This window comes from Prochlorococcus marinus XMU1405 (assembly GCF_017696275.1).
GTDB lineage: Bacteria > Cyanobacteriota > Cyanobacteriia > PCC-6307 > Cyanobiaceae > Prochlorococcus_A > Prochlorococcus_A marinus_AB.
This window is the reverse complement of the sequence record NZ_JAAORF010000003.1, coordinates 224,331-653,514: the sequence shown is the minus strand read 5'-3', so window position 1 is coordinate 653,514 and position 429,184 is coordinate 224,331. Positions and strand designations below refer to the sequence as shown.

Below are 429,184 nucleotides of genomic sequence, written 5' to 3'. Positions count from 1 at the left end.
ATTCTATGAATTAAAATTACTTAGTTTTTGAAGATTTAAGTAAGTGGAAAAATTTTATTATTTGTTGAATAAATTTATATTTTTTAAATAATGTATAAAGTATTTAACAAATTTAATTATTTTTCTTATACTTTTCAACAAATACACTTAATTTCTAATTGATTTCCACAGACAGATATTTTTTTGGATTTTAATATCCTAAGATTTTGGTTATATTTTTTAATGAAGGCTCAATATTTTTCCTAAAAACAGCATCATTGTTTTTGATGGCGCAATCAGGGTCTTTTAATCCATTTCCAGTAAGAACACAAACAATAGTTGATTCTTTCTGAATTCTATTTTTATTTTTAATCAGTCCAGCAACTGATGCTGCACTGGCAGGTTCACAAAATACTCCCTCTTTGGCAAGGATTTTATAAGCATTGACTATTTCTTCATCTGTAACTGACTGAAAGTCTCCTTTACTCTCTTTTTTTACTATTTTTGCTTTTTCTCTGTTTACAGGATTCCCAATTCTTATTGCAGTTGCAATTGTTTCTGGATCTTTAACTATAATATTTTTTACTAATGGAGCAGAACCTTCGGATTGAAAACCCATCATTATAGGTAATTTTAAATTTCTTTTTATTTTTGAATATTCTTTGAATCCCATCCAATAAGCAGTTATATTTCCTGCATTACCCATTGGAATGCAAAGCCAATCAGGAGCATGACCTAAGTCATCGACTATTTCAAAAGCTGCCGTCTTTTGTCCTTGTATTCGATATGGATTAACAGAATTAACTAGTTCTATAGGATGTTTTGAGGATAAATCTCTAACAATTTCAAGTGCTTTATCAAAGTTTCCATTAATAGATATTATCTCAGCACCATACATTAATGCTTGCGCAAGCTTTCCTTGTGCAACAAATCCTTCTGGGATTAAAACATAAGGTTTTAAACCCCCTCTCGAAGCATATGCAGCAGCAGCAGCAGAGGTGTTTCCTGTACTTGCACAAATAACGGCTTCACGTCCTTCTTCTTTTGCTTTGCTAATTGCCATAGTCATACCACGATCTTTAAAAGATCCTGTTGGATTAAGGCCATCATATTTTAAAAAAACTTTTGTTTTATTTCCAATTAAGTTACTAATTGACTCGCTTAAAATTAGTGGTGTGTTTCCTTCATTAAGGGAAATAATAGGAGTTTTCTTTGTAACTGGGAGATATTGTTTATAAGCTTCTATTAGACCTGGCCATCTTTTTTTTCTGTAATTAATACGCAGTTTATTTTTGATTTTATTTAATAACACCATGATTGTTTAATTTGTTTTGATTTTTTCTAGAGGGGAATTGGTGAAAAAGGTTAATAATTCTGAAATAGATTCTACTTTATTCATAACTTTGCTCAAAGCGCTGACATCTAAAACTACAGTTTTAGTTGGATATCCTTCAAAAAAATTTATTAGATTTATTTTTCCATTTCCTATGTTAATTCCTTGAATTACGCTTGCTCTAAGGGCTAACATGCCTGTTTTTTCATCAGTTGCTCTGGTTGGGTGGATAACAGATGAAAGTCTTGTTAAAAAAACATTTCCTATTTCAGAATATACTAGTCTACTTGCAATGGTAATAGGAACTTCAAAATCTTTATTTAAAACTGCTCTAATTTCTTTATCTGAAGACCCAGTTGCTTTTAAAATTCTTTTCAATTTTCTTGTGGATTTACCTTCTTTAGCAAAAGTTTTTAAAGAATTTATTTTAATTGTTCTAGAAAATATGCTGTAAGTAATTTTAATTTCTTCAGCAGAATGAGCTTTTGGAATATTAAAAAATATTGGGGAAATTACTAAAATAAAAAATATTTTAAATATTGAAAATTTGTTAATTTTCATTTAGATATTTGCACCAGCGGCAATCTTTACAAGTCTTACTACTCCTTTTTCAGTTATTTTTTTTGCAATTTTTATACCCATTTCTTTTGTATAGGGCTCATTTATAAGTCTTGGAACCCTTTTTAGAAAAATGTTAATCGAATATCCGGGTACTTTTTGTAAAATCTCTAAAAAGTTTCTCAATGGTTCTACATACATTATAAGGTCACTCAAGTTATTATTTTCATTAATAGTATTTAATTTTATTGATTGTGGAAGATAATTATTCAAACTTTTCAATATTTTTAGACTAAGTAAATCTATCTGATTTGTTAAACCTTCAACTATCTCATTTCTAAGAAAACCTCCATTTGGAGAAAAGAGAAGATTTATAACTTCGTCTAAAAGTTTTTCTAAATCAAGATTTGTTTGCTTTGCAGCGTTAGAAAGTAGATCTTCTAAACGGTCCCATTTAAATTTTTTATTATCAAAAAGCATTTCTTTAAGGCTTTCTCTTAATTGTGGATCAGGGTCTTCCATCAATCTTCTTGCAAAATATGGATAAGCAGCGCCTAATATTTTGAAGTTTGGATCTACGCTTAAAGCTATTCCTTCTAGTGTAAGTAATGACCTAATTATAAGTGCATAATATGGGGGTAGTCTGAAAGGGAATTTATACATAACACCAGACATATCGTCTGTAACGCTTTTAAAATCCATTTTCGAAACTCCTTCTTCAACTGCGTTAATGAAAATATCTTGAAATGCTGGAACAATGGGTTCTAGATTAACTTCCTTTGATAAAAATCCCAATTTTACGAAATCTTGAGACAATTTATCGAAGTTTTTATTTACTAAATGTACTACTGCTTGAATTAATCCTGATCTAGATTCTCTGGAAACCTCGCTCATCATTCCAAAATCTAAATAACATAATCTTCCATCTTCTAAGGCTAATAAATTACCTGGATGTGGGTCTGCATGAAAAAAACCATGCTCTAAAAGCTGTTCTAAACTGCATTGCACCCCTATATCAATCATTTCATCAGGATTGATTCCTAATTTTTTTACGTCTTCTAAATTTGTTAATTTTGTACCGTCTATCCATTCCATTGCTAAAACTCTTCTTGAAGTTATTTCTTTATAAATTTTTGGTACTGCAATCATTTTGTTATGTTTATGCATATCTCTAAATTTTTCTGCATTTGCAGCTTCATTTAGATAATCCATCTCTTCAAAAACTCTTTTGCCTAATTCATCAATTAGAGCAACTAGATCACTTCTTATTAATTTAATATTGTTTTTTAGCCAATAAGCAATATTTCTCACTATGTAAAGATCTAAGGTTATTTGTTCTCTCAAGCCTGGCCGTTGTACTTTTATTGCAACTATCTCTTCATTTTTTAATTTAGCTTTATGCACTTGACCTAAAGAAGCGGCAGAAATTGGCTCTTTGTCAATTTCTAAAAAAATCTCATCTATTTTGTGTCCTAAATCTTCTTCTATTAATTCCATAGCTTTACCGCCATCAAACCCAGGGAGTTGATCTTGTAATTCAGATAATTCTTCTAGAAGAATCCCTGGGATTATATCTGGCCTTGTTGATAAAGCTTGGCCTGCCTTAACAAATGCGGGCCCAAGTTCTACTAACAAATTTGTCAATTCTCGTGCTCTATATCTTGCTTGCTGTTCATTTTTTAATCTTCCAGTTAATTTATCCCATCCCACAGAGAAGATGTAAGCAAAAATAGGTATGAGTGTTTGCCAAAGTCTTTTTAAAAGTCTTTTAGGATTTTTTTTGTAAATTTTAGAAATTGTATCTGGATCGTAATTTAAGAGTCCAGATACCTCAATGAAATCAGTAAAATCTTCTTTCATAACTTTATATATTTAAAACCTTTATTTTTTTAAAAAAGAAGTTAATTTTTTTATATGGAAGATTTATCATGTTAGTTCAATTAAAAATAGAAAATATTGCATTAATAGAAATTATAGAAATTAATTTCGAAAAAGGTTTAAATATCATAACTGGGGATTCAGGTTCAGGAAAATCATTAATTTTGGATTCCCTAAATGCTTTATTTGGTGGAACTAATATACCTCTAAAACATTTAATACGTCTAGGAAAAGATTTTTGCGTTATTGAGGCGATATTTACTTCTTCTTTTCAAATTAATAATTGGTTAATTAGCAATGGTTTTGAAACAACTTCTTCAGAAATACAAATTAAAAGAAAATCTTATAAAAAAAATAATAAAATATTATCCAAATATAGCGTTAATGATTTACCAATTACTAGACAATCATTAGAAAAACTTGGAGGATTTTTAGTAGATTTTGCAGGTCAATCTAGCACTTTTATCTTTGATTCTTTAGATAATAGAAGACTAATTATTGATGACTTATGTTCTAAAAAATTTAGAGATACTAGCGAAAGGATTAAGAGTATATGGGGAGAAACTAAAGTTTTAAAAGGCTTAATGGATGAAAAAATAGAATTTTCTAGGAATCAAGAAGAAAAAAACTTGGCAATTAAACACATGTTGAAGAGTTTAGAAGAAGCTGATTTAAGTTCAAGTGAAGAAATTTTAGAACTAGAGTTATTAGAAAATAAACTTGTAAATAATCTTCAAATTAATAATTCAATTAAATCATCATTAGAAAATTTAAATAATTTTAGTCATGATGAACCGTCAGTAACTTCTTTTATAAATCAATCACTAAAGATTTTGAATAAAACAGCAGATTTCGATTTAAAGATTCAAAAATTTAGAGAGAAGTTATTAAATATTCATGCTGATGTTGAAGATTTAATTTTTGATTTAAAATCATATTTGCAAGAAATAGAAAATTATGAGTCTAAACTTCCAGATATACAAAAAAGATTATTCTTTTTAAAAAACTTAGAGAGAACTTTTTCATTGGATCTAACTCAATTAATTGAAAAGCGCGATCAATTAAAGACGTATTTTCAACAAAATGATCAAGGTAATGAGATTTGCAGTATTAAAGCTCAAATTGAGAATTTACAAAGTAATCTAAATTCTTTATTTGTTATTCAATCTACTGAAAGAAAAAAAACAGCTAAACAATTACAAAATTCAGTAATGTCAATTTTAAGAAATCTAGGTTTAGAAAATGCAAATTTTTCAATTCAATTTACTGAACGCAAACCTTCTGGTGATGGAATTGACGATATAAATTTTTTGTTTTCGGCTAATCCTGATCAGAAGCTTGCTCCATTATCAAATGTTATTTCTGGTGGAGAAATGTCAAGATTTTTATTAGCTATTAAATCTAGTATTTCTAAACAACCCAATACTTTCTTTTTAGATGAAATTGATAGTGGTTTAAGTGGTAAATCTCTATTTTCTTTGGTTGAGCTTATAAAAGAAATTTCTAAAAATCAACAAGTCTTATGTATTACACATCAGCCATTCCTAGCTGCTAGGGGATCAGCTCATTTCAAAGTAAATAAAAAAGTAATTAATGGAATAACTTATACTTCAATAGCAAAACTAACTACAAAAAATCAAAGAAAAAATGAACTAATAGAACTTATAGGTGGAGGTTCACGCGAAGTAAATGAATATGCTTCTAGACTTCTTGATCGCTTAGCTGCGTAAAATAGAAAAAATTCTACTATAATAACCTTTTTAAATCATAATTTAGATTTAAACATGGTTAATAAAGTTGATAGTGGTTTTGGAGAAGATAACTCAATAAATATTAGGGGAGCTCGTCAGCATAATTTAAAAAATATTGACCTTTCTCTACCTAGGAATAAATTTATAGTTTTTACAGGTGTGAGTGGAAGTGGTAAAAGTTCTCTGGCTTTTGATACTATTTTTGCCGAAGGTCAAAGAAGATATGTTGAGAGTCTTTCTGCATACGCAAGGCAATTTTTGGGTCAAGTAGATAAACCAGATGTTGACAATATTGAAGGTTTATCACCTGCTATCTCAATTGATCAAAAATCCACAAGTCATAATCCTCGATCAACAGTTGGAACAGTAACAGAAATACAAGATTATTTAAGATTATTGTTTGGTCGTGCTGGTGAGCCGCATTGTCACCACTGTGGGATTCCAATTGCGCCTCAAACAATTGATGAAATGGTTGATCAAATTCTTCTTTTACCAGAAGGAACAAGATACCAATTGTTGGCTCCTGTTGTGAGAGGTAAGAAAGGAACACATATAAAATTAATAAGCGGATTAGCTGCTGAAGGATTTGCTAGGGTAAGAATCAATGGAGAGGTAAGAGAACTTGCTGATAGTATTGAATTAGATAAAAATCAAATTCATAATATTGAGGTAGTAGTTGATAGATTAATTGCAAGAGAAGGAATACAAGAAAGATTAAATGATTCACTACAAACTTGTCTCAAAAGAGGCGATGGCTTAGCAATAGTAGAAGTTGTTCCAAAAAAAGGAGAAAATTTACCTTCTAATTTAGAGAGAGAAAAACTTTACTCAGAAAATTATGCATGTCCTGTACATGGCTCTATTGTTGAAGAACTTTCTCCTAGATTATTTTCTTTTAATAGCCCATATGGTGCCTGTCCAGATTGTCATGGGATTGGTTATTTAAAAAAATTTACTGCAGATAGAGTTATACCTGATAAAACATTGCCTGTTTATGCTGCAATAGCTCCTTGGAGTGAGAAAGATAATACTTATTACTTCTCTTTACTTTATTCTGTAGGACAAGCTTATGGTTTTGAATTAAAAACTCCTTGGAAAGATTTAAGTGATTTGCAAAAACAAGTCCTACTTTTGGGATCGGATAAACCAATATTAATTCAAGCTGATAGTCGTTTTAAAACTTCTAGTGGTTTTGAAAGACCTTTTGAAGGGATTTTACCAATATTAGAAAGGCAATTGAATGAAGCCAATGGAGAATCAGTTAAACAAAAATTAGAAAAGTATCTAGAATTAGTTCCCTGTAAGACATGTTCTGGAAAAAGATTAAGACCTGAGGCTTTGGCCGTTAAACTTGGTCCATATAACATTACTGACTTAACTTCTATAAGCGTTTCTGAAACCCTAAATCACGTAGAGCGAATCATGGGTTTAGGTAAGACAAAGAAAGAAAATATATCTTTATCAGAAAAACAAAAGCAGATAGGTGAATTGGTTTTAAAAGAGATTCGTTTACGTTTGAAGTTTTTAATTAATGTAGGTTTAGATTATTTGACTTTAGATAGACCAGCTATGACTCTGTCTGGTGGAGAGGCTCAGCGTATTAGATTGGCTACACAAATAGGTGCAGGTCTTACTGGGGTTTTATATGTATTAGATGAACCAAGTATTGGTTTGCATCAGAGAGATAATGACAGATTATTAGAAACATTAAAAAGCTTAAGAGACTTGGGAAATACTTTGGTTGTCGTTGAACATGATGAAGATACTATGAAATCCGCAGATTATTTAGTAGATATTGGTCCAGGGGCAGGTGTTTATGGTGGGGAAATTATTGCTAAGGGATCTTATCACGATGTCTTAAATTCTGAAAAGTCGTTAACTGGAGCTTATCTCAGTGGTAGGAAATCGATTCCTACTCCCAAAGAACGTAGATCATCTGTAAAAAAAAGTTTAATTTTAAATAATTGCTCTAAAAATAATTTAAAAAATATTTCTGTTGAATTTCCTTTAGGCAGATTAGTTTCTGTAACTGGCGTGAGTGGAAGTGGGAAGAGCACTTTGATAAATGAATTACTTCATCCTGCATTATGTCATTCTCTAGGATTAAAAGTCCCTTTTCCTCAAGGTGTTAAAGAGTTAAAGGGTATAAAGGCAATTGATAAAGTTATCGTTATTGATCAATCTCCAATAGGAAGAACTCCAAGATCAAATCCTGCTACATATACGGGTGCTTTTGATCCTATAAGGCAGATATTTACTGCCACAGTAGAAGCAAAAGCAAGAGGTTATCAGGCTGGTCAATTTAGTTTTAATGTGAAAGGAGGAAGATGCGAAGCTTGTAAAGGTCAGGGAGTCAATGTAATTGAAATGAATTTTTTACCTGATGTGTATGTTCAATGTGAAGTATGTAAAGGAGCTCGTTTTAATAGGGAAACTCTTCAGGTGAAATATAAAGGTTTCAATATATCTGATGTTTTAGAGATGACTGTTGAACAAGCAGCAGAAACTTTTTCTGCTATACCTCAAGCTGCTGATAGATTATCTACATTGGTTGATGTTGGCTTAGGATATGTCAAATTAGGCCAGCCAGCTCCTACATTATCTGGTGGTGAGGCTCAAAGAGTTAAGTTAGCCACGGAATTGTCAAAAAGGGCTACTGGAAAAACTTTATATTTGATAGATGAACCAACTACAGGGTTAAGTTTTTATGATGTTCATAAATTAATGGATGTGATTCAACGTTTGGTAGATAAAGGTAATTCAGTAATTGTTATTGAACATAATTTAGATGTTATTAGATGTTCAGATTGGATTATCGATTTAGGACCTGATGGAGGGGATAAAGGAGGAGAAATCATTGCAGAAGGTATTCCTGAGGATGTAGCTAAAAATCCTACAAGTCATACAGCAAAATATCTTAAAAAGGTTCTGAAATAAGAAAATCCTTGTTGTATTTCTTCTTATTTTACTTATTTCAGTAACACGAAATTCTGTTTTAAAGGGGCATAAAACTCCTCTATAACTGCTTTTTTGAAAACTTTCATATTGAAAAAATTTCAAATCATAATGCTTTCTTAATATTTCCTTAGAAAATTCAGCTTATTTGTATTAAAGGCCGTTTATCGGAGGATTTGCTGAATGAGGTTGAAATTTTTACATTTACATTTACATGGTCTTATACGTTCTAAAAATCTTGAGCTAGGCAGGGATGCAGATACAGGAGGGCAAACACAATACGTTTTAGAGTTAATTAAAAGCTTGGCTAATACTTCAGAAGTTGATCAAGTGGATTTAGTTACTCGTTTAATAAAAGACCCTAAAGTAGATGATGAATATTCTCAAGAAGAAGAATTTGTTGAACCTGGAGTTAGAATTTTAAGATTCAAATTTGGACCTAATAAATATTTAAGAAAGGAATTGCTTTGGCCTTATTTAGATCATTTAACTGAGAGATTAATTTCTTACTATAAAAAAAACAAAAAGCCTAATTTTATTCATGCTCATTATGCAGATGCTGGATATGTAGGCGTTAAACTAAGTAAATCCTTAAACGTTCCTCTTGTTTTTACAGGTCATTCTTTAGGAAGAGAAAAAAAAAGGAAATTGCTTGATACTGGTTTAAAAACTAACCAAATAGAAAAACTTTATTTTATAAGCAAAAGAATTGACGCAGAAGAAAAAGCATTGAACTCTGCAGATATTGTTGTTACAAGCACTAAACAAGAGTCAGTGTATCAATATTCACAATATTCTTCTTTTTCACCTCACAAAGCTAAAGTTATTCCTCCTGGTGTTGATCATAATAAATTTCACCATATTCACTCCACAAGCGAGACAGCCGAAATTGATAACATGATGAAACCTTTTCTAAAGGATTCTACAAAACCTCCATTTTTGACTATTTCTAGAGCTGTAAGAAGAAAAAATATTCCATCTTTGATTGAGGCATATGGAAGATCTGAAAAATTAAAAAGAAAAACTAATTTAATTTTGATTTTGGGTTGTAGAGATAGTACTTCAAAACTTGACCCTCAACAAAAAGATGTTTTCAATAATATTTTTGAAACAATTGATAAATATAATTTGTATGGAAAGGTAGCATATCCAAAGAAACATCTCCCAAGTCAGATACCTGCTTTGTATAGGTGGGCTGCTAGTAGAGGTGGTGTATTCGTAAATCCAGCTTTAACAGAGCCGTTTGGTTTAACGCTTCTTGAAGCTTCTTCATGTGGATTACCAATCATATCAACAAATGACGGAGGGCCAAAAGAAATTTGTTCAAAATGTGAGAATGGACTTCTAGTAGATGTTACTGATATTAATGAGTTGAAAGTTTTTCTTGAAAAAGGAATTTCTAATACTAATCAGTGGAAATTATGGAGTAGAAATGGAATTGAGGGTGTTAACAGGCACTTTAGTTGGAACACTCATGTACGAAATTATTTATCAATACTCACAGAAGAATTTTCAAGTTCAAATAGTTATTCTTCCTCTGAAATTAAACAAAGTTGTTTAAAAGGAAGTTCTTCACTTATAAAACCCCATTGATCAAATACTTTAGGATCAGGGTGAAGAATTAGTTGATTCTTATTAGTTTTCTTTAGTTTGAAACCTTTCTTAGATAGTTTTTTCATTAAGTTAGCAGTTTCTTCAAATCTTGATGCCATTGCATCAAGACTTGAGCAGTCACTTGTTAATCCATTATCTTTCCACGTAAAAAAACTCATAATAAATTTTCTAGAGAATGATTTTTAAAACTATACCTAAAATTACAAGTAAAATGTTGATTTTCCAAAAATTTTCAACTATTTTTTGTTCCTTAACTCCTTTAAGTTCAAAATGGTGGTGCAAAGGAGCCATTAAAAATATGCGTTTACCTCTATGAAATAACTTTTTTGTAATTTTAAAAAAACCTACTTGAATTATTACTGATAATGATTCAATAATAAATATTCCTGAGAATATCAATAAGGTAAAAACGCTATTAGTTAATAACGCTATAGAACCAAGAATTGCACCAATAGATAAAGATCCTGTGTCACCCATAAATATTTTTGCAGGATAATTATTGTATTTGAGAAATCCTAAGCATATGCCCGACATTGAATAACATAAAATACTAAAAACAAAAAGCTCTTGCTGTCCTTTCATCAATATTTCTGTTCCTAATCCAAAAAAGACAACCCCACTGCAACCAGCTGCTAATCCATCTAGCCCATCAGTTAAATTAACCGAATTACTTATGCCAACAAGTACTAAAAAAGAAATTGGCAATATAAAAATATTTACGTTTATTCCCCAAGAGTCAGATACTGTAATGAATGGATCTATTAAATTTTTTTTATAGGCTAAAAATATAAAAATTATTGAAATAATACTTTGAAGAGCAAATTTTTCTTTTGTTTTTAAACCTTTGTTCTCCTTTTTTTTAATGCTTAAATAATCATCTAAAAATCCTGTAATAAAGAAACCAAAAATAGTAAGTAATAAAAGAAATAATTTTAGAGAACCTAAATTGATGGTTATTATCAAAAGCAAAATTAAAAAAGGTATTATCATAAAAATCCCACCCATTGTTGGAGTATCACTTTTTTTAAAGTGATTAGCTGGACCTTCACTTCTAATATTTTGAAGTAAATTTAATTTTCTGATTATTTCTAGACCATTTTTTGTTGCACATAAAGAAATAAAAAAAAATGAAGTAAAGACTCCTATAAAAATAAAATTATTAAAAATATATGAAGTTACAACTAAAGCAAAAGTATTTAATATTAATAACGATTTAAAGTTAAAAGTTTTAATCTTCCCAATCATCTTCTGAAGGTTCTTCTTCAGTTTTATAATCTTCTTTTTCGCCCATAAGTGCTGAAAGTTCTTCTTCTTCTATTGTACTAATTTCTTGTGAATCTCCTTCTTTTTCAGTAACAAGTCTTCCTGAATTTTCAAGCCAAGATAGAAGATCAGGTTCATCTCTTAATGGCAATACAGGAGCTGGATCATCTCTGTGGTAGCAAGTTAAAGCAGGGTTGACCTCAGAAATATCGTCTAATCTAATTTTTAGTTTATTTGAATCCATTAATTGTTATGTTCTACATATAAGATAATACATAATAATGGGGACGAAAAACTTTGTTTGATAAAGGAAATTTAAAATACTTTTTTATTTGGCTAATTTCATTGTTGCTGTCAGGATTATTTAAACTTATAGGATACTTTAATCCCAATGTTTTAATTATTAATAATTTTCTTATCTTATTACTAGTTTTTGGTCCAGCTCTTTTAGTTACAATAATATTAGTTTTGAATAAGTTTTCAAATTCTTAATTACGGCAAAAAATAAAAATTTATGGAGAAAATTTAAATGAAGCAGACAAAAAAAGTTGTACTTGCTTATTCTGGCGGCGTTGATACTAGCGTTTGTATTCCATATCTGAAGAATGAATATGGGATTTCAGAAGTTGTTACTTTTGTGGCAGATCTTGGACAAGGCGAAGATTTAGAACTTATTAGGCAAAAAGCTTTAAATTCTGGTGCATCCCAATCAATCGTTGGCAATTTAATTGATAGTTTTGTCGAGAGATTTGCTTTTCCAGCTATTAGAGCAAACGCATTATATTTAGATAAATATCCTCTATCTACAGCTCTTGCAAGACCTTTAATTGCTGAAAATCTAGTAAATATTGCACGAGAGATTAATGCTGATGCAGTGGCTCATGGATGTACTGGTAAAGGGAATGATCAAGTTCGATTTGATTTAGCAATAAATGCTTTGGGACCTGATTTGAAAATAATTACTCCTGCAAGGGAGTGGAATATGAGTAGGGAAGAGGCAATATTGTATGGAGAAAAATTTGGTATTCCTGCACCAGTATCAAAAAAATCACCATATTCAATTGATGTGAACTTGCTTGGTAGGAGTATTGAAGCGGGTCTATTAGAAGACCCAATGCAAGAACCACCTGAAGATATATTTGCCATTACATCATCAATTAATAATTCACCTGATTTCCATCAAGATATAGAAATTGTTTTTAAAAATGGGTTTCCAGTTGCAATTAATGATGAATTTTTAACTCCAGTTGAGATTATTCAAAAAGCTAATAATCTTGCAGGTGAACATGGTTTTGGAAGAATAGATATGATTGAAGATAGAGTAGTAGGAATCAAAAGTAGAGAGATTTATGAAACACCTGGACTCTTACTTTTAATCAAAGCTCACAGAGAGTTAGAAAGTATTACATTAAACCCCAATGTTATAGATTTTAAAGGGATAGTGGAAAAAAAATGGGGCCAATTGGTTTATCAAGGTTTTTGGTTTGGACCTCTTAAAGATAGTTTAGATGCTTTTATTTCATCAACTCAAACCTCAGTTAATGGAAGAGTAAAGATTAGACTTCATAAGGGAAACGCCATAATAATTGGAAGAATGTCTGAAAATAATTCACTTTACAGAGAGGATTTGGCAACTTATAGTCGTGATGATGGCTTTAAACATTCTTTAGCAGAGGGTTTTATTTATATGTGGGGTATGTCTAATAAAATTTGGGCCGAGTTAAATTCAAAGTCAAGTGATTAATATTTAATATTATTCATTTTCTTTAGTTTCAATATTATCTTTTCCCGAAGTTGAAGTATCTGCGCTTACTTTTGATTGTTCTTCCTTAGATTCAATTTTAGTTTCTGGATTTTCTTTATCATCTGCTTTAGTTGAACTCTTCGTAGAAGGTCTTGGAGTTGGCAAGGGCCCTTCTTGTTTAACGGTCATGTATCTAATAACATCTTCACTTAGTCTCATTGCTTTTTCGATTTTGAAAATATGTTGTCCATCTCCTTGATGACTTAGTTGGACGTAAATACCTTCTCTATGTTTTGCTATTTGATAGGCTAATCTTCTTTTACCCCTCATTTGACTATCGAGGATGGTACCGCCAAATTCTTCTAAAAGCTTATTGTATTTATCAATGTGTTTAGTTACTTCATCTTCCGCAATATCTGGGCGGAGGATATACATGGTTTCGTAATAAAATTGTTGATCGTTCATAGTTTCAGACAAGGTCTTTGGCTCATATTATTAATTTATGAGCGTCTGTTCATCTTTAACGATACATCATGATGTGCAGTTCCTTGAAAATTAGCATTATTTTAAAGATGATTTTTGAGTGCATCGTTCATAATATGAAAAGGTACTTCTAAGCCATTTGTCCAAAATGATAATGATTTCAATCCCTGAGCAACAAGCATTTGCAAACCATCGATAGTCATGCATCCTTTATTGGCGCTGAATTTTAATAGATGAGTCGGAGCAGGATTATAGATTAAATCATAAACAATAGTTTTTGAGTTAAGAGATCTCCAAAAATAATCTCCATATGGCAATACATTCGACTCATTATTAGCTGTTTTCATTCCTACTGGCGTTGTATTTACAACCAAATCTGCTTCTTCAATTGAATTTTGAGCTTGATTATCGTTACTTAAGAAGCCCTGAAGTTCAATTTGATTTTCAAATTTTTTTATTAATTCATCTAGTGATGATTTGTTACGTGCTATTACTGAAATTTTTGAAAGATTTAAATTTATTAAACCTTGAATAACAGATTTTGCTGCACCCCCAGAGCCAAGAACTATTGATTTTTTCTTTGCTAAGTTTAAATTTTTTAATGGATAAATAAATCCTTCTAAATCAGTATTAGTAGCGCTCCATTCATTTTCAGAATTTAATTTCAGGGTATTAATGGCTTTCAGTTTGCTTGCAATAGGCGAAATTTCACTACATAGGTTAAATACTTTTTCTTTATGGGGAATTGTAATATTTAAACCCTTGCAATTAATTTTTTTCAAAGAATTCAGAACCAATTCTAGATCTTCATCTTTGCAAGGTATAGCAATATAAATTAAATCTAGGCCTAAATATTGGAATGCAGCATTTTGCATAATCGGTGACAATGAGTGGCTTACTGGATTGCCGATTAATGCTATAAAAGATGTCTTACTTGAAATCATGTTTAGATTTTTTTTTTAAAATAATGATCTGTTCGGGAACCACACCCCATCTTTGAGTAACAATAATGACGTCAATGACCGATTATGGAGAATAACAAATATAAAGTGTTTACCCATGGGTAAGGTTGTAGGAATTGATTTAGGAACAACTAATAGTTGTGTTGCTGTAATGGAAGGTGGTAAACCTACTGTAATAGCAAATGCTGAGGGTTTCAGAACTACTCCATCAGTTGTTGCATATACAAAAAATCAAGATCAGCTTGTTGGACAAATAGCTAAGAGACAGGCTGTAATGAACCCTGAAAATACTTTTTATTCAGCAAAACGATTTGTTGGAAGAAGAGTTGATGAAGTTAATGAAGAATCCAAAGAAGTTAGTTATTCTGTTGAAAAATCTGGTTCTAGTGTCAAATTAAAATGCCCTATTTTGGATAAGCAGTTTTCTCCTGAAGAGGTAAGCTCTCAAGTTTTAAGAAAGTTAGCAGATGATGCGGGTAAATACCTTGGTGAAAAAATTACACAAGCTGTAATTACAGTTCCAGCTTATTTTAATGATTCACAAAGACAGGCTACTAAAGATGCTGGAAAGATTGCAGGTTTAGAAGTCCTTAGAATTGTTAATGAGCCAACCGCTGCAGCTTTAGCATATGGTTTAGATAAAGAAAATGAAAAAATTCTTGTTTTTGATTTAGGGGGAGGAACATTTGATGTCTCAGTTATTGAAGCAGGAGATGGAGTAACTGAAGTTCTATCTACTTCTGGAGACACACATCTAGGTGGTGATGATTTTGATAGATGTATTGTAGATCACTTAGCTAATACTTTTAAATCAAATGAGGGAATTGATCTCAGACAAGATAAGCAAGCTTTGCAAAGATTGACTGAAGCTGCAGAAAAAGCAAAAATAGAGCTCTCAAATGCTACGCAAAGTGAGATAAATTTACCTTTTATTACAGCCACGCCTGAAGGACCAAAACATTTAGATTTGAACCTTACTAGAGCAAAGTTCGAGGAACTAGCAGCTTCTTTAATTGATAGGTGTAAGACCCCAGTTGAGAGAGCTATAAGCGATGCAAAAATTTCTACTAGTGAAATTGATGAAGTTGTTATGGTCGGAGGCTCATCCAGAATACCTGCTGTTCTAGACTTAGTTAAAAAAATAATTGGTAAAGATCCAAATCAAACCGTTAATCCTGATGAGGTAGTAGCTGTTGGAGCTGCAATACAGGGAGGAGTTTTGGCAGGAGAGGTTAAAGATATATTGTTGCTTGACGTTACTCCACTTTCTCTAGGTGTAGAGACTCTAGGCGGAGTAATGACAAAAATGATAAATCGAAATACTACAGTACCTACAAAGAAATCTGAAACATATTCAACTGCTGTAGACGGTCAAACAAATGTTGAAATACATGTTTTACAGGGTGAAAGAGAAATGGCTTCTGATAACAAAAGCTTAGGAACCTTTAGATTGGATGGAATACCGTCAGCACCAAGAGGAGTTCCGCAAATTGAAGTTACATTTGATATTGATGCAAATGGAATTCTTAGTGTTACCGCTAAAGATAAAGGAAGTGGTAAAGAGCAAAGTATTTCTATTACTGGTGCTTCTACTCTTTCTGATAATGAAGTAGAAAAAATGGTAAAAGATGCTGAATCAAATGCATCTGCTGATAAAGAAAAAAGAGAAAAAATTGATTTAAAAAATCAAGCTGAAACTCTTGTCTACCAGACAGAAAAGCAACTTGGTGAGTTAGGAGACAAAATTGATGCTGCTGCAAAGTCTAAAGTTGAAGAAAAAAGTAATGCTTTAAAAGAAGCAACTTCAAAAGAAGATTATGAATCAATGAAAAAACTTCTTGAAGAACTCCAGCAAGAACTTTATGCAGTTGGTTCATCTGTTTATCAGCAACCAGGCAATCAGCCTCCATCAACTGGTGCAGCAGGCGGTCCTGATCAGAGTGATTCAAATGAAAAAGGTGGAGATGATGTAATTGATGCAGACTTTACTGAAACAAAAGATTAGTAAAGGTAATTTTTAATTTCATCAGCAACCCATTTAGAGCAAGCGGGAGCAAGTAAAATCCCATTTTTATAAAAACCTGTACATATAATTAGTCCATCTGCAAGATTTTTCATTATTGGTGAAGGTTCACCATCTGGTCTTGACCTAATTCCGTACCACTTTTTTGAAATTTTTCCTTTCTCCAGCCAATTTGGTTTTTTATCGAGAAAATTTGTGAGTTTTTCGAATGTATTTTTTTCTGGCTTAGTACTATATTCGTCAGTTGATCCAATAATTAGCTTATTTTTTGATTTTTGAATTATATTTTTACCATTTATATTGAATTGTTTTGGCAGCGATAACAAATCAACTTGTGGATCATTAATCTCAATTTCCATAGCTTGTCCTAAAACAGGCTTTAATTTGATGTTGTGAGATCGGCTATCTATTAAATCAATCGCTTTTAGTGAATTACACAAAATAACCATGTCAGATTTGATATTTTCATTATTCCTTGTTGTAGAAATCCATTGATTGTTTGATTTTCTTATTTTTATTATTTCTCCTTGTAAATAATTTACTTTTTTATTTTTTAGATATTTATCTAATGTTTGAAGTAATGATAAAGCATTTATTCTTCCATCTTTGAAGGAGATCATTCCTTTTATATTTTTTGTTTGGAAGGCTTTATTTATATTTTTGATTAATATTGAGTCTCTTTTTAAAATTAGTAAAGTTGGATCATTATTTTCATAAACAAATTTCTCTAATTTTTTAAACTTTTCTTCATTAGTAGTTAGTTGTATTAATGGTTTTTCGATATTTAATTCAGAATTAAATTTTTGTAAGAACGTAATCCATTGTGGCCATAATTCAATACTTTGTTTCCTGAGATCCCAGCTTCTACCCCTTCTTTTTTGATACATATTACCCATTAGCAAGCCTAAAGCTGCATTGCTACTATTTTGGAGTTGAGTTGGATCTATTATCGTTACCTGGAAACCTAATTCTGATAATTCTAAGGCGTTAAATTTTCCAATAATCCCTGATCCAATAATAACTATCTTTGCTTTTTGAAAATTTTCTTTTAAGCTTTTCATTGATATATTAGAAATACTTGCTTATTTGACTAATTAGTTAAAGATTTTTTGGAACATCCATCAATTATATTCCAAATTGTTTGTCCCGATCGTCCTGGCCTTGTAAGTTTACTTACAAGTTGGATTTCAAATTACGGTGGCAACATAAAACATTCTGATCATCATACAGATCAAGATGCAGGTTTGTTTCTTAGTCGAATTGAATGGAATATTAACAATGAATCTTTTAATAGGGATGAAATTTATAAAGAATTTGAAAAAATTGCAGATGAAGTAAATGGACAATTTAACGTAAATTATTCTGATGAAATCCCAAATGTTGCGATTTTTGTAAGTAAACAAAATCATTGTTTGATTGATTTACTTTGGCGAGTAAGAAATGGAGAACTCAAAATGAAAGTTCCTTTAATAATTTCAAATCATTCTTATCTTGAAAATATTGCAAATGACTTTAATGCAAAATTTGTCCATTTTGATACCTTTAAAACTGAAAAAACTATTGTTGAAGATCAATTTTTAAATTTACTAAAAAAATATGACATTGAACTTGTTGTATTAGCCAAATATATGCAAATTTTGAGTGACTCTTTTTTAAAAAAGTTTTCTTCGATAATAAATATTCATCATTCTTTCTTACCTGCATTTAAGGGCGGGCAACCATATCATAGAGCATGGAAGAGAGGTGTTAAATTAATCGGTGCTACTGCTCACTATGTTACTGAAGATCTTGATGAAGGCCCGATAATAGAGCAATGTACAGTTAATGTAAGTCATAGGGATGAAGTTGATGATTTGATTAGAAAAGGAAGAGATATTGAAAGAATAGCTTTAGCAAGAGCAGTTAGATTACATCTAAATCATCAAGTATTTGTCTATAACAGCAAAACTGCTGTTTTTGATTGAAGATAGTTTCTTAGTCTTCTAATTCTATTTGTATTTGTCTTTCATAAATTGATTCTTCATTAAAAGCTCTTGCTATCAAGAAACTGGCAATGCAGCTGATTAACACAGGTTTCATTATTAATAAATTTTTTGTTAAAGCAAAAGCTAAAAACATTGCTGTTATTGGCGTTCGCGAACATCCTGCTACGAAAGCTCCCATTCCCGCAAAAATGTATGTACTTGGTGCATGTCCTGTAGCAATTTCCACCCAGCTCCCCATTATTAGTCCGATTGACCCTCCTAAAGTAAGCATTGGATAGAATAATCCTCCAGGAGCTCCGGATGCTGCAGCTAAACCTGTTGTGATAAATAGTACTAAAACTGCTAATAAAGCAATTCCAATACTTGTATTTTGTTCAGCTATTATTTTCTGTAATTCATCTAAATTATGAAATGTACTGGGTAAAAAAGAGTAGATACTTCCTAAAATAAGTCCACAGATACTCATTTTTAAAACAAATTTATTTTTATACCACTTTTTCCCAAGATTTTGCATTAACAAAACATATCTGCTGTACAATTCTGCAAATATCCCAATAATTATTCCTAGTAAAACTAAGTAAATAAAATCTACAGGTAAGAAAAAAACTGATGGGTCATATTCTCTTTGAATCAAAAATCCGAGGTTAAAATCAAAGCCTCCTGCTTTAGGATCTAAACCCAAGGCTTGAATAATATCAGCAGATGAATCTGCAATAAAAGTTGTAATTAATACTAATAATAAAATTACTGGTCTAGCAGAGTTTAATAACTCCTCTATTGCATAGATAAAACCTCCTAATGGAGCGCTAAATACTGCAGCTATTCCAGCACCACCACCTGCTGCTACTATTACTCTTCTGAAAGCTGTAGGAGCTTTGAGCCACTTGGCCATTTGCCAAGCTACGGATCCTCCCATTTGAACTGATGGACCCTCTGGACCCAAAGGGAATCCACTACCAATCGCAATAATTCCTGATATGAGCTTTACTAATCCTACTTTTAAATTCATTGGAACTTTTTTATGTCTTAAGAAACCCATGATTTGACTCACACCTGAACCTTTTGCAGCAGGCGCTATATTTTTGATCAAATATCCTGCAATAGCTCCTCCTAGAGCTCCAAAAATAGGTAAGACTGCAATAGATGGGAATTGGTCTAATAATGCTAATCTCCAATTATTAATAAAATAGATTCCAGTTTTAAAAGATATGCTTGTAATCGAAGCTCCTAGACCCGTTAATAAAAGCGAAAATGCAACGACTAAAGATCTTTGTTTTAATAATTTTTTGATGCTACGAGAAGAATTATTACTTGTTTTTTGAATATTATCTTTTATAAAGTTTGGCATTGTCCATGATTACTTTGTCAAGCTGAAATCGTGTATTTCATCAAATTGAAGATAGCGATAAAGTTCATCTGAATATGGATTAATTTTATTTTTAGTAATATCCTGATATTCTTCTATTTCAGGTATTTTTCCAAGCAGTGCACAAACTGCTGCCAATTCTGCACTCCCTAAAAATACTTGCGCATTCTTGCCAAGTCTATTATCAAAATTTCTTGTACTGGTAGAAAATACTACAGAACCTTCATCAACTCTAGCTTGATTTCCCATACATAAAGAACAGCCTGGCAACTCTAATCTTGCACCACAATTTTCGAATATTTTATAGTAGCCTTCAGCTTTTAGAGTTTCTTCATCCATCTTTGTTGGTGGACAAATCCATAATTTAGCTTTTAAATTTTGTACTCCTTCAAGAACTTTTGCAGCTGCCCTGTAATGACCAATATTTGTCATGCAAGAACCTATAAAAACTTCGTCAATATTTGTATTTGCAACATCAGTTATTTCTTTTACATTATCTGGATCATTAGGGCAAGCAACTATAGGTTGTGTTACTTTTGCTAAATCAATTTCAATGATTTCTTCATACTGAGCGTTTGAATCTGGTTGAATTAATGATGGCTTTTTTAACCAATTTTTCATATCATTTATTCTTCTTGAAATCGATTTTGAATCTTCATAATTGCTCTCGATCATTTTTTCTAGCAGGCAAATATTGCTTTTTAAATATTCTTCAACAGTTTCTTGGGATAAAAGTATTGTGCTACCAGCGCATGAGCGTTCTGCAGTAGCATCAGTAAGTTCAAAAGCTTGTTCAAGTTTTAGGTTTGGTAATCCCTCAATTTCCATAATTTTCCCGTTGAATATATTTTTCTTATTTTCTTTCTCAACAGTTAAGAGTCCTTTTTTAATTGCGAAGAGAGGGATTGCATTAACTAAATCTCTAAGAGTAATTCCTGGTAATAATTCTCCCTTAAATTTAACCAGCACAGACGCCGGCATATTTAATGGCATTGATCCTATTGCAGCGGCAAATGCAACAATGCCTGAGCCTCCAGGAAATGAAATGCCAAGAGGAAATCTTGTATGACTATCTCCACCTGTGCCAACAGTATCAGGGAGAAGCATTCTGTTAAGCCAGCTATGAATGATTCCGTCTCCAGGCTTAAGAGCTACTCCACCTCTTTGAGATATAAAATCAGGTAATTCTTTATGGGTAAGTAGATCTACTGGTTTAGGATATGCAGCTGTATGACAAAAACTTTGCATCACTAAATCTGCAGTAAATCCTAAACAAGCTAGTTCTTTTAATTCATCTCTAGTCATTGGCCCAGTAGTATCTTGACTACCAACTGTGGTCATAATTGGCTCACAGGTCATTCCTGGCCTAACCCCATCTAAACCGCATGCTTTGCCTACTATTTTTTGAGCTTGAGTAAATCCGGCACTACTTTCGGTTGGATTTTGTGGTCTAGTAAATATTTCACTTGGTTGATAATCTAATTTGTTTCTAATTTTGTCCGTAAGAGATCTTCCAATCATAAGATTAATTCTTCCGCCAGCTTGAATTTCATCAGTAAGAGTTGATGGATACAACTCGAATTTGCTTATTAATTCTTCAGTATTTGAATTTTTTTCAATTTTTTTAATAATGCCTTTATAGGGATATATTTTAATAACATCTCCTGTTTTCATTTGAGATACGTCAGCTTCTATAGGTAAAGCTCCTGAATCTTGTGCAGTATTGAAGAAAATTGGGGCTATTTTGCTGCCAATTATTATTCCACCTGTTTTTTTGTTGGGAACAAAAGCGATATCTTCTCCTATATGCCAAATGAGTGAATTAATAGCAGATTTTCTAGAACTCCCTGTTCCAACAACATCTCCAACATAAGCTATTGGTAAATTTTGTTTTTTTAAATTATCAAGAATCTTTAGTCCATCAGGTTTTTTAAATTCCAACATAGCTAATGCATGCATTGGAATATCCGGGCGTGTTGTTGCATGTACAGCTGGAGATAAGTCGTCTGTATTTGTCTCACCGTCAACTTTAAATACTAAACAAGTAATCTCTTTCTCCAGAACTTTTTTATTTATGAACCATTCTGCATTTGCCCAACTATTTACAACTTCTTTTGCATAAATATTATTTTGAGATAATTCATAAATTTCATTAGCCGAGTCGTAAACAAGAATAATATTTTTTAAAACTTCTGCCGCTTTTTTTGCGAGTAAACTATTTTCTCCTTTAAGTATTTCAACCAAAGAATTTACATTGTATCCTCCTATCATTGTTCCTAGTATTTCAATTGCTTTTTCGGGATTAATTGATTTGCAATATTTTTCGGAATTAACAATAGCCGTAAGCCAGCTTGCTTTTACATAAGCAGCCTCATCAACTCCTGGGGGCACTCTATTTATTAGTAAATCAAGTAAATAAGATGAATCGTAAGTACTATCTTGTTCTAATAATTTTGTAATACAATTTGTTTGTTCAGCATTTAAAGGTAAAGGAGGTATACCTTTGGCAGTTCTTTCAGCTACATGATCTGCATAATCTTTTAGCAATGTTTCCAAATTCTTCATTAGTAAGGTTTAATGCCTAATCTATTGTTATTTTTAATATTGAAAAGGAGAGTATTCATAAATGCTTTTTTAAATATTCAAACTTCTTAATTAATCAATGACGACATCATCAAATAATTCAGCTTTAGAAAAGACATCAGATTTACATGTTCTTGAAACACGTCCATTAATACCTCCAAGCAGATTACATAATGATATACCTTTAGATCACGATTCTGCTAATACAGTATCTAAAACAAGAAGATCGATACAAAATATTTTGCATCATAATGATCAGAAGCTTTTAGTAATTGTAGGTCCATGTTCAATTCATGATCTTGAGGCGGCAAAGGAATATTCAAAATATATTCAAAAATTCCGAGAAATGTATAAAGATAAATTAGAAATAATTATGAGAGTATATTTTGAAAAACCAAGAACAACTATTGGTTGGAAGGGATTAATAAATGATCCTCATCTAGATGATTCTTATGATATTAATACTGGTTTAAGAAGGGCAAGAAGTTTGCTTTCATATTTAGCAACTCGTGACATACCTTCTGCTACAGAATTACTAGATCCAATTGTTCCTCAATATATTGCCGATTTAATAAGTTGGACAGCCATAGGTGCACGGACTACAGAAAGTCAAACTCATAGAGAAATGGCATCAGGATTATCAATGCCTATAGGTTTTAAAAATGGAACGGATGGTTCTTTTACTACTGCAATTAATGCAATGCAGTCAGCTTCAAAATCCCATCACTTCTTAGGTGTAAATGAAAATGGAATGGCTTCTATAGTTAATACTACAGGAAATCCAGATGGACATATAGTTTTAAGGGGCGGTTCAAAAGGCCCAAATTTCGAAAGTGATCATGTACAAAGAATTTCAGCAGAATTGAGGCAGTGTAATCTTCCCCATAAAGTGATGATTGATTGTAGTCATGGAAATTCCAATAAAGATTTTCGAAAACAGTCGGAAGTGCTAAAAAATGTAGCTTCTCAAATTAGTAATGGTGAAAAAAATATTTTAGGAGTTATGCTTGAAAGTCATTTGGAGGAAGGAAATCAAAAACTTTTAAAAAAAGAAGATCTCCAGTTTGGCAGAAGCATTACAGATGCATGTATAGATATAGAAACAACAAAAGAATTAATCGCTATTTTATACGATTCACTTAGCTAGTTATAAAAAAATTAAAAAATAATGCTGAAGAGATTGGAACTATGAAATTATCTATTCCTAGAAGACTAAATTGTTCGAGCAAAGTTGCAATAAAAGCTATTGTAAAATAATTTAAGTTTAGACTATTTTGTTGAGAGTATCCTATTGAGCAAACTACTATCAAACTTGTTAAAAACATTGTTATAGTTCCATATAAAGATTTTTTTTGTTTAAAAAAAATCCAACTCTTTGAATTAAAGCTTTTTCCTATTAATCCAGCTAATCCATCACCAAAAGTCATTATGAAAAATCCACTAATTAGTGCATATGGATCCTTATCCCAGAAAAGATAAATCAAAATAAATAAACTTAGACAATAAAATAATGTCCCATAACTTTTTCTCTCAACATCCTCAATTGTTGGAAATAATTTATAGTTGTAATTGATGAAAACCATTAATGAAACAATTCCTGTAAAAATTAGAGCAGAGTTTTGATTAATTTTTAAAAATTGAGCAATTGGTATTAAAGGTCCTATTCCAATATGTATTATTTTTCTGACGATTTCTCTGCTATCTTCATTATATTTTTTAAAAACTATTGATATTAAAAAAATTGAAAATAAATATAATAAAATTACAGTAAATTTTATCAATTTGGTTAAGCTGCTTTTTGATGAGTTGTCATTACTCGCAGCTTTAATATTGCTTTAGCTTCTAGTTGCCTTACTCTTTCTCGTGATACATTAATTTGCCTTCCTATTTCTGCGAGTGTTAAGGGTTCTTCACCATCTAGCCCAAATCTGAGCTTCATGATTTTTTGCTCTCTTTCATTTAATTGAGAAAGCCAAGTTCCTAAATGCTCTTTTTGAATAGTTCTATCCATACCCTCCATAGGCTCTTCACAGTTTGGATCAGGTATGAGTTCACCAAGAGTACTTCTGTCTTCTTCCCCTCTTGCATGTGCATCTAGGGAGGCGCAAGGAGCACTTTGAGAAATTAAATCTTCTAAATCTTTTTGATCAATTCCCATCTCAATTGCCATTTCCAATCTTGTAGGTTGTCTGCCAAATTTATGCGATAACTCTCTAGAGACTCTTCTCATTTTGGACAGTTTTTCACTTATGTGAATAGGCAAACGGATGGTTCTAGCACTGTTATCAATTGCCCTCGTCATTCCTTGTCTAATCCACCAGTAGGCATAAGTTGAGAATTTATATCCCATTGCAGGATCAAATTTATCTACAGCTCTTTCAAGGCCAATAGCTCCTTCCTGGACAAGATCTAATAATTCAAGCCCTTGGTTTTGGTATTTTTTTGCAACCGAGACAACGAGCCTTAGATTAGCTGCCATCATTCTATCTCTTGCTCTTTTGCCAATCTTAATTTGATAAAGATTTCGTTGGGTTCTATCAGTTTCAGGAATTTGTAGTAACTTTTTCATGTTTTGAACATGATGGGCTAACTCTATTTCCTCTGCAGGAGTCAATAGAGGTACTCTTCCAATGCTACTTAAGTAATAGCCAATAGAATCTGAAGCGAGTCTGCCAGATTTTTTTTGGCTTTGTTTTGCCGTAAGACTGGATTTCGATTTGCGAGGCTTGCCCGCAGTGTTTGGTAATCTTGGCTCATCAAAATTATTATCTGAAGAGCTTTTCGCAGATTCCAGAGGGATCCCCATCACCCTGGCCTCCTAAATAATGGATTTTTTAAAAAGCTAGCACTGAAATCGAAATAAAAACTACTTTTACGTTGAAATTTTAAAGACAAAAAATTTTTTTTTAAAGCTTATTTCTTGAAATCCATTGATATGAAATGATTTTATAAAAAATAAAAAAAATTTAAAATATTAAGTATTTTTTTTAAATGTTGTAAAAATCAATATAAATTTTATTTTTCTATGAGGTCAATTTGCGAACGATTATGCGATGAATCTAATTCATTTTTCGAATATGAACCATCATCTTTCATTATCCAAGAAAAGTAATTATCTTTAATGTAAGTTTGCAAAAGCCTGTATATTTTAGATTTCAATTCATAATCCTCTATAGGAGTAACAGCTTCTATTCTTCTATCAAGATTTCTTCTCATCCAATCTGCACTCCCTATAAAAACCTGATTATCCCCATTATTACAAAACCAAAAAATTCTTGAGTGTTCAAGAAAATGGCCAATAATGCTTATAACTTTAATATTTTCACTTAAATTTTTTCTTTGGGGATATAGGCAACAAATACCTCTTATGATGAGGCTAATTTTTACACCTGATTCTGAAGCTAAATAAAGAAGTTTAATTATTTCTGGGTCTACTAAAGAGTTCATTTTTGCTACTATTTCGGCTTTTTTGCCTTCCTCTGCATTTTTAATTTCTCTCTTTATCAGAAATATAAATTTCTCTCTCATCGATGAGGGGGAAACTAATAACTTTTGATAACTTTTTTGTTTAGAAAAACCAGATAAGTAGTTAAATAGCTCAAGTAAATCAGATGCAATATCAGGATCCGTTGAAAGTAATCCTAAATCTGTATAAAACTTTGAAGTATTAGAATTATAATTTCCTGTTCCAATATGGAAATAATTCCTTAATCGTCCTTTCTCTTTTCTTACTATTAAGGCAATTTTTGTATGTGTTTTAAATCCGATGATTCCATATACAACATGAATTCCAGCTTGTTCAAGTTGTTTTGCCCATTGAATATTATTGTCTTCATCAAATCTTGCTTTTAGTTCAACAAGAGTCATTACTTCTTTCCCATTCTCTGCAGCTCTCATTAAAGCTGCAATGATAGGGGAATCTTGGGAAACTCGATATAAAGTAATTTTTATAGCCATTACAAGTGGATCATCAGCTGCTTTGTTTATAAATTCTTCAACTGAAGTTTTAAATAAGTCATAGGGATGATGAAGCAGAATATTTTTTTTTCTAAGTATCTTGAAAATAGAATTAAGGTTTTTGTTTGAAGGCAAATCTAAATGTTTTAATTCTGGGTGAGTTTTTCCAATTAGTAGATTTTCTTTTAAATCATCTCTATCAATTTTTGTAAGCTGATTTAAATCGTCTAGGCCTAATAAACTTTTGCAAAAGTATATATATTCTTTCTGTATTGAGATACTTTCAATAAGTAACTTTAGAATATTTTCTGGCATATCTGACTCCACTTCTAATCTAACTACGTCTCCACCTAATCTTCTTTTTTGCAAACTTTGTTCAACAGCTAAAAGTAGATCATCCGCTTCAAGTTCTTTTAATTCTAAATCTGCATCTCTTGTCACTCTAAAAAAAGAGTAATTTATACATTCCATTCCGTTAAATAAAGTATTTATATTATTCCCAATTAAATCTTCAACACTTATGAAATAGTAAAAACTTTCATCACTAAGTTGAGTAATTTCATTGGGAATTCGTATAAATCGAGGTATATTTTTTGTTGGTATTTTTACTCTGACAAACTGATTTTTAGAATCCTCCTCATCTTTTATTAAAGCTGCTAAATTTAGACTTAAATTACTTATAAAAGGAAATGGATGTGCCGGATCAACAACTAATGGAGTTAATAAAGGGAAAATAGATGTTGTAAAGAAGTTATTACACCAATTTCTTTGATTTTCACTTAGGTCCTTATATTTTTTTAAAATTACACCTTTTTCTTTTAATTCATTTTTTAATTCATTATTTACATAGTTTTCTTGGAGGATAGTTAACTTTTTTATTTCATTATTGATTTTTTTTAATTGCTCTTTAGGGGTAAGTCCGTCAATACTTTTTTTAGTAATTTCTGCTTCAACTTGAGCCTTTAACGAAGCTACCCTTACCATGAAAAATTCATCAAGATTATTACTAAAAATTGAACAAAATTTTACTTTATCTAGGATTTTGTACTCCTTTTCCATACCAGTTAGGAGTACTCTTTTATTGAATTCAATCCAACTTAATTCTCTATTAATAAAAACATCAACCTGGCTTTTCATTAAGATACTTTTGAATTTTGATTGCTAAAAGAATTATTGTTTTTACCCTCTGCAATAAGGTATATCATGAAAAGTAAGATAATGGAACCAGCTATAAAAGGTGATTTAGGACCAAAACTATCATAAACCCTCCCTGCCATTGCAATTCCTAAAACTCCTCCAAGACTCTGCAGACCTTGAAGGTTACTTAGAATTGAGCCTTGTTTATCAACGTCTAATTTCTTTGATATTAGTGCTCTTAACGTGGGCGTAATTAATCCTGCCCCAACAGCTAAAAATGAAACAGCTGAATAAATATTAATTGTCGCATTTTCTTTTGGAGCAGTTATTAAAAGAGCACACGCCACAAGAATAAAGCCTGATCCGATAAGTGTTAATCGCATTTCGCCAAATTGCTTTACCAGAGGCCCAATTAATCCTCCCTGAACGATAATCGCAATGATTCCTACTACAACAAGAGTTCCGCTTGATGCTTTGGTCGTCCAGTTTAAAGATTCTTGGAGGAAAAATATAAGGATATTTGTCAATCCAGTAAAAGCAATAAAGTAAATAAAGAAAGCTAATGATAATTTTTTAATCTTTTCTTCTTTGAAAACTGTAAATAGAGCTTTTAAAGGGTTTTTTAAAGCAGTTGTTGATTTATTTATTTCACTATTAGGCTTGGTTTCTGGTAAGTAAAAAAATACAAGAAGAAAATTTATTATTGGGATAATTGAGGCTATCAAAACTGGAATAATAAAATTATTATTTGTATTTCTTGCAAAAATTACAACAAAAATATTACCTAAGAAAAAACTTAAGCCAAAAGCTACACCAATAAGACCAAATGTTTTTGCTCTTTTTTCAGGGCTTGAAATATCTGCAAGAATTGTTGTTGCAGTAGCTGCAGTCCCTCCACTTAAACCGTCAATAAGTCTCGCTAAAAATAATAAAAATAACGGGATAGTGGCTATTGAATTTGACCAATTAAAAAGAACTGTAAAAGATAATATTGATATTCCTATTACTGAACCAGTAATACAAAAAAGAGTGACAGGTCTTCTTCCATATCTATCACTCATAAGTCCTATAAAAGGAGAAGCTGTAAATTGAGCTAATTGGTAAGTGCATGATAATAAACCATATGTACTTGCTTTAGAGTCAAAAAGTAAAACAAAAGAGGGTAATATGGGTAACAGTATACTTTCACTTAAACGATCATTTAGAAGAGTGATAAACGCACTAAGTAGAGTAAATTTTTTATTTGGTTTTAATAAACTTTCTTTCACAATATTTACCTTCATTGCGATTAACTTTTACTACCATACTTGTTAATGGAGATTATTGTGCCCGGCATTGTTTATTTAGTTGGAGCAGGTCCTGGTGACCCTGAGCTTTTGACTCTTAAAGCTTTACGTCTAATAAAAAACTGTGATGCATTAGTTCATGATGCTTTAATCCCGGATGAAATAACAAAAGAGGCAGGAAAAAATACAGAAATTTTCCATGTAGGCAAAAGAGCTGGGAAGTGTTCTGTACCTCAGGCTGAAACTAATGATCTTATTTTGAAATTGGCAAAAGAAGGCAAAAATGTCGTAAGGCTTAAAGGAGGAGATCCATTCGTTTTTTCTAGAGGTGGTGAAGAGGTATCGATTTTAGAAAAAAATGGAATTTCAGTTGAAATCGTTCCTGGTATTACTTCTGGGATAGCTGCCCCCACATATTTTGGTATTCCACTAACCCATAGAGATGCTGCTAGTTCCGTAACTTTCGTCACTGGACATGAGCGCGTAGATAACGAAAAAAAGACAGTGAATTGGAGAGATTTAGCTAAATCATCAGATAGTTTAGTAATTTTTATGGGTATAAAAAATATTGAATATATTGTGGAAGAATTAATTCTTGGTGGTTTAGATAAGAATACCAAATGCGCTGTGATTCAAGAAGCTACTTTAAAAAATCAAAAATGTTTGATTGAGAAATTAGATAATCTTCCAGCTAAAATCAAAGATAAAGAATTTTTAGCTCCATCAATTATCATTATTGGAAAAATTGTTGAATTTAAGGTTAATAACAATATAACTAAAGTTTCTGATGTCTACTTACCAGATATTAATAAAGTTCAACTATATAATAAATCCCAAAAATAAATTGGATCGAATTTAGGTTTAAGCTTTAAATCATTAACTTGATTAATTTGTCTGCAAGATAAGCTATTAATTGCAATTATTATGTCATCATTTTGAAAATTTGGAGGAATTAATTCTTCTTTTACAATTTTCAATTTTAAAGCTTTAGAAATCATAATCCCCTCTAAACAGCCGCTCTCTTTTCTAGGAGTAATCCATTGATTATTTCGTTTAATTAGAAGATTAAATGTACTTCCACAACAAAGTTCACCTGACGTATTCAAAAGGATAGAATCATCAAATGATTTTTCATTAGCTTCTGTCAAAACTTGTATTGCCTGATTATATGAAAATGTTTTGCATTTACTTATAAGACTGAATTCATTTATTTTTTCTGTTTGACTAATGCAAACGCTTATTGGATTAAAATTTGGTTTGATTCTATAGAACTCAAGCCATATATTATCCAAATCTTTTGTCTCTGAAGTGCTATCAATTGTTAGGGTTCGACCTTCATTAGTTCCTCGACTATAGTTTATTCTTACTGAAGCAAATTGATCATTTTTAAGCGATAACTTTCTAATTCCATCGTGAATAAGTTGTTTCAAAGTTAATTTATTTATTTTGAGATTAATATTTAAAATCTTGCTACTTTTTTCTAACCTTTTCAGATGTTCATCAAAAAGAATAGGTTTGTTTTCTTTTATCAAAATGGTCTCAAATATACCATCAGCAAATTTTAATCCTCTATTATTAGCAGCAATAAATATTCTTTCAATATCCAACCATTGATCCTTGTGCCAGCCTAATGTTTCAATCATTTGAGTGAATCAATTAACGGTAAAAGTTTCCACTTTAGTTCATTAGTTTCCTCTTCAGGATTTGAGTCAATAACTATTCCGCAACCAGCATATATATTGATTTTTTTGTCTTTAATTAAAAATGATCTTATTAGTATATTGCTGTCAAACTCTCCATTCCAGTCAAGCTTTAAAAAAGAGCCACAGTAAGGTCCACGTTCATATTCTTCTAATTCAAAAAGTCTCTGGCATGATCTTAATTTAGGTGCTCCAGTTATAGAGCCCCCAGGCCAACAAGCTTTTAGTAAATCAATCCAGTTTTTATCTTTTTTTAATTTGCCTCTGATTACTGAAGTTAGATGATGAACTTTTAAGAAACTTTCAAGCTTTAATATTTCTGGCACCATAATACTTCCTGTCTCGCAAACTTTACTTAAATCATTTCTTATTAGGTCAACAATCATAATATTTTCTGCTCTATCTTTTTCGTTCGTTATTAAATCGATAGCATTAAGTGCGTCTTGATTTAAATCCTTATCTCTGGATCTAGTTCCTTTGATTGGTCTTGATTCTACAAAATTTTTATTATCTATTTTTATAAATCTTTCTGGCGAGGTAGATAATACAGCCTCTTTATAATTATCATTATTTATTATTATTCCTCCAAAGGGAGCTCTTAATTTTCTTCTTATTTTCAAATAAATATCTAGAGGATTATAGTATTTGGAAGATTCAATTTCGCATTTAGTTGTTAGGTTTGCTTGAAATATATCCCCTAAGGAAATTAATTTTTTTAATTTTAGAATATTTTTCTGAAATTTTTCAGCCATTTCTTCCAAATTGATTTTTGAAAAATCAAAATTCAAATTTGTTTTAATAATTTCTTCTTCAATATTTTTAATATTATTGATTATGTTTTTATAATTCATCAGTTCGGATGAGTTTGTGCCTTCGATAATTATTTCTTTTTTTATTAGATTACATTTAATGATTGGATCATATGATGCAATCCATAAAGTTGCCATATTAGATTTTCGCCATGGGTTCTTGGGTTCTATGAATACTCCAGCTTCATAACTTAACCATCCGATCCAAAATCCTTTTTCAATATTTTTTAAGTTGTTAAATGGATTATTAGTTTTGTCTAAGTTATTGATATTTCTTGATTGGATTATTTTTTTAGGTTTAATTCCTATTATTGACCATTCCCCATTTTCTTTGCCATCACTGTCTAGCCAAGCTAATCCTTTATCTCCGAATTTTTTTGTTAGATGATGCGTAATCAATGCTGGATCTATCCATTTTTCTAGAATTATTTTTTTTATTTTCATTTTTTATTATTGTTATTAAGCCATTTTTCATAAGCGGTATTTCTAATTCTGCAGCTATCACACTTACCGCATGGTTTTGAATTACCCGAATAACAACTCCATGTTTTATCTAAAGGGACATGATTATCAAAAGCTAATTTAATAATTTCCTCTTTATTTAAATCTAATAGTGGTGTCCAAAGTTTTATTGGATTATTTTCTCTTCCTCTTTTATTGGCTAAATCTGCTAATTCTTGAAATTTTTTAATGTAGTCAGGTCTGCAATCTGGATAGCCAGAATAATCTAGTGCATTAACTCCTAATCCTATAAAATCAGCATCTATTGCTTCGGCATAACTTAGTGCAACGGAAATAAATATAGTATTTCTCCCAGGAACATAAGTATTAGGAATTTGATTAGTTTGTACTCCTTCTATTGGAATATTTTTTTGAGTATCAGTTAATGACGACCCTCCCCATAAAGATAAGTCAAGCTTAATTATTTTAAATTCTTCGATATCAAAGTGTTTTGCAATTATTGATGCAGAATTTAATTCTTTTTTATGGCGTTGACCATAGTCAAATGAAAGGCCAAAAATTTTAGCTTCGGATTTTTTGGCGATACCAGTAACTGTAGAAGAATCTAAACCTCCAGATAATAAAACTACTATCGATTTATTTTTAAGAGTCATATGATTTCAATTGATTTTTAAGTATTTGTGAGTTTGAAGGCTCAATTTCCAATCGGGGTTATTTTTTACGAAATCAATAGCAAGAGAGAAACCATTTGCATTGTTCCATGCTGGCTGTAAATAAAAAATTTTATCTTCTTTTTTTAAGCTATCTTCGCTTTTAGAAAGTTGATATTGTTTTAAAGTTTCATTTTTTATTTGAATAGCAAATTCAATATCTTCTATTTCATTTATAATTATTTTGATTTCATTACAGTTTTTTAAAAAATAATTTTTTGGAGGTGAGTGTCTTTTAGGAGATAAAGTAATCCAGTCATAGCTTCCTGATATCGAATTAACTCCACTTGTCTCAATATGTATCTTCATTGGCTTTTGTTCTTCTCCCATCGTCATTTTTTTTATGGCTTTGCAAAAATTATCCAAGTTATGTTGTAAAGGTTCTCCACCTGTAATAACGCAAAAAGATGCTCCTTTTTCTCTGGCAATTTTTATGCGATCTATTATTTTTTCAATTGATATAGAAGGGTGTTTTTTTTCATCCCATGAATTCTTAGTATCGCACCACGAACATCCAACTTTACATCCGGCTAATCTTATAAAAAAAGCACTTTTTCCAGCGTGATAACCTTCACCTTGTAATGAATGAAATTGTTCAACTAAGGGTAAAAAATTTGTCATTTTCATTCAAAAAAATAAAGAATATTAATTTGATTGAGTTAACTTATCTTGAGAGGCTTTTATTAATCCTCTAAATAAAGGATGAGGTTTGCCAGGTCGTGATAAAAACTCAGGATGATATTGACAGGCTAAGAAGTATGGATGATTTTCTAACTCAATTAACTCAACTAATCTGCCATCTGGTGATGTGCCACTAATTTTGTATCCAGAATCTAAAAAACTTTGTTTGTAGTAATTATTAAATTCGTATCTATGTCGATGTCTCTCATAAATAACATCCTCATCATATAAGTTTTTTCCAGTTGTATTTTTTGTCAATCTACATGGATAAACTCCAAGTCTCATTGTCCCACCTAAATCAACTACATCTTCCTGTTCTGGTAATAAATGTATCACTGGATTTGGAGTGTTTGGGTCTAGTTCTGAACTAGATGCATCTGGAAGATTAGCTACATTCCTGGCCCATTCTATAACTGCACATTGCATACCAAGGCACAAACCTAAAAAAGGAATTTTATTTTCTCTTGCGAATTTTATAGCCGAAATTTTTCCATTGACTCCTCTATTGCCAAATCCCCCGGGTACGACAATTGCATGAACTTCATTTAAGTAAGTTTCTGCTGAATTCTTTTCTATCATTTCAGCACTTACCCAATGTAAATCTAATAAAGCCTTTTGTTCAATGCATGCATGTCTTAAAGCTTCAACAACGGATAAATATGCATCTCCAAGTTCAATATATTTGCCTACAAGGGCAACTTTTATTGGATCTCCAGGATTTCTTAGGTTGTGTATTAGTTGTTCCCAATTTTTCAAATCACATTTTTTATCTTCAAGGTCTAAATACTTCAGGGTTTCTTTGCATAAACCTTCTTTTTTTAAAGAAAGAGGTACAGAATAAATACTGTCTGCGTCTAAAGCTTCAATTACAGAGTTGATACTGACACCGCAAAAACCACTCAGCTTTTTTTTAAGAGCTTCATTGATAGATTTATCACTTCGGCATACAAGTAAATCTGGCTGAATTCCAATTGATCTTAATTCTTTCACTGAATGTTGTGTTGGTTTAGTTTTTATTTCGCCAGAGGTTTTGATGTAAGGAAGTAATGTTACGTGTATGTATGCAACATCGTTCCTATTGACATCATTTTTGAATTCTCTTATTGCCTCTAAAAAAGGAAGAGATTCAATATCACCAACTGTTCCACCAATTTCAGTAATAATAATATCTGCATTACTGTTAGCGGCTACTCTATGAATCCTTTCTCTAATTTCTCCCGTTATGTGAGGTATTACTTGCACAGTTCCACCGTTATAATTACCTCTTCTTTCTTTATTAATAACTGCTTGATAAATAGATCCCGTTGTTACACTATTCAACCTAGTCATTGCTGTATCAGTAAATCTTTCGTAGTGACCTAAATCTAGATCGGTTTCAGCCCCATCTTCGGTTACAAATACTTCCCCATGTTGAAAAGGGCTCATTGTGCCTGGATCAACATTTAGATATGGATCTAGTTTTAATATTGAAACAGTATATCCTCTAGACTTTAATAATCTACCTAGGCTTGCAGCTACAATTCCTTTACCAATGCTAGAAACTACTCCTCCGGTGACAAAAACAAATTTTGACATTAAATATTTTTAATTAAGCACTGCCTCCTTATACTTTATTTAAACAAAAAACTTTTAGAACATCCATATATATTCTTATTCATCAATTGTTATTTCAATATCTAATTCTTTTAATTGTGATTTTGAGACATTTGAAGGCGCATTTGTGAGAAGACATTTTGCTTGTTGATTTTTTGGAAATGCAATTGTTTCTCTGATTGAATCTGCACCTATGATCAGCATGGTAATACGATCTAATCCAAACGCTATTCCACCATGAGGAGGAGCACCCATTTCTAAGGCTTCAATTAAAAATCCAAATTTTTCATTAATCTCTTTAGCAGTAAGTCCTACCGTTTTCAAAACCTCTCTTTGCAAGTTTGCTTCATGAATACGTAAAGAGCCACCTCCTAATTCCAAGCCATTAAGAACTAAGTCATAAGCATTTGCTATAGAGTCCTCGATTTCTTTTTGCAAGTTTTCAGGATCTTTAGATTTTATATTTTTTGGAGAACAAAAAGGATGATGTAAAGCTTCATATCTATTTTCCTCTTCATTTCTCTCAAACATCGGGAAATCAGTTACCCATAAGAAATTCCATTTACTTTTATCTATGAGATTTAAGTCTTTTGCGATGTATTGTCTCACTCTATCTAATGACTGGTTGACAATTTGTTTATCTCCAGCACCCAAGAGAATTAAGTCTCCATCTTGCGCTTCGGTGATTCTCAAAATATCAGCTATATGCTCTTCATTTAGATTATTTTTAATTGCCCCAATAGTCTCAAGCTCATCTCCTTTGACTCTTATAAAGGCCAAACCACCCGCTCCTGCATCTTGAGCTACTTGGAAGATATCACCTCCGGGTTTAATTCTTACGTTGCTAATACTCAAATTACCTCCTTTGACTGTTATGGATTTTATAGAACCTCCAGACTTAATTGCCTTGGTGAAAATATTAAAGCCAATATCACCTAATACTTCTCCTAAATCTTTTAATAACATTTGATATCTTGTATCTGGTCTATCAGTGCCGTAATTATCCATTGCTGCTTTCCATGACATTCTTGGAAAAGCATTATCAAAATCAATATTTAATACTTCTTTCCATATTTTTTTTATAAGACTTTCATTAAAAGAGATTATTTCTTCTTCACTAATAAAGCTCATTTCAATATCTAATTGCGTAAACTCTGGCTGTCTATCTGCCCTTAAGTCTTCATCACGGAAACATTTTGCAATTTGATAATACTTATCTAAGCCTCCCACCATTAAAAGTTGTTTAAATAATTGTGGGGATTGAGGTAGAGCAAAAAATTCTCCATTCGAAAGACGAGCAGGAACAAGAAAATCGCGAGCGCCTTCTGGAGTTGATTTTGTAAGTAATGGAGTCTCTACTTCTGTAAAGCCAAAACTATCAAGAAATTCTCTAGCAATTTTAATAATTTTATGTCTTGTTTTTAAATTTTCTAGTAATTTACCTCTTCTTAAATCAAGGTATCTATATTTTAATCTGAGTTCCTCTTTTGTATTTTCATAATCATGTATAGATACTGGAAAAGGTAGGTTTTTTTTAATTTGGTTGAGAATTTGCAAATCTTTAACTTTAAGCTCTAACTCTCCAGTACTTAAATTTTTATTTATTGAATCTTTTGGCCTTTCGTTAATAATTCCGCTAACCATTATTACTGTTTCATTTCTTAGAGTTTCTGCCTGTTTAAATAGATCTGCACCATCATCGGGGTTAATTGTTATTTGTAGGAATCCACTATGGTCTCTTAAATCAATAAAAATGACACCACCATGATCTCTTCTTCTATCTACCCATCCGCATAAATTAACTAATTTACCAATATCTGTATTATTGAGTTCTTCGCAAATTTTGTTTCTCATCTAAGTATGATTTATTTATCAATAACTTATAATAATTCTTTAAGGGTAAATTTAGTTAATAATTTTTTTTATAAAACGCTCTTTTTGTTATAACCCCTTTGAATTTTTTGCCTCTTATTAATATTTGAACTTCATTATTTATTAAGGCATGCGAAGTATTGATGTATGCAAAAGCTATAGCTTTTTGTTTAGTTGGAGACCAACTGCCGCTTGTTATACTCCCAATATTTTCTTCACCTTTAAGAACTGAGCAACCTTTTCTTCCTATTGCTTTACCCTCTATAGAGAGACCAACTAACTTTTTTTGAATACCTAATCTTGACTGTTCTTCAAGAAATCTCCTGCCAAAGAATTCGTGATTATTTTCTAGATGTACTAACCAGCCTAACCCTGCTTCATATGGAGAAGTTTCTTCATTTATGTCTTGACCATAAAGATGCATGCCTGCTTCAAGTCTAAGAGTATCTCTAGCTCCTAAACCACAAGGTGCAACATTTTTGGAAATCGAGAAATCCCATAAATTAATTGCTGCTTTTTTAGATAAAAGTATTTCTAGACCATTTTCCCCTGTATATCCTGTCTTTGAAAAGAAAATTTTTTCTTTAGGCGAAATATGTTCAAAAATTTTATATTCGCATCCAAAGTTAGGGATATGTGAGATCGAAGATTCAATCCATTCTTCAAATAAATCGAATGAGTTTTTTCCCTGTAGTGCTAAAAGTACTTTGTCTTTTTTAAAGTTTGTTATCGAAATTTCATATTTATTTAAATTATTTTTTATCCACTGAAAATCTTCTTCATATCTACTTGCATTAACTATTAATAATAATTCTGATATGTCATTTTCTTGTATGCCAAGGTCATAAATTATTAAGTCATCTATTATTCCTCCTTTATCATTGAGCATTACTGTATAAAGCCCTTGACCTTCAGAAAATGAATATAAATTAGTAGGAAAAAGTTTTTGAATATAATCCTTTGGATTGATTCCCTTGATAGAAATCACACCCATGTGAGAAATATCAAATAATCCTGCTGATGATCTAACTGATTCATGCTCTTTAATTAATCCTGAAAATGATATGGGCATTTCCCAACCTGCAAAATCCACTAATTTTGCATTGGCTTCAACATATTTTGAATAAAGAGGACTTTTTAGCAAATCCATGAAATATTTAGTTTGTATTTAGTATTTTTACACTGTAGTTTAGAAATTTTTTATTGCATATTTTCTAATGACAAAATTAAGCTTCTAAGTACTTTGGCTGCAACTATGCTACTTACTCCGCTTTTATCAATTTCTGGAGATAATTCCACAATGTCTGAAGCCACAATTCTAAATTCTTTTAAAGTTTTCAGTATTTCTTCAAAATCATTCCAAAAAAATCCTCCCGGTTCTGGAGTGCCCGTCCCTGCTAATAAACTGGGATCAAACCAATCTAAATCTATTGTTAAATAGATTGGAGACTTAGCGAACGGTAGAAGAGCTTGTTTTAACTCATGTGCATTTCCGCCTGGACAAAAGTTAACTAATTGTTTGTTGTTATGCATAATTTCAAATTCTTCCTTAGTCCCACTTCTAATTCCTACTTGTAAAATTTTCTTTTCTGGTAGCACTTCTAAGCATCTTTTCATAGTACAAGCATGACTATGTTCATTTCCTATATATGATTCTCTTAAATCTGCATGAGCATCAAGTTGAACCAATATCAAATCTGGATATTTTTTTACTAATGCTTCAATAGCACCTCTTGTAATAGAGTGTTCGCCTCCAAGCATAATAGGACTAAGACGTTTATTAATTAAATAATTTGTTGCTGATTTAACCGATTCAATAACCGACTTTGAGTCATTTTTATCAATTAGTATTGATCCAAAATCAACATAAATAATATCCTCTAAGTCTTTTTTTATTTTTGGACAATATGTTTCTAAACAAGAACTGACTTGTCTTATTGCTTCTGGACCAAATCTTGCTCCTGGTTTAAAGGAACATGTCCCGTCATAATTAACTCCAAATATACCAATTGAGCAATTCTCGGGACTTCTTTTTGCTCCCATATAAATTGCATTTTCGTTATCAAATAAATTTTTTGTCATCTTATTAATCTAGTTCTTTTACAATTTTATTTGGCATCATTTTGAATGCTGCATTTTGAAAATTTAAATTCCAAATTTCACATCCTTTTTCTATTTTTAGGACTTCATCACAATTTTGCTTTGATAAATTTAGATCTTCTGAAGAAGCGAATGTCCAACTCCAAATCCCGCTTGGATATATAGGCACAAAGGAATACATAGTTTTAGAAACTTTAAATATATTTTTTAGGGTTTTCAAAATATTTATGTGAATATTTTTAAAGGATTCAGGAGATTCACTTTGCGTTGCTAATATCCCCTTTGGTGTAAGTATTCTTTTACATTCTTTATAAAAAGAATCTGAAAATAATAAATTTGAGAATTCTGAGGGATCTGAACAATCTATAAAAATAACGTCGTAAAAATTATCTCTTGTTTTTTTTACCCATTTAACACCATCATCAACATGTATTTCTAATCTTTTATCATTCCATGCTTCGCCTCCAATTTCTTTTAAAAATTTTTTAGATATTTTGATTACCTCCTCGTCAATTTCTACTAGATCAATTTTCGATATTTGAGAATATTTAACGCATTCTCTTGCTGTACCGCCGTCTCCTCCACCAATAATTAGTACATTAGATTTTTCGTCAATGCTACTTAATGCTGGATGCACAAGACACTCATGATAATATTTCTCGTCTTTTAGTGATGTCATCCAACAACCATCAAGCATTAAAGCTCTTCCATAGTATTCATTTTCAATAACAATAATTTCTTGATATTGTGATTTTTGTTTAATTAAAACATCTCCATTTAGACCGAATCTTGAGCCTTTATGATATTCATCTATCCATGTTGAAATATTAGTCATTTGCTTTTTAAGAATTTTTTCTTTTAAGTTTTCGCTTGGCTATTTGCCAAAGCCGTTGAAAGTCTTTAGGATTTTGTTTTTTTATATTATCGCCTGCATGATGTTCAATGATTGAAAACCTGTCTAAAAATTTTTTATTAGTTTTTTGTAGAGCTGATTCAGGATTGATTTTTAAAAAGTTTGAGAGATTCAGAAGGGTAAAGTAAATATCCCCAAATTCATTTTTTATTTCTGAATCATTATTGCTTTTAATTGCTTCCTTTAATTCATTAATCTCTTCTTCTAACTTTTCAAAAATCTGATCGGTACTCTCCCATTTAAAACCATATTCTTTAACAACATTTGTGATTTTATCTGTTCCAACCATTGGTGGTAAATTTTTGATTGTCATATTTAAATTTTTACTTATTGATGATTCCATATGAGGTGTTTCTTTTTCTGAATTTTTAATGTTTTCCCAGATTTGTTGCGATTTTTCAAGAGATACTTTTTCTTTTTTTTTAAAAATATATGGATGTCTATTAATAATTTTCTTGTTTAGATTTTTTATAACATCATTTAGTTCAAATTCTTTTTTTTCGTAACCGATTTCAGCATGAAGCATTACTTGTAATAAAAGATCTCCTAACTCTTCACATATGTTATCCGCCTTTTTTTCATATATCGCATCTATAAATTCATTACTTTCTTCATGTAAAAATGGGATCAACGATTTATGAGACTGTATTTTCTGCCAAGGGCATCCCCAAGTTTTATCTTTTAATGATTTGATATTAGATATTAAAATTTTAAAGTTTTCTAAAGTCTCTAAATCGGAATTTTTTTGTAAGTTATATCTATCGTTTGAGGACATAGGATATATTTTATTTATTTAATTTTGCCTCAATCATGAAATATTTAAATACTTAGTATAAATATTTCAACTTCATCTATTAGAATGGTTTATTATAAGGGCGATTAGCTCAGCGGTAGAGCGCCTGCCTTACAAGCAGGATGTCCCTGGTTCGAACCCTGGATCGCCCATTTATTATTTTTCTAATGACTGAGATCGTCAATCTTTCAATCAGTCAAAGCGCTGCTTCAGAACTATCTAGGCAAGCTTCTTTTGGAGGTTCTCCAGGAGAAATGTCGATTGATTTGATAGAGGATAAAAATTGTTCCGAAGGATGGATGCATATTAAATTAAGGCCGGGTACATGTAATGGATCCCCTATTTCAAGAACTGAAGGAGTAACTTTATACGCGGATGTAAAAAAGTTTAATTTACTTAAAGATTTAAAATTAGATTATTACGGTGATTTGAGTGGTGGTGGATTTCTTATTTCAACACCAAAAAATGCAAAACGTTGTTCTTGCGGTTCTGGCTTCAAACTTTTGTAGAATGTATGTTTATTTTTTTGCAAACTAATATTATTTTCATTAATTGGCTGCTCTCAAGATAAAATAAACAAAAAGTTTATTGAAATAAAATTTGGACATGACAGAGATGAATGATCAATTATCTTTAGAGAATTATTCACCTTTTGAAGTAGAGAAAAAGTGGCAAGAAAAATGGGAAAGTCTAAAGGCGTTTAGTCCTAATCCTGAGGATGATGGGGAGCCTTTTTGTGTTGTTATTCCGCCACCAAATGTAACTGGGTCTTTGCATATGGGGCATGCATTTAATACGGCTTTAATAGATGTTGTAGTACGTTTTCAAAGACTTTTAGGTAAGAATGTTTTGTGCTTACCAGGAACTGATCATGCTTCAATAGCTGTTCAAACTATTCTTGAAAAACAATTAAAAAGTGAAGGCAAAACAAGCGAGGATATTGGAAGAGATGAATTTCTTAAAAGAGCATGGAATTGGAAAGAACAAAGTGGTGGAAGAATAGTTTCTCAATTAAAAAGGATAGGATATTCAGTTGACTGGACTAGAGAAAGATTTACTCTAGATCAAAAATTAAATGAAGCAGTTATTGAGGCTTTTAATATTCTCTATAAAAAGAATTTAATTTATAGAGGCGAATATTTGGTTAATTGGTGTCCTGAATCTCAATCTGCCGTAAGTGATCTTGAAGTTGAAATGCAAGAAGTAAATGGTCATTTATGGCATTTTAAATACCCTTTAATTTCTGAAAGTGGTGAACAGTTAGATAAGTACTTAGAAGTTGCAACAACAAGACCAGAAACTCTATTGGGTGATACTGCTGTGGCAGTTAATCCTGATGATGATAGATATAAAGAATTTATTGGTGTCAATGTAAAAGTCCCTTTCGTTGATAGAGAAATACCTATTATCGCTGATTCACATGTTGATAAAGATTTTGGTACGGGTTGTGTAAAGGTTACTCCAGCCCATGATCCAAATGATTTTGCAATAGGAAAAAGGCATAATTTAAAACAGATTAATGTAATGAACAAAGATGGAACTTTAAATATTAATGCAGGTATTTTTCAAAATTTAGATAGATATGAGGCTAGAAAGAAAATTATTAAAGAATTGGATAATTTAGGTCTTTTGACAAAGATAGAGGATTATAAACATACTGTTCCTTTTTCTGATAGAGGTAAGGTTCCAATTGAACCTTTATTATCAACACAATGGTTTTTGAAAATGGATGATATATCACAAGGATGTCTTAATGAAATTGGTTCTAAAAAACCATCTTTTATTCCTCCACGCTGGGAGAAAGTTTATAAGGATTGGTTGGAGAATATTAATGATTGGTGTATTAGTCGTCAATTGTGGTGGGGACACCAAATACCAGCATGGTATGTTTTAGATGAAAATCAAGACTCAATAGAACAAAATACTCCATATATCGTTGCAAGAAATGAACAAGATGCCTTAATCGAAGCTAATAAAAAATTTGGATTAAATATTAAATTGGTTCGTGATAAGGATGTTTTGGATACATGGTTTTCAAGTGGTTTATGGCCTTTCTCAACCCTTGGTTGGCCAAATACAAATGATCCGGATTTTAAAAAATGGTATCCAAATAATGTTCTTGTTACTGGTTTCGATATTATTTTCTTCTGGGTGGCAAGAATGACAATGATGGGGAATACTTTTACAAATAATATTCCTTTTAAGGATGTTTATATTCATGGTCTAGTTCGAGATGAAAATAATAAAAAAATGAGTAAAAGTTCAGGTAATGGTATTGATCCAATACTATTAATTGATAAATATGGTTCTGATGCTCTACGATTTGCTTTAATTCGAGAAGTTGCAGGCGCTGGACAAGATATCCGGCTTGACTTTGATAGGAAAAAAGATACGTCTTCAACTGTTGAAGCTTCAAGAAATTTTGCGAATAAATTATGGAATGCAACTAAATTTGTGTTAATTAATAAAACTTCTAATAATAATTATTCGCTTAATGAGAGTGATGAAACTTCTTTAGAGTTATGTGATAAGTGGATTTTATCGAAATTGAATCAAGTAAATATAAAAGTCGCTGCTTTGTTGAAAGAATATAAATTGGGAGAATCTGCGAAACTTCTATATGAATTTACGTGGAATGATTTTTGTGACTGGTATGTAGAATTTGCTAAACAAAGGTTTAATAATAAAGAGACTAATAATAGACAAATATCTGAAAAGGTTTTAATAAAAGTGCTCAATGATATTTTGGTGATGATTCATCCTTTTATGCCGCACATTACTGAAGAACTTTGGCATGTACTTCAACTTAAATCAGATAAAGAATTATTATCTCTTCAAAAATGGCCAACCCAAGAAAATAAATTTGTTGATAATAAGCTTGATAATTCCTTTCAACAACTCTTTGAAATTATTCGATTGATTAGAAATTTGAGAGCTGAATTAGGCCTCAAGCCATCAGAAAAAGTTCCTGTTTACTTGATTTCAGATAATGATGAATTGATTGATTTTCTAAAAATTTTAGTTGATGATATTCAAACCTTAACTAAATCTTCTGAAGTATTTATTTTTAAACCTAATGCTGTTGATAAAAAAGAGTTTGCTAAATCTTTTTCTGGGATAATTAGTGATTTAGAGGTTTACTTACCTTTTCAGGATTTTGTAAATATGGATGCATTAAAGGAAAGGTTAAACAAGGATTTAAAAAAGGTGACTATTGAGTTAGATAATTTAAATAAGAGATTATCTAACAAAAATTTCGTGGATAAGGCTCCAAAAGATATTGTTGATGAATGTAGATTTAAATTAAATGAGGGTTCGGTACAAATGGAGAGAATTACTAAAAAACTCGAACTTTTGAATTGAGAATGAACATATTTCTTGAAAATATTTATAATTTATCTTTTTTTTTTAATACTGGAATTGGGATATTTTCGTTTGTTTGTATTTATATTTTAATTGTTTTATTAATACTCCCAGCTTCTTGGTTATCTTTATTATCAGGTTTTTTATATGGCTCATATTTAGGATCAATTATCGTTTTTTTCTCCGCTTCCTTAGGAGCATCATTTGCTTTTTTTGTATCAAAAAGTTTTTTTGCAAAAAAGCTAAAAAATCTTTTTAGTCGTTATCCAAAATTAAGTGTTATGGAAAAAGTAGTTGAAAAAGGCGGACTTAAATTAATTTTTTTAGCAAGATTATCTCCGATATTTCCCTTCAGTATTCTTAATTATTTTTATGGTTTGAATAATGTTAAATTTCGAGATTTCGCTATTGGTCTTCTTGGAATAATTCCAGGAACTTTTCTTTATTGCTCAATAGGTAGTTTGGCAAAAAATATTCAGGAGCTAAAAAATGTCCAATCACCAAATAACTTATATATGACTATCATTGGAATTATTTCAACTTTTTTAGTTGTATATTTCTCAGCTAAATATTCCAGGGAATATTTTGAAAAATCCTAAGAATTTACTCTTTAATATTCCAATCTCTAATAGATGCTATTAAGATAAACCACAAAAGCCTAAATTTACCTAGTAGAGTTTTGTTGGCTTCTAATTCGATATATTTTGCTTGTCCACAAGGTGTTTTTATGAAGTTGAAAACTGTTTTCTTCGTCATAATTCTCTCTAAAAGTCCTGATAATTATTCTTACATTTTATAGCTAAGATTTTTAGTTTTTTTACTTAAAAACTACATTTTTCATTGACTACTTTTTAAATATAATTTTTTAAAATTTAGACTTTTTCTCCAGCTTTAAATCCTCTAAAGCATTTGAATCTCGGAAACCTCAGACTAAAAGCCACCCCATCCTTGGATTTAGTTTTAGCATCAGCTCTGATTTCTACAAGTTGACCAATAAGTTGATTCCGTTTTGACCAATATTCTTCACGTTGGATATCACTAAATCCGCTTCCACAACTAAGACTGTATTCATGCCCATCATCTTCACCTTCTACTAGTACAGCTCCTAGTCTACCTTTATTACGACCTGTCCCTTCCTCAACAGATACAACTTTTAAGGTGACTTCAATGAAAGGTTTTGCTTTTAACCAACTGTGTGTTCTTTTACATTCATATATTGCATCAGGATCTTTAATCATTACCCCTTCATATCCACCCTCTACAGCAGATTTATTTAGCTCTACAAATCTTTTCTGTCCTTCAATGGTATCTAGATCTACATTTTCCCAGTCAAGTGTTTTTATATGTCTAAGAAGTAAAGAATGTTTTGCTACCCATTCTTTTACTAATAAACTTCTTGCTGTTTGACTAGTGTTCCATCGCCCTTTTTGGAAGTCTTCAAGGGGACATAAATCAAATAGATGTAGAACTGCGTCTTTTGTTTGTTTGCCATCTTTTCTATGTACCTGTTTCATTAAATCTTGAAAGTTAGCGCTCATCACTTCACCATCGAGTACTAAGTCATAAGGTGCTGGATCTTCTTTTAAGGCGTTTTCTATTTCTGAAATAATATGACCAAAATTATGGAATTGTTTCCCATTACGAGAAAACATTTCTACTTTATTTTGTCTAATAATAGTTAAGACGCGTACACCATCTAATTTGATTTCAATTTGCTTTTTCCCTATCATTTTTTTTTCATGATTTGCACTGTCATGAGCTAAAGGACAAGAAAAAATAGGAATAGTATATTTGGGAAATTTTTTTGCTATCTTGTTGATTGTTTTTTCAGATACACCACATCTAAGATCTTTAATTAAAACTCGTCTATAAAATCCATTCCACTCTTCTTTTGTTGCAGATTCCATAGCCGTAAGAATTGCATCGCGAGCAGCGTGACCAGTAAGTTCTCTTTGAATAAGCTTATTGGCTAATTTTCTAAAATCTTCCCATAAAAAATTTTGACTTTTTTCAGTCTCTTTCTCAGGGACAATTTTTACACCAAAAGTTACTAATGGATCAAGTGCCATACGTATACCCTCAAAAAAATCATCTAGACCATCTTCCATTGCTTCTGAAATGATTTTTTCTTTATCTAATCTACTTGGGTGTAATTCTAATTGATGTATTATTTCTTCTTTAAACAATTTTTTGCCTCACAAGAAATTATTAATTAACTTTAGCTATTCTGTCTATTTTCCAATCATTGTCAGTTTTTGCAAAAGTAAAATCTAATGGGAGTTCATCTTGTTTGTCTTCTGATTTTAGATTCAAAGTTATTATGATTTGATCTTCTTGGACTCTAGGTCTTCCTGATTTTAAATTTCTATATTTATTGAGGTTTAAACTAGCTAAAAATTTAAGAAAATCTTGTCGTTTTACATGCGTTTTATAAGTTTTTGTAGTCAAACCATAAGCTGCATCAATTCTGCCAGCAGCTATTTGATCGAAAAACTTTCTTACTAATGGATTAATTCCTCTGGCGCTTATAACTAATTTGACTGCATTAAAAGTCCAAAAAGAAACTAGTACAGCTCCACCAACTAATAATGCTTTAATTCCGATATCTTTAACTAGTGTTGCATCCATGTTGATTTGAGTTTTTTATTACTTTAAGAAAAGAAATCGTTTTTGATGGCTTTTTTTGTCAAAATAATACTAATTTTAATCCATAATGCCTGTAATTCCTCTTTTACCCTTATTTCATAGATTTAATAGCCAATATTTTGAAAATTCTTTAACGGTTAATAATCACCCTTTAGTAAAAGTTAGATGGAGTGATAATAGATTAAAAACTACTGCTGGTTTTTATAAAAGAAAACGCATTAATGGTTTTATAGATTCTGAAATTATCTTATCGAAACCTATTTTGAGTAAATTATCTACTAGTGAAATAAACAGTACTTTATGTCATGAAATGATTCATGCATGGGTAGATAGGATATTAAAAAAAAATGAGATACATGGTCCAAATTTCTTAGAAAAGATGAATGAAATTAATGAGAAAGAGAAGAATTTTCAAATTTCTGTGAGGCACTCATTTCCTATTGAAAGGAGAGAATTAAAGTACATAGGAACTTGTCAAAATTGTGGTGAGAAATTTTTCTACAGGAAAAGGATAAAGAATATTGCTTGTAAAAAATGTTGTGTCAATTTCTTTAATGGATCATGGAATAAAAACTGTTTAATTTTGTTTGATTAAAAATATAAGATGTGTTTTTGTTTCTATATTTGGAATTATTTATTTTTTTAATGTAATTTATATTTTAAAAAGCAAAATAATTTATGGATTCAAAGAGAATTAGAAATCTTAGAAATAGTTTTGATAAAAATATTGTTGATAAACAGGTTGATAAAATTTTCGAAACTGGAAGGCAATTTGTTGATGGAGTATCTGGTGCTAGACCAGGAAAAAGAAGGAACTCAGATTTTCAAGGAATAACAAGTAAGAGTGTGAAAAAAGTAGGAAGATGGGTATCTGAAAAAGTGGATTTATTTTTTGATGAAGATAATGATGATTGGAATGATGAGAATTTTTATGATGATAACAGCGATATTAAGACATTTTCTAGAGAATCAAATTCTTATGAATCAGCTAAACAGTACTCAAAAAGACCTTTAGAAGCAATATCTTTAAGGCAACCAAAAAATATAGATACAACTGAGCAAAAAAAATTACCTTATGTGAGAGAGAGTAAGGACGAAGATTGGCCAGATGAGATGGATTTCAAAGTTGAAAGATGGCAAAGAGATTCAGAAAAAGAGAATAATACTTCGAGAGTTCAATCAAACCAACAAGTTCAATCAAAATCAAGAAATCTTCCCAGATCAAGAAGAAGAAGAGTATAGTTTCGTAAATTCTTTAATTCCTGAATAGCCTAATAAACTTTCTAAATGTGGATTGAATACTTCTCTAATAACTGTTAAGGGCTTTTTGTCTCGAAAAAATCTATAATTTCTTGACCAGAATGGACCTTTAAAACAAAATTGATCCTCTAACCAATTTGAATTAACAAGTGAAATTCGGTCAACTTCTCTAAACAATTCTGATCTGTCTTGCGTCAAATTCTTCCAAATTGGTTCTTCTTTGGCTTTTAAATTTTCATTCACTTGTTCTTCATTCCACCAACTTTCAGCCCATGCTAGGTTTTTATTATTGTTTTTAATCCATACTTGTCTTCTAATTAAAGGTCCATTTAATTGATTTAATTCTTTAGGACCTTCTTCAATGAATAGAGGATCAACTCGCATTGAAATTAACTTAATTTTTGTCTCTTGATTAGTTAAAAGCTGTAAATGTCTAGTTGGACTTCCATCCCCAAGCAACATTAATTTCCATGGACCAGATATTTTTGGGAGTGAATTTTTCACTAAAAAAGAGGAGGCTTTTTCTTCCCATAAAATATTTGGTGATTTAAAAAGTTTATTATTCAGTGCTCAGAAGGAATCCTTTTAAGATGATAACTTTTTTTCGATAAAAATATTTGCCTTTTCTTTTTTAATTTCTCTTATTTTTAGCCAAACAAGTAATGCAGTTAAATCAGCTTTGCTTACTCCAGGAATTTTTGAGGCATCACCAAAATTTTTTGGCTTTATCTTATTCAAATTTTCTCTAGCTTCTAAAGATAATGTCTCTATCTTTTCATAATTTATTTCTTGAGGCAGAGATTTACATCTTTGACGATTTATTTGTTCTATGTTGTTTTTTTGTCTTTTAAGGTAACCCTCGTATTTAATATCTATTTCAACACCTTCTTGTATTGAAGGACCTAGATTTTTTTTATTCAAATTATATTTAATTAGATCTGAATAATGAAAATTTGGTCTTTTTAAGAGTTCTTTCAAAGTTGTTGAGCCTTTGATTTTTGATCCCGTTTCTAATTCTATTTTTTTTGATATTTCATCGGTATTTTTTAAACGAGTATTATTTAATCTTAATTTCTCTTCCTCGAGGAATTTCATTTTTTCTTGATAGACCGACCATCTTTTCTCATTAATTAGTCCTATTTGATAACCTAATGGCGTTAATCTCCTATCCGCATTATCTCCTCTAAGAGTTAACCTATATTCACTCCTACTAGTGAGAACTCTATATGGTTCTTTGAGATCTTTGGTAATTAAATCATTGATCATTGTTCCAATATAACTGCTTTCTCTAGTGAAGATTATTGGGTCTTTTTTGTTTAATTTTCTTGTCGCATTGACTCCTGCAACTAACCCTTGTGCTGCTGCTTCTTCATAACCAGTAGTCCCATTAATTTGTCCTGCGCTAAATAAATATTCAATTTCTTTCGTTTCGAGAGATGTTTGGAGCTGTGTTGCAGGAATATAGTCGTACTCCACAGCATATGCTGGTCGCAACATTTTACATTCACTTAATCCAGGTAAGGTTCTTAAAAGTTCTAATTGAATATTTTCGGGTAAACCTGTTGAAAATCCTTGTACATATATTTCAGGGGTATTAATTCCTTCTGGTTCTAAGAAAATTTGATGTGATTCTTTATCGGCAAATTTAACGATTTTATCTTCAATAGAGGGACAATATCTTGGACCTTTACTATCAATAAAACCGCCGTAAATGGGAGTTAAATGTAAATTATCTCTAATGAGTTGATGTGTTTTAGAAGTAGTTCTAGTGATATGACAACTAACTTGGGGCATATTATTTTTTATATCTGGGTCAAACGAAAAATATTTATCAGCTGCAGTACTAGGTTGAATATCTAATTCATCAAAAATGATACTTTTTTTGTCAACTCTTGCTGGAGTTCCTGTTTTTAAACGTTCTGTTTTAATACCAATTTCGTGCAAGTTTTGAGTGAGACCTTGTGCTGCTTGTTCGCCCGACCTACCTGCTGACATAGATTTATTCCCTATCCATATTTTGCCTTCTAAGAACGTACCAGCTGTGATGATAACTGATTTCGCTGAATAGTAACTACCAAAGAATGTTTTTACACCCTGTATTCTTTTTTTTATGATTTTTTTTGAGTTCAATCCAATTTGTTCAGTTTTTGCAATATCCAGTTCAGTAATCATTGCTTCTTTTAAAGATAAATTATCTGTATTTTGTAGTATTTCAATCATTCTTTTTGAGTATTCTCTTTTATCTGTCTGAGCTCTTAACGCCCATACAGCTGGGCCTCTACTTGCATTTAATATTCTTTTTTGAATAGCTGTCTCATCGGCTAATTTACCAATAATTCCACCTAATGCATCAACTTCATGAACCAACTGACTTTTTGCTGGGCCTCCAACCGCAGGGTTACAGGGTTGCCAGGCAATTCTATCTAGATTAATTGTAAATAAGGCAGTAGAAAAACCTAATTTTGCTGTTGTTATAGCGGCTTCGCATCCTGCATGTCCTCCTCCAATAACGATGATGTCAAAAGATTCATTTGTTGATTGATGATCTTGCATTTTAGGATCGATTTAGTTAGCTAAATTCCTAAATCTCGTAAATTGAGGTTCAAATAATAATTTAACAGTTCCTACGGGTCCATTTCTATGTTTAGTGACAATGATTTCTGTAATTCCTCTATCTTCAGTCTCCGGATTATAGTATTCATCTCTGTAAATCATTAATACTAAATCTGCGTCTTGTTCAATAGATCCTGATTCTCTTAGATCGCTTAACATTGGTCTTTTATTTGTTCTAGACTCAACCCCTCTACTTAGCTGAGATAAAGCTACTACTGGTACTTTTAATTCTCTGGCCATGCTTTTAAGACCTCTTGTTATTCGTGAAAGTTCTTGCACTCTATTATCAGGGGTTGATCCTTCCATTAACTGCAGATAATCAATCACAATTAATCCAAGTTCTTTTTTTTGTTCAGCTATTAATCTTCTGCACAGAGATCTCATCTCTAGAACACTTAAGTTAGGCTTATCATCTATAAATATTGGTAATTGACCTAATGAATTGATACCTTCTCCGAGTAATGGCCATTCATCTTGCTGTAATCTTCCTGTTCTTAGCCTGCCACTTTCGATTCCCACTTCCATAGAGAGCAGTCTATATGTCAACTGTTCTTTACTCATTTCAAGGCTAAATACACACACAGGTAAATCTTGAGATTGTGCAACATTTTTAGCTAGATTAAGAACCATTGAAGTTTTCCCCATTGAAGGTCTTCCAGCAACAATTATTAAATCACTTCTTTGAAAACCTTGAGTCATCGCATCAAGATCGTAGAAATTTACAGGAATTCCAGCTACTGAAGTACCTAATGATCTTGACTCTATTTCATTGAAAGTACTTGTAAGGATTTCAGCTGCTTGAGTCAGACCTTTTGAAGGTTTTTCTTGACTGATTTCAAATATTTTTTGCTCTGCTTTATCTAGAACTTCATTAGTATCTTGAGTTTGATCAAAACCTAGTTGAACCACTTCATTTCCAGATCTAATAAGTTGCCTTCTCATGAATTTGTCGTTAATTAAATTAGCAACTTGTTCTATGGAAGCTGTAGAGGAAACATTTTCAACGAGTTCTACCAGTTTGCTGTTTCCTCCAATTTTTTCTAATGATCCATTATCTGCTAACCAAGCACTCATTGATGTTAAATCAGTTGGTTTTCCCTGGGTATGCAACATTAATGCTGTTCTATAAATCTCTTGATGGGCATTTATATAAAAAGCTTCAGGTTTAATTAAGTCTGCAATTCTTCCGATCGCGTCTGGATCAAGAAGTATTCCACCAAGAACTGCTTCCTCTGCTTGAACGTTTTGAGGAGGAACTAATCCAGCATTTTCACTATTAAAATCCTTTTTAAAATTTTTATTTTGCCCATTATTTGGAAAAGGTACGGAAACCATATCTTTAATTGCTTAGATATATACTCTGGCTACTTTTCAAAATAATGCAACAAATTGATTAACTTGTTACTTCAATATTTACTTCTGCATTTACTTCTGGATGTAATTTTATTTTTGCAGTAAAGGAACCTAAATTATGGATATCAGGAACAGTAATGTTTCTTCTATCAATTTCTTTTTTAGTAGCCGCTTCTATCGCTTCGGCAACATCACCATTCGTAACCGTTCCAAAAAGGACACCATCTTCTCCAACCTGTTTTTTGATAGTGAACCTACCTATTGTAGATAATGCAGTTTGGAAATCTAAAGCTTCTTGCTTTAATTTATCAGCAGCGATTTTTTCTTTTTCTTTCTTCCTCTCAATTTGTTTAAGGACTGCTGGTGTTACATTCATTGCCTTCCCATAAGGTAACAGAAAATTTCTTGCGTATCCTGGTGCTACATCAACTAGATCTCCTTCTTTACCTAGTGATGCGATTGATTCAGTTAATGCGACTTGTACTCTTTTAGACATGAAAATATTGAACAATATAGTTAATAATAAGACCTAGAGGGTAACTTTACTTTTTTTGCAAAACCAAATTTTGCAAGAATCTTAATATGTTCCCATGTTATGTCTATCTGACCTTTAAATAATCCTTGTTTTGCCGAATTAGGAAATGCATGATGATTATTATGCCAACCTTCTCCAAAAGTTAATGCAGCAACCCATGCATTGTTTTTAGATGAATCACCACTTTCAAATGGTGCTTTACCCCAACAATGCGTTGCGGAGTTGACTAGCCAAGTCACGTGATAAACAACCACAAGCCTCAATGGAATTCCCCAAAGGACTAGAGCCCATCCTCCAACTCCTAATTTTTGACCTATTGCGTACAATGAAAGTCCAATAGGAATTTGTAAGAATAAAAAATATTTATTTAGAAATCTATAGTATGGATCCTTGATTAAATCTGCACTTAGTTTTGGAACAGCTTTTAGTGCTTCTACGTCTTTAAACATCCAACCCATATGACTCCACCAAAACCCCTTTTTACTATTGTGATGATCTACTTCGGTATCTGAAAAAGAGTGGTGATGCCTATGTAAACCTACCCAATCTATTGGGCCATGCTGGCAACTTATGGCTCCACAGGTAGCAAAAAATCTTTCTAACCATTTTGGCACAATGAACGATCTGTGTGATAGCAATCTGTGATATCCAAGGGTGACTCCTAAACAAGCAGTTACCCAGTAAAAAAATAATAATGAAGTGACTGCAGGGAGACTCCAAAATTTTGGTTGTAAAGCTACAAGAGAAAGAATATGAATTGCAACCATAAAAACTATTGTTCCCCACGTTTTATGTAGTCTTGGAGGATATCTTTTTGAATGACTGGAAGGTTCCAGTAATTTTTCTGAGAGTTCTATAACTTTTTCAGCTGGAACAGGTTTTTTTAATTTTGCTGTTTCTTGGAAAATTACTGAATTCATGATATTGAAATACTATTTTCAAAATTACCGATATGTAATATTATCATACTATACTATTGATAAGTTTAATTATCTGTGAGTCTCGGATATCGCGATAAATTATCTAGAGGTCGAAGGGCTATGGCTCATTTGATACACCTCTGGCATGAAAGAAATGGATGGTCTCACAGAGTATTGCCATTACTTTCTGAAGTTCTTGATTTAGGTAAAGTTCATAATTCGCAAATTTCTAATCTTAGGAATGGTAAGTTATCTTCGCCAGGTCCTGAAGTTTTTCTTGCTTTAGCTCAAGTTAATACGATTCTTGATCAAGGTATTGAAAAAATCAGGGATCGTTTTGAAAGTGATTACCCAGAGTTATGGAAATCTTTGGAAGAGTCTGCATTACCCCTAAAAAATGATTCTGGTAATCCATTGTCGGCCGGGGAGTTATTCGAGATATTTTCAGGATTAAAACCTCTACCTTCATCTTTTGACTGGTACATAGAAGATGAAGAAGCTTCTGCTTTAAGTGATGCTCTTTCAGTGCATTTTTGTCAGAATAAGGCTTGGAGATCATGTAAAATGCAGGTAATGGAAGCCTATGCTGTCAATAAATCTGCCCGTAGAGAACGTTTTGCTGAGGTAATTGCAGGAATTAGAGATTATACGGCAGAAGAATTAGATGGAGAACTTCTTGATTTATATGAGGCTTCAAAAACACTTTCTTATTTTCAGGGTAGGGGACCTAATGCTTTCCTCGCAGAATTAAGAAATTTAGCTTCTGAAAAATAAGATGAATTTTCATAATAAATGACTCTTGACAATAACTTAAAATTGGCTGAAAAAGCTATTCTTTCTGTTGAAGAGAGTTTAAGTAAAGTTTTCCAAGAAAGGTCCAATCAGGTTTTCCAGAAATTAGAAAATATTTTGACAATTTTTAAGGAAGAAAAAGTTTCTACTAGTCATTTCAATCAATCTTCTGGTAGTGGTCATGATGATATATCTAGAGAAAAAATTGATGCGGTATTTGCAAGATTGTTTCTTGCTGAAAAGGCTGCTGTGAGGATGCAATTTGTAAGTGGAACGCATGCAATAAGTTCTGTCTTATTTGGAATTCTTCGACCTGGAGATGTAATGTTATCTCTTACAGGACAACCATATGACACTTTAGAAGAAGTCATAGGAATAAGGGGAGGAGGAAAAGGCTCACTTAAAGATTTTGACATTGAATACAAGCAAATAAATATCTGCGAGAATTTTGATTCTTTTGAAGAAAAAATTGTTCATTCTTTTGAAGAAAATTCATGCAAATTAGTATTCATACAAAAAAGTTGTGGATATAGCTGGAGAAAATCTCTTACGAATCATCAGATAGAGAAAATTTGTAGTCTTATTCATTCTCTTGATCCTAATTGTATATGTTTTGTTGATAATTGTTATGGGGAGCTTGTTGAAGATAGTGAACCAATTTCTAAAGGTGCAAATATAATTGCTGGATCATTGATTAAAAATTTGGGGGGAACAATCGTTCCTACTGGTGGGTACGTTGCAGGAGATGCAGAGCTGGTTGAAATGGCATGTTCTAGATTAACTTCACCAGGCATTGGCTCTTCTGCAGGAATAAATTTTGGACTAGGAAGATTAATTTTGCAGGGTTTGTTTTTAGCACCACAAATTGTTCACGAATCACTAAAAGGTGCTGATATGATTGCAGCAGTCTTTAAAAATTTGGGATTTAAGGTTTTACCAGAGCCAGCAAGTTATAGATCTGATCTTATTCAGTCAGTAAGATTGAATAATCCTGATTTGGTACAAAAAGTTTGTCAATCTTTTCAAAATTCTTCACCAGTAGATTCTTTTCTGAATGTTGTTCCATCATCAATGGACGGATATGATTCAAAATTATTAATGGCAGGAGGTACATTTATTGAAGGTAGTACGAGTGAATTTTCTGCTGATGCTCCTTTAAGAGATCCCTATAACATTTATGTTCAAGGTGGTTCTCACATAGCTCATATCAAAATTGCTTTAATTCAACTATTATCTGAATTATTAGAGGCAAAATTAATTACAAAAGATTCTCTAATTTCTTTATCAACCTAATTATGTCTTACCAATTTCCAGATAACCTTAATTATGCTGATACGCATGAATATGTATTAGAAGAAAACGGATTTTTAAAAATTGGAGTTAGTGAATTTGCTGTTGATCAATTGGGGGATATTGTTTTTGTTGAATTAGCTGATCAAGGTTCAACTTTAGAGAAAGGTGATACATTTGGAACAATAGAATCTGTTAAGGCTGTTGAGGAAGTTTACCTGCCTTTTTCAGGAGAAATAGTATCTGTAAATGAAAGTGTTATTGATAACCCAGAGCTTTTACAGAATGATCCGATTGGAGAAGGATGGTTGATTGTTATTAAACCCGAATCCAAAGTATCATTTGATAATTTGATGACCTCAGAGGTATATAAATCAAAGGTCATGCCAATTTAAAGCAAAATCTTTATCAATAGGCTAAGCTGTTGAAAAAATTGGATATGAAATCCACCGTTAATTCAGATTTATTTATTAATAGACACCTTGGTCTGAGTGATTTGGATGAGCAGACAATGCTCTTCAAGCTTGGTTTCAATAATATTGATCAATTTATAGATCAAGTTGTTCCTGAGGATATTCAGTTAAAAGATAATTCTTCTGAAATATTACCCAGTGGATGTTCGGAAATTGAGGCTTTAAACGAATTAGATGAGATTGCTAATAAAAACATTAAAATGAGATCTCTAATAGGACTTGGTTATTACGATAATCACATGCCTAAAGTAATCCAAAGGCATGTTCTTGAAAACCCCAGGTGGTATACGTCTTATACTCCATACCAAGCAGAAATTGCTCAAGGAAGACTAGAAGCTCTTTTTAATTTCCAGACTATTGTTTGTGAACTGACAGGATTCCCTGTTGCTAATGCTTCTTTGTTAGATGAAGCCACTGCTGCTGCAGAAGCTATGGCTATGAGTTTTTCCGCAAGAAAAAATAAATCTTCGAAAGTTTACTTAGTAGAGTCAAATGTTTTTGATCATACTTTTAATGTTTTACAAACCAGGGCAAAACCTTTGGGAATATCCTTAAAACGCTTTACTCCAAGCAACCTTCCTAATAATGAGGATGTTTTCGGAATTTTGTTGCAATTACCCGGCAAAAATGGGGAATTATTTGATCCAACATTTTTAATATCTCAAGCACATAGATCAGAAATTATTGTAACTGCATGTATTGATCCACTTGCACAAGTTTTAATTAAACCAATCTCTGAATTTGGTGTGGATGTTGCAGTAGGTAGTATGCAAAGATTCGGAGTTCCAATGGGTTTTGGTGGGCCTCATGCCGCATTTTTTGCATGTAGCGAAAAATATAAAAGGCTTATCCCGGGAAGAATAGTTGGTCAAACTCTCTCTAAAAATGGAGAAAAGTCTTTGAGACTAGCATTACAAACAAGAGAGCAACATATTAGAAGGGAGAAGGCTACTAGTAATATATGTACTGCTCAATCTTTGTTAGCCATAATTTCTTCTTTTTATGCTATTTATCATGGACCTAATGGTTTAACGGAAATTGCTAAGAGAATAGTTCAGTTGAGAATCAATTTAGAATCATGTTTGGCTAATCTAGGTTTTTATGTATCTGATGGGATTAGATTTGATAGTGTAGATGTTTATTCTGAGCATGCCCAAAATATTCATAATGAAGCTTTAAAAAATGGATTTAACCTAAGAATTTTGCCTTTGGGATCAACTATTGAAAATTCCACTGGTTTTGGAATCTCTTTAGATGAGCTGAGTAATGAAAAAGAAATCCAAAACATCTTAAGTTTCATAGCAAGTGCTGTACAAAAAAAAGACGATTTAGAGAATATAAAATTTGATAAGGGATTTCAGCTTGAAAGTATTGGTTTGAGATCTGGTAAATGGATGCAGCAAGATATTTTCACAAATTATCAAAGTGAAACTGAATTAATGAGATATATATTCCGTCTTGCTGAAAAAGATTTTTCTTTGGTTGATGGAATGATGCCATTGGGAAGCTGTACCATGAAGTTAAATTCTTCAGCCGAGTTAAATCCTGTCTCCTGGGCTAATTTATCTTCGATTCATCCTTTTTCTCCACTAGATCAAACTAAAGGCTATTCAAAAATAATATCTGACCTAGAAAAATGGATAAGTGATATTGTTGGTTTAAAATCAGTTTCTTTTCAACCAAATGCAGGATCTCAAGGCGAGTTTGCAGGTTTATTGGCAATAAATTCTTATTTTGAATCAAAAGGCGAACTTTCAAGAAAAAAATGTTTAATTCCTAAAAGTGCTCATGGAACAAATCCTGCTAGTGCAGTTATGGCAGGTTTTGATGTTTTAACTGTTGAATGTGATAACGAAGGAAATATTGATTTTCAAGATTTGTCGATCAAGGTCAAGAAATTTGATAACCAAATAGGGGCTCTTATGTTGACGTATCCCTCTACTCATGGAGTTTTTGAATTACAAATTAGAAAGATATGTGACTTAATTCACTCCGTTGGAGGATTTGTTTATTTAGATGGGGCAAATTTGAACGCTCAGGTTGGATTATGCAAACCGGGGAATTATGGTGTTGATGTTTGTCATTTGAATTTACATAAAACATTCTGCATTCCACATGGAGGAGGAGGTCCAGGAGTTGGTCCAGTTGCTGCATCAGATACTTTAAGTCCATTTCTTCCTACTCATTCTCTTATGGATAATAATTTATCTAATAGTTCTAATTTCGTATCATCTGCAAAGCATGGCAGTGCAAGTATTCTTCCAATAAGTTGGATGTACATAAAAATGGCTGGTCTAAGTGGTTTAAGGAAAGCAACTGCACATGCAATTTTATCTGCAAATTATATTGCGCATTCTTTAAAGCATAAATTCAAGATTCTTTATAAAGGAAAAAATAATTTTGTCGCACATGAATGTATTTTAGATTTTAGAGATTTAAAATCCAAAACTGGTTTGAGTGTAAATGATTTAGCTAAACGATTAATTGATTATAGTTTTCATGCCCCAACTATAAGTTGGCCTGTTCCAGAGACCATAATGATAGAGCCTACTGAAAGTGAAAGTTTGGTTGAATTGGATAGATTTTGTGAGGCTATGTTATTGATTGGAGAAGAAATCAGCGAAATAGAAAAAAATATTGAATTAAAGAATAATAATGTAATAAGTAACGCTCCCCATACGCTGAAAGAGTTAATTGCTGATAATTGGCATTATCCTTATTCAAAAGAAAAAGCTTCTTTTCCTTATAAAACCTCAACATCTATTAAGTTTTGGTCTTCAGTTTCTAGGATCAATAATGCATATGGCGATCGCAATTTAATTTGTTCTTGTAATGTAAATCAAGATGAGACTTTAGAAGAAAAAAAATGTGCTTAAAGGACTAGCGTCCTTGAATTTACTTAGTTATTATCAGTGAGAATAAAAATTTAATATTTTCTTATAGAATTTTTTTAAATTTTTTTATTACAATAATTGGGCATCAAATTTTTGGGGTATTTGAAGCTATGACCAAAGATTCTAAATCTGGTAATGTTAAGCACCTGCCAGTTAAAAACATCGACTTACCAAATTTTGTCAATAAATTTTCAGTTGATAACTCAAACATATTTTCCATTGAGGGAACCAATGTTATAAGAGTTCCTTTTGGTAAAAAATTTTCAAAGAAAAAAAGGCCTGAAAAGAATCAAAATATCGCTACTCTTATACTTCCTTTAAGTTCGTATAGTAGTCCTACGCCTCCACACGTAGCATAATTAAGATTTAGCTTAATCTATTTTTTTTAGAGTATCTGCATAATAATTTTGTAGTTGTAACGTTGCTTGATTCCAATCCCATTTTTCTGCTTCGTTTCGTGCTTCTTTTCTCATAACTTCTCTTTTATCTTCATTCTCTAAAATTTTTTTTGTTGCTTCAATCAAACTTTGTATCCCATTATCTTTTTCATCTGGATCATATAAACAACCATTAATCCCATCGCTAATTATATCTGGAATCCCCCCCTTGTTGGCTCCGATAACTGGACATCCTGCGGCCATTGCTTCTAGTAAAACTAAACCAAGTGTTTCTGTACTAGAGGGAAATAAAAATATATCTCCAGAGGCATAGGCGCTAGCAAGTTCATCACCAGATAAATATCCTATGAAATTAGTCTTGGTATTTTCGAAGATTTTTTCAAGCTGGTTTCTGTACGGTCCGTCACCTACAAGTGCTAGACAAGCATTAGGGATACTTTCTAAGACTGGTTTAATTCTCTCAATTTGTTTTTCTGCTGATAATCTTCCAACATAAATCAATAAATAATTAGCATCTTTATATTTTCCAAATAACTTATCTCTCATTTTCTCACTTCTTAAATCTGGTCTGAAACTGTAAGTATCTACTCCTCTTTGCCAAAGAGCAGTCCTTTGAATACCTTTATCTTTTAATTCATTGACCATAGCGGTGGATGTACATAAATTTAACAAGGCTTGATTATGAGCTGCTTTAAGTAATTCCCACAAAAGTGGCTCTAGCATACCCATACCGTAATGTTCCAGATATTTCGGAAGATGAGTATGGTAGCTAGCAATTAAAGGAATATTATTAGTTTTCGCCAACCATATGCCACCTAAGCCAAGTACAGCTGGATTAACAACATGTATCAAATCTGGGTTAAATTTTTCTAACTTATCTGAGACTGCTGGACCTGGTAAACCAAGCTTCAACTCTGGGTATAAGGGTAATGGCATTGCAGCAACTCCCACTACAGTTGCTCCCATATATGATTCTGGACACCCCTCTGGACAAAAAATTATAACTTCATCACCATTTTTTATTAAAAATTCAATTGTTTTAGTCAGTCTTGTGACTATGCCGTCAACTTTAGGTAAAAAAGTTTCAGTAAACAATGCAATTTTCACTTTCTTAAGGTAACTATTTCAAAAATTTTAATTAGTCTTTATAGCCTCAGCTTGTTTTTTTGTCCAGGATGAAACACAAGGTATGCGATTAAGATCACATCTATTGGAGTATTTTTTAGCAACTTCAACAACTTCTTCTAATAAGCCATTATCAAGAGTAGTTGGGTTTAATCCTAATTCTATAAAGCATTTATTATCAACAATTAGATCATTTTCTACTGCTTCATTCCTTGGATTTGGTAAATAATTGATATCAGCTCCAGTTAGAGAAGCAACTTTTTTAGCTAGTTCTCCAACTTGATGACTCTCAGTCATTTGATTAAAGATTTTGACTCTTTCTCCAGATTTTGGAGGATTTTCAAGAGCAAGTTGTACGCATTTTACAGAGTCTTTTATATGTATAAATGCTCTTGTTTGCCCTCCTGTCCCATGAACACTTAATGGATATCCAATTGCAGCTTGCATTAGAAATCTGTTTAAAACAGTTCCATAATCTCCGTCATAGTCAAATCGGTTTGTCAATCTAGGATCTTTTAAAGTTGCGTCTGTATTTGTTCCCCAAACAATGCCTTGATGTAGATCAGTGATCCTTACAAGATCATTTTTGTTGTAGTAAAGAAATAATAATTGATCTAAAGTTTTAGTCATATGGTAGACACTACCTGGGCTTGCAGGGTGTAATATTTCTTCTTCAAAGCGGCTTCCATCAGGTTGTGGAACTTCAACTTTTAGATAACCTTCTGGAATTGTTGCACCTCTATGTGATCCATATCCGTAGACTCCCATTGTTCCTAAATGAACAACATGAATATCTAAATTACTCTCTACTATCGCAGCAAGTAGGTTGTGGGTGCCATTAACGTTATTATCTACTGTATATCTTTTGGTAAAACTCGATTTCATCGAGTATGGTGCTGCTCTTTGTTCTGCAAAATGGATCACGGAATCTGGTTTTTCATCAATGAGCAAATTGAGTAATTTTTGATATTGTTTAGAGATATCCATGTTTAGAAATCTCATAGGCTTGCCTCCAGTCTCTTCCCATGCAGAAAGTCGTTCTGTTATAGAAGAAATTGGAGTTAAAGATTCTACCTCGAGATCAATATCAATTTTTCTACGACTTAAATTGTCGACAATAATTACATCATGATTTTGCTCTGCTAAATTCACCGCACAAGGCCAACCGCAAAAACCATCTCCACCCAGAACAATAACTTTCACTCAGAACTCCAGAATTAAAAGATTCATAATATATTTATTAAATTACTACAGCGTGCTTCCACTTTGCGAAAAAACATTGTAAATAGTTTCAAATCTTCTTTCTTAATACGATAAATAAAAGAAAATAATAAATTTTTACTTTCTTTTTAAACTTTTCTCAATTTAGAGAATTAGATAGATATATTTTTTTCCGGCGAACTTGCTACTGCAAAGTCTTGTTTTTTAATTCTTCCTGCCAGAAAAGCTTGCCTGCCAGCTTTCACACTATAATTTATCGCTTGGGCCATTAGAGGAGGATTTGCAGCTTGTGCTATTGCACTATTAATTAAGACACCATCAGCTCCAATTTCCATAGCTTGAGAAGCTTCACTAGGCACACCTATTCCTGCGTCAATTATTACTGGCACTTTTGCATTTTCAATAATAATCCTTATATTTGATAAATTTAACAAACCTTGCCCTGAGCCTATGGGAGAGCCCAATGGCATTAAAGTTGCACAACCTATTTCTTCTAGTCTTTTTGCAAGAATAGGATCTGCATTTATATAAGGTAGTACAGCGAAACCCTTTTTTATTAAAATTTCGGCTGCTTTAAGAGTTTCTATTGGATCTGGTAGCAAATACTTTTTGTCAGGAATAACTTCTAACTTCACAAAATTATTTTCTTCTTGACCAGATAATTTTGCAAGTTCTCTACCTAAAATTGCTATTCTGACTGCCTCATCAGAATTAACACAACCAGCTGTATTAGGAAGCATCCAGTATTTTTCCCAGTTGATCTTTTCGAGTAAATTTTCTCCCGTCTGATCATTTTTAATTCTTCTAACAGCGACGGTTATAATTTCCGTTTCAGAATTTGACAAACTTTCCACCATATCTTGAGTAGATTTGTATTTGCCAGTACCAACCATTAATCTACTGGAAAATTGTTTTCCACCAATTAGTAAAGAAGAATAATTTTCCATATTTAGAATCCCTTATCTTTAATACCTTTATAAGGTTCATAACTGTTTCTTTTTTCTAACTCCTTACTTTTTTTAATTGCTGTTTTGTTTTTTGGATCTATCACTAAAACCTTTTGATAAGTTTCATATGCCAAGTCGTACTCAAGTAAACGCTGTTGTGCTGATGCGAGGTTATTTAGGGCTATAGGATATTCTGGAAGTGATTTTATTGCAGATTTATAGTGTTTAATTGCTTTCTTAAATTCATTTTGAGCAGCGTAAGAAAATCCTAAAGCATTATTTATTATCGCTTTGGCTTCATCAGGTTCATTTTCATAATTTTCAATTGCTTTTAAAAAAGTTTTAGTAGCTTCAGAATATAATCTTTTTTTTATCTGAATAGACCCAAATTCATACAATTCTGTAGCTTGAGTGAGAGAATCTAAACCTTTCTGCTCAAATTTTACTAAATTTAATTCTTCACTTCTTGTTTTTAGAAATTGTCTAAATACAAAAATAGAAATTATTATTAATACAACAAAAAGAATTATTAAATAAGATTGAAAGGAAGATATTTCCATTATTTATGATTACCTTTCTAGATTATATTCTTTTTTCTACTTACTAACGGAAGAAACAATTTTTTCAAAACACTTAGGATCGTTTAAGGCTAATTGAGCAAGCATTTTTCTGTTGATAATAATTTCTGCATTTTTCATCCCATTTATTAACTTGCTATAGTTTGTTCCATTTATCCTCGCAGATGCGTTAATTCTAGAGATCCAAAGTCTTCTAAAATCTCTTTTTCTTCTTCTTCTATCCCTATAAGCATTACAAAGAGCTTTCATTACTCTTTGGTTTGCGGTTCTGAAAAGATTTTTGTTGCCGCCTCTAAAACCTTTTGCAAGATTTAAGATTTTGTTTCTTCTTTTTCTGGCTATGTTGCCTCTTTTTACCCGTGCCATGAATATCTATAAAAATTGGTTAAAGATTTATGCGTATGGAATCATTAATCTTACATTATCAGCATCTCTTTCATCAACTACGGCTTTTGTTGATAGATGTCTTTTTAATTTTGAGCTTTTATGATCAAGTAAATGATTGTGGAAAGCTCTTCTTCTCATGAATTTACCCGTCGCAGTAGCTTTAAATCTTTTGGCAGCTGATTTACGAGTTTTTAGTTTAGACATTTAAGTCAAATGTGTTTAATTAGGATAATCTAAACCTTTATACGCATTGGTGCAAATTAAAGTTTTTAATTGATAAGGAAAGTTCTAATTTATGAAACTTAAATTTGCCTTTTTAAACTTATTTTTAGGCTGTATTTCTCTTTTAATAATAAACACTAAATTTATTTCAAATGCAAAAGGGGAAGAATTGCTAAAGGTTGAACTCCATAATGAAATTAAAAAAGGAAAATTTTTAATTGGTTTAAAGCAATATTTAGGCGGGGAGAATGATAGTTTTTCGGAGAAAAAAAATATAAACTTTACAACTAATAAAGGTTTTTTAAACTTGATATCGTCCAACGGTATTAAACATAAATCAAAACAGATAAATATCACTTGGGCGGATATTCCCGTTAAAAATCCAAAAACAATTGAAAGATTTGTTTTTGGTCCTTTTGCTAGCTATGAATCGGCAAAAAAACAATCAGAGAAACTAAGAGATAAAGGATTTGAGACGACTGTTGCCTACCCTAAAAATTGGGAAGTATGGATTCCATTTCAAGATGATCTGCCAGAGTTTGAATTAAAAAATAAGATTTTCAGAAAAATAAAAAATTTTCAAATTACTCCTGTTCTTAGAAATGACTACACTGATATGAAACTTGAAGGTCCAATATATATTTATTCTGAAGAGAAAATAAAAATAAATGGTGTTAATTTTGGCAAAAATTTTTATTTAATAAAGGATTTATATGGAACTTGGACATTAGTTCAAAAAATTGAATTTGATGACTATTTGGCAGGTGTTTTGCCATATGAAATTGGACCGAATTCTCCTTTAGAAGCACTCAAGGCTCAAGCAGTTATTGCAAGAACTTGGGGCATATTTAATTCTGATAGATTTAATATGGATAAATATCATTTATGTATAAGCACTCAATGCCAAGTTTATAAGCCTTCTGAAATTTCATATAAAAACGTACAAAAAGCCATAGACGAAACTTCAAATTTAATTCTCACTCATGAAAATCAACCAATAAATGCTTTTTACCATGGTTCTAATGGTGGAGTATCTGCTACTGCAGGAGAGTCTTGGCAAATTCAAGATTATTCTTATTTCAATTCAATCATTGATGGTTCTGAATCATTAAATAAAATTTTTGAACTTCCAATGACAAATGAATCTTATTTAAATAATTTTTTAGATTTTGATAAAGAAAAGTTTTATGGGAGTAATCATTCTCTTTTTCGATGGAATAAGAAAATTTCTAATCTTGAAATTAAAGAAAAGTTAATTAAAAACAAACTTATAAATATTAATGAAGATGTTTTGGAATTAAATCCTATTGAACGTGGGTCTAGTGGCAGAGTGACAAAATTGGAAATACAAACTGACAAGGGTAATAAACCTATTGTTCTTGTTAAAGATGATATTCGACGGGTATTAAATTTTATACCTAGTAATTTGTTTACTATTAATAAATTAAATGATGATTTATGGCTTTTGAGAGGAGGAGGCTTCGGTCATGGTGTAGGTTTATCTCAGTCAGGAGCAATTGAAATGGCTAAATTAGGATTCTCTTATGAACAAATATTGAATCATTACTATCGAAATGCAAAACTAAAAAAATTTGAGATATTGTCTCAATGGAAGTTAAGTAATTAACAATTTACTTTTATGAGTAAGGGTTTTTATAAAAATCGAAGATTGAAGTCGTTTATATTTCTTAGTGCTTGTTTTTTAGTAGCTTTTATTCCTCATGCTAACAATATCGAAAATTTCTTTTACATAATATTGACTCTTTCTTTTGTGATTGTTTTTTACGGTTTAATAGTTATTTCTAAAAATTTCAAAAGGAACAACGTTTTAAATACTGTAAGCAGAAGAATTAGCAATAAAGAGTTACCTGTGCTTGATATTTTAGTCGCAGCTAGAGATGAAGAGAATGTCATATCAAGATTAGTTGAAAGATTATTTAGTTTAGATTATCCAACAAATAAATTAAATATTTACATAATCGATGATGGTAGTTCTGATAAGACGCCTTTAATTTTAGATCGATTATCTAGACAATATGACAAGCTAAAAGTCATAAGTCGTTCTCCAAATGCAGGAGGAGGAAAGTCAGGAGCTTTGAATTATGCCTTGAAATTTACCCATGGTGAATGGTTATTAGTTTTGGATGCTGATGCTGAATTAAAACAAGATTCTTTGATAAGGTTATTTAGTTTTGTAGAAGAGGGGGATTGGTCTGCAGTTCAACTAAGAAAATCAGTAACAAATGTAAGTAAGAATTTTTTAACTTCCTGTCAGTCAATGGAGATGGCTATGGATGCAATCTTTCAATATGGAAGATTATCAGTTGCTGGAGTTTCCGAATTAAGGGGAAATGGTCAATTAATTAAGAAAGAAACATTATTAGCATGTGGTTCTTTTAATGAAGATACAGTTACAGATGATCTTGATTTGAGTTTAAGATTATTATTATCAAAATCTAGAATTGGAATCTTATGGGATCCTCCAGTCATGGAGGAGGCAGTTGTAAATTTAAATGCTTTATTAGCGCAAAGGCAAAGATGGGCAGAGGGGGGGTTGCAAAGATTCTTCGATTATGGAGATCAATTATTTACTAATAAAATTGATTATTTGCAGAAATTTGATTTAACTTACTTTTTCATCTTGCAATATGCATTACCAATCATTTCTATTTTTGATTTAGTTTTCAGTATTGCTTTTTTAGATTCACCAATTTACTGGCCTATTTCACTTACAGCTTTTATGTTATCTGGAATCGCTTTTTGGTACGGTTCTTCTTGTAAAAGTGAAGTACCTGTATTGCAAAAAAGTAATTTTTGGATGGTATTTGTATCGGTTTTTTATTTATCACATTGGTTTTTAGTAATCCCTTGGGTAACTATAAAGATGTCTATTTTCCCCAAAAAGATACTCTGGCGAAAGACTCTTCATACTGGAGTTTAATCTATTCATCAAGGTCTATAATTTCTCCATTAAAAAAATTTGCTAAGTTTTTTGAACTATCATCATAAGTTTCCTCGTTAGATATTTTTGTTGACGAATTAGTTTTTGGTTCTATTTTTTTTATTGGCCGGAAATTATTTCCTTCATTTTGGGTTATTTCTGGAGTTTTTGTTGGGTTACTTTTATTTAATTGTTTGGTTGAAAAATTAAGTATTATTCCATCTCCAAATATCTTTTTTAAAGTATTTTCAATTATAACTTTTCTGCTTTTTATCATACTTTCCCAGTTTGGTGATAATGCAATTGTGATTTTCTCCGAATCAAAACTTTCAAGTTCGGCTTGTTGTGAAAGTAACATTCTTGTTGATGGTAACTCTACTTTAGAAAGAATTAATTCCCATTTATCTTTTAAATTTGATCCAGAATTATTTTGGTTATTTTCAGAAATATTTTCAATACTTTCTTTTTCAAGAACTTCAAATTTTTCTAATTTTTCGTCTTTTTTTTCGATTAGTTCCTTGTGATTTATCTCTTCTTGGATAATTGGTTTTGGAATCTCATCTGAAATATTTTTTTTATTAATTGGAATGTTTTTTCTACTTTCATGCTTCTCCTCAGTCGTATTATTTTCACTTTCTTTTTTATTTTCAAAACTATTTATATCTTGACTATTCATAAGTCCAGTTAAATGTATTTCAAACCAAAGCCTTGGATTATCACTTGATTTGATTTGATATTCAATATTTCTAAGATTATTATGCCAATTAATTATTGTTGATTTATTTATTGTTTTTGAGATTTTATCTAACTCATCTCGAAATTCATCAGACGTATAGTAAAGATCTGAATATTTATTATTAGTAGTGTGTAATAGTAGATCTCTTGTTATATTCAATAATCCGATAATTATTTGAAGAGGTTCGTTTCCGGCATCATATAATTTGTTGCAAGTATCAATTAATGACTCTGGATTATTCTCAACCAATGATTTAATCAGATTTGTTAATTCGCTTTCTGATACCTCTCCTAGGAGGTTTTGGATATTATTAATTGTTATCCCTTCTGGTAAAAGATTCAATTGTTCAAGGAGGCTTTGTGCATCTCTCATACCTCCATTAGACCTTTTTGCAATCATTTTTAACGCCTGAACTTCGTACTTAATGGATTCTTTTTCGGCGATTTCTGATAAATGTTGAAAAATATCACTAGGGCTTATTCTTCTAAAATCAAACTTTTGGCATCTACTTTTTATTGTATTTAATACTCTCTCAGGATTTGTCGTCGCAAGTATAAATACAACTCTTGAGGGCGGTTCTTCAATAGTTTTTAGTAAAGCATTTGAAGCTGCCGTTGAAAGCATATGACATTCATCAATTACATAGACTTTCCATCTCGCTTGAGTTGGTGCAAATCTCGCTCTTTCTATAATTTCTCTTATATTTTCTACTCCTGTATTTGATGCTGCATCAATCTCGATAATATCTAGAGCGCTCCCATCTGTAATTTGTCGACATAAGTCACATTTGCAACAAGGAGTTATCGTAGGTTGGTCGAATGCCTGACAATTTAGAGATTTTGCAAATATTCTTGCACTTGATGTTTTTCCAGTGCCTCTTGGACCATTAAAAAGATACGCAGGAGCAATTTTTTTTGTTAATAGAGCTTGTTTGAGTGTAATGGATATAAATTTTTGCCCAACCAGTTCGTTTAAGTTGTTTGGTCTATATTTTTGATGAAAAGGCTTATGTATATTTGGCATTTATTTTTCATTAATTACAAAAATTAGGGATTCAATTAAAAAAATTAAACTCTAATTTTATGCAGACTCTTTAATGATTCTTGTTGATCCTGAAGGTAGTTTAACAATTTTAGATGAGAATAAATTATCTACCATTTTTTTCGTAATTGTGAATTCTTTTATATTTTCTTCAGAAGGCAAAGTGTACATTATGTCTAGCATTAGCTCTTCAATTATTGATCTTAATGCTCTTGCACCTGTTTTTCTTTTGTATGCTTCATTTGCTATCGCTTCAACAGAATCAGGCTCAAATGATAATTCAACATTATCCATACTTAGCAAAGTTTTGAATTGCTTTACTAATGCATCTCTTGGTTGAGTCAAAATAGATTCTAAAGTTTCTTTAGTAAGACGATCTAATACAGCACAAACCGGAATTCTTCCAATAAATTCTGGAATTAGGCCATATTTCACTAAGTCATCTAATTCTAAATTTTTCAGGGAATCTCTTGGGTCTACTATTTTTTTTGTATCAACTTTGTTTTGATCCGAATTGGTGGTAAATCCTATAGAGTGTTTACCCATACGCTTTTGAACTATATCCTCTAAACCTATAAATGCCCCCCCACAAATAAATAGTATTTGACTCGTATCAATTTGGATGCAGTCATGATAAGGATGTTTTCTTCCGCCTTGAGGTGGCACATTAGCAATTGTTCCTTCAAGCATTTTTAATAATGCTTGTTGTACTCCTTCACCAGAGACATCTCTAGTAATTGAAGGATTTTCGCTTTTTCTTGCAATTTTATCTATTTCATCAATATAAATAATTCCTTTTTGCGCCAGTTCTACATTCATTTCTGATTTCTGTAGAAGTCTTAAAAGTATGTTTTCAACATCCTCCCCTACATATCCAGCTTCTGTCAAAGTCGTTGCATCAGCTACTGCAAAAGGAACATCGAGAAACTCTGCTAAAGTTTGCGCTAATAGAGTTTTTCCACTCCCCGTAGGACCGATGAGTAAAATATTTGATTTTTGTAATTTAGTTGCTTGTGAATCTGTTGAATTGTTATTTTTACTATCTTCCTTAACTTTCCAAGCTAATCGCTTGTAATGATTGTATACGGCTACTGATAATATTTTTTTTGCAGATTCTTGTCCAACAACTTGATTATCTAGAAAACTTTTAATTTCTAACGGCTTAGGAATTGAGGTTAATTCTAAAGGAACAGATTTTTTTGAATTATCAGTTGGTAATTTCTTTTTTACTTGCGGAGAGTTGTTTGTGTTCGCTTGATTATCAAGTAGTTCTTCATCTAGGATTTCATTACATAGATCTATGCACTCATCACATATATAAACCCCAGGACCAGCTATAAGCTTTCTTACTTGGTCTTGTGATTTCCCGCAAAATGAACATTTAAGATGGGCGTCGAATTTAGCCATCGATTATAAGTTTTTAAAGTGAAAGGTGTTTAATATTCCTTATTCACTAGGATTGCTTATAAATATCGATTCGTCATCATATTCTTAAAAAATCAGTATTCCTTGTCACTTTTTGATAACTTTATCAATTAATCCATATTCGACTGCTTCTGAGGGAGATAAAAAGTAATCTCTTTCTGTGTCTTCATTAATTTTTTCTAAAGGTTGACCAGTATGTTCCGCTAAAAGCGAATTTAATGTTTTCTTGAGAAAAAGTATTTCTTTAGCTTGTATTTCAATCTCTACTGCTTGACCTTGTGCACCTCCCAGAGGTTGATGAATCATAATCCTAGAATTAGGTAAAGCCAATCTTTTACCCTTGGCTCCTCCAGACAGTAGAAATGCCCCCATACTTGCCGCAACTCCAAAGCATATTGTCACTACATCAGGGGATATTTGTTGCATAGTATCGTATATGGCCATTCCTGCAGTTACTGAGCCTCCAGGAGAGTTAATATAAATTTGTATGTCTTTTTCGGGATCTTCCGCTTCAAGAAACAATAATTGCGCAACAAGTGAGTCAGATACTTGATCATTAATTCCAGTACCTAAAAAAATTATTCTCTCCCTCAATAGTCTCGAATATATATCAAAAGCTCTTTCTCCTCTTCCCGATTGTTCTATAACGGTAGGAACAGCAGCAATAGTTTTATTATTACTTTCGTAAGAACTTATTGAGCTTTGGATCAAATGTTTTTTTTCTGAGTTCACAAATTAGTTTTCGTCTTATAAGTAATTTAAGGGGTTTTTGTTTAATTAGTAGGAAATTTCATAAATTATTTTTTTTCTTTTTTATTTTGAGTTTTTGAAGTTTTTGTAGTTTTTGAAGTTTTTGTGGCTTTTGTTGCTTTGGAGGTTTTGGTAGTATTAGAAGTTTTTGTAGTTTTTTCTTTTACTTCAGAGTTTTCTTCAAGCCAAATTATTAATTTTTCTTTGAGTAGATCGTTAGTTACTACTTCTGTTAGTCTTTTAATATCTATTTGTTTTGAAGATTGAGAGATTGCATCTTCATAATCTTTCATTTTTAAATCAATTTCATCTTTCTCGACTTTTATGTTTTCTGTTTCAGCTAATGCTTTTAAAGCTAAATTTCTTTGAACATTTTTTTCAGCTTGAGGCCTCGTGGACTCTGCTAATGATTTAACTAATTCCGGAGTGAAAGTAGATTTTACATCAAGACCTTGTTGAGCAAATCTTTGAGCGGTTTGTTCAATATTATTCCTTACTTCTATATCAATCATAGATTTTGGAATTTCAGCAACCAATTCGTTTGTTAATGCATCTAATAAAGCTTCAATTTTGATATCTTTTTGAGTTTTTTCAAAATTATCTTTAAGTTGCTTTTCAATATCTTTCTTTAACTCTTTTAATGATTCTTTGTTGCCAGACTGTTTCGCAAAATCGTCATTAAGTTCAGGCAATTCTTTTTCCTTAAGATCCTTGAGATTTACTTCAAAAATTGCTTCTTTGCCTCTTGAATCCTCATGAGAATAATCATCAGGAAATTTAAGGTTAAGTGTTTTAGTATCACCAATTTTCATTTTTACGATTCCCTCAACGAAACCGGGAATCATTTTGTTCTTTTCTAACTCAAGATCCATTGATTCACTTGTTCCACCATCAATCTCTTTACCAGAATCTTTATATTTTCCTTTGAAACTAACTACGGCAATATCTCCTAATTTTGCTGCTCTATTGGTAACTGGAATAATGTTTGCAAACTGATTTCTAGATTTTTCTAGCGCTTCATCTATTGACTTAGGATCAAACTTTGTCTTTGATATTTCAACACTTAGTCCTTTGGATTTTTTAAGTTTTAATTCTGGGGCAACATCAGTTTGAAGAGTAACCTTAAGTGATTTTTCAGGACTAAACTTTGCAAGTAAAGATTCAAATCCATCTACCAATTCTGGCTCACTTAGTGGCTCTATAGATTTTATTTTTAACGCTTCTTGCCATGATTTATCAATAATTTTTTCCAGAGCAGAAGCATGTAATTGTGTTATGCCAATTCTTTGGATTAAGACTTGTTTAGGAATCTTACCAAGTCTAAATCCCGGAATTTTAGCCGAACGACTGATAGAACTGATTGTTTCATTTACACACGTTTTGCATGTCTCTGATGGTATTTCTAATTCGAATGAAATTCTACTTTGAGGCAGAGGAGTTGTTTTGACTATTAGTGCATCTTTAGCCATGTTTTTCTAAGTTATTACTATGAACCGAATCTTAATTATTTCACATTATGTGATTTCCTTGAAAGTTAATTTTTTGATAAAGTAAAAAAAATAGTCAATCTATTTATAAAAATCATTTTAAAGTGTGAGACAATCTCCGTATTTGCCTAATAGGCCATTAAAAGTTGCTGTTTTAGGTTCTTCAGGTGCTGTGGGATCTGAATTGCTAAAAATTCTTGAACAACGTGATTTCCCAATATCAGAATTGGTCTTGCTTTCATCAGAACGGTCAGAAGGAAAAAAAATTATTTGGAAAGATGAAGAATTAGTTACAAAAAAAACAACTAAGGAAGAATTTAAGAATCTTGATTTAGTTTTGGCTTCAGCTGGCGGAAGTATTTCAAAAAAATGGTTGTCTACCATTACTGATCAAAATGCTTTACTGATAGATAATTCAAGTGCTTTCAGATTAGATAAGAACGTTCCTCTTATAGTCCCTGAAGTTAATGCTAGTGACGTACTTAATCATGATGGGGTAATAGCGAACCCAAACTGCACTACCATTTTGTTGACATTAGTTTTAGCTCCATTAAACAAACTTTCGACTATTCAAAGAGTTATTGTCTCAACATATCAATCTGTTAGTGGTGCAGGCCAACTGGCGATGGAGGAACTAAAACTTTTAACTGAACAATATCTTCAAGGAAATCCTCAAAAAAGTGAAGTTTTACCATACTCCCTTGCTTTTAATTTGTTTTTACATAATTCCCCTATGCTTTCAAATAATTACTGCGAAGAAGAGATGAAAATGGTTAATGAGACAAGGAAAATATTAAATATTGCTGATTTAAAGCTCTCTGCTACATGTGTTCGAGTTCCAGTACTGAGAGCACATTCTGAATCGATCAATATTGAATTTGCCGATGTAGTTGAGCCTAAAGATGCTCTTGAAGAATTAAAAAAATCTCCTGGAATTGAAGTTATTGAGGATTACAAAAGTAATAGATTTCCTATGCCAAATGATGTTATGGGAAGAGATAATGTTGCTGTTGGCAGGCTAAGAACTGATATAAGTCAGCCTCATGGATTAGAATTATGGTTATGTGGAGATCAAATAAGAAAAGGAGCAGCTCTGAATGCTGTTCAAATAGCTGAGTTATTAATTCCAAAAAAATGATTACAGACAAAACTGAGTGTAATAATCCACTATTTGGAAGAATATTGACTGCAATGGTTACCCCATTCACTGAGAATGGAGATGTAGATTATGAACTAGCTATAAAACTTTCAAATTATCTTTATGAGAACGGTTCCGATGGAATTGTGTTGTGCGGTACTACTGGAGAATCTCCGACTCTTTCATGGGCGGAACAGCATGATTTATTTACTGCGGTAAAAGGATCTTTGGATGCAAGCTGTAAAGTAATAGTTGGCACTGGTAGCAATTGTACAAGCGAAGCTGTGGAAGCTACAAAAAAAGCTTACGACTCTGGTGCCGACGGTGCTTTGGTCGTTGTTCCTTATTATAATAAGCCGCCTCAAGAAGGTCTTTATAAACATTTCAGTTCTATTGCTAAATCTGCAGAGGATTTGCCTCTTATGCTCTACAACATTCCAGGCAGGACTGGATGCAATTTATTACCTGATACTGTGAAGAAACTTATGGATTTCTCAAATATTCTCAGTATTAAAGCTGCAAGCGGTAGAATAGAAGAAGTGACAGAATTAAGAGCTATTTGTGGCTCCGAACTCTCTGTATATAGTGGCGATGATTCATTGTTGCTTCCAATGTTATCTGTAGGTGCTGTAGGAGTAGTAAGTGTTGCAAGTCATTTAGTTGGATTGCAATTGAAAGAGATGATTCATTCTTTTCAAAGTGGAGAGGTTTCCAATGCTCTTGCTATTCATGAAAAACTTCAGCCTCTTTTCAAAGCACTCTTTATGACTACTAATCCAATCCCAATTAAGGCTGCTTTGGAGCTATCGGGATGGGATGTAGGTAATCCTAGAAGTCCTTTGTCACCTTTAACCAATGACATGAAAAAGCAACTATCTTTTATCCTGAATTCCTTATAATTGGAATTATATTTAACTTGATAATTAAATTTAAATAAACCTTATTTGATTACAAGCAGGCCTTCATAAATTTCAAAATTATGCAATCAATTACAAATTCAACTGTAAACAGATCTACTCATGATTCATCTAGATCTAAAAGTAATACGCCAGCTCTACGTGTAATACCTCTTGGAGGACTACATGAAATAGGAAAAAACACTTGCGTTTTTGAATATGGTGATGAATTAATGCTTGTTGATGCTGGCTTAGCTTTCCCATCTGATGGTATGCATGGCGTAAACGTTGTTATGCCTGATACAACTTTTTTAAAAGAAAATCAAAGAAGAATAAAAGGAATGATTGTCACTCACGGGCATGAAGATCACATTGGAGGTATTTCTCATCATCTAAAGCATTTTAATATTCCCATTATTTATGGCCCAAGACTAGCAATGTCAATGCTTAGAGGAAAAATGGAGGAAGCAGGGGTATCTGATAGAACAACTATACAAACAGTAAATCCTAGAGATGTTGTAAAAGTAGGGCAACATTTTTCTGTTGAATTTATTCGAAATACACATTCTATTTGCGATAGCTTTTCTTTAGCAGTTACAACACCTGTTGGCACAATTATTTTCACGGGAGATTTTAAGTTTGATCATATGCCAGTAGATGGAGAGCAATTTGATATTGAAAGAATGGTGCATTACGGAGAGAAGGGTGTTTTATGCATGTTCAGTGATTCTACTAATGCCGAAGTTCCAGGTTTTTGTCCTTCTGAGAAGACTATCTATCCCTCTTTAGAAAAACATATTGCAGAGGCAAAAGAACGAGTTATCCTTACCACTTTTGCTAGTTCTGTTCATAGAGTGACAATGATCTTAGAATTGGCCATGAAACATGGAAGAAAGGTCGGTTTGTTAGGTAGATCGATGATAAATGTTATTGCTAAGGCAAGAGATATTGGTTATATGAAATGCCCAGATGATTTGTTTGTTCCTATCAAGCAAATTAGAGATTTACCAGATAGGGAGACTTTATTATTAATGACGGGTAGTCAAGGAGAACCCCTAGCAGCGTTAAGCAGAATCTCTCGTGGTGAACATCAGCATGTTCGTCTTAAGACTACTGATACTGTAATATTTTCAGCCAGCCCAATTCCTGGGAATACTATTTCTGTTGTTAATACAATTGATAGATTAATGAAACTCGGAGCAAAGGTTGTTTATGGAAAAGGTGAGAATATTCATGTTTCTGGTCATGGTTTTCAAGAAGATCAAAAGTTAATGTTGGCACTCGCAAAACCTAAGTTTTTTGTCCCTGTTCATGGAGAACATAGAATGCTTGTTTGTCATGGGAAGAGTGCACAAACTATGGGGGTTCCAAAGGATAATATCTTAATTATTGAAAATGGAGATGTAGTTGAGTTAACACCTAATTCTATTCAAAAGGGTGATCCTGTAAAAGCTGGTGTTGAACTGCTTGATAACTCACGAAATGGGATAGTAGATGCTCGAGTACTAAAGGAAAGGCAACAATTAGCTGGTGATGGTGTAGTAACTGTTTTAGCTCCTATTAGTACAGATGGGAAGATGGTTGCGCCTCCTAGAGTTAATTTAAGAGGAGTTGTTACTACTGCAGAGCCAAGAAAAATGTCTATGTGGACAGAACGAGAAATAAGCTGGGTCTTAGAAAATAGATGGAAACAATTATCCAGACAAACTGGGCCGAATAATTTTGAGGTAGATTGGATTGGTGTACAAAGAGAAATAGAAAATGGTTTATCGAGAAGAATGAGAAGAGAATTACAAGTTGAACCACTTATTTTGTGTTTAGTTCAACCTGCTCCAAGTGGAACTCGTGCTTATATCCCAAAGATTACCGAAGAGCAAAATTTCTCCAATAGAAATAGAAATAATAATTTCCATAAGAAATCAAATAATAATCATCCTAATAGTTCAAATAATCAACAAAATTCCCAAAAAAGTCCAAAAGTTTCACAGAATCCATCAGCTGAGACTGCTACAGAAGATTCATTTGAAGGTAGAACCAGAAGAAGAAGATCTGCTGTAACATCTTAACTTTTTTCAAAATTTATATAGTTTTTATCCCAAACAATTTTTAAAAACTCTTGCAGATTAATTTGACCTTTATTTTTTTCATAAATTGAAGTTGCTAATTTTGTCAGATTTTTAGAACTACATTGTTTTGCAGATATTTCTTTTAAAAATCTATTTAAAATTGTGCACCTCGCTTCAATACACATACCATTTAGGAGATTCCTATCTATACCTTTAACATCTTTACAATATAAATAAGCTAGTTCACTAAGATCATTACGTTCATTATTGTATTTGCTCATTTTTTGGGAAAAATTATTTATCCTTTCAGAACAACCTGGATAAATGACTTCTAAAGTAGGAATAATTTTTTTTCTTACTAAATTTCTTTTTAATTTAAGATCTGAATTTGTAGGATCTTCCCAGATTGGGATCTTCATATCATTGCAAAATTGTTTTGTATCTTCCCTACTAAAAATTAATATTGGTCTTATTAAATAAATTTGATTTTCTATTAATCTTTTACTCTCAATATTACTCAGACCTGCAAAATTGCTTCCTCTTGATAAATTCAGGATAAATGTTTCTGCATTATCACTACTCGTGTGACCAGTTAACAAATAAATATTATGTTTTTCCTGGTTTTTATTTAATAAAGTTTTGGCTCTTTCACATAATTTTTTATATCTCCATTCTCGTGCTTTTTCTTCTGAAGAAATATTTACTTTATTTGCTTGATCAAAAGAGAATGAAATATTTCTATCTTCGCAATAATCTTTTAATTCAAGAGCATATAGTGATGATTTTTTGTGCCACTGATGATCACCATGCCAAACACTAATAGACCAATTATGTAGTTTTTTTAGGTCATTAATTAGGGTTAATAAGGCCATTGAGTCTTGACCCCCCGAAACACTTAATAAAATATTGGATCCTTTGGGAATTAATATTTTTTTGTTAAGAATCTCCTTATGAAGCTGATGATGCCATGATGACCAATTTTTCTGACTTAATTTTTTATCAGTCATTTTGTGTTGCTCAGATAATATTTTTTAAAAAATGCACTGTTTTACTAAAACAATGTCACAATCGGGTAATAAATTCATTAAGTAAATGAGTCTGATTAATCTTTTGCCACAAAAAATCAAAGAAGAGTTAAGAAGCAAATCTTTACTCAAAGTTATTTCAGGATTGAATAATTTCGATGTTCAGTCTGTGAAAATAATTGTTGAGGCTGCTTCATTAGGAGGTGCAGATCTTGTCGATATTGCTTGTAAACCTGAACTCGTTGATTTAGCACTAAAGAATTCAACACTACCCGTTTGTGTCAGTTCAGTAGTGCCTCGATCTTTTCAAGATTGTGTAAAAGCAGGAGCATCATTAATTGAGATAGGAAATTACGATACTTTTTATGAAAAAGGCATTCATTTTTCAGATAAAAAAGTTTTAAACATTACAAAAGAGACGAGGGATTTATTGCCTAATTTTCCTTTATCAGTAACTGTTCCTCATACTATGCCTATTGATAAACAGGTTGATCTTGCTGTAAAGCTAGTCGAAGAAGGCGTTGATATTATTCAAACAGAAGGTGGTACCAGTTCTACTCCTTACTCTCCAGGAATTCAAGGTTTTTTTGAAAAATCAGTACCAACTCTTGCAGCTACCTATGCTATCCATCAAGAATTTAAGAAACAATCTCTGAATATACCAATCATGAGTGCCTCTGGATTAAGCCAAGTAACTTGTCCACTAGCAATATCCTCTGGAGCCTCAGCAGTTGGCGTTGGATCTGTGATTAATAAATTAAATGATTTAATATCAATGATTGCGGTTGTTAGGGGCTTAAAAGAATCTTTGAAAAATTCAATAATTGGAGAAAAAATTTCTTAGTATAGCAACATCCTTTAGCTACTAGCTTGATGAACAACTATAAGCTTCAAGCTCCTTACGAACCAAATGGAGATCAACCAGAAGCTATTAAAAAATTAGTTAAAGGCGTAAATAATGGTAAACAGTTTCAGACTCTTTTAGGAGCTACTGGAACTGGTAAAACATTTACCATTGCCAATGTAATTCAACAAACAGGAAGACCAGCACTTGTTTTAGCCCATAACAAAACGTTGGCTGCACAACTATGTAATGAATTAAGGGAATTTTTTCCAAAAAATGCTGTTGAGTACTTCATTTCTTACTACGATTATTATCAACCTGAAGCTTATGTACCTGTAAGTGATACTTACATAGCCAAAACTGCTTCAATTAATGAAGAAATAGATATGCTTAGGCATTCTGCAACACGCTCATTATTTGAAAGAAAAGATGTAATTGTTGTAGCCTCAATAAGTTGTATTTATGGTCTTGGTATACCGAGTGAGTATTTAAAAGCTGCAGTTAAATTTGAAGTGGGAAAATCAATAAATCTACGTTCTTCTTTGAGGTCTCTTGTTGAAAATCAATATACTAGAAATGATATTGAAATTACTAGAGGTAGATTCAGAATTAAAGGCGATGTTTTAGAAATCGGTCCAGCTTATGAGGATAGATTAATTAGAATCGAATTATTTGGTGATGAGGTCGAAGCTATTAGATATGTTGACCCTACTACAGGTGAAATACTTGAAAGTTTGGAACAAGTTAGCGTTTACCCAGCGAAGCATTTTGTGACCCCAAAAGAAAGACTTGAGAGTGCAATAAGTGCAATTAGAAGTGAATTAAAAATTCAACTAGATAAATTTACATACGAAGGAAAATTATTAGAGGCTCAACGACTAGAACAACGCACAAAATATGATTTAGAAATGCTCAAAGAGGTTGGTTATTGTAATGGAGTTGAGAATTATGCCCGTCATTTATCAGGTAGGGAAGAAGGTTCACCGCCAGAATGCTTAATAGATTACTTTCCCAAAGATTGGTTGTTGGTAGTTGATGAGAGTCATGTAACGTGTCCTCAACTTCATGCCATGTACAACGGTGATCAATCTAGAAAAAAAGTTTTAATAGATCATGGTTTTAGATTGCCCAGTGCTGCAGATAATAGACCTTTAAAATGTGAAGAGTTTTGGGAAAAATCAAAACAGACATTATTTATAAGTGCAACTCCGGGTCAATGGGAATTAGATAAATGTGATGGTGAATTTATTGAGCAAGTTATAAGACCAACCGGGGTATTAGATCCTGTAATTGATGTAAGACCTAGTGAGGGCCAAATAGAAGATCTATTATCTGAAATAAGAATTAGAGCTGAAAAGAAGCAACGAGTGCTTGTCACAACACTTACCAAGAGAATGGCTGAAGATCTAACTGATTATTTATCTGAAAATAAAGTAAGAGTTAGATATTTGCATTCCGAAATCCATTCAATTGAAAGAATTGAAATTATTCAAGACCTCAGAATTGGCGAATATGATGTTTTGGTAGGAGTTAATTTATTAAGAGAGGGACTAGATCTTCCTGAAGTATCCTTAGTTGCCATTTTAGATGCTGATAAAGAAGGTTTTCTCAGAGCTGAAAGGTCATTGATTCAAACAATAGGAAGAGCTGCAAGACATGTTGAAGGTGTTGCCTTGCTCTATGCAGATAATTTCACAGATTCAATGAAAAGAGCAATATCTGAAACTGAAAGAAGAAGAACTATTCAAAAAAAATATAACCAAGTCAATGGTATTACCCCAAAACCTGCAGGCAAAAAAATAGAAAATTCAATATTATCTTTTCTAGAACTTTCCAGAAAATTAGATGCTGGTGGTTTATCTAAAGATTTAATAAATATAGTCAATAACAAAACTGACGCAATTCTCGGTTCCAGTGATAATCAATGTTTGCTCGAAGAATTGCCTGACTTAATAGAAAAGTTAGAAATTAAAATGAAAGATGCTGCAAAAGAGTTAAATTTTGAAGAAGCAGCAAATTTGAGGGATAGAATCAAAAAATTAAGACAAAAATTGGCAAGAAATAATTAAAAAGAACTTATTTTTCTAATTCGAAATGATTATGAATCGCATTAACTGCTTTGTCACAATCTTTTTCTAAAACAATACATGAAGTCCTGATTTCACTAGTGGCAATCATTTCAATATTGATATTTTGGTCAGCCAATGCTCTAAATATTTTTCCAGCCGTTCCAACCTTAAATGCCATTCCCGCTCCTACAGTGCTTACTTTGGCTATAGCAGGGCCATCTTCAATGTATGATCCGGGTAATTTTTTTGTTAAGGCCTCAAAAACTAAGTTAGCTTTTTCTCTATCTTGTTTATTCATTGTAAGACTAATATCCTTAGTTTTTAAAGAGGAAATTCTTTCAGACTGAACGATAGTATCGATAAGTAAATTATTTTCAGCTAATGCTAAACATATCGATGCTGCTACACCTGGACGATCAGGCAGTTTTCGAAAACTTACTTGAACTTGGTTTTTATCTAATGCAATTCCTCTTACTTCAGGTTGATCTTGTTTTTTATTGATTGGATTAACAAATATTTGTGTATCGGATAACTTAAATTTCTCAGCAACAAATCTAATAGCTTTTGGTATATTATTGATTTCAATTACACAGCTGACTTTAATTTCACTAGTAGCTATTAACCTGACATTTATATTTGCTTGAGATAAAGTATCAAATAAATCAGCTGAAACACTAGGTCTGCCCATAATGCCTGCTCCTTGAATACTTAATTTAGTCATGTTTGTTTTTAAGTTATATTCTCCTCCTAATTGACTTGTTATAAATTCACATTGTTCTGCAGTCTTTTTAACTTCTAATTCACTAACAGTAAATGTAATATCGTTTTTATTTCCATCATTTGTCGCTTGTATTATTAAATCTACACTAATACTTGCTTCTGAAAGTTTTTCAAATATTTGTGCAGCAATCCCAGGCCTATCAGGAATATTTGTGAGACTGAATACTGCTTGGTTTTCTAATACCTCAAGACTATTTACTGTTTTTGTTAATTCTAAGCTTCCTCTTTTTAGCGGGAGAGGTTGGATTTGACTTTCTAGGAGAGTCCCACTTGAGTCACTTTGGCTTGATTTGACACACAATTTAATTCCATAATTGCGAGCAATTTCTACTGCTCTTGGATGCAGAACTGACGCACCGACACTTGCAAGTTCAAGCATTTCCTCGCAGCTAATTTCATCTAAGAGTTTTGCATTAGGAACAATTCTTGGATCAGTAGTAAGAACCCCTGGAACGTCTGTATAAATTTCGCACGTCTCAGCTCCTAAAGCTGTTGATAAAGCTACTGCCGAAGTATCTGAACCACCTCTACCCAAAGTTGTAATTTCCATTGAACCCGTATGGCTTAATGTTGTTCCTTGAAATCCAGCCACTACAACTACAAAACCCTGATTTATATAATTTTGGATCCTTTCTGTTTTAATATCCAGAATTCTCGCTTTCCCATGAATTGATTCAGTAATAATTCCAACCTGGCTACCGGTCATTGAAATTGCAGGTATTCCGTATTCGTTTAATGCCATTGAGAGAAGAGCTATGGTTACTTGCTCTCCAGTTGAGAGAAGCATATCCAATTCTCTTCTATTAGGATTTTTACTAATTGATTCCGCTAAACAATTTAAATCATCTGTAGTTTGCCCCATTGCAGAGACAACTACTACAATTTCATTTCCTGCTTCTTTACTTTGACAGATGCTACTTGCAATATTTTTAATTTTATTAATATCACCTACAGATGTGCCGCCAAATTTTTTTACTAGTAAAGCCATATTTAAATCATAATGTAAATTCTTAAACTTATAATTTGGTTAACTTAAATTAATTAATTTCTCTGTAAAAACATTTATAGGATTATTACCTTGTTTTAGTAATGATTCAATATCTAGCAAGTTACTCATTAAATTAATTAAATATTCTTGAGATACATTTTTGACTTTTCTTCGAATAAAAAAAATCCGTTTTGGATTAGAAATGCCTGCAAGATTACAAATCTTTTCTGCATTATCGTTACCTGAATTAATTGCTAATTTTATAATGGTATGAATTCTTATTTGACTAATTAAACCTGCATTTAGTCTTAAAGCAGGTTCTCCTTTCTGTAAAGAATAATTTATTTCTATGAGACTTTCATTAATATTTTTTTGTAAGAGAAGATCAATGATTTTGAAAATATTGGATTGATGATCACTAAATATTTTTTTTACATCAATACTTTGAAGAAAAAGTTGTGAATTCGAATCACTTGATACTGCAGAAAGGTATGTTTTTGCTTTGGCTAATTCATTTATTAGTTTAAAACTATCATTACCAACTGAATCAATTATTAATTCAGCTGCATTTTTTTCAATTTTGATATTCATTTCATTTGCTGTATCTTCTAAAAATCTTTTTTGTCCTTCATAGTCCCAGATTTCTGGTAAAGAAAATGACTTTTCTTGAGCTAAATTATTTTTGATAAGTTTTTGTAAAAATTTAGTACTCTTTAGTCTTGAGTCTGGTTTTTTTGTATTTTGTAAAATGAAATAAGTATTTTGAGGTATATTGTCATGAATTTTTTCAAATTTAGTTCTTAGATCCTCATTTTTGGCAGTAAAAATTGGATTATTTTTCAATGTAACTATTCTGTATCCCTCTCCAAAAGGAGGTGTAAGAACTTCATCAAGAGCTTGATTGACTTGCTCATCATCATCTCCATTTAAATTTGTTACGTTTATTTCTTTCCATTCTTTGGATACTTTCTTATCAATTAATTTTTGAATAAATGTATTTTGCGCATTTAAATCATTACCCCATAATATTTGTATTGGCATAATAGCTCAATAAAAACCTTATATTAACTATGATTACTTCTAACACAATTTAAATTTAATGGTAATAGATCATCCAATTTTTTTGGAAAGCATGAGATTCATAAGATCTCATTTATTAGCCAATGATCTAAATTATTTGGAAAAAAAAGTGTTAGAGAGATTAGTCCATACTTCAGGAGATTTTTCAGTTCAAAATCTTGTAAATTTTAGTGAAGGTGCTTGCGAAAAAGGGCTTCAGGCACTTAAAAATGGTGCTCCGATTTTAACTGATACTGATATGGCAGCAGCAGCAATAAAAACCATGGCAGAAAATACCACTAGGAATAAAGTATTCTCCGCTAGAATGTGGTCTGGAAAAAATAATCATACAAACTTAACTAAAACTGCATATGGCTTAAGTGAAGGTTGGAAGGAGTTATCCGCTATGAATTCTGGAAGCAAATCACCTATTGTAGTTATTGGCAGTTCGCCTACAGCGTTAACTTATTTAATTGATATTTTAGAGAAAGCAAAAAATTTACCTAGTTTAATTATCGGAATGCCTGTTGGATTTATTGGAGTAGAGAAAAGCAAAAAAAAACTAATTTCAACCGACCTTCCTAGAATTGTTTTGAATTCAACTAGAGGAGGTGCTGCCATGGCAGCTGCAGCGGTTAACGCCTTATTGAGGGAAACTATTTAAAAAGTATTTATTTTATAAAAATGTCAAAAATCTACTTAATATCATAATTTAATTTATTATTTTTTTCTAAAGAATTTAAAACTGATTTTGCTTTTTCTATAACTTCTTTTGGGACTCCTGCTAATTTAGCTGCTTCTATGCCATAGCTTTTGTTTGAGCCCCCTTTAACAATCCTGTGGCTAAAAATTAGCTGATCTTTATTTTGTTCTACTAAAACTTGAAAATTTTGTATATTCTTATTTGAATTTTTTAAATAATTAAGCTCATGATAGTGCGTAGCAAAAATAGTATTACATTGTATTTTTTTTGCAAGATATTCACTTACTGACCAAGCTATTGAAAGTCCATCAAAAGTAGATGTTCCTCTGCCTATCTCATCAAGTAAGACTAGTGAGCTAGAAGTTGCCTGATTTAGAATTGATGCAGTTTCAGACATTTCTACCATAAATGTTGATTGTCCAGATGATTGATCATCAACTGCCCCAATTCTTGTGAAAATCCTATCTGCAATCTTGATTTCAGCATTATTAGCAGGAACAAAGCTACCAATTTGTGTGAGAATTTGTATTAAACCAAGTTGTCTTATAAAGCAACTTTTTCCGCTTGCATTGGGACCGGTTAATATAATTAATTTTTGATTCTTCTCAAAAGAGATATCGTTTGCTACAAACTTTTTATCACTTAACAATTGCTCTACAATTGGATTTCTTCCTGCGATAATTTTTGTACTATTTTTTGTCATTGAATCATTTATTGGTATTAATAAAGGTTTTATAAAATTGTTTTCTACTGAAGTAATTGATAAACCAAGCAGTGCATCAAGAGATGCGATGGATTTTGCGATTGATCTTATTTGTTTTGTTTTTTCAGCAACTATATTTCTTAATTCGCAGAAAATTTCATATTCTTTTGATGAAGCTCTACTTTTTATTTGGAAAATCTTATTTTCTTTATTTTTAATTTCTGAAGTGATATACCTTTCTTCATTAGTAAGTGTTTGCCTTTTGATCCAATGTTGTGGAGCTAAATTCACTTTTGACTTATTTATAGAAATGTAATAACCAAAATTTTTATGAAATTGAATTTTTAGGTTTGAAATTTTGCTAATTTTCCTTTCTTTTAATTCCTCTTTATTTAGCCACTCAGAGTAATCATCCATTAAATTGCGTAAACCATCTAATATATTGTCAACACCATCGTGGATCATGCCTCCTTCACTAATATTTAGAGGAGGATTTTCTATTAGTTTAAAACTTATAGTATCAGCTAATTCTAAGAGTCCTACATCAATATTTTTTAATTGATCAGTCCAATCTGGGAGATCATATTTAAATAATTCAATTATGGATTTTAGTATAGGCAATTTTTTTAAACCTTCAGCTATTGCAATTAAGTCTCTGGGACTTGCATGACCTGCACAAGCTCTACCTGCAAGTCTTTCTAAATCCCCCATTGCTCTAAGTAAATTTTGGGTATCCGTACGTAATTTTTTAGATTCAATAAAGTTTGTAATTATATTTTGTCTTTTATAAATTTCATTTACGTTTAATAGTGGTGAATCTATCCACCTTCTTAAACATCTTGCACCCATGCAAGTATATGTTCTGTCAATACTCCATAGTAGCGAACCTACATAATTGTTTTCTCGTTGTGTATTTTTGATTTCTAAGTTTTTTTGAGTTTGATAATCAATAATTAATTTGTCGTGACCATATTGGATTTGTGGAAAGTCTAATGAGATTTTTAAAGAAGAATCTTTATCTAAATTTGAAGGATTAATTTTTTCTAAATAATTTAATAAACCTCCAAGTGATCTAGTTGCATTGTTTAAATTTTTAAGTCCTATTCCCTCTAGGTTTGCAATTTGGAAATAATTTTTTATTAAATAATTTGCTTCATTAATTCCAAAATTAGTCTCTTGAGAAACAGTATATGTAATTTGACTATTTGCTTTAATTAATAAATTTCTTACAGCATTGCTTCCTACAATGATTTCTGAAGAATCTAATTTAATAATTTCATCAAGTAGTTTTGACAGAGATTGGCCTTCTAAAGTTATTAATTCTCCTGTGCTTACATCAGCTTTTGATATACCCCATTCATAAGATTCATCTGAGTTTTCTTCTGATAAGTAAATAGCAGTAATCCAATTATTTTTCTTTGCTATCAACATCCCCTCTTCAATTACAGTTCCAGGAGTAATTATTCTTGTTATTCCTCTTTTAATTGGAGTCCCATAATTCCCAGAACTTTTTTCTAATTGATCGCATATAACCACAGAATAATTTTTTTTAATTAAATCAGCACAGTATCTCTCCATTGCATGATGGGGAACCCCTGCCATAGGGATCTTACCAATCTCTTTACCAGCATCTTTACTAGTAAGCGTTATTTCTAAAAGATTAGATATTAATACGGCGTCCTCAAAAAAACATTCAAAAAAATCTCCTAATCTATAAAGTAATAACCTATCTTTATTTTCTTCTTTTAAAGTTACATAATGCTTCATTACAGGAGTTAATTTCAGTTTTGAAACTGTTTTATAGCTATAAGATTCTTCATTGACATAAACATTTTTGTTATTTGAAATTAAATCAGTCTTGAATTTATTTATTAAATTAGTTGAATTTTTTCTTTGTCTAGGTCTTTTTTGCGATTCTTTTTTTAAATCTTCCAAAGATAAATCTTCTGGAATTTTTGTTATTTCTTTTTGCTCATTTTTATCATTACCAATCGCAAATAAATTCTTTTGAATTATCGTATCCTCTTGCATACTTTTTTAATTCCTAAATAGATATTAGATAGAAATTTTTTTTTTGCATTTTAAAGTGGCTAAAGTATGTAAATTTTCTCTAAAAATTCTCATTTTCATGAGATTATAGTATTTATAATGTTTGAAACTTAAGACTGAATTATGCAGGCTGTTAACTTTTTTTTCGTAAATGCTCTATTATTTGCTTCTTTGATTGCGGTAGTTGGAGTACCCGTTTTATATGTGACTCAACCTTCTACTGAGGAAGGACAGCGAGAAAGTAGGAGAAAAATTTATTCTATTGCTGCTGTTTGGGTCGTTTTAGTTTTTGTGACAGGGATAGTTTCTTCATTAGTTTGAACTTAATACCTTTTCGTGAGAGTCTATTAATATATAGAAGTAAAATTTAATGGCTATTTTTGAGGGTTCTTTTACCAATGCGTCTACTTTAAAAGTTGGTATTGTAATAGCAAGATTCAATGATTTAATTACAAATAAAATTCTATCTGGCTGTCTTGATTGTTTAAAAAGACATGGTTTAGATACTTCTGAATTAAGCAATCAAGTAGATATTGCTTGGGTTCCTGGTTCATTCGAATTACCAATCGCAGCTAAAACCCTCACGAAAAAAAAGAGTTATGACGTTGTAATTGCTCTTGGGGCTGTGATCCGTGGTGAAACTTCCCACTATGATGTAGTTATATCTGAGGCGAGCAAAGGTATTGCACAAGTTTCAAATGAAAATAATGTTCCAATTATTTTTGGAGTTTTAACTACTGATACTATGCAGCAGGCTCTAGAAAGAGCAGGAATTAAAAATAATCTTGGTTGGAATTATGCTTTACAAGCAATTGAGATGGGATCCTTAATTAAAAATTTAAATTAATTGAGAAAATTTAATTATTTCTATCATTGATCCCTTCTTTGAGATAAAATAAGAAAGCTATGCGGATGTAGCTCAGTGGTAGAGCATCTCCTTGCCAAGGAGAATGTCGAGAGTTCGAATCTCTTCATCCGCTTTTAATGTTTATCTTTTAGGATATTCCTAATATAAATTTTGTAATGACAAGAGTAATTTCTATTGAGGATTTAAAGGGATTATTTAATAAACCTTATGGTAAAGATGCTCCCACAAAAAAAAAATGGGCTGAATTTTATAATGTGAATGTTATTTTTATAGACCCAACTCAGGAAACAGAGGGCTTAGATTCTTATGTTAAAGCTCAAGAAAAGCTAGTTAAAAGGTGTGATGATGTTTTTTTAGAAACTCATGCAATTTCCATAACTGGGGATTGTGGATTCGTTGAATGGACAATGGGTTTAAAAATTATGGGTAAAGAATTTATTTATCCTGGAACTACTCGTTTATTATTTGGTGAAAATGGATTAATCAAAGAGCACAGAGATTACTTTGATTTTTGCGGCCCAACTTTTGGACCAGTCCCTATTTTAGGAACTTTTATAAGATGGCTTTATAGTAAATTCGTATCTTGATTTTGTTTTTTTAGGAAACAAAGTGTTTTATATTTCACGAATCAATAAATTTTGAGAAGTAACTTCTTTAAAATCGAATTGAGAGTAAAACAATTTTTTATTTGTTGTCATTAAATATAATTTTTTTGTATTTTTAATTTTTTTTGAAGATAAAAGATTTTTAACAATTATTGTGCCAAAACCTTTGCCTTGGTGATTTTGATCTATGACAATATCCCAAAGCACTCCGCGGTAAATCCCATCGGTTAAAGCTCTACCAAAACCAACTATTTCCTTACCAACCCAAAGACTTATTACGACATCACTGTTAGCAAGACATTTTTTTAGATCATTAATTGTTCTATTTTTTGCCCAGAAAGTATTGGTATCTAGTAATTTTTGTAGCTTAATTAGTCCATTTGTTGGTTTAAGATTAGGACCTAATCCAAAAAACCTTAACCCTAAGGCACCTTTGGCATGTTTGATTAGAGATATTTCTTGCATTAATTAAAAAGATTTTTGAAAAGAGATGTCAGCTAGTTAATTTTTGTGACTTCAATCTAAATACCTTAATCGATCGTTTCTATAAAATAAAGTGATAATAGTTTTCTTCATTCTGTTGTAACGCACTAATTTATAATGATTGTAATAAGATAAATTTTTTAAGGACTTTGACTTATGCTAAAACTTTTGTTGGGAGATCCAAATACACGAAAGTTAAAGCGCTATCAACCAATAGTGGAAGAGATAAATTTTTTAGAAGAAGAAATTTCTCAATTGACTGATGATGAGCTTAGAAAAGAAACTCAGAATCTTAAATCAAATATTTCAGCAGAATTAGATTTTAAAAAACAAAAAGAACTCCTAGAAGAATTTCTTCCTAAAGCCTTTGCAATTGTAAGAGAAGCAAGTAAACGTGTTCTTGATATGAGACATTTTGATGTTCAGTTAATAGGCGGGATGGTTTTAAATGAGTGTCAAATTGCTGAGATGAAGACTGGAGAGGGAAAAACTCTTGTCGCAACATTACCTTGTTTTCTAAATGCTCTTACGGGAAAAGGTGTTCATGTTGTCACTGTAAATGATTATTTAGCTAGAAGGGACGCAGAATGGATGGGCCAAGTTCATCGTTTTTTAGGTTTATCTGTTGGTTTGATTCAGCAAGATATGAATCCAGTTGAGAGAAAGAAAAATTATGATTGTGATATAACTTATGCAACAAATTCAGAATTAGGATTTGATTATTTAAGAGATAATATGGCTACCGATATTAGTGAGGTAGTTCAAAGAAAATTTAATTACTGCGTAATTGATGAGGTTGATTCAATATTAATTGATGAAGCAAGAACGCCTCTAATCATTTCTGGCCAAGTTGAAAGACCACAAGAAAAATATCAAAAAGCTGCAGAATTATCTCTGGCATTAGTCAAAGCAAAAGAATTAAGTAAAGATGGTATTGATCCAGAAGGTGATTATGAAGTTGATGAAAAACAGAGAAGTTGTATATTAACTGATCAGGGTTTTGCAAAGTGTGAAGAGTATTTGGGAGTTAATGACTTATATAATCCTCAAGATCCTTGGGCGCACTATATAACTAACGCTTTAAAAGCAAAAGAATTATTTATTAAAGATGTGAATTATATTATTAAGAACGATGAGGCTGTAATAGTGGATGAATTTACTGGTAGGGTAATGCCAGGAAGACGTTGGAGTGATGGACAGCATCAGGCAATAGAAGCGAAAGAGAGACTTAAAATTCAGCCTGAGACTCAAACATTAGCATCCATAACTTATCAGAATTTTTTCCTTTTATATCCTGGTTTAGCAGGAATGACTGGAACTGCAAAAACAGAGGAGGTTGAATTTGAAAAAACTTATAAATTAGAATCAACAGTTATACCTACAAATCAAATAAGAAAGAGACAAGATTGGTCTGATCAGGTATTTAAGACAGAGATTGGTAAATGGAAAGCCGTTGCTAATGAAACTGCACAAATTCATAGAGATGGTAGACCTGTTTTAATTGGTACAACAAGTGTTGAAAAAAGTGAATTATTAAGCTCACTTTTATCTGCAGAAAAAATCTCACATAATTTGTTAAACGCTAAGCCAGAGAACGTTGAACGTGAGGCAGAAATTGTTGCTCAGGCAGGAAGAGCAGGTGCTGTGACTATTGCGACTAATATGGCTGGAAGGGGAACAGATATTATTCTTGGCGGTAATAGTGACTATATGGCAAGGCTTAAATTAAAAGAAATTTTAATTCCTTTGTTAGTCAAGCCAGATAATGAGCATAAGCCACCAATACCTAAACAAAGAAATTCAAAATCCAAGGGTGGTTTTTCTAAAAAAGCTGGTTCAAATTTGAAAAAGAACATTTCAAATTCTTCAACAAGTCTTTTCCCATGCAAACTTGATGAAGCAATTGAAAAGAAACTCTCTCTTTTATCTGATGAACTGGTTAAAAATTGGGGAGATAGACAACTTACTGTCTTGCAGCTTGATGACAGGATAGCTACAGCTGCAGAAAAAGCACCAACTGATGATGACTTGATAAAGCTTTTGAGAGAATCTTTGTCTGATGTAAAAAAAGAATATGAGAAAGTTTTGATTCATGAAGAAGAAAAAGTTAGAGAGGCTGGTGGTTTACATGTCATTGGTACTGAGAGACATGAATCGCGAAGAGTGGATAATCAACTTAGAGGAAGAGCAGGAAGACAAGGAGATCTTGGAAGTACAAGATTCTTTTTATCTTTAGAAGATAATTTATTAAGGATTTTTGGAGGTGATAGAGTAGCAAATCTAATGAATGCTTTTAGGGTTGATGAAGATATGCCTATTGAGTCAGGAATGCTTACTAGGTCTCTAGAAAGTGCTCAAAAGAAAGTTGAAACCTACTATTACGATATTAGAAAACAAGTTTTTGAATACGACGAGGTAATGAACAATCAAAGAAAAGCAGTTTATAGCGAAAGACTAAGAGTATTGAAAGGAATTGATTTAAAAAGTCAAGTAATAGGATATGGAGAAAGGACAATGATTGAAATTGTAGATGCTTATATTAATCCTGATCTTCCTCCTGAAGAATGGAATATTGATCAATTAATTTCTAAAGTCAAAGAATTTATATATTTATTAAATGATCTTAAATCTGATGACATTAATTTACTTTCAATAGAAGAATTAAAAAACTATCTTCAAGAGCAGTTGCGAATAGCCTATGATTTAAAGGAATCACAAATAGAAAAGATTCGTCCAGGATTAATGAGAGAAGCTGAAAGATTTTTCATTTTGCAGCAAATTGATAATTTATGGCGAGAACATCTTCAATCCATGGATTCTTTAAGAGAGTCAGTTGGTCTAAGAGGTTATGGTCAAAAAGATCCTTTAATTGAATATAAAAACGAAGGATATGATATGTTTCTCGAAATGATGACAAATATGAGACGAAATGTTATTTATTCAATGTTTATGTTTCAACCTAAAATTGGTGAGGATGATAAAAAATAAATCATTATTTAATCATCTCCAAGAAATTCTATTATTTCTTTGTCCTTAAGATTTTGAGCATTACCGAGTTTAGAAATATCAATTGATTCAGAATTGTTTAGACATTGTAGAGCTTTCTGTAATTTAAGAATTTCATTTTCCAGTGAGTCTATTCTGTCCATTAAATTTTTAATCACATTAGCTTCTGCGTCTGGCAAGGCAGAGTGAGCCAATGGATTTACTTTCACGCCACTTTGATGTACGACTCTGCCAGGAACTCCAACCACAGTACTATTTCCCTCTACATTACGGACAACAACTGAACCAGCTCCAATACGAGTATTAGATCCTACTGTAATGGATCCAAGAACTTTTGCACCTGCTCCAACTACAACATTTTCCATTAATGTTGGGTGTCTTTTCCCATGACTTTTACCAGTACCTCCTAATGTTACTCCTTGATAAAGTAGACAATTATTGCCTATCTCAGCTGTTTCACCAATTACTACTCCCATCCCATGATCTATGAAAACCCGTTTACCAATTTTGGCGCCAGGATGGATTTCAATGCCTGTAACTAATCTGTTGAGATGACTTAATAAGCGTGGTATGAGAGGAATCCTTAATTGCCATAATTTATGCGTAAACCTATGCATTACTATTGATTGAAAGCCTGGGTAGCAAAGAAAAATTTCTAATATTCCTCTGGCAGCAGGATCCCTTTCTTTAATAATTTCTATATCTGATTTAAAAGTTCTAAACATTATGGTCTAATTAATAACTCCTATTTCCTTTTTTAATTGATTTATTGTTTCAATACTCAAATAATTTTTAGAGCATATTATTTGAGGTAATCGCATAAGTTGCGACCGATTTCTCAATAACGTAGTTTCTACAACGGATAAACTAGGCCCATCGCAAACTATATGGTTGGAGGCCTTTAAAAGAGATAGTAATCTACTGTTATTATCTGAGATTGCGGTCATCAGCATTAATTCACTACCTCGCATGCTGTGTATGATAACTTCTGCCGCCCTTAGTAAGCCAGGACTAATACTTACAATACCAACACAATTTCCGGCATCTAATTCTTTAAGAATTTTCAATTCTTTTTGAAAGTCACTCAAGTCAACTGCAATTGCTCTTACCCCATGTTGTTTAGCTACTTTTTCTAAAGGTTGTAAAAAATATCTGCTTGTCACAATAGTTCCGTTATTAGAATTACTTAAAACTTTTTCTAACTCTTCCATAGGAACAACTTCTACAGGTACATTAATTTTAGGAGAGAGGTCTTCTGCTATTAGCATAGAGGCGCCAATATCTTCTCTAGGAGTACTGACTATTATTCTCGCTCCACATTTAATACGCCAATCAATTTCTTTGGTTACTATTTCTCTCGTTTCTTGTAAGGTAAAGCCAAGATTTATGAAATTATCAATAGCCTTTTTTGCTTCTTGATCAGGTGGTGAACTTATTTTATCTTTCGAGTAAACTGATTTTTTGAAGTTTTTTTTAGTGAGATTATCTCTAACATAAATACCTGATCCAGCTATTGCTTCTACAACTCCATCTATTTCAAGTTGTCTGTAAACTTTGCTTATAGTATTTCGATGAAGTCCAGTCTGCATTGCAAGTTGTCTAGTACTAGGCAATCTGTGACCAGGCGGATAATGCCTTGCAGCAATTGCAAAGCAAATTTGATTATATAGTTGAGTAGATGCTGGGATATCACTTTCTTGTTGAATATGGAATCTCACTTTGCAAAATCCTGACTAGTTAATTTTTATCTATAGTGACACTTTAACATTTGGCATAGATTTTCGATAAAAATTATCATTCTGCATCTTTTTTAATAAGAGGAGTTTTTCTAGGGCTTAAAAACATAATCATGTTTCTCCCTTCTCTTTTTGGCTTTTGTTGAACCTCTGATAACTCTTCTAAGTCATTAGACATTTTTAATAGGAGTGTTTCAGCTAAATTCGAGTGTTGTATTTCTCGACCCCTAAAAATTACAGTGCATTTCACCTTATCCCCTGATTTTAAAAATTTAGTAGCTTGTCCTATTCGTACGTCATAATCATGTGTGTCAATTTTGTACCTCATTTTTACTTCTTTAACTTCAGTTTGATGAGATTTTTTTCTTGCTTCTTTTGCTTTTTTTTCTTGCTCAAATTTGTATTTTCCATAATCCATTATTCTACAAACAGGAGGATTCGCTTTTTCGCTGACCAAAACTAAATCAAGTTCTCTTTGAGAGGCTATTTCTAATGCTTTAAGTCTATCTATGACACCTAATTGTTTACCATCTGAATCAACCACTCTCAATTGAGTGTATTTTATTCTTTCATTAATATTTGGAAGCTCTCTTACAGGAGTGCGTCGGTCAAAGCGTGGGCGTGGTGGCATTCAGTTTGTAAAGATTGATTGGATGATGAACAAAATCTATTTTTATAAAGTCAGCCTAAAAAAGACTCTATTTTAATTATTGCATCTTTTAGCAGGTTTTTGTTATTAAGCCAAATGGGATTATTTTTATTACGAAACCATGTTTTTTGTCTTTTGGCAAACTGGATCGTTTTTGTAGCTGTTAATTCAATCGCCTTATCGATATTTGAATGGTTATTTAAGACATCTCTCGCTTCACGGTAACCAATAGTTTCTAATATTGGTAAATCCGATCCATATTGAGAAATAATGTTTTTCGTTTCCTCGACAATTCCAGAAAGAAACATATTTTTTGTTCTTTCTAGAATTCTATCTTTTAAATTATCTCTATCTAATCCAAGCTCTAATATTCTCCAGTCAGGTGGAGTTTGAACTTTTTGATTTGAAAAAGGCTTACCTGTTACGTAAAAAACTTCTAAAGCTCTTATTGTTCTAACTTGATCAGCAAAATTGATTTTTTTGGTTAAAGTTGGATCACATTTTTGTAAAAGCTCCCAACATTTTTTCTGACCAAGTTCTTCTAATTGTCTTCTCAAATAATTTTGCGGAGGTACATCTGGTAGAAAAAAACCCTTTGTTATGGAATTAATGTATAGACCACTTCCTCCAACAAGAAAGGGTATTTTGTTTAGTTTTATTTCTCTTTTTATTGATTTTTGAGCAATTGCTTGAAATTGTTTTGCGTTAATTGGATTAATAGGCTCCTCAATATCTATTAAAAAATGCTTTATTTGTTTTTGTTGATTCTTAGAAGGCTTGGCAGTTCCAATATCCATAAATTTATAAATTTGTCTTGAATCGATATTATGTATACGAGTTTTAAAATATTTTGCAATTTCAATAGCTAATTCTGTCTTACCACTGGCTGTGGGTCCTATTAAAAGTATTACGTGAGGTGGATTAGAAGACATATTAATTTATGAAGAAAAATCTATTGGCTATATAATAAAGTGGTTAAATTTTTCATATACTTCGAGCCTTTCTCTTATTGCGGTGGTAAGTTTAATGAAAGAACTTTTAAAAATAATATTTTAAAAATAATATTTTAAAAGTTTATCGTTTTTTTTTTATATTAAATGAGTGAGGACAAAAGATCTAATAAAATCTCAAATGACTACGGTGCGGAACAGATTCAGGTTTTAGAAGGTTTAGAACCAGTTCGTAAACGCCCAGGTATGTATATAGGGTCTACAGGTCCTAAAGGTTTGCATCATTTGGTATATGAAGTTGTTGATAACTCGGTTGATGAAGCACTTGCAGGACATTGTGATCATATTGAAGTAGTTCTTAGAGCAGACGGATCAGCTTCAATTGCTGATAATGGAAGAGGTATCCCAACAGATATTCATCCAAGAACAGGGAAAAGTGCCTTAGAAACTGTGCTGACTGTTCTTCACGCAGGAGGAAAATTCGGAAGTGGTGGCTATAAAGTTTCCGGTGGTTTACATGGAGTAGGAATATCTGTAGTTAATGCTTTAAGTGAATGGGTTAATGTAACTGTTTATAGGGAAGGGAGTGAGTTTAATCAAAGATTTGAAAAAGGTGCATCAAAGGGTGAATTGCAAACTAAAAAGCAGTCTTCAAAACCTTTTAAAAAAGGGACCACAATTTGTTTTAAACCCGATAAAACGATTTTTTCTGGAGGAATCGAGTTTGAATATGCTCTTCTTTCGTCCAGATTAAGAGAATTAGCTTATCTAAATGGTGGTGTAAAAATTGTATTTAGAGATGAGAGAAATCAATTTTCAGATGGTTCGTTCAAAGAAGAAATTTACTTATATCAAGGAGGAATCAAAGAATATGTTCAATATATGAATTCAGAAAAGGAGTCAATTCATCCTGAGATAATTTATGTTGATTCACAGAAAGAAAACGTTTATGTAGAAGCAGCTTTACAATGGTGTTCAGATGTATTTTCAGATAATATTTTAGGATTTGCGAATAATATCAGAACTATTGATGGGGGTACCCATATTGAAGGATTAAAGACAGTTTTAACTAGAACTTTTAATAATTTGGCTAAAAAGAGGGGTAAAAGAAAAGATATTGAAAAAAATTTAGCTGGCGAAAATATTAGAGAGGGGTTAACTGTGGTTTTATCAGTTAAAGTTCCTGATCCAGAATTTGAAGGACAAACAAAAACTAAATTAGGTAATACCGAAGTAAGAGGAATTGTTGATTCTCTTATTGGCGAAGCTCTTACAAAATTTATGGAATTCAATCCTGGAATTTTGGACTTGATTCTTGAAAAAGCAATTCAATCTTTTAATGCAGCAGAAGCTGCAAGAAGGGCTAGAGAATTAGTCAGAAGAAAAAGTGTTCTTGAAAGTTCAACCTTGCCAGGAAAATTAGCTGATTGCAGTTCTAGAGATCCCTCAGAATCAGAAATATATATTGTTGAGGGCGATTCTGCTGGAGGCTCAGCAAAACAAGGCAGAGATCGAAATTTTCAGGCTATTTTGCCTCTTAGGGGTAAGATTCTGAATATCGAAAAAACTGATGATACTAAAATTTACAAAAATACAGAAATTCAATCATTAATAACAGCTTTAGGATTAGGAATTAAAGGTGAAGAGTTTGATGTTAGTTCCTTAAGATATCACAGAGTAGTAATTATGACTGATGCTGATGTTGATGGAGCTCATATTAGAACTTTATTATTAACATTTTTCTATAGATATCAAAGAGAGCTTGTCGAAAAAGGTTATATATATATAGCTTGTCCTCCTCTTTATAAAGTAGAGAGAGGTAAAAATCATAAGTATTGTTATAACGAGAATCAATTAAAGGATACTGTTTTAGGTTTTGGAGAAAATGCAAATTACAATATCCAGAGATTCAAGGGATTAGGTGAGATGATGCCAAAACAATTATGGGATACAACTATGAATCCCGAAACTAGGATGATGAAAAGAGTTGAAATTGAAGATGCACTTGAAGCTGACAGAATTTTTAACATATTAATGGGAGATAAAGTTGCACCTAGAAGAGAATTTATTGAAACTCACAGTAGTAAATTAGATATGGCAACTTTAGATATATGATTAATAATTTTCTCAAGAATTTCTGCTTAATTATTTTCGCACTAATTGCTCCAATAACTTTACCTGCTGGTGGGATTCAGAAAACATTAGATCAAAATAAGTTTTTCAGTAATATAAACGAAATTATATTGACTTCTAATACTTCTCTTTATTCTTTCCCTGAAATTAATTCTAGAGAATTATTAATTATTGATATTGGTACAACTTTATCAGTTTTACGTAATTGGAAAGTTAGCGAAAGTGAAATTTGGGTTAGGGTAGAGTTGGCTTCTAATAAATTATTAGATGATCCTAATAAGATTACAAAAGGCTGGATAAAAATGTAAATTTTGGATATTTCCTCAACAATTATTGTTTTATTTGGGAGTGCTTTTGGATTAATACTAAGGATGTTGATACAAAATAATTTAAAAATTAATACAGGATTTAATATTCAAAATACTTCAATAGTTAATTTCATTTCATCCTTTTTATTGGGAATTCTAGTAGCATTAAATTTTATCAATAATAAAATTTTATTTTTATTTTATACCAGTTTTTTAGGATGTTTTAGTACATTTTCTGCTTTTATATATCAACTATTTCTTTTATTACAAAAGAGAAAATTTATCCGTTTATTTTTTCACTATCTAGAAGTATTATTAATCTCATTTGTATGTTTTTATTTGGGTTATTATTTAATGCATATTATTAAATGAAAATAAAAAGTTTTAGTGGTATTCTTTTTGCCTGTTATATTGGTACATTTTTAAGGGCATTTATAAATAATAGTTTAGTTGTTTCAATCTTTGGATCATTTTTTTTTGGTTTTGTCATTGCAAAAAGATTAAGTTACTCGAGAGAAAAAATTATGTTAAACGGTTTCTTTTCGTCCTTTACATCTTTTAGTGGATTTATATATTTTTTGTACAAAATATTTAATCAAGGAGATTGGATAAAATTTATAATTTCTTTTAATTCAATTATTATCATAAATCTATTTACAATGTATTTTGGGTTTTGGATAAGTAGAAAAATTACTTAAATTTCTTATAATGGTGTTGTTACTTTGACAAGGGATTATATTTATGAATGAAAATAATCTTGAAGCGGTTACATCCTTATCTTCTGACTTAAGTATTAGAGAAAATATTATTATTCAACTTGAAGAATTGCTTGTTGCAGGAAATTATGATGAAGCAAAGTTACTTTTAGAACCTTCACAACCTGTTGATATTGCAGATGCTATTGGAAGCCTTCCTTTAATATTGCAGGCATTAGCATTTCGGTTGTTAAAGAAAAATGAGGCAATTGAGGTGTACGAATATTTAGATCCAATAGTTCAACAAACATTATTAGACAGACTACGTTCAGGAGAAGTTTTAGAAATCGTTGAGAAAATGTCTCCCGATGATAGAGTTCAACTCTTTGACGAATTACCTGCAAAAGTTGTACGAAAATTTTTGTCTGCTCTTAGTCCTGGTGAAAGGAAAGTTACAGCTGAATTACTTGGATATGAACCTGAAACTGCAGGCCGATTAATGACAACTGAATTCATAGATCTTAAAGAGATGCAAACAGCATCTGAGGCTCTTTCTCTAGTCAGAAAAAGAGCTCCATTTACAGAAACAATTTATAGTTTATACGTAACTGATAAAGAAAGACATTTAACGGGTATTCTTTCTTTGAGAGACCTCGTAACTGCTGATCCTTCTAAGCCAATTGGAGATGTTATGACAAAAGATGTAGTTAATATTTCCACGAATACAAATCAAGAAGAGGTCGCTAGAGCAATACAAAGATATGATTTTTTAGCTCTCCCAGTAGTTGATAAAGAAAAAAGACTTGTCGGGATAGTTACTGTAGATGATTTAATTGATGTTATAGAGCAAGAAGCAACAAGAGATATTTATGCCGCTGGGGCAGTTCAATCTGGAGATGAAGATGATTATTTTCAAAGTAGTTTATTTACGATAACTCGAAGAAGAATTCTGTGGTTGTTAATTCTGGTTTTGGCGAATGGTTTGACAACGAGAGTGATAGCGATGAATGATCAAATATTAAAAGAAATAGTTTTGTTGGCTGCATTTATTCCGTTGCTCATAGGAACTGGGGGGAATGTTGGCGCTCAAAGCTCAACAGTTGTTATTAGAGGTTTAAGTACTCAAAAATTGAAATCTCTTGGTGCTATTAAGGCAGTAGTTAAGGAAGCAATAACTGGGGCGCTTTTAGGAGTTTTGATGATGCTGGTAGTATTTCCTTTCGCATGGTGGCAAGGCGAAGGTCCTTTAATAGCCTCTGCGGTAGGAATAAGTTTAATATCCATAACTACCTTAGCTGCAACAACGGGAGCTATTCTTCCTTTGTTGTTTGACAGAATGAGATTGGACCCTGCTTTAATGTCATCTCCTTTTATAACAACTGTCACGGATATTGCAGGAGTATTTATTTATCTAAGTACAGCAAAATGGTTGTTAAGCTTTTCTTTAATATAAACACTAGGTATTTATTCTCATTTTTGTAAATTTGTGGATTTTTTTGTTTAACTTTACATTTCTTAATGGTATTGTTTACAAAACAATAAAAATCTTTCATGTCTTCTGAAACTTTGAGTGAAAATAAATTGGCGTCAATATCAAGTTTAAAAGCTAGTAATGATGTTGATCTTGTAAGATCTTATTTAAGGGACATAGGTAGAGTTCCGCTTTTATCCCACGAGCAAGAAATTACTCTTGGCAGGCAGGTCCAAGAATATATGCAAGTTGAGAGAGCAGAATTAGAAATTATTGAATTAACAGGCGATAAGCCAAGTATTGAGGAATTATCAAATAAATTAAGTTTATCTACTTCAATTATAAAAAAAAGACAAAGAGCTGGACAGAGGGCTAAAGAGAGAATGGTTGCAGCTAATTTAAGGTTGGTAGTAAGTGTTGCAAAAAAATATACTAAAAGAAACATGGAATTATTAGATTTAATTCAAGAGGGAACAATAGGATTAGTTAGAGGAGTTGAAAAGTTTGACCCTGCTAGAGGCTATAAATTTTCAACTTATGCATATTGGTGGATTAGACAAGGTATTACTAGAGCAATAGCTGAAAAAAGTAGGGCAATAAGGCTACCAATTCACATAACTGAAATGTTGAACAAATTAAAAAAAGGTCAAAGAGAGTTAAGTCAAGAAATGTCTAGAACCCCAACAGTAAGTGAACTTGCAAAATACGTAGAGCTTCCCGAAGAAGATGTTAAAGATTTGATGTGCAAAGCTGGACAGCCAGTGAGTTTAGAAACAAAAGTTGGCGATGGTGAAGATACTGTTTTATTAGATTTACTTGCAGGCGGAGAGGATTTGCCTGATGAACAAATAGAGATGGATTGTATGAGGGGCGATCTCCATTCTCTTTTGCATCAATTACCAGATCTGCAATGTAGAGTATTAAGAATGAGATACGGTATGGATGGTGATGAGCCAATGTCTCTTACAGGTATCGGGAGGGTATTAGGAATAAGTAGGGATCGAGTGAGAAATCTAGAGCGAGATGGATTAAGAGGTTTGAGAAGACTTAGTGATAACGTTGAAGCTTATTTTGTTTCCTGAAGAAAGTCACATATTAACTTATTCGTTTCTTCAGGTTCTTCATCGTGAGGACAATGTCCAGCACCTTTAACTATATCTAATCTCTTAATATTATTGAATTTTTTTTTCCATTCTATTGCTTCATTTAATGATTCCCAAGGATCTTTTTCTCCCCAAATTAATTGAATTGGGGTACCGATCTTATCAAATAGATCTGTAGCAAGATAGTCATCAAATAAGTTAATAAAGCCACGAAATGCCTCCTTAGAGTTTTTCCTCTTAGACGGTTTATATAAAATTTCTATTAGTTCTTCATCTATATTTTTTCCTGAAGGGTAAGCTTGTTCAAGTATTTTCTTTATAACTTTTGGATTGGCAGCTCTATTAAATAGAGTATTACTAATTATTCTTTGTCTTACCAACGTTTTTAATAAGGGCCTAAGTAAATTCATCAAAATATCATTTTTTTTCAAGCGTTTATCATCCATAGTTCTTTGTGCACAATCAATCAAAATGACACCTTTACAATTATCTTTGAGGATTTCAGCAGCTTTCAATGCAATAACACCACCAATTGAATTCCCTACCAAGTAAACAGGAGATTTTATTACCTCTGTACAAAATGTTGATATTTGATCACCCCATAAGTCAAATGAATATTTAATTGAGTTTTCTCTATCAGGTTCGTAATTTAATAAAGCACTAGGCTGACTGCTTTGCCCAAATCCTAATAAGTCTATTGCGTAGCAGTTAGAAAATTTACCGAGAAAATCTTGATTATGTCTCCAGTGGTTTTTTGATGCCCCAAATCCGTGAACTAATAATATTTTAATATTTTTTTCAGAAGCAGATTCTTTTGATAAAGACCAAGAAATTTCCCAATTCTTCCACTTCCAAGTTTCGGATTTATTTAAAGACACTATGAATACGCTTTTAATTAAACTTTAATTCAAAAAAAAATTATTCGTTTTTAATAAATTATTCTTAGGTAAGAAAATGCGTTCATTTTATGAAAAAGAAAAAGGTCATATGTGTTGGAGAGGCTTTAATTGACAGAATCAGAAATAAGTCAAATCAAGGATTTACAGATTTTTTGGGTGGTGCGCCGGCTAATGTTGCTTGTGCATTAAGAAAATTAAAAATAGATTCGATATTTATAGGAAGTTTGGGAAGTGATGATTATGGAAAAAAATTGATTATGCAATTTAATGAATTGGACGTTAATTTAGATTTCTTGCAAATAGATAATGATTCATCTACTCGCGTGGTTAATGTCGATAGAGATCAATTTGGAGATCGTTTTTTTTCAGGCTTTGAGAAACGTTCTCATTCATGCTTTGCAGACGAAATTCTAAGCAAGAAATTAATCCAACAAGAAATTCTAAATTTGGAGAAATCTTTTCTAGAAACAAAATATTTGGTTACAGGAACGATATTATTATCATCTTCAATATCAGCAGAGACTATTTTTTTCCTTCTTGAACAGGCTAAAAAATTTGATGTCAAAATAGTTATTGATTTGAATTGGAGAGAGGTGTTTTGGGATCATTCAAGTCTTTCATCAGAAACTAGTAAAGCCGCGAGAGTTGATTTAATCAAGAAATTTTTAAATCATGCAAATGTTTTAAAACTTGCTAAGGAAGAAGCAACTTTGTTTTTTGAAAATGAAAATCCCTTGCTAATTTCTCAACAATTATCTAATAAACCAGATGTAATAATAACTGATGGGAAAAATCCCGTTAGATGGTATGTCAATGGATTGCAGGGAAGTACTGATACTCCTACTTCACAAAAAATTGTTGATACAACTGGCGCAGGCGATGCTTTTCTAGCTGGCTTAATTTCAAAATTAATTTCTTCAGGCTATCCTTCCAATGAACTAGAGATAGAAGATTGCATCAAGTTCGCAAGTGTTTGTGGATTATTAACTTGTCTTGGTGAAGGCGCTATCGAGCAACAGCCATATTATGAGAAGGTTAATAAATTTTTGGGATCTCTTATTTCGTAATGTCTTCCATAATTTTTTGCGTAACTAATTTCTATTTTCCAGAAATTATCAATAACTGGTTCTATTAATTCTGGCCATTCAATAACTAAAATTGCTTGTCTTTGTATTGCCTCTTCTTCTTCTGAAATAAAAACTTCTTTTGCTGAAGAAAAATTTTTTAATCTGTATAAATCTAGGTGTATTAGTGGAATTTTTCCGGAGTTATAGTGATGCGATAAAGCAAATGTAGGGCTTGTAATGTCCTCAGATATTGATAAGCCTCTTGCAATTCCTTGTACAAATGAAGTTTTCCCAGCCCCTATTGGACCCTTTAATAAAACTATTGATTGGGGATTTAATTTTTGTGAGAGTTTTTTCCCTAAATTTAAAGTTTCTTTTAAATTTTCAACAAACACAAAATTGCATAAAAATCATTTATAGTTTAATAGAAAAAGTATTTACTAGATATGGTTATTGCAAACTCAGTTAAAACCTCCACACCAAATTACGTAATTGCTGATATTGCCTTATCAGATTTTGGTCGTAAAGAAATTAAAATTGCAGAAACTGAAATGCCTGGATTAATGGCACTTAGAGATAAATATCAATCTGAAAAGCCACTTAAAGGTGCAAAAATAGCTGGAAGTCTTCATATGACTATTCAGACAGCAGTATTAATAGAAACTCTTGTTGCTCTTGGTGCAGAAGTGAAATGGGCTTCATGTAATATTTTTTCAACTCAAGATCATGCGGCTGCAGCAATAGCAGATCAAGGAATTTCTGTTTACGCAAAAAAAGGTGAGACTCTTGATGAATATTGGCAATATACCCACTATATACTCGATTGGGGTTCAGACTCTCCAAATATGATCCTTGATGATGGGGGAGATGCAACTGGCTTATTGATACTCGGAAGTAAAGCAGAAAAAGATTTATCAGTTTTAAATAATCCCAGTAATGAAGAAGAAATTGCTTTATTCAATTCTATTAAGTCTAAGTTGGAAACCGATAGTGACTTCTATTCTAGAATTAAGGGTAATATTGTTGGTGTTACTGAAGAAACTACAACAGGAGTTGCAAGACTTTATCAACTTCAAAAACAAAATGCTTTACCTTTCCCTGCTATCAACGTTAATGATTCAGTAACTAAGAGCAAATTTGATAATTTATATGGCTGCCGAGAATCTCTAGTTGACAGCATAAAGCGTGCTACTGATGTGATGATTGCTGGGAAAGTTGCTTTAGTAATGGGTTTTGGAGATGTAGGTAAAGGTTCAGCACAGTCTCTAAGAGGACTTGGTGCAATTGTAAAAGTTGCTGAAGTTGATCCAATTTGTGCTCTTCAAGCGGCAATGGAAGGTTTTAGCGTTGTTACATTAGACGATGTTGTGGAAGATATAGATATATTTGTTACAGCAACTGGGAATTATCAGGTAATAACAAATGAAAATCTTGTCAAGATGAAAGATGAGGCCATAGTCTGCAATATTGGGCATTTCGATAATGAAATTGATGTGGCTTCATTGAAAGATTATCCATGGGAAAATATTAAGCCGCAGGTTGATCACATAACTTTACCGAGTGGCAATAAAATAATTCTTTTAGCCGAGGGAAGATTAGTTAACTTAGGTTGTGCAACTGGACATCCAAGTTTTGTTATGAGTAACTCTTTTACTAATCAAGTATTAGCTCAAATTGAACTTTTCAATAAGTCTGAAAAATATGCAAAAGAGGTTTATGTTTTACCAAAACATTTGGATGAGATGGTAGCTAGATTACATCTTGATAAAATTGGTGCAAAATTAACAAAATTAACTAAGGAACAAGCTGATTATATTAATGTCTCTGTTGAAGGACCTTATAAACCAGAGCTTTATAGATACTAAGGTTGACTTTAATTTTTGTGAATTTTCTTAATTCAATTCCGGACTATATTAGTTTGGCTGTTGAAAAGAATTCCACAATTGCATACCTTACTATTTGTTTGGCTATGTTTTTAGAAAATATAATACCTCCAATTCCTTCGGAAATAATCATGCCATTAGGAGGATTTTTCGTTTATCAACAAAAATTAAATTTCTATATTTTAGTTTTTTGGGGATTACTTGGAACAATTTTAGGATCATTGCCTTGGTATTACTTAGGAAGATTAGTAAATGAAAAAAGACTTTCAAATTTTCTAGATAAAAAAGGAAAATATCTTGGTATTTCTTCTAATGATTTAAGTAAAAGTAAAAGGTGGTTTGATAAATACGGTGTTTCTTTAGTTTTTTGGGGCCGATTAGTACCAGGTATAAGAACTTTAATTTCAGTTCCCGCAGGCGTAGAACTTATGCCATTAAGAAAATTTTTGATTTGGACTACATTTGGGAGCTTGTTATGGGTAGCACTTCTTACTTATGCAGGTTTTTTATTTGGTGAAAATTATTTAATCATTGAAACTTACTTAGATCAAATCAAATATGTTGTAAAGCCTATTTTAATTTTAATTTTCTTTTCTTTTTTTATAAGAATACTTATTAGATTTTTAAAAAAAAATAGAGCTTAAAATGGGATTTCACTAGAGTTACTACTATTAGAATATTGGTTATTATCTGACTCTTTTCGGGAGCTTAATAAGTTTAATCTATCAACTCTAACAACTGGTTTATATCTATCCTCTCCAGTATTTTTATCTTTCCAACTATCAATTTTAAAGCTTCCTGTAATTCCAATTAAAGATCCTTTTTTAACGTAATCTGCCGCTATTTGTGCTTGCTTGCCCCATATTTCTAAATTAAACCAGTCAGGCTCCTCATCTCTACTTCTTCTGTTCACTGCAAGAGTGAAATTAGCTACGATACTTCCAGATTCAAAATATCTGACATCGGGTTCTCTACCGGCTCTGCCAACCAGATTAATAGTATTAATTTCCATAATTTTTTTATTTTTATACTACTCATATTTTTAGGTTCTGCTCAAAGTTTTGCGTGCTATTCATAACTAAACGAGAGAATTGTGAAAGCTTAACAAAAAATAGATATATTATTTATAAAAAAGAATTCCTATTGTGATTTTTAACAGATTTAAATTTTCTAGAGACATTGGCATAGATTTAGGGACGGCCAACACCCTAATACACGTATCAGGTAAAGGTGTTGTTTTACAAGAACCTTCTGTAGTAGCTATGGATTTAGAGGAAGGGATTCCATTGGCTGTTGGTAAAGAAGCAAAGTTAATGCTTGGAAGAACACCTGGCAATATTAGAGCCGTAAGACCGCTTAGAGATGGTGTTATTGCAGATTTTGATGCTGCGGAGCAAATGATAAAAACATTTATTCAAAAATGTAATGAAGGAAAGGGGATAGTTGCTCCAAGAATAGTTATTGGTATTCCAAGTGGAGTGACCAGTGTCGAGCGAAGAGCAGTAAGAGAAGCTGGATTAGCAGGAGCTAGAGAAGTCCACTTAATAGATGAACCTGTGGCAGCAGCAATAGGTGCATCATTACCAGTAACTGAGCCAATTGGAACTATGATTGTTGATATTGGTGGTGGTACTACCGAGGTAGCAGTATTAAGCTTGGGTGGAACTGTTTTAAGTGAATCTGTTCGAATAGCTGGTGATGAAATAAATGAATCAATTGCCTTATATCTTAAAAAAGTTCATAATTTAGTTGTTGGAGAGAGAACTGCAGAAGATATTAAGATAAAGATTGGTTCTGCATTTCCTGATGATGAATTTGATAAAACTACTTTAGAGGTGAGGGGTTTACATCTTTTATCTGGTCTACCTAGGTCAGTAACGTTGACCTCAGGAGAAATTAGAGAAGCTATGGCTGAAACTCTAAGCAAAATAATTGAAGCTGTAAAAAGAACTTTAGAGCGAACTCCTCCTGAACTTGCTGCAGATATTGTTGATAGGGGGATTATGCTTGCTGGAGGTGGAGCTTTAGTTAGAGGCATTAATGATTTATTGAGCGATGAAACGGGAATTTTTACTCATGTAGCAGAAAATCCATTGCTTTGTGTAGTTAATGGATGTGGGGAGGTTTTAGATGATTTTAAAAAACTTAAAAGAGTTGTTGATACTCCAGACTTTATAAGGAACGCGATAAGAGATTAATAATTATGTTAGATATCCGACGAATTTCTTCTAGTCGTTGGTGGCATAAAAAGAAAATTTGGATATTCTTTGGAATTTTTTTATTTTTAGCTTTCGTAAGGATTTCCAAAGGATCTTTATATAAAGATTTTTTTTACTTTATTTCCAAGCCTTTTTGGCCTGGTCAATTTCAAAAAGAAATAATTCTAAAGAGCATTGATCAAGAATCTACAATAAAATTGAATCTTTTTAAAAAGGATAATATAAGATTGCGGGAAATTTTATCTCTTCAACAATCATCCAATAAAGACAATATTTCAGCAGCAGTGATTTCCAGAAAAACAGGAGGTTGGTGGAGACAAATAATTTTAAACAAAGGTTCAAAAGATGGAGTGGAAATTGGTAGTACTGTTACTGGCCCAGGTGGATTATTAGGAAGAGTAAATAATACGTCTTTTTTTACTTCTTCGGTAACATTATTAACTTCTCCAGAAAGTAAATTAGGTGTATGGATAGATAGAAGTCAAATTAATGGGCTACTAGTTGGTTCAGGAGATGATCATCCTAGCCTTATACTGTATTCGAAAGATGCTGATATTCAAATAGGAGATTTTGTATCATCTTCTCCTGCTAGTTCTTTATTACCTCCAAATATTCCTATTGGGATTGTCCAATCTATAGATGACATATCTCGATCAAGAAAAACGGCAAAGATTTCACTTTTGGCAAATCCTCATTTAATTGATTGGGTGCAAATTTTAAAAGTAAAAATTTAATGAAGAAATTTTTTACAAAAAATTTATCGATAATAAGCTTTATTTTTATCCCAATTATTTTTTTGTGGCACCCTAATTGGCTTGGATTTTTAGGCGTTCAGCCATATTGGCCGTTATTTTGGTTATTGCCTTGGTCAATGCTTAATGGATCTATTAATGGATTAGTATTTGGTTTATTTATAGGTCTAATTTTAGATTCTTTAACTTTAGATAATAATTTTTCTCAAATACCAGGCTTAATTTTTTGTGGATTTTTGTTTGGGAGAATTAAATTACATAGTGATATGTTGGTGGGACATTTTAGGTATGGTTTAATTTGTATTTTTGGAAGTTTTTTTTGTGGGACTCTTAATCTCTCACAAATTTTGTTAAGAAATTTTTCAGATAGTAATTCTTTAATGTTTATTCCCGGTGTTAAAAATATCTTGGCTGAAGTCTTTTTGACAGGTTTGTTTGCTCCCTTTATTTGCTCCCAACTTTTAAGAATGTTTAAATTTTCAAGAAGAAAATTCTATTGATAAATGCCGTTAAGAAGTTAAAAGTGCTTTTAAGAAGTTATATCTTCAATTTATTTAAAATTTTTGTGAATACCAGAAATATCTCTTTGAGGGTTCTTAATGTTATATTTTTAATTGTTAGAATAAATTTCAATGCAATAATATTTGCTTTGAAATATCTGGAAATTTTTTTTAACTATGTCAAAAGCAAGAATTTTAGTTGTAGATGATGAACCAGCAGTATTGAAGGTATTAGTTACAAGACTTCAACTAGCAGGATATCAAGTTTATTCAGCAACTAATGGTGAAGAAGCTCTTGAATCTTTCCACAGAGATTCACCAGACTTGATAGTTCTTGATGTGATGCTCCCAAAAATGGATGGATTTGCAGTGTGCCGAAGAATTAGGGCTGAATCAGTAGTACCAATTATTTTTTTAACCGCACTAGAGGCAATCTCAGAGAGAGTTGCTGGTTTAGATTTAGGGGCTGATGATTACTTGTCTAAACCATTTAGCCCAAAGGAGTTAGAAGCAAGAATAGCTACTATTTTGAGAAGAATGGGACCTACAGTATCAGTTACAGAAACTAAAGAGGTTCCATCAGGCAAAGGGGTTATGAAATTTGGAACTTTAGTTGTAGATACTAATAGAAGACAAGTCTCCCGTGCAGGAGAAAGAATCAGTTTAACTTATACTGAATTTAGTCTTCTAGAATTATTATTTGACGAGCCTGGTAAAGTTGTTCCTCGAGCGGAAATTTTAGAGCAGTTATGGGGTTACCCTCCTAGGAGAGCTGCAGATTTGAGAGTTGTAGATGTATATGTTGCTAGACTAAGAGGTAAATTGGAGCCGGATCCAAGAAATCCAGAATTAATATTAACTGTTCGAGGTATAGGTTATGCATCTCAGAGAGTAGGTGAAACAGCAACTTCTTTGGCAAGTTGAACCTTAGTCTGATAATTTAATTAAATAAAACAAACATATAAAAATAAATTTTGTCTGAAATCAGAGAAGCGCGCTTACAAAAAGCTAATTTATTAATTCAGAAAGGATTTGCTTCTTACGCAGAAAATTTTAGAATTTCTCATACTTCACAATTTCTTGTTCAAAAGTTTGGTTTTCTAGAAAATGGTGAAGAAGAAGATTTCCGTGTCACTATTGCCGGTAGAGTTTTAGCAAAAAGAGTTATGGGTAAAATAGCTTTTTTTACAATAAGTGATCAAGAAGGTCAGATTCAGCTCTATTTAGATCAAAGGATTATTAATTTAAATTTAGAAAAAGAAAAATTGCTTACTTTTGAAGATATCAAGGAAATAGTAGATATTGGTGATTGGATCGGAGTTTCTGGAACTATTAAAAAAACTAATAAAGGTGAGCTTTCAATAAAAGTAGAAAAATGGGAAATGTTATCCAAATCACTAAAGCCTTTGCCAGACAAATGGCATGGTTTGACTGATATTGAAAAAAGATATAGACAACGTTATTTAGATTTAATAGTAAATCCCCAATCTAAAAATGTCTTTAAAACAAGAGCGAAATGTATAAGTTTTATAAGAAAATGGCTAGATAATAGAAATTTTTTAGAGATAGAGACCCCAATCCTTCAATCTGAAGCTGGTGGTGCTGAAGCAAGACCTTTTATTACTCATCACAATACACTCGATATACCACTTTATCTAAGAATAGCTACAGAATTGCATCTAAAAAGAATGGTTGTTGGAGGATTTGAGAAAGTTTATGAATTGGGAAGAATCTTCCGTAATGAGGGGATAAGTACGAAGCATAATCCTGAATTTACTTCAGTTGAAATTTATCAAGCGTTTTCTAATTATGTCGATATGATGGATTTAACAGAAGAATTGATTAAAGACATAGTATCTGATGCATGTGGCTCATTAATCATAAATTATCAAAATCAGGAAATTGATTTTTCCAAACCTTGGTCCAGAATATCGATGAAAGATATAGTCAAGAAATATACAAGTATTGATTTTGATTCTTTCAGTGGAGACTTTCAAGCAGCAAAACAAGCTGTTAAAAATATAAATGTTGAATTTTCTAATAAAGTCAATTCTATTGGAAGACTTTTAAATGAAGTCTTCGAGCAAAAAGTTGAGCCACAACTTATAGAGCCTACTTTTGTTATAGATTATCCTATTGAAATTTCTCCGTTAGCCAGGCCTCATCTTGATAATAAAGGGATGGTTCAGAGATTCGAATTATTCATTGTTGGCAGAGAGCTAGCAAATGCTTTCAGTGAGTTAATAGATCCAGTAGATCAAAGAGAAAGATTGCAATTACAACAATCTCTCAGAGATGAAGGAGATTTTGAAGCTCACTGTATAGATGAAGATTTTTTGAATGCTCTGGAGATTGGTATGCCTCCTACTGGCGGATTAGGTATAGGCATTGATAGGCTCATAATGTTAATTACTAATAGTTCATCAATAAGAGATGTAATTCCTTTCCCATTGTTAAAACCAGAAATAACTTCGAATAAAAATCAAAAATTACCCTTGAATGAAGTAAAATAGATTAATTGATCCAATACGAAATTTTTTTAAATGAGTGGTGAACGTGTTGGTTTCCGTTTCAAACACGCGGATGCAATAGTAAAAAGAAATCCTCAAGGCCGATCTAGGAGAGGATGGGTTATTGAACCAGTAGAGCAAACTACAAGTAGAGGTACAAAAATGCCTGCGTATAAAATTCGCTGGAGAGATAGTGAGCGTCCAGAAACTGTCCTACAACATATGTTAATCGCAGATCCAGATCCTTCTCCTCCTCCAAATTCAGTAAGTTTGGATTCATAGTTAAAAGAAGTTTGAAATATACTAATTTATCTTTTTAATGCAGAGTTGATTTCCCTATTTATACTTTTTTGTTTTTCAGTTTGTCTTTTGTCGTGCAATTTTTTCCCTTTACCTACTCCAATATTTACTTTTATCCATGAGCCTTTTAAATAAAGAGATAATGGAACAATAGTCATTCCTTTTTTTTCAGTGTTAGATTTTAGTTTTATTATTTCTTTTTTATTTAGTAGTAACTTTCTATTTCTTAATGGATCATGGTTAAAATAAGATCCCACATTTTTATGTGGTGAAATGTGAACATTTAATAATAAAATCTCACCATCTCTGAATGAGCAGTATCCATCTCTAAGATTTGCTTTCCCGTCTCTAATTGACTTTACTTCAGTCCCTAAAAGTTCAATTCCAGCTTCAATTGTCTCTGCTATTTCATACTGAAATTTTGCATATCTATTTTCCGCTAAACGTTTAAAAATAGTTTCTTTTTTGTTATTGATTTGATTTTTTTTTGAATTTTTTGCCATTTTAGTAAAAAAATCTTTCTACTCAGAACAATTCCAATTAACCTTTCATTATGGCAATAATTTCCTCTAATGTAGGCGATAATGACTTTGCTCCTGGTAAAACAGAGCTCAGGCTTGTTGATTCAAAAATTATTCCAGAAGAAAAAATAAAAAATAATATAAATTTAGCTCGACCTGTTAATTTAAAAGAATTTATTGGTCAAGATCATCTTAAGTCTTCTTTAAGAATAGCTATAGATGCTTCAATCTATAGAAAAGAACCTTTGGAGCATATTCTCTTGTATGGACCGCCTGGTTTAGGTAAGACTACCCTAGCATTGTTGATAGCTCATGAAATGAATACAAAATGCAAGATAGCTACTGCTCCAGCATTTGAAAGACCTAGAGACATAGTAGGGCTACTTCTTGGTTTAAAAGAGGGTGAAGTTTTATTTATCGATGAGATACATCGCTTGAATAGGTTAACTGAAGAGTTGTTATATTCTGCAATGGAGGATTTTAGACTAGATTTAACTATGGGAGCTAATAGAGGAGCACGTTGCAGAACTATTAATCTTCCCAAGTTTACTCTGATTGGTGCGACAACTAAATTAGCCTCAATTAGTGCCCCGTTAAGAGATAGATTTGGATTATCTCAGAAACTTGAATTTTATACATATGATGAATTAAAAAAAATAATTGTTAATTACTCCCGATTAATAAACCTGAATATAGATGATGCAGCATCTATTAATTTAGCAAAAATATCTCGAGGGACTCCAAGAATTGCTTTGAGATTTTTAAGAAGAGTTAGAGATTATGCTCAAGTTGTAAAAAAAACGAATTTTATCTCAGTGAATTTAATAAAAAAAGTTTTAAATTCTTATCAAATAGATGAAAAAGGATTGGATTCTCTCGATAGAAAATATTTATCTTTTTTAAATCAAAACAATAGTATTCCAACTGGTCTCGATACAATTGCAGCCGGATTGGGTGATGATTCCTCAATGTTAGAATTTGTAGTTGAACCATATTTAATTCAAATTGGTTTCCTTACGAGAACTCCTAGAGGAAGATTGCTTACTGCTTTAGGGAAAAATTACATTGATTCAAAAAATGATAACTTTTAGAAAATTGAAAGTTTGTTTTGTATTGTTTTTAGTTTTTGTCAATATTTTTTATATTGCTCCATGCTATTCAATATCTTTGAGGAAGGATTTGTTTAAGAATGCATTAGATTTAAGTTCAGGCGGAAAATTTAATCTCGCGTTGCAAGAATGGAATCAATATCTAGAATCTTATCCTGATGATGCGGCAGGTTTGAGTAATAGAGGAAATGTAAGACTTGTTATAGGAGATTTAGAGGGATCAATAGATGACCAGAATAAGGCAATAAGTTTAAATCCTAGTGAAATAGATCCTTACATTAATAGAGGTATAGCAGAGGAAGCATTAGGTCTATGGTCGCAAGCTAAGAAAGATTATTTGTTTGTTATTTCGCAAGATAGTAAAAATTTCTCTGCACTATATAATTTGGCTAATGTTGAAGGCTCTACTTCTCAATGGGAACTAGCTAGAGATTTATTTTCAAAAGCTGCTTTGTATAATCCTGGATTTGCTATGGCAAGATCGAGTTTGGCTCTAGCAAATTACCAGTTGGGAAATATTGATGAATCTGAAAAAGAATTAAAAAAATTAATTAGACGTTATCCAACTTTTGCAGATTCTAGGGCAGCTTTAACAGCTTTGAATTGGTCAAAGGGCGAGTATGGTCAAGCAGAGAGTTATTGGATAGCAGTATCTGAAATAGATCCTAGGTATAGTGATGAAGAATGGTTAATAAAAGTAAGAAGATGGCCTCCAAAGCCAACTAAAGATTTAATGAATTTTATCAATTTAAAGAAAGTAGATGAATAGAGATCAGTTTTTTAAAAAAATTGATTCGTTTAATAGTGAATTAATTAATTTAAGAAGACACATACATGCACACCCGGAATTAAGTGGACTTGAAAATCAAACCGCGATTTTGATAAGTGGTTATTTAAAAAATATTGGTTGGAATGTTACTGAATCTATAGGTAGAACTGGTGTTATAGCAGATTTTGGCCCCCCAGAGAAGGGCATTATAGGCTTAAGAGTAGATATGGATGCTTTACCGATATTCGAGGAAACTAAATTAAGTTTTTCTTCAAAAGTGGATGGTGTTATGCATGCTTGTGGTCATGATTTACATATATCTATTGGTTTGGGGGTAGCAAAAATTTTGAAGGATTTAAAACTTAATTGTGGAATTAGGATCATTTTTCAGCCTGCTGAAGAAATTGCTAGTGGAGCCAGATGGATGATAAATGATGGTGCAACTAATGGTTTAAATTATATTTTGGGAGTCCATGTCTATCCTGATTTATCTGTAGGTACCATTGGGATTAAAGAGGGAAGCTTAACCGCGGCAGCTGGCGAACTTAAAGTAGAGATTAAAGGAAAATCAGGCCATGGTGCTCGACCTCATGAAGGGGTTGATGCTATTTGGGTGGCCTCTAAAGTTATCTCTGGAATTCAAGAATTAATAACAAGGAAGTTAGATCCTTTAGATCCTGTTGTAATAACTTTTGGCAAAATTAATGGTGGAAATGCTTTCAATGTTCTTGCAGAAAAAGTTAATTTAATTGGAACAGTTAGATGCACAAATCTTAAATTATTTAAGAATATTGGTAATTGGCTCAATGAAAATATATGTTCTTTAGCTAATAGTTGTGGAGCTGATGCAAAAATAATTTTTAGAGAAATTACTCCACCAGTAAATAATAATTCTGAAATTAATAGAGTCCTCAGAGATGCGGGAATTAAGGTTTTGGGTCAAAAAAACGTTATCGAATTACAAAAACCATCTTTAGGCGCTGAAGATTTCGCTGAGTTTTTGAATGAGGTTCCTGGAGCTATGTTTAGACTAGGCGTTTCTAGTTCAAATGGATGTGCCCCTCTGCACAGTTCCAAATTTGATCCAGATGAAAGAGCTATTGCTATTGGAATTAAAGTAATAACAGAGTCCATAGTAAAATTAAATAATGAAATAATTAATACATAAGATAAATGAAAATTAGTAAAGGATTGATACTATCTTTTGTTGCTCCTGTAATGATCCTTATATCCGTTATTGGCCTAATATTCAGGGAAAATTCAAAGAAAATTTTTTATTTGCCTATTGGTTTAATGGGGATCTCAATAATTTTTGAGAAAGGTATAAGAAGAAAGTTAGATAGGAAGAATATTTTAAAAAAAATAAAGACTTATCAAAAAGTTAAATAAAATTTTTATTTATTTTTACGTAATATGTGATGACTATTTTTTAGAAAAGAGCTATGAATAAATAAATACTAGGGGTGCTAAGAAATTTAACTTAGCTGAGATCATACCCTTTGAACCTGAATCATTAATCCTGATACAGGGAAGTGGAAATTTGATCGAACTTTAGTTAGAACACTTTTAAAAATTTTATAAATTTATGAGAAGTTCATGGATCAAGCCTCGCATTGGAGGGGAAAATGTTACACAGATGAATTTTGCCAGGAACGGACATATCACTGAAGAAATGGATTTTGTCGCAAAAAAAGAAAATCTTCCGGCTTCTTTAATAATGGAGGAAGTGGCAAGAGGAAGATTAATCATTCCAGCTAATATTAATCATTTGAATCTTGAACCAATGTCAATAGGTATTGCCTCTAGATGCAAAGTTAATGCAAATATTGGTGCTTCCCCTAATGCAAGTGATATTAACGAAGAAGTCGAGAAGCTCAAGCTAGCTGTTAAATACGGTGCTGATACTGTTATGGATCTTTCTACTGGAGGAGTAAATTTAGATGAAGTGAGGAAAGCTATTATTAATGAATCTCCTGTTCCGATAGGTACAGTCCCTGTATACCAAGCTTTAGAAAGTGTACATGGTTCAATAGATAGATTAACTGAAGATGATTTTCTTCATATTATTGACAAACATTGCAAGCAGGGTGTCGATTATCAAACTATTCATGCAGGATTATTAATAGAACATCTACCAAAAGTTAAAGGAAGAATTACTGGGATTGTAAGTAGAGGGGGAGGCATCTTAGCTCAATGGATGTTACATCATTTTAAGCAAAATCCACTGTATACAAGGTTTGATGATATTTGTGAGATCTTTAAAAAATATGATTGTACTTTTTCTTTAGGAGATTCACTTAGACCTGGTTGTTTACATGATGCTTCTGATGATGCTCAGCTAGCTGAATTGAAGACCCTAGGCGAGCTTACTCGAAGAGCATGGGAGCATAATGTTCAAGTAATGGTTGAGGGTCCTGGTCATGTACCTATGGACCAAATTGAATTTAATGTGAGAAAGCAAATGGAGGAGTGTTCAGAAGCACCCTTCTATGTGCTTGGCCCATTAGTAACGGATATATCTCCTGGTTACGATCATATATCAAGTGCTATTGGAGCAGCGATGGCAGGTTGGTACGGGACATCTATGTTGTGTTATGTAACCCCCAAAGAACATCTTGGCCTCCCAAATGCAGAAGATGTAAGAGAAGGATTAATCGCTTATAAAATAGCTGCTCATGCTGCTGACATTGCGAGACATCGAGCTGGAGCTCGTGATAGAGATGATGAACTTAGTCATGCAAGATATAATTTTGATTGGAATAAACAATTCGAACTTTCATTAGATCCAGAAAGAGCAAAGCAATACCATGATGAGACATTACCAGAAGAAATATTTAAAAAGGCCGAGTTTTGCTCTATGTGTGGACCGAAACATTGCCCAATGAATTCAAAAATTTCTGATGAATCTCTTGATCAACTTCAAGATAAGCTTAAGGAATGTAATACTTCAGTTTAGTTATCAATATACTTATAGAATTTCTTTCGTCTTATTAACAACGTTTTCAACTGTAAATCCAAAATTTTTCATACATTCTCCACCTGGTGCTGATGCACCAAATCTATCCATAGTAATACAAATCCCTTCAAAACCTGTATATTTGTGCCAACCAAATGAATGTGCAGCTTCTACTACAACTCTCTTGGTTACATTACTAGGTAAAACACTTTCTTTGTAAGATTCTTCTTGTTCTTCGAAAAGTTCTACGCAAGGCATAGAGACAACTCTAGTTTTTTTACCTAAGTTTGAGATCTCTTTACTTGCTTCAATGCAAAGATTTAGTTCACTTCCAGTCCCAATAAATATTAAATCGGGTGTTCCTTCGCAATCAGAAACTATATATCCTCCTAATGCCACTTTTTCTATCGAGGTATTTTCTTGATTAGGCATACCTTGTCTACTTAAACAAAGGGCAGAAGGTCTTTTTCGATTTTCGATAGCAAGCTTATAAGCTCCACTGGTCTCATTCCCATCTCCTGGTCTAAAAACTAGCATATTAGGCATGGCACGAAGAGAAGGGATAGTTTCAATAGGTTGATGAGTTGGACCATCTTCTCCTACACCAATTGAATCATGAGTTAGTACATAGATAACTCCTAATTCGCTAAGTGCTGAGAGCCTCATGGAACCTCTCATATAATCGGCGAAAACAAGGAAGGTTCCCCCATAAGGAATAAGACCGCTATTGTGGTATGCGATACCATTAAGTACTGCTGCCATGGCATGTTCTCGTACGCCAAAATGTAAATATCTTTTTTCAGGGCTATGAGACTGGAATGATCCAGTTTCTCCTTTGATATCTGTGTAGTTAGAATGAGTTAAATCTGCTGATCCACCAATTAATTCAGGCAAGTTAGGGCCAAGAGCACCTAAACATATTTGCGAATGCTTTCTGGTGGCTAAACCTTTATCATCAGGCGTATAAGAGGGTAGATCTGAGTCCCAACTCTCAGGTAATTGGCCCTTTAACATTCTGCTTAACTCTGATCCTTCAGAGGGATATTTTTTTTGATATTCTTCAAATCTAGAATTCCAATCTCTCTCTAAGTTTTCGCCTTTGTTTATTGATTGTCTAAAATGCTTGTACACTTCATCTGGTATTTCAAAGGGAGGATATTCCCAATTCAAAAACTCTCTTGTTAATATTGCTTCCTCTTCTCCAACTGCTGCCCCATGTATTCCAGCTGTATCTGATTTATTAGGAGAACCATACCCGATGGTCGTAGAAATTTTGATTATTGAGGGCTTGTCAGTAATCAATTTTGCTTTTTCAATAGCTTCAGTGATTCCTTTAATATCATGATTTCCATCTTCAACATGTTGAACATGCCATCCATAAGCTTCATATCTTTTTAAAACGTCTTCGGTGAAGGAAACATCAGTTCTCCCATCAATTGTAATTTGATTATCGTCATAAAGAGCAATTAATTTTCCAAGCTTAAGATGGCCAGCTAATGAACAAGCCTCTGATGCGATACCTTCTTGATTGCAACCGTCACCCATAATGACGTATGTATAATGATCCACGATATTGCAATCAGGCTTATTAAATTTAGCTGCTAAGTGAGTTTCAGCTATTGCTAAACCAACTGCATTAGAAATTCCTGCTCCTAGAGGCCCTGCTGTAACTTCAACTCCTTCAGTTTCAAATGTTTCTGGATGACCTGGAGTTTTGGATCCCCATTGTCTAAATTCTTTAATATCTTCTATTGAAACTGATTTATATCCTGTCAGATGAAGCAAAGAATATAACAACATACAGCCATGACCAGCTGACAATACAAAACGATCTCTGTTAAACCATTTTGGATTGTTTGGATTGTGATTGAGTATGTTTTGCCATAGTGCATAACCCATAGGAGCACATCCCATTGGTAAACCAGGATGGCCACTATTAGATTTATTTACTGCATCTACAGCAAGCATTCTTATACTATTTACACAAAGTGATTCTAATGAAACAGATGCAGCGACCATTGTTTTTAAATTAGGTAAGTTGGAAATACAGAATTGGTTGTCATCAATTCATTTTGCTGAAAGCAAGGCAAACATTATGACCACCAAAGCCGAAGGAATTAGAAAGAGCGACTCCTAATTGAGCTTCTCTTGCATTATTTGGTACATAATCAAGATCGCAATCAGGATCTGGATTGACGTAGTTAATTGTAGGAGGGATAAAATTATGTGTCAAAGAAAGTATACAAGCTACAGCTTCTATACCTCCTGAACCTCCTAAGAGATGACCAGTCATCGACTTAGTAGAGCTTACAGGAATAAGGTAAGATCTGTCTTTAAATATTGATTTAATTGCAGAAGTTTCATTTTTGTCATTGGCTGATGTACTCGTTCCATGAGCATTTATGTAATCAACTTTTTCAAGGCTGAGAGAGGCGTCTTCAATTGCTAGTTTTATAGCTTCAGCTCCTCCAACGCCGCCTGGAGATGGAGCAGTAATGTGATGAGCATCACATGTTGTGCCATATCCAATTATTTCTGCATAAATTCTTGCATTTCTTTTTTGTGCATTTTCTAAAGTTTCTAAAACAAGAATTCCAGATCCCTCTCCTATAACAAAGCCATCTCTTTCTGCATCAAAAGGTCTGCTAGCAGTTTGGGGACTTTCATTTCTAAAAGAAAGAGCTTTGGCACTAGCAAAACCAGCTACGCCGAGAGGAGTAATACTTGCTTCAGCTCCTCCACAGATCATTGCATCTGCCTTTCCAAGTTGAAGTAATCTAAAAGAATCACCAATTGCATTTGAACCGGCAGCACAGGCGGTTGAAACAGAGGAACTTGGTCCTTTTGCACCCAAAGCAATAGCAGCTAATCCAGTTGCCATGTTTGGAATCATCATTGGGACTGTAAATGGACTTACTCTTCTAGGTCCTTTATTACTGAGCATTTGAGCTTGACTTTCCATAGTTAGTAAGCCTCCAACACCTGAGCCAATAATTACTCCAATTCTTGATGAATTAGATTCAGTAATTTCAAGTCCAGAATCACTAAAGGCTTGCTTTGCAGCAATAACTCCAAACTGGGAAAAACGATCCCATCTTTTGGATTCTTTAGCTTCAATAAAATTTTCAGATTGAAGATTTTTAACTTCTGCTGCAAATTTGCAAGGATGGTGTTCGGGATTAAAGAGAGTAATATCTGAAACCCCATTAGTACCTTTTTGAAGACTGACTAAATATTCATCAATGTTATTACCAATTGGAGTTACGGCTCCAATACCTGTAATAACTACTCGATGGAAATTTGGCATCCTTTACTAACCTTTTTTTTCTTCGATGAATTTTACTGCATCGCCAACAGTTGCGATTCCTTCAGCTGCTTCATCAGGTATTTCAATATCAAATGCTTCTTCAAGAGCCATGACTAATTCAACGGTATCAAGAGAATCAGCACCCAAATCATTTTGGAAATTTGAATCTGATTTGACTTCTCCTGCTTCAACACTTAATTGTTCTGAAACAATAGAACAAACTTTTTCTAGGATTTCTTGTGACATAGTTTATGGAAATTACTAATTATCTATATGATTTTATGCCCTAGAGTTAACAAGAGTGAAGCATATCTTAATTTTTTTAATTTCTTTGTAAGACAATAGTATTATAAAACGAGGTTCAAAAGACAATTTTTACATGTCACACGCAGTTAAAATTTATGACACTTGCATTGGATGTACCCAATGCGTAAGGGCTTGCCCACTTGATGTTTTAGAGATGGTTCCATGGGATGGCTGTAAAGCTGGCCAAATTGCCTCATCTCCAAGAACTGAAGATTGCGTAGGTTGCAAAAGATGCGAAACGGCATGTCCGACAGACTTCTTAAGTATTCGCGTTTATTTAGGAGATGAAACTTCTAGGAGCATGGGTTTAGCATATTAACTGATATAGTGCAGTTTTAAGAGAGTCCATGTTTTAAAAATACTTATTTTTTTTCAAATATAATTGAAAAAAAATCATCGTATGTGTGGAATAGTTGCTGTAACTGGTTATAAAAAAGCTTTACCATTATTAATTAATGGCTTAGAAAAACTCGAATATAGAGGATATGATTCAGCAGGTATTGCAATAATCAATTCTGAAACTAATTCTATTACTTGTAACAAAGCAGAGGGAAAACTTAAGAACTTAATAAATAATCTTAACGATGATAATATTCCAGGAACTGTGGGTATAGGTCATACTAGATGGGCAACTCATGGAAAACCTGAGGTTAAAAATGCCCATCCTCATATCGATAGTTCAGGAACAATAGCGGTTGTTCAAAATGGGATTATTGAAAATTTCCAAGACTTAAAAAATAAATTAGAAAAAGAGGGTATTATTTTCAATTCTGATACGGATACAGAGGTAATTCCTCATCTAATTAAAAGAGAATTAAATACTTTAAGTAAACTTAACCTTGAGAATAATGGCTCAACATTATTAGTTGCTGTGAGAAATGTAATATCTGACTTAGAAGGGTCTTATGCCCTAGCCGTTTTATGGTCTGATGCTCCAACATCTCTGGTAGTTGCAAGAAGACAAGCACCTTTGATTATTGGTTTGGGAGAAGGAGAATTTATTTGTGCAAGTGATACTCCAGCTATTGCAAATTTTACAAATATTATTTTACCTATGGAGGATGAAGAAATAGCTTTGTTGACTCCCCTTGGAATAGAAATATATGACACAAACAATGAGAGACAATATCGAAATCCAGTTTCTCTAAAAGTCTCAGAACAAATAATGGATAAGAAGAAATTTAAACATTACATGTTGAAAGAGATATATGATCAGCCACAGACTGCAAAAAACTGGTTGGAAAATTACTTAATTCAAAAATTAGAAGATGGCCAATATCAAATTAATTATCCTTTTGATACAAAGTTTTTTGAATCAATTGAAAGAATTGAAATTATTGCTTGTGGTACAAGCAAACATGCTGCAATGGTGGGTAGCTATTTGTTAGAACAATTTTCAGGTATCCCCACAAACGTCTTTTATGCAAGTGAATTTCGATATTCACCACCTCCACTACTCCCAAACACATTAACTATTGGAGTCACTCAGTCTGGAGAAACTGCTGATACAATTGCAGCTATCGATATGGAAATTAAAAGAAGGTCTTCGATTGAAGATAAAAATTTTAAGCCTAACCTTATTGCAATAACAAATAGAAAAGAGAGCTCCATAGGAAGGCAGGTTCAAAATATAATTGATATTTCTGCAGGGATAGAAGTGGGAGTTGCAGCAACAAAAACTTTTTTTGCTCAATTACTTTCTTTTTATGGATTAGCGATAAAATTTGCAGAAATTAAAGCTAGTCAAAGCTCAGATGAAATCAATAAATTAATAACTGAACTTATAAAATTGCCTCCATTAATAGAGGATCTTTTAGAGCAACATAATGAATCTTCAGAAAAGCTAGCCCATGATTTTTTCAATATTAAAGATGTTATCTTTTTAGGAAGAGGTATAAATTATCCTATTGCTCTTGAAGGCGCTTTAAAACTCAAAGAAATTAGTTACATACATGCAGCTGGATATCCAGCTGGTGAAATGAAACATGGTCCAATCGCTTTGTTAGATAAAAAAGTGCCTGTAATTTCTATTGCCTCACCCGGTGAAGTCTTTGATAAAGTTATTAGTAATGCCCAAGAAGCAAAAGCTAGAGATTCTTATTTAATTGGAATTGCTCCTGAATGTAATGGAACTGAAATTTTTGATTATTTAATGAAAGTTCCTGCCTCTAATGAATGGATTTCACCTTTACTTAACATAATACCTTTGCAATTATTGAGTTACCATATTGCAGCTCATAGAGGACTTGACGTGGATCAACCAAGAAACTTAGCTAAAAGTGTAACTGTGGAATGATTAGTTTCTTAAAAATTTTTTTAAATTTAAAGCTCTAAAAGTCCATTTGGAGGATTGATGATTAGAAAATTATTTTTTATATCAACTAAAGGTACTATCTCCTTTACGAATGGTATTAGAACTTGTTTTTGATTTTTCAATAATTCAATAACGAGTAAATTATTTTTTTCATTTTCTAAATTAATAACTTTCCCAATTATTTTTAATTCATCATTTTCTAAAATTTTGACCTCCAGATCTATAAGTTCCAATAAATGGAATTCTTCTTTTTTTAGTCTAGGTAGTTTATTAGTTTTTACAAGAATTTTAAATTTCTTAAGTTCCTCTGCATGATTTCTAGTATTTACTCCTTGGAGCTTAACAATAAAAGTTTCTTTACCAGGCTGTTTGAAACCAGATATAAGTCCTATTTTTACAGGAGGTTCATTTTCTTTTTGCAACCATCTTATTCCTGGTTTTGAAAATCTTTCTTCAAAATCGCTTAAGGATTTAACCTTTACCTGTCCATTAATTCCATGACATGATGTTATAAATCCAACAATCAACCATTCATTTTCCATTTATTATATATTGTATTAGAAAGAGTATTTTATGGAATTGTCTACTAAACCAATACTCCCCGGTTCTTTTGTTGTTGTGAAAGACATTAACTCTATATACAGAGGATATAAAGGGTTTGTGCAAAGAGTTACAAAAAAAAAAGCAGCTGTTCTCTTTGAAGGAGGTAACTGGGATAAACTCATAACTTTTCAGCTAACTAATTTAGAAATAGTATAAAAATTAGATTTTACCTATAGAAATAAATTTTTCTATCAAAACTCTAGCTGCATTTGTTTCTGCTTGTTTATGCGACTTGCCATATGCAGATGATTCTTTAAATCCTTCGATAAATATATCGCAAGAAAACCTTTTGGAGTCTCCATTTTTCTTTGAAACTTCGATTATTTTATAAACTGGTAAATTAAAACCTTTACTTTGACACCACTCTTGCAATACTGTCTTAGATTTGAATTTATATGGAGCTTTTAAAAATATTTCTGAATCTTCCTCCCAAATATCATCTAACCAAAGATTTATTTCCTGAATTGAATTAAAGCACTTGTAAACGGCACCAATTAAAGCTTCTGTAGCTTCACTAATAATTGTACATTTTGAATTTTCGTCATTAAGAGCTTTTGGTCCTTTAATTATTAATTTCTCTATATCAATTTTTTCTCCTAATTTAGTTAACCATTCATCACTAACAATTTGTGCTCTTAGCTCTGATCTTTCTCCGACACTCAATTGAGGATATTTTTTTTCAATAAAATTCGAAGCAGCTAATCTGAGTACTGCATCTCCGAAAAATTCTAGTTTTTCGTAATTTATTATTTTGTCTGCTGAGGAATGGATAAATGCTTGATTAAAATCTTGAATCACTGAAATATTTTGTGTTTTAATTAGATGAGAAAATCTTTTTGATTTAACATTTAAAGACTCTAAAAAAGTAGTTATTTGATTTAATCTCTTTGCATTAATTATATTTGTCATCTGATAAAAGTAATCACAATAATTAAAAAGCAGGTCATAAGCCGGGTTCTGTTCATCTTAATTAAGATGGGCAATCATCTATCTAGGACTAGAATTACTTCACAGTCTCAAGCGGCACTTAAAAGTAGATTTTTTAATGGTCATAAATCCACTAAGCCTTGCTCCCAGCCGGGGTTTACCTAGCCAACACTTCTCAATGTTGCTGGTGCGCTCTTACCGCACCCTTGCACCCTTGCCATACAAAAAGTATTAGGCGGTATGTTTCTGTGGCACTATCCTCACGGTTACCCGCACTGGGAATTACCCAGCAAGCCTGACCATGTGGGAGCCCGGACTTTCCTCAAGAAAGTTTTATTTTGGAAACAAAATAAAACTTTCTTGCGATTGCCTCTCCTGCTTTCATTTAGCATAATGCTTAATACGCCAAAAATCATCTATTGGGGCTGTAGCTCAGCAGGATAGAGCAACGGTTTCCTAAACCGTAGGTCGTGGGTTCGACTCCCGCCAGTCCCGTAAAAGTAAAAAACTATATGTAGTATGTGTGCAAATATGCTACTCTCTAGCTAGCGTATAGTTAGTAATAAATCTTTTATGGCTAAGTTGCATGATATGCGTTTAAAACTCTTAATTCAACAAGAGCATGAACGCATTTCTAAATCCCAACCTAATGATTTGGATCTGTCAATAGTTCAAGCAAGATGCCTTTGCTGGCTTGCTTTATTAGCGGAAGCTCATGAAGATCAAGCAAATGACGCTGAAAAAAGAGGAGATGCTGAGCAAGCAATGGGATGGTTCGCAGATTCTATGAGGCTGAGAGATGTCATAAATTTGGTTACAAGTATTGAGATACCTTTGCCAGACAGTCCAGATTCACTTGATGAAAATGACGAATTATTGGATGGTCCTACAATTTTGCCCAAATAGTGAGATGATATAAAAAGAGTTTTATTTTCTTTTGGCTGAAGAACCATGTCAATGCTCTGATTGTCAGAGATTTTACAAAGAGCATGATCGTCTCATCAGAGAATTCCCTACTTTTAAGCAGCAACAAGAATTAAATTGGGCATCTATTCAATCGTTCAGAACTCTTTGTACTAAGGTTACTGATGAGTTGCAGAGAGAATTATCTGAAAGAGAATCTAATGAAAATATCACTCCTGATGTAAAGCATATTTCTGATATAGAAATTTCTGAAGCTTTAGAGGAGCTTGAAAGTGTTAATGCTTATTTATATTCTATTGAAGCATTAATGGAAAGGATATTTGATACAAAAATTTCAAAAAATTTTGAATCAAAATTTAAAGAGGTTGCAAACGAATTAGCTCCAGACCCATTAAATATGGATCGATTAATTTTGAATAGATTATTTCATCAAACTCCAGATTCACCAGATAAGAAAAATTTTAATTAGTTAATTCTTCGACGTCGCAAGTAATTTCAACTGGCATTGGAGAAACTTTCCAAATAGATTTACAATACTCTCTGATAGATCTATCTGAGGAAAAATAACCTGATCTGGCTGTATTTAATAATGCCATTTTATTCCAGGATTTTTTATTATTCCAGCATTTACTGACCACATCCTGTTTATTTAAGTAGTCTTCAAAGTCAGCCATAACAAAAAATGGGTCATGTCCAGTCAAACTATTTAATAAAGGTTTAAATAATTCTTTATCTCCATTGCTAAAGTGCCCAATTTCAATTAGGCGTATAACCTCTTTAAGCTCAGGAGATTGTTCAATAAAAGTTTTGGGAGAGTAATTATTATTTTTTAAATCCATAATTTCGCTTTCAGTCTTACCAAAAAGAAAGAAATTCTCTTTTTTCACAAGATCTCTTAATTCCACATTAGCCCCATCTAAGGTTCCAATCGTTAATGCTCCATTCATGGCAAACTTCATATTTCCAGTTCCAGAAGCTTCTTTCCCAGCAGTTGAAATTTGTTCTGAGAGATCCGTTGCTGGATATACTATTTCACCAAGTTTAACGTTATAGTCTGGTAGAAAAACAACTCTTAATAAACCATCCATATCTGGATCAGAATTTACTACATCAGCAATACCATTAATAAATCTAATCATGAGCTTTGCCATAAAGTAACCTGGTGCAGCTTTACCTCCGAATATTATTGTTCTTGGAACTTCGTACTTGTTAGTACCATTTTTGATTCTTAAATATTGAGCAATAATTTGTAAGGCATTTAAATGTTGTCTTTTATATTGATGAATTCTTTTTACCTGAACATCAAATAAACTTGATGGATCTACAAGTATGCCAGTTTTTGAATGGATAAAACTAGATAATTTTCTTTTACCATTTAGTTTAGTTTCCTCAAATTTTTGTAAAAAATTGTCGTCGTCTTTTTTTTCTTCTAACTTCTTGAGAAGTTCCATATTTGTTATCCAATTTGGACCAACTTCTTCTTCTAGAAGATTAGATAATGATGGATTAGATAGGGCAACCCATCTCCTTGGAGTAACTCCATTAGTAACATTTGTAAATTTTTCAGGCCATAGAGCTGCGAATTCAGGAAGAAGTTGTCTTTTGATTAGATCCGAGTGAAGAGCTGCAACTCCATTAATATGATGGGCTCCAATTGTAGCTAAATGAGCCATCCGAACTGATTTCGAGCCTTCTTCATCAATTATTGATAATTTTTGAAGAATCTTGTCATCTCCAGGATAACGGAGCCTTAATTGTTGAAGAAATCTCCAATTGATTTCATAAATAATTTCAAGATGGCGGGGAAGAAGATCATTAAATAAACCTAAATCCCATTTCTCTAAAGCTTCTGGAAGTAATGTGTGATTGGTATAAGCAACTGAAGAGGTTGTTATGTTCCAAGCTTTATCCCAACCTATTTGATATTGGTCAATAAGAAGTCTCATTAATTCCGCAACTGCAATAGCAGGATGCGTATCATTTAATTGAACTGTCCAGTGTTTGGGGAATTCTGTTATTGGTATTGATCTTTTTTCAAGGCTTCTCAACATATCCTGTAGAGAACAACTTACAAAAAAGTGTTGTTGTTTAAGTCTTAATCTTCTACCTTCGTCAGTTCCATCATTTGGATATAGAACTTTTGAGAGAGTTTCAGATGCAACTTTTTCTTCAACTGCACCATAATAATCACCAATATTGAATGCATAAAAGTCAAAACTTTCTGTTGCATCAGCTCTCCATAATCTCAATCTGTCACATGTATTGACTCTATATCCTAAAACTGGAACATCATGAGGTACTCCAATAGCATGTTCTGAAGGGATCCATCTTGATCTGTAATTTCCTTTATCATCCCTATAACTCTCAGTTCTACCTCCAAAACCAACGAAACATGATTCGTCCGGTTGTGGAAGTTCCCATGGCCATCCACCTTTTAACCATTTATCAGTTACTTCAACTTGCCAGCCGTCTCTAATTAACTGATTAAATATACCAAATTCATATCGAATACCATAACCAACTGCTGGAACTTGAAGAGATGCTAATGATTCCATATAACAAGCTGCAAGTCTGCCAAGTCCACCATTACCTAATCCAGGCTCCTCTTCAACTTCAAGAATTGTTGACAATGATTCAATCCCAAATCTTTTTAAAGCATCTTCTGCCTCATGAGTTATTCCAAGATTGAGAAGATTGTTACTTAATTGAGGACCTATTAAAAATTCTGCTGATAAGTATGCGACTGTTTTTTGAGGCTTTTTTCTTATAACTTCTTGGCTGGCTAAATATCTTGTCATTAGCCTATCTTTTACTGCATAACTTAAAGCCATGTACAGGTCGTGCGGACTTGCGGAAGTAGCTAACTTTCCTAGAGTATAAAAAAGATGGGCTGTCATTCCTTGGAAAACAGCATCAGAATCCATTCCAGCTTTCTCAGGATCTAAGTAACAGCCTGGGGTAGGCAAACGTAGATCGAAGGGTTTGTTGGTGTTCATTGGATTAGCCATATATTAGACAATAGCCATTTTTTTAAAAATTTCTTTGTTGTAACTTCAGATCCACACTTGTTGAGTATTTTTGCTTTTTTCTTACATATTTCTTAAAGTGGGCCCTCAATAAACTATCTTCCAATTAGGTAGTTTATTTTTTACATTTAAATGTACTCTTTACTTGCTGAATTAAGTGCACATGATTTAGAAGTTGCTGAAACGTTGATAGGAGTTATAAGGTTTCTATTAATATTTTTAGCTGCAAGAGCATTAGCAGAAGTATTAGTAAGACTAAGTTTGCCAACGATAGTAGGTGAGCTCCTTGCAGGGGTTGTAATAGGGGCTTCAGGATTCCATTTGTTGATACCGCCTTCAGCTGGAACAGAATTAAATGAAGGACTTGTAAATGTTATTAGTTCTTTAGCGTCAATCCCCCCAGAAGCTGTACCTGATGTTTATTTCGAAAGTTTTCCATCCCTGCAAGCAGTAGCAACTCTGGGATTATATGCTCTTTTATTTTTAACAGGACTAGAAAGTGAATTAGAGGAATTAGTAGCTGTCGGAGCTCAGGCTTTCACTGTTGCTATGGCTGGTGTAATTTTACCGTTTGCCTTTGGAACTCTTGGATTAATGTTTATTTTCCAAGTAGATCTAATTCCAGCAGTTTTTGCAGGAGCATCTATGACGGCAACAAGTATAGGAATTACTGCAAGTGTTTTTGGTGAGTTGGGTTACTTAAAAACTAGAGAAGGACAGATTGTTATTGGTGCAGCAGTGTTAGACGATATCTTAGGAATTGTTATTCTGGCAGTTGTAGTCGCCCTTGCTGCCGGAGGCACTTTAGAAATTGCTCCCATCGTTAAATTAGTTGCAGCAGCTGTAGTATTCGTTATTGCTGCTATTGCACTAAGTAGAACAGCTGCTCCAGGTTTTGATTGGTTATTAGATAGATTAAAGGCTCCTGGAGCCGTAGTGGTAGCTTCTTTTGTAATACTTGTATTGTGTTGTTTCGTAGCAACAGCCATTGGATTGGAAGCAGCTTTAGGTGCTTTTGCAGCTGGATTAATTCTAAGTAGTTCTAAAAATAATCATGCAATTCAACAATCCGTTTTACCTTTAGTATCCTTATTCGCAACCATTTTCTTTGTACTAGTTGGAGCGGGAATGGATTTATCAGTTATCAATCCACTTGATCCAACTAGTCGTTCAGCTCTTGTAGTTGCAGGATTTTTGTTAGTTGTCGCAATTATTGGAAAAATTGCAGCAGGATGGGTATTTTCAAGTGATAAACCTACAAATAGATTAGTAGTAGGTTTGGGTATGATGCCTAGAGGAGAGGTTGGTTTGATTTTCCTTGGATTAGGAACAAGTGCTAAGTTGTTAACTCCTTCTCTTGAAGCAGCTATTTTATTAATGGTTATTGGAACTACATTTCTTGCACCTGTTCTTTTGAGAATTGTCCTAAAAGATAAGCCACCAAATGATGGCAATAAAATTTCAGATGATGTTGCAGCCGATCCTGTGGGTCTTCTTTAGGAAATAAGTTTATTAGAATTAAAAAACAAAAGATTTTCAATAAATGGAAAAATCAGCTCTGATAGATGGTGATGTAAATTATGACTGGAATTTTTTAAATTACCCAATACATATTGTCTCTGCTAAGCCTGAACAAACAGCAAAAGAATACGCAATTTTATTAATTCATGGTTTCGGTGCTTCTACGGATCATTGGAGATTTAATATCCCTGTTTTGAGTACGAAATACGAAGTTCATGCTATGGATTTACTTGGTTTTGGAAAAAGTCCTAAGCCTCAAGACGTTGAATACTCAGGATCTTTATGGAAAGATCAGGTTGTCGCTTATGTAAAAGAGAAAATAAAAAAACCTACAATTGTTGTTGGAAATTCATTAGGTGGTTATGCTGCATTAGCAGCTGGTGCAGAATTAAATGAGTTAAACGCAGGAGTGATCTTACTTAATGCTGCTGGATATTTTAGTGAAGAAAAAACTATCAAAAAGAATATGTTGCAAACTTCAATCGAAACAGTTGCCGGCATATTTTTGAAAAATATTGTTCTTCAACGTTTGATTTTTGAGAATATGAGAAATCCAAAAAATATTAAAAAAACTTTAAATCAAGTTTATGTTGATAAAAAAAATGTTGATGATTTTTTAGTTGAGTCAATAAGGAAGCCTTCTCTAGATTTTGGGGCTTTTAATGTTTTTAGAAGTGTATTTAACCCATCAGGGCCTCAGGGATTGCCGTTGGATAAGCTATTCTCAAAACTAAATGCACCATTGCTACTTCTTTGGGGAGGGAAAGATCCATGGATGAACACTCCAAAAAAAAGAAATCTATATAAAAAATTTACACCAAAGAATACAAAAGAAATTATTCTTGATGCAGGACATTGCCCTCATGATGAAATACCTGAATTAGTTAATCAGCATATTTTGGATTGGGTTGATTCTCTTTAAGTAATAATCGTGAAACTTGAATCATCTAATAAGGACCAAGGAATTTTTGTCTTTCAATTAGATAAATATAATTACATTAAATTTTGTCCTAACAGAGGAGGCGTTATTACAAATTGGGTTTCGGATGGTAATGAAATACTTTATTTCGATGAAAAAAGATTTATGGACAAGACAAAAAGTATTAGGGGAGGCATTCCAATCTTGTTTCCAATTTGTGGAAATCTTAATACCTCTAGTTCAGTATTTGGAAATGGTTATTTGCAATTACCACAACATGGTTTCGCTAGGGATTCGCAATGGCAATACTCCTTCAATGAAAATGAAAAATTTTTATGCTTATTATTAAATGCATCAAAAAAAACCAAAAAATATTATCCTTTCGATTTCGAACTAAAAATAGAAGTTACTTTAAAAATTAACTCTTTAGAATTTGAAATTACAATCCATAATAAAACAGACTTTGCTATGCCTATAAATTTCGGTTTGCATCCTTATTTTAACGTTTCAGATTTCAAAAATTTAGAGTTTGTTGATAATCCACTTAATTGTCAGGATCAAGAAAGAAATACTATAAGTAATACTTTGGATGAATTAAACAAAATTAATTCAGGAGTTGATCTACTTATGTATACTTCCGGTAAAAGCTCTTTTCGAGATAAAATTTTTAAAAGAGAGGTAACTTTAAATCATCCATATCCTTTTGATTTAGGCGTTATTTGGAGTGATCCCCCAAGAAGAATGATATGTCTCGAACCTTGGACTAGTCCACGAAATTCTTTTGTTGACGGATTTAGAAACATTATGATTCCTTCAAATGATAGTAAAAGGTTTAATGCCTCAATACAAATAAAATCTTTTAAGTAATTTTGCAATACTTATGAAATTTGTCGTAATAGATGATGATCCCACAGGCTCTCAAACTGTTCACGATTGCTTATTACTGCTTAAGTGGGACTGCTCAACTTTAGTCAAAGGTTTTGAATCTAAATCTAATTTATTTTTTATTTTGGCTAATACAAGGTCACTATCGGAAAATGATGCGAAATTAACAATAAAAGAAATTTGCAAAAATCTTAAGACTGTAATTAGTTCTCAAGCCTATGAAGAAGAAATTATTTTTATAAGTAGAGGAGACTCTACTCTTCGAGGACATAACTATTTAGAGCCAATTGCTCTAAATAGTTGCTTAGGTCCTTTTGATGCTACTTTTCATATTCCAGCTTTCATAGAGGGTAAAAGATTAACAATTAATGGATCTCATTTTGTTGATAAAACTCCTATAAGTCAAACAATTTTTGCAAAAGATAAAATTTTTGGATATGAGACAAGTAATGTCAAGAATCTTTTATTTCAGCAGAGTAAATCCCAAATAAATTTTGAAGATATTCAAAATCTTTTTTTGTCAGATATTGAAATGCTAAATGATGAAGAAAATAATATTGTTTTTAAAAAAATAAACAACTTGAAGAATAATAAACATGTAATTGTAGATGTAGAAAATTATTCTCAACTAAAAAAATTTTCTTTAGTAATTAAAAAATTAATTAAACAAAAAAAATTCCTTTTTCGAACTGCAGCAAGTTTTGTAAGTTCAATTTCTGATAAAAAAAGTTTCTCTCAGAGTGAAATATTTTTCTCTAATTTAAGAATAAGAAATAAAGAAAAGAGTTTTCTTCCAGGACTGATAATTGTTGGATCTTATGTAGAACTTTCAACAATACAATTGAATAATTTGTTAGAGATAACTAATTGCAATCCAGTTGAATTAGATGTTTTTGAATTCTTTAAAATTTATTCATCAGATAATAATCAGAAGCGAAGGAATTTATTTAAAAATAAATTTTTAAAAGAAATTAGATTTTCTTTTGAGAAAGGAAAAACTCCTGTTTTGTTTACTTCAAGACAATTTATGTCTTTAGATTCTTCTGAACTATTTAATTTTTATAATTTACTCGCTTGTTTTATTGCTGAATTAGTCGCAGATTTGAAGTATGAAATAGGATATTTGATTTCAAAAGGTGGAATAACAACAAATTTGATTCTTAGTAATGGACTTAATGCAGATTATGTTTATCTTGAAGGACAGATTTTAACGGGCATTTCAGTGGTGACTTGCAACCTAAAAAATGGCGAAAAACTTCCTGTTGTTACACATCCTGGAAACATTGGCACTAAAGATTCACTGGTGAATATTTGGAAGGTTTTTGAAAATAAAACTAATTTCTAAAATTAGAAATTTGAGATAATTTCTTCAGCAAAACTACTGCAAGACAAAGGTTCTACTTTAGGTTCCATTAAGCGTGCTAGATCATAGGTGACTTTTTTTTGCTCTATTGCCTTGCTTAAACCATCTGTAATTAGGTTAGCTGCTTCATCCCAACCAAAATATTCAAGCATCATTACACCACTAAGAATTACTGAGCCTGGATTAATCTTATTTAAGCCTGCATGTTTTGGCGCAGTACCGTGCGTAGCTTCGAAAATTGCTGCATTATCCCCAATATTTGCACCAGGAGCCATACCTAGGCCTCCAACAATTGCTGCAGCTGCATCAGAAACATAGTCTCCGTTGAGGTTTAAGGTTGCAAGAATTGAATATTCTTGAGGTCTAGTTTGAATTTGTTGAAATATACTATCAGCTATCCGATCATCAACAAGAATAAGTTCTCTCCATTTTCCGTCTCCATGCGAATTTGAAATTGATGCAATTACTTCTTTAATTTCTTCGCAAATGAATGCTTTTTTGTTATTTGTAAGCTTGTCAAAACCTGGTTCGATTTTTCGGGCATTATTTTCAATTGTAATTTCTGGATTTTTATGAATATTATCTAAAATCCAGCTTTCTCTTTCTGTAATGCAATCTCCTCTAAATTCATTGACTGCTAATTCATAACCCCAATCTCTAAATGCACCTTCGGTATATTTCATAATATTCCCTTTATGTACAAGAGTCACATGCCTTTTATCTCCTGATAATCTTTTAGCATGTTCAATGGCCTTTCTAATATGCCTTTGGCTTCCAGATTTACTTACTGGTTTTATTCCAATTCCTGATCCGTTTGGTATGGATCTATTTTTTAAATTTTTACTATTTGGTATTACAACATTATTTAAGTGATTAATTAATTCAAGACAATTATTATCCTCGGCTTCCCATTCAATTCCCATGTAGATATCTTCAGTATTTTCTCTATAAACAATAACGTCCAGATTTTGGGGATTTTTGTGAGGGCTTGGAGTCCCTGAATAATATCTGCATGGTCTAACACAACTATATAAATCAAAGATTTGTCTTAATGCAACATTAAGAGATCTAATACCTCCGCCGATGGGAGTCGTTAAAGGACCTTTGATAGCTACGCCAAAGTGTCTGATTGCCTCAATAGTATCTTGAGGGAGATAGTTATATGTTCCATAAAGTTCACAAGCTTCATCTCCTGCATAGACTTTAAACCAATTAATTTTTCTTTCATCTCCATAGCTTTTTTTAATCGCTGAATCAAGAACGATTTGAGTAGCAGGCCAAATATCAACTCCAGTACCATCACCCCTAATAAAAGGGACAATTGGATTATTAGGAACATTAGGTTTACCTTGATTAAAAGTTATTATCTCGCCTTCACTAGGTAAAGTTAATTTTTCAAATTTTGGCATAGCATTGAATTAATAAAAGATAACTCTTTGAAGCTCATAAGTATTTTAATTTGCGATGAGTTATTTTCTTTAAAACCTAGAAATTTATTAGTCAAATGTGAATAGAGAATACTTTATTGATCAGCATTTCAACATCTTTATTAAAAGAAAAAGTAGTTAATAAGCAAGTTAAAGCAAATTATGTCATTTTCAAAAAAATACTCAGCTTTTTATGAATGCGAGTTCAAATGCAAGTAATGTTGAGATAGCTAATAAAATTGCTTCTACTGCAGCTTTATTTCGGAAATATTTTCCAGATGCAAGCGTAAACTTTACTCCCTGGGACAATTCAAATGAATCTATGCAAGATACTATTGATTTTGCGTTTCATTTTCCTGGTTGGAGTCCTCTTATTGAATGTAGAGCAATACTCTTACAGTTAAGAATTGAAAATGATAGTAATGACAGAGTCCCGAAATTGTTGGGAATAATAATGCGAGGTATGATTGTTCCCTCCGAGAGATGGAGAGTGGCTACCGTCGGTGATTGGGAAATGACTGGCACTCATCTACCGCAAAAGGAACAAAAAGATAATCTGTTTTTGGTTTGTAAAGAACTTTATAAGCTATTCTCTACAACATCTGCTGGTAACAAAAATTAGCTGTTTTATGTATTTTTCTTGTAGATTAAACACAGAAACAAAAATAATTCAAAATATATGGCAGTTGCTCTTGCAGGACAATTAAGAGAAGGGACAAAAAAATCCCACACTATGGCAGAAAATACTGGCTTTGTGGCTTGTTTTTTAAAAGGAGTTGTTGAAAAAAAATCTTATAGAAAATTAATTAGTGATTTATATTTTGTTTATGAAGCCATGGAAGAGGAAATTGAAAGACTGGTCAATGAGGAACATCCCGTCATAAAACCTATAGGTTTTAAATCATTATTCAGGAAAGAAACTCTTGTAAATGATCTTAAATTTTATTTTGGTGAAAACTGGAAGAATGAAATTAATATTTCGCACTCAGCAAAAGAATATGTTGAAAGAATCCGAGAGGTCGCAAAAAATTCACCAGAGCTCTTAGTTGGTCATCACTATACGCGCTATATAGGAGATTTATCTGGGGGGCAAATCTTGAAAAGGATCGCTAAAAAAGCATTAAATTTGCAGGGAAATGATGGTTTAAATTTTTATGAGTTTGAATTAATTGCTGATGAAAAGAAATTTAAGGAAGAATATTCCCTTACTTTGAATCAACTTCCAATAAATCAAAAGACGGCTGATCAAATTATTGATGAAGCTAATCAAGCGTTTACTTACAATATGAAAATGTTTAAGGAGCTTGAAGGTAACTTGATTGCTGTTTTAGGCAAGATTGTATTCAATTACATTACAAAAAAAGTTAGGAAAGGAAGTACCGAGACCTAATGTTTATGTTTGATTCATTAGTTGATTTCCTTAAAACCAATATTGATCAATTAAATGGACATGAAGTACAAATATCTAGTGAATTCAAAGAACATCATAACGAAGACTCAAAATATATTATTAAAAATTGGCTTTTTTCATCTCCCGAATATAGAAAGTGGCGAATAACAAGATTAGATGGTGGCAAAAAACTGCAAGTGTTTAATACTGTCGCATATCCTAATTTTGAAAGTGAATGTCCTATTTTAGGAGCTGATATTTTATGGTTTGGAACTTCTCAAAAGTTATTAGCAATACTTGATTATCAACCTTTAATTCAAGAAAGCAAATATCTTGAAAAATATTGTTCAAGTTTAGGTATTATTAAGGAAAAATATTCTGCATTTGATAATAATAAAATGAAGAATATATATGATTCAAAAAAGTATTTTTCCCCATGGGTGATTATATGTAGAGGAAATAAATTAAATCTTGATAGAGATTTAAATAATATATTCCATTCATTTGTAAATAATTATTTGAACATTTATAAATCGAATCATGTTAATCAATTTTTAAATGCAGAAGAAATAAAGATTAATCAAATTAAATATGATAAGTACAGTTTTGAAAAAGACCCTGCAGATAAATTGTTTAAATCTTTTTTTGGAGAAAAATGGACAAAAAAATTTATCAATAAATTTCTATTTACATTAAATAATGAGATTATTCATTGAATGTTAATAGAAGATACTATTTTTTATAGGCCAGATTGGAGATGGCATAATTTCTTAAAATATTTAACAAATAATTTAAGTAAATATAACTGTTTAGAAAAAAAAATACCCTCGGAATATTCTTATAAAGATTCAACTTATGGTTCAAAAAAATCAAAAAAAAATGTGAATCTATCTACTTGGGGTGTAACGCATAAAAAAAGAATTCAATTCGCAAGGGCAGTTTGTATAAATAGTCCAAATTATTCTGTTTTAAATTTTTTAATTATTCCTAATACTATTTATAACGTCCCATTTTTTGGAGTAGATTTTGTTTCTCTACCTAATAGTTATTTAATAGTGTTAGATTTTCAGCCTTCATTAAAAATACAAAATCAATACAATAATGAGTTATTAGAAAAACTTATAAAACTCAAAAATCATTGTCATTCATCACTCCCATTAGCTGAAAAAATGTCTGCGGATGTAGCTAGATTTTTTTCTCCAGGAGTAATATGGTCAAAATTACCAAAAGAAGAAAGAAGTGATTTTTTAATTACTAATCAGCTTTATAACTCATTTAAGGAATATCTTGATTTGTATTTGGAAATTCTTTTCGAAAGCAAAGAAGTCAATATTGAACTGCAAAAAGAATTAATAAACGGTCAAAATAATTATTTGGATTATAGAAGAGATAACGATCCAGCAAGGCCAATGTTGTCGAGTTTGTTTGGTAAAGAATTTACTGAATCTTTAATTGAAGAAGTTTTATTTACTACTTAAAAGTCTTATAATCAACTGGAATTTGAAATCATATGAATAAAATTTCTGTTCTTTTTGTATGTTTGGGAAATATTTGCAGGTCTCCTGCAGCAGAAGCTATCTTTATACGACTACTTGAAAAGAAGGGATTAACCGATGCCTTTATTGTTGATTCTGCTGGAACTGGGAGTTGGCATATTGGGAAAAAAGCTGACTCTAGGATGAGAATTGCGGCAGAAAGAAGAGATATAAATATCTTAAGCAAGGCTCGTCAAATTACTAGCAAAGATTTTGACGAATTTAACTATATTCTTGCGATGGACGATTCAAATTTTAAAAATATTCAAGATCTTAAAAATAGAACAGCTTCAACTGGTTTTGCAGCAATAAAAAAAATACAAGATTTTAGATCAGTTTTTAATGAGCAAGAAGTTCCTGATCCATATTTTGGAGGTGATGAGGGCTTTGATTATGTCCTTGATATTCTAGAAGACTCTGTAAAAGGTTTTTTGGAAAGTATTTCTTAAATTTATTTGATCTCAGTCTCTTTAGGAATCTTGTCATTGTAAAGGTCAATAATTTTATCCACTACCTCATAAATTGTATATCCGTCGGTAATAATTTCTATTGCATCATTCGCCTTAATTAGAGGCGAAATTTCCCTATTGGAATCTTCAAAATCTCTTTTCTTTATAAGTTCTTTTAATGTATGAAGGTCTATTTCTTGTGAGTCTTTACTATTTTTATCAGATTTTCTTCTTTTTGCTCTTTCATCGATGCTAGCAGTTAAAAATATTTTAAGTTCTGCATGAGGAAAAACAGTAGTTCCTATATCTCTTCCCTCAGCTACAAGTCCGCCTGATTCTCCAATTTTTCTTTGTTCTTCTACTAAGAATTCTCTTACTTCTTTTATTGAGGAAATTTTAGAAACGATGGAACTTATCTTTTGCGATCTAATTTCTTCAGTAACACAGTAGTTATTAACATAAACATCCTGATGTGAATTTGTATTCGACTTGAAAACTATAGATATACCTTTAAGAATATTCTGTAAATTTTTTTCTTTTTTATAGTTAATACTTTCTTTTATCATAAGCCAACTCAATGCCCTATACATTGCGCCAGTATCTAAATATAAAAGTTTAAGTTTCTTCGCTATTAACTTTGTTACAGTACTTTTACCTGAACCTGCAGGACCATCAATTGCAATAATCGGCCTTCTTTTCATTAGAAAAACGTGATCAATTAATCTTGTCTCTCCACATCTTATCGCACCAGCCAATAACGAAATATTATCCTCAAGTCTTGCTTTTTGGAGTGTATAAGGGTGTAAATGTTCTAAATATTCAATTGAAATTTTTTTTGCTGATAGCTTCTTAATTATTTGGTTTAAATGGATCTTTTTATCTTGTTGAAAATTTTTTTTTGCTTCTAATAACTCACTTGAAAAAAACTTAATCAATTTTCTTTCTTTTTTTGATAAATGTACATTACGTGAACTTAAAGGAATTCCATCAAAATCTCTTTGTGTAGGAATGGATTTAATAGTAACATTTAATTTCATTCTAAGAACAAGATTTTTTAAAATTAAAAGTTGTTGCCAATCTTTTTCTCCTAAGTAAAGATTTTTTGGCTTGATGAGATTAAGTAATCTATAAACTACTGTACAAACGCCATCAAAATGTCCAATTCGATTTAATCCACATAATGCAGAAGATAATTCTTTTGGAGCTTTTAGGAATTTAATATTTTTATTATTCGGTGGATATATATCTTCATTACTTGGGATGAAGATAGCATCTGCGCCATTTGAAAAGGAGATTTTTATATCATTATCAACTGTTTTAGGGTAATTCTCTAAATCTAACTTGTTATCAAATTGAAGTGGATTAATAAAAATACTTACTAAATTAACATTAGAATTGTCATTTTTTGCTGTTGATATAAGTTTAATATGACCATCATGAAGATTACCCATTGTTGGAATGAAGTTAATTTCACTATTTATATTTCTCCTCCAATTTTTTATTTCTTCAGTTTTCCTAATGATTACTTTCTTCACTTTGTTTTTAAAAAATAAATCTATTTGATAAATAATTACTGGACAAAAACAATCTTAGGAGGAATATCTATATAGGGAAAGTCTATCATTTTTATTTCATGGATTACAAAACATCAGGTGTTGATATAGAAGCTGGGCGAGAATTTGTTTCCGAAATTAAACAGGCAGTTGAAGGAACTCATACATCTAATGTGATTGAGGGTATTGGCGGGTTCGGAGGTTTGTTTAGAATTCCTATCGATAGTTTTAAAAAACCGGTTCTTGTTTCAGGGACTGATGGTGTTGGAACAAAATTAGAATTAGCACAAAGTAAAAACTTTCATTTTGAGGTTGGTATTGATTTAGTTGCTATGTGCATGAACGATATCATTACTAGTGGTGCAAAACCTTTATTTTTTCTGGATTATATTGCTACCGGTAAGCTTGATAAGAAACAATTATTGAGGGTTGTTCAGGGAATTTCACATGGATGCGGAGAAAATAACTGTTCATTACTCGGAGGAGAAACTGCTGAAATGCCTGGATTTTATTCAAAAAATAAGTATGATCTTGCAGGATTTTGTGTTGGAATAGTTGATGAGGATAAGCTTATTAATGGTAAAAAAGTCTCTGAAAATGACTTAATAATTGCTTTAAAAAGTAATGGAGTTCATAGTAACGGCTTTAGTTTAGTAAGAAAAATTATTCAAAACAATAATCAAATAGATAAAGAATTTGAAAAAGTTTCTCACTTAAATTTTTATGATGAGTTATTGAAACCTACAAAAATTTACAATAATGTGATTAACCAAATGTTATCTGAAGATATAGAAATTAAAGCAATGTCTCATATCACTGGAGGAGGAATTCCAGAAAATTTACCAAGATGTATTCCTTCTGATTTTATTCCTTATATCGATACCAGTTCATGGCAAATACCTACTTTATTTAAATTCCTTCAAGAGAAAGGATCTATTCCCGAAAAAGATTTTTGGAATACTTTCAATCTTGGAGTGGGATTTTGTTTAATTATTGATAAACAATTTAAGGAAGCGATATTAAGTATCTGTAAAGATCATGATATAGATAGTTGGGAAATTGGAAAGATAGTTAGAAAAACTGATTCAACAATTAGTAAATTTTTGCCAGAAATTTTAACTTAAATTTTTTTACCTTTTTTAAAGGAGTTTTAAAAAATTATTTTTTATACCCAAATGAAAAAGTTAGGTGTAATATAATAAAATTACCGCCGAATTATATCGGAAGTTTAAGTATTAAGATTTAACCTTTATTCAATGCCCTTTGCAAATAATCAAAGAATTACACGTAGACGTAGTTCAGCTGGTCCTACACCTCCAAAAAGACCAATAGGTAATAATTCCGAATCAATTGGTAGACAGGCTCAAGGCCCAAGGCCAACTTTCTTGACACTAAGAGATCATGGGAAAGTTTTTGTCGCTGATTTACCTAATTTGTCCGATGGTCAATTAGCGCATATTAGTAAAGAAGCTAATGAAGTTTTAAATAGTTTGGAAAAAAGACTTAGTGATCTTGAAAATGAACCTAATGTTAGTAATCCGGAAACCGATACGCTGATAAAAGCTTCTACCAAACGAGATGTCACACTGAGGTTTATTAAATCAATAGAAGAAGAACAAGAACATAGAAAGAATAATCCTGCTTTACGAGATGCTGCATCTGAATCGTTACCTAGAACTTTTCTGGAGGTTGCAAGACATAGATTGCCTGGAGCAACTTTTGATTCACTACTTCGAGAGGCTCTTGAAGCTTGTGCAGTTGATGAAAGTACTGAAGAAAATCAAGTTATTGAAGAGCCTAAAGAAACTGTCAAAATTATGGATATACCTTCTTCCAACACTAATGCTTCACTTGTTGTTAGTATCGATTCAAGTGATGATTCCAAGAATGACTCTATTTGATTCAACACAAGAGTTAATAAGTATTAAAGGCCAAAATAATTCAAAAATTAACCTTACTTCAGAGAAAGATCCCATTTTATGTAATCATTGCAAAAGGACTGCATCAAATGGTGTTAGATGTTTAGGAATGTGTGTAGCAGATAATGATTACTAGAATAATTCAAATTCTAATATCAATAATTTGATGAAAATAATTAATAAATTAACTAAATTTTATTTATTAATGGATATCAGGTATTATTTAAAAAAATAAAGAAAAGATTATTGTTCTTTATATCAATAAGTAATTGAAAGTTTATACCCTTTATTTGAAATTGAAGTTCTTAGAAAAATTTCATAATTAAATGCTTAAAAATTAAATAAGGCAGCATCCTGATTCGAATTGGGGTATTAATGCTAGAAAACGAGAATATAACAAGAGTTTAAGCGATAAAAATTAACAACTTACCGCCCACTTACCGCCCAGTCTGAAAGATTTGAAATACGAAAATCGCTACAAAAAACTTTTGTTCTTGGAACGCTTTTCAGCGAAATTATTTACTAATTTGAAAAAGGCGGCACCCAGATTCGAAGTGGGTTAATAATCCCAAAAACTCTGTAATATTAGGGATCTTGAGGTGTAAGGATGGTATGTTACCATCCGCTTACCATCCAAGAAAAATATAAAAATATTAACTACGTAAGAACAAATAGTGACATTTTGAATCTGAAGGATGGTGAGTTTAGTAATCAAAAAAGGAAGAACTTTATAATTAATTAATGAGTTGGATTTAGTAAATTATGCAAGTTTTCCTAGAAAAATATTTTTTTATGAAAAGGTTGATTGCATTTTTTCTATTGTTATCACCAATAAAAGTTAATGCTAATGATCTTTTGTCCATACGAGAAGATTTAGATTTGGGAAAAAATCCTGTAGTAATTATTTGGGGGCATGGGCAATCAAATGTACGTAGATCGGAAAAATGTTCTGCTGACTTTAACAAAATACCAAAAACTTTAAAATATTTAGAAAAAGAAATTGATGCACATTTTATTTTTATGTGCTCTAAATCTATAGATAACGATTACCGGCGAGGATCATACATATATAAAAGAGTGAGACAGTTAAAAAAACTTCTTACTGAAATAAATGAAATAGGAGTACATCCTAATAATATTTTTATAAGTGGGTTTTCTGCTGGAGGATGGACTGCTTTACATATGTTTAGAGAAAATGAAAAATTATTTAACAGTGCGATTGTTTTCGCCCCTGCATTTGCAGGACCAAGATATGAAATAAGAAAATATCCGAAGTGGAGAAAAGTAGTAAGACCTGCGCATATAAAAAAAATTACAAAAGCAAAGGTTATAGATGCTTTGGTTTTTGCATACGAAGATGATAGTCATAATCGCCCAGAGGAATTAAAATTTTTAACAGAAATTTATCCAAAAAATGTAAATATAGTCGGATATAATTGTAAAAATGGTCATTTAACTCATATAAATGATTGCAAATCTAGTGAAACAGAAATTCTTATTTTAAATTATATTAACCAACAGATTAATGCAAAAAATTACCATCTTTAATTAATAAAATCATCATAATGAAATTTCTGAATATTTTTCAAAAGGCGACAAACCTTGATATTTCAATAAACCTATAATAGTTTTTGAGTTTTAGTTATATTTTGTATCGGAAATCCATCTTATTCAATAATAAATTTTGAGTGTCAATAAGATAACTGCGATAATGTAAAGAAGGCATAATTTGTTTAAGGAAAAACAACTCCACTCACCATCCACTTACCATCCCACTTTTTAAAGTATTAGATGAATAACAAATATTCAAAACTTAAGGTATTGGAAGGGTTTATAGGGAATTGTGTAGACAAAATAAAGAAGGCGGCACCCAGATTCGAACTGGGGATAAAGGATTTGCAATCCTCTGCCTTACCACTTGGCCATGCCGCCGAAAAAGATTCGATTGAGTCTTTTTATGATCTTAACAGTAAGGTGTCTCATTCTCTATTATTTATATGCAATGGTCATGGAGAAGACGTAATCGCATCGGAGATAATAAAAAGATTACTAAAAAAAATAAAAAATAAAAATATTGAAGTTTTGCCGTTAGTAGGAAATGGAGATGTATTTAATTCCATAAAATCAAAGAATTTTCATAAAATAGGATATTTAAAAGAGCTGCCTAGTGGAGGTTTTAGTAATCAAAGTCTGAAGGGATTTGTGCTTGATTTTTTAGCAGGATTTTTAATCGATAATTTAAGAAATTTTCTACTTGTAAAACAGAAGTCAAAACATAACTGCAAAATTATCGCAGTAGGCGATTTCTTGCCATTACTCTACGCTTGGAGTTCAGAATGCGACTTTAGTTTTATTGGAACCCCAAAAAGTGATCATACTTGGAGTAGTGGGCCAGGTTGGGATTTAAGTGATTTTTATCATCAGTTGAAAGGTTCTGAATGGGATCCATGGGAAATGTTTTTAATGAAATCTCCAAGATGTAAAAATTTAATTATGAGAGATAAAATTACAGCTAATAATTTGTATAAAAAAAATATTGATGCAAAATACTTGGGCAATCCAATGATGGATTTTGTCAATGTAACAAACGATAAGATATCAAATATTATTTCTTTTAAAAGGATTATTTTATTAGTTGGAAGTAGATACCCTGAAGCTCTTAAAAATCTTGATAATTTTCTAAATTGTTTGCAAGATTTTGATTTATCAAAGGATTTATTAATACTTTTGCCTTTGAGTATTAATGCGAATGTGATTCAAATTCAAAATTATTTAAATAAATATGGTTTTATAAAACAGAGTAAAGTTAAATTTCTTATTGATGAAGATTCAGTATGGAAAAAGAAAGATCAATATGTAGTGATTGGAAAAGGTAAATTCAATTCATGGGCCAATATGGCAGAAGTTGGTTTGTCTAATGCAGGAACTGCTACAGAGCAAATTGCTGGCCTTGGAATTCCATCTCTTTCTCTACCGGGACCTGGACCACAATTTACAAAATCATTTGCAAAAAGGCAATCAAGATTATTGGGAGGTAGTGTTTTAGTTTGCAAGAACAGAAAAATTCTTTTGAAACGTTTAAGTTTACTTTTAAAAGGAAAAGTTGATAGGTTAGAACAAGCAAAAATTGGAAAAAAAAGAATGGGGGAATCCGGAGCAAGTAAGAAAATCGTAGATGCCATAAACCTTCATTTGTTATCTTAGTAAATGGCACTAGCTTATTAATTATTAATTCTTTTATGTATCCAATAAATGATCGGCAATATCTAAAAATTTGTGCAGAGATTGCAAAACTTATGAGTATAAGCTTATCTTCTGCTAAAAAGAAAGTAGAAATTCAAATTGCAAAAGAAGGCTCGAAAACTATTCAAGAAAAAATAAAAGTTGCGCAAAACGTCTTAAAAATTTGTGAAAAAAATGATGGAGATAAATTAAGTTCTTCAAGAATACTTGATAAGCTTATGGAAACTCTTGATGGTGAAGATAATTTTTTAACTGAAGATTGATTCTCAATGTTCAAATATATTTGAGAATTTTAGTATGTCTAAATCAGCATGAACAGAAACTGTTTCGAAACATTTTTGAGCTAATTCATATCTATTCTCTCTTTCTAAGATAACTTTTAATTTATGCATTGCTTCAATTAAATATCTAACATCATTTGCTGCATAATCTAATTGGTCATTTGTTAAATCTTCGTTTCTACCCCAATCACTACTTTGCGAGCTTTTGTCGAGTTCTATACCTAATAATTCATATATCAAATCTTTTAAACCGTGTTTATTTGTATATGTTCTGGCTAACTTACTGGCAATTTTTGTACAAAAAATATTTTTTGTATTAATTTCAAGATTGCATTTTAGAGCTGCTACATCAAATCTTGCATAGTGAAAAATTTTGGTAATTTTTTCATCTTCAAGAAGTGCTTTTAGATGAGGTGAAGAAGAGGTATTAAGTTCGATTTTTATACATGATGTTCTATTAAATTCATTACATATTTGTACTAAACAAAGTCTATCTCTTCCATGAATTAACCCCATTGCTTCAGTGTCAATAGCTAGGTAAGATGATTTTTTATAAAGATTGTATAGATCTTCTGTTAAATCGCTATAAAGAAAATCAATGTTTTTATTTTCAATAGTCATTTTTAATAAGTATTTAAAATAATTTAAGATCTTAGAATATTACTTAAGATTTTATTTAATTAAGAATTTTTATCTAATAAGGTTATTTTACAGAATAAATCTAAGAAAATTATAATATGATGTAATTTTAATTTTTATTCTCTAGTTATTAGAGAAAATTTATTTAATGTCCTATTCCTTAAATTCAACATTATTACTGACAATTCTTTTGGCCATAGGATTATTCTTCTTTCTTAGGGCTTCTAGTAAAGATAGAACAACCATCGTTGAGATTTCATCTTCTTTACAGCCAGTTAAGGTTTTAAATGATTTATGTCAATGGCTTAATTTGAGGGGATGGAAGCAAACGGGAGGAGATTTTGAACAAAGAATTTTAATTTTTAAGGGGCAAGTTGTTTCAAGTAAGTTTTTAGCAATTTTTTTAGGTTTTCTTGGCGGTTTTGGTTCTTGTGCTTTGGGATTAGTGATAATTCAAATTTATCCTGAATTAAGTTGGTGGCCTATTCTTTTAGGATTAGTTGGTGGCCCTTTGGCTGGTATTGTTTATTTTCAGAAATCAGCAAGAGAGGAGAAATTTGAATTAAGGTTGATCAACGAAAATGAAAATGATTCAACTCTTATGAGGTTAAGAGCGCATAGGGATGAATTAATCTCTTTAGAAAATGAACTTGGAGAAAAACTTCAATTGAAAAGTGACGGTTCTTTATTTAAAACACCTATCTAAGATACTTGAAAAAGTTATTTGATAATTTAATCAAAGATATTATTCTCTAAACAGAATTTCTCTAATTCTTTATCATTAAACCAATCTTGGGGTTTTGTAAAAATTGATGTAAGAAATTCCTCTCGAGAACCCTTTTTAGCTTTATATCCATATTCCCATCTAGCTAAAGGTGGTAAGGACATTAATATAGATTCAGTTCTGCCGTTTGTTTGTAGTCCAAAAATTGTCCCTCTATCCCAAACTAAATTGAATTCGACATATCTACCCCTTCGATATAGCTGGAATTCTCTCTCTTTCGATGAATATGTTTGAGAAGCTCTTTTCTCAATAATTGGCAAATATGAAGGGAGGAATGCCTGCCCACAGTTTTCCGCTAAAGAAAATAAATTATCCCAATTTAAATTAGATTTGCTAATACTTTGAGAAGCTTTTGATGCCTCTCCATTTTGATTATTCCCTCTATAAATATTGCCTGAACCATCTTGATAATCATAAAAAATGCCTCCTATGCCTCTAGATTCATTTCTATGCTTCAAGAAGAAATATTCGTCACACCATGGTTTGAAAACTTTATGCAAATTTTTATCAACTTTCTCACAAGCTTTTTTATGCTCGTTATGAAAATTCCTTACATCAGAAAGATAAGGATAAAAAGGAGTTAAGTCTGCACCTCCTCCAAACCACCAAACAGGTCCGGCTTCGAAATATCGATAATTAAGATGAACTGTAGGAATATAGGGATTTTTAGGATGCAACACCATAGAAGTTCCCGTAGCAAACCATTCATGACCTTTTGCTTCGGGCCTTTGAGAGATAATAGATTGCGGTAATTCTTTTCCATGTACTTCCGAGAAATTTACTCCTGCTTGCTCAAAAATAGAACCATTTTTCAATACTCTTGATCTTCCACCACCACCTTCGTCTCTTAGCCAGGATTCTTCTGTAAATTTCCCTTTGCCATCTATATTCTCAAGCCCTGAACAAATTTTGTCTTGTAGTGTTAATAAGAGATTTTTAGTTTTTTCTCTCGAGTTTTTAGGAGGTTCTCTGAACATGTATTTAGTAAATCTTGAAGAAAAAATTTTTTGGTTAATTATAAGTTTCCCTTTATAATTTCTCTTAGGGGGTCCTTATTGCCTATTATTTGATAGTTCGACATAGTTCTTAATCTTTTAAACAGTCGACTACCTCGTCAAAATATTTAAAAATTTAATGACCACAATAGAAGATGCGAATTTTGCTTTACAAAAAGTTCTAGATGCTGGATCACAGAAAAATGTAATTGAATTAGCTTGGATTAAAAACGTAAGAGTAACTATACCGAGAGTAATCGTAACACTATCCTTACCATCATTTGCAAATTCTCAGAGAGATAGAATTGTACAAGAGGTAAAAAAAGTACTACTGGATTTTGAAGATATTGATGATGTTCAAATAGAGATAGATAATAATCCTTCTAAAACAGAATCTAAAACTCAAAGTAATGCTCCTGAGTTGCAGAAGATTGATGGAATTCGACACGTCATAGCTGTTAGTAGTGGTAAAGGTGGAGTTGGAAAAAGTACCATTGCAGTTAATCTCGCTTGTTCTCTAGCTAAATTAGGCTTAAAAACTGGTTTGCTGGATGCGGATATATATGGACCTAATACTCCCTCAATGATGGGGGTTGCCGAACAGAATCCAAAGGTTACAGAAGGTAGTGGCAGTGATCAAAGGTTAATACCAATAAATAAATATGGAATTTCATTGGTATCAATGGGTTTCCTCATAGAAGAAGGTCAGCCAGTTATATGGAGAGGACCAATGCTTAATAGTATTATCCGACAATTTTTGTACCAAGTTGAGTGGAATAATCTTGATTTTTTGGTTATTGACTTGCCTCCAGGAACAGGAGATGCTCAAATATCCCTTTCTCAATCTGTTCCTATTTCTGGAGCTATTGTTGTCACTACTCCTCAACAAGTATCTTTGCAAGATGCAAGGAGGGGATTAGCAATGTTTAAACAACTCGGAGTGCGTTTACTTGGAATTGTAGAAAATATGTCAGTATTTATTCCGCCAGATATGCCAAATAAAAAATATGAAATTTTTGGTAAAGGTGGCGGACAAACATTAGCTCAAGAAAATGATTTACCATTATTAGCTCAAATTCCTATTGAAATTCCTCTCGTTGATGAAAGTAATAGAGGTGTACCAATCTCAATAAGCCAGCCTAATAAAGAGAGTTCTATTGCGTTTAGTAATTTAGCTCAGTTAATTAAGAATCAATTTGTTTTTAGATAATTGATGTTTAGGAGAATTTATTTATTAAATAAGAGAGGATTTTTACCAAAAAAAGACAACTTTAATAAAGGTTTTTTATTTTCTCCATTACTTATAATTCCTCTATTTTTAGTTATTATTTCTGGTTTTTTAATAAAAAGTATTCAGGGTGATTTTTTAGTTTCTAATTATTCAGAACATATACTGACTGGTTTATTGGGTTATTTTTTAGCATTTTTTATTTCTTATATACCGTTAGAGAGACTTAGAAATTATATGGTTCCATTTTATTTATGTACTTTAATATCCTTATTACTAATTTATTTTTTTGGGATATCGGTTTCTGGAGCTCAAAGATGGTTAAACTTGGGCATCTTTTCTTTTCAGCCTTCAGAAGTAGCTAAGCTAAGTACTGTATTAACTCTTGCTTTAATACTCGAAAAAAAATTAATTTTAACAATAAGAGATTTATTTTTGCCCTTATTAGTAGTAGTTATTCCTTGGTTATTAATTTTCTTTCAGCCAGACTTAGGTACCTCTTTAGTTTTACTTGTTTTGACAGGTGTGATGCTTTATTGGTCGCAAATGCCCATAGAGTGGATTTTAATATTAGTGTTTTGTCTTGTCACCTCTACATTATATTTAACCTTACCAACTCTTCTTATTTTCTGGATTCCATTTATAGGATATCTTGCTTATAGATCTTCAAAAAAGAAAATTATTTTTTCTGCTATCTCTATTTCGTTCCATTTATTAGTGGCTAAATTGACACCAATTTTTTGGCAATATGGCTTAAAAGAATATCAAAAAGATAGATTACTTTTATTTTTAGATCCAAATAGAGATCCATTAGGTGGTGGATATCATTTGATACAGAGTCAAATTGCAATTGGTTCTGGAGGATTATTTGGGACTGGTTTGCTACAAGGTAAGCTGACTAATTTGCAATTTATACCAGAACAACATACTGATTTTATTTTCAGTGCTCTAGGCGAAGAATTGGGTTTTGTGGGGTGCATAATAGTGTTATTTTTGTTCTTTTTTTTGATTAAAAAACTTATTAATACTGCAACAATTGCTAGGACTAACTTTGAATCTCTGATTGTTATTGGAATAGCATCAACTTTTTTATTCCAAATAATTATTAACTTATTTATGACTATTGGTTTAGGACCAGTTACTGGAATTCCTCTTCCTTTTATGAGCTATGGTCGAACGTCATTGGTAACTAATTTTATATCTGTTGGATTTGTTCTATCTATTTTGAAACGTTCTAGATCTCTAAGAAGTTAATGAAAACAAAAATAACTATAAAAAAAATTCAAGACCTTTTGATTAAAGGAGTCCAAACTATATATGTGGATGATGATACATCCATAAGAATGTGGTGGGCATCTTTAGAGGTTATTCAAAAAGATTTTTTACATCAGAATTATAAACGGGGGGGGATTTGGGTCGCCTCTCCTTTGCCAGCTTTTAATGATAAGAAATCTTTAAATCAACTTCATGGATGGCTTTGGTCTCCAGAGGGGTTCCCATACTTTCAAAATGAGAATGCAGGTTTTTTACCCGTAAATAATTCAGACAAGATAAAAAAAGATTTTGATTTAGTTAGCAATTATAAAGTCTTAAATCTTAGTCAAGAAGATGGTTATGAACCTTTTTTGATGATAATCACTCCAAATTTTCAATGCATATTATCAATTGTTGGAGAAAAAGATAAGAAAATTCTATTAATGAAGTGTGATGAAGAAAGCCTTAAACTTTCAATTGAATTAATGCATGCAAAATTAAATCAAGAAAATTATGAGGAAGGAGTGAGATTTCGTAATGCAATCAATAATTTAGGTAACCTTAATATTAATGATCAATTTGAACGATTATTTTGGCCAAGATTATCGGCCAAATTAGCAAGTATTGTACCGTACCATAATATACAGAATTCTGTAAAAAACGATGAAAAAAATGTGCAAATAACAGAAGCAAAATTATTACGTGCAATATCTCATGAGGTAAGAACGCCTTTGGCAACAATAAGAACCCTCATAAGTTCTACTTTAAAAAAATATAAGATGGACCCATCAATGAAAAATCGTTTAATTCAAATAGATAATGAATGTAATGAACAAATTGATAGGTTTGGTTTAATCTTTAATGCAGCAGAATTAGTGAGTAATGAAGTTCCTTCATTAAATAATTTGGCAAAAATTAATTTAGCCGAAATTTTTAAAAAGCTTGCTCCTTTATGGAATAAACAATTAAATCGGCGCGGGATTTCTTTAAAGATTGATATCCCCAATCAACTGCCGCAAATTTTGAGTGATTCTGAAAAATTGGAATTAATGTTAAGTGGATTAATTGATAAAAATACTAGGGGATTAAAAGAAGGTAGTACATTAATTTTAGAATTAAGACCAGCTGGTCAAAAACTTAAACTTCAATTGAAAATACAAAAATTAGAAAGTAACCAAAAAGAAATTCTAAAAAAAGATAATGGTTCTGATATTGGCCCTGTGTTAAATTGGAACCCTCAAACAGGTAGTTTACAACTTAGTCAAAATGCTACTCAAAAGTTATTAGCTAGTTTAGGAGGGCATGTCACAAAGAGGCGTGATACAGGTTTGACAGTATTTTTTCCGATTTCAGATTCAAAATAAAATGATAAACAAGTTTTCCATATATTAATTAATGTAGAAAATTTCATATAAATTTAGAATTTTGCAAAATATGAATGCTAATTTCTTATTATAAATAACTTAAAATCAAGGATGACTGAAACTTTAGTTGGTCAATTTCCAAAGCATATAGGAAGTACTGGGGGTTTATTAAACTCAGCAGAAACCGAAGAAAAATATGCGATTGTATGGAAAAGTTCAAAGGAACAAGCATTTGAATTGCCCACCGGTGGAGCGGCTATTATGCACGAAGGTGATAATTTAATGTACTTTGCAAGAAAAGAACAATGCCTTGCACTAGGTACACAATTAAGAGGCTTCAAGCCAAGAATTGAAGATTTTAAAATCTATCGAATATTCCCAGGTGGTGATATTGAATTTTTACACCCAAAAGATGGTGTTTTCTCTGAAAAAGTAAATGAAGGTAGAGAGAAAGTAGGTCATAATCCTAGAAGAATAGGAGAAAATCCCAATCCAGCTGGTTTGAAATTTACAACTAAGAATACTTTTGATTAACGTCCTTAAAGTTGATATAAAAAAAGAAAATAATTATAATTTGGGTTGACATTAATAATATGATCAGCTCACAGAAAGATAGTTTTTTAAAGGCTTACAAAGAAGGTAAAAATTTCATACCTATCACTCAAACTTGGCCAGCAGATTTAGAGACTCCGTTGTCGACTTGGTTAAAATTAACCTCAAAAGATTCCCATGGTGTTTTTCTTGAATCTGTTGAAGGTGGGGAAAGTTTAGGTAGGTGGAGTATTGTTGCTACTAAACCTCTTTGGGAAGCTGTTTGTAATGGACAAGAAATAGTTAAAACTTGGAATAATGGCAAAACTGAAACATATAATGGTGATCCTTTTGATATTTTAAGAAGTTGGACAAAGGAATATAAATCAACCATGCTTGATGACTTACCATCAATTGGACAGTTATATGGCTCCTGGGGTTATGAATTAATAAATCGAATAGAACCAAGCGTTCCAATAAATGAAATACCAGAAAACAATATCCCTTATGGTTCTTGGATGTTTTTTGATCAGTTAGTTGTTTTTGATCAAATAAAAAGATGTATTACTGCAGTAGTTTATGCAGATACAACTTCTTCAAAAGAGTCCTCTGTTGAAGAGTTGTATCTAAACTCAATTTTTAAAATTCAGAAAACTAGAAATTTAATGAGAGTTCCTCTAAAAGAAAATGAGTTTTTAGATTGGCATGAAAATGAGGATTTGAATCTAGATCTAGAAAGTAATTGGAAGAAAAAAGATTTTGAGGATGCAGTTCTCTCTGCAAAAGAATATATAAGAAAGGGAGATATCTTCCAAATAGTTATAAGTCAAAGATTCAAAACTCAAGTTAATAATGATCCCTTTGATTTATATAGAAGTTTGAGGATGGTTAATCCATCTCCATATATGTCATTTTTTGATTTTGGTTCATGGTATCTGATTGGTTCAAGTCCTGAAGTAATGGTTAAGGCAGAAAAAAATAAAAATGGTCAGATTGTTGCTAGCTTAAGACCAATTGCTGGCACAAGACCTAGAGGTATTGATAATCAACAAGACTTGGAATTAGAAAAGGATTTATTAAAAGATCCAAAAGAGATAGCTGAGCATGTAATGCTAATTGATCTTGGGAGAAATGATCTTGGGAGAGTTTGTGAAATTGGTACTGTGAAGGTAAAGGATTTAATGGTTATTGAGAGATATTCACATGTTATGCATATAGTTAGTGAAGTTGAGGGGGTCTTACAACATAATGCTGATGTTTGGGATTTGCTAAAAGCATCTTTTCCCGCTGGGACAGTAACTGGTGCGCCAAAAATAAGAGCTATGCAATTGATTAAGCACTTTGAAAAAGATCCTAGAGGACCTTATGCTGGTGTCTACGGATCTATTGATATCAATGGTGCACTAAATACAGCAATTACGATAAGAACTATGATAGTTAAACCCTCAAGAGATGGGAAATATGATGTTTCAGTGCAAGCAGGAGCTGGAATAGTTGCTGATTCTTTTCCTGAAAATGAATATCGAGAGACGATAAATAAAGCAAAGGGGATACTAAAAGCATTAGCCTGTTTGGATAAATAAATGAGCCAAAATAATCTTTATAAGGGTTTTGAGGTGGAACTTTTCACAGGTTCTTTAAATTCTCATATTGGTGTTTCTGCTGAAATTGAGAAAAAATTTCCTGATTTTGTAAAAGAGCCAGATAATAGAAACGTTGAATACATAACAACACCTGAAAAAGACTACGATTTTTTATATGAGAAATTAATAACTCCAAGAAAAAAGTTAAGACGATGGCTCAACAAAAAAAAGTTAACAATCATTCCTTCATCCACTCTTTGTTTTAAACACGATATTCAATTTCAAAGATCTGATATTGATAATGTTTATCACCAATTCATACAAGAAAATTATGGAACCTCTATCGCAACTTCAAGTGTACATATAAACATAGGAATAGATGATTTAGATAAGCTATTTGCGGCTGTTAGGCTGATAAGATCTGAGGCTCCATTATATCTATCCCTAAGTGCTAGTTCTCCTTTTTTAAATAATAGAATTACGGAGAATCATTCTCAGAGATGGATGCAGTTTCCAAAAACACCAAGTAAGGTGCCTTTTTTTATAAATCATAATTCTTATATCAATTGGATAGAGGAAAATATAGCTAATAAAAATATGCAGAATATCCGTCATTTTTGGTCTTCAATCAGACCAAATGGTCCCCAAAGACCTTTAATTCTTGATCGTTTGGAATTAAGAATTTGTGATTTTGTTTATGATATTAACTTGCTTTTAGGGATAACTGCCATGATAGAACTAAGGATTTTAAATCTTTTTGAAAATATAAATACTTTAGATCCATTGAATGCCAGTTTTTTTTCTATTGATAAATTATCAGAAATATGTGATCAAAATGAAACTAATGCTGCTAAAGATAGTTTGAATTCAGAATTAATTCACTGGAAGGATGGCAAAAAAATTGTTTGTAGAGATTGGATTCAAAACTTATTATCAGATTTGTCATCCACAGCAGAAAATTTTGGTATGAAACATCTTTTGAAGCCTATCTATAAAGTCCTCGAAGAAGGTAATCAATCTATGAAATGGATAAATCAATATGAAAAAGGTCTTTCTATTGAACAAATAATGAAAATTTCTATCGAAGATATGATTAGGAGTGAAGGCGAGAATGTTTAATTATTTAAATAAACATTTGATCTTAACATTTTCACTTGTGACATAATGTTTATATGGAATCTTTTCGACAGATAAAAAATAATAACTTGGATCTGATAAATAACAATGATCCACTTGATAAAAATCGTCTTTTAATAGAAGATCTATGGGAATCTGTACTCAGAGAGGAATGTCCAGATGATCAGGCAGAGAGATTGATACAGCTTAAAGAATTAAGTTATTCAAAACAAATTGATGGTGATAGTTCAAAAACTTTTAAAAATGAAATAGTTGATATTGTTAATTCTATGGATTTAGCAGAATCCATTGCAGCAGCAAGGGCGTTTTCATTGTATTTTCAACTAGTTAATATTTTGGAACAAAGAGTTGAGGAAGATAGATATATTCAGAGCTTTACCAATAAGGATGTTCAAAAATCGCCCGACAATCTTGATCCTTTTGCTCCAGCATTGGCTAGGCAAAATGCTCCAGTTACTTTCAGAGAATTATTTTATAGGCTGAGGAAATTAAATGTACCACCAGGGAAATTAGAAGAGTTGTTGCAGGAAATGGATATTCGTTTAGTTTTTACTGCGCATCCGACTGAGATAGTAAGACATACGATTCGACATAAGCAAACGAGAGTAGCAAATTTGTTAAAAAAAATACAGATTGAGCAATTTCTAACAAAAGAAGAAAAAAACTCTCTAAAAACCCAATTAAAAGAGGAAGTAAGACTTTGGTGGAGAACAGATGAATTGCATCAATTTAAACCATCAGTTTTAGACGAAGTAGATTATGCCTTGCATTATTTTCAGCAAGTTTTATTTAATGCGATGCCTCAATTAAGGGGCAGGATCACCGAAGCACTAACCGAAAATTATCCAGATGTCCAATTGCCCTCTGAATCTTTTTGTAACTTCGGTTCTTGGGTAGGCTCCGATAGGGACGGTAATCCATCGGTTACTCCCGAGATAACATGGAGAACTGCTTGTTATCAAAGGCAGTTGATGTTGGAAAGATATATTATTGCGACATCTAATCTTAGAGATCAATTAAGTGTCTCGATGCAATGGAGTCAAGTCAGTTCTTCTCTATTAGAGTCACTCGAAACGGACAGGGTTAAGTTCCCTGAAATCTATGAAGCAAGGGCTACAAGGTATAGATCAGAACCTTACAGGTTGAAATTAAGTTATATTTTAGAAAAATTAAGATTAACACAAGAAAGAAATAATTTATTAGCTGATAATGGGTGGAAATTTGACTTAGAGGGAGAAATTGATAACAAAAATCACGATAAAGTTGAAAACTTATGTTATAAGTCTGTGAATGAATTTACTTATGATCTCGAATTAATAAAAAATAGCCTGATAAGTACTGATTTAACTTGCGAGTCTGTAAACAATCTACTTACTCAGGTTCATATTTTTGGATTTTCTTTAGCAAGTTTAGATATTCGTCAAGAAAGTACAAGGCATAGTGATGCAATTCAAGAGCTTACAAATTATTTGGATTTATCTGTGTCATATGACCAAATGTCTGAGGAAGAGAAAATTAAATGGCTTGTAGAAGAGTTAAATACAAAAAGGCCTTTAATTCCTGCTGGTGTGAACTGGACAAAAACCACAGAAGAAACTTTTTCAGTTTTTAAAATGGTTAAGAGATTGCAGCATGAATTTGGAAGTCGTATTTGTCATTCTTATGTAATTTCAATGAGTCATAGTGCATCTGATTTGCTTGAAGTTCTCTTATTGGCAAAAGAAATGGGACTTCTGGATCAAAATTCACAAAAGTCAAAATTATTAGTTGTACCTCTTTTCGAAACTGTTGAAGATCTTAAAAGAGCACCAGAAGTAATGGAAAAGTTGTTCAAATTAGATTTTTATAGATCATTATTGCCAAAAGTTGGAGAATCGTTTAAACCTCTTCAAGAATTAATGCTTGGCTATTCTGACAGCAATAAAGATTCAGGGTTTGTTTCTAGTAATTGGGAAATTCATAGAGCTCAAATTGCGCTTCAAAATCTTGCAAGTAGAAATAATCTATTACTTAGACTTTTTCATGGAAGAGGTGGTTCTGTAGGGCGAGGCGGAGGGCCAGCTTATCAAGCAATATTGGCTCAACCTAGCGGTACTTTAAAAGGACGCATTAAAATAACAGAACAAGGTGAAGTTTTAGCTTCTAAATATAGTCTTCCTGAACTGGCTTTATACAATCTTGAGACTGTTACTACAGCTGTTATACAAAATAGTTTGGTAAATAATAGACTTGACGCTACTCCAGAATGGAATCAATTAATGTCTAGGCTCGCAGAAACATCGAGGTCTCATTACAGAAAATTAGTGCATGAGAATCCTGATTTGTTAAATTTCTTTCAAGAGGTTACGCCAATCGAAGAAATCAGTAAATTACAGATATCTAGTAGGCCTGCGAGAAGAAAAAAAGGTGCAAAAGATTTGTCAAGTTTAAGAGCTATTCCATGGGTATTTGGTTGGACGCAAAGTAGATTTCTTCTGCCAAGTTGGTTTGGAGTTGGCACTGCATTATCATCAGAATTAAATTCAGACCCACAACAAATTGAATTATTAAGAGTTTTGCATCAAAGATGGCCATTTTTTAGGATGCTTATATCTAAGGTAGAAATGACATTGTCTAAGGTGGATTTGGAAGTTGCTAAGTATTATGTTGATACTCTTGGCAGTAAAGAAAATAAAGAATCTTTTGATATTATTTTTGAAGTAATTTCTAAAGAATACAATCTTACAAAATCTTTAATACTTGAAATTACTGGTAAAAATAACCTTCTCGAATCTGATAGAGACTTAAAATCATCCGTAAGCTTGAGAAACAAGACAATCATCCCTTTGGGATTTTTACAGGTTTCACTTTTAAGAAGACTTAGAGACCAAACAAGACAACCCCCAATTAGCGAATTTATTATTGATAAAGATGAATCTAGAAGAGCCTACAGTAGAAGTGAATTATTAAGGGGGGCACTTTTAACTATTAATGGGATAGCAGCTGGCATGAGAAATACAGGTTGATAATTGCAATATTTTTCTAAAAAAAAACTTGTTCTTCCAGAAGGTTATTTTGTTAACTCTTCGAAAATCCCATTAGCTAAAGAAGTTAACAAACTATTAGCGAATTGTGGTTGTGAGACATTTCCAATAAAACCTCTTTCTGAGGCTATTCAGAAAAGTAATTTCTTTTTTACCATACAGAGTGAATTAAAAAATAAATTATATGCCTTTGTAAGGGTTACTTCCGACAGGGGCTTGAATGCTAACTTATGGAATTTATGTGCATTGCCAGGGAATAATCAGCAACTTTATTATTCAATATTGCTTCAATTAACTCTTGAGAAAATAAATAGAGAAATGCCAGGTTGCAGTATTTCTGTACAGGCTCCAGTCTCTTCATTTTCAAGTTTAGAGGAAAATGGATTCATATTAGATCCAAATGGAATAAGAGTAATGGGATACAAACTTTAAAATTATTTTACGAGCATGGAGGGATTTGAACCCCCGACTTTCAGAACCGGAATCTGATGCTCTATCCAACTGAGCTACATGCCCTTTATTTTTTCAATTTCTTATAAGAAATTCTAAATATTTTAAACTTAGCTAATTTAATTAATGAATGCATAAAAAACATTTTTTTAAATAAATTAAAAATTCAAAATTTTCGGAACCATAAAAGTTTTGAAATTGATTTAAAAGAGCAAAGAGCAATTGTTCTTGGCTGTAACGGTATTGGCAAGTCAAATTTACTTGAATCGGTTGAATTTTTAAGTCAATTAAAATCTAATAGAGCATTGAGCGATAAAGATTTAATAGAGAACGACAGTGATATGGCTGTAGTAATAGGACAGATAAATTTTAAAGACGATTTAAAGTTAAATTTATTCCGAAAAGGTCCTAAAAGAGTTTACGTTAATGAATCAATCTTGAAAAAACAGAGTGAAATAAAAAATTATATTCGGAGTGTTTGTTTCTGTTCTAATGATATAGATATTGTAAGGAGTGAACCAAGTTATCGAAGAATATGGATTGATAAAGTCGTATCCCAGCTTGAACCAGTATATATAGACTTGATAAGTAGATTTAACAGGCTTTTAAAGCAAAGAAGTCATTTTTGGCGTTCGGAAAGTTTTTTTAAAACCCAATCCTCAGATGTTGTAGAAAGCTTTGATATTCAAATGTCAATAATCAGTACAAGAATTTTTAGGCGCAGAAGAAGGGCATTATTAAAAATAAAACCATATGTTGAATATTGGCATAATCATTTAAGTAAATCTAAAGAGCAAATAGACATTAATTATCTTTCAGGAATACAAAATATAAGTCCAGAAGAAGAAAAAGAAGAAGTTATTAGTAAAAAAATAGCAGAACAACTCTTAAATCAGCGTTCAACAGAAGAATTGACTGGTAAATGTAATTTTGGCCCGCATCGTGATGATTTTGAGTTTTTAATCAATAATGTTTCAGTTAGAAAATTTGGTTCATCAGGCCAGCAAAGGACTTTTATTTTGGCTTTAAAGATGGCTGAACTAGATTTATTAACTAAAACATTTAATGTCCCTCCAATACTTATATTGGATGATGTTTTGGCAGAATTAGATTTAACCAGGCAAAATTTGTTATTAAATTCTGTTGGCAAAGATAGTCAATGTTTTATAAGTGCGACACATTTAGATAAATTTAATCAGTCTTTTCTAGGATCGTCACAAATAATTCAATTATAATTTCAGAAGGGACTAATTTTTAGCTAATCTAAAACTCATATAAATTTCTTATATGGAAATCTACAAAAAAAGTCAAATTTTAAATTCGTTGAGTGATGAGCAAGAATTAAGTCATCTAAGTAAACACCTTTTGTTGGAACTTTATAGGTGCGATGGTGAAAAATTAAATGACGAATCCTTTTTGCGATGTATTTTAAACAGAGCTGCTAAACTGGCAAATGCAACAGTTCTGAATTTGATAAGTAATAAATTCGAGCCTCAAGGGGTTACGGCAATTGCCTTACTGGCAGAATCTCATATTTCAATACATACTTGGCCTGAATCTAATTATTCTGCAGTCGATATTTTTACATGTGGTCAAAAGATGATGCCTGAACTTGCTAGTCAATATTTAATTAAATCTTTGATGGCTAAAGAACATTCTTTGCGTGTCATTGAGCGAAATCCTCCTTCAGCAGTACCTGATCAGATAAGAACGGCTGTTTAATACAATATTTACCTATTTAATTTTCCGCTTATTAGTCCTTCAAGATCTAAGCTTGTGCAATTAAATCCTAAATTAGAAAAATATTGAACTAACTCACAAAAATTATATTTATTAAAAAAATGCTTTAATTCATCTTGGGGAATTTCTATTCTTGCAGTTGAGCCTTGGCATCGAACTCTAACCTCCGATAAGCCACCTTTTTTAAGGTATTCTTCTGCTTTCTCAACCATTTTTAACCGCTCACTAGTTATTTCATGACCATAAGGAAATCTTGATGATAAGCAAGGTTGAGCAGGTTTGTCCCACCAAGGAAACCCTAATGCTTTTGATACATCTCTAATGTCTTGTTTTGAGAATTTAAATTTAGCAAGGGGAGATATAACTCCTGCTTGTTTTGAGGCTTGTATACCTGGTCTGTAATCTTTAAGATCATCAAGATTGACTCCATCTAAAACAATCTTGTAATTAAGTTTTTTAGAGAGATAGGTTGTGTGTTTGTGAAGCTCTTTTTTGCATGCAAAGCACCTATCCTTAGGATTTTCACTGTAATTTGATTGGTCTAATTCTGAAGTTTTAATTTCTAAATGCTTCACTCCAATCCACTTTGCTTGATTTCTTGCTTCTTCGCGAAGAGTATTGGCTAATGCAGGAGAAATACCAGTTATTGCGATTGCTTTGCTACCTAATTGCTCGAATGCTAGTGAGGCCACTAATGTACTGTCCACTCCTCCGGAATAAGCAATACAAACACTTTCAAGATTCTTAATGTATTTTCTAATTTTATAAAGCTTTTGATTTTGTTCATCAGAGAGAATTTCTAGTTGATTGAACATGTTAATTACTTTAAAATTCAAAGTACATATAAATAGGTTGAATTTATTATTAAATCTTTAATAATATTCTTATTTATATATTAGATTAAAACTATTAATTTTGTTCAATTGGCGAATACGAGTAGAAATAGAGGAATTGGAATTGTTACTGCTAGTGACAGTCAAGAGAGATCTAAAGGTCAATTACATATTTATGATGGAGAGGGTAAGGGGAAAAGTCAGGCTGCTTTGGGAGTAGTTCTGAGAACTATAGGATTAGGAATATGCGAAAAAAGACAGTCAAGAGTTTTACTTCTAAGATTTTTAAAGGGTCCTGAGAGGGCATATGACGAGGATTCAGCAATAGAGGCTTTGCAAAGAGGCTTTCCACATTTAATTGACCATGTTAGGACAGGAAGATCTGAATTCTTTACGGCTGACCAAGTGACAAAGTTTGATGTTGGTGAGGCTGAAAGAGGTTGGAATATTGCTAAAGGAGCAATTGCTAGTTCTCTTTATTCTGTAGTTGTACTAGATGAGTTAAACCCAGTTCTTGATTTAGGAATGCTTGATATCAATGAAGTAGTTGACTCTCTTCAAAATCGTCCAGATGGATTAGAAATAATTATTACCGGCAGGGCAGCCCCTTCTTCTTTGGTAAGAATATCTCAACTCCATTCAGAAATGAGACCACGTTTGACAGGAGACTTATCGACGCTAAGCAGACAAAGTATTTCTAGTGGTGGAATTGAGATTTATACAGGTGAAGGAAAGGGTAAATCCACAAGTGCACTTGGTAAGGCTCTTCAAGCTATCGGTAAAGGAATATCTCAAGACAAAAGTCATAGAGTTTTAATACTACAGTGGTTAAAAGGTGGGAATGGTTATACCGAAGATGCTGCCATAGAAGCTTTGAGAGAAAGTTACCCCCATTTAGTAGATCATTTGCGTTCAGGCAGAGATGCCATCGTATGGAGAGGTCAGCAACAACCAATTGATTATGTTGAGGCTGAAAGGGCATGGGAAATTGCTAAAGCCGCTATTTTGTCTGGTTTGTATAAAACAATCATTTTAGATGAATTGAATCCAACTGTTGATTTAGAACTGCTACCTGTGGAATCAATACATCAAACGCTCTTAAAAAAACCAGTAGACACAGAAGTTATTATTACTGGGAGGTGTAAAAATGAACCTTCATACTTTGAACTTGCTGATGTCTACTCTGAAATGGTTTGTCATAAGCATTATGCAAATGTTGGAGTTGATTTGAAAAGAGGCGTAGATTACTAAATATTCTTAAAAATTATTAATTGCACAATATTTTTTTTACCTTTTCAATGCCGCCTTCAATTGATCTTGACTGAATTTTAAATCGAGACAAGATTCTTGAAGCTTTTTCAGAACGTTTCCCCGATTTACAAATAGTGAAAACCTCTTTACTTAAACTTTCTTTTTGAATAAATTTTAAGTCAGATTCTTGGTTCAAATGACTTAAGGGAATTGATATAGATCCCTCTATTGCAGAAATAGAAAATTCTTCATTTTCTCTTACATCAATTAAAAGAATTTTGTTTGGTTTTGCTTTGTATAAACTATTAAAGTCATTAGCATCAATAGTAGCGATTTCATTATTATTCTCACAATATTCATCGCTATTATAAAAGCTCTCAAACTGAGACAGATTTTTTATTCGTTTATTTAACTGATCACTGTTTAGATGTAATTTTTTCATATTCATATTCAATAGATCAAAAATTAAAATCTTCCCATCTAAAATTTCACCTTTTTTCAAAATTATTTTGATAATTTCATTAACCTGAAGAATTCCTATTAAACCTGTTGAAACACCTACAACCCCGTATTCTGCACAACTAGGGACAGCATTTTTTGAAGGTGATTCTGGAAGTAAGTCTCTTAAATTTGGACTATTTTCATATAAATTAAAAACACTCACTTGCCCTTCAAAGCCTTGTACACTTCCAAAGACTAGGGGTTTATTTAATATCAGGCATGAATCGTTTATTAAATATCTTGTGCCAAAGTTATCCGAGCAATCACAAATAACATCAAACTCCTTAATTATTTCAATAGCATTTTTAGGATTAATTCTCTCTGAAAAGGTTAATATTTCACAATTAGGATTGGATTTTTTTATTCTTTCCCTAGCAGAATCAATTTTAAGATCGCCAATAGTACTTGTTTCATGAATTATCTGTCTCTGGAGATTAGACTTTTCAACTTGATCGTTATCAACTATTCCAATTCTCCCAATTCCTGTTGCGGCAAGATATAGCAAAACGGAAGACCCAAGCCCGCCTGCTCCGATGCATAGTACTGAACTGTTTTTAAGATCTAGTTGACCTCTATAACCTATCTCTTTTAGGCTTAGATGTTTTTGATATCTTTCTTCTTCATCAGAGCTTAAGAAATTAAATTTGATATCTTTGGACATATCGATCTTTAATTTTTAGGAGCTAAACTATGAAAACATAATAATTAAAATAAAAATTTTAGCCTTTTAAATTTTTCTTATTACTGTGATTTATTAATGTTTTTGTTAGAACTAGATGATAATGTGAAGTTTTTATAAATCAATTTAAAGTTTAAATATCTGAAGAAACTTTATATACCAAAGCCTTTTAAAAAATACAAAATGTTTCGGTTCGGAATTTTGCACAACAAAAAGGTAGTCAACAGACGTTTTTTCCGATACTGTCTGGTTCATATATTAAGTTTACTGAATTCATGAGTGATAACACTCCAGAGTCAAACCAAGACTCCGGCTCCGATACAAGCTCAGAAACCAAAAGCTTTTCAGAGAAGTACTCTGATGTTATGGGAAAAGTCAACGAAACCCTTGGTAATGTTGATTGGACTCAAATGGGTAAGTATGGCAAGGCGGCAGGCATAATTGCTGTTGTCGTAATAGCTCAGATAATAATTAAAGTTGTCATTGACACGATAAACTTTTTCCCAATTCTCCCTGGTTTACTAGAACTATTAGGCGTAATTGTTGTTGGTCAATGGAGCTGGCAAAATCTTCGTACCAGTGAAAATCGTGAAGCTGTTTTAGATAAGGTGCAAAATCTTAAAAAAACATATTTAGGTTAGTTTAAGATTACATATTGAGTATTTCTTTTACGTAATCTTTAACTTGTTTTATATATGCTCCTCCAAACATATTGGCATGATTCAATATGTGATAAAAATTATAAATAATAATTCTTTTTTCAAATCCAGTTTTTTTAGGAAAAATTCTATGATATTCTTCATAAAATTCTTGTCTAAAACCTCCAAATAGTTTTGTCATAGCTATATCTACTTCATTATCTGCCCACCAAGATGACGGGTCAAATATAACTCCCCTCCCACTTTTGTCCATTCCTGCATTTCCTGACCACAAATCACCGTGAACAAGAGCATTTATTGGTTTATGATTCAGCAATTCTGATTTAATTTTTTCTTTGACTTTATTTATAATTTCTTTATCTAAAATTGTCGATTTAAGATTTAATAATTGCGGTATTATTCTTAATTTTAAAAAACAATCAATCCAATTATCTTCCCATCCTTTCTTCTGATCTGTCATTCCGATAAAACCCTCAACTGGATACCCAAACATTTTTGGATTAGATTCAGATGATTTTAAGTGCATTTCACCTAAACCTATTCCAAGTTTTTTTTGGTCAAAGTTATCCATATCTATCCATTCAATTAGAAGAATCTCTACATTTTTAATACTTTTATATGCAATAACTTCAGGAATAACTAAGTTTTCTTGATTAATATACTTCCTCAAATTTTGGAGACAATATTTTTCAAATTCAAGAAACTTTTTGTTTCTAATGTTTTTTTTAAGGAATACCTTTTTGTTTGAGAATTCTATTTGCCAGGCACTATGAATATCACCACCATGCACTTGTTCAATACTTTTTGGATAGGTTTCACCTAATTCATCACAAATTTCGTTAACTTCAATGGGAGATAATTTTTGCATTTTCAATGAGAAAGTCCGAAGTAGTTGTTGTTGGCGCAGGTATAGCAGGACTAACTTCTGCAGCGATTTTATCAAAACAAGGGTTATCAGTGAATTTAATCGAATCTCATACTCAATCAGGAGGATGTGCCGGTACTTTTAAAAGAAAGAATTATATTTTTGATGTTGGTGCTACTCAAGTTGCGGGTTTAGAGAAAGGAGGTATACATTCAAGAATTTTTAATTTTTTAAATATTCCATCTCCTGAAGCCACAATTTTAGATCCAGCTTGCATTGTTGATTTAAATGATGGAGGTCAGCCTATACCAATTTGGTATGAAAAAAGTAAATGGATTGCTGAACAAGAAATGCAGTTTCCAGGGAGTAGTAAATTTTGGAAACTTTGTACTCTTATTCATCAAAGTAATTGGATATTTGCTAATAATAATCCTGTATTACCAACAAGTAATTTTTGGGATTTTTCTCAACTTCTTAAAGCCCTAGTACCGTCAAATCTTGTCACAGGTGTTTTACTTAAATCTAGTATTTTTGATTTATTACGGATATGTGGATTATCCAAGAATGAGCGCTTGATAAAATTCTTAAATCTTCAACTAAAACTTTATTCTCAAGAGGATGTTCATAATACAGCTGCATTATATGGATCTACAGTTCTTCAGATGTGTCAGCAGCCGCATGGTCTGTGGCATCTTAAAAAATCTATGCAGTCTTTAAGTGAAGCATTAGAAAGTTCATTGAGTAAAACTGGAGCTAATATAATTTTTGGACAAAAAGTTAATTCTATAAATTTTGATGACGTAAATATGTGTTGGAAAGTATCTGCTAATTCGAAAAAAAAATCTTTTATTTACCAAGCAAAAGATTTAATTTATACTGCGCCTCCACAATCTTTGCTCAAGCATTTGAAAGATCCTTTAAAAAGAAAAAAAAACTATCAAAATCGACTTAATAATTTGCCTGATCCAAGTGGAGCTGTAGTTTTTTATTCAGCATTAAAAAAAGAACATATTAAAAAAACTTTCTCAAATCATTATCAATTTGTCTCGAAAGAATTTACTTCGTTATTTGTATCAATTAGTGATGATGGTGATGGAAGAGCTCCAAAAGGTGAGGTTACATTAATTGCGAGTATTTTTACCAATACTAAAGATTGGTTTGATCTTGATAAACAAACTTACTTAAAGAAGAAAAATGATTTCATGAAAAAATTATCGCTTGAATTGGAAAGTCAATTTGATATTAATCCTGAAAATTGGTTACATAGGGAATTAGCAACTCCATTGGGATTTGAAAAGTGGACAAATAGACCTAATGGAATAGTAGGCGGACTTGGTCAAAATCCAGATATTTTTGGTTTATTTGGATTACCAAGTAGGACTCCTTTTAAAGGTTTATGGCTATGTGGAGATTCGATTTATCCAGGAGAGGGGACTGCAGGTGTTAGTCAGTCTGCATTAATGGTTTCAAGGCAAATTTTAGCTTCCAAAGGTATAGATAATTTTAGTTTATAAAATTTTTTCTTATTTCTTTTGCTTCAGCAAGTTTTTTAGATAGTAACTCCCAATTTTTTTCTTTAATAAGAGATTCCAGTATATTCAGCTTATTTTTAAAATTATTTATGGCATTTAAAACATTAATCTGATTATTAATAGCTAAATCTAAGCCTAGTTTTTCATTGCCTCCGCCAACTCTCGAAGTGTCAGCAAATCCTGTAGCAGCTAATTTTTGCGTGAGATCTAATAAAGATTGATTATTTTTTGTTTGCGCAGTTTCTATTAGGGCAGAAGCTAAAAATATAGGCAAGTGAGAAATTAGAGATACTGCTTCATCATGATCTTTTGGTGAAGCTTGGCAAATTTCACAATCCATTGATTTTATGAGCTCGGAAATAGTTCTGACTGAATTTAAATCACTATTTTGTGTTGGGGTAATAATCCATTTTGCATTTTTAAAAAGACCTTCAAAACCTGAATCAACCCCTTTTTTTTCTGTTCCTGCCATTGGATGAGATCCAATAAATAGAGGATGTAAATTTTCCCATTTATTTACAATTGGTTCTTTTACAGAACCTACATCAGTTATTATTGTTTCCTTAGGTATTGATGCTACTAATTGTTGAGACGGACTAATCAAATCTTTGATAGGCAATGCCAAAATTATTAACTCACATTTTTTTAATAAGCTCAGATCACAGCTAACAAAATTTGCAAGTTTTTTATCCTTAGCTTTTTTTTCATTAAATTCATTATTTGCTATTCCATAAATTGTATGATTTAGACTTTGGAGTTTTAATCCTAAAGAACCGCCAATTAAACCTAATCCTACTATTCCAATTTTCATAGATTGATTAATTCAAGACCCTTCTATATTGATACCAATTTTTTGTATATTAGGTTAATAAATTTTGTATGTATTTGAAATTAAATTAATTATAAATGCTTGAAATTTTAAGTCATCAATATTTGAAAAATTTTTTGAGAGATAAAATTGATTGTTGGGAACACATATATTCTTTTGGGAGAATAATTTCCAAATGTGTTGAAAATGATTCTACATATCTAATTAATTCAGAAATTTTCTCTAGCTATGATTGGTTACCTCCAATTTTGATTTCTTTATTTTTAAAAGAAGAGGATTCAACTTTTATTTTATCTAAAGAAAAAATTCAATTTATAAGCCAATTTCAGATTGATTCATTGAGAAATCTGGGTTTTAATTTTATTTTGAAAAATGATCAAATTATTTTTGCAAATCATCATATTCGCTTGATAACAATCCAAAATTTACTTAATGATCCCGATTCTCGTAAACTTAGAAACCATCGAATAGTTTATTCTGGAATTGAGGATATAAAACAGGATTTAAAAAATCATTTTAGGATTTCTTTACTTAAAAAGGATTGGACAAAAAATTCTAATGAATTTGAATTAATCAATCAAAAATTTATAAAAGTATATGACTCATTGAAGAAAAAGTTCTTCATGAGAAAGGTCTTAGGAAATAGTTATATCAATTTAAATGAAAAAGAAATTAGTTTTTTTTCAAACTTTTTTCATGAAAATTCTTCATTTTCTGAAAAATTTTTAATGGTTAACAAAGCATTATCTAAAGGTTGGGCGTGCTGGGTAAAGTTAAATGATAAAAATTTAGATTGGACTTTGTATTTGCAGCCAATAGATGAACTTTCACACATTAAGGAATTTTTTTCAAATAATAAATTTGTTTTTTTATCAGCATTAAGAAAAGATAATTTTTTCCAAATGTACTTTAAAAAAAACAGTTTAGATATTGACTTGGTTATTAATTTTAAAAGTAATTTTGAAGAGAAAAAGATTTCATTATATATACCCTCTAAACAACTGCTTCCTAATGATCCTCTTTTTACTAATTCAATCTTGGATAAATGCAAAAAGTTAATACTTTTTAGAAAGGGTTTAACTTTAGTTTTGTCTGATGATATTGATTTAAAAACTAACATTGCTACAGAATTAGCTTCTAAGTACGGTAAGAGGGTATTCCTAGAAACAATTCCCTCTGGTAAAAATGAAATTCTTTGCTCTAGTTTTGACTGGTGGATTATGAATTCTTATTTAATTCAAATTCCAGAACAAATTATCATTCCTTTACTTCCTATTCCGAATATGTCAGAACCTATTAATGCAATTACAGTTTCGCATAAAAAGAAGCTTTCTCAAGATTGGTTTAGAGACTTCTTTCTTCCTCAAGCAAGAATTAAACTTGAAAGATCTATTTCTCCTTTAAGAAGAAATTCAGGTAAGTTAATAATCTTAGATGGAAGAGCAAATAAAAGAAATTGGGCAAGATTACTTTTGCAAAACATTCAACCCTCAAAAAAAATTAACTATATGCTACCTTTTGATTAGGTTATGATTTTGTAAATAACTAAAGAAATATGGGAGAAGCAAAAAGACGTAAAACACTTGGTTTACCTCCAAAAAAAAATAATACTAAAACTAAAATTGATGAGTCTCCAAGATTATTTGAATGGCTTCCCTTTACAATCAATCAAAGAGATAACCTAATTAAATTAAGTATTAAAGCCAGTTGGTTTGGAATCGGAGGGTTAGTTATCTTATGGATTGTAGTGAGATTTATAGGCCCTGCTGCTGGGTGGTGGACTTTAGCTGATTCTTTATAAATCTAAGCTACTGTTTTTATATCATTAACAGCGATTGTATTAGCAGGATTGCTATTTAATGCTTTCATTGAATTAGAACTGACTTCAGTTCCTTCTGTTAATTTCGCTTTAACCATAGATTCTACTTTATTTCTGATTTCTAAGTTTTGATCAAGCCAAATTATTGTATTATCTCTTCCTTGTCCAATATTTTCACCTTCATAACTATACCAAGCACCTCTCCTTATTATGATATTAGTCTCTTCTGCTAAATCTAATAAACATCCTGTTGTACTAATACCTTTTCCGAAGAGAATATCAAACTCTGCAATTCTAAATGGTGGCGCAACTTTGTTTTTTGCTACTTTCACTTTTGCTCTTATGCCATATTCTTCAGTACCTCTTTTAAGAGTTTGAATTCTTCTGATATCAAGTCTCACTGAGGCATAAAATTTTAATGCATTACCTCCTGTGGTTGTTTCTGGATTGCCGTATGTAACGCCAATTTTTAGGCGTAATTGATTCAGGAATATTACCGTACATCCTGATTTACCAATATTTCCTGTTATTTTTCTCATTGCTTGGCTCATTAGCCTTGCTTGGCTTCCAATTACGTGATCTCCCATCTCTCCTTCTATCTCAGCTCGTGGGGTTAGTGCTGCGACCGAGTCAACAACTACAAGATCTACTGCACTTGATCTTATAAGCTGGTCAACTATTTCCAGAGCCATTTCACCTGTATCTGGTTGTGAAACTAATAAATTTTCAACATCAACTCCTAAAGAGGCTGCATAAACTGGATCGAGTGCATGCTCAGCATCTACAAATGCTGCTACTCCTCCATTCTTTTGGACTTCCGCAATCGCGTGCAGCGTTAATGTAGTTTTTCCTGAACTTTCTGGTCCGTAAACTTCTACTACTCTGCCTTTTGGATAGCCTCCTCCTAATGCTAAATCTAAGGTGAGCGCTCCAGTAGATATTGTTTCTACTTTCATTCTTGAGGCGTCACCAAGTCTCATTATTGATCCTCGTCCAAAATTTCTTTCTATTTGACCTAAGACAAGACTTAATGCCTTGTCTTTTTCTTTTGATTCAGTTTTTTTCTTTTCTTCAAGGGTCATTGTTTGATTTATCGGTTAAAGTTCTTGTAATTATTCTAAATTTGGAAATTTTTATTTAAACCAAACTTCATAAATACAAACTATAGTACATCTGTACTCTAACTTATTATCTTTAAATTGCAACTAATTCCTCAAGGTCACTTAATTTTAATAATTTGATTTCATTACTTAAAGAATACTTATCTGATCCTTTCAAATATCCCCAATCAGCTAGGAAGCATGGAATGTGAGAAGTTTCTGAATTTTGTTTAATATCTATTAGAGTTTTTTTTCTATCTTCTATAAAGCCTAAAATTTCATAAGTTTTTGCAAGTTTCTCAGCTATTTTCACTTTTGATCCGGATTCATAACCAAAAATAAATTCTGGAAAAATATTAAATTGTTTAAGAATTTTTTCTGCAAATATTTTACCTTTAGTTGTTATAACTCCAGTTTTTATTTCTCTTTTCCTTAATTCTTTCATAAAAATAATAATTTCAAAAAAAGGATTATGTAAATCTACCCATGATTTAAAATCTTTATCAATTTGGTACTTGCGCGAGTGATCTAACATTTTTTGTAAATCTTCGGCAATCCAGGAATTTTCACTTAATATCCTCTGGCAATTTTGATGATAATTATTAATGAAATCATCTTTATTATCAATTTTTAAAGGATTTTCTGTTTTTATAATTTCGTGAACAATTAGAATCATTTCCCAACCATATTTAACCCATGGCCTTATTTCTTTGAAAGAATTTGGTACTCTTTTATAAAGTTTTTGATCAACAGAGATGCACGGTGAATTTAAATATTTTTCACAGGCCAATAAGGAACTATGCCAATATTCTTGCATTCCATCTACTATTACTCCATCGAAATCAAATAGAAATATTTTTTGAGAAGACACCTATTGAATATTAGAACTGGGCCGCTAGGATTCGAACCTAGGAATGTCGAGACCAAAACCCGATGCCTTACCACTTGGCGACGGCCCATTGATTTTTTATTTTAATACATGAAAAGATTTTTTTCTATCCAAAAAATACAAAGTTTTTATAAACATGGTGCTAGTTTTGAAAAATAAAAATATTATTTGAATGAGCTCGATTTCCATGGCTCTAGAAATTTCTTAGCTTTTTTGATCGCTAAAGCCATTCTCTCAGGATACTCATAAAGTTTTTTGTTATTTTTGTGAGCAAATTCAATAAAGGGCTGCATAATTTTTCTTGCAGCACTTCCAAATGCTATTCCGTCTGGGAGATTGTTTGAATTCAAAAATTCGTGAGTTTTTTCATTGGTTCCTCCTGCTAATTGAATTAATCCAGGTGGAAGATCTGAACCGATTTTTTCAAACAACTTAACAGCATCTCTACTTGTTGAAGGAGCAAGATCTCCAGACATTGGCCTTCCATCTAGCTGCCAAATAAGGGGAATATCAAGTTTTTTAAGAATTTCATATCTTTCCCAAAGAGCTTTCAAAAGATCTTCGGGCTCTTGTGATTGTTTGAAAGATTGATTTAATCCACAACTGATAGATATCTTGTCTAATTTCTTTTCTGAACTTTTAAGAATACTGACAACTTTTGCAAAAGAATCTAGACGATTTATTTCTGTATGAATTTCTACTGCATTAGGTTTTATTTTCTGAAGTGTTGATCCTAAATCATCTTTTGACAAATTATATTCATATTCACTAATTAGATTTAGGGGACAGCTACTCAAACATCTTCCACATCCAAAACATTTACTCTTTTTGATCCCAGAATTATCAATTGCAAAGGTGGGACATACTTTTTCACATGGTCTTGGACACTTAGGGGGACATTTCAATGGATCGAATTTTGCTTTACGAAAGTGGATATCATTTCCATCACTAATGCTTATCATTAATCCAGGGGAGTTTTTAAAGACTTTTTTTGCCCACTCGATTCCTTTTTTGGCTGCGTGGACTATAGATTCTTCTGCAGCAACATCTATGTAGTCGACACCAGCAGCAGTATAAATTGCACATAAATCTTCTATGGCAACAATATCTTCATTACTGGCACCACAAATTAATTTAATCCATTTATCTTTTTTATTCTTAGTTGTAATCAAACAATTTAACTTTCAAATTCATCTAAAATATAATTACTTAACGGCTTCCATTCAAGTTTTCTTGAACCCCCCATTTCGACAACTATCGTTAGTTTATTATCGTTAGTGCAAATCTCTATTAAGCTCTCTAATTCAGATTGAGAAAGAACTTGACCTTCCAATAACCAAAGTAATTTATTTTTATCATTTTCATTAAATAACTCAGAAGCTTGAGGGATAACTTGTTGAACTTCCCCGAGTGCTCCATTTCTTCCTACGCTTTGATGACCAAGGTGCGGTGGCCTAACGCCATGCAATTTGAGCAAGAAGACTTCTGGATCTCCAAGCCCTCTTGCTGAGGTTATAAAAGTTTTAAAGCCCTTGGCCCTCATTCTCCTCAAAAGACGAGTCTCATAACCACCTTCAAGAGGAGCAAAGATTGCAAGACATTTGTTAGTTTTTAAATCGTTATGAAACTTTTTCCCTGTGAGAAGTAATGGCATAAAAATTTCCTTTATGTCTATTTTATTTTATTTTATGGTACTTGATGATGTACAATTGTAACTCAGTGAATTTTTAAGCTCGCAAGCTAGCCGAGCCTCTGTAAAATTTCACATTTTTTAGCGTTTCGTTAAAAAACACAGGTGGGTTTATCCCAAGAGAAACTATCTAGATTATCAGATAAGTCTCAACCTTATTAATTGTTTTTTATTAACTACACCCTAATAATTGAAGGGTTTAGATAATTTAAAAATCATTATGAGCTAGCCTAATTTAGTCTTATGTCTATAGGAATTTTAGGAAAGAAATTGGGCATGTCCCAACTTTTCGACGAGAAAGGTAATTCGGTGCCAGTTACTCTTATTGAGGCTGGTCCTTGCCGTATTACTCAATTGAAAACAAACGCTTTGGATGGTTATACTGCCGTTCAAATAGGTTATGGCTTGTCCAAAGATAAGCATATAAGTAAGCCTGAAAAAGGACATTTGTTGAAATCAGGTAAAGAACTTTTAAAGCATTTGAAAGAATATAGGGTTGAAGAAACTTCATCTTATGAAATCGGAAATCAAATAACTGTAAAAAACTTTGAAGTTGGTCAAAAAGTTGATATCAGTGGCAAATCTATGGGAAGAGGTTTTGCTGGTTACCAGAAAAGACATGGTTTTAGCAGAGGTCCTATGAGTCATGGTTCAAAAAATCATAGAGCACCTGGATCTACAGGAGCAGGAACAACTCCAGGTAGAATTTATCCTGGAAAAAGAATGGCAGGAAGATATGGAGGAAAACAGATTACAACTAAAGGTTTGTTAGTGCTAAAAGTTGATGATCAGAAAAATTTGCTTGTAGTAAAGGGTTCTGTCCCAGGCAAGCCAGGCTCAATAATAAACATTAAGCCAAATAATGTTGTAGGCAAAAAAGGAGGTGAAAAATCATGACAACACTTGAAACTCTTAAGTGGGATGGTAAAAAATCTGGCAAAGTTTCTCTTGATTTAGCAGTTGCTAAAGAAACTTCTTCGGCAGACTTAATACATAGAGCAGTCCTTAGGCAGCTAGCAAATAAAAGACAGGGGACAGCATCAACTTTGACAAGATCTGAAGTGCGTGGGGGTGGTAGAAAGCCATATAAACAGAAAGGTACAGGAAGAGCCCGTCAAGGATCAATAAGGACACCCTTAAGACCTGGTGGCGGAATTATTTTTGGACCGAAGCCACGTTCTTACAATCTTGATATGAATCGTAAGGAACGTAGGTTAGCTCTTAGAACTGCACTTATGTCTAGAGTATCTGATATGAAGGCCGTTGAAGATTTTGGATCTACTTTAAAGCAGCCTAAAACAAGTGATATCATCAATGGCCTTGCTCGATTAGGTATACAAAAAACTGAAAAAGTTTTGGTTATTCTTGATAGTCCGTCCGATGTTATAAAAAAATCCATCAACAATATTGAAAAAGTAAAATTAATTGCCGCCGATCAATTAAATGTATTTGATATTCTCAATGCTAATAAATTGGTCATTGGGCAATCAGCGATAGATAAAATTCAGGAGGTTTATGCATCATGAGTAAATTATTCGATTCTCGTTTAGCCGATGTAATAAGAAAGCCAGTTATTACTGAGAAAGCAACAAATGCGCTGGATCTTAACCAATATACTTTTGAAGTAGATCATAGAGCGGCAAAACCACAAATAAAGGCAGCTGTTGAAGCCTTATTCAGTGTTAAAGTCATAGGAGTTAACACTATGAATCCACCAAGAAGAACAAGAAGAGTCGGGAAATTTTCCGGTAAACGTTCTCAGGTCAAGAAGGCAATTGTGCGTCTTGCTGAAGGAGACAAAATCCAACTATTTCCAGAATCTTAAGGAGTTTTAATCATGGCAATCCGTAAATTTAAACCTTATACACCTGGTACTAGGCAGAGAGTAGTTACTGACTTTAGTGAAATAACAAGTGCTAAACCCGAAAGATCACTAATTGTTTCAAAACATAGAGTTAAAGGCAGGAATAATCGTGGAGTTATCACTTGTCGTCATCGTGGAGGTGGTCACAAAAGGCAATATAGATTAGTAGATTTCAGAAGAGATAAAAGAGACATCAACGCTAAAGTTGCAGCTATACACTACGATCCTCATAGAAATGCAAGGCTGGCACTTTTATTCTACGAAGATGGGGAAAAAAGATATATTATCGCTCCAGCAGGAGTAAAAGTCGGACAAAATGTCATATCTGGAGACAGTGTTCCAATTGAAGATGGTAATGCAATGCCACTTTCTGTTATGCCATTAGGATCTAGTGTTCATTGTGTTGAGTTATATGCAGGTAGGGGTGCTCAGATGGTTAGATCCGCAGGAGCTAGTGCTCAAGTTATGGCAAAAGAGGGAGATTATGTTGCTTTAAAACTTCCATCGACCGAGGTAAGACTTGTAAGAAAAGAATGCTACGCAACTCTTGGTGAAGTTGGTAATTCTGAAATAAGAAACACTAGCTTAGGTAAAGCAGGAAGAAGAAGATGGCTTGGAAGAAGGCCTCAAGTAAGAGGTAGTGTAATGAACCCATGTGATCATCCACATGGAGGAGGAGAGGGAAAAGCCCCAATTGGTAGAGCAGGACCAGTTACTCCATGGGGTAAACCAGCTCTTGGATTAAAGACACGTAAAAAGAACAAACCAAGTAATAAATTAGTTGTTCGAAGACGCCGTCGCGTTTCTAAGAGGAGTAGAGGAGGAAGAGACTCTTGATTACTTCATTTATTATTTCAATTTCTATTACATAATCATGGGACGTTCACTAAAAAAAGGACCTTTTATAGCAGACAGCCTGCTCAAGAAGGTAGAAAAACAAAATGCTGATAATGACAAGTCTGTTATCAAAACTTGGTCAAGATCCTCTACGATTTTACCTTTAATGATTGGTCACACAATCGCCGTACATAACGGCAAGACTCACATACCAGTATTTATTACTGAACAAATGATTGGTCATAAACTTGGTGAATTTGCTCCTACACGCACTTACCGAGGTCATATAAGAGATAAGAAAGGAGCAAAATCATGACAAAAACACCTGAAACAACAAAAACAGCAATTGCTCATGGGAATTACGTTCGCGGATCAGCCTCTAAAGTGAGAAGAGTTTTGGATCAGATAAGGGGCAGGTCTTACAGAGATGCATTGATTATGTTGGAGTTTATGCCTTACAGATCTACAGACCCCATCACCAAAGTTCTAAGATCTGCGGTTGCCAATGCAGAACATAACCTTGGAATGGATCCATCCACCTTAGTTATTTCCTCAGCATGGGCTAATAGTGGTCCAGTAATGAAAAGGTATAGGCCCAGAGCTCAAGGTCGAGCTTTTTCAATTAAAAAACAGACTTGCCACATCAGTATTTCTGTTGAATCTGCTCCTACTCAAACTAATGCGGAGGTACAAAACTAATGGGACATAAAATACATCCTTCTGGACTAAGATTAGGAATTACACAAGAGCATCGCTCTAAGTGGTTTGCTACTTCTAAAACATATCCAATTCTTCTTCAAGAAGATTTTAAAATTCGTACTTTCATTCAAAAAAAATATGGGGCAGCAGGAATTAGCGATGTTTTAATAGCTAGAAAAGCTGACCAACTGGAACTTGAATTAAAAACAGCAAGACCAGGAGTTATAGTTGGAAGACAAGGAAGTGGGATTGAAGAATTAAGATCTGGTATTCAAAAAACTATAGGGGATAGAACAAGGCAAGTTAGAATAAACGTTGTAGAAGTTGAACGCGTAGATGCTGATGCTTTTTTACTAGCAGAATATATTGCGCAACAACTTGAAAAAAGAGTCGCCTTTAGAAGAACTATAAGGATGGCCTTACAAAGGGCTCAAAGGGCTGGAGTTTTAGGTCTTAAAATTCAAGTAGGGGGAAGGTTGAATGGTGCTGAAATAGCTAGAACTGAATGGACTAGAGAAGGTAGAGTTCCATTACATACATTGAGAGCTGAAATTGATTATGCAACACGTGAAGCTAATACAACTTACGGTGTTCTAGGTATTAAAGTTTGGGTTTTCAAAGGTGAAGTTCTACCTAAAGAAGAACAAACTATCCCTGTGGGTGCGAGCCCTAAGAGGAAAGCTAGTAGAAGACCTCAGCAATTTGAGGATCGTTCAAATGAGAATTCATAGGAGGTATAAAAATGCTTAGTCCAAAACGTACTAAATTCCGTAAACAACATAGAGGCAGAATGAGGGGTGTAGCCTCAAAAGGTAATACTATTGCATTCGGTCAATTTGCTCTCCAAGCTCAAGACTGTGGCTGGGTAACTGCACGTCAGATTGAAGCAAGCAGAAGAGCTATGACCAGATATATCAAACGTGGTGGTCAAATCTGGATCAGAATATTTCCTGATAAACCCGTAACCATGAGACCTGCCGAAACCAGAATGGGCTCTGGTAAAGGTAATCCAGAGTTTTGGGTCGCAGTTGTAAAACCTGGAAGAATACTTTTTGAAATGGGTGGTGAGGATATCACTGAGGAAATTGCAAAGGAAGCTATGCGTCTGGCTCAATACAAACTTCCTGTAAAAACTAAATTTATCTCCATTGATAAAAATCTAGAAAATTTCTCCCAAGAAAATACAAAAAATAGTAAAAAATCTGAAGAGGAGGTTAAACAATGAAAAACACAGAGTCTCTAAAAGAATTTAAAAAATTAAATTCTGATCAAATTACCGAAAAGATTGACCAATTGCGAAAAGATCTTTTTGATTTGAGATTCAAGCAAGCTACAAGACAGCTAAATGAAACTCATAAATTTAAAATTATCAAGAAACAAGTTGCGCAATTACTAACTCTTAGTAAGAGTCAATCTGCTTCTAAAACTACTTCTGATTAATTATTAGTTATGGCACTTAAAGAAAGAATTGGTACTGTTGTCAGCGACAAAATGGATAAAACAGTTGTTGTTGCTGTTATTAATAGATATCCACACCCCACTTATAAAAAAATTGTAAGTAGAACTACGAGATATAAGGCGCATGATCCAGAAAATACATGTGTTTTAGGCGATCGAGTTAAAATAAGAGAAACTAGACCGCTTAGCGCTCATAAAAGATGGGCAATTGAAGAGATTCTGAATAAAACAAGCCAGGCTAAGGAGGTTAAAAAATGATTCAACAAGAAACCTATTTAACAGTTGCTGATAATAGCGGAGCGAAAAGACTCCAATGTATTAGGGTCTTAGGTTCTAATAGAAGATACGCACATGTTGGGGATGTAATTGTAGCAACTGTTAAAGATGCTCTTCCGAATATGGGAGTTAAGAAATCTGAAGTTGTGAAAGCCGTCATCGTTAGAACAAAAGCAACATTAAGAAGAAATACTGGTAATTCAATCAGATTTGATGATAATGCTGCTGTTTTGATTAATGAGGATAAGAATCCAAAAGGTACTAGAGTTTTTGGTCCTGTAGCCAGAGAACTGCGGGATAAAAATTATACAAAAATTGTTTCTCTTGCTCCGGAGGTTATTTAAATGTTGGATTCATTAAAACAAAAGAATTTCCAAAGAATAAAAATGAGAATCAAAACTGGAGATTTAGTAAAAGTAATTAACGGCAAGGAAAAGGGCAAAACTGGAGAGGTTTTAAAAACTATCCCTCTTGAAAATAGAGTGGTTGTAAAGGGAATTAACCTTAGGACTAAACATGTAAAACCAACTCAGGAAGGGGAAACTGGAAGAATACTTACAGAGGAGGCATCTTTACATGCATCAAATGTAATGTTCTTCTCAAAGGAAAAAAATCTTACAAGTAAGATTGAATATTTTATTGATAAAGAGGGAGTTAAGAAAAGAAGACTGAAAAAAACTGGTGAAGTAATTGATTAATTTTTCATCAGAAACCAGATTTAAACTTTTTCTAATTTATCAATTCTGACAAAGACCAGAATTAACAAAAAATTATGACTCTAAAAAATCGCTACAAAGAATCAATTAGACCAAAACTTTTAAAAGAACTTGGTCTTAAAAATATTCATCAAGTACCTAAAGTTGTCAAAGTCAACGTTAACAGAGGTCTTGGTGAGGCAGCTTCAAATTCAAAAGCTTTAGAGGCTTCCTTGAATGAAATGGCAACAATTACAGGGCAAAAGGCACTAGTAACTAGGGCCAAAAAAGCTATCGCGGGTTTTAAAATTCGTGAGGGTATGCCAATTGGTTGTACTGTAACTTTGAGAGGTGACAGGATGTATTCCTTTTTAGAGAGATTTATAAATCTAGCTTTACCAAGAATAAGAGACTTTAGAGGAGTTAATCCAAAAAGTTTTGATGGGAGAGGGAATTACACCCTTGGAGTGAAAGAGCAATTAATTTTTCCTGAAATCTCTTTTGATAAAATAGATTCAATAAGAGGTATGGATATAACTATTGTCACTAGTGCGAGATCAGATCAAGAGGGTAAAGCTCTCTTGCAAGAGTTAGGAATGCCTTTTAGTAAGAATTAAATTAAAACCATGTCAAATCACGATCCTATTTCAGATATGCTTACTCGAATTAGAAATGCGAGTCAAAAAAAGCATACAACCACATCAATCCCAAGTTCAAAAATGTCCCTAAGTATTGCAAAAGTGCTTCAAAAAGAGGGTTTCATTTCTGACATTAATGAAGAAGGTGAAGGCTATAAGTCACAAATAATACTTGGTCTGAAATATAGTGGCAAGAATAAATTCCCTACTATTCGATCCATGCAAAGAGTTAGTAAACCTGGTTTGAGAATTTATAAAAATACTAGAGCTTTACCAAAAGTACTAGGAGGTCTCGGAGTTGCTATTATATCTACTTCCAAAGGTGTTATGAGTGATCGTGATGCTAGGAAGCAAGGTATAGGTGGTGAAGTACTTTGCTATGTTTATTAAGGAGGATTAATCATGTCAAGAATTGGAAAAACACCAGTACTAATACCAGATAAAGTATCTGTTGATTTTGATGGATTAATAGTTACAGTTAAAGGTCCTAAGGGTGAGTTAAAACGTAAGATGCCAGAAGGTGTTAGTTTTGATAAAAAAGATAATACTGTTGTCGTAAGTCCCACTACTACCAAAATATTCTCAAGACAAAGACATGGTTTATGTAGAGCTTTAATTGCAAATATGGTTGAAGGGGTTAGTCAAGGGTTTTCAAAAAAACTTGAAATTGTAGGCGTTGGATCGAGAGCACAAGTAAAAGGTAAAAATCTAGTTGTTAGTGCAGGATACAGTCATCCTATAGAAATGATCCCCCCTGATGGTATAACATACAAGGTTGAGAGTAATACAAACGTTACTGTATCTGGAATTGATAAGGAAATTGTTGGTAATGAAGCAGCAAAAATCAGATCAATTAGGCCTCCAGAACCATATAAAGGTAAAGGAATTAAATATCATGATGAGAGAATTCTCAGAAAAGCTGGTAAATCTGGCAAAAAATAATTCCAATTAAAAAAATGACCAAACTTTCCAGGAAATTACAAACTCAAAAAAGACATAGAAGATTAAGAAGATTCTTAATTGGAGATGCAACTCGTCCAAGATTGTCTGTTTTTCGCTCTAATAACCATATTTATGCTCAGGTTATAGATGATAGCGCTCAAACAACTATTTGCTCAGCTTCAACTGTTGATAAAGAATTAAGAGAAAAATCTGAGAAATTACCCTCTGATTGTAATTCATCTTCCATTGTTGGAAAATTATTAGCAAAGAGAGCGATAAAAAAAGGTATTAAGCAAGTAATTTTTGACCGTGGAGGTAATTTATATCACGGTAGAGTAAAGGCACTTGCAGATGCTGCTCGTGAAGCTGGCCTAGAATTCTAACTCTTATTTTTTTTACTATGACTGACACTCCTACAAAACAAGAAATTCAATCCAAGAACGATAATGTTCCTGGAGCTACGCCCGTAGAACAAAAAAAGAATAATCGTAATGATCGAAAAAGAAACAGAAGAGGTGATTCAAAAAATCTAGAGAGAGATTCTGATTGGCAAGAAAGAGTCGTTCAAATAAGACGTGTTTCTAAAACTGTTAAAGGTGGAAAAAAAATGAGTTTTAGAGCAATTGTTGTTGTAGGTAATGAGAAAGGTCAAGTTGGAGTTGGAGTTGGTAAGGCGGGAGATGTCATTGGTGCGGTGAGAAAGGGGGTTTCAGATGGTAAAAAGAACCTTGTTAGGGTTCCCTTAACTCCAAACAATTCAATACCAACTTTATCTAAAGGTAGAGATGGTGCTGCTAATGTACTTATTAGACCAGCTGCTCCTGGTACAGGTGTAATTGCTGGTGGTTCAATTAGAACGGTTTTAGAATTAGCGGGCATAAAAAATGTCTTAGCTAAGAGATTAGGTAGTAAAACCCCTTTAAATAATGCAAGAGCTGCTATGGTAGCTCTTGCTCAATTAAGAACACACAAATCTGCCTCAAGGGAGAGAGGAATCTCACTTGAACAGCTCTACTCTTGAAAATTATGACTTCAACACTAAATACACTTAAATCAAACACTGGTTCGAGGAAGAAAAAATTAAGAAAGGGTAGAGGTATTGCGGCTGGACAAGGTGCATCATGTGGTTTTGGGATGAGAGGACAAAAGTCTCGTTCTGGAAGACCGACACGTCCAGGTTTTGAAGGTGGACAAATGCCTTTGTATAGAAGAGTTCCAAAATTAAAACATTTTGAAATTATTAATCAAAAGAACTTTTCCACAATAAATTTAAATAAATTAACTGATTTTAAGGATAACGATATAGTTAACTTAGATTCATTGGTTAAGAAAGGATTGATCTTTAAGCCAAAATTTCCTTTAAAAATTCTTGGTAATGGAGAAGTTAATGTAAAGTTGAAGGTTCAGGCTCATGCATTCACAAAAGTTGCTAAACAAAAAATTGAGGATGCAGGCGGATCTTGCGAACTTATAAATAATAAATAAATTTAATAAAAATTTAGTTAAACTTCAAAATGTTCGTTAAAAAAAGTAGAAATCCTAGCGCTTCTGAAATACTTTCTCAATTATTTTTAAATAAGGAACTAAGGAGTAGAGTATTAACAACTTTGGGTCTTCTACTTTTAGTAAGACTCGGTATCTATATACCTATGCCTGGTATTGATAGAGTTGCGTTTAAAAGTTTTATTGATCAAGGTGGTCAATTAATAGGCTTTTTAGATATTTTTACTGGTGGGGGTATTTCAACCCTAGGGATTTTCGCATTGGGTATACTTCCCTTTATCAATGCATCAATTATTATTCAACTTCTTACAGCTTCATTGCCTATTCTTGAAGATTTACAAAAAAATGAGGGGGAAGCTGGCAGAAGAAAAATTGCTCAAATAACAAGATATGTTTCCTTGGGATGGGGGTTTTTGCAGAGTATAATATTTTCTTTAATTCTTAGACAATATTCTATTCCTGGGATAAGTGAAACTACATTTGTTTTGCAAACCTCTATCGCCTTAGTTACAGGCTCAATGTTAGTTATGTGGTTTAGCGAAATTATTACCGAGAAAGGGATAGGTCAAGGAGCTTCACTGGTTATTTTTTTGAATATTGTCTCGACTTTACCAAAAGCTTTAAGTTCAACCATTGAAAAAGCTCAAACAGGTGATAGAGGAGATGTTTTAGGTATAGCAGTTCTACTCGGAGTATTTTTACTAACAATTGTTGGAATTATTTTTGTCCAAGAGGGAGCAAGGCGCATTCCTATTGTGAGTGCAAAAAGACAAATAGGAAGTTCAACATTACTACCTGCAAGACAAAGTTATTTACCCTTAAAATTGAATGCAGGAGGAGTAATGCCTATCATATTTGCGTCTGCTTTAATTTTTTTACCTATAACTATTGCAAATGTAACGGGTAATCCAGTCTTAATTAAATTAGCGAGTAGTTTGAATCCCGGATCTTCTAATCCATGGCCTTATGCTCTTACATTCTTTTCCTTAATTTTGGGATTCTCTTATTTTTATGCATCTCTTACAATTAACCCAATTGATGTAGCTTCAAATTTAAAGAAAGGTGGAGTAGCGATACCAGGAGTTAGACCAGGAACTAACACAGCAACTTACTTATCAGGTATCCAAAATAGGCTAACGTTATTAGGAGGATTATTTCTGGGTTCAGTAGCTATAATTCCCGCTGCAGTAGAAAGAGCAACAAATGTGCAGACTTTTCAAGGCTTAGGCGCAACTTCATTACTTATTCTTGTAGGTGTTGCTATTGATACTGCTAAGCAAATTCAAACATATGTTATTTCTCAAAGGTATGAGGGACTAATTAATAATTAATGAAAAAACATCTACTATTTTTAGGAGCTCCTGGAGCGGGGAAAGGGACTCAAGCGAAATTATTAAGTCAAACAAATTCTTATTTACACCTTTCTACTGGTGAATTATTAAGAAAAGAAATCGAAATTAATTCTACCCTTGGTATTGAAGTAAAAGATATTATGAATCGAGGGGAACTTGTCAGTGATGAACTTGTATTAAAGATAGTAAGACAAAATTTAGTCAAGGATAATAGTGGTTGGATTCTAGATGGTTACCCAAGAAATTTATCTCAAGTAAATTCATTGAATGAAGTTTTGAATGAAATAAATCAACCTTTGGAATTAGTTTTTTATTTAGATATTCCAGAAGAAGTACTAATTAAGCGTTTGCTTTTAAGAGGCAGAAAAGATGATACGGAAGAGACAATTAGAACAAGAGTTGACATTTATAAAAAAACTACAGAACCATTAATTCAATATTTTAAGGATCTCTCACTGTTAGAATATATTGATGCTGATAGAGATTTAAATACCATTTACTCTGATATCAAACAAAAAATGGCTTGATGATGATGTAGAATATAGTATTAACGTTTAATTAGAAAACCTTATGAAGGTCAGATCTTCAGTCAAAAAAATCAGTCCTGACGATCAGATCGTGAGGAGAAGAGGTAAAATCTATGTTATTAACAAGAAAAGACCTCGCAATAAACAACGTCAGGGTTAAATTTAAACCCTTTTATTCAAACTTTTACTTACTCAAAACACGTGGCAAGGATAGCAGGAATTGACATACCTCGCGAAAAGCGAGTTGAAATTGCACTTACGTACGTCTATGGAATTGGTCTGACTAGATCAAAGCTTATTTTGGCTAATACGGGTGTAAACCCTGATATTCGTGTCAAAGATCTTTCAGATTCAGATGTGCAAAAACTTAGAGTTGCTACAGAAGATTTTACTTTAGAAGGAGATTTGAGAAGAAAAGAGGGAATGGCCTTAAAACGTCTACAGGATATTGGGTGTGTTCGAGGTAGAAGGCATAGAATGAGTCTTCCAGTAAGAGGCCAAAGAACTAGAACTAATGCCAGAACAAGACGTGGTTCAAGAAAAACAGTTGCTGGAAGAAAAAAATAATTATTTAAATATATTTACAAATTCCAGTATTATTAAATCAAAACATTATGCCAGCTACAGCAAAAAAAACAGGTTCTAAAAAATCTAAACGTAATGTCCCTAATGGTGTGGTGCATATTCAAAGCACATTTAATAACACTATCGTCTCAATTACTGATACTTCGGGCCATGTTATTTCTTGGTCCTCTGCAGGAGCTAGTGGATTTAAAGGCGCTAGGAAAGGCACGCCATTTGCCGCGCAAACAGCTGCTGAAGCTGCAGCGAGGAGAGCGCTTGACCAAGGAATGAGGCAAATAGAAGTATTAGTTAGAGGTCCTGGTTCAGGTAGGGAAACGGCCATAAGAGCTTTACAAGTGGCCGGTTTGGAAATAACTCTAATAAGAGATGTAACTCCTTTACCTCATAATGGATGTAGAAGACCTAAACGAAGACGCGTTTAGTTCTTAACCATTCGTTAACCTCACAAAACTTTTAACCCTATTTTTTCCGTGTTGCAATACCAGATTGACAGAATCGACCATCAAGTAGCTGATGATCGCTCCCAAACAGGAACTTTTTTAATTGGCCCCTTAGAAAGGGGACAAGCTACAACTTTGGGTAATTCTCTTAGGCGAGTCCTTATGGGAGGACTTGAGGGAAGTGCAGTGACTGCAGTGAGAATAGCAGGAATTAACCACGAATACGCAACTATTCCTGGAGTTAGAGAAGATGTTTTAGATATACTTCTCAATTGTAAGCAACTATCAATTAATAGTTCTAATCCAGATCTCGAAATCGGCAGGTTAGTAGCTAATGGTCCAATGGAGGTGAAGGCGAATGATATTCAATTCTCCTCTCAAGTTGAAATTGTTGATGGCGAAAAACCTATTGCGACTATCCAGGAGGGTCATAATTTAGAGTTGGAAATCCATGTTGAAAGAGGTGTTGGATATAGACCCGTTGATCGTAAGAATGATGAAACAACAGCTATTGATTTACTTCAAATAGATGCAGTATTTATGCCAGTTAAGAGAGTGAATTTTTCAATTGACGAAACCGCCGTAGCAGAAGGTGGAACTGGTAGAGAAAGATTAAAGATGGAAGTAGTAACAGATGGTTCAACAAGTCCTGATGATGCTATTGCTGAAGCTGCAAATCAGTTAATAGAACTCTTTCAGCCTCTTGCTACTGTCACAATGGTTGAGGAAATCCCTGAGGAACCTGAACCATCTCCTGAAGCTCAAATTCCTCTCGAGGAACTAAACTTGTCCGTTAGAGCATATAATTGTTTGAAACGGGCGCAAGTTAACTCAGTTTCAGATTTAATGGGCTTCAGCTATGAAGATCTTCTTGAAATTAAGAACTTTGGCTCTAAATCTGCAGATGAGGTTATTGAAGCTCTCGAGCGCATAGGCATTTCTATCCCACAAAGCAGAACATCTGTTTAACAATTTTTAAGATTATGAGACACCAACTTAGAATTCCATTACTAAGTAAACCTGCTGACCAGAGGAAAGCACTTCTAAGAGGTTTAACTACACAATTAATTAGGGAAGGTAGGGTAACAACAACAAAAGCTAGGGCAAAAGCTTTAAGAAATGAAGCTGAAAGAATGATTTCACTCGCCAAAGATGGAAGTTTGGCTTCTAGGAGAAGGGCTATTGGATATATTTATGATAAAAAATTAGTTCATTCATTATTTGAAAAAGCAAAGGAAAGATATGGGGACAGAAATGGTGGTTATACTCGCATAGTAAGAACTGTATCTAGAAAAGGTGATAACGCTCAGATGGCCATAATCGAGCTTGTTTAAGTTAGAAAATAAAAGGGCTTTAACAAAAAAAATCTTTTGAAAAGGGTAGCTTTATTAGTCCAATACGATGGGTCTCATTATTCAGGTTGGCAAAAACAAAAAAATGCAACTACTGTTCAAGAAATTTTAGATAGAGCTCTCGTAAAGATTACAAATCACAAAGTAAAGACTTTTGCAGCAGGAAGGACTGATGCTGGGGTTCATGCATCAGGCCAAGTAGTACACTTTGATGCTGATTGTGTTATTCCAGGAAATAATTATTCGGATCTCTTAAATAGTATTTTACCCTCAACAATTAGGATCTTGGAATCAGTTGAGGTTAAAGATAGTTGGCATGCATGCTATTCAGCAATGTATAGACATTATCGATATGTCATTAATAATAGTAAATTCCCTAATTTGTTCATCAATAATTGGTCATGGCATAGATATCAAAAAGTATTGGATGAAGTTTTAATGTTAAGTGCATCCAAAACAATGGAAGGAGAACATGATTTTTTTGCTTTTCAGAAAAGTGGTAGTAATAGAAAAAACTCTATTACAAAAATAAAAAATATTGATATAACAAGAGTAGAGGATTTAATTTTAATTGATATTAAAGCTACCGGTTTTTTATATGGAATGGTGCGTTTAATTATTGGTCAACTTGTTTTAGTTGGAGAAAAAAAATTATCGCCAGAAATTTTTACTGATAGATGGGTAAACAAAAAGAAAAATGATGTTAAAGAATCTGCTCCAGCTAAGGGGTTATGTTTTGTAAATGCTGTTTATGAAAAAAATGTTTTTAAAAATATTAATAACAATGATTTTTTCCCTGTATTCTTAATTAAGGGTTTTTCTTGAGTGAAGTTCAATTTAGCTAATTTTTTGTGAAATGAATTAAAACTGTTGTTGAATATTCCTCTAATAAGGTAGAATTTAGAACTAACTTTAAATTTATTTGCATAAATTTGGTAAATGAATAAAACAATTACTCCATCTTTAGAAACCATTGAAAGAAATTGGTTTTTAGTTGACGCAAAAGATAAGACACTTGGGAGACTTGCTACAGAAATTGCAACTGTATTGAGAGGTAAGAATAAACCAACATTTACACCTCATCTAGATACAGGAGATTTTGTAATTGTAGTAAATGCCGAAAAAGTTGAGGTAACAGGAAAAAAAGCATCGCAAAAGTTGTATAGGAGACATTCTGGAAGACCAGGAGGAATGAAAACTGAAAAATTTGAGTCTCTACAAGAAAGAATTCCTGAAAGAATCATCGAGCAAGCTGTTAAGGGTATGCTGCCACATAACTCTTTAGGAAGACAGCAATTTAAAAAACTAAAAGTTTATAAAGGTGCTGATCATCCTCATGCTGCTCAGAATCCTGTATCATTAAATAGTTAATTTATCAAAATGAATAGTCAAATAAAAAACAAAGCTGTGTATTGGGGAACTGGAAGAAGAAAAACTTCAGTAGCCAGAGTTCGCTTGATTCCAGGAAATGGACTAATAAAAATTAATGGTCGTTCTGGTGATGATTATTTAAACTTTAATCCTCTGCACTTAAATTCAATAAAAGCACCTTTGCAAACACTAGGCCTTGAGAATTCTTATGATATTCTTGTAAATGTATTTGGTGGTGGATTGACAGGTCAAGCAGATGCTATCAAGCAAGGAGCAGCAAGAGCACTTTGCGAATTATCTCCTGACAATAGGAAACCGCTAAAAACTGAAGGTCATCTCAGTAGAGATCCTAGAGCGAAGGAACGAAGAAAATATGGTCTTAAAAAAGCAAGAAAAGCTCCTCAATTCTCTAAACGTTAAAGGAATTTAAATCATGCCAAAATCAGAAATACACCCAAAATGGTATCCAGATGCAAAAGTTATTTGTAATGGAGAAGTTGTAATGACGACTGGCTCCACGCAGCCGGAATTACATGTTGATGTATGGAGTGGTAATCATCCTTTCTTTACTGGAACACAAAAGATTCTTGATACAGAAGGTAGGGTTGATAGGTTTATGAAAAAATATGGAATGGGTTCAGCTAATTCGGCTACATCAGAAGAGCAAAAAGAAGAAAAAGATTCTAAAAAATAGAATTTTCAAAAATTAAGCATAATTTCAATTGGAATACTCAACATTAATTGCAAGGTTGAAAACTGCTTCAGAAAGTTTTGAAAATTTGGAAGTGCAGCTTGCAGATCCTGATATCGCTAATGATCCAAAAAAATTAGAATCAATTGCAAGAGAAAGGTCAAAGTTGGAACCTTTAGTGATTGATTTTAATAAGTTGCTTGATACTGATAAAGAAATCGAAGATTCAAAAAATCTTCTCAGAGAGAATAGAAATGATAAAGAAATGGAATCTTTGATTAATGAGGAGTTAATAACTCTAGAGGAATGTAAGAATGAACTGATTCAAAAAACCACAATCGCCTTATTACCAAAAGATCCAAGAGATGAGAGAAGTGTAATGTTAGAAATCAGAGCCGGTGCAGGAGGTAACGAGGCTTGTATCTGGGCGGGTGATTTAGCAAGAATGTATGAGAGGTATGGACAAAAAATTGGATGGTCTGTAAAACCTGTTAGTGCTTCCGAATCAGACATGGGAGGATTCAAGGAGTTAGTTATATCCGTTAAGGGAGATTCTGTTTATAGTCAACTTAAATTTGAGGCTGGTGTGCATAGAGTTCAAAGGGTTCCAGCTACTGAATCTCAAGGTAGAGTGCACACCTCTACTGCCACAGTGGCCGTGATGCCTGAGGCTGATCCCGTTGAAGTTAAGATTGATCCAACTGATCTAGAGGTTGGTACGGCAAGATCAGGAGGTGCAGGGGGACAAAATGTTAATAAGGTAGAGACAGCTATTGATCTTCTTCATAAGCCTACAGGAATAAGAGTTTTTTGTACTCAAGAGAGATCACAATTGCAAAATCGCGAACGAGCGATGGAAATTTTAAGAGCTAAATTATACGAAATTCAATTAAAAGAAGCTAATGCAAAAGAAAGATCTCAAAGGCTTTCCCAGGTTGGAACAGGTGATAGGAGTGAAAAAATTAGAACTTATAATTTTAAAGATAATAGGACAACTGATCATAGATTAGGTTCCAATTTTTCATTAGAACCAATTCTTGCTGGTCAATTGGATGAAGTGATTGATGCATGCATAGCACAAGAACAAAAAAGAATGATGGAGGATTTTAATAATGGTGTAAATTAAGATTTTATTTTTATTAGATTGCAATTCCTATTACGTATTTACTCCATTCTTTATGTCTGCCAGAGTCAATTTGTCTTGTGGCCTCAAAATTGAGATTACTAAGTGGACGATAAGGCTTGCGTTTTAAAGGCATATTTGCCTCTTCTGGGGTTCGGTTACCTTTTAGTACATTGCATCTGAGACATGCTGTAGTAACATTTTCCCAGTTATCTGTCCCACCTCTACTTCTCGGTAAAACATGATCTATTGATAGGTCACTACCTCTATGGTTACAGTACTGGCAAGCATTATTATCTCTTAGAAGAATATTTTTTCTTGTTAAAGAAACCTCTCTAAAAGGGACCTTCACGTAGTAACGAAGTCTTATAACTGTCGGCAATTTTCTGCCACAATGAATTGAATATGATTGATCTTCCTCTAAGCTTTCTGCCTTACCTTTGATCATCAAAATGACAGCTCTTCGCCAAGAAGTGATGTTTAAAGGTTCATAAGATGCATTTAAAACTAGAGTCTGGCCCATGCCAAAATTCAATTTACATGTCATGCTAACTGTATATTTCAATAAGCGCATATAATTGTGCAACGTTAATGCAAATTCGGCAAACTAATCAGGAATTTAATTTTGATAAATATTCAATTTTTAAACAAAATATAGATCCAAAACAAAGGGCATGGATAGAAGTTAAAGGCAAAGCATTAGAGGCAAATGTAAGGCAATTAAGAACAAAACTAAGTAAAAATTGTCAATTTATGGCGGTTGTCAAAGCTGATGGATATGGACATGATGCAAAAGTAGTATCTGACTACGCTATTAGAGGCGGAGCTTCGGAATTAGGCGTTGCAACTTTAAAAGAAGGGATTAAGTTACGTTCTTTTGGAGTTAAAAAACCAATTCTTATTCTGGGAAATCTATATACAAAAAGAGATTTAATAATATCCTTCAAAAATGATCTTATGCCAACTATAAGTAGTATAAGAGAGTGTTTAGTTTGCAATAATATTGGGAAGCACTTTGGGTTGAAATTCGCTTTACATCTTAAGGTTGATACTGGAATGTCAAGATTAGGATTTGAATCTAATAAATTTGTTCAGCAATTTGAAAAAATAAAATCTTTTGAGAACATTTCGATAGAAGGAATATATAGTCATTTATCGTCTGCAGATGCAGATAACGCACTATATTCCGATAGTATTACACAATTACAAAGACTAAAGTTTAATGAATTATTAAAGCAAATTAATCTTGATAGAAGTAATGAAATTAAGATTCATTTGGCTAATTCTGCGGGAATGCTTCTTAGCAAAGATTTTCATTTTCACATGGTACGCGTTGGGCTTTCTATGTACGGATACAGTCCTCTAACAAAAATAGATAAAAATTTATTACTTAGGCCAGCTTTATCTTTGAAGGTCAAAGTAGCTTTTATAAGAACTATTGATAAAGGTGTAGGTGTAAGTTATGGAGGCAAATTTGTAAGTCATAGAAAAACTAGGTTAGCTGTATTAAGTATTGGTTATGCAGATGGTGTACCAAGAAATTTGTCAGGCAAGATTAACGTAATCCATAATAATAAATTTTATCCTCAAGTTGGATCTATAACTATGGACCAAATGATGGTAGACATAACAGATTCTAATGAAATTAAAGTTGGTAGTACCATGGTATTACTTGGATCTGATGGAGATAAAACAATTTCTCCTCTTGAATGGGCAAGAAAATCTAATACTATCCCATGGGAAATTCTTTGCTCTTTTAAAAATAGATTACCGAAAGTTCAAGTAGATTAGACATTTCGATTAAATAAAAAATTTTGAATGTTTGCATAAAAATTGATAATGTATAAGAACTGGAGAGGTGGCTGAGTGGTTGAAAGCGGCTCCCTGCTAAGGAGTTACAGGAGGCAACTTTTGTCGAGGGTTCGAATCCCTCCCTCTCCGTGTATTTTCGTGTCAGGAAGCGTCATATAGTTTCAGAATTTAGGTATTGGAAGGTTAGTCTATAATTTAAGGAATCAAGTATATTCATATTGTGCCTTGAGGTGTCTAAGAGTTAGGGGATGAAATAAGGGATGAAATGAAATATTTTTCAGAAAAAACAGTGTCATCCCTTCCTATACCTACTCTCTTAGATTTATTCGATTTACTCCCTCTTAGTATTAATTCTGTTTGTGGAATTTTATAAGAATTTTCTTAAGATTCAGATTTATCGATACAACTAAAAATATCATAATTTCAGGTACTTGCAGGTTTGCATAAGTTCAATATTCCGCCAACCAAGTGTTGGGTAAATTGGTTGGTAAAATCAAGGTTAATAATTTAAAATCTCCCTCATAATTTAATGAGTTCTAATATTTAACAACCAAAGACTATCTTTTTGTTAATGTCAGAGCTGTTGCTCTATTTTGAAGAACGGTTAGAAGATTTACAGAGAAAATCGACAAGATCTCTTCATAGTCCTAAATCGTATCTTTTAAATTTGAAGGCATTTCTCGATATGGTTATAGACATTTGGTATTTATGAAACTTCGTAAAAAGTACTTGTTAGTAACTTTGATTATTAAGATTGTCTTCATGGGATTATTTGTTTCCTTTATTAGGGTGCATTTATTGCACTTTTCAAATACATGATTTTCTAGAAAGTATGTTTCGTAAAACCCCAAATTATTTATTAAAGGGAGTTGCTATTTCTTTAGGATTTACTTTCGCATTTGCATTACTAGAAATTTTTGCTAGATTTTTGCCCGCATCTGATATTTTTTCTCAAAAATTACCACTTAGGTGTAAGTCTCCTCTTGCATCTTTTTCAGAAGTCGATCAAGATTGTCTTTTCCAGGCAAATGCTAAGTATCAGGGTATTTATACAAAGGGGAAATTCCCACCCTTTCCAATTAAAACTTTTAAGAGAGCAAACGATATTGGACAATACACAGATGTAGACTTCAGAGAAGTTGTAGGAAACAGATCAAACATAATCCCGATCGTTTCGATTGGGGACTCATACGTTCAAGCATTGCAGGTTCGAAATGCAGAAACATATCATGGACGTCTTAATAATTACGTTAGCGAAAACAAAAAGATTATAAAATCAACTGCTATTGGTACTGCAGGCAATCCTTTAAGTCAGTATCTAATTTCAAAAATGTTCGCTCATAATCATATTACAAATCCCGAATCTATATATATTTTCTCTATTATTTCTAACGATTTTGATGAATCTATTCTTGGAAAATCGAAGGTTCAGTATGGTGGACGATTTAAACTAAAACCTGATTACGGTCTTGATGAAATTGTTTTCATAAATCGTTATTCCTCAATTAAAGTGAAGATTAGAAAATTAATACTAAAATATTCTGCTCTTTCAAGATATTTGGCAAGTAATCTCAACATATCAACATTGGCATATACCTACCCATTTTGTATGCTTGCTGATTTTCCATGCGAGCAAATTAAAAATTTCAATGCAAACATTATAGATTCAGGCGAATCTGGAGATACCAGTAGATTTGAATATTCTTACAAAGCATCAGATATATTCTTGTCTGAAGTAGAAAAAATACGAAATACACCTCTTACAAGAAGGAATACAATTTTTGTAGTTGATGCAGATAGAAGTTCTATTTATAGTAAAAATATGCTTGAGAGTGAATATTTTAAGAAGCAACGTAATTATTTTATAAAAAAAGCAATGGATTATGGTTTTACTGTTATTGACATGAAATCAGTTTTTGCCGAGCACTATAAAATTAATAATCAAAGGTTTGAATTTTCAAATGATGGTCACTGGAACTCATTAGGTCACAAGATTATTACTGATGAAATCGCCAAAAACCTTAATCTTAAAATGAAATCTAAAAAGTAACCTATCGAATGATTTAGCGAGCCTTCATCAATAAAAATTCCTTAAAGATTCGGATTAGTTTAATATGAAGTCAACAAACTTGTAGTTAATTTGGTGGATAAATTACCTTCATCTGGGCTCACCTTAGTTCGTATTAGTTCATCTGGGTTTTTTAAGAGTTCCCTTTCTAGTGATTACCTCTCCTTACTTAATTAAGAAATATTTTTTAAGTTATATTTTTTTAAAATAGGTCAAAATTAACGTATTTTAGATCATTAATAGAATTTAAAATTAAGTCAGCACCTGCATCTTGTAGATTTTTTTCGTATGTATTACGTTCTTTTAATCGAGACTTTGAATGTAAATGAGGAGGTGCTATTCCAAAACTGATGAATTTCTGAGATGGGATTTCTTTTTTAGCGTTTACAACTGTATTTATATCTGCAATAGTATCTCCTACATATCCAATGGGAATATTTGATGAGCCAAGTTTATTTCCAAGAATTTGTTTCGATAAGTTAATAAAACCTTTAGGATCAGGCTTATCCGGCGCATCTCCCATAGCAATTAATGGAGGTGATTTTAGTCCAAGTCTTTTTTCTAAAACAAATTTTGCAGAGGCAGACTCTGCACCACTTACAAAACCCCAAATTATTCCATGGCTTTTTAATAAATCAAAAAACTTTTTATCAACTAATAACTCCTCATTTGTTATGAATCCAGACCAATATTTGCTATCTTTGCTTGGATCTCCTCCAAAGTAAAATTCTTCAAAACATTTAATTATTTCCTCTCTTGGAGGTATTTCAAGGTTTAAGTTCCCTTTTTTTTTAAATCTTTTTATAAATTCTAAACTTAAATCCCAGTCATTATTCCAGACCCCTTCATTTTTGGCATTATCAATATCAATATAACTAGGCTCCCATCCGGAAAACTTATAAACTGTTTTTTTTAGTGCAAGTCTGTAACTATGCTCTACGCTGCGTATTACACCATCAATGTCAAATAAAATTAATCCAATATTTTTCAATGAATTTTTTTTAGCCCTTTATAAAAGATTAATATTCTTATTAAAAAAAAGCAAAGAAAAAAAATTCTATGGATAATTTATTTATTGTCTAAATTTATTTTGTAAATATCCTCTAGGGGTAATAAATATTTCGTCTCTTAATGTGGTTTGAGAATTCCCAATAATTATTATCGATAACATATCTATTTCTTGAATAGGGATATTGTTTAAAGTAAAAAATCTTTTCGATTGATTTTCTCTACCTACTTGTCTAGCTATTAAAACGGGCGTATTATCTGGCCTAGATTTTAAACATTGATCAATTACACTTTTTAGCTGCCAATTTCTTTCAATCGATTGAGGATTAAATAAAGCTATAACGAAGTCACCAAGAAGAGCTCCTTTAATTCTTTTTTCTATTAACGACCATGGAGTTAACTTATCACTTAAACTTATTGAACAAAAGTCATTCATTAATGGTGCTCCACTTAGAGCAGCCGCTAATTGTAAACTACTTATACCAGGATGTACTTCAAAGTAAGGTCTATCTTCTTTTTTGATTTTTTGAATTAACTCCAAAAGTAAACCAGCCATTCCATAGAATCCAGATTCACCTGACGAAATTAAAGCTACTTTTATTCCTTCTTCAGCCAGTTTAATTGCTTTAATGCATCTTTCCTTTTCCTGAGTAAGTTTACTTTCAACTAAAACTTGGTCACTCATTTTTAAAGGCTTAATCAAATCTAAATACATCTTGTATCCAATCCACACAGTACATCTTGAAAGTGCTTTTTTTGCATCATTGGTTAGGAAGGAGATATCACCAGGCCCACTTCCAATAATATGTATTTCGCCATGGGTTGGATTATATTGATTTTTTGATTCTGCTACAGCGATAGTTACTGCACCAGATTGATTTTTAAAAATTCTTTTTTCTTCCAGCAATTTTGATCCTTCTCCTGCTGCCAGTAAGCAAGAAGCTTCCGCTACAGAAGGGGTGCCAATTGCCATTTCTACAATAATGGAAGGATTTGGAATAATTATTTTTGAAAGATCTTCTTTAGAAAAAAACTTGCATATCAGGTTTTTTTCTTGAACAAGTTCTAAAATTCCTTTCTCATCTTTTTTAATATCAACAGTTGCAAATCCTGCAATTGAATGCTGGGATAAATTTCTTGACTCCAATAAATTATTTAAAGAATTTGCTATGAATTCTTTGCTGGTATTTCTCTCACAACCAATTCCAATCCATAATACGGGCGGGTGCCAAGTTATTTTATGATTGTCGAAGATACTCACATGAAAAGTTGCATCCAGTTTTTCAGTTTCTGTTTTTTTAATTTGATTAATAATCTCCCCGGATTCTGAGGTTTTCCATAAGCTATTACCAGATAATTGTTTGCAAAATATTTTTTCGTTCTTAGCTTGTTTAATTACTAGTTTTGACCAATCTTTTGTTTTGCCAGATCTTTTCCAACCCCATTGATTCCCAAATGCATCAAGATTTAAGAAGCTTTGATCATTGGAATTATTAGTTTCTATTATTTCGCCACCAAGTAAACTAGCAATTTGACATGCAATATTTTGCGCATTTGACTGATGTAAGCCAATTAAAGGAACTATCTTGGAACATTTGTTATCTATAACGATTACACCTGGATCTTGATCTTTACAGGTTAAAAAAGAATTTATTATGCGTATTGATGCAGCAATTGAGCCTACAAAAATTATTAAATCTATCTCGGGCCATTTTTTATGTAAGATTTCTCTTGGTTTTTGTACTTGAATAAGTTCACTTTCCTTGCCATCATCTTTAGAAGAACTTGCTACATATATGTCTTTGACAAATTCCGTTTTTTTAAGTCTTTTTAAAATTTCTTTTGAATTATTAGATAGACCTATAGCAATTCCTTTCAAATCAGAAACTATTGATAGTAACGTTGAAATTATATCCTGTCGCTGGAATTAAAAAATTTTCTTTGAAATATAAAAAAAAATTTAAGAAATTTATATAAAATTTGAGTAAAAATACTTACAATTTAGTCATAGACTAGAATTTAACAAAATATTCATATAGTAACAATCATTAGAACATTTGTTACGTTAATGCATAACGAAAGAATCTTTGCCTTATTATTTTTGAAACGAATATCTAAAGTTCCGAGGGATTCGTTTTCTTGAACATTATCATTAAAAGTAAGTTCAAGATCCGATCAATCGGCTTTAATGTCAATTATTTTCGAGGTGCTAGATGACCATCAGCCCACCAGAAAGTGGAGAAAAAAACAAAAAAGTTTTGGAGGATCCTGTTAAGGCTGACCCAAGACCTATTGATTTTGCCAAATTAGATAAGCCAGGTTTCTGGTCAAGTAAATTATCTAAAGGTCCAAAAACTACTACTTGGATCTGGAATTTGCATGCTGACGCACATGATTTTGATGTGCATACAGGCGATGCTGAAGAAGCAACAAGAAAAATCTTTTCAGCTCATTTTGGACATCTTGCAGTCATTTTTATATGGATGAGTGCTGCCTTTTTCCATGGAGCAAGATTTTCTAATTATTCAGGTTGGTTAGCTGATCCAACTCATGTCAAACCAGGAGCTCAGCAAGTATGGGCAATTGTTGGTCAAGAAATGCTTAATGCTGATCTTGGTGCTAACTACAACGGTATTCAAATCAGTTCTGGAATATTCCATATGTGGCGAGCATGGGGAATTACTAATGAAAGTGAACTTATGGCATTAGCAATAGGTGCTGTAGTAATGGCTGCACTTATGCTTCATGCCGGAATTTTTCATTATCACAAAGCAGCTCCAAAAATGGAGTGGTTCCAGGATATTGAGTCTATGCTTAACCACCATATAGCTGGTTTAGTAGGACTAGGATCTTTAGCATGGGCTGGACATTGTATCCATATCGGAGCCCCTACTGCAGCACTCTTAGACGCAATTGATGCAGGCTCTCCTTTAGTACTCAATGGTAAAGAAATAGCAACAATTGCAGATATGCCTATGCCGCATCAACTCTGTGATCCACAAATCATTGGTCAGATATTTCCAGGATTAGCTAGTGGTACAGGTAATTTCTTTAGTTTAAACTGGTTAGCTTTCTCAGATTTCCTTACCTTCAAAGGTGGACTTAACCCTGTTACAGGAAGTTTATGGATGACTGATGTTTCACACCATCACTTAGCATTTGGTGTAATAGCAATCATTGGTGGTCATATGTACAGAACCAATTACGGTATTGGTCATAGTATGAAAGAAATATTAGATTCACAGCAAGGAGACCCAATATTATTTCCTGCTCCAAAAGGTCATCAAGGTCTTTTTGAGTTCATGGCAGAAAGTAGACACGCTCAGCTTGCAGTAAACTTAGCAATGCTTGGATCAATAAGCATACTTGTATCTCATCATATGTATGCGATGCCTCCATATCCATATATAGCTACTGACTACATGACAGTTCTTGGATTATTTACTCATCACATGTGGATAGGTGGATTATTCATAGTAGGTGCAGGCGCCCATGCTGGAATTGCAATGGTTAGAGATTATGATCCAGCAAAACATATTGATAACGTATTAGACAGAATCCTAAAAGCAAGAGATGCCTTAATCAGTCACTTGAACTGGGTATGTATGTGGTTAGGATTTCATAGCTTTGGACTCTACATTCATAACGACACTATGAGGGCTTTGGGTAGACCTCAAGATATGTTTAGTGATTCTGCAATCCAACTTCAGCCAATTTTTGCTCAATGGGTACAGAGTATTCAAGCATCTGCTGTTGGAACTTCTCTTTTAGCAGGTACTGCAGAAGCATTACCGCACAAAGCTTTAAGTGAAGTTTTTAATGGAAGTTTAGTAGAAGTGGGCGGAAAGGTTGCTATATCTCCAATTCCATTAGGCACAGCTGATTTAATGATTCATCATATTCATGCTTTCCAAATACACGTAACTGTTTTGATACTTCTCAAAGGAGTACTTTATGCAAGAAGTTCAAGGTTGATCCCTGATAAAGCTTCTTTAGGATTTAGATTCCCTTGTGATGGCCCGGGAAGAGGTGGTACATGTCAAGTTTCTTCATGGGACCACGTGTTCTTAGCCCTTTTCTGGATGTATAACTGTTTATCAATAGTAATTTTCCACTTCTCTTGGAAAATGCAGAGTGATGTTTGGGGACTGACTGGTGGTAACTTCGCACAAAGTTCCATTACTATCAATGGTTGGTTAAGAGACTTCCTTTGGGCGCAAGCTTCTCAAGTATTAACAAGTTATGGCCAATCTATAAGCATGTACGGTTTGATGTTCTTAGGAGCTCACTTCATATGGGCATTTAGTTTAATGTTCCTCTTTAGTGGAAGGGGATATTGGCAAGAATTATTCGAATCAATTGTTTGGGCACATAACAAACTTAAAGTTGCTCCAACCATTCAACCAAGAGCTTTATCTATCACCCAGGGTAGAGCAGTAGGTGTAACACACTTCCTTGTCGGCGGTATTGCTACCACATGGGCCTTCTTCCATGCTCGCCTTTTCGGGCTGGGCTAATTACCTGAACTTCACCTTTTTAATACAATGGCAACAAAATTTCCATCATTTAACCAGGGTCTAGCTCAGGACCCTACAACCCGACGAATATGGTACGGAATAGCTACCGCTCACGACTTTGAAAGTCATGATGGTATGACCGAAGAAAAGCTTTATCAGAAGCTTTTCTCTACACATTTTGGTCATCTCGCTATAATCGCCCTCTGGGTAGCTGGTAACTTATTTCATATTGCTTGGCAAGGCAACTTCGAGCAATTTGTACTTGATCCAACTCATGTTCGTCCTATTGCTCATGCTATTTGGGATCCTCATTTTGGATCTGGTATCACAGAAGCAATGACACAAGCAGGAGCTAGTGGTCCAGTAAACATAGCTTACTCAGGTCTCTACCATTGGTGGTACACAATTGGAATGAGAACTAATGAGCAACTCTTCCAAGCTTCAATATTCATGAGTATTTTGGCTTGTTGGACTCTGTTCGCAGGTTGGTTACACTTACAGCCAAAATTCAGACCCTCTCTAGCTTGGTTTAAAAATGCCGAGTCAAGATTAAATCATCATCTAGCTGTCTTATTTGGTTTTAGTAGTATCGCTTGGACAGGTCATTTGGTTCATGTTGCTATACCTGAATCAAGAGGACAGCATGTAGGTTGGGATAACTGGTTAACAGTGCTTCCACACCCTGCAGGTTTAGCTCCTTTCTTTACTTTAAATTGGGGAGCTTACGCTCAAAATCCTGATTCTTTAGATCAAGTATTTGGAACAGCTGAAGGAGCTGGAACAGCAATATTTACTTTCTTAGGTGGTCTTCATCCTCAAAGTGAGGCATTATGGCTTACTGATATTGCTCATCACCATATTGCGATTGGAACAGTTTTTGTAATTGCTGGTCACATGTATAGAAATACTTTTGGTATTGGACATAGCCTTAAAGAAATTACAGAAGCTCATAATACAAGACACCCTAATGACCCTCATAAAGGTAGTTTCGGAATTAACCACGATGGAATATATGAAACCGTAAATAACTCATTACATTTCCAACTTGGACTAGCATTAGCATCACTTGGTGTAGCAACTTCTCTAGTGGCGCAACATATGGGTGCACTTCCTTCTTATGCTTTCATTGCAAGAGACTACACTACACAATCTGCTTTATACAGTCATCATCAGTACATAGCAATGTTCTTGATGGTTGGTGCTTTTGCACATGGTGCTATTTTCTTTGTTAGAGATTACGATCCAGAATTAAATAAAGATAATGTACTAGCAAGAGTGCTTGGAACAAAGGAAGCTTTGATAAGTCACCTTAGTTGGGTAACAATGTTGCTTGGATTCCATACTCTTGGAATTTATGTTCATAACGATGTTGTTGTCGCTTTTGGTAATCCTGAAAAGCAAATTCTAATCGAGCCAGTATTTGCTCAATTTGTTCAAGCTGCTCAAGGTAAGATGATGTACGGCTTTAACGCTTTATTATCCGATCCTACAAGTTCAGCAACTCTCGCAGCTAATTCATTACCAGGTAATCATTACTGGATGGATCTTATCAATAGACAAGATGCATTAAGTGCTTTCTTACCTATCGGCCCAGCAGATTTCTTAGTTCACCATGCTATCGCTTTAGGTCTTCATACAACTGCATTAATCCTTATCAAAGGTGCACTTGATGCTAGAGGAACAAAATTAATTCCTGATAAAAAAGATTTAGGTTATGCTTTCCCTTGCGATGGACCCGGACGCGGAGGTACTTGTGATAGTTCATCTTGGGACGCTATGTACTTAGCTATGTTCTGGGCATTAAATTTACTAGCATGGGTAACTTTCTACTGGCATTGGAAACACCTAGCAATTTGGCAGGGTAACGTAGCACAATTTAACGAATCAGGTACTTACCTAATGGGTTGGTTCAGAGATTATCTCTGGTTAAACTCTGCTCAACTTATTAATGGATATAATCCATTTGGAGTAAATTCTCTATCTCCTTGGGCTTGGATGTTCCTATTCGGTCACTTAGTTTGGGCTACTGGTTTCATGTTCCTAATATCATGGCGTGGTTACTGGCAAGAGTTAATTGAAACATTAGTTTGGGCACATCAGCGTACTCCAATTGCTAACCTTGTTGGCTGGAGAGATAAGCCAGTTGCACTTTCAATTGTTCAAGCTAGATTAGTTGGACTAGCACATTTCACGATTGGAAACATACTTACATTTGGGGCATTTGTTATCGCATCTACTTCAGGTAAGTTTGGTTAAATTTCCCTTAAATAATTTAAATCACCACATTTGTGGTGATTTTTTTTGTTTAATTTTAGTGTTCTAAATTAAGTTAAAATTGTTTAATTATTATTAAATATAAATGCCAGATATAAAACAATTAATTTCTATTATCGTCCCCGTTTTCAATGAAAGCGAGAGTATTGGTCTTTTATTGGATGAAGTTATAAATGTGATGTCTTCTAATAAATTTAATTTTGAATTGATTGTTGTAAATGATGGTTCTAAAGATAATACTCATGAAGTATTAAAGCAACTAACTCTCAAAATTAAGGAATTGTCAGTAATTTCCCTTCGCAAAAATTATGGTCAAACTGCAGCAATGTCAGCTGGCTTTGATAATTCTAAGGGCGATATTGTTATTACTTTGGATGGTGATTTACAGAATGATCCAAATGATATTCCTTTATTAATTTCAGAAATTAATAATGGTTATGATTTGGTTTGTGGTTGGAGGTTTGATAGAAAAGATAAATTAATTAATAGAAAGATACCATCAAAAATAGCGAATAAGTTAATAGCTCACGTAACAGGTTTGAAGTTGCATGACTATGGTTGCTCATTAAAAGCTTTTAAGAAAGAAATAATAGAAGATATAAAGTTATATGGGGAACTTCACAGGTTTTTGCCCGTTTTAGCAAATATTGAAGGTGCAAGAATCAAAGAAATTAAAGTAAATCATAGGAGCAGGCAATATGGATCTAGTAAATATGGAATTGATAGAACTTTTAGAGTTTTAATGGATTTACTAACTGTTTGGTTTATGACTAAATTTTTAACAAGACCGATGTATGGATTTGGTTTTGTTGGAATTATAAGTATTTTCTTTAGCCTTGCGATAAGTTCTTATTTGATAGTTTTAAAAATAATGGGTGAGGATATTGGAAATCGTCCGTTGCTGATGTTTGCATTAATATTAGGAATTGCTGGAGTTCAATTATTTAGCTTTGGATTATTGAGCGAACTTTTAATTAGGACATATCATGAAAGTCAAAGTCGTCCAATTTACAGAATTAGATCAATAAACAGTGCTAAGCAAAATTGAATGTTTACTTGAACTGTCTTATTAATAAAGCTGAAATTTCAACGACTTCAGGAGAAATATCTTTTAAGCCTTTTCGTAAAATTGGTAATGTTGATTTATCAGCCAATTCTTCCGCAATTTTTAATGCCTTTAACTTATTTTCTGTATCACCCTGAAAAAGACTAATCATTTTATTTCTTTGAGAATTTTTATAAAATACTGAGTACTTTTTTTCTTCGTGATTGTATAAATAACTATTTTTTTTAGATAGAAATTTATTATTACTTTTTTTATTTTTCTTTAATTTAATAGTATTTAAATTGCGTTGATTTATTAACTTTTTAAAGCTTCTTTTTTTAAAAACTAGAAGTAATATTCCTATAAAAATAATAAGTAAAATTGCGAAAAAATTTAACATGTAAAAAGTTAATAATTTTTATATCATCCAGTAATAAAATTAACATTATTTCGCTGATAAATACTAAAGTGTTTAAAGATGTTTAAAGAACTATGCCATCTGATTTACCAAGTCTTTTACCCTCAATTTTTGTTCCATTAATTGGTATAGCAATGCCTGCTGTTTTTATCGTATTGATTGGAAGATTAATTACAGCAACTGAATAAATTATCAAACACTAAACTATTAAAAAAATGAGCGACTTTCAAAAATCATTCTCTGAATCAACAAGTTCTATTAAGTTTGATGAGAAATACATAGATACTTCTGTACAACCAAATGATATTGGCGTAGCAGAACAATGGGCAGTAAAAACAGTTGCTGATCCTTGTGTCGGTAATTTAGCTACTCCAGTTAATAGTGGTTATTTTACAAAAGCCTTCATAAATAATTTACCTTTTTACAGAGAAGGTATTTCCCCAAATTTTAGAGGTTTAGAAACTGGAGCAGCTTTTGGATATCTTCTATACGGACCTTTTACCATGACTGGCCCATTAAGAAATTCTGAATTTGCTCTAACAGCTGGACTTCTCGCTACTATTGGAGCTGTTCATATTTTGACAGCACTTTTTGTTCTATACAATGCACCTGGTAAAGCACCTAATGTTCAACCTCCAGATGCGACTGTTAATAATCCGCCAAAGGACTTATTTACAAGAGCTGGTTGGGCTGATTTTACAAGTGGATTTTGGTTAGGAGGATGTGGAGGAGCTGTTTTTGCTTGGTTACTTGTTGGGACATTACACTTAGATACCATAATGCCAATCATTAAAAATATTTGGACTGCTGGTTAATTTCTAAATAAAAGAATAAGTAATAATTTAATTTAAAATTTTAGGGTGAGCTTTATAAATTAACGTATAGTGCGGTCCCATCTATAATTTCTAACTACTCTTCCTGCGGAAATAAGTTTAGATTCATAATGCAATGAGATTCTATCATTAGACTTCTTTAGGGTATCTAATCCTATTCCATTTCTGCCAAAATCTTTTCCAGAGCTATGGTAATAAAATCCGTCTCCTTTGTAGATTCCAATATGATCACATTTTTTTTCATTTCCAAAAAATAAAAGATCGCCAGGTCGTATAGCCGCATACGATTCTTTGTAATAAAAAAGGTGCTTACAAAAACTTTTTATTTGAAAAGAGTCTCGAGGTATATAAATTTGATGCTTTAAAAAAGCAGTCTGAATTAATCCAGAACAATCAAAATTCGGTCCTAATGTACCTCCCCAAAGATATTCATTATTTAACTCAGATTGATCCTTGATCCATTTTAAAATTGAGTTAACTTTATCTTTTATAAAGAAATATTCATTTTCTAAACTCTTATTTTTTTTGAATTCGTATTTCTCAATAATTAATCCATCTAAATTTATCCAACACACGTAACCATCTTCATATAGTTGAACTAGTATTCTTGAAAATTTATGGTTGTTTTGAATAATATTTGGATAAATAAGCCTAAAAATTCTATTTTTAAATATTTCAGTAACTAATTTATCTTCTGTTTCATTTTGATATCCCGAAATATTAACTTTTAATTTCCACCAAATAGTTTTTGAAAAATTAGTTTGTTTAAATAGTGAGATAGGATTTTTATCATTTTCCATACAATGTCCTTTTACTATTTAAGTGAAGAGATGGGTCTAGCCTTAAATGATATTTTAGGGAGAGTATGCTCTTATAATAAAGATTATTCAAGTGAAGATATTGCCATAACTTGGATTAATTATAAAAGTGTAAATAAAGGTGTATTTAAAGGTTTTGGTACTGGCATAAATAATAAAAAAATGGTTTACCCTGCCAGCATAGTCAAGTTGGTTTATGGTCTTGCTACATATTATTGGATTAAAAAAGGAAATTTATTATTATCGGATGAAATTATTTATGCTGTAAGGAAAATGTTATCTTTCTCAAGTAATAATGCAACAAGCTTCTTAATTGATTTACTTACTGGAACAACAAGTGGACCTTGCATTGAGGGCGAATCCTGGGAAAATTGGAAATATCAAAGAAGTATAATAAACGATTGGCTACATGATTTACATTGGGAGGAATTGAGTGGTTTAAATTGCTGTCAAAAGACCTGGGATGATGGACCATTTGGTCGTGAAAAAGAATTTTATGGAAATAATAATAAAAATAGAAATGCCATGAATTCTGATTCGGCTGCAAGGGTTTTGGAGGAAATTATGATTCATATTGATTATCAAAAAAATGATTTAAATTTGCGAAGTTTTTTAAAAAGAAATTTAGATAAAGTTGTTCTTAAAAACGATTCTCTTAATCAAATAGATGGTTTTTTGGGTGCAGGCTTACCAGAAAGTATTAATCTTTGGAGTAAAGCAGGCTTAATGTCAGAAGTTAGACATGATTCTGCTTGGTGGACTAATAGTCAATCTCTACACACTTTATTAGTTGTTTTTTGTGATGGTGAAAAATATTCTAAAGATTCTTCTTTCTTACCATTAATATCAAAAGAAGTATATGAATTTAATAAAAAATATACTTTTAGGGACTAAATTGAATCTTCTAAGAAATTAGAATCTAATATGTCAGTATATGCTTCATAAGGCAACATCATTATTTCTTCAAACTCTAAATCATTCATAATCCATTCTCTATATTCAGCTAATAAACTTTTTCTATCTTCATTATCTAATTCATAAATACGCAACGCTGTATCTTTAAAATTTTCTTTAATTAAATTTTCAATTTCTTTCCTCTTCATTTTATGTTTGTTCTCCTTCCAAAATTACTCTTCTTATTGTTGACAACGCAATTCCTGTTTGTGATCTGATTGATCGATAAGAATATCCTTCATTACGCAATCTGATTACTAAAGATTCTTTTAGAGGACTTATTTTGGGCCTTCCTCCCAAATTATTTCCAGATAATTTTCTGCGTAATAGTTGTTCTTTTTTTCTTTCACCTAAACTTTTGTCTTCTAAATTATCTAATTCATATAAAATCTTAAAAATTGAAGAATTTGCATTAGAAGATTCATTAGCAGCAAAAAAACCAGTCAAAGTTCGCAATTGAATATCCTTATTAATAAGTTTATTTATTGTTATCAAACATTCTTTTTTATTTTTAAATGCTCGATCAAGCTGAGTTATTATTAATTGATCGCCTTTTGATAAGGAATTTATAGCTTTATTGAGTTGGGGTTTGATTTCTTCATCTAAACTTATAAATTCAGAGAACACTAAACTGCAACCTTCTTCCTTCAAAATTTTTATTTGTTCTTCTAAATATTCATATTCGTTATTAGTAGCTCTAGCATAACCTATTGCTTTAGAGTTTTTACTTTTTTCCGATAATAAAATACGTTTTCTTTTAAATTTAAAAGTCAATGTTTTATTACATATATTTTTTACTGTATCAAAAAATAATTAAAAAAACACTTTTTAGTACAAAATAGTCTTGCTGGTAAAAACTTCAGTACTGTATCTTTAAGATTAGTATGTTCTGATATCTGTATTAAAAATTATGTTATGAAATCTGATTCAATTTTAGTTAATGAAACAAAAACGTTGTGTGACGAGTAAATTTAATTAAGATTTTCTAAATTGCAGAAGGATTAGTTGAATTCATTTATTTACTTCTTTTGAATGAGCTTTGTATTTGAAATTATAAATAGTTAATTCACCTTGTTTTTAGTAAAATAAAATTAAAGGTCAAGAAGATTTAATGTGACTAATAATCCTAATAGTTTAATTTCAAAACCTGAATGGTTAAGGGTCAAAGCTCCACAAGTTGAGCGAATTGGTAATACTGCAAATTTATTAAATGATTTAAATCTCAATACCGTATGTCAAGAAGCAAGCTGTCCAAATATCGGCGAATGTTTTGCTAGTGGAACTGCAACTTTCCTCATAATGGGTCCTGGTTGCACTAGGGCATGTCCATATTGCGATATTGATTTTGATAGATCTAAGAGAGACTTAGACCCTACTGAACCATATCGTTTAGCCGAAGCTGTTTTTAGAATGAAGCTTAAGCATGTTGTAATCACATCAGTTAATAGAGACGATCTTGAGGATGGTGGCGCATCTCAATTTTTTCAATGTGTTCATCAAATAAGAGAAAAATCTCCCGAAACTACTATTGAGCTTCTAATACCTGATCTTTGTGGTAACTGGAAAGCGCTTGAAAAAGTTCTTGATTCAAATCCAAACGTTTTAAACCACAATATTGAGACTGTGTCTTCGCTATATAAAAAAGTAAGACCTCAAGGCAAATATGAAAGAACTCTTGAGTTGCTTAAAAGAACCAGAGACTATTCTCCCAAAATTTATACAAAGTCAGGCTTCATGCTTGGTTTAGGGGAAAAAGACGACGAGGTCTTAAGTTTGCTTAAGGATTTAAAAAGTAATTTCGTTGATATTGTTACTATTGGCCAATATTTATCTCCTGGCCCTAATCATTTACCTGTTAAAAGATTTGTAAGTCCTACAAAATTTAACTATTTTAAAGCATTAGGGGAAAAAGATTTAAACTTCATGCAAGTAGTTAGTTCTCCTTTAACTCGTAGTAGCTATCATGCTGAAGAGATTCAAAAACTTATGAAAAAGTATCCAAGATAGTTATATTCATTTATTTGGATCTACCCACTCATTTAATTTCCATTCAACTAGATCATTTTTAATCATTGGATCATTCTTAATTATTTTTAGTGCATTTCTATAATTATTCATCTCAAGAATAAGTAATCCGCCGTCACCTGGCCTATTTAACTCATCTACCAAAAAGCCACTTTTTATATTAATTCCCTCTTTTTTTAATTTTTTTACCCAATCAATATGTTCGTTAATTATTTTTCGTTTTAAATCATTATTAATTAAGTATTCTTTTTTTATAATTTCAGTTTTTACAAAGAAAGGCATTTACATTTTTTTTATACCTATCATCTCTTCTTCGCTTGGGGGAACAATCAATTTGAAAGTACTCTTAAAATGAGACCAATTTTCAATTATTTTGGCAGCCTTTAAGCTATTTGTTTTTGCTTGATATTCTCTAATAATTTCCAATAAGATTTTTTCCTGCTTTGATGAAGTTATTTCATGAATGCTTACTATTTCTTTATTTACTTTATTATTTAAATCATTATTTTCATCGATTATGAAAGCTATTCCACCAGTCATGCCCGCACCAATATTCCTTCCTGTGGAACCTAGAATAACAACTTTCCCACCAGTCATGTATTCACAACAATGATCACCTGCTCCTTCTGTTACCGCTGTAGCACCACTATTTCTAACCGCAAATCTTTCTCCCGATTTTCCTAATGCAAATAATTTTCCACCTGTTGCTCCATAAAGACAAGTATTACCTAGGATGACTTGTTCGGAAGAGATTTCATTTATTTTTGGTGGAATTATTGTGAGTGTTCCTCCATTCATTCCTTTACAAACATAATCATTAGCTTCTCCGATTAATTGGACATTCATTCCCTTCAATAAAAAGGCACCAAAGCTTTGTCCTGCATATCCTTTGAAATTTAAGTTGAGTTCGCCATTGAAGCCAGTATTGCCGTGAAGTTCTGCGATTTCGCCTGATATTTTCGCACAAACACTTCTATCTGTATTTTTTATCTCAATTTCTTTGGTTAATATTGCGTGATTTTTAATTGAATCTATAAATTTAGTATCAGACAAAAACTCGTCTTCTAATACAGAACCATTACTATGGGCAGTTTTTAAGTGTTTTAACCATGATCTATCAGGGGTTGAGTGTTTATTTACTAAAGAAGAAAGATCAATATTAGAAGTTTTTGGAAGATCGATATTTCTTGCAGAAAGAAATTCTTGATTACCAATCAGTTCTTCCATATTAGAGACACCGATACTACTCATTATCTGTCTTACTTCTTCAGCAATATACAAGAAAAAATTTACGACATTTTCTGGAATACCTTTAAATCTTTTTCTTAATTCTTCTTTTTGAGTGGCAACTCCAACAGGACACTTGTTTGTATGACAAACCCGAGCCATTATGCATCCTTCAGCAATCATCGCTACAGAACCAAAACCGTATTCTTCAGCACCTAGTAAAGCTGCAATAACTACGTCCCAGCCTGTTTTAAGACCTCCATCAGTTCTCAAAATTACTCTTTCGCGTAAGTTATTCTCTAAGAGAGATTTATGAACTTCAGCAACACCAAGTTCCCATGGTAAACCTGCATGTTTTATAGAACTCAGGGGTGACGCACCTGTACCTCCGTCATGACCTGATATTTGAATTACATCTGCATTAGCTTTGCTTACTCCAGCGGCAATAGTGCCTATACCAATTTCAGAAACAAGTTTAACGCTTACTTTCGCTTTTGGATGAACTTGGTGTAAGTCGTGGATAAGTTGAGCTAAATCTTCAATTGAATAAATATCATGATGCGGGGGAGGAGATATCAAAGCTACTCCAGGTTTACTATTTCTTAGTTTTGCAATGTAAGAATCAACTTTTGGACCAGGTAATTGTCCACCCTCTCCGGGTTTTGCACCTTGAGCCATTTTAATTTCGAGTTGTTTACCACTTCTTAGATATTCAGGTGTAACTCCAAATCTTCCTGATGCTATTTGTTTAATAGCGGAGCATGCGGTGTCTCCATTCTTTAAGCCTTTAATAAATGGCAATGTCGCTGACTGAGTATTTTCATCGATATCATTTAAAATATTAAAACGAGCTGGATCTTCTCCCCCTTCTCCACTATTACTTTTTCCACCAATTCTATTCATTGCAACTGCTAAAACTTCATGCGCTTCTCTGGATAAAGCACCTAAACTCATTCCTCCAGTACAGAACCTTTTGCAAATTGATTCAACACTTTCAACTTCCTCTAATGGAATACTTTTTCTTTTTGAATTAATTGTTAGTAAATCTCTAAGAGATGTTGTAGGTCTATTACTAATAAGTTTTTTGTAAGTTTCAAAATGATCGTATCCTGGCCCTTGTTTTACAGCTGCATGTAAAACTTTGGACATCTCTGGGTTATTGGAATGATATTCTCCATTATTTCTAAATTGTACAAATCCTAAAAATTCTAATTTCTTTAAATCGATCTCTGGATAGGCTTTCGTATGTATTGAAAGTGTTTCATTAGTTAATTCTTTTAATGTTATGCCAGCGATACGACTTGTTGTACCATCAAAAGCAATTCTTATTAAGTCAGATCCAAGGCCTACAGCTTCAAAAATTTGTGCACCATGGTAACTAGATAAAAGTGAGATGCCTATTTTTGAGAGAATTTTTCTTAGACCGTCTTCTAGAGCTTTTTTAATATTTTCTTGAACATCAACTATTGATAATGGATTTATTTTTTTGCTATCAATCAGTTTTTGTATTTTTGGATGTTTTAACCAGTGTCTACCTGCTTCGAAGGTCAACCAAGGGCAAACTGCACTTGCTCCATATCCAATTAAACAAGCTAAGTGATGTGTGCTCCAACATTGACCGGTCTCAATTATTAGAGAAGCTTTTAGCCTGATTTCTTTTTTAAGAAGATAATGATGAATTGCTCCAACAGCAAGTAAAGGAGGTATGAAAGTCTTTTTAGGATTAATTCCCTTATCAGAAATGATAATTAAAGAGCAACCTTCTTTTATAGAAAGCTCACTCTGTTTACAGATTATTTTTAATTGGTTCTCTAAGCCTTGAATACCTTCCTCTAAATCAAACAAACTTGAAATTGTCTGAGATTTAATTTTTGATTTTTTGATGGAAATGAGTTCTTCTTCATTTAGAATCGGACTTTGTAAATGAATAAAAGGTTTAGCATCTTTAATTTCAAATGGTGTGCATCTTTCTCCTAGATGCATCTCTAAACTCATTACAAGTTTTTCTCTCAGAGGGTCAATAGGAGGATTTGTAACTTGCGCAAATCTTTGCTTGAAATAGTCATATAAAATATGTGGCTTTGAAGAAAGCACTGCTAACGGGATATCGTCGCCCATGCAATAGGTAGGCTCTTTAGCTAATGAAGCCATTGAATCCAAGATAAGATCATTATCTTCAGCTGAAAAACCATACGCAGTTTGTTGTTGTAATAACTCAAGGTCTTTTAGTTTGCAGTCCTTAAACCATTCACTATGCTCAATTTTTATAGTTCTATTAATTAGGAGATTTTTATAATCATGTCTTTGCGCCGCTTCAGATTTTACCTCCCAATTTCTGAGAATTCTATTTTGATGCAAATCAACTGCCAACATTTGACCTGGTCCTAATCGACCTTTTTCTATCACTCTTTCATCTTCAAGATCTACTACTCCTGTTTCGGAACCCATTATTACAAAACCATCATTTGTGATTGAATATCTTGCTGGTCTAAGACCATTTCTATCAAGCGTTGCTCCTACAAAATTTCCATCTGCAAATACAAGGAGAGCAGGTCCATCCCAAGCTTCTTGTAGGCTTGCAGAATACTCATAAAATGACTTAATGTCTTCCCTTTTCTCAAGTTCTGGTTGATCTCTAAAAGCTTCAGGAACAAGTTTTAATAATGAATCAGTTATTGGTTGGCCTGAGCGAATATTAATTTCAAGGGTTGCATCAAGATTTGATGAATCACTTTTATTTACATCTACAATAGGCTTGATTTCATGAGACAATTCTCCCCAAAAATCATCTATATGTTTTTCTGAAGCTTTAGCCCAGTTGATATTACCTAATAGAGTATTTATTTCCCCATTATGCCCTAGAAATCTCATAGGTTGAGCTAGTGGCCATTTTGGGAGAGTATTGGTACTAAATCTACGATGATAAACAGAAAATGAAACTTTAAAACTTTCTTCTTTTAGATCTTGATAAAACTCAGATAATATTTCAGAACGAACCATGCCTTTATAAACAACCGTTTTAGAACTTAGTGAGGCAAAATAAAATTCACAATCCCCAACATGGTTTTTGAAAGTTGCTCTTATTTTTTTCTCAATTCTTTTTCTTAATTGAAATAAGAGCCTCTCAATATCCTGGTGTTCTTTTTTATCTATATATAAAATCCACTGACATATGAATGGAGCATTTGCTTTAGCTAAAGGACCTAATATTTTATTATTAACAGGTACTGTTCTCCAAGATGTTTTGTTGACTCTTAATTGTTCTGCTTCTTCATCACATATTGATTTACATACTTCAATTTTCTCTTTTTTATTAGGCATGAAAACCATGCCTAAACCTCTATGCAATTCTTGAGGAATTTTTAGATTCATTTCATCTTCAATGTATTCCCATGGAATTGAACATAAGATGCCAGCTCCATCTCCTGAATCACTATCTCCTCCACAACCCCCTCTATGCTCCATGCAGTTAAGGCCTTTCAGGGATTGTTTTAAGATCCAGTTGCTTTCTATTCCTTTGATATTTGCTATGAAACCAACTCCACACGCATCTTTCTCACCAATTATTCCATTTGGGGAATAACTATCTTGATATGGTCCATCGATTCTTTTGATACTCTCTCCCATAGATTATTTAATTCTATTTAGTTATTTATGTATTTCTATTATAAAAATAAATATGAAAATAAATCTAAAAATAATGAATATTTACCAAAGAATTTTAATTTGACAAATTTTAAAAAAAATATAATAAAAAACTTTTGGTTGGTGCTCGTAAAAGGTTATGATAGTGAAATGTTTATTTTTATCTAAATATAATAGATGCCCACCATCTCACAATTAATAGGTTCAGAAAGAAAACGTCTGACAAGGAAAACAAAATCTCCTGCATTAAAAGCTTGCCCTGAGAGAAGAGGGGTTTGTACCAGAGTCTATACATCAACACCTAAAAAGCCTAATTCAGCCTTGAGAAAAGTTGCAAGAGTGAGATTAACTTCAGGTTTCGAAGTAACGGCTTACATCCCTGGGATTGGACATAATTTGCAAGAACACTCTGTAGTGCTGCTTAGGGGGGGAAGAGTTAAGGATTTGCCAGGAGTTAGATATCATATAATAAGAGGAACTTTAGATACGGCTGGAGTCAAAGATAGACGTCAATCCAGATCTAAGTATGGAGCAAAAGCTCCAAAAGATTAATTTGTAAACATCACTTTCTAAAAAAATGTCACGTCGTAATGCAGCAGTAAAAAGACCAGTTCTTCCAGATCCTCAATTTAATAGTCGTCTTGCTTCAATGATGATTTCTCGATTGATGAAGCATGGTAAAAAATCTACAGCTCAAAGGATATTGTCTGATGCTTTTTCCTTAATAAGTGAGAGAACAGGTGGCAATGCAGTCGAATTATTTGAAACAGCTGTTAAAAATGCTACTCCCCTTGTTGAAGTAAGAGCTAGAAGAGTTGGTGGTGCCACATATCAAGTACCTATGGAAGTACGCCAAGAGAGGGGTACAGCTATGGCATTAAGATGGCTTGTTACATTCTCACGTGCCAGGAATGGAAAAAGTATGTCTCAAAAACTTGCTGGTGAATTGATGGATGCAGCAAATGAAACTGGAAGTGCAGTTAAAAAAAGAGAAGACACTCATAAAATGGCTGAAGCTAATAAAGCTTTTGCTCATTACAGATATTAATTTCATCAAAAAGGTACTTAAGTAGTTTATTATTAATGAAGTTTGCTTTTAGGGTGAACTATACTTATCAAAAATTATTTTATTTGGAGCTTTAAAATTGGCACGCGACTTTCCCCTAGAACGAGTAAGGAACATAGGTATAGCCGCTCATATTGATGCAGGGAAGACTACAACTACTGAAAGAATTTTGTTTTATTCAGGTGTTGTTCACAAGATAGGAGAAGTACATGATGGTGCTGCTGTAACAGATTGGATGGCTCAAGAACGAGAAAGAGGAATAACTATTACTGCTGCAGCAATATCTACAAGTTGGCAAGATCACAGAATTAATATTATTGATACTCCTGGACACGTTGACTTTACTATTGAAGTTGAAAGATCAATGCGAGTCTTGGACGGAGTTATAGCTGTGTTTTGCGCAGTTGGGGGAGTTCAGCCTCAATCCGAAACAGTTTGGCGTCAAGCAGATAGATATTCTGTTCCGAGGATGGTTTTTGTTAATAAAATGGACAGGACTGGTGCAGATTTTTTAAAAGTTAATAAACAAATTAAAGATCGTCTAAAGGCAAATGCACTCCCAATTCAGCTACCTATAGGAGCTGAGGGTGATCTTACAGGCATTATTGATTTAGTCGCTAACAAAGCATATCTCTACAAAAATGATTTAGGTACTGATATTGAAGAAGCACCAATTCCATCTGAAATGAAGGAAGAAGCTTCTGAGTGGAGATTAAAGTTGATGGAAAGCGTCGCAGAAAATGATGAAGAGTTAATTGAAATTTTCCTTGAAACAGGAGAATTGTCCGAAGAACAACTCAAAAAAGGTATTAGGGAAGGTGTTTTAAAACATGGATTAGTTCCTGTTTTGTGTGGTTCAGCTTTTAAGAATAAAGGAGTCCAACTTGTACTAGACGCTGTAGTTGATTACTTGCCTGCTCCAGTTGACGTAAAACCAATACAAGGTGTTTTACCAAGTGGCAAAGAAGATGTTAGACCTTCAGATGATAATGCTCCTTTTAGTGCATTAGCATTCAAAGTGATGTCAGATCCCTATGGGAAATTAACTTTTGTAAGAATGTATTCAGGTGTTCTCTCTAAGGGAAGTTACGTAATGAATTCTACTAAGGATGCTAAAGAGAGAATTTCTAGATTAGTGATTCTTAAGGCCGATGAAAGAGAGGAGGTTGACGAATTAAGGGCTGGGGATTTAGGAGCTGTATTAGGTCTTAAGAACACAACAACTGGTGATACTTTATGTAACACAGAAGATCCAATAGTTTTGGAGACATTGTTTATCCCTGAACCAGTTATTTCGGTAGCTGTTGAGCCAAAAACAAAAGGCGATATGGAAAAATTATCCAAAGCTTTAACTGCTTTGTCTGAAGAGGATCCAACCTTTAGAGTAAGTACAGATCCAGAGACAAATCAAACTGTTATTGCAGGTATGGGTGAGTTGCACTTAGAAATCCTTGTTGACAGAATGTTAAGGGAATTTAAAGTTGAAGCGAATATAGGCGCTCCTCAAGTTTCATATAGAGAGACTATTAGGTCCAGTTCTAAAGGTGAAGGTAAATACGCAAGACAGACTGGAGGAAAAGGTCAATATGGTCATGTAATCATTGAAATGGAACCTGCTGAAGTTGGTAAAGGTTTTGAATTTGTAAATAAAATCGTTGGAGGAGCTGTACCAAAAGAGTATATAGGTCCTGCATCAAATGGAATGAAAGAAACTTGTGAATCAGGTGTACTTGCCGGTTATCCACTCATTGATGTAAAAGTAACACTAGTCGATGGTTCATTCCACGATGTAGACTCATCTGAAATGGCCTTCAAAATTGCAGGTTCCATGGCTTTTAAAGACGGGGTTAAAAAATGCAATCCTGTCCTTTTAGAGCCTATGATGAAAGTTGAGGTCGAAAGTCCTGATGACTTCCTTGGATCTGTAATTGGTGATCTCTCTTCTAGAAGAGGTCAAGTAGAAGGACAATCTGTTGATGATGGATTGTCTAAGGTACAGGCCAAAGTGCCCTTAGCCGAAATGTTCGGCTATGCCACTCAACTCCGATCAATGACTCAAGGTCGGGGTATATTTTCAATGGAGTTCGCAAATTATGAGGAAGTTCCTCGTAATGTTGCTGAAGCTATCATTTCCAAGAATCAGGGCAACTCCTGATCTCTAAACTAAAACACTCTTAAACCCTCGATTCTTTAATTCAAAATGGCTCGCGAGAAGTTCGAAAGGAACAAACCACATGTCAACATAGGTACTATTGGCCATGTTGATCATGGAAAAACAACACTTACTGCTGCTATTACAAACGTATTAGCTAAAAAAGGTCAAGCTCAAGCTCAAGACTATGGAGACATTGATGGTGCTCCTGAAGAAAGAGAGCGTGGTATTACAATTAATACAGCTCATGTTGAATATGAAACTGAAGGCAGACATTATGCTCATGTTGATTGCCCAGGACATGCTGATTATGTTAAAAACATGATCACAGGGGCCGCCCAGATGGACGGAGCTATTCTAGTTTGCGCAGCTACAGATGGTCCTATGGCTCAAACAAAAGAGCATATTCTTTTAGCTAAACAAGTTGGAGTTCCTGCTCTTGTTGTTGCTCTCAATAAGTGCGATATGGTCGACGATGAGGAAATTATTGAACTTGTCGAAATGGAAATTAGAGAACTTTTAGATAGTTATGACTTCCCTGGAGATGACATTCCTATAGTTCAAGTTTCAGGTTTAAAAGCTCTCGAAGGTGATTCTACTTGGGAATCAAAGATTGAAGAATTAATGAAAGCAGTTGATGCTAGCATTCCTGAACCTGAAAGAGAAGTTGACAAACCATTCTTAATGGCAGTTGAAGACGTTTTCTCGATTACTGGTAGAGGAACTGTTGCTACTGGAAGAATTGAGAGAGGTAAAGTTAAGGTTGGAGAAGAAGTAGAAATAGTTGGAATAAGAGATACAAGAGTAACTACTGTTACTGGAGTCGAAATGTTCCGAAAACTTCTTGATGAAGGTATGGCTGGCGATAATGTTGGTTTACTTTTACGTGGTGTCCAGAAAGAAGATATTGAGAGAGGAATGGTTCTTGTTAAGAAAGGATCTATTACCCCTCATACTCAATTTGAAGGAGAAGTTTATGTTCTTAAAAAAGAAGAGGGCGGAAGACATACTCCTTTCTTTGCAGGATATAGACCTCAGTTCTACATCAGAACAACTGATGTGACAGGTCAAATAACCGCATTTACCTCTGATGATGGCTCTAATGTTGAAATGGTTATGCCAGGAGACAGAATTAAGATGACTGGGGAATTAATTTGTCCAGTAGCTATTGAACAAGGTATGCGATTCGCAATCCGTGAAGGTGGACGTACTATCGGTGCTGGAGTTGTTTCTAAAATACTCAAGTAATATATTTGAATTTTAAAAATTTAACCTCAATCATCTAATATAGATACATGGACAAGGGTCATTTAATAAATGACCCTTCAATAGAAGTTATTTGAAATTATGACTGCATCAATAGCACAACAAAAAATAAGAATAAGACTCAAAGCATTTGATAGGAGAATGCTTGATCTGTCTTGTGACAAAATAATCCAAACTGCTGATACTACTTCTGCCTCAGCAATAGGTCCAATACCTCTACCTACAAAAAGGAAAATTTATTGTGTCCTTAGATCACCACATGTCGATAAAGATTCTAGAGAGCATTTTGAAACAAGAACACATCGAAGAATCATCGATATCTATAGTCCCTCTGCAAAAACTATTGATGCTTTAATGAAGCTAGATCTCCCTAGTGGTGTAGATATAGAAGTTAAACTTTAATTAATCCCGAAACCGCCCTAAATTGATTAGTATAAAAACATTTAAATGAGGTTTAGATGGGAGAACTCTCAGTAAGGGAACTACCTTTATTTCCTTTGCCGGAAGTGGTCCTTTTTCCTCAAGAAGTATTGCCTTTACATATTTTTGAGTCGAGATATAGGATTATGCTCCAATCTGTTCTTGAAAGTGATTCTAGGTTTGGAGTCATTAAGTGGGACCCAACTACAAAAACTATGGCTAACGTGGGATGTTGCGCGCAAATTATAAAACATCAAACTGCAGAAGATGGGAGAAGTAATATTATCACTCTCGGACAACAAAGATTTCAAGTCTTAGAAATTACACGTTCGACGCCGTTTTGCTCCGCGATGGTTAGTTGGATTAATGATGATAATATTGATGACTTACAAAAAATAGATTCACTAAAAGATTCAGTAAAAGAAGCTCTTAGTGACGTTATTACTTTAACAAGTAAATTAACTAATACTAAGAAAAATCTACCTGATAAATTACCTGACAACCCAATGGAATTATCATTTTGGATAGGAGCTCATTTGGGCGGTCCTGTTGCGGAAGAACAGCAAAGACTTCTTGAGGAAAGAAATACTTTTACTCGTTTGCAAAGGGAATATGAAATGCTGGATCATACAAGAAAACAACTTGCAGCAAGAACCGCATTGAAAGAAAGTTTCCCTGATATAAAAGAAAATTAAATGATTGAGTTATTATTCCCTTTTTTTTTACTAGTTTTATTCTTTCTGGTCCTATTTATTATCTGGAGAATTAATGCTAGAAAATATATTTCTTCCAGTACAGTAGCTTCCGCATATGATGCTTGGACGCAGGATAAATTACTTGAGAGATTGTGGGGAGAACATATACATTTGGGTTTTTATCCTTCAGGGAAAAAAAATATTGATTTTAGAAAAGCTAAAGCTCAGTTTGTTCATGAATTAGTCAAATGGAGTGGTTTGGATAAATTGCCAAAAGGATCCAGAATACTCGATGTAGGTTGTGGTATAGGGGGAAGTTCTAGGATTCTTTCAGAATATTATGGGTTTAATGTTACAGGCATTACAATTAGTCCGGCTCAAGTTAAAAGAGCAAGAGAACTTACTCCTTTTGGACTTAATTGCAACTTCCAAGTTATGGATGCATTGGATTTATCATTTGAAGATGGATCATTTGATGCGGTCTGGAGTGTTGAGGCAGGAGCTCATATGAATGACAAAACTAAGTTTGCAGATGAAATGCTTAGAATTTTGAGACCTGGAGGATATTTGGCATTGGCTGATTGGAACTCAAGAGATCTAAAGGCATATCCCCCATCATTTTTGGAGAAGTTAGTCCTTAAACAATTACTTGAACAGTGGGTACACCCCAATTTTATAAGCATTAACCAATTCAGTAATATTCTTAGAATTAATAAAAATAGTGCTGGAAGAGTTATTTCTGAGAATTGGAACTCTTATACGAATCCTTCTTGGTACGACTCAATTTATGAAGGCATTCGAAGACCCTTAGCAATTTTGTCACTTGGCCCATTTGCGATAGTAAAGTCGATTAGAGAGATTCCAACGATATTACTAATGAATTGGGCATTTAGAAAAGGTTTAATGGAGTTTGGAGTTTATAAATGTAGGGGATAAATTAATCTAGTTCAACATTTTCAGAAAAATAATTTCCAAAATCTACGAAGTTTTTGCATAATGGCTTTAAATTATTTTTTAAATCGACTAAATTTTTTATATTATTTTGATTATTTATTTCTAAATCAATATAAATTATGTATTCGCCTAACTCTCGTTTTGATGGTCTAGATTCAATTTTACTCATATTAAATCCAAAATCTGCAATATAATTTAAAGCTTCTAGTAAAGCGCCAGGTTTATTTGAGATTAATGAAAAAGCAAAACTTGCAATATTAGCTGGACTAAAATTTGATTCTTTGCTCAAAATGACAAATCTAGTACAGTTTCCTGGGACATCATTAATAGGAAAGGCTAATTCTTTAAGTCCTTCAATTTGAATTAATGATTTTGAGCCGATAGCTGCTCTAAATTTACTTCCTTTTACCATATTGACAGCTTCTGATGTTGAATTTGTTGGAAGAGGAATTGCATTTGGGAGATTTTCAGATAACCATTCAGAACATTGAGCTAATGCTTGAGGGTGAGATAATACTTCTGAAATCATTGAAAGTTCTCCATCGCTAATTAACGCATGTTTAATAGGTAAAACAATTGCTTTATTGATAAATATTTCAGGAAATTTCCAGAGGGCATCTAAAGTGGCTGTGACTCCGCCTTCTACAGAATTTTCAATAGGTACTACTGCAGCATCACAATTGTTGTAGGCAATTGATTTAATGACCGAATGTAACCCATTACATGGTACAAATATAGGTGTCTGAAAATTGGCAAGCTTTGATAATATATGAGCTGCTTTTTCTGCATATGTCCCTTTAGGACCTAAATATGCAACTTGTTTGCGCATGATTGATTGTAAGAAAAAAAGAGATCAAATAAGCATTGGAGGGTTATAGAAAATGCTATTATCTTTTGATGCTAAACAGAAATTAAAGCTTTCTGTAACACGAAATAAAAAATATCTTTCTCAATATCTTTTGGAAGAAGAAAGAGTTGTTGGAGCAATGCTAGACTCCAAAAAATTAGTACCTGAGGGAGAAGGTAGATACAAGTATACAGTAACAAGTTTTAAGGTTTTCCAACTAGATATTAACCCTGTTGTCTCAATTGCGGTAGAGAATAGAGATGGAATTTTAAGAATGAGTGCCCTTGATAGTAAATTGGATGGTTTGGGAATTGTAGATGACTTTAATCTTATTTTGAAAGCGAATTTGGAAGCAACCGATGTTGGTTTAGAAGGCGAGGCACTTCTTGGGGTATCTGTAAGCCAACCCCCTCTACTGAAGCTGGTACCAAAGAAAATTTTGGAATCTACTGGTCATTCGGTATTAAATGGAATTCTATTGGGTATAAAGTCAAGGGTTCAACAGCAACTCGTAAAAGACTTTTTAGATTGGTGTGAATTAAATAAGATTTGATTTTTTTAAAAAACTTTTCCTATGAAGTTTAGTTATTCCATTTTTTTTGATTAATGAAAGATGCTCTCTAGTTCCATAACCTTTATTTTTAAATAACAAGTATCCTGAGTATTTTTTTTCTAACCTCTCCATTAGATTGTCGCGAGAAACTTTGGCAACTATGCTTGCTGCAGCTATTGAGATAAACTTTGAGTCTCCAGAAACTATGTTTTTCTGAATTCCGTTCCATGGCCTTAATAGTAAGGGGCCATCAATTATTAATTCAGATGGCTTTTCTTTTAATTTTTTTAGAGCTCTTATCATTGAAAGTTCTGTCGCAACTCTGATACCTAACTTATCTATTTCTCTGGCCGAAGATTGCCCAATTCCATAATCTGAAGAGAGAAATAAAATTTTTGGTAAAAGTAATTTTCTTTTTTTGGGAGTTAGTTTTTTACTATCTGTTACTCCAAGTTGTTTTAAAGTAAATTTATTTTTCTCAGTTAATACGACTGCTGCTGCAAACACTGGACCAAAAATTGCTCCCCTTCCAACTTCATCTATTCCAACTTCGGATACTTTATTCAATGCTTGCTGAAGATCTTCTTCTTTTTTTTCTTGTATTGTTTAGCTCATCTGCAAGTTCAGTTTTATCCTTTTTGTCTGTAAATACAACTTCATTATTTTCATTAGTTTTATCTGCTGATTTATCTTTAGAATTTGCATTTGCTTCAACTTTAATTTGAATCTTTTCTTCTTCAGTTTTTGATATTTTTTTAATTTGTTTTTTTGTTTTTTTATTATTTAAGGGTTTTTCTTTTTCCTTATTACTTTCTTCTAAACGCACAAAATTATTGCTGGTGAGATATTCTTTACCTAACTTAATAAGGGGATTAATACCTAATTGACTGAAAACAACTTTTTCTTCATTAGTAAGATCAACTGTTATTATATTTTTTTCTTTTGAATTTGATTGATTCAAATTATCATTATCATTTTCTTTTTCTTTTTTATTAGAAGAATTATCTTTACTTAGGTCTTTGGAGTTAATTAATTCCTTGTCGATTATTTTTTCTTGCTCATAAGTTGATTGAGAAATATCTTTATCTAAAGATTTTAGATTGTTTGATTGATTAGATTTATTTTCAACATTTTTAATTTTTAAGTTAGCAATTTCGTAATTTAATATATTTTCTACGTGCCCTGTTCCATCGCATTTAGAACATTTTTTACCGAATAATTCATATATATTTTGACCCTGTCTTTTTCTGGTTAACTCTACTAATCCTAATTCAGTAAGCTGAGCTATTTGAGGCCTAGCAGAATCATCTTTTATTGCTGAGGTAAAATGCTCAAGTAACTGAAATTGATCTCTTCTAGATTCCATATCGATAAAATCTACTACTATAACTCCACCAATATTTCTTAATTTCATTTGCCTTGAGATTTCAACTGCTGCTTCGCAGTTTGTCCACAAAACGGTTTGTCTTGAGTTTGCGGATCTTGTAAATGATCCAGAGTTTACATCGATTACTGTTAAAGCTTCAGTTGGTTCGATAATAATATAACCTCCAGAAGGAAGATCTACTCTAGGTTGTAGAGCTTTTTGAATTGTTTTCTTAATTTCGTACTTTTCGAAAATATGTTGGTTTAAACTATTATCGTGAAATTCAATATTTATATCAGATTCATAATTTATTAAAAAATCTTTTGCCCTTGCAACTGAAAATTTACTATCGATAATTATACTTTTAGTTGATTCTTTAATATGATCTCTCAAGATCTTAAGAGAGAAATCTTCATCTCTTTTTACTAAATATGGCGGATTAGAGGCCTCAGAAACTTTTAGTGTATTTTCCCATTGTTGAATTAAATGTTCTAAATCTTCAATTAGAAGTTCTTCTTTTATTTTTTCAGCCTCTGTTCTAAATAATAATCCTGTACTAGGTGGTTTTATTAAAACGCCAAGAGCTTTCAAACGGCTTCGTTCAGTTTCTGTATTAATTTTTCTTGAAATATTTACTCCTTGGCCATATGGCTGTAGTATCAAATATTTTCCTGGGATTGATATACTTCCGGTTAGTCTGGGACCTTTAGATCCTGTGGGTTCCTTTATTACCTGTACTAAAACTTTTTGTTTTGGTTCTAGTAATTCAGTTATTCCAAATGTCCCTTTTTTAATTCTTAGTGGACCTAAATCTGAAACATGGATGAATCCATTTTTCTCACTTTCACCAATATTTATAAAAGCGGCATCAATGCCAGGAAGAACATTTTCAACTGTTCCTAAAAAAATATCGCCAATTTGATATTGACCTTGTGCGACGATTAATTCATCAACTCGATCATCTGTGAGTAGTGCTGCTATTCGAGCCTGCTCAGCGATGATAATTTGCTGAGACATATAGTTGATTCTGAATGATTTGGATTTTGAAAATCGTCTAGATTAGAGAATTAGATTTTATCTTTTAATAAAGCAATTTTTTTTAGCTATTATTGTTTACTTTTTTTAAATTAACAAAGTTAATAGTGATTGAATTCTGCTATTTATAAAGATTTAAACGATTTTCAAACTAATTGAAATTGAATTCACAGCTATGATCATCTCTTAAATTAACCATAACTAGAATAATATTAACATCTAATCACCACTAAAGCACGTTGATACATTATTCTAATATTGGTGAAATTTTTTATCTAAAGTGGTTCAAGTAAACGAAAATTATTTAAAACTCAAAGCAGGCTATTTATTCCCTGAAATTGCTAAAAGGGTAAAAATATATTCTCAATCAAATAAGAGTGCTGAAATTATTAAGCTTGGCATAGGAGATGTTACAGAACCATTACCAAGAGCATGTATAGAAGCTATGGGTAAAGCTTTAGATGACATGGCAACAATAAACGGTTTCAGAGGTTATGGACCAGAACAAGGTTATTCTTGGCTGAGAGAAAAAATATCTGAGCATGATTTTATTTCTCGAGGCTGTCAAATTTCACCCGAAGAAATCTTTGTTTCAGATGGTTCTAAATGCGATAGTAGCAATATTTTAGATATTCTTGGCAAAGATAATTCAATTGCTGTAACTGATCCGGTTTACCCTGTTTATGTAGATAGTAACGTTATGACAGGTAGAACTGGAGAAGCTCTCGAAAATGGTACTTATCAAGGTTTAACATATCTGGCAATAAACGAGAGGAACAATTTTTTGCCAAAACTACCTGAAAAAAAAGTGGATATTTTATATCTTTGTTTTCCAAATAATCCAACTGGAGCAACTATTACAAAAAATGAATTGAAAAAGTGGGTTGACTATGCCCTCCAAAATAAATCTCTGATACTTTTTGATGCAGCTTATGAAGCCTTTATCCAAGATAATGATATTCCACATTCAATATATGAGATTGAGGGGGCAAAGGATTGTGCTATTGAATTTAGATCTTTTTCAAAGAATGCAGGATTCACTGGAGTTAGATGTGCTTTTACAGTAATACCTAAGGATCTAAAAGGTTTGAGTTCAACAAATGAAGAAATAGAGTTATGGCCTCTTTGGAATAGACGACAATCTACAAAGTTCAATGGAGTAAGTTATGTGGTTCAGAAAGGTGCAGAGGCTGTTTATTCTCCTGAAGGGAAAAAACAGGTGAAAGGTTTAATTGATTTTTATATGGAAAATGCAAAAATTATGAAAAATAAACTTCAGAATTCAGGATATAAAGTTTATGGTGGGGACAATGCTCCTTATATCTGGATTAAAGTTCCAGATCAAATGACATCTTGGGACTTTTTTGATTTCCTTCTCCAAAAAGTTAGTGTAGTAGGAACACCTGGGAGCGGATTTGGATTAGCAGGAGAGGGTTATTTTCGATTGTCAGCATTTAACTCACGATCAAACGTTCTTGATGCAATGGAAAGAATAATTAATATATAATTACTAGTACAATTTAAACTCTAATAAATTTAATGCTATCTATAAAGTTAGAACAAAGTGCAAATAATAATTCAGCAGTGATTGAAAAAAAACCTGCTGAATTAAAAAATAAATCTCCAAAATATAAGGTTTTGCTTCATAATGACCCAGTAAATTCTATGGAATATGTCACTATTTCACTACGAGAGGTTGTTCCGCAATTAAGTGAACAAGATGCTATAGCAATAATGCTTGAAGCACACAATACGGGCGTGGGTCTAGTAATTGTTTGTGATTTAGAGCCAGCAGAATTTTACTCAGAATCATTAAAATCTAAAGGAATTTCTAGTTCAATTGAGAAAGAGGATTAATAACGGTTGAATTTGTTATTTAGAGTGAGCTAATTTCCTTTGTGATAAAGGACGCACTTTTAGGGATTCCTTTAAGGAAGACTTTCCATATTCTCTTTCAAGAATGTCAATAACTGTTTTGCCAAATTCGTCTTCTAGATTATCAAAAGCTTCTAAGCAAACCTGACCAAGCTTTTTTCCAAGTGACCCTGGATTCCAGAGAAGTTTTCTCGCTGTCCAGGGCATCATGCTCATTGGATTATAATTTGGCTTCAAAATTTTATTCTCCAAAGCGTATTTCTCAAGAAGAGTGTGAGGTTGCAAACCTATAAAGAATATAGCTGGATCAACTAAGCCTTTACCAAAAATATTTTCTAATTCTCTATGGTAAGCAATTGTTTGTCTTATGGTGCTGGGCGTTTCATCAAAAACATTAAATGAATAATTAACTGAAACATGATTCTTGAAACCGGATTTGACTAACATTCTGCAATTATTTAATACAGTTTCAAGGTCATAAGCTAATCTCATTTTTCTAACAAGTTCTTGAGATCCCGAGGTGATACCTATTTCAAAATAGCTCATACCTGTATCAACCATTAGCTGAGCTAGCTCAGCATCAATATTATCTGCTCTGATGTATGCAGCCCAATTAATATCGTCCCAGCCTTGGTCCTTAATTGCTTGCAAAAGTGTTTTTGCATCTTCAATATGTTTTTTGGCTGGAATAAATTGTGCATCTGTGAACCAAAATCCCCTTACTCCAAGATCATATAATTGCTTCATTTCTTTGATTACTTCCTTAACAGGATTAACGCGAACCTGCTTCCCCTCCACAACTGTGTAAACACAGAAACAACAATTATGAGGACAACCTCTTTTTGTTTGTACCCCTACGTAATAATCGCCACCTTCTATATACCAATCGAATTCAGGCCATATTGATTTAATGTATTTATAGTTGCAGGCTGTTTTTACAGTTCCTGAAGGTTGTTCATGTATTAATTTGTTCCGAGGTGTTTGTCCAGCAATATAACATCTTTCATCTTCTATTGAATCTCCTCTAATTATTTTTTCTATGAGATTTTCTCCCTCTCCAACTGAAATTACAGTTCCTTTTGGGAGTAGATTCCCCAATTGTTCATAGAAGACACTAACAGCCCCACCTCCTAAAATTACTTTTACATTTTTATTGTATTTTTGTGCTCTTTTTAGTCCCATCTTGACTAAAGAAGTATTTCTATATATTTCTCCATAATGAGATGCAATTAATTTTAATCCTCCCCAGGAACCTCTAATTTTTTTAAAGATATTTTTTGAGTAGAAAACTTCAAAAGAGTTTTGTAGGGGATTTCCACTTCTACCATCAACAGGTGCATAAATTTGTATATCTCTCCATGAAAAAATGATTAGATGTGGTCTAAATTGATCAATTTTTCTAGCTAAATATTTGGAAACTTTATTAGATGGAATTATTGCTAAATCAATGAATTGCTGCTCTAAAACTGGAAAACATTTATGAATATGGTCTGCTAAATAAATAGGACCTATTGGAAATATTGGATTACATGGCAATCTTACAGTTAATATTTTTCCATAGTGCTTTCTTTGGTAATTTTTTTTATTTAATTTTTCGAACTTCAAATTAAAATTCATGTTATGAAATTTAATGAATTTATTTCTTTTAAGAATCTAACTACTTTATTACTAATTTGGAGAAATTAAAAATCCTAAGAAAATACTTGTGAAAATTTTATTTAATTCACATATCAGAAATCATATAAATCCAGCATACTTTTAGAAGTTTTAATCCATCTATCCATCTAGATATATTTGGTGCTCCAGATTTTCTAGCGTAATATCTAACAGGATAATTTAGTATTTTAATGTTATTTTTCGCAGCTTCAAATATTATTGTAAAGTCTCCAAATGGGTCAGACTTGGAATCCCAACTTCCGTTTTGTTTCATAAGTTTAAAGAATTTTCTTGAAAAAACTTTTGTTCCACAGAGTGAATCTGATACAGGCTTATTTATTAGTATTGATAGAAAAATTGCGAAGAGTCTATTTCCTATATAATTTGCCCATCTCATCGCATCTTTTTCCATTGGAAAAGTTGTGCGGGCGCAATTGATAAGGATATTTTTATTTTTGGTTGATTCCATAATTGCTGCAATACTGTCATCAATATCTACTGTAAAATCACTATCAATTATGGCGAGAGTTTCACCTGAAGAAATATTAAATCCCTCCACGACTGCATTTTTCTTCCCTTTAGAAGTTTGTTTTAAAAGAGATATCTTGAAGAAATTTGAGAAATTTTCTTTTAATTCATTCAAAATTTCATATGTATTATCATTGCTATTGCCTTCAACGAATATAATTTCTAAATTATTCCGAATGTTTTTGAATTTATTTAAAGCATTAATTAAAAGTTCTTTATTACCAGCTTCATTTCTTGCAGGAATTACTATTGATATTAAATGTTCAGAATTATTTTCACTATATTTATAAAAAACTATTTCGAGTTCATAGGCGAGTTGTTTGATGATTGGTATTTTCCGAAAAATATTTTTAATAGATTTTGGAATTACCTTAGTGGGCATAGGAGTTAGTTTTTTTGCTTTCCATCTAATTGATCTGTAGTTATAAATTTCTGCTAGAGATTCGATATCGCATAAAGTTATTCTTGCTTTGCTAGTAGTTTCTCTAAAAATTCTTGAATCTAATTTTAGCCATCTAGTGATTGGCTCCCAAGTATTACCACGAACTTTAATTGAAATAAATTCGTTATTGTCTTTGAATAATTGATGAAGTTTATTATTAGTTAAGTTCCAACTATTAACAGATCTCATTATTGAAGATTATTATCGACACTTATTATAAATGGATTTTTTACTTTTTTAATATTAATTTCCATGGATTTAAAATATCATTTTCGTATATCACTTCATAAGAATCATCATTATTTTTTATTGCTTTAAGGTCAGTTGTCCATGCTAATTCAGATTTTTTTAATTGATTAATACTTTCTAATCCCATACCTAATTTAGGTGTTGCTAAAGAAATCCTGATGATTTTTGATTGGGATCGAGAATCGTTGATTCCTTTTTTATCAACCATGATCGTTTGATTTTTTACTAAATCAAGGGATGAAACATATTCCATTTTCTCTCTTAGTTCTCTAGATCTATCAGTGAATAAACCTGATTGCAAAATAAATGAAGTGAATAAGTAAGGCCCAATTATGAGAGTTATTAATATTTCTTTGTACGAATTTTTATGTCTTATTAACGACCAAGCAAACCCGAAAGATAATAATCCAAGCATTATAAATGTGTTTTCCTTTGTATTAAGATTAATTGAATCTTTAAAGAAAAAATAATATGTGAAAGTAAGAGCAAATATAAATAATGGAATTATTTTTGAAGTCATAAATATAAAAAACCGACTATATCTATAAGAATTGAATAAAAATTTTATTCCTACATAAGTATTTAATGAAAAAATAGATGAGATTTGTAGAGCATAGTAGGGTGTTTTTGTAGAGAAAATGCTAAGGACCGCCACTAAAATCAAGGGGAAAAAAGCAAGTATATATTTATTCTCCTTACTTTGAGAAATGTTATATGTTATGCCAATAATTGTGAAAAAACTCCATGGCAGAAATGTTAAAGGTATATTCCAGAAATAATAATAGAAAGGATTTGTGAAAGTATTTTTACTTGATAGAAAGTTAAACTTTTCGAATAAGTAAAAAATAATATTTTTGTCTAAATAAGGGTTGATAGAAAAAGTCCACAATAAAAAAGGAATGAATCCAATAAGTAGTCCCAACCAAAAGAATTTGACGAATAAAAAATTTTTTTTAAAAAAAATATATGGTATGAGTGATAATAACGGTACAAAAACTAAAAAAGTTTTCATAATAAAAGCTAAACCAATCCAAATTCCAAAAAGCAGAATATAGAATTTGTTATTTTTACTTTTTATTTTGACTAAAGCTAATACTCCAATAGTTACTAAACATGAATAAATAATATCTTGAGTGGCTAAGTGTGAGTAGTCAAACCATAGATATGTTGTAGCAAGGATTAGTGGAGATATAATTGCATATTTTTTATTAAATAATTCTTCATGTAATTTATAAGTTGTAAATAGCATTAATATTGAAGCAACTGTTGTTGGTAGATATGCAGAAAAAATATTTCTTCCAAATAACTCTTGTGACTTTGCTATTAAAAACTGTAATCCTATTGTTCTATCTAAAACATATTCATCCCACCAAAGAGGAATTGTCCAGTTACCTTTTTCTAATATCCATCTAGCTTGTAGTGCATAATAACCTTCATCAAAGGCAATATAACTTCTTTTGCCAAAATAAAATATAAGAGGAATAAAAACAAATACTTTAAAAAGATATCTAAATTTTAAAATTTTATTAACCATTTTAATTTGCTTTTTAAGTGCCGATAATTGGAATTGAACCAATGACCTACTGTTTACGAGACAGTTGCTCTACCTCTGAGCTATACCGGCCAAATTAAATATTGAATTTTTCATATAGACTTAATTTTATAATTGAAAGAATTTATGTCAAAAATAGATCCTGAATTGAAAAAGAAATTGTTAAAGGAATCCCAATCTCCTTTCAAGGGATTAAGAAGAATATTGTGGATAGCTTTTAGCGGCTCTGCATTTTTGGGGCTTATTATAATGCTTTCCAGAATTGCAAGCGGAACCGAATTACAGCAAAATAACCTTCTTATACAGTTGGGTGCTTGTGTTATTTTTCCGACTTTATTAATCTTTGATAGAAATAAAGATTAATGAGTTAGATGTTTAATTATTGTGATAATGTCCTCTTTTTGGTGACAAATTTGAATGCTTCGATTATATCTCCTTCAATCCATGTAGAGAATTTATCACAGCCAACTCCACATTCAAATCCTGTATTTACTTCTTTTACATCATCTTTAGCTCTTTTTAGAGAATCTAAATTACCCTCAAATATTACTTTCTCTGATCTAATAACTCTCAGAGAACAATTCCTTTGTAATTTGCCAGTTTGTATATAACAGCCCGCAATAGCTCCTTTACCGACTGCGAAAGTTGCTCTAACTTCGGCTCTTCCTAATGATTCTTCTACAAGGTCGGGTTCAAGGAGACCTTCCATAGCTAATTGAATGTCTTCTAAGAGTTTATAAATTACTTCATATTCTCTTATATCAACGTCATTAGCATCAGCTGCTCTTTTTGCGCCAGATGCTAATGAGGTGTTGAACCCAATGATTACTGAACCGGAGGCAGCAGCAAGATCTATGTCTGTCTCAGTAATTTCTCCAGGTGCAGAAAGTAGAACTCTTACTTGAACTTCATTTTTTGGTAATTGTTCTAGAGATCCCAATATCGCTTCAACACTACCTTGAACATCTGCCTTAAGAATTAAGTTTAATTCTTTCAATTCTCCATCATTTGCTTTAGTAGACAAAGAGGATAAGCTAACTCTCCTAGAAGCCATTTGCTGAGCCAATTTTGTTGCTCTGGCATCTGTAGCTCTGTCTCCGACTATTGCTCGAGCAGCTTTTTCATCAGCATAGACTTCAAATTCATCACCTGCTGTTGGTACCTCACTAAAGCCTAATGCTTCCACTGGGCATGATGGTGCTGCTTCTTTGATTCTATTGCCATGTTCATCAACCATCGCCCTAATTTTCCCAAGGACTGAGCCTGCAGCCAAAACATCCCCGGATTTTAATGTACCGTTTTGTACTAACAAAGTTGCTACAGGTCCTTTGGCTTTATCCAAGTGAGCTTCTATAACTGTACCTTTTGCCGATCTTTCAGGATTAGCTTGCAAATCTTCAACTTCTGAAACTAATAAAATCATCTCAAGCAATTTATCAATATTTTGTTTTTTGATGGCACTTACTGGAACCATCACAGTATCTCCTCCCCAATCTTCAGCAATTAAATCTTTTTCGGAAAGTTCTTGCTTGACTCTTTCAGGAGATGCCCCTTCTTTATCAATTTTATTTATTGCAACAACAATTGGTACTTTTGCAGCTCTTGCATGACTAATGGCCTCGAGAGTTTGAGGTCTGCAACCATCATCAGCGGCTACTACAAGAACAGCAACATCAGTAACCTTTGTGCCTCGTGCTCGCATTGCTGTAAAGGCTTCGTGACCAGGGGTATCTAGGAAAGTTAATTTTTTCTTTTTTGATTCATGTTCAAATTCAACTTGATAAGCTCCAATATGTTGTGTAATACCTCCTGCTTCTCCCGAAGCAACTCTTGATTCTCTGATGGAATCTAAAAGACTTGTTTTCCCATGATCAACATGACCCATTACTGTAATAACAGGTGGCCTTTTTATAAGATTATCAATATCATCTGATTCAATCATATCTACTGTTTTTTCAGCAGCTTCTTGGATATCATCTTGCAAAACAGGAACTCCAAATTCTTCTGCTACTGTTTCGATAGTTGCTAAGTCTAGAGATTGGGTTACGGTTGCTGTTATTCCTTTAAAGAAAAGAGATTTAATTATTTCAGAACTTTCAAGACTTAATTTATCAGCTAATTCTTGCACTGTTAAATTTTCTTCTGGAACTATTATCATCTCAGGTCTTACTCGTTTGGCCTCTTTTGCAGCCTTAAGTTCCATAGCTCTTCTTTTCTGCCTTTGCCTAGTTGTTTCTTTTTTCTTTTTCTTAAATTGTTTTATATTTTTTTGAGATTTAGTTTCATCAGATTTTTCTTTTTTGGGACGCGCTAAACTAGCTGATAAAATTGAAATTTTTTCACCTGAATATCCACTGGTCTCAGATGTTAATGAATCATCATTTTCTCCGATAATATGTACTTTCTGTCTTTGTTTCTGATTATTTTTACTTCTTAAAGCTTCTAATTTTGCACTGTCATCCCAATCTGTCCTCCCTGGTTTTTTTGAACTATTTGAAAATGTTCTATTTGGCGTTTTTTTGGAACCTGGGGCCGTATTTAAACGGCTATTGGGAGCTTTAACCTTTTGTTTTGGTGTTTCAATATTTTGTTTTTCATTATTTTTTATTGCAGGGTTGTCTTTCTCAGGTTTATTAGTTTTTTGTAGTTGCAAAAGTTCATTAGGCGATACTGGTTTCCTAATTCCTGCAGATTTCGGACCATTGAATTTAGAACCAGGCCTGTTGGATATACCATTTCTGTTGGGTGCACCAGGTCGATTAGGATTGACTTGTCTATTAACTGATCCTGCTCTGCCTTGATCTGATGGTTTGTTTCTGAAGCCAGGTCTGTTGGATATGCCAGGTCTGCTGGGTGCACCAGGTCTGCTGGGTGCACCAGGTCGATTAGGATTGACTTGCCTATTAACTGAACCTGTTCTGCTTTGATCTGATGGTTTGTTTCTGAAGCCAGGCCTGTTGGGTATGCCAGGTCTGTTGGGTATGCCAGGTCTGTTGGGAACACCAGAACTGTTTGATGCATTTTGTTTAAAAGAAAAGTTTTGATTGTTATTTTGCTTATTAAGATCGTCTCTTCTTATCGGAGCTCCTACCAATTCAGGGGGATTAATCTTATTATTAAAATTTTTTGTTTGAGTTTTGTTCGCATTTTGAGAAGGGTTGCTTGATATTTTTCTTTTGTCCCCTGAATTAGTTATGTTTTTAGGAGATTCAATAGATTTATGGTTATTATTTATGTTCTTAGGCTTTGCAATTAATTGAATAGTTGGTCTCGCAGGACTTTTGATAGGTGGGATTGTGTTTTTTTGGAAAGCTTTCGTATCCTGGTTGAATTTTTGTGAAGGTTGACTCTTTTTTGAATTTGAATTTGAGAGGTTTGCTTGAGATTGTGAACTATTTACGATAGTCGGTTTATTAATATTTGTAGATTTATTTGTATTTATTTTTTGACTATCAGGTTTATTAAGAGGTTTTATCAATTGTGGCTTTTTGTTTGAATTATCTTTGAAAGGTTTACCTTTTACAGAATGGATATTAGGAGATTTTTCTCCTATATTTTGTTTGACATTGTCTTTTTTAATTGAAGGTTTATTAACGGAAAGTATTTTTTTATCTGAATTATTTTTTTTATAAATAAGATTTTTTATTTTTTTTGCATCCTCTGCACTAATAGAACTGCTATGGCTTTTGACTGAAATTGAAAGTTTTTGAGCGGCATCTAAAATATCTTTATTGTCCAGATTTAAATCTCTGGAAAGTTCGTAAATTCTAATTTTTTCGCTGATAGTCATTTAATCTGTTTTGTACTCTTTTTAAGTTAGAAGAGGATTCAATTTAATTATATTCCCTTATTGGGATAGAAATTGTAGCTTGTAATTTCTTTTTCAAAATATCAACAAATTCAGGTTCTAAAAATGTTTTTAAAGCTTTCTGAAGCTTTTTTTTAATTTTGGAATCTGAGTAGCATTTTTTTGACTTGCAAATGTAAGCTGATCGACCCATTCCCTCATGAAACATAATGCCTTTCTTATGATCTTTGGTAATCTTTATAAGATTTTTCCTGTCATATGATTTTCTACAGGAAATGCATATACGCAAAACGGGTTTTTTTTGGATCAATTTTTTCACTCCTCTTTAGCGGATATTTCGCTATCTTGAACCGTCTCTAATTGATCATTATCTAAAAATTCTTCTTGGTATTGTTCTTCTTCATATTCTTGATCATCTTCAGGAAGAGGGTAAAGCTCTCTTAATCTTGCATCTTCTGCAGCACGCTCAGCTTGTTCTGCTTCTAATCTTAATTCTGCTTCTCGTTGGAGATTCTCTTCATCTTCTCTTTGAACGATTAATTCAGAAACTGCAGCATCTTCAGCTTCCTGATCATATTCATGTGAGTTTTTAACATCAATCTTCCAACCAGTTAATCTTGCAGCAAGTCTTACATTTTGACCTTCTCTACCGATTGCGAGACTTAATTGATCAGGAGGAACTAATACGTGCGCATGTTGCCCTTCAGGGTCAACTAATCTTACTAGATCGACTTTCGCAGGACTTAAAGAATTTAAAATATATTGAATTGGATCAGATGACCATTTAATAACATCAATTTTTTCTCCTCTTAATTCATTAACTACTTGTTGAATTCTTGCTCCTCGAGCTCCAATACAAGCACCTACAGGATCTACTTCTTGTTCAACACTATCAACAGCTACTTTTGTTCTTGGTCCAACGGCTCTTGAAGGAGGGTTGGCTTCTCTAGAGACTGCAACAATTTTTACTGTACCTTCCTGAATTTCTGGCACTTCATTTTCAAATAAATAAACTACTAAACCAGCATTTGCTCTACTTACAAAAAGTTGTGGACCTTTTCTGGCTACTTCGCTAACTTCTTTCAAAAATACTTTGAAAGTTGCATTTGCTCTGTAATTATCATTTGGTAATTGATCTCTCTTGGGAAGTTCTGCCTCCACTTCAGGTCTACCAATACCGGAACTAACTCCCATAATGACCGATTGTCTTTCAAATCTTATAACTCTTGCAGTTAAGACAGGATCTTCTAAATCTGCAAATTCTTCTTGGATCATTTTTCTTTGTTGATCTCTTAATTTTTGGGCTAAAACTTGCTTTGTTGTTGAGGCAGCCATTCGCCCAAAATCTTCTTTTTCCGGAGTAACGTCTAAAACTACTGTGTCACCTATTTGAGCATCATCAGCGACTTGTTGAACTTCTAATAGAGATATTTGATGATCTTCACTCTCCACATCTTCAACAATTACCTTACTAGACAATATCCTGTAACCCTCTTCGTCTAAATCGAGTCCAACATCAAAATTACTAAAATATTCTTCATCAAATGGATCTTGATTAACTCCAATATAAAAAGTTCGTCTATATTTTTCATATCCTTTTAAAAGAGCTTCGCGTAATGCTGCTTCCACGATATTAGGAGGTAACTTTTTTTCCTCACTAATGTCTTCAATGAGATTGTTTAAACCTGGGAGAATAACTAATGCCATCTATGATGGGAAAATTGAATAATGGGTGAAAATAATTAATCTTTTAATGTACAAAGACTAATCTTTAGTACTTCATCAAAAGGGATTTTATTAATCTTACCTTTTATGTTAATGGCTAAGTAATCTTTAGACTTTTCATAAAGTAAACCATTCAGAAATTTAATTTTTGAATTCTTCTGGTTTAGCTCAACATTAACTGGAAAACCCTTAAAAGTTTTGAAGTCTCTTTCTGAGGTTAATTCATCACTGACCCCTTGACTACTAATTTCTAACACATATGAACAATTTAAAAGATTTGAATTTTCTATTTCTTCAGATGCTGGGGTATTAAATAGCGCACAATCATCGAGTGAAATATCATCACCATTTGTTTTACTAATGATGATTTTAACAACAATTGGATTTTGATTGGTTTGTATATTTAAATTGCAGATTTCGAAATTCCATTGATTCGCAACTTTTTTTAATAGAGTTTCTAATTTACTTCTATTTTCTTTGTTCAAATTTAATTCAAAAACTTTATTTAAAATAATTCTCACATATATGAAGAGTTTTTTCTAAAAAAATTTAAAAATTTGTATTTTATGGATGTAAACAAAAAAACAACAATAATATATTTCTTCAATTAGATTTACTTTATAAATTCAAAAAAATATTAAATACATGAATTCTCTCAAGATTAAATTTATTAATTTAATCCAATTATTCATTATTATTTGTTTTTGTTTATTTAATTTCACTCAAAAAGCTGAAGTTTTAGCTTTGACCTCTTCAGAAAGTCACAATTTTGTATCATCTGCAGTAAAAAATGTTGGACCAGCAGTTGTTAAAATTGATACTGAGCGATTGGTTGAGAGGCAACAATTTGATCCCACTTTACTAGACCCTTTATTGAGGGATTTACTTGGTGAGCAAGGAATTTCTCCAGAGAGAGAGAGAGGTCAAGGCTCTGGAGTAATTATTAATCAAGATGGTTTGGTTCTTACAAATGCTCATGTTGTTGAAAGAGTAGATGATGTTTCGGTAACATTGGCGGATGGTACAGTCTGTGATGGGCAAGTCTTAGGAACTGATGCAATAACAGATTTAGCTTTAGTAAAAATTGATAAATCTACTTATTCTAACTTTGCCCCTCTAGGTAATTCTGAAGATCTTGAAGTTGGAGATTGGGCAATCGCACTAGGTACTCCATATGGTTTAGAAAAAACAGTTACCTTAGGAATCGTAAGTAGCCTTCATAGGGATATTAATAGTCTTGGTTTTTCAGATAAAAGGCTTGATCTTATTCAGACTGATGCTGCAATAAATCCAGGAAATTCAGGCGGACCACTGATTAATTCAAATGGGGAGGTAGTAGGTATAAATACTTTAGTTAGAAGTGGCCCAGGAGCTGGTCTGGGCTTCGCTATCCCAATTAATTTAGCTAAAAGTGTTTCTGACCAGTTGCTTAAAAATGGTGAAGTTATTCATCCATATTTAGGCGTCCAATTGATTTCTTTGAATCCTAGAATTGCGAAAGAACATAATCAAGATCCTAATTCGCTTGTACAACTACCTGAAAGAAATGGAGCTTTAATTCAATCAGTTATTCCTAATAGTCCTGCTGAAAAAGCTGGTTTAAGAAGAGGTGATCTGGTAATAGCAGCCGAAAATATCTCTATAAAAGAACCAAAAGCTTTACTAGATGAAGTAGAGAAAGCTGAAATAGGTAAAGTATTTCTATTAAATGTTTTAAGAGATAATAAAGAGATAAAGATTAACATCAAACCAGAACCTCTCCCAGGTTTGACATAAATCACTGATTGAAATTTAATAATCTATAAACCTTAAGAAAAAGATTTTGGATTCTCAAACGCAAATGAAACAAATAGTTGCTGATGCAGCAATTAATGAAATAAAGAGTGACATGGTTATCGGATTAGGATCTGGATCTACAGCTGCCCTAATGATAAAAAGTCTTGCTAATGAAATTCGTTCTGGGAAACTTAAAAATATAAAAGGTGTAGCAACTTCCTTTCAATCCGAAGTTTTGGCTCTCGAACTAGATATTCCGCTTATTGATTTAGCTTCTGTTTCTCAAATCGATTTAGCTATTGATGGGGCAGATGAAGTTGATCCAGGATTTCAATTAATAAAAGGGGGAGGTGCATGCCATGTTCGAGAAAAATTAGTAGCATCTAAAGCTAATCATTTATTGATTGTCGTTGACGAAACTAAACTCGTACAAAACTTAAATCAATCCTTCCCTTTACCTGTTGAGGTCCTTCCAAATGCTTGGAAGCAAGTTCAGGAAGTTATTTCAAAAATGAATGGCAATTCCAAGTTAAGAATGGCTACTAAAAAAGCTGGCCCGGTTGTTACTGACCAAGGAAATCTAGTTCTAGATGTATTGTTTAATGATGGTATTAAGAATCCAAGAGACATCGAAATAAGTATTAATAATATTCCAGGAGTACTAGAAAACGGTTTATTCGTTGATCTTACAGACAAAGTATTGGTTGGCAAAATTGAAAACAGTATTCCAGTTGTTTATTCTCCCTCAAAAGTTGGCTAATCTTCAAATCTTATTTGTACAGAGTTAGCATGACTATGTAAGCCCTCACTTTTAGCAAGATTAATAATATCTATACTGTTAACTTTTAAACTTTTTTCATTAAATTCTATTATTGAAGTGTTTTTCATAAAAGTTTCAACTCCTAGAGAACCGCTAAATCTAGAATTTCCTGATGTAGGTAATGTATGATTTGGTCCAGCAAGATAATCTCCAACAGCTTCAGGCGTCCATTTTCCTAAAAATATTGCTCCTGCATTATCTATACCTCCAAGAATTTTTTTTGAATCTAAAGCTATAATTTCTAAATGTTCTGGAGCAAAGTTATTGCTTAATTCAATACATGATTCATGATTTTCGCAAATAACTATTAGTCCCCAATTGTTTATTGATTGCACGCAAATTTCTTTTCTTGGATGATCATCTAATCTTTTATAAATTTCTTCTAAAACTTCTTTTGCCTGACGCGTTGATGTGGTCAAAAGTATTGAAGAAGCTAAAGGATCATGTTCTGCTTGTGCAAGTAAATCGGATGCAATATGTTTACTGTGAGCTGTTTCATCTGCAATGATTAATATTTCACTTGGGCCAGCTAAGGAATCAATTCCAGTAGAGCCATAAATTTGTTTTTTTGCGGTAGTTACATATATGTTTCCTGGGCCTGAAATAACATCAACTTTATCGATTTGATTTGTTCCAAATGCCAAAGCACCTATTGCTTGAGCTCCTCCAATTCTAAAAACTTTATTGATTCCCGATAAATAAGCTGCAGCTAAAACAGTTTTGTTTATTTTCCCTTCTGAATTCCCAGGAGATACCATTGAAATCTCTTGTACTCCTGCAACTTTTGCAGGTATTGCATTCATTAAAACAGTACTAGGATACGCAGCTCTACCTCCTGGAATATAAATACCTGCATGTTTTACAGGCGTCCATCTCCTTTGGACAATGTCACCATGCTCTCCTTTGATGGTGAAAGATGAAGGTATTTCTTGTTCATGGAATTTTTTAATTCTTCTATGTGCTACTTCAAGAGATTGTTTTAAATTACTTTCAATTGTATCCCATGCATGTTTCAACTCACTCTTGCTAACTTGCATAGGGTTAGGGTTGAAACCATCAAATTTTTCTGTATATTTTTCTACGGCTAAATCACCATAAGTTTTTACCTCTTGAAGAATTTCTTCGACAATTGCATTTATCTTATAATTACACTCTGAATTAGTTCTATTAGAAATCCTTTTTAATTCTTGGATAGCCTCTTTTTTATCATTTACAATCTTCATTTTCTTAATTTATATAAATCAAAGGGCGCATCTCATTTTTATAACCTATTTAAATTATATATGATTGATTAGTAGCCGAATTATTTGTTATGATAAGTATCTTATATTTACATAACCTCTGTGGCCAATAACAAATCAGCAAAAAAGAGAATAGAGATTGCCGAAAGAAATCGCCTTATCAATAAATCATATAAGTCTACAGTAAGGACTTTGACTAAAAAAACTTTAGAAAATTGCCAAAAATACAAAAAAGATCCCACTGAGGATAATAAAAATTTAGTGAAAATAAGTCTTAATAACGTTTTTAGTTTAATTGATAAAGCAGTTAAAAAAAATGTTCTTCACAAGAATAATGGGGCTAATAAGAAATCAAAAATCAACAATTTTGTAAAAACTACTTTCACCGCTAAATAAAAATACTGATCAAAGTTATGAGCGATATTGAACTCATAGACTCTCACTGTCATTTAATATTCGAAAATTTTGAGAAAGATCTTGAAGATGTAATCCAAAGATTGCGCTCAAGAGGTGTAAAAAAACTAGTTCATGCATGTTGTGAATTAAAAGAAATTCCTAAGTTAAAAAAATTATCCCATGAGTTTAATGAAATTTTTTATTCAGTGGGTTTGCATCCGTTAGAGGCCGAAAAATGGGAAATAAATTCTAAATCTTTTTTAAGAACCTCCGCTAAAAAAGATAGGAGAGTTGTAGCGATTGGGGAATTAGGTTTAGATTTTTTTAAAAGTGAAAATAAAACTCAGCAAATTAATGCTCTTATTCCACAAATGGAGTTGGCTTATGAACTTGAATTGCCTGTAATTATCCATTGCAGAGATGCTGCAAATGAAATGATCGAGATTTGTAATGAACTTTATGAAAAAGGTAAATGCCCTAGAGGCGTGCTTCATTGCTGGACAGGAACTCCAAAAGAAATGAAGCAATTCTTGGATCTTGGTTTTTATATAAGTTTTAGTGGAATAGTGACTTTTCCAAAAGCACATGAAATTCATGAGTGTGCCAAAATAGTTCCTCCCGATAAATACTTAATTGAAACTGACTCACCCTTTTTAGCTCCTGTCCCCCATAGAGGGAAAAGGAATGAACCTGCATTTGTTGAAAATGTTGCAAATTTCATCGCAGATTTGAGGTCTACGGAATTAGTTAATATTGCAAAAGAGTCATCCAAAAATGCTGAAGATTTGTTTAAATTTGACTTGTTAAGTTGACATAAAAACTGCTACAATTAGAAATTACTGGAAATTTTCTTAATTTTTTAGTTTTAACTTATTCAACTAATGCTTTTACGGCCAAGAAGCTCAATTTTATTGTTAAAAATTGATTTTTTGTTGGAATCGAGATTTAATTATTGATTTCAAGTTAAATGGCAAGTTAAACGACTAAATATTGAGTAGATTTTAAGTAAATAGTTAATCTCACATAACGGCGGGTTTTCTTGGATGAGCAGTAGCGCTTTACAGGTAGCAAAAACAGCTACTTATCTACCAGATTTAGTTGAAGTACAAAGAGCAAGCTTTAAATGGTTTTTGGAAAAGGGTCTAATAGAGGAGTTACAAAATTTTTCTCCCATTTCTGATTACACAGGTAAATTAGAATTACATTTTATTGGTGAAGAATACAAGTTAAAAAGACCAAGACATGATGTTGAGGAAGCAAAAAGAAGAGATGCAACATTTGCTTCTCAAATGTATGTAACTTGCAGGTTAATTAATAAAGAGACAGGCGAAATAAAAGAACAAGAGGTATTTATAGGAGAGTTACCATTAATGACTGAAAGAGGAACTTTCATCATAAATGGTGCTGAAAGGGTAATTGTTAATCAAATTGTTAGAAGTCCAGGAGTATACTTCAAAGATGAACAAGATAAAAATGGTCGAAGAACTTATAATGCTAGTGTTATTCCTAATAGGGGTGCATGGTTAAAATTTGAGACTGACAAAAATAATTTACTTTTCGTAAGAGTTGATAAAACAAGAAAAATTAATGCTCATGTTCTTATGAGAGCGATGGGTCTTTCTGATAATGATGTTGTAGATAAACTTAGGCATCCAGAATTTTATCAAAACTCAATTGATTCAGCTAACGACGAGGGTATAAATTCAGAAGATCAAGCTTTGCTCGAGCTATACAAGAAGCTTCGTCCTGGTGAACCTCCTTCTGTTTCTGGTGGTCAACAGCTACTACATAGTAGATTTTTTGATCCCAAAAGATATGATTTAGGACGAGTTGGTAGATATAAAATTAATAAAAAATTAAGGCTTACAGTTCCTGATGAAGTTAGAACTCTAACTCATGAGGACGTTCTTTCTACTATCGATTACCTAATAAACCTAGAATTAGATGTTGGTGGTGCGAGTTTGGATGATATTGATCACCTCGGTAATAGGAGAGTTAGATCTGTAGGGGAACTCCTTCAAAATCAAGTAAGGGTTGGACTTAACCGCTTAGAGAGAATTATTAAGGAAAGAATGACTGTTGGAGAAACAGATTCTCTTACTCCAGCTCAGCTGGTTAATCCTAAACCTCTAGTGGCTGCTATCAAGGAGTTTTTTGGTTCTAGTCAATTAAGTCAATTTATGGATCAAACAAATCCTCTGGCTGAATTAACCCATAAGAGAAGAATCTCTGCTTTAGGTCCAGGAGGTTTAACAAGGGAAAGAGCAGGTTTTGCCGTAAGAGATATTCATCCCTCACATTATGGAAGATTATGTCCAATTGAGACTCCTGAAGGTCCTAATGCAGGTCTTATAAACTCTTTAGCTACTCATGCAAGAGTGAATGAGTATGGTTTTATTGAAACTCCTTTTTGGAAAGTTAATAACGGTAAAGTTATTAAAGAGGGTAATCCTGTATATCTTTCTGCTGATTTAGAAGATGAGTGCAGGGTGGCTCCAGGAGATGTGGCAACTGACAAAGATGGAAATATACTTGCAAGTCTTATTCCAGTAAGATATAGACAAGATTTTGAAAAAGTTCCTCCTTATCAAGTTGATTATGTCCAGCTTTCTCCTGTTCAGGTAATTTCAGTAGCAACTTCACTCATTCCTTTTTTGGAACATGATGATGCTAATAGAGCTCTAATGGGATCGAATATGCAACGCCAAGCCGTTCCATTACTAAGGCCAGAACGACCTTTAGTTGGTACAGGATTAGAATCTCAAGTTGCCAGAGATTCTGGAATGGTCCCCATAACAAAAGTAAACGGTACTGTATCTTACGTTGATGCTAATGAGATTATTGTTAAAGATAATAATGGTAATGAACATTTTCATTATCTCCAAAAATATCAAAGATCAAATCAAGACACATGCCTTAACCAAAGACCCATCGTAAAAATTGGAGATCAAGTCATATCCGGGCAAGTTTTAGCAGATGGATCGGCATGTGAAGGAGGAGAAATAGCACTAGGTCAGAATGTCTTGATTGCTTATATGCCATGGGAGGGATACAACTACGAGGATGCAATTCTTGTAAGCGAGAGAATGGTAACTGATGATTTATATACATCAGTGCATATTGAAAAGTATGAAATTGAAGCGAGACAAACAAAACTAGGACCTGAAGAAATTACAAGAGAAATTCCAAATATCTCTGAAGAAAGCTTGAATAATCTTGACGAAATGGGAATAATTAGAATTGGTGCTTTTGTCGAGAGTGGAGATATTCTTGTTGGAAAAGTTACTCCAAAAGGGGAATCAGACCAACCACCTGAAGAAAAACTTTTGAGAGCTATTTTCGGAGAAAAAGCCAGAGATGTTAGAGACAACTCCTTGAGAGTCCCAAAGACTGAAAAGGGGAGGGTTTTGGACGTTCGCATTTATACCAGAGAACAGGGTGATGAATTACCTCCAGGTGCCAATATGGTAGTTAGAGTTTATGTGGCCCAGAGAAGGAAAATCCAAGTAGGAGATAAAATGGCTGGAAGGCATGGTAATAAGGGGATTATAAGCAGAATCTTGCCTAGAGAAGATATGCCTTACTTGCCTGATGGAACACCTGTAGATATTGTTCTTAATCCCTTAGGAGTTCCTAGTAGAATGAATGTTGGACAAGTTTTTGAATTATTGATGGGTTGGGCAGCCTCCAACTTAAATTGTAGGGTTAAAGTCGTTCCATTTGATGAAATGTATGGTGCTGAAAAATCACATCAGACTGTTCAGGCATTTTTAGAGGAGGCTTCGAAACAACCTGGAAAAGCATGGGTTTATAATCCTGAAGATCCCGGAAAGTTATTACTTAAAGATGGCAGGACAGGTGAACCCTTTGATCAGCCAGTTGCGGTTGGATACTCCCACTTTCTTAAGTTAGTCCATTTGGTTGATGATAAAATACATGCCAGATCAACTGGGCCTTACTCTTTGGTTACACAACAACCCTTGGGTGGTAAAGCCCAGCAAGGTGGGCAAAGACTTGGTGAAATGGAAGTTTGGGCTCTTGAAGCTTATGGCGCAGCTTATACCCTCCAAGAATTATTAACAGTAAAATCTGATGATATGCAAGGAAGAAATGAAGCTCTTAATGCGATTGTAAAAGGCAAGCCAATCCCAAGGCCTGGTACACCTGAGTCATTTAAAGTTCTCATGAGGGAATTACAATCTTTAGGATTAGATATTGGGGTTTACACAGATGAAGGAAAAGAGGTTGATTTAATGCAAGATATAAATCCTAGAAGAAATACTCCATCAAGGCCGACCTATGAATCACTAGGAACCTCTGAATATGAAGAAGATTAAAGACTTAATTAAAAAACATTTAACTTAAATTTCCCAAAAATGACAAACAGCAACTTAAGAACTGAAAATCACTTTGATTACGTCAAAATTTCAATAGCTTCTCCTCAAAGAATAATGGATTGGGGACAGAGGACATTGCCCAATGGACAAGTGGTGGGTGAGGTAACGAAACCTGAAACTATTAACTACAGAACACTTAAACCAGAAATGGATGGATTGTTTTGCGAAAAGATTTTTGGGCCTTCTAAAGATTGGGAATGCCATTGTGGTAAATACAAAAGAGTCAGACATAGAGGCATTGTTTGTGAGAGATGTGGAGTTGAGGTAACTGAGAGTAGAGTTAGAAGACATAGGATGGGATATATAAAACTTGCTGCTCCAGTTTCTCACGTATGGTATTTGAAAGGTATTCCTAGTTATGTAGCAATACTTTTGGATATTCCACTTAGAGATGTAGAACAAATTGTTTATTTTAATTGTTACGTTGTTTTAGATCCTGGAGATCACAAAGAGCTCAAATATAAGCAATTACTCACTGAGGATGAGTGGCTGGAAATTGAAGATGAAATTTACGCTGAAGATTCGACAATTGAAAATGAGCCTTTTGTGGGTATTGGTGCTGAGGCCTTGAAGCAATTACTTGAAGACCTTGATTTAAATCAGGTTGCTGAAGAGCTCAGAGAAGAAATTACTAGTAGTAAAGGTCAGAAAAGGGCAAAACTTATAAAAAGAATAAGAGTCATTGATAATTTTATTGCAACTAATGCCAAGCCAGAATGGATGGTTTTAGATGCAATTCCTGTTATACCTCCAGATCTTAGACCAATGGTTCAACTTGACGGGGGAAGGTTCGCAACTTCTGATCTAAACGATCTTTATAGAAGGGTTATAAATAGAAATAATAGACTAGCTAGACTTCAAGAAATTTTAGCTCCTGAAATTATCATTAGAAATGAAAAAAGAATGCTTCAGGAAGCAGTTGATGCTCTCATAGATAATGGAAGGAGGGGAAGAACTGTTGTCGGAGCTAATAATAGAGCTCTTAAATCCCTTAGCGATATAATTGAAGGAAAACAAGGAAGATTTAGACAAAATCTTCTTGGTAAACGTGTTGACTATTCAGGAAGATCAGTAATAGTTGTAGGCCCAAAATTGAAAATGCATCAGTGTGGTCTCCCCAAGGAAATGGCAATTGAGCTCTTCCAACCTTTTGTCATTCATAGATTAATACGTCAAAACATTGTAAATAATATTAAAGCTGCAAAAAAATTAATACAAAAAGCTGATGATGAGGTTATGCAGGTACTCCAGGAAGTTATTGAGGGTCATCCAATTCTTTTGAATAGAGCACCTACTCTCCACAGGTTAGGAATACAAGCTTTCGAACCAAAATTAGTTGGAGGCAGAGCAATACAACTTCACCCTTTAGTTTGTCCTGCATTTAATGCTGACTTTGATGGAGATCAAATGGCAGTTCATGTTCCCTTGGCATTAGAGGCACAAACTGAAGCAAGAATGCTAATGTTAGCTAGTAATAACATTCTTTCTCCTGCCACTGGTGAGCCAATTGTGACTCCATCACAAGATATGGTTTTGGGATCTTATTATCTGACTGCTTTGCAACCAAATTATCAAAAACCAAATTTTGGAGATAATAAAATTACTTTTGCTTCACTAGAAGACGTAATTTTTGCTTTTGAAGATAAAAGACTCAGCTTACATGAATGGGTATGGGTTAGATTTAATGGAGAAGTAGAAGAAGAAGATGAAATGAGTAATCCACAAAAAATTGAAGAGCTAGAAGATGGATCAAGAATAGAAATATGGAATTTAAGAAGAGATAGATTTGACTCTCAGAATAATTTGATCAGTAGATTTATTCTTACAACTGTCGGGAGGGTAGTGATGAATTATACCATCATTGATTCTGTATCAAAAACGTAATCTTTAAAAACTATTTCCATTCTTTTAAAAATCATGACATCATCTAAACCTAAAAAAACTTCCAGAGTACGTAAAACTACCAAAAATTCCAAAAAGAATAATCCTGTTACAATGCCTACTTTGGCTAAAACCCCGCCTTCATTCAAGAATAAAGTAATTGATAAAAAAGCCTTAAAAAATTTAGTTTCTTGGTCCTTTAAAACTCATGGTACTGCTATAACTGCCGCCATGGCAGATAACTTAAAGGATTTAGGATTTAAATATGCTACACAAGCTGCAGTTTCTATTTCTGTTGATGACTTAAAAGTCCCTGCCGCTAAACAAGATTTGATAGGACAAGCTGAAGAGCAAATATCTGCTACTGAAGAATGTTACAGACTTGGTGAAATAACAGAAGTTGAAAGACATACAAAAGTTATTGATACCTGGACTGAAACTAATGAAAGATTAGTTGACGCTGTTAAAAATAATTTCAATGAAAACGATCCTCTAAATTCGGTTTGGATGATGGCTAATTCAGGAGCAAGAGGCAACATGTCTCAGGTAAGACAACTTGTTGGCATGAGAGGATTGATGGCTAATCCTCAAGGAGAAATTATTGACTTGCCAATAAGAACGAATTTTAGAGAGGGACTTACTGTTACTGAATATGTAATTTCTTCTTATGGAGCAAGAAAAGGCTTGGTTGATACTGCCTTAAGAACTGCTGATTCTGGATATTTAACTCGAAGGTTGGTTGATGTCGCTCAAGATGTAATTGTTAGAGAAGAAGATTGTGGGACAGAACGATCAATAGTTGTTGAAGCTGAAGATGGTAAATTTGGAGCAAGGCTTCTTGGGAGACTTACAGCTGAAGATATTTTTGATTCTGAAGATAATTTAATTGTTCCTCAAAACACTGCAATAGATCCATCATTGTCAGGAAAAATTGAGTTGTCATCAATCAAAAAAGTAAAAATAAGATCTCCATTGACTTGTGAAGCGAATAGATCGGTTTGTAGGAGATGTTATGGATGGGCTTTAGCTCATAATCATCTAGTTGACTTAGGTGAGGCAGTAGGAATCATTGCTGCTCAGTCTATTGGAGAACCTGGTACTCAATTGACAATGAGAACCTTCCATACTGGAGGTGTATCAACTGCAGAAAGTGGTGTAGTAAGATCAAAAATTGCTGGTAAAGTTGAATTCAGTTCAAAAGCAAAGGTTAGAGGTTATAGAACTCCACATGGCGTAGAAGCTAAACAAGCAGAAGTTGATTTTATTTTAAAAATAGTTCCACAAGGAAATACTTCTACCAAATCTCAAAAAATTGAGGTTTCCAGTGGATCACTTTTATTCGTTGAGAATGGTGAAGAAATTAATTCTGATATAACAGTTGCTCAAATCACTGCTGGTGCAGTAAAGAAGAGCGTTGAGAAAGCGACAAAGGATGTAATATGTGACTTGGCTGGTCAAGTTAGATATGACAAGGTTATTCAACCAAAGGAAGTCACAGATAGACAAGGAAATATTACTTTAAAAGCTCAAAGATTAGGAAGATTATGGGTTTTAGCTGGTGATGTTTATAACTTACCGCCAAATGCAATACCAGTTATCTCAAGTGGAAAATATGTAAAAGAAGGAAATGTTTTGGCAGAGGCAAGTCAATCAAGTGAGTTTGGTGGGCAAGTTAGATTAAGAGAATCAGTAGGGGATTCTAGAGAAGTGCAGATTGTCACTACGTCGATGTCTTTAAGCAATTTTAAATTAATTACAGAATCAACTCATTCAGGGCAAATCCATCATTTGGAATCTGAAGATGGAACCTCTTATCGTTTGACCACTTCTCCTGGTAGTAAATTAAGTAGTGGTGAGATCATAGCTGATTTATCTGATGAAAGGTACCGCACAAAAACTGGAGGTTTAGTAAAGTACTCACCTGAATTAAGTGTTAAAAAAGCGAGATCATCTAAAAATGGTTTTGAGGTTAGTCATGGTGGAACATTGCTCTGGATTCCACAAGAGACTCATGAAATAAACAAAGATATATCTCTTCTGATGATTGAGGATATGAAATGGATAGAAGCAGGAACAGAAGTTGTGAAAGATATATTTAGTCAAACCTCAGGAATCGTTACGGTGACTCAGAAAAATGATATTCTTCGTGAAATAACTGTAAGAAATGGAACTTTTCATGAATGTGACGATGAAGAAGTTTTAAATAGATTTTCAGAAGAAGGCAGTTTAGTAAATCCAGGCGAAAAGATTTTAGATGGAATTGATAATCAAGAAATTCTTTTCGTTCAAAAATTAGAAAACCCAAAATGTAGAGGTTTGTTATTAAGAACAGTAGAAGAATTTACTATTCCAGATCAAGCAGAGTTACCTCAATTATCACATATTAAACAGGAAAAGGGTCCTCATCTCGGCTTAAAAGCAATCCAAAGGCTTACTTATAAAGATGGTGAATTGATCAAATCAGTAGAAGGAGTTGAATTGCTCAGAACACATTTAAGCGTTGAAAGTTTTGATGCCACTCCTCAAATGACTATTGATGTAGAGTCGATTGAAGACGAAAAAGATGCATCAATAAATAGATTAAATTTAGTGATATTAGAGTCTATTCTTGTAAGAAGAGATACTATATCCGATTCCAGTCATGGCTCAACACATACAGAATTGCAAGTTAAGAATAAACAATTAGTTAAAGAAGGAGATGTAATAGCTACCACTCAAATCCTTTGTAAAGAAGAAGGAATTGTTCAATTACCAAATGTTAGTGATGATGAACCAATAAGAAGGTTAATCGTTGAAAGAGAAGAGGATAAAATTAAAATTAAGATCAGTAATAAAGCAGCCGTTAAAGTAGGCGATCGTGTAGTTGATGGTGATGATATTAGTAAATCTGAAAAGTCTACTTCTTGTGGAGAAATCGAAGAAATTTCTAGCAATTCAGTAACCTTAAGGCTTGGCAGGCCTTATATGGTTTCTCCTGATTCAGTTTTACATGTTAAAGACGGAGATTTAGTTCTCAGGGGAGATGGTTTAGCTTTACTTGTTTTTGAAAGGCAGAAAACAGGAGATATTGTTCAGGGACTACCTAGAATTGAAGAGTTATTAGAGGCTAGAAGACCCAGAGATTCTGCAATTCTATGTAAAAAATCTGGAATTGTTCAGATTAAAAAAGGCAATGATGAAGAATCAGTTTCTTTAACGGTTATTGAAAAAGATGATGTAGTTAATGAATATCAATTATCAATTGGAAAAAATATAATGGTTAGTGATGGTCAACAAGTTAAAGGTGGAGAATCTTTAACTGATGGTCCAATCAATCCGCATGAATTATTAGAGTGTTATTTTAACGATTTAAAAGATCAGAAAACTTTAATAGATGCAGCTAGAGAATCTATATCCAAACTGCAAAGAACTATGGTAAATGAAGTCCAAAACGTCTATAAGTCTCAGGGTGTCGCAATTGATGATAAACATATCGAGGTTATTGTCAGACAAATGACAAGTAAAGTCCGCATAGAAGATGCAGGTGATACTACTCTCTTACCTGGAGAACTTATAGAATTGAGGCAAGTGGAAGATACAAATCAAGCGATGGCGATTACAGGAGGAGCTCCTGCAGAGTTTACACCTGTTTTGTTGGGCATAACAAAAGCTTCTCTTAATACAGATAGCTTTATATCAGCAGCCTCATTCCAAGAAACTACAAGGGTTCTTACGGAAGCTGCAATTGAAGGAAAATCTGATTGGTTAAGAGGTTTAAAAGAAAATGTCATTATTGGTAGGCTTATACCCGCTGGTACTGGTTTTAGTGGATTTGTTGAGGAACTAGCTTCAGAGGCTGGTCCCCACCCAGATATCCTTGCTGAGGAATCTGGCGGCTATAGAAGAGCGCAGAATTTAAGACCAGACTACACAGTTGATATGCCACAAACTCCCGCAGTAAGCTCTACTGCAATACTTGATGATCCTAGTGATGAAGATTTGGAGACTACTCGCAATCGACATGGAATCGATCCCTCTTCTAGTAATTTTGCAGCCTTCGCAAGACCTAGTGCTGAAAATCAATTCTCTGAAGATCAATTGCCAGATCCAGCAGCATTGGAAGGATTACAAGAAGAGGGACTTTTGTCCGATGAATAAATTTTTTCTATTATCATTTTTATTAACTAGAATTAATTTTTAATTTGCAAGTAATGATTAAGCCTGAAATTGTTCCTAAAAGAAAGTTACCTCGTTATGGTTTCCATTTTTATAATGAAAGACTTAATGGCAGAATGGCTATGATTGGATTTATTGCATTAATACTTACAGAATTTTTCTTAAAACATGGTTTGCTGTTATGGTGAACATAGTTTTGCAATAAATACCACTAAATTTGAAAAATCTTCTTGGAAGTAGTGTAAAAGATTTAGAAAATGTGGCTTTAGATTATGGCCAGGCTGCTTTTAGGGGTCGCCAAATATATAATTGGATTTATAACTATAGAAATAAGAAGAAAAATATTGATCAAATAGAAGTCTTACCTCTAGATTTTAGAAAGAAGTTAAAGGATGATGGTTTTAAAGTAAGTGAGCTAAAAATTCAAGAAAGAAAATTAGCTAACGATGGTACTCTAAAATTGTTATTGTCTACAGGTGATAATGAAAGTATTGAGTGCGTCGGTATACCAACTGAAAAAAGACTAACTGCTTGTCTCTCTAGTCAAGTTGGTTGCCCAATGGACTGCAAATTTTGTGCAACTGGCAAGGAAGGTTTGAAGAGATCTTTAAAAGCAAGTGAGATTTTAGATCAAATTTTATTTATCTCAAATGAAATGAATAGAAAAGTGACCAATATTGTTTTCATGGGGATGGGTGAACCCTTATTGAATATTGATGAATTGCTTGTGTCAATTAGATCTATAAATGAGGATTTTCAAATTAGTCAGAGAAAGATAACTGTGAGCACTGTCGCTATCCCAAAAATGATAAACAAATTATCAGCAAAGTCTTTTCAAATATTAGGTAATTGTCAATTTACATTAGCAATAAGCCTTCACGCCTCAAACCAAAATATAAGAGAAAAAATAATACCAAGTGCAAAAAACTACGAGATCGAAAATATAATTGAAGATTGTAAGCAATATGTAAGAGATACTGGTAGAAGGATAAGTTTTGAATATTTAATGCTTAGTGGGGTTAATGACAAATTAGAACATGCTAATGAATTAAGTAATTTGCTGAAAGGGTTTCAATGCCACGTAAATTTAATACAGTATAATCAAATTGATGAGGTTGAATTTCAAAGAGCCTCTCTAAAAAATCTTCAATCATTTCAATCTAGACTTTCTAATAATGGCATCGCTGTCAGCTTGCGAAAAAGCAGAGGTCTCGATAAAAATGCTGCATGTGGTCAGTTAAGACAAAATGCAAGAAATATATAATGTTATCTAAGAAAATATTATCTAAAAAAATTTATTAAAAGTCGCTTAAACAGGCTATCATTGTGTTAATTAATCTTGAATACTTGGGTTTTATTAAGACAAAAATTTTACCTTTCGCTATTGTTGCACTTTTTGGGATTGCCTTCTTTGCAGTTAGTGCAAGAATTTGGTTGCCAGGAGATATGATGTCCCCTGCTCCCGTAAATTAATTTTATTAGTTTCTTAAAATGACACCAAATAAGGATCCTAATCAAGAAAGCCTAGCTGAAATCGCAGTTGATCCAGATGTTTTGGCGAGAGAATTGGCATTAGAAATTGAAATAGATCCTTTAGAGCAAATTGATGAAGATGTTTTTTTAAAAGATTTAAATATTACTCAAGAGTGTGATGAAGCTTTAAAAATGCTCAAAGGTAATAAAGAAGAGAGAATACAAGGCTTAAGAATATTTTGTGAATATAGAGATCAAAGATCTTTCCCACTTTTGTTGCCATTACTTGATCAACCTTGCCCGGTTGAAAGAATGAGTGCCGTATATGCTTTAGGTCGTAATCCGTGTCCTAACGCAGTCCAAAAACTTGTCAGTCTTTTGAAGACTGATGATAATGCTTATGTTAGAAGAGCAACTGCATGGAGCTTAGCTAACTATGATAACCAAATTGTTTTAATACCATTAATAAATGCTTTAAAGAATGATGTGGCTGCAGTAAGGTTATGGTCATCTAGTTCTCTAGCTGAAATCGGTAATGTTTCTTTGGAAAATGCTCAATTGGCAGCAGAACAACTTTTAATAAGTTTAAAAATAGATAATGAATCAGGTGTAAGAAGTAATTGCATATGGTCATTGTGTAGATTGTACGAAAAATTAAACAATACCTTACAAGAAAGTTTCGTTGATGAATGCACCAAGATAGCTCTTTTCGATAAAGAACCATCTGTTATGGAAGAAGCAAAAACTGCTTTGGATTCAATGGGGATGCAAGGTTTTTATAATTAAATAATTTAATTTTTAATATCAGAATTCCACCAAAAAAGTCAATTTATCAGACATTCAATATAAAAATTAAAATTAATTAACTTGTACCAACTGAAACAAAAATTTTTCGTTATTCTATATAAAGTAAAAGTACTTAGTACTTGAATTTAATGCCTCAAAAAACATTGAGATTCAAAATTCATCAAGACGGTAGAGTTGAAGAGACCGTTGAAGGATTTACTGGTGACTCATGTAATGAAGCAACAAAAAATCTCGAAGATGCTCTCGGTAAAGTAACAGTGAAAAATAAAACATCTGATGCTTTTATCTCTAATCAAAATGAAAATTTAAAACAATTAAATCAGGAATCTAATGTCACATTTTAGTACGATTAAAACTCAGCTCAAAGAACCAGACCTATTGATTAAAGCCTTAAAAAATCTTGGTTATAACATTAATCAAGAAGAAAAGTTCGTCAAAGGCTACAGAGGTAAGTTTACAGCTGTTGATATAAGCATGAATTTACCAGGTGAAACTAAAGTAGGATTTAAATGGGATAACAATTCAAATGCATATGAATTAGTAACAGATCTTGATCTTTGGAAATTTGAGCTTCCAGTAGAAAGATTTATTTCTAAAATCTCTCAAATGTATGCCTATGAAACAATTATTTCCAAAACAAAAGATGATGGTTATCAAATTGTTGAAGAAAAAAATAAAAATGATGGTTCAATTGAATTGGTCTTAACCAAGTGGGATAACTAATATTAAAATATGGATTTTACAGATCCATTTTATAATTTAGAAGAGAATATTGAAATTACAGGATTTGAGCCTGTACTTGGAGGACAGTTAGCCGAAAAAGCTGTTTGGGTTGATGAGGCTAAATGCATTGGTTGCAAATATTGCGTACACGTAGCTTCGAACACTTTCATGGTAGATGAATTCCATGGTAGAAGTAGAGCTATTAGGCAAGATGGAGATAGTTCTGATGTTATACAAGAAGCAATAGATACATGTCCTGTAGATTGTATTCACTGGGTGAATTTTGAAGAGTTAGATGATCTAGAGAACAGTCTCGATAGGGATATGTTTCAATCATTTGGGAAACCACCAAGAATGAATAAGCATTAATTCTAATAAGATGCAGTATCGGAGATTTGGTAGAACCAATCTGAAGATCCCTATTTTATCTCTAGGTGGTATGAGATTTCAAAAAAGTTGGGAACAATTAGACTTCTCTGAGATTTCAAATGAAGAACAAAATAAAGTAGAAAATATTTTAAATCTAGCCAACAAATATGGCTTAAGTCATGTCGAAACTGCTAAGTATTATGGGACTTCTGAGGTTCAATTAGGAATGGGTTTTAAAAATACAAAAAAAATCCCAAACATTATTCAAACTAAGATACCTCCAAATAGTGATCCAGAAATTTTTAAAAGAGATGTTATGACAAGTATTGAAAAATTAAAAGTTAAAAGAATTGATTTGCTAGCAATACATGGCATTAATACAGATGAACATTTATACCATGCTATTAAAGATGGAGGTTGTATTGATATTTTAAGAAATTTGCAAAAAGAAAATTTAATTGGCTCTATTGGATTTTCAACTCATGGAAAATCCTCACTCATTGAGAAGGCCATATCAACAAACTTTTTTGATTATGTAAATTTGCACTGGTATTTCATCAATCAAGAAAATACAAGGGTTATAAATTTGGCAAATAAGTATGATCTTGGGGTTTTTATAATAAGTCCCACTGACAAAGGGGGACATCTTCATACTCCCTCAGACAAAATGTTGGAACTTTGTAAGCCACTTCATCCTATAGTTTTTAACGATCTTTTTTGCTTAAGAAATCAAAATGTCCATACTCTTAGTGTGGGTATTGCAAAAGAGGCGGATTTTGATTTGCATTTAGAAGCTGTCTCTTTGTTATCAGACTCTGAGAAGTATGTTCCGAAGATAATAAACAGATTAAGGCAGGAATCAATTAATTCTCTGGGTTTAGAGTGGCATCAAAATTGGAATAGAAATTTGCCGAGTTGGGAATATACGCCAGGAAATATTAATATTCCTGTTCTGCTTTGGCTTTCAAATTTAATTGATTGGTTGGATATGGAAGGGTTTGCAAAAGCTAGATATCAATTGCTTGGAAATGGAAGTCACTGGTTCCCAGGAAATAACTCTAATTTGTTAGATACGGATGTTTCTGAAGTGCAATTATTGAAAGTATTAGAGGGTCATATTAATCCAAAAAAAGTTATAAAAAAATTGAGAACTTTAAAAGAAAAGTTTGGGGATAAGGTTGCTAAAAGATTATCAAAAAAATAATTTCATAATGGATTTTTCTCAGGTTTGCCAACTTTTCTTGGGTAGATTTTAGGGCAAATATTTTTTGGTTGAATAAGAATAATATTTCGGGTACCTTTATTTCTTGGCAATAGTATCTCTTTTTTATCTTTAACTTTCCCTTCTAATATTTCTAAAGTTTTATCTAGATTTTTGCTTTCTTGATTCGTCCATTTGCCACAATATAAAACTCCAAACCCCTCTTTTTTTAACATTGGTAGTATATATTCTGAAACTGTTGATGAATTACTAACCGCTCTAGTTGTTGCAATATTAAAATTATTTCTCATTGACGATTGATGGGCTAAGTTCTCAATACGATCATTAATTACATGAATATTGTTTTTGAAATTGATCTCTTTAATTAAGATTTTTAGAGCATCTGTTTTCTTTTTTGAAGAATCAACTAGGTATATTTCTGAATTAGGATGAGTTATGGCATAAGCTAAACCAGGGAAGCCACAGCCTGATCCAATATCTAAAAATTTTTTATTATCAAAATTAATATTCGTGAAAGCTTTGAATGGCCAAATGCTGTCAAAAACTTGAGATACCCAATAATCATCACCATCAGTTAATCTTGTGAGATTGGTCTTATTATTTAATTCTTTAATTTTAAGTTCTAACTCTTGAAATAAATTGATTTCTTCTTCAGTTATTAAGGAAAGAATTTCTTCTGGAATGTTTTGTTTTTTCATTTCGTTATAAATATGAATTTTAAACATCCATTAAATACATTCTATTTAGTAAAAATTTATTAGAATTACAATATTAATAAAAGATTATTTTGAAAGGGGAAATTTCCTATTACAAAATTTTAGGTGTAAATGAAAATGCATCCAATCATGAATTAAGAAAGGCATTTTGTAAACTTTCTATTGAGTTGCATCCAGATACAACTTCATTAGAAATAGAAGTTGCTAAAAGTAAATTTCAAGAAGTTCTTGAAGCTTATGAACATTTAAATAATAGTAATTTAAGGAAAATATATGATGACAAACTAAAAGAAAACTCTAGGATTACAAATAATAATAACGTTTTCAATAATTTAGTAATCGATTCTAATAATCAAAATTTAATAGGAAATAGAAGACCTTTTTCGAATGGAGAATTGTTTTCGTTGTTTCTTTTAATTATCATCATTTCTATAAGTTTAATTGGTTCAATTTTTATTGCTTCTTTTACTGGAAAAGAACTGGAGACAATACCGCTTTGGCTAATTAAATAATTTTTTAAAAAAGTCTGTGAATCCCTCTAAAAAACCTATCAATCAAAATTCACTTCAATCGTTGGAATTGTGGCTAACTGATTTAGGTGCTGTGAAGGATATTAATAATCCATCTAAATGGTATCTGTTACTTTCAAATTGGAATGCAACTATTATTTTTGAACAAGAAGATTTAAGTGTTATATGGGAAAGTGAAGGACAAGAAACTAAAAGACTATTTTCCTACTGCATTAATAGAGAAGATGTGGAAAATGCAATACTGCAGGGACCTTAAACTTCTATCTAAAGATTGTTTAAGATTTGCCTTATTATCCAGTAACTTTTCCCCAATTGATCATCTGTTATACAGAGAGGCGGCAAGAGGTAAATAACATTCCCGAGGGGCCTAATGAATAAACCTTGCTCCATTGCAAGACTCTTTATCTCTTTCCCAATATTATTGAAATAACCTTTTTTGTTCCCAATATCTAAATCGAAGGCAGCAATTGTGCCGGATACCCTTACCTTCTTTATATAAGGTAAGTTTTTAAATTTAATTAGATGAGATAAATGTTTTTCTTCAAATGAAAGGTATTTTTGTGGTTCTTTTTCTAATAAATCAAGGCTAGCGTTTGCTGCAGCACAACCTAAAGGATTAGCAGTAAAACTATGTCCATGCCAAAAAGTTTTTCTTGGGGAATCATCAATAAAGGATTGAAAAATTTTTTCTTTACATAAAGTTATTCCCATCGGTAAAAATCCACCAGTTAAACCTTTTGAAATACTTATTAAATCAGGAATGATTTTTGCCTTTTGAAAAGCAAAAAGGGTTCCACATCTTCCAAACCCAGTCAATACTTCATCGGCAATTAACAAAGAATTATAATTTTTTATAATTTCTGAAACTTTTTTTATAAACTGAGGCCTAACCATATTCATCCCTCCTGCTCCTTGAACAAGTGGCTCAAGGATTACTGCAACTGTGGGAGTTTTAAGAAGATTTTCTAATTTTTGGATCACCTTATTTTCTTTATTTTCTACTTCTTCATCGTTCATCCAAGTTGAAGGCCATGGGACTCTTCTGACTGGGAACATAAGATTATCGAAATTTTCATTAAAAATATTTCTTTCACCTAAAGCCATTGCGCCAAATGTATCACCATGATAGGCGCCATCAAAAGCTACTATTTGAGTTCTTGTCTCTCCCTTATTTTGCCATGATTGGAAGGCAATTTTTAAAGCGACTTCCACTGCAGTAGAACCGTTATCAGAAAAGAATAATCTTTCTAGTTTTGTTAATTCACTAAGTCTTTCCGCTAATTTTTTTGCCTGAGGATGTAAGAAATCAGCAAATATAACTTGCTCAAGTTTTTTTGATTGATCAAAAATGGCATCCGCAATATATTCGTTACTATGACCATGAAGAGTTACCCACCAACTACTAATTGCATCTATTAGTTCTTTTTCAGGATCTTTAGTAAATAGGAGGGCATCTTTACCATGAGTTACTTCTATCTGCGGTTTGCTGTTATTGATTTGCGTAAAAGGTGGCCAAATATTTGGGTGCCAATCTTGATTTGGAGTTTTTGAATCCAAAGATTTCATTTAATTTATTTTTGAGTTTAATAGTGAGATCAACTTATTCTTGATGTCTAGTTCTTTCCATAGTATATCTAAATTATTTGAGTCCATTTTTTTGATGTAAGGAAATTCAGCAATTAAAGGAATACCACTAAAATCAACTAGAGTTTTTGGATTATCTAGGTGTTTTTCGCCATTGACTACTAAACCTAAAATCTCAATATTTCTTTGTTTTAAGGCCTCAATACTAAGCAGGGTATGGTTAAGAGTGCCAAGTGAGCTCTTACATACAAGTATTACCGGAAGATTCCATTCTTTTATTTGATCTATTTGCAAAAAATTGCGTGTTAGTGGAACCATTAATCCACCTGCAGTTTCTATGATTAGTGAGCCTTGCACTTTTGGCAATCTCAACTTGTCAAAGTTAATAGCTTTTTGATCTATTTCAGCAGCCCAATGCGGAGATAGAGGTTTTGTAAAGACATAAGCTTCTTTGATTATTTTCTCTTTACTTACTTGTGCAAGTTTTTCAACAGTTTCACTATCAGTTTGTGATTCAATCCCACTTTGAATAGGTTTCCAATAAAAGGAATTTAATCCTTTAACGAAAAAAGAGCTTATTAAAGTTTTCCCAATATCAGTATCTGTTCCACAAATTATAAATTTGAAAATATTTTTGTGACTACTCATAATTTCTTTATGATTTGAATCTCAATTTGCCATGAAAGGTTCACTGTATTATTGTAATTCTTTGGCCAAAACTTTTGAATTTCCTTTAACTCTTTTACTGTTTTGCGTTTACAGTTTGTTGATTGTGCTCCTACATTTTTAATGCTTCTAAAAAGTTTATATACATCTTCAAAATTTTCAAGATAATTAAACTGTTTTGAATAATGTATTTCAGTTGATTTGAAATCTTTTAATAATTCTTTAGAGCAAAGGAAAGTAAGACCACTATATTCAATATCAATTTTTTTACAAGTATCTTTCCATTCAGGAAAACAATCTTTTGTTGGATATGAAATGATTAAAAAACCTCCAGGTGTTAATTTGCTAAACCAATTTTTTATTATCTTTTCTGGGTTGTTTAACCAATGTATACAAAAGTTAGATGTTAATAGAGAACAGTTATTTATTTCAGAAGGTAAATCATTATTCAAATCCCATAAAATTTTTTTTCTAGATAATTTATTCTCAAGAAGCATTTTCTTGCTGAAATCAATTCTGGAAACTTTTTGGGAAGAAATTTTTTCTATTTCATCTGCTAATAGTCCTGGTCCTGATCCTAGATCTATCCATTCACCTTTTTTTTGGGGACTTAATTCTTTGATAAGATGAACAATCTTTTTTGCAAAAAATTTCTGAATATTTGAATGCTCTAAATACCGATATGCAGCATCATTGAAATTATTTTGTATTTTTTCATTCCACTTTTTACTATCCATTTCAATCGTTAAGTTTATTACGTAAGATCTCGTATAAATTTAAATTATTCAAGCAATGACCTTGTTGAGCTAATTTAATTAAAATTGGCTTACTTTCAAGTGTTTTATTTAGGGAATCTAAAAAGTTATTATTTGATTCGTTGTCAAGAATCAAATCATTTTCTGATTTTATAAAAATAATTTTGCAATCTTTTCTTAAAAATACTGGAAAATCTCTATTTATGTAAAGTTCTTTTAAATCACTTAAAAGAAGAGTTTTATTTAAACTCTCTAGACTTTTATAAAAGATATTTTTAAAACTATTATTCATATGATTTGGCAAAAATGATCTATATATAAATTCTTTCAACATATCCTTAGGTTCATCTTTTTTGATTTTTGTTTCCATTCTTTTTAGAGACCTCAAAATAAAGTTTTTCTTATTACTTAAAGGAAGAAAATTATTAAAAGAATTTATAAGAACAATATGAGTTGCTTCTTTTAAAATTTTTTTTGGCATTAAATGAAAACCAAATGAATGGCATAAAGTCATTCTGATTTCTTTTTTAGATTCGCTTTTAATCCATTTTGCTTGATAATTATTTGTCGAAAAATAGCCCCTTTCATTATCTTGCCAATGCCAATTATTATTTAAAAAATCAACTTTATAATCATCCCAGAAATATTTATTTAGTCCCCATCCATGTTGAGTAATAATTTGTTTCATTTAAACTCTTTTAATACTGCAATGAAATTATTTAGCAGATTAAAATTTAAGTTTCTTCGTATTGTTATTCTGATTCTTGATTGCCCCACTGGAACAGTTGGGGGTCTTATCGCAATTGCTAAAAACCCATTTTCTTCGAGATATTTTTGTAGATAAATTGCTTTCTCTTCTTGGCCAACAATAATTGATAAAATGTGAGAATCTCCCTGAACTGGAAAACTAAAATTTTTAATAATTTCATCTTTCCATACATTCGCAGAAGATAACAAATCATTACCCCATTCTTTATTTTCTAAAATTTTTTTTAAACCTTCTAGTGCCCCAGCAGCCAAAGATGGCGCAAGTGCGGTTGTATACCTAAATGCACCACTTGTTTGGATAAGATATTCTCCAATTTCTGAATTGGAAGCTATGAAAGCTCCACCGCTTCCAAATGCTTTTCCAAAAGTTCCAGTAATCATAGTTATATCTGAACGACAATTAAAACTTAAACCCCTGCCTTCAGGGCCCAAGATCCCAATTGCATGAGCTTCGTCAACTAATAATTGAACACAATTTTTTTTGCAAATTTTAGTTATTTCTCTGAGCGGAGCAATTGATCCCTCCATGCTATAAAGAGATTCAACAACAACTAAAATGGAATTTTTTGTGGGGTTAGATTTAATAATTTTATCTTCTAAATCTTTTAAATTATTGTGTGAGAATCGAACTAGTTTTGCTTGAGAAGCTTTGACTCCAACCAATAAAGAGTTATGGATCAATTTATCTACTATTACAATACTATTTCTGTTTGCTAAAGCCTGGATAGCGGCTATATTTGCTTGAAATCCGCTTGGGAAAAGTAACACTTTCTCTTGATCAAGCCACTTGGCAAGTTCTGTTTCTAATAATTTATGTATTGGTCTTGAACCTGTAATAAACCTAGAGCTTCCTGAACCAATGCCTTCTAACAAGCTTATTTCGTAAGCAGCTTTTATTAAATCCTTGTCCCTGCTTAATCCAAAATAATCATTACTGCATAAGTCTATAAGTTTTTTATTTTGCGAATTTAAACTTAGAAGTTCGAAGGATTTTTTACCTAAAGAAAATGTTTTTAATTTACGGATTCTATTTTTTGGAATTTTTACTTTTTTCATTTTGGCAAAATATAATATAGTGGATTTAATTAAAAAGATTTAGATTTACTATTAAAGTTTGCAAGGTATTTTTTGTTTATTAATATCTATATAGATCATATATTAAGAAGTTAACTCATCCTCTCTTCAATCACAATTATTGCTTAATTTAGAGGAATATTTCCCTTTTCCGCTAGATGATTTCCAATTAGAAGCAATACGAGCTATTAATAGCGGAAATTCTGTTGTTTTAACAGCACCTACAGGTTCGGGTAAAACATTGATAGGTGAATTTGCTATATATAGAGGCTTATCTCATGACAGCAGAGTTTTTTATACAACACCTTTAAAGGCCCTATCAAACCAAAAGTTTAGAGATTTTGCTAATCAATATGGTGAGAATAAAGTTGGTCTTTTAACTGGAGATATAAGCATAAATAGAGAAGCACCAATCTTAGTCATGACGACTGAGATTTTTAGGAACATGCTTTATGGCGAATTTGATGAATTTGATGATCCCTTAGAAAATTTAGAATCTGTAATTCTTGATGAATGTCATTATATGAATGACCCCCAAAGAGGTACAGTTTGGGAAGAAACTATAATCCATTGCCCTACTAGAACTCAAATAATAGCTTTATCAGCAACAATAGCAAATGCAGATCAATTGCAAAATTGGATAGAAAAAGTTCATGGGCCTACAGTACTAATTCATAGTGATAAGAGACCAGTCCCACTTGATTTTATTTTTTGTAGTGTTAAAGGACTCCATCCACTTTTAAATAATAAGGGTAATGGAATTCATCCAAACTGTAAGATTTGGAGAGCTCCTAAAGGGCAGAAAATAAGAGGGAAAGTGGGCAGGATAATGCAACCAAAGTCTCCCTCAATTGGCTTTGTGATCTCGAAACTAGCTGAAAGAAATATGTTGCCAGCTATTTATTTTATTTTTAGTAGAAGAGGATGTGACAAGGCTATTGAGAATATAAAAGATTTAACTTTAGTAAGTTATTCAGAAGCAAGTATGATATCCCAAAAATTAGATGTTTATCTTAAAAATAATCAGGAAGCAATTAAAGATAAATCTCAATGCGAGGCATTAAAACGCGGTATTGCATCTCATCATGCTGGATTATTGCCTGCATGGAAAGAATTGGTTGAGGAATTATTTCAGCAAGGTTTAATAAAAGTTGTTTTTGCAACTGAAACTCTTGCTGCAGGAATAAATATGCCCGCAAGAACAACTGTTATTTCTTCTTTATCAAAAAGGACAGAAGATGGTCATAGATTATTATTTAGCAGTGAATTTTTGCAAATGTCAGGAAGAGCTGGAAGAAGAGGAAAAGATACCCAGGGATATGTTGTTACATTACAAACAAGATTCGAAGGTGCCAAAGAAGCAAGTGCACTGGCTATAAGCAAACCAAACGCTTTAGAAAGTCAATTCACTCCAAGCTATGGAATGGTACTTAATCTTTTACAAAGTTATACTTTAGAGAAGTCTAAAGAATTAATTAAAAGAAGTTTTGGTAGTTTTTTATATTTAGGTGAATCTTCAGGTGAGAATATAATTCTTGAAAATTTAGATAAGGATTTAATTGAGTTAAAAAAAATTACATCTAACATTTCATGGAAAGATTTTGATGCATACGAAAAGTTAAAAAATCGTCTTAAAGAAGAGAGAAGACTCTTGAAAATTTTAGAAAAACAATCAGCAGAAAAATTATCAGAAGAGATAACCAATGCACTTCCATATATTAAAGATGGAAGCTTAATTTCAATTAAAGCTCCCCAAATTAAAAGAAAAATTGTTCCAGGATTAATTTGTAAGAAAATATATGAATCCCAAAAAATTAAAAGTTTATTGTGTTTGACAATTGATAATTTATTTATTCTTATAAAACCCTCATACATAGTAAGTATTTTTAATGATTTAGATGCAATTGATGTCTTAGGACTTGAAGCGCCAAAGATGTATTTTTCTGGAGAGGTATTTAGGGGAGATGATATGTCGCAGTGTTATGTGGATCGAATTTTAGAAGTTTCTAAAAAAAATGATTTACAAACTCCACAATATGATTTGACAACGGAAGTTTTGGCACAAAAGCAACAAATTAATAATTTAGAAGAAACAGTTACTGATCATCCTGCACATAGATTTGGAGACTCCAAGAAATTAAAAAAATATAGAAAAAGAATTATTGATGTTGAACAAGAAATAAATATTAGAAAAAAACTTCTTGAGGATAAAGAAAATCATAACTGGAGAACTTTTACTGATTTGATTAAAATTTTGAATCATTTTGGTTGTTTAAATGATTTGGAATTGACAGAAGTTGGACAAACAGTTGGTGCAATAAGAAGTGAAAATGAATTATGGATTGGTCTTGTTTTAGTTAGTGGTTATTTAGACGATTTAGATCCTCCTGAGTTAGCTGCAATTATTCAAGCTATATGTGTTGATGTAAGGAGGCCTAATCTTTGGTGTAATTTCAAGCCTTCTTTAAAGGTAATAGATGTTTTTAATGAATTAGATGGTTTAAGAAAATTAGTCTCTTTTCAACAAAATAAGTTTCATATTGAAATTCCTATCTATTTAGAAACAGAGTTGACTGGAATTATTTCTGAATGGGCAAGAGGAAAAAAATGGAAAGATTTGGTTTTTAATACTTCATTAGACGAAGGTGATGTAGTGAGGATTATTAGAAGATCAATTGATGTTCTTTCTCAAGTGCAATACTGTATTGGTGTTAGTAATAAATTAAAAAGCAAAGCTAAGCTAGCATTAAAAGCTATTAATCGTTTTCCTGTTTCTGAATCTAATGATCTTATAAAAGTCTCTGAAGATATTAATCCTGCAACAAAAAGAATTGACAGTAATTTTTAAATTTTTTTAATCAAATCATTGAATTGATATTCATTGCTTCATCAAATTCATCTTCGTTTAAATAACCTGATTTAATTGTTGCCTCTTTTAAATTTAATGATTCTTTGAAGGCAAGGTTTGCAATTTCAGCTGCTTTTTCATAACCAACTTTTGGCACTATGGCTGTAACCAACATTAGTGAATTTTCTAAATTTAACTTCATTCTCTTTTGATTAGGTTCCATACCATCCACTAATTTTATTCTGAAGTTTTCTATTACATTTTTAAGTAATTTTAAGCTTGTGAGAATATTAAATCCAATAAGAGGTTTATATTCATTCATCTGTAAAGTGCCGCTAGAATTTGCCATTGAGACTGCATATTCAAGACCCATTATCTGAGTACAAACCATGGATAAGGCTTCGCATTGAGTTGGATTCACTTTACCCGGCATAATAGAACTTCCAGGTTCATTTTGAGGAATAATTAGTTCATATATTCCTGATCTTGGACCAGAAGATAGAATTTTTATATCATTTGAAATTTTAAATAATGCACCTGCTAATATTTTTATCTGACTCATTACTTGAGCAAGACGGTCATGCGAGGCCATGATAGAAAAATTATTTTTTGATTTATAGAACATTAGATTAGTATCATCGGAAATTGATTTTATAGACATTTCACAAAATCCTTTTGGACAATTAATCCCTGTACCAACCGCAGTTCCCCCCAGAGGTAAGAAATACAATTCATTCAGACTCATAATAATTGCATTCTCAGCATCTTTAAGTTGCTCTGACCATCCTGATATTTCTTGCCCAAAAGTAAGTGGAACTGCATCTTGAAAATGGGTTCTTCCTATCTTTATAAGGTTTTTCCATTCTTCACTTTTTTTATCAAGTACCTTAGTAAGTTCTCTGATCGTTGGAACTAAATTTTTGATTATTTCATTAACAACAGATATTTGAATAGCAGCAGGAAAAGTGTCATTAGTTGACTGAGATTTATTTACATCATCATTCGGATGAATTGGTTGATGACTACCAAGCTCTGAATTAGTTTTTAAAGCTGCAATATTTGAAATTACCTCATTAACATTCATATTTGTTTGCGTGCCACTACCTGTTTGCCAAACCTTTAAGGGAAACTGTGAATCGTGAAGCCCATCAAGTATTTCTGTACATGCCTCTACAATCAAATCTTTTTTCCTTTTATCTATTAAACCTAAATTGAAATTCGCAATTGAAGCAGCTTTTTTAATGAGGGTCAGTGAATAAATTAACTCAATTGGAATTAATTCTTCTCCAATAGAAAAATTTATTATCGATCTTTGTGTTTGAGCACCCCACAAAGCTTCCATGGGAACCTTTATAGTTCCCATACTATCTTTTTCAATCCTAAAGTTTTTGGTCATTATTCCTCTGAAAACACTAGTTTAACTTTGATAAGGTTTTCAGTAATCCTAGATACCTAACTTCTCCCATATTACACTTAAATTATTAAGATGAATTGAAGGATTAAAACATTCTTCTAAGTCACTTTGATCAATAAAATCCATAATTTCATTATCTCTCTCTATATTTTGTTTGAAATCCCCATTCTGAGTATTCCATGCCTGATGCGCATTTTTTTGTACTAAGCTATAAGCTTTTTCTCTAGACAAGCCCTTCTCTACAAGCAAAAGTAAAACTTTCTGACTAAAGATTACACCACCATATATATTTAAATTTTTGAGCATATTTTTTGGATAAACTTGTAAATTGCTTACTATATCTTGCATTTCCCTGAGCATAAAATGCAAGCAGATTGATACGTCAGGTAGCATGATACGTTCATTTGAACTATGGCTTATATCTCTTTCGTGCCAAAGTGGAACATTTTCAAGTGCTGTTAAGACGTAACTCCTCAAAATTCTTGCTAAACCACTTACTCTTTCACTTCGAATAGGATTTCTTTTATGAGGCATGGCAGAACTTCCTTTTTGCCCTTTTGTAAAGCCCTCCTCAACTTCCAAAACATCAGTTCTTTGTAAATTTCTTATTTCAGTTGCGAATCTATCTAAAGAAGCGCCAACTAGTGCAATAGTTTGCACATATTCTGCATGCCTGTCTCTTGATATAACCTGCGTACTTGCTGTATCAGGTTTTAAGCCGAGTAAATCACAAGTTATTTGTTCTACTTTAGGATTCGTATTAGCGTAAGTTCCCATTGCACCACTTATTTGTCCAATTGCTACGGAATCTTTCAGAGTTAACAATCTTTTTTTGTTCCTTATTATTTCTGCTAACCATCCAGCAAGTTTAAAACCGAAGGAAATTGGCTCACCATGAATTGCATGAGATCTGCCAATCATTAATGTATTTTTATGCTTCCTTGCTAATAATCTGACCTCATTTTCTAGGTTCTCAATTTCTTCTAATAACAATTCGCAAGAATCTACTAACTGAAGAGATAAGCCAGTATCAAGTACATCACTACTGGTCATGCCAACATGTATGTATCTTCCTGAATCTCCTACAAATTCATTAACGCTTGTAAGAAATGCTATGACATCATGTTTAACTTCTTTCTCAATTTCTGTAATTCTAGATTCATCAAACTTTGCATTTGAACGTATCTCTTTCATGGCATTCTCAGGGATTTTCCCGAGGGAAAAATTTGCTTCACATGCAGCTATTTCAACCTTAAGCCAACTCTGGAATTTTGCACTTTCAGTCCAGATTTCCCCCATTTCGGGTAATGTGTAACGCTCAATCACAATTTTTATTTATTATCAATTTAAACTTTATAACAAAATCGAATTATTGCCCTGTACCTTTAAAGATGTACTTGCCATTGAACATATTTGACTGATTATTATTTTCCTATGTAACATTTTTCTGGCTAATAAAGAAAACTTAAATATAAAAATGTTTACATATATGCCTTCGTTAATTATGGGTAATTTTTTAGTTCTTACTTAAAATTGAAAGGTATTAAAGAATTTGGATCTTAATCTTTTAGAAGTTCATCATTCAGTCTTTTTTTATTGATTAATATATGATTAAAAAAAGTAGATTAGATCTTTATCTTCTAAATAAAGGTTTATGTGAAACTCGTCAAAAAGCCCAAGGTTTAATTCTCGCGGGCAAGGTTAGAGATATCAATGGGAAAGTATTGGATAAACCTGGACAACAAGTATTAATTGGATCTGAGTTTTTTATTGATTCCGCGCCTATGTTTGTATCAAGGGGCGGCGAAAAATTATTGGAGGCATTTAAAAAACTTGAAATTAAAGTAAAAGACAAAATATGTATTGACGCAGGAATCTCTACTGGGGGTTTTACTGATTGCTTATTGCAACAAGGCGCAAAGTTAGTTTATGGGATAGATGTTGGTTATGGACAAACTGCATGGAAGATTAGAAATAACCCAAAAGTTATACTTTTTGAACGAACTAATATTCGAAATTTAAAACCTAATGATCTTTTATCTAGAAGTAATGAATTACCAAATTTTGTTGTTGCTGATTTGTCTTTTATTTCATTAAAGTTAGTTTTTAAATCTATTAGTAATTTATTAGAAGGTGATTGTATTGAGGGAATATTTTTAATTAAACCCCAATTTGAGGTAGGTAAAGATAAAGTCAGTAAAGGAGGTGTTGTTCGCAATCCTAAATTCCATACTGAGGCTATAGAGTCTGTTATCTATGCTGCTAAGAATTTCCAATGGAATATAAAGAATTTGATAGCTTCTCCGCTGGTAGGTCCTGCTGGGAATCATGAATATCTAGCTTGGATGACCTTAGGAAGTCAATCAAATAAAAGTATTAATAGTGAATATATACAAAATTTAGTAAAAGAAACTCTTTGAATTAAAGAGCTTCTTCGTCTTTGTCGCCAGTTCTAATTCTTACAACTGAATCAATTGATGTGATGAATATTTTTCCGTCACCTATCTCTCCAGTTTTTGCTGCTTCAGCAATCGCATCTATGACTGAATTAACCTTTTCATCTTCTACGACAACTTCTACTTTAAGTTTTTGAAGGAATTCCACTGTAAATTCTGAACCTCTATATCTTTCAACTTGTCCTTTTTGCCTTCCAAAACCTCTAACTTCACTAACTGTCATTCCAACAATACCGGAATTTACTAATGCAATTTTTACATCCTCCAACTTAAATGGACGTATGATTGCTTCAATTTTCTTCATGATTAAAGATTGAATATTTCTATTTTAATTGTTTTTTGGGAAAACATCCAACATTGAAATATCTGAAAAACATTCAATATTAAGGCCTGCATTCTTGGCGTCTTCAATTAATAGTTGGGAATTTTCTTCAGAAATTATTACTTTACTATTTGACAACGCTTCCCACTGATCATTCTCAAAGTGTGTTTGAAGCCATAACATTCCAATTGCAGTTTTTGGTTGAAGGGATTTATTTAAGTTGTTATCGATAGTTATCAAACAAATGTCCATTAATTTTTCATTGAACTAAACACATATAAACCTTTCGGCGGACATTATGAATGTTGCTGTTGATACAAAAATAAGATTTAACATCTTTTGACTTAGTCAATTGTAATACTTAGATTCGTTGATACTTTTGCGAATTTTTATCTTTATATATAGTTTTTATATAGGTTTAGTAAAAAAGTTCTACTAAAAATGAGTACAGCTAAATTAGAAGATTCGACTCAAAGACCGCTATATGGTGAGAGAATTATTGAAGAATCAAAAATAATTTGTTTCGATAATCCAAATAAGAAAAGAATTTATGAAATTTCTATTCAGTTACCTGAATTTACATGTAAGTGCCCCTTTTCTGGTTATCCAGATTTTGCAAAGCTAAATATTATTTATCAACCTAATTTGAAAGTCTATGAGTTGAAGTCTTTAAAGCTTTATATTAATAATTTTAGGGATATAAAAATATCACATGAGGAAGTTGTGAATAGAATTATGGATGATTTAGTGAATGAAGGATCACCTCACTGGATACATTTAAATGCTGCATTCAACCCCAGAGGGAATGTTTCTATGCAGTTAGATATTTTTAGTGGGCAGAAAAGAAGTTAAAAATTTTTTATTTCGTCTGATAATTTAAAAAATTCTTTTTTAAAACCTACTAGATTTTTATTACTAAGGCCTCCAATAGATAACTTTTGTGATTCTTTATTTACCAGAATCCATAATTGGTTAGTTGGTATAAGACTTATTATTGTTCCAAAAATTATTAAGAAAAAAGAAAAATAAATAAATGGTATGGACGGATCATTTTTAATTATTAATCCACTGCTGGGGATTATTTTTTTCAGAGATACTTTTGAAGAGTTAACTTCTAAAGGGTCGTCATTGATATAGAGATTATTCCCGGAAAAATTTTCTATATTCGAAATTTTAAGTGGACCATTTTCATTATTTATTGTTAAAAGGAAATTTTTTTTATTCTCCGATCCTAATTCAACTAAAACTCCCCAAACTTGATTACCGATTTCTGGAATCTCCTTTAATTGTAATTGATAAAGGATATTATCTATTTCTAAAACAACATTTGATATTGCCCAATCTGCTTGATAAATAGTTAATCCTTTAAACCTGATTGGGTGATTAACTTTGGTTGTTTTCATTTCATTTAAATTTAGATCTTCAGAAGAAAAATTTAATTTTGAAATAAACTGTTTGGGCACACCATCACTTTCTCGTTCTATAGAAAAATCGACTAATTTTACATTGGCTTTTGAGTTTGTGCTCTCATTAACAAGATCTAAAGTTTCTCCAGGCAGTAAATATTGTTCTTTTGATTGACTTGTAAAACTTCCATATGCTGAACCTATAAGTAAGACTATTAATCCGATATGTACAACTAAAGGACCGATTTTTCCAATTAACCCTTTTCTTGCAGAAATATGACTATTAAATTTGTATGTTTTCCATCCCTTTTTTTTAAGTAACAAATCTACTTTTGATATATGTTCTCCATCTTCATTGATTGGATGACTTGTAGTTAGTTGCAGTTTGCTAAATTTTTTTTCGCTCTTATATTCAATCCATTTTAATGAAGCTTTTAATGAAGGAATTTGCCTCCTGAAACTACAAGCTGCCAGAGAAATGCAAAGAAGAATTAATGTAAATAAAAACCAAAAGCTTGTATATATATGATCCAATTGAAGTTTTAAGACTTTTTCTCCATCTAAAAATCCAAAAATGGGAGCTCTATCGAAATTATCAATATAAAATTTATTATTATTATCTTGAGGGATAAAAGTACCTATGCCACTGGCAATAGCTATGAAGATTATAAGTGATATTGCGAATCTTAAACTTGATATTTTTAAAATTAGATTCTTAAAAATAATCATTTAAATCCAATTTGAAAATAAATTTAATAAACCTATTGCTACTAAAAATATCCCACTTAAGGTAGGAATTATTTGACTAAATTTTCTAAGCTCTAAAAAATTTTTTAAGTTTTCTGTTGTGGCTCCCGCAATAATTAGTGGAGAGACTTGGCCTATGCCAAAGAAAAATAAAAAAATAATTGAGATTATCGGGTTTTTAGCTTGCGATACCCAAGCAAGAAGAGTTGCTAAAACTGGAGTAATGCAAGGTGAAGAGGCTAGTCCAAAAGTAGTTCCTATTGCAAAAGGTGCTATGGGGGATGGTATCTTGTCCTCTATTTTTTTTAGATCAGGTCCATTCGGGAACTGAAACTTTAAAATTCCTAGTAAATTTAAACCCATTATTATTGCTATCAAGGCAACAATCGAAGTGTAATAAGCTGGAATTTGCCCGTATATTTTACCTAAGAATCCACTCGCAGCCCCCAGTGCAACAAGCGAAAAAACTACTCCTCCTGAAAAACTAATAAGTTTAAATTTATTTTTCTCCGTTCCTCCTATATAAGCAATTGTCACTGGAAGTAATGATAATGAGCATGGTCCAAGACTTGTTAAAAGTCCTGCGCTGAAAACCAAAAATATAGTAAATGGACCAGGACTATTAAGACCATTCTGCATAAGCAGATTACCCTTTTGAGAAAATTCTGAAATAATTAAATTAAATGATTCGATAGCTTAAATTAAATCTTTTAAATTCTAACTAATTAAGAGTCTTTCGTGTATTAATCATACCAATCAAACCTGTTGACTCTAATGAACATCTCACTAACATTCCTGCAATAAAAAAAGAAGCTATTAATGAATTGCCACCATAACTAATGAAGGGTAGTGGTAAGCCTGTAGTAGGCATTGAACCTGTTGCTACAGCAATATGCATTATTGATTGACCAGTCAACAATACACCACATCCGATAGCAACTAATTTTGTATAGTTGTTCCTGCACTTAAGACTAATTCTTAAACTTATATAAGAGAATACTGCTAAAAATCCCAAGAATAAAGTACACCCCAATAAACCAAATTCTTCCGCAAAAATGGCAAAAATAAAATCTGTATACATAAACGGTAGATACTGTAATTTTTGTATGGACAGTCCAAAACCTTTGCCAAATAGACCACCTGAACCTATAGCTAATAAACTCTGAACTAATTGAAATCCATTTTCTTGTTGATCTTTCCAAGGATTTATAAATGAAGTAACTCTCAGTTTTTGATATTCGTTATTAAGGATGCTGATACATCCAGTAATGAAACCTATTGAAGCAAATGAGCAAAGAGAGCTAAGTTTTACTCCTCCACATAAACCCATTACCCAAAGAAGAATTCCAGTTAATGAAGCAGTACTTAAATTAGGCTGTTTTAGTATTAATAAAATTAATAAACCAAAGGATATTATTGAAATTAATTTTTTATCATTCTTCACTAGATTCCAATGTGCGAAAAGATTAGAAGCTTCTAGAATTAGAAAAGGTTTAATTAATTCAGATGGCTGCAGACGTAAACTGCCAAGCACTAGCCATCTTGAAGATCCATTAACTGTAATTCCAGTAAAATTTGTAAGGAAAATGAGAAAGAATAAAATGTAAAAAATAATTCTTGAAAACTTTAAAAGATTTCTAATGTTTGTATTAAGAAGGAAATAAAAAAGACCAATTCCTGGAATTGTCCAAATGATTTGTTTTTTAAGGAAATAAGCCCAATGTCCCATTTCCCTACTAGCTACCCACCAACTTGATGATCCTAGTATGCATATTCCTAATATTGACCAAATTCCAATGAGGACAATGAGGATTTTTGCCTCGTAAGGCCATATCGTCCAAGGTAATGGAAATATAGAATCTGTTAAATTGCTTAAATTTTTCTTGTAACTAGAACTAAAGGTTTTTTTTCTTTTAGAAATTCTTTTATATTTTATTTTTTCTTGACTTATCTCCAACTTTTTAGATGTATATGTACTATTGAGACGTTTAATTGTGATTTTGCCAAGTCTTTTATTAACGTTTTTAAGTGTTAAAGCAATTAAAAAGATGACTTTGAATAAATTTTATTTTTGAAGAATAAAGTAAAAAGTGGTCTATGAATTCATCATAAATCTTAAGAATTAATTTTTTATAAAAAAAAACTAGCTAAAAGGTACCTCTCCGTGATAGATTCCGTGAGTTTATATACTTATTTCAAACCATAAAGAGGAGTTTTTAAGCTATGTTCACATCAGTGGACTCAAATAGAAAAAAACTTGAGCATCCTTCTAATGAGAATGTTCAATTTCCTCAATCCCTAAATAATCCGATCATCAAAGAAAGTAAATCTGGCATTGCCAATCTAATAGATTATTTGCTTTCTCAAAATGACGAATACACAAAATTGCAATTAACAATTTTTGGAATTACTTTTATTGTTTCTATTTTTTTAGCATCAATAACTGGAATTTTTCTAGGCTTTACTTTTGGTTTTAGTATTTTTACAGGTGCAATTGCCGGCATTTTTTACCTACGTTTGCTTGCCAAAAGTATAGGGAAACTTGGTAAAGAATCATCAGGTGTATCAAAATTGCAACTATTAGTTCCAGTTTGCCTCTTTATTTTTGCGAGCAAGCTAGGATCTTTAGATATTTTTCCTGCGATGATAGGTTTTTTTATTTATAAGCCTTCACTCATTCTTTATTTTTCACGTTATTAAGTAAATTTTTTTATTCAAAACAAATGTTTTTTAATTCCTTGCTAACAAATTTTGCAGCATTAGAAGTTGGTCAACATCTTTATTGGCAAATTGGAAATATCAGACTACATGGGCAGGTATTTTTAACATCTTGGATTTTATTAGGAGCTTTATTAGTTTTTATTTCTTTAGGAACTAAAAAAATGGAAAATGATCCTAAAGGCCTTCAAAACTTGCTTGAGTTCCTCTGGGATTACATAAGAGATCTTGCTAGGACTCAAATAGGTGAAAAAGTATACAGAGATTGGATGCCATTTATAGGTACTTTATTTTTATTCGTCTTTGTTAGTAATTGGGGAGGAGCTTTAATTCCTTGGAGATTGATTAAGTTACCAAGTGGAGAATTAGGAGCACCTACTGCAGATATCAATACAACTATAGCTTTGGCTTTATTGGTGTCGCTTTCTTATTTCTATGCAGGTTTAAGCAATAAGGGTTGGAGATACTTCGAATATTATGTTCATCCAACTCCTATTATGCTTCCCTTCAAAATTCTAGAGGACTTTACAAAACCTTTATCACTCTCTTTCAGGCTATTTGGAAATATTTTGGCTGATGAGCTTGTTGTTGGTGTTCTAGTCTTTTTGGTACCGCTAATTCTCCCAATACCTGTTATGTTCCTTGGATTATTTACTAGTGCAATTCAGGCATTGATTTTTGCAACTTTAGCGGCCTACTACATTGGAGAAGCTGTTGAAGAACATCATTAGCTGTTTTCTAGTACATGCAGACGCTTTTACAAAGGGTCTGTAATCTGGCAAAATATCTAATCGCGTAGGTCTGAAAATATCAGACCCATTCTTAAAACAAAGGATGTCCAAGCGTGTATGACAACAAAGATTATCACAAGTATTAAGCTCTTTATTTCAAAATTATGGATTCGATTACTTCCGCTGCATCAGTTGTAGCTGCTGGTTTAGCAGTTGGTCTAGGTGCTATTGGCCCAGGTCTTGGACAAGGTAACGCAGCTCAAGGTGCTGTTGAGGGTATTGCCCGTCAGCCAGAAGCTGAAGGCAAAATCAGAGGAACTCTTCTTTTGTCTTTCGCTTTCATGGAGTCATTAACAATTTACGGATTAGTTGTGGCTTTGGTACTACTTTTTGCGAATCCTTTTTCCTAAAAGTTAATATTGCTTCTAATTATTATTAGCAATATTTAAATTTATTTTTTAACTTCAACTGAATCATATGTTGGCCTTTAATTTTTTTGGTGCTACAGAAGGTGGATTATTTGATATTAATGCCACTTTGCCACTAATGGCAATACAAGTAGTTGCGCTTACTTACATATTAAATTCTCTCTTTTTTAAGCCTGTTGGCAATGTTGTAGAAAAAAGAGAAAAGTTTGTAAGTAATAATATTATTGAGGCCAAAAATAAACTTTCTGAGGTTAAAAAATTAGAAGCTGATTTATTAACTCAGCTTCAAAGTGCTCGTTCAGAAGCCCAAAGAATTGTTAGCGAAGCTGAGAATGAGTCTGACAAGCTTTATAAAGAAGCACTAGAACTTGCTAATAATGAAGCAAATGCTTCAAAAGAAAAGGCAAGACTAGAAATTGAAAGTCAGACGTCCGCTGCTCGTGATCAACTTTCTAAACAGGCTGATGATCTAAGCGAACTTATTGTTAATAGATTGATTCTAGAAAAATGAATTTAACTCTTTTAGCTACAGAAGGTTTTGGATTGAACTTCAATTTATTCGAAACTAATATCCTTAATTGGGCTGTAGTGGTTTTCGGTCTTTATAAATTTTTGCCTGGTTTCTTAGGTAAAATGCTTCAAAAAAGGAGAGAAGGAATCCTTCTTGAATTAAAAGATGCTGAAGATCGACTCCAAAATGCAACTCAAGCTTTAGAAAAGGCGAAGAAAGATTTATCTTCAGCAGAAGAAAAAGCTTCTCAAATTAAAGCTGATTCTCTTAAAAGATCTGAATCAATCAGAATGGAAAGCGAGAAAAAAGCGATAGAGGAGATGGCACGAATTAAACAAAGTGCAATCTCTGATGAAAGCTCTGAAGCATCCAGAGCAATTTCTCAACTAAGAAAAGAAGCTGTTGAACTGGCAATTAAGAAAGCTTTAGAATCTCTCCCAAATCGACTTGATAAAACAACACAAGAAAATTTGGTAACTCAATCAATTAACAATATTGAGGTGAACTAATGCCACTTTTAAATTCAGTTACTACACCATACGCAGAGGCATTACTTCAAGTTGTGAATGAAAATTCGCAAACTGAAGAGATGGTTTCTGAGGTTAAACAACTTTTGGAATTAATAAATGATTCCCCTGAATTGGAGAAGGCATTATCCTCTCCCATTTTAGAGACAGATGCTAAGAAGAAAATCATTATTGAAATTTTTTCAAATAAGGTTAATTCTTCTTTACTGAATTTCTTAAAATTATTGGCCGATAGGCAAAGAATTGGAATCCTCACTTCAATTCTTGATAGGTTTTTAGAGATTTACAGAGAAAATAGTAATATTGCTTTGGCAACTGTTACTTCTGCAGTCGAGCTTACTGATGAACAGAAAGGTTTAATTACCAAAAAGATCATCAATATTGCTGGAACTGAAAAATTAGAACTTGTAACTAAAATCGACCCATCTCTTATTGGTGGTTTCGTCGCCAGTGTAGGATCAAAAGTAATTGATGCTTCCCTTGCTTCACAAATTAGAAAACTTGGCTTATCCCTTTCCAAGTAACTTTTAAATCAACCTTAAATTCTTAAATCCATGGTATCTATACGCCCTGATGAAATCAGTTCAATCTTAAAACAACAAATAACTGATTATGACCAATCTGTAAGTGTTAGCAATGTAGGAACTGTTCTGCAAATCGGTGATGGCATTGCAAGAATATATGGCTTAGATCAGGTCATGGCAGGTGAGTTATTGGAATTTGAAGATGGTACCGAAGGTATAGCTTTAAATCTTGAAGATGATAATGTTGGAGCCGTTTTGATGGGAGAGGCACTTGGTGTCCAAGAAGGAAGTAACGTTAAGTCCACAGGTAAAATCGCATCTGTTCCAGTTGGTGAAGCAATGCAGGGGAGAGTTGTTAATCCTCTAGGGCAACCAATAGATGGGAAAGGGGAAATTCCTACGAGTGACACTAGATTGATTGAAGAAATGGCTCCAGGAATAATCAAGAGAAGATCAGTGCATGAACCAATGCAAACAGGTATTACATCTATTGATGCAATGATTCCTGTTGGAAGAGGTCAAAGAGAATTAATTATTGGTGATAGACAAACAGGAAAATCTGCTATTGCTATCGATACGATAATCAACCAAAAAGGCCAAGACGTAGTTTGTGTTTACGTAGCTATTGGTCAGAAGTCAGCATCAGTAGCAAACATCGTAGAGGTATTAAGAGAGAGAGGAGCACTAGATTATACAGTCGTAGTTAGTGCAGGAGCTTCTGAACCTGCTGCTTTACAGTACTTAGCACCTTATACCGGTGCAGCAATTGCTGAACATTTCATGTATCAGGGTAAAGCAACACTTGTTATTTATGATGATTTAACAAAACAAGCTCAGGCTTATAGACAAATGTCTCTTCTTTTAAAAAGACCACCAGGAAGAGAAGCTTATCCTGGAGACGTTTTCTATCTACACAGTAGGTTACTAGAAAGAGCAGCAAAACTTTCTGATGCTATGGGAGGAGGCTCTATGACAGCTCTTCCAATTATTGAAACTCAGGCAGGGGACGTTTCGGCTTACATCCCAACTAATGTTATTTCAATTACAGATGGACAAATATTCTTGAGTGCAGATTTATTTAACTCAGGATTAAGACCCGCAATTAATGTAGGTATTTCAGTTAGCCGTGTTGGAGGTGCCGCTCAGACAAAAGCAATTAAAAAAATTGCAGGAACTTTAAAACTAGAACTAGCACAGTTTGATGAACTAGCTGCTTTTTCTCAATTTGCATCTGATCTTGATGAAGCAACTCAGCAACAACTTGAAAGAGGTAAAAGACTAAGAGAATTATTAAAGCAACCTCAATTCTCCCCACTTAACCTTGCAGAACAAGTTGCAGTAGTTTACGCAGGAGTTAAAGGTCTTATTGATGAGGTGCCTGTTGAAGATGTTACTAAATTTGCAACTGAACTTAGGGAATACCTAAAGTTAAATAAATCAGAATTTATAGAAGAAATTCTTAAAGAAAAGAAATTAAATGATGGATTAGAAGCAACACTAAAAGAGGTGATAAATGAAGTTAAATCATCAATGCTTGCCACAGTTTAAATTTATTTAAGGAGATACCATGGCAAATCTTAAAGAGATTAGAGATCGAATCGTTTCTGTTAAAAATACAAGAAAAATAACGGAGGCCATGAGACTTGTTGCAGCTGCAAAAGTTAGGAGAGCTCAAGATCAAGTTCTTAAGAGTAGACCTTTTGCAGATAAACTTGCTCGGGTCTTAGAAAATATCCAATCTAGAGTTCAATTTGAGGCTGTCGACTCTCCTTTATTATCCAAGAGAGAAGTCAAGAGCATCACTTTGGTTTGCATAACAGCGGATAGAGGTTTATGCGGTGGTTACAATACTAATATAATAAAAAAGGTAGAAATAAGATACGCAGAATTAGTCAAACAAGGGTACCAGCCAAATTTAATTTTGGTAGGGAAGAAAGCTATTGGATATTTTCAAAATAGAAAGGATAGATATGTAATTAAAAGTACTTTCAAAGAACTAGAACAGGTACCCACAGTCAAGGACTCTGAAGGAGTAACAAATGAAATTTTAGCTGAATTTCTCTCAGAAGATTCTGATAGGGTGGAAATTATTTACACGAAATTCATAACTCTAGTCAGCTGCGCTCCTGTCGTTCAAACGCTATTGCCACTTGACCCTCAAGGAATTGCTGAGGAAAACGATGAAATTTTTAGGTTGACTACAAAAGATAGTAAGTTACTTGTTGAAAAATCAAATATGGAAAAAAGTGATTCAGAGAAGTTGCCATCAGATATTGTTTTTGAACAAAGTCCTGATCAACTATTAGATTCCTTATTACCATTATATTTACAGAATCAGGTACTAAGAGCTCTTCAAGAGTCAGCAGCTTCAGAACTCGCTTGCAGGATGACTGCTATGAATAATGCGAGTGATAATGCTAAAGAATTAGCAAGTACTTTGAATCTAACCTATAACAAAGCTAGGCAAGCAGCTATTACTCAAGAAATATTAGAGGTTGTAGGAGGTTCTGCAGTTTAGCAATAAGATTTAGGATATGCCTGAATACAATATCAAAGTTCAATTTGAGCAAAAGACTTTTAGTTTTTTATGTTCTGAAGATCAAGATATTATTTCAGCGGCAAAAATGAATGGAATAGATTTACCAAGTAGTTGTTGTTCAGGAGTTTGTACAGATTGTGCATCCATGATATTGGAAGGATCTGTAGATCAAGAAGATGCTATGGGATTAAATGATGATTTGAGGGAAAAGGGCTTTGCACTTTTATGTGTGGCATATCCCAAGTCGGATTTGAATATTGTTATTGGTAAAGAAGTCGAAGATGATTTGTATAATGATCAATTTGGTAAATATCAAAAATGAAATTAAGTTCAGTTGATTACTATTTAGATTGGCCAGCTTCAATAAAAGTAAAAAATTTAAGGAAATTCATCATTGCAAATTTAGAAAAAAAAGGTGATTTAATTCGATGGTCAATTGTTGATATTCAAAATTCTATTGACTCTTTTGGAACAAAAAAACTTAAAATTAAAGCTGTCTTAGCTAATTAAGAAATATAAATTGAAATATTTTTAAATAATGGAAAATTCACCAACAATATTCATAGTTCCAACTGGTATTGGTTGTGAAGTAGGAGGTTTTGCTGGAGATGCACTTCCAACCGCTAAATTATTAGCATCGGCAAGTGGATGTTTAATTACTCATCCAAATGTTATGAATGGTGGTAATCTTTCTGAAAAAGATAAAAATATTTTTTATGTTGAGGGTTATAGTTTAGACCGACTTGCTAAAGGAGAAATCGCTTTAAAAAGGGTAAAGCAACAGAAAATTGGGATAATTTTTGATTCAGCCATTGAAAAAGAAATATTAGTGAGACATTTACAAGTTGCTGATGCATGTGTTTCTACTTTAGGAATTAATGTTCATTCTTATGCGATTACAAAAAAGCCATTAAACATAGTTATTGATTCTGATTCTTCAAAAGTCAGTGGTGGCAGAATTGAAAATCCTGATACTCTAATTGATGCTGGAAAATGTTTAATAGAAAAAGGAGTTACGGCAATAGCAATTGTGGCAAAATTTCCTGATGATCCAGATTCTTTAGAAACAAATATTTATCGAGAGGGGAAAGGTGTTGATCCTATTGCTGGAGTCGAAGCAGTCATAAGTCATTTAATAAGCAAATTTTTAAAAGTTCCCTGTGCTCACGCACCTGCTTTAAATCCAATTGAATTGAATGAAAATTTAGATTCTCGTGCAGCTGCAGAAGAAATAGGATACACTTTTTTACCATCTGTACTGATTGGGTTAAGCAATGCACCTGATATTGTTGAATTGCCTGCTAAAAATGGATCAATCTCACTACACCCTGATCAAATTGAATCGATTGTTGTTCCTAATAGTGCATTAGGAGGAGAAGCAGTACTAGCAGGGATTGAAAAAGGTTTAAATATTATCTCTGTAAAAAATCAAAATACATTAAAAGTGACAAATGAGTTTTATAACTATCCCAATCTTTTTGAAGTTGATAATTATTTAGAAGCTGCAGGCATAATTCTTGCTATCAAAAAAGGTATCAACCTTGATTCAGTTAAACGGCCTTTAAAAAAAATCCAAGAGTGTTCTTATAGTGATTAATAAGATATTGCTATGGGAACTCTCCAGTCACTTCCTAAAGATTGACTGCTTAGTTTTAGGATTGGAGGAGCCTGCTTTCTTTTAAATTCCGCTTTTTTTATGAGTGAGATAATTTTTAAAATTAAATCTTTTTTATAACCATCTTCTTCTAGTTGTTGTAAATCTTTTTTCTCTTCAATAATTCCTTTAAGAATTTTATCTAAAGTAGAGTAAGGTGGGAGACTATCAGTATCTAATTGATTAGGTCCTAATTCAGCACTTGGGGCTTTTTTACGTATATTTTCTCCAATTATATCTCCACTAGTATCTAACATATATAACTTTCTACTATTAATTGAATCTTCACTATCAAGCCAATTACATAATTTAAAAACATTAGTTTTATATAAATCCCCAATTACAGATAATCCCCCATTCATATCACCATAAAGTGTGCAATATCCTACGGCTAGTTCTGATTTATTGCCTGTCGAGAGTAACAAATGCTTTTCTTGATTTGCTAAAGCCATAAGAAGTGTGCCTCTTATCCTTGACTGAATATTTTGATTTGTTATTTCAGCCATCTCGAAAGATATGGTTTTTATAAATGATTCTTCAAAAGAGGTCATCAAGTTTTCAATTGGAATGCTCTTGAAACTTATCTGTAATCTTCTTGCTAAATCTTTTGCATCACTCTTTGAATGAGATGAGCTCCACTTAGAGGGCATTGAAACGCAATAAACATTATCACTTCCTAGAGCCGCTGTAGCAATTGCTGAGACAAGTGCTGAATCAATACCACCACTTAATCCAACTAAAGCTGTTTTAAATCCACATTTTTTTGCATAATCTTTAACACCAAGGACTAATGCATCAAAAATTGATGACATTTCGGAGTTTTTAAATTCATTTTTTTCAGGTTTTGTTTGCTCAATTTCCCAGCTGGAGAGATCTTCCGAAAAAGATTTTAATTGCTTAATTTTAGATCCATTCTTATCAAGAATAAAACTATTTCCATCAAAAATTAAATTATCATTTGCTCCAATCTGGTTGACATAAATCAGCGGTACTTGAAGATATTTTGCAGCAAAACTGGAAACCTTGGATCTTAGCTCTAACTTTTTCAGAGTATATGGGGAGGCTGATAAATTTACTAAAATATCAACTTTTTTTTTCTTTAAATCAATAATGGGATTTTTTCTATGGATTCCTCTACCCTCTATATCTTTGTTGACCCATAAATCCTCACATATAGTAAAGCCAAGTCGCCAAGTTTTATTTTTAATTTGTTTAATCAATACGGAAACTTTTTCTTCTGATCTAAAGTATCTTTTCTCATCAAATACTTCATAAGTGGGAAGGATAATTTTCCGAGCAATTATTTTCCATTCGCCGCCCTCAACCAACGCAATAGAATTATAAAGATTAGGAAAAAAAGAATCATTTACTTTCTCAGCTATTCCGATTGAGATGCTTAAGTTACCATATTTTTTATTAATATCTAAAGCTAATTGATCAAGAATTTGGTACTGATTTTTGATTAAATTTTTTTTAAAAAGTAAGTCATTTGCAGGATATCCCCATAATGATAATTCTGGTGTAAGAACAAAATCAGCAGAAATTGATCTAGCTTTCGAAGCAATATTAAGTATTTTTTTTGCATTGCCCTCTAAATCTCCAACAACTGGATTTATTTGGGCAAGTAAAAATTTCATTCAACTAATTTGATGGATTCATATAAATTATTCCTCTTAACTATATCTATTAACGACGACGGTAAATTAGAACAATTAAAATTTAATCTAAACTTAGAACTTGAAATATTTGGGGTTTTGATGGTTGAAATCTTAAATTTCACTCTATAAGTTTCTAACATTTTAAGAGTATTTGATTCAATAGGATATCCCTCTCTTAAAATTATAAAAAAACTTACCTCCAAAATAATTTTGTCGAAATCTTTCCAGTAGAAAATATCTTTAATTAAATCACTCCCAATTACAAAATCTAAATTATTAAATTTATAAATTTCTTTACATTTTTTGATTGACTCTACTGCCCATTGGCTACTTATTTTTTGATTAAATAAAATTTTGGGATTATCTAAATCATCAATAAGAGTTTTTAATAAATGGCTACGAATTGAAATATCCTCTATGTGCTTTTTTTGGGGGTTGTTGCTCACATAGCTTATTGTAAAAGTATAAATTTTGGATAATTCTTCAAGAATTTTTTTGTGTCCAATAGTAGGTGGATCAGCACTCGTACCAAATAAAGCAATGCTTTTTCCCATTTTAAGTTTTAAGGTAGAAAACTAACAAAATTATTATTTAAATTTCTACTTGAAAAATAAATATTTATGTAGTTAAAAATCTCTGGGTCATTAAAACTCATATTTTGGATCAAAATAGCGGGTTCTATTAAAGAAGCTTTGCTTCTTACAAATATTTCTTTTGCTGCTAATTTCCCTAGAATTTTTGTAGAGTATATCGCGATTGCAGCTTGAATAATTGCTATGGGTCCATAGGGTAATAATGAAAGCCCGTTAGTAAAAGGTGCTGTTAAAAGAATTAGTTTCTTGATAAGGTTGAAAGAGGTGTTAACGCCGACTTGAGTGATGCCCAAACATAAATTATTAATGGATATATTTTTAAATATTTTTCTTGTAGATTCACCTTTCAACTTTAAGCCGTAAATCTTACTTAATTCGTTAATCAATGCAGTATCTAGTGCAAAACTACCAGCAACATCAAATAAAATAAAAGGATTAAGAGCTACTGCGGATGCCTTTATAGTCGAAAATTTACCTATAGTTGATTGAGCTAATTTCTGCCTTCTTTTCAATCTTTGCTCTTTTATTTTCAGAAACAATTTGTCAGCTAATTGAATAGAATTTAGTGTTAATGTTATCTCACCATATTGATTGATTAATTTTGCTATGTAATTTTTAAGATTGTTTTCATGATTAATGATTATTGGAATATTTAAGTCTTTTGGAAGCTTAAATTTTATATTTTCAATTATTTCTTTTAATTCATTTTTATTAAATAGATCGATTTTGTTTAAAATTACAATAATTTTTTTTCCATCTTTTATAAAAGAGTTGATTTCGTTCAACTCATTTCTATTTAAATCTCCCGAAATTATAAATAAGATCAGATCTGAGTGATTTATAGAGGAGTAAACTTTATCTGGGAATTTGATATTGCAGAAATCAAATCCTGGAGAATCTAGTAACTCTATACTATTGAGTGATTGATCTTTAAATTTCCATTCTTCAGCCTGAATTTCTCTTGTGGTCCCGTTGATAATATCTGTTTTGAATATATTTTTTTTTAATAAAGAATTTAAAACAGAAGATTTTCCTACACCTGATTTACCATATGCGCCAATTCTTATTTTTTTTTCTTTGAGTCTAAAAAGTTGTTGATTAAAAGAAATTATTTCTTTATTAAAAAAACTTTTTTCATAGTTGGTAAGATCCATAGTCTCCCACCAATTTTTTAACAGTAAATAATTTTTATTAATGATCAATTGTTTCATGATTGATTTTTCCACCAACCAGCTAATACAGACAACACTGCTTCTGCACCAATAATTCCCACGAATCCCCCAAATTCATCTACTACTACTTTCACCCCTTTATGATCCTTGTCAAATCTTGTTAATAATTGATCTGCCTTAATCATTTCAGGAATGTAGTCCACAGGCTCGCAAATTTCTGATAATAATTTTTTATTTTCTCCATTAATTAATAATTTTTCTAAGATATTTTCACGTCTGACAACACCTTGAATTTTATCTACTTTATCTCCCAAAATAACCCACCATTGTGAGTTATCAGACATTATGAGTTGTGAAATTTCATCAAGATTTGAAGACCCATTAATACAAGGTGCTGATACTCTGGGGATCATTAGATCTTTAGCTTTTAAATCATTTAATTGAAACACTTTAAAGATCATTGCCGCCTCATCAGCTTCAATAAAACCTTTTTGACTCCCAATCTTTGCCATTTGTCTTATTTCTTCTTCATCAGTTGAAATTTCATTTTCTGCGGTAATAACTGGAAAAATTTGCTCTATTAATATTAAGAATGGCCTCATTAAAGTATTTAATACACCCAGGATTGGAACTGATAATAATGCTATTTGTAATGAAAATCGTGTGCCAAGAGCTTTAGGTAGTACTTCTCCAACCAAAACAACGAGTACATAAAAAGCAATCGAAAATAAGGTTAAACCATAATTACTATTAATTACTAATGCTCCATATACTCCTAAAATAAGGCTTCCAATTATGTTGAATCCATTATTAGTAATTGTAATTACAGTTAATGTTCTCCCAAGATGTCTCCTAAGTTTAAGGAGTTGATTCGCAGAACTCTTAGGCTTCTGTCTAGAGGCTATTTCTAAAATCCTAATTGAATTGACAGCTAAAAAAGCTGCTTCTACTCCCGAACAACATGCTGACCCAATTAAGATAATGAAAATTAGTAAAATTAAACCGTAAACACTTGGTTCCATTAAGATAGATTAAATATTAAATCTGTTTTAATTCATTCTTCCATTTTTTTTAAAAACACGCCAATTCAGAATTTATGTTCAAACCTAATAATAAAGTTTTTGAAGAAAGAAGAGAAATTTTTCTTGATAAATTAGGTGGGAAAGCCGCTATTATCCCTGGAGCTAATCTTGTTAAGCATCATGCCGATTGTGAATATCCCTTTAGACAAGATAGTAATTTTTGGTATTTAACTGGTTTTGATGAGCCGGATGCGATTGCTCTTTTCTTATCGCATAAGCCAAAGGGAGAGAGGTTTATTTTGTTTGTTGCACCAAAAGATGTTATTAGCGAAGTCTGGCATGGCTTTAGATGGGGTTTAGATGGCGCTGAAAAAGAGTTTAAGGCTGACAAAGCCCATTCAATAAATGAGTTAAGAGATTTACTCCCAGGTTATTTAAATGGTTCTGATGAAATTGTTTTTTCAATTGGTAAGCATCCAGTAATTGAGAAAATAGTATTGGAGATATTTTCACAACAACTTGAAAATCGCTCAAGAATGGGTATTGGTGCAAATTCTATAAAATCTCCAGAAATTTATTTAAATGAGATGAGATTAATTAAAAGTGAATTTGAAATTAAGAGAATGAGAGAGGCTGTTCAAATCTCAGCAGAAGCTCATGAGCTGGTTAGAGAATCTATCTCATCTAAGAAAAATGAAAGACAAATTCAAGGCCTTCTAGAAGGATTCTTTTTAGAAAAAGGGGCAAGAGGACCAGCATATAATTCTATTGTTGCTTCAGGAGATAATGCATGTATCTTGCATTACACTTCAAATAATTCACCCTTGAAGAAGGGAGATTTATTGTTGGTCGATGCTGGCTGCTCACTAACCGATTATTACAATGGAGACATAACAAGAACTATTCCTATAGGTGGAAAATTTTCTAAAGAACAAAAAGTAATCTACGAAATTGTATTAAGCGCTCAGAAAAATGCAATTAAAAGTGCCATAACTGGATCTAATTCTAGTACTGTTCATAATGTTGCTTTAAAAATTCTCATAGAAGGATTAAAAGAAATTGGTTTATTAGCGGGCAGTACTGATGAGATACTTGAAAATCAATCTTATAAACATCTTTACATGCATAGAACTGGCCACTGGCTTGGCTTAGATGTTCATGATGTTGGAGCATACAGAATGGGAGACTATGAAGTGCCATTACGGAATGGCATGATACTTACTGTAGAACCTGGGATCTACATAAGTGATAGGATTCCAGTTCCTGAGGGACAACCTGCAATTGACGAGAAATGGAAAGGTATTGGGATCAGAATAGAAGATGATGTTCTGGTCAAAGATACAAACCCGGAAGTCTTAAGTATTGCTGCATTAAAAGAAATTTCTGATTTAGAATTTTAAAATTTGACTTATCTAGTTAATAGATTTATTTTTATTAAGTTTAAAGTTCAAATATGAATATGTCAGATTCACATGATTCGAAACTCTCCCAAGCAAGAGGCTTGGCTAGCCAGCTTGGAATGTTTGCAGAAGAAAACGATATCCCTAAAGATCTTTGGGATTCATTAGAGGCTACAATTTATGATTTTTATCAAGTCTCTCATGATAGATAAAAATTCTAATTAGCAAGTATCAATAACTAAAATCAAGAATTTTTGAATAAATCAATCAAAATGTGACCATAAACTGATAAATTATTTATTAAACCCTCAATAAGTGAATGTCCTCATCAGATAATTTAAATCAAAATTCAAAAGGAAAAAACAGTGAAGACCAAAAGTCTAAAAATCCCTCTCCTAATACAGGAATGATGGGTGCCACAGCTGTATTAGCAGCTGCAACAATTGATGAAGATGGAGTACCTACTGGTTATACCCCTAAACCTGACGAAGGAAGATTCATCATTAAAGTTTTGTGGTTACCTGATAATGTTGCTTTAGCTGTTGATCAAATAGTGGGGGGAGGCCCTAGTCCTTTAACTGCCTATTATTTTTGGCCAAGAGATGACGCTTGGGAAAAACTAAAAAGTGAACTAGAGAATAAAGGTTGGATTACAGATAATGAAAGAGTAGAAATATTGAATAAAGCTACAGAAGTAATAAATTATTGGCAAGAAGAGGGTAAAACAAAAAAATTAGAAGAAGCCAAGTTAAAGTTTCCCGAAGTTACATTTTGTGGAACTGCTTAAAAATTAGTTTTTTGCAGCTTGAATCCTAGCCTCAGCCTTGGAAATCTCTTTCAAGGCTTTTATTTTTTCTGGAGTTTTTTCATTTTCGGAGAATTTACTAATTGCTAATTTTGCTTTTTTAAGATCTTGTTCAGCATTTTGAACATTAATTTCAGATCCTATTTCAGCATTATTTACTAAAACTATAACTTCATCTGATTCAATTTCAGCGAAGCCCCCCATTAAAGCAATTGATTTCCACTGAGAATTCATTCTTAACCTTAAAACGCCAATATCTATAGCCGTGACTAAAGAAATATGCCCTGGAAGCACACCAAGTTGACCAGTAGTACTAGGAAGTATTACTTCTTCAGCCTCGCCATTATAGACATTTTTATTGGGAGCTAAAACTTTTAGAGAAATTGCCATTAATTTAAAATTATTGAAGGTTAAATATATATTTGGATATTTATTTTTCTGACTTTATTTTTTCAGCCTTTGCTTTAACTTCATCAATATTACCAACTAGGTAAAATGCCTGTTCTGGTAAATCATCTAATTCACCTGACAAAATCATGTTAAATCCAGCAATGGTATCTTCTAATTTTACATATTTACCAGACATTCCTGTAAATATTTCTGCTACGAAGAAAGGTTGTGAAAGAAATTTTTCAATTTTTCTTGCCCTGTCGACTGTTAATCTATCTTCTTCAGAAAGTTCATCTAAACCAAGAATTGCAATAATATCCTGAAGTTCTTTGTATCTTTGTAAAGTTGATTGGACAGCTCTGGCTGTTTTGTAATGCTCATCACCAACAACTGATGGTTGCAGCATAGTGCTTGTTGAGTCTAATGGATCAACTGCTGGATAAATCCCCTTAGCTGCAAGAGCTCTAGCAAGCACGGTAGTGGCATCTAAATGGGCAAACGTTGTGGCTGGAGCAGGGTCTGTTAGGTCATCAGCAGGTACGTAAACAGCCTGAATAGATGTTATTGACCCTTCTAATGTAGATGTAATTCTCTCTTGTAATTCCCCAACATCAGTTCCTAGAGTTGGTTGGTATCCAACAGCTGAAGGCATTCTTCCGAGTAATGCAGATACTTCAGAGCCAGCTTGAACGAATCTAAAAATGTTATCAACAAAAAGTAGAACGTCTTGTTTATTTACATCCCTAAAATGTTCGGCCATTGTAAGTGCTGATAAGCCTACTCTCATTCTTGCACCAGGTGGCTCATTCATCTGTCCAAAACATAAGGCAACTTTGGATTGAGTTAAATCATCTGCATTGATAACCCCTGATTCTTTGAATTCTTCATATAAATCGTTACCTTCTCTAGTTCTTTCCCCTACACCGCCAAAAACAGAAACTCCACCATGTTCTTTTGCAATATTATTTATTAATTCTTGAATAAGAACAGTTTTCCCAACACCAGCACCTCCGAATAATCCAACTTTTCCTCCTTGTCTGTAAGGAGCTAAAAGGTCGATAACTTTAATTCCAGTTTCAAATACTTTTGGCTTAGTTTCCAAGTCAGTTAATTTTGGAGCAGCCCTATGAATTGGAGCAGTATCTTTAGTATTTACTGGACCTTGTTCATCTACTGGTTCTCCTAAAACATTAAATATTCTTCCTAAAGTTGCTTCTCCAACAGGTACAGATATTGGCGCACCTGTATCTATTGCTTCCATGCCTCTTACAAGACCGTCTGTACCGCTCATTGCAACTGCTCTAACTCTATGGTCGCCAAGGAGCTGTTGAACCTCTGCAGTGAGCGCTATATCTTGTCCAGCAGGATTCTTAGCTTCAATTCTTAACGCATTTAATATTTTAGGTAATTTCCCAGCTGGAAATTCTACATCTAGAACTGGACCAATTACTTGACGCACTACGCCTTTTGTTTGTGAAGAAGTTGATGGAGTTGCTACCATTTTTTATTGATTGGTGGTGAATAGCTGATTTTAAACAGCGTATAATCCGAAAATACTACCATCTCATGGGTAGATTCGTTAAATGGGTTCGGCCACCCGCACAGTTTAAGTATGGTTTAATTGCCGCTTTGCAGATTATGTTGTTGATGATACGGATGGAGAATTTCTCTTTCCATTTTTTATGACGCAAAGCGTCTCAATCATGATCCTCCATTAATCTATGGCAGCTGTTTCACTTACAGTCTCTACAGTAAAACCACTGGGAGATAGAATATTTATTAAAGTTTCCGCATCTGAGGAAAAAACTGCTGGGGGCATTCTTTTGCCTGATTCAGCTAAAGAAAAACCACAGGTTGGAGAAGTTGCTCAGGTTGGTCCTGGCAAACTTAATGACGATGGTTCTCGACAAACTCCAGAAGTGAGTATTGGCGATAAAGTTTTGTACAGCAAATATGCGGGTACAGACATAAAATTGGGAGGAGATGAATATGTCTTGCTCTCAGAAAAAGATATTTTAGCTGTAGTAAGCTAAAGTATTTGTTTCAAAAATTATTAAAACTTATTACTAAATTACTGCCTGAACATGGCTAAAAGAATTATTTACAATGAGCAAGCTCGAAGAGCGCTCGAGAGAGGAATTGATATCCTTGCTGAGTCTGTTGCTGTAACGCTTGGACCAAAAGGAAGAAATGTTGTGCTAGAGAAAAAATTTGGTGCTCCACAAATTATCAATGATGGTGTAACAATCGCCAAGGAGATTGAATTAGAGGATCACATTGAAAACACAGGTGTTGCACTAATCAGACAAGCTGCTTCGAAAACTAATGATGCAGCTGGAGATGGTACTACAACAGCCACTGTTTTAGCTCATGCAATGGTTAAGGCAGGGTTGAGAAACGTTGCTGCAGGAGCCAATGCTATTACCCTGAAAAAAGGAATTGATAAAGCTACTGAATTTCTGGTGGGCAAAATTCAGGAGAATTCCAAACCTATTAGTGATAGCAATGCTATAGCTCAATGTGGAACTATAGCTGCTGGAAATGACGAAGAAGTAGGTCAAATGATTGCCAATGCCATGGATAAGGTTGGTAAAGAAGGTGTAATCTCCCTTGAAGAAGGCAAATCAATGACTACCGAATTAGAAGTTACTGAGGGTATGCGCTTTGATAAAGGCTATATTTCACCTTACTTCGCAACAGACACAGAAAGAATGGAGGCTGTTTTAGATGAACCTTATATTCTTCTGACTGATAAAAAAATTGCCTTAGTACAAGATTTAGTTCCCGTATTGGAACAAATAGCTAAAACTGGGAAACCACTAGTCATTATTGCAGAAGATATCGAAAAAGAGGCTTTAGCAACTCTTGTTGTCAATAGATTACGAGGTGTCTTAAATGTTGCTGCAGTAAAAGCTCCTGAATTTGGTGATCGAAGAAAAGCTATGCTTGAAGATATGGCTGTTTTAACTAATGGACAACTTATTACTGAAGATGCAGGCCTGAAATTAGAGAATGCCACCTTAGATATGCTTGGAACTGGTAGAAGAATAACTATCAATAAAGAGACTACAACTATTGTAGCTGAAGGTAATGAGCAAGCCGTTAAAGCTAGATGTGATCAAATTAAGAAGCAAATGGATGAAACAGATTCATCATACGATAAAGAAAAGCTTCAGGAACGTCTTGCTAAATTAGCAGGAGGTGTAGCCGTAATTAAAGTTGGGGCTGCTACTGAAACTGAGATGAAGGATAAAAAACTTCGTCTTGAGGATGCTATTAATGCAACAAAAGCAGCTGTTGAAGAAGGTATTGTACCTGGAGGAGGAACAACTCTTGCTCATTTATCTCCTATTCTAAAAGAATGGGCTGATAAAAATTTAGAAGGAGAGGAATTGATTGGAGCTAACATTGTTGAAGCTTCACTTACTGCTCCTCTTATGAGAATTGCTGAGAATGCAGGCTCTAATGGGGCAGTGATTGCTGAAAATGTAAAAACTAAACCATTTAATGATGGTTTTAACGCTGCCACTGGAGAATATGTAGATATGTCCGCTGCTGGTATAGTTGATCCTGCAAAAGTTACACGTTCAGGATTGCAAAATGCAGCTTCAATAGCAGGAATGGTTCTAACCACTGAATGCATAGTTGCAGATTTACCTGAGAAAAAAGATTCAGGTACTCCAGCAGGTGCTCCTGGTATGGGAGGCGACTTCGATTATTAATTTAAAATTAGTTTATTAATTGAAATTTTAATTTAAGGGATTATTTTAATGATCCCTTTTTTTAATGAAAATCTTATGAAATCCAACCAGCACTAAGAATTATTGCGAGAGCTAAAAATATACTTAAAAAAGTCCATGTTATTTTATTGAGAGATGCTTCAGCACTACTTGCACTATTGAACATTGAGCTTCCACTAGCAGCTATTCCTCCCATTCCATCTCCTTTCGGACTATGGAGTAAAACCAATAGAATCAAAATAATTCCCGAAAATACCCATATCCAACTAAAAACTTGTAACATCGCAAATTAGATTTGTATTAATATTCAAACATGTTGAACTACTTTATTATAACCTTTTAACTCGATTTCTTTTATTAGAGATTTCCCTGTCATTTCTTCTGGAATTGGAAGATCAAGTAACTGTAATAAAGTTGGGGCAATATCCGCTAATCCAGCATTATCTCTTAAGAAAACTTCGTTTCCCATATTTGGGATTTTTCTTTTTTCACCCTCAATAAAAATCAAAGGAACTTTGTTTATAGTATGTGCCGTCCAAGGTTCTCCAGATGGACCCTTCATTAACTCTGCGTTTCCATGATCGGCAGTTATGAGAATGCTTCCCCCCATTTCTCCAGTAGCCTTAACTATCTGACCTAAACATTTATCTACCATTTCTATAGCTTCAATTGTTGCATCCATGTTGCCTGTATGACCTACCATATCAGGATTAGCAAAATTTATTACAACGAAAGCGTAGTTTCCACTCTTTATTGCTTTAGAGCAACTAATAGTTAATTCTTGAGCAGACATTGCTGGCTCCATGTCATAAGTTGCGACTCTTGGCGATGGAACTAAATATCTTTCTTCTCCTGGTAAAGGGATTTCTACTCCTCCATTGAAAAAATATGTAACGTGGGGATACTTTTCTGTTTCGGCTGTTCTGTATTGCTTAAGTCCATTTTCTGAAACTATTTGGCCTATAAAATTATTGAGAGACTCAGGAGGAAATGCAACTTTAACGGGGAAGTTTGCATCATATTGAGTGAAAGTGACTAAATCTAATTTTGGGAAAAACCTTCTTTTGAAGTCTGAGAATTCTATATTTGAGAGAGATTTGATAATTTGTCTTGCTCTGTCCGGACGAAAGTTATAGCAAATCAAACTATCACCATCCTTAAGATAGTTTTCAGACAATCGAATAGGTTCTATAAATTCATCTGTTATGTTTTTGTCATAACTCTGTTTTATGTATTCTTGTGGAGAAATATTAGTTTTTTTAATACTTTGATCAGTCAAATTATTATATGCTTTTTCTGTTCTTTCCCATAAAAGATTTCTGTCCATTATCCAGTATCTTCCACAAATAGATGCTATTTCACCCGTATTAAATTTTTTTATACATGACTCTATTTGATTTATGTATTTAGATGCACTTTTTGCGGGAGTATCTCTTCCATCTGTAATGATATGAATAGCAACTTTTTTGAGGCCATGTTCCGAAGCCCATTTTATTAAACCCAATAAATGATCAATATGACTATGGACGCCTCCATCAGAACATAATCCAGTTATGTGTAATGTTGAATTGTTTGTTTTTAATGAATCAGCAATCTTTTGCAACTCATTAACTTGGTTTAAATGATTATTTTTTACAATATTTGAAATCCTAACGAGTTCTTGTTGGATTATTCTTCCCGAACCAATAGTTAGGTGTCCTACCTCTGAATTACCCATTTGACCATCTGGAAGGCCTACATCAGATCCACTGGCGCTAATTAAAGTGTGAGGATATGCATGCCATAATGAATCCATTATTGGTGTATTGGCAATTTTTATTGCATTTTCGGATGTGTCTTCCCGATATCCCCATCCATCAAGTATTGCTAGAACTACAGGACTCTGAGGAGTACTAAATTTATTTATATTTTTTCTGCTAATTTTTGACATATTTAGATCAAATTCATTGTTATGTGATCCAACCTTAAATCTAACCTCAAACCTTACTCTTTAACAATTTATATTAAACATAGTTAGCTTTTGCTAATTTATGAAGATATTGAACGAATATTTTTTATTGATAAATCATGTCTAACAACTCAAAAAGGATCACTATACTTACGGAAGTTGAACTTAGGAAAACCCTTTCACGTCTAACTTCCGAAATTATTGAAATAGTAAAAAATCTAGAAAACCTTTTATTAATTGGTATACCTACCAGAGGAATTGATTTGTCAGAAGTGTTAGAAAAGGAATTATTCTTAAAGACGGGCGTCAAAATAAGAAAAGGAACAATTGATCCAACTTTTTATAGAGATGATCAAAATAGAGTTGGAACTCGCCTAATAAAGGCAACAGATATTCCAATTCCCATAGAGAAAAAAGAAATTCTATTGATAGATGATGTTATTTACACAGGTAGAACAATTAGAGCTGCAATGGATGCTCTATATTCATGGGGCAGACCTCAGAGAATAATGTTGTTAGTAATGGTAGATAGAGGTCATAGAGAATTACCTATTCAACCAGATTTTTGTGGTAAAAAAGTCCCAACTAGTAAAAATGAAAGTATAAGCCTACGTCTAAAAAATATAGATAATGAAGAAGGAGTTTTTCTTGAGTAGTTTTATTTCAGAATATATTACCTAAATTATATTCTCCAAGAAATTCATCACCAATACTAAAACACTTAACTAATAAATCAGCTTTTTTATTGATTTGGAAGAAAAGCTTTAAGTTATCTTCCCCAAGATTAGAGTGATTTTTTAGTTCAATTTTGAGTGGGGTTTTTTCCCATTTTATAGTTTCTTCATTATTTTGAACTTCCGATAATTTTGGCAATCCATTTTCAAAAATTACATCATATTCTCTTTGTTTTTTTGTTTCTCCAACAATTATTTCAAATGTTTTTTGATTATTTTTACTTGCTTGAAGGATGAGTTTCAATGGGTTTTCAGTTGGCCATGTTTGACCTTTGTAAAAAATAGGATGCCAGAAATGTTTTTGTTCTTTTTTATTTAATAATCTTATTGATAATCCTTTGTTTAAGATGTCTTTAATTTTTACGCCCGGCGTCAATGCTAAAGCTCCTAAAGCTATTGATTCAATAGGAGGTGGAGACTTTATTTTAATTTTTGAAATTTTTTTTGTTATCCATTCTTGAATTATTGGTATTTGAGTACCACCTCCGACCAAAATAATTGCACTTAAGTCATCTACTGTGCAAAATTTACCTCTTGCTTCATTTAGTAAATCTTTAAGTAAAGAATTAAGATGTTTAATGAGATTATTCTCAATTATTATATTCTCAAATATTTCTTTACTTAGGAAAAATTCTTTTTCTTGATAATCTTCAGTTAATAATTTAAATGAATACTCACTTTCATATTTGATTAAAGGTGAGCTCAGTTTACATTTTATTTCTTCTGCTTTTAGAAGATTAATTGGATATTTATTATCTTGAATAAAATAATCTACGATCCATTGATCGATATCTTTACCACCAATTTTTGAGCCTATTTTACTAATTATTTCAGCACATCTTATTTTTTGTTTTGATATTGAGCTTACATCATTTCCTTTAAATTTTAATAATTCAGCTATTGGGCCAGATTTTCCTTCTCCGCCCTCTATTTTGACTATATTCATATCAATCGTGCTTCCTCCAATATCTATTGTCATTATTTTTGAGCCAAATGGTATGTTGATTCCTAAGCTTGCTGCAGTAGGCTCATCAACTAGCGCTATTTCATCAAAAGGCACTTCATTGCAAAGGTTAGTTAACCATTCTCTATAACCCTTGTATGTATCGATCGGGGCAGTTAAAACAAGTCTTTTAATTTCATATTTTTGAGGAATGTTTGCCAACAAAAATTTAAAAAATTTTTCGCCACATTCACTAGGATTTAAAATATTTTTTTGGTGATTTTTTTCAATAGGATTACCAATTAATCTTTTAAAATTCGAATGAAAAAATAAATCCGAATTAGCGCTATCCCTCATTTTTAAAGCACTTATTCCAATTTTTAAATTTTTTGAAGCTTTCTCGAACCAAACTGCTGTTGGGATAACTCCTGGTGATGAAGTGATATTTGGTATTTCAACTAATATAGAATTTATATCTTTCTGATCTTGAAAAGCTATTACAGTATTAGTATTACCTAAATCAATAGCAAGTGTTCCAGTTAAATTTTCTTCCATATGAAATTTTTTGAATTAATTAAGTTCTTTTTGTAATTTATGCTTTGATTTGGCCCAATAAATTGTAAAATATATTCTAAAGAAATTTTTTATTAATGAACATATCAAATAATGCAGGAATTGACTCTAATGATCTTGCAAAAAGAGGTGAGAGCTTGATAAGAAAATCAACTAATAGATTCCTAACTACTGTGAAAATTGCTTTTAGAGCAAAACAAAGACGTTTTGATGATTTTGATGGATTATTAGAGGAGTCCACTATTAAACCAGTTCAAAGGTCAATTATTGAACTAAGCGATGAACAAGATCAACCAGATTTACTTCCTGGGTAATTTTGGTAAAAGACCCAAAAAGTTGGAGATTACTTAGAGATTTTAAAAAAGGCAAATTTTGCTTTTTGATTAGTGTCGAGAATTGGTCAATTGAGTTGCAAAAAAGTGAATTTCATTCACTTTATATTTTGCTTTTAAGAATTAATGAACAACTACTAGGAATCAAAAATGAATTAATGGATGAGGAGTCTATCTCTTTGGAATTAGAACAACTTCCTTGGTTTATTGAGTTAGAAGGGAAAAAGAATGAATGGAGCTTAAGATTTGTTTTTGAAAGTCAAGACCAAACAAGATCTTTCGAAATGTATTGGCCGATACCAATAGCACAAAATTTATTTTATGAAATAAAAAACATGTGGGAATCAATGGATTGAAAGATAAATAAAATTGGAAATTTTAGAAAATATTTCCCCCTCCAAAAAAAATTTTTTCACAACTTTTCCACAATATTTTTTTTAAACATATCTGTCGATCTAAGGCATGTGGAAAACTTCTGATTTTACATAAATCTTTATATTTCAGAAAGATTTAATTTTGCAAAATTAATTTCCATGAGCTCCCCCTTTATGACTGAATTCTCATTATTCTATGACCTGAGACTGGATCTTAATAATGCTTGTTGACGATTTAGTGATTTTGGAGAAAACTACATTTTGTAGATTTAAATTTAAACAAGTTTTTTAATATGGAAGAATTAAATTACGATGAAAATCCAAAAATTTTAAACTATAAAGATGAAGTAATAAGTTTCAAATGTGAACTCCAAGAAAATCTTCAAAAGGCTATGAAAGAATTTGTTGAAGAGCATCCTAATTGGGATCAATACAGGATAATACAAGCTGCTATTGCAGGATTTTTGATGCAAAAAGGATTTCAAAATAGGGATTTAACGAGACTCTATATTGGCAACATGTTTTTAATGAATTTTAAGGATTAAAAATTTTTATATTTTTTCTAGTAGTATTTTTGCAATATCATTTCTGACAGGAAGTATAGATAACCTATTTCCTTTTTTTACAACTAATAACTCATCTTCATTAAATAAAATCTTTAATTCAGGTAAACTTAAAATCTTATCTGCTTTAGATTTATATTTTACTTTTACACAATCCCATCTCGGATTATCGGGTTTTGATTTTGGATCAAAATATTTTGAATCTTTATCAAATTGAGTAGGATCAACAATATTTAGATCTATTACCTCCATAAGTCCCACAATACCTGGGGGTTTACAGTTCGAATGATAGAAAAAAACCTTATCTCTTTTATTCATTTTTCTCATGAAATTTCGAGCCTGATAATTTCTTATTCCGTCCCATAAAGTTACTCCGTCATTTTTTAAAGTATCTATGCTGTAAGCATCAGGCTCACTTTTCATTAGCCAGTAGTTAGGTTCAGTCATGGTCTATAATTTGCGGGAAATAGTGCTGCTGGTATGGTGCTGGTATGGTATTTTGTTAACTTTTTCGAAAGTTAGTCAAATCCAAAGCATTTTGTTTAGTTTATCGAAGATATTTGGTCTAAGAAAGTTTAGAAAAATATAGAAACAGATCGCTTGAAGTAAACTTTTTTTGAAATCAATAAACGTAGTATTTACAATGCTTTTCAGGGAATGAGAGAGTCTTTTATACCAGCAGATTGTCAAATCAATACCAGCTAGGCATGTAAAACCCAGTCATAGACTAGGTTGAATGCTCTCTATAAAGAACCACGCACCCAAAGCTTAAGCAGCTTCAGGCGCAAATATCCTACTGTTCTCTCTCCAGTATCTACATCCTTTAATTAGATGATCACCTTGAGGAATAAGCTTTTGATGAAAGGGACAAGTAAGGATGGTGACACAAGAACTTGTCGTGCTGTACCTGAAGTGATTGCAAGTAATACAAATCTTCCGTCGTTTTCTTACTAATATTTCGTCCTCTAGATAACCCCATTCCTGCCAGTCCTCCATAGTAATATAGTACAAGTGTACTAATATTTATAGCAGCTGAAAAGGGTAGGAGTCAACAAGTTTATTTGCTCTTCAGAAGGATAGCTCTTGCCCTGTTCCATCTCTGCTCGAAAGTCTCTTCTCTACTTGATTCTTCTATCTGATTGCCATGCTCATCTAAACCGTTGTAGTACGCGCCTATAACGTACTCTACAAAGGGTTTAAGGGCTTTCTTAGTCTTAGATTTAAAAAGCTTTGTGAACCCTTCCATCGACCTCTCAAGCGTGTCACTCTTAAGGTTCTGTATCCACATTGAACCCTGATGATGATAGAGGAGAACCTTCACTACTTCGTCGTAGGAAAGCCAAGGATGGGCATCCTTAATTTCTTGTATTCTGTTCATTTTTTAATTGTTAATTGTTAGTTATCTATGAGTGGTTTTCGATGGGGTGGTACGGGGGGCATTCCCTTACTTATTTGTATTTATATCAATTCACAAATTTCTTTCAAAAATATTGGGTTTATTAAAAAGATGTATTCTCTTACTCTTCTCTTCTTACCTCTCCTAATAACATGTATATCACTTATATCACTGATATATATAGTTAAAGTAGTTGGTGGTAGTAGTTAGAAGTGATATCAAAAAGTGATATCCAGCTAACAGTACTTTAAAGGGAGATTCCATTCACCTTCCCCTTATAAGGGGACTACCGTTCAAAACCTTGTTATAGTATTACTTTTTTAGCCTAGTTAAAGAGTTAGTGGTAGTAGTTAGAAGTGATATCTTTCAGGGATATCCAGCTAAGCTTGTTGTGTTAAAGAAGACTTGTTGTATTTATTCTCTTTTCCCTTATAGGGCGTGATCGGTCGTCCTTTCTCCTTATAAGCCCGTCATTACTCTTCCCTCTATTAGCCCGTCATCGGTTAACCAATATATTTAATTAAGATCATTCTTGAAAAAAGCAAGAATAATTCTTTCTGTGACTTGGCTAATATTATCCAGTTTCCACTCTTCCTTAAGTGAACGAAGTTTTTTAATTAAGTGATTATGCATTTGCAATCTGATTTCGGAATAAGCATCCTCATTTTCCTGTTTTGATTTCTCTTCCTGAACAATATCTCCTAATCTTTTCATTCCAGTTGCCCAGTTTTTATCAATTAGTTCTTTTGGCTTATTTAATATTTCAGCTATCTCATCGCATGAATGCATAATTTCATAAGGTTCTCTTAGACCTAAACTTAATCGGAGAATATCTCTTTCAAGAACAGGAAAAGAATCTATTGTCTTAGACATAAATCCTAAAGTATCAATTTCTGGTTCTTTATTCTTGTTGATTGGAACAACTCTATTATCTTCCATTTTATTTACCTTTGAATAAATCTTGTATCACATAAACATCTTCTGCATTTGGATATTTATTTTTAAAGACATTTATCGCACTACTGGGAGATGAAGCAAATAAATTTATTTTTATTCTGTAAGTATCAACTTGTCCCGAAATAATATAATTTTTCATAATTGCTATTGTTTTTTTCTAGAAGTCAATTATAAAAGTAAAACAGATTTTAATAATAATGGATAAAAAAGATTTAGCTACTTGGTTTGAAAGTTTATCTAAAGAAGAGAAAGAAATAGTGAAATTGAGGTTTGGAATTGATGACGAAGAACCTCTTACTCTTAAGGAAATATCATTAAAACTAGGAATTGAAATTAGTAAGGCGAAATTAATTGAAGTTAAATATATTCAAAAGCTAAGAGACTTAACTGATAAATCCGAATCTAGTCAAACTCAGGAATCTATTAAAAATTCAGAAGAGATTTGTGATTTTACAAGTTTAAAATATCTTCTTAAAAGAAACTTTACTGAAATTGAGAATATTGCATTAGGAAATTCTTCGGCTGGTATAACAACTTCTTTCTATGATTTAGATGCGATGACTCAAGGTTTAAGAAGAGGAGATTTGATCGCTTTTGCAGGACGCCCATCTATGGGTAAAACTTCTTTAGCTTTGCAATTAGCCAGAAATATTGCAAGTCAAAATCTTCCAGTTTGTTTCTTTGGTTTTGATTTGAGTAAAGAAGAATTGGCATACAGGTTATTAGGTATGGAGGTTGGTATAGAAATTGGTCGAATAAGAACAGGAAGATTTACTTCTGAGGAGTGGGAACTAGTTCATGAAAAGAATACAAAACTTGAAGCTCTTCCAATATATTTAGAGGACAAAAAAGCCATCTCAATTGATGAAATAAAAAATAGATGTAGGAAGATATCTTTGACCAATGATGAGAAAAATTTAGGGCTAATAGTAATTGATTCTTATCAATTGATGGAGCATTCAAACAAGGATGATCATCAAGCTCAATTAGAAAAAAATATTAAAGAGCTAAAGAATCTAGCAAAAGAGCTTAACGTCCCTGTTTTAATTACTGGACCTATATCGCGAGGAGTTGAAGAAAGAGAAAATTGCAGACCAATGTTATCTGACCTAAGAGATTCTGATGTGCTTGAAGATTATGGAGATATTATTGTAATGCTTTATAGAGATGAATATTATGATCCAGATACAGAGGATAGGGGTATAGCAGAATTAATAGTCACTACACATAGAAATGGTCCTGTTGGGACTGTCAAAATGTTATTTGAACCACAATTTGGGCGTTTCAGAAATTTAGCTGCATAAATGTTTTTTATAAATTTATAATTTAAGATCGCAAGCTTTTTTTAATGCTTTCCCCCAAGGTGAATCATAATCAGGATATTCCCATTCTGGATTTCTTACATAAAGTAATTTTGGCTCTTTTATCCAATCCAATTCAAAATCAAAGGGTTTCTCAGAAAATTCACCTTTGTCCCATTTAATTGAAAACTTATCACAATTACCTTGCATATCTAAAAGCACAGTTAAATAGCCTCCTGGTGTTTTGACTTTATGATTTTCTAAAACTTGATAAATTAATATATCGCCCTTTTTAGAGACATATTCTGAATCAAAAAAATACTTAATGCCTAAATCATTTTCAGCTATTAATTGCCAATCAGCATAAGAAGGCACTTGAAGAAAAAATATGCCTATAAAACAAACCTTAAAAATTTTGATAATTTTTATCATAAATATGAACTTTTGATAAATATAAATTCAAAAAAGTTTTGCAAATTTATTATAAATTTAAGTCCATAATACAATTTTCAATCTAATTTATGAAAAAATTAACTTACCTAGTTTTTATTTTATTAAGCTTAGTTGGTTTATTTTTTCCTGAATCATTATTAGCTAAAGAAAATAAGTTAAGAGTATTATGTAAAACTTTACCAGTATCCCTAAAAGAGAAAAAGAATTTTGCAACTTTCCCAAGTTCAGATAATCAGCAAATTTATGAAATAAATTTTGACTCTAAAAATAAAGTCTCTGAAGTAAGAATTTTTGATAAATTTGCCAGTGGTTCAATTTACGATGATCGCGAATATACTGCCAAAGACTTTGAAGATTCTATAGAGAATATCCTTTATAGAAAAAAAATAAATCCACAAAAGTTTACTCAAGTAGGAAATAAATTAATTATGAGACCTTCCATTCCAGTTGTGTTGCCTGGATCAAGTAAAAGAATGTTGTTAAACGATGGAACTCATACATTAGATTTGAACACTTTAGAGCTAAAAAAGACACTTATGTTCAACGACGATTGGGTAAAAAAAGCAAATTGTAAAAAGATAGGTAACGAAGAACCCCCAACATATGCCTATAATCTTTCTGTCATGTCGCAAAGAGCAGCACGTCTAAGAGGGAAAGTACCACAAGATACATGGCAAGATATATTCAGAAAATATATAACTTTATTAAATATTTCTATAAATGCTTTTGATGAGTGGGAAGAAGAAATTTATCCTAATGAAGTTCCTTTTTATAGTTCAAGATTATTATCGCTTGCATTGTTAGCTTTTGATAAAAGCTATATGAATTTAGCTGGTGGTATAGAAAATCCTTTTTTCAATATTGATGAAGCATATGAATATGCAAATAAGGCTGTGGAGATGTTGAATAGTCCAAAACTTCAGAAAAAATATGCAGGTATTTTTCTTCAAAGGGCTGATCATGGTTTTACTCGGTATATGTTAAGTGAAGATAAAAATATTGCAGTACTTAATCAGAATCTTGCTGATATTGAAAGATATATTAAAAATCCTGATGGTGATCTTGGAAAAGCATATTACTTAAAGGGTTCTTCGCAATTATTTATTAATACAAAATCATCTGTAAAAGAAGCATGCAAAAATTTGACTAAAGCTATGGAGCTTAATTATAAATTTATGGAAAGCTTCAAAAAAGCAGCTTGTAAAGAATCATAAATTTGAAAAACTTTTCCTTAAAAAGAATATCGATTTTTAAGAATCTATTTATCTTAAATATTTTTTTAGGGATTTTGATGTTGCCTAAAAATGATGTATTGGCATTCCAACTTTTTGATCAATTTCCAAATAATTGTAAGAAACAAGATTTTAATTCTGATAGATTTATTTCAAATATGAAAAAAGGTACTGTTATCGTCTCTACTGACGAAGGATTTGGGAGTGGCTTTATTATTGGATATAAAAAAAATAAAACCTTTATTCTTACAAATAGTCATGTATTAAATGGAGAGGAAAAGGTACTTATAAATTTGAGTGATGGATCAGAGCAAATAGGAAGAGTTGAAATTGATGGTATGGGTGTAAGTAATATTAATGATTTAGCAATAATTTCTGTAAATGGAAAATTTGGAAAAGCTTTTGGTTTTGAAAAAAGACCCCCTAAAATTGGTTCTGATGTGATTGCTATTGGCTCACCGAAGGGATTAAGTTACTCATTTACGAAAGGAATTATAAGTAGTTTTAGAGAAGAAGGTAAACTTATTCAAACTGATGCTGCATTGAATGAGGGGAATTCTGGAGGTCCACTTATCAACAAATTTGGCTGTGTTGTAGGAGTAAATACGGCAGCTTTAAATGACTCAGAAAATTTGAATTTTGCAATTTCGAGTAATGTTGCCTTGAATTTTATAAAACAATTACCAGAGACTTCACAAAATAATTTTTCTAAAAAAAACTATTTAAAAGATAAAGTTTTCTTTGCATGTTTTAAAGATAAGAATCCATGTAAGCCAAATGAAGAGGCAATAAATTACTTAATTAAGGCTGATAGGATAAAGTCATTTCGTACAAAAAAACCATATCTCGAGAAATATGTAACTAGATCCTTAGATATTCAGAAATCCGACTATGGTTATTTTTTAAGGGGTCAATCATATTACAAAGATAAAAATTTTGATATGGCTCTCGAAGATTTTAAAAATGCACTTTTGATAAATAAAAATTTTGATAATGCTTCCCTGTATAGAGGGTTAATTTTTCAAATAAAGGGTGATCACTATAAAGCAATTAAAGAATTTAAAAGAACAAATAAAATTAGTGTTTTAGTTAATAAGAAAAAAAATATAGACGCTTTACTTAGTATGGCAAGTTCGTATGATCAGATTGATCAAATTGAGAATGCTCGAAAAACTATTGAAGAGGGCTTAAAGGGTGATTTAACAAATAATTTAAGCTCAAAACTACTTACTAAGAAAGTTTATTATGAGCTTCTTGGTAGGCGTTATGAATCTAATTTATTAAAGCAAGATTTAGAAAAAGCTATTTCTTTAAATCCCAAATCATATGAATCTCTTTATCTATTGGCAAAGGTCTTTCAGTTTGATGGTGACTTTGATAAGGCAATTGATTTGTATAAGCAAGTCTTAGATATTAATCCAAAATTTTCAGAAGCTTATGTTGGTATCGGATATATTCAAGCTTATGAATTTGACGATTTTGAAAATGCTTTAAAAAACTTTGATATAGCTATTAAGTATGATTTAGAAAATAGAAGCGCTTATTTTCATAGAGCAATGACATATATAATGATTCCTGGTTATGACCGTTCTTTAAATAAAAGAACATGTATAGATATAAGAAAAGCAAAGAATTTAAAGGGAGACAGATTATTATTTATGAGTTATGGAAATGATGCAAATAAATTAATGGATAGTTTTATTGGGAAATTTTGCAGAAATTAAAATAGGCTTATCTAATATCTCTTGAGCAGTAAATAATGAAGTATTTAAAGTCTCGAACATTTTCCTCTATAAACACTTAATGTCCCCCCTATTGTTTCTGTATAGCTGTAGCTGGATCTTTCTATTGTAAGGTTATTCCTATTTATTTCTATTTGATCCCTTGTAGTCCATAAAGGATCTCGTCTTGTGATTATCGGTTCAAAAGAAATTAAAATGATTTTAGAATCTAGATAAATATTATTTAATAAAAAGAAATTATTTTTTTTAGTTCTTTTTTCTAAATATTCACCTTTATTTGTTTTTGTATTTATCGAAAATTCATGAATAGGAAGCATAACTCCTTCTACTTTTTGAAAGGGTCTCCAATCCCAACCAGTTCCCCAATTGTTTTCATATTTACTCTCTTCGTATTGGCAACTAAATTTGATGATTTCTTTAGCTATGGAGGTATTGGTAATAGAACTTATAGCAATATTGATAAGAATGAATGAATAAAATACAAATCCCTTCATAATGAATTTACTTTAATTTTCCTTACTTAATTCCACTATAGTGAGTTTGTTATTAAAAGAAAAATTGAGAAAAAAATATCAATTATTTTTGTTTCCTTTATTGATACTTTTAAATTTTTTTTATGGAGTATCAAATTGGAGATTATATGCGTCTGACTCTTTAAGGGCAGGCATCATTTTCGATAATGCCATGGAAAAGTACGAAAATAAGGATTATAAAGGTGCGATTAATGATTTAACTAAATATATTGAGATATATCCTAAAGACCATAAATATGGATATTTTAATAGAGGTGTTTTTAAAGATGAAATAAAGGATTATAAAGGTGCGATAAGAGATTATAGTAAAGCTATAAAGTTATATCCAAGCTCTAAAAAATATTGGACAAGAAGAAGCCTCTCAAAATTCGCTCTTGGGAAGTACAGAGGTGCATTAAAGGACATAAATAAGGCATTATTATTGGATTCCTCAAATCCTGGTTCTCTAGCTCTAAAGGGTATTATTCTTCATAAACTAGGAGACAAAAAAAATGGTTGTAATTTGGTAAAGAAATCATTTGAGCTCGGAAATGAAAAAGAATCTACTATTGATTTCCTTATAAATTTTTGTAAATGATTTTTAATTTAATCCCTCTTTTTGAGTCCATTCACATTGATCTGCATATCTTTTATAAATTTTCCCATATCTTTTTTTAACAATTATTTCTTGAACATTAATATCATTTTTAAATAATTCAGCAACTGTCCTTCCGTATCTATCTTTAGCAATTCTCTTAATATAAATCTCTTCATTAGTCACTAAGTTATTCAAAAAATCTCTTGCTTCTTTAGCCGCAATAGGATTGGCATTTTTACCTTTTAATTCAGGTGTATCTATACATGCAAGTCTTATTTTTTCTCCTTCAATAGTTGTGCAAGTATCACCGTCATAGCAATTGATGATGATTGTGGTTGTAAGTTTTGGATGAATTTCTGAAGTATAAAATAATGAGAGAGATATTAATAAAATAACTTTCATTAAATAAAACATAAATAAATTAATAAAAAAATAGTTCCTTTAATGATCGATCTTGTAATCATCATCACCCAGAATTAGATCTGCAGCAGTATTTTTTTTCTGAATTCAAAATTAGTCTTTTTTAATTTCAATATCGAGGATTTTATTTTTTTTTCTTAAGTGCTTCTTCCTTCATTTTTTTTGTCAAATCAAAAGAATAGTATCCTCCTATAAGTTGTAATGGAATCTTTATTTCTAGTTTTAATGGATTTATTCTTCCTAAAGACAGAATTAAGTATCCAGCTACGAATACAAATAAATATGGAAATATCGCAAGTTTCAATGATCTTTGTCTAATGCCCCAAATTAAAGATGAAAGAGGCGAGACAACTCCAACAAATATACCTATTAGGGTAGGGTTACATTTCTCTCTTCTTTCATTTGGTGTTTGTCTCATTTTTATAATTTACTATTAAATTTAAAACCCTTTAATTCCTAAAGCTATTAAAAAAATTCCCAAAATTGAATAAAAAATTCTTGCTCCTTTTTTACCTCTACACAAAGATAAAACCCCCTTAGCTTTAGGATGATTCCAAAACCAATTCCAATCACTTCTAGCTGCTAACAAAGTAAAAAAGCCTCCAAAAATGCAAAATAATTGATCTATATTCATTGCTAATTATTTTAGAAATATTCACTAAAAATAAGAAATTAAATATTTCAGGGCAATTAAATATATAAATTTAAATACTTTCGATCAAAAGTTCTAAGATTATCCATGCATTTAAAGCTTCTATTTAGGAAAGTGATGGGTGGTATGGGGTAATTAATTCTCTAAATAATATTGTTTTTATCACTTAAATCACAAAATAAATATTTAAAATCGAAAACAGAAATGATTTTCATTTTCATATTGGTGTAAATTTTATATATAAGTTAGTATTTTTCATGAGTCAAGTTTGGTTAATATCAGGGTCGCCGGGATGCGGTAAGACAAATTGGATACTAAATACTTTTAAGAATTATTCTGGTAATTGTGGTTACTTACGTCTTGGAGGATATTCCGAAATTAATTTAGAGCAAGCTATAAATTCAAAAATTGATTTTGCTTTTTTGAAAGATCAAATTCCTAACTTATTAGACTTATCTATTTCAAACTCAATATCAGAGAAAGATAAAGAAAACATTTTAATTATTATTGAATTTCCACAATTTTTTATACCTAAATCTCAAGGTATTAATGGAGTTGATCTGAGAATTATTAATGAACTTGAAAAATATAATTTCCAGCCAAATAGATATCTTCATTTTGGTAGAGATCCAGAATTATCAATTAAAGATACTTTAGATTTTAGAGCAATTGAATCAATAAGCCTTGATCTTAAAAAGCATATTTGGGATCCTGCAAGCTTGAATACTTTTTGGTTTGAATTAGTTAATGGTGCTTATGGGGATGTATATAGAGCAAAAGCATTAATGAACTTGCCGGATGGGCGTTACATCTTGTTTAACTGGATAGTTAGTCAGCAAGGATCTCAATATCAAACATTAAACCAAGTTGCCCCTCTTAATGGAAGACCAGAAAGATGTTCTGAAATTGTTATACAAGGGAAAAATTTAAACTTCGAGTCAATAAAATCAACGATTCATAATTGTCTTCTTAATGATGCTGTACTAGATCATCATCAAACTTCACTTAGAAATTCACAACTACAAACTGCTCGCCGTTAATTTAAAAATGAATCAAGCTGTCATCTCATGCTTACATGCAAATTTACCTGCAGTAGAGGCTGTCTTAAAAGATATTGAACTCCAAGGAATTACAAATATTACCTGTCTTGGAGATCTAGTGGGTTATGGTCCTCAACCTAATGAGGTTATTGAGTTAATAAGAGATAAAAAAATTCCTACTTGTCAGGGATGTTGGGACGAAGACGTTGTTGATGGATTAGATGCTTGCGATTGTAGTTATCCTTCTCAGCTTGCTGAAAAGAGAGGTCATTTTGCTCATCAATGGACTACTGATAAATTAACTAAAGAAAATAAGGATTATCTAGCTAATCTACCCTACTCAATACGTAAAGATAAATGTCTTTTTGTTCATGGTAGTCCTAATAGTCAACATGAATATCTTCTACCCGATATGGATGCATTTGCAGCTCTTGAGAGAGTTGAAAATGCCAGAGCAGAGATTCTATTTTGTGGTCATACTCATCAACCTTATATTCGCGAATTAGCAGATGGTTCAATTGCTGTAAAAATCAAAAACGCTGCCCCCAAAGATATTCAAGAAAAAGAAATTCAATTGCCGATGCGAAGAATAGTAAATGCAGGTTCAGTAGGAGAGCCAAGGCATGGAGGAACTAAAGCTACTTATGTTGTTCATAACGAAGTCACAAATGAAGTAAAAATTAGAGAAGTGGAATATGATCTTGAACTTACGTGTAAAGCAATAATAGATGCCGGTCTTCCTCCGATTTTTGCATGGCGTTTAAAAAATGGATTCGAATTTGCAGAACAAGCTGAAGATGCATCTCATGTTTGTGAAAGATGATAGAACGCTGGGCACTCGTAAGTGGTCTTAAAGGGGATCTAGATACTTATGAACTTATTCAAAAAGACTTAAAAAAAACTCCAGGTAATATAACTCTTTTTGTTTTGGGGGATATGATAGGTCCTGAAAAAAACTGTAATAGGCTTCTCCATAGGTTAATTAATCCAAAAAGTAATGATTTACAACCATGGTGTATATATGGTTGGTGGGAAGAACAAATCCTATTGGAAAGTGGTTACCGTGGGGATCAAAGAGCTGAAGCTTTGAGAATAAATAAGGGTGAAGAATTAGTTAAGTCTCTTACGAATGCTGTAGACAAATCATTTCTTGATTGGATAGCAGCACTTCAATTTGGATTTGTTGAACTTGATTGTGGTTTAATTCACGGAAGCTCAAAAGATATTGGCGAAAATTTAACACTAGATACACCCCCACTGACACTCCTTGATCGACTTACACGTCTTCAGGTAAACAGATTATTTACTGCAAGAAGCAAACAACAGTTTCATTTGGAATTGACAGAGGGAACTGTTAATTCTGAAGTAGAAGATTTAAATGGAAATCGTAAGAAAGAGCAGAAAGTTCCGCAAAAAGCTGTTATTGGTATTGGGGCAGGAAAAAATTATACTCTTTATGATGTAGGGACTGATAATACTCAATTCTTACAAGCAGGATATAAATCAGAAAAAAGAATTAAGGGATTTGGAATGCTTTAGTTTTTAGCTAGTGAATCAAGTTCCCTAAACTTGTTATGAATATATTTTATCGGTATAAGTGGTCTAAGGACTTGTCCTTTTTGTAAGGACTTGAGCCTAGCGGTTTCAAGGTTAACCCCGCACTCCTACGCACGAGTACAAAAACCTTTTTAATTAATGAAGATTACTTCCAAGACACTTAGCTTGCTGCTGAACTTCGCTCTCATGATTTGTGTCTTTGTCATTTAAGACTATTTATCACAGAGTTTAATATTTAAGTGTTTCCTTATTTCCAGCCGAACTCAATCTCGGTTAGTTATTTAGTCTGTAAAAGTTTGGATAAAATTTTGATATGGCTGAGTTTATTGGTAATAATATTAACAAATTTGTTCGACTAAATTATTAATAAGAATCTGAGGGCTAGAGGTAACCAAAGACATAGAAGCAGCATTAGTAAAAGAGTAATAGCATGGACATTTGGAATGTAATGCTCTTTGAAAATTTGTGTCTTCATAATCTATCTCGCTTTTTTAAGTTTAATTTCTCTTCTTATAAGCAAGGCTATAACTACAACACACATGTTCATTAGAAATACGTCTAATGGCATTTAATAAAAAAGTCTCTATTCAATTAATAGCAAGATTATTGATCTACGAATCAAGACAATGATTATTAATATTGATTGGCTTAATAAAAGCAATTTAAAAATTAAATTTATGCTTAAATATTTCAGTTCTCATTAACTTACAAATGTATTATTCGGAAACTAAAGTGATAATGGGTGGACTAGCCCATGTTCCAATATTAATCTTCATAGTAAATTTTATTAAGGGAAAGTTTGCATCCATAGCATTAAAAGTAGTTGAAGTTAAAACGGAAGAGCCAAAGTCAAAAAAGGTTGAAGTAAAAGAAGAGGAAGTGAAATCGGAAGAGGTAAACTCAATTGAAGTTAAAGAAGAAGCAGAATAAAGGAAGAAAAAGTTAAAAAAAAAGAGTCCCCCCTCTGCATTAGATCAACTGTGCATCAATAAAAAAGTTTGAGTAAAGTTTGGGTAACTTCTTTGAATATGAATTTATTATCCATCAAAGTTTCTATTTAGGAAAGTGTACCCCTTTCCTCTATATATCATGACGGTACCCCTTTATAAATTACGCTTATCTGTTGGAAATATTGAAGGAAAAATCTTTAATCGAGAATTTATTAAATAATGACTTACCTATTTGTGAACCCACACCGTTGTTCTTGAGTTCTTTTTGATATGCCTCTTTGCTTGAGAGAATGATATCTTTAATCGAGAATTTATTAAATAATGACTTACCTATTTGTGAACCCACACCGTTGTTCTTGAGTTCTTTTTGATATGCCTCTTTGCTTGAGAGAATGATATCTTTAATTGAAAATTTATTAAATAATGACCTTCCTATTTGTGAACCCACACCGTTGTTCTTGAGTTCCTTTTGATATGCCTCTTTGCTTGAGAGAATGATATCTTTAATTGAGAATTTATTTAAGAATGACATTCTTATTTGGGAAAATTGCTTTGTAGATGATCACATCATCTCGTAATTATCAAATTTAGTTTTTAACTTTGCTGCTTTATGTATTAGTCCAACTGCTTCTTTTCTTCCAGTAGCTTGTTGAGCCTGATGCATTAATTCAGCATATTTTTTTACGATTTTCTTTTGCATGGTTTAAATTAAATAAAGACCGTTTTTTAATCTAAAGCTGCAAGGAACAACTTTCAGAAGATAAGGAATCAACGGTAAAACCTCAGAGTCAACAAATTGGAACGGGTTAACTCGTGTGTTAAATATATAATCAATTAGCTAAATACCTGTTGGTATCTATGATTACATTGTTTTCAAATCCTGATTTATTTTAGTTTTATCTAAAGTGGAGAAGATTTCTTTTTAAATAATGAGTGTGTTTTAAATCTTGAATTGATCTCTAATAATTTATGGTTGGCTTCAGTTGTATCCCTGCAACTGCCTCATGACAACCATGTATTAATTTAAGGACTGCTTTAGTATTTTTTGATTCAAAATATATACCTCTTCCCGTACCTAATAGTTCCTCAAACCGACCTATAAATTTCAAGGCTATAGGAGGACAATATAAGTATAGATCTAGGAGGTCTAAATGAAACTATTCAATCAATTCACAATCCTTCCAAGATACCTAAAAGCATTTAATTATGCTGGAAACAGAATGGAAGAAATAACAAGAAATCTTGATAGAGATAACCATTTATTTGAAGACTATTGGAAGAGGGAATGTAGAGAACATCCAACTAATCAGCATTGTTTAGTCTATTGCGACTGAGAATTTTAATCTTAAGGGTTGACAACTGAGTATAAATACTCTATAAATAAAGTGTAGTAAATACTACCAAATCGTCCGATCTACTATTAGATAGACCGCAGTACGAATCAAGCCATAGGACGGGGACTTGATCAAGACAAGGAGCTGCATCATGGTAAACATGTATTTTAACGGCAAATCTTTCGTATATTGCAAGAGCCAAGAAGAGAAAACAATAAAGCTTACTTATAGAGGATCTAGTTACTTGAGATAAATAAAATCTCATATCTATTAGATAATCAATAAACTATTTTTTTTAGAGGTGTTATGCCATGAAATTTACTAATTCTCCTTTTGCCATACTCGATAAGAACATGAACGCATTAGATTATCAAAAAAGAAATTTTAAATATGAGGACTATTGGAGAAGGGAAGGTGAAAGTCAAACCAGAGAAGATTTTGAATAACTAGATAAAAATAAGATTGTTATCTGAGGAAAATCCTTTAATAATTAACTAATTTTCTCTTTCCATCTCTAGTTTCTACTCTATTTATTCTTAACCCAATAAACAGAGCCCATATAAGTGCAAAGACAATTGGTAAGAAAATGATCGCAAGTTTCATCATTTTTTTAATCCTGTTATTTGCAAAAATAATAACTTTTAAATCAACAAGAAAATATAGGTACTTTATCTAAAAAAGTAGGGTCGAGGTTAGATCGAGTGTCAATCAATATTAAAGATGTAAATAAATTAGCTTTAACATATTTCCAAAGATATTTAATACTAAACTTCATTGATTAATTAATTAATTTTGAAACACTTTATTTCTTTTATTCCTTTTCTTTTTATGTCAATTCTTTCATTAGGTTGTTCTAATAAACCTATTGAAAAAGAAATGAAAATGCCAATGCTATTTGATACAAAGGAACAGGCTGAAAAAGAAGCTTATAAGTTTGGGTAAAGTTTGGGTAAAAATTTACGATTCCTTGCGATCCCAGTAATAGCTAGTCGCGCTCACTCTTCATTAGCCAGTAATTTATTTCAGTCATATCAGTCGATTAGAAGAATATCAAGAAGTGTGGATAGTGTGTGGACGGAATAGTTTCTACACCCTTTTATTAACTTATTATCCATCAATTTATCTATTTAGGAAAGTGGTGGTATGGGGGTGCATAGGACCGTGCTGCATCGTATATATGATCTGATACATTTCTGTTAAAAGTTTACGGGTACAACCTTTCAATAGCTTCTTTCTGTTCTTGCTTTTTTATGTCTTCAGCATCTAAAACAGGGCACGAGTTTTGATTTAGTGATAAGAGGAAAGTGCTTTTTTTGAATAGTTTGAAAAGTGGTGTAAGTAATAAGTTTTTCATTTATTCCCAAGTTTTCAAATCAGAGAAGTCGCTTGCTATTGCATGAAGCATCCCTCCTACAAATGATCTAGGGCAACCAAGTTTGTTAACTAAAACTTCTGATTGTTTTTTGATATCTTCCCATGTAGGTCTGATATCCTCATTTATTTGTTTAAGGCTAGGTTTAAATTCTTCTGAATCATTCATATTAAAAGGTATTAACTTATTAAAATTCAAATGATAGTAAAGAAAATCTCATTTATTTAAATAAATATTCAATAAAAATTACAAAATAAATTCTTTAGAAATTATTCTAAGCTGATTTAAATTCAGATTATTTAAATAATTATTTGCAATCAATTTTTCCTCATTAATTTCGAGATCTTTAATCTCAGAAATAATGCTATTAGATATTAAATCAATTAAATGTTCTTTATCCATGACTTATATATAAACCCAAAACAAACATTAATTATTTAAAATCTTCAACTCAACATATAAGTAAGAATACTTAGATAAATATAAAACTCATAGGTTTGCTAAATCACTTTAGATGATTGGTATAGGGTGCACGCGAATTATCAGCTACTCACACTTGAGCTTTTTATGTAACATAATAAGTTTACATAAAGTAACAATTAAATGAAAAGACTTTTTCCTTATATAGCTTTTGCATGTTTAACTGGTTTTACAGCTACGACCGGTTTACCCGTTATAGCAGGCGGTTGTAGTAGCCACATGAACAAAAAAGCTGAAATCAAATGTGCTGAAGATGATACTGAGTGTCAAATTGAAAAAGCTGAAAAGTTTGATTTAAGAGATTCTCTCAAGTCATAAAATTATGACTCAAATCAGTTTTTTTATGAACTCTGCCCCAAGAGATTTAATCGAGTTCGTATTCTTTGCTGCTGTTGGTTTTACTGCAGGATTATTGGGATTAATTTAGTTATAGAAAATTGACCCATTCTTTTTTTCTCCTAACCTTTTCAAGTCTTTCTTTCTTTTATGTGATGGCTTGCTTATGGAGAGATTTAATTAATCAAAAGTAAAAAATATTTTTTAAATTACCTTTTATAGATAAATCTTTGTATGTCTTCGAATAGATTAGATTTTGATTTGAAAAATCCATTACTTTTTAAATAAGATTTTCCTTTTTCTATATTTTCAATTCTTTTTTCATAAGAATTTTCATCTAAATTTTTTTGCATAAAAAAATAGTCGGACTTTTATTCTGAATAATGCTCACAAAAAAGCGGTTACCTTAAATACAAAATTTAAATTCTTTTTTGAATTGCTTTTCATTCAAACTAAAAATCAAATAAAAAATTTCTTTCTTAAATTTCTAAGACTCTTTTGATATCTTGTTCTTCATGTCCTCAATATTATTAATTAATTTGTCTAACCATTCTGTATTATCTTCTGGTTTTAAATATTTAATTTTTGGTTGATTAATTTCAAGAGTCTCAAAATCTCCACTCATAAATTCTCCTGTGTATATTCGTTTAACTACCTCTTTGTTCTAATTGATTTGAACAAAATACTGCGTATCTAATGTGTGCGGTTTGATGAACATATTGGTACGGAAAGAGGTATCTTTTTTTTAGCCATTTAAATCTATTGCTGACTTAGATTGAAAACATGGTTGTCATGAGTCGGTTGCGTTGCTCCAACTGAAATCAACCATAAACTTTAAATTGCATTTAATAAAATGACTTACTACAGTTGCTTTGATCAAAAAGGAAACATAATTGCTCGCTGTCAGACTAAAGAAGATATAAATGTTCTTAAGAAAATGGGCAGACCAATAATGGAAATAAAAGAAATGAAAAAAGAGGAATCAGTTGTTTGTTCTTTAACTGGTAGTCCCTCCGATTACAACGAAGATTATTAAAAGTATGACTCAAAGAACACTTCAATTAAATCAACATGGAAGATCAGTAGTTCTTTTGTTGGTTGCATTGAATAGCATTAGTACTTTCTTTTCTACTTTTGAAAAAGCATTAACTGATTGTGAAAGAGTGAGATAAAAATATTTAGTTATTCGTGGATTAACAGTAAATCAATAAAATTTAAGACATAAAAAAAAGACCCTGTTATAGGTCTTTTTTTAATGGTGACGACAGAAAGGAGATCTATTTAATAATCAGATTAAGAATTTTCTTAGAAATTAGTTTTGGAAGTAAAAGTGATTACTCACTTCTTCATGCTTTACAAACGACTTAATTTTTAAGATAGCTCAGAATTAATCCCGAAAGTTTAATTTCTGATCACTTAACTTACTTTCCGTAAAGGTTAGAAAAGTTAATTTACCTTGGTGTTGCAGACCATTGGCTAGTGAAGATCTAGTTGGTCAACCTTGGTCGAGTCGATCACCAGAACTGTCGTATAAATAAAGTAATCGGTCTCAAATATTTTGCATGAATCCTTAAGATTGATTTAATCATGATTAATTAAATCTTTAATCATCAGACCACATCATATCTTAGTAAGCATTTTATTTATTTTGTTTTACAAAGAATATAAAGCCAACCAAAGAAAGTAGCAAAAGCAATTATTAAAGCAATATTGTTATTCAATGGACTTAAATATCTTTCTATTGAAAGTGGTACATGGAGAATAATAAAATACCAATATAGAGCAGATAGTAATCCAAACAATAAAGCCAGAAGAATATAAAAAGGCAAGATATATAATCTTCTTTTTTTAATTCTTTCCCCTGTAATATTTTCGGTTAAACCAATTCTTGACCAATAGCCACCATTTAATTGAAGAAAAAACTTTAAAAATATTCCGTAAATATTTATAAAAAACCTAGATAAAGCAAATAACGGTGAAATTATAAATCTTTGCATTAATGCTTTAAAAATTTAATTTGTTCAGTTATGGAAATATGGCTTATATTATTAACTTTTTTTTCTCTATATTTCGTTAGAAAAAATACCATTGAGCTAAAAACAACTAAAAATCCTATTAATGATATTCGATAGAAAAGGTCATCAGAAATATCAAAAAAAGCTGATCTTTTAAATTTATTTCTCATCAAAAAAAAGAGGGTTTTATCCCTCTATGTTAGATCGACTGTCAATCAATTAGTAATTAATTAATTTTCTTTTTCCATCTCTAGTTTCTACTTTATTTATTCTTAAACCTATAAAAGCAGCCCAAATAACTGCAAATAATATTGGTAAAAAAATGATTGCAAGTTTCATCATTGTTTTAATCCTGTTATTTGCTCAAAAGAATAACCTTTAAATAAATTGAGAAAAATAGGTACTTTATCTAATTAAGCAGCATCATATTCTTTATCATCTTCAAGCTCTCTCATAAATCTTTTATCTAATAAGTAATTGTCTATAAGCTCTGCTGCCATCTGTATCTCAGCAGCAGGTTCTTTTAGATCTTTGTCTAATAAGTAATTGTCTATAAGCTCTAGATTGTTGTTTTCATTAATTTGTTTATCGCTGTTTAATAGTTCTCTTATGTAGTTATATACAAGCTCTTGATTGTATCCACTTTCTCTAATTTCTTTCAACATTTCGTCTGGAATTTCCATAATCGTAAACCCCCATGTGACAGTTTTTTAGAGCAAATTAGAGCCTATATACGCATCCTTACGAAAAAATAAGGAAAAAGCAAGAAAATTGGCAAAAAATCGTGTTGTATAAATCTATTATTCGCAATCATTTATGGAAAAAGGTTGGAAGAAGACTTCTATATTTTGGGGCTATTTTTAATAATTAATAGCCATCTGCCAATAAGAAAGAGGTGCAAGTAATAAGCGTTTCATAAAAAAACAGCTATTGAAAATAGATTTTAATTAGGATACAAAAACAAAATTTAGGGAGGATTAAATGTCTATCATTACCGACAATAGAGTGTTAGTACATATTTACAGCGGTTTAGAATCTAAAAATAAAATTACTTTAGGTTTATTAGTTGCCCTTACTGCAGAAAAAAACGATCATAAAGTAACACTTTTTCTAGCAGGAGACGGAGTACAAATATTAAATTGCAAAAAAGCTGGTGAAATAGTTGGTCAAGGTACTGGAGATTTATACGAACATCTTCAAAATTTAAAGAGCTCAAAAATTACCATATATGTCTCAGGAATGTCTGCTAAATCTAGGGGTTACGATGAGAAACTTCTAGATGGATATACTGCAGAGTTTGTTATGCCAGATGTTCTAGTTGAAGAATCAATTAAAGCGGATAGCGTACTTTGCTATTAAAAAAGGAGCTAATTGCCCCTTATTGCAGATAGACTGTCAATCGTGAAAAGTGTGGACGAGGTGTGGACGGAATTTATTTGATTTTTGAAAGCCCCTGCTAAAACTACTGGCACATGGTTCATTAGCCAGCAATTTATTTCAGTCATATCAATCAGTTTAAGGAAATTGGTTTTGCTAAAATTTTTACTGAAATCAGAATTCTTTTTATTTTTTTATCATTCATCAAAGTTTCTATTAAGGTAAGTTATGTATGGTTGTAGTATTGAAAAAATTATATTTAGTTCAAGATATTTATAGAATATTTTTTAAATTCGTAATATGAATAAATTTATTAATTTGAATTCTATGAAAAATTTTAGTCATTTTTTATCAACTACCTTTGCAGGCTTATCTTTACTAAGTGCTCCTTTAATTGCAAATGAATATTCAACAAAGGGAACTTACTTCACCGGTAGTATAGGAGGTAGTCAAGTTGGAGATATTGATGTAGAAAATGTAAATTCAGATATTGAGTTTGACGCAGGTTTAGGACTTGATTTAGGAGTAGGTTATGATTTCGGGAAAACGCGTATTGAAGGTAATTGGGTTAGGGGACAATCTGATGGGACTTCATGGCTTGGATTTGATATTGAAACTGACACTACAATTGATTCATTAATGGCTTCAGTTTATTATGATTTCCGTGAAGATAAACTATGGAGTCCTTTTATCGGTGCATCAATAGGAAGCTCTACTGTTGATATTGACGGAGATTCTGCATCAGGTCTATCTTATGGGATTGGTTATGGTTTAAGTTACAAGACATCTGAGGCGGTAGAAGTTTTCTTTAAAGGAGAGACAACAATAGTTCCAGAACTTACATTTGATACAGTTAATAACGGAACAATTACCATAACTAATGGAAACTATACTAATGGAACCATTGGTTTAAGAGTAAGATTCTAATTCTTATTTAAAAATTCGAAAAAAAAGTAGTTCTTTAAATGAAAAAGTTTGAGTAAAGTTTGAGTAAAAAATTACGATTACTTGAGATTCTAGTTATAGCTAGACACGCACACTTTTCGTTAGACAGTAATTTTTTCAGTCATACTCAGGGATTAGAAGAACATTGTAGAGTGTGGATAAGGTGTTGATTTGATAGTTTCGAAACCCGCATATTAATTTATTATCTATCAAATTATCTATTTAGGAAAGTGATATGTGGTAAGGGGTATATGCGTTCGTTCTAAAGAGTTAAATTATGACCTAAGGAATTTCTGTTGAAATTTTATGGATATAAATTTATATATGACGGTTAAAAATTTGGTTATTTTAGCTGGACTTCTTGTAAATTATAATTAAAGTAAGTAGAAAATTTAGATATAGTGTGAGGCTATTTTTGTGAAACTTTTTCAAAAAATAATAATCGCTCCTGTGGTATTAGGATTCCTTTCTCCGATCGCTGTTCAATCTTCAGATATAGTCAACATTGAAGAAATAAATAATTACGTGCGCAGTCAAGCAAAAAAATCTTCAAGGCTTGATAGTGAAACATTCATTAAAGAAGTTAGTAAAGATTTTGCAAACCTTAAGGGTAGTGCTGATGGTCTTGAGGCTCAACAAAATGAATATGAAGCTGGCGCTTTCTCAGAAACAACAACTATGAGTGGAGCTGCTTCTTTTCAAGTTGGTGCTGTTGATGGTTCGGTTATAAGTGAAGCAGTTACAGCAACTTATTCTTATGACCTTGACCTTAATACTACCTTTACAGGAGATGATAATTTGTATATCGGTATTGAGACAGGCAATGGAGGATTACCAACTATAGATTTTAATTTAGATAGTTCAGGTGGAGGTGCTGATATTTTAAATGTTACTTCAATGTACTATCAATTTCCTCTAGGAAGTTATGAGGTGGCAGTTGGACCGAAATTAGATAGTGATGATTTAATGCCAACAACTCTCTCCAAATATTCTGATAAGTTTTTCATGGCTGGATCAAATGGTGGGATAACTGCTGCTGATTTCTATTACGCTCCTGGGATAACTGGTTCTGGTGTAGCTATTGCACGTACTTTTGATAATGGATTTAATACCTCCGCAAGTGTTATTGGTATGAGTGCAGGTAATTCAGATGGTTTACTTACCAAAGAAGGAGGTGATACTTTTACCTTATCAGCTGGATATGACGGAGAAAATTATGGACTTGGTTTTATTTATAACGTTCTCAATGATGTTTGTGCGCCTATCGCAGACTATGAAACTTGTGCTTCCCTTGGGTTTGCCGAGATAGCAGCAAGTTCTACAAGTATTGGAGGTTATTGGAACTTTAATGAAGGTAAAACAACATTAAGTGTATCGATGGGAGTTTTATCAGGAGAAGTACCTGGAAGTATAGTTGAGGAAATTAACGAAGCTCACTTTGGTATTGATCATGAACTTGGTGAAGGTGTTTTATCGGCAGCTATTAAGTCTTCTGACTTTTATAGAACAGTTGGTAATACAGCTCTTGCAGATTCACTTGGAGAATTTGCAGAAATTTATTATTCATACGATCTAAATGATTCTATGGAAATCACGGGAGGTATTTCCTTCGCAATGGGTGATAATACCGAAACTACTTTTATTGATAGAACAGCTTTTGGTGCAGGCGCAACCTTTAAATTCTAAAATTTTATCCGCGTTCCCAAAAAGCAGCCCCTACTCAAGTGTAAGAGCAACTTTTTTTTGCTCTAAATTTCGTCAAAAGTTTGAGTGAATTTTATAAAAAATTACGATTCCTTAATATCCCATTAATAGCTAGTCAGATGTACTTTTCATTGGCCAGTAGCTAGGTTCCTGTTGCATCATGGAATCTCGGCGAATATATATGGTTTGAATAAAGTTTGGATAACTTCTTTGGATATGAATTTATTGTCCATCAAAGTCTATGTTAGGGTAGGTTTTTTGATTATTGCTACTGAGTTCCTTTATTAGATACGAGAAAATTAATAAGTATCAGTAAATCTTTAGTATTTAATAGATCTGTTTAGGTTAAATACCTAGGAAGATTTTTATTTGATAGATAGAATTCTCCTGTAATTCCTTCATTAGTAATTTAATACCATCTGCCAATCAGGATAGCAACCATAAGATTTTTGTTAACTAAATTCTTTCATCAATAGATTCCAACCAATTGATGATGCATCTTGATTGAAGGATTCTCTCTCTTCGCACATAAAGCCATGATCAGCTCCTTTAACTTCAACATAAATAAATCTCTCTTCTAATGGATCTACTTTCCTAAATTTTTTTTTGATTTCTAATCTATCTTTTAAGGGAATTAATTTATCTGAAGAACCACAAATAAAATTTAATTTTCCAGAAACTTTTTCAAGTAAATCTAATGGTGCAAAATTAGTATCTGATCTTGGTGTTGTAACTCCTGCTCCATAAAAACAAAATGAAGTTTCTATTCCTTCTAATGAAGAAGCAATAAGTGCTGCATGGCCCCCAAAACAAAATCCAATTATTGAGATCTTCTTTCTTGGATATTTTTCTTTAACCCAATTTATAGCAGCAGAAACATCTTGAATAATATTTTTTGAAGTAGTTAAATTTTTATGATGTCTTCCTAATTTTAAGTCATCTTCACTGTATGACAGATCCATTTTTGGAGCTGTTCTACCGTAAAGGGGTAAGGCTAGTGCAGATATATTTTTTTTTGCTAATTTTTTAGAAAAATTCCTTATCCAATTATTTATCCCAAATACCTCTGGTAAAACTATAGATATATATTCACATTCATTAATTGAATCTACCCACCAAGATCTAAGAGGTAAATCGGAACTATAAATGTTTATCCACTTCCCTTTCATTTGTTTTAAATTTAAATTTTTGCCTGAAAAAAGAGGGTTTATTTTTTTAAGTATAAATCAATTAAATATGTAATTTTCCTTATTTTTTTTCTAAATTAAATCTTAAATTAGGTAGAGAAACTTATAAGAGAGTGGTTGATGTATAAGTTATATAAATCGACTTAAGTAGTCGTTATTACCAATTAAATATACCTGTCTCTAAATGCTTATTTTTGTCCTTGAAAACCTCCTAAAACATACTTTTTCTTGAAATAAAGATTGACAAGACATATATAAAAAAAACTTCTATAAAACATTAACTTCTTTTCTTAAAATGTTTTTAACAAACAATACTCGTTTAAAAATTCAGAATATCGTTAAGAGAATTTCACAAGATAAACCAGTCTCATTGGAAGAAAGAATTTATATTGAAAAGCTTTCAAAACATAATTCAACTATATGGACATGGCTTAAGAAAGCTAATAGCTTGAGGAGATATGGTAAGCAAAAATCAGATGGAATAAATGGACTTATCCAGAATCTTGGCCTTGATGGTTTAGAAACTGAAAATCATTTCGATCCCAAAAATGATGATCTTGCTGATTGGTTTAGTGGATCTCCTGATTGGGTGAGGAGGAGCTAATTGCGCTTCGTTTAAAATAAATTCAAATTAATAATGAAAAAAGGGAACTTCCTCAACTTGTCTTGGAGCATAATCACAAATTCCGAATTGCATACATTCCATTTGAGCATCAGTTAGTTTTCTCTCAATCGATAACGTGTCAAACAAACCACCAAATGCATATTGAATTTTATTTTTAATTAGATTTCCGTAAGTCATAATTAACCCTCTTTTTTAGAAGTTTTTTAGTATTAGTTATATACAAGAATCAAGAGTTTTAATACCTAAAATACAAACTATAAATTAATCGTTTTTAAAATATTTCACTTAATTCATAATCAGTATTTTTGCTCTAGTAAATTTGAATCATCACCTTTAAATTAGTTCCACTGATTGGAGGTTTTACTTCATGAGTACTTACAAAATGAAATACTTTAAAAACACAAAAAAGATAAATAACACTCTTTGGTTGGATAAATTAATTAATCAACTTGAAAAAAAATCAAAGGGAGTTTGATCATGAATACTTTTAGAAATAAACAATTCAAAAATGAATTAGATCCCAAGTATGCCTTCTATGATTGTCTTCGTAGTTGCGAAATTAAGAGTAATTCTGAAAAGTCTTTAGAAGAATGCGTCGAAAATTGTGAACCTAATCCAGTACTAAAGAATCTCGATGGCTAAAAATAGGAATTTAAACTCTATTCAATACCTATTTTAACGTTGTAGTGTTTTTATATAAATTTTAGGAGGGTAATCTTATGACCAACCTCGCAATTGAGCTACTGCTTCTAAATGTAGTTTTAGTTAATTTTGGAGCCATCCTTACTTCTAAAATTTATTCACAATCAGTAAAAGAAATTCAACGTAAGAGATTATTTTGTAGTGAATCTAAAAGTAACCCATATTGTGTTTTTTGAAAAATTAATTTCAAACTAATAACTCTTAAAATAGAAATCTAATATTAAAAGTTAGGGTCCACCAAAACTAAAAATAAGGTGTATATGGTACTTCTGTTTTTAATGAATCTCCGTAGTAACTTTCAGCTGACTTAACTAAGATCCAATAAATAAAATTCAGAAATGATTTTTCCATAGGAACATCTATAACCCTTTCCTAATTCAAATCAGAATTTCAAATAAAAACATCGTAGAAAATACCTAACTAAAGAGATTTAGATTTTCTTAGTTTATTTCTGATAGTTAGGTTTGTATGAAATGCTACTAAAGCTTGTCTGGTCAATCGATTTAGTAATATTGCTTATTGATTCCTGTAATTTCTGAAGATATATTAAATAAAAAATTATAAAAGTAAAAAATTTATGAGTACTCAAAAAAGTCAAAGTCATAAAAGACAAGAGCAAAATAATACAGAATGGTTAGATGAATTAATTAATAAAATTGAAAGCATGAAAGACAAAATTTCAAATACTTATTAATCAATCCTCTTTTACATTTCTTATTAAATCAGCTTGTAATTTTCGAGGCTGGCTTTCTTGATAATTTTCCATGCTTCTGATGCAGTGTCTGCATATTGGAAAAGATTTAAATGTTCATCTTCAATTAATCCAAGATCAGCTAAATATTCAAAGTTAATTATCTTATTCCAATACTCTCTACCAAAAAGTATGATTGGGATTTTAGTTTTCATTCCTGTTTGACAAAGTGTCAATAGTTCAAATAATTCATCTAGCGTTCCAAAACCTCCTGGGAAAAATACAGCAGCCACTGATCGCATGACAAAATGGATCTTTCTTAATGCAAAATAATTAAACTTAAAGCAAAGACCTGGCGTTATAAAAGAATTAGGGATTTGCTCATTAGGAAGACTGATATTTAACCCTATAGATTTACAATTTGCTTCAAATGCACCTCTATTAGCAGCTTCCATAATCCCAGGCCCCCCACCTGTAACAATCACGTGAGAATTACAGTTTTTATTTTGATTACTCATTGAAGCAAGTTTAGAAAACTCTCTTGCGGATTGATAGTAATGACTCATTAGAAGCAAATTTTCTAATCTATTTAAATTTCGTTTTAGAAGTATCGATTTATGATTTTTTTTAATTAACTCTTCTATATTTTTAATTCTCTTTTTTGTAATTGATTCTTCTGTAATGGTTGCACCTCCAAAAATAATTATGGTTGAAAGAATTTTATTTTCTTCAAGGATTAAATCTGGTTTAGTAATTTCAAGAAGCATCCTAACTCCACGCATTTCATTTCGGCGTAGTAGACCAATATCATCTTGGGCCAATTTATAAGTATCAGAATTAATAATTAAATTCAGGTTTTTTAAATTATTACTAGGGGATATATGTTTTTTCATTTCAAAAAAGAGTTTTAACTTTTCTTTCTAAAGGATTCAAATAGAATCTTTTGATTTTGTTATTTTCGTAAATCCAATAAACAGGCGGACTTTTTCTTGCCTTAATTAAATTAATTTTGTCTAATTTTTGAGGGATAAATTCTTTAGCAGGATCAAAAAATTTATCTCTTTTGGGTTGGTTTAAAACAATACTACCTTCTTTCCCTGAGATAGATCTGTGAAAAGTTCCTATAGGAATTTCTAATGCTCCCATGGATCTATTTAAATAAATCACATGATGAGGTTCATCCCAGGAAGGATTTATTAAAACAAATGTCCTTTCTCCAGTGATAACTAAATTGTGATCAATTTGATGATTGTGAACGTAATATTGCTCATCTTTTAAATCATCTGGAGGAGATATAGCTTCCCCGGAATGGATCACAACATCAGAACCATTAGAACTATCTATGCCTGCATCGAAGAATGTGACTTTTGGAGTCTCTCTAAAAATATTTATTGGGAAGAATCTTAATTCCATAGTGCTAACTCCCTTTTAGAAAATTTTTAAATATTAAAAATAATTTATTTACTTTTAAAAAACAGCTATTTTTTGATTTTTAATTGCAACAAACTAGGCAATCTTCTTGATTTGGATAATCTATACATTCTTTTTTTAAAGTTTCTTCTAAAAAATCTACTTTCTTAACATAATCAAGATCTTTTAATTCTTTGTTTGGAACCGTGAACTGAGTTTGTAGTTTCATTTTCTATCCTCCTAATTAATACTGTTTTTTGAATCCATTCCAAGTTTGAGAAAACCTTAATCCCAGATAAGAAATTAAAATTGTCCAAAATAAAATCTCTATACCTAAATTAGTCATTTGCTTGGCCTCCTTTCTATCTGATTATTCTTTAGTACGGGTATTAAGTAAAAATCAAGCGTAAGAATACCTAAAAGTTAAGTTTTAATCACAAAAAATCTTGCAATGGTTGTTACTTGGATGTTCTGAACATCCGTTATTCCAGTAAGCTTAAATTTTTTTGAGCTTATTATCAAATGAAAGGTCTTTTGTATCCAAATTAATTTCTTGGATAGTAAATATGTGATTTAGTGCCATAAGACTTACCCCTTTACTACAACTATGTTCTAATTCATTTGAATAGTAAATTTCAAGTTGTATGTGTGCGGTAAGAGGAACAAAATTGTACGGATTAAGGATCAAAAAAAAATCTCAAATTATGAATAATTCCAAGGAAAAAATCTTCAAAAAATTGATTCTAAATTTAAAAAAATTTGTATAAATTTTACTCAGAGATTATATTCTCTTAATACTTTTTCAGGACTGCCATTATCTATTATTCATCTAATCTATCTGCATATTCTCTTAAAATCTCAGCCATCTTTTGAGGTGGAATTTCTTGTTGATATTCTCTACATAAATCAAAAAATTTATCTAAGAAATCTTTCATTGAAGAGGACATAAAAATTAGCGTTTCATTTTAAAAGTAAAGTATGCAAAACCACCAAGCAATAAAAGACTCAAAACCCCATAAGTAATCGCTATGCCGTACATATACGTCATTTATTTATAAAGACATAAGCAGAATATAAATAAACTAAGAATACTCCAATAGCAATGGAACTTCCATAAAAAAGAAAGTTCCAAAATCTATATAATTTAGGTTTTTTAAATTCTTTTTCTTCTTCTTTAGTAATCATTTATTTTCTTTTTCTTTTCTGGCAGCATTACCTTTTGCTCTTAATACCAAAGTTATGGTAAGGGCAGCGCTTAATATCACAGCATCAATTAATAGGTGCGGGGAAATATTCATCAGCTGAAAAGAGAAATAAGAAGAGTTATTATCTTTTCATAAATAAATCTATTAATCATTAAAAAAGAGGGGTTTATCCCTCTAAGTTTAGATCGACTGTCAATCACAGTCTATTTGAGCTTTTAAGCTTCTCTAAAAAAACAGTATCTTATTTAGCCAGAGCAAGAGAAGGCACCTGCAAGAATATTTTTAAAAATTGGTGCTTGACCCAAGGCATATAAAAAGAAAGTTGATGATGCGAGAGTAATAGCTATTTTAGAAGCCTTTTTAACTTTCAAATTTGAGACTTTTGCAAATGCAGAATTCATTTGTTCCTTAATTTATTGATTTTATATTAGCTGCAAAAATTAAATATTCAGCATCAATATTTACCAAATAATAATTTTATTGCTCTTTTTTCTCAGCTTGCATTTTTATTAGCTCAAATTCTTTTTTCGAAACTATTCTGATTTTGTATGCTGGAAATCTTGTCTTCCACCATTTATTGATCGAAATAGCTACTCCCTCTAAATTTTGGGTACAAATATTGACCCATAGAGTTTTAGTGTCAACTTCTTTGTAGAATTCCCAACTTGTAGGTGAAGCCATCAAAAATCGCGAATGAAAAAATTCAATAAATTATGGGAAATGGTCCATAAGCTAAAACTTTTGTTTTTTTAAGAGGATTTATTTGTAGATATAAAGTTTTCATTAAGTGGTAGTAAAAAACTTTTAACAAAAGATTTGCATCACTTTCGCCTTCTAGGAAAGTATTACTTTAATTTTATAACGAGTTTCAACTTAAAAATATCCCCGCAAAGAAGGGGCCAAAAATTGACCCCTCTTGGTGAAACTCTTCCAAAGAAACACCATTAAAATATTACTCTGAAAGTTGCAAAGTTAAACAAATTAACAAAATCAAGATTAACAATTTATGCGGCCTTTTTAAAAGGGTTCATATTCCTTAAAAAGTTATTACTTTTGCGGGTACTCATTTTTCTATATCTTTGATTTATATCCAGGATATACTTTCTAGCTTTCTTGTCACTTTCAATTTTCTTGTTTCGAAGACGTAAAGCCCTTAAATCTTCTATGGACATGAGGCCATCATCTTCATTGAAATTAAAATGATCAAATTGCATCAGTTTAAGAAATTAAGTTTCTTCTTTAATTGCAAGATTAACAACCTTATCTTTATTTGCAATAGAGATAATTAACCAACTTAAATCAAATTAGTTATTTAATTTTCAGAAAGCTATGAATTTAAGTATTAAAAACTTTCTAAAATCAAGAAAAACTTTTGATTGAATTAGATGGAACTTCCACAGATACAAATGATTCTCCATAATGAGATTCGGCTGATTTTATCAGTAACCAGTAAAAGAAATTTACTAAAGCTTTCTCCACGAGGATTTAGTAACTAATTTAAATAAACTCATAATTTTTGTAATAGCAATATACAAAATAAATTTATTGCACAATCAAGATATTTATCTTATAAAGCTTAGTTGCATATTAATTAAGAAAAATTTGCACTCTCAGGCTTTAGGTAGCGGACTAAATCCTCGTGGAGTATTGGACTTTAGCCCGCTCTATTTTTTTAGCAAAAGAAAAATTGCACTGCAAGGTAACTAAATCAGCGATTATTATATTTAATTCTGAATAAGCCTTTATTGGTTAATTGATCAAGAGTATCTGAGCAAATGTTGGTGTAGTTTATTGTATAATTATGTTACAAACATTAGTTATATCAATGGATTCAGTATTTTTGCTCATTGATATATTCATTCTAAAAATAATATTATTATTGATGCCTAAAGAAGGTTTAATTGTGAAAAAAATAATTAAATTTTTTAAACTACTTAAGAGAAGAATTGATATTTATAATGCAGAGGCTGAATTAAAATTTATATTGGAAAATAAATAATGGGATTTCCACACTGCCCTATTTGTGTAGTTCTTGCATTTGTTTCAGTTTTTATGGGAGTTACTCGTAGTTATATGTTCTATATTCTTTTTAGGCTGTTTGCGAGAGCAGAATCTAATTTTAAATTGAAGTTTAATTTCTATTAATTGTTGACATCTAGGTATAAATACTTTATAAATAGATTGTAGTGAATACTACAAAATCGTCCGATCTACCATCTGATAGACCGCAGTACGACTCAAGCCATAGGACGGGGACTTGAGCAAGTTCAGGAGCTGCATCATGGTAAACATGTATTTCAATGGCAAATCATTCGTATATTGTAGAAAACAAGAAGAAAAGACAATTAAGCTCACTTATAGAGGATCTATTTACTTGAAATAAGATTTCTAACTTCTTTTTTAAAAGTTTGGACATTCGTTAAAGTTTTGAACTCAGTATTTATTAATACGTTATAAGAAAAACTTATTGTGAAGATATTATTTACCTATTTAAAAATTCATATATTCGTATATTTAGTAACGAGAAATTAATTTTAAAATAACTAATTTGTAATCAGATTTTTATAAGTTTATGCAGCCTATTTCTGAAGAACTTTACAAAAAAATAGTTGAGAGTTCTAAAAAATGAGTAAATTACTAATTGCTTTATTAGCTTTAGATATAGGAGTTAGTCTGTCTAAAGTTTTTGTTTTTACCTGAAAATCAAATTACTTAGCTAAAAAGAAGCGATTGTTTTCAAAAAAGGAAATAGTTACTGGTTTTTTATTTGAGATATTTATTTTTTAAAAAAATAAATTAAAACAACAAAAGAACTACCCATAACTAGTAGCACCATAAAAAGAGATAATAACTTTGCTAATCCTATAAATATTTATCCCAAATCGAAATGTAATGATTTTCAAAAAAATTCGTTAAGATATTCTAAAGAATTAGATTTTTAAGGTAAATGATGATCAATTCATTAAACAAATTATTGCCCGTTGGCAAAAAGGTAAAAAAATATTTGCCTTTCTTTATTGGATTTAAATTACTTACTTTTACTGGCTTTCTTACTTATTTAATGAATCGCTAATTGATATAACCTTAACAATAAAGCTTAACTAAATTAAGATCTAGTGAAAAAAAAGAACGCATTAAAATATTTAAGTCAATGACAAGTATGCAAAGACAAGAATTAATATTAAAGAAGATGAAAGAGAGAGGAATAGAGGTGGGAAGTGGAATTCCTAATAAAAAATACGATAGCAAGGAGGTTTATGAATTAATATATATTGCGAATTGCTTTCCTGAATTAAGAGAGGGAAAAAAAATATTTAGGTTTCTTTAATTCAGTTATTTATTTTGGTTCCCTTATTGCAGAAATAATTAATCCACCTATCAATCCGAGATTAATAAATACTGCTCTTTGATGGAAAGGAAATACATGAAAAATTATTGTTGTTGGAATAAGAAATAGTAATAAAAAGACTGAACCGATTTTTTGTTTTTCACCAAATATAAAAAATCCAGAACCCAAGATAAGGCATATAATTGCTCCTACTAGAAGAATAGATGAAATTGGTTCAGGAATGCCTTTTGTAGAAATATATTCAACTGTTCTTTCAAAATCATTTATTTTGCTGGGTATGGCTGAGATAAATATTGCTGAAATTGATACTCTTGAAAAAAAATCTAGAAAAGATTTGATACTTTTATTTTTCAAAAAAGAATTTTTCATAATTTTATTATATGAAAAAAATTTTATGCGTTTTATAAATACTTAATTAGTCTAAAATAATTTTAAATTTTTCTCAAAGAGGTTTAGCTAAATTAATAGAAATCTTTTTAATTAATGTGAATCTTGTTAAGGTAATTAATAGTAATTTATAAATTGTCTTTATATATTTATGAAATAATAAATCTAATTAAAATAAATGTTTAAAAAATTTCTTTTAACTTCTTTTTTGATTTTAAGTTCCCTCATAACTATATATCCTTCAAAAAAAGAAAATACTAATTTTTTGGATTATTGTTATTCTTTAGAAAAAATAATTTCTAGAAATACAGTAGAAAAAAATAAAAATATGTCTAAGAATTTTAGGTCTTTAGCAAAAGATATTGCTCTATTTGGGACTAAAAAAACTAAAGGCACTTTCGCTAATAAGATAATTGATCAATATAAAAATTCTAAAAAATTATTTATTATTACTTTTGTTCCAAACAAAATTTATTGTTTAGCAGGATATTGGATAGAGAATGTAAGTCCAGGAAAATTTGAATCAATTTTTTATGAGAAAACCAAACAAAAAATAAATGAATATAAGAATACTAAAAAAGAAGTAGATGAATTTATTAAAGGAATTAATTTAGAATATAAATCTATAAAAAAAGAAATTAATGATTTTTTTTAGAAAATTAAAATCTTTTTTCTAAAAAAATCAATTTATTTGTTAAGGTTGATTCATTTTTTTTAGATTGCGAAATAAAAAATATTGGTAGTCCCAAAATCATTACAAATCCAAAAATTGATAAAGAATAAATTATTTTCTTTTTGATATTAAATTTAAGTTTGTTTTTGGTAAATTTTTAAAGAACAGAAATTTGTTATTTGACAATGAATAATATTTTGCAGAATTTTTTTTAAAATAATAATTATTAAATATTTCTTTCCTATTATCATCAATGCCTATTTGCAAGTTATTTTCAGAAGCACCAACTTTGTAATTCGATTGTTCATAAAAAAAATTCATGTATGTTTGACATATTTGTTATTTTTTTATTTTTAAAGTCAAGTTTAGTTTTTTTGAAATCATTATCAATCCACTCGTCATAGACTTTAAAATTTGTTTCAGCAAAATATGACAAGACTTTATTTCAAAAAAGTATATTAAAAAGATAAATCAAATAAAAAAAGAAAATTATTATTGTTGGTAAATTTCATAAATCATGTTTTTAAGTCATCATTAATTTTCAAGTTCTTATTTAAAGTAGTCTTATAGATTTCTAACCTTCTTCTTGTTTGATTGTTTTTTTGCATATATGTTTTCAGGAAAAATTTTTATTTTGACTTTCGTGTGCCACCATAGCAGTACCCCTTTTGTCTAGAAATAATATTCCAACATCCTTTGCAACAAAAAATCCACTCAGTATGAATTATGGATTTAACCCTGAAATGAAGTTTATCTGGTTTATGAAATAAATCACATATTTTCATTAATTAAAAACTTTGCTAAAGAAAATTTTAAAAAAACTATTTTTATTTATTAAATATTTTTCTAATTTAAAAAAATTACGATTTTGAAGATATCAATAATAGTTTTTAATAAAACTGCTTAAATAATTTATCCTGCTTTAATCACATATATAAAATATCATACATATAAATTGGAAATTTAAAAAGCAATTCACAGATATTATCTAATAGACTTTAGTATAAATTCAATAATAATTTTATGTAATGAACATCTATCTATTTTGGATTTTATTTTTAACTTTATGGGCAATAGTTCCTCTCATGATAATTAAAGGAAGAACAGATGAAAAACCAAAAATTAAAACATCTCCTGAAGTTAAAACTAAAAAGAAAGGTTGGTTTAGTTAAATAATTTATCTGGTTTTTATTAATTTTTGACTAAAAATTTTACATCAAATTTCTTAAAGTACTATGTTTGATTCTACAGGAAAATCAAATTTATCTCTTCCATTAAGTTCTCCCAATTCAATCACCACTGATAAACCACTAATTACCTTACCTGAATCTTTTAGCATTTCAGACACACATTTAATTGTTCCTCCTGTAGCTAATAAATCATCTACAACCGCAAAGGAATTATATGGTTTTAGTGCATCCACTTGAATAGAAAGTGAATTGCTACCATACTCTAAATCATAAGACCTATTTATAAGGTTGCCAGGAAGCTTGCCCGGTTTTCTCGCTACAATCATAGGTTTAGATAAGTAAAAAGAGATTGCGGTGCCAAAAATAAAACCCCTAGCATCAATAGATAATATGGCATCTGCATCTTTAAAAATTTGGCTAGATGACATTTCTTCAATTACTTTTGAAAAAACATCAGGATACTGTAGCAAGGGCAATATATCTTTGAAAATAATTCCACTTTTTGGGAAATTTATGTGATCTTTAACTAGATCTTTGAGATTCTCAGTCAAAAGGGGTTTATTTATTTTAAGTCTTAGGATGTATTATATTATCAAATTAATCGCTGACCATATTGCATATTGAAATATTATGTGAGATGCCTAAATCAATATATTTGATAAATAAAAATCAAAAATTTTCTTTGAGAATATTTTGGTATTAAATAATTTTCTAGGGAAAATTATATTCTATAAAAAAATTAAATCTCTTATATTTACTTTTGTTAATGGAGTCTTTGTGATTGGTTTAGTGAAGTAAGACTATTTAGAAGATTAATTAGCTGCAGGAAATATTATAAAATTTTGATATATAAACTTCTTACAAGCGATTTGATTTAAATTTATTTGCTTAAAGATAAGTTAATTGGGATTAATTAATCAATTTATCGTAAAAGTTAACTATTGGAATTTTAAAAAAGGTTGAATTTTATGAGATATTTTTTATAAACTAATTTTTTTACCAATTATATTTGTGTATCTTCGTCCTCGATATTTTTCTATTAATTTATCATCTTCTCTTGGTTTTAAAAGAACTAAAGATCCATTATTTTTTAATTCAAATAGTTCAAATTCCATTTTTCTCAACATCATTAAATATTCTCTTGGATTCTCTCCTGATTGAGAGATACCTTTCGGCCAAAACTCTGATAAAAGTATTAATTTTTCTGAAGATTTAACAATCTTTCGCATCCCTTTCAAGACTTTAGGTTCGTATCCTTGGACATCGATTTTTATCAAATCTAAATTTTTTATTTTATTTTCTTTTAGTAACTCATCAATTGTTAAGCAATCAACCATGATCGAATTACGTTTTTGATCAGTTGCATAAAGGCGATTATCACCTCTATTTTCTTCTGATATAAATAAAGGTAGTTTCTGTTTAGTGTCTGAAGCCGCAATTGGAAATGATAAAACATTTTTATAATTAAAACAATTTATGCTTTTAGATAAATATTTGTAGCTTTCTTTATCAGGTTCAATGGCAACTACAATGCCTTTAGCGCCCGTAAATTGGGAAAAAATAGATGTATAAAAACCAATATTTGCTCCAATATCTAATACATTCATACCTTCAAAACAAACACTTTTTATAAAGTTAGTCTCAGTCTTTTCATAAACATTAAAGAAAATAGCTCCGCTTACAACAGGGTCATTGGGATTCAAATATATAAAATTACTTTTAATCTTTACTTTCTTTGGTAATAACTTCTTAATTATCCAATTAGTTATATTTCTCAAAGGCCAAGGTCTTAGAATATAACAATAAATAAATTCAGGAATCATTTTTCTAAATTTAGACACTTTATCAGAAAATTAATATCTTAATAAATCATATGATTTTCATGATTTATTAATTGTTATGTTTTTTTTGCAAATCATGGAATACATTGACTTAAGAGTTTTGAAAATATAAATGCCCGATTATATTACATTTGTATTGCCAACACATAACGAAGAGAAGAATATAATCCCTTTAATAAAGGAGATATTATCTTTAAATAAAGGTTATTCTATTGAAATTATTGTAGTTGATGACAACTCTAGTGATAAAACTCAAAGCCTAGTAAGAGCATTCTCTAAAACTGACATCAGAGTAAGATTAATTAATAGATTAGGTAGGTATGGTCTTTCAAGCGCGATATGCGAAGGTTGTTTGAATTCCACTGGTGAGGTAATTGCCATTATGGATTCTGATGGTCAACATGAGGTGCAATCGGTTTACAAATCTATTTCATATTTATTAAGTAGTGATAATGATCTTATTATTGGAAGTCGTTTTAAAAAAGGATCTTCAGTAAGTGGTTTAAGTAAGCAAAGAAAAAAAGGATCGATCATTGCAAATTATCTCGCAAGAATTACTCTTCCCAGAAATTATCGTCACTTATCAGATTTTATGAGTGGATGTTGTGCTTTTAAAAGGAATTCTTGCATGAATTATTTAAAACTAATTAACGTTAATGGATTTAAATTTTTGTATGAATTGTTATCTATAAGTAGAGGAAAATTGAAAGTTAATGAAATTCCTTTAGATTTTAAGGCAAGAATATTTGGCTCATCAAAATTAGATAATGCTGTAATTTGGGACTTTTTTATTTCTGCTGCTCATACATTAACAAAAAGAATAATTCCAAGAAGAGCAATTAGTTTTGGATTCGTTGGAGCAACTGGAATTCTAGTTCATCTTTTTGTTGTATATTTTTTATTAGAAATAACAAATTTGACATTTTTTCAAGTCCTTCCTATCGCAGGAGTTAGTGCAGCGAGTTCAAATTTTTTCATAAATAATTTATTAACTTTTCGAAATGCAAGATTAAGAGGTTTTGAACTTATCTTTGGATTAATTAAATTTTTATTGGTTTCATCTATACCTCTTCTCGCAAATGTTGGTTTAGCTAGTTCTTTTTATCAATATGTGAGTCCTAATAAGTTTTTATCTCAGATGGCTGGAATAATTATTGTTTTTATTTGGAATTATGCCGCATCATCAAAATTTGTTTGGAAAGACTAAAATTTTTTAAAATTTAGATATTTTTTAAATCTGATATTTATCAATTATTCAATAAACAATAATTTAAAATAGAAAATTAAATTTTTCATAGCAAATCCTAATGGGTTTGAAATTAAAAATCTTCCCACTGACCAACAACAATGCGGTAATCCAAAAAATAATAAGAACCTATTATAGTTTTTTATTGAACTGAATCCGGGTATTATTTTTGATAAAATTCTTGACCCTTTTAGTCTAAATGAGTTTTTAATAATCATATTTACCCCAAAGATATTTTCTAAAAAACCAAATAGTAAAGCGGATGAAGATAACCACATAAATATCCATCTTCCAATATCGACAAATAAAAACATCGGTAAAAATGCTAATAATTGAAAACAGAGTATAAATCTTTTAGCTGCTTGAGTTGGATTTTTGTCCACTCCTATAAAAAATTTCATTGTTAAAAAGATAGTTAAAAGCCACATCCCTGGATGCCAAAAAACTAAAAGATTAAATTGAGAAATTAATGAGCTTGAATATACTCTTGATGACTCATAACCAATAGCGGCAATTGCCCCACTTGGAATAAGTTCATAAAGAGATCCTGTTGAAGGGAGTATATTACTTAAAGATTGCCAACTTTGATGAATACTTAATGATTGATATGTATTCCCCTTATATATCCAACATAATAAAAAAGATATAAATGCAGGCATTAAGCTAGCTAAAGCTAAAAAAATTGATCTTATTCGATTTTTCTTATTCGATCTTTCAAACATATACAAAATAAATATTAGGCTTGGTAATCCCCATATCCCGTAACTTTCATGGGATAATATTGCAATTACAGAGAAAAAATTAACAAAAAATATAGAACTAATCCATGAAATATTACCTTTGTAAAGGAATTTAAGTATTAATAAAGAAAGGCCATATAAGAAAACTATCAAAGTGTCTTTTCTTACTAAATAATCTTCAGATATTGGAGCAAGTATTATTAATTGAGATAATAAAAACGATTTTTCAAATAAATCCTTGCAAAAATATAAAATTATTAAAGCTAGTGATAGTAGGGCAAAAACGCTTAAAATCCAAACCAATACAATTGGCGATAATGAATATTTTCTAGAGAAAAATTGAACTAATTCACCTGGTAAGCCTCGTCTAACGAAGCCGCCAGCATAAGATATTAGCCATTCTCCAACTGTCCAAGAATTGTCATAAAATCTATTTTTATATAAATTTAAAGGTATTCCTACAATTATTAAAATAGTAAAAAAAATTTCAAATGAAAATTTTCGATTTGAAAGTATTTCAAGTGCAAAATTTTTTCTCAAATTTTTAATATTAAGTTGTTTAATATTTATTATTGGCATTTTAAGTTAATTTCCTTATTTTATGAATATCGTTACAAGTGATTTCAATCAAGATAATGTATAAAAATAATATTAAATATTTTTCAAAATTAATTAACTATATTCCCATTATAGATAAGTGGTTATTCGGTCAACTTATACCACCTTTGCTATTTGCAATTTCTGCTTTTACAGTTGTTTCTCTTTCTGTCGGGGTAATGTTTGACTTGATAAGGAAAATTGTAGAATTCGGGTTGCCAATCACACTAGCTATTCAAGTTATGTTTCTTAAACTGCCAGGTTTTTTGGTTCTTTCTTTTCCAATGTCGGTACTTTTATCAACTTTATTGGCTTATGGAAAGATGTCTTCTAATTCTGAAATTTTGGCGGCAAGAAGTTTGGGAGTTAAAACTTCTAGGCTGGTGATACCAGCAATAATACTTGCAATATTTATGACTTTATTAACTTTTTACTTTAATAATAGTTTGGTTCCATTAACCAATAAATATTCAGAGATTTTATTAAGGGATGGTTTAGGGAAATCTGTTTCTATTGAAAGAGGTCATGATATTTTTTTTAAAGGATATGGTTCATATACTGATCCAAAAACTAATGAATCATCAGAAAAGAATACATTTTTAAATCAAATATTTTTTTCTAGAATAGTTGAAGATAATGTTATGAAAAACGTTACTCTTATTGACTTTTCTGTTTTAGGTTATAAACAAATCTTATCAGCTGATCAAGCAATTTTTGATAAAGAAAAATCAGCATGGATGTTTACTAACGGAAAGCTCATCACATTAGACGAAAGTGGCAAGACAACAACCATAAGTTTTAAAAATTACTTTTATCCTTTAGGAGATGGGCCTTTAAGAGTGTCTAAAATTCCTGATGATGCTAATAAAATGACTTTGGATCAGGCTCTTAAAGCGAAAAAGCTTTATGAAGAATCAGGAGATGTAAGGGAAGCAAGAAAAATGTCGGTAAGAATTCAAGAAAAGTTTACTTTACCTTGCGCATGCCTAGTGTTTGGATTAATAGGAAGTAGTTTAGGATCTAAGCAAAACTTGAGAACATCAAAAAGCCAAGGATTTGGTTTAAGCGTAATATTGATTCTCTCTTATTATGTACTCTCTTTTTTATCAAGTTCACTTGGTGTGAAAGGAATACTTACCCCTTTTGCTTCAGCTTGGCTTCCAGTTTTAATATCTTTTTCTGGTGGTTTTTATTTATTGAAAAAAGCCTCTTAGCGTTTAGGGTGTCATTAGATATAAATTTAGTTATCCAACAAAAAAATCTTCTTTAAATATGTCATACTCTTCTTTTAAGTTTTTTCTATCAATATTTTATTTATAGATATCTAATAATTATTTCATAACAGGTTTTTAAAAATCCTGATTAAAGGGGATATGTTTATATTCTATTTATTTGTACTTGTAGTTAATTTGAAAATTTGGTTAATTTAAAGAAATCAATAAAAGTATGTTAAAAGATTGTAAGTGCAATCATTGCCAAGAAAAATTAGAACAAATAAATCGTTCAAGAGTCTATTGGGAAAAATTAATTTTAAGAAAAAAGATGGTGTAAGTTTTTTTACTAAATCTTTTAAGATTCAAAACTTATTTTTAAAAAAGTTGTTTAAAACTATTATTTTCAGAAAATTAATTTGTTCTATCTTTAATAATTGTGTCTTTTTTTATAATAATGATATTACTTAACCTTTTGATTTCTTTTGTAGATCATATTTTCCCGATTTAAAAGAAAAAGGATAATTAAAATACAAGATGGAATGAGAATAAAATCTAAAGACATTCATTTTGTTCAGTCTATTTTCTATTTAGCAAATATTTAAATCTTTGACATTAGTTTTGTTTTTAAAAGATTTTATTCAATAGGTATAAACTTATTTAAGTGTCTAGTTTGTTTATGGTTTTAAAATTGAAAGAGCCTGCAAGTATCCCACTGGCAAGCTCATGACGACCTAGTTAATTCAGATTTTCTAATTTAACCAGCTAAGCACTTCCTAAATGCTTTAAATATTTTACTAAGTAAAATTACTTATTGTGAGTATAAATGCTTACTTTATAATGATTGATTACGAATTTGATAATAAAAAGTGATTTTTTAAATGCGGCCTGTTGAGTTTTTTAACAGAAATGTCACATATTAACTCACAATATAAATTCTCAGAAGCAAATTATTGGAAATTTTGGTTTACATAAGTTAATATTTGTGTTACTTTAGTTAACAATTATTATCATTTTTAATGACAAAATCAGGAGTAACTACAGAATCAGGTGGAAGGCAGAATATGTTCCCATCAGAAACTAGGCCTTATATTGATGAAACTGTCTCTTACGATGGATATCCTCAAAATGCAGAAAAAGTAAACGGCAGATGGGCTATGGTTGGTTTCGTTGCTTTATTAGGTGCCTATATAACGACTGGACAGATCATTCCAGGAATTTTTTAGTTTCTAAGTAATTTTTAAAAATAAACTTGTAGTTTGAGCTTTATTTAATGCTTTTTAACGAAGAATTTAGATTTTTTTTATAAATTTGAAAATAAGAAAAACCAAATAAAAGTTATGGCATTCAAGCTAAATATTATTCCTAGAAATATATAGGCAAATTTTTTGCCAATAAATGCTGTATCTGGTTCAAGCTTTACTCTCATTAAATCCTCGAATTATCTCGATAAAGATAGCATTAATTAAAGGATAAATTTAAGTTTTAAATGAGAAAAATAATCAAATTAATATTTCTTTTTAAGGTGTTTTTTAAATTAATCAGTTTGCTTATTCAAATTTCTATTAGGAATAATTATATTCTTTCTTATTGTTGATAATAAACTTCCTTAGTTAGATTTGTTTTCCGCGAATATAGATTATAAAATTACCCAAAAAACTTAGAATCTAATTTTTAGAAATTAGATAGTGTTTTTATGCTGATTTTTAGCATACTTTTTTATGCAAATATGATTATTCAAATCTTAATTAATAAAGACCATTCATTATCAAAAAAAAATTCCGTTAAAAAAAGCCTAATTTAATTTTAAATTAGACTTTTTAATGAAAATTAAAAAAATTTATATTAGATAAAACCAGGAATGATTTGGCCTGTAGTTAAATATGCTCCAACTAGAGCAACAAAGCCTAACATTGCAAATCTGCCGTTTAGTTTTTCAGCAACGATTTTTTCTTTTTCAACTATTTTTGGTTCGTTATTTTTCATTAGAACCAACCTGGAATGATTTGGCCTGTTGTGACATATGCACCAACTGCTGCAACGAAACCTAACATTGCTGCCCAACCGTTAAAACGTTCTGCTTCTGGAGTCATTTTGTTTAAGTAATTTGTAAACTAATATAACATAATTATTTAATTATGTAAAGAAAATCAGGGATTATTCCTCGTTCTATCGGGAAAATTTAAAAAACTGCTACATATATGTGTTGAAATATACCTTATTATTTTTTTTCTTTTTTGCTCTGATTTTTTAAATTTGAAAAAAAATATGAGCTTTTTGCTTTGTTTTTTTAGAGGTATATCCTCATTTAGATTTAATTTTAATTAATATATTCTTAGAGTCAGCTAGTAGGGATACAGGCTGACTCTTTTTTCTAGAAAATTTGATTTTTGGCTAAAAGTAGTTTATAAAATTCAAATAATTGCTATTAATTAATTAGATATATATAAAGTTATGTCATTTTCGACCTACTATATGCATTTAATTTTTGGAAGGATTCCTTCTCTAGTGAGTTCTGATTTAATACTTTTTATCTTGCCTGTTCTTACTATTTCAATTTTATTCTTTAGTATTAAAATAATGTTTTTCAAGACTCCTAAATTGAGAAAGGTTAAATAATCAAAGATTTTAGAATTTTTCTTTTTACTGAAACTCCCAATTTTTTTTAATTTTGGATAATAGACTTTTTTTTTCGGCAACCCAAAGAAATAGAGACTGTATTGGTGATGTTCTATCCAGAATTATAAAAAAAGGTTCAGTATTGGAAATCGGGAGTGGTAGCGGTGAACATGGAGTGGTTTTTCAAAAACGCTTTCCTGGAATAATTTGGCAAACAAGTGACCCAGAGTTAGTGCATAGAAAGAGTATAAGTTCTTGGATTGAGTATGAAGACCTAACTAAGAAAATGCCCCAGCCTCTTGAGATTGATGTAGAAAAAATTCCTTGGAAAATTCCATTGATACTAGCTCATTCTTTGCAAGGAATAGTATCTATAAATATGATTCATGTAGCAGAGTGGTCTTGCACTGTAGCACTCTTTAGAGAAGCAGGAAAATTACTCAAAAAGGGACAATTTTTGATTTTGTATGGCCCATTTAAAATTTGTAATAAGCATACAAGTGAAAGTAATTATTCTTTCGATAATGCATTAAAAATGAAAAATGATCTTTGGGGTATTAAAAATCTTGAGGAAGTTTGTGATGAGAGTGAGAAAAATGGTTTTTCTCAAGAGGATATTATTAGGATGCCTGCAAATAATTTTTCAATAATTTACAGAAAAGTTTCTTGATAAGGTAAATACAAATATCAATAAGTCATTCAAATTCATCATATTAGATGATCAACCTGATAGTTTTTTGCTCCATTCTTTATGCTTTTGATCTAAATCTGAAATTTTTTCGCCTAAACTCAACTGTCTTTCTAATAATTCAACTTTTGTTAGTGTTATTTTTTCCGAATAAAATTTAATAGGCTGCTTACCATGCAAATTGTCGCCACTCATAAAAGTACATAATTTTAAGTATTTTCTAAGATGAAAAATTTAATATTTCTAATTCTTTTATATTCTTTTCAGATTTGCGTTAATTAATGTGATAAAGAATTGATCTTTATTGTGTTTTTAATCCATCAATTTGTATGAAGATTGCCATATATATCTTCCTCTCTTGATGTCTGACTTAACAGCAACGCAATTGCAAGCAATATTCCATAGAGCTTTGTGTATTGGATCAGGATTAAAAAGATATGCTTTTTTAAAGGCTTTTTTAATTAAGACAGTTGCCTTCTTAGCATGATAATGAGGGATTGTTGGACATACATGATGAACGACATGGCTAGAACCTATATTATGGTGAAGAAAATTAAGGACTTCACCGTAAGGCCTGTCAATAGATAGAAATGCGCCTCTCATAAAGGAAAATTCGGTATTTGAAAGATGAGGCACATCTGAATCTGTATGATGAAGCCATGTATAAACTACTAGCCAACAATTAACCACTATTAAGGGGCCAAAATATAGAGCAATTACTGGAAATAATCCATACTTGAAAACTAAATAAACCATGCCCATTAATGTCAAACCTACACCAATATCTGATATCCAAACTTTTTTGGCCCATATTGATGGCCATAATGCTTTAGAAAATGGTTTAATTGGCCAAAAATGATTTGAAGTGCCATACTTAACTCCTCCTGTACTTCCTGTAAGTAAATAAGCGGGCCAGCCAAATATAAGATGTAAAACAAGTTGAAGAATTCCATAATTTTTCTTACCTAAAGAATTTGAAAAATGTAATTCTTTTTCTCCGCCAACTTTTTCTGTAACTCCATTCCCTTTAATAACTAAAGGTACGTGAGTTTCTCCATTGGTTATGTTATTTGTGAATCGATGATGAACTGCATGAGAACGCTGCCAAGAAAAATAAGGTACTAGAAGTAATGAATGTAGTAAATAACCAGTTATGGATTCCAATGTTTTGTTTTTAGAGAATGCTCCATGCCCACATTCATGGGCAATTACCCAGAATCCCATCGCAGTGGTACCTGATAATAATGCGTAAATAATCCAAATTGGGATCATTTTGGGGGTAAATGGAATAGATAACCCTATCGCAATTACAAATGATTGAATTAAAGCAGTTTGTAAAAGATACTTCAAAGAAGTTTTGGTATTGCACTTAAAGTAGTGATTTGGGATAACGTCCTGAAATTCTTTTATGCTTGGAATATCTTTATCCTCTATTACAAGCGCTTGGCCTTTAAGACCTGAAAATTTTATATTACTCAAATTTTTTTGGATAAGAATTTTGTTAAATAAAAGTGAATTTATATTTTCTATTATCCATCACAGGATCTCATAATGAAAAGAATTTATAAATTTTTTTTTAAATAAAGTTTTTAAGATTTTAATTTTATCTTCAAATTAAACTAACTTTGCCAAAGATTTTTTATTTTATTCTTTTATCGCAATCTTATTAATTTTTTATTTAGTTATTTCTTTTTTATCCTGCTTGTCTTTGCTTCTTTAAAGCTTAATTAATTTAAAGACCGCGTATATACCTCTTAGGTAAACCAGATTGTTTACGTGGCGTTACTAGGATAGGTAAAACTACAACTCCTACTGTAAAAAGACAGATTGGAGCAACTACCATCAATATAGATTCTAGAGACATGAATAATTTTGAATTTATTAATAAATAGCAGGAATTTTTTTTAAAGTCATGCGTATTTATATCTATTTTGTGAGAATAGATCCAAAATTTTTATGAATTATTAAGTAAAAAAGAAAAAAAGCTTAAAAAAAAGCAATTTTTTCAAAATTCATCCTATGTACTTATTCATTATTTAAATAGTGATTAGTTATGGATCAAGAAAAAAATTGGATGCTTATGACTTATTATTGTCCAACTCATGGTGATTCAGGATTAGTAAAACCGATTCAACTAACAAAAAAAGAAATTAGCAAAACTTTCTTAAAAAAAGGTAGGAGTTCTAAAAATTAATTTTTAGAATAAAACTATGGTTTATGAAAGTGTTCTAAATCTTGATTAAAATTTGATTAATTAAAAACCTATAAAAATCCCGTAAGCTGCTTTTTTATCAGCAGTATTAGAAATAGATTGAAAAACATATCTTAATTTGGATCAGAATCGCATGTTAATTCACATTGGCTAAGGTCCTGAGATGATATTTTTTCTAAAATCCTTAACATATCAATTTCCGAAAGTTCTCCATTGGAGTTCCATTTTAAAGTTGTTTTCCTTTGCGGTGAATTTTTTTTATTCATTTTGCTCACCCCCCTTTAAATGCACTTCTAAACAACGAGTAATACATTCTTGATGACCATCCACAATACTGCATTCAGTAATACACTCAAAATATGAATTAATAGAATCTATTTCTGTGTTCTGGTTTGTAGAAACAAATGAATCATTCATAATATTGTCTAATTTATTTGGAATAGAGATATAGCACGAATTTATGTTCAATAATTTAATTTATTAAGTGAATTAGAAAAAATAAGTATTATTTACTAAAGCTATATTTCACCTAGTTTGTCTTTAAAAAGGTAGTATTTTTATTCTTTTAAAAGATAAAAGAAAAAAACACTTTTGATTATTTAATATTAGTTTATAAGGTAATATTCTAAAAAAATCAGCATAAAGACTGATTTACTTTTCAGTAATTTAGTTAGAAGATAAAAAAGTACACTTTTAAATTTTCAAATGAAATCAGTAATTAATTGGCTTTCGAAAATGTTAGAGAGTATGGCAAATGCTTTCATGCATCCATTAGAGAATGACTTACCACCATCTATTGGTACCCATGCATATAGCAGTATTCCTCTAAAAAGAAAATTGAGAAGAAGGTTGAATTAACTATTAGCTTATTGGAATTAATTTTTCATTTTTATTATCCCAAATAATATATTTGAAGCAGTTTGAAAAATCGCTTAGTTTTAAGAACTTGGATTTTTGAAGCAAATGAACGTTTGCTTTATGACAAGCTCTTAAGTTGTAATTTGGGATTCTCTCAGAGAGATGATGAATGCTGTGGAAGGATATGTCTGCTAAAAACCAATTTAGCCAATTAGGGATATCTAAATTGCTACTTCCTAAAATCGCTCCATCGATAAGATCCCAATTTTTTGTATTTTTAGCATATGCATTTTCATAGTTATGCTGAACGAAAAAAACACATATTAAAATTGCTGCTGATAAGGTTAGTATCGCGGAATAAAATGATAAGAAAAAAACTAATCCCAACCATTTGCACATAAAAATCCAACCTATTATTACTACTATGTTATTGATTATTAATTCAAATAGTTCACTAAAATTATCTCCATAATCAGAAAAAGGTGGTTTGACTCTTGAATTAATATCTAGAAGTTGAGAAATTTCTCTGTTTTTTATTTTGATAAAAGTCTCTTCCAATATATCTTTAGTGAAATTAAAAATAATGATAACCAGTCCCAATCTAGGTTTTAAAACTAAGTAAAAAAAACCTCCAGGGAAAAGCATAATCCAGTTTCGACTTACTTTATAAAATATTTGCTCTCTTTTTGTAAGGGAATTATAGTCTTCAAGACTTAAAACATCTATCGGCCCTTTGTAAATTTCCCAATTTCCATTATTTCTATGATGAAATGCATGATCAATTGACCATGACTTCTGAGGAATTCCATTAACTAAGCCAAGTAAAAATCCAAAAAAGCGGTTTAATTTTCGTTTTGTAAAAAGAGAATTATGTCCGCAATCGTGCATTAATGAGAATGTTCGAGAAGAGAACAGAGTTAGAAGAACTATAAAAGGTACCAATAGGAATGCTTTTATCAATAATGTAAAAGGTTGAATTATTATTTGGTGAACAATTAACCAAATAGAAATTATTGGGAAGATGGTAGAAAAAATTTGATAAAAAGCTCTAATATTATTTTTTTTTAAAAATGGCTTTATTATAAAATCGCTTCTATTTACTTTAGGCATATTTCATTTGTTATTTTTTGATACTAACAATTTTTAAAAAGTATTGATTATTTAATAAACAATAAAATTTTTAAAATTCATACTAAAGGATAAATTCTTTAGACATAGTTCTCAATTGATCTAGATTTAATCTTTCTAAGTAATTTTTAAAGTCACTAAGATTCTTAGTAGAGTCAGAATTTTTGCTCTCGTAAAGAAGACTATTAGAAATTAACTCAATAAGATGATCTTTATCCATAACTCCTTATAGACCAAAATTCATGTTTAAAAAATTAAGGTCTTGAATTCGAGATCATTCACTCATCTCTATTTAAGAGTTCTTTTTATAAATTTTTTAATTCTTGTTCTATTTTTTCTAATCTTTCATTTAATTCTTTTTGTTCCTTAATTAAGGATTTTTTCTTTTCTGCACGCTCTTTGTTCAAAGGAGAATTGAAATATTTTTGGTAAGAGACAAAAAAAACTGCTATCGCTACTGCAATGCCAAGAGCACCAATTATTAAAATTGGAGATGAAGGAAAGTCGTAAAATGGAATTGACAATGTACTTTACTAAAAATAAATTCTAGCTATCTCATAAACAAAAAAATGAGTAATAAATACTTATTCTTTAAAAAGCTTTATGGTAATTATGCTAGTTATTTTGTAAAAAATAAATAAGGTTATTCTTTAATTGGTTTTTTAAAATAAGTATTTGTACAGCTGTCAAAAAATGAATAACTAATAATGATTAAACTAGTAAAAATTTTTTCATGAAGAAAATCATAAATAAAAAACATAATAAAAATGAACCATGGTTTAAATGGTTAACAAGAGAACTTAATTCTTATGAAGCTTTTGAGGATTTCGAATCAGGTAAGAATCCACAAGATGTAGCAGAGGATTTTATTTCTAGAAATAGTATTGCTATTTCAGAAGTTTTCGAGAATTTTGATGAAGAAGATAAAGATACACTCGATCAGTTTCTTAAATTAACCGAATGCGAGATGCATGTGTTTAGAATTCTTGAAAAACAAATAGAGTTAAGAAACAAGGTAAGATTTGTAGATTTTAAAAAAAGAAAAAAATGAGGAGTTAATTTCTATATAAGTTTATTTTTCCCATTACCAGTCTTACCAAAGCCTAGCCAGATGAACCACAAGATCCATCCGAAAATAGGTATTAAATTAATAAAGATCCATTTCCAATCTTTTCCAAAGTCTCTGATTCTTCTTACATCAATAGCTATTTGAGGAATGACACAAACTAATCCATAAGCATTGAAACCAAAAGTTTTTAAAAATATTGGGATAGTTAGTAAAGAAATTATAAGATTCGCTAATTGAACTAACCACCAGTCTGATCTAGATGTGAATCCATTGAATTCTGTAGCTTTAATCCAAAATTCTTTATATGCATTAAAAAAGTTGTTAAGCATATATTAAAAATTAAAAGAATTTAATACTATAAATTTAATCTTCAATTTCTCAAAATGTTTTTTATTTACTAAATAGGATCAAATAAATTCATATCATTTGAATCTTGTTTTGGGAGCTCATCTCTATTTGGTAATGAACAGAATCCGTCTTTGCAAATAATCTTTTCTTTTTCAATACTTGTTGTTTCTGAGAATATATTTTTGTTTTTGTGATTTGAAGATCCTTTCAGCATTTATATAAAAAAATTAAATCCAATATTAAATTAATAACTCAATTTATTTTGATAAGCAATAAATTTAATATTAATTATTTATTATTTTTTTTGATTTGGCAAGTCTCTCCAAAACAGCGCCATTATATAAATGAATAAAGATATAGAACAAATATAAAGTAAAGAATTTAGATGCATTTTTATTTATTAAAGTGATAACAAAGAGAGCCTTTCATAAAAATGGGATTTCAGCAGGTTGGTAATTTTTTGACTTAGCAATCAAACAAATTCTAGTATTTATTTAAGTTTTTTATGCTTTCCCCAAACTTTGAGAAGGAAAAGTTTTTAATTTTTTGGAATATATCTATTTAGTTAGTAAAACTTATAAATCTGAGGATTTCTAAATGTAATCAAATTCTACATTTTTAAATTTCTATTGTATTTCACGATCTATCCTTATTTATTTCTGCTAAAGCTTTTCTACCTTCCTTAAGAGTTTTTAAGATGAGCCAGGTTAGAGAGGAAATCATCAGGATGGTCAGTGTAATTAGAGAAATATGGGTAGTATCAATATTGTTGGCCAATTAAATTAAATTTTTTATGAGTTTATAATTTAAAAAAATTCAAAAAATTCAAACGTCTGATCTAGAGTAAGCAGGTATAAGCATTCCACCATCTTGATCGTCATTATTGTCATCATCAAAGCCACCCCCAAAAAGTAATTCAATAATTACGAGTACAGCTACTGGATAAAAGCACCATAATATCGCTGTAAGAGGATTTACGGAAGAAGAAGCTGAGTAAAATTCTGTCATGTGTTGATAATAATCTAAAGAAACAACAATTGTGGATCCTCTGTGTAGTGTTTTATTCAATATTTCTATAAATATTTTTTAAAAACTTTTCTCTTTCGCACGAATAGATCTTCGGTATGTATTGATATTTTTATTCTTAAAATCAATTTAATAATTATTTTCTTGAACCTACTGAGAAACTAATAATGACATAATGAATCGCGCGATTGTTATTTTTTATACTTAACAATAATTGTACAATTTTGATTCAAAAACTATTATTTATCTTGATTTTATAAATTCTATGTTTTCTTTCACTTTTGATCCTTTGGCTGCGATATTTGGTATCTCAGGAATTGTCGGCTTCTTTTTCTTCGTTTCTGCTGCTAAGGGAACTTCCAGTATCAATACAAAACCAAAAAAGGAATTAGATTAGAACTTATTGTGTCAGAAAACTAAATTGAAATTTTAAATTTAGTATTTAAAAGGCTTGTTAATTATTACTTATTCCATTGTTTAGAAATAAATTCAAGAAAATCTTTTAGATCCTCTTCAGGACAATTTGTTTGTTTTTGTAAATCAATGCAAATTTGCTTAATATTTTCAAAGGCCTTTTTTACTATTTCGTTTTTTTCAATAACCTCAAAATATTCTTGATCAGTAAAAGGCATAATATTAGTTTCCTTCTTGAAAATTATTTATTAACCATATTTTATCTACATTGACTAAACAGTAAAGAAGAAAAAATTTTTTTTCTTAAATTTAGCTACCCAATCGATAATGTTTTTTAATACTTTTGGTTACTTCCCATTCGCATTTAAGTCCAGCGGGAAACTCAACAAGATCTCCAGCTTTAATCACGTAAATGTCACCGTTTTGGGTACTTATATTTGCTTGACCTTCAATAATTAAGCAAATTTCCTTATCATCGTAATTCCATTGAAATTTGCTTGGCTCACATTCCCAAATAGGCCAACTTTTTATTCCATACTGAATTATTACGCTTGCACTGCAGGGAGAAGATACTAGAACTTTCACGAAATAGTTCGGATGTGTTTTTTCATTTTACAAATAAAAGAAATTTTTATTTTCAAGAATGTGTATTTCTTTACTGTCTTTTATTTTTTTTCGTTTATCATAAAAAAAATTTCTAATTTATGGATGAGCTTTCTGTATTGTCAATTTCGCTATCTATAGCTTCTCTAGGAATATTTTTTTTATTTTTCGCTTCAAATGATGATGATGACCAAGATGGAGGCAAGTTGATTAAATCATTAGAAAGAATTAATTAATTCCAAGTAAATAAAATATTTAATAGAGATTTATAACCTATAAAGCCTGCATAAATGCAGCTTAAAAAAATAACATAAACTTCTAATGTACCCAGTCTTTTTTTCTTTAATGTTTTCATTGTTTTGAGTGTTTATAAGATGATTTTATTTAATTTGATTGTTATTAACATGAGTATTTTTTACATTAACTCAGAGATTAAATAATTATTAATGTCAAGCCAAAAAATAAAAAACAAGTAAAAAATATTATTTTTTTGGTAATTTCTCTTTCCTCAGTCTTAGCAAAAAATAATGAAATTACTGGAGATATGCTTAATAAAGCCCATCCTACTCCTATGGGAAGGGTTTTAAAGACAACTTGTTGTAGAAATATTCCTATATTCGTTCCAAGAAGTATTGAAATAAAAAATCTTTTTTTTTGTTTTTTGTCTATGTTTTTAAAGAAAAAATTAATCTTAAATCCTTTTAGACTAATCAAAAAAATTATTGCACCTAATAATCTTATTTCAGTTGTAAGGAAAGGAGATAAGTTGCTTTGAAGGAAAACCATCCTTGATAAAAGACCTCCAAGAACAGCACATAAAACTGATAAAAAAGGAAAAGCAAAAATCTTAATGTTATTTTTTTCTGAGAAAGAGGAATTTTCCTCTTTAAAATCGTTACCTTTTTTGAGAATTATGAATAGCGAAATCGTTACTATAATTATTCCAACCCATGATTTAGTTGTTAAATTTTCATTAATAAAAAATTCCCCTGACAAAGCTGCCATTAACGGAGAAAGAGTTTCTATAGATAAAGTTTTTCTTGTGCCAATTGTTTGTAGTGACTTTAAATAAAAAGTATCACCTAAACCAATTCCTATCATCCCACTAATTAGTAGGATAAATATGTTTTTTAATTCAGTTGTAGAATTTAGATTTATAAAAGCAGGTATAAAAATTAAAAAAGCTATTATATTTTTTATTAAATTAATATCTATTGATTTATATTTTTGAGTTTGCGAGCGCCAAATAAAGCACGCATATGTCCAAGATGTAGCAGCTCCAAAAGCAGAAAGGATTCCAATCAAAACGAATAATTTTTAAAAATTTTATTTTATAAATTGAGTAAATGCTAAAAAGAATACATAAATAAGAATCAAAATTCCCGGTAAGTACTGAATTAGTGATTTGAAATTATTTTTTTTCATTTTTCTAAGATAATTTACTTTAAACAGTTTTTTTATTAGTAGGGTACAAACTCTCTAACTTCTTTCTTCTTTGAACTTTCGCATTAATTCTTTCTTCTTTTTCTTTTTTCTTGATCTCATCATTTATCTTATTTTGTCTATATCCAAACCATAGTAGAACCCAAATAACAGAAGTTATTAAAAGAAGAGCAGTATATTGACCAGTCATAGGAAAACTGGCCTCAGAATATTTAACGTAAGAAAATAACATTCTCATTTAATTAACTTAAAGCATAAAAATAACTACTGTGTTTATTTTTCTAGAAATTTAAAAATTAGCGAATCGTGGCTGTTTATTATATAGCTTTATAGTTTTATATTTATTTTTTTATGGTTTTTGGGACTAATTTTTCTTTATAACTCCTTGCTATTATCTGATTGAAGCATATTAAATAATAAGTTTTGGAATCTTTTGATTTAGCAGTTGTTGGAGGCGGTGCAGCCGGTTTTATGACAGCAATAACTGCTGCTGAAAATGGAGTAAAAAGAATAATAATTCTTGAAGGAACTTCAAAACTTATGGAGAAAGTAAGGATTAGTGGAGGGGGAAGATGTAACGTCACTAATGCGACATGGATTCCGAATGAACTAATTGAGAATTACCCCAGAGGTGGAATTCAGCTCTTGGAATCATTTAATCGTTTTGCTGCTGGAGATGTATACGATTGGTTTGAGAAAAAAGGGTTAAATTTAAAAATTGAGGAAGATCTAAGAGTATTCCCAGTGTCTAATTCTTCTTCAGATGTTATTGATTGTTTGAGAAAAAGTGCTTTATCAAAAAACGTAGATATATTGACAAGATTTTTTGTAAAAGAAATTTCAAAAACTCCAGATAATATATTCAATATTTTTAGTCTCAAAAAAGCAAAGTTAACTGCAAAAAATATTATTCTTTCAACTGGAGGTAATCCAAGCGGATATAAATTAGCTCAAAATCTTGGACACACCATTGTTAAACCTGTACCATCGCTTTTTACTTTTTCTACAAAAGAACCAAATTTGGATGAATGTAGTGGGGTATCTATAAAGGACATAGATATAGAAATTAAATTAAACAATAAGAATTTTCAAAATAGAGGCGATTTACTAATCACTCATTGGGGTTTTAGTGGGCCAGCAGTATTAAAACTTTCATCAATTGCAGCAAGAGAACTTTATAGCCAAAAATATAAATTTAATCTAATCATTAAATGGTCTGCTTTAAGTTATGGTGAGTTAAAAGAAAAAGTTAACTATTTAAGATTAAATAAAGGTAAGGTAAATTTAATAAACACTAGACCTGTGCCACTATTAACAAAAAGATTATGGATTTTTTTATTAAATAAAATAGGTATTGATAAAGAGAAAAAGTGGGCTGATTTACTGGCAGATGAAAGAGAGAAAATGATAAAAATTTTAATGAGGGACAAATATATAATTTCGGGCAAAGGACCATTTGGAGAGGAATTTGTTACTTCTGGAGGCGTAAAAATTAATGAAGTTAATTTTAAAAGTATGGAGAGCCTAATTTGTCCAGGGTTATTTTTTTCTGGAGAAGTTTTAGATGTTGATGGAATTACAGGTGGATTTAATTTCCAACATTGTTGGACAAGTGGATGGATTGCTGGGATGGCAGTCTCAAAGTTAAATCATTAAGGAACAAATCAATAAGTAACAAATCAATAAGTTTATCTTTTTTTTATTAAGTATTAGACGGAAAAAGTTTTTTGAAGAAACTTTAATTTTAAAGTTTTAATTATTGGTGAAGATTAATGCAGAATCTTGTATCAAAAAAAGAAGAAGAGGAAAGAAGATTAAAAGCTTTAGCAGAATATAGGATTTTGGGAACCAGGCCAGAATCATGTTATGACGATATTACAAAAATTGCTGCTACAACGTGCAATGTGCCTATTTCTTTGATGACTTTGGTAGACAAAGATAAACAATGGTTTAAATCCAAAATAGGACTTCAAATATCAGAAACTAGAAGAGATTGGTCTTTTTGTACACATGCAATAAAAGAAAATAGTCCACTAATTATTCATGATGCTTTCCAAGATGAAAGATTCATAAATAATCCATTGGTAACTGGAGATCCAAAGATTCGTTTTTATGCAGGTTTTCCCCTCAGAAATAGTGATGGTAATAAGCTTGGAACACTTTGTGTAATAGACAGAAAGCCAGGAAATCTAACTACAAAACAATTTAATATTATGGAATTATTATCCAAGCAAATAGTTTCATTTTTAGAGCTTAGAAAAAAGTCATTAAATTTGCTAGATGCATTGTCTAATTTGCATAAACAGGAAGGGATTTTATCTGTATGTTCATATTGCAGAGAAGTGAAAAATAATGAGGGCGATTGGATGCATTTAGAAAAATATCTTTCGAAAATTAGTGATATTAGATTCAGTCATGGGGTTTGTGATAGTTGTATGGAAAAACATTTCCCAGATGTAATCGAAGTTTGGAATAAAAAGGATTTTTTTGAAGATGGTCAAAAAAGGTTTTTAGAGTCCTAGAATCAATAAATTACTTTTTATTGTTTAATCTCTTTTCTAAACAAATTCTTTATTTGGTGGTTAGTATTGTATAAATTTTGACTAGAAAATGTTATTAGGAACTTTATTAACAGGTGAAATTGCTAAAAGTGCATTAGTAGCATATGTTCATTATTTAGGTATTATATTGTGTTTCGGTTCTCTTTTATTTGAAAGATTGACTCTCAAAGTAGGTCTTAATAAAAATGAGACGATTTCAATGATAATTGCAGATGTGGTCTATGGTTTGGCAGGAGTTGCAATATTGGTTACTGGGATTTTGCGTGTTAAGTATTTTGGTCAAGGAGGTGATTTTTATACAGGTAATCCTGTTTTTTGGATAAAAGTTTCTCTTTACATTCTGGTGGGATTACTTTCTTTATATCCAACAACAACCTATATCTTATGGGCCATCCCATTAAGTAAGAATAAATTACCTGAGATATCTGAAAATCTAGTTAAGAGGTTCAGACTAATCATTACTACTGAATTAGTGGGCTTTGCAACAATACCTTTGTTTGCCACTCTCATGGCTAGAGGTGTAGGTTTAGGTTGAAAAATTTATTTCTAGAAAGAAATTGTTTTATAAGTGCTAACAAACTATACAGATGGAGTTTAAGTTATAAGATTTCTAAATCTAAAAAAGAAATTATCTTTATTGGTTTAAATCCCTCATTATCGGATGAAGTTTTTTTGGACAACACAACAAAAAAGATAATCAAAATTTCGAAAAACAATAATTACGGCAAAGTAAAATTAATAAATCTATTTGCTCTTATTTCAAGCAAACCAGAAAAACTTTTTAAACATAAAAACCCTGTGGGTTATCTAAACAATATTCATATTTATAAAAACTTAAAACACTGGTCTGAAAATAAAAATTGTGATTTATGGTTAGGTTGGGGTAACAAAGGTAAATTTCTAAATAGAAATAAAAAAATAGCAAAAAAAATAATGCAATATAACTCAATTAGGAAAAATAATTTTGATAATTCTCTTGGACCGCTTTTAATTAAGAAAACAATCAAAGATAATCCAATACATCCTCTATACTGTTCTGATAATTCCATCTTCCAATCTTATTTATAGGTATTAAGGCTCAAATGCAAACCAGTATTTTTAGCTATTCCTTTAAATATGTGTTAATTTCTATTTGTTAAGTTAACCTAATATGAAAATTTCAAAGCAATTAAATAAACTAAAAAACCTAAATGTTGAGGCAGAAAAATGTTCTACAAGAGAAGAAGCAAAAAAAATAATTAATAAAGCAAATAAAGCACAAAGTAAAATCAACAAATAAATAAAAAGTTATTTCACTTATTCATAATTTATAATTTTCAAAAAATATTTAATTTATAAAAATATATCATATTTATTTCTTAGTATTCATGTCTTTTAAAATAATTAAAATAAGGAAATCTCACGAAAGATTTAGATCGACTCGAGAATGGTTAAATTCGATGCATTCATTTTCTTTCGCAGAGCATAGAGATCCAAAATGGGATAATTTTGGGAAAATTAGAGTTATAAATGAAGATATTATTTCTCCTAATGCAGGATTTAAAACACATTCTCATGCAAACATGGAAATAGTTACTGTCGTAACAAAAGGAGCAATAACTCATAGAGACTCGTTAAACAATCTTGGAAAAATTCACCAAGATGAAGTACAAGTCATGTCTGCAGGTACTGGAATCTCTCATAGCGAGAAGAATGAAGAAAATGAGAACTGTAAGTTGTTCCAGATTTGGATATACCCTCAAAAAGAAAATATAAAACCTCGATATGATCAAATTTCATTAAATGAAAAGTTGTGGGACAATCTTATTTTTAATTACAAAGACGGTAAAAATAATAAGCTTTTTCTAAATCAAAGTATCTCTTTATGGCGTTGTAAATATAAGCCAATTAAAGAAAAAAAATTGCCATTAAAAATCGATAAATATAATTGGATACAAATAATAGAAGGTAATCTTTTATTAAAAAGTAAAGACTCTAATTCAAATATATGTCTGGAATCTGGAGATGGCTTGGGTTTTGAAGTTAATTATTATGATGACGTTTCTATAGATACTGAAAAAGACCTAGATTTTCTTTTATTTTCGATGCCTTCCTTATAATTTATCTGTTACTTTTACCCATCAACTCCTTTATTAAATGCATTTAAGGCTTGCAAAGCCATATTAAGGTGAACTTCCATAGCACCAAGTGCAATTAAAGAATTTGGTGATTTATCTTTTAGTAAATTCTCTTTTCTTTTTGATAACTCATTAACTAACTTCTTAGTTGAAGCTTCCCAATTGTTGATTAACTCTTCAAATTCTCTTTTTTCAGGGCTTTCTATTTCTGCTAATTCATCAGAAAAATGAGAATCCTTTTGTGCCTTAAGCATCAAGTAACTTAATTTTTTATGACTTATTGCTTGAGGTAAATTGTTAGATTCACTCATTGCTAGTGGTTAATTTATAGTCAAAATCTAACTAATTAAGTGAATATTTGCTATAGGGTAAACGGTTGTGATGACCGACCTGAAAATTACGAAATGATACTTGAACAAAAAATGGATTTATTAACCTTTAATTTTTCACTTATTAGTTTCTTGAAATAATCTCCACGCTCTTCATAATTTTTAAATTGATCAAAACTAGAGCATGAAGGCGAGAATAATAATGTTCCAACCCTATTATTTTGTAAATAATGAAAAACAAAATTTAAAAGCTCTTTTAGTTCTGAAAATTCAAAAATATTTTTTTTAAATCCTTCATTAATAAGAGCCATTTTTAGGACTTTTGAGCTTTCTCCAAAAAGGAAAACACATTTAACTTTTTTCTTTAAAACTTTTATCCACTCACTATATTCATTGCCTTTTAATCTACCCCCAGCAATGATTATTATTTGACCTTCAATTGAACTTATTCCCGCAATAGATGAGTCAAAATTTGTAGCTTTACTATCATTAATGATTTCCAGATCATTATTTTTATAAATTGTTTCCATCCTATGGGGTAATTGTTTGTAATTGGATAAAGAATCTTTAATCTTTTTGCCAGATAATCCAACTTTTCTTGCTGCTGCAATTACCAATAAAAGATTTTGAAGATTATGCATTCCTTTTAAAGAAAAATGTTCAAGTTTGAATAATTTCTTACTTCTCTCAACAATATACGCTTGTTCATCTATCCAATAATCGCAATGAATAAAATTTGATTTATCGAAACTAGTTGTTATCCAAACCCCTCTTGATAGCGAACTGTAGTGTTTTCTTAGGTTTTTATCGTCATAATTATAAATTCTAAAATCAGATTTTTCTAACAAGCTTTTTTTTATGTTGAAATAGTTTTCAAGTGTTTTATGTCTTTCAAGATGATCTTCTGTGAAGGTTGTCCATATTCCAATATTAGGTTTTACTTCTGGAGATATTTCTATTTGATAACTGCTTAATTCAGCTACAACCCAATCAATTTTTTCATGTTTTTTGGAGTGAGCATACTTACATAAAGGTGTACCAATATTTCCAGCAAAAGGAGCATATAATCCAGTATCACATAGTATATGGCTTAGTAGATGAGTAACAGTAGTCTTGCCATTAGTGCCAGTAATACCTATCCAATTTGTGTCTTTTAAAATTTCCCATGCAACATTAATTTCTCCAATTACTTTAATTCCCTTTTTTTTTAATTCAATAATAGTTATATGGTCATAAGGTATTGATGGACTTATAACAACAGATTCTATCTCTTTCAAAAAAGGTTGAATTTCTTCAAATACAAATTCTTTATTTACAGAAACTATGATATTAAGCTCTTCTAATGCTGTTTTTCTTTCTAAAAATTCTATCCCATCTTTACTTTCCCAAACAATTACTCTCTTATTGATGCTTCTCAAATACTTGGCAGCCCAAAATCCAGATTTACCTAATCCAATTACAAGATTAATATTTCTTTTACTTGAATGATTATCTATCATTAAATTTATAATTGCATTTATATTAATTGTGTTTAAAGGGTAATTCAATCATGAGATTTTTCTTCAGTATTTATAGTATTCGCCCAAGAAAAGTTAATTAATGGAAGATAATACTGCAAAATATTGGTTCTCTTGGTTTTATGAAAAGTGGGAGAAAAATGCTCCAGGTGAATTAATTGAACAGGGTTTAACTCCGTCTCAGATTGCTGAGCGCTTTGTTAATGAAAACCATGATAGTTTTATTCAATTGTCAAAAAAAATTGATGAAAAAAATTATGATGCCTTAACAGAATTTATGAAACTCTCAGAGAGTGAATTACATATCTTGAAGTATTTTCTAAAGTTAGTAAAAATGAAAAATTTATAAGAAGTTATTAAGTATTTCGAGGCTTTTTTCCCATAAATTTTTTCTTTCTTTTTTATTCATGGCGAAAGGAGAAGTAGGGGATAGTTTTGGATGACCTCTGAAATTAAATCTAGGACCATAATGATCACCGCCTCTTGCGTCTGGTGAAGTCGCTGCAAAAAGCTGAGGTAAAGCACCCATCTCAGCAGTTTGAAAAATAGGACTAAATAATTCCAATGAGAATGTTTCTAATGGACCAGGGTTAGGTTTTTGAGCAGTAAAGAGATTTGTTTTTGCAATTCCTGGGTGAGCAGCTAAAGAAAGTATATTTTTGTGCTTTAAGTTCTCATTTAGTTCCAAAGCAAACATTACATTTGCCAATTTGCTATTTGAGTAAGATTCCCATTTGTTGTAATAGTTCTCGGCTTTCAGATTTTTCCAACCAACTTTGCCAAAAAATTGTGCTCCTGAAGTCACAGTCACTATTCTAGATTCTTCTTTTTTTTCAATAATTGGAAGTAGCTTTAAAGTTAAAAGCATGTGAGCTAGATGATTAACTGCAAATTGTATTTCATATCCTTGGGCACTAAGAGTTTTAGGCGGATGCATAATGCCTGCATTATTGATTAGTAAATCCAAATTTTCAAAATTATCAAAAATTTTGGACTGAACTTCAACAATATTTTTTAAATCTGACAAATCTAGTTCTAAAGGTGTAAATAATCCTTCAGGATTAAGACCTTTAAGTTTTTTGATAGTTTGATTAGCTTTTTCAAGTGATCTAGAAGCTATAACAACATGAGCATTTTTTTCTGCTAAGGCCTTTGCTGTGTAGTATCCAAGACCACTATTCGCACCGGTAATTAGTGCTGTTTTGCCTGTAAGGTTTGGAATATTAGATGTTTCCCAGTTAGAGATTTTAGGTCTTGAAATAGTGGCAGTCATTTAGTAATCCTGCAAATCGCTTTGGAATTTAACCAAAAAATTAATTACTTTTCCACTGTAAATACTGGAAGTCAGTATCGTGAGCTCTTTTTGAAGGTACTATTTAATATTATTTTTGGATTGCATATTGCCATTCGTTATTTTGAGATATACTTTTCTCTCTAAGTAACTGTAATTTCCTACTATTTATTTTTATAACTATCCCATTAGTTGGATATTTCACAAATATTTTTTTCTCTAACCAATTTTTTTTATATATTTGGATTTCGCTTGTATGATTTGTGAAGTAACTGTCAGGGGTGCTGAAGCCACATTTTTTAAGATAGTTAAGGGTCTCGTATTGATTAAGTCTTCCATTAAGTATTTGGTAACAGCAAAAGCGGAGACTTTCTCCAATCCCTTTCTTATCATTGAGGTATTTTCTTGTAATTCTTTTGGAAATGCCGGCAACTTGGTTTGTAGCGTATAGTTCACCTCTAATTTGAAAATCTCGTTTGATAGGAATACAATCGGGGACATTTTTAATTTGTTTAATTTTACTTGAGACATCAAATCCTTTTTTTGTAATAGCTTTATTAAAATTGCCATCTATATATCTAATTGCAATAGCACAGCCATCAATTTTTGGTTGAATGCTTAATCTTGTTTTTGTTAATAAACTTTCCAAAAATTCTTTATAGTTTTCTTTGGCTAATTTTGGCAAAAGTTTATTATCTTTTTGATTAAAGTAGTCAGGCTCTGGATCAACAGGAATAAAGAGCTTTTCAAGTTGCTTAAATGCATCATCCGAAATTATGCCTTCACCTATTCTGTATTGTTCATCTAGATACTTAACATTTCTCACTAGTAAATTATTCATAATAATTTTGATAAATATTTAAAAATCAATTTAGAAAAAATCATATAAATAAAGATTTGAAAATTAAAATTCGATCTAAAAAGTAATTGACCACTAAATATCCTCCTACGCAGAGAGCAATTGAAGAGTATAAAATGTACTCATAAGGCGTTTAAATTAAATACTTCAATCAAACATATTTACTTAAAGTGAAATAGAAAATTTTAAGGCTTAATTTATAGGCAAATTTTTGAAATTTCTATCAATACAAAAAAAAATTTTTTAAAGTTATGAGAAAATGTCATTTTTATTAAAAGCTCAAAATACCTGGGAAAATTTTGCGAAATACAAAATCAATGATTATGCAAAATTAAGAAATTTTGATTTTGGGCCAAATAACGAAAGTTCAGTTTCAAAATTATCGCCTTTCATTACTCATAGAATATTATCGGAATATGATCTGATCCATGATATTAAAAGTAAGTACAAAATCAAAAATTCAACTAAATTTGTTGAAGAAATATTTTGGAGAGTTTACTGGAAAGGGTGGATGGAAAATAGACCTAAAGTTTGGAGAAATTTTATTTCAGAAAACAATCTCGATTTTGATTATGAGTTATATGAAAGTGCACTTAATGGCAATACAGAATTAGATTTTTTTAATTCTTGGGTACATGAATTAAAGCAGTACAACTATTTGCATAACCATACAAGAATGTGGTTTGCGAGTACTTGGATATTTAATTTAGGCCTCCCATGGCAATTGGGAGCAAAGTTTTTCTTTAAATATCTTTTTGATGGAGATGCTTCATCTAATCTCCTTAGCTGGAGATGGGTCGGAGGATTGCAAACGAAGGGAAAACAATATCTTTTTTCATCATCAAACCTCAGAAAGTTTTCAAATAATAGATTTAATGTAGAAAAAATAAGTAATCAACAAATTTTTCTTGAAGAATCTAATCAAATACCATTTGAAGATGAGATTTATAAAAATGATATGGATCCTAAATCAGATAATCTGATTATGTTTGAAAATGATCTGCACCTTGCAACCCTTAAAAATTTACTTCCAAGGTATAAAAAAGTATTTATTATCCTTTTAAAAAATGAACAAAGACAAATTAAATTGTCTGAATCTGTTTTGAAATTTAAACAAGATTTGGTTTCTGAATTTGTAGAGCAATTTGATACTGTTGAACAGATTAATCCTTATTCATTGGAAAATACTTTTAAAAATACTAACGAAATAGACATTATTTATCCTGGAGTGGGAGAAAATTATGATTTCATAACTAAGTTTAAAAATTTACACCATAAAAAAATTTTTAATCTTGTGAGGGATGAAGATTTATTTGCTTGGAAATTTGCTAAGAGAGGGTTTTTTAAATTTAAAGAAAATATTCCAAAAATAAATCAGAGAATATTAGAAAATTTTTCAAAAAATAATTTTTAACTTAGCTGAATTCCTAATCAGAAAAAGAATTCATTAGAGCAATAAGTATAAATACTTAATTAGGTGCGACTTTTGCGGTTTAATCCACGATGAATACTGTGACTAGTTATTTTTACTTAAGGATAATTTTTTTATAGTGCTTTCAACAATTCTTACAAAGTCGTTTAGCAAAGATACTGCTTTATTAATTCTTAGAGTCATAACTGGAACTGTTCTTATTCATCACGGTTACGAGAAACTAGCAAATATAGAAAATTTCGCGGATGCTTTTGTCAGACCTTTACATCTACCATTCCCAATATTTTTATCATACATAGCGGCATTCTCTGAAATAGGTGGTAGTTGGTTACTAATTATAGGCTTAGCTACAAGATTCGGGGCCTTGGCGATTGTCGGAACTATTTCTGTCGCTATTTATCATGCACTTGTTACTTCAGGTTTTAATATTTTCTTGCTAGAGCTTTTACTTTTGTATTTCGCTTCAGCAACTTCAATTGCATTAACAGGTCCTGGTAATTTCTCCTTAGATGAAGTCATAATCAGAATTTTGAAATCAGAAGATGAAGAGGAAATTATTCCTTCAACAAAATCGAAAAATTCTAAAGAAGTTGAAATTAAAGAAGAAACAAGTAAAGGCGGCTTATTTCAATTTTTGCAAGCGAATATACTCTCAGATACTTCAAGCTAACTTTTTAGGATAAAGGTTGTTGATTAGTTCTAACCTTTTTTTATAACTGTTTCTCTTCTCAAGTTTTATCTTAATTGTTGCTTCAGAAAGACTTATAAATAGCCCTATAGCAGTTACCCAAGATAAAAAAATAAAAGGGTTTTCTGGAATTTCTGAGAAATTCATATGAATTATATTTCTTTTTTTAAACTGACTGATCACAATATTTTTTTCAACCTAAATATACAATTTAGAAATATTTAAGGATTAATTTCTACTTTTTCCCATTTCCTACTCTTTTCCCAAAGATATCTTTTATGAACAGGCTGTTCTAATTTAAGAAGATCTACTGAATCGATTTCAAAGTTTAGAACTACAAAATTTTCTGACTTGGGAAGATTGGATAATATTTCATAAGCAGATTGGACTTTTGGGTTTATTTTTTCTCCAGGAGATCCCCAAAACCAAGAAGATTTTGATTTTTCTGATAATAAATCCCAGTAATTTTTGTTATCACTTAATTCATTTATTTTCCCTTTGAATCTATATTGTGATTTGGTTTTCAAAAAGAACCATAATATTTCTGCATTAGGGTTGGATTTTAAATGCCCAATTTTTTCACTTCTTCTATCTGTAAAAATAATCATTGAACTATCTTTATACCATCCTCTGAAAACAACTGTTCTTAATCTTGGCTCATTTTCTTCGCTAACTGTTGCAAGCTGTATCCATCTATTAGAGGGTAATTTCCCCTCTTTTTTTCTAGAAGATTTTAAATCTTGTCTCCAACTTGGTAAGTTGTTATCAGGCATTTAATTTAGGCAAAATAAGACCACTTTTCTTTTTGTATTCTTCGAATGAATCATATTTTGAGAGTGATTTATCTTTTTTTATCATTCTTGGGAGAAAAACTATAGAGAAAAATATTGCAAGAATTGCTAATGGAACAAAACTCATTGAGAGGATGGCGAATGATAGATAAATTAGTATTTCTCCTAGATAATTTGTATTCCTTATATTTTCGAAAAATCCTTCTTTAATTAGATCTTTTTTTAATTTTAGAGAAAAATATTTTTGGGCATCACTAGCAAAGTGTAAAAACACACCAATTATATTTATAGATACAGAAGCAGCTATTACAAAATTTGGAACAGATTTTTGAGATGAGATAAGAATGTAAGGAGCTACCCAGTAACTTCCAAGGAAAATAAAACCAGCAACTGAAGTTAAAAAATTGATTTTTTCTTTAAAATAAGGATCTGGGAATATCTTTTCTTTTAAAAGCCAAAGTAATCCATAAGTACCGTGCAGAGCTAAATAAACGTAGGGAGCGATTGTAAAATTATCAAAAAAAATCATTAGACCAATCACTACAAATGCAGTGAGTCCCTTGTGAAGATTAATTATTTGATTAAGTTTCATCTTTTTGAATAATCTAAAAAATGAAATTATTTTCTGTGGATCTAACCTAAGTCGTCAAAAGTTTTAATGGGCGATACTGGATTCGAACCAGTGGCCACTACCGTGTCGAGGTAGTGCTCTACCACTGAGCTAATCGCCCAAATTGAAGAAATTTTTTATTCCCCTTATAAGAAAATAGCAGGTTGCGTTTCATTTTCTAAGTAATTTAACTTTCCATCGTTCTCTTTTGGTTATTTCTAAATTTAGAATTTCAATAAATCCTTTGTTTTCAAGTTCTAGTTTGTCGCCAATTTTTAGATTAATAGTCGGTTTATTAACTTTGCTTCCATTTAATCTGAGCATTCCATTTTCTATCCTTTCAATGATTTTGGTTCGTGATACCCTAAACCCAGCTGAAGCTATAGCATCTAATCTTGTTGAAGCTTCTACTGTATTGACAAGTTTTTTTGTTCTTCCAGAAGGTATTTGTAATTCATCTATACCTACTACATTAATTTTTACTTTTACGTCTCTTAAATAAAAAATCTTTTCATCTAGATGCACAATATCTAAATTATCAATTATCCCTTGTGCTCCCCTATCGCCAATAGTCCATATATCTCCTACTTTGCTTTGATTCACCCCATTTTCAATTAAGAGGGATCTAAAGTCATCTTGTGTAGCATTATCAAATAAAAAATTTCCATTAATTTTTATTCCTTGAGCTGGAAAATTATTTATTAGCGCATCCTCTTCAGGAATGCTATCTCCTCTAAAGCAAGCTATCCTGGATCTCTGAGAAGAGGAGAATCCTCCATAAATAAAAAATTTGAAATCATTTAAATTTTCAAAATCTTTTAAAATCTCCTCGCAAACATAAGTTGAATTAAACCCAGTCCAATAAGTTTCCCAGTGTTTGTAAGCTAAGTTAGCAATATTTATTAATTCCTCAGTTTCTTTTTTGTAGTTTGAATTTATTAAGATTTCTTTTAAGTCAATCATTTATCCTTCTAAAAAAATTATATCTTTTGCTTCTGATTGTTTTATCAAAGCCCAAGGTAATTCAGTTCCAATTTGATTTTCAAGCAGAACAAGCCATTTACCCTCTTTATTAAAATTAATAATTGGTCTCAACTCTTTATTGCTATTAATTTTTATGCTCGCAGAAGAAACAATACTACCTAAATAGCCTGAACCCATTCCTAAAAGTCCTCCAATAAGAGATTCACCGATGTTATTCAAACCAAGAAAACTGAAAGTAGATAAATTTGTCATATTAGAAAAAGCTATTCCAGCTATAAAACCAAATGGCATTAGCCATCTACTCATTTCTTTTTGTCTAATCTTTCTATCAAGTTTTGGATTTAAAATTCTTATATCTTCAAATTTTTGAGATTTGAATAATATATTTGCTTTCGCATTTAGCAATTCTGTTTCATCTGATGATATTTTCTCACTTTTTGGTGGGATCAAAATAGCTTCAGAGAGCATTATTGATTTTTCGTTGAAAACTTCAAATAGTTGGATACATTTATCAATGTCTTCAAATATCACAATACTTTTAGTCAAATTTCAATCCTCAAATGTTTGTGTGTTATTCAAATTAATAAAATAAGATACATACACTATAGATTAAGTTAAAGTAAAAGATTAAAGAACCAATCTTAAATGACAAAAGTTCTCATTACAGATCCAATTGATCAAACAGGAATCGATATTCTTTCACAAGTTGCTCAGGTTGATCAGAAGATAGGAATCTCAGACTCTGAGCTAGCTTCCATTATTAAAGATTATGATGCTTTAATGATTCGCTCTGGTACTCAAGTGACCGAAGAAATTATTAACTCTTCAAGTAAACTGAGAATTATTGGAAGAGCAGGAGTTGGAGTTGATAATGTAGATGTTAAGGCTGCTACGCAAAAAGGAGTTCTTGTTGTTAATTCTCCAGGGGGCAACACAATAGCTGCTGCTGAACATACTATAGCGATGATGTTGGCTTTATCTAGACATATTCCAATTGCTAATAGTAGTACTTTGTCAGGTAAATGGGAAAGAAAGAAATTTGTTGGTAATGAGCTTTATAAGAAAAAATTAGGTGTAGTAGGATTAGGGAAAATTGGTGCTCATGTAGCGAAAGTTGCTAATGCACTAGGAATGGAAGTTTACGGATATGATCCCTTTGTATCAATTGAAAGGGCTCAACAAATACAAGTTAAACTATCTGAACTAGAGGATTTATTCAAACAATCTGATTATGTAACTTTGCATTTGCCTCGTACACCAGAGACAGAGAATTTAGTAAATATAAACGTACTTAATAGTATGAAAAGTAGCGCAAAATTGATTAATTGTGCTCGAGGAGGGTTAATTGATGAAGAGGCATTAGCACAAGCTTTAAATCAATCATTGATTGCAGGTGCTGCAATAGATGTCTTTTCTAAAGAACCTTTGGAATCTAATTCACCACTTTTGAAGGTTGAAAAGAATCTTATACTTACCCCACATTTAGGAGCATCTACACGGGAAGCACAAGAAAATGTAGCTGTTGATGTTGCAGAACAAATAAGAGATGTTTTGCTTGGTTTATCTGCTAGAACTGCAGTAAATATTCCAGGTTTGAGCCCTGATATTATGGATAGTCTAAAACCTCATTTGCAGTTGGCTGAAACAATGGGTCTGCTTATAAGCCAGCTTTCAGGTGGGCAGATTCAAAAACTAGAAGTAAAGCTTCAAGGTGAATTTGTTCAACATCCTTCTCAGCCATTAATAATAGCTAGTCTAAAAGGCCTTCTAAGTAAAGCTTTGGGAGATAGGATTAATTATGTGAATGCTTCTCTAGAAGCAGATTCAAGAGGTATTTCGGTAGTCGAGAATAAAGATGAGGCGAGACCTGAATTTGCAAGTGGGTCGCTTCAGTTAACCACTTATGGAGATAATGGCGACCATAGTGTAGCAGGAAGCATTTTTGCTGATGGGGAATTAAGAATTATTAGTATTGATCAATACCCAGTTAACGTATCGCCAAGCAGATATATGTTGGTTACTAGGCACAGAGATATGCCTGGTATTATTGGCAAGCTTGGTTCTTTATTAGGTAGCAACAATGTAAATATTGCCTCAATGCAAGTTGGGCGCAAAATTGTTAGAGGGGAAGCTGTAATGGTTCTAAGTATTGATGATCCAATACCTAATAAGTTGCTTGATACTATTATTAAAGTAGAGGGAATTACCAGTGCTAATCCAGTTACTTTATAAAGAGGCCAGCTCTATTAATGGCAAGTAAAGATTGGTATAAACTAACTTTTCTTATAGAAAGTGATTCAGAAGAAATTATTATTTGGAAATTAAATGAGCTCGGAATATTTAGTTTTTCATTTGAATATTTAATTAAAAATAAAAATAAAAAAGAGGTAAATATATGGCTTCCAATTGATGATTGGGGAGAAAGTTCTAGAAGTGATTTTGAAAAAAAAATTAGCAAACTTCTTAACATTAATGTCCCTAAGAATCAATTTTTTGAGTGGAGTATTATTAAAGAGGAAGATTGGTTGACAAGCTGGAAGAAATATTGGGCACCTGAATTAGTAGGAAATCATCTTTTAATATTGCCTTGTTGGATGAATCTAAATGAAAAATTTAAAGATAAAAAAATCATAAAAATTGATCCAGGAGCAGCCTTTGGTACAGGAAGTCACCCTTCGACTTATCTTTGCTTGGAAAAAATGGAGAATATTTTCTTTTCTGATAAAAAGATATTAGATATTGGGAGTGGTAGCGGGATTTTGAGTGTCGCCGCAAGATTGCTTGGCGCTAAAGAGGTTTATGCAGTGGATAATGATTATTTAGCTATAAATTCAACAAAATCTAATTTCCAACTAAATTTCGGTGATCTAAACAATTTAAATACATATTTGGGGTCTTTTAATGAGGTAATTTTAAAAAATCAACTCACACAATTTGATTTTGTTTTATGCAATATTCTTGCCGAAGTAATAAAAGGAATGATTCCAAATATTTATAAGTGCTTGAGAAACAATGGGGAAGTCATTTTCAGTGGAATTCTGAATTCACAAAAGGATGAAATAATAAAAATATTAATTCAAAATGACTTGAAATTATTGGATGTATCAACTAGAAAAGATTGGGCATGCATTTCTGCGCAAAAAGCCAGCAACCCAACCAAAGTATAAGTTTTTCTTATAGATACTCTTTCATATATTTTATTGTGTCATTTTTTACTTCAAAATCTCACATATCGAGCTAATCGATGTTAAAAATGTATTTGATAGGTATTAATTACCAACAATTTTTTATTTAAATGGCTTCTTACAAAGTTACTCTCATCAGCGAAGGTGAAGGTCTCAATTCAACTATTGAAGTACCTGATGACCAATACATCCTCGATGCGGCTGAAGAACAAGGTATCGACCTTCCTTATTCCTGCAGAGCTGGAGCATGTTCAACATGTGCTGGAAAAGTTACTTCAGGGAGTGTTGATCAGTCTGATCAAAGTTTCTTGGATGACGACCAACTAGAAGCTGGTTTTGTTCTTACTTGTGTTGCTTATCCAACATCTGACGTAACAATTACAACTCATGCTGAGGAAGAATTGTACTAATTATAAAAATTTAACTTTTCTAAGTTGATTATTGATTATTTTTCTGCCACCCTCTATGAAGGTGGCTTTTTTTTGTAAATGGATAAATTTGAATTTTTTACGACTGGTAGTGTTCAATCAAGTTATGGAGGTCAGTACAGTTATAAGGTAATTGGCCCATGTTGCAGACTTTATGATAGGGAAGAGTTACCTTGGCCCTGCTCAAGGCTTGCTTGGAGAAGTAAGGAGCCTAGTTGGAGAAGAATAGGGTCTAGGTTCGTTGCTGATATGGCTTCAAGAAAATGCCCATCTTACTCAGTTCAGATTTTGGAGCCTGGATCAAAACCTGTTGAGACAGTTATAACTCTTTTTTCAAAGAAATTTTCTTCTGATATACAAGAATGGTGGTATAGCAAAAAACCAGGCTCAAAAGAGCCTGGTAATATCTTCCCTTCTGAGATTGGTTAGCTTTAAATATTATGCTTTTGGCTTTGGAGGCATATAACCTTTTAAGCCAGTGCATTCAAGACTATCAATTGTATTAACTCCAGTTTGTGAGTTAGTTCCACTAGCTCTTTCACATAATGATTTTCTCTGAGAAAGATCAAGATTTGCATCAGTAAAGTCTGCCCCATCAATAATTGCTCCATCAAAAACACTTTTCATTAGCTCACCATTGGTAAGATTTGCATCTGTAAAATCGGCATTATCAAAGCGTGTTGCATATGCAATGAGGTCCGTCATATTGGCTCCTTTAAAACTAGAGTTTTTTGCAGTCGTCACACTCATATATGCACCTTGAAGATTAGCTTCTCCTAAATCTTGATTAGATAAATCATATTTAACATATTCAGTATTATGAAGGTCAGCACCGTGAAGATCATCTTTTAGAACGTCAACTGATGAAGGATCACTTGGATAGAGTGCATTTGCAGATATTGGATTAATAAGTAACCCAATAATTAATGGAAGAAAAATAAATAGTCTTTTACAAGACTTATGTAATGATGAAAAAATAGAGACCATTTCGATCGACATCAAATAGAAAAACCTAAGACTATTATTTCATGGGTTGGTCATTTACAACGCTCCTGCTAACGAACTGTTGCAGTTTATTTTATTTCTGCTGTTAGAAAATCTTTTGCAAGCTGAGTATTTGGAAAAACTTTTTGAGCCTCTTTAAGCAAATCGCTTGGAGTAATTGCGTTTTTATTGGTATATCTTGGACTTAAATGAGTAATAATTAATTTTTTTGTTTTAGATAATAATGCTGTTTTGGCAGCCATGATTGTTGTGGAATGTAATTTTTCGTATGCCATGCTTTCATCCTCCTCTGAAAAAGTCGATTCATGTACAAGTAAATCAGCATTTTGCGAAAGAGAAACAGCTGATTCGCTAAAGACTGTATCTGTGCAATAAACAAAACTTGCACCCTTTCTCGGAGGTCCACAGAATTCTTTCCCATCAAATATCCTCCCATCTGCTAATGCGACTTTTTTCCCTTGTTGCAGTTCTGAATAAATTGGTCCAGGTGCTATGTTTAGAGACTGTGCTTTTTTGATATCAAATATACCTGGCTTATCTTTTTCACTCACCCTATAACCATAAGCAGGTATTTTATGTTTAAGGCAGGCGCAATTTACTTTTATTTTGTTGTTTTCAAATAGAATTTTATTTTTTGATGCAAAATTTTCAACTTCCACAAAATGCAATGGGAATGACAGTTTACAAAAACTACTTTTAAGTGCTGAATTTATAAAATTCCGCAACTCTGAAGGACCGTAAATTTCAATACCATCACTATTTCCTGATAAACCTAAGGTAGCCAAAAGTCCAGGCAAACCATAAATATGATCCCCATGCATATGTGTAATAAATATTTTCTTGATTTGTGAAGATTTAATATTGCTTTTCATTATTTGATGTTGCGTTCCTTCTCCACAGTCAAAAAGCCAAACTTCTGATGTCTGTGATAATTTAAGCGCTAGGGACGAAACATTTCTTGTTAAGGATGGGACTCCCGAGCTTGTTCCTAAGAAGGTGATATTCACTTATTTATAATATTTTTATTTTTATATCTGGATTAAATTTAGACTTTTAGTCAAACTTAGGCAAATTAAGCATTTGTTTTTAAACAAAGTGATACTTAAATTAAAAAATAATTATATTAAATATTGCTTTATTAGCATTTTATTTATTTGCGTTTTTCCGAGTGATAGAGTTTTTGCTTCTAAAGAGCCAATAATTAGAGTTTTGATATCAAAGAGTAATAATTTAAGGATCAGATCAGATAGATCAATTCCTTTAACCATAGAGGGGAAATTATTTTCAAGTAAAAAAATAAAAGGTTTAACTTTGAAAAACGAGAAAAATAGAAAAATTTTATATTTTGATAAAAATAAACAAAAAAAATATGACTTAAAAAGTAACCAAAAATTTCAAGTTAGATCTTCTGATGGAAGAGGTATATGGGTAGGTCAGAAGAGGTTTTCTGGTAAACTTAATCTCTTTATACTTGATTCTGAAATATTGGTAGTCAATATTTTAGGAATAGAAAAATACCTAAGTAGCGTAGTGGGTTCAGAGATGCCAACAAAATGGCCTATTGAAGCGTTAAAGGCACAAGCAATTGCCTCTAGAACTTATGCCTTAAAGCAAAAGGGAAATAATTTATTTGATATAGATTCAACCCAGAAAAATCAAGTCTACAATGGCTTGGAGTCAAGAACTTATAAAACAATCAGAGCTGTTAAAAGTACAAGATCTTTGGTTTTAACTTATAAAAATAAATTAATTAATGCTTTGTTTCATAGCAGCTCAGGAGGAATGACAGAAAATAGTGAAGATGTATGGAAGAATAAATATCCATATTTATCAAGTGTGAAAGATTTTGATAAAAATAATCCAAAATTTAGATGGCAAAAAAAAATTTCGAGTAATGAATTGATAAATCTATTTCCAAAGATTGGAGGTTTAAAAAATATAGAGATTATAGATATTACTAGTACAGGGAGGGTAAAAAATTTAAAACTTAATGGGGCTTATGGTTCTGATCAAATGTCTGGGGTAGCTTTCAGAAAAAGATTAGGTCTGAACAGTAATTTTATGAGATTTAAATTTTTTGAGGAAGAATTAAACAATGATTTTCCTATAAATAAAGGTTTGATAGTTTTTGGACAAGGATCAGGTCATGGAGTAGGAATGAGTCAGTGGGGGGCTAAATATCTGGCGTCTAGAGGCCAAAAAGCTGAAAGAATATTAAAGCATTTTTATAAGGGTGTGCAGATTAAACCTTTTAGAAAAGATTACCTATAGAAGTTATTTAGCATTAAGGACTAATTTTGGATTTATATTAGATTGCTCTTCATTTAAGAAACCTATCCCAAGAAGTATTTGTTTTTTATCTATTACTTTTATGGGTTTTTTGTAGTCAAAAGATTTGTTTTCCTGGAAGTAATTAAAATCAACTCTTATTGCTCTTCCTGTTTGCCAAAAATTGATTTGTTCTTCGGTACTTAAGACAAATGATGAAATGTGATTAAGAGCAGAAATTGTTGGAATAATGAAATTTTTCGAGTTTTTTTTACCTTTTTCGATATCAGATATTTTTATCGAGTTTTGTTCATCGAAGCCACAAGCTGAAATTCTTTTTAGTTGTAGAAGGCAACCCTCGGAATTAAGAATTTCGCCTAAATCTCTTGCAATTGCTCTTATGTATGTGCCAGCTGAACATTTGATTTTTATTTCTATGATTCCGTTTATTTGGTCCCATTTCATTAAAGTAAGTTCGTCTATTTTTACTTCTCTTGGTGCTAATTCAAAAACTTCATTCCTGAAAGATTTCTTATAAGCTCTCTCACCATTAACATGCACACTAGATACTTTCGGCGGAATTTGTTTAATAATTCCTCTAAATCTATTTAAGTATTGATCTAATTTTTCATCACTGATTTTAGGCCAACTTTTTTGATTAATTATTTCTCCGTGTATATCATCAGTGTTAGTTCTTATCCCTAATTTAATTTGTCCTATGTAAGTTTTATCCTGAGGGAGATATTGAATAAATCTTGTTGCACTGCCTATCGCGATTGGTAATATTCCTATAACTTCTGGGTCAAGAGTTCCTGTGTGACCGACCTTTTTCGTATTAAGTAACTTCCTTATTTGTTTAACACAATCATGTGAAGTACATCCTTTATCTTTATTAATTACTAAGAATCCATCTTTAGTTTCCATTTTTAATATTAAGAATACTTTGAGAAAGATTTATAACCATCCTATGATTTTGATATTGGAAATTTAGAGAAAAAAATTGAAAAACAATAATTTTATTTTAAAAGAGTTTTTAGATAATGCTTTTAATTTGAAATCACATTTAATGGAATACTTATCTATTAAAGAATGTGATTTAGATGGATTCCTCGCAAATGCAAAGATTAATTTAGCAAATTCACATCCTGGAGATGCTTTGAATGATGTTTCAGATTTTTATACTGAAATAGTTGGAGATCGGCATGTAGCTGATTTAGCTGCTTGGCATATCACGAGCAAGGACTACATCGCTGATACTTTAAAACTTCAGCAGAGATTTTCTAGAAATTTGGTTTTAGATTTTGGAGGAGGTATTGGAACGCATGCCCTAGCTAACGCTATGTCTTCAAAAGTTGAGCATGTTTTTTTTGTAGATATTAATGAGACAAATAGAAACTTTGTTGAATATAGGGCTAAGAAATTAGGAGTCGAAAAAAAACTTACTTTTTGCAAGACAATTAAAGACACGCAAATATCTAAATTTGATACGATAATTTGTCTAGATGTTTTGGAACATCTTGCTGATCCAGCTTCTCAAATTGAGATTTTCAATGAGTTTATGGATCCTAATTCTATTGCTTTATTTAATTGGTATTTTTTTAAGGGAGAAAAAAATGAATATCCGTTTCATATCGACGACATTCGAATTGTTGAAAAGTTTTTTGAGACTCTTCAATCAAATTTTTTAGAAGTATTTCATCCTATTCTTATAACTACAAGAGCTTATAAGAAAATTAGATGACAACATTAACTCTTTTTCTATTTCTTAAATTTCTTTTAATGCTTTCGAAACTTACTGTTCCTTCTTTAAGAGCAAAAAGGGTGTCATCTTTACCTTTCCCAACATTGATTCCTGGCAAAAAGGATGTACCTCTTTGGCGAATTAAAATTGATCCAGCAGTTACTTTTTCTCCTCCATAGGCTTTGACACCCAATCTTTTGGAATTTGAATCTCGACCGTTTCTTGTAGAACCTGTTCCTTTTTTATGTGCCATTAGAAATGATTACTTTGTAGATTTTTCGGATTTTGGTTTAGTTTCCTTTTTAATAGTTTCTTTTTTTGAAGAAGCCTTAGGATCTGCTTTACCTATTGATATAGATTTTACCATAACTCTTGTAAGTTCTTGCCTATGCCCCATTTTTCTTCTTGTCTTTTTTTTCGGACGCATTTTGTATACAAGAATTTTCTTATCTCTTTTATGGGAGACTACTTCTAATTCAATTTTTGCATCTTTAACGTAAGGTTTTCCAACAGTGATTGAGTCTTTGTCTTTTAAAAGTAAAACTTTTTCTAGCGTTATTTTATCTTTCTCTTTTGCATTTAACCTGTCAATGTCATAGTATCTGTTAACTTCGAACCAAAATTGTTGACCGGAAGTTTCTGCTATCGCGTACAATTCATTACCGTTAGAAGAATTGTTTGAAGATTTTTTTGAGTTTGTCATGGCTTAAAGACGCTATAAGGCTCAAATTTAAAATTTGATTAAGCCAAATAAGCAATCATAATGGTTTGTTTATTTTCTTATTTTGTAGTGTAATAAGTCAAGAGATGTTTTAAATCTTTTTTATATCAATTTTAGGATTCATAAGAATGGCAGCAAGAAAAACATATATTTTAAAACTCTATGTTGCTGGAAATACTCCTAATTCAATGAGAGCTTTAAATACTTTAAGAGAAATTTTAGAAAATGAATTTAAAGGAGTTTATGCCTTGAAGGTTATCGATGTACTAAAGCAACCACAACTTGCAGAAGAAGATAAGATTTTGGCTACCCCAACTCTAGCTAAGATTTTACCTCCACCAGTAAGAAGAATAATTGGTGATCTTTCAGATAGAGAGAAAGTTTTAATAGGTTTGGATCTGCTTTTTGATGAATTAACTGAAACTGAATATAGTGGAGATAAATAATATCTATAAAACTTTTATAATAAAAATAAACTTTATGTTTATTTTGATTTAAGTTTCTTTAGCACAAAACCATGAAAGATAAGAAATTTGGCAAATCAGATAAAATGCAAGTCCAAAAATTACCTACTGGCATAGAAGGTTTTGATGATGTTTGTAGAGGTGGGTTGCCCGTATCACGAAGTACACTTGTAAGTGGCACATCAGGTACTGGTAAAACTGTGTTTTCCCTTCAGTATTTACACCATGGAATTTGTAATTTTGATGAGCCTGGGATCTTTGTCACATTTGAGGAGTCTCCTTTAGATATCATTCGAAATGCTGCAAGTTTTGGTTGGGATTTGCAAGAATTAATTGATCAAAATAAACTTTTTATATTAGACGCTTCTCCTGATCCTGATGGTCAGGATGTTGCGGGAAATTTTGACTTGTCCGGTCTTATTGAGAGAATTAGTTATGCAATTAGAAAATATAAAGCTAAAAGAGTCGCAATAGATTCAATAACTGCTGTCTTTCAACAGTATGATGCTATTTACGTTGTAAGAAGAGAAATATTCAGATTAATAGCAAGATTAAAGGAAATTGGTGTGACGACTGTTATGACTACAGAAAGGGTTGATGATTACGGACCAATCGCTAGATATGGAGTAGAAGAATTTGTATCAGATAATGTTGTCTTATTAAGAAATGTTCTTGAGTCAGAGAAGAGAAGAAGAACCCTAGAAGTTTTGAAGTTAAGAGGCACTGTACATATGAAAGGTGAATATCCATTCACTATGGGAATGGATGGTATTAGTGTTTTTGCTCTTGGAGCAATGAGATTAACGCAGAGATCATCAAATATTAGGATTAGCTCTGGAGTTAAAGATCTTGATGATATGTGTGGGGGAGGATATTTTCAAGATTCCATCATCCTAGCCACAGGAGCTACTGGTACAGGTAAGACGATGCTCGTATCAAAATTTGTTGAAGATGCTTATAACAACAATGAAAGAGCAATACTTTTTGCATATGAAGAATCTAGGGCTCAATTGCTAAGGAATGCTACTAGTTGGGGAATAGATTTCGAAAAAATGGAAAGTGATGGTTTACTAAAAATTATTTGTGCATATCCTGAATCAACTGGTTTAGAAGATCACTTGCAAATAATAAAAACACAGATTAATCAATTTAAACCAAAAAGAATGGCAATTGATTCTCTCTCCGCATTAGCTAGAGGTGTAAGTTTGAATGCATTTAGACAGTTTGTCATTGCAGTTACTGGTTACACAAAGCAAGAGGAGATAGCAGGCTTCTTTACTAATACTGCAGAAGAGTTCATGGGAAGCCATTCTATAACTGATTCTCACATATCAACAATTACAGATACTATCCTATTGCTTCAATATGTAGAAATAAAAGGAGAAATGGCAAGAGCTTTAAATGTTTTTAAAATGCGTGGATCATGGCATGATAAACGAATAAGAGAATTTATTATTACAAATAAAGGTCCAGAAATAAAAGATTCTTTTTCTAATTTCGAACAAATATTTAGTGGGGCCCCTCATAGAGTAGTTCCTGATCAAAATATTCAGAATGTTTTTAAAGGATTAGATAATAATTAAATAATTTTAGTAACTTCAGAGCCGGAAAAATTATCAGAATTATTAATAGTCTGAGTCAATAATTCATCTTTATCAGATTGTGCTAAAGCTAAATCAAACCAGAAGGTTGTTCCAACACCTAATTCACTCGCCATTCGAATTTCTCCGCCATGTTTTTCAATTATTCCTCTAACTATAGATAATCCCAAACCTGTTCCTTGCTCAGTATGAACAGCATTTTCCACTCTATAAAAACGGTCAAAAATTTTCTCTTGATCAGCTTGAGATATTCCAGAACCTGTATCAGCAATCTCAATTCTTACTTTTGGCAATGGCGAGACTAACTCGCATTGAGGTGCGCTATCTTTGTTATTATTTGGAGGAAAAGCAGGGCAAGAATCTGGCCAAGTGTAAGCTCTTATCATTAGGTTGCTATTTTTTGGACTAAATTTCAATCCATTCCCAAGCAAATTATCAAAGACTTGTAAAAGTAAGTCAAAGTTTCCAAGAATTGAAGGGATAGTTTCTTCTATATCATGACCTAATGAGACGTTTTTTTCTGTAGCGTTAAGTCTATAATTTCTCAAAGTCTGTTCAATTGCAGGTTTTATATCCATTTCTTCTAGTTGAATTATTTTCCCTGACTCTAATCTTGATAAATCTAGTACATCATTAACAAGCCTTGTTAACCTATCAGTCTCTGAATTGGCAATTCCAAGAAATTCTATTTGTTCTTCATTAGATAGCTGATCTTTTAAATCATGTAGTGTTTCTACGTAACTTTTAATATTAAAAAGTGGTGTCCTTAATTCATGCGAAACATTACTAATAAATCTGTTTTGAGCCGCATTTAGTTCAACTTCTCTTGTAAGATCTTGAATTGTAACGGCAATTCCTTTTAATTCAACTTTATTGGTATCTAATACTGACTGTAATACAATTCTTAAAGTTCTAGCAGGTTCTCCTAAACTAAACCTTAAATCATCTTTTTCCTTTTCTCTATTTAAGATTGATTCTACATTAGTATGTAAGTCATTAGATAGGATTTCAGGGATCTCATTTAAAAAATATTTGCCTTCTAAAAATCTTCCTTCCCAACGAAATAATCTTTTTGCAGTTGGATTAGTAAGTACAATTTTGCCCTTGGAATCTAATAAAATTGCACCATCAGCCATAGTGGCAATAAGTGATTGCTGTTTTATTTGAGCGGCTTTGAGTTCTTCAATGTTTGCCTCGTCATAATTTTCTAATTGGGTAGCCATTCGGTTAAATCCATTTAAAAGTTCTCCAAGATCTCCCGTCATAGGTAAAGAAATTCTGGATTTAAAGTTACCTTTTGAAATTTCTCTAACACCTCTTACTAATTCCCTTACAGGTCTAGTAATTGTAAGAGCATTGAATACAGCTCCTAGTATTACCAATACCCAAATAGAGATAAAAACAGCTATTGTTACTTCTCTTGTAAGTGCAGCACTGGCTAAGGCTTTTTTATTAGGGGTAACTCCTAAAGCTAAAGTTCCTAGATATTTCCCTTTCCACAACATGGGAACAAATACATCTGTTACTTGGCCCTGAGGAGTGGAATGTTGTCTAACTAAAGGGAATTGTGGTCTTTTCTTTAATTCTGATGGTAGTTTTAATCTTCTAGTTAGCTGGAACTGACTATCTGAACTCGTTGGTGTGGCACTAATAGGTATGCCAAGTTGAACTATATCTTCTGCATCAGTAAAAAATATGTAACGTAGATTACGACTTGATCTCCAAAACTTTTCAGCAACATTTGAAATTTCTTTTTTTTGGTTATTAGCAACTAGTTCTGTGACATTCCCAGATAACAATAATCCAAGATCACGGGCATACCTAGTATCATTCATACCTGCATCTCTTTGGATACTATTTAGTGCAAAAAAAGTTATTCCTGTCATTAATAGACTTACAACTAAAGTTGCTATTGCTAACAATTTTGTTCTTAAACTAAACCCGCTCCACCAAATAAGAATTCTGTTAATCCAGTAATTATTATAAGAATCCTCATTATCTGTAATGTCATATTCTCTATTCTCTCGAGTATTGGTATCTACCATAAACTTAATTCTCCTTAGAATATTTTCTCCTTACTTGATGACCAATATCTTTTCTAAAGTAAATCCCATCAAAATTGATTTCTTTTAAATTTTTGTATGCTTTTTCAAAAACCATATCAAAATCTTTATCTTGACAAACAATGCTTAAAACTCTACCTCCATCAGTTAATAATTCCCCATTATTGCTAAGCGAGGTGCCTGAGTCGAAAATTTGAAAATCACTTGAATCAATTTTACCTATCACTATTGGGAATCCTGTTTTATATTCATGAGGGTAACCCTTTGAAGTAGCTATTACACAACCACTTACCTTATCAAAGGTATTAATTTTTTCATTACCACTAAGATTTCCCATTGCACATTTTTCTAAAAGATTTACAAAATTATGATCCATCAATGGCATAATTGTTTGGCATTCTGGATCACCAAATCTGCAATTATATTCTATAACTTTTGGACCTGATTTTGTGATCATTAATCCAAAATAAATAACACCTCTATAATCAATATTTTTTTTCTTTAATTCACTAATTGTAGGTTCAATTATTTCTTTGATGATTTTATCAAGATAATCTTCCGTTAATAGTGGCGCAGGAGAATAAGCGCCCATACCTCCTGTATTTGGACCTTTATCTTGCTCATTAAGACGTTTATGATCTTGTGCGGTTGGAAGTAGTACATATTTCTTCCCATCACATAGTGCAAAAACGGAAACTTCTGGCCCCTTAATTTTTTCTTCTAGAACTACCACATTGCCAGATTTGCCAAACTTCCCATTGAAGATTGATTCTGCTGCTCTAAAACATTCCTCTTTTGAATTTGGAATGAATACACCTTTACCTGAAGCTAAACCATCTGCTTTTACTACCAGTGGTATTGATGATGAGTTAATAATTATTTTAGCTTCTTCTATAGAATTAACCTTCCAAAATTTTGCAGTTGGAATATTTGCTTCTTCCATAAATTCCTTTGCCCAAGATTTGCTATATTCGAGTTTTGCGCCATCTTTGTTAGGACCAAAAACTTTAAAGTTTTTTTCTCGAAGAAAATCGGCCAATCCCCTTGCTAAAGGAATTTCCGGACCTATTATAGTTAAATCTATTTTTAAAAAATTAAGTTTTTTGATTAATTCATTTTTATTGTTTATATCAATATTTATCCTTTCACATTTATTTATTCTTTCTGATCCTGCGTTACCAGGAATTAAATAAATTTTTTTAATTTCTTCATTTTTTTGGATAATCCAAGCTAATGAATTTTCTCTTCCGCCACTTCCAATTATTAAAATATTTTTTAATCTAGAGATGCTTGTAGAACTTTTTGAATTAATACTCATAAATTTGTTTATTGATGGTTATGAGGTTTAAATGAATTATCAGTTAAAATGAGATAAACTATCAGGCAAAGTTGATCTCTAATAAATATGTTAATTACAAATCGAATTTTTAGTAATCAAATGAGGTTTAAAATTTATGACTAATCAATTTAAGTTGTTATATGAAGGTAAAGCAAAAAAAGTATTTTCTCATTATGATCCGGATAAAGTAATAATTGAATTTAAAGATGATGCTACAGCTTTTAATGCGCTAAAAAAAGCTAAATTTGAAGGAAAGGGCAAACTTAATTGCTTAATTAGTGCAAGAATTTTTGAATATCTTATAAAAAATAATATTCCAACTCATTTTCTTGAACTTAAAGATGAAAATACAATGATTGCGAGAAAAATAAAAGTAATTCCTCTAGAAATTGTTCTTAGAAATACTGCCTATGGTTCTTTGTGTAAACAGACTAATATTCAACCGGGCACTGTATTTGCAAATCCATTAATTGATATTTACCTTAAAAATGATATGCTTAATGATCCTTTAATTACTAAAGATAGAATTGCATTAATGAATATAATAAGTTCTAAAGATTTAGATTTAATTATAAATTTGACTTTAAAAATTAATGTAATCCTGAAAAATTTTTTTAAAAATATCAAGCTTGAACTTGTAGATTTTAAATTAGAGTTTGGTTACGATTCAAAAAATAGAATTCTACTTGGGGACGAAATAAGTCCTGATAATTGTAGATTGTGGGATCTCAATCAGAAAAATGATACAATTGTAAGTCTAGACAAAGATAGATTCAGAAATGATTTAGGTGGTTTAATTGAAGCTTATAGTGAAATCAACCAAAGAATAAATGATTTCATCTAACTTAATTCAATAAATAATGCTTATTCAATCTTAAATTTAAAAAATTATGCAAAAACGTTTTTTAAAATTTAGTAAGTTTTTCACTAATATTGCATGCTCTCCATTAATTTTGGTATCAAACAATTCAGAATTGTCTGCAAAATTTTTACCAAATGATTTTGAGCAATCAATCAAAACTTTTGAAATAAAAAATTTTGGAAATAGTGAGATTCAGGGTTTTGATATTAAGCAAGAGACAAATTTCTTCATTGCAGAAAACAAAAAAAATTCCAATGAAGGGAGTGTTCTTATCTCAGAAATCATTATTGAAGGTTGGGAAAATCACCCTGAGGGTAGAAAACTTGAATTGGCTGCATATGAATCTATGAGTATAAAGCCAGGAAGTATTGTTAATAATCAAATTTTAAATCGAGATCTTAATTCAATATATGCTAGTGGTTGGTTTTCAGGAGTTAAAATAAAGTCTCAAGATGGGCCATTAGGAGTAAGACTAATAGTAAATGTAGTGCCTAATCCAATTTTGAAAAAAGTTGAACTTAAACCAATCAAATCTGTGGTTTCTGAGGAATATATAGATGGTGTTTTTAATAATTATTACGGGACAACACTTAATTTAAATGAATTACAGAATAAAATTGAAATAATAAAAAAACGTTATGAAAATGATGGTTATTCTTTGGCAAGAATTAATGGTCCAGAAAGAATCTCTGAAGACGGAATAATTGTTTTAAATGTTTCTGAGGGTATCGTATCTGATATTCAGTTAAGATTTCAGGGGGCTGATGGAGAATCTTCGGTTGATGGGAAACCCAGAAAAGGAAAAACAAAAGATTGGGTTATAAAAAGAGAGCTAAAAACACAACCTGGTGAAATATTCAATAGAAAAATTTTAGAAGCTGATATTAAAAGGCTATATGCAACCTCACTTTTTGATGATGTTAAGGTATCTCTTGGTCCTGATAATTCAAATCCTGGACAAGTCATAATTTTTTTAGACTTAAGTGAGCAAAGAACAGGCTCTTTAACAGGCGGTATTGGTTATGCTAATAGCTCAGGGATCTTTGCACAAATTGGTTTGCAGGAAACAAATGCATTTGGTAGAGCTTGGTCTTCAAATATCAACCTGAATTTTGGAGAATATTCAACAACTTATAATTTTTCTTTATATGATCCGTGGATTAAAGGGGATAAGCATAGGACTTCTTTTAGAACAAATGTTTTTCTAAGTAGAGATTATCCACAAGAATTTAAGAGTGACAATAATGGGAGAATATATGCTGTTGATAATAAAACACCATCTAGTTCTGATACTTTTTCATCAATAGTTTTAGAAAAAACAGGAGGTGGTTTTTCTTTCTCAAGGCCTTTAAATGGTGGAGATCCATTTAAGTTATCCAAATGGAGAGTTCTTGCCGGGATGAATATTAAGAAAGTAAAGATGATTGATAGTGATGGAAATAAAAAACCTTATGGTGATATGACGCCAACTACAACCAAAAATAATATAAGTGAAATTATTTGTATTGGATTTACTCCAAATGACTTGTCATGTCCTGCAGAAAATACATTGGTAAGTTTTGTTGCGAGTTCTTCTAGAAATAATTTGAATAATTCAGTAAACCCAACTTCAGGAAATAAATTTAGTTTTGGAACCGAACAGTTTGTATCAATGGGGGAAAACTCCCCAACTTTTAATAGAATGAGATCTTCATATTCATACTTCATACCAACAAAATTGATAAATTTAACCAAAGCCTGTAAGTCTAATAATGCTAATAGTGAAGATTGTCCTCAAGTTATTGGTTTTCAATTTAAGGCTGGAACTATTATTGGAGAATTACCTCCTTATGAAGCATTTTGTATGGGAGGGACATCATCTGTTAGAGGTTGGGGATCTTGTGATTTGGCTGTAAGTAGAAGTTATGTTGAAGGCACAGTAGAATATAGATTTCCTGTTTGGAAAATGATATCAGGAGCTTTATTCGTTGATGCAGGAAGTGATTTAAACTCCCAAAAAGATGTTCCTGGAAAACCTGGTAAATTATTGCAAAAATCAGGTTCTGGTTATTCTCTCGGAGCAGGAGTTGGAGTTAAAACGCCAATTGGTCCATTAAGATTAGATGTTGCTAGTAAAGACTTAAGTGGAGATTGGAGATATACACTTGGAGTTGGATGGAAGTTTTAAGTGTTTTCTTGGCCTACTAATTATGATTCTTGCTATACCTTAGCTGGTGTTATCTCGAGAGAGGGTATAGGTCTTCATAGCGGTGAAAAAACAAGAGTTACAATTTCTTCTTATGAAAAAGAAGGATATTATGTTTCGTGGAAAGATAAACCTAATGAGATTTTTAAGCTAACTCAAGATTTAATTGGAAGTACCATGCTTTGTACAGCTGTTAAATTAGGAGGGAGAAATTTATATACTATTGAACATTTATTATCTTCAATGGCAGGTTGCGGGTTAAGTTATATACATATTGAGGTTGATGGGAAAGAGATCCCGCTTTTAGATGGATCTGCAATTCAGTGGGTTAGAGATTTTGAAAAAGTAGGTATAAAAAAGGCACCTAAACCAGATAATTTTTTTCGAGAAATTAATAAATCAATAATTTTAAACAAAGAGGGTTCTGTCATAGCAGCAACTCCTGCCCAAAAAACTACAATCGTATCTACTATAAGTTTTTCCTATAAAGCAATTGGAAATCAAACGTTTGTGATTGATTTAAATCCAAAAAGTTTCGTTGAAATGATAGCTCCAGCAAGAACATTTGGGTTTAAGGATCAATTTCAAGAATTAAGTGAACTTGGATTAATAAAAGGAGGAAGTTTAGAAAATGCCCTTGTTTGTGATGGTGATGAATGGGTTAATCCACCATTAAGATTTGATGATGAACCAATAAGACATAAAATTTTAGACCTTATTGGGGACTTGGCTTTGGTAGGGTTACCTAAGGCTCAAATATTAGTTTATAAAGGATCACATTCCTTAAATGCTCTATTGGCCTCATCGCTAAAAAATTAACTTAAACTTTTATTGTTTTGGAAAATAAATTATCCAGTGAAAATAGTCAACTTTCCTCTGAGCAAATATTAGGTTTGTTACCTCATAGATATCCTTTTGCTCTTGTGGATAAAGTAATAGAACATATTCCTGGGGAGAGGGCTGTTGCAGTAAAAAATGTAACTATAAATGAGCCTCAATTTCAGGGACATTTTCCTGAGAGACCCTTGATGCCTGGGGTTCTTATTGTTGAATCAATGGCTCAAGTTGGTGGAATAATTGTTACGCAAATGCCCGATCTTCCTAAAGGACTTTTTGTATTTGCTGGTATCAATAATGTTAAATTCAGAAAACCAGTTGTGCCTGGAGATCAATTGATAATTTCTTGTGAGTTATTGTCTATTAAAAGACAAAGATTTGGGAAGGTTAAAGGTGAGGCACATGTTGATGGGAAGTTGGTTTGTGCTGGAGAATTAATGTTTTCTTTAGTTGATTAGGGATATGGATAATAAAAATACTGAATTAAAAACAAGTTTTAGGGGTGTAAAAGTGCACCCAAATGCATTTGTTGATCCAAGAGCAGAATTACATGATGGAGTTATTATCTCTCAAGGAGCTATAGTCGGTCCTAATGTGACTATTGGCAAAGGAACCGAAATAGGACCGAATGCTGTTATTTCAGGAAGAACTAAAATTGGTATAAATAATAAAGTTTTCCCAAGTGTTTTTATAGGTCTGGATCCCCAAGACCTTAAATATAAAGGAGCTCTTACTGAAGTAATTATTGGAGATAATAATACTTTTAGAGAATGTGTAACTATTAATAAAGCAACTGATGAAGGAGAAAAAACTATTATTGGCAATAATAATTTGTTGATGGCTTATACTCACATCGGCCATAATTGCGAACTTGGTAATAGGATAGTTTTATCAAATAGTGTCCAAGTTGCGGGCCATGTAAAGATTGAAGATAAAGCTATTATCGGCGGTTGTTTAGGTATTCATCAATTTGTACATATTGGATATTTAGCAATGATTGGAGGAATGACTAGAGTAGATAGAGATGTACCTCCTTTTTGTTTGGCAGAAGGGCATCCAGGAAGATTGAGGGGTTTGAATAGGATTGGAATTAAAAGAAGCGGTTTAATGGAAAATAAAGATTTTGACTTGAAGTTACTTCAAAATACCTGGAATCTACTTTTTAAATCTAATGATGCGATTTCAAATTCATTAGAAAAAGTAATGACAGGACAATTAGATATTTCATCTTCAAAATTATGTTATTTCTTAAAAGAGTCAATATCTAAAGAAAGACGAGGACCAATGCCTGTAGTGAATTTATGAATAAAAAGATATTTATAAGTACTGGAGAAGTCTCTGGTGATTTGCATGGAAGTTTGTTATCAAAAGCATTATTAGAGGAAGCTAAAAAAAAATCCATAGATTTAGAAATTTGCGGATTAGGCGGGGAAAGGATGAAGAAAGAAGGTGTAAAAATTCTTCAAGATACGACATCAATAAGTGCGATAGGGATTTGGGAGGCTTTACCTCTTATTCTTCCAACAATAAGAATTCAAAAAAGGTTTTATAAATTACTAAAAAAATATCCCCCGGATTGCTTAATTCTGATTGACTATATGGGCCCAAATATAAAAATTGGAACTAAATTAAAGAGATCGAATACTAAAATTCCAATTTTTTATTATATTGCTCCTCAAGAGTGGGCTTGGAGAATTGGCAATAATACTACAACAAATCTCATAAAATTTTCAGATAAAATTTTCGCGATTTTCAAGAAAGAAGCTGCATTCTATAAAAAGAGAGGCGGAAATGTTTTTTGGGTTGGACATCCAATGATTGATTTGACAAAAAAACTTCCTCTAAAGAAGGATGCCAGAACTATTCTCAACCTTCGCTCTAATCAAAACATCCTACTTTTGATGCCCGCATCAAGACCTCAAGAATTACGATATGTATTACCTACTTTTATGAGAGCAGCAAAAAAATTACAACAAAAATATCCAAGTTTGGTTGTCTACATTCCCTCTTGTCGGAGGCCGTTTGATGAAATATTTAAACAAGCTTTTAGTAAATATCAAGTTAAAGGACTTGTGATTTCTCAAAAAGATAGTGCAAAATTAAAGCCTTATATTTATTCGCTCACTAAAATTGCTTTTTGTAAATCTGGTACAGTTAATATGGAATTAGCTTTATATGGAATCCCGCAGATTGTTGGTTATAGAGTAAGTAGGGTAACTGCTTTTATCGCTACAAAAATTCTTAATTTCAAAGTAAGATTTATTTCCCCTGTAAATTTGTTAGTTAATAAATTAATAATCCCTGAGTTTGTACAGAAAGAGTTCGATGAACAGAAAATCTTTTATAAATCTTGTAGAATTCTTGAGAGGAAATCTGAAAAAATAAAAATAAAAAAAGGTTATGCTTTTTTAAAAAAAGAATTAGGTGAAGATGGCGTAGTCCAGAGAGCTGCTAAAGAGATACTTCATTCTATTATTTGAACTTTATAATAAAGAAATGAAATATTTCTTACCTCTAATAATTACTCTTTCAATATTTATTAACCCTTTAAACGCTTTTGCAGATGAATTGATTCTTGCAGGAGGTTGTTTTTGGTGTCTAGAACATGATTTAGAGTCTTTAAAGGGAATAAATTTTGTGCAAAGTGGCTATTCAGGCGGGGATTTACAAAATCCTACTTACGAAAATCATGAAGGACATCAGGAAGTGGTTTTGGTCGACTATGACTCCCAATTGGTAACTCTACCTGAGATACTTAGGCTCTATTTCAGAAATATTGATCCTTTGGATTCCAAGGGTCAATTTTGTGATCGTGGAGATTCTTATAGGCCAGTGATCTTTTTCAAAGATGAAATTGAGGAAACTAATGCAAAAAATGCAATTGTTTCAGCCTCTAATGAGTTACGATTACCATTAGAAAAAATATCTGTAGAACTAAAATCAAAAGGTCAATTTTGGTTGGCTGAAGAATATCATCAGAATTTTGCTGAGAGAAATGAAATTAAATATAAGTTCTATAGATTCTCATGTGGGAGAGATCAGAGGTTGGATAAATTATGGGGGGAAAACGCTAGATCAACAAATCTTTGGACTAAATGATTTTAAATATAGTTATTTATTTTTAATCCATTGAACAAGAGTTTTAACTCCAAAACCGGTTGCACCTGATGGATTAATCCCCTTATTCTTATCAGTCCAACAAGTCCCAGCAATATCAATATGAGCCCATTTAATCTCTTTATCAAAGAATTCCTCTAAAAATAAAGCAGCAGTTATTGACCCACCTGCTCTAGGTCCTGTATTTTTCATATCAGCTATATGAGACTTTAACCCTTCTTTATAAGATTTTTGTAAAGGCATTTGCCATAATTCTTCTCCAGCCTGAGCTGATGCAGATTTTAGATCATTTGCCAGATCATCATTATTGCTCCAGAATCCAGCTACATCATTCCCCAATGCAACAACAATAGCTCCCGTTAAAGTGGCGAGATCTATTATTGAATCCGGTTTTAAATTGGATGCGTAAGTTAAAGCATCAGCTAATGTGAGTCTACCCTCTGCATCAGTGTTATTTATTTCAATTGTCTTACCATTAGAAGCCGTAACTACATCTCCAGGATGCACTGCAGAACCATTTATCATGTTTTCGCAAGCCGCAACTATAAAATGTATTTCTAGTCCTTTTGGTTTTATCGCCCCAAGTGCTTTTGCTGCTCCTAAAACTGCTGCGCTTCCGCCCATATCATATTTCATCATCTCAATTTGAGAGGCTCCTACTTTCAGGTTGTATCCTCCAGAATCAAAGGTTAAACCCTTCCCAACAAGCGCAATCTTTTCTTTTATAGGCCCCTCTGACTTCAAAGTAAGATGAATAAATTTAGGATCTAGATCAGAACCTTTTGCTACAGCTAAATATGCGCCCATACCTAAATCTTCACATTCCTTTGCCTCTAAAATTTTTAATTCCAAACCATGATCTTCAGCTATTTGAGAAGCTTGTATGGACATTTCCTGGGGCGTAAGACTATTTGGAGGGGCGGCTACAAGTCTTCGAGCTAGTTCAACTCCTTCACATATTTTTTCTGTCTCTTCAAAGCTAATATTCTCAAATTTATTTAAATTTAAAAACTCTATTTCTTTAAGAACTTTCTTTTCATCTTTTTTCTTATTGAATCTATTGTCCTTATAAGCAGATAATCTGGCAGACTCTGCTAATTGATTTATTTCCAGATGTGCATTTATTAATTCCCAAGGTAGCAAGATGCTGATTTTTTCATTTTTATCAAGAGTTTTCCTAATTAGATTTCCTATGGAGTTTGTTACATCACTTTTATTTAGGTCTTTTGATTTACCGAGACCAACAATGATTAAGGATTCCAATTTTTGATCTAAAAATTCAAAGCTTAAGGTTTTTCCTTTTTCTCCTTTGAATTCTTTTTGAGTAATTTTTTTTAGTAATAATTTTGGGTTGACAACAAATTTTATGTTTTCAAGTTGGCTTGCAATTTCTTCTTCTAAAACCCCAAAAATTAGTGAAGCACCTTGCCAGTTATCTAGATTTTTTTGGGATGTGGAAAATTGCATTTGTAAAATGGTTTTAATTAACTTTTAGTTGTTTGTGAAAGTAGTTGCCCACCTATCTCTAGTTTCTTTATTAAAAGGGGGTAACCATAAATATATCAGTTGCTGTTCTAATTTACGTCTTAATTTTACTTCTTTAGGTACATCTAAGAAAAAACGAATATCTTGGTGACTTGAGAGGTTGTTATGGGCTAGGGCTTCTCTGTAGTTCATGAGGTAATTTTTACAGTCATGTTCTCCCTTCCATCTTTTATTTGCTATGTTTGTTTCTCCTATATAAAGTATTATTTTAGAACTTTTCATCGAGTCAATTACAAAATACATTGCTGGACCATTGTGTATATATTGATTGGTTCTCCAAAAGTTTAATGATAATGGCTGCAGGGAAAATGGATCAATTTTGCTTTCATTGGAAATTGTATTTATAGGAAGACTTGTTTGGTGCAAAGTTTTATTGTGAGCATCTTTTGAAATTTTAAATTGGTGATTATGGATTCTATTCCTCCATTCAGTTAGAATTTCGCCTTTGATCTTTAGATTATTTGAGTGTTGAAAATTAATTGATGTATTTACATTTGAACCAAATAATTCAAATTGTCTATTTTGCTTTGAAATATTATTTACGTTGAATTTTTCCAATATTTATGAAACATTATCTATTTAATTTAATTCTGAAAAAATATAAATCAAAGAATTATTTATAAACTAAAATTTATTAATGTTCTAATCAATTTAAAAGATTCTTGTTATCTTGTAGTTGAGCCTTAATCTAGCGAAGTAAAAAAATAGAAATGGGATTCTTTGAGTCAGACATCGTTCAAGAAGAAGCTAAAAAGCTTTTTACAGATTACCAAGAACTTATGAAACTAGGCTCTGATTATGGAAAATTTGACAGAGAAGGGAAAAAAATGTTTATAAAAAAAATGGAAACTCTTATGGATCGTTATAAGGTTTTTATGAAGAGATTTGAATTGTCTGAAGATTTTCAAGCCAAAATGACAGTTGAACAATTAAAGACACAGTTAAGCCAATTTGGGATTACTCCTGATCAAATGTTTGATCAGATGAATAAAACCTTAATAAGAATGAAGGATGAACTTGATAAAACTTCTTAAATTTAACCGTTAAAGCTTCATGTCAGATAATTTAATTTTGCCATCATGGCTGTCAAGAGGAATAGAAGAATATTTTCCAATTAGGGGAACAGATCAAAACTTTTCGGAGATAATTGATCATGCGAAAAAAAATAATAAAAAATTAAGGGTTAAACTCGGGATCGATCCCACTGGAACAGATATTCATCTTGGGCACAGCATATTGTTTAAAAAACTTAGGGCATTCCAAGATAATGGACATATTGCAGTTTTAATTATTGGTGATTTTACTGCTCAGATTGGAGACCCAACCGGAAAAAATAAAACAAGAGTTCAGTTATCGGAAAAACAAGTTAAAGATAATGCAAAAACATACTTAACCCAACTAGGGATGGGAAAGCCAGCTAATGAATCTATTTTAGATTTTGATTCAAAAGATAGAATAGAAATTAGATATAACAGTGAATGGTTAAAAGGATTAAATCTCAATTCGATAATTGAATTAATGGGGAGTGCAACAGTTAGTCAAATGTTAGCTAAGGAGGAATTTAATAAAAGGTACACTTCGCAAGTTCCAATTGCTTTGCATGAATTCTTATATCCACTATTACAAGGTTACGATTCGGTAGTTGTTCAATCAGATATTGAGCTTGGAGGTACAGATCAGAAATTTAATATTGCAATAGGAAGAGATCTTCAAAGGCATTTTAAACAAGACCCTCAATTTGGAGTTCTTTTGCCAATTTTGACAGGTTTAGATGGAGTTAAGAAGATGAGTAAATCTGAATTTAACACCGTAGGTTTGACTGAAGATCCTCTTTCTATGTATTCAAAATTAGAAAAAGTACCCGATAATATAATACCTACCTATTTTGAATTACTTACTGAATTAGATTTAAGTTTTCTCGAAAACTCAAATCCTCGTGAATTACAGAGAAGAATGGCTTTAGAAGTTACTACTTTATTCCATGGGGCAGAAGAAGCATTAAAGGCGCAATCAAACTGCGAAAAATTATTCCTTGGAAACAAAGAAAAAGTTGGAGAAATTCCAGAGATTTCTTTAAAAGAAGTAGTTTTTCCAGTTAAGTTTTTTTACTTGTTAAGTGCTCTAAAACTTTTCAAATCTAGCAGTGAATCCAAAAGATCTATTAAAGGCGGGGGTGTGAAAATTGATAGTCAGAAATTAATAAATCCTGATTTAGTTTTTAATTCAAAAAATGATTTGGAAGGAAAAATTTTGCAAATTGGAAAAAAAATAATTAAGAGGTTTGAAAACTGAAAATTGATGCATAAAAGATTTAACTCAGAAGATAAAATAATATTGGCAATTGATGGATTAGATTTAAGTCAAGCAAAATTACTTCTGGAAAAATGTCCTAATATTAAGTGGGTGAAAGTTGGTTTAGAGCTTTTTGTAAGGGAAGGTCCAAGAGTTATTGAAATATTAAAAGGTTTAAATAAAAAAATTTTTTTAGACTTAAAATTTCATGATATTCCCAATACCATGCGTGCGGCATGTTTCCAAGTCTCAAAATTAGGGGTTGATATAATTTCTATTCATGCTTCAGCAGGTCTAAAAGCTCTTAAGGATTCGAAGAAAGCATCTTTAGAAGGTGCCACCTCAGTTAGTATTAAAGCACCATTTGTTGTAGGAATAACTGTTTTAACAAGCTTTTCTCTTAAAGATTTTCAAACTGATCTTGATAGAAATAATTCAATTGAAGAAAATGTATTGAGACTTGCAAAATTGTCTTTTGATGCCGGATTGGATGGATGTGTTTGTTCCCCTTGGGAGGTAAAAATGTTGAGATCTATTTATAAGGAAAATTTTGAACTTATTACACCAGGCATCAGATTAAATATTGACAATAAAGATGATCAAAATAGAATTATGACTCCTTATGAAGCTATAGATAATGGGGCTTCTAAGTTAGTCATTGGTAGATCAATATCAAAAGCTATAGATCCTAATAAAGCTCTAATAGAAATATTTAAATCTATTGATTCTGATTAATTTTGGATTCTTCTCCTTTAAGCAATCTTGTTATGTTTGTTCTATGTTTCCAGATTACTAATAATGCCACAATTAAACTTATGAAAAAATATGAGTGCATAAATTTACCTAGGTAAAAAAACATAAAAATAGGAAGTAAGATTGCAGCTGAAATACTGGATAAAGAAACAAATTTAGTTTTTGTTAGGACTAGTAAAAAAATACCAAGAGATGCAAGTCCAACTTTCCAAGAAAGAGCTAAAAACATACCTAATCCAGTTGCAACAGCTTTCCCTCCTTTACCTCTAAGCCATATTGGCCAAATATGTCCTGAGATAGCGGATATCCCTGCTATAACTTCTATTAACCCCTGATCTGTGTAATATTGAGCAATTTTTACTGCAATAAGCCCTTTCCCAACGTCAATGATAAATACAAAAAGTGCTGGCCATTTCCCAACATTTCTTAAGACATTTGTGGCACCTGTAGATCCAGAACCTATAGTTCTTAGATCTATATTCTTGAGATATTTTCCAATTAAAAAACCTGTCGGAAGTGATCCTAAAAGATAACTTGTAAAAATTATTAAGATATTCATAAAGCTTAGTTTAGTTCAAGATCATCGTAAATTTCATTGTCTGAACCAGCAAATGCAACCCATAATGGGAATTGAAGTATTGGAATTTCAACAGAGGTTTCTGCTGCATCAATGATAATAAATGGCAATTCTTCATTGGCTTCTAATCTATCAGCTCTTTCTATTACCCCTTCAGGCCTTTCAAAAAGAACAATCCCACTATTAGGTCCAAAGTCATCCCTTGTTAGACCAAGTGAATCTTGAAGAATTCTTCTCCATTCACCTAATCTTTCAGGCTGCGAAGCTAAAATAAGAGTCTGAAATTGATCTCCATATAATTCGCCAAGAATAGAAATGAACCCCGCTGATAGCAAAGCATTTTTTTGTCGAGATCCTCTACTTTCAAGAGAACCTCTTCCGCCCATGTTAAAGAACCAATCATCCATAATTTCTATATCTGATGAATCAAGACTCCTTCTTAATTTCCAAGGTTCAGCATAAAAATCAGGTTGTTCTGTAAAACTTGAAAAACAACCTTTTATAATCTTCTCATCAGGCTTAAATGTTTCAGAAAGAGCAGGAACATTAACCACATTATTTGTGCTATTGTTTTGCTTTTTCTCATCAAGAGGAGATGGCTTTACAATTATTGGTTGAGAAACTAATTCAAGTTTTTCTACGTTTTGTGAAAGATTCTGCAAAGCTCCAGTTAAGTACTCTTGAAAGCCTTTAACTCTTTTAGCGATATTATCTGACTGTCCTTTAAAATTTGACTCAATATCTTTTTCTATTTCATTTTTTTTTGTTTCTAACTTTTTTATTTCTTTAACTAAAGAGTCTTTTTTTGAAACGAGATCTCTAAAAATTTCATTAGAAATTTCATCAAAAGATTTAGTTGAGTTGTTATTTTTTAGTGGAATTTTTTTATTTTGCGTTGTATTTTTCTTACTTATTTGCTTGGTTTTATCGTCTGAAATTGACTTATCTATTATTAATTCCTTTTCAGGATTATTATCGGAAAGTTCTTTATTGGTCATTTAAGTAATTTTGATAATTAAGCAAAGTTTGAATTTTAAGAATTTTTAATTTCCAAGGAGTCAACTTTTTTTATGAGCTCGTCTTTTAATTGCTTTGGATTAAATAATATAGGTAATAAATGAGGACTGGACTTTTCTCTGAAATAAAATATACCTGGGATTACAGGGAAAAAGAATTTCCACGATATCCAGTTCTTGAATGGAAAAGTTCTAATCACTTTCCCTAATTGTAAAACGATAAAATCATCATTTGTTATTTTTATTCTTAAAGTAAATGACTGAAGTAATAAAAAAAAGCTAAAAGAAGCAAAAACTATCGTTGGCAAAGAACCAATATTCAAAAACAAAAGCATAAAACTTAAAACTATTAGAATGATTGGTAACTGAAATGATGGAGATATAATTACTGGCTCCTCTTTTTTTGATTTAGTGTTAAACATAGAATCATCCAAATAAAATTTGTGTTAGTAATACATCCATTAAAGATACAGTAACCAGAGTCATTACTACTGCCCCTGTTGTACTTGTTCCAACTTCTTTTGGACCACCTTTAGTTGTGAGTCCATATCCACAAGCAATGATTGAAATAAGTAATCCGAACACTACGGATTTTATTAACATTGAGGTTAAGTCTGCACTAGTTAAACTAACATTACCTGACCTTACGGATGTCCAAAAAACTATTGGAGGAACTTTATAAAATATTGTGCTCCAAATTTGTCCACTCCATAAAGCTACAGATAAAAATAAAAGACACTGTATTGGAGACATTATTACCATCGATAGCAACCTTGGGACTACCAAATATTGGACTGGTTCGGTCCTTAACATGGTAATTGCTTCAATTTGTTCTGTAACTTTCATAGTTCCCAGTTGAGCAGCATAGGCAGTTGCAACCTTTCCAGTCATTAGAGTAGCAGTTAAAAGAGGAGCCATTTCTCTCGCCATGCCTACTGCTAATAAACCTCCAATTTCACTTGAAACCCCCATACTTGTAAGTTGTGATGCGACTTGAATATTAAAAACTGTGCCTGCGGCAATTCCTGTAATTAAAACAATTAACAAACTTCCAGGACCTGACTCCATAAGTTGGTCAAAGAGATCATTTTTGGAAATTTTACCTCTAAAGATAAAATTAATTGCTTGCCCGCCAATGATTAAGCTGCCTAGAAGTCTTTTAAAAAAATTAGGGTAATACATATCTTTATATTAGTTTGTAATTAATTTTTGATCCCATTTTCTCATTATTAAAAGACCAATTATTACCAATATTGAGGGTATAAAACCAATACATAATCTAATAGTTAATTGTGCTGAGTAGCATTGTTCCATAATATTTAGACTATCTTTATCAATAAAGCATGATTGATAACCAGATAAATACAACAAAAATCCTAATAATTGAACACTAAATGCGATACCAATCTTCTGAATAAGTACCATCCAAGCTGTATATAATCCTGCTGGTTTCTCTGGATCTTCGTCTATTGCATCAGGAAGTAGCGACCAAGGGATAAGAAAAGCGGTTGAAGCGCCAATTCCAATAAGACAAATTATGAAAATTAAAAGAATGAACAGAAATATGTTGTTGGCATTTAGGAATAAACTATCTCCAACTCCTGAAATTTTTGACAACGAAGGTAAAAATAAAGCTGCTGTACATGAAATAATCCACATAATCGCTCCATAGTTTAAAGCTGAAATCCTGTTCAATCTATTTGATACTCTGGTCCATATTTGTAAACCCACTAAAGCGCTAATTTGGAAAGGTATCGGGATCCACTTCGCAATATATGTTGGTACATTAAGTACATCCTCGACATAGATTAACGCTACTGTTTGCATTAATTGTAAAGCGCACCAAAGAAGGATATAAAGCGTAATAACTTTTAGAAATTTTTTATTTCTGAAGATCCTCTTGAATTGAAGTGTAATGGCTTCAACTTTTCCTGTAGGCCTTCTTGCTTTTTTTGCGAATGGAGCTAATCCCCAACAAGAAATTAATGTTGCAGCAACTGCAATACATCCGCTTATTTTACCCATTAAAAAATATTCATTATTTGCAGATCCTTCGGTACCCAATACAACTCCAGCAATTATTAAACCAGTGAGTCCTGCAATTATTGAGCCAGTAAATCTAGATGCGTTTAGTCTTGTTCTTATTGCTGTTTTTTCAGAAATTTCAGTAGATAGAGCTGCAAAAGGAAGATTAATACTTGTATAGGCAGTCATTACAATTATAGAAATTATGGCATAGTAGATAGTCTTGGTTAGCACTGAACCAGTGGGTGTCCACCATATCGCAGCTAAAGAGAAACCAAGAGGAACAGATGCTGTTACCATCCAAGGGATTCTAGGCCCCCATCTTGATTTAGTACGGTCACTTAACCATCCAATTAACGGATCATTTACTGCATCCCATATCTTTATTAACATTAATAATGATCCTGCAATTATTACTGGTAAACCAGCAGAAATAAAGAATTTGAAAAGAAAAAAACCAAATTGCGTCGCGACTAAACCTGTCCCTGCATCTCCTAGCCCATAAGAGAACATTAATCTTGTTGTTGATCTAGAAATATTCTTTTTCGAGTGTGAATTTTCCAATCTTTTTACTTTGTTGATTGTTTGATAATGTATTATTGCAATGGTAATTCTATTACTTAATGCGGGCGTGGTTTAGTGGTAAAACCTCAGCCTTCCAAGCTGAAGATGCGGGTTCGATTCCCGCCGCCCGCTTTTAGAATAAATTATTTTTTGCCCCAAATACTTCTTCTGAAATGATTAATAAAGAGCTTCTACTCTTTATTGAAACAGATTTTTCATTAATAGTTAAGGGTTCAAAAATCTCAGACATGCTAGTATCAATAACTTTTAACCAATTATATTTACATTTCGGCAAGTGGAAATCGATACTTTTTGAATATGCATTTAAACCTATCCAGACCAGCGGATTAGTATTGCCTTTGTTAATGCTAAAGGCAACTGTGTGAGACCAACTACTCCAATCAGGGCTATCTAACTTTGTTCCATGCCAATGATATGTTGGAATAAGTTCATTGGTTTGATTATTAGGGAAGAATGATGGATTGAAAATTTTTATTAGTTTTTTTCGGATTTTTATGACGTATTTAAAATATTCAAATAATTCTAAATCTTGTTGACCATGTTCCCAATTCATCCAGCCCAATAAATTATTTTGGCACCAAGAATTATTGTTCCCGCCTTGTGATCTTCCTATCTCATCACCCATAAGTATCATTGGAACACCTTTAGAGATAAGTAAACTAAGAATAAGATTTTTTTGTTGTCTTTTTCTTAAATTATTGATTAAAAAGTTCGTAGTTGGTCCCTCTGTTCCATGATTCCAAGAATTGTTATGGTTATCTCCATCTCTATTTTGTTCTCTATTGGCAAAATTATGTTTTCTATTGAAAGTTACTAAGTCTTTTAGAGTAAATCCATCATGTGAAGTAATAAAATTTATCGACTTTGGGAAAATATTATCTTCTTTATAAATAGATGGAGTACCTTTTATTTTATCGCTCATATTCCAAGCTGTATCTTTATCCCCCTTCCAAAATCTCCTTAAGTCATCTCTAAAATGACCATTCCAAGTGAAAGTATTCTTAGATGGGAAATCACCTAATTTATATAAACCGCCACAATCCCATGGCTCACTAATGAACTTGATATCGATAAGTTCTGGTTCACATTCTATATCTTCAAAAATTGGAGGATTATCAAGCGGTGAAAGATTTTCTCCTCTTGAGAGGGCAATTCCTAAATCAAATCTAAAACCATCAACTCCTAATTCACTCGCCCAACATTTTAATGATTCAATTATTAGTTTTCTAACTAATCCTCTGTTTGCTGCAATAGTATTACCACATCCGGAGACGTCCTGATAATTTTTATCTTTTCCAATAAAGTAATAAAGATTTTCATCTATACCTTTCCAAGATATTGCTGGCCCTTTTGAATCACCTTCGGAAGTGTGATTGTATACAACATCTAAGATAACTTCAATTTCTGCTTTATGACATTCCTCTACAAATTTTCTAAATTCCTCTCTGTTCTTTTTGGCGGATTCATTCGAAAGATATTCAAAATGCGGAGTAAACCAATTAATTGGACTATAACCCCAAAAATTTTTTAGACCATTTGGGGCGTCAGTAGGATCAAAACAAAAAATTGGAAGTAATTCAATTGTTGTAATACCCAGTTCTTTGAGATACGGAATTTTTTTTAAAAATTTCTTAAAACAACTTTCATCTTTATCACTTGATTCAGTGAAAGCTTTGATATGGAGTTCATAAATAATAGTTTCTTCCCAAGAATGTTTCGGTCTTGGATAATCCTTAAAATTAAATAATTTTCTATCGCAAACAACACTTTTAAGACAAGAATTAGTGTTTTCTTGCGTTTTTAATGCATTTTCTCTTTTATAACTTTCCCATCCGGTAATACCTCGTGAACATGGATCAAGTAATACTTTTTTTTCATAGTTATTATTAATTTCATTATTTTTTTGTTTCACTCTAAAAGCATAAATACAACCTTCATCTAGATTTTTTATTTCCGCATGCCAGTAAGGACCTTTATTATGAGTCTGATCTAATTTGAATATGCTTTTTGGTGAAATAGAGTCCTCTTTCTCAAACAATAAGATTTCTACATATTCTGCATTTGTGGCTATTAAGGAAAAATTAACCCCTTGTGAAGTTAGAGAACTCCCTAAAGGAAATGGGTTACCTTTATTGAGATGAATCACTTTCTCTCTATCATTGATTAGTTAAATATTGAGATAATTTATTTAAATTACTGTTATTTGAATAATAGATGCAAAATTAAAAAAAAAACTCAAATTTAAGGCTTCACTAATCAACTTTATTAGATCTTGGAGAGTATTAATTTTCTAATAAATTACAATTTCTTCGTCCATCTGCTAAGTGCATAAAACGATTTATAGAGAAATTTTAATAATGAGAAAACTAGATTTTTCTTGATTTCAAAATACAAATTGTGTTTTTTCATGTGATGAGAAGGAAATATATCTGAAAATTAATAAATCATAATAAATAGCTCAAATTCTTAAATTTACCCCTCTTTGACATTTTGCCCCTTTGCTAAATGTAGTTAGATTTTTAGTACTAAATTCAGTGACACCAATGCTTTTTGCTGTTCTCTAAATGAGGAGGCTATTTTTTATAAATAAAAAAGCACGGCTGTAAAAAATAAATTAAGTTGATCAAAATGTCCCTAAAATTTGTATAAAGCTTTGCGCCGCCGGCATTTTCGGTTGCCGTATTTGTATTTGCTCCATATGATGTGAAAGTTCAAGGTTTAAAACTGATTTAAATCTTTTTTTTTAACCCTTAGCTTTAATTTAAATTTCAATGAACAAAGCTGATTTAGTAAATCTTGTTGCAGCTCGTACAGAGCTCACAAAAACGGATGTTTCTTTAGTTGTTGATGCAGCTATTGAAACTATTGTTGATTCAGTAGTGGAAGGCAAAAAAGTCTCTATACTAGGATTTGGTTCTTTTGAACCAAGAGATCGTTCTGCAAGACAGGGATTAAACCCTAAGACAGGCGAAAAAATAGCAATACCCGCTAAAAGAGTTCCAACATTCTCTGCAGGTAAACTTTTTAAGGATAGAGTTCAAGGGTAATCTTTTAAATCTATTTCTTCCTTTAATAACAAGGTGCTCTTTTAGGGCATCTTTTTTTATCGCAATAAAATGCAATTAGCTAAATGACCAACACTCTTATCAAGGTATCCAAAGTTTTGAAATCTTAAGAAGTAATGAAATGTTTAACTATTTTATTCCTGAAATTTTTGTTGTTATCTAATTTTGTGATGGCTGAAACGATACCAAAAAAGTCTAAGATTTTAAAACAATCTAGTAATTGTTTTAAAGATTCTCGAACCCAATTATGTAAAGAATTAGTTTCTGAAATAGAAAAACTTCAATTAGTAGTATTTGACCAAAATAGATTCAAATGTCAATCAAGTTTATTGGGGCTGCAAACGGAAATTATTGAAGCTTATTTTTTTAATAATTTCTCAAATGAGAGAATTTCATTAATGATCCCATATGTGATTAAAAATTGTTAATTATTAAAATAATTTATTTTTTTGGAATATTATAAATTTTGTTATTTAATTTGTAATGGTAAAAGGTTTTTCTGATAATGAAGTTAAGAAAAATATTCAAAATACTCAAATAAAAGAAAAAAAAGAAAAAAAAGGCTTAGCTGGTTTTCTTAAAGGCAAGAAATTTACTTACACTTTGCCAGGTAAAAAACAAATAAATATTTTTGGATCAATAGTAATAGGCTTAAATATGATTTTAGTATTGCTAGTCATCCTGTATTTAAAGAATCAAGCATTCCACGACTTTGTATTTAATGTTGGTCGTTAGCTATATTTTTAGATCGAAAAATTTTATTAGATGATATATTTAAATTTTAGAATATTTCATGAAGGTAGTTAATTTAGTTTCTCAAGTATTTTTTTTGTTAATAACTGTTTTATTTTTGATATATTTTCTAACAGGTTATGACTCTGCTTTTGAGGCAGACCAAAATTGTCATTCATATCTTTCAAGTTACGATAACCAATCTGGAAATTATGGTTGTGATCATGACACTGAGACACATAAGTGGATACTTTACGAGTCTAATGAAAGCAAAGAACCAGCCAAAATTATTAAGAAATTTAGGTACAAGTTTTTATAAATCAATTTTCTTATAAAAAAACTTTGCAGATATAATAGAAATAATCGCTGTAACTGTGAAAGTAAGATATTGATATATGCTTCCTTCTAAGTAGATTTTATTTTTGTATAGAGGGAAATCGACTAAAGATCCTATAGTGCCCCAAATAATTACCCATACAGATATGTATAAGAATACTTTTATTGGATTAGATTTTTTTGCTTCCATTTTTAATTAATACCAAAAATTGAAGAAGTAACAGGTCTGCCGCTAAAAACTAACTCGGTTAATATGAGCATTAGGAATCCGATCATTGCTGCTCTACCATTTACAAGTTCAGCACTGCTATTAAATCCAAAAACATTCTTTACCTCATCTCCCTGATTGTCTACCCATTTTGAGTATTCATTATCACTTGATGATGTATTAGTAAAATCATCATTTTGATTTTCTATTGGAGAGCCGTTTTCTTGCATAGAATTTTTATCAATTATTCTAGTAATTTTATAACTAATTTATTATTAAATTAAAGTTGAAATTATAAAAAAAATTAAGACAAAAATTATTATCCATAAAAATTGTAATCTTAAAATTAATTGACAAATTAATTTAATTTTCTCTCCAGTGCAATCATCTCCATTCTCATTGATTATTGGCTTTTCAATAATCTCATTTTTATATTTACTTTCTCCACCCAATTTTGTACCAGAAATATAAGCAAATATAGCTTCTGAAATCCCAGCATTAGGCGAATCATATTTTTTACCATCAAGATAGCTTTTTTTTATTATTGTTCCATACTCATTAATTTTGGTACTAACTAAAGGTAATGTGATTAAAACTAATCTTGAAGGAACAAACGTAAAAATATCTTCGATTTTTGCACTAAAAAAACCTAAATATCTAAAATAATCATATTTGTAACCTATCATTGAATCTAAAGTACTTATGGCTTTATAAGAAAAGCCAAGTGATAAAGGCCCTGGTAGAAAAATTGAAAATTTCATAAAAAAAATTCCAATAAAAATCCAAAATAATGGCCCAAATATTCCATCAACGGAATTTTCGGTAAGACTCTCTGTACTTGATCTCAAAAGATGTTCTAAAGAAGATGAACTTACATCCCTACTTACTATCCTTTGTACCTTATCTTTGATTATTTTCTTATTTTGGTCATTAATTTCTTCGCGTTCTATTAGCTCTGAAATCTCTTTCACACTTGAAATAAGTCCCTTAGTCGCAATACAACTTGAAAGTCCAAAAAAAATTAGCAATCCACCAAAAAAATTATTTCTTGATTGCGCATAACTGAGTTCTATCAATTTACCTATACCAAAACTTATTCCAATAGTTGATATAGCTAAGATTAAACCTCCCCAAAACAATATATTTTTATTTTTCCCAAAATTATTTATGAGGTAATCAGATATTTTTTTTATGTAAAAGCCAATTACTTGAACAGGGTGGATTAAGAATCTTGGATCGCCGATCAATAAATCAAAACCAATCGATCCAAGAAATAGTAAAAGTAAATTTATTTCAGCCAACTGAACATGGAGCGCAGACCTTTACCCACTTTCTCAATTTCATGTTTTGAGTTCTCTTCTCTTAATTTTGTCATTAAGGGTTTGTTTTTATCGCATTCTTCAACAAAATTCTTAGCGAAAGTTCCATCTTGAATATCTTTAAGAATTTTCTGCATTTCCCTCTTTGTATCACTATTGATAAGTCTTTTACCACTTACATAATCTCCATATTCTGCAGTATTTGAAATGGAATCTCTCATTTGAGATAAGCCTCCCTTCACCATTAAATCAACAATAAGTTTAACTTCATGCAAGCATTCGAAGTAAGCAAGTTCGGGCTGATATCCTGCCTCTACAAGAGTTTCGAAGCCTGATTTGACGAGTTCTGATAATCCTCCGCACAAAACCGCTTGTTCTCCAAATAAATCAGTTTCTGTTTCTTCTTTGAAATTTGTTTCAAGTATCCCAGCTCTCGTTCCGCCAATCCCTTTAGCGTAAGCCATCGCCAATGATCTTGCATTTCCAGAAGAATCCTGTTCTACCGCGAAAAGTGCAGGCACACCTTGACCATTTTGATATTCCCAACGGACAGTGTGTCCAGGTCCTTTTGGAGCAATCATTACAACATCCACAAAACTAGGAGGTTTGATAAGTTCGAATCTAATATTAAAACCGTGAGCAAAACTTAATATCTTTCCTTCTTTTAAGTTTGGTTCTATTTCTTTAAGGTAAACATCTTTCTGAAACTCATCTGGGAGGAGAATCATAATCCAGTCTGCTTTTTTGCAAGCTTCAGAAACGCTAAATACTTGTAAGCCATCGCTAATAGCTTTGCTTTCAGACTTACTTCCTTCATATAAACCAACAATTACATCCATACCGCTATCTTTAAGGTTTAGGGCATGTGCATGACCTTGTGAACCATATCCAATAATTGCTATTGTTTTATTATTTAAAAGACTAAGATCAGCATCTGAGTCGTAGAAGAGTTGAGTCATTAGTTAGAGCTTCTTTGCATTTGATAATTAATATTTTAGACATTAAAGGTGTATATAAACCAAAAAATTATTAATTTAAAAATTAAAATATTTATTTAGAAAATTTAAGACTGATTTGCTTCACTTGGATGTGTGATTACTCTATCAATTAAGCCATAGTTTTTTGCTTCTTCCGCACTTAGAAAATAATCCCTATCGGTATCCTTTTCAATTTTCTCAAATGATTGGCCTGTCATATCTGCCATAGACATATTTAACATATCTTTAATTCTTAAAATTTCCTTAGCTTCTATTTCAATATCACTTGCTTGACGTTGAGAAGTTCCTCCTAGGGGTTGATGAATCATTATTCTGCTGTGAGGCAAAGCAACTCTTTTACCTTTTGTGCCAGCGGCCAAAAGGAATGCTCCCATTGAGGCTGCGAGGCCTACGCAGATTGTTACTACATCACTTTTTACGTATTTGATTGTGTCATAAATAGCCAAGCCAGCAGTAACTGATCCTCCTGGGCTATTTATATATAGATAGATAGGTTTGGAATTATCATCAGAATCAAGATAAAGCATTTGTGCAACAAGGCTATTAGCAATACCATCATTAACTTCCTGTCCAAGAAAAAGAATTCTTTCAACACCTAGTCTTGTGTATATGTCAACCCATCTTTCGTATTGACTTCCTGGAAGTCTATAAGGCACGCTTGGAGTTCCTATTGGCATGATTTTAAAATAGTTTTGTGAAGGTTAAATTTTTTTTGGTAAATCTTTTTGACTTGTGAGTATTCTATCGATAACTCCATAATCAAGTGCTTCTTGAGGGTTGAGATAACTCATCCTGTCAGAGTCTTTTGAGAGTTCTTCGATAGTCTTTCCAGTATTACGAGATAAAATCTCCAGCATTGATTTTTTATTTTTCAAAACTTCCTCAGCTCTTATTTGGATATCGGTTGCTTGACCTCTTGCTCCGCTTATAGGTTGATGTAACACAATAGAAGCATGTGGTAGAGCGGCTCTTTGTCCCTTAGTGCCAGCTGAAAGGATAACTGCAGCAGTCCCCATTGCTTGTCCGATACATATTGTGTGTACTGGAGGCTTGATATAGCTTATTGTGTCGCAGATAGCGAAAGCTTCTGTTTCAAAACCAACTGCATCACCGGTGTACCAACTTGTCCCTGTTGAATTGATATAGAAATAGATTGGTTTTTCTGGATCCTCAAACTCTAGATAAAGAAGTTGAGCAATGATTAGCTCAGTCACATCCATTCCTAGTTGTCTTTTCGCATCATCATCAGAAAATAACGGTAAACCAAGATAAACTATTCTCTCTTTCAGTAAAAGAGAGGGGAGATCAGGGGGAGGAGTCCTCATAACGGTGTTTTCGCCGTAATAAGGAGCAGATACAGTCATTTGTATCAAAAAAATAGGATTGATTTGATTCTAGCTAGATTTAACCCTGTGTCGCTGGTGATTTAAAAGATTTGTTTGACTCAGGATTATTTATCAGTTTTCCAAAGACCAGTCTTCCTGTGGGAGTTTGTAGTGCTCCTGTTACAACAATATCTAATCTCCTTCCGACAAAATTCTTTGCTTCATCAATAACAACCATTGTCCCATCATCTAAATATCCTATACCTTGCATTTTTTCTTTACCCTCCCTTACGATTTTTATATTAAGTGATTCTCCTGGCTGTACTTCTGGTCTTAAAGCAATAACTAGATCACTTAAATTCATAACTTTTAATTCTTTGACTTCTGCAATCTGTGAGAGATTATAATCAGCGGTAATTAAAGTTCCTGTCATATCCTCGGTTATTCTCAAGAGTTTTTCATCTACACCTTTACCTTCATACTTTGTTGGGTTTATTACAAGTCTTCTTCCGTATAAATCTCTTAATTCTTTCAATAACTTGAGACCTCTTCTACCTTTAGACCTTTTTTCATTACTGCTGGAATCTGCGAGTGTTTGTAATTCATCAATTACACATTGAGCAACAATTAATTGTCCTTCCAATAATCCACAACTTAATAAGCCATTTATTCTGCCGTCAATAATTACACTGGTATCTAGAATTTTTGGACTTGCAGCAGGGAGTATTCCTTCATTAACTAGATATGCATCAGTATTATTTGGATTGAATAATCTTAATAATGTCCTTCCATGGGTATCGGCTAACTTATACCCAAGTGCACCAAAGAAAATATTGCTTAATATGGCTGCTAAGGGCTTTGCAAAAAAGACTTCTCTAGGGAATGGAATTAATAGTATTGGAGCAAGAAGGAGATTCGCAACAAGTAATCCTAAAATCAATCCAACCGACCTACTGATTAATAAATCCGTAGGCATTGTTCTTATTTGATCAAGAAAAGTTTTTCTAAGTTGAAGAAATACAAAACCAGCCGCTAATCCTACAAAAAAACCTATTATTGCTAAAACAATTCTAAAACCTTCTACATTAGATACCTGTTTAAGTATGTCCACTGGCAATAAATCAACACCAAGCCATCCTGAAGCAGCTCCAGACAATACAAATAAAATTAATACTAAGATATCTGTCATATCTATAATCTACTAGGATTTATTAATTGAGTAAATAAGGATTTAATTTTTTTCGATCCTAAATACTTTTTTTGGAGCTTAAAAATGAATTTAGATTATGAATAAGTTTCCAAGGAGTGCTTATGTGCACATACCTTTTTGCCACAGAAGGTGCTTTTATTGTGATTTTGCTGTTATTCCACTAGGAAACAATGTTGAAACTTTACAAGGTTATGGAAGCAAAACTGTTAAAGAGTATTTGCATTTTTTATACAAAGAAATATTGTCAATTAAGCATAAATCACCTCTATCGACAATCTATATAGGAGGAGGTACTCCATCAATTTTAGATCCCACTCAAATCAAAGAATTAATCGATCTTTTTAAAGAAAATTATGGAATTGACTATGGTGCTGAAATCACTATGGAGGTTGATCCAGCTAGTTTTACTCAAGATGATCTTTGTGGATTCATAAATGCTGGGATAAATAGATTTAGTCTCGGAGTACAAAGTTTTAATAATCAGATACTTCAAAAGTCGGGAAGGCGTCATTTGAAAGAAGATGGAGAAAAATCTTGTTTATGGTTGAAGAGCAAATATGACTCTGGATTAATAAAAAGCTGGAGTTTAGATTTAATTCAAAACTTGCCACTTAGTGGATTTAAAGAATGGCAAGATGACTTAAAAAAAGCAATAACATTTTCGCCACCTCACCTATCTATTTACGATTTAAATATTGAGAATGGCACTGTTTTTAAAAAATTAGTCAATTTAGGTAAATTAAAACTCCCGAGTGATGAACTAGCTTTTAGAAATAGTAAATCAACTCATCTAATTTTAAAAAACTCAGGGTATTCAAGATATGAAATCTCAAACTATTGCCTCCCCGGACATCAATCGAGACATAATAGAGTTTATTGGAGTGGTTTAGGCTGGTGGAGTTTTGGTCAAGGTTCTACTAGTTCACCTTGGGGGGAAAAGTTAACTAGACCAAGAGTTAGTAAAGAATATAAAGAATGGGTAATTAAACAATATGATTGTAATTTAGATTCATCCCTTACTAATAAGGAGTTTGTATATAAAGAACTTGATGAAAAAATAATGTTGGGATTAAGACTTAAAGAGGGTTTAGATATCAAAGAATTGTTTAAAGAACAAAACTGGGAAAACAAAAAATTTGAAAGCAACTTTAGTAAATTACTTGAAGAATGGGAAAGATTTCTTGATAGTGGACTATTAGTAAGAAAAGGAAATAGATTCTTTTTAAGTGAGCCTAGAGGAATGGAACTAAGTAATCAAGTTCTTGTTTCTATGTTTAAGTGGTGTGATGAGATTATTTAAGATTAACTATATCCTTTCTGACATAGCTAAAAAATTGATATCACTTGTTTTATGAGAATTTTAGATAATAAAATAAATCCCTTCAGAAACTTCTTTACCTACGGCTGTTAATGCTGAAAGTCATTGGTTGATAATTCAAATTACTAAAGGAGGAGGATATAATTCAATTGAAAAAATTGAAATGGCTAGTGCAGAGGCCTGTGAAAAAGAAGGCAGACGTTGGGAGAACAGCCTAACTCAAGGATGTAGAAGTGACAATAGAAGATTTCATTGCATTGTAGGTAAATAAATGAAACGCTTACTAGATACTTTATATTCTTACAAACTATTGCAAATAATATATTCTTGGCGAATTGATACTTATGACAAAATGTATGTGGTTAGTTAAGCCTTTCAGATTCTACCCATTCTTTTAATTTATCCTTAAATAATTTCTTTCCTTGGATAATCGGTTGGCAAAATGGTGGTTGATCATCATTGAGGCCTAACAAATCTGCAGTAACTCTTACTTGCCCATCGCAATAATTACCTGCACCGATACCAATTATGGGAATTTTTAAAGAATTTTGTATTTCTTTAGCAAGTAAATCAGGAATATGTTCAAGAACTATTGAAAAACATCCTAATTCTTCAAGAATTGAAGCCTCTTTCTTTATTTTTTCTTGGCTTGATAAGCTTTCTCCTTGTTTTTTTAATCCAATATTTAGATAGCTTTGTGGTGTAAGGCCTATATGACCCATAACAGGGATTCCCATTCTTATTAATCTAGAAATAACTTTTTGTATTTCTGGTTCAGCTCCTTCTACTTTGACAGCTTTTGCATAAGTGCTTTGAATGATTTTCCCCGCATACTCAACAGCTTTATCCTCTCCACATTGGTAAGTCAGAAAAGGCATATCTGAAACGACTAAAGGTTGTTCCTCAATTTTATTCTTAAATCCTCTTGAAACAGCATTAGTATGATAAATAATGTTTTCTAAAGTTAATGGCAATGTCGATTTGTATCCTAAGCAGACCATTGCTAATGAATCTCCTACTAGTACAAGATCAACATTTGCTTGTTCGGCAATAGATCCTGATATGGAGTCCCAAGCAGTTAGTGCAATGATTTTGCGAGATTTTTTTTTATAATTAACTAGGTCTGAAGGCAACATAATAAATTTATGTATCTTTTTTAATCAAGAATTGCTAGTATGTTTTTGACTCGGCCTTTCGCGGTTTTAACGCCTAAACCTGGTCAGGACCGGAAGGTAGCAGCCACAAGGGATGCTTGAGGCAGGCGAGATAACCGAGTCACTCTATTTTACCTTTTAACCTATATCTTTTTTATTTTGCCTTAATCTCAAAAACTCAGGAATACTTGCTCCTGATTCTTTATTGTCTGAAAAATTATATAAGGGTTGATTAGATAATCTGTTTTTTATTCTTTGCTGGTTTAATGGCTGGGTCATTTCAAATCCTGTAGCAATTACAGTAACTTGTATCTCCCCTTCCATTGCCTCATCGACAACTGCACCAACAATAATATTTGCTTCTTGATCAACAACATCATAAATAATTTCAGATGCGGAGGTCATGTCTTCTAAAGTCATGTCTTTGCCACCAGTAATGTTTATAACGCAGCCTTTAGCTCCATCAATTCTGGCTGCTTCTAATAAAGGACTATTCATTGCTGCCTGTGCTGCCTCTATAGCTCTCGATCTTCCTGAACCTATACCTATTCCGAGAAGAGCAGTGCCAGCTTCCGTCATGACTGATCTTACGTCTGCAAAATCAACATTAACTAGTCCCGGACAAGTAATTATGTCACTAATGCCTTTGACGCCCATCCTTAGAACATCATCAGCATTTCTAAATGCTTCTTGCAGGGGAGCTCCTGCAATGACGTCTTTTAATCGGTCATTTGGAATAACTATAAGAGTATCAACGTTTTCAGCTAGTCTTGCGATCCCCTCCTCTGCTTGACGCATTCTTCTTTTACCTTCAAAAGAAAATGGTTTAGTTACTATACCTACTGTTAGAGCCCCACTTTGTTTGGCTACTTCTGCAACTACGGGAGCTGCTCCTGTACCAGTTCCTCCACCCATTCCAGCGGCTATAAAAACTAGATCAGATCCTTCTAAAGCTTGCTGAAGCTCTTCTTTGGATTCTTCGGCTGCTTTTTGCCCAATACTTGGATTCCCGCCTGCACCTAAACCTCTAGTGAGGTTTTGTCCAAGTTGAACTCTACTCTCTGCAGAAGATTGAAGTAGGGCTTGTGCATCGGTATTGAGGACTCTAAATGAAACACCTTCTAGATCACTGTTTATCATTCTATTGACTGCATTACTGCCACCACCTCCTACACCAATAACTTCTATTTTGGCGTTCTGGCTTGGAAGGATTTCTCTCGATTGATCAAAGTTTGGATTGTTACCGAAGCTCATCTCTTAATAGGAATCTAATACTAGTATTGGGTGCATTATGAACTTACTGAGCTCATCTGTAGGAATTTGTTGAGGAAAATCCTAAAAATATTTATTTATTAAATATTTTGTTTTGAATGCAAAGCCCATATCAACACTACAATAATTAAAAAAAATTACTCAAAACCCTTTTTCAAATATTAGGGTTTGAACACTTTTATTTTTGGTTTATTTGGATCAGTAAGATCAATATTATCTATTTTTTCATAAAAGTTATTTCTCTTAAATTCATTTTTTAAGTTATTGATTATTTGTAATTGATAGTTGATTAGATTTGGATTAAATCCTAATAATATTGTTTGTAAATCTTTTTCCTCAACAGTTAGAAAACCATTTGGTGAAAAAGAAATTTTGACGATATCGAAATTATAATTCTCTTGAGCTATAAAAATTTCAGATAATACTTTTTTGAATTTTTCTTTCCATCCAAAAACTTTTATCGTTAATCCATTAAATTTTTTTTCTTCAACATTTTGTTTTTCGATGAAAATCCCATCTTTATCAATAAAGCCAAATATTTTTTCTTTATTCAATAATCTTTCGCCGTAAGCTATTGGTGTTCTTGTATTAACTTTGACTTTCAATCCAAAAGGAAATAATTCTCTGTTTGCAGAAATATTCTTGAGTGACAAATTTTGTTTTAACTCTTTTTCTAAAAAATATGTATTAATTAGGATTAATCGGATTGGAAATTTTAAAGATGAATTTTTTTCAATATCATTCTGTGAGAATAATTTACTTCCAGAAATTCTAATGTCCTGAATATTAACTTTTTTTAGTGTTTTTAGGCTTATTAAGCTTGTTGCAAATAAAAATAAAAGTAGTAATAAAAAGCTTCTATTTTTTATTGTTTTTTCGTATTTCACAAATCACATCTAGCTTTTTCCATCAATTGCTCCATCCATTTTCTAGCCTGGTCTGCATCTGAAAATGGCACATCCATCTCTTTCCCATCCCCTACTAATCGTAACCTGCACTTTCCTTGAGATTCATTTGTAAGTGGAGCTTCTCCAGAAGTTAGTGCCATTAATTCAACTAACTCTAGTTTCTTAATTGTGAAACTATCTTTTTCTTCAAATGTACCAGCTTCAAATTCACTCCACTTTAATTCCCCATCCTTTAAGGATGCTGCACCTGAACTATCTAACTTACAAAGTTCAGAACCACTGGCCCATTTCCTAAAAAGATTTTGCCTTCTTCTTTCTAACCATCCTAGAGCAGTTAATAATATAAAGATAAAAAGCAATGGTAACCAAAGAAGTCCATGCAACATTTGATTTGAATTATAAATCTAAAGATATATCTACCAGTTTAGCCACAAGTTGATCAATATTTAAACCAGAAGCCTTCCAAAGCATTGGAAACATACTCTTATTTGTGAAACCAGGAATTGTATTTATTTCATTTAGTAAAATTTTATTTGAAGATTTTTCTAAAAAGAAATCTACTCTTGCAAAACCGAAAATATTTAGTGCTCTACAACTTTTAATGGCAATTTCTTTAATTTCTTGTGTGATTTTAGAATCTATTTCAGCTGGGATAATTATTTTATTATTTGAGTGATATTTTGAATCGTAATCATACCAATCACTTTCGTAATTTACCTCGCCTATCTCAGAGGTTAAGAGTTTTGAATTCCCAATTATTCCGCATTCAATCTCCCTTACCTCTAAACCTTCCTCTATTAAGATTCTTGGATCTATTCCCCGAGCCTTTTCTAATGCTGGTAATATTTCCGATTCATTTTTGACTTTGGAGATGCCAAGAGATGATCCAGAGTTTGATGGTTTAACAAAAACAGGAAATTTTAATTTTTTAAAAATTTCATTAATTATTTTATTTTTTACTTGCTTATCGTTGAGATCTTCATTTTGAAAAACTAGATAATTAACTTGTGGAAGTTTGAGATTTGAGAAAATTGTTTTCATCAATATTTTATCCATTCCAAGTGCAGAGCCAATAATTCCGCACCCGACTAAAGGTTTCTTTGTAAATCTAATTAAGCCATGAATTGATCCGTCTTCACCATTAAATCCATGTAAAAGAGGAAACCAAACATCAATATTTTGAAATTCAATTCCATCAAGGAAGTTTATTCTTTCTCGATTAAAAATTTCTTGTTTTTTTGTTTTATAGTTTTCAATTTCACCAATTAGGATTTTTTCTGAAATATCACTATCAAGCCAATCTCCATATTTATTTATGTAAAAGGCTTTAACTGTAAATCGTTCTTTGTTTATTTGTGTATTAAATGCTTGAAAAACTGTTTTTGCAGAGCATATCGATACTTCATGTTCATTAGAATGCCCGCCAAATATTAATCCAATACATTTTTTCTTTCCTCCAATCATTTAAACAAAATTTATAAAGAAAGTTGTCCTGTTAAAGAAAAAGGTCTTGCTTCATTTATCCTGGCATTTATCTCATCTCCTAAGGAAAAATTAAAGTTAATGTTTTTGGGAATCTCTACGAAAGTTAATCTATTTGTTCTAGTTCTACCCATAATTTGAGAGGAATTTTTTGGATTTAAACCCTCAATTAAAACGCTTTCGATATTATTGACATATCTTTGATTTCTACTCCTAGCAGTTTTCTCGACCAAATTATTAATTTCCTGTAATCTAGCTTTTTTTACCTCTTCCGAAAGTTGATTCGTCCAAACTGCTGCAGGCGTATTTGGTCTTGGAGAATATGCTGCTGTATTCACCTGATCAAAGCCAATTTCTGATATTAGCTTTAATGTATCTTGATATTGTTGCTCGGTTTCTCCTGGGAAAGCAACTATTGCGTCAGCTGTGATTGATGCATCTGGCATTAATGACCTTATGTTCTCGATAATATTTTTATACTTTTTAATAGAATAACCTCTGGACATTTTCTTTAAAATTTCATCATTTCCACTTTGGAAGGGGATATGGAAATGTTCACAGACTTTATCAAGTTCATAACAAGCTTGAATCAACCTTTTTGAAAAATATCTTGGATGACTAGTAGCAAATCTTATTCTGCGAATTCCTTTAACATCATGAATATAATACAAAAGATCAGTTAGGGTATTCTCTTTTCTTCCTTCTTTTGTAGTTCCTGGAAGGTCTCTACCATAAGCATCAATGTTCTGACCTAAAAGAGTAATTTCTTTAAAATTATCATTAGCTAATTTTTGGATCTCACTTTTTATCGCATTTGGATATCTTGATTGCTCTTTCCCTCTGACAGAGGGGACTACACAATATGAACATCTTTCATTACATCCATAGATGATATTAACCCAGCCACAAATAGAGCTTTCTCTTCTGGCACTTGTTATATCTTCAGAGATAAAGGTTTCTTCTGTAGCAGCAACTTGATTTCCTAAATCAACTTTTCCCAGAAGATTCTCAAGGTTATTTACATGTTGAGGGCCCATTACTAGGTCAAGTTCTGGGACTCTTCTTAGTAAGGATTCTCCCTCTTGCTGCGCAAGACAACCTGCAACAACAAGTTTTAAGTTAGGTGTTTTGTGCTTTCTTTTTGCTTGTCTTCCTAGAAAACTATAAACTTTTTGCTCTGCATTATCTCTAATAGTGCATGTATTGTACAAGACCAAATCGGCATTTAATTCATTATCTGCTCTGGTGTATCCCATTTTCTCTAATGTCCCAGCCATTCTCTCAGAATCAGCCTTGTTCATTTGGCATCCAAATGTGGTTATCCAATAACTGCCAGTAGTTGAATTCTTTTGAGTTTTTTTTTCGTCTAGTTTTGTTTTTGTTAGCACTTTACTAGGAATTTTTTATGATTCTTTAATTCAAAATTACAAGTTAAATAATTTTGCTGCAATATTTTTGAGGGCGAGCGAGGGGATTCGAACCCCCGAATAGCGGCGCCACAAGCCGCTGCCTTAACCACTTGGCGACGCCCGCCTCACATTTATAAATTTAACAACTCAAGGGTAATTTTTCATAGTTATTTTTATCTTTTAGAGAAATTTGAATTATTTTCTAATTCAGTAAAGTTTTCTTATGATTTAAAATAAAAGAAAAATTTAAAAATTTGAATAATTCCGGCACAGCTGAGGTTCTTATTCCCAGAAGCCTTTGTTTAATAGAAGATATAGATAACCTCATTATCGATGTAGAGGATTTATGTTCAGTTTCCATTAGTTGGGAGGATGGATTTGTTTCTGAGTTAAAGCCTTTAAAAAATAAAATTACAAAACCAAAAAATATTTTATTCCCAAGATTTGTTGAAACGCATTCGCATTTTGATAAATCTTTTACATGGGCAGACTTTCCTAATCTGGAATCAAACTATCGAGGAGCATTATCAGTAAATCTTGAAGAACATAAAACTAGAACTACAGATAAGGTTCTTGAAAGAGTTGAGAAATCATTAAAACTTGCTATACAAAATGGATACCGAGCAATTAGAAGTCATATTGATACATACAAAGGTCAATCTATTGATATTTGGATTGAACTTTTTAAATTACAAAAAAAATTTTTATCTGAGTTGACTTTACAATACGTTGCTCTAGCTCCATTGGAATTCTGGGATACAACTGATGGAGAAGATTTGGCAAAAATATTTTTCTCTAATGGAGGCATTTTAGGAGGTGTTATTGTACCTCCTTTTAATAAAAAAGATACAAGCAAATTTCTAGCAAAGATGCTTCTTCTTGCGAGAAAATATAAATTAGAAATTGATTTGCATATAGATGAATCAATTATTGAACCTGGAGCGGGGATAAAAGTTTTATTAGAAACAATCGAAAATTTAAATATTAATAGTATTCCGATCACTTGTAGTCATTTGAGTAGTCTTATTTCTCTAAGTAATAATGAGATTACAAATTTAGGGGAAAAAATGGCTGAGAAAAATATTAAGGTTATTGCCTTACCCCTAACAAATTTTTGGCTGCTCAATCGAAGTAATAAAACTACTTCATTAAAAAGACCAGTTGCGCCAATAAAGCAATTACAAAAATCACATGTGGATGTATCTCTTGGTAGTGATAATGTTCAAGACCCTTGGTACCCATTTGGTAATTTTGACCCTTTTTATACGTTGTCCTGCTCGATGCCTATGCTTCAACTAAATCCCTGGGAGAGAATGACTCTGTCTTCTATTTTTTTAGCTCCAAGCAGATTATTAAATTTAAAATGGGATGGTTTAATTAAAAAAGGTTGTCCTGCTGATTTTGTGATTTTAGATGCACAAAGATGGGCAGATATTTTTTCGAGCAATTTAAAGAGAAAAGTATTTATAAACGGCGAATTATATTGCTAATTGGCTAATTTATATACTAACGCATAAAAATTTATCAATGATATCAAAACTTAAATTTATAGACAAATTTAGAGAAGTCAAAAACTTAGAAATCATTGAAAATAAATCTGATGTAAAAAGACTTTCAAAAGATTTTTATAACTACTCTCCAATCCTTACTGAAAAATTAGATGAATGTATTGCTGATTTGGTGGTAAGACCTAGTGATCACAAAGCGGTAAAGGAAGTAGCAGAAATTTGTTGGGAATTATCTATCCCACTTACTTTAAGGGGTTCAGGTACAGGTAATTATGGACAAGCCGTCCCATTATTTAAGGGGGTTGTGATGCAGATGAGTGAATTTAATAAGTTAGAAGAATTTGATCCAGATACAGGCTTTGTAAAAGTACAGTCTGGCTGTGTTATGGGAGATTTGAATAAACAATTAGAGAAATATGGGAGGGAATTGAGGTTACTTCCTAGTACTTGGAAAACTGCAACAATTGGAGGTTTTATCGCAGGTGGATCAGGAGGTATAGGTTCCATTAGGTGGGGATTTTTAAGAGATCCAGGAAATCTTATAGGTTTAGAGGCAGTAACGATGAATGAAAAACCTGCATTATTAAAATTTGATGCTGAAGAATCCGAACCTCTAAATCATGCTTATGGTACTAATGGAATAATTACTTCTTTATTACTTGCCACTGATATCAAACGTAAGTGGTACTCATTAGTAATCGACTGTATTGAATTTGAAAAAACAATAGAAATATTAAAAACTCTTACTAGCGCAGCAATTAATCTGAAATTAGGAGCAATTCTTGAAGAAGAAATTGTAGATCAAATGCCAAAATGGTTTAAAAGTAAAACTAGAAGTCACAAGATATTAATTCAATCTACTCTTGGAGGAATAAAAACCATCGAGCTAATTTGTAAAAAATTTAAAGTTGAATCTACCCTACTTGGGGAAGAAGAAAAGCTCGCGAATGGAATTTCTGAAGTCGTCTGGAATCATACAACTCTTCATATGAGGTCTAGGGATAAAAATTGGACGTATTTACAGATGCTTTTGCCACTTAATAATGAACTAGGATTAATTAATTTTTTGAGAAAAAAATGGGGTAAAAAAGTTCTTTGGCATATAGAGGCAGTTTCTCAACAAGGATCACCGCGATTAGCGGCTTTGCCTGTATTAAAGTGGAATGGGGCAGAAGAATTAAATGAAATAATGGAAGATTGTAAGAAACTTGGTGCTTTTATTTTTAATCCTCATGTTTTAACAGTTGAAGGCGGAGGTCTCGGAGTTGTGGATGCAGATCAAGTAAAAGCGAAATTAAGATTTGATCCTAAAGGGCTATTAAATCCAGGGAAATTGAAAGGTTGGGAAGTAAAAGACCAATTTAAAATTTAACATTTTTCTTTATTCGCAAATTTAATAAATTCAGCAACTAAAAAAATAGAACCTGTTAGAACAGGATGATTAGGTGGCCATTTTTCTAAGGAATACAAGTACTCAATGGCAAGTTCAAATGTTTTAAATTCAATTGTTTTTTGAAAGTCAATTTCTTTTATATGAGAGAGTTCATTTAATTGCCAACTAGGTTGGTTTGGTACTGGCACAAGTAATAAGTGATCATTTCTCTTTAAAAGTGTTTTTAATATTGCGTAAATATCTTTTTGTCTTTGGACACCTAAAATCCAATAAATTCCTTTATCTTCATTCTCCCAATTGCTTCGCTCTTTAGAGAGTGCTTTTGCAGCAGGATAATTATGCGCACAATCTACAAGAATTTCTTTGTTGAAATAATTTATTATTTCTAGCCTTCCGTTCCAAGTTGTTTTTTTAAGACCTTCTGATATGTGTTTTTCTTTTATATTAAATCCCAAATTATTCAGAGCTTCAATTGCCCCAACAGCTACCGAAGCATTTTGCTTTTGAAAAATTCCTTTTAATCCAAGCTCATAGCTCTTTGAAATTGAATCTTTCCAAATAATTTCTGCTCCCACCTCTTTAACTTTTTTGGTTATTAAATTTTCAACTTGACTATTTTGATTGCATGAGATAACAATTGAGTTTTTTTCGATAACTGCTAATTTTTCTTCGGCAATTTTTTCAATCGTATCTCCAAGAAATTCTTTATGGTCTAAGCCAATATTCCCAATAGCAATGATTGGTCTAAATTTATGGGCTGTTGTCGCGTCTAATCTTCCCCCTAAGCCAGCTTCAAGAATGAGTAATTCAACTTTTTTATGGTCAAAAAAATTTAGTGCGCAGCAAATGATTTTTTCAAAAGGAGTTAATTCAAATGTTGACAAATTTTTTTCTATTAACCTATAGATTTTTTCAAAATCAGTTTTATCAATATTTTTTTTATTAACTCTAATCCTCTCGCATACATCCAAAAGATGAGGAGATGTCGTTACACCGAAATTCCTTTTAGCTTCAAAAAGTATACTTTCTAAATATGCCGCGATTGATCCTTTTCCATTGGTTCCAATAATCTGTATCGCAGGGATATTATTGCAAGGATTACCAAGTTCTTGAAGTGCTTTTTTAATTCTTGATAAATCTAATTTGATATTATCCCTTTCATATTTGGGAGATAATAATTCAAAAATTTTTAGATTTGCATTTTTCAAGATTTAAATTGCTATAACTCTTCAAAAATTGAATTTAGCTTATCCAAAAGAATATTAATTTCTCTTCGAGATATAACTAATGGTGGGACAATCCTTACAACATTTCCTCCTGCAGGAACAACCAGTAATCCTTTATCAAAAGCTTTTAATGTAATTTTTTTTGCATCAGCATAATCATCATTGATCACAAGACCTTGTATTAAACCTAAACCTCTTTTCCCGCTAATAATATCTGGAAATTTTTTTAACAATTCTTCAAACCCAGCACTTAATTGTTCCCCTCTTAGATAAACATTATTGATAATATTTCTTCTATTTATTTCTTCTAATACAGTTAGGGCAGCTTTACAGGCGAATGGGTTCCCTCCAAAAGTGCTTGCATGATCTCCTGGAGAAAAAATGTTGGCTTTTTCTTTTACCAATAATGCTCCAATTGCATGACCTCCTCCTAATCCTTTAGCAAGGGTGAATCCATCAGGTTCAATTCCTAAATTCTCATAACCCCACATTTTCCCTGTTCGACCTACTCCACTTTGGACCTCATCTAAAATGAGAAGGGAATTATATTTATCACATATTTCTCTCAGGTTTTTAAAAAATATTTTACTTCCAGGAATTACGCCACCTTCTCCTTGTATTGGTTCAACTAAAACGCCGGAAATTTTTTGATCATTCTTTTCACACTCTTCAAATAATTTTTTTACCGAATCAAAGTTGTTAAATTTAAAAAATTTGAACCCTTGAATCATTGGTTCGAAACCTTTTTGATATTTGGGCTGTCCGGTGGCACTCAAGGATGCAAGCGTCCTTCCATGAAAGCTGGATTCTGCTGCGAGAATAATTGATCCTTTACCTTTATTTGTTGTATTACCATATTTTTTAATTAATTTAATTGCTGATTCATTTGCTTCCGCACCACTATTGCAGAAGAAGACGCTTTTAGCACAACTCATATTCGTTAAAGTTCTGCTTAATTGTTCTTGTTCTTCAATGTTGTAGAGATTAGAAATGTGCTGAATCTTTTTTAGTTGAGTTGATAACCTTCTTCTTAAGACTCTGTCGCTATGTCCAAGACTACAAGTTGCTATTCCAGCGACTGCATCAAGATACCTTTTACCTGTTTTGTCCCATAGCCAACAACCTTTTCCTTTTTTAAAAGATATATCGAATCGACTATAGGTATTCATCAAAGTGGGAGCGGTCGGACTTGAACCGACATACCCGAAGGTGCCGCATTTTGAGTGCGGTGCGTCTACCAATTCCACCACGCTCCCAAGGCTTTTGAAAAAATGAACTTTTTTATTATAACAAAAATCAACTTATTGACTATTGTTTTGGTCAAGGAACATTTATCAAAAAAACGGTTGTCAAAAGTTAAAAATTTCGATAAAAACATAGAATTATTTATTGCATTTGCTGACAAGAAATCAGGTAAAAAAAGAAAATTTTAACATTTATGATACATTTTTGTAACTAAATACGCTTAAAAGTCTTTTTTTATAAAAGATAGCTTCATGATTAGTAATATTGTGTTATATTTTTTATAAAAAACAAATGTCTAAAACTCAAGCTAAAAAATTATCCTTTAAATTTGTCCCTTATCTTTTTATTGCGGTGACTATACTTACAACATTCGGATCAAATAACGGAACTTGGGCATGAACGAATTCAAATTTAATGGTTTAAATAAAACTTGGTCTAATCGTTTTCTAGCTTTGTTTATATTATTTTTGGGTTGTATTTCTCTAATTAACGTTGCTTTCGTTTAAATCAACTTTTTATTTTAAAAATATTGTTGGAACATACTAAGCTGCTTCAATTTTTGAAATATTCTTAGATTTAGGTTCAATTTTATATCCATTCTCCTCAATAGTATTTTTATTTATCTCTCTAATTATTTTTACACCTAACTTCTTTAGTTTTAATTCAAAATTTTCATAACCTCTATCTAAATGTTCTAATCCATAGATCTTACTACTACCTTTTGCGATGATTCCAGCAATTATTAATGCAGCTGATGACCTTAAATCTGAGCCAACTAGATTCATCCCATTAATTGTTTTAACACCTTTGATGTGAGCAACGTTTTTGTTAAGTTTGATATGGGCGCCCATTTCATTAAGTAAATAAATATGATTCATTCTGTTTTCGAAAATTGTTTCAGTTATCTTTGATTCACCATTTGCGATTGTCATTAGAGCTGTAAATGGTGCCTGCAAATCAGTAGGAAAGCCTGGAAAAGGGGCTGTTTCAATATCCACTCCTTTAATCTCTTTACTCTTGATAGAAATCGAATTACCTTTAATCGTAATTTTACTCCCACTCTCTTGAAGCTTATTAGTAACAGCTTCAAGATGATGAGGGATTACTGGAGAAATTGTTATTGAAGAGGAAGTTGCAGCAGCAGCTATTAGAAAAGTTCCAGCTTCTATTCGGTCTGGAATTACTTTATGAGTACATCCGCCAAGCTTATTAACACCATCAATAATAATTATTTCTTTACCGGAGTCATAAATTTTTGCCCCCATTTTATTAAGCATTTGGCATAAATCTTGAACTTCAGGCTCTCTCGCAGCATTTTCAATAGTAGTTCTTCCATTGGCTAAAGATGCTGCCATTATTAAAGTTTCAGTCGCTCCTACACTTGGACAATTTAATTTAATATGAGTGCCAAGAAGTCTATTTTTGTTCCCCCTTGTTTTTGCCTTGACAATTCCCTTTTCAATAATAATGTCTGCTCCTAATGCGATAAGTCCATTAATGTGCTCGTCTATTGGCCTTGAACCAATATTGCATCCACCTGGTAACGGTACTTGAGCTTCTCCAAATTTAGTTAATAGTGCACCTATACAAAAGAAACTTGCTCTTAATCCTTTAACAAGTTCATATGGAAGTTCTTTAATCGAAATAGTTGTTGGATCTATTTCTAGTTGGTTGTTTTTACGAACTAAATTCACTCCTAAATTCTTTAAGATATTCCCCATCTTTTCAATATCAGTGAGAAAAGGTACATTTTCAAGAATTATTTTTTCATTAGTTAGCAATGATGAGGCTAATAAAACTAAGGCGGAATTCTTCGCACCACTTATTTCAACTATTCCATTTAACTTGCCTTGGCCAAGAATCTTTAAATTTTGGGATTTAAGATATGACTTCGTTTTGCTTCCGCAAATCATTAAGACTTAATTTATTAGATTCATCATGACAAACTAATAATATTAAGTCCACCCTATGTAACGTCATGAATATTAATTAAAAGTGAAAATGTATTTTTTGATTTCTTGGAAAATAAAAATTTAATAAATAATTGATCAAAATATTTATGTAATTAAAATATAGTTGATAACAAATTTTTCAAAATACCCATAGAAAATACTTTTTTAAAAATAACTAGTAAAAACAATAATCTAGTTAAAAGATTTAGATCATTTAAAAGAGGATCATCTCCAAAAGATCAGGACTTTTTTTGCATAGAGGGTACACATCTCATTGAAGAATTGCTGAAGTCTGGAAAAAATCCCTCTAAGATTTTAGTTACCGAAAAATGGCTAAGAAAGAATCAAAATCTAAGCAAAAAATTTGATGAGTCATTAATAAATATTGTCTCAGAGGAAGTCTTAGCATCTGCGATTTCAACAATTAATCCAGATGGGATAGCAGCTTTAGTAGAGATGTCAGCAATACCTAATTATCAATTTAATAGAAAAGATGATTTTGTTCTTGTTCTCGACAGAATTCAAGATCCTGGGAATATGGGTAATCTATTTAGAACCGCTTTAGCTGCGGGTGTGAATGCAATTTTTTTAGCTGGAGGTGCGCACCCATTAGGCCAAAAGGTATTAAGAGCATCATCAGGTGCAGTTTTTCATCTGCCATTTTTAAGATTTGATGGCATTGAAGAACAAATATTAAATTCTTTAATTAAGTCTTTGTCTGAATTATCAAATGTAGGATTTAAGATTTTCTCTACTAGTAGCCATAATGAGAATTCAAAAAAACCTTCAAAACCTTACTGGGAAGTTGATTGGTCTAGACGTACAGCATTAATTTTGGGTAATGAAGGTCAAGGTATTCATAAAAAAATTCAAGAAGCTTTTAATGAAACAATTACAATTCCGCATAGCGAGATTGTAGAATCATTAAATGTGGCTTGTGTTGCAGTTCCGTTATTACTTGAACGAAAAAGAGTCGCATACACCTCTAAATAAATAAATAAAAAGTGACTGATTCAAGTTTTGATTTTGATTTAATAGTAATTGGAGCAGGATATGGAGGTTTTGATGCCGCTAAACATGCTGCTGGTAAGGGACTGAAAGTCGCAATAGTAGAATCTTCTGATATGGGAGGCACTTGTGTTAACAAGGGTTGTGTTCCATCTAAAGCTCTTTTGGCTGCAAGTGGAAAAGTTAGAGAAATAGCTAATTATGAACATTTGGCTAAATTTGGTATACATGCTTCACCAGTAAGATTCGAGAGATCAAAAATTGCAAATCATGCAAATAATTTAGTTTTAAATGTTAGAGAAAATTTAACAAAAACTCTAAAAAGGAGTGGAGTTGAAATTATTTTGGGCATTGGAAGAATTGAAGGAAATCAAAAAGTAGGTGTAAGAGATAAAAACGGAATTGATAAAATTTTCACATGTAAGAATATTGTTGTAGCAACAGGCTCTTCTCCTTTTGTGCCCCGTGGAATAACTTTGGATAATAGGACCGTATTTACTAGCGATGATGCGGTTAAACTTGAGTGGCTTCCAAGATGGATAGCAATTATTGGAAGCGGATATATAGGTCTAGAATTTGCTGATGTTTATACCGCGCTTGGTTGTGAAGTTACCATGATCGAGGCTTTGGAGAATATTATGCCAACATTTGATCCAGACATCACCAAAATTGCTAAAAAGAACCTTATTCAAGCAAGAGATATAGAAACAAAATCAAATGTTTTTGCGACAAAAATAACACCTGGATGCCCTGTAAAAATAGAACTGACTGATGCAAAATCTAAAGAAGTTGTAGAAACTTTAGAAGTTGACGCTGTACTTGTCGCAACTGGCAGAAGTCCTAATAGTAATAACTTAAATCTTGAGTCGGTTGGTATCGAAACAGAAAAAGGGTTCATTCCTGTAGATGATCAAATGAGAGTTAAGAATGGTGATGGAATAATACCTAACATTTGGGCTGTTGGAGATGTAACGGGTAAACTAATGCTTGCCCATACAGCTGCAGCGCAGGGTACTATTGCTGTTGAAAATATTTGCGGAGCTAATGTCAAAATTAATTATAAGAGTATCCCTGCAGCAACCTTTACTCACCCAGAGATAAGTTCAGTTGGTCTCTCTGAAGTTGAAGCTAAAGAGATATCTGCAAAAGAAAATTTTACTTTGGGAGTTGTCAAAAGTTTCTTTAAGGCTAATTCAAAAGCATTGGCTGAATTGGAGAGTGATGGATTGCTAAAGTTAATTTTCAATAAAGATAATGGGAAAGTATTAGGTGCTCATATTTTTGGGTTACATGCAGCTGATTTAATCCAAGAAATTTCGAACGCTATTTCAAGAAACCAAGATGTAATTGAATTATCTAAAGAAGTTCATACTCATCCTACTCTTAGTGAAGTAGTTGAGGTCGCATATAAACAAGCGGCTTCTCAAATAAAATAATATCTTAAATTAATGGAGATAAGACGCAGGCCACCAAATCCAACAGTAAGGGTAGAAAATTTAGAATATGCTGTACCTCATAGAGAAGCACAAGCAAAAAATATTCTGGAAGAAATCGTATGGCACAAGGATATTGAAATTAAGAATTTTAAAAAAATAGTCTCTTTAGAAGATCTCATAAAAAAAATTGAAAAACTTCCTTCTCCCAAAGATTTTTACAAAAATATTTTGGAGTCAAAAATAAAACCAGGAGTTATTGCTGAAATAAAAAAAGCTAGTCCGAGTAAAGGAGTTATTAGAAAAGATTTTAACCCTGAAAACATAGCAATATGTTATGAAGGATTAGGTGCATCATGTATCTCAGTACTTACCGATAAAAGGTTTTTTCAAGGTAGTTATGAAATACTCGAAACTGTAAGGAAATCAACTAATCTCCCTCTACTCTGCAAAGATTTTATTATTTCTGCTTATCAGATTTATAAAGCAAGGGTATCTGGTGCTGATGCAATATTATTAATCGCTGCGATTTTAAGTGATGATGATTTAATTTATTTAAAGAAAATAGCTGATAATTTAAAGATGAGTGTTCTCGTTGAAGTACATAACTCTAATGAGTTAGAAAGGATTCTAAAGTTAAAATCTTTTAATTTGATTGGAATAAATAATAGGGACTTAAAGACTTTTAAAACGGATTTAAAAACATCAAAAGAATTGATGCATACTTATGCAGATATATTTTTAAAACAAAATATTATTCCCATAAGTGAATCTGGAATTAATTGTGCCGAAGATTTAGAATCGCTTAGATCTATTGGAATCATGGGAGTATTAATTGGTGAAACTTTTATGAGAGAAGCTGATATTGAACAATCGTTCAAGAAATTATTTAACTCAATTTAATATTGACTTCAAATCGTGCTATAAAATTGAATAAACAGAGTTGTACTGAATATATATGCAGACTGTAATTTTAACAGGTATAGTCGCAGGAATTGTGCATGTAGTTAGTGGCGCTGATCATCTAATTGCAATGGCACCAGCAGCGATTAATAATCCCCAAAAAGCTCTTAAAAATAGTTTTTCATGGGGCTTGGGACATTCTTCAGGAGTCCTTTTGTTAGCTTTTCTAGCGATTTTTATTAAGGATATTACGCCATTAAACAAATTTTCTAGTATTGCCGAATTCCTAGTTGGAATTTCACTTCTAATTGTTGGAGTATTTGCTATAAAAAATTCTTTTCAATTAAGTATCCACTCGCATTCACATAAGCATGAGAATGGAATTGCTCATCGTCACTTTCACTTTCATGTCAAGGAACAAAAAAATAATATAAAGCACTCACATGCTTTGACTGGTTTAGGCTTGCTTCACGGTATAGCTGGAGGTTCACATTTTCTTGCAGTTCTTCCTGCTTTAGCACTACCTTTAACAAGCGCTTGCTTATATTTGATTTCATATTTGATTGGTTCAATCATAAGTATGAATCTTTTTACTTGTTTAATATCTTTTACTACCTTTAAAGCAAGTCAAAAATTTATTAAAAGATTAATAGCTGTAGCAGGAGGGCTTTCCTTTTCTTTGGGATTATTTTGGATTCAAAGAGGTGCTTCTGTTTTTTTGAATTAAAAAATTTTTTAATTTAGGAATAATTAATTTAGAGGTGACAATCCCAATTATTTTTTCGTTATTGATTAATCCAAATTTATTACTATCTTCGCTAAATTCAATATTGTCGCCAATAACCTCAACATTATTTTGATTTACTGAATTTATCCTTTTTATTAGGCTTTTATTTTTAATTGGGTGATTAAAAATAACAATTTGTCGATTTTTGAGTATTGATTTATTCTTTTTATATATTTTAAAGAATACAATGTCGCCCTCTTTTAGGTAAGGAAACATAGATTCACCACTAATAATCGCGGTTTTTCTTAAACCTAAAAAAAATAAAATAAAATCAAAAAAACTTTTGAAAATAACTCTGATTAACTAGCTTTTACAAAAGCGTCTGATCTTCCTTTTGAAGCCCAGAAAATATTATGAATTTTTTCTACATAACTCATAAGTTCTTCAGCTTGGGCTAAGTCAATATTAACTTTGCATGCACTGCATAATTTGGCCGCCTTCCAAATGGTTTCATGTAAGTCTGGATAAGTTTCTAAGTGAACTGGTTTAAAGTAATCTGTCCACAAAATTAGAATCTCTTTCTTTGTTTCTTTTGCTTGCTCTTCTTTAACTGCAACATATCTAGAAAATGTATTACTGTATGCAGCCCATTCTGCTGAATCAGTGCTAGAAGGAGCTTCTAATGCAATAAGTTTTTTTGTCATTGATAAAACTGCTTCAGCTGCAACTCTCGTAGATGCTGGGTCGTAAACACCACAAGGACCATCGCAGTGAGCATGAACTGTCATTGGGGATTTTTTATCTAGAAAAGAATTGATGAATTTACTTAACATTTCAAATTTTTGCTGTTGTATATATATTACTTGGAGATTAACTAAATTGAAAAGTCTTAGATATTTTTCTTACTTAATTTAATTGACTTTTAATAATTCAACTTCAAATATTAAAGTCGCATTAGCAGGTATTACATTTCCAGCTCCTCTTGATCCGTATCCAAGTTCCGGAGGTATTGTTAATTTTCTTTTGCCTCCAACTCTCATGCCTGCTACACCTTCGTCCCAACCTTTTATAACTCGTCCAGCACCCAAGGGAAAGCTGAATGGAGCTCTGCCAATGCTGGTATCAAATTGTGTCCCGTCTTCTAGCGTTCCTGTGTAATTTACAGTAACTGTTTGTCCAGCACTAGCCTCATCTCCTTCCCCGTTTACGATATCTGCAATGATTAGACCACTTTCTGTAGTCCTTGAATTGTTGTCTGATGGTGTTTCTTCTGCCATAGCGAAAAGTATAGGATTTGGATCTGATGGATCTAGTTCAAATAGATTATTATTTGAAACATTTAATGATTTTGCAGCAGGTGTTCTTTGAACTGACTGAGTTTCTGATTCAGCAGCATTAACAACTTGAGGTGAATTAAATTGACTGAAAAGAGTTAATGAAACACAAAAAACAAAAACTGCAAAACTAATAAAGACTTCTTTCACTTAAATTTTGAAAGTTACTAAAACTTAGTTTACAGAATGAAGGTACAATAAATGGGTGATTATAAATTTAATTTCGAAATTTTAGATTGTTAATCCCAACTCAAATTAAAAGTTTAAGACAATATTTTTACCCTTGTTTAGGAGGGATTTTAGGAGGAATTTCAGTTTCAACTCATTTTTGGCTGATTTTTATGCCGATATCATTATTTATTTTATGGAAGGGAAGTAAGAGAAAAATAGCAAATTTTTGGTGGGGTTTTTTCTTTATCTTGATAAGTCATTCTTGGCTTTATGATCTTCATCCATTGACATGGCTTGGGTTTTCAAAGCTTACAAGTTTAATTATTGCCATTTTAATATTATTATTTTGCGCTTTTTTGGGTGGGATATTAGTTTATTTATGGGGATTATTAGTTGAAATTATTCTCTGGAAAGAGGATGTTTTCAAAATGAAAATATTATCTTTAACAGTAAAAGTATTTTTTTTATCTTTGACTTGGGGTATTGGTGAATTGATACTTTCTCAAACACCTTTTTTTTGGATAGGTTTAGGAGAGAGTCTTATACCAGGTGATATTTATCTTGCTGGTTTAGCAAGATGGATTGGTGCAAGTGGTTTATGCGTATTACAAATATTGATTGGATTTTGGATTTTTTATATTCAAGGTAGATGGAAAAGAAACCTTCATTATAAAAAAATATTTCTTTTAGGACTTTTGGTTTTTATTTTCTTACATTTATTTGGAGGTTTAACAACTCCAATAAAAAGAAATTATGAATATCCAGTAGCTATTTGGCAAACTAATATACCAACAAGAGAAAAATTAAAAATAAATGATGAATTTATTGAAGAAAAGCTATCTATCGCTCAAAAATATGCTTTATCAAACAAAGCGAAACTTCTTGTTGCTCCTGAAGGAACTCTATCTAATAATTTTTATTTTTCTAAAGGCATTAAGGTTAATACCTTGTCAGGAGGTTTCAGAAATTCAAATAATGGGTTGAGAAGTTCTTTACTCGGATTTCAAATTGGAGATAAATCTTCTACCACATTTATAGATAAAAATAGACTTGTTCCAATAGGTGAAAAAATACCTAGATTTCTAGATAGTTTTTCAAGAGGATTATCTGCAGTAGGAGGAATTCAATCAGGCTCTGATTCAAGATTCTTTGATCCTAAATTTACACCCCCACTAGCAGTAGCAATATGTTACGAAATTAGTGATGGACTAGAAATAAGAAAGGCAATTAATAGCGGTGCAAAACTAATAATAACTGCAGCAAATTTAGATCCATATCCAGCTAAGCTTTATAATCAATTCTTATCTTTGGCTAGATTAAGAAGTATTGAAAATAAGAAAAATAATTTACTAGTATCAAATACTGGCCCTTCGGGTTTAGTTCAAGATGATGGAAAAATAATTAAACTTTTAGATTATGATGTTGAGCAAAATGAAATAGTGTTCCCTAATTTTTCATCCGAAAAGACTTTCTATACAAAATTTGGAGATAAACCTATTTTGTTTTTGTTTATATTGTTTATGGGATTAAATTTCTTTTGGAAAATTAACTAATTAATCCACCACCTAATAAAATTTCTCCTTTATAAAAAACTGCAGCTTGTCCGGGCGTTACCGAACTTTGACTTTCTTCAAAAATTAATTTAAATGTTGTAGTTGTATTACTTAAATTTTTCAAAGGTATTAATGTACCTTTTACTGGATTACTTCTATATCTGATTTGTGCTTCTACTTCTATCTCTTGCTCAGGTTCTTCGATTGAAACCCAGTTAACCTTACTAATTATTGCTTCTTTATTAAATAGATCACTTTTATCTGCTACATAAACTATGTTTTTTACCTTGTCTAAACTTTTTACATATAGTGGTTCCGGCCAAGCAATGCCCAACCCTTTTCTCTGACCTACGGTAAAGTGCTGAATTCCATTATGAGTTCCAAGGACTTTCCCCTTTACATGTACAATTTTTCCTTCTTTGGGTTCTATGTGTTTGTCGATAAATATCTGCATTGATCCATAATGCTCAACTAAACATAAATCTTGACTTTCTGGTTTTTGAGCAGTTCTAAGGCCTAATCTGAGTGCTTCCTTTCTTGTTTCTTCTTTTTTCATTTCGCCAAGAGGAAATTCTAATCTGCTTAGTACTTCTTGAGAAAGAGAATAAAGAAAATAACTTTGGTCTTTGTTTTTGTCAGCACCTCTAAGAAGAAGGAATTCCTTAAATACAAGGCTGTTGCAATTAAGTTTTTTAGCATAAGATGATTTGTTTATCCTTGCGTAATGTCCGGTCGCAATATGAGTAAAGTCTTTTTTGCTTATTGCGTAATTGAGCATCTCTTCAAACTTCACATTCTTGTTGCACATCGAACATGGAAGTGGAGTGAATCCTTTCTCATAGCTTTCAGTAGTTTTTTTAATTACCTCTCTTTCGAAAATTTCTCTTGAGTCTATTATTTTATGATTAATTCCCAAATCTTCACAAAGGCCAGCAGCATCTACTAATCCTTCAGAACAACAGGAGCCTTGTCCTTTCATTAGCCAAAGAGTTAGTCCCTCAACATCCCAGCCTCTTTCTACAAGAAGGGCAGCTGAAAGGGAACTATCTACGCCACCAGAAAGACCTACAATAATATTTTTCTTCTTTTTAGTTTTATTATTAGAAGAAAAAAAGTTCTCTAATTTTTTATCCTTTTGTGTCTTTAACATGGAAGTTTAAATTTTTGAACAGTACTTCAATTGCTTTGTACTCATTATGAATGAAATTGTATGGCCAACAATTGACTCTGAACATTTAATTGTTGATTCAAAGCAAATGTTGATATTAGAGAAAGAAATGTTTTCTGATGGAATGCCACAAGAAGCATTGATGGAAAAAGCTGGTATCCAAATTAGTAGATGGCTCTTAAAAAAGAAACCTCTTCTCAAGCATGGAATAACTGTTTTTATAGGTCCTGGGCATAATGGCGGGGATGGTGCAGTAATTGCTAGAGAACTTTTTTTGAGAGGTTTTTATGTTCAGGTATGGTGTCCATTCCCGATAAAAAAAACATTAACAAATAACCACCTTAATTATCTTACATCTATTGGTGTCACAAAATTAGTAGAGCCTCCTGATGCAAATGGGAAAGAGCTTTGGATTGATGCAGTTTTTGGTAATAATCAAACAAGAAAAGTTGATGATAAATTAATTAAACTGTTTAATCAAAAATTTCATAAAAAATATGGAAAGGTAATAAGTATTGATATTCCAACAGGATTATGTCCTGATAAAGGAGAGCCTTTTTTAGATAATGCAGTAAGAGCAGATTATACCTTGGTCATTGGTCTTTATAAAATTGGGTTGACCCAAGATTCTGCTTTGCCTTTTATTGGAGAATTGCACCATATAGATGTTGGGATGTCTACTAGTAAACTGTCCAAAGTTGATAAAAAGATTTTTAAGGTTACTTACAAAGATATAAAAAATATTGATTTACCTTCTCTACCAAAAAATTACAACAAATATCAAAGAGGTAGGACATTAATAATAGCCGGAAGTGAAAAATATCCCGGTGCTGCATACTTGGCATTAAAAGGGGCTATATCAAGTGGAGCAGGCTTTATATCTGCGGTCCTTCCTGAGATAGTTGCTGAATCTATTTGGCAAGTTGCCCCAGAAATAGTTTTAAAAGAAACTATGCAATCTAACCAAAATGGGAATGCATCTTTATTAAGTGCATTAAGGAATATTGATTTAAGTGCTTTTGATTCATTAGCTGTCGGTCCAGGAATAGGAATTGATAATGATGATTGGCAAAAATCAAAAGACTATCTTATGGATTTTGGAGGATTATTGATCTTGGATGCTGATGCACTTAATAGAATTTCGGAATCTCAATTAGGATCAAAATTCTTTTTTGAAAGAAAATTTAAAACATGGATTACACCACATATAAAAGAGTTTTCTAGGTTATTCCCTAATATTAAAGGTGAGACTAATGTTGAACTAGCTCTTAATGCAGCAAAAGAATTCAATATTGGTATTTTGTTAAAAGGAGCTAACAGCATAGTTGCTGATAATAAAAAAGTATGGCAACTTTTTGGGACTGATTCTCAGACAGCAAGAGCAGGATTGGGTGATCTTTTATCTGGGTTTATAGCTGGCAGTTCTGCAATTGATTTAAACTTGAGTAAAAAAATATCAACTGAATTTTTTGCGAAATACGTACTTTTACATTCATTTGCTGCATCAAAATGTAAAAAGGGGTCAAATGCATCTGCTATTGGTGATGAATTATCAAGATTAATGAGAAATAGAAAAATGAGACAAATATCTTGAAAGAAACAATTTAAGAGAGTTATTTCTAGTTTTAAACACATAAATATACAAATATTACATGAAATCTGAAGAGCGCATTAAATATTGGGCTATTTACAAAAAAATGTAGGAAAGTTTTAATACCTAATTCAGGTCATAAAATGGTTTCATCATTACCAGTCGAAGCAGAGCCACAAAAAAGAAGAGGGAATGATCCTATTAGTTGGTATTTACAGAACATAGGAAGAGTGCCTTTATTAACACCTGCTGAAGAGATTGAATTGGGTAATCAAGTTCAGAAGATGATGATTCTTACAGAAGATGGTCAATTAAATGAAAAAACTAAAGAATTTACAATTCAGCAAAAAAGGACAATAAAAATTGGTAGAAGAGCCAAAGAGAGAATGATGAAAGCAAATTTACGACTAGTTGTCAGTGTTGCAAAAAAATATCAAGGTAAAGGGCTTGAACTTCTTGATTTAGTTCAAGAAGGGTCACTTGGTTTGGAGAGGGCTGTTGAAAAATTTGATCCAACAAGAGGATATAAGTTTTCAACGTATGCTTTTTGGTGGATTCGACAAAGTATGACTAGAGCAATTGCATGCCAATCACGAACGATCCGTTTGCCAGTTCATTTAAGCGAGAGACTAGCATCTATACGAAAAGTTAGTAGAGAGTTAGCGCATAAACTTGGTGCGATGCCAAGCAGAATTGAAATCGCAGAAGCAATGGAGATTGATGTAGAAGAATTGGATTCTGTTTTAAGACAAGCATTATCAACGAGTAGTTTAGATGCTCCAGTTAATGGAGATGATGGTCGTAGCTTTTTAGGCGATTTAATTGCAGATAGTAACAATGAAGAGCCTCTAGATCAAGTTGAACAGAAAATGCATCAAGAGCAACTTGGGAAGTGGCTGAGTCATTTGAGCGAGCAAGAGCAACATGTTCTTAAATTGAGGTTTGGACTGGATGGAAATGAAAGACATACATTAGCTGAAATAGGAAGATTACTAGAAGTTTCTAGGGAGAGAGTAAGGCAAGTTGAACTTAAAGCATTAAGAAAATTACGAAATTTAACTAGAAAATTACCAAGCAGTATTTAAATTAATCTTCGGCCCAAATATATTTAGTTAATTCCTCTGAGGGTGGTTCAGGTGCATCTAAGGCATTTTTAACTGATTCAGAGATTTCTGTATCTATTCTCTTTTCAATACTTTTTAATTCTTCTTCTGTTGCGAATTTCCCATCAATAATTTCTTTGGCTAATTTCTTTATAGGATCTCTTTTCGCCCAAAACTCCTTTTCTTTCTCAGACCTTAATTCATCAGGATCTGCAAGAGAATGGCCTCTAAACCTATAGGTCAAGCATTCTAAAAGAGTGGGACCTTCTCCTGCTCTAGCTCGCTCAATAGCTCTTTGTGCTGCTCCTCTTACTGCTAATACATCCATGCCATCAACTTCTTCGCCATGCATCCCAAAAGCAGAGGCTTTTCTCCAGATTTCGGGATTACTGGTTGCTCTATCGTGAGCCATACCAATAGCCCATTTATTATTCTCAACAACGAAAATTATGGGTAATTTCCATAATTGCGCCATATTTAAACATTCAAAAAACTGACCATTATTGCAGGTCCCATCTCCAAAAAATGCTGCAGTTACTGCATCACTACTTTTATTACCTGCAACTTCCTTTTTGTATTTACTTGAAAAGGCTGATCCTAAAGCAACTGGAATCCCTTCTCCAATAAATGCATATCCTCCCAATAAGTGATGTTCTTTGGAAAATAAGTGCATTGATCCTCCTCTTCCTTTACTACAACCTGTAGCTTTGCCAAAAAGCTCACTCATAACTTCAAAGGAGGGAACTCCTGCACTTAACGCATGGACATGATCGCGGTAGGTACTACAAAACCAATCATGTTTCTTTTTCATGGCGCCAATTACTCCAGTGCTTATAGCTTCCTGTCCGTTGTATAAATGAACAAAACCAAACATTTTTCCTCTGTAGTACATTTCTGCACACTTATCTTCGAATCTTCGCCCGAGGGTCATATCTTCATAAAGAAATAATCCGGTTTCTCGATTTAATTGGGCTTTTTTTATGTCTTGAAGATTTGAGATTCTCTCTACATGTGTTTCCAAGAAAAATACCTTAATGAAGTTTTGATTTGTTAACATTCTAAGCCGTGAAGGTCGATTTTCATGATTTTTTTTAATAAGTCTGTAAGACCTTATGAAAAATATTTTTAACTTGATAAAATTTGTCTAAGAATTTTCAATAGGATATTTGTTTGGAACTTCCATTAGACCATTTTCGTTTAATTGGCGTCAGCCCCTCGGCATCCTCTGAGGAGATATTAAGAGCTTTTCAATTACGTTTGGACAAAACTCCTGATGAGGGATTTACTTATGAAGTTTTAACCCAAAGATCAGAGTTGCTTCGCCTAACTGCTGATTTGCTTACAAATCCAGAAAACAGAAGAGAATACGAAAACTTGTTATTAAATGGTTCATCTGGATTAGAGTTTTCTTCAAATAGAGAAGTAGCAGGCTTAATACTTCTTTGGGAATCAGGTTCCCCAAAAGAAGCTTTTAAAATGACAAGAAAAGCTTTGCAGCCTCCCCAAACTCCAGCTTTAGGAAGTAGTAGAGAAGCAGATCTTACTTTGTTAGCTGCTTTAACCGCAAGAGATTCAGCAATTCATGAACAGCAGCTTAGATCCTACTCAAACGCTGCAGACTTTTTATCTGAGGGGATACAACTCCTTCAGAGAATGGGAAAGCTTGGAGACAGAAGACAAGAACTGGAAGAAGATCTGCTTGCTCTGCTTCCTTACAGGATCCTAGATTTGCTTAGTAGAGAATTAAATGATCAGGATTCGCATAAAAAAGGATTAAGTATGTTGGAAAATTTAATAATCAAAAGAGGTGGTTTGGAAGGTAATAATAAATCTGAATATAGAAATTATCTAAATCAGCAAGAATTTGAAGCTTTTTTTAAACAAATAAAGCCATTTTTGACAGTACAAGAACAGATAGATTTGTTTCTTGAATTACAAAAAAGAGGTTCATTAGAAGCAGGATTTTTAGCTTTTCTATCTTTAACAGCAATTGGATTCTCAAGAAGAAAACCTGAAAAATTATTTGAAGCAAGAAGAATTTTAAAGAAACTGAATTTATCAGGTCTTGATTCAATGCCTCTCATAGGTTGCTTAGATCTCCTTTTAGCGGATATTGATCAAGCTTCTGCAAGGTTCTCTAGCAGTTCTGATGAAAATTTACAAGATTGGCTTAATAATTATCCAGGTAATAAATTAGAAGCTATATGTATTTTCTGTAAAAATTGGTTAGAGAATGATGTTTTAGTTGGTTACAGAGACATTGACTTAAAAGAAGTAGATTTAGATTCTTGGTTTGAAGATAGAGAAATTCAGGAATTTATTGAAAAATTAGAAAAGAAATCTATCAAGACTACAATTAAATCTAATCTTCAAAAGCAACAGATAAAAAAAGAATCTTCAATAAACATTACTGAAGATTTTGATAGTTCCTCGGTTAATTTAGATGAAAGAAGATTACCTTGGCCTGGTGGCATTAAACAAGAATATGAAAAGATTGATATCCAAGAGAATAAATTTAATGAGGAAATCTTTAAGAACAAACCTATAGAAGCTTATAGGTACTTAATTGAAAAAATTGCTGAATTAAAGTTTAGTTTTGGTGAATTTTTGAAGGATCAAGAGATTATTGGTGGGTCACCTTATTTGATTTATGTATATGTGTTTTTAATCTTATTTGCATTTGGTATTGGGATTGGATTTTTAAGAAATAATTTTAAAAACTCACTTCAGAATGACGCTGATGCAGATAAAGCTCTTATAGCCGTAGATGAGAATAAAAAGGTTATTAAGAAAGATATTATTCAAGAAATAAAAAAAAATCCTTTAAATAAATTAACTTCTAATCCTGAGAAATCTACTTCAATTATTTCCTATGAATTCAAAGAACTTAATACTGCTTCACCTTCTTTGGAAGATATAAGGAATTTAATTAATGAATGGCTTTTAAGTAAAAGTAATTACTTAGCTGGAAAGAATGAAATTAATCTTTCCAAGATTGTTAGTAAAGGTCTAATTGATCGAACAATCGAAGAAAGACAGAACGATATCAAGAAAGGAATTTATAAGGAGATTAATTCCCAAATACGTAAGATTGATCTTGAATCGCAAACCTCATCTCGGATAGTTGTTTTAGTAGAATTGAATTATCTAGAGAAGTTAGTAAAGAATTCTGGAGAATTTATTAATGAAACATCTTTAAATCCCCTAAAAGTTAAATATATTTTGGGTTTTTCAAATAAATCGTGGAAATTGGTTGATTTCGTGAGCGGCTTGTAATTACAAACTTCAAGATCATCTATAATAATTAAAATTACTTTTTAATAATGTTTGATGAACTCTCTTCACGCTTTGAAGACGCAGTAAAGGGTTTAAGAGGCGAAGCAAAAATTAGTGAAAATAATATTAACGATGCCTTGAAGGAGGTAAAAAGAGCACTCCTTGATGCAGATGTTAGTTTGTCTGTAGTAAAAGAATTTATATCAGATGTCAAGGATAAAGCAATTGGAGAAGAAGTAGTTAGGGGTGTAAACCCAGGTCAAAAATTTATAGAAGTTGTAAATAAAGAATTGATTAATATTATGGGGAATGAAAATTCTCCCTTAAACGAGAATGAAAATAGTCCTACAGTCATTTTGATGGCTGGACTTCAGGGAGCTGGCAAAACAACTGCAACAGGAAAATTAGGACTTTATTTGAAGGAAAAAGATAAAAAAGTTCTTTTGGTGGCTGCAGATATTTATCGACCAGCAGCTGTTGAGCAGCTTAAAACATTGGGAAGTCAATATGACTTGGAAGTTTTTTCAGCTAAAGAAAAAAATAGCAAACCAGAAGAGATCGCAAAGGATGCATTGAATTTTGCTAGTGAAAATGATTTTAATTCGATAATAATTGACACCGCAGGAAGATTGCAAATTGATGACTCCATGATGAGTGAAATGGTTCGAATAAAAGAAGTTTCTAATCCTGATGAGGTTTTGCTTGTTGTTGATTCAATGATTGGGCAAGAAGCTGCAGACTTAACAAAGTCATTTCATGAAAAAGTAGGAATCACAGGGGCCATATTAACTAAGTTGGATGGTGACTCAAGGGGTGGAGCTGCTTTATCAATAAGAAAAATAAGTGGTAAACCAATTAAATTTATAGGTGTAGGTGAAAAAATAGAGGCACTGCAACCATTTCATCCAGAGAGAATGGCCAGCAGAATTTTAGGCATGGGCGATGTATTGACACTTGTTGAAAAAGCACAAAAAGAAGTTGAACTTGCTGATGCAGAAGCGATGCAAAAGAAACTTCAAGAAGCGACTTTCGATTTTAATGATTTTGTTAAGCAAATGAGATTAATTAAAAGGATGGGATCACTTGGGGGATTGATTAAATTGATTCCTGGAATGAATAAAATTGATGATGGGATGATAAAAGATGGAGAAGATCAACTTAAGAAAATAGAATCAATGATCTCTTCAATGACTCTTGAGGAGAAACAAAAACCTGAGGTTCTTGCTGCTCACCCTTCAAGAAGACAAAGAATCGCTCAGGGTAGCGGTTATGAGGCAAAAGATGTAGATAAAGTATTAGCTGACTTTCAAAGAATGAGAGGCTTTATGAAACAAATGTCGAACGGAGGGATGCCAGGAATGGGAGGAATGCCAGGAATGGGAGGAATGCCAGGAATGGGAGGGATGCCAGGGATGCCAGGAATGGGAGGAATGCCAGGAATGGGAGGAATGAGTGGTAATAAGCCAATGAAAAAACAAAAAAATAATAAAAAGAAAAAAGGCTTTGCAGATTTATAGTTTCTATATTTTTACCTTTAAATGATATTATTATTAAAAACGCATTAATTTAAAATGATTAAATTGCGCCTTAAGCGCTTTGGAAAGAAAAAAGAGGCAAGTTTCAGAATTGTTGCATGCAATAGTACTTCCAGAAGAGATGGTAGACCTCTACAAGAACTAGGTTTTTATAATCCAAGAACTAAGGAAACTAGGCTTGACACAGAAGCTTTAAGAACAAGACTTACTCAGGGTGCTCAGCCAACTGATGTTGTGAGAACTTTATTAGAAAAGGGAGGGCTATTAGAAAAAACAGAAAGACCTTCTATCGCAATTGGTAAAGCAAAGTTAGATAAAGAAAAATTAGCTAAGGCTAAAACTAAAGATGAAGAAAATGATAGTAGTAAAGCTGAAAGCGAGAGTAATGAAGCTGAAAGCTAGTAATTTGATAAATTTTTATTCTTATAAAATAACTAGATGAAGGAAGTTTCCAAAACTGGTCACTTCAAAATAGATTTGCCAAGCTCTGATGCCGCTACAGCATTATCTGGACCTGGTAATTCTTTCTTAAAAAAATTTGAATCTCTTACAGGAGTTTCTCTAACTATAAGAGGCTTACAACTTGAGATGAACGGTGTCATATCTAAAATTGAGAGAGCCTCAGCATTAGTGGAACTAACAAGACCAATTTGGGAACAAGGGTTAGAAGTCCCAGAGGTAGATCTTAAAGCGGCTTTAAGTTCTTTAAATATGGGCGAATCTTCTTCACATGCTGAACTTGGAAAAAAAATTCTTGCGCGTTCCAAAGAAGGAAGATTTTTAAGACCAAGAACTATAAGGCAAAAAGAATATGTTGAATCTATTGAAAACTTTGATCTTACATTCGCAATTGGCCCTGCTGGAACTGGTAAGACATTTTTAGCAACTGTTTGCGCGGCAAGGTTATTGAACGAGAAAAAAATTGAAAAAATTGTTTTAACCAGACCAGCAGTAGAAGCTGGTGAAAGTTTGGGATTCCTACCTGGTGATTTGCAACAAAAAGTAGATCCATATTTAAGACCCCTATTTGATTCTTTACATAGTATTTTCGGGATTGACAGAACAAATTCTTTAATTGATAAGGGAATTATTGAAGTTGCTCCTTTGGCATTTATGAGAGGC

At 31.9% G+C, this 429,184-nt stretch carries 466 protein-coding genes, 12 tRNA genes and 2 other RNA genes (1 of these 480 running past the window's edge); 258 read left to right on the top strand and 222 right to left on the bottom strand.

Annotated elements, in window-relative coordinates; genetic code table 11:
- Window positions 1–190 precede the first annotated feature (190 nt).
- From thrC to HA148_RS09525, 3 genes are read right to left on the bottom strand one after another with little or no spacing between them, the layout of a single operon-like run.
- A complete protein-coding gene (gene thrC / locus HA148_RS09535; protein ID WP_209132190.1) occupies window positions 191–1,294 on the bottom strand; it encodes a threonine synthase in 1,104 nt (367 codons plus the stop codon).
- Window positions 1,295–1,300: 6 nt separating this feature from the next.
- Complete coding sequence (locus tag HA148_RS09530) at window positions 1,301–1,873, bottom strand: alpha/beta hydrolase (RefSeq protein ID WP_209132187.1); 573 nt, start codon at window positions 1,871–1,873, stop codon at window positions 1,301–1,303.
- Complete coding sequence (locus HA148_RS09525) at window positions 1,874–3,730, bottom strand: ABC1 kinase family protein (RefSeq protein WP_209132185.1); 1,857 nt, start codon at window positions 3,728–3,730, stop codon at window positions 1,874–1,876. It abuts the gene before it with no gap.
- Between the two features lie 68 nt (window positions 3,731–3,798).
- On the opposite strand from HA148_RS09525, the gene HA148_RS09520 reads away from it, so the two are divergent.
- The 3 genes from HA148_RS09520 (at window position 3,799) to HA148_RS09510 (ending at window position 10,047) form a co-directional block, all read left to right on the top strand.
- Complete coding sequence (locus HA148_RS09520; RefSeq protein WP_209132183.1) at window positions 3,799–5,478, top strand: AAA family ATPase; 1,680 nt, start codon at window positions 3,799–3,801, stop codon at window positions 5,476–5,478.
- A 54-nt stretch (window positions 5,479–5,532) separates the two neighbouring features.
- Window positions 5,533–8,436 (top strand): excinuclease ABC subunit UvrA, encoded by a 2,904-nt coding sequence (uvrA, locus tag HA148_RS09515; RefSeq protein WP_209132181.1) that lies wholly within the window; start codon window positions 5,533–5,535, stop codon window positions 8,434–8,436.
- Window positions 8,437–8,637: 201 nt separating this feature from the next.
- Window positions 8,638–10,047, top strand: a complete 1,410-nt coding sequence (locus HA148_RS09510; RefSeq protein WP_209132179.1) for a glycosyltransferase — start codon at window positions 8,638–8,640, stop codon at window positions 10,045–10,047.
- Here the strand turns inward: HA148_RS09510 and HA148_RS09505 are convergent.
- Genes HA148_RS09505 through HA148_RS09495 form a run of 3 tightly spaced genes read right to left on the bottom strand, consistent with a single transcriptional unit; the run spans window position 9,981 to window position 11,575 of the window.
- On the bottom strand, window positions 9,981–10,226 hold the full coding sequence (locus HA148_RS09505; RefSeq protein ID WP_209132177.1) for a hypothetical protein: 246 nt from the start codon (window positions 10,224–10,226) through the stop codon (window positions 9,981–9,983). The genes HA148_RS09510 and HA148_RS09505 overlap by 67 nt on opposite strands.
- A 10-nt stretch (window positions 10,227–10,236) precedes the next feature.
- A complete protein-coding gene (gene mraY, locus HA148_RS09500; RefSeq protein WP_209132175.1) occupies window positions 10,237–11,313 on the bottom strand; it encodes a phospho-N-acetylmuramoyl-pentapeptide-transferase in 1,077 nt (358 codons plus the stop codon).
- Window positions 11,297–11,575, bottom strand: coding sequence for a DUF3134 family protein (locus HA148_RS09495; RefSeq protein WP_209132173.1), 279 nt, complete (start codon window positions 11,573–11,575; stop codon window positions 11,297–11,299). Before HA148_RS09495 ends, mraY begins: the two co-directional genes overlap by 17 nt.
- A 285-nt stretch (window positions 11,576–11,860) precedes the next feature.
- On the opposite strand from HA148_RS09495, the gene HA148_RS09490 reads away from it, so the two are divergent.
- Entirely contained in the window at window positions 11,861–13,075 is a 1,215-nt protein-coding gene (locus HA148_RS09490; protein WP_209132171.1) for an argininosuccinate synthase, read from the top strand.
- A gap of 9 nt (window positions 13,076–13,084) precedes the next feature.
- Here the strand turns inward: HA148_RS09490 and rpsF are convergent, their stop codons facing one another.
- Both rpsF and HA148_RS09480 read right to left on the bottom strand, forming a co-directional pair.
- Complete coding sequence (gene rpsF, locus HA148_RS09485; RefSeq protein ID WP_209132169.1) at window positions 13,085–13,540, bottom strand: 30S ribosomal protein S6; 456 nt, start codon at window positions 13,538–13,540, stop codon at window positions 13,085–13,087.
- Window positions 13,541–13,641: 101 nt separating this feature from the next.
- The gene (locus HA148_RS09480) at window positions 13,642–14,502 is read right to left on the bottom strand and encodes a shikimate dehydrogenase (RefSeq protein WP_209132168.1); all 861 of its coding nucleotides are present in this window, start codon (window positions 14,500–14,502) and stop codon (window positions 13,642–13,644) included.
- A gap of 115 nt (window positions 14,503–14,617) precedes the next feature.
- On the opposite strand from HA148_RS09480, the gene dnaK reads away from it, so the two are divergent.
- Window positions 14,618–16,525, top strand: coding sequence for a molecular chaperone DnaK (dnaK, locus tag HA148_RS09475; RefSeq protein WP_209132231.1), 1,908 nt, complete (start codon window positions 14,618–14,620; stop codon window positions 16,523–16,525).
- Here the strand turns inward: dnaK and HA148_RS09470 are convergent.
- Complete coding sequence (locus HA148_RS09470; RefSeq protein WP_209132167.1) at window positions 16,522–17,604, bottom strand: NAD(P)/FAD-dependent oxidoreductase; 1,083 nt, start codon at window positions 17,602–17,604, stop codon at window positions 16,522–16,524. The two genes, dnaK and HA148_RS09470, sit on opposite strands and share 4 nt — an antisense overlap.
- Before the next feature lie 48 nt (window positions 17,605–17,652).
- Here HA148_RS09470 and purU point away from each other — a divergent pair, with 48 nt between their 5' ends.
- The gene (gene purU / locus HA148_RS09465) at window positions 17,653–18,507 is read left to right on the top strand and encodes a formyltetrahydrofolate deformylase (protein ID WP_209132166.1); all 855 of its coding nucleotides are present in this window, start codon (window positions 17,653–17,655) and stop codon (window positions 18,505–18,507) included.
- Window positions 18,508–18,517: 10 nt separating this feature from the next.
- Here the strand turns inward: purU and HA148_RS09460 are convergent, their stop codons facing one another.
- Window positions 18,518–19,876 carry a ClC family H(+)/Cl(-) exchange transporter gene (locus HA148_RS09460; RefSeq protein WP_209132165.1) on the bottom strand — a complete coding sequence of 453 codons (1,359 nt, stop codon included), beginning with the start codon at window positions 19,874–19,876 and terminating at the stop codon, window positions 18,518–18,520.
- Between the two features lie 9 nt (window positions 19,877–19,885).
- Entirely contained in the window at window positions 19,886–22,459 is a 2,574-nt protein-coding gene (gene acnB, locus HA148_RS09455; protein WP_209132164.1) for a bifunctional aconitate hydratase 2/2-methylisocitrate dehydratase, read from the bottom strand.
- A 97-nt stretch (window positions 22,460–22,556) separates the two neighbouring features.
- Between acnB and HA148_RS09450 the strand changes: the two genes are divergently transcribed.
- Window positions 22,557–23,624: a 3-deoxy-7-phosphoheptulonate synthase gene (locus tag HA148_RS09450; RefSeq protein ID WP_209132163.1), complete on the top strand. Its 1,068-nt coding sequence runs from the start codon at window positions 22,557–22,559 to the stop codon at window positions 23,622–23,624.
- On the opposite strand, the gene HA148_RS09445 is transcribed toward HA148_RS09450, so the two are convergent.
- From HA148_RS09445 to HA148_RS09430, 4 genes are all read right to left on the bottom strand, one after another.
- On the bottom strand, window positions 23,617–24,258 hold the full coding sequence (locus tag HA148_RS09445; protein WP_209132161.1) for a diacylglycerol/polyprenol kinase family protein: 642 nt from the start codon (window positions 24,256–24,258) through the stop codon (window positions 23,617–23,619). The two genes, HA148_RS09450 and HA148_RS09445, sit on opposite strands and share 8 nt — an antisense overlap.
- A gap of 5 nt (window positions 24,259–24,263) precedes the next feature.
- Window positions 24,264–25,283, bottom strand: coding sequence for an RpoD/SigA family RNA polymerase sigma factor (locus HA148_RS09440; RefSeq protein WP_025943537.1), 1,020 nt, complete (start codon window positions 25,281–25,283; stop codon window positions 24,264–24,266).
- A 209-nt stretch (window positions 25,284–25,492) separates the two neighbouring features.
- On the bottom strand, window positions 25,493–27,571 hold the full coding sequence (ppk1, locus tag HA148_RS09435; RefSeq protein WP_209132159.1) for a polyphosphate kinase 1: 2,079 nt from the start codon (window positions 27,569–27,571) through the stop codon (window positions 25,493–25,495).
- Complete coding sequence (locus tag HA148_RS09430) at window positions 27,571–28,839, bottom strand: MFS transporter (RefSeq protein WP_209132157.1); 1,269 nt, start codon at window positions 28,837–28,839, stop codon at window positions 27,571–27,573. The genes ppk1 and HA148_RS09430 overlap by 1 nt, the downstream gene beginning before the upstream one ends.
- Before the next feature lie 57 nt (window positions 28,840–28,896).
- On the opposite strand from HA148_RS09430, the gene cobA reads away from it, so the two are divergent.
- Window positions 28,897–29,700 carry a uroporphyrinogen-III C-methyltransferase gene (gene cobA, locus HA148_RS09425; RefSeq protein ID WP_209132155.1) on the top strand — a complete coding sequence of 268 codons (804 nt, stop codon included), beginning with the start codon at window positions 28,897–28,899 and terminating at the stop codon, window positions 29,698–29,700.
- On the opposite strand, the gene HA148_RS09420 is transcribed toward cobA, so the two are convergent.
- From HA148_RS09420 to mazG, 10 genes are all read right to left on the bottom strand, one after another.
- Window positions 29,673–30,500 carry an aminotransferase class IV gene (locus tag HA148_RS09420; RefSeq protein WP_209132153.1) on the bottom strand — a complete coding sequence of 276 codons (828 nt, stop codon included), beginning with the start codon at window positions 30,498–30,500 and terminating at the stop codon, window positions 29,673–29,675. The two genes, cobA and HA148_RS09420, sit on opposite strands and share 28 nt — an antisense overlap.
- Window positions 30,497–31,810 (bottom strand): anthranilate synthase component I family protein, encoded by a 1,314-nt coding sequence (locus tag HA148_RS09415; protein WP_209132151.1) that lies wholly within the window; start codon window positions 31,808–31,810, stop codon window positions 30,497–30,499. Before HA148_RS09415 ends, HA148_RS09420 begins: the two co-directional genes overlap by 4 nt.
- A complete protein-coding gene (queC, locus tag HA148_RS09410; RefSeq protein WP_209132149.1) occupies window positions 31,807–32,481 on the bottom strand; it encodes a 7-cyano-7-deazaguanine synthase QueC in 675 nt (224 codons plus the stop codon). The genes HA148_RS09415 and queC overlap by 4 nt, the downstream gene beginning before the upstream one ends.
- Window positions 32,482–32,487: 6 nt before the next feature.
- The gene (locus HA148_RS09405) at window positions 32,488–33,159 is read right to left on the bottom strand and encodes a 7-carboxy-7-deazaguanine synthase QueE (RefSeq protein ID WP_209132147.1); all 672 of its coding nucleotides are present in this window, start codon (window positions 33,157–33,159) and stop codon (window positions 32,488–32,490) included.
- 24 nt (window positions 33,160–33,183) lie between these two features.
- Entirely contained in the window at window positions 33,184–34,794 is a 1,611-nt protein-coding gene (locus tag HA148_RS09400; RefSeq protein ID WP_209132144.1) for a CTP synthase, read from the bottom strand.
- 75 nt (window positions 34,795–34,869) lie between these two features.
- Window positions 34,870–36,666, bottom strand: a complete 1,797-nt coding sequence (gene aspS / locus HA148_RS09395; RefSeq protein WP_209132137.1) for an aspartate--tRNA ligase — start codon at window positions 36,664–36,666, stop codon at window positions 34,870–34,872.
- Between the two features lie 55 nt (window positions 36,667–36,721).
- A complete protein-coding gene (gene gcvT / locus HA148_RS09390; RefSeq protein WP_209132136.1) occupies window positions 36,722–37,834 on the bottom strand; it encodes a glycine cleavage system aminomethyltransferase GcvT in 1,113 nt (370 codons plus the stop codon).
- A gap of 50 nt (window positions 37,835–37,884) precedes the next feature.
- Complete coding sequence (gene speB, locus HA148_RS09385; RefSeq protein ID WP_209132135.1) at window positions 37,885–38,766, bottom strand: agmatinase; 882 nt, start codon at window positions 38,764–38,766, stop codon at window positions 37,885–37,887.
- Window positions 38,767–38,770: 4 nt separating this feature from the next.
- Window positions 38,771–39,619 carry a polyamine aminopropyltransferase gene (gene speE / locus HA148_RS09380; RefSeq protein WP_209132134.1) on the bottom strand — a complete coding sequence of 283 codons (849 nt, stop codon included), beginning with the start codon at window positions 39,617–39,619 and terminating at the stop codon, window positions 38,771–38,773.
- A gap of 7 nt (window positions 39,620–39,626) precedes the next feature.
- Entirely contained in the window at window positions 39,627–40,472 is an 846-nt protein-coding gene (mazG, locus tag HA148_RS09375; protein ID WP_209132122.1) for a nucleoside triphosphate pyrophosphohydrolase, read from the bottom strand.
- 98 nt (window positions 40,473–40,570) lie between these two features.
- Here mazG and HA148_RS09370 point away from each other — a divergent pair.
- The 4 genes from HA148_RS09370 to HA148_RS09355 all read left to right on the top strand — a co-directional run bounded on the left by HA148_RS09370 (window position 40,571) and on the right by HA148_RS09355 (window position 44,452).
- Window positions 40,571–40,642, top strand: a tRNA-Val gene (locus tag HA148_RS09370).
- On the top strand, window positions 40,613–40,999 hold the full coding sequence (locus HA148_RS09365; RefSeq protein ID WP_209132120.1) for an AIR synthase: 387 nt from the start codon (window positions 40,613–40,615) through the stop codon (window positions 40,997–40,999). Before HA148_RS09370 ends, HA148_RS09365 begins: the two co-directional genes overlap by 30 nt.
- A 97-nt stretch (window positions 41,000–41,096) precedes the next feature.
- On the top strand, window positions 41,097–43,853 hold the full coding sequence (locus HA148_RS09360; protein WP_209132117.1) for a valine--tRNA ligase: 2,757 nt from the start codon (window positions 41,097–41,099) through the stop codon (window positions 43,851–43,853).
- 2 nt (window positions 43,854–43,855) lie between these two features.
- The gene (locus tag HA148_RS09355) at window positions 43,856–44,452 is read left to right on the top strand and encodes a TVP38/TMEM64 family protein (protein WP_209132115.1); all 597 of its coding nucleotides are present in this window, start codon (window positions 43,856–43,858) and stop codon (window positions 44,450–44,452) included.
- Between the two features lie 4 nt (window positions 44,453–44,456).
- Here the strand turns inward: HA148_RS09355 and HA148_RS09350 are convergent, their stop codons facing one another.
- From HA148_RS09350 to HA148_RS09340, 3 genes are all read right to left on the bottom strand, one after another.
- Window positions 44,457–44,609, bottom strand: coding sequence for a hypothetical protein (locus tag HA148_RS09350; protein WP_198025666.1), 153 nt, complete (start codon window positions 44,607–44,609; stop codon window positions 44,457–44,459).
- Between the two features lie 116 nt (window positions 44,610–44,725).
- Window positions 44,726–46,039: an RNA ligase family protein gene (locus tag HA148_RS09345; protein ID WP_209132113.1), complete on the bottom strand. Its 1,314-nt coding sequence runs from the start codon at window positions 46,037–46,039 to the stop codon at window positions 44,726–44,728.
- Between the two features lie 22 nt (window positions 46,040–46,061).
- Window positions 46,062–46,481 carry a hypothetical protein gene (locus HA148_RS09340; RefSeq protein WP_011819289.1) on the bottom strand — a complete coding sequence of 140 codons (420 nt, stop codon included), beginning with the start codon at window positions 46,479–46,481 and terminating at the stop codon, window positions 46,062–46,064.
- A gap of 85 nt (window positions 46,482–46,566) precedes the next feature.
- Between HA148_RS09340 and HA148_RS09335 the strand changes: the two genes are divergently transcribed.
- A complete protein-coding gene (locus tag HA148_RS09335; RefSeq protein ID WP_209132111.1) occupies window positions 46,567–47,094 on the top strand; it encodes a SprT family zinc-dependent metalloprotease in 528 nt (175 codons plus the stop codon).
- Window positions 47,095–47,177: 83 nt separating this feature from the next.
- Complete coding sequence (locus HA148_RS09330; RefSeq protein WP_209132109.1) at window positions 47,178–47,741, top strand: RNA helicase; 564 nt, start codon at window positions 47,178–47,180, stop codon at window positions 47,739–47,741.
- Here HA148_RS09330 and HA148_RS09325 read toward each other — a convergent pair.
- Genes HA148_RS09325 through HA148_RS09305 form a run of 5 tightly spaced genes read right to left on the bottom strand, consistent with a single transcriptional unit; the run spans window position 47,721 to window position 53,180 of the window.
- A complete protein-coding gene (locus tag HA148_RS09325) occupies window positions 47,721–48,296 on the bottom strand; it encodes a chorismate lyase (protein ID WP_209132229.1) in 576 nt (191 codons plus the stop codon). The two genes, HA148_RS09330 and HA148_RS09325, sit on opposite strands and share 21 nt — an antisense overlap.
- Window positions 48,297–48,344: 48 nt before the next feature.
- On the bottom strand, window positions 48,345–50,312 hold the full coding sequence (mnmG, locus tag HA148_RS09320; protein WP_209132107.1) for a tRNA uridine-5-carboxymethylaminomethyl(34) synthesis enzyme MnmG: 1,968 nt from the start codon (window positions 50,310–50,312) through the stop codon (window positions 48,345–48,347).
- A gap of 12 nt (window positions 50,313–50,324) precedes the next feature.
- Window positions 50,325–51,707, bottom strand: a complete 1,383-nt coding sequence (dnaB, locus tag HA148_RS09315) for a replicative DNA helicase (protein ID WP_209132106.1) — start codon at window positions 51,705–51,707, stop codon at window positions 50,325–50,327.
- A gap of 58 nt (window positions 51,708–51,765) precedes the next feature.
- Complete coding sequence (gene rplI, locus HA148_RS09310) at window positions 51,766–52,221, bottom strand: 50S ribosomal protein L9 (RefSeq protein WP_209132105.1); 456 nt, start codon at window positions 52,219–52,221, stop codon at window positions 51,766–51,768.
- A gap of 20 nt (window positions 52,222–52,241) precedes the next feature.
- Window positions 52,242–53,180: an acyl-CoA desaturase gene (locus HA148_RS09305; RefSeq protein WP_209132104.1), complete on the bottom strand. Its 939-nt coding sequence runs from the start codon at window positions 53,178–53,180 to the stop codon at window positions 52,242–52,244.
- 75 nt (window positions 53,181–53,255) lie between these two features.
- Here HA148_RS09305 and HA148_RS09300 point away from each other — a divergent pair, with 75 nt between their 5' ends.
- The 5 genes from HA148_RS09300 to HA148_RS09280 all read left to right on the top strand — a co-directional run bounded on the left by HA148_RS09300 (window position 53,256) and on the right by HA148_RS09280 (window position 58,988).
- Window positions 53,256–53,954 carry a hypothetical protein gene (locus tag HA148_RS09300; protein WP_209132103.1) on the top strand — a complete coding sequence of 233 codons (699 nt, stop codon included), beginning with the start codon at window positions 53,256–53,258 and terminating at the stop codon, window positions 53,952–53,954.
- A gap of 18 nt (window positions 53,955–53,972) precedes the next feature.
- A complete protein-coding gene (locus HA148_RS09295; RefSeq protein WP_209132102.1) occupies window positions 53,973–55,265 on the top strand; it encodes an aminotransferase class I/II-fold pyridoxal phosphate-dependent enzyme in 1,293 nt (430 codons plus the stop codon).
- A gap of 2 nt (window positions 55,266–55,267) precedes the next feature.
- The gene (gene gcvH, locus HA148_RS09290; protein WP_209132101.1) at window positions 55,268–55,657 is read left to right on the top strand and encodes a glycine cleavage system protein GcvH; all 390 of its coding nucleotides are present in this window, start codon (window positions 55,268–55,270) and stop codon (window positions 55,655–55,657) included.
- Between the two features lie 44 nt (window positions 55,658–55,701).
- Window positions 55,702–58,611 carry an aminomethyl-transferring glycine dehydrogenase gene (gene gcvP / locus HA148_RS09285; protein ID WP_209132099.1) on the top strand — a complete coding sequence of 970 codons (2,910 nt, stop codon included), beginning with the start codon at window positions 55,702–55,704 and terminating at the stop codon, window positions 58,609–58,611.
- Window positions 58,612–58,739: 128 nt separating this feature from the next.
- The gene (locus HA148_RS09280; RefSeq protein WP_209132096.1) at window positions 58,740–58,988 is read left to right on the top strand and encodes a hypothetical protein; all 249 of its coding nucleotides are present in this window, start codon (window positions 58,740–58,742) and stop codon (window positions 58,986–58,988) included.
- Between the two features lie 12 nt (window positions 58,989–59,000).
- Here HA148_RS09280 and HA148_RS09275 read toward each other — a convergent pair whose 3' ends face one another.
- The 6 genes from HA148_RS09275 to rpmI all read right to left on the bottom strand — a co-directional run bounded on the left by HA148_RS09275 (window position 59,001) and on the right by rpmI (window position 63,489).
- Window positions 59,001–60,134 (bottom strand): glycosyltransferase family 4 protein, encoded by a 1,134-nt coding sequence (locus HA148_RS09275; RefSeq protein WP_209132094.1) that lies wholly within the window; start codon window positions 60,132–60,134, stop codon window positions 59,001–59,003.
- A 27-nt stretch (window positions 60,135–60,161) separates the two neighbouring features.
- Window positions 60,162–61,355: an NAD-dependent epimerase/dehydratase family protein gene (locus HA148_RS09270; protein WP_025882495.1), complete on the bottom strand. Its 1,194-nt coding sequence runs from the start codon at window positions 61,353–61,355 to the stop codon at window positions 60,162–60,164.
- Between the two features lie 170 nt (window positions 61,356–61,525).
- Entirely contained in the window at window positions 61,526–62,320 is a 795-nt protein-coding gene (locus HA148_RS09265) for a thiazole synthase (RefSeq protein WP_209132092.1), read from the bottom strand.
- 2 nt (window positions 62,321–62,322) lie between these two features.
- Entirely contained in the window at window positions 62,323–62,880 is a 558-nt protein-coding gene (locus tag HA148_RS09260; protein WP_209132090.1) for a tetratricopeptide repeat protein, read from the bottom strand.
- A 36-nt stretch (window positions 62,881–62,916) separates the two neighbouring features.
- Window positions 62,917–63,264 (bottom strand): 50S ribosomal protein L20, encoded by a 348-nt coding sequence (gene rplT / locus HA148_RS09255; protein WP_025923700.1) that lies wholly within the window; start codon window positions 63,262–63,264, stop codon window positions 62,917–62,919.
- Window positions 63,265–63,291: 27 nt separating this feature from the next.
- The gene (gene rpmI, locus HA148_RS09250; RefSeq protein ID WP_011819271.1) at window positions 63,292–63,489 is read right to left on the bottom strand and encodes a 50S ribosomal protein L35; all 198 of its coding nucleotides are present in this window, start codon (window positions 63,487–63,489) and stop codon (window positions 63,292–63,294) included.
- Between the two features lie 91 nt (window positions 63,490–63,580).
- On the opposite strand from rpmI, the gene HA148_RS09245 reads away from it, so the two are divergent.
- Both HA148_RS09245 and HA148_RS09240 read left to right on the top strand, forming a co-directional pair.
- Entirely contained in the window at window positions 63,581–65,134 is a 1,554-nt protein-coding gene (locus HA148_RS09245; protein ID WP_209132089.1) for a SpoIID/LytB domain-containing protein, read from the top strand.
- 12 nt (window positions 65,135–65,146) lie between these two features.
- Window positions 65,147–66,448 (top strand): glycosyltransferase family 2 protein, encoded by a 1,302-nt coding sequence (locus tag HA148_RS09240; RefSeq protein WP_209132088.1) that lies wholly within the window; start codon window positions 65,147–65,149, stop codon window positions 66,446–66,448.
- A 1-nt stretch (window position 66,449) separates the two neighbouring features.
- Here HA148_RS09240 and HA148_RS09235 read toward each other — a convergent pair whose 3' ends face one another.
- The 4 genes from HA148_RS09235 to tig form a co-directional block, all read right to left on the bottom strand.
- Window positions 66,450–68,207 carry a DNA polymerase III subunit gamma/tau gene (locus HA148_RS09235; RefSeq protein ID WP_209132087.1) on the bottom strand — a complete coding sequence of 586 codons (1,758 nt, stop codon included), beginning with the start codon at window positions 68,205–68,207 and terminating at the stop codon, window positions 66,450–66,452.
- A 57-nt stretch (window positions 68,208–68,264) separates the two neighbouring features.
- On the bottom strand, window positions 68,265–69,632 hold the full coding sequence (gene clpX / locus HA148_RS09230; RefSeq protein WP_209132086.1) for an ATP-dependent protease ATP-binding subunit ClpX: 1,368 nt from the start codon (window positions 69,630–69,632) through the stop codon (window positions 68,265–68,267).
- Window positions 69,633–69,737: 105 nt separating this feature from the next.
- On the bottom strand, window positions 69,738–70,382 hold the full coding sequence (gene clpP / locus HA148_RS09225) for an ATP-dependent Clp endopeptidase proteolytic subunit ClpP (protein WP_011819266.1): 645 nt from the start codon (window positions 70,380–70,382) through the stop codon (window positions 69,738–69,740).
- A gap of 65 nt (window positions 70,383–70,447) precedes the next feature.
- Entirely contained in the window at window positions 70,448–71,869 is a 1,422-nt protein-coding gene (gene tig / locus HA148_RS09220) for a trigger factor (RefSeq protein WP_209132085.1), read from the bottom strand.
- A 124-nt stretch (window positions 71,870–71,993) separates the two neighbouring features.
- Here tig and HA148_RS09215 point away from each other — a divergent pair, with 124 nt between their 5' ends.
- From HA148_RS09215 to HA148_RS09205, 3 genes are all read left to right on the top strand, one after another.
- On the top strand, window positions 71,994–73,025 hold the full coding sequence (locus HA148_RS09215) for an aspartate-semialdehyde dehydrogenase (RefSeq protein ID WP_209132084.1): 1,032 nt from the start codon (window positions 71,994–71,996) through the stop codon (window positions 73,023–73,025).
- Window positions 73,022–73,924 carry a 4-hydroxy-tetrahydrodipicolinate synthase gene (gene dapA, locus HA148_RS09210; RefSeq protein WP_209132083.1) on the top strand — a complete coding sequence of 301 codons (903 nt, stop codon included), beginning with the start codon at window positions 73,022–73,024 and terminating at the stop codon, window positions 73,922–73,924. The genes HA148_RS09215 and dapA overlap by 4 nt, the downstream gene beginning before the upstream one ends.
- A gap of 80 nt (window positions 73,925–74,004) precedes the next feature.
- Window positions 74,005–75,987 (top strand): ribonuclease J, encoded by a 1,983-nt coding sequence (locus tag HA148_RS09205; RefSeq protein ID WP_209132081.1) that lies wholly within the window; start codon window positions 74,005–74,007, stop codon window positions 75,985–75,987.
- Here the strand turns inward: HA148_RS09205 and tilS are convergent.
- Window positions 75,984–76,994, bottom strand: a complete 1,011-nt coding sequence (gene tilS, locus HA148_RS09200; protein WP_209132079.1) for a tRNA lysidine(34) synthetase TilS — start codon at window positions 76,992–76,994, stop codon at window positions 75,984–75,986. The two genes, HA148_RS09205 and tilS, sit on opposite strands and share 4 nt — an antisense overlap.
- Before the next feature lie 85 nt (window positions 76,995–77,079).
- Between tilS and HA148_RS09195 the strand changes: the two genes are divergently transcribed.
- Together HA148_RS09195 and uvrB are read left to right on the top strand one after the other, a co-directional pair.
- Window positions 77,080–77,856 (top strand): DUF561 domain-containing protein, encoded by a 777-nt coding sequence (locus tag HA148_RS09195; RefSeq protein ID WP_209132077.1) that lies wholly within the window; start codon window positions 77,080–77,082, stop codon window positions 77,854–77,856.
- Between the two features lie 29 nt (window positions 77,857–77,885).
- Window positions 77,886–79,925 carry an excinuclease ABC subunit UvrB gene (gene uvrB / locus HA148_RS09190; protein WP_209132075.1) on the top strand — a complete coding sequence of 680 codons (2,040 nt, stop codon included), beginning with the start codon at window positions 77,886–77,888 and terminating at the stop codon, window positions 79,923–79,925.
- Window positions 79,926–79,932: 7 nt separating this feature from the next.
- Here uvrB and HA148_RS09185 read toward each other — a convergent pair whose 3' ends face one another.
- Both HA148_RS09185 and holA read right to left on the bottom strand, forming a co-directional pair.
- Window positions 79,933–81,693, bottom strand: a complete 1,761-nt coding sequence (locus HA148_RS09185) for an aspartate kinase (protein WP_209132072.1) — start codon at window positions 81,691–81,693, stop codon at window positions 79,933–79,935.
- Between the two features lie 39 nt (window positions 81,694–81,732).
- Window positions 81,733–82,734 carry a DNA polymerase III subunit delta gene (holA, locus tag HA148_RS09180; RefSeq protein ID WP_209132070.1) on the bottom strand — a complete coding sequence of 334 codons (1,002 nt, stop codon included), beginning with the start codon at window positions 82,732–82,734 and terminating at the stop codon, window positions 81,733–81,735.
- Window positions 82,735–82,792: 58 nt separating this feature from the next.
- Here holA and HA148_RS09175 point away from each other — a divergent pair, with 58 nt between their 5' ends.
- The gene (locus tag HA148_RS09175; protein WP_209132068.1) at window positions 82,793–83,416 is read left to right on the top strand and encodes a precorrin-8X methylmutase; all 624 of its coding nucleotides are present in this window, start codon (window positions 82,793–82,795) and stop codon (window positions 83,414–83,416) included.
- A 31-nt stretch (window positions 83,417–83,447) separates the two neighbouring features.
- On the opposite strand, the gene mutS is transcribed toward HA148_RS09175, so the two are convergent.
- Window positions 83,448–86,189, bottom strand: coding sequence for a DNA mismatch repair protein MutS (gene mutS, locus HA148_RS09170; RefSeq protein ID WP_209132066.1), 2,742 nt, complete (start codon window positions 86,187–86,189; stop codon window positions 83,448–83,450).
- A 141-nt stretch (window positions 86,190–86,330) separates the two neighbouring features.
- On the opposite strand from mutS, the gene psbZ reads away from it, so the two are divergent.
- From psbZ to HA148_RS09150, 4 genes are all read left to right on the top strand, one after another.
- The gene (gene psbZ, locus HA148_RS09165; RefSeq protein WP_002807211.1) at window positions 86,331–86,528 is read left to right on the top strand and encodes a photosystem II reaction center protein PsbZ; all 198 of its coding nucleotides are present in this window, start codon (window positions 86,331–86,333) and stop codon (window positions 86,526–86,528) included.
- A gap of 49 nt (window positions 86,529–86,577) precedes the next feature.
- Window positions 86,578–87,054, top strand: a complete 477-nt coding sequence (ribH, locus tag HA148_RS09160) for a 6,7-dimethyl-8-ribityllumazine synthase (RefSeq protein WP_209132065.1) — start codon at window positions 86,578–86,580, stop codon at window positions 87,052–87,054.
- A 61-nt stretch (window positions 87,055–87,115) separates the two neighbouring features.
- Window positions 87,116–87,187: transfer RNA gene (locus tag HA148_RS09155), tRNA-Gly, on the top strand.
- Between the two features lie 43 nt (window positions 87,188–87,230).
- Complete coding sequence (locus HA148_RS09150) at window positions 87,231–87,662, top strand: nuclear transport factor 2 family protein (protein WP_209132063.1); 432 nt, start codon at window positions 87,231–87,233, stop codon at window positions 87,660–87,662.
- Between the two features lie 27 nt (window positions 87,663–87,689).
- Here HA148_RS09150 and HA148_RS09145 read toward each other — a convergent pair whose 3' ends face one another.
- A complete protein-coding gene (locus tag HA148_RS09145) occupies window positions 87,690–88,145 on the bottom strand; it encodes a GNAT family N-acetyltransferase (protein ID WP_209132061.1) in 456 nt (151 codons plus the stop codon).
- 174 nt (window positions 88,146–88,319) lie between these two features.
- Between HA148_RS09145 and secA the strand changes: the two genes are divergently transcribed.
- A complete protein-coding gene (secA, locus tag HA148_RS09140; RefSeq protein ID WP_209132060.1) occupies window positions 88,320–91,151 on the top strand; it encodes a preprotein translocase subunit SecA in 2,832 nt (943 codons plus the stop codon).
- Window positions 91,152–91,159: 8 nt separating this feature from the next.
- Here secA and cysE read toward each other — a convergent pair whose 3' ends face one another.
- The 4 genes from cysE to miaA form a co-directional block, all read right to left on the bottom strand.
- Window positions 91,160–91,894 (bottom strand): serine O-acetyltransferase, encoded by a 735-nt coding sequence (gene cysE / locus HA148_RS09135; protein WP_209132059.1) that lies wholly within the window; start codon window positions 91,892–91,894, stop codon window positions 91,160–91,162.
- Between the two features lie 6 nt (window positions 91,895–91,900).
- Window positions 91,901–92,887, bottom strand: a complete 987-nt coding sequence (locus tag HA148_RS09130; protein ID WP_209132058.1) for a GntR family transcriptional regulator — start codon at window positions 92,885–92,887, stop codon at window positions 91,901–91,903.
- A 76-nt stretch (window positions 92,888–92,963) separates the two neighbouring features.
- Entirely contained in the window at window positions 92,964–93,536 is a 573-nt protein-coding gene (gene infC, locus HA148_RS09125) for a translation initiation factor IF-3 (RefSeq protein WP_209132057.1), read from the bottom strand.
- Window positions 93,537–93,586: 50 nt separating this feature from the next.
- Window positions 93,587–94,486, bottom strand: coding sequence for a tRNA (adenosine(37)-N6)-dimethylallyltransferase MiaA (miaA, locus tag HA148_RS09120; RefSeq protein WP_209132056.1), 900 nt, complete (start codon window positions 94,484–94,486; stop codon window positions 93,587–93,589).
- 165 nt (window positions 94,487–94,651) lie between these two features.
- Here miaA and gyrB point away from each other — a divergent pair, with 165 nt between their 5' ends.
- From gyrB to HA148_RS09095, 6 genes are all read left to right on the top strand, one after another.
- Window positions 94,652–96,619 carry a DNA topoisomerase (ATP-hydrolyzing) subunit B gene (gyrB, locus tag HA148_RS09115; RefSeq protein WP_209132054.1) on the top strand — a complete coding sequence of 656 codons (1,968 nt, stop codon included), beginning with the start codon at window positions 94,652–94,654 and terminating at the stop codon, window positions 96,617–96,619.
- Window positions 96,616–96,945, top strand: a complete 330-nt coding sequence (locus HA148_RS09110) for a hypothetical protein (protein ID WP_209132053.1) — start codon at window positions 96,616–96,618, stop codon at window positions 96,943–96,945. The genes gyrB and HA148_RS09110 overlap by 4 nt, the downstream gene beginning before the upstream one ends.
- 3 nt (window positions 96,946–96,948) lie before the next feature.
- Window positions 96,949–97,317 (top strand): fluoride efflux transporter FluC, encoded by a 369-nt coding sequence (locus HA148_RS09105; protein WP_209132052.1) that lies wholly within the window; start codon window positions 96,949–96,951, stop codon window positions 97,315–97,317.
- Entirely contained in the window at window positions 97,314–97,643 is a 330-nt protein-coding gene (locus HA148_RS09600; protein ID WP_219052205.1) for a CrcB family protein, read from the top strand. The genes HA148_RS09105 and HA148_RS09600 overlap by 4 nt, the downstream gene beginning before the upstream one ends.
- Window positions 97,644–97,686: 43 nt before the next feature.
- Window positions 97,687–99,093, top strand: a complete 1,407-nt coding sequence (gene mgtE / locus HA148_RS09100) for a magnesium transporter (protein ID WP_209132051.1) — start codon at window positions 97,687–97,689, stop codon at window positions 99,091–99,093.
- 98 nt (window positions 99,094–99,191) lie between these two features.
- On the top strand, window positions 99,192–100,193 hold the full coding sequence (locus tag HA148_RS09095) for an RpoD/SigA family RNA polymerase sigma factor (RefSeq protein WP_209132050.1): 1,002 nt from the start codon (window positions 99,192–99,194) through the stop codon (window positions 100,191–100,193).
- Here HA148_RS09095 and HA148_RS09090 read toward each other — a convergent pair.
- Window positions 100,178–101,092, bottom strand: a complete 915-nt coding sequence (locus HA148_RS09090; protein WP_209132049.1) for an alpha/beta fold hydrolase — start codon at window positions 101,090–101,092, stop codon at window positions 100,178–100,180. The two genes, HA148_RS09095 and HA148_RS09090, sit on opposite strands and share 16 nt — an antisense overlap.
- Before the next feature lie 89 nt (window positions 101,093–101,181).
- Between HA148_RS09090 and HA148_RS09085 the strand changes: the two genes are divergently transcribed.
- Window positions 101,182–102,180 carry a carbohydrate kinase family protein gene (locus HA148_RS09085; protein ID WP_209132048.1) on the top strand — a complete coding sequence of 333 codons (999 nt, stop codon included), beginning with the start codon at window positions 101,182–101,184 and terminating at the stop codon, window positions 102,178–102,180.
- Here HA148_RS09085 and tsaE read toward each other — a convergent pair.
- Window positions 102,138–102,575, bottom strand: a complete 438-nt coding sequence (gene tsaE / locus HA148_RS09080; protein ID WP_209132045.1) for a tRNA (adenosine(37)-N6)-threonylcarbamoyltransferase complex ATPase subunit type 1 TsaE — start codon at window positions 102,573–102,575, stop codon at window positions 102,138–102,140. The two genes, HA148_RS09085 and tsaE, sit on opposite strands and share 43 nt — an antisense overlap.
- A gap of 51 nt (window positions 102,576–102,626) precedes the next feature.
- Between tsaE and ahcY the strand changes: the two genes are divergently transcribed.
- A complete protein-coding gene (gene ahcY / locus HA148_RS09075; protein WP_209132043.1) occupies window positions 102,627–104,045 on the top strand; it encodes an adenosylhomocysteinase in 1,419 nt (472 codons plus the stop codon).
- 2 nt (window positions 104,046–104,047) lie between these two features.
- Complete coding sequence (locus HA148_RS09070) at window positions 104,048–104,707, top strand: DedA family protein (protein WP_209132041.1); 660 nt, start codon at window positions 104,048–104,050, stop codon at window positions 104,705–104,707.
- Here the strand turns inward: HA148_RS09070 and HA148_RS09065 are convergent.
- Entirely contained in the window at window positions 104,704–105,075 is a 372-nt protein-coding gene (locus tag HA148_RS09065; protein WP_209132040.1) for a single-stranded DNA-binding protein, read from the bottom strand. The genes HA148_RS09070 and HA148_RS09065 overlap by 4 nt on opposite strands.
- 133 nt (window positions 105,076–105,208) lie before the next feature.
- Here HA148_RS09065 and HA148_RS09060 point away from each other — a divergent pair, with 133 nt between their 5' ends.
- From HA148_RS09060 to HA148_RS09035, 6 genes are all read left to right on the top strand, one after another.
- On the top strand, window positions 105,209–106,261 hold the full coding sequence (locus HA148_RS09060) for a rod shape-determining protein (RefSeq protein WP_308789030.1): 1,053 nt from the start codon (window positions 105,209–105,211) through the stop codon (window positions 106,259–106,261).
- 5 nt (window positions 106,262–106,266) lie between these two features.
- Window positions 106,267–107,016 carry a rod shape-determining protein MreC gene (gene mreC / locus HA148_RS09055; RefSeq protein ID WP_209132039.1) on the top strand — a complete coding sequence of 250 codons (750 nt, stop codon included), beginning with the start codon at window positions 106,267–106,269 and terminating at the stop codon, window positions 107,014–107,016.
- Window positions 107,016–107,534: a hypothetical protein gene (locus tag HA148_RS09050; protein ID WP_209132038.1), complete on the top strand. Its 519-nt coding sequence runs from the start codon at window positions 107,016–107,018 to the stop codon at window positions 107,532–107,534. Before mreC ends, HA148_RS09050 begins: the two co-directional genes overlap by 1 nt.
- A gap of 177 nt (window positions 107,535–107,711) precedes the next feature.
- Window positions 107,712–108,458: a response regulator transcription factor RpaB gene (rpaB, locus tag HA148_RS09045; protein WP_209132037.1), complete on the top strand. Its 747-nt coding sequence runs from the start codon at window positions 107,712–107,714 to the stop codon at window positions 108,456–108,458.
- Window positions 108,459–108,508: 50 nt separating this feature from the next.
- On the top strand, window positions 108,509–110,047 hold the full coding sequence (lysS, locus tag HA148_RS09040) for a lysine--tRNA ligase (RefSeq protein ID WP_209132035.1): 1,539 nt from the start codon (window positions 108,509–108,511) through the stop codon (window positions 110,045–110,047).
- A gap of 30 nt (window positions 110,048–110,077) precedes the next feature.
- Complete coding sequence (locus tag HA148_RS09035) at window positions 110,078–110,326, top strand: hypothetical protein (protein WP_209132033.1); 249 nt, start codon at window positions 110,078–110,080, stop codon at window positions 110,324–110,326.
- 26 nt (window positions 110,327–110,352) lie between these two features.
- Here the strand turns inward: HA148_RS09035 and smpB are convergent, their stop codons facing one another.
- On the bottom strand, window positions 110,353–110,847 hold the full coding sequence (gene smpB, locus HA148_RS09030) for an SsrA-binding protein SmpB (protein ID WP_209132031.1): 495 nt from the start codon (window positions 110,845–110,847) through the stop codon (window positions 110,353–110,355).
- Window positions 110,848–110,897: 50 nt separating this feature from the next.
- On the opposite strand from smpB, the gene ruvB reads away from it, so the two are divergent.
- The 5 genes from ruvB to thiC all read left to right on the top strand — a co-directional run bounded on the left by ruvB (window position 110,898) and on the right by thiC (window position 115,699).
- Window positions 110,898–111,956, top strand: coding sequence for a Holliday junction branch migration DNA helicase RuvB (ruvB, locus tag HA148_RS09025; protein WP_209132028.1), 1,059 nt, complete (start codon window positions 110,898–110,900; stop codon window positions 111,954–111,956).
- On the top strand, window positions 111,943–112,743 hold the full coding sequence (locus HA148_RS09020; RefSeq protein ID WP_209132026.1) for a tetratricopeptide repeat protein: 801 nt from the start codon (window positions 111,943–111,945) through the stop codon (window positions 112,741–112,743). The genes ruvB and HA148_RS09020 overlap by 14 nt, the downstream gene beginning before the upstream one ends.
- Window positions 112,736–113,911: an amidohydrolase gene (locus HA148_RS09015; RefSeq protein WP_209132024.1), complete on the top strand. Its 1,176-nt coding sequence runs from the start codon at window positions 112,736–112,738 to the stop codon at window positions 113,909–113,911. Before HA148_RS09020 ends, HA148_RS09015 begins: the two co-directional genes overlap by 8 nt.
- Before the next feature lie 5 nt (window positions 113,912–113,916).
- Window positions 113,917–114,132 (top strand): DUF3188 domain-containing protein, encoded by a 216-nt coding sequence (locus HA148_RS09010; protein ID WP_209132022.1) that lies wholly within the window; start codon window positions 113,917–113,919, stop codon window positions 114,130–114,132.
- A gap of 196 nt (window positions 114,133–114,328) precedes the next feature.
- The gene (thiC, locus tag HA148_RS09005) at window positions 114,329–115,699 is read left to right on the top strand and encodes a phosphomethylpyrimidine synthase ThiC (RefSeq protein WP_209132019.1); all 1,371 of its coding nucleotides are present in this window, start codon (window positions 114,329–114,331) and stop codon (window positions 115,697–115,699) included.
- A gap of 12 nt (window positions 115,700–115,711) precedes the next feature.
- Here thiC and tkt read toward each other — a convergent pair whose 3' ends face one another.
- Genes tkt through acpP form a run of 3 tightly spaced genes read right to left on the bottom strand, consistent with a single transcriptional unit; the run spans window position 115,712 to window position 119,252 of the window.
- Entirely contained in the window at window positions 115,712–117,718 is a 2,007-nt protein-coding gene (tkt, locus tag HA148_RS09000) for a transketolase (RefSeq protein ID WP_209132017.1), read from the bottom strand.
- Between the two features lie 43 nt (window positions 117,719–117,761).
- Complete coding sequence (gene fabF, locus HA148_RS08995; RefSeq protein ID WP_209132015.1) at window positions 117,762–119,006, bottom strand: beta-ketoacyl-ACP synthase II; 1,245 nt, start codon at window positions 119,004–119,006, stop codon at window positions 117,762–117,764.
- A gap of 6 nt (window positions 119,007–119,012) precedes the next feature.
- Window positions 119,013–119,252 carry an acyl carrier protein gene (gene acpP, locus HA148_RS08990; protein ID WP_002808065.1) on the bottom strand — a complete coding sequence of 80 codons (240 nt, stop codon included), beginning with the start codon at window positions 119,250–119,252 and terminating at the stop codon, window positions 119,013–119,015.
- Between the two features lie 133 nt (window positions 119,253–119,385).
- Between acpP and psaC the strand changes: the two genes are divergently transcribed.
- Window positions 119,386–119,631 carry a photosystem I iron-sulfur center protein PsaC gene (gene psaC, locus HA148_RS08985; protein WP_007099573.1) on the top strand — a complete coding sequence of 82 codons (246 nt, stop codon included), beginning with the start codon at window positions 119,386–119,388 and terminating at the stop codon, window positions 119,629–119,631.
- 81 nt (window positions 119,632–119,712) lie between these two features.
- Complete coding sequence (glmS, locus tag HA148_RS08980; RefSeq protein WP_209132225.1) at window positions 119,713–121,608, top strand: glutamine--fructose-6-phosphate transaminase (isomerizing); 1,896 nt, start codon at window positions 119,713–119,715, stop codon at window positions 121,606–121,608.
- Between the two features lie 26 nt (window positions 121,609–121,634).
- Here glmS and rimM read toward each other — a convergent pair whose 3' ends face one another.
- Window positions 121,635–122,168, bottom strand: coding sequence for a ribosome maturation factor RimM (rimM, locus tag HA148_RS08975; RefSeq protein WP_209132013.1), 534 nt, complete (start codon window positions 122,166–122,168; stop codon window positions 121,635–121,637).
- A 31-nt stretch (window positions 122,169–122,199) separates the two neighbouring features.
- Here rimM and HA148_RS08970 point away from each other — a divergent pair, with 31 nt between their 5' ends.
- Window positions 122,200–122,385: an NAD(P)H dehydrogenase subunit NdhS gene (locus HA148_RS08970; protein WP_209132011.1), complete on the top strand. Its 186-nt coding sequence runs from the start codon at window positions 122,200–122,202 to the stop codon at window positions 122,383–122,385.
- Between the two features lie 3 nt (window positions 122,386–122,388).
- On the opposite strand, the gene HA148_RS08965 is transcribed toward HA148_RS08970, so the two are convergent.
- Window positions 122,389–123,138, bottom strand: coding sequence for a ribonuclease III family protein (locus HA148_RS08965; RefSeq protein ID WP_209132009.1), 750 nt, complete (start codon window positions 123,136–123,138; stop codon window positions 122,389–122,391).
- Between the two features lie 22 nt (window positions 123,139–123,160).
- Window positions 123,161–123,538, bottom strand: an RNA gene (rnpB, locus tag HA148_RS08960) — RNase P RNA component class A.
- A gap of 39 nt (window positions 123,539–123,577) precedes the next feature.
- Here rnpB and HA148_RS08955 point away from each other — a divergent pair.
- The 3 genes from HA148_RS08955 to HA148_RS08945 all read left to right on the top strand — a co-directional run bounded on the left by HA148_RS08955 (window position 123,578) and on the right by HA148_RS08945 (window position 124,549).
- Window positions 123,578–123,651 (top strand) — tRNA-Arg (locus HA148_RS08955).
- 78 nt (window positions 123,652–123,729) lie between these two features.
- Window positions 123,730–124,062, top strand: a complete 333-nt coding sequence (locus HA148_RS08950) for a hypothetical protein (protein WP_011377237.1) — start codon at window positions 123,730–123,732, stop codon at window positions 124,060–124,062.
- A 31-nt stretch (window positions 124,063–124,093) separates the two neighbouring features.
- Window positions 124,094–124,549 carry a hypothetical protein gene (locus HA148_RS08945; protein ID WP_209132008.1) on the top strand — a complete coding sequence of 152 codons (456 nt, stop codon included), beginning with the start codon at window positions 124,094–124,096 and terminating at the stop codon, window positions 124,547–124,549.
- On the opposite strand, the gene HA148_RS08940 is transcribed toward HA148_RS08945, so the two are convergent.
- On the bottom strand, window positions 124,542–127,088 hold the full coding sequence (locus HA148_RS08940) for a glycogen/starch/alpha-glucan phosphorylase (protein WP_209132007.1): 2,547 nt from the start codon (window positions 127,086–127,088) through the stop codon (window positions 124,542–124,544). The genes HA148_RS08945 and HA148_RS08940 overlap by 8 nt on opposite strands.
- 150 nt (window positions 127,089–127,238) lie before the next feature.
- Here HA148_RS08940 and HA148_RS08935 point away from each other — a divergent pair, with 150 nt between their 5' ends.
- The 4 genes from HA148_RS08935 to HA148_RS08920 are packed head-to-tail and all read left to right on the top strand — an operon-like array spanning window position 127,239 to window position 131,776.
- Window positions 127,239–128,606, top strand: coding sequence for a cation:proton antiporter (locus HA148_RS08935; RefSeq protein WP_025922676.1), 1,368 nt, complete (start codon window positions 127,239–127,241; stop codon window positions 128,604–128,606).
- A gap of 43 nt (window positions 128,607–128,649) precedes the next feature.
- Window positions 128,650–129,549 carry an alpha/beta fold hydrolase gene (locus tag HA148_RS08930; RefSeq protein ID WP_209132006.1) on the top strand — a complete coding sequence of 300 codons (900 nt, stop codon included), beginning with the start codon at window positions 128,650–128,652 and terminating at the stop codon, window positions 129,547–129,549.
- Window positions 129,550–129,558: 9 nt separating this feature from the next.
- A complete protein-coding gene (locus HA148_RS08925) occupies window positions 129,559–130,413 on the top strand; it encodes a galactose mutarotase (protein ID WP_209132005.1) in 855 nt (284 codons plus the stop codon).
- Window positions 130,414–130,426: 13 nt separating this feature from the next.
- The gene (locus tag HA148_RS08920; protein WP_209132003.1) at window positions 130,427–131,776 is read left to right on the top strand and encodes a four-carbon acid sugar kinase family protein; all 1,350 of its coding nucleotides are present in this window, start codon (window positions 130,427–130,429) and stop codon (window positions 131,774–131,776) included.
- Between the two features lie 2 nt (window positions 131,777–131,778).
- Here HA148_RS08920 and HA148_RS08915 read toward each other — a convergent pair whose 3' ends face one another.
- The gene (locus tag HA148_RS08915) at window positions 131,779–133,203 is read right to left on the bottom strand and encodes an NADP-dependent isocitrate dehydrogenase (protein ID WP_209132001.1); all 1,425 of its coding nucleotides are present in this window, start codon (window positions 133,201–133,203) and stop codon (window positions 131,779–131,781) included.
- Between the two features lie 211 nt (window positions 133,204–133,414).
- On the opposite strand from HA148_RS08915, the gene HA148_RS08910 reads away from it, so the two are divergent.
- From HA148_RS08910 to HA148_RS08890, 5 genes are read left to right on the top strand one after another with little or no spacing between them, the layout of a single operon-like run.
- Window positions 133,415–133,843, top strand: coding sequence for a hypothetical protein (locus tag HA148_RS08910; protein WP_209131999.1), 429 nt, complete (start codon window positions 133,415–133,417; stop codon window positions 133,841–133,843).
- Window positions 133,844–133,900: 57 nt separating this feature from the next.
- On the top strand, window positions 133,901–134,611 hold the full coding sequence (locus tag HA148_RS08905) for a heme oxygenase (biliverdin-producing) (RefSeq protein ID WP_011863697.1): 711 nt from the start codon (window positions 133,901–133,903) through the stop codon (window positions 134,609–134,611).
- Between the two features lie 5 nt (window positions 134,612–134,616).
- A complete protein-coding gene (locus tag HA148_RS08900) occupies window positions 134,617–135,327 on the top strand; it encodes a 15,16-dihydrobiliverdin:ferredoxin oxidoreductase (RefSeq protein WP_209131997.1) in 711 nt (236 codons plus the stop codon).
- Window positions 135,328–136,089: a phycoerythrobilin:ferredoxin oxidoreductase gene (locus tag HA148_RS08895; RefSeq protein ID WP_209131996.1), complete on the top strand. Its 762-nt coding sequence runs from the start codon at window positions 135,328–135,330 to the stop codon at window positions 136,087–136,089.
- A gap of 32 nt (window positions 136,090–136,121) precedes the next feature.
- Window positions 136,122–136,595, top strand: a complete 474-nt coding sequence (locus HA148_RS08890) for a low molecular weight protein-tyrosine-phosphatase (protein WP_209131995.1) — start codon at window positions 136,122–136,124, stop codon at window positions 136,593–136,595.
- Between the two features lie 2 nt (window positions 136,596–136,597).
- On the opposite strand, the gene HA148_RS08885 is transcribed toward HA148_RS08890, so the two are convergent.
- Window positions 136,598–138,130, bottom strand: coding sequence for a bifunctional pantoate--beta-alanine ligase/(d)CMP kinase (locus tag HA148_RS08885; RefSeq protein WP_209131994.1), 1,533 nt, complete (start codon window positions 138,128–138,130; stop codon window positions 136,598–136,600).
- 98 nt (window positions 138,131–138,228) lie between these two features.
- On the opposite strand from HA148_RS08885, the gene purM reads away from it, so the two are divergent.
- The 4 genes from purM to HA148_RS08865 all read left to right on the top strand — a co-directional run bounded on the left by purM (window position 138,229) and on the right by HA148_RS08865 (window position 141,615).
- A complete protein-coding gene (gene purM, locus HA148_RS08880) occupies window positions 138,229–139,272 on the top strand; it encodes a phosphoribosylformylglycinamidine cyclo-ligase (RefSeq protein WP_209131993.1) in 1,044 nt (347 codons plus the stop codon).
- A 132-nt stretch (window positions 139,273–139,404) separates the two neighbouring features.
- A complete protein-coding gene (locus HA148_RS08875) occupies window positions 139,405–140,049 on the top strand; it encodes a histidine phosphotransferase (protein ID WP_209131992.1) in 645 nt (214 codons plus the stop codon).
- Entirely contained in the window at window positions 140,036–140,203 is a 168-nt protein-coding gene (locus HA148_RS08870) for a hypothetical protein (RefSeq protein WP_187146060.1), read from the top strand. The genes HA148_RS08875 and HA148_RS08870 overlap by 14 nt, the downstream gene beginning before the upstream one ends.
- A 656-nt stretch (window positions 140,204–140,859) precedes the next feature.
- The gene (locus HA148_RS08865) at window positions 140,860–141,615 is read left to right on the top strand and encodes a hypothetical protein (RefSeq protein WP_209131991.1); all 756 of its coding nucleotides are present in this window, start codon (window positions 140,860–140,862) and stop codon (window positions 141,613–141,615) included.
- A gap of 313 nt (window positions 141,616–141,928) precedes the next feature.
- On the opposite strand, the gene HA148_RS08860 is transcribed toward HA148_RS08865, so the two are convergent.
- Window positions 141,929–141,999, bottom strand: a tRNA-Cys gene (locus HA148_RS08860).
- Between the two features lie 42 nt (window positions 142,000–142,041).
- On the opposite strand from HA148_RS08860, the gene HA148_RS08855 reads away from it, so the two are divergent.
- The gene (locus HA148_RS08855) at window positions 142,042–143,271 is read left to right on the top strand and encodes a lipid-A-disaccharide synthase-related protein (protein WP_308789029.1); all 1,230 of its coding nucleotides are present in this window, start codon (window positions 142,042–142,044) and stop codon (window positions 143,269–143,271) included.
- Window positions 143,272–143,306: 35 nt separating this feature from the next.
- Window positions 143,307–143,573 carry a hypothetical protein gene (locus HA148_RS08850; protein WP_025915186.1) on the top strand — a complete coding sequence of 89 codons (267 nt, stop codon included), beginning with the start codon at window positions 143,307–143,309 and terminating at the stop codon, window positions 143,571–143,573.
- 3 nt (window positions 143,574–143,576) lie between these two features.
- On the opposite strand, the gene HA148_RS08845 is transcribed toward HA148_RS08850, so the two are convergent.
- The gene (locus HA148_RS08845) at window positions 143,577–144,212 is read right to left on the bottom strand and encodes a ribonuclease D (protein WP_209131989.1); all 636 of its coding nucleotides are present in this window, start codon (window positions 144,210–144,212) and stop codon (window positions 143,577–143,579) included.
- A 166-nt stretch (window positions 144,213–144,378) separates the two neighbouring features.
- Between HA148_RS08845 and HA148_RS08840 the strand changes: the two genes are divergently transcribed.
- Window positions 144,379–144,936 carry a cofactor assembly of complex C subunit B gene (locus HA148_RS08840; protein WP_209131987.1) on the top strand — a complete coding sequence of 186 codons (558 nt, stop codon included), beginning with the start codon at window positions 144,379–144,381 and terminating at the stop codon, window positions 144,934–144,936.
- A 26-nt stretch (window positions 144,937–144,962) separates the two neighbouring features.
- Here HA148_RS08840 and hemF read toward each other — a convergent pair whose 3' ends face one another.
- Complete coding sequence (hemF, locus tag HA148_RS08835; protein ID WP_209131985.1) at window positions 144,963–145,991, bottom strand: oxygen-dependent coproporphyrinogen oxidase; 1,029 nt, start codon at window positions 145,989–145,991, stop codon at window positions 144,963–144,965.
- 157 nt (window positions 145,992–146,148) lie between these two features.
- On the opposite strand from hemF, the gene HA148_RS08830 reads away from it, so the two are divergent.
- The 8 genes from HA148_RS08830 to HA148_RS08795 all read left to right on the top strand — a co-directional run bounded on the left by HA148_RS08830 (window position 146,149) and on the right by HA148_RS08795 (window position 156,561).
- Window positions 146,149–147,219: an Mrp/NBP35 family ATP-binding protein gene (locus HA148_RS08830; protein ID WP_209131984.1), complete on the top strand. Its 1,071-nt coding sequence runs from the start codon at window positions 146,149–146,151 to the stop codon at window positions 147,217–147,219.
- 3 nt (window positions 147,220–147,222) lie between these two features.
- Entirely contained in the window at window positions 147,223–148,491 is a 1,269-nt protein-coding gene (rodA, locus tag HA148_RS08825; RefSeq protein ID WP_209131983.1) for a rod shape-determining protein RodA, read from the top strand.
- Complete coding sequence (locus tag HA148_RS08820) at window positions 148,491–149,855, top strand: sensor histidine kinase (RefSeq protein WP_209131982.1); 1,365 nt, start codon at window positions 148,491–148,493, stop codon at window positions 149,853–149,855. The genes rodA and HA148_RS08820 overlap by 1 nt, the downstream gene beginning before the upstream one ends.
- A gap of 111 nt (window positions 149,856–149,966) precedes the next feature.
- Window positions 149,967–150,389, top strand: a complete 423-nt coding sequence (locus HA148_RS08815) for a photosystem I reaction center subunit II PsaD (RefSeq protein WP_209131981.1) — start codon at window positions 149,967–149,969, stop codon at window positions 150,387–150,389.
- Window positions 150,390–150,448: 59 nt separating this feature from the next.
- Window positions 150,449–151,969, top strand: coding sequence for an anthranilate synthase component I family protein (locus tag HA148_RS08810; RefSeq protein ID WP_209131979.1), 1,521 nt, complete (start codon window positions 150,449–150,451; stop codon window positions 151,967–151,969).
- On the top strand, window positions 151,970–153,088 hold the full coding sequence (gene gshA / locus HA148_RS08805; RefSeq protein WP_209131977.1) for a glutamate--cysteine ligase: 1,119 nt from the start codon (window positions 151,970–151,972) through the stop codon (window positions 153,086–153,088).
- Window positions 153,089–153,141: 53 nt separating this feature from the next.
- A complete protein-coding gene (ppc, locus tag HA148_RS08800) occupies window positions 153,142–156,111 on the top strand; it encodes a phosphoenolpyruvate carboxylase (RefSeq protein WP_209131975.1) in 2,970 nt (989 codons plus the stop codon).
- Window positions 156,112–156,114: 3 nt separating this feature from the next.
- Entirely contained in the window at window positions 156,115–156,561 is a 447-nt protein-coding gene (locus tag HA148_RS08795) for an N-acetyltransferase (protein WP_209131973.1), read from the top strand.
- 10 nt (window positions 156,562–156,571) lie between these two features.
- On the opposite strand, the gene HA148_RS08790 is transcribed toward HA148_RS08795, so the two are convergent.
- Window positions 156,572–156,645 (bottom strand) — tRNA-Arg (locus HA148_RS08790).
- A gap of 26 nt (window positions 156,646–156,671) precedes the next feature.
- Between HA148_RS08790 and recF the strand changes: the two genes are divergently transcribed.
- Window positions 156,672–157,814, top strand: a complete 1,143-nt coding sequence (recF, locus tag HA148_RS08785) for a DNA replication/repair protein RecF (protein WP_308789033.1) — start codon at window positions 156,672–156,674, stop codon at window positions 157,812–157,814.
- 52 nt (window positions 157,815–157,866) lie between these two features.
- Window positions 157,867–158,301, top strand: a complete 435-nt coding sequence (gene speD / locus HA148_RS08780) for an adenosylmethionine decarboxylase (RefSeq protein WP_209131971.1) — start codon at window positions 157,867–157,869, stop codon at window positions 158,299–158,301.
- An 8-nt stretch (window positions 158,302–158,309) separates the two neighbouring features.
- On the opposite strand, the gene larE is transcribed toward speD, so the two are convergent.
- Entirely contained in the window at window positions 158,310–159,134 is an 825-nt protein-coding gene (gene larE / locus HA148_RS08775; RefSeq protein WP_209131969.1) for an ATP-dependent sacrificial sulfur transferase LarE, read from the bottom strand.
- A gap of 108 nt (window positions 159,135–159,242) precedes the next feature.
- Here larE and HA148_RS08770 point away from each other — a divergent pair, with 108 nt between their 5' ends.
- Window positions 159,243–160,403 (top strand): cob(I)yrinic acid a,c-diamide adenosyltransferase, encoded by a 1,161-nt coding sequence (locus HA148_RS08770; RefSeq protein ID WP_209131967.1) that lies wholly within the window; start codon window positions 159,243–159,245, stop codon window positions 160,401–160,403.
- Between the two features lie 16 nt (window positions 160,404–160,419).
- On the opposite strand, the gene HA148_RS08765 is transcribed toward HA148_RS08770, so the two are convergent.
- Window positions 160,420–161,565 (bottom strand): ThiF family adenylyltransferase, encoded by a 1,146-nt coding sequence (locus HA148_RS08765; RefSeq protein WP_209131965.1) that lies wholly within the window; start codon window positions 161,563–161,565, stop codon window positions 160,420–160,422.
- Window positions 161,566–161,858: 293 nt separating this feature from the next.
- Between HA148_RS08765 and HA148_RS08760 the strand changes: the two genes are divergently transcribed.
- Complete coding sequence (locus HA148_RS08760; protein ID WP_011819180.1) at window positions 161,859–162,224, top strand: CAAD domain-containing protein; 366 nt, start codon at window positions 161,859–161,861, stop codon at window positions 162,222–162,224.
- 7 nt (window positions 162,225–162,231) lie between these two features.
- Here HA148_RS08760 and HA148_RS08755 read toward each other — a convergent pair whose 3' ends face one another.
- Window positions 162,232–163,110, bottom strand: a complete 879-nt coding sequence (locus HA148_RS08755; protein ID WP_209131963.1) for a fructosamine kinase family protein — start codon at window positions 163,108–163,110, stop codon at window positions 162,232–162,234.
- A gap of 5 nt (window positions 163,111–163,115) precedes the next feature.
- Here HA148_RS08755 and crtD point away from each other — a divergent pair, with 5 nt between their 5' ends.
- A complete protein-coding gene (gene crtD, locus HA148_RS08750) occupies window positions 163,116–164,621 on the top strand; it encodes a C-3',4' desaturase CrtD (protein ID WP_209131961.1) in 1,506 nt (501 codons plus the stop codon).
- On the opposite strand, the gene HA148_RS08745 is transcribed toward crtD, so the two are convergent.
- The gene (locus HA148_RS08745; protein WP_209131960.1) at window positions 164,611–165,450 is read right to left on the bottom strand and encodes a prephenate/arogenate dehydrogenase; all 840 of its coding nucleotides are present in this window, start codon (window positions 165,448–165,450) and stop codon (window positions 164,611–164,613) included. The genes crtD and HA148_RS08745 overlap by 11 nt on opposite strands.
- 95 nt (window positions 165,451–165,545) lie before the next feature.
- On the opposite strand from HA148_RS08745, the gene HA148_RS08740 reads away from it, so the two are divergent.
- Window positions 165,546–166,994, top strand: a complete 1,449-nt coding sequence (locus HA148_RS08740) for a DNA helicase (protein WP_209131959.1) — start codon at window positions 165,546–165,548, stop codon at window positions 166,992–166,994.
- Window positions 166,995–167,023: 29 nt separating this feature from the next.
- Window positions 167,024–167,269, top strand: coding sequence for a DUF2839 domain-containing protein (locus HA148_RS08735; protein WP_025895071.1), 246 nt, complete (start codon window positions 167,024–167,026; stop codon window positions 167,267–167,269).
- A gap of 2 nt (window positions 167,270–167,271) precedes the next feature.
- Here HA148_RS08735 and recA read toward each other — a convergent pair whose 3' ends face one another.
- From recA to ndhN, 5 genes are all read right to left on the bottom strand, one after another.
- A complete protein-coding gene (recA, locus tag HA148_RS08730; protein ID WP_209131958.1) occupies window positions 167,272–168,369 on the bottom strand; it encodes a recombinase RecA in 1,098 nt (365 codons plus the stop codon).
- Between the two features lie 112 nt (window positions 168,370–168,481).
- Window positions 168,482–169,258 carry an HAD family hydrolase gene (locus tag HA148_RS08725; RefSeq protein ID WP_209131957.1) on the bottom strand — a complete coding sequence of 259 codons (777 nt, stop codon included), beginning with the start codon at window positions 169,256–169,258 and terminating at the stop codon, window positions 168,482–168,484.
- A gap of 16 nt (window positions 169,259–169,274) precedes the next feature.
- Window positions 169,275–169,346, bottom strand: a tRNA-Gln gene (locus HA148_RS08720).
- A gap of 94 nt (window positions 169,347–169,440) precedes the next feature.
- Window positions 169,441–170,448 (bottom strand): LdpA C-terminal domain-containing domain, encoded by a 1,008-nt coding sequence (locus HA148_RS08715; protein ID WP_209131956.1) that lies wholly within the window; start codon window positions 170,446–170,448, stop codon window positions 169,441–169,443.
- A 5-nt stretch (window positions 170,449–170,453) separates the two neighbouring features.
- On the bottom strand, window positions 170,454–170,930 hold the full coding sequence (ndhN, locus tag HA148_RS08710) for an NAD(P)H-quinone oxidoreductase subunit N (RefSeq protein WP_002807100.1): 477 nt from the start codon (window positions 170,928–170,930) through the stop codon (window positions 170,454–170,456).
- A 279-nt stretch (window positions 170,931–171,209) separates the two neighbouring features.
- On the opposite strand from ndhN, the gene rplC reads away from it, so the two are divergent.
- The 30 genes from rplC to prfA all read left to right on the top strand — a co-directional run bounded on the left by rplC (window position 171,210) and on the right by prfA (window position 187,322).
- Window positions 171,210–171,863 (top strand): 50S ribosomal protein L3, encoded by a 654-nt coding sequence (gene rplC, locus HA148_RS08705; protein WP_209131955.1) that lies wholly within the window; start codon window positions 171,210–171,212, stop codon window positions 171,861–171,863.
- A complete protein-coding gene (gene rplD / locus HA148_RS08700) occupies window positions 171,860–172,492 on the top strand; it encodes a 50S ribosomal protein L4 (protein ID WP_079331028.1) in 633 nt (210 codons plus the stop codon). The genes rplC and rplD overlap by 4 nt, the downstream gene beginning before the upstream one ends.
- Complete coding sequence (locus HA148_RS08695; protein WP_011819168.1) at window positions 172,489–172,791, top strand: 50S ribosomal protein L23; 303 nt, start codon at window positions 172,489–172,491, stop codon at window positions 172,789–172,791. The genes rplD and HA148_RS08695 overlap by 4 nt, the downstream gene beginning before the upstream one ends.
- Window positions 172,792–172,803: 12 nt before the next feature.
- Window positions 172,804–173,667, top strand: a complete 864-nt coding sequence (gene rplB / locus HA148_RS08690; protein WP_209131954.1) for a 50S ribosomal protein L2 — start codon at window positions 172,804–172,806, stop codon at window positions 173,665–173,667.
- Between the two features lie 37 nt (window positions 173,668–173,704).
- The gene (rpsS, locus tag HA148_RS08685) at window positions 173,705–173,983 is read left to right on the top strand and encodes a 30S ribosomal protein S19 (RefSeq protein WP_209131953.1); all 279 of its coding nucleotides are present in this window, start codon (window positions 173,705–173,707) and stop codon (window positions 173,981–173,983) included.
- Window positions 173,980–174,366, top strand: a complete 387-nt coding sequence (gene rplV, locus HA148_RS08680; RefSeq protein WP_025895064.1) for a 50S ribosomal protein L22 — start codon at window positions 173,980–173,982, stop codon at window positions 174,364–174,366. The genes rpsS and rplV overlap by 4 nt, the downstream gene beginning before the upstream one ends.
- Window positions 174,366–175,097, top strand: a complete 732-nt coding sequence (gene rpsC / locus HA148_RS08675) for a 30S ribosomal protein S3 (protein WP_011819165.1) — start codon at window positions 174,366–174,368, stop codon at window positions 175,095–175,097. The genes rplV and rpsC overlap by 1 nt, the downstream gene beginning before the upstream one ends.
- 11 nt (window positions 175,098–175,108) lie before the next feature.
- A complete protein-coding gene (gene rplP, locus HA148_RS08670; protein WP_209131952.1) occupies window positions 175,109–175,591 on the top strand; it encodes a 50S ribosomal protein L16 in 483 nt (160 codons plus the stop codon).
- A complete protein-coding gene (gene rpmC / locus HA148_RS08665) occupies window positions 175,588–175,806 on the top strand; it encodes a 50S ribosomal protein L29 (RefSeq protein WP_025889509.1) in 219 nt (72 codons plus the stop codon). The genes rplP and rpmC overlap by 4 nt, the downstream gene beginning before the upstream one ends.
- Before the next feature lie 9 nt (window positions 175,807–175,815).
- On the top strand, window positions 175,816–176,082 hold the full coding sequence (rpsQ, locus tag HA148_RS08660; protein ID WP_011819162.1) for a 30S ribosomal protein S17: 267 nt from the start codon (window positions 175,816–175,818) through the stop codon (window positions 176,080–176,082).
- Window positions 176,079–176,444 (top strand): 50S ribosomal protein L14, encoded by a 366-nt coding sequence (rplN, locus tag HA148_RS08655; protein WP_002807235.1) that lies wholly within the window; start codon window positions 176,079–176,081, stop codon window positions 176,442–176,444. Before rpsQ ends, rplN begins: the two co-directional genes overlap by 4 nt.
- Window positions 176,445–176,798 (top strand): 50S ribosomal protein L24, encoded by a 354-nt coding sequence (gene rplX / locus HA148_RS08650; protein ID WP_209131951.1) that lies wholly within the window; start codon window positions 176,445–176,447, stop codon window positions 176,796–176,798. It abuts the gene before it with no gap.
- Window positions 176,799–176,872: 74 nt separating this feature from the next.
- A complete protein-coding gene (gene rplE / locus HA148_RS08645; protein ID WP_209131950.1) occupies window positions 176,873–177,412 on the top strand; it encodes a 50S ribosomal protein L5 in 540 nt (179 codons plus the stop codon).
- A 9-nt stretch (window positions 177,413–177,421) separates the two neighbouring features.
- On the top strand, window positions 177,422–177,823 hold the full coding sequence (gene rpsH, locus HA148_RS08640; protein WP_011863651.1) for a 30S ribosomal protein S8: 402 nt from the start codon (window positions 177,422–177,424) through the stop codon (window positions 177,821–177,823).
- 12 nt (window positions 177,824–177,835) lie between these two features.
- Window positions 177,836–178,375 carry a 50S ribosomal protein L6 gene (gene rplF, locus HA148_RS08635; protein WP_209131949.1) on the top strand — a complete coding sequence of 180 codons (540 nt, stop codon included), beginning with the start codon at window positions 177,836–177,838 and terminating at the stop codon, window positions 178,373–178,375.
- A gap of 14 nt (window positions 178,376–178,389) precedes the next feature.
- On the top strand, window positions 178,390–178,758 hold the full coding sequence (gene rplR, locus HA148_RS08630; protein WP_011863649.1) for a 50S ribosomal protein L18: 369 nt from the start codon (window positions 178,390–178,392) through the stop codon (window positions 178,756–178,758).
- A gap of 17 nt (window positions 178,759–178,775) precedes the next feature.
- Window positions 178,776–179,396: a 30S ribosomal protein S5 gene (gene rpsE / locus HA148_RS08625; protein WP_209131948.1), complete on the top strand. Its 621-nt coding sequence runs from the start codon at window positions 178,776–178,778 to the stop codon at window positions 179,394–179,396.
- 5 nt (window positions 179,397–179,401) lie between these two features.
- Window positions 179,402–179,860: a 50S ribosomal protein L15 gene (gene rplO / locus HA148_RS08620; RefSeq protein WP_209131947.1), complete on the top strand. Its 459-nt coding sequence runs from the start codon at window positions 179,402–179,404 to the stop codon at window positions 179,858–179,860.
- Window positions 179,861–179,889: 29 nt separating this feature from the next.
- Window positions 179,890–181,209, top strand: coding sequence for a preprotein translocase subunit SecY (gene secY / locus HA148_RS08615; protein WP_209131946.1), 1,320 nt, complete (start codon window positions 179,890–179,892; stop codon window positions 181,207–181,209).
- Window positions 181,209–181,757 carry an adenylate kinase gene (locus tag HA148_RS08610; RefSeq protein WP_209131945.1) on the top strand — a complete coding sequence of 183 codons (549 nt, stop codon included), beginning with the start codon at window positions 181,209–181,211 and terminating at the stop codon, window positions 181,755–181,757. The genes secY and HA148_RS08610 overlap by 1 nt, the downstream gene beginning before the upstream one ends.
- Before the next feature lie 43 nt (window positions 181,758–181,800).
- Window positions 181,801–181,917, top strand: coding sequence for a 50S ribosomal protein L36 (rpmJ, locus tag HA148_RS08605; RefSeq protein ID WP_011377173.1), 117 nt, complete (start codon window positions 181,801–181,803; stop codon window positions 181,915–181,917).
- A gap of 41 nt (window positions 181,918–181,958) precedes the next feature.
- Window positions 181,959–182,324 (top strand): 30S ribosomal protein S13, encoded by a 366-nt coding sequence (gene rpsM / locus HA148_RS08600; RefSeq protein ID WP_209131943.1) that lies wholly within the window; start codon window positions 181,959–181,961, stop codon window positions 182,322–182,324.
- Window positions 182,325–182,371: 47 nt separating this feature from the next.
- Window positions 182,372–182,764, top strand: coding sequence for a 30S ribosomal protein S11 (gene rpsK / locus HA148_RS08595; protein ID WP_209131942.1), 393 nt, complete (start codon window positions 182,372–182,374; stop codon window positions 182,762–182,764).
- Between the two features lie 48 nt (window positions 182,765–182,812).
- Complete coding sequence (locus tag HA148_RS08590; RefSeq protein WP_209131941.1) at window positions 182,813–183,751, top strand: DNA-directed RNA polymerase subunit alpha; 939 nt, start codon at window positions 182,813–182,815, stop codon at window positions 183,749–183,751.
- A gap of 14 nt (window positions 183,752–183,765) precedes the next feature.
- The gene (rplQ, locus tag HA148_RS08585) at window positions 183,766–184,116 is read left to right on the top strand and encodes a 50S ribosomal protein L17 (protein WP_025938701.1); all 351 of its coding nucleotides are present in this window, start codon (window positions 183,766–183,768) and stop codon (window positions 184,114–184,116) included.
- A 36-nt stretch (window positions 184,117–184,152) separates the two neighbouring features.
- Window positions 184,153–184,959, top strand: a complete 807-nt coding sequence (truA, locus tag HA148_RS08580) for a tRNA pseudouridine(38-40) synthase TruA (RefSeq protein WP_209131940.1) — start codon at window positions 184,153–184,155, stop codon at window positions 184,957–184,959.
- Window positions 184,960–185,073: 114 nt separating this feature from the next.
- Entirely contained in the window at window positions 185,074–185,505 is a 432-nt protein-coding gene (gene rplM / locus HA148_RS08575) for a 50S ribosomal protein L13 (RefSeq protein WP_209131939.1), read from the top strand.
- A 9-nt stretch (window positions 185,506–185,514) separates the two neighbouring features.
- Window positions 185,515–185,925, top strand: coding sequence for a 30S ribosomal protein S9 (gene rpsI / locus HA148_RS08570; RefSeq protein WP_011819147.1), 411 nt, complete (start codon window positions 185,515–185,517; stop codon window positions 185,923–185,925).
- 13 nt (window positions 185,926–185,938) lie between these two features.
- Window positions 185,939–186,199, top strand: coding sequence for a 50S ribosomal protein L31 (gene rpmE / locus HA148_RS08565; protein ID WP_209131936.1), 261 nt, complete (start codon window positions 185,939–185,941; stop codon window positions 186,197–186,199).
- A 28-nt stretch (window positions 186,200–186,227) separates the two neighbouring features.
- The gene (prfA, locus tag HA148_RS08560) at window positions 186,228–187,322 is read left to right on the top strand and encodes a peptide chain release factor 1 (protein WP_209131933.1); all 1,095 of its coding nucleotides are present in this window, start codon (window positions 186,228–186,230) and stop codon (window positions 187,320–187,322) included.
- A 13-nt stretch (window positions 187,323–187,335) separates the two neighbouring features.
- On the opposite strand, the gene HA148_RS08555 is transcribed toward prfA, so the two are convergent.
- A complete protein-coding gene (locus HA148_RS08555; RefSeq protein ID WP_209131932.1) occupies window positions 187,336–187,893 on the bottom strand; it encodes an HNH endonuclease in 558 nt (185 codons plus the stop codon).
- A 17-nt stretch (window positions 187,894–187,910) separates the two neighbouring features.
- Here HA148_RS08555 and alr point away from each other — a divergent pair, with 17 nt between their 5' ends.
- The 3 genes from alr to HA148_RS08540 all read left to right on the top strand — a co-directional run bounded on the left by alr (window position 187,911) and on the right by HA148_RS08540 (window position 191,181).
- On the top strand, window positions 187,911–189,110 hold the full coding sequence (gene alr / locus HA148_RS08550) for an alanine racemase (protein ID WP_209131927.1): 1,200 nt from the start codon (window positions 187,911–187,913) through the stop codon (window positions 189,108–189,110).
- A gap of 61 nt (window positions 189,111–189,171) precedes the next feature.
- Window positions 189,172–189,260: transfer RNA gene (locus HA148_RS08545), tRNA-Ser, on the top strand.
- Window positions 189,261–189,963: 703 nt separating this feature from the next.
- Window positions 189,964–191,181, top strand: a complete 1,218-nt coding sequence (locus tag HA148_RS08540) for a hypothetical protein (RefSeq protein WP_209131925.1) — start codon at window positions 189,964–189,966, stop codon at window positions 191,179–191,181.
- 220 nt (window positions 191,182–191,401) lie between these two features.
- Here HA148_RS08540 and HA148_RS08535 read toward each other — a convergent pair whose 3' ends face one another.
- Both HA148_RS08535 and cobJ read right to left on the bottom strand, forming a co-directional pair.
- Complete coding sequence (locus tag HA148_RS08535; RefSeq protein WP_209131923.1) at window positions 191,402–192,190, bottom strand: TIGR01548 family HAD-type hydrolase; 789 nt, start codon at window positions 192,188–192,190, stop codon at window positions 191,402–191,404.
- Window positions 192,191–192,271: 81 nt separating this feature from the next.
- Complete coding sequence (cobJ, locus tag HA148_RS08530) at window positions 192,272–194,086, bottom strand: precorrin-3B C(17)-methyltransferase (RefSeq protein WP_209131921.1); 1,815 nt, start codon at window positions 194,084–194,086, stop codon at window positions 192,272–192,274.
- A 334-nt stretch (window positions 194,087–194,420) separates the two neighbouring features.
- Here cobJ and psaA point away from each other — a divergent pair, with 334 nt between their 5' ends.
- From psaA to HA148_RS08515, 3 genes are all read left to right on the top strand, one after another.
- Window positions 194,421–196,724, top strand: a complete 2,304-nt coding sequence (gene psaA / locus HA148_RS08525) for a photosystem I core protein PsaA (protein WP_209131916.1) — start codon at window positions 194,421–194,423, stop codon at window positions 196,722–196,724.
- A gap of 27 nt (window positions 196,725–196,751) precedes the next feature.
- Complete coding sequence (gene psaB, locus HA148_RS08520; protein ID WP_025946451.1) at window positions 196,752–198,980, top strand: photosystem I core protein PsaB; 2,229 nt, start codon at window positions 196,752–196,754, stop codon at window positions 198,978–198,980.
- Between the two features lie 103 nt (window positions 198,981–199,083).
- Window positions 199,084–200,046, top strand: coding sequence for a glycosyltransferase family 2 protein (locus HA148_RS08515; protein ID WP_209131914.1), 963 nt, complete (start codon window positions 199,084–199,086; stop codon window positions 200,044–200,046).
- Window positions 200,047–200,050: 4 nt separating this feature from the next.
- Here HA148_RS08515 and HA148_RS09595 read toward each other — a convergent pair whose 3' ends face one another.
- Complete coding sequence (locus tag HA148_RS09595; protein WP_245152049.1) at window positions 200,051–200,215, bottom strand: hypothetical protein; 165 nt, start codon at window positions 200,213–200,215, stop codon at window positions 200,051–200,053.
- Window positions 200,216–200,535: 320 nt separating this feature from the next.
- Here HA148_RS09595 and HA148_RS08505 point away from each other — a divergent pair, with 320 nt between their 5' ends.
- Both HA148_RS08505 and HA148_RS08500 read left to right on the top strand, forming a co-directional pair.
- The gene (locus HA148_RS08505; protein WP_011863629.1) at window positions 200,536–200,649 is read left to right on the top strand and encodes a photosystem I reaction center subunit VIII; all 114 of its coding nucleotides are present in this window, start codon (window positions 200,536–200,538) and stop codon (window positions 200,647–200,649) included.
- 27 nt (window positions 200,650–200,676) lie between these two features.
- Window positions 200,677–201,276, top strand: coding sequence for a photosystem I reaction center protein subunit XI (locus HA148_RS08500; RefSeq protein WP_025891181.1), 600 nt, complete (start codon window positions 200,677–200,679; stop codon window positions 201,274–201,276).
- A 59-nt stretch (window positions 201,277–201,335) separates the two neighbouring features.
- Here HA148_RS08500 and HA148_RS08495 read toward each other — a convergent pair whose 3' ends face one another.
- Window positions 201,336–202,094: a C40 family peptidase gene (locus tag HA148_RS08495; RefSeq protein WP_209131910.1), complete on the bottom strand. Its 759-nt coding sequence runs from the start codon at window positions 202,092–202,094 to the stop codon at window positions 201,336–201,338.
- A 3-nt stretch (window positions 202,095–202,097) separates the two neighbouring features.
- Here HA148_RS08495 and HA148_RS08490 point away from each other — a divergent pair, with 3 nt between their 5' ends.
- Window positions 202,098–203,006 carry a serine hydrolase gene (locus HA148_RS08490; protein ID WP_209131908.1) on the top strand — a complete coding sequence of 303 codons (909 nt, stop codon included), beginning with the start codon at window positions 202,098–202,100 and terminating at the stop codon, window positions 203,004–203,006.
- Here the strand turns inward: HA148_RS08490 and HA148_RS08485 are convergent.
- Both HA148_RS08485 and HA148_RS08480 read right to left on the bottom strand, forming a co-directional pair.
- Window positions 203,003–203,215, bottom strand: coding sequence for a hypothetical protein (locus HA148_RS08485; RefSeq protein WP_209131906.1), 213 nt, complete (start codon window positions 203,213–203,215; stop codon window positions 203,003–203,005). The two genes, HA148_RS08490 and HA148_RS08485, sit on opposite strands and share 4 nt — an antisense overlap.
- 1 nt (window position 203,216) lies before the next feature.
- A complete protein-coding gene (locus tag HA148_RS08480) occupies window positions 203,217–203,840 on the bottom strand; it encodes a recombinase family protein (RefSeq protein ID WP_209131904.1) in 624 nt (207 codons plus the stop codon).
- A gap of 339 nt (window positions 203,841–204,179) precedes the next feature.
- Between HA148_RS08480 and lipA the strand changes: the two genes are divergently transcribed.
- On the top strand, window positions 204,180–205,073 hold the full coding sequence (gene lipA, locus HA148_RS08475) for a lipoyl synthase (RefSeq protein WP_209131902.1): 894 nt from the start codon (window positions 204,180–204,182) through the stop codon (window positions 205,071–205,073).
- Window positions 205,074–205,079: 6 nt separating this feature from the next.
- Here the strand turns inward: lipA and HA148_RS08470 are convergent, their stop codons facing one another.
- Both HA148_RS08470 and gltB read right to left on the bottom strand, forming a co-directional pair.
- Window positions 205,080–205,373 (bottom strand): YciI family protein, encoded by a 294-nt coding sequence (locus tag HA148_RS08470; RefSeq protein ID WP_209131900.1) that lies wholly within the window; start codon window positions 205,371–205,373, stop codon window positions 205,080–205,082.
- The gene (gene gltB / locus HA148_RS08465) at window positions 205,374–209,945 is read right to left on the bottom strand and encodes a glutamate synthase large subunit (protein WP_209131898.1); all 4,572 of its coding nucleotides are present in this window, start codon (window positions 209,943–209,945) and stop codon (window positions 205,374–205,376) included.
- A gap of 195 nt (window positions 209,946–210,140) precedes the next feature.
- Between gltB and rpsL the strand changes: the two genes are divergently transcribed.
- From rpsL to HA148_RS08430, 7 genes are all read left to right on the top strand, one after another.
- Window positions 210,141–210,515, top strand: a complete 375-nt coding sequence (gene rpsL, locus HA148_RS08460; protein ID WP_025915119.1) for a 30S ribosomal protein S12 — start codon at window positions 210,141–210,143, stop codon at window positions 210,513–210,515.
- A gap of 25 nt (window positions 210,516–210,540) precedes the next feature.
- Window positions 210,541–211,011, top strand: a complete 471-nt coding sequence (gene rpsG, locus HA148_RS08455) for a 30S ribosomal protein S7 (RefSeq protein WP_002806267.1) — start codon at window positions 210,541–210,543, stop codon at window positions 211,009–211,011.
- Between the two features lie 97 nt (window positions 211,012–211,108).
- Window positions 211,109–213,184 (top strand): elongation factor G, encoded by a 2,076-nt coding sequence (gene fusA / locus HA148_RS08450; RefSeq protein WP_209131896.1) that lies wholly within the window; start codon window positions 211,109–211,111, stop codon window positions 213,182–213,184.
- Window positions 213,185–213,229: 45 nt separating this feature from the next.
- Entirely contained in the window at window positions 213,230–214,429 is a 1,200-nt protein-coding gene (gene tuf / locus HA148_RS08445; protein ID WP_025923574.1) for an elongation factor Tu, read from the top strand.
- A 99-nt stretch (window positions 214,430–214,528) separates the two neighbouring features.
- Window positions 214,529–214,849, top strand: a complete 321-nt coding sequence (gene rpsJ / locus HA148_RS08440) for a 30S ribosomal protein S10 (RefSeq protein WP_002807536.1) — start codon at window positions 214,529–214,531, stop codon at window positions 214,847–214,849.
- A 56-nt stretch (window positions 214,850–214,905) separates the two neighbouring features.
- Window positions 214,906–215,562 carry an LON peptidase substrate-binding domain-containing protein gene (locus tag HA148_RS08435; RefSeq protein WP_209131894.1) on the top strand — a complete coding sequence of 219 codons (657 nt, stop codon included), beginning with the start codon at window positions 214,906–214,908 and terminating at the stop codon, window positions 215,560–215,562.
- Window positions 215,563–216,498, top strand: coding sequence for a methyltransferase domain-containing protein (locus tag HA148_RS08430; protein WP_209131892.1), 936 nt, complete (start codon window positions 215,563–215,565; stop codon window positions 216,496–216,498). It begins immediately after the preceding gene.
- Between the two features lies 1 nt (window position 216,499).
- On the opposite strand, the gene pheA is transcribed toward HA148_RS08430, so the two are convergent.
- Window positions 216,500–217,345, bottom strand: a complete 846-nt coding sequence (gene pheA, locus HA148_RS08425) for a prephenate dehydratase (protein ID WP_209131889.1) — start codon at window positions 217,343–217,345, stop codon at window positions 216,500–216,502.
- A gap of 52 nt (window positions 217,346–217,397) precedes the next feature.
- Between pheA and HA148_RS08420 the strand changes: the two genes are divergently transcribed.
- Complete coding sequence (locus tag HA148_RS08420; protein WP_209131887.1) at window positions 217,398–217,916, top strand: DUF1997 domain-containing protein; 519 nt, start codon at window positions 217,398–217,400, stop codon at window positions 217,914–217,916.
- Here the strand turns inward: HA148_RS08420 and HA148_RS08415 are convergent.
- Together HA148_RS08415 and HA148_RS08410 are read right to left on the bottom strand one after the other, a co-directional pair.
- Entirely contained in the window at window positions 217,902–218,519 is a 618-nt protein-coding gene (locus HA148_RS08415; RefSeq protein WP_209132219.1) for a ribonuclease HII, read from the bottom strand. The genes HA148_RS08420 and HA148_RS08415 overlap by 15 nt on opposite strands.
- Entirely contained in the window at window positions 218,476–220,299 is a 1,824-nt protein-coding gene (locus tag HA148_RS08410; RefSeq protein WP_209131885.1) for an Rne/Rng family ribonuclease, read from the bottom strand. Before HA148_RS08410 ends, HA148_RS08415 begins: the two co-directional genes overlap by 44 nt.
- A gap of 298 nt (window positions 220,300–220,597) precedes the next feature.
- Between HA148_RS08410 and HA148_RS08405 the strand changes: the two genes are divergently transcribed.
- Complete coding sequence (locus HA148_RS08405) at window positions 220,598–221,824, top strand: LL-diaminopimelate aminotransferase (protein WP_209131883.1); 1,227 nt, start codon at window positions 220,598–220,600, stop codon at window positions 221,822–221,824.
- A gap of 32 nt (window positions 221,825–221,856) precedes the next feature.
- Complete coding sequence (gene clpS, locus HA148_RS08400; protein WP_162504011.1) at window positions 221,857–222,174, top strand: ATP-dependent Clp protease adapter ClpS; 318 nt, start codon at window positions 221,857–221,859, stop codon at window positions 222,172–222,174.
- A gap of 15 nt (window positions 222,175–222,189) precedes the next feature.
- On the opposite strand, the gene HA148_RS08395 is transcribed toward clpS, so the two are convergent.
- The 4 genes from HA148_RS08395 to HA148_RS08380 form a co-directional block, all read right to left on the bottom strand.
- Entirely contained in the window at window positions 222,190–223,809 is a 1,620-nt protein-coding gene (locus tag HA148_RS08395; protein WP_209131881.1) for a photosystem II high light acclimation radical SAM protein, read from the bottom strand.
- A 106-nt stretch (window positions 223,810–223,915) separates the two neighbouring features.
- A complete protein-coding gene (locus HA148_RS08390) occupies window positions 223,916–225,007 on the bottom strand; it encodes a glycosyltransferase family 2 protein (RefSeq protein ID WP_209131879.1) in 1,092 nt (363 codons plus the stop codon).
- A 40-nt stretch (window positions 225,008–225,047) separates the two neighbouring features.
- The gene (locus tag HA148_RS08385) at window positions 225,048–226,601 is read right to left on the bottom strand and encodes an ArnT family glycosyltransferase (RefSeq protein WP_209131877.1); all 1,554 of its coding nucleotides are present in this window, start codon (window positions 226,599–226,601) and stop codon (window positions 225,048–225,050) included.
- Window positions 226,602–226,619: 18 nt separating this feature from the next.
- Window positions 226,620–226,691: transfer RNA gene (locus HA148_RS08380), tRNA-Thr, on the bottom strand.
- A gap of 54 nt (window positions 226,692–226,745) precedes the next feature.
- Between HA148_RS08380 and HA148_RS08375 the strand changes: the two genes are divergently transcribed.
- Window positions 226,746–226,982 carry a DUF3493 domain-containing protein gene (locus HA148_RS08375; protein WP_209131875.1) on the top strand — a complete coding sequence of 79 codons (237 nt, stop codon included), beginning with the start codon at window positions 226,746–226,748 and terminating at the stop codon, window positions 226,980–226,982.
- A gap of 16 nt (window positions 226,983–226,998) precedes the next feature.
- Here the strand turns inward: HA148_RS08375 and infB are convergent, their stop codons facing one another.
- The 4 genes from infB to rimP are packed head-to-tail and all read right to left on the bottom strand — an operon-like array spanning window position 226,999 to window position 232,637.
- Complete coding sequence (gene infB / locus HA148_RS08370; RefSeq protein WP_209131873.1) at window positions 226,999–230,409, bottom strand: translation initiation factor IF-2; 3,411 nt, start codon at window positions 230,407–230,409, stop codon at window positions 226,999–227,001.
- Between the two features lie 43 nt (window positions 230,410–230,452).
- Entirely contained in the window at window positions 230,453–230,737 is a 285-nt protein-coding gene (locus HA148_RS08365) for a YlxR family protein (RefSeq protein WP_245152047.1), read from the bottom strand.
- A 5-nt stretch (window positions 230,738–230,742) separates the two neighbouring features.
- Window positions 230,743–232,134 carry a transcription termination factor NusA gene (gene nusA / locus HA148_RS08360; protein WP_209131871.1) on the bottom strand — a complete coding sequence of 464 codons (1,392 nt, stop codon included), beginning with the start codon at window positions 232,132–232,134 and terminating at the stop codon, window positions 230,743–230,745.
- Window positions 232,135–232,169: 35 nt separating this feature from the next.
- Window positions 232,170–232,637 (bottom strand): ribosome maturation factor RimP, encoded by a 468-nt coding sequence (gene rimP / locus HA148_RS08355; RefSeq protein ID WP_209132217.1) that lies wholly within the window; start codon window positions 232,635–232,637, stop codon window positions 232,170–232,172.
- A 160-nt stretch (window positions 232,638–232,797) separates the two neighbouring features.
- Here rimP and HA148_RS08350 point away from each other — a divergent pair, with 160 nt between their 5' ends.
- Window positions 232,798–233,928 (top strand): trypsin-like peptidase domain-containing protein, encoded by a 1,131-nt coding sequence (locus HA148_RS08350; protein WP_209131868.1) that lies wholly within the window; start codon window positions 232,798–232,800, stop codon window positions 233,926–233,928.
- A gap of 46 nt (window positions 233,929–233,974) precedes the next feature.
- The gene (gene rpiA / locus HA148_RS08345; protein ID WP_348535246.1) at window positions 233,975–234,688 is read left to right on the top strand and encodes a ribose-5-phosphate isomerase RpiA; all 714 of its coding nucleotides are present in this window, start codon (window positions 233,975–233,977) and stop codon (window positions 234,686–234,688) included.
- Here the strand turns inward: rpiA and hisD are convergent.
- The gene (hisD, locus tag HA148_RS08340; protein WP_209131864.1) at window positions 234,685–235,971 is read right to left on the bottom strand and encodes a histidinol dehydrogenase; all 1,287 of its coding nucleotides are present in this window, start codon (window positions 235,969–235,971) and stop codon (window positions 234,685–234,687) included. The two genes, rpiA and hisD, sit on opposite strands and share 4 nt — an antisense overlap.
- A gap of 120 nt (window positions 235,972–236,091) precedes the next feature.
- Here hisD and rpsT point away from each other — a divergent pair, with 120 nt between their 5' ends.
- The 13 genes from rpsT (at window position 236,092) to HA148_RS08275 (ending at window position 251,394) form a co-directional block, all read left to right on the top strand.
- Window positions 236,092–236,385 carry a 30S ribosomal protein S20 gene (rpsT, locus tag HA148_RS08335; protein WP_209131862.1) on the top strand — a complete coding sequence of 98 codons (294 nt, stop codon included), beginning with the start codon at window positions 236,092–236,094 and terminating at the stop codon, window positions 236,383–236,385.
- 17 nt (window positions 236,386–236,402) lie between these two features.
- Window positions 236,403–237,197 carry a TatD family hydrolase gene (locus HA148_RS08330; protein WP_209131860.1) on the top strand — a complete coding sequence of 265 codons (795 nt, stop codon included), beginning with the start codon at window positions 236,403–236,405 and terminating at the stop codon, window positions 237,195–237,197.
- A 231-nt stretch (window positions 237,198–237,428) separates the two neighbouring features.
- Window positions 237,429–240,722 (top strand): DNA-directed RNA polymerase subunit beta, encoded by a 3,294-nt coding sequence (gene rpoB / locus HA148_RS08325; RefSeq protein ID WP_209131858.1) that lies wholly within the window; start codon window positions 237,429–237,431, stop codon window positions 240,720–240,722.
- A 39-nt stretch (window positions 240,723–240,761) separates the two neighbouring features.
- Window positions 240,762–242,666 carry a DNA-directed RNA polymerase subunit gamma gene (locus tag HA148_RS08320; protein ID WP_209131856.1) on the top strand — a complete coding sequence of 635 codons (1,905 nt, stop codon included), beginning with the start codon at window positions 240,762–240,764 and terminating at the stop codon, window positions 242,664–242,666.
- A 33-nt stretch (window positions 242,667–242,699) separates the two neighbouring features.
- Window positions 242,700–246,800, top strand: a complete 4,101-nt coding sequence (locus HA148_RS08315) for a DNA-directed RNA polymerase subunit beta' (protein ID WP_209131854.1) — start codon at window positions 242,700–242,702, stop codon at window positions 246,798–246,800.
- Between the two features lie 53 nt (window positions 246,801–246,853).
- Window positions 246,854–247,006: a high light inducible protein gene (locus tag HA148_RS08310; protein WP_011863593.1), complete on the top strand. Its 153-nt coding sequence runs from the start codon at window positions 246,854–246,856 to the stop codon at window positions 247,004–247,006.
- Between the two features lie 29 nt (window positions 247,007–247,035).
- Complete coding sequence (rlmN, locus tag HA148_RS08305) at window positions 247,036–248,082, top strand: 23S rRNA (adenine(2503)-C(2))-methyltransferase RlmN (RefSeq protein WP_209131852.1); 1,047 nt, start codon at window positions 247,036–247,038, stop codon at window positions 248,080–248,082.
- Window positions 248,083–248,144: 62 nt separating this feature from the next.
- The gene (locus HA148_RS08300; RefSeq protein ID WP_209131850.1) at window positions 248,145–248,291 is read left to right on the top strand and encodes a hypothetical protein; all 147 of its coding nucleotides are present in this window, start codon (window positions 248,145–248,147) and stop codon (window positions 248,289–248,291) included.
- An 18-nt stretch (window positions 248,292–248,309) separates the two neighbouring features.
- On the top strand, window positions 248,310–249,077 hold the full coding sequence (locus tag HA148_RS08295) for a HEAT repeat domain-containing protein (protein WP_209131847.1): 768 nt from the start codon (window positions 248,310–248,312) through the stop codon (window positions 249,075–249,077).
- Between the two features lie 149 nt (window positions 249,078–249,226).
- Window positions 249,227–249,442: a DUF2997 domain-containing protein gene (locus HA148_RS08290; RefSeq protein ID WP_209131845.1), complete on the top strand. Its 216-nt coding sequence runs from the start codon at window positions 249,227–249,229 to the stop codon at window positions 249,440–249,442.
- The gene (locus HA148_RS08285; protein WP_209131843.1) at window positions 249,429–249,821 is read left to right on the top strand and encodes a DUF1257 domain-containing protein; all 393 of its coding nucleotides are present in this window, start codon (window positions 249,429–249,431) and stop codon (window positions 249,819–249,821) included. The genes HA148_RS08290 and HA148_RS08285 overlap by 14 nt, the downstream gene beginning before the upstream one ends.
- A gap of 9 nt (window positions 249,822–249,830) precedes the next feature.
- Window positions 249,831–250,190 (top strand): ferredoxin, encoded by a 360-nt coding sequence (locus tag HA148_RS08280; protein WP_209131841.1) that lies wholly within the window; start codon window positions 249,831–249,833, stop codon window positions 250,188–250,190.
- Window positions 250,191–250,200: 10 nt separating this feature from the next.
- Window positions 250,201–251,394, top strand: coding sequence for an aldo/keto reductase (locus HA148_RS08275; protein ID WP_209131839.1), 1,194 nt, complete (start codon window positions 250,201–250,203; stop codon window positions 251,392–251,394).
- Between the two features lie 2 nt (window positions 251,395–251,396).
- Here the strand turns inward: HA148_RS08275 and rsmG are convergent, their stop codons facing one another.
- Complete coding sequence (gene rsmG, locus HA148_RS08270; protein ID WP_209131837.1) at window positions 251,397–252,110, bottom strand: 16S rRNA (guanine(527)-N(7))-methyltransferase RsmG; 714 nt, start codon at window positions 252,108–252,110, stop codon at window positions 251,397–251,399.
- A gap of 89 nt (window positions 252,111–252,199) precedes the next feature.
- On the opposite strand from rsmG, the gene HA148_RS08265 reads away from it, so the two are divergent.
- Together HA148_RS08265 and HA148_RS08260 are read left to right on the top strand one after the other, a co-directional pair.
- Window positions 252,200–252,640, top strand: a complete 441-nt coding sequence (locus tag HA148_RS08265) for a J domain-containing protein (RefSeq protein ID WP_209131834.1) — start codon at window positions 252,200–252,202, stop codon at window positions 252,638–252,640.
- A 16-nt stretch (window positions 252,641–252,656) separates the two neighbouring features.
- Window positions 252,657–252,914: a DUF3143 domain-containing protein gene (locus HA148_RS08260; RefSeq protein WP_025923542.1), complete on the top strand. Its 258-nt coding sequence runs from the start codon at window positions 252,657–252,659 to the stop codon at window positions 252,912–252,914.
- Between the two features lie 8 nt (window positions 252,915–252,922).
- Here the strand turns inward: HA148_RS08260 and bioA are convergent, their stop codons facing one another.
- From bioA to HA148_RS08235, 5 genes are read right to left on the bottom strand one after another with little or no spacing between them, the layout of a single operon-like run.
- A complete protein-coding gene (gene bioA / locus HA148_RS08255) occupies window positions 252,923–254,224 on the bottom strand; it encodes an adenosylmethionine--8-amino-7-oxononanoate transaminase (RefSeq protein ID WP_209131832.1) in 1,302 nt (433 codons plus the stop codon).
- Window positions 254,225–254,890, bottom strand: coding sequence for a dethiobiotin synthase (gene bioD / locus HA148_RS08250; RefSeq protein WP_209131830.1), 666 nt, complete (start codon window positions 254,888–254,890; stop codon window positions 254,225–254,227).
- Window positions 254,887–255,645 (bottom strand): methyltransferase domain-containing protein, encoded by a 759-nt coding sequence (locus tag HA148_RS08245; protein WP_209131828.1) that lies wholly within the window; start codon window positions 255,643–255,645, stop codon window positions 254,887–254,889. Before HA148_RS08245 ends, bioD begins: the two co-directional genes overlap by 4 nt.
- A 1-nt stretch (window position 255,646) precedes the next feature.
- Entirely contained in the window at window positions 255,647–256,351 is a 705-nt protein-coding gene (locus tag HA148_RS08240) for a hypothetical protein (RefSeq protein WP_209131826.1), read from the bottom strand.
- The gene (locus HA148_RS08235) at window positions 256,348–257,487 is read right to left on the bottom strand and encodes an aminotransferase class I/II-fold pyridoxal phosphate-dependent enzyme (protein ID WP_209131824.1); all 1,140 of its coding nucleotides are present in this window, start codon (window positions 257,485–257,487) and stop codon (window positions 256,348–256,350) included. Before HA148_RS08235 ends, HA148_RS08240 begins: the two co-directional genes overlap by 4 nt.
- A gap of 139 nt (window positions 257,488–257,626) precedes the next feature.
- Between HA148_RS08235 and HA148_RS08230 the strand changes: the two genes are divergently transcribed.
- Entirely contained in the window at window positions 257,627–260,353 is a 2,727-nt protein-coding gene (locus HA148_RS08230; RefSeq protein WP_209131821.1) for a DEAD/DEAH box helicase, read from the top strand.
- 10 nt (window positions 260,354–260,363) lie between these two features.
- Here HA148_RS08230 and HA148_RS08225 read toward each other — a convergent pair whose 3' ends face one another.
- Window positions 260,364–261,749, bottom strand: coding sequence for a class II fumarate hydratase (locus tag HA148_RS08225; RefSeq protein ID WP_209131819.1), 1,386 nt, complete (start codon window positions 261,747–261,749; stop codon window positions 260,364–260,366).
- Window positions 261,750–261,797: 48 nt separating this feature from the next.
- A complete protein-coding gene (gene purB / locus HA148_RS08220) occupies window positions 261,798–263,093 on the bottom strand; it encodes an adenylosuccinate lyase (RefSeq protein ID WP_209131816.1) in 1,296 nt (431 codons plus the stop codon).
- 281 nt (window positions 263,094–263,374) lie between these two features.
- On the opposite strand from purB, the gene HA148_RS08215 reads away from it, so the two are divergent.
- On the top strand, window positions 263,375–264,187 hold the full coding sequence (locus HA148_RS08215; RefSeq protein WP_209131814.1) for a TlyA family RNA methyltransferase: 813 nt from the start codon (window positions 263,375–263,377) through the stop codon (window positions 264,185–264,187).
- A 1-nt stretch (window position 264,188) separates the two neighbouring features.
- On the opposite strand, the gene HA148_RS08210 is transcribed toward HA148_RS08215, so the two are convergent.
- Together HA148_RS08210 and HA148_RS08205 are read right to left on the bottom strand one after the other, a co-directional pair.
- Window positions 264,189–264,527 (bottom strand): P-II family nitrogen regulator, encoded by a 339-nt coding sequence (locus tag HA148_RS08210; protein WP_011377098.1) that lies wholly within the window; start codon window positions 264,525–264,527, stop codon window positions 264,189–264,191.
- 24 nt (window positions 264,528–264,551) lie between these two features.
- Complete coding sequence (locus tag HA148_RS08205) at window positions 264,552–264,797, bottom strand: hypothetical protein (RefSeq protein ID WP_209131812.1); 246 nt, start codon at window positions 264,795–264,797, stop codon at window positions 264,552–264,554.
- A 189-nt stretch (window positions 264,798–264,986) separates the two neighbouring features.
- Here HA148_RS08205 and queF point away from each other — a divergent pair, with 189 nt between their 5' ends.
- Window positions 264,987–265,397: a preQ(1) synthase gene (gene queF / locus HA148_RS08200; protein WP_209131810.1), complete on the top strand. Its 411-nt coding sequence runs from the start codon at window positions 264,987–264,989 to the stop codon at window positions 265,395–265,397.
- On the opposite strand, the gene HA148_RS08195 is transcribed toward queF, so the two are convergent.
- From HA148_RS08195 to HA148_RS08185, 3 genes are all read right to left on the bottom strand, one after another.
- A complete protein-coding gene (locus HA148_RS08195; protein ID WP_209131808.1) occupies window positions 265,394–266,680 on the bottom strand; it encodes a cytochrome c biogenesis protein ResB in 1,287 nt (428 codons plus the stop codon). The genes queF and HA148_RS08195 overlap by 4 nt on opposite strands.
- Window positions 266,681–267,337: a cytochrome c biogenesis protein CcdA gene (locus HA148_RS08190; protein WP_209131806.1), complete on the bottom strand. Its 657-nt coding sequence runs from the start codon at window positions 267,335–267,337 to the stop codon at window positions 266,681–266,683. It abuts the gene before it with no gap.
- Window positions 267,338–267,419: 82 nt separating this feature from the next.
- On the bottom strand, window positions 267,420–268,655 hold the full coding sequence (locus tag HA148_RS08185; RefSeq protein ID WP_209131804.1) for an FtsW/RodA/SpoVE family cell cycle protein: 1,236 nt from the start codon (window positions 268,653–268,655) through the stop codon (window positions 267,420–267,422).
- Window positions 268,656–268,921: 266 nt separating this feature from the next.
- Between HA148_RS08185 and HA148_RS08180 the strand changes: the two genes are divergently transcribed.
- The 11 genes from HA148_RS08180 to HA148_RS08130 all read left to right on the top strand — a co-directional run bounded on the left by HA148_RS08180 (window position 268,922) and on the right by HA148_RS08130 (window position 276,273).
- Window positions 268,922–269,398, top strand: a complete 477-nt coding sequence (locus HA148_RS08180; RefSeq protein WP_209131801.1) for a hypothetical protein — start codon at window positions 268,922–268,924, stop codon at window positions 269,396–269,398.
- A 23-nt stretch (window positions 269,399–269,421) separates the two neighbouring features.
- Window positions 269,422–270,147, top strand: coding sequence for a F0F1 ATP synthase subunit A (atpB, locus tag HA148_RS08175; RefSeq protein WP_011863567.1), 726 nt, complete (start codon window positions 269,422–269,424; stop codon window positions 270,145–270,147).
- 164 nt (window positions 270,148–270,311) lie between these two features.
- Window positions 270,312–270,557 carry an ATP synthase F0 subunit C gene (atpE, locus tag HA148_RS08170; RefSeq protein WP_002805169.1) on the top strand — a complete coding sequence of 82 codons (246 nt, stop codon included), beginning with the start codon at window positions 270,312–270,314 and terminating at the stop codon, window positions 270,555–270,557.
- 67 nt (window positions 270,558–270,624) lie between these two features.
- Window positions 270,625–271,086, top strand: coding sequence for a F0F1 ATP synthase subunit B' (locus HA148_RS08165; RefSeq protein ID WP_209131799.1), 462 nt, complete (start codon window positions 270,625–270,627; stop codon window positions 271,084–271,086).
- The gene (locus HA148_RS08160) at window positions 271,083–271,595 is read left to right on the top strand and encodes a F0F1 ATP synthase subunit B (RefSeq protein ID WP_209131797.1); all 513 of its coding nucleotides are present in this window, start codon (window positions 271,083–271,085) and stop codon (window positions 271,593–271,595) included. The genes HA148_RS08165 and HA148_RS08160 overlap by 4 nt, the downstream gene beginning before the upstream one ends.
- Complete coding sequence (atpH, locus tag HA148_RS08155) at window positions 271,595–272,137, top strand: ATP synthase F1 subunit delta (protein ID WP_025930851.1); 543 nt, start codon at window positions 271,595–271,597, stop codon at window positions 272,135–272,137. The genes HA148_RS08160 and atpH overlap by 1 nt, the downstream gene beginning before the upstream one ends.
- Window positions 272,138–272,167: 30 nt before the next feature.
- A complete protein-coding gene (gene atpA, locus HA148_RS08150) occupies window positions 272,168–273,685 on the top strand; it encodes a F0F1 ATP synthase subunit alpha (RefSeq protein WP_011819066.1) in 1,518 nt (505 codons plus the stop codon).
- A 19-nt stretch (window positions 273,686–273,704) separates the two neighbouring features.
- Window positions 273,705–274,655: a F0F1 ATP synthase subunit gamma gene (locus tag HA148_RS08145; protein WP_209131795.1), complete on the top strand. Its 951-nt coding sequence runs from the start codon at window positions 273,705–273,707 to the stop codon at window positions 274,653–274,655.
- 16 nt (window positions 274,656–274,671) lie between these two features.
- On the top strand, window positions 274,672–274,998 hold the full coding sequence (locus HA148_RS08140; RefSeq protein ID WP_011819064.1) for a 2Fe-2S iron-sulfur cluster-binding protein: 327 nt from the start codon (window positions 274,672–274,674) through the stop codon (window positions 274,996–274,998).
- Entirely contained in the window at window positions 274,995–275,186 is a 192-nt protein-coding gene (locus tag HA148_RS08135) for a hypothetical protein (RefSeq protein WP_209131793.1), read from the top strand. Before HA148_RS08140 ends, HA148_RS08135 begins: the two co-directional genes overlap by 4 nt.
- 28 nt (window positions 275,187–275,214) lie before the next feature.
- Window positions 275,215–276,273, top strand: a complete 1,059-nt coding sequence (locus tag HA148_RS08130; RefSeq protein WP_209131791.1) for a DUF3326 domain-containing protein — start codon at window positions 275,215–275,217, stop codon at window positions 276,271–276,273.
- Here HA148_RS08130 and HA148_RS08125 read toward each other — a convergent pair.
- The 4 genes from HA148_RS08125 to HA148_RS08110 are packed head-to-tail and all read right to left on the bottom strand — an operon-like array spanning window position 276,270 to window position 280,775.
- Window positions 276,270–277,967 (bottom strand): NAD+ synthase, encoded by a 1,698-nt coding sequence (locus HA148_RS08125; protein WP_209131789.1) that lies wholly within the window; start codon window positions 277,965–277,967, stop codon window positions 276,270–276,272. The genes HA148_RS08130 and HA148_RS08125 overlap by 4 nt on opposite strands.
- Entirely contained in the window at window positions 277,964–278,542 is a 579-nt protein-coding gene (locus HA148_RS08120) for a nicotinate-nucleotide adenylyltransferase (RefSeq protein WP_209131787.1), read from the bottom strand. The genes HA148_RS08125 and HA148_RS08120 overlap by 4 nt, the downstream gene beginning before the upstream one ends.
- Window positions 278,543–278,550: 8 nt before the next feature.
- Window positions 278,551–279,792: a GTP-binding protein gene (locus HA148_RS08115; protein WP_209131785.1), complete on the bottom strand. Its 1,242-nt coding sequence runs from the start codon at window positions 279,790–279,792 to the stop codon at window positions 278,551–278,553.
- Window positions 279,789–280,775 carry a CNNM domain-containing protein gene (locus HA148_RS08110; RefSeq protein WP_209131783.1) on the bottom strand — a complete coding sequence of 329 codons (987 nt, stop codon included), beginning with the start codon at window positions 280,773–280,775 and terminating at the stop codon, window positions 279,789–279,791. Before HA148_RS08110 ends, HA148_RS08115 begins: the two co-directional genes overlap by 4 nt.
- A 74-nt stretch (window positions 280,776–280,849) precedes the next feature.
- Between HA148_RS08110 and HA148_RS08105 the strand changes: the two genes are divergently transcribed.
- The 3 genes from HA148_RS08105 (at window position 280,850) to HA148_RS08095 (ending at window position 282,962) form a co-directional block, all read left to right on the top strand.
- Window positions 280,850–282,175 carry an aminopeptidase P N-terminal domain-containing protein gene (locus HA148_RS08105; protein ID WP_209131781.1) on the top strand — a complete coding sequence of 442 codons (1,326 nt, stop codon included), beginning with the start codon at window positions 280,850–280,852 and terminating at the stop codon, window positions 282,173–282,175.
- Between the two features lie 59 nt (window positions 282,176–282,234).
- Entirely contained in the window at window positions 282,235–282,387 is a 153-nt protein-coding gene (locus tag HA148_RS08100; protein ID WP_209132235.1) for a hypothetical protein, read from the top strand.
- 107 nt (window positions 282,388–282,494) lie between these two features.
- Entirely contained in the window at window positions 282,495–282,962 is a 468-nt protein-coding gene (locus tag HA148_RS08095) for a 30S ribosomal protein PSRP-3 (protein ID WP_209131779.1), read from the top strand.
- A gap of 3 nt (window positions 282,963–282,965) precedes the next feature.
- On the opposite strand, the gene atpC is transcribed toward HA148_RS08095, so the two are convergent.
- Together atpC and atpD are read right to left on the bottom strand one after the other, a co-directional pair.
- Window positions 282,966–283,370, bottom strand: a complete 405-nt coding sequence (gene atpC / locus HA148_RS08090; RefSeq protein WP_209131777.1) for an ATP synthase F1 subunit epsilon — start codon at window positions 283,368–283,370, stop codon at window positions 282,966–282,968.
- A 40-nt stretch (window positions 283,371–283,410) separates the two neighbouring features.
- Complete coding sequence (gene atpD, locus HA148_RS08085; protein WP_011863550.1) at window positions 283,411–284,871, bottom strand: F0F1 ATP synthase subunit beta; 1,461 nt, start codon at window positions 284,869–284,871, stop codon at window positions 283,411–283,413.
- A 220-nt stretch (window positions 284,872–285,091) separates the two neighbouring features.
- On the opposite strand from atpD, the gene groES reads away from it, so the two are divergent.
- Together groES and groL are read left to right on the top strand one after the other, a co-directional pair.
- Complete coding sequence (gene groES / locus HA148_RS08080; protein ID WP_002806275.1) at window positions 285,092–285,403, top strand: co-chaperone GroES; 312 nt, start codon at window positions 285,092–285,094, stop codon at window positions 285,401–285,403.
- Window positions 285,404–285,454: 51 nt separating this feature from the next.
- Window positions 285,455–287,092: a chaperonin GroEL gene (gene groL, locus HA148_RS08075; RefSeq protein ID WP_209131775.1), complete on the top strand. Its 1,638-nt coding sequence runs from the start codon at window positions 285,455–285,457 to the stop codon at window positions 287,090–287,092.
- Between the two features lie 73 nt (window positions 287,093–287,165).
- On the opposite strand, the gene secG is transcribed toward groL, so the two are convergent.
- On the bottom strand, window positions 287,166–287,393 hold the full coding sequence (secG, locus tag HA148_RS08070) for a preprotein translocase subunit SecG (protein WP_209131773.1): 228 nt from the start codon (window positions 287,391–287,393) through the stop codon (window positions 287,166–287,168).
- A 24-nt stretch (window positions 287,394–287,417) separates the two neighbouring features.
- Window positions 287,418–289,040 carry a 2,3-bisphosphoglycerate-independent phosphoglycerate mutase gene (gene gpmI / locus HA148_RS08065; protein ID WP_209131771.1) on the bottom strand — a complete coding sequence of 541 codons (1,623 nt, stop codon included), beginning with the start codon at window positions 289,038–289,040 and terminating at the stop codon, window positions 287,418–287,420.
- Window positions 289,041–289,177: 137 nt separating this feature from the next.
- Here gpmI and pyrR point away from each other — a divergent pair, with 137 nt between their 5' ends.
- On the top strand, window positions 289,178–289,714 hold the full coding sequence (gene pyrR / locus HA148_RS08060; RefSeq protein ID WP_209131769.1) for a bifunctional pyr operon transcriptional regulator/uracil phosphoribosyltransferase PyrR: 537 nt from the start codon (window positions 289,178–289,180) through the stop codon (window positions 289,712–289,714).
- 7 nt (window positions 289,715–289,721) lie between these two features.
- Here pyrR and HA148_RS08055 read toward each other — a convergent pair whose 3' ends face one another.
- A complete protein-coding gene (locus HA148_RS08055; protein WP_209131767.1) occupies window positions 289,722–291,290 on the bottom strand; it encodes an Hsp70 family protein in 1,569 nt (522 codons plus the stop codon).
- A 95-nt stretch (window positions 291,291–291,385) separates the two neighbouring features.
- Between HA148_RS08055 and HA148_RS08050 the strand changes: the two genes are divergently transcribed.
- The 3 genes from HA148_RS08050 to HA148_RS08040 all read left to right on the top strand — a co-directional run bounded on the left by HA148_RS08050 (window position 291,386) and on the right by HA148_RS08040 (window position 292,559).
- Window positions 291,386–291,622: a DNA-directed RNA polymerase subunit omega gene (locus tag HA148_RS08050; protein WP_209131764.1), complete on the top strand. Its 237-nt coding sequence runs from the start codon at window positions 291,386–291,388 to the stop codon at window positions 291,620–291,622.
- Window positions 291,623–291,624: 2 nt separating this feature from the next.
- Window positions 291,625–291,996, top strand: coding sequence for a DUF1818 family protein (locus HA148_RS08045; protein WP_209131762.1), 372 nt, complete (start codon window positions 291,625–291,627; stop codon window positions 291,994–291,996).
- 311 nt (window positions 291,997–292,307) lie between these two features.
- Window positions 292,308–292,559, top strand: coding sequence for a DUF2811 domain-containing protein (locus HA148_RS08040; RefSeq protein ID WP_209131760.1), 252 nt, complete (start codon window positions 292,308–292,310; stop codon window positions 292,557–292,559).
- A gap of 6 nt (window positions 292,560–292,565) precedes the next feature.
- On the opposite strand, the gene HA148_RS08035 is transcribed toward HA148_RS08040, so the two are convergent.
- The 5 genes from HA148_RS08035 to HA148_RS08015 form a co-directional block, all read right to left on the bottom strand.
- Window positions 292,566–293,024: an EVE domain-containing protein gene (locus tag HA148_RS08035; RefSeq protein ID WP_209131758.1), complete on the bottom strand. Its 459-nt coding sequence runs from the start codon at window positions 293,022–293,024 to the stop codon at window positions 292,566–292,568.
- A gap of 321 nt (window positions 293,025–293,345) precedes the next feature.
- A complete protein-coding gene (locus tag HA148_RS08030) occupies window positions 293,346–293,573 on the bottom strand; it encodes a hypothetical protein (RefSeq protein WP_209131756.1) in 228 nt (75 codons plus the stop codon).
- A gap of 61 nt (window positions 293,574–293,634) precedes the next feature.
- Window positions 293,635–293,955 (bottom strand): hypothetical protein, encoded by a 321-nt coding sequence (locus tag HA148_RS08025; protein WP_209131754.1) that lies wholly within the window; start codon window positions 293,953–293,955, stop codon window positions 293,635–293,637.
- Between the two features lie 534 nt (window positions 293,956–294,489).
- The gene (locus HA148_RS08020) at window positions 294,490–294,912 is read right to left on the bottom strand and encodes a hypothetical protein (RefSeq protein ID WP_209131752.1); all 423 of its coding nucleotides are present in this window, start codon (window positions 294,910–294,912) and stop codon (window positions 294,490–294,492) included.
- Between the two features lies 1 nt (window position 294,913).
- Window positions 294,914–295,069 (bottom strand): hypothetical protein, encoded by a 156-nt coding sequence (locus HA148_RS08015; RefSeq protein ID WP_209131751.1) that lies wholly within the window; start codon window positions 295,067–295,069, stop codon window positions 294,914–294,916.
- 58 nt (window positions 295,070–295,127) lie between these two features.
- Between HA148_RS08015 and HA148_RS08010 the strand changes: the two genes are divergently transcribed.
- Complete coding sequence (locus HA148_RS08010; RefSeq protein ID WP_209131748.1) at window positions 295,128–296,234, top strand: DnaB-like helicase C-terminal domain-containing protein; 1,107 nt, start codon at window positions 295,128–295,130, stop codon at window positions 296,232–296,234.
- Between the two features lie 15 nt (window positions 296,235–296,249).
- Here the strand turns inward: HA148_RS08010 and HA148_RS08005 are convergent, their stop codons facing one another.
- Window positions 296,250–296,606 (bottom strand): hypothetical protein, encoded by a 357-nt coding sequence (locus HA148_RS08005; RefSeq protein ID WP_209131746.1) that lies wholly within the window; start codon window positions 296,604–296,606, stop codon window positions 296,250–296,252.
- A 146-nt stretch (window positions 296,607–296,752) separates the two neighbouring features.
- Between HA148_RS08005 and HA148_RS08000 the strand changes: the two genes are divergently transcribed.
- Window positions 296,753–297,898 carry a hypothetical protein gene (locus tag HA148_RS08000; protein WP_209131744.1) on the top strand — a complete coding sequence of 382 codons (1,146 nt, stop codon included), beginning with the start codon at window positions 296,753–296,755 and terminating at the stop codon, window positions 297,896–297,898.
- A 77-nt stretch (window positions 297,899–297,975) separates the two neighbouring features.
- Window positions 297,976–299,640, top strand: a complete 1,665-nt coding sequence (locus HA148_RS07995) for a S1C family serine protease (RefSeq protein ID WP_209131742.1) — start codon at window positions 297,976–297,978, stop codon at window positions 299,638–299,640.
- 44 nt (window positions 299,641–299,684) lie between these two features.
- On the opposite strand, the gene HA148_RS07990 is transcribed toward HA148_RS07995, so the two are convergent.
- Window positions 299,685–300,152: a hypothetical protein gene (locus HA148_RS07990; RefSeq protein ID WP_209131740.1), complete on the bottom strand. Its 468-nt coding sequence runs from the start codon at window positions 300,150–300,152 to the stop codon at window positions 299,685–299,687.
- Window positions 300,153–300,252: 100 nt separating this feature from the next.
- On the opposite strand from HA148_RS07990, the gene HA148_RS07985 reads away from it, so the two are divergent.
- A complete protein-coding gene (locus HA148_RS07985) occupies window positions 300,253–300,768 on the top strand; it encodes a tetratricopeptide repeat protein (RefSeq protein WP_209131738.1) in 516 nt (171 codons plus the stop codon).
- A gap of 3 nt (window positions 300,769–300,771) precedes the next feature.
- On the opposite strand, the gene HA148_RS07980 is transcribed toward HA148_RS07985, so the two are convergent.
- From HA148_RS07980 to HA148_RS07970, 3 genes are all read right to left on the bottom strand, one after another.
- Window positions 300,772–301,170, bottom strand: a complete 399-nt coding sequence (locus tag HA148_RS07980; RefSeq protein ID WP_245152046.1) for a thermonuclease family protein — start codon at window positions 301,168–301,170, stop codon at window positions 300,772–300,774.
- Between the two features lie 142 nt (window positions 301,171–301,312).
- On the bottom strand, window positions 301,313–301,606 hold the full coding sequence (locus HA148_RS07975) for a hypothetical protein (protein WP_209131734.1): 294 nt from the start codon (window positions 301,604–301,606) through the stop codon (window positions 301,313–301,315).
- Between the two features lie 21 nt (window positions 301,607–301,627).
- Window positions 301,628–301,822, bottom strand: coding sequence for an immunity 17 family protein (locus tag HA148_RS07970; protein ID WP_209131732.1), 195 nt, complete (start codon window positions 301,820–301,822; stop codon window positions 301,628–301,630).
- 275 nt (window positions 301,823–302,097) lie between these two features.
- On the opposite strand from HA148_RS07970, the gene HA148_RS07965 reads away from it, so the two are divergent.
- The 4 genes from HA148_RS07965 (at window position 302,098) to HA148_RS07950 (ending at window position 305,367) form a co-directional block, all read left to right on the top strand.
- Window positions 302,098–302,880, top strand: coding sequence for a GTP-binding protein (locus HA148_RS07965; RefSeq protein ID WP_079336658.1), 783 nt, complete (start codon window positions 302,098–302,100; stop codon window positions 302,878–302,880).
- 7 nt (window positions 302,881–302,887) lie between these two features.
- Entirely contained in the window at window positions 302,888–303,703 is an 816-nt protein-coding gene (locus HA148_RS07960) for a metallophosphoesterase family protein (protein ID WP_209131730.1), read from the top strand.
- Window positions 303,700–304,419 carry a phosphoesterase gene (locus HA148_RS07955; RefSeq protein ID WP_209131728.1) on the top strand — a complete coding sequence of 240 codons (720 nt, stop codon included), beginning with the start codon at window positions 303,700–303,702 and terminating at the stop codon, window positions 304,417–304,419. Before HA148_RS07960 ends, HA148_RS07955 begins: the two co-directional genes overlap by 4 nt.
- A gap of 756 nt (window positions 304,420–305,175) precedes the next feature.
- Window positions 305,176–305,367: a hypothetical protein gene (locus HA148_RS07950; protein ID WP_245152045.1), complete on the top strand. Its 192-nt coding sequence runs from the start codon at window positions 305,176–305,178 to the stop codon at window positions 305,365–305,367.
- Between the two features lie 186 nt (window positions 305,368–305,553).
- Here HA148_RS07950 and HA148_RS07945 read toward each other — a convergent pair whose 3' ends face one another.
- From HA148_RS07945 to HA148_RS07935, 3 genes are all read right to left on the bottom strand, one after another.
- Entirely contained in the window at window positions 305,554–305,919 is a 366-nt protein-coding gene (locus HA148_RS07945; RefSeq protein ID WP_245152044.1) for a hypothetical protein, read from the bottom strand.
- 30 nt (window positions 305,920–305,949) lie between these two features.
- Complete coding sequence (locus HA148_RS07940; RefSeq protein ID WP_187151428.1) at window positions 305,950–306,087, bottom strand: hypothetical protein; 138 nt, start codon at window positions 306,085–306,087, stop codon at window positions 305,950–305,952.
- 259 nt (window positions 306,088–306,346) lie between these two features.
- Window positions 306,347–306,496 (bottom strand): hypothetical protein, encoded by a 150-nt coding sequence (locus HA148_RS07935; protein ID WP_158516825.1) that lies wholly within the window; start codon window positions 306,494–306,496, stop codon window positions 306,347–306,349.
- Between the two features lie 42 nt (window positions 306,497–306,538).
- Between HA148_RS07935 and HA148_RS07930 the strand changes: the two genes are divergently transcribed.
- Window positions 306,539–306,721: a hypothetical protein gene (locus HA148_RS07930; RefSeq protein WP_079296299.1), complete on the top strand. Its 183-nt coding sequence runs from the start codon at window positions 306,539–306,541 to the stop codon at window positions 306,719–306,721.
- A 40-nt stretch (window positions 306,722–306,761) separates the two neighbouring features.
- Here the strand turns inward: HA148_RS07930 and HA148_RS07925 are convergent, their stop codons facing one another.
- Window positions 306,762–306,986 carry a hypothetical protein gene (locus HA148_RS07925; protein ID WP_209131723.1) on the bottom strand — a complete coding sequence of 75 codons (225 nt, stop codon included), beginning with the start codon at window positions 306,984–306,986 and terminating at the stop codon, window positions 306,762–306,764.
- Between the two features lie 46 nt (window positions 306,987–307,032).
- Here HA148_RS07925 and HA148_RS09680 point away from each other — a divergent pair, with 46 nt between their 5' ends.
- A complete protein-coding gene (locus HA148_RS09680; protein WP_257471685.1) occupies window positions 307,033–307,167 on the top strand; it encodes a hypothetical protein in 135 nt (44 codons plus the stop codon).
- 908 nt (window positions 307,168–308,075) lie between these two features.
- Here HA148_RS09680 and HA148_RS07920 read toward each other — a convergent pair.
- Window positions 308,076–308,261: a hypothetical protein gene (locus tag HA148_RS07920; protein ID WP_209131721.1), complete on the bottom strand. Its 186-nt coding sequence runs from the start codon at window positions 308,259–308,261 to the stop codon at window positions 308,076–308,078.
- Between the two features lie 78 nt (window positions 308,262–308,339).
- A complete protein-coding gene (locus tag HA148_RS07915) occupies window positions 308,340–308,495 on the bottom strand; it encodes a hypothetical protein (protein ID WP_187151099.1) in 156 nt (51 codons plus the stop codon).
- 201 nt (window positions 308,496–308,696) lie between these two features.
- Between HA148_RS07915 and HA148_RS07910 the strand changes: the two genes are divergently transcribed.
- Complete coding sequence (locus tag HA148_RS07910; protein WP_042850958.1) at window positions 308,697–308,891, top strand: hypothetical protein; 195 nt, start codon at window positions 308,697–308,699, stop codon at window positions 308,889–308,891.
- Window positions 308,892–309,118: 227 nt separating this feature from the next.
- On the opposite strand, the gene HA148_RS07905 is transcribed toward HA148_RS07910, so the two are convergent.
- Both HA148_RS07905 and HA148_RS07900 read right to left on the bottom strand, forming a co-directional pair.
- Window positions 309,119–309,262: a hypothetical protein gene (locus HA148_RS07905; protein WP_158078868.1), complete on the bottom strand. Its 144-nt coding sequence runs from the start codon at window positions 309,260–309,262 to the stop codon at window positions 309,119–309,121.
- Between the two features lie 134 nt (window positions 309,263–309,396).
- Window positions 309,397–309,534 carry a hypothetical protein gene (locus tag HA148_RS07900; protein ID WP_198930209.1) on the bottom strand — a complete coding sequence of 46 codons (138 nt, stop codon included), beginning with the start codon at window positions 309,532–309,534 and terminating at the stop codon, window positions 309,397–309,399.
- A gap of 228 nt (window positions 309,535–309,762) precedes the next feature.
- Here HA148_RS07900 and HA148_RS07895 point away from each other — a divergent pair, with 228 nt between their 5' ends.
- Together HA148_RS07895 and HA148_RS09675 are read left to right on the top strand one after the other, a co-directional pair.
- On the top strand, window positions 309,763–309,945 hold the full coding sequence (locus tag HA148_RS07895) for a hypothetical protein (protein WP_025926966.1): 183 nt from the start codon (window positions 309,763–309,765) through the stop codon (window positions 309,943–309,945).
- Window positions 309,946–309,949: 4 nt separating this feature from the next.
- Entirely contained in the window at window positions 309,950–310,081 is a 132-nt protein-coding gene (locus tag HA148_RS09675) for a hypothetical protein (RefSeq protein WP_257471682.1), read from the top strand.
- Between the two features lie 471 nt (window positions 310,082–310,552).
- Here the strand turns inward: HA148_RS09675 and HA148_RS07890 are convergent, their stop codons facing one another.
- The 3 genes from HA148_RS07890 to HA148_RS07885 all read right to left on the bottom strand — a co-directional run bounded on the left by HA148_RS07890 (window position 310,553) and on the right by HA148_RS07885 (window position 311,607).
- Entirely contained in the window at window positions 310,553–310,906 is a 354-nt protein-coding gene (locus tag HA148_RS07890; RefSeq protein ID WP_209131719.1) for a hypothetical protein, read from the bottom strand.
- Window positions 310,907–311,143: 237 nt separating this feature from the next.
- Window positions 311,144–311,266, bottom strand: a complete 123-nt coding sequence (locus HA148_RS09670) for a hypothetical protein (RefSeq protein ID WP_257471681.1) — start codon at window positions 311,264–311,266, stop codon at window positions 311,144–311,146.
- A gap of 71 nt (window positions 311,267–311,337) precedes the next feature.
- Window positions 311,338–311,607 (bottom strand): hypothetical protein, encoded by a 270-nt coding sequence (locus tag HA148_RS07885; protein WP_209131717.1) that lies wholly within the window; start codon window positions 311,605–311,607, stop codon window positions 311,338–311,340.
- A gap of 298 nt (window positions 311,608–311,905) precedes the next feature.
- Between HA148_RS07885 and HA148_RS07880 the strand changes: the two genes are divergently transcribed.
- The 3 genes from HA148_RS07880 to HA148_RS07870 all read left to right on the top strand — a co-directional run bounded on the left by HA148_RS07880 (window position 311,906) and on the right by HA148_RS07870 (window position 314,932).
- Window positions 311,906–312,283, top strand: coding sequence for a DsrE family protein (locus tag HA148_RS07880; protein ID WP_209131715.1), 378 nt, complete (start codon window positions 311,906–311,908; stop codon window positions 312,281–312,283).
- 345 nt (window positions 312,284–312,628) lie between these two features.
- The gene (locus HA148_RS07875) at window positions 312,629–313,228 is read left to right on the top strand and encodes an outer membrane protein (RefSeq protein WP_209131713.1); all 600 of its coding nucleotides are present in this window, start codon (window positions 312,629–312,631) and stop codon (window positions 313,226–313,228) included.
- Between the two features lie 435 nt (window positions 313,229–313,663).
- The gene (locus HA148_RS07870) at window positions 313,664–314,932 is read left to right on the top strand and encodes a porin (RefSeq protein ID WP_209131711.1); all 1,269 of its coding nucleotides are present in this window, start codon (window positions 313,664–313,666) and stop codon (window positions 314,930–314,932) included.
- 470 nt (window positions 314,933–315,402) lie between these two features.
- Here HA148_RS07870 and HA148_RS07865 read toward each other — a convergent pair whose 3' ends face one another.
- On the bottom strand, window positions 315,403–316,119 hold the full coding sequence (locus HA148_RS07865) for a dienelactone hydrolase family protein (RefSeq protein ID WP_209131708.1): 717 nt from the start codon (window positions 316,117–316,119) through the stop codon (window positions 315,403–315,405).
- A 313-nt stretch (window positions 316,120–316,432) separates the two neighbouring features.
- Between HA148_RS07865 and HA148_RS07860 the strand changes: the two genes are divergently transcribed.
- Window positions 316,433–316,741, top strand: coding sequence for a hypothetical protein (locus tag HA148_RS07860; RefSeq protein ID WP_209131706.1), 309 nt, complete (start codon window positions 316,433–316,435; stop codon window positions 316,739–316,741).
- Window positions 316,742–316,768: 27 nt separating this feature from the next.
- On the opposite strand, the gene HA148_RS07855 is transcribed toward HA148_RS07860, so the two are convergent.
- A complete protein-coding gene (locus HA148_RS07855; RefSeq protein ID WP_209131704.1) occupies window positions 316,769–316,939 on the bottom strand; it encodes a hypothetical protein in 171 nt (56 codons plus the stop codon).
- A gap of 300 nt (window positions 316,940–317,239) precedes the next feature.
- Between HA148_RS07855 and HA148_RS07850 the strand changes: the two genes are divergently transcribed.
- Complete coding sequence (locus tag HA148_RS07850; protein ID WP_209131702.1) at window positions 317,240–317,404, top strand: hypothetical protein; 165 nt, start codon at window positions 317,240–317,242, stop codon at window positions 317,402–317,404.
- A gap of 777 nt (window positions 317,405–318,181) precedes the next feature.
- Here HA148_RS07850 and HA148_RS07845 read toward each other — a convergent pair.
- The 9 genes from HA148_RS07845 to HA148_RS07810 form a co-directional block, all read right to left on the bottom strand.
- On the bottom strand, window positions 318,182–319,048 hold the full coding sequence (locus HA148_RS07845; RefSeq protein ID WP_209131700.1) for an LOG family protein: 867 nt from the start codon (window positions 319,046–319,048) through the stop codon (window positions 318,182–318,184).
- A gap of 1 nt (window position 319,049) precedes the next feature.
- The gene (locus tag HA148_RS07840; protein WP_209131698.1) at window positions 319,050–319,568 is read right to left on the bottom strand and encodes a hemagglutinin; all 519 of its coding nucleotides are present in this window, start codon (window positions 319,566–319,568) and stop codon (window positions 319,050–319,052) included.
- Window positions 319,569–319,647: 79 nt separating this feature from the next.
- Window positions 319,648–319,794 (bottom strand): hypothetical protein, encoded by a 147-nt coding sequence (locus HA148_RS07835; protein ID WP_209131696.1) that lies wholly within the window; start codon window positions 319,792–319,794, stop codon window positions 319,648–319,650.
- A gap of 267 nt (window positions 319,795–320,061) precedes the next feature.
- Window positions 320,062–320,253, bottom strand: coding sequence for a hypothetical protein (locus HA148_RS07830; protein ID WP_209132233.1), 192 nt, complete (start codon window positions 320,251–320,253; stop codon window positions 320,062–320,064).
- Between the two features lie 133 nt (window positions 320,254–320,386).
- A complete protein-coding gene (locus HA148_RS09665) occupies window positions 320,387–320,512 on the bottom strand; it encodes a hypothetical protein (protein ID WP_257008938.1) in 126 nt (41 codons plus the stop codon).
- A gap of 97 nt (window positions 320,513–320,609) precedes the next feature.
- Window positions 320,610–320,750: a hypothetical protein gene (locus HA148_RS07825; RefSeq protein WP_209131694.1), complete on the bottom strand. Its 141-nt coding sequence runs from the start codon at window positions 320,748–320,750 to the stop codon at window positions 320,610–320,612.
- Between the two features lie 265 nt (window positions 320,751–321,015).
- A complete protein-coding gene (locus HA148_RS07820) occupies window positions 321,016–321,171 on the bottom strand; it encodes a hypothetical protein (protein ID WP_209131692.1) in 156 nt (51 codons plus the stop codon).
- 76 nt (window positions 321,172–321,247) lie between these two features.
- Entirely contained in the window at window positions 321,248–321,451 is a 204-nt protein-coding gene (locus tag HA148_RS07815; protein ID WP_209131690.1) for a hypothetical protein, read from the bottom strand.
- Window positions 321,452–321,774: 323 nt separating this feature from the next.
- Entirely contained in the window at window positions 321,775–321,984 is a 210-nt protein-coding gene (locus HA148_RS07810; protein WP_209131688.1) for a hypothetical protein, read from the bottom strand.
- Between the two features lie 1,937 nt (window positions 321,985–323,921).
- On the opposite strand from HA148_RS07810, the gene HA148_RS07805 reads away from it, so the two are divergent.
- Window positions 323,922–324,098, top strand: a complete 177-nt coding sequence (locus HA148_RS07805) for a 3-phosphoshikimate 1-carboxyvinyltransferase (RefSeq protein ID WP_209131686.1) — start codon at window positions 323,922–323,924, stop codon at window positions 324,096–324,098.
- Window positions 324,099–324,107: 9 nt separating this feature from the next.
- On the opposite strand, the gene HA148_RS07800 is transcribed toward HA148_RS07805, so the two are convergent.
- Window positions 324,108–324,488, bottom strand: coding sequence for a DoxX family protein (locus tag HA148_RS07800; RefSeq protein WP_209131684.1), 381 nt, complete (start codon window positions 324,486–324,488; stop codon window positions 324,108–324,110).
- 196 nt (window positions 324,489–324,684) lie between these two features.
- On the opposite strand from HA148_RS07800, the gene HA148_RS07795 reads away from it, so the two are divergent.
- Together HA148_RS07795 and HA148_RS07790 are read left to right on the top strand one after the other, a co-directional pair.
- Window positions 324,685–325,161 (top strand): carbon storage regulator CsrA, encoded by a 477-nt coding sequence (locus HA148_RS07795; protein WP_209131681.1) that lies wholly within the window; start codon window positions 324,685–324,687, stop codon window positions 325,159–325,161.
- Window positions 325,162–326,207: 1,046 nt separating this feature from the next.
- The gene (locus HA148_RS07790) at window positions 326,208–326,351 is read left to right on the top strand and encodes a hypothetical protein (protein WP_209131679.1); all 144 of its coding nucleotides are present in this window, start codon (window positions 326,208–326,210) and stop codon (window positions 326,349–326,351) included.
- A gap of 53 nt (window positions 326,352–326,404) precedes the next feature.
- Here the strand turns inward: HA148_RS07790 and HA148_RS07785 are convergent, their stop codons facing one another.
- Together HA148_RS07785 and HA148_RS07780 are read right to left on the bottom strand one after the other, a co-directional pair.
- Window positions 326,405–326,920, bottom strand: a complete 516-nt coding sequence (locus HA148_RS07785) for an adenine phosphoribosyltransferase (protein ID WP_209131677.1) — start codon at window positions 326,918–326,920, stop codon at window positions 326,405–326,407.
- A gap of 429 nt (window positions 326,921–327,349) precedes the next feature.
- The gene (locus HA148_RS07780; protein WP_209131675.1) at window positions 327,350–328,192 is read right to left on the bottom strand and encodes an FkbM family methyltransferase; all 843 of its coding nucleotides are present in this window, start codon (window positions 328,190–328,192) and stop codon (window positions 327,350–327,352) included.
- 130 nt (window positions 328,193–328,322) lie between these two features.
- Between HA148_RS07780 and HA148_RS07775 the strand changes: the two genes are divergently transcribed.
- Window positions 328,323–329,417 (top strand): glycosyltransferase, encoded by a 1,095-nt coding sequence (locus HA148_RS07775; protein WP_209131673.1) that lies wholly within the window; start codon window positions 328,323–328,325, stop codon window positions 329,415–329,417.
- A gap of 44 nt (window positions 329,418–329,461) precedes the next feature.
- Here HA148_RS07775 and HA148_RS07770 read toward each other — a convergent pair whose 3' ends face one another.
- Complete coding sequence (locus HA148_RS07770) at window positions 329,462–330,775, bottom strand: hypothetical protein (RefSeq protein WP_209131671.1); 1,314 nt, start codon at window positions 330,773–330,775, stop codon at window positions 329,462–329,464.
- Between the two features lie 47 nt (window positions 330,776–330,822).
- On the opposite strand from HA148_RS07770, the gene HA148_RS07765 reads away from it, so the two are divergent.
- On the top strand, window positions 330,823–332,007 hold the full coding sequence (locus HA148_RS07765; protein ID WP_209132212.1) for an LptF/LptG family permease: 1,185 nt from the start codon (window positions 330,823–330,825) through the stop codon (window positions 332,005–332,007).
- A 1,016-nt stretch (window positions 332,008–333,023) separates the two neighbouring features.
- Window positions 333,024–333,230, top strand: a complete 207-nt coding sequence (locus tag HA148_RS07760) for a high light inducible protein (RefSeq protein ID WP_011863507.1) — start codon at window positions 333,024–333,026, stop codon at window positions 333,228–333,230.
- Window positions 333,231–333,849: 619 nt separating this feature from the next.
- Here the strand turns inward: HA148_RS07760 and HA148_RS07755 are convergent.
- Together HA148_RS07755 and HA148_RS07750 are read right to left on the bottom strand one after the other, a co-directional pair.
- Window positions 333,850–333,990: a high light inducible protein gene (locus HA148_RS07755; protein WP_011863505.1), complete on the bottom strand. Its 141-nt coding sequence runs from the start codon at window positions 333,988–333,990 to the stop codon at window positions 333,850–333,852.
- On the bottom strand, window positions 333,990–334,097 hold the full coding sequence (locus HA148_RS07750; protein ID WP_011132751.1) for a high light inducible protein: 108 nt from the start codon (window positions 334,095–334,097) through the stop codon (window positions 333,990–333,992). Before HA148_RS07750 ends, HA148_RS07755 begins: the two co-directional genes overlap by 1 nt.
- Window positions 334,098–334,675: 578 nt before the next feature.
- On the opposite strand from HA148_RS07750, the gene HA148_RS07745 reads away from it, so the two are divergent.
- Complete coding sequence (locus HA148_RS07745; protein ID WP_209131668.1) at window positions 334,676–335,293, top strand: DUF938 domain-containing protein; 618 nt, start codon at window positions 334,676–334,678, stop codon at window positions 335,291–335,293.
- Between the two features lie 51 nt (window positions 335,294–335,344).
- Here HA148_RS07745 and HA148_RS07740 read toward each other — a convergent pair whose 3' ends face one another.
- The 3 genes from HA148_RS07740 to HA148_RS09660 form a co-directional block, all read right to left on the bottom strand.
- Window positions 335,345–335,506, bottom strand: coding sequence for a hypothetical protein (locus tag HA148_RS07740; RefSeq protein WP_187149184.1), 162 nt, complete (start codon window positions 335,504–335,506; stop codon window positions 335,345–335,347).
- A gap of 117 nt (window positions 335,507–335,623) precedes the next feature.
- Window positions 335,624–336,790 carry a fatty acid desaturase gene (locus HA148_RS07735; RefSeq protein WP_209131666.1) on the bottom strand — a complete coding sequence of 389 codons (1,167 nt, stop codon included), beginning with the start codon at window positions 336,788–336,790 and terminating at the stop codon, window positions 335,624–335,626.
- Window positions 336,791–337,043: 253 nt separating this feature from the next.
- On the bottom strand, window positions 337,044–337,175 hold the full coding sequence (locus HA148_RS09660) for a hypothetical protein (protein ID WP_257471679.1): 132 nt from the start codon (window positions 337,173–337,175) through the stop codon (window positions 337,044–337,046).
- Window positions 337,176–337,364: 189 nt separating this feature from the next.
- Here HA148_RS09660 and HA148_RS07730 point away from each other — a divergent pair, with 189 nt between their 5' ends.
- Window positions 337,365–337,505 (top strand): hypothetical protein, encoded by a 141-nt coding sequence (locus tag HA148_RS07730; RefSeq protein ID WP_179852415.1) that lies wholly within the window; start codon window positions 337,365–337,367, stop codon window positions 337,503–337,505.
- 131 nt (window positions 337,506–337,636) lie between these two features.
- Here the strand turns inward: HA148_RS07730 and HA148_RS07725 are convergent, their stop codons facing one another.
- Both HA148_RS07725 and HA148_RS07720 read right to left on the bottom strand, forming a co-directional pair.
- On the bottom strand, window positions 337,637–337,789 hold the full coding sequence (locus tag HA148_RS07725) for a hypothetical protein (RefSeq protein ID WP_209131664.1): 153 nt from the start codon (window positions 337,787–337,789) through the stop codon (window positions 337,637–337,639).
- Window positions 337,782–337,991: a hypothetical protein gene (locus tag HA148_RS07720; RefSeq protein WP_146629779.1), complete on the bottom strand. Its 210-nt coding sequence runs from the start codon at window positions 337,989–337,991 to the stop codon at window positions 337,782–337,784. Before HA148_RS07720 ends, HA148_RS07725 begins: the two co-directional genes overlap by 8 nt.
- 237 nt (window positions 337,992–338,228) lie before the next feature.
- Between HA148_RS07720 and HA148_RS07715 the strand changes: the two genes are divergently transcribed.
- On the top strand, window positions 338,229–338,381 hold the full coding sequence (locus HA148_RS07715) for a hypothetical protein (protein ID WP_209131662.1): 153 nt from the start codon (window positions 338,229–338,231) through the stop codon (window positions 338,379–338,381).
- A 3-nt stretch (window positions 338,382–338,384) separates the two neighbouring features.
- On the opposite strand, the gene HA148_RS07710 is transcribed toward HA148_RS07715, so the two are convergent.
- From HA148_RS07710 to HA148_RS07700, 3 genes are all read right to left on the bottom strand, one after another.
- Window positions 338,385–339,491, bottom strand: coding sequence for a fatty acid desaturase (locus HA148_RS07710; protein WP_209131660.1), 1,107 nt, complete (start codon window positions 339,489–339,491; stop codon window positions 338,385–338,387).
- Window positions 339,492–339,573: 82 nt separating this feature from the next.
- Entirely contained in the window at window positions 339,574–339,729 is a 156-nt protein-coding gene (locus HA148_RS07705) for a hypothetical protein (RefSeq protein ID WP_011863497.1), read from the bottom strand.
- A gap of 85 nt (window positions 339,730–339,814) precedes the next feature.
- On the bottom strand, window positions 339,815–340,033 hold the full coding sequence (locus tag HA148_RS07700; RefSeq protein ID WP_025933933.1) for a hypothetical protein: 219 nt from the start codon (window positions 340,031–340,033) through the stop codon (window positions 339,815–339,817).
- 209 nt (window positions 340,034–340,242) lie between these two features.
- Between HA148_RS07700 and HA148_RS07695 the strand changes: the two genes are divergently transcribed.
- Complete coding sequence (locus tag HA148_RS07695) at window positions 340,243–340,560, top strand: restriction endonuclease subunit S (RefSeq protein ID WP_209131658.1); 318 nt, start codon at window positions 340,243–340,245, stop codon at window positions 340,558–340,560.
- Between the two features lie 11 nt (window positions 340,561–340,571).
- On the opposite strand, the gene HA148_RS07690 is transcribed toward HA148_RS07695, so the two are convergent.
- The 3 genes from HA148_RS07690 to HA148_RS07680 form a co-directional block, all read right to left on the bottom strand.
- The gene (locus HA148_RS07690; RefSeq protein WP_209131656.1) at window positions 340,572–340,907 is read right to left on the bottom strand and encodes a DUF805 domain-containing protein; all 336 of its coding nucleotides are present in this window, start codon (window positions 340,905–340,907) and stop codon (window positions 340,572–340,574) included.
- 68 nt (window positions 340,908–340,975) lie between these two features.
- Window positions 340,976–341,140, bottom strand: coding sequence for a hypothetical protein (locus HA148_RS07685; protein ID WP_209131654.1), 165 nt, complete (start codon window positions 341,138–341,140; stop codon window positions 340,976–340,978).
- A 611-nt stretch (window positions 341,141–341,751) separates the two neighbouring features.
- Entirely contained in the window at window positions 341,752–341,934 is a 183-nt protein-coding gene (locus HA148_RS07680; RefSeq protein WP_209132210.1) for a hypothetical protein, read from the bottom strand.
- Between the two features lie 283 nt (window positions 341,935–342,217).
- On the opposite strand from HA148_RS07680, the gene HA148_RS09655 reads away from it, so the two are divergent.
- Window positions 342,218–342,349: a hypothetical protein gene (locus HA148_RS09655; protein ID WP_257008698.1), complete on the top strand. Its 132-nt coding sequence runs from the start codon at window positions 342,218–342,220 to the stop codon at window positions 342,347–342,349.
- Window positions 342,350–342,413: 64 nt separating this feature from the next.
- Here HA148_RS09655 and HA148_RS07670 read toward each other — a convergent pair whose 3' ends face one another.
- Together HA148_RS07670 and HA148_RS07665 are read right to left on the bottom strand one after the other, a co-directional pair.
- Entirely contained in the window at window positions 342,414–342,584 is a 171-nt protein-coding gene (locus tag HA148_RS07670; RefSeq protein WP_011863490.1) for a hypothetical protein, read from the bottom strand.
- Window positions 342,585–342,675: 91 nt separating this feature from the next.
- Window positions 342,676–342,951 carry a cupin domain-containing protein gene (locus HA148_RS07665; RefSeq protein ID WP_209131652.1) on the bottom strand — a complete coding sequence of 92 codons (276 nt, stop codon included), beginning with the start codon at window positions 342,949–342,951 and terminating at the stop codon, window positions 342,676–342,678.
- A gap of 119 nt (window positions 342,952–343,070) precedes the next feature.
- Between HA148_RS07665 and HA148_RS09650 the strand changes: the two genes are divergently transcribed.
- Window positions 343,071–343,205, top strand: a complete 135-nt coding sequence (locus HA148_RS09650) for a hypothetical protein (RefSeq protein ID WP_012008254.1) — start codon at window positions 343,071–343,073, stop codon at window positions 343,203–343,205.
- Between the two features lie 196 nt (window positions 343,206–343,401).
- On the opposite strand, the gene HA148_RS07660 is transcribed toward HA148_RS09650, so the two are convergent.
- Window positions 343,402–344,274, bottom strand: coding sequence for a DMT family transporter (locus tag HA148_RS07660; RefSeq protein ID WP_209131649.1), 873 nt, complete (start codon window positions 344,272–344,274; stop codon window positions 343,402–343,404).
- Window positions 344,275–344,413: 139 nt separating this feature from the next.
- Window positions 344,414–344,644, bottom strand: a complete 231-nt coding sequence (locus HA148_RS07655) for a hypothetical protein (protein WP_225866352.1) — start codon at window positions 344,642–344,644, stop codon at window positions 344,414–344,416.
- Window positions 344,645–344,835: 191 nt separating this feature from the next.
- Here HA148_RS07655 and HA148_RS07650 point away from each other — a divergent pair, with 191 nt between their 5' ends.
- From HA148_RS07650 to HA148_RS07630, 6 genes are all read left to right on the top strand, one after another.
- On the top strand, window positions 344,836–346,068 hold the full coding sequence (locus HA148_RS07650; protein WP_209131645.1) for an NAD(P)/FAD-dependent oxidoreductase: 1,233 nt from the start codon (window positions 344,836–344,838) through the stop codon (window positions 346,066–346,068).
- Between the two features lie 116 nt (window positions 346,069–346,184).
- On the top strand, window positions 346,185–346,934 hold the full coding sequence (locus HA148_RS07645) for a GAF domain-containing protein (RefSeq protein ID WP_209131643.1): 750 nt from the start codon (window positions 346,185–346,187) through the stop codon (window positions 346,932–346,934).
- 88 nt (window positions 346,935–347,022) lie between these two features.
- On the top strand, window positions 347,023–347,508 hold the full coding sequence (locus HA148_RS07640; RefSeq protein WP_209131640.1) for a DUF2214 family protein: 486 nt from the start codon (window positions 347,023–347,025) through the stop codon (window positions 347,506–347,508).
- Window positions 347,505–348,041, top strand: coding sequence for a DUF1643 domain-containing protein (locus HA148_RS07635; protein WP_209131638.1), 537 nt, complete (start codon window positions 347,505–347,507; stop codon window positions 348,039–348,041). Before HA148_RS07640 ends, HA148_RS07635 begins: the two co-directional genes overlap by 4 nt.
- Window positions 348,042–348,123: 82 nt before the next feature.
- Window positions 348,124–348,252 (top strand): hypothetical protein, encoded by a 129-nt coding sequence (locus HA148_RS09645; protein WP_011863480.1) that lies wholly within the window; start codon window positions 348,124–348,126, stop codon window positions 348,250–348,252.
- 88 nt (window positions 348,253–348,340) lie between these two features.
- The gene (locus HA148_RS07630; RefSeq protein WP_209131636.1) at window positions 348,341–349,072 is read left to right on the top strand and encodes a pirin family protein; all 732 of its coding nucleotides are present in this window, start codon (window positions 348,341–348,343) and stop codon (window positions 349,070–349,072) included.
- A gap of 14 nt (window positions 349,073–349,086) precedes the next feature.
- Here HA148_RS07630 and HA148_RS07625 read toward each other — a convergent pair whose 3' ends face one another.
- Complete coding sequence (locus tag HA148_RS07625) at window positions 349,087–349,401, bottom strand: MATH domain-containing protein (protein ID WP_209131634.1); 315 nt, start codon at window positions 349,399–349,401, stop codon at window positions 349,087–349,089.
- An 86-nt stretch (window positions 349,402–349,487) separates the two neighbouring features.
- On the bottom strand, window positions 349,488–350,918 hold the full coding sequence (gene murD, locus HA148_RS07620; RefSeq protein WP_209131632.1) for a UDP-N-acetylmuramoyl-L-alanine--D-glutamate ligase: 1,431 nt from the start codon (window positions 350,916–350,918) through the stop codon (window positions 349,488–349,490).
- Window positions 350,919–351,018: 100 nt separating this feature from the next.
- Here murD and HA148_RS07615 point away from each other — a divergent pair, with 100 nt between their 5' ends.
- Window positions 351,019–351,285: a hypothetical protein gene (locus tag HA148_RS07615; RefSeq protein ID WP_025900824.1), complete on the top strand. Its 267-nt coding sequence runs from the start codon at window positions 351,019–351,021 to the stop codon at window positions 351,283–351,285.
- Here the strand turns inward: HA148_RS07615 and HA148_RS07610 are convergent.
- On the bottom strand, window positions 351,280–352,209 hold the full coding sequence (locus tag HA148_RS07610) for an oxidoreductase (protein WP_209131630.1): 930 nt from the start codon (window positions 352,207–352,209) through the stop codon (window positions 351,280–351,282). The two genes, HA148_RS07615 and HA148_RS07610, sit on opposite strands and share 6 nt — an antisense overlap.
- A gap of 109 nt (window positions 352,210–352,318) precedes the next feature.
- Window positions 352,319–353,068 carry an NAD-dependent DNA ligase gene (locus HA148_RS07605; RefSeq protein WP_209131628.1) on the bottom strand — a complete coding sequence of 250 codons (750 nt, stop codon included), beginning with the start codon at window positions 353,066–353,068 and terminating at the stop codon, window positions 352,319–352,321.
- Window positions 353,069–353,345: 277 nt separating this feature from the next.
- Here HA148_RS07605 and HA148_RS07600 point away from each other — a divergent pair, with 277 nt between their 5' ends.
- Complete coding sequence (locus HA148_RS07600; RefSeq protein ID WP_209131626.1) at window positions 353,346–354,500, top strand: FAD-binding domain-containing protein; 1,155 nt, start codon at window positions 353,346–353,348, stop codon at window positions 354,498–354,500.
- A 136-nt stretch (window positions 354,501–354,636) separates the two neighbouring features.
- Window positions 354,637–355,188 carry a DoxX family protein gene (locus HA148_RS07595; RefSeq protein ID WP_209131624.1) on the top strand — a complete coding sequence of 184 codons (552 nt, stop codon included), beginning with the start codon at window positions 354,637–354,639 and terminating at the stop codon, window positions 355,186–355,188.
- Here HA148_RS07595 and HA148_RS07590 read toward each other — a convergent pair.
- The 6 genes from HA148_RS07590 to HA148_RS07565 all read right to left on the bottom strand — a co-directional run bounded on the left by HA148_RS07590 (window position 355,180) and on the right by HA148_RS07565 (window position 358,137).
- Complete coding sequence (locus tag HA148_RS07590; protein ID WP_209131622.1) at window positions 355,180–355,353, bottom strand: hypothetical protein; 174 nt, start codon at window positions 355,351–355,353, stop codon at window positions 355,180–355,182. The two genes, HA148_RS07595 and HA148_RS07590, sit on opposite strands and share 9 nt — an antisense overlap.
- 74 nt (window positions 355,354–355,427) lie before the next feature.
- A complete protein-coding gene (locus tag HA148_RS07585) occupies window positions 355,428–355,979 on the bottom strand; it encodes a pyridoxamine 5'-phosphate oxidase family protein (RefSeq protein ID WP_209131619.1) in 552 nt (183 codons plus the stop codon).
- Window positions 355,972–356,589: a DUF1295 domain-containing protein gene (locus HA148_RS07580; protein ID WP_209131617.1), complete on the bottom strand. Its 618-nt coding sequence runs from the start codon at window positions 356,587–356,589 to the stop codon at window positions 355,972–355,974. Before HA148_RS07580 ends, HA148_RS07585 begins: the two co-directional genes overlap by 8 nt.
- A gap of 67 nt (window positions 356,590–356,656) precedes the next feature.
- Window positions 356,657–356,728, bottom strand: a tRNA-Val gene (locus HA148_RS07575).
- A gap of 50 nt (window positions 356,729–356,778) precedes the next feature.
- Window positions 356,779–357,570, bottom strand: a complete 792-nt coding sequence (locus tag HA148_RS07570) for a photosystem II S4 domain protein (RefSeq protein WP_209131615.1) — start codon at window positions 357,568–357,570, stop codon at window positions 356,779–356,781.
- Complete coding sequence (locus HA148_RS07565) at window positions 357,571–358,137, bottom strand: hypothetical protein (RefSeq protein WP_209131613.1); 567 nt, start codon at window positions 358,135–358,137, stop codon at window positions 357,571–357,573.
- A gap of 99 nt (window positions 358,138–358,236) precedes the next feature.
- On the opposite strand from HA148_RS07565, the gene serA reads away from it, so the two are divergent.
- The 4 genes from serA to HA148_RS07545 all read left to right on the top strand — a co-directional run bounded on the left by serA (window position 358,237) and on the right by HA148_RS07545 (window position 361,633).
- Entirely contained in the window at window positions 358,237–359,823 is a 1,587-nt protein-coding gene (serA, locus tag HA148_RS07560) for a phosphoglycerate dehydrogenase (RefSeq protein ID WP_209131610.1), read from the top strand.
- 17 nt (window positions 359,824–359,840) lie between these two features.
- The gene (gene prmA, locus HA148_RS07555) at window positions 359,841–360,758 is read left to right on the top strand and encodes a 50S ribosomal protein L11 methyltransferase (protein ID WP_209131608.1); all 918 of its coding nucleotides are present in this window, start codon (window positions 359,841–359,843) and stop codon (window positions 360,756–360,758) included.
- A 128-nt stretch (window positions 360,759–360,886) separates the two neighbouring features.
- Complete coding sequence (locus tag HA148_RS07550) at window positions 360,887–361,186, top strand: ferredoxin (protein ID WP_011376994.1); 300 nt, start codon at window positions 360,887–360,889, stop codon at window positions 361,184–361,186.
- Window positions 361,187–361,264: 78 nt separating this feature from the next.
- Entirely contained in the window at window positions 361,265–361,633 is a 369-nt protein-coding gene (locus tag HA148_RS07545; RefSeq protein WP_209131606.1) for a hypothetical protein, read from the top strand.
- Window positions 361,634–361,642: 9 nt separating this feature from the next.
- On the opposite strand, the gene HA148_RS07540 is transcribed toward HA148_RS07545, so the two are convergent.
- Together HA148_RS07540 and rnz are read right to left on the bottom strand one after the other, a co-directional pair.
- A complete protein-coding gene (locus HA148_RS07540; protein ID WP_011863463.1) occupies window positions 361,643–362,203 on the bottom strand; it encodes a pentapeptide repeat-containing protein in 561 nt (186 codons plus the stop codon).
- 74 nt (window positions 362,204–362,277) lie between these two features.
- On the bottom strand, window positions 362,278–363,216 hold the full coding sequence (gene rnz, locus HA148_RS07535) for a ribonuclease Z (protein ID WP_209131604.1): 939 nt from the start codon (window positions 363,214–363,216) through the stop codon (window positions 362,278–362,280).
- 88 nt (window positions 363,217–363,304) lie between these two features.
- On the opposite strand from rnz, the gene HA148_RS07530 reads away from it, so the two are divergent.
- On the top strand, window positions 363,305–364,480 hold the full coding sequence (locus tag HA148_RS07530; RefSeq protein ID WP_209131601.1) for a SpoIID/LytB domain-containing protein: 1,176 nt from the start codon (window positions 363,305–363,307) through the stop codon (window positions 364,478–364,480).
- A 3-nt stretch (window positions 364,481–364,483) separates the two neighbouring features.
- On the opposite strand, the gene truB is transcribed toward HA148_RS07530, so the two are convergent.
- The gene (gene truB / locus HA148_RS07525; protein WP_209131599.1) at window positions 364,484–365,401 is read right to left on the bottom strand and encodes a tRNA pseudouridine(55) synthase TruB; all 918 of its coding nucleotides are present in this window, start codon (window positions 365,399–365,401) and stop codon (window positions 364,484–364,486) included.
- Window positions 365,402–365,543: 142 nt separating this feature from the next.
- Here truB and HA148_RS07520 point away from each other — a divergent pair, with 142 nt between their 5' ends.
- Window positions 365,544–366,218 (top strand): class I SAM-dependent methyltransferase, encoded by a 675-nt coding sequence (locus HA148_RS07520; RefSeq protein ID WP_209131597.1) that lies wholly within the window; start codon window positions 365,544–365,546, stop codon window positions 366,216–366,218.
- On the opposite strand, the gene rpmA is transcribed toward HA148_RS07520, so the two are convergent.
- Window positions 366,211–366,471 carry a 50S ribosomal protein L27 gene (gene rpmA / locus HA148_RS07515; protein WP_011376987.1) on the bottom strand — a complete coding sequence of 87 codons (261 nt, stop codon included), beginning with the start codon at window positions 366,469–366,471 and terminating at the stop codon, window positions 366,211–366,213. The genes HA148_RS07520 and rpmA overlap by 8 nt on opposite strands.
- A 9-nt stretch (window positions 366,472–366,480) precedes the next feature.
- The gene (gene rplU, locus HA148_RS07510; protein ID WP_209131595.1) at window positions 366,481–366,921 is read right to left on the bottom strand and encodes a 50S ribosomal protein L21; all 441 of its coding nucleotides are present in this window, start codon (window positions 366,919–366,921) and stop codon (window positions 366,481–366,483) included.
- A gap of 146 nt (window positions 366,922–367,067) precedes the next feature.
- Between rplU and kaiB the strand changes: the two genes are divergently transcribed.
- Together kaiB and kaiC are read left to right on the top strand one after the other, a co-directional pair.
- Window positions 367,068–367,385: a circadian clock protein KaiB gene (gene kaiB, locus HA148_RS07505; RefSeq protein WP_011376985.1), complete on the top strand. Its 318-nt coding sequence runs from the start codon at window positions 367,068–367,070 to the stop codon at window positions 367,383–367,385.
- A 71-nt stretch (window positions 367,386–367,456) separates the two neighbouring features.
- On the top strand, window positions 367,457–368,986 hold the full coding sequence (kaiC, locus tag HA148_RS07500) for a circadian clock protein KaiC (RefSeq protein WP_209131593.1): 1,530 nt from the start codon (window positions 367,457–367,459) through the stop codon (window positions 368,984–368,986).
- Here the strand turns inward: kaiC and HA148_RS07495 are convergent.
- Window positions 368,983–371,049 (bottom strand): HAMP domain-containing sensor histidine kinase, encoded by a 2,067-nt coding sequence (locus HA148_RS07495; protein WP_209131591.1) that lies wholly within the window; start codon window positions 371,047–371,049, stop codon window positions 368,983–368,985. The genes kaiC and HA148_RS07495 overlap by 4 nt on opposite strands.
- A gap of 4 nt (window positions 371,050–371,053) precedes the next feature.
- Window positions 371,054–372,385 (bottom strand): phosphoribosylamine--glycine ligase, encoded by a 1,332-nt coding sequence (purD, locus tag HA148_RS07490; RefSeq protein WP_209131589.1) that lies wholly within the window; start codon window positions 372,383–372,385, stop codon window positions 371,054–371,056.
- Between the two features lie 136 nt (window positions 372,386–372,521).
- Between purD and purC the strand changes: the two genes are divergently transcribed.
- Genes purC through msrA form a run of 7 tightly spaced genes read left to right on the top strand, consistent with a single transcriptional unit; the run spans window position 372,522 to window position 379,389 of the window.
- A complete protein-coding gene (gene purC / locus HA148_RS07485) occupies window positions 372,522–373,250 on the top strand; it encodes a phosphoribosylaminoimidazolesuccinocarboxamide synthase (protein WP_209131587.1) in 729 nt (242 codons plus the stop codon).
- Between the two features lie 46 nt (window positions 373,251–373,296).
- Complete coding sequence (locus HA148_RS07480) at window positions 373,297–375,435, top strand: BamA/TamA family outer membrane protein (RefSeq protein WP_209131584.1); 2,139 nt, start codon at window positions 373,297–373,299, stop codon at window positions 375,433–375,435.
- Window positions 375,436–376,272, top strand: a complete 837-nt coding sequence (gene lpxC / locus HA148_RS07475; RefSeq protein ID WP_209131582.1) for a UDP-3-O-acyl-N-acetylglucosamine deacetylase — start codon at window positions 375,436–375,438, stop codon at window positions 376,270–376,272. It begins immediately after the preceding gene.
- A 17-nt stretch (window positions 376,273–376,289) separates the two neighbouring features.
- On the top strand, window positions 376,290–376,748 hold the full coding sequence (fabZ, locus tag HA148_RS07470) for a 3-hydroxyacyl-ACP dehydratase FabZ (protein ID WP_209131580.1): 459 nt from the start codon (window positions 376,290–376,292) through the stop codon (window positions 376,746–376,748).
- 4 nt (window positions 376,749–376,752) lie between these two features.
- On the top strand, window positions 376,753–377,595 hold the full coding sequence (gene lpxA / locus HA148_RS07465) for an acyl-ACP--UDP-N-acetylglucosamine O-acyltransferase (RefSeq protein ID WP_209131578.1): 843 nt from the start codon (window positions 376,753–376,755) through the stop codon (window positions 377,593–377,595).
- Window positions 377,592–378,770 carry a lipid-A-disaccharide synthase gene (gene lpxB / locus HA148_RS07460; RefSeq protein WP_209131575.1) on the top strand — a complete coding sequence of 393 codons (1,179 nt, stop codon included), beginning with the start codon at window positions 377,592–377,594 and terminating at the stop codon, window positions 378,768–378,770. The genes lpxA and lpxB overlap by 4 nt, the downstream gene beginning before the upstream one ends.
- A gap of 16 nt (window positions 378,771–378,786) precedes the next feature.
- Window positions 378,787–379,389: a peptide-methionine (S)-S-oxide reductase MsrA gene (gene msrA / locus HA148_RS07455; RefSeq protein ID WP_209131573.1), complete on the top strand. Its 603-nt coding sequence runs from the start codon at window positions 378,787–378,789 to the stop codon at window positions 379,387–379,389.
- Window positions 379,390–379,401: 12 nt separating this feature from the next.
- On the opposite strand, the gene HA148_RS07450 is transcribed toward msrA, so the two are convergent.
- Window positions 379,402–380,874, bottom strand: coding sequence for a leucyl aminopeptidase (locus tag HA148_RS07450; protein ID WP_209131571.1), 1,473 nt, complete (start codon window positions 380,872–380,874; stop codon window positions 379,402–379,404).
- 24 nt (window positions 380,875–380,898) lie between these two features.
- The gene (locus HA148_RS07445) at window positions 380,899–381,510 is read right to left on the bottom strand and encodes a hypothetical protein (protein WP_209131569.1); all 612 of its coding nucleotides are present in this window, start codon (window positions 381,508–381,510) and stop codon (window positions 380,899–380,901) included.
- 152 nt (window positions 381,511–381,662) lie between these two features.
- Between HA148_RS07445 and HA148_RS07440 the strand changes: the two genes are divergently transcribed.
- From HA148_RS07440 to pyrF, 3 genes are read left to right on the top strand one after another with little or no spacing between them, the layout of a single operon-like run.
- Window positions 381,663–381,986, top strand: coding sequence for a DUF1825 family protein (locus HA148_RS07440; protein WP_025882165.1), 324 nt, complete (start codon window positions 381,663–381,665; stop codon window positions 381,984–381,986).
- A 19-nt stretch (window positions 381,987–382,005) separates the two neighbouring features.
- Window positions 382,006–383,244 (top strand): tyrosine--tRNA ligase, encoded by a 1,239-nt coding sequence (gene tyrS, locus HA148_RS07435; protein WP_209131567.1) that lies wholly within the window; start codon window positions 382,006–382,008, stop codon window positions 383,242–383,244.
- A gap of 6 nt (window positions 383,245–383,250) precedes the next feature.
- A complete protein-coding gene (pyrF, locus tag HA148_RS07430) occupies window positions 383,251–383,979 on the top strand; it encodes an orotidine-5'-phosphate decarboxylase (protein WP_209131565.1) in 729 nt (242 codons plus the stop codon).
- On the opposite strand, the gene plsY is transcribed toward pyrF, so the two are convergent.
- From plsY to HA148_RS07405, 5 genes are read right to left on the bottom strand one after another with little or no spacing between them, the layout of a single operon-like run.
- Complete coding sequence (gene plsY, locus HA148_RS07425; RefSeq protein ID WP_209131563.1) at window positions 383,963–384,556, bottom strand: glycerol-3-phosphate 1-O-acyltransferase PlsY; 594 nt, start codon at window positions 384,554–384,556, stop codon at window positions 383,963–383,965. The genes pyrF and plsY overlap by 17 nt on opposite strands.
- 5 nt (window positions 384,557–384,561) lie before the next feature.
- A complete protein-coding gene (locus tag HA148_RS07420) occupies window positions 384,562–385,572 on the bottom strand; it encodes a DUF3086 domain-containing protein (RefSeq protein ID WP_209131561.1) in 1,011 nt (336 codons plus the stop codon).
- A 35-nt stretch (window positions 385,573–385,607) separates the two neighbouring features.
- A complete protein-coding gene (locus HA148_RS07415) occupies window positions 385,608–386,012 on the bottom strand; it encodes a DUF3119 family protein (RefSeq protein ID WP_209131559.1) in 405 nt (134 codons plus the stop codon).
- A 4-nt stretch (window positions 386,013–386,016) separates the two neighbouring features.
- Window positions 386,017–386,772 (bottom strand): MlaE family ABC transporter permease, encoded by a 756-nt coding sequence (locus tag HA148_RS07410; protein WP_209131557.1) that lies wholly within the window; start codon window positions 386,770–386,772, stop codon window positions 386,017–386,019.
- Window positions 386,773–386,781: 9 nt separating this feature from the next.
- Entirely contained in the window at window positions 386,782–388,128 is a 1,347-nt protein-coding gene (locus HA148_RS07405; protein ID WP_209132208.1) for an MFS transporter, read from the bottom strand.
- A 112-nt stretch (window positions 388,129–388,240) separates the two neighbouring features.
- Between HA148_RS07405 and HA148_RS07400 the strand changes: the two genes are divergently transcribed.
- Window positions 388,241–388,311 (top strand) — tRNA-Gly (locus HA148_RS07400).
- A 1-nt stretch (window position 388,312) separates the two neighbouring features.
- Here HA148_RS07400 and HA148_RS07395 read toward each other — a convergent pair.
- Window positions 388,313–390,346 carry a glycogen debranching protein gene (locus HA148_RS07395; RefSeq protein WP_209131555.1) on the bottom strand — a complete coding sequence of 678 codons (2,034 nt, stop codon included), beginning with the start codon at window positions 390,344–390,346 and terminating at the stop codon, window positions 388,313–388,315.
- Between the two features lie 625 nt (window positions 390,347–390,971).
- On the opposite strand from HA148_RS07395, the gene HA148_RS07390 reads away from it, so the two are divergent.
- The 4 genes from HA148_RS07390 to HA148_RS07375 all read left to right on the top strand — a co-directional run bounded on the left by HA148_RS07390 (window position 390,972) and on the right by HA148_RS07375 (window position 392,316).
- Window positions 390,972–391,247, top strand: a complete 276-nt coding sequence (locus HA148_RS07390; RefSeq protein WP_011132955.1) for an HU family DNA-binding protein — start codon at window positions 390,972–390,974, stop codon at window positions 391,245–391,247.
- Window positions 391,248–391,435: 188 nt separating this feature from the next.
- Complete coding sequence (locus HA148_RS07385; RefSeq protein WP_245152041.1) at window positions 391,436–391,693, top strand: hypothetical protein; 258 nt, start codon at window positions 391,436–391,438, stop codon at window positions 391,691–391,693.
- A gap of 55 nt (window positions 391,694–391,748) precedes the next feature.
- Window positions 391,749–392,000 carry a hypothetical protein gene (locus HA148_RS07380; RefSeq protein ID WP_209131551.1) on the top strand — a complete coding sequence of 84 codons (252 nt, stop codon included), beginning with the start codon at window positions 391,749–391,751 and terminating at the stop codon, window positions 391,998–392,000.
- 58 nt (window positions 392,001–392,058) lie between these two features.
- Window positions 392,059–392,316 carry a hypothetical protein gene (locus HA148_RS07375; RefSeq protein WP_209131549.1) on the top strand — a complete coding sequence of 86 codons (258 nt, stop codon included), beginning with the start codon at window positions 392,059–392,061 and terminating at the stop codon, window positions 392,314–392,316.
- On the opposite strand, the gene HA148_RS07370 is transcribed toward HA148_RS07375, so the two are convergent.
- The 7 genes from HA148_RS07370 to HA148_RS07340 all read right to left on the bottom strand — a co-directional run bounded on the left by HA148_RS07370 (window position 392,311) and on the right by HA148_RS07340 (window position 397,372).
- Entirely contained in the window at window positions 392,311–392,523 is a 213-nt protein-coding gene (locus tag HA148_RS07370) for a hypothetical protein (protein ID WP_079292620.1), read from the bottom strand. The two genes, HA148_RS07375 and HA148_RS07370, sit on opposite strands and share 6 nt — an antisense overlap.
- Window positions 392,524–392,525: 2 nt before the next feature.
- Entirely contained in the window at window positions 392,526–392,771 is a 246-nt protein-coding gene (locus tag HA148_RS07365; RefSeq protein WP_209131547.1) for a chlorophyll a/b-binding protein, read from the bottom strand.
- A gap of 45 nt (window positions 392,772–392,816) precedes the next feature.
- Window positions 392,817–393,842 carry an adenosylcobinamide-phosphate synthase CbiB gene (gene cbiB / locus HA148_RS07360; protein WP_209131544.1) on the bottom strand — a complete coding sequence of 342 codons (1,026 nt, stop codon included), beginning with the start codon at window positions 393,840–393,842 and terminating at the stop codon, window positions 392,817–392,819.
- A complete protein-coding gene (gene ilvC / locus HA148_RS07355; RefSeq protein WP_209131542.1) occupies window positions 393,830–394,819 on the bottom strand; it encodes a ketol-acid reductoisomerase in 990 nt (329 codons plus the stop codon). The genes cbiB and ilvC overlap by 13 nt, the downstream gene beginning before the upstream one ends.
- A 104-nt stretch (window positions 394,820–394,923) precedes the next feature.
- Window positions 394,924–395,535 (bottom strand): ATP-dependent Clp protease proteolytic subunit, encoded by a 612-nt coding sequence (locus HA148_RS07350; protein ID WP_002807795.1) that lies wholly within the window; start codon window positions 395,533–395,535, stop codon window positions 394,924–394,926.
- 24 nt (window positions 395,536–395,559) lie between these two features.
- Window positions 395,560–396,222: an ATP-dependent Clp protease proteolytic subunit gene (locus HA148_RS07345; protein ID WP_209131540.1), complete on the bottom strand. Its 663-nt coding sequence runs from the start codon at window positions 396,220–396,222 to the stop codon at window positions 395,560–395,562.
- Window positions 396,223–396,262: 40 nt separating this feature from the next.
- Window positions 396,263–397,372, bottom strand: coding sequence for a PIN/TRAM domain-containing protein (locus HA148_RS07340; RefSeq protein WP_209131538.1), 1,110 nt, complete (start codon window positions 397,370–397,372; stop codon window positions 396,263–396,265).
- Window positions 397,373–397,469: 97 nt separating this feature from the next.
- Between HA148_RS07340 and hemW the strand changes: the two genes are divergently transcribed.
- Together hemW and HA148_RS07330 are read left to right on the top strand one after the other, a co-directional pair.
- Entirely contained in the window at window positions 397,470–398,693 is a 1,224-nt protein-coding gene (gene hemW / locus HA148_RS07335; RefSeq protein WP_209131536.1) for a radical SAM family heme chaperone HemW, read from the top strand.
- A gap of 127 nt (window positions 398,694–398,820) precedes the next feature.
- Entirely contained in the window at window positions 398,821–398,982 is a 162-nt protein-coding gene (locus tag HA148_RS07330) for a hypothetical protein (RefSeq protein WP_245152040.1), read from the top strand.
- A 91-nt stretch (window positions 398,983–399,073) separates the two neighbouring features.
- Here HA148_RS07330 and panB read toward each other — a convergent pair whose 3' ends face one another.
- Complete coding sequence (panB, locus tag HA148_RS07325; RefSeq protein ID WP_209131534.1) at window positions 399,074–399,847, bottom strand: 3-methyl-2-oxobutanoate hydroxymethyltransferase; 774 nt, start codon at window positions 399,845–399,847, stop codon at window positions 399,074–399,076.
- Window positions 399,848–399,894: 47 nt separating this feature from the next.
- Here panB and ffs point away from each other — a divergent pair.
- Window positions 399,895–399,991: signal recognition particle sRNA small type (gene ffs, locus HA148_RS07320), an RNA gene on the top strand.
- Between the two features lie 12 nt (window positions 399,992–400,003).
- Here ffs and ftsZ read toward each other — a convergent pair.
- The 6 genes from ftsZ to HA148_RS07290 form a co-directional block, all read right to left on the bottom strand.
- The gene (ftsZ, locus tag HA148_RS07315) at window positions 400,004–401,119 is read right to left on the bottom strand and encodes a cell division protein FtsZ (RefSeq protein ID WP_075536832.1); all 1,116 of its coding nucleotides are present in this window, start codon (window positions 401,117–401,119) and stop codon (window positions 400,004–400,006) included.
- A 179-nt stretch (window positions 401,120–401,298) separates the two neighbouring features.
- Entirely contained in the window at window positions 401,299–402,024 is a 726-nt protein-coding gene (locus HA148_RS07310; protein ID WP_209131532.1) for a cell division protein FtsQ/DivIB, read from the bottom strand.
- The gene (locus tag HA148_RS07305; protein ID WP_209131530.1) at window positions 402,021–402,431 is read right to left on the bottom strand and encodes a hypothetical protein; all 411 of its coding nucleotides are present in this window, start codon (window positions 402,429–402,431) and stop codon (window positions 402,021–402,023) included. Before HA148_RS07305 ends, HA148_RS07310 begins: the two co-directional genes overlap by 4 nt.
- Before the next feature lie 10 nt (window positions 402,432–402,441).
- Window positions 402,442–403,509 carry a D-alanine--D-alanine ligase family protein gene (locus HA148_RS07300; protein WP_209131528.1) on the bottom strand — a complete coding sequence of 356 codons (1,068 nt, stop codon included), beginning with the start codon at window positions 403,507–403,509 and terminating at the stop codon, window positions 402,442–402,444.
- An 11-nt stretch (window positions 403,510–403,520) separates the two neighbouring features.
- Window positions 403,521–404,915 (bottom strand): tRNA (N6-isopentenyl adenosine(37)-C2)-methylthiotransferase MiaB, encoded by a 1,395-nt coding sequence (miaB, locus tag HA148_RS07295; protein WP_209131525.1) that lies wholly within the window; start codon window positions 404,913–404,915, stop codon window positions 403,521–403,523.
- A 72-nt stretch (window positions 404,916–404,987) separates the two neighbouring features.
- Window positions 404,988–405,060: transfer RNA gene (locus HA148_RS07290), tRNA-His, on the bottom strand.
- Between the two features lie 130 nt (window positions 405,061–405,190).
- On the opposite strand from HA148_RS07290, the gene HA148_RS07285 reads away from it, so the two are divergent.
- Both HA148_RS07285 and HA148_RS07280 read left to right on the top strand, forming a co-directional pair.
- Complete coding sequence (locus HA148_RS07285) at window positions 405,191–406,426, top strand: amidohydrolase family protein (RefSeq protein ID WP_209131523.1); 1,236 nt, start codon at window positions 405,191–405,193, stop codon at window positions 406,424–406,426.
- Between the two features lie 37 nt (window positions 406,427–406,463).
- The gene (locus HA148_RS07280) at window positions 406,464–407,816 is read left to right on the top strand and encodes an FAD-binding oxidoreductase (protein ID WP_209131521.1); all 1,353 of its coding nucleotides are present in this window, start codon (window positions 406,464–406,466) and stop codon (window positions 407,814–407,816) included.
- Here HA148_RS07280 and HA148_RS07275 read toward each other — a convergent pair.
- The 4 genes from HA148_RS07275 to murA form a co-directional block, all read right to left on the bottom strand.
- On the bottom strand, window positions 407,813–409,045 hold the full coding sequence (locus tag HA148_RS07275; protein ID WP_209131519.1) for a bifunctional folylpolyglutamate synthase/dihydrofolate synthase: 1,233 nt from the start codon (window positions 409,043–409,045) through the stop codon (window positions 407,813–407,815). The two genes, HA148_RS07280 and HA148_RS07275, sit on opposite strands and share 4 nt — an antisense overlap.
- 11 nt (window positions 409,046–409,056) lie before the next feature.
- Window positions 409,057–410,232, bottom strand: coding sequence for an aspartate aminotransferase family protein (locus tag HA148_RS07270; RefSeq protein ID WP_209131517.1), 1,176 nt, complete (start codon window positions 410,230–410,232; stop codon window positions 409,057–409,059).
- A gap of 5 nt (window positions 410,233–410,237) precedes the next feature.
- A tRNA-Leu gene (locus HA148_RS07265) sits at window positions 410,238–410,319 on the bottom strand.
- Between the two features lie 531 nt (window positions 410,320–410,850).
- Window positions 410,851–412,221, bottom strand: coding sequence for a UDP-N-acetylglucosamine 1-carboxyvinyltransferase (gene murA / locus HA148_RS07260; protein WP_209131515.1), 1,371 nt, complete (start codon window positions 412,219–412,221; stop codon window positions 410,851–410,853).
- Window positions 412,222–412,380: 159 nt separating this feature from the next.
- Here murA and HA148_RS07255 point away from each other — a divergent pair, with 159 nt between their 5' ends.
- From HA148_RS07255 to HA148_RS07240, 4 genes are read left to right on the top strand one after another with little or no spacing between them, the layout of a single operon-like run.
- A complete protein-coding gene (locus HA148_RS07255; RefSeq protein WP_374938804.1) occupies window positions 412,381–413,253 on the top strand; it encodes a TrmH family RNA methyltransferase in 873 nt (290 codons plus the stop codon).
- Window positions 413,254–413,264: 11 nt separating this feature from the next.
- The gene (lpdA, locus tag HA148_RS07250; RefSeq protein WP_209131513.1) at window positions 413,265–414,704 is read left to right on the top strand and encodes a dihydrolipoyl dehydrogenase; all 1,440 of its coding nucleotides are present in this window, start codon (window positions 413,265–413,267) and stop codon (window positions 414,702–414,704) included.
- Window positions 414,705–414,716: 12 nt separating this feature from the next.
- The gene (trpC, locus tag HA148_RS07245) at window positions 414,717–415,604 is read left to right on the top strand and encodes an indole-3-glycerol phosphate synthase TrpC (RefSeq protein ID WP_209131511.1); all 888 of its coding nucleotides are present in this window, start codon (window positions 414,717–414,719) and stop codon (window positions 415,602–415,604) included.
- Between the two features lie 55 nt (window positions 415,605–415,659).
- Window positions 415,660–416,331 (top strand): hydantoin utilization protein A, encoded by a 672-nt coding sequence (locus HA148_RS07240; RefSeq protein WP_209131509.1) that lies wholly within the window; start codon window positions 415,660–415,662, stop codon window positions 416,329–416,331.
- Here the strand turns inward: HA148_RS07240 and sodX are convergent.
- The 3 genes from sodX to HA148_RS07225 form a co-directional block, all read right to left on the bottom strand.
- Entirely contained in the window at window positions 416,290–416,658 is a 369-nt protein-coding gene (sodX, locus tag HA148_RS07235) for a nickel-type superoxide dismutase maturation protease (RefSeq protein WP_308789045.1), read from the bottom strand. The genes HA148_RS07240 and sodX overlap by 42 nt on opposite strands.
- Before the next feature lie 32 nt (window positions 416,659–416,690).
- Complete coding sequence (gene sodN / locus HA148_RS07230) at window positions 416,691–417,164, bottom strand: superoxide dismutase, Ni (RefSeq protein ID WP_025894879.1); 474 nt, start codon at window positions 417,162–417,164, stop codon at window positions 416,691–416,693.
- Between the two features lie 78 nt (window positions 417,165–417,242).
- Complete coding sequence (locus HA148_RS07225) at window positions 417,243–417,815, bottom strand: FKBP-type peptidyl-prolyl cis-trans isomerase (RefSeq protein ID WP_209131505.1); 573 nt, start codon at window positions 417,813–417,815, stop codon at window positions 417,243–417,245.
- Between the two features lie 86 nt (window positions 417,816–417,901).
- Between HA148_RS07225 and HA148_RS07220 the strand changes: the two genes are divergently transcribed.
- Entirely contained in the window at window positions 417,902–419,389 is a 1,488-nt protein-coding gene (locus HA148_RS07220; RefSeq protein WP_209131503.1) for an acyltransferase, read from the top strand.
- Here the strand turns inward: HA148_RS07220 and mnmA are convergent.
- Entirely contained in the window at window positions 419,382–420,539 is a 1,158-nt protein-coding gene (gene mnmA, locus HA148_RS07215) for a tRNA 2-thiouridine(34) synthase MnmA (RefSeq protein ID WP_209131501.1), read from the bottom strand. The two genes, HA148_RS07220 and mnmA, sit on opposite strands and share 8 nt — an antisense overlap.
- Window positions 420,540–420,585: 46 nt before the next feature.
- Between mnmA and HA148_RS07210 the strand changes: the two genes are divergently transcribed.
- Window positions 420,586–422,151 (top strand): NAD(P)H-hydrate dehydratase, encoded by a 1,566-nt coding sequence (locus HA148_RS07210; RefSeq protein WP_209131498.1) that lies wholly within the window; start codon window positions 420,586–420,588, stop codon window positions 422,149–422,151.
- A gap of 140 nt (window positions 422,152–422,291) precedes the next feature.
- Complete coding sequence (locus HA148_RS07205; RefSeq protein WP_209131496.1) at window positions 422,292–423,233, top strand: RpoD/SigA family RNA polymerase sigma factor; 942 nt, start codon at window positions 422,292–422,294, stop codon at window positions 423,231–423,233.
- A 1-nt stretch (window position 423,234) separates the two neighbouring features.
- Here HA148_RS07205 and pdhA read toward each other — a convergent pair whose 3' ends face one another.
- The gene (gene pdhA, locus HA148_RS07200) at window positions 423,235–424,308 is read right to left on the bottom strand and encodes a pyruvate dehydrogenase (acetyl-transferring) E1 component subunit alpha (protein ID WP_209131494.1); all 1,074 of its coding nucleotides are present in this window, start codon (window positions 424,306–424,308) and stop codon (window positions 423,235–423,237) included.
- A gap of 113 nt (window positions 424,309–424,421) precedes the next feature.
- On the opposite strand from pdhA, the gene HA148_RS07195 reads away from it, so the two are divergent.
- The 4 genes in view from HA148_RS07195 to HA148_RS07180 are tightly spaced (at most 54 nt apart) and all read left to right on the top strand, a layout consistent with a single transcriptional unit that may run on beyond the window.
- Complete coding sequence (locus HA148_RS07195; protein ID WP_209131492.1) at window positions 424,422–426,527, top strand: IMS domain-containing protein; 2,106 nt, start codon at window positions 424,422–424,424, stop codon at window positions 426,525–426,527.
- A 47-nt stretch (window positions 426,528–426,574) separates the two neighbouring features.
- Window positions 426,575–428,044, top strand: a complete 1,470-nt coding sequence (gene ffh, locus HA148_RS07190) for a signal recognition particle protein (RefSeq protein WP_209131490.1) — start codon at window positions 426,575–426,577, stop codon at window positions 428,042–428,044.
- 54 nt (window positions 428,045–428,098) lie between these two features.
- Complete coding sequence (gene rpsP / locus HA148_RS07185; RefSeq protein WP_209131487.1) at window positions 428,099–428,464, top strand: 30S ribosomal protein S16; 366 nt, start codon at window positions 428,099–428,101, stop codon at window positions 428,462–428,464.
- Window positions 428,465–428,500: 36 nt separating this feature from the next.
- Window positions 428,501–429,184: the 5' portion of a PhoH family protein gene (locus HA148_RS07180; protein WP_209131485.1), read on the top strand. Its footprint extends 273 nt past the window's final position; 684 of the gene's 957 nt are visible here — the first part of the coding sequence; it begins with the start codon at window positions 428,501–428,503; its stop codon lies beyond the right edge, outside the window.

What these genes read in the sequence shown, in the direction of transcription:
- thrC (WP_209132190.1), bottom strand. Translation starts at nt 1,294, where the DNA reads ATGGTGTTATTAAATAAAATCAAAAATAAACTGCGTATTAATTACAGA.
- HA148_RS09530 (WP_209132187.1), bottom strand. Translation starts at nt 1,873, where the DNA reads ATGAAAATTAACAAATTTTCAATATTTAAAATATTTTTTATTTTAGTA.
- HA148_RS09525 (WP_209132185.1), bottom strand. Translation starts at nt 3,730, where the DNA reads ATGAAAGAAGATTTTACTGATTTCATTGAGGTATCTGGACTCTTAAAT.
- HA148_RS09520 (WP_209132183.1), top strand. Translation starts at nt 3,799, where the DNA reads ATGTTAGTTCAATTAAAAATAGAAAATATTGCATTAATAGAAATTATA.
- uvrA (WP_209132181.1), top strand. Translation starts at nt 5,533, where the DNA reads ATGGTTAATAAAGTTGATAGTGGTTTTGGAGAAGATAACTCAATAAAT.
- HA148_RS09510 (WP_209132179.1), top strand. Translation starts at nt 8,638, where the DNA reads ATGAGGTTGAAATTTTTACATTTACATTTACATGGTCTTATACGTTCT.
- HA148_RS09505 (WP_209132177.1), bottom strand. Translation starts at nt 10,226, where the DNA reads ATGAGTTTTTTTACGTGGAAAGATAATGGATTAACAAGTGACTGCTCA.
- mraY (WP_209132175.1), bottom strand. Translation starts at nt 11,313, where the DNA reads ATGATTGGGAAGATTAAAACTTTTAACTTTAAATCGTTATTAATATTA.
- HA148_RS09495 (WP_209132173.1), bottom strand. Translation starts at nt 11,575, where the DNA reads ATGGATTCAAATAAACTAAAAATTAGATTAGACGATATTTCTGAGGTC.
- HA148_RS09490 (WP_209132171.1), top strand. Translation starts at nt 11,861, where the DNA reads ATGAAGCAGACAAAAAAAGTTGTACTTGCTTATTCTGGCGGCGTTGAT.
- rpsF (WP_209132169.1), bottom strand. Translation starts at nt 13,540, where the DNA reads ATGAACGATCAACAATTTTATTACGAAACCATGTATATCCTCCGCCCA.
- HA148_RS09480 (WP_209132168.1), bottom strand. Translation starts at nt 14,502, where the DNA reads ATGATTTCAAGTAAGACATCTTTTATAGCATTAATCGGCAATCCAGTA.
- dnaK (WP_209132231.1), top strand. Translation starts at nt 14,618, where the DNA reads ATGGGTAAGGTTGTAGGAATTGATTTAGGAACAACTAATAGTTGTGTT.
- HA148_RS09470 (WP_209132167.1), bottom strand. Translation starts at nt 17,604, where the DNA reads ATGAAAAGCTTAAAAGAAAATTTTCAAAAAGCAAAGATAGTTATTATT.
- HA148_RS09460 (WP_209132165.1), bottom strand. Translation starts at nt 19,876, where the DNA reads ATGCCAAACTTTATAAAAGATAATATTCAAAAAACAAGTAATAATTCT.
- acnB (WP_209132164.1), bottom strand. Translation starts at nt 22,459, where the DNA reads ATGAAGAATTTGGAAACATTGCTAAAAGATTATGCAGATCATGTAGCT.
- HA148_RS09450 (WP_209132163.1), top strand. Translation starts at nt 22,557, where the DNA reads ATGACGACATCATCAAATAATTCAGCTTTAGAAAAGACATCAGATTTA.
- HA148_RS09440 (WP_025943537.1), bottom strand. Translation starts at nt 25,283, where the DNA reads ATGGGGATCCCTCTGGAATCTGCGAAAAGCTCTTCAGATAATAATTTT.
- ppk1 (WP_209132159.1), bottom strand. Translation starts at nt 27,571, where the DNA reads ATGAAAAGCCAGGTTGATGTTTTTATTAATAGAGAATTAAGTTGGATT.
- HA148_RS09420 (WP_209132153.1), bottom strand. Translation starts at nt 30,500, where the DNA reads ATGATTGAAACATTAGGCTGGCACAAGGATCAATGGTTGGATATTGAA.
- HA148_RS09415 (WP_209132151.1), bottom strand. Translation starts at nt 31,810, where the DNA reads ATGAAAATAAAAAAAATAATTCTAGAAAAATGGATAGATCCAGCATTG.
- queC (WP_209132149.1), bottom strand. Translation starts at nt 32,481, where the DNA reads ATGACTCTTAAAAATAAATCGATAGTAGTTTTATTATCTGGAGGTTTA.
- HA148_RS09405 (WP_209132147.1), bottom strand. Translation starts at nt 33,159, where the DNA reads ATGACAAATTTTTTACCCTTAGTTGAACAATTTCATTCATTACAAGGT.
- HA148_RS09400 (WP_209132144.1), bottom strand. Translation starts at nt 34,794, where the DNA reads ATGTCAAAATTTGTTTTTGTCACCGGAGGAGTAGTTTCTAGCATTGGT.
- aspS (WP_209132137.1), bottom strand. Translation starts at nt 36,666, where the DNA reads ATGAGAAACAAAATTTGCGAAGAACTCAATAATACAGATATTGGTAAA.
- gcvT (WP_209132136.1), bottom strand. Translation starts at nt 37,834, where the DNA reads ATGGATTTGCTAAAAAGTCCTCTTTATTCAAAATATGTTGAAGCCAAT.
- speB (WP_209132135.1), bottom strand. Translation starts at nt 38,766, where the DNA reads ATGACAAAAAATTTATTTGATAACGAAAATGCAATTTATATGGGAGCA.
- speE (WP_209132134.1), bottom strand. Translation starts at nt 39,619, where the DNA reads ATGACTAATATTTCAACATGGATAGATGAATATCATAAAGGCTCAAGA.
- mazG (WP_209132122.1), bottom strand. Translation starts at nt 40,472, where the DNA reads ATGTCCTCAAACGATAGATATAACTTACAAAAAAATTCCGATTTAGAG.
- HA148_RS09365 (WP_209132120.1), top strand. Translation starts at nt 40,613, where the DNA reads ATGTCCCTGGTTCGAACCCTGGATCGCCCATTTATTATTTTTCTAATG.
- HA148_RS09360 (WP_209132117.1), top strand. Translation starts at nt 41,097, where the DNA reads ATGACAGAGATGAATGATCAATTATCTTTAGAGAATTATTCACCTTTT.
- HA148_RS09355 (WP_209132115.1), top strand. Translation starts at nt 43,856, where the DNA reads ATGAACATATTTCTTGAAAATATTTATAATTTATCTTTTTTTTTTAAT.
- HA148_RS09350 (WP_198025666.1), bottom strand. Translation starts at nt 44,609, where the DNA reads ATGACGAAGAAAACAGTTTTCAACTTCATAAAAACACCTTGTGGACAA.
- HA148_RS09340 (WP_011819289.1), bottom strand. Translation starts at nt 46,481, where the DNA reads ATGGATGCAACACTAGTTAAAGATATCGGAATTAAAGCATTATTAGTT.
- HA148_RS09335 (WP_209132111.1), top strand. Translation starts at nt 46,567, where the DNA reads ATGCCTGTAATTCCTCTTTTACCCTTATTTCATAGATTTAATAGCCAA.
- HA148_RS09330 (WP_209132109.1), top strand. Translation starts at nt 47,178, where the DNA reads ATGGATTCAAAGAGAATTAGAAATCTTAGAAATAGTTTTGATAAAAAT.
- mnmG (WP_209132107.1), bottom strand. Translation starts at nt 50,312, where the DNA reads ATGCAAGATCATCAATCAACAAATGAATCTTTTGACATCATCGTTATT.
- dnaB (WP_209132106.1), bottom strand. Translation starts at nt 51,707, where the DNA reads ATGGTTTCCGTACCTTTTCCAAATAATGGGCAAAATAAAAATTTTAAA.
- rplI (WP_209132105.1), bottom strand. Translation starts at nt 52,221, where the DNA reads ATGTCTAAAAGAGTACAAGTCGCATTAACTGAATCAATCGCATCACTA.
- HA148_RS09305 (WP_209132104.1), bottom strand. Translation starts at nt 53,180, where the DNA reads ATGAATTCAGTAATTTTCCAAGAAACAGCAAAATTAAAAAAACCTGTT.
- HA148_RS09295 (WP_209132102.1), top strand. Translation starts at nt 53,973, where the DNA reads ATGACTCTTGACAATAACTTAAAATTGGCTGAAAAAGCTATTCTTTCT.
- gcvH (WP_209132101.1), top strand. Translation starts at nt 55,268, where the DNA reads ATGTCTTACCAATTTCCAGATAACCTTAATTATGCTGATACGCATGAA.
- gcvP (WP_209132099.1), top strand. Translation starts at nt 55,702, where the DNA reads ATGAAATCCACCGTTAATTCAGATTTATTTATTAATAGACACCTTGGT.
- HA148_RS09280 (WP_209132096.1), top strand. Translation starts at nt 58,740, where the DNA reads ATGACCAAAGATTCTAAATCTGGTAATGTTAAGCACCTGCCAGTTAAA.
- HA148_RS09265 (WP_209132092.1), bottom strand. Translation starts at nt 62,320, where the DNA reads ATGGAAAATTATTCTTCTTTACTAATTGGTGGAAAACAATTTTCCAGT.
- HA148_RS09260 (WP_209132090.1), bottom strand. Translation starts at nt 62,880, where the DNA reads ATGGAAATATCTTCCTTTCAATCTTATTTAATAATTCTTTTTGTTGTA.
- rplT (WP_025923700.1), bottom strand. Translation starts at nt 63,264, where the DNA reads ATGGCACGGGTAAAAAGAGGCAACATAGCCAGAAAAAGAAGAAACAAA.
- rpmI (WP_011819271.1), bottom strand. Translation starts at nt 63,489, where the DNA reads ATGTCTAAACTAAAAACTCGTAAATCAGCTGCCAAAAGATTTAAAGCT.
- HA148_RS09245 (WP_209132089.1), top strand. Translation starts at nt 63,581, where the DNA reads ATGAAACTTAAATTTGCCTTTTTAAACTTATTTTTAGGCTGTATTTCT.
- HA148_RS09240 (WP_209132088.1), top strand. Translation starts at nt 65,147, where the DNA reads ATGAGTAAGGGTTTTTATAAAAATCGAAGATTGAAGTCGTTTATATTT.
- HA148_RS09235 (WP_209132087.1), bottom strand. Translation starts at nt 68,207, where the DNA reads ATGCCAAATATACATAAGCCTTTTCATCAAAAATATAGACCAAACAAC.
- clpX (WP_209132086.1), bottom strand. Translation starts at nt 69,632, where the DNA reads ATGGCTAAATTCGACGCCCATCTTAAATGTTCATTTTGCGGGAAATCA.
- tig (WP_209132085.1), bottom strand. Translation starts at nt 71,869, where the DNA reads ATGGCTAAAGATGCACTAATAGTCAAAACAACTCCTCTGCCTCAAAGT.
- dapA (WP_209132083.1), top strand. Translation starts at nt 73,022, where the DNA reads ATGATTACAGACAAAACTGAGTGTAATAATCCACTATTTGGAAGAATA.
- HA148_RS09205 (WP_209132081.1), top strand. Translation starts at nt 74,005, where the DNA reads ATGCAATCAATTACAAATTCAACTGTAAACAGATCTACTCATGATTCA.
- tilS (WP_209132079.1), bottom strand. Translation starts at nt 76,994, where the DNA reads ATGACTGATAAAAAATTAAGTCAGAAAAATTGGTCATCATGGCATCAT.
- HA148_RS09195 (WP_209132077.1), top strand. Translation starts at nt 77,080, where the DNA reads ATGAGTCTGATTAATCTTTTGCCACAAAAAATCAAAGAAGAGTTAAGA.
- uvrB (WP_209132075.1), top strand. Translation starts at nt 77,886, where the DNA reads ATGAACAACTATAAGCTTCAAGCTCCTTACGAACCAAATGGAGATCAA.
- HA148_RS09185 (WP_209132072.1), bottom strand. Translation starts at nt 81,693, where the DNA reads ATGGCTTTACTAGTAAAAAAATTTGGCGGCACATCTGTAGGTGATATT.
- holA (WP_209132070.1), bottom strand. Translation starts at nt 82,734, where the DNA reads ATGCCAATACAAATATTATGGGGTAATGATTTAAATGCGCAAAATACA.
- HA148_RS09175 (WP_209132068.1), top strand. Translation starts at nt 82,793, where the DNA reads ATGGTAATAGATCATCCAATTTTTTTGGAAAGCATGAGATTCATAAGA.
- mutS (WP_209132066.1), bottom strand. Translation starts at nt 86,189, where the DNA reads ATGCAAGAGGATACGATAATTCAAAAGAATTTATTTGCGATTGGTAAT.
- psbZ (WP_002807211.1), top strand. Translation starts at nt 86,331, where the DNA reads ATGCAGGCTGTTAACTTTTTTTTCGTAAATGCTCTATTATTTGCTTCT.
- ribH (WP_209132065.1), top strand. Translation starts at nt 86,578, where the DNA reads ATGGCTATTTTTGAGGGTTCTTTTACCAATGCGTCTACTTTAAAAGTT.
- HA148_RS09150 (WP_209132063.1), top strand. Translation starts at nt 87,231, where the DNA reads ATGACAAGAGTAATTTCTATTGAGGATTTAAAGGGATTATTTAATAAA.
- HA148_RS09145 (WP_209132061.1), bottom strand. Translation starts at nt 88,145, where the DNA reads ATGCAAGAAATATCTCTAATCAAACATGCCAAAGGTGCCTTAGGGTTA.
- secA (WP_209132060.1), top strand. Translation starts at nt 88,320, where the DNA reads ATGCTAAAACTTTTGTTGGGAGATCCAAATACACGAAAGTTAAAGCGC.
- cysE (WP_209132059.1), bottom strand. Translation starts at nt 91,894, where the DNA reads ATGTTTAGAACTTTTAAATCAGATATAGAAATTATTAAAGAAAGGGAT.
- infC (WP_209132057.1), bottom strand. Translation starts at nt 93,536, where the DNA reads ATGCCACCACGCCCACGCTTTGACCGACGCACTCCTGTAAGAGAGCTT.
- miaA (WP_209132056.1), bottom strand. Translation starts at nt 94,486, where the DNA reads ATGTCTTCTAATCCACCTCACGTAATACTTTTAATAGGACCCACAGCC.
- gyrB (WP_209132054.1), top strand. Translation starts at nt 94,652, where the DNA reads ATGAGTGAGGACAAAAGATCTAATAAAATCTCAAATGACTACGGTGCG.
- HA148_RS09110 (WP_209132053.1), top strand. Translation starts at nt 96,616, where the DNA reads ATGATTAATAATTTTCTCAAGAATTTCTGCTTAATTATTTTCGCACTA.
- HA148_RS09600 (WP_219052205.1), top strand. Translation starts at nt 97,314, where the DNA reads ATGAAAATAAAAAGTTTTAGTGGTATTCTTTTTGCCTGTTATATTGGT.
- mgtE (WP_209132051.1), top strand. Translation starts at nt 97,687, where the DNA reads ATGAATGAAAATAATCTTGAAGCGGTTACATCCTTATCTTCTGACTTA.
- HA148_RS09095 (WP_209132050.1), top strand. Translation starts at nt 99,192, where the DNA reads ATGTCTTCTGAAACTTTGAGTGAAAATAAATTGGCGTCAATATCAAGT.
- HA148_RS09085 (WP_209132048.1), top strand. Translation starts at nt 101,182, where the DNA reads ATGAAAAAGAAAAAGGTCATATGTGTTGGAGAGGCTTTAATTGACAGA.
- ahcY (WP_209132043.1), top strand. Translation starts at nt 102,627, where the DNA reads ATGGTTATTGCAAACTCAGTTAAAACCTCCACACCAAATTACGTAATT.
- HA148_RS09065 (WP_209132040.1), bottom strand. Translation starts at nt 105,075, where the DNA reads ATGGAAATTAATACTATTAATCTGGTTGGCAGAGCCGGTAGAGAACCC.
- mreC (WP_209132039.1), top strand. Translation starts at nt 106,267, where the DNA reads ATGTTAGATATCCGACGAATTTCTTCTAGTCGTTGGTGGCATAAAAAG.
- HA148_RS09050 (WP_209132038.1), top strand. Translation starts at nt 107,016, where the DNA reads ATGAAGAAATTTTTTACAAAAAATTTATCGATAATAAGCTTTATTTTT.
- rpaB (WP_209132037.1), top strand. Translation starts at nt 107,712, where the DNA reads ATGTCAAAAGCAAGAATTTTAGTTGTAGATGATGAACCAGCAGTATTG.
- HA148_RS09035 (WP_209132033.1), top strand. Translation starts at nt 110,078, where the DNA reads ATGAGTGGTGAACGTGTTGGTTTCCGTTTCAAACACGCGGATGCAATA.
- smpB (WP_209132031.1), bottom strand. Translation starts at nt 110,847, where the DNA reads ATGGCAAAAAATTCAAAAAAAAATCAAATCAATAACAAAAAAGAAACT.
- ruvB (WP_209132028.1), top strand. Translation starts at nt 110,898, where the DNA reads ATGGCAATAATTTCCTCTAATGTAGGCGATAATGACTTTGCTCCTGGT.
- HA148_RS09020 (WP_209132026.1), top strand. Translation starts at nt 111,943, where the DNA reads ATGATAACTTTTAGAAAATTGAAAGTTTGTTTTGTATTGTTTTTAGTT.
- HA148_RS09015 (WP_209132024.1), top strand. Translation starts at nt 112,736, where the DNA reads ATGAATAGAGATCAGTTTTTTAAAAAAATTGATTCGTTTAATAGTGAA.
- HA148_RS09010 (WP_209132022.1), top strand. Translation starts at nt 113,917, where the DNA reads ATGAAAATTAGTAAAGGATTGATACTATCTTTTGTTGCTCCTGTAATG.
- thiC (WP_209132019.1), top strand. Translation starts at nt 114,329, where the DNA reads ATGAGAAGTTCATGGATCAAGCCTCGCATTGGAGGGGAAAATGTTACA.
- tkt (WP_209132017.1), bottom strand. Translation starts at nt 117,718, where the DNA reads ATGGTCGCTGCATCTGTTTCATTAGAATCACTTTGTGTAAATAGTATA.
- fabF (WP_209132015.1), bottom strand. Translation starts at nt 119,006, where the DNA reads ATGCCAAATTTCCATCGAGTAGTTATTACAGGTATTGGAGCCGTAACT.
- acpP (WP_002808065.1), bottom strand. Translation starts at nt 119,252, where the DNA reads ATGTCACAAGAAATCCTAGAAAAAGTTTGTTCTATTGTTTCAGAACAA.
- psaC (WP_007099573.1), top strand. Translation starts at nt 119,386, where the DNA reads ATGTCACACGCAGTTAAAATTTATGACACTTGCATTGGATGTACCCAA.
- glmS (WP_209132225.1), top strand. Translation starts at nt 119,713, where the DNA reads ATGTGTGGAATAGTTGCTGTAACTGGTTATAAAAAAGCTTTACCATTA.
- rimM (WP_209132013.1), bottom strand. Translation starts at nt 122,168, where the DNA reads ATGGAAAATGAATGGTTGATTGTTGGATTTATAACATCATGTCATGGA.
- HA148_RS08970 (WP_209132011.1), top strand. Translation starts at nt 122,200, where the DNA reads ATGGAATTGTCTACTAAACCAATACTCCCCGGTTCTTTTGTTGTTGTG.
- HA148_RS08965 (WP_209132009.1), bottom strand. Translation starts at nt 123,138, where the DNA reads ATGACAAATATAATTAATGCAAAGAGATTAAATCAAATAACTACTTTT.
- HA148_RS08950 (WP_011377237.1), top strand. Translation starts at nt 123,730, where the DNA reads ATGGCTAAGTTGCATGATATGCGTTTAAAACTCTTAATTCAACAAGAG.
- HA148_RS08940 (WP_209132007.1), bottom strand. Translation starts at nt 127,088, where the DNA reads ATGGCTAATCCAATGAACACCAACAAACCCTTCGATCTACGTTTGCCT.
- HA148_RS08935 (WP_025922676.1), top strand. Translation starts at nt 127,239, where the DNA reads ATGTACTCTTTACTTGCTGAATTAAGTGCACATGATTTAGAAGTTGCT.
- HA148_RS08930 (WP_209132006.1), top strand. Translation starts at nt 128,650, where the DNA reads ATGGAAAAATCAGCTCTGATAGATGGTGATGTAAATTATGACTGGAAT.
- HA148_RS08920 (WP_209132003.1), top strand. Translation starts at nt 130,427, where the DNA reads ATGAAATTTGTCGTAATAGATGATGATCCCACAGGCTCTCAAACTGTT.
- HA148_RS08915 (WP_209132001.1), bottom strand. Translation starts at nt 133,203, where the DNA reads ATGCCAAAATTTGAAAAATTAACTTTACCTAGTGAAGGCGAGATAATA.
- HA148_RS08910 (WP_209131999.1), top strand. Translation starts at nt 133,415, where the DNA reads ATGAATGCGAGTTCAAATGCAAGTAATGTTGAGATAGCTAATAAAATT.
- HA148_RS08905 (WP_011863697.1), top strand. Translation starts at nt 133,901, where the DNA reads ATGGCAGTTGCTCTTGCAGGACAATTAAGAGAAGGGACAAAAAAATCC.
- HA148_RS08900 (WP_209131997.1), top strand. Translation starts at nt 134,617, where the DNA reads ATGTTTGATTCATTAGTTGATTTCCTTAAAACCAATATTGATCAATTA.
- HA148_RS08895 (WP_209131996.1), top strand. Translation starts at nt 135,328, where the DNA reads ATGTTAATAGAAGATACTATTTTTTATAGGCCAGATTGGAGATGGCAT.
- HA148_RS08890 (WP_209131995.1), top strand. Translation starts at nt 136,122, where the DNA reads ATGAATAAAATTTCTGTTCTTTTTGTATGTTTGGGAAATATTTGCAGG.
- purM (WP_209131993.1), top strand. Translation starts at nt 138,229, where the DNA reads ATGGATTACAAAACATCAGGTGTTGATATAGAAGCTGGGCGAGAATTT.
- HA148_RS08875 (WP_209131992.1), top strand. Translation starts at nt 139,405, where the DNA reads ATGCCCTTTGCAAATAATCAAAGAATTACACGTAGACGTAGTTCAGCT.
- HA148_RS08870 (WP_187146060.1), top strand. Translation starts at nt 140,036, where the DNA reads ATGACTCTATTTGATTCAACACAAGAGTTAATAAGTATTAAAGGCCAA.
- HA148_RS08865 (WP_209131991.1), top strand. Translation starts at nt 140,860, where the DNA reads ATGAAAAGGTTGATTGCATTTTTTCTATTGTTATCACCAATAAAAGTT.
- HA148_RS08850 (WP_025915186.1), top strand. Translation starts at nt 143,307, where the DNA reads ATGTATCCAATAAATGATCGGCAATATCTAAAAATTTGTGCAGAGATT.
- HA148_RS08845 (WP_209131989.1), bottom strand. Translation starts at nt 144,212, where the DNA reads ATGACTATTGAAAATAAAAACATTGATTTTCTTTATAGCGATTTAACA.
- HA148_RS08840 (WP_209131987.1), top strand. Translation starts at nt 144,379, where the DNA reads ATGTCCTATTCCTTAAATTCAACATTATTACTGACAATTCTTTTGGCC.
- hemF (WP_209131985.1), bottom strand. Translation starts at nt 145,991, where the DNA reads ATGTTCAGAGAACCTCCTAAAAACTCGAGAGAAAAAACTAAAAATCTC.
- HA148_RS08830 (WP_209131984.1), top strand. Translation starts at nt 146,149, where the DNA reads ATGACCACAATAGAAGATGCGAATTTTGCTTTACAAAAAGTTCTAGAT.
- rodA (WP_209131983.1), top strand. Translation starts at nt 147,223, where the DNA reads ATGTTTAGGAGAATTTATTTATTAAATAAGAGAGGATTTTTACCAAAA.
- HA148_RS08820 (WP_209131982.1), top strand. Translation starts at nt 148,491, where the DNA reads ATGAAAACAAAAATAACTATAAAAAAAATTCAAGACCTTTTGATTAAA.
- HA148_RS08815 (WP_209131981.1), top strand. Translation starts at nt 149,967, where the DNA reads ATGACTGAAACTTTAGTTGGTCAATTTCCAAAGCATATAGGAAGTACT.
- HA148_RS08810 (WP_209131979.1), top strand. Translation starts at nt 150,449, where the DNA reads ATGATCAGCTCACAGAAAGATAGTTTTTTAAAGGCTTACAAAGAAGGT.
- gshA (WP_209131977.1), top strand. Translation starts at nt 151,970, where the DNA reads ATGAGCCAAAATAATCTTTATAAGGGTTTTGAGGTGGAACTTTTCACA.
- ppc (WP_209131975.1), top strand. Translation starts at nt 153,142, where the DNA reads ATGGAATCTTTTCGACAGATAAAAAATAATAACTTGGATCTGATAAAT.
- speD (WP_209131971.1), top strand. Translation starts at nt 157,867, where the DNA reads ATGGAAATCTACAAAAAAAGTCAAATTTTAAATTCGTTGAGTGATGAG.
- larE (WP_209131969.1), bottom strand. Translation starts at nt 159,134, where the DNA reads ATGTTCAATCAACTAGAAATTCTCTCTGATGAACAAAATCAAAAGCTT.
- HA148_RS08765 (WP_209131965.1), bottom strand. Translation starts at nt 161,565, where the DNA reads ATGTCCAAAGATATCAAATTTAATTTCTTAAGCTCTGATGAAGAAGAA.
- HA148_RS08760 (WP_011819180.1), top strand. Translation starts at nt 161,859, where the DNA reads ATGAGTGATAACACTCCAGAGTCAAACCAAGACTCCGGCTCCGATACA.
- HA148_RS08755 (WP_209131963.1), bottom strand. Translation starts at nt 163,110, where the DNA reads ATGCAAAAATTATCTCCCATTGAAGTTAACGAAATTTGTGATGAATTA.
- crtD (WP_209131961.1), top strand. Translation starts at nt 163,116, where the DNA reads ATGAGAAAGTCCGAAGTAGTTGTTGTTGGCGCAGGTATAGCAGGACTA.
- HA148_RS08745 (WP_209131960.1), bottom strand. Translation starts at nt 165,450, where the DNA reads ATGAAAATTGGAATAGTAGGATTAGGTTTAATTGGCGGTTCTTTAGGA.
- HA148_RS08740 (WP_209131959.1), top strand. Translation starts at nt 165,546, where the DNA reads ATGCTTGAAATTTTAAGTCATCAATATTTGAAAAATTTTTTGAGAGAT.
- HA148_RS08735 (WP_025895071.1), top strand. Translation starts at nt 167,024, where the DNA reads ATGGGAGAAGCAAAAAGACGTAAAACACTTGGTTTACCTCCAAAAAAA.
- recA (WP_209131958.1), bottom strand. Translation starts at nt 168,369, where the DNA reads ATGACCCTTGAAGAAAAGAAAAAAACTGAATCAAAAGAAAAAGACAAG.
- ndhN (WP_002807100.1), bottom strand. Translation starts at nt 170,930, where the DNA reads ATGCCATTACTTCTCACAGGGAAAAAGTTTCATAACGATTTAAAAACT.
- rplC (WP_209131955.1), top strand. Translation starts at nt 171,210, where the DNA reads ATGTCTATAGGAATTTTAGGAAAGAAATTGGGCATGTCCCAACTTTTC.
- rplD (WP_079331028.1), top strand. Translation starts at nt 171,860, where the DNA reads ATGACAACACTTGAAACTCTTAAGTGGGATGGTAAAAAATCTGGCAAA.
- HA148_RS08695 (WP_011819168.1), top strand. Translation starts at nt 172,489, where the DNA reads ATGAGTAAATTATTCGATTCTCGTTTAGCCGATGTAATAAGAAAGCCA.
- rplB (WP_209131954.1), top strand. Translation starts at nt 172,804, where the DNA reads ATGGCAATCCGTAAATTTAAACCTTATACACCTGGTACTAGGCAGAGA.
- rpsS (WP_209131953.1), top strand. Translation starts at nt 173,705, where the DNA reads ATGGGACGTTCACTAAAAAAAGGACCTTTTATAGCAGACAGCCTGCTC.
- rplV (WP_025895064.1), top strand. Translation starts at nt 173,980, where the DNA reads ATGACAAAAACACCTGAAACAACAAAAACAGCAATTGCTCATGGGAAT.
- rpsC (WP_011819165.1), top strand. Translation starts at nt 174,366, where the DNA reads ATGGGACATAAAATACATCCTTCTGGACTAAGATTAGGAATTACACAA.
- rplP (WP_209131952.1), top strand. Translation starts at nt 175,109, where the DNA reads ATGCTTAGTCCAAAACGTACTAAATTCCGTAAACAACATAGAGGCAGA.
- rpmC (WP_025889509.1), top strand. Translation starts at nt 175,588, where the DNA reads ATGAAAAACACAGAGTCTCTAAAAGAATTTAAAAAATTAAATTCTGAT.
- rpsQ (WP_011819162.1), top strand. Translation starts at nt 175,816, where the DNA reads ATGGCACTTAAAGAAAGAATTGGTACTGTTGTCAGCGACAAAATGGAT.
- rplN (WP_002807235.1), top strand. Translation starts at nt 176,079, where the DNA reads ATGATTCAACAAGAAACCTATTTAACAGTTGCTGATAATAGCGGAGCG.
- rplX (WP_209131951.1), top strand. Translation starts at nt 176,445, where the DNA reads ATGTTGGATTCATTAAAACAAAAGAATTTCCAAAGAATAAAAATGAGA.
- rplE (WP_209131950.1), top strand. Translation starts at nt 176,873, where the DNA reads ATGACTCTAAAAAATCGCTACAAAGAATCAATTAGACCAAAACTTTTA.
- rpsH (WP_011863651.1), top strand. Translation starts at nt 177,422, where the DNA reads ATGTCAAATCACGATCCTATTTCAGATATGCTTACTCGAATTAGAAAT.
- rplF (WP_209131949.1), top strand. Translation starts at nt 177,836, where the DNA reads ATGTCAAGAATTGGAAAAACACCAGTACTAATACCAGATAAAGTATCT.
- rplR (WP_011863649.1), top strand. Translation starts at nt 178,390, where the DNA reads ATGACCAAACTTTCCAGGAAATTACAAACTCAAAAAAGACATAGAAGA.
- rpsE (WP_209131948.1), top strand. Translation starts at nt 178,776, where the DNA reads ATGACTGACACTCCTACAAAACAAGAAATTCAATCCAAGAACGATAAT.
- rplO (WP_209131947.1), top strand. Translation starts at nt 179,402, where the DNA reads ATGACTTCAACACTAAATACACTTAAATCAAACACTGGTTCGAGGAAG.
- secY (WP_209131946.1), top strand. Translation starts at nt 179,890, where the DNA reads ATGTTCGTTAAAAAAAGTAGAAATCCTAGCGCTTCTGAAATACTTTCT.
- HA148_RS08610 (WP_209131945.1), top strand. Translation starts at nt 181,209, where the DNA reads ATGAAAAAACATCTACTATTTTTAGGAGCTCCTGGAGCGGGGAAAGGG.
- rpmJ (WP_011377173.1), top strand. Translation starts at nt 181,801, where the DNA reads ATGAAGGTCAGATCTTCAGTCAAAAAAATCAGTCCTGACGATCAGATC.
- rpsK (WP_209131942.1), top strand. Translation starts at nt 182,372, where the DNA reads ATGCCAGCTACAGCAAAAAAAACAGGTTCTAAAAAATCTAAACGTAAT.
- rplQ (WP_025938701.1), top strand. Translation starts at nt 183,766, where the DNA reads ATGAGACACCAACTTAGAATTCCATTACTAAGTAAACCTGCTGACCAG.
- rplM (WP_209131939.1), top strand. Translation starts at nt 185,074, where the DNA reads ATGAATAAAACAATTACTCCATCTTTAGAAACCATTGAAAGAAATTGG.
- rpsI (WP_011819147.1), top strand. Translation starts at nt 185,515, where the DNA reads ATGAATAGTCAAATAAAAAACAAAGCTGTGTATTGGGGAACTGGAAGA.
- rpmE (WP_209131936.1), top strand. Translation starts at nt 185,939, where the DNA reads ATGCCAAAATCAGAAATACACCCAAAATGGTATCCAGATGCAAAAGTT.
- HA148_RS08555 (WP_209131932.1), bottom strand. Translation starts at nt 187,893, where the DNA reads ATGCGCTTATTGAAATATACAGTTAGCATGACATGTAAATTGAATTTT.
- alr (WP_209131927.1), top strand. Translation starts at nt 187,911, where the DNA reads ATGCAAATTCGGCAAACTAATCAGGAATTTAATTTTGATAAATATTCA.
- HA148_RS08540 (WP_209131925.1), top strand. Translation starts at nt 189,964, where the DNA reads ATGTTTCGTAAAACCCCAAATTATTTATTAAAGGGAGTTGCTATTTCT.
- psaA (WP_209131916.1), top strand. Translation starts at nt 194,421, where the DNA reads ATGACCATCAGCCCACCAGAAAGTGGAGAAAAAAACAAAAAAGTTTTG.
- psaB (WP_025946451.1), top strand. Translation starts at nt 196,752, where the DNA reads ATGGCAACAAAATTTCCATCATTTAACCAGGGTCTAGCTCAGGACCCT.
- HA148_RS08515 (WP_209131914.1), top strand. Translation starts at nt 199,084, where the DNA reads ATGCCAGATATAAAACAATTAATTTCTATTATCGTCCCCGTTTTCAAT.
- HA148_RS09595 (WP_245152049.1), bottom strand. Translation starts at nt 200,215, where the DNA reads ATGATTAGTCTTTTTCAGGGTGATACAGAAAATAAGTTAAAGGCATTA.
- HA148_RS08505 (WP_011863629.1), top strand. Translation starts at nt 200,536, where the DNA reads ATGCCATCTGATTTACCAAGTCTTTTACCCTCAATTTTTGTTCCATTA.
- HA148_RS08500 (WP_025891181.1), top strand. Translation starts at nt 200,677, where the DNA reads ATGAGCGACTTTCAAAAATCATTCTCTGAATCAACAAGTTCTATTAAG.
- HA148_RS08495 (WP_209131910.1), bottom strand. Translation starts at nt 202,094, where the DNA reads ATGGAAAATGATAAAAATCCTATCTCACTATTTAAACAAACTAATTTT.
- HA148_RS08490 (WP_209131908.1), top strand. Translation starts at nt 202,098, where the DNA reads ATGTCCTTTTACTATTTAAGTGAAGAGATGGGTCTAGCCTTAAATGAT.
- HA148_RS08485 (WP_209131906.1), bottom strand. Translation starts at nt 203,215, where the DNA reads ATGAAGAGGAAAGAAATTGAAAATTTAATTAAAGAAAATTTTAAAGAT.
- HA148_RS08470 (WP_209131900.1), bottom strand. Translation starts at nt 205,373, where the DNA reads ATGCCTTTCTTTGTAAAAACTGAAATTATAAAAAAAGAATACTTAATT.
- gltB (WP_209131898.1), bottom strand. Translation starts at nt 209,945, where the DNA reads ATGGGAGAGAGTATCAAAAGAATCGATGGACCATATCAAGATAGTTAT.
- rpsL (WP_025915119.1), top strand. Translation starts at nt 210,141, where the DNA reads ATGCCCACCATCTCACAATTAATAGGTTCAGAAAGAAAACGTCTGACA.
- rpsG (WP_002806267.1), top strand. Translation starts at nt 210,541, where the DNA reads ATGTCACGTCGTAATGCAGCAGTAAAAAGACCAGTTCTTCCAGATCCT.
- tuf (WP_025923574.1), top strand. Translation starts at nt 213,230, where the DNA reads ATGGCTCGCGAGAAGTTCGAAAGGAACAAACCACATGTCAACATAGGT.
- rpsJ (WP_002807536.1), top strand. Translation starts at nt 214,529, where the DNA reads ATGACTGCATCAATAGCACAACAAAAAATAAGAATAAGACTCAAAGCA.
- HA148_RS08435 (WP_209131894.1), top strand. Translation starts at nt 214,906, where the DNA reads ATGGGAGAACTCTCAGTAAGGGAACTACCTTTATTTCCTTTGCCGGAA.
- HA148_RS08430 (WP_209131892.1), top strand. Translation starts at nt 215,563, where the DNA reads ATGATTGAGTTATTATTCCCTTTTTTTTTACTAGTTTTATTCTTTCTG.
- pheA (WP_209131889.1), bottom strand. Translation starts at nt 217,345, where the DNA reads ATGCGCAAACAAGTTGCATATTTAGGTCCTAAAGGGACATATGCAGAA.
- HA148_RS08420 (WP_209131887.1), top strand. Translation starts at nt 217,398, where the DNA reads ATGCTATTATCTTTTGATGCTAAACAGAAATTAAAGCTTTCTGTAACA.
- HA148_RS08410 (WP_209131885.1), bottom strand. Translation starts at nt 220,299, where the DNA reads ATGTCTCAGCAAATTATCATCGCTGAGCAGGCTCGAATAGCAGCACTA.
- clpS (WP_162504011.1), top strand. Translation starts at nt 221,857, where the DNA reads ATGCTATCTATAAAGTTAGAACAAAGTGCAAATAATAATTCAGCAGTG.
- HA148_RS08395 (WP_209131881.1), bottom strand. Translation starts at nt 223,809, where the DNA reads ATGAATTTTAATTTGAAGTTCGAAAAATTAAATAAAAAAAATTACCAA.
- HA148_RS08390 (WP_209131879.1), bottom strand. Translation starts at nt 225,007, where the DNA reads ATGAGATCTGTTAATAGTTGGAACTTAACTAATAATAAACTTCATCAA.
- HA148_RS08385 (WP_209131877.1), bottom strand. Translation starts at nt 226,601, where the DNA reads ATGGTTAATAAAATTTTAAAATTTAGATATCTTTTTAAAGTATTTGTT.
- HA148_RS08375 (WP_209131875.1), top strand. Translation starts at nt 226,746, where the DNA reads ATGTCAAAAATAGATCCTGAATTGAAAAAGAAATTGTTAAAGGAATCC.
- infB (WP_209131873.1), bottom strand. Translation starts at nt 230,409, where the DNA reads ATGACTATCAGCGAAAAAATTAGAATTTACGAACTTTCCAGAGATTTA.
- nusA (WP_209131871.1), bottom strand. Translation starts at nt 232,134, where the DNA reads ATGGCATTAGTTATTCTCCCAGGTTTAAACAATCTCATTGAAGACATT.
- HA148_RS08350 (WP_209131868.1), top strand. Translation starts at nt 232,798, where the DNA reads ATGAATTCTCTCAAGATTAAATTTATTAATTTAATCCAATTATTCATT.
- hisD (WP_209131864.1), bottom strand. Translation starts at nt 235,971, where the DNA reads ATGAAGATTGTAAATGATAAAAAAGAGGCTATCCAAGAATTAAAAAGG.
- HA148_RS08330 (WP_209131860.1), top strand. Translation starts at nt 236,403, where the DNA reads ATGAGCGATATTGAACTCATAGACTCTCACTGTCATTTAATATTCGAA.
- rpoB (WP_209131858.1), top strand. Translation starts at nt 237,429, where the DNA reads ATGAGCAGTAGCGCTTTACAGGTAGCAAAAACAGCTACTTATCTACCA.
- HA148_RS08320 (WP_209131856.1), top strand. Translation starts at nt 240,762, where the DNA reads ATGACAAACAGCAACTTAAGAACTGAAAATCACTTTGATTACGTCAAA.
- HA148_RS08315 (WP_209131854.1), top strand. Translation starts at nt 242,700, where the DNA reads ATGACATCATCTAAACCTAAAAAAACTTCCAGAGTACGTAAAACTACC.
- HA148_RS08310 (WP_011863593.1), top strand. Translation starts at nt 246,854, where the DNA reads ATGATTAAGCCTGAAATTGTTCCTAAAAGAAAGTTACCTCGTTATGGT.
- HA148_RS08295 (WP_209131847.1), top strand. Translation starts at nt 248,310, where the DNA reads ATGACACCAAATAAGGATCCTAATCAAGAAAGCCTAGCTGAAATCGCA.
- HA148_RS08290 (WP_209131845.1), top strand. Translation starts at nt 249,227, where the DNA reads ATGCCTCAAAAAACATTGAGATTCAAAATTCATCAAGACGGTAGAGTT.
- HA148_RS08285 (WP_209131843.1), top strand. Translation starts at nt 249,429, where the DNA reads ATGTCACATTTTAGTACGATTAAAACTCAGCTCAAAGAACCAGACCTA.
- HA148_RS08280 (WP_209131841.1), top strand. Translation starts at nt 249,831, where the DNA reads ATGGATTTTACAGATCCATTTTATAATTTAGAAGAGAATATTGAAATT.
- HA148_RS08275 (WP_209131839.1), top strand. Translation starts at nt 250,201, where the DNA reads ATGCAGTATCGGAGATTTGGTAGAACCAATCTGAAGATCCCTATTTTA.
- rsmG (WP_209131837.1), bottom strand. Translation starts at nt 252,110, where the DNA reads ATGAAAAAACAAAACATTCCAGAAGAAATTCTTTCCTTAATAACTGAA.
- bioA (WP_209131832.1), bottom strand. Translation starts at nt 254,224, where the DNA reads ATGAAATCTTTGGATTCAAAAACTCCAAATCAAGATTGGCACCCAAAT.
- bioD (WP_209131830.1), bottom strand. Translation starts at nt 254,890, where the DNA reads ATGAGTAGTCACAAAAATATTTTCAAATTTATAATTTGTGGAACAGAT.
- HA148_RS08245 (WP_209131828.1), bottom strand. Translation starts at nt 255,645, where the DNA reads ATGGATAGTAAAAAGTGGAATGAAAAAATACAAAATAATTTCAATGAT.
- HA148_RS08240 (WP_209131826.1), bottom strand. Translation starts at nt 256,351, where the DNA reads ATGAAACAAATTATTACTCAACATGGATGGGGACTAAATAAATATTTC.
- HA148_RS08235 (WP_209131824.1), bottom strand. Translation starts at nt 257,487, where the DNA reads ATGAAAAAAGTAAAAATTCCAAAAAATAGAATCCGTAAATTAAAAACA.
- HA148_RS08225 (WP_209131819.1), bottom strand. Translation starts at nt 261,749, where the DNA reads ATGACCAAAAACTTTAGGATTGAAAAAGATAGTATGGGAACTATAAAG.
- HA148_RS08215 (WP_209131814.1), top strand. Translation starts at nt 263,375, where the DNA reads ATGATTAAAAAAAGTAGATTAGATCTTTATCTTCTAAATAAAGGTTTA.
- HA148_RS08210 (WP_011377098.1), bottom strand. Translation starts at nt 264,527, where the DNA reads ATGAAGAAAATTGAAGCAATCATACGTCCATTTAAGTTGGAGGATGTA.
- HA148_RS08205 (WP_209131812.1), bottom strand. Translation starts at nt 264,797, where the DNA reads ATGGACATTTGTTTGATAACTATCGATAACAACTTAAATAAATCCCTT.
- queF (WP_209131810.1), top strand. Translation starts at nt 264,987, where the DNA reads ATGAGTACAGCTAAATTAGAAGATTCGACTCAAAGACCGCTATATGGT.
- HA148_RS08195 (WP_209131808.1), bottom strand. Translation starts at nt 266,680, where the DNA reads ATGATTATTTTTAAGAATCTAATTTTAAAAATATCAAGTTTAAGATTC.
- HA148_RS08190 (WP_209131806.1), bottom strand. Translation starts at nt 267,337, where the DNA reads ATGCAGAATGGTCTTAATAGTCCTGGTCCATTTACTATATTTTTGGTT.
- HA148_RS08180 (WP_209131801.1), top strand. Translation starts at nt 268,922, where the DNA reads ATGTTCACATCAGTGGACTCAAATAGAAAAAAACTTGAGCATCCTTCT.
- atpB (WP_011863567.1), top strand. Translation starts at nt 269,422, where the DNA reads ATGTTTTTTAATTCCTTGCTAACAAATTTTGCAGCATTAGAAGTTGGT.
- atpE (WP_002805169.1), top strand. Translation starts at nt 270,312, where the DNA reads ATGGATTCGATTACTTCCGCTGCATCAGTTGTAGCTGCTGGTTTAGCA.
- HA148_RS08165 (WP_209131799.1), top strand. Translation starts at nt 270,625, where the DNA reads ATGTTGGCCTTTAATTTTTTTGGTGCTACAGAAGGTGGATTATTTGAT.
- HA148_RS08160 (WP_209131797.1), top strand. Translation starts at nt 271,083, where the DNA reads ATGAATTTAACTCTTTTAGCTACAGAAGGTTTTGGATTGAACTTCAAT.
- atpH (WP_025930851.1), top strand. Translation starts at nt 271,595, where the DNA reads ATGCCACTTTTAAATTCAGTTACTACACCATACGCAGAGGCATTACTT.
- atpA (WP_011819066.1), top strand. Translation starts at nt 272,168, where the DNA reads ATGGTATCTATACGCCCTGATGAAATCAGTTCAATCTTAAAACAACAA.
- HA148_RS08145 (WP_209131795.1), top strand. Translation starts at nt 273,705, where the DNA reads ATGGCAAATCTTAAAGAGATTAGAGATCGAATCGTTTCTGTTAAAAAT.
- HA148_RS08140 (WP_011819064.1), top strand. Translation starts at nt 274,672, where the DNA reads ATGCCTGAATACAATATCAAAGTTCAATTTGAGCAAAAGACTTTTAGT.
- HA148_RS08135 (WP_209131793.1), top strand. Translation starts at nt 274,995, where the DNA reads ATGAAATTAAGTTCAGTTGATTACTATTTAGATTGGCCAGCTTCAATA.
- HA148_RS08130 (WP_209131791.1), top strand. Translation starts at nt 275,215, where the DNA reads ATGGAAAATTCACCAACAATATTCATAGTTCCAACTGGTATTGGTTGT.
- HA148_RS08125 (WP_209131789.1), bottom strand. Translation starts at nt 277,967, where the DNA reads ATGAAATTTTTACTTGCCCAAATAAATCCAGTTGTTGGAGATTTAGAG.
- HA148_RS08120 (WP_209131787.1), bottom strand. Translation starts at nt 278,542, where the DNA reads ATGGGAAAAAGCATTGCTTTATTTGGTACGAGTGCTGATCCACCTACT.
- HA148_RS08115 (WP_209131785.1), bottom strand. Translation starts at nt 279,792, where the DNA reads ATGAAACAATTGATCATTAATAAAAATTATTTACTGTTAAAAAATTGG.
- HA148_RS08110 (WP_209131783.1), bottom strand. Translation starts at nt 280,775, where the DNA reads ATGGAACCAAGTGTTTACGGTTTAATTTTACTAATTTTCATTATCTTA.
- HA148_RS08105 (WP_209131781.1), top strand. Translation starts at nt 280,850, where the DNA reads ATGTTCAAACCTAATAATAAAGTTTTTGAAGAAAGAAGAGAAATTTTT.
- HA148_RS08100 (WP_209132235.1), top strand. Translation starts at nt 282,235, where the DNA reads ATGTCAGATTCACATGATTCGAAACTCTCCCAAGCAAGAGGCTTGGCT.
- HA148_RS08095 (WP_209131779.1), top strand. Translation starts at nt 282,495, where the DNA reads ATGTCCTCATCAGATAATTTAAATCAAAATTCAAAAGGAAAAAACAGT.
- atpC (WP_209131777.1), bottom strand. Translation starts at nt 283,370, where the DNA reads ATGGCAATTTCTCTAAAAGTTTTAGCTCCCAATAAAAATGTCTATAAT.
- atpD (WP_011863550.1), bottom strand. Translation starts at nt 284,871, where the DNA reads ATGGTAGCAACTCCATCAACTTCTTCACAAACAAAAGGCGTAGTGCGT.
- groES (WP_002806275.1), top strand. Translation starts at nt 285,092, where the DNA reads ATGGCAGCTGTTTCACTTACAGTCTCTACAGTAAAACCACTGGGAGAT.
- groL (WP_209131775.1), top strand. Translation starts at nt 285,455, where the DNA reads ATGGCTAAAAGAATTATTTACAATGAGCAAGCTCGAAGAGCGCTCGAG.
- secG (WP_209131773.1), bottom strand. Translation starts at nt 287,393, where the DNA reads ATGTTACAAGTTTTTAGTTGGATATGGGTATTTTCGGGAATTATTTTG.
- gpmI (WP_209131771.1), bottom strand. Translation starts at nt 289,040, where the DNA reads ATGTCAAAAATTAGCAGAAAAAATATAAATAAATTTAGTACTCCTCAG.
- pyrR (WP_209131769.1), top strand. Translation starts at nt 289,178, where the DNA reads ATGTCTAACAACTCAAAAAGGATCACTATACTTACGGAAGTTGAACTT.
- HA148_RS08055 (WP_209131767.1), bottom strand. Translation starts at nt 291,290, where the DNA reads ATGGAAGAAAATTTAACTGGAACACTTGCTATTGATTTAGGTAATACT.
- HA148_RS08050 (WP_209131764.1), top strand. Translation starts at nt 291,386, where the DNA reads ATGAACATATCAAATAATGCAGGAATTGACTCTAATGATCTTGCAAAA.
- HA148_RS08040 (WP_209131760.1), top strand. Translation starts at nt 292,308, where the DNA reads ATGGAAGAATTAAATTACGATGAAAATCCAAAAATTTTAAACTATAAA.
- HA148_RS08035 (WP_209131758.1), bottom strand. Translation starts at nt 293,024, where the DNA reads ATGACTGAACCTAACTACTGGCTAATGAAAAGTGAGCCTGATGCTTAC.
- HA148_RS08030 (WP_209131756.1), bottom strand. Translation starts at nt 293,573, where the DNA reads ATGGAGGACTGGCAGGAATGGGGTTATCTAGAGGACGAAATATTAGTA.
- HA148_RS08025 (WP_209131754.1), bottom strand. Translation starts at nt 293,955, where the DNA reads ATGAACAGAATACAAGAAATTAAGGATGCCCATCCTTGGCTTTCCTAC.
- HA148_RS08020 (WP_209131752.1), bottom strand. Translation starts at nt 294,912, where the DNA reads ATGGAAGATAATAGAGTTGTTCCAATCAACAAGAATAAAGAACCAGAA.
- HA148_RS08015 (WP_209131751.1), bottom strand. Translation starts at nt 295,069, where the DNA reads ATGAAAAATTATATTATTTCGGGACAAGTTGATACTTACAGAATAAAA.
- HA148_RS08010 (WP_209131748.1), top strand. Translation starts at nt 295,128, where the DNA reads ATGGATAAAAAAGATTTAGCTACTTGGTTTGAAAGTTTATCTAAAGAA.
- HA148_RS08000 (WP_209131744.1), top strand. Translation starts at nt 296,753, where the DNA reads ATGAAAAAATTAACTTACCTAGTTTTTATTTTATTAAGCTTAGTTGGT.
- HA148_RS07995 (WP_209131742.1), top strand. Translation starts at nt 297,976, where the DNA reads ATGTTGCCTAAAAATGATGTATTGGCATTCCAACTTTTTGATCAATTT.
- HA148_RS07990 (WP_209131740.1), bottom strand. Translation starts at nt 300,152, where the DNA reads ATGAAGGGATTTGTATTTTATTCATTCATTCTTATCAATATTGCTATA.
- HA148_RS07980 (WP_245152046.1), bottom strand. Translation starts at nt 301,170, where the DNA reads ATGAAAGTTATTTTATTAATATCTCTCTCATTATTTTATACTTCAGAA.
- HA148_RS07975 (WP_209131734.1), bottom strand. Translation starts at nt 301,606, where the DNA reads ATGAGACAAACACCAAATGAAAGAAGAGAGAAATGTAACCCTACCCTA.
- HA148_RS07970 (WP_209131732.1), bottom strand. Translation starts at nt 301,822, where the DNA reads ATGAATATAGATCAATTATTTTGCATTTTTGGAGGCTTTTTTACTTTG.
- HA148_RS07965 (WP_079336658.1), top strand. Translation starts at nt 302,098, where the DNA reads ATGAGTCAAGTTTGGTTAATATCAGGGTCGCCGGGATGCGGTAAGACA.
- HA148_RS07960 (WP_209131730.1), top strand. Translation starts at nt 302,888, where the DNA reads ATGAATCAAGCTGTCATCTCATGCTTACATGCAAATTTACCTGCAGTA.
- HA148_RS07955 (WP_209131728.1), top strand. Translation starts at nt 303,700, where the DNA reads ATGATAGAACGCTGGGCACTCGTAAGTGGTCTTAAAGGGGATCTAGAT.
- HA148_RS07950 (WP_245152045.1), top strand. Translation starts at nt 305,176, where the DNA reads ATGGGTGGACTAGCCCATGTTCCAATATTAATCTTCATAGTAAATTTT.
- HA148_RS07945 (WP_245152044.1), bottom strand. Translation starts at nt 305,919, where the DNA reads ATGTCATTCTTAAATAAATTCTCAATTAAAGATATCATTCTCTCAAGC.
- HA148_RS07940 (WP_187151428.1), bottom strand. Translation starts at nt 306,087, where the DNA reads ATGCAAAAGAAAATCGTAAAAAAATATGCTGAATTAATGCATCAGGCT.
- HA148_RS07930 (WP_079296299.1), top strand. Translation starts at nt 306,539, where the DNA reads ATGAAACTATTCAATCAATTCACAATCCTTCCAAGATACCTAAAAGCA.
- HA148_RS07925 (WP_209131723.1), bottom strand. Translation starts at nt 306,986, where the DNA reads ATGAGATTTTATTTATCTCAAGTAACTAGATCCTCTATAAGTAAGCTT.
- HA148_RS09680 (WP_257471685.1), top strand. Translation starts at nt 307,033, where the DNA reads ATGAAATTTACTAATTCTCCTTTTGCCATACTCGATAAGAACATGAAC.
- HA148_RS07920 (WP_209131721.1), bottom strand. Translation starts at nt 308,261, where the DNA reads ATGAATGATTCAGAAGAATTTAAACCTAGCCTTAAACAAATAAATGAG.
- HA148_RS07915 (WP_187151099.1), bottom strand. Translation starts at nt 308,495, where the DNA reads ATGGATAAAGAACATTTAATTGATTTAATATCTAATAGCATTATTTCT.
- HA148_RS07910 (WP_042850958.1), top strand. Translation starts at nt 308,697, where the DNA reads ATGAAAAGACTTTTTCCTTATATAGCTTTTGCATGTTTAACTGGTTTT.
- HA148_RS07905 (WP_158078868.1), bottom strand. Translation starts at nt 309,262, where the DNA reads ATGCAAAAAAATTTAGATGAAAATTCTTATGAAAAAAGAATTGAAAAT.
- HA148_RS07900 (WP_198930209.1), bottom strand. Translation starts at nt 309,534, where the DNA reads ATGAGTGGAGATTTTGAGACTCTTGAAATTAATCAACCAAAAATTAAA.
- HA148_RS07895 (WP_025926966.1), top strand. Translation starts at nt 309,763, where the DNA reads ATGACTTACTACAGTTGCTTTGATCAAAAAGGAAACATAATTGCTCGC.
- HA148_RS09675 (WP_257471682.1), top strand. Translation starts at nt 309,950, where the DNA reads ATGACTCAAAGAACACTTCAATTAAATCAACATGGAAGATCAGTAGTT.
- HA148_RS07890 (WP_209131719.1), bottom strand. Translation starts at nt 310,906, where the DNA reads ATGCAAAGATTTATAATTTCACCGTTATTTGCTTTATCTAGGTTTTTT.
- HA148_RS09670 (WP_257471681.1), bottom strand. Translation starts at nt 311,266, where the DNA reads ATGATGAAACTTGCAATCATTTTTTTACCAATATTATTTGCAGTTATT.
- HA148_RS07885 (WP_209131717.1), bottom strand. Translation starts at nt 311,607, where the DNA reads ATGGAAATTCCAGACGAAATGTTGAAAGAAATTAGAGAAAGTGGATAC.
- HA148_RS07880 (WP_209131715.1), top strand. Translation starts at nt 311,906, where the DNA reads ATGTCTATCATTACCGACAATAGAGTGTTAGTACATATTTACAGCGGT.
- HA148_RS07875 (WP_209131713.1), top strand. Translation starts at nt 312,629, where the DNA reads ATGAAAAATTTTAGTCATTTTTTATCAACTACCTTTGCAGGCTTATCT.
- HA148_RS07865 (WP_209131708.1), bottom strand. Translation starts at nt 316,119, where the DNA reads ATGAAAGGGAAGTGGATAAACATTTATAGTTCCGATTTACCTCTTAGA.
- HA148_RS07860 (WP_209131706.1), top strand. Translation starts at nt 316,433, where the DNA reads ATGTTTTTAACAAACAATACTCGTTTAAAAATTCAGAATATCGTTAAG.
- HA148_RS07855 (WP_209131704.1), bottom strand. Translation starts at nt 316,939, where the DNA reads ATGACTTACGGAAATCTAATTAAAAATAAAATTCAATATGCATTTGGT.
- HA148_RS07850 (WP_209131702.1), top strand. Translation starts at nt 317,240, where the DNA reads ATGAATACTTTTAGAAATAAACAATTCAAAAATGAATTAGATCCCAAG.
- HA148_RS07845 (WP_209131700.1), bottom strand. Translation starts at nt 319,048, where the DNA reads ATGAAAAAACATATATCCCCTAGTAATAATTTAAAAAACCTGAATTTA.
- HA148_RS07840 (WP_209131698.1), bottom strand. Translation starts at nt 319,568, where the DNA reads ATGGAATTAAGATTCTTCCCAATAAATATTTTTAGAGAGACTCCAAAA.
- HA148_RS07835 (WP_209131696.1), bottom strand. Translation starts at nt 319,794, where the DNA reads ATGAAACTACAAACTCAGTTCACGGTTCCAAACAAAGAATTAAAAGAT.
- HA148_RS09665 (WP_257008938.1), bottom strand. Translation starts at nt 320,512, where the DNA reads ATGTCCTCTTCAATGAAAGATTTCTTAGATAAATTTTTTGATTTATGT.
- HA148_RS07825 (WP_209131694.1), bottom strand. Translation starts at nt 320,750, where the DNA reads ATGATTACTAAAGAAGAAGAAAAAGAATTTAAAAAACCTAAATTATAT.
- HA148_RS07820 (WP_209131692.1), bottom strand. Translation starts at nt 321,171, where the DNA reads ATGAATTCTGCATTTGCAAAAGTCTCAAATTTGAAAGTTAAAAAGGCT.
- HA148_RS07815 (WP_209131690.1), bottom strand. Translation starts at nt 321,451, where the DNA reads ATGGCTTCACCTACAAGTTGGGAATTCTACAAAGAAGTTGACACTAAA.
- HA148_RS07810 (WP_209131688.1), bottom strand. Translation starts at nt 321,984, where the DNA reads ATGCAATTTGATCATTTTAATTTCAATGAAGATGATGGCCTCATGTCC.
- HA148_RS07805 (WP_209131686.1), top strand. Translation starts at nt 323,922, where the DNA reads ATGACAAGTATGCAAAGACAAGAATTAATATTAAAGAAGATGAAAGAG.
- HA148_RS07800 (WP_209131684.1), bottom strand. Translation starts at nt 324,488, where the DNA reads ATGAAAAATTCTTTTTTGAAAAATAAAAGTATCAAATCTTTTCTAGAT.
- HA148_RS07795 (WP_209131681.1), top strand. Translation starts at nt 324,685, where the DNA reads ATGTTTAAAAAATTTCTTTTAACTTCTTTTTTGATTTTAAGTTCCCTC.
- HA148_RS07790 (WP_209131679.1), top strand. Translation starts at nt 326,208, where the DNA reads ATGAACATCTATCTATTTTGGATTTTATTTTTAACTTTATGGGCAATA.
- HA148_RS07780 (WP_209131675.1), bottom strand. Translation starts at nt 328,192, where the DNA reads ATGATTCCTGAATTTATTTATTGTTATATTCTAAGACCTTGGCCTTTG.
- HA148_RS07775 (WP_209131673.1), top strand. Translation starts at nt 328,323, where the DNA reads ATGCCCGATTATATTACATTTGTATTGCCAACACATAACGAAGAGAAG.
- HA148_RS07770 (WP_209131671.1), bottom strand. Translation starts at nt 330,775, where the DNA reads ATGCCAATAATAAATATTAAACAACTTAATATTAAAAATTTGAGAAAA.
- HA148_RS07760 (WP_011863507.1), top strand. Translation starts at nt 333,024, where the DNA reads ATGACAAAATCAGGAGTAACTACAGAATCAGGTGGAAGGCAGAATATG.
- HA148_RS07755 (WP_011863505.1), bottom strand. Translation starts at nt 333,990, where the DNA reads ATGAAAAATAACGAACCAAAAATAGTTGAAAAAGAAAAAATCGTTGCT.
- HA148_RS07750 (WP_011132751.1), bottom strand. Translation starts at nt 334,097, where the DNA reads ATGACTCCAGAAGCAGAACGTTTTAACGGTTGGGCAGCAATGTTAGGT.
- HA148_RS07740 (WP_187149184.1), bottom strand. Translation starts at nt 335,506, where the DNA reads ATGAGTGGCGACAATTTGCATGGTAAGCAGCCTATTAAATTTTATTCG.
- HA148_RS09660 (WP_257471679.1), bottom strand. Translation starts at nt 337,175, where the DNA reads ATGTCTCTAGAATCTATATTGATGGTAGTTGCTCCAATCTGTCTTTTT.
- HA148_RS07730 (WP_179852415.1), top strand. Translation starts at nt 337,365, where the DNA reads ATGGATCAAGAAAAAAATTGGATGCTTATGACTTATTATTGTCCAACT.
- HA148_RS07725 (WP_209131664.1), bottom strand. Translation starts at nt 337,789, where the DNA reads ATGAATAAAAAAAATTCACCGCAAAGGAAAACAACTTTAAAATGGAAC.
- HA148_RS07715 (WP_209131662.1), top strand. Translation starts at nt 338,229, where the DNA reads ATGAAATCAGTAATTAATTGGCTTTCGAAAATGTTAGAGAGTATGGCA.
- HA148_RS07710 (WP_209131660.1), bottom strand. Translation starts at nt 339,491, where the DNA reads ATGCCTAAAGTAAATAGAAGCGATTTTATAATAAAGCCATTTTTAAAA.
- HA148_RS07705 (WP_011863497.1), bottom strand. Translation starts at nt 339,729, where the DNA reads ATGGATAAAGATCATCTTATTGAGTTAATTTCTAATAGTCTTCTTTAC.
- HA148_RS07695 (WP_209131658.1), top strand. Translation starts at nt 340,243, where the DNA reads ATGAAGAAAATCATAAATAAAAAACATAATAAAAATGAACCATGGTTT.
- HA148_RS07690 (WP_209131656.1), bottom strand. Translation starts at nt 340,907, where the DNA reads ATGCTTAACAACTTTTTTAATGCATATAAAGAATTTTGGATTAAAGCT.
- HA148_RS07685 (WP_209131654.1), bottom strand. Translation starts at nt 341,140, where the DNA reads ATGCTGAAAGGATCTTCAAATCACAAAAACAAAAATATATTCTCAGAA.
- HA148_RS07680 (WP_209132210.1), bottom strand. Translation starts at nt 341,934, where the DNA reads ATGACAGAATTTTACTCAGCTTCTTCTTCCGTAAATCCTCTTACAGCG.
- HA148_RS09655 (WP_257008698.1), top strand. Translation starts at nt 342,218, where the DNA reads ATGTTTTCTTTCACTTTTGATCCTTTGGCTGCGATATTTGGTATCTCA.
- HA148_RS07670 (WP_011863490.1), bottom strand. Translation starts at nt 342,584, where the DNA reads ATGCCTTTTACTGATCAAGAATATTTTGAGGTTATTGAAAAAAACGAA.
- HA148_RS09650 (WP_012008254.1), top strand. Translation starts at nt 343,071, where the DNA reads ATGGATGAGCTTTCTGTATTGTCAATTTCGCTATCTATAGCTTCTCTA.
- HA148_RS07655 (WP_225866352.1), bottom strand. Translation starts at nt 344,644, where the DNA reads ATGTTATTTTCTTACGTTAAATATTCTGAGGCCAGTTTTCCTATGACT.
- HA148_RS07645 (WP_209131643.1), top strand. Translation starts at nt 346,185, where the DNA reads ATGCAGAATCTTGTATCAAAAAAAGAAGAAGAGGAAAGAAGATTAAAA.
- HA148_RS07640 (WP_209131640.1), top strand. Translation starts at nt 347,023, where the DNA reads ATGTTATTAGGAACTTTATTAACAGGTGAAATTGCTAAAAGTGCATTA.
- HA148_RS09645 (WP_011863480.1), top strand. Translation starts at nt 348,124, where the DNA reads ATGAAAATTTCAAAGCAATTAAATAAACTAAAAAACCTAAATGTTGAG.
- HA148_RS07630 (WP_209131636.1), top strand. Translation starts at nt 348,341, where the DNA reads ATGTCTTTTAAAATAATTAAAATAAGGAAATCTCACGAAAGATTTAGA.
- HA148_RS07625 (WP_209131634.1), bottom strand. Translation starts at nt 349,401, where the DNA reads ATGAGTGAATCTAACAATTTACCTCAAGCAATAAGTCATAAAAAATTA.
- murD (WP_209131632.1), bottom strand. Translation starts at nt 350,918, where the DNA reads ATGATAGATAATCATTCAAGTAAAAGAAATATTAATCTTGTAATTGGA.
- HA148_RS07615 (WP_025900824.1), top strand. Translation starts at nt 351,019, where the DNA reads ATGGAAGATAATACTGCAAAATATTGGTTCTCTTGGTTTTATGAAAAG.
- HA148_RS07610 (WP_209131630.1), bottom strand. Translation starts at nt 352,209, where the DNA reads ATGACTGCCACTATTTCAAGACCTAAAATCTCTAACTGGGAAACATCT.
- HA148_RS07605 (WP_209131628.1), bottom strand. Translation starts at nt 353,068, where the DNA reads ATGAATAATTTACTAGTGAGAAATGTTAAGTATCTAGATGAACAATAC.
- HA148_RS07600 (WP_209131626.1), top strand. Translation starts at nt 353,346, where the DNA reads ATGTCATTTTTATTAAAAGCTCAAAATACCTGGGAAAATTTTGCGAAA.
- HA148_RS07590 (WP_209131622.1), bottom strand. Translation starts at nt 355,353, where the DNA reads ATGAATTTCTCAGAAATTCCAGAAAACCCTTTTATTTTTTTATCTTGG.
- HA148_RS07585 (WP_209131619.1), bottom strand. Translation starts at nt 355,979, where the DNA reads ATGCCTGATAACAACTTACCAAGTTGGAGACAAGATTTAAAATCTTCT.
- HA148_RS07580 (WP_209131617.1), bottom strand. Translation starts at nt 356,589, where the DNA reads ATGAAACTTAATCAAATAATTAATCTTCACAAGGGACTCACTGCATTT.
- HA148_RS07570 (WP_209131615.1), bottom strand. Translation starts at nt 357,570, where the DNA reads ATGATTGACTTAAAAGAAATCTTAATAAATTCAAACTACAAAAAAGAA.
- serA (WP_209131610.1), top strand. Translation starts at nt 358,237, where the DNA reads ATGACAAAAGTTCTCATTACAGATCCAATTGATCAAACAGGAATCGAT.
- prmA (WP_209131608.1), top strand. Translation starts at nt 359,841, where the DNA reads ATGGCAAGTAAAGATTGGTATAAACTAACTTTTCTTATAGAAAGTGAT.
- HA148_RS07550 (WP_011376994.1), top strand. Translation starts at nt 360,887, where the DNA reads ATGGCTTCTTACAAAGTTACTCTCATCAGCGAAGGTGAAGGTCTCAAT.
- HA148_RS07545 (WP_209131606.1), top strand. Translation starts at nt 361,265, where the DNA reads ATGGATAAATTTGAATTTTTTACGACTGGTAGTGTTCAATCAAGTTAT.
- HA148_RS07540 (WP_011863463.1), bottom strand. Translation starts at nt 362,203, where the DNA reads ATGTCGATCGAAATGGTCTCTATTTTTTCATCATTACATAAGTCTTGT.
- truB (WP_209131599.1), bottom strand. Translation starts at nt 365,401, where the DNA reads ATGGAAACTAAAGATGGATTCTTAGTAATTAATAAAGATAAAGGATGT.
- HA148_RS07520 (WP_209131597.1), top strand. Translation starts at nt 365,544, where the DNA reads ATGGAATACTTATCTATTAAAGAATGTGATTTAGATGGATTCCTCGCA.
- rpmA (WP_011376987.1), bottom strand. Translation starts at nt 366,471, where the DNA reads ATGGCACATAAAAAAGGAACAGGTTCTACAAGAAACGGTCGAGATTCA.
- rplU (WP_209131595.1), bottom strand. Translation starts at nt 366,921, where the DNA reads ATGACAAACTCAAAAAAATCTTCAAACAATTCTTCTAACGGTAATGAA.
- kaiB (WP_011376985.1), top strand. Translation starts at nt 367,068, where the DNA reads ATGGCAGCAAGAAAAACATATATTTTAAAACTCTATGTTGCTGGAAAT.
- kaiC (WP_209131593.1), top strand. Translation starts at nt 367,457, where the DNA reads ATGAAAGATAAGAAATTTGGCAAATCAGATAAAATGCAAGTCCAAAAA.
- HA148_RS07495 (WP_209131591.1), bottom strand. Translation starts at nt 371,049, where the DNA reads ATGGTAGATACCAATACTCGAGAGAATAGAGAATATGACATTACAGAT.
- purD (WP_209131589.1), bottom strand. Translation starts at nt 372,385, where the DNA reads ATGAGTATTAATTCAAAAAGTTCTACAAGCATCTCTAGATTAAAAAAT.
- purC (WP_209131587.1), top strand. Translation starts at nt 372,522, where the DNA reads ATGACTAATCAATTTAAGTTGTTATATGAAGGTAAAGCAAAAAAAGTA.
- HA148_RS07480 (WP_209131584.1), top strand. Translation starts at nt 373,297, where the DNA reads ATGCAAAAACGTTTTTTAAAATTTAGTAAGTTTTTCACTAATATTGCA.
- lpxA (WP_209131578.1), top strand. Translation starts at nt 376,753, where the DNA reads ATGGATAATAAAAATACTGAATTAAAAACAAGTTTTAGGGGTGTAAAA.
- lpxB (WP_209131575.1), top strand. Translation starts at nt 377,592, where the DNA reads ATGAATAAAAAGATATTTATAAGTACTGGAGAAGTCTCTGGTGATTTG.
- msrA (WP_209131573.1), top strand. Translation starts at nt 378,787, where the DNA reads ATGAAATATTTCTTACCTCTAATAATTACTCTTTCAATATTTATTAAC.
- HA148_RS07450 (WP_209131571.1), bottom strand. Translation starts at nt 380,874, where the DNA reads ATGCAATTTTCCACATCCCAAAAAAATCTAGATAACTGGCAAGGTGCT.
- HA148_RS07440 (WP_025882165.1), top strand. Translation starts at nt 381,663, where the DNA reads ATGGGATTCTTTGAGTCAGACATCGTTCAAGAAGAAGCTAAAAAGCTT.
- tyrS (WP_209131567.1), top strand. Translation starts at nt 382,006, where the DNA reads ATGTCAGATAATTTAATTTTGCCATCATGGCTGTCAAGAGGAATAGAA.
- pyrF (WP_209131565.1), top strand. Translation starts at nt 383,251, where the DNA reads ATGCATAAAAGATTTAACTCAGAAGATAAAATAATATTGGCAATTGAT.
- plsY (WP_209131563.1), bottom strand. Translation starts at nt 384,556, where the DNA reads ATGAATATCTTAATAATTTTTACAAGTTATCTTTTAGGATCACTTCCG.
- HA148_RS07420 (WP_209131561.1), bottom strand. Translation starts at nt 385,572, where the DNA reads ATGACCAATAAAGAACTTTCCGATAATAATCCTGAAAAGGAATTAATA.
- HA148_RS07415 (WP_209131559.1), bottom strand. Translation starts at nt 386,012, where the DNA reads ATGTTTAACACTAAATCAAAAAAAGAGGAGCCAGTAATTATATCTCCA.
- HA148_RS07410 (WP_209131557.1), bottom strand. Translation starts at nt 386,772, where the DNA reads ATGTATTACCCTAATTTTTTTAAAAGACTTCTAGGCAGCTTAATCATT.
- HA148_RS07405 (WP_209132208.1), bottom strand. Translation starts at nt 388,128, where the DNA reads ATGTTCTCTTATGGGCTAGGAGATGCAGGGACAGGTTTAGTCGCGACG.
- HA148_RS07390 (WP_011132955.1), top strand. Translation starts at nt 390,972, where the DNA reads ATGAACAAAGCTGATTTAGTAAATCTTGTTGCAGCTCGTACAGAGCTC.
- HA148_RS07385 (WP_245152041.1), top strand. Translation starts at nt 391,436, where the DNA reads ATGGCTGAAACGATACCAAAAAAGTCTAAGATTTTAAAACAATCTAGT.
- HA148_RS07380 (WP_209131551.1), top strand. Translation starts at nt 391,749, where the DNA reads ATGGTAAAAGGTTTTTCTGATAATGAAGTTAAGAAAAATATTCAAAAT.
- HA148_RS07375 (WP_209131549.1), top strand. Translation starts at nt 392,059, where the DNA reads ATGAAGGTAGTTAATTTAGTTTCTCAAGTATTTTTTTTGTTAATAACT.
- HA148_RS07370 (WP_079292620.1), bottom strand. Translation starts at nt 392,523, where the DNA reads ATGGAAGCAAAAAAATCTAATCCAATAAAAGTATTCTTATACATATCT.
- HA148_RS07365 (WP_209131547.1), bottom strand. Translation starts at nt 392,771, where the DNA reads ATGCAAGAAAACGGCTCTCCAATAGAAAATCAAAATGATGATTTTACT.
- ilvC (WP_209131542.1), bottom strand. Translation starts at nt 394,819, where the DNA reads ATGACTCAACTCTTCTACGACTCAGATGCTGATCTTAGTCTTTTAAAT.
- HA148_RS07350 (WP_002807795.1), bottom strand. Translation starts at nt 395,535, where the DNA reads ATGCCAATAGGAACTCCAAGCGTGCCTTATAGACTTCCAGGAAGTCAA.
- HA148_RS07345 (WP_209131540.1), bottom strand. Translation starts at nt 396,222, where the DNA reads ATGACTGTATCTGCTCCTTATTACGGCGAAAACACCGTTATGAGGACT.
- HA148_RS07340 (WP_209131538.1), bottom strand. Translation starts at nt 397,372, where the DNA reads ATGACAGATATCTTAGTATTAATTTTATTTGTATTGTCTGGAGCTGCT.
- hemW (WP_209131536.1), top strand. Translation starts at nt 397,470, where the DNA reads ATGAATAAGTTTCCAAGGAGTGCTTATGTGCACATACCTTTTTGCCAC.
- panB (WP_209131534.1), bottom strand. Translation starts at nt 399,847, where the DNA reads ATGTTGCCTTCAGACCTAGTTAATTATAAAAAAAAATCTCGCAAAATC.
- ftsZ (WP_075536832.1), bottom strand. Translation starts at nt 401,119, where the DNA reads ATGAGCTTCGGTAACAATCCAAACTTTGATCAATCGAGAGAAATCCTT.
- HA148_RS07305 (WP_209131530.1), bottom strand. Translation starts at nt 402,431, where the DNA reads ATGTTGCATGGACTTCTTTGGTTACCATTGCTTTTTATCTTTATATTA.
- HA148_RS07300 (WP_209131528.1), bottom strand. Translation starts at nt 403,509, where the DNA reads ATGATTGGAGGAAAGAAAAAATGTATTGGATTAATATTTGGCGGGCAT.
- HA148_RS07280 (WP_209131521.1), top strand. Translation starts at nt 406,464, where the DNA reads ATGATATCAAAACTTAAATTTATAGACAAATTTAGAGAAGTCAAAAAC.
- HA148_RS07270 (WP_209131517.1), bottom strand. Translation starts at nt 410,232, where the DNA reads ATGAATACCTATAGTCGATTCGATATATCTTTTAAAAAAGGAAAAGGT.
- murA (WP_209131515.1), bottom strand. Translation starts at nt 412,221, where the DNA reads ATGATTTGCGGAAGCAAAACGAAGTCATATCTTAAATCCCAAAATTTA.
- trpC (WP_209131511.1), top strand. Translation starts at nt 414,717, where the DNA reads ATGGAGATAAGACGCAGGCCACCAAATCCAACAGTAAGGGTAGAAAAT.
- HA148_RS07240 (WP_209131509.1), top strand. Translation starts at nt 415,660, where the DNA reads ATGCAGACTGTAATTTTAACAGGTATAGTCGCAGGAATTGTGCATGTA.
- sodN (WP_025894879.1), bottom strand. Translation starts at nt 417,164, where the DNA reads ATGTTAAGTAAATTCATCAATTCTTTTCTAGATAAAAAATCCCCAATG.
- mnmA (WP_209131501.1), bottom strand. Translation starts at nt 420,539, where the DNA reads ATGTTAAAGACACAAAAGGATAAAAAATTAGAGAACTTTTTTTCTTCT.
- HA148_RS07210 (WP_209131498.1), top strand. Translation starts at nt 420,586, where the DNA reads ATGAATGAAATTGTATGGCCAACAATTGACTCTGAACATTTAATTGTT.
- HA148_RS07205 (WP_209131496.1), top strand. Translation starts at nt 422,292, where the DNA reads ATGGTTTCATCATTACCAGTCGAAGCAGAGCCACAAAAAAGAAGAGGG.
- pdhA (WP_209131494.1), bottom strand. Translation starts at nt 424,308, where the DNA reads ATGTTAACAAATCAAAACTTCATTAAGGTATTTTTCTTGGAAACACAT.
- ffh (WP_209131490.1), top strand. Translation starts at nt 426,575, where the DNA reads ATGTTTGATGAACTCTCTTCACGCTTTGAAGACGCAGTAAAGGGTTTA.
- rpsP (WP_209131487.1), top strand. Translation starts at nt 428,099, where the DNA reads ATGATTAAATTGCGCCTTAAGCGCTTTGGAAAGAAAAAAGAGGCAAGT.